At 67.3% G+C, this 449,371-nt stretch carries 421 protein-coding genes, 1 tRNA gene, 2 pseudogenes and 1 riboswitch (1 of these 425 cut by a window edge); of the genes and pseudogenes, 202 read left to right on the top strand and 222 right to left on the bottom strand.

The window, feature by feature from the left end:
* On the bottom strand, positions 1-121 hold the beginning of the coding sequence (locus AB6806_RS02120; RefSeq protein WP_112764098.1) for a Maf-like protein. Its footprint begins 488 nt before the window's first position; the window shows 121 of its 609 coding nt (coding positions 1-121); the start codon lies at positions 119-121; its stop codon lies beyond the left edge, outside the window.
* Between the two features lie 320 nt (positions 122-441).
* On the opposite strand from AB6806_RS02120, the gene AB6806_RS02115 reads away from it, so the two are divergent.
* Positions 442-825 (top strand): hypothetical protein, encoded by a 384-nt coding sequence (locus AB6806_RS02115; RefSeq protein WP_133561682.1) that lies wholly within the window; start codon positions 442-444, stop codon positions 823-825.
* 27 nt (positions 826-852) lie between these two features.
* Here AB6806_RS02115 and AB6806_RS02110 read toward each other — a convergent pair whose 3' ends face one another.
* From AB6806_RS02110 to AB6806_RS02095, 4 genes are all read right to left on the bottom strand, one after another.
* Positions 853-1,689, bottom strand: a complete 837-nt coding sequence (locus AB6806_RS02110) for a CDP-alcohol phosphatidyltransferase family protein (protein WP_038361838.1) — start codon at positions 1,687-1,689, stop codon at positions 853-855.
* Between the two features lie 186 nt (positions 1,690-1,875).
* Complete coding sequence (locus AB6806_RS02105; protein ID WP_133561684.1) at positions 1,876-2,577, bottom strand: phosphatidylserine decarboxylase; 702 nt, start codon at positions 2,575-2,577, stop codon at positions 1,876-1,878.
* A 186-nt stretch (positions 2,578-2,763) separates the two neighbouring features.
* Positions 2,764-3,255, bottom strand: a complete 492-nt coding sequence (locus AB6806_RS02100; RefSeq protein WP_038361833.1) for a hypothetical protein — start codon at positions 3,253-3,255, stop codon at positions 2,764-2,766.
* A gap of 132 nt (positions 3,256-3,387) precedes the next feature.
* Positions 3,388-5,301: an ABCB family ABC transporter ATP-binding protein/permease gene (locus AB6806_RS02095; RefSeq protein WP_142020432.1), complete on the bottom strand. Its 1,914-nt coding sequence runs from the start codon at positions 5,299-5,301 to the stop codon at positions 3,388-3,390.
* Between the two features lie 218 nt (positions 5,302-5,519).
* Here AB6806_RS02095 and AB6806_RS02090 point away from each other — a divergent pair, with 218 nt between their 5' ends.
* Positions 5,520-5,858, top strand: a complete 339-nt coding sequence (locus AB6806_RS02090; RefSeq protein ID WP_142020431.1) for a hypothetical protein — start codon at positions 5,520-5,522, stop codon at positions 5,856-5,858.
* Positions 5,859-5,984: 126 nt separating this feature from the next.
* Here AB6806_RS02090 and cimA read toward each other — a convergent pair whose 3' ends face one another.
* Positions 5,985-7,595: a citramalate synthase gene (gene cimA, locus AB6806_RS02085; protein WP_142020430.1), complete on the bottom strand. Its 1,611-nt coding sequence runs from the start codon at positions 7,593-7,595 to the stop codon at positions 5,985-5,987.
* Between the two features lie 103 nt (positions 7,596-7,698).
* Positions 7,699-9,228 (bottom strand): cysteine--tRNA ligase, encoded by a 1,530-nt coding sequence (gene cysS, locus AB6806_RS02080; RefSeq protein WP_142020429.1) that lies wholly within the window; start codon positions 9,226-9,228, stop codon positions 7,699-7,701.
* Positions 9,229-9,540: 312 nt separating this feature from the next.
* On the opposite strand from cysS, the gene AB6806_RS02075 reads away from it, so the two are divergent.
* Positions 9,541-9,870, top strand: a complete 330-nt coding sequence (locus AB6806_RS02075; protein ID WP_142020428.1) for a hypothetical protein — start codon at positions 9,541-9,543, stop codon at positions 9,868-9,870.
* Positions 9,871-9,879: 9 nt separating this feature from the next.
* Here AB6806_RS02075 and AB6806_RS02070 read toward each other — a convergent pair whose 3' ends face one another.
* A complete protein-coding gene (locus AB6806_RS02070; protein ID WP_248312398.1) occupies positions 9,880-10,395 on the bottom strand; it encodes a CreA family protein in 516 nt (171 codons plus the stop codon).
* Positions 10,396-10,503: 108 nt separating this feature from the next.
* On the opposite strand from AB6806_RS02070, the gene AB6806_RS02065 reads away from it, so the two are divergent.
* On the top strand, positions 10,504-11,049 hold the full coding sequence (locus AB6806_RS02065; RefSeq protein ID WP_185747796.1) for a GNAT family N-acetyltransferase: 546 nt from the start codon (positions 10,504-10,506) through the stop codon (positions 11,047-11,049).
* On the opposite strand, the gene AB6806_RS02060 is transcribed toward AB6806_RS02065, so the two are convergent.
* The 4 genes from AB6806_RS02060 to AB6806_RS02045 all read right to left on the bottom strand — a co-directional run bounded on the left by AB6806_RS02060 (position 11,031) and on the right by AB6806_RS02045 (position 13,620).
* Positions 11,031-11,411 carry a lysozyme inhibitor LprI family protein gene (locus tag AB6806_RS02060; RefSeq protein WP_142020426.1) on the bottom strand — a complete coding sequence of 127 codons (381 nt, stop codon included), beginning with the start codon at positions 11,409-11,411 and terminating at the stop codon, positions 11,031-11,033. The genes AB6806_RS02065 and AB6806_RS02060 overlap by 19 nt on opposite strands.
* A 2-nt stretch (positions 11,412-11,413) precedes the next feature.
* Positions 11,414-11,947, bottom strand: a complete 534-nt coding sequence (locus AB6806_RS02055; protein ID WP_142020425.1) for a hypothetical protein — start codon at positions 11,945-11,947, stop codon at positions 11,414-11,416.
* Positions 11,948-12,035: 88 nt separating this feature from the next.
* Positions 12,036-12,617 carry a DinB family protein gene (locus AB6806_RS02050; protein ID WP_142020424.1) on the bottom strand — a complete coding sequence of 194 codons (582 nt, stop codon included), beginning with the start codon at positions 12,615-12,617 and terminating at the stop codon, positions 12,036-12,038.
* Positions 12,610-13,620, bottom strand: a complete 1,011-nt coding sequence (locus tag AB6806_RS02045; RefSeq protein WP_370954019.1) for a fumarylacetoacetate hydrolase family protein — start codon at positions 13,618-13,620, stop codon at positions 12,610-12,612. Before AB6806_RS02045 ends, AB6806_RS02050 begins: the two co-directional genes overlap by 8 nt.
* A 74-nt stretch (positions 13,621-13,694) precedes the next feature.
* On the opposite strand from AB6806_RS02045, the gene AB6806_RS02040 reads away from it, so the two are divergent.
* Positions 13,695-14,780 (top strand): TRAP transporter substrate-binding protein, encoded by a 1,086-nt coding sequence (locus AB6806_RS02040; protein WP_142020422.1) that lies wholly within the window; start codon positions 13,695-13,697, stop codon positions 14,778-14,780.
* Between the two features lie 40 nt (positions 14,781-14,820).
* Here AB6806_RS02040 and AB6806_RS02035 read toward each other — a convergent pair whose 3' ends face one another.
* A complete protein-coding gene (locus AB6806_RS02035; RefSeq protein WP_370954018.1) occupies positions 14,821-15,660 on the bottom strand; it encodes a CHAD domain-containing protein in 840 nt (279 codons plus the stop codon).
* A 287-nt stretch (positions 15,661-15,947) separates the two neighbouring features.
* Here AB6806_RS02035 and AB6806_RS02030 point away from each other — a divergent pair, with 287 nt between their 5' ends.
* Positions 15,948-16,445: a MarR family winged helix-turn-helix transcriptional regulator gene (locus AB6806_RS02030; RefSeq protein ID WP_038361803.1), complete on the top strand. Its 498-nt coding sequence runs from the start codon at positions 15,948-15,950 to the stop codon at positions 16,443-16,445.
* 166 nt (positions 16,446-16,611) lie between these two features.
* Here AB6806_RS02030 and AB6806_RS02025 read toward each other — a convergent pair whose 3' ends face one another.
* The gene (locus AB6806_RS02025; protein ID WP_370954017.1) at positions 16,612-17,562 is read right to left on the bottom strand and encodes a phosphoribosylaminoimidazolesuccinocarboxamide synthase; all 951 of its coding nucleotides are present in this window, start codon (positions 17,560-17,562) and stop codon (positions 16,612-16,614) included.
* Between the two features lie 269 nt (positions 17,563-17,831).
* Between AB6806_RS02025 and AB6806_RS02020 the strand changes: the two genes are divergently transcribed.
* The gene (locus AB6806_RS02020) at positions 17,832-19,004 is read left to right on the top strand and encodes a DUF2865 domain-containing protein (RefSeq protein WP_370954016.1); all 1,173 of its coding nucleotides are present in this window, start codon (positions 17,832-17,834) and stop codon (positions 19,002-19,004) included.
* Between the two features lie 193 nt (positions 19,005-19,197).
* Positions 19,198-20,526: an MFS transporter gene (locus tag AB6806_RS02015; RefSeq protein ID WP_038361799.1), complete on the top strand. Its 1,329-nt coding sequence runs from the start codon at positions 19,198-19,200 to the stop codon at positions 20,524-20,526.
* Between the two features lie 114 nt (positions 20,527-20,640).
* Here AB6806_RS02015 and gltX read toward each other — a convergent pair whose 3' ends face one another.
* Positions 20,641-21,981 (bottom strand): glutamate--tRNA ligase, encoded by a 1,341-nt coding sequence (gene gltX / locus AB6806_RS02010; RefSeq protein ID WP_370954015.1) that lies wholly within the window; start codon positions 21,979-21,981, stop codon positions 20,641-20,643.
* Positions 21,982-22,141: 160 nt separating this feature from the next.
* On the opposite strand from gltX, the gene AB6806_RS02005 reads away from it, so the two are divergent.
* On the top strand, positions 22,142-22,969 hold the full coding sequence (locus AB6806_RS02005) for an outer membrane protein (RefSeq protein WP_112764081.1): 828 nt from the start codon (positions 22,142-22,144) through the stop codon (positions 22,967-22,969).
* Between the two features lie 77 nt (positions 22,970-23,046).
* On the opposite strand, the gene AB6806_RS02000 is transcribed toward AB6806_RS02005, so the two are convergent.
* From AB6806_RS02000 to AB6806_RS01990, 3 genes are all read right to left on the bottom strand, one after another.
* Positions 23,047-24,432 carry a class II 3-deoxy-7-phosphoheptulonate synthase gene (locus tag AB6806_RS02000; protein WP_370954014.1) on the bottom strand — a complete coding sequence of 462 codons (1,386 nt, stop codon included), beginning with the start codon at positions 24,430-24,432 and terminating at the stop codon, positions 23,047-23,049.
* A 383-nt stretch (positions 24,433-24,815) separates the two neighbouring features.
* A complete protein-coding gene (gor, locus tag AB6806_RS01995) occupies positions 24,816-26,186 on the bottom strand; it encodes a glutathione-disulfide reductase (protein WP_370954013.1) in 1,371 nt (456 codons plus the stop codon).
* Complete coding sequence (locus AB6806_RS01990) at positions 26,179-27,450, bottom strand: O-antigen ligase family protein (RefSeq protein ID WP_142020414.1); 1,272 nt, start codon at positions 27,448-27,450, stop codon at positions 26,179-26,181. The genes gor and AB6806_RS01990 overlap by 8 nt, the downstream gene beginning before the upstream one ends.
* 244 nt (positions 27,451-27,694) lie before the next feature.
* Here AB6806_RS01990 and AB6806_RS01985 point away from each other — a divergent pair, with 244 nt between their 5' ends.
* The 3 genes from AB6806_RS01985 (at position 27,695) to AB6806_RS01975 (ending at position 30,815) form a co-directional block, all read left to right on the top strand.
* Positions 27,695-28,660 carry a Bug family tripartite tricarboxylate transporter substrate binding protein gene (locus tag AB6806_RS01985; RefSeq protein ID WP_133561716.1) on the top strand — a complete coding sequence of 322 codons (966 nt, stop codon included), beginning with the start codon at positions 27,695-27,697 and terminating at the stop codon, positions 28,658-28,660.
* Between the two features lie 160 nt (positions 28,661-28,820).
* A complete protein-coding gene (locus AB6806_RS01980) occupies positions 28,821-29,300 on the top strand; it encodes a tripartite tricarboxylate transporter TctB family protein (protein WP_038362557.1) in 480 nt (159 codons plus the stop codon).
* Between the two features lie 15 nt (positions 29,301-29,315).
* The gene (locus AB6806_RS01975; protein WP_038361784.1) at positions 29,316-30,815 is read left to right on the top strand and encodes a tripartite tricarboxylate transporter permease; all 1,500 of its coding nucleotides are present in this window, start codon (positions 29,316-29,318) and stop codon (positions 30,813-30,815) included.
* On the opposite strand, the gene AB6806_RS01970 is transcribed toward AB6806_RS01975, so the two are convergent.
* From AB6806_RS01970 to AB6806_RS01955, 4 genes are all read right to left on the bottom strand, one after another.
* Positions 30,796-31,839 (bottom strand): SDR family oxidoreductase, encoded by a 1,044-nt coding sequence (locus AB6806_RS01970; protein ID WP_370954012.1) that lies wholly within the window; start codon positions 31,837-31,839, stop codon positions 30,796-30,798. The two genes, AB6806_RS01975 and AB6806_RS01970, sit on opposite strands and share 20 nt — an antisense overlap.
* Positions 31,840-31,999: 160 nt before the next feature.
* Positions 32,000-32,497, bottom strand: coding sequence for a DUF2059 domain-containing protein (locus tag AB6806_RS01965; protein ID WP_038361780.1), 498 nt, complete (start codon positions 32,495-32,497; stop codon positions 32,000-32,002).
* Between the two features lie 112 nt (positions 32,498-32,609).
* The gene (gene rpiA, locus AB6806_RS01960; protein ID WP_038361777.1) at positions 32,610-33,311 is read right to left on the bottom strand and encodes a ribose-5-phosphate isomerase RpiA; all 702 of its coding nucleotides are present in this window, start codon (positions 33,309-33,311) and stop codon (positions 32,610-32,612) included.
* A gap of 141 nt (positions 33,312-33,452) precedes the next feature.
* Positions 33,453-33,833 carry a hypothetical protein gene (locus AB6806_RS01955; RefSeq protein WP_113253320.1) on the bottom strand — a complete coding sequence of 127 codons (381 nt, stop codon included), beginning with the start codon at positions 33,831-33,833 and terminating at the stop codon, positions 33,453-33,455.
* Positions 33,834-34,019: 186 nt separating this feature from the next.
* On the opposite strand from AB6806_RS01955, the gene gph reads away from it, so the two are divergent.
* The 3 genes from gph (at position 34,020) to petA (ending at position 35,708) form a co-directional block, all read left to right on the top strand.
* Complete coding sequence (gene gph / locus AB6806_RS01950; RefSeq protein ID WP_370954011.1) at positions 34,020-34,709, top strand: phosphoglycolate phosphatase; 690 nt, start codon at positions 34,020-34,022, stop codon at positions 34,707-34,709.
* Between the two features lie 53 nt (positions 34,710-34,762).
* Positions 34,763-34,837 (top strand) — tRNA-Val (locus AB6806_RS01945).
* A gap of 223 nt (positions 34,838-35,060) precedes the next feature.
* Positions 35,061-35,708, top strand: a complete 648-nt coding sequence (gene petA / locus AB6806_RS01940) for a ubiquinol-cytochrome c reductase iron-sulfur subunit (protein ID WP_112764073.1) — start codon at positions 35,061-35,063, stop codon at positions 35,706-35,708.
* Positions 35,709-35,744: 36 nt separating this feature from the next.
* Here petA and AB6806_RS01935 read toward each other — a convergent pair whose 3' ends face one another.
* The gene (locus AB6806_RS01935) at positions 35,745-36,821 is read right to left on the bottom strand and encodes a hypothetical protein (protein WP_142020408.1); all 1,077 of its coding nucleotides are present in this window, start codon (positions 36,819-36,821) and stop codon (positions 35,745-35,747) included.
* Positions 36,822-36,941: 120 nt separating this feature from the next.
* On the opposite strand from AB6806_RS01935, the gene AB6806_RS01930 reads away from it, so the two are divergent.
* Positions 36,942-37,874: a lytic transglycosylase domain-containing protein gene (locus AB6806_RS01930; protein ID WP_370954010.1), complete on the top strand. Its 933-nt coding sequence runs from the start codon at positions 36,942-36,944 to the stop codon at positions 37,872-37,874.
* 187 nt (positions 37,875-38,061) lie between these two features.
* Positions 38,062-38,640 (top strand): L,D-transpeptidase, encoded by a 579-nt coding sequence (locus AB6806_RS01925; protein ID WP_038361766.1) that lies wholly within the window; start codon positions 38,062-38,064, stop codon positions 38,638-38,640.
* Between the two features lie 188 nt (positions 38,641-38,828).
* Here AB6806_RS01925 and AB6806_RS01920 read toward each other — a convergent pair whose 3' ends face one another.
* On the bottom strand, positions 38,829-39,206 hold the full coding sequence (locus AB6806_RS01920) for a winged helix-turn-helix transcriptional regulator (RefSeq protein WP_142020407.1): 378 nt from the start codon (positions 39,204-39,206) through the stop codon (positions 38,829-38,831).
* A gap of 139 nt (positions 39,207-39,345) precedes the next feature.
* On the opposite strand from AB6806_RS01920, the gene AB6806_RS01915 reads away from it, so the two are divergent.
* Together AB6806_RS01915 and AB6806_RS01910 are read left to right on the top strand one after the other, a co-directional pair.
* Positions 39,346-39,744 carry a DoxX family protein gene (locus AB6806_RS01915; protein WP_142020406.1) on the top strand — a complete coding sequence of 133 codons (399 nt, stop codon included), beginning with the start codon at positions 39,346-39,348 and terminating at the stop codon, positions 39,742-39,744.
* 5 nt (positions 39,745-39,749) lie between these two features.
* Positions 39,750-40,139 (top strand): MAPEG family protein, encoded by a 390-nt coding sequence (locus AB6806_RS01910; protein ID WP_142020564.1) that lies wholly within the window; start codon positions 39,750-39,752, stop codon positions 40,137-40,139.
* Between the two features lie 219 nt (positions 40,140-40,358).
* On the opposite strand, the gene AB6806_RS01905 is transcribed toward AB6806_RS01910, so the two are convergent.
* The 3 genes from AB6806_RS01905 to AB6806_RS01895 form a co-directional block, all read right to left on the bottom strand.
* The gene (locus AB6806_RS01905) at positions 40,359-41,159 is read right to left on the bottom strand and encodes an endonuclease/exonuclease/phosphatase family protein (protein ID WP_142020405.1); all 801 of its coding nucleotides are present in this window, start codon (positions 41,157-41,159) and stop codon (positions 40,359-40,361) included.
* A gap of 207 nt (positions 41,160-41,366) precedes the next feature.
* Positions 41,367-41,897, bottom strand: a complete 531-nt coding sequence (locus AB6806_RS01900) for a 2'-5' RNA ligase family protein (protein WP_142020404.1) — start codon at positions 41,895-41,897, stop codon at positions 41,367-41,369.
* 86 nt (positions 41,898-41,983) lie between these two features.
* Complete coding sequence (locus AB6806_RS01895) at positions 41,984-42,349, bottom strand: gamma-butyrobetaine hydroxylase family protein (RefSeq protein WP_112764212.1); 366 nt, start codon at positions 42,347-42,349, stop codon at positions 41,984-41,986.
* Between the two features lie 137 nt (positions 42,350-42,486).
* Here AB6806_RS01895 and moaA point away from each other — a divergent pair, with 137 nt between their 5' ends.
* The 4 genes from moaA to AB6806_RS01875 all read left to right on the top strand — a co-directional run bounded on the left by moaA (position 42,487) and on the right by AB6806_RS01875 (position 46,424).
* Complete coding sequence (moaA, locus tag AB6806_RS01890) at positions 42,487-43,515, top strand: GTP 3',8-cyclase MoaA (protein WP_370954009.1); 1,029 nt, start codon at positions 42,487-42,489, stop codon at positions 43,513-43,515.
* A 93-nt stretch (positions 43,516-43,608) separates the two neighbouring features.
* Positions 43,609-44,187, top strand: coding sequence for a hypothetical protein (locus AB6806_RS01885; RefSeq protein ID WP_370954008.1), 579 nt, complete (start codon positions 43,609-43,611; stop codon positions 44,185-44,187).
* On the top strand, positions 44,177-45,649 hold the full coding sequence (locus tag AB6806_RS01880; protein ID WP_133561730.1) for a hypothetical protein: 1,473 nt from the start codon (positions 44,177-44,179) through the stop codon (positions 45,647-45,649). Before AB6806_RS01885 ends, AB6806_RS01880 begins: the two co-directional genes overlap by 11 nt.
* A 10-nt stretch (positions 45,650-45,659) precedes the next feature.
* Entirely contained in the window at positions 45,660-46,424 is a 765-nt protein-coding gene (locus tag AB6806_RS01875) for a hypothetical protein (protein ID WP_142020401.1), read from the top strand.
* Here the strand turns inward: AB6806_RS01875 and AB6806_RS01870 are convergent, their stop codons facing one another.
* Positions 46,425-48,182 carry a methyl-accepting chemotaxis protein gene (locus tag AB6806_RS01870; protein WP_370954007.1) on the bottom strand — a complete coding sequence of 586 codons (1,758 nt, stop codon included), beginning with the start codon at positions 48,180-48,182 and terminating at the stop codon, positions 46,425-46,427. It abuts the gene before it with no gap.
* 161 nt (positions 48,183-48,343) lie between these two features.
* On the opposite strand from AB6806_RS01870, the gene solA reads away from it, so the two are divergent.
* Together solA and AB6806_RS01860 are read left to right on the top strand one after the other, a co-directional pair.
* Positions 48,344-49,483, top strand: coding sequence for an N-methyl-L-tryptophan oxidase (gene solA, locus AB6806_RS01865; protein ID WP_370954006.1), 1,140 nt, complete (start codon positions 48,344-48,346; stop codon positions 49,481-49,483).
* A gap of 23 nt (positions 49,484-49,506) precedes the next feature.
* On the top strand, positions 49,507-50,439 hold the full coding sequence (locus tag AB6806_RS01860; RefSeq protein ID WP_051987756.1) for a DMT family transporter: 933 nt from the start codon (positions 49,507-49,509) through the stop codon (positions 50,437-50,439).
* Positions 50,440-50,586: 147 nt separating this feature from the next.
* Here AB6806_RS01860 and AB6806_RS01855 read toward each other — a convergent pair whose 3' ends face one another.
* Complete coding sequence (locus AB6806_RS01855; RefSeq protein WP_038361750.1) at positions 50,587-51,453, bottom strand: NAD(P)-dependent oxidoreductase; 867 nt, start codon at positions 51,451-51,453, stop codon at positions 50,587-50,589.
* A gap of 138 nt (positions 51,454-51,591) precedes the next feature.
* Here AB6806_RS01855 and map point away from each other — a divergent pair, with 138 nt between their 5' ends.
* A complete protein-coding gene (gene map, locus AB6806_RS01850) occupies positions 51,592-52,344 on the top strand; it encodes a type I methionyl aminopeptidase (protein WP_142020398.1) in 753 nt (250 codons plus the stop codon).
* A gap of 16 nt (positions 52,345-52,360) precedes the next feature.
* On the opposite strand, the gene AB6806_RS01845 is transcribed toward map, so the two are convergent.
* The 4 genes from AB6806_RS01845 to AB6806_RS01830 form a co-directional block, all read right to left on the bottom strand.
* Positions 52,361-53,077: an ABC transporter permease gene (locus AB6806_RS01845; RefSeq protein WP_038361746.1), complete on the bottom strand. Its 717-nt coding sequence runs from the start codon at positions 53,075-53,077 to the stop codon at positions 52,361-52,363.
* A complete protein-coding gene (locus AB6806_RS01840) occupies positions 53,074-53,802 on the bottom strand; it encodes an ABC transporter permease (RefSeq protein ID WP_113253316.1) in 729 nt (242 codons plus the stop codon). Before AB6806_RS01840 ends, AB6806_RS01845 begins: the two co-directional genes overlap by 4 nt.
* 74 nt (positions 53,803-53,876) lie before the next feature.
* On the bottom strand, positions 53,877-54,650 hold the full coding sequence (locus AB6806_RS01835; protein WP_038361741.1) for a transporter substrate-binding domain-containing protein: 774 nt from the start codon (positions 54,648-54,650) through the stop codon (positions 53,877-53,879).
* Between the two features lie 203 nt (positions 54,651-54,853).
* A complete protein-coding gene (locus AB6806_RS01830; protein ID WP_370954005.1) occupies positions 54,854-56,068 on the bottom strand; it encodes an MFS transporter in 1,215 nt (404 codons plus the stop codon).
* 200 nt (positions 56,069-56,268) lie between these two features.
* Here AB6806_RS01830 and AB6806_RS01825 point away from each other — a divergent pair, with 200 nt between their 5' ends.
* Positions 56,269-56,949 carry a spermidine synthase gene (locus AB6806_RS01825; protein ID WP_370954004.1) on the top strand — a complete coding sequence of 227 codons (681 nt, stop codon included), beginning with the start codon at positions 56,269-56,271 and terminating at the stop codon, positions 56,947-56,949.
* A gap of 17 nt (positions 56,950-56,966) precedes the next feature.
* Here AB6806_RS01825 and AB6806_RS01820 read toward each other — a convergent pair whose 3' ends face one another.
* From AB6806_RS01820 to AB6806_RS01810, 3 genes are read right to left on the bottom strand one after another with little or no spacing between them, the layout of a single operon-like run.
* Positions 56,967-57,746, bottom strand: a complete 780-nt coding sequence (locus AB6806_RS01820; protein ID WP_370954003.1) for a hypothetical protein — start codon at positions 57,744-57,746, stop codon at positions 56,967-56,969.
* Positions 57,743-58,798 carry an agmatinase gene (gene speB, locus AB6806_RS01815; protein ID WP_370954002.1) on the bottom strand — a complete coding sequence of 352 codons (1,056 nt, stop codon included), beginning with the start codon at positions 58,796-58,798 and terminating at the stop codon, positions 57,743-57,745. Before speB ends, AB6806_RS01820 begins: the two co-directional genes overlap by 4 nt.
* Positions 58,799-58,835: 37 nt before the next feature.
* Entirely contained in the window at positions 58,836-59,348 is a 513-nt protein-coding gene (locus AB6806_RS01810; RefSeq protein WP_370954001.1) for a GNAT family N-acetyltransferase, read from the bottom strand.
* 223 nt (positions 59,349-59,571) lie between these two features.
* On the opposite strand from AB6806_RS01810, the gene AB6806_RS01805 reads away from it, so the two are divergent.
* The gene (locus tag AB6806_RS01805; RefSeq protein WP_038361730.1) at positions 59,572-60,657 is read left to right on the top strand and encodes a TRAP transporter substrate-binding protein; all 1,086 of its coding nucleotides are present in this window, start codon (positions 59,572-59,574) and stop codon (positions 60,655-60,657) included.
* Positions 60,658-60,822: 165 nt separating this feature from the next.
* Entirely contained in the window at positions 60,823-61,206 is a 384-nt protein-coding gene (locus tag AB6806_RS01800; protein ID WP_185747793.1) for a porin, read from the top strand.
* A gap of 16 nt (positions 61,207-61,222) precedes the next feature.
* Here AB6806_RS01800 and AB6806_RS01795 read toward each other — a convergent pair whose 3' ends face one another.
* The 5 genes from AB6806_RS01795 to AB6806_RS01775 all read right to left on the bottom strand — a co-directional run bounded on the left by AB6806_RS01795 (position 61,223) and on the right by AB6806_RS01775 (position 64,289).
* Entirely contained in the window at positions 61,223-61,849 is a 627-nt protein-coding gene (locus AB6806_RS01795) for a uracil-DNA glycosylase family protein (protein WP_112765328.1), read from the bottom strand.
* A complete protein-coding gene (locus AB6806_RS01790) occupies positions 61,846-62,412 on the bottom strand; it encodes a hypothetical protein (protein WP_370954000.1) in 567 nt (188 codons plus the stop codon). The genes AB6806_RS01795 and AB6806_RS01790 overlap by 4 nt, the downstream gene beginning before the upstream one ends.
* Positions 62,409-62,876 (bottom strand): hypothetical protein, encoded by a 468-nt coding sequence (locus AB6806_RS01785; protein ID WP_142020391.1) that lies wholly within the window; start codon positions 62,874-62,876, stop codon positions 62,409-62,411. The genes AB6806_RS01790 and AB6806_RS01785 overlap by 4 nt, the downstream gene beginning before the upstream one ends.
* A complete protein-coding gene (locus AB6806_RS01780; protein ID WP_038361721.1) occupies positions 62,876-63,487 on the bottom strand; it encodes a glutathione S-transferase family protein in 612 nt (203 codons plus the stop codon). The genes AB6806_RS01785 and AB6806_RS01780 overlap by 1 nt, the downstream gene beginning before the upstream one ends.
* 250 nt (positions 63,488-63,737) lie before the next feature.
* Entirely contained in the window at positions 63,738-64,289 is a 552-nt protein-coding gene (locus AB6806_RS01775; RefSeq protein ID WP_370953999.1) for a thermonuclease family protein, read from the bottom strand.
* 85 nt (positions 64,290-64,374) lie between these two features.
* Between AB6806_RS01775 and AB6806_RS01770 the strand changes: the two genes are divergently transcribed.
* The gene (locus AB6806_RS01770) at positions 64,375-65,898 is read left to right on the top strand and encodes a sensor histidine kinase (protein ID WP_142020390.1); all 1,524 of its coding nucleotides are present in this window, start codon (positions 64,375-64,377) and stop codon (positions 65,896-65,898) included.
* Positions 65,899-66,003: 105 nt separating this feature from the next.
* Positions 66,004-67,122 carry a D-alanine--D-alanine ligase family protein gene (locus AB6806_RS01765; RefSeq protein ID WP_370953998.1) on the top strand — a complete coding sequence of 373 codons (1,119 nt, stop codon included), beginning with the start codon at positions 66,004-66,006 and terminating at the stop codon, positions 67,120-67,122.
* A gap of 21 nt (positions 67,123-67,143) precedes the next feature.
* Here the strand turns inward: AB6806_RS01765 and AB6806_RS01760 are convergent, their stop codons facing one another.
* Complete coding sequence (locus tag AB6806_RS01760; RefSeq protein ID WP_142020388.1) at positions 67,144-67,749, bottom strand: NAD(P)H-dependent oxidoreductase; 606 nt, start codon at positions 67,747-67,749, stop codon at positions 67,144-67,146.
* Between the two features lie 123 nt (positions 67,750-67,872).
* Here AB6806_RS01760 and AB6806_RS01755 point away from each other — a divergent pair, with 123 nt between their 5' ends.
* Positions 67,873-68,472 (top strand): TetR/AcrR family transcriptional regulator, encoded by a 600-nt coding sequence (locus AB6806_RS01755; RefSeq protein ID WP_370953997.1) that lies wholly within the window; start codon positions 67,873-67,875, stop codon positions 68,470-68,472.
* A 55-nt stretch (positions 68,473-68,527) separates the two neighbouring features.
* Here the strand turns inward: AB6806_RS01755 and cobT are convergent, their stop codons facing one another.
* Positions 68,528-69,547, bottom strand: coding sequence for a nicotinate-nucleotide--dimethylbenzimidazole phosphoribosyltransferase (gene cobT, locus AB6806_RS01750; protein WP_038361709.1), 1,020 nt, complete (start codon positions 69,545-69,547; stop codon positions 68,528-68,530).
* Positions 69,548-69,661: 114 nt separating this feature from the next.
* Between cobT and AB6806_RS01745 the strand changes: the two genes are divergently transcribed.
* Both AB6806_RS01745 and AB6806_RS01740 read left to right on the top strand, forming a co-directional pair.
* Positions 69,662-70,516 carry an adenosylcobinamide-GDP ribazoletransferase gene (locus AB6806_RS01745; protein WP_370953996.1) on the top strand — a complete coding sequence of 285 codons (855 nt, stop codon included), beginning with the start codon at positions 69,662-69,664 and terminating at the stop codon, positions 70,514-70,516.
* The gene (locus AB6806_RS01740) at positions 70,513-70,719 is read left to right on the top strand and encodes a DUF1289 domain-containing protein (protein WP_142020386.1); all 207 of its coding nucleotides are present in this window, start codon (positions 70,513-70,515) and stop codon (positions 70,717-70,719) included. The genes AB6806_RS01745 and AB6806_RS01740 overlap by 4 nt, the downstream gene beginning before the upstream one ends.
* Before the next feature lie 80 nt (positions 70,720-70,799).
* Here the strand turns inward: AB6806_RS01740 and AB6806_RS01735 are convergent, their stop codons facing one another.
* The 5 genes from AB6806_RS01735 to AB6806_RS01715 all read right to left on the bottom strand — a co-directional run bounded on the left by AB6806_RS01735 (position 70,800) and on the right by AB6806_RS01715 (position 74,022).
* Positions 70,800-71,273: a GNAT family N-acetyltransferase gene (locus AB6806_RS01735; protein WP_142020385.1), complete on the bottom strand. Its 474-nt coding sequence runs from the start codon at positions 71,271-71,273 to the stop codon at positions 70,800-70,802.
* 19 nt (positions 71,274-71,292) lie between these two features.
* Positions 71,293-72,126, bottom strand: coding sequence for a sulfite exporter TauE/SafE family protein (locus AB6806_RS01730; protein ID WP_113253186.1), 834 nt, complete (start codon positions 72,124-72,126; stop codon positions 71,293-71,295).
* Between the two features lie 118 nt (positions 72,127-72,244).
* Positions 72,245-72,880, bottom strand: coding sequence for a DUF1428 domain-containing protein (locus AB6806_RS01725; protein ID WP_370954300.1), 636 nt, complete (start codon positions 72,878-72,880; stop codon positions 72,245-72,247).
* A 343-nt stretch (positions 72,881-73,223) separates the two neighbouring features.
* Positions 73,224-73,628, bottom strand: coding sequence for an SRPBCC family protein (locus AB6806_RS01720; protein WP_370953995.1), 405 nt, complete (start codon positions 73,626-73,628; stop codon positions 73,224-73,226).
* A gap of 49 nt (positions 73,629-73,677) precedes the next feature.
* Positions 73,678-74,022: an ArsR/SmtB family transcription factor gene (locus AB6806_RS01715; protein ID WP_370953994.1), complete on the bottom strand. Its 345-nt coding sequence runs from the start codon at positions 74,020-74,022 to the stop codon at positions 73,678-73,680.
* An 896-nt stretch (positions 74,023-74,918) separates the two neighbouring features.
* Between AB6806_RS01715 and AB6806_RS01710 the strand changes: the two genes are divergently transcribed.
* The 14 genes from AB6806_RS01710 to AB6806_RS01645 all read left to right on the top strand — a co-directional run bounded on the left by AB6806_RS01710 (position 74,919) and on the right by AB6806_RS01645 (position 90,116).
* Positions 74,919-76,010 (top strand): LacI family DNA-binding transcriptional regulator, encoded by a 1,092-nt coding sequence (locus tag AB6806_RS01710; protein WP_370953993.1) that lies wholly within the window; start codon positions 74,919-74,921, stop codon positions 76,008-76,010.
* 66 nt (positions 76,011-76,076) lie between these two features.
* Complete coding sequence (locus AB6806_RS01705) at positions 76,077-76,952, top strand: carbohydrate ABC transporter permease (RefSeq protein WP_370953992.1); 876 nt, start codon at positions 76,077-76,079, stop codon at positions 76,950-76,952.
* Positions 76,942-77,775, top strand: a complete 834-nt coding sequence (locus AB6806_RS01700; RefSeq protein ID WP_370953991.1) for a carbohydrate ABC transporter permease — start codon at positions 76,942-76,944, stop codon at positions 77,773-77,775. Before AB6806_RS01705 ends, AB6806_RS01700 begins: the two co-directional genes overlap by 11 nt.
* A 28-nt stretch (positions 77,776-77,803) precedes the next feature.
* On the top strand, positions 77,804-79,099 hold the full coding sequence (locus AB6806_RS01695) for an ABC transporter substrate-binding protein (protein ID WP_370953990.1): 1,296 nt from the start codon (positions 77,804-77,806) through the stop codon (positions 79,097-79,099).
* Positions 79,100-79,173: 74 nt separating this feature from the next.
* Positions 79,174-80,613, top strand: coding sequence for an FAD-dependent oxidoreductase (locus AB6806_RS01690; RefSeq protein WP_113253179.1), 1,440 nt, complete (start codon positions 79,174-79,176; stop codon positions 80,611-80,613).
* 1 nt (position 80,614) lies between these two features.
* On the top strand, positions 80,615-82,267 hold the full coding sequence (locus AB6806_RS01685) for an FGGY-family carbohydrate kinase (protein ID WP_370953989.1): 1,653 nt from the start codon (positions 80,615-80,617) through the stop codon (positions 82,265-82,267).
* Positions 82,264-82,992: an SDR family oxidoreductase gene (locus AB6806_RS01680; protein ID WP_370953988.1), complete on the top strand. Its 729-nt coding sequence runs from the start codon at positions 82,264-82,266 to the stop codon at positions 82,990-82,992. The genes AB6806_RS01685 and AB6806_RS01680 overlap by 4 nt, the downstream gene beginning before the upstream one ends.
* A gap of 155 nt (positions 82,993-83,147) precedes the next feature.
* Complete coding sequence (locus tag AB6806_RS01675) at positions 83,148-83,969, top strand: metallophosphoesterase family protein (RefSeq protein ID WP_370953987.1); 822 nt, start codon at positions 83,148-83,150, stop codon at positions 83,967-83,969.
* A gap of 80 nt (positions 83,970-84,049) precedes the next feature.
* A complete protein-coding gene (locus AB6806_RS01670) occupies positions 84,050-85,237 on the top strand; it encodes an ABC transporter ATP-binding protein (protein ID WP_370953986.1) in 1,188 nt (395 codons plus the stop codon).
* A gap of 2 nt (positions 85,238-85,239) precedes the next feature.
* The gene (locus tag AB6806_RS01665; RefSeq protein ID WP_142020373.1) at positions 85,240-86,163 is read left to right on the top strand and encodes a carbohydrate ABC transporter permease; all 924 of its coding nucleotides are present in this window, start codon (positions 85,240-85,242) and stop codon (positions 86,161-86,163) included.
* Positions 86,163-87,038: a carbohydrate ABC transporter permease gene (locus AB6806_RS01660; RefSeq protein WP_142020372.1), complete on the top strand. Its 876-nt coding sequence runs from the start codon at positions 86,163-86,165 to the stop codon at positions 87,036-87,038. Before AB6806_RS01665 ends, AB6806_RS01660 begins: the two co-directional genes overlap by 1 nt.
* A gap of 87 nt (positions 87,039-87,125) precedes the next feature.
* Complete coding sequence (locus AB6806_RS01655) at positions 87,126-88,397, top strand: ABC transporter substrate-binding protein (RefSeq protein WP_370953985.1); 1,272 nt, start codon at positions 87,126-87,128, stop codon at positions 88,395-88,397.
* 88 nt (positions 88,398-88,485) lie between these two features.
* Positions 88,486-89,328 (top strand): phosphodiesterase, encoded by an 843-nt coding sequence (locus AB6806_RS01650; RefSeq protein WP_142020370.1) that lies wholly within the window; start codon positions 88,486-88,488, stop codon positions 89,326-89,328.
* A complete protein-coding gene (locus AB6806_RS01645; RefSeq protein ID WP_113253171.1) occupies positions 89,325-90,116 on the top strand; it encodes an inositol monophosphatase family protein in 792 nt (263 codons plus the stop codon). The genes AB6806_RS01650 and AB6806_RS01645 overlap by 4 nt, the downstream gene beginning before the upstream one ends.
* Positions 90,117-90,126: 10 nt before the next feature.
* On the opposite strand, the gene AB6806_RS01640 is transcribed toward AB6806_RS01645, so the two are convergent.
* On the bottom strand, positions 90,127-91,077 hold the full coding sequence (locus tag AB6806_RS01640) for a sugar-binding transcriptional regulator (protein WP_142020369.1): 951 nt from the start codon (positions 91,075-91,077) through the stop codon (positions 90,127-90,129).
* 195 nt (positions 91,078-91,272) lie between these two features.
* Between AB6806_RS01640 and AB6806_RS01635 the strand changes: the two genes are divergently transcribed.
* The 8 genes from AB6806_RS01635 to AB6806_RS01600 all read left to right on the top strand — a co-directional run bounded on the left by AB6806_RS01635 (position 91,273) and on the right by AB6806_RS01600 (position 99,821).
* A complete protein-coding gene (locus AB6806_RS01635) occupies positions 91,273-92,313 on the top strand; it encodes a zinc-dependent alcohol dehydrogenase (RefSeq protein ID WP_112765147.1) in 1,041 nt (346 codons plus the stop codon).
* Between the two features lie 258 nt (positions 92,314-92,571).
* Positions 92,572-93,249, top strand: coding sequence for an HAD family hydrolase (locus AB6806_RS01630; protein WP_142020368.1), 678 nt, complete (start codon positions 92,572-92,574; stop codon positions 93,247-93,249).
* Positions 93,250-93,256: 7 nt separating this feature from the next.
* Positions 93,257-94,204: a sugar-binding transcriptional regulator gene (locus tag AB6806_RS01625; RefSeq protein ID WP_133561802.1), complete on the top strand. Its 948-nt coding sequence runs from the start codon at positions 93,257-93,259 to the stop codon at positions 94,202-94,204.
* Positions 94,205-94,360: 156 nt separating this feature from the next.
* Positions 94,361-95,674, top strand: coding sequence for an extracellular solute-binding protein (locus AB6806_RS01620; RefSeq protein ID WP_113253167.1), 1,314 nt, complete (start codon positions 94,361-94,363; stop codon positions 95,672-95,674).
* Positions 95,658-96,665, top strand: coding sequence for an ABC transporter permease subunit (locus tag AB6806_RS01615; RefSeq protein WP_142020367.1), 1,008 nt, complete (start codon positions 95,658-95,660; stop codon positions 96,663-96,665). Before AB6806_RS01620 ends, AB6806_RS01615 begins: the two co-directional genes overlap by 17 nt.
* 7 nt (positions 96,666-96,672) lie before the next feature.
* Positions 96,673-97,563, top strand: a complete 891-nt coding sequence (locus AB6806_RS01610) for an ABC transporter permease subunit (protein ID WP_113253165.1) — start codon at positions 96,673-96,675, stop codon at positions 97,561-97,563.
* Positions 97,564-97,593: 30 nt separating this feature from the next.
* Positions 97,594-98,334 carry a glycerophosphodiester phosphodiesterase family protein gene (locus tag AB6806_RS01605; protein ID WP_142020366.1) on the top strand — a complete coding sequence of 247 codons (741 nt, stop codon included), beginning with the start codon at positions 97,594-97,596 and terminating at the stop codon, positions 98,332-98,334.
* A gap of 2 nt (positions 98,335-98,336) precedes the next feature.
* On the top strand, positions 98,337-99,821 hold the full coding sequence (locus AB6806_RS01600) for a mannitol dehydrogenase family protein (RefSeq protein WP_370953984.1): 1,485 nt from the start codon (positions 98,337-98,339) through the stop codon (positions 99,819-99,821).
* Between the two features lie 107 nt (positions 99,822-99,928).
* Here AB6806_RS01600 and AB6806_RS01595 read toward each other — a convergent pair.
* From AB6806_RS01595 to AB6806_RS01570, 6 genes and pseudogenes are all read right to left on the bottom strand, one after another.
* Positions 99,929-100,251: pseudogene (locus AB6806_RS01595) on the bottom strand (integrase core domain-containing protein); the annotation flags it as partial.
* Between the two features lie 237 nt (positions 100,252-100,488).
* Positions 100,489-101,421 (bottom strand): N-carbamoyl-D-amino-acid hydrolase, encoded by a 933-nt coding sequence (locus tag AB6806_RS01590; protein WP_142020364.1) that lies wholly within the window; start codon positions 101,419-101,421, stop codon positions 100,489-100,491.
* 25 nt (positions 101,422-101,446) lie between these two features.
* Positions 101,447-102,112 carry an amino acid ABC transporter permease gene (locus AB6806_RS01585; RefSeq protein ID WP_113253162.1) on the bottom strand — a complete coding sequence of 222 codons (666 nt, stop codon included), beginning with the start codon at positions 102,110-102,112 and terminating at the stop codon, positions 101,447-101,449.
* The gene (locus tag AB6806_RS01580) at positions 102,112-102,786 is read right to left on the bottom strand and encodes an amino acid ABC transporter permease (RefSeq protein WP_142020363.1); all 675 of its coding nucleotides are present in this window, start codon (positions 102,784-102,786) and stop codon (positions 102,112-102,114) included. Before AB6806_RS01580 ends, AB6806_RS01585 begins: the two co-directional genes overlap by 1 nt.
* A 4-nt stretch (positions 102,787-102,790) precedes the next feature.
* A complete protein-coding gene (locus tag AB6806_RS01575) occupies positions 102,791-103,534 on the bottom strand; it encodes an amino acid ABC transporter ATP-binding protein (protein ID WP_142020362.1) in 744 nt (247 codons plus the stop codon).
* 38 nt (positions 103,535-103,572) lie between these two features.
* Positions 103,573-104,403 (bottom strand): transporter substrate-binding domain-containing protein, encoded by an 831-nt coding sequence (locus tag AB6806_RS01570; RefSeq protein WP_133561820.1) that lies wholly within the window; start codon positions 104,401-104,403, stop codon positions 103,573-103,575.
* Between the two features lie 137 nt (positions 104,404-104,540).
* Here AB6806_RS01570 and AB6806_RS01565 point away from each other — a divergent pair, with 137 nt between their 5' ends.
* Positions 104,541-105,449, top strand: coding sequence for a LysR family transcriptional regulator (locus AB6806_RS01565; protein ID WP_248312404.1), 909 nt, complete (start codon positions 104,541-104,543; stop codon positions 105,447-105,449).
* A gap of 190 nt (positions 105,450-105,639) precedes the next feature.
* Here AB6806_RS01565 and AB6806_RS01560 read toward each other — a convergent pair whose 3' ends face one another.
* From AB6806_RS01560 to AB6806_RS01495, 14 genes are all read right to left on the bottom strand, one after another.
* Positions 105,640-112,125: an autotransporter domain-containing protein gene (locus AB6806_RS01560; RefSeq protein ID WP_370953983.1), complete on the bottom strand. Its 6,486-nt coding sequence runs from the start codon at positions 112,123-112,125 to the stop codon at positions 105,640-105,642.
* Positions 112,126-112,128: 3 nt separating this feature from the next.
* Positions 112,129-113,262 (bottom strand): D-alanyl-D-alanine-carboxypeptidase/endopeptidase AmpH, encoded by a 1,134-nt coding sequence (gene ampH / locus AB6806_RS01555; RefSeq protein WP_370954299.1) that lies wholly within the window; start codon positions 113,260-113,262, stop codon positions 112,129-112,131.
* A 249-nt stretch (positions 113,263-113,511) separates the two neighbouring features.
* Complete coding sequence (locus tag AB6806_RS01550) at positions 113,512-114,375, bottom strand: LytTR family transcriptional regulator DNA-binding domain-containing protein (RefSeq protein ID WP_142020360.1); 864 nt, start codon at positions 114,373-114,375, stop codon at positions 113,512-113,514.
* A 750-nt stretch (positions 114,376-115,125) separates the two neighbouring features.
* A complete protein-coding gene (locus tag AB6806_RS01545; protein ID WP_185747791.1) occupies positions 115,126-116,295 on the bottom strand; it encodes an MFS transporter in 1,170 nt (389 codons plus the stop codon).
* 71 nt (positions 116,296-116,366) lie between these two features.
* Positions 116,367-117,353 carry an ABC transporter ATP-binding protein gene (locus AB6806_RS01540; protein WP_112763512.1) on the bottom strand — a complete coding sequence of 329 codons (987 nt, stop codon included), beginning with the start codon at positions 117,351-117,353 and terminating at the stop codon, positions 116,367-116,369.
* Positions 117,346-118,350 carry an ABC transporter ATP-binding protein gene (locus tag AB6806_RS01535; RefSeq protein WP_210245554.1) on the bottom strand — a complete coding sequence of 335 codons (1,005 nt, stop codon included), beginning with the start codon at positions 118,348-118,350 and terminating at the stop codon, positions 117,346-117,348. Before AB6806_RS01535 ends, AB6806_RS01540 begins: the two co-directional genes overlap by 8 nt.
* A 2-nt stretch (positions 118,351-118,352) precedes the next feature.
* Positions 118,353-119,192 carry an ABC transporter permease gene (locus tag AB6806_RS01530; protein WP_113252216.1) on the bottom strand — a complete coding sequence of 280 codons (840 nt, stop codon included), beginning with the start codon at positions 119,190-119,192 and terminating at the stop codon, positions 118,353-118,355.
* Positions 119,192-120,196 (bottom strand): ABC transporter permease, encoded by a 1,005-nt coding sequence (locus AB6806_RS01525; protein WP_370953980.1) that lies wholly within the window; start codon positions 120,194-120,196, stop codon positions 119,192-119,194. The genes AB6806_RS01530 and AB6806_RS01525 overlap by 1 nt, the downstream gene beginning before the upstream one ends.
* Before the next feature lie 34 nt (positions 120,197-120,230).
* A complete protein-coding gene (locus AB6806_RS01520; RefSeq protein WP_133561828.1) occupies positions 120,231-121,799 on the bottom strand; it encodes an ABC transporter substrate-binding protein in 1,569 nt (522 codons plus the stop codon).
* Between the two features lie 25 nt (positions 121,800-121,824).
* A complete protein-coding gene (locus tag AB6806_RS01515) occupies positions 121,825-122,568 on the bottom strand; it encodes an SDR family NAD(P)-dependent oxidoreductase (RefSeq protein ID WP_112763510.1) in 744 nt (247 codons plus the stop codon).
* Positions 122,565-124,553, bottom strand: a complete 1,989-nt coding sequence (locus AB6806_RS01510) for a hydantoinase B/oxoprolinase family protein (protein ID WP_370953977.1) — start codon at positions 124,551-124,553, stop codon at positions 122,565-122,567. The genes AB6806_RS01515 and AB6806_RS01510 overlap by 4 nt, the downstream gene beginning before the upstream one ends.
* On the bottom strand, positions 124,553-126,598 hold the full coding sequence (locus tag AB6806_RS01505; protein WP_370953975.1) for a hydantoinase/oxoprolinase family protein: 2,046 nt from the start codon (positions 126,596-126,598) through the stop codon (positions 124,553-124,555). The genes AB6806_RS01510 and AB6806_RS01505 overlap by 1 nt, the downstream gene beginning before the upstream one ends.
* Before the next feature lie 3 nt (positions 126,599-126,601).
* Entirely contained in the window at positions 126,602-127,546 is a 945-nt protein-coding gene (locus tag AB6806_RS01500) for a polysaccharide deacetylase family protein (RefSeq protein ID WP_370953973.1), read from the bottom strand.
* A 9-nt stretch (positions 127,547-127,555) separates the two neighbouring features.
* Positions 127,556-128,317 (bottom strand): SDR family NAD(P)-dependent oxidoreductase, encoded by a 762-nt coding sequence (locus AB6806_RS01495; RefSeq protein WP_142020356.1) that lies wholly within the window; start codon positions 128,315-128,317, stop codon positions 127,556-127,558.
* Between the two features lie 89 nt (positions 128,318-128,406).
* Here AB6806_RS01495 and AB6806_RS01490 point away from each other — a divergent pair, with 89 nt between their 5' ends.
* The 3 genes and pseudogenes from AB6806_RS01490 to AB6806_RS01480 all read left to right on the top strand — a co-directional run.
* Positions 128,407-129,201 carry an IclR family transcriptional regulator gene (locus tag AB6806_RS01490; RefSeq protein WP_370953971.1) on the top strand — a complete coding sequence of 265 codons (795 nt, stop codon included), beginning with the start codon at positions 128,407-128,409 and terminating at the stop codon, positions 129,199-129,201.
* Between the two features lie 164 nt (positions 129,202-129,365).
* Entirely contained in the window at positions 129,366-129,662 is a 297-nt protein-coding gene (locus AB6806_RS01485; protein WP_038361656.1) for a YciI family protein, read from the top strand.
* A 64-nt stretch (positions 129,663-129,726) separates the two neighbouring features.
* Positions 129,727-129,822 (top strand): annotated as a pseudogene (locus tag AB6806_RS01480) (SDR family NAD(P)-dependent oxidoreductase); the annotation flags it as partial.
* Between the two features lie 148 nt (positions 129,823-129,970).
* Here AB6806_RS01480 and AB6806_RS01475 read toward each other — a convergent pair.
* The 4 genes from AB6806_RS01475 to AB6806_RS01460 form a co-directional block, all read right to left on the bottom strand.
* Positions 129,971-131,560, bottom strand: coding sequence for a copper resistance CopC/CopD family protein (locus AB6806_RS01475; RefSeq protein WP_370953969.1), 1,590 nt, complete (start codon positions 131,558-131,560; stop codon positions 129,971-129,973).
* A gap of 47 nt (positions 131,561-131,607) precedes the next feature.
* Positions 131,608-132,120, bottom strand: coding sequence for a YcnI family copper-binding membrane protein (locus tag AB6806_RS01470; protein ID WP_142020354.1), 513 nt, complete (start codon positions 132,118-132,120; stop codon positions 131,608-131,610).
* A gap of 327 nt (positions 132,121-132,447) precedes the next feature.
* Entirely contained in the window at positions 132,448-132,840 is a 393-nt protein-coding gene (locus AB6806_RS01465) for a hypothetical protein (RefSeq protein ID WP_142020353.1), read from the bottom strand.
* A 69-nt stretch (positions 132,841-132,909) separates the two neighbouring features.
* On the bottom strand, positions 132,910-133,836 hold the full coding sequence (locus tag AB6806_RS01460; protein ID WP_370953967.1) for a GNAT family N-acetyltransferase: 927 nt from the start codon (positions 133,834-133,836) through the stop codon (positions 132,910-132,912).
* A gap of 160 nt (positions 133,837-133,996) precedes the next feature.
* Here AB6806_RS01460 and argE point away from each other — a divergent pair, with 160 nt between their 5' ends.
* The 7 genes from argE (at position 133,997) to AB6806_RS01425 (ending at position 141,792) form a co-directional block, all read left to right on the top strand.
* On the top strand, positions 133,997-135,130 hold the full coding sequence (gene argE / locus AB6806_RS01455) for an acetylornithine deacetylase (RefSeq protein ID WP_142020351.1): 1,134 nt from the start codon (positions 133,997-133,999) through the stop codon (positions 135,128-135,130).
* A 23-nt stretch (positions 135,131-135,153) separates the two neighbouring features.
* The gene (locus AB6806_RS01450; protein WP_113252204.1) at positions 135,154-136,077 is read left to right on the top strand and encodes a 2-hydroxyacid dehydrogenase; all 924 of its coding nucleotides are present in this window, start codon (positions 135,154-135,156) and stop codon (positions 136,075-136,077) included.
* A gap of 37 nt (positions 136,078-136,114) precedes the next feature.
* Complete coding sequence (locus tag AB6806_RS01445; protein ID WP_113252203.1) at positions 136,115-136,471, top strand: cupin domain-containing protein; 357 nt, start codon at positions 136,115-136,117, stop codon at positions 136,469-136,471.
* A gap of 222 nt (positions 136,472-136,693) precedes the next feature.
* On the top strand, positions 136,694-138,157 hold the full coding sequence (locus AB6806_RS01440; RefSeq protein ID WP_370953964.1) for an aldehyde dehydrogenase family protein: 1,464 nt from the start codon (positions 136,694-136,696) through the stop codon (positions 138,155-138,157).
* A 12-nt stretch (positions 138,158-138,169) separates the two neighbouring features.
* A complete protein-coding gene (locus AB6806_RS01435) occupies positions 138,170-139,213 on the top strand; it encodes a tartrate dehydrogenase (RefSeq protein ID WP_370953962.1) in 1,044 nt (347 codons plus the stop codon).
* A gap of 20 nt (positions 139,214-139,233) precedes the next feature.
* A complete protein-coding gene (locus AB6806_RS01430) occupies positions 139,234-140,688 on the top strand; it encodes an NAD-dependent succinate-semialdehyde dehydrogenase (protein WP_191123303.1) in 1,455 nt (484 codons plus the stop codon).
* A gap of 84 nt (positions 140,689-140,772) precedes the next feature.
* Positions 140,773-141,792, top strand: coding sequence for an amino acid ABC transporter substrate-binding protein (locus tag AB6806_RS01425; protein WP_113252199.1), 1,020 nt, complete (start codon positions 140,773-140,775; stop codon positions 141,790-141,792).
* A gap of 291 nt (positions 141,793-142,083) precedes the next feature.
* Here AB6806_RS01425 and AB6806_RS01420 read toward each other — a convergent pair whose 3' ends face one another.
* The 3 genes from AB6806_RS01420 to AB6806_RS01410 are packed head-to-tail and all read right to left on the bottom strand — an operon-like array spanning position 142,084 to position 144,409.
* Positions 142,084-143,361 carry an NAD(P)/FAD-dependent oxidoreductase gene (locus AB6806_RS01420; protein WP_370953960.1) on the bottom strand — a complete coding sequence of 426 codons (1,278 nt, stop codon included), beginning with the start codon at positions 143,359-143,361 and terminating at the stop codon, positions 142,084-142,086.
* A 13-nt stretch (positions 143,362-143,374) separates the two neighbouring features.
* Positions 143,375-144,043, bottom strand: coding sequence for a haloacid dehalogenase type II (locus tag AB6806_RS01415; RefSeq protein WP_370953959.1), 669 nt, complete (start codon positions 144,041-144,043; stop codon positions 143,375-143,377).
* Positions 144,044-144,079: 36 nt separating this feature from the next.
* Positions 144,080-144,409, bottom strand: a complete 330-nt coding sequence (locus AB6806_RS01410; protein ID WP_370953958.1) for a hypothetical protein — start codon at positions 144,407-144,409, stop codon at positions 144,080-144,082.
* Between AB6806_RS01410 and AB6806_RS01405 the strand changes: the two genes are divergently transcribed.
* The 7 genes from AB6806_RS01405 (at position 144,365) to AB6806_RS01375 (ending at position 152,849) form a co-directional block, all read left to right on the top strand.
* Positions 144,365-145,216, top strand: coding sequence for a GNAT family N-acetyltransferase (locus AB6806_RS01405; protein WP_370953957.1), 852 nt, complete (start codon positions 144,365-144,367; stop codon positions 145,214-145,216). The genes AB6806_RS01410 and AB6806_RS01405 overlap by 45 nt on opposite strands.
* A 14-nt stretch (positions 145,217-145,230) precedes the next feature.
* The gene (locus AB6806_RS01400; protein WP_038361626.1) at positions 145,231-146,607 is read left to right on the top strand and encodes an aspartate aminotransferase family protein; all 1,377 of its coding nucleotides are present in this window, start codon (positions 145,231-145,233) and stop codon (positions 146,605-146,607) included.
* A gap of 278 nt (positions 146,608-146,885) precedes the next feature.
* The gene (locus AB6806_RS01395) at positions 146,886-147,602 is read left to right on the top strand and encodes an HAD-IA family hydrolase (protein WP_370953955.1); all 717 of its coding nucleotides are present in this window, start codon (positions 146,886-146,888) and stop codon (positions 147,600-147,602) included.
* A gap of 65 nt (positions 147,603-147,667) precedes the next feature.
* Positions 147,668-149,281, top strand: a complete 1,614-nt coding sequence (locus AB6806_RS01390; RefSeq protein WP_370953953.1) for an ABC transporter substrate-binding protein — start codon at positions 147,668-147,670, stop codon at positions 149,279-149,281.
* Positions 149,282-149,371: 90 nt separating this feature from the next.
* Complete coding sequence (locus tag AB6806_RS01385) at positions 149,372-150,322, top strand: ABC transporter permease (RefSeq protein WP_113252194.1); 951 nt, start codon at positions 149,372-149,374, stop codon at positions 150,320-150,322.
* Positions 150,323-150,324: 2 nt separating this feature from the next.
* A complete protein-coding gene (locus tag AB6806_RS01380; protein ID WP_142020344.1) occupies positions 150,325-151,182 on the top strand; it encodes an ABC transporter permease in 858 nt (285 codons plus the stop codon).
* A complete protein-coding gene (locus tag AB6806_RS01375; RefSeq protein WP_142020343.1) occupies positions 151,182-152,849 on the top strand; it encodes an ABC transporter ATP-binding protein in 1,668 nt (555 codons plus the stop codon). The genes AB6806_RS01380 and AB6806_RS01375 overlap by 1 nt, the downstream gene beginning before the upstream one ends.
* A 7-nt stretch (positions 152,850-152,856) precedes the next feature.
* Here the strand turns inward: AB6806_RS01375 and AB6806_RS01370 are convergent, their stop codons facing one another.
* Positions 152,857-153,345, bottom strand: coding sequence for an Lrp/AsnC family transcriptional regulator (locus tag AB6806_RS01370; protein WP_038361612.1), 489 nt, complete (start codon positions 153,343-153,345; stop codon positions 152,857-152,859).
* Between the two features lie 255 nt (positions 153,346-153,600).
* On the opposite strand from AB6806_RS01370, the gene AB6806_RS01365 reads away from it, so the two are divergent.
* From AB6806_RS01365 to AB6806_RS01340, 6 genes are all read left to right on the top strand, one after another.
* Entirely contained in the window at positions 153,601-154,926 is a 1,326-nt protein-coding gene (locus AB6806_RS01365; protein ID WP_142020557.1) for an NAD(P)/FAD-dependent oxidoreductase, read from the top strand.
* A 144-nt stretch (positions 154,927-155,070) separates the two neighbouring features.
* Positions 155,071-155,817, top strand: coding sequence for an ABC transporter substrate-binding protein (locus AB6806_RS01360; RefSeq protein ID WP_142020342.1), 747 nt, complete (start codon positions 155,071-155,073; stop codon positions 155,815-155,817).
* A gap of 19 nt (positions 155,818-155,836) precedes the next feature.
* Entirely contained in the window at positions 155,837-156,493 is a 657-nt protein-coding gene (locus AB6806_RS01355; RefSeq protein ID WP_038361606.1) for an amino acid ABC transporter permease, read from the top strand.
* Positions 156,490-157,224 carry an amino acid ABC transporter ATP-binding protein gene (locus tag AB6806_RS01350; RefSeq protein WP_210323456.1) on the top strand — a complete coding sequence of 245 codons (735 nt, stop codon included), beginning with the start codon at positions 156,490-156,492 and terminating at the stop codon, positions 157,222-157,224. The genes AB6806_RS01355 and AB6806_RS01350 overlap by 4 nt, the downstream gene beginning before the upstream one ends.
* A 10-nt stretch (positions 157,225-157,234) precedes the next feature.
* Entirely contained in the window at positions 157,235-158,545 is a 1,311-nt protein-coding gene (locus AB6806_RS01345) for an NAD(P)/FAD-dependent oxidoreductase (protein ID WP_142020341.1), read from the top strand.
* Between the two features lie 67 nt (positions 158,546-158,612).
* Entirely contained in the window at positions 158,613-159,518 is a 906-nt protein-coding gene (locus AB6806_RS01340) for a LysR family transcriptional regulator (protein ID WP_038361601.1), read from the top strand.
* Positions 159,519-159,533: 15 nt separating this feature from the next.
* On the opposite strand, the gene AB6806_RS01335 is transcribed toward AB6806_RS01340, so the two are convergent.
* Genes AB6806_RS01335 through AB6806_RS01320 form a run of 4 tightly spaced genes read right to left on the bottom strand, consistent with a single transcriptional unit; the run spans position 159,534 to position 165,293 of the window.
* Complete coding sequence (locus tag AB6806_RS01335; protein ID WP_142020340.1) at positions 159,534-160,904, bottom strand: FAD/NAD(P)-dependent oxidoreductase; 1,371 nt, start codon at positions 160,902-160,904, stop codon at positions 159,534-159,536.
* Positions 160,901-161,152, bottom strand: a complete 252-nt coding sequence (locus AB6806_RS01330; RefSeq protein WP_112763546.1) for a (2Fe-2S)-binding protein — start codon at positions 161,150-161,152, stop codon at positions 160,901-160,903. Before AB6806_RS01330 ends, AB6806_RS01335 begins: the two co-directional genes overlap by 4 nt.
* 59 nt (positions 161,153-161,211) lie before the next feature.
* Positions 161,212-163,200, bottom strand: coding sequence for a hydantoinase B/oxoprolinase family protein (locus AB6806_RS01325; RefSeq protein ID WP_142020339.1), 1,989 nt, complete (start codon positions 163,198-163,200; stop codon positions 161,212-161,214).
* Between the two features lie 5 nt (positions 163,201-163,205).
* The gene (locus AB6806_RS01320; protein WP_370953951.1) at positions 163,206-165,293 is read right to left on the bottom strand and encodes a hydantoinase/oxoprolinase family protein; all 2,088 of its coding nucleotides are present in this window, start codon (positions 165,291-165,293) and stop codon (positions 163,206-163,208) included.
* 228 nt (positions 165,294-165,521) lie between these two features.
* Here AB6806_RS01320 and AB6806_RS01315 point away from each other — a divergent pair, with 228 nt between their 5' ends.
* From AB6806_RS01315 to AB6806_RS01265, 11 genes are all read left to right on the top strand, one after another.
* Positions 165,522-166,658, top strand: coding sequence for an NAD(P)/FAD-dependent oxidoreductase (locus AB6806_RS01315; protein WP_142020338.1), 1,137 nt, complete (start codon positions 165,522-165,524; stop codon positions 166,656-166,658).
* A gap of 271 nt (positions 166,659-166,929) precedes the next feature.
* Positions 166,930-167,670, top strand: a complete 741-nt coding sequence (locus tag AB6806_RS01310; protein ID WP_370953950.1) for a FadR/GntR family transcriptional regulator — start codon at positions 166,930-166,932, stop codon at positions 167,668-167,670.
* Between the two features lie 48 nt (positions 167,671-167,718).
* Positions 167,719-168,612, top strand: coding sequence for an NAD(P)-dependent oxidoreductase (locus tag AB6806_RS01305; RefSeq protein WP_142020336.1), 894 nt, complete (start codon positions 167,719-167,721; stop codon positions 168,610-168,612).
* Positions 168,613-168,620: 8 nt separating this feature from the next.
* Positions 168,621-169,304 carry an amino acid ABC transporter permease gene (locus tag AB6806_RS01300; RefSeq protein WP_133561881.1) on the top strand — a complete coding sequence of 228 codons (684 nt, stop codon included), beginning with the start codon at positions 168,621-168,623 and terminating at the stop codon, positions 169,302-169,304.
* Between the two features lie 14 nt (positions 169,305-169,318).
* Positions 169,319-169,987 (top strand): amino acid ABC transporter permease, encoded by a 669-nt coding sequence (locus tag AB6806_RS01295; protein ID WP_370953949.1) that lies wholly within the window; start codon positions 169,319-169,321, stop codon positions 169,985-169,987.
* A gap of 15 nt (positions 169,988-170,002) precedes the next feature.
* Positions 170,003-170,767, top strand: coding sequence for an amino acid ABC transporter ATP-binding protein (locus AB6806_RS01290; RefSeq protein ID WP_133561885.1), 765 nt, complete (start codon positions 170,003-170,005; stop codon positions 170,765-170,767).
* A gap of 28 nt (positions 170,768-170,795) precedes the next feature.
* Positions 170,796-171,584 carry a transporter substrate-binding domain-containing protein gene (locus AB6806_RS01285; protein WP_038361579.1) on the top strand — a complete coding sequence of 263 codons (789 nt, stop codon included), beginning with the start codon at positions 170,796-170,798 and terminating at the stop codon, positions 171,582-171,584.
* A 64-nt stretch (positions 171,585-171,648) separates the two neighbouring features.
* Positions 171,649-172,095, top strand: a complete 447-nt coding sequence (gene rpiB / locus AB6806_RS01280; RefSeq protein WP_038361576.1) for a ribose 5-phosphate isomerase B — start codon at positions 171,649-171,651, stop codon at positions 172,093-172,095.
* Between the two features lie 254 nt (positions 172,096-172,349).
* Positions 172,350-175,067 (top strand): caspase family protein, encoded by a 2,718-nt coding sequence (locus AB6806_RS01275; RefSeq protein WP_370953948.1) that lies wholly within the window; start codon positions 172,350-172,352, stop codon positions 175,065-175,067.
* Between the two features lie 479 nt (positions 175,068-175,546).
* Positions 175,547-175,804, top strand: coding sequence for an acyl carrier protein (locus AB6806_RS01270; protein WP_112763476.1), 258 nt, complete (start codon positions 175,547-175,549; stop codon positions 175,802-175,804).
* A complete protein-coding gene (locus tag AB6806_RS01265; protein WP_370953946.1) occupies positions 175,801-177,015 on the top strand; it encodes a beta-ketoacyl-[acyl-carrier-protein] synthase family protein in 1,215 nt (404 codons plus the stop codon). Before AB6806_RS01270 ends, AB6806_RS01265 begins: the two co-directional genes overlap by 4 nt.
* Positions 177,016-177,034: 19 nt before the next feature.
* On the opposite strand, the gene AB6806_RS01260 is transcribed toward AB6806_RS01265, so the two are convergent.
* A complete protein-coding gene (locus AB6806_RS01260) occupies positions 177,035-177,652 on the bottom strand; it encodes a ParB-like protein (protein WP_112763474.1) in 618 nt (205 codons plus the stop codon).
* 138 nt (positions 177,653-177,790) lie between these two features.
* Here AB6806_RS01260 and AB6806_RS01255 point away from each other — a divergent pair, with 138 nt between their 5' ends.
* The 9 genes from AB6806_RS01255 (at position 177,791) to AB6806_RS01215 (ending at position 190,104) form a co-directional block, all read left to right on the top strand.
* Entirely contained in the window at positions 177,791-178,375 is a 585-nt protein-coding gene (locus AB6806_RS01255; RefSeq protein ID WP_038361565.1) for an ANTAR domain-containing response regulator, read from the top strand.
* Positions 178,372-179,445 carry a CmpA/NrtA family ABC transporter substrate-binding protein gene (locus tag AB6806_RS01250; RefSeq protein ID WP_370953943.1) on the top strand — a complete coding sequence of 358 codons (1,074 nt, stop codon included), beginning with the start codon at positions 178,372-178,374 and terminating at the stop codon, positions 179,443-179,445. The genes AB6806_RS01255 and AB6806_RS01250 overlap by 4 nt, the downstream gene beginning before the upstream one ends.
* Before the next feature lie 287 nt (positions 179,446-179,732).
* Complete coding sequence (locus AB6806_RS01245; protein ID WP_370953942.1) at positions 179,733-181,061, top strand: CmpA/NrtA family ABC transporter substrate-binding protein; 1,329 nt, start codon at positions 179,733-179,735, stop codon at positions 181,059-181,061.
* Positions 181,062-181,064: 3 nt separating this feature from the next.
* The gene (locus AB6806_RS01240; protein WP_142020328.1) at positions 181,065-182,279 is read left to right on the top strand and encodes an NAD(P)/FAD-dependent oxidoreductase; all 1,215 of its coding nucleotides are present in this window, start codon (positions 181,065-181,067) and stop codon (positions 182,277-182,279) included.
* The gene (locus tag AB6806_RS01235) at positions 182,279-184,966 is read left to right on the top strand and encodes a nitrate reductase (protein ID WP_142020327.1); all 2,688 of its coding nucleotides are present in this window, start codon (positions 182,279-182,281) and stop codon (positions 184,964-184,966) included. Before AB6806_RS01240 ends, AB6806_RS01235 begins: the two co-directional genes overlap by 1 nt.
* Before the next feature lie 41 nt (positions 184,967-185,007).
* The gene (gene ntrB, locus AB6806_RS01230) at positions 185,008-185,916 is read left to right on the top strand and encodes a nitrate ABC transporter permease (protein ID WP_142020326.1); all 909 of its coding nucleotides are present in this window, start codon (positions 185,008-185,010) and stop codon (positions 185,914-185,916) included.
* Positions 185,917-185,927: 11 nt separating this feature from the next.
* Complete coding sequence (locus AB6806_RS01225) at positions 185,928-186,719, top strand: ABC transporter ATP-binding protein (protein WP_038361557.1); 792 nt, start codon at positions 185,928-185,930, stop codon at positions 186,717-186,719.
* Between the two features lie 11 nt (positions 186,720-186,730).
* Positions 186,731-188,521, top strand: coding sequence for a NirA family protein (locus tag AB6806_RS01220; RefSeq protein ID WP_370953941.1), 1,791 nt, complete (start codon positions 186,731-186,733; stop codon positions 188,519-188,521).
* Complete coding sequence (locus AB6806_RS01215; protein ID WP_370953940.1) at positions 188,518-190,104, top strand: sulfite reductase subunit alpha; 1,587 nt, start codon at positions 188,518-188,520, stop codon at positions 190,102-190,104. Before AB6806_RS01220 ends, AB6806_RS01215 begins: the two co-directional genes overlap by 4 nt.
* 138 nt (positions 190,105-190,242) lie before the next feature.
* On the opposite strand, the gene AB6806_RS01210 is transcribed toward AB6806_RS01215, so the two are convergent.
* From AB6806_RS01210 to AB6806_RS01190, 5 genes are read right to left on the bottom strand one after another with little or no spacing between them, the layout of a single operon-like run.
* The gene (locus AB6806_RS01210) at positions 190,243-190,578 is read right to left on the bottom strand and encodes a hypothetical protein (protein WP_370953939.1); all 336 of its coding nucleotides are present in this window, start codon (positions 190,576-190,578) and stop codon (positions 190,243-190,245) included.
* Positions 190,578-191,474 carry a DUF6772 family protein gene (locus AB6806_RS01205; protein WP_370953938.1) on the bottom strand — a complete coding sequence of 299 codons (897 nt, stop codon included), beginning with the start codon at positions 191,472-191,474 and terminating at the stop codon, positions 190,578-190,580. The genes AB6806_RS01210 and AB6806_RS01205 overlap by 1 nt, the downstream gene beginning before the upstream one ends.
* Before the next feature lie 5 nt (positions 191,475-191,479).
* Complete coding sequence (locus AB6806_RS01200; protein ID WP_260368235.1) at positions 191,480-192,307, bottom strand: carbohydrate ABC transporter permease; 828 nt, start codon at positions 192,305-192,307, stop codon at positions 191,480-191,482.
* Positions 192,300-193,172, bottom strand: coding sequence for a carbohydrate ABC transporter permease (locus tag AB6806_RS01195; RefSeq protein WP_370953937.1), 873 nt, complete (start codon positions 193,170-193,172; stop codon positions 192,300-192,302). The genes AB6806_RS01200 and AB6806_RS01195 overlap by 8 nt, the downstream gene beginning before the upstream one ends.
* The gene (locus tag AB6806_RS01190) at positions 193,172-194,296 is read right to left on the bottom strand and encodes a mandelate racemase/muconate lactonizing enzyme family protein (protein ID WP_370953936.1); all 1,125 of its coding nucleotides are present in this window, start codon (positions 194,294-194,296) and stop codon (positions 193,172-193,174) included. Before AB6806_RS01190 ends, AB6806_RS01195 begins: the two co-directional genes overlap by 1 nt.
* A gap of 98 nt (positions 194,297-194,394) precedes the next feature.
* Between AB6806_RS01190 and AB6806_RS01185 the strand changes: the two genes are divergently transcribed.
* The 15 genes from AB6806_RS01185 (at position 194,395) to AB6806_RS01115 (ending at position 209,266) form a co-directional block, all read left to right on the top strand.
* Positions 194,395-195,186, top strand: coding sequence for a FadR/GntR family transcriptional regulator (locus AB6806_RS01185; protein WP_370953935.1), 792 nt, complete (start codon positions 194,395-194,397; stop codon positions 195,184-195,186).
* On the top strand, positions 195,158-196,453 hold the full coding sequence (locus tag AB6806_RS01180; RefSeq protein WP_113252167.1) for an ABC transporter substrate-binding protein: 1,296 nt from the start codon (positions 195,158-195,160) through the stop codon (positions 196,451-196,453). The genes AB6806_RS01185 and AB6806_RS01180 overlap by 29 nt, the downstream gene beginning before the upstream one ends.
* A 57-nt stretch (positions 196,454-196,510) precedes the next feature.
* Entirely contained in the window at positions 196,511-197,800 is a 1,290-nt protein-coding gene (locus tag AB6806_RS01175) for an ABC transporter substrate-binding protein (protein WP_191123192.1), read from the top strand.
* On the top strand, positions 197,800-198,549 hold the full coding sequence (locus tag AB6806_RS01170; protein WP_191123193.1) for an SDR family NAD(P)-dependent oxidoreductase: 750 nt from the start codon (positions 197,800-197,802) through the stop codon (positions 198,547-198,549). Before AB6806_RS01175 ends, AB6806_RS01170 begins: the two co-directional genes overlap by 1 nt.
* A 320-nt stretch (positions 198,550-198,869) precedes the next feature.
* A complete protein-coding gene (locus AB6806_RS01165; RefSeq protein WP_197062721.1) occupies positions 198,870-199,562 on the top strand; it encodes an MtnX-like HAD-IB family phosphatase in 693 nt (230 codons plus the stop codon).
* On the top strand, positions 199,555-200,997 hold the full coding sequence (locus AB6806_RS01160; RefSeq protein ID WP_370953934.1) for an aspartate aminotransferase family protein: 1,443 nt from the start codon (positions 199,555-199,557) through the stop codon (positions 200,995-200,997). Before AB6806_RS01165 ends, AB6806_RS01160 begins: the two co-directional genes overlap by 8 nt.
* A gap of 29 nt (positions 200,998-201,026) precedes the next feature.
* Positions 201,027-201,938, top strand: a complete 912-nt coding sequence (locus AB6806_RS01155; protein WP_370953933.1) for an arginase family protein — start codon at positions 201,027-201,029, stop codon at positions 201,936-201,938.
* Positions 201,935-202,297 (top strand): EamA family transporter, encoded by a 363-nt coding sequence (locus tag AB6806_RS01150; RefSeq protein ID WP_038361524.1) that lies wholly within the window; start codon positions 201,935-201,937, stop codon positions 202,295-202,297. The genes AB6806_RS01155 and AB6806_RS01150 overlap by 4 nt, the downstream gene beginning before the upstream one ends.
* A gap of 10 nt (positions 202,298-202,307) precedes the next feature.
* Positions 202,308-203,162 (top strand): alpha/beta hydrolase, encoded by an 855-nt coding sequence (locus AB6806_RS01145; protein WP_197062719.1) that lies wholly within the window; start codon positions 202,308-202,310, stop codon positions 203,160-203,162.
* A complete protein-coding gene (locus AB6806_RS01140) occupies positions 203,159-204,319 on the top strand; it encodes a GNAT family N-acetyltransferase (protein ID WP_370953932.1) in 1,161 nt (386 codons plus the stop codon). The genes AB6806_RS01145 and AB6806_RS01140 overlap by 4 nt, the downstream gene beginning before the upstream one ends.
* The gene (locus AB6806_RS01135) at positions 204,316-204,723 is read left to right on the top strand and encodes an EamA family transporter (RefSeq protein WP_051987741.1); all 408 of its coding nucleotides are present in this window, start codon (positions 204,316-204,318) and stop codon (positions 204,721-204,723) included. The genes AB6806_RS01140 and AB6806_RS01135 overlap by 4 nt, the downstream gene beginning before the upstream one ends.
* Positions 204,704-205,132, top strand: coding sequence for a DUF2147 domain-containing protein (locus tag AB6806_RS01130; protein ID WP_112763456.1), 429 nt, complete (start codon positions 204,704-204,706; stop codon positions 205,130-205,132). Before AB6806_RS01135 ends, AB6806_RS01130 begins: the two co-directional genes overlap by 20 nt.
* A 158-nt stretch (positions 205,133-205,290) precedes the next feature.
* Complete coding sequence (locus AB6806_RS01125; protein ID WP_370953931.1) at positions 205,291-207,021, top strand: sensor histidine kinase; 1,731 nt, start codon at positions 205,291-205,293, stop codon at positions 207,019-207,021.
* Positions 207,018-208,397, top strand: coding sequence for a sigma-54-dependent transcriptional regulator (locus AB6806_RS01120; protein WP_038361518.1), 1,380 nt, complete (start codon positions 207,018-207,020; stop codon positions 208,395-208,397). Before AB6806_RS01125 ends, AB6806_RS01120 begins: the two co-directional genes overlap by 4 nt.
* Positions 208,394-209,266 carry a MipA/OmpV family protein gene (locus AB6806_RS01115; RefSeq protein ID WP_142020314.1) on the top strand — a complete coding sequence of 291 codons (873 nt, stop codon included), beginning with the start codon at positions 208,394-208,396 and terminating at the stop codon, positions 209,264-209,266. Before AB6806_RS01120 ends, AB6806_RS01115 begins: the two co-directional genes overlap by 4 nt.
* 48 nt (positions 209,267-209,314) lie before the next feature.
* On the opposite strand, the gene dusA is transcribed toward AB6806_RS01115, so the two are convergent.
* Positions 209,315-210,310 carry a tRNA dihydrouridine(20/20a) synthase DusA gene (dusA, locus tag AB6806_RS01110; protein WP_142020313.1) on the bottom strand — a complete coding sequence of 332 codons (996 nt, stop codon included), beginning with the start codon at positions 210,308-210,310 and terminating at the stop codon, positions 209,315-209,317.
* A 141-nt stretch (positions 210,311-210,451) separates the two neighbouring features.
* Between dusA and AB6806_RS01105 the strand changes: the two genes are divergently transcribed.
* Positions 210,452-210,892 carry a PPC domain-containing DNA-binding protein gene (locus AB6806_RS01105; protein ID WP_038361516.1) on the top strand — a complete coding sequence of 147 codons (441 nt, stop codon included), beginning with the start codon at positions 210,452-210,454 and terminating at the stop codon, positions 210,890-210,892.
* Positions 210,893-210,902: 10 nt separating this feature from the next.
* Here the strand turns inward: AB6806_RS01105 and AB6806_RS01100 are convergent, their stop codons facing one another.
* The 4 genes from AB6806_RS01100 to AB6806_RS01085 all read right to left on the bottom strand — a co-directional run bounded on the left by AB6806_RS01100 (position 210,903) and on the right by AB6806_RS01085 (position 215,004).
* Positions 210,903-211,733 carry an ABC transporter permease gene (locus AB6806_RS01100; protein ID WP_038361514.1) on the bottom strand — a complete coding sequence of 277 codons (831 nt, stop codon included), beginning with the start codon at positions 211,731-211,733 and terminating at the stop codon, positions 210,903-210,905.
* Positions 211,734-211,737: 4 nt separating this feature from the next.
* A complete protein-coding gene (locus tag AB6806_RS01095) occupies positions 211,738-212,628 on the bottom strand; it encodes an ABC transporter permease (RefSeq protein ID WP_038361512.1) in 891 nt (296 codons plus the stop codon).
* On the bottom strand, positions 212,625-213,692 hold the full coding sequence (locus AB6806_RS01090; protein WP_185747807.1) for an ABC transporter ATP-binding protein: 1,068 nt from the start codon (positions 213,690-213,692) through the stop codon (positions 212,625-212,627). The genes AB6806_RS01095 and AB6806_RS01090 overlap by 4 nt, the downstream gene beginning before the upstream one ends.
* Positions 213,693-213,813: 121 nt before the next feature.
* Positions 213,814-215,004, bottom strand: coding sequence for an extracellular solute-binding protein (locus AB6806_RS01085; RefSeq protein ID WP_142020311.1), 1,191 nt, complete (start codon positions 215,002-215,004; stop codon positions 213,814-213,816).
* A gap of 162 nt (positions 215,005-215,166) precedes the next feature.
* Between AB6806_RS01085 and AB6806_RS01080 the strand changes: the two genes are divergently transcribed.
* The gene (locus tag AB6806_RS01080) at positions 215,167-215,862 is read left to right on the top strand and encodes a GntR family transcriptional regulator (RefSeq protein WP_038361506.1); all 696 of its coding nucleotides are present in this window, start codon (positions 215,167-215,169) and stop codon (positions 215,860-215,862) included.
* Between the two features lie 52 nt (positions 215,863-215,914).
* Positions 215,915-217,111 carry a mannonate dehydratase gene (gene uxuA / locus AB6806_RS01075; protein ID WP_142020310.1) on the top strand — a complete coding sequence of 399 codons (1,197 nt, stop codon included), beginning with the start codon at positions 215,915-215,917 and terminating at the stop codon, positions 217,109-217,111.
* A gap of 82 nt (positions 217,112-217,193) precedes the next feature.
* Here the strand turns inward: uxuA and AB6806_RS01070 are convergent, their stop codons facing one another.
* The 14 genes from AB6806_RS01070 to AB6806_RS01005 all read right to left on the bottom strand — a co-directional run bounded on the left by AB6806_RS01070 (position 217,194) and on the right by AB6806_RS01005 (position 227,933).
* A complete protein-coding gene (locus tag AB6806_RS01070) occupies positions 217,194-217,778 on the bottom strand; it encodes a HupE/UreJ family protein (RefSeq protein ID WP_370953929.1) in 585 nt (194 codons plus the stop codon).
* Positions 217,779-217,788: 10 nt separating this feature from the next.
* Positions 217,789-218,421, bottom strand: coding sequence for an urease accessory protein UreG (gene ureG, locus AB6806_RS01065; RefSeq protein WP_038361500.1), 633 nt, complete (start codon positions 218,419-218,421; stop codon positions 217,789-217,791).
* On the bottom strand, positions 218,418-219,092 hold the full coding sequence (locus tag AB6806_RS01060) for an urease accessory protein UreF (protein WP_142020309.1): 675 nt from the start codon (positions 219,090-219,092) through the stop codon (positions 218,418-218,420). Before AB6806_RS01060 ends, ureG begins: the two co-directional genes overlap by 4 nt.
* Before the next feature lie 11 nt (positions 219,093-219,103).
* Positions 219,104-219,847 (bottom strand): urease accessory protein UreE, encoded by a 744-nt coding sequence (locus AB6806_RS01055; protein WP_142020308.1) that lies wholly within the window; start codon positions 219,845-219,847, stop codon positions 219,104-219,106.
* Positions 219,848-219,948: 101 nt separating this feature from the next.
* Positions 219,949-220,989: an ABC transporter substrate-binding protein gene (locus AB6806_RS01050; RefSeq protein WP_142020307.1), complete on the bottom strand. Its 1,041-nt coding sequence runs from the start codon at positions 220,987-220,989 to the stop codon at positions 219,949-219,951.
* 206 nt (positions 220,990-221,195) lie between these two features.
* On the bottom strand, positions 221,196-222,932 hold the full coding sequence (ureC, locus tag AB6806_RS01045) for an urease subunit alpha (RefSeq protein WP_142020306.1): 1,737 nt from the start codon (positions 222,930-222,932) through the stop codon (positions 221,196-221,198).
* A gap of 96 nt (positions 222,933-223,028) precedes the next feature.
* The gene (locus tag AB6806_RS01040; protein ID WP_370953927.1) at positions 223,029-223,952 is read right to left on the bottom strand and encodes a DUF1003 domain-containing protein; all 924 of its coding nucleotides are present in this window, start codon (positions 223,950-223,952) and stop codon (positions 223,029-223,031) included.
* Positions 223,949-224,569 carry an urease subunit gamma gene (locus tag AB6806_RS01035; RefSeq protein ID WP_142020305.1) on the bottom strand — a complete coding sequence of 207 codons (621 nt, stop codon included), beginning with the start codon at positions 224,567-224,569 and terminating at the stop codon, positions 223,949-223,951. The genes AB6806_RS01040 and AB6806_RS01035 overlap by 4 nt, the downstream gene beginning before the upstream one ends.
* The gene (locus AB6806_RS01030; RefSeq protein ID WP_142020304.1) at positions 224,566-224,892 is read right to left on the bottom strand and encodes a hypothetical protein; all 327 of its coding nucleotides are present in this window, start codon (positions 224,890-224,892) and stop codon (positions 224,566-224,568) included. The genes AB6806_RS01035 and AB6806_RS01030 overlap by 4 nt, the downstream gene beginning before the upstream one ends.
* Positions 224,893-224,902: 10 nt before the next feature.
* A complete protein-coding gene (locus tag AB6806_RS01025) occupies positions 224,903-225,751 on the bottom strand; it encodes an urease accessory protein UreD (protein WP_370953926.1) in 849 nt (282 codons plus the stop codon).
* 111 nt (positions 225,752-225,862) lie between these two features.
* Complete coding sequence (locus AB6806_RS01020) at positions 225,863-226,771, bottom strand: PfkB family carbohydrate kinase (RefSeq protein WP_142020302.1); 909 nt, start codon at positions 226,769-226,771, stop codon at positions 225,863-225,865.
* A complete protein-coding gene (locus tag AB6806_RS01015) occupies positions 226,761-227,171 on the bottom strand; it encodes a type II toxin-antitoxin system VapC family toxin (RefSeq protein ID WP_142020301.1) in 411 nt (136 codons plus the stop codon). Before AB6806_RS01015 ends, AB6806_RS01020 begins: the two co-directional genes overlap by 11 nt.
* Positions 227,171-227,416 carry a type II toxin-antitoxin system VapB family antitoxin gene (locus AB6806_RS01010; protein WP_038362486.1) on the bottom strand — a complete coding sequence of 82 codons (246 nt, stop codon included), beginning with the start codon at positions 227,414-227,416 and terminating at the stop codon, positions 227,171-227,173. The genes AB6806_RS01015 and AB6806_RS01010 overlap by 1 nt, the downstream gene beginning before the upstream one ends.
* Before the next feature lie 67 nt (positions 227,417-227,483).
* Entirely contained in the window at positions 227,484-227,933 is a 450-nt protein-coding gene (locus AB6806_RS01005; protein ID WP_142020300.1) for a VOC family protein, read from the bottom strand.
* 92 nt (positions 227,934-228,025) lie between these two features.
* On the opposite strand from AB6806_RS01005, the gene AB6806_RS01000 reads away from it, so the two are divergent.
* The 3 genes from AB6806_RS01000 to AB6806_RS00990 all read left to right on the top strand — a co-directional run bounded on the left by AB6806_RS01000 (position 228,026) and on the right by AB6806_RS00990 (position 234,929).
* Positions 228,026-229,471: a cation diffusion facilitator family transporter gene (locus AB6806_RS01000; RefSeq protein ID WP_038361470.1), complete on the top strand. Its 1,446-nt coding sequence runs from the start codon at positions 228,026-228,028 to the stop codon at positions 229,469-229,471.
* A 182-nt stretch (positions 229,472-229,653) separates the two neighbouring features.
* Positions 229,654-232,299, top strand: coding sequence for an aminopeptidase N (gene pepN / locus AB6806_RS00995; RefSeq protein WP_142020299.1), 2,646 nt, complete (start codon positions 229,654-229,656; stop codon positions 232,297-232,299).
* 419 nt (positions 232,300-232,718) lie between these two features.
* Positions 232,719-234,929, top strand: coding sequence for a PAS domain-containing sensor histidine kinase (locus tag AB6806_RS00990; RefSeq protein WP_248311135.1), 2,211 nt, complete (start codon positions 232,719-232,721; stop codon positions 234,927-234,929).
* Positions 234,930-234,978: 49 nt separating this feature from the next.
* On the opposite strand, the gene AB6806_RS00985 is transcribed toward AB6806_RS00990, so the two are convergent.
* From AB6806_RS00985 to AB6806_RS00880, 22 genes are all read right to left on the bottom strand, one after another.
* Complete coding sequence (locus AB6806_RS00985) at positions 234,979-237,930, bottom strand: bifunctional [glutamine synthetase] adenylyltransferase/[glutamine synthetase]-adenylyl-L-tyrosine phosphorylase (protein WP_142020298.1); 2,952 nt, start codon at positions 237,928-237,930, stop codon at positions 234,979-234,981.
* Positions 237,931-238,134: 204 nt separating this feature from the next.
* A complete protein-coding gene (locus tag AB6806_RS00980) occupies positions 238,135-239,658 on the bottom strand; it encodes a sensor histidine kinase (protein ID WP_370953924.1) in 1,524 nt (507 codons plus the stop codon).
* Positions 239,642-240,325 carry a response regulator transcription factor gene (locus AB6806_RS00975; protein WP_038361458.1) on the bottom strand — a complete coding sequence of 228 codons (684 nt, stop codon included), beginning with the start codon at positions 240,323-240,325 and terminating at the stop codon, positions 239,642-239,644. Before AB6806_RS00975 ends, AB6806_RS00980 begins: the two co-directional genes overlap by 17 nt.
* A gap of 266 nt (positions 240,326-240,591) precedes the next feature.
* Positions 240,592-241,770, bottom strand: a complete 1,179-nt coding sequence (locus AB6806_RS00970; protein WP_112763437.1) for a trypsin-like peptidase domain-containing protein — start codon at positions 241,768-241,770, stop codon at positions 240,592-240,594.
* A 121-nt stretch (positions 241,771-241,891) separates the two neighbouring features.
* A complete protein-coding gene (locus AB6806_RS00965) occupies positions 241,892-242,356 on the bottom strand; it encodes a cytochrome c-type biogenesis protein (RefSeq protein ID WP_142020297.1) in 465 nt (154 codons plus the stop codon).
* A gap of 5 nt (positions 242,357-242,361) precedes the next feature.
* On the bottom strand, positions 242,362-244,338 hold the full coding sequence (locus tag AB6806_RS00960) for a heme lyase CcmF/NrfE family subunit (RefSeq protein ID WP_370953922.1): 1,977 nt from the start codon (positions 244,336-244,338) through the stop codon (positions 242,362-242,364).
* 7 nt (positions 244,339-244,345) lie between these two features.
* Positions 244,346-244,807 carry a cytochrome c maturation protein CcmE gene (gene ccmE, locus AB6806_RS00955; RefSeq protein WP_133562605.1) on the bottom strand — a complete coding sequence of 154 codons (462 nt, stop codon included), beginning with the start codon at positions 244,805-244,807 and terminating at the stop codon, positions 244,346-244,348.
* Between the two features lie 41 nt (positions 244,808-244,848).
* Complete coding sequence (ccmI, locus tag AB6806_RS00950; protein ID WP_142020296.1) at positions 244,849-245,952, bottom strand: c-type cytochrome biogenesis protein CcmI; 1,104 nt, start codon at positions 245,950-245,952, stop codon at positions 244,849-244,851.
* A 65-nt stretch (positions 245,953-246,017) separates the two neighbouring features.
* Positions 246,018-247,400: an ATP-binding protein gene (locus AB6806_RS00945; RefSeq protein WP_038361447.1), complete on the bottom strand. Its 1,383-nt coding sequence runs from the start codon at positions 247,398-247,400 to the stop codon at positions 246,018-246,020.
* A gap of 9 nt (positions 247,401-247,409) precedes the next feature.
* Positions 247,410-248,078, bottom strand: a complete 669-nt coding sequence (locus AB6806_RS00940; protein WP_038361444.1) for a response regulator transcription factor — start codon at positions 248,076-248,078, stop codon at positions 247,410-247,412.
* 39 nt (positions 248,079-248,117) lie between these two features.
* On the bottom strand, positions 248,118-248,441 hold the full coding sequence (locus tag AB6806_RS00935) for a PepSY domain-containing protein (protein ID WP_051987736.1): 324 nt from the start codon (positions 248,439-248,441) through the stop codon (positions 248,118-248,120).
* 63 nt (positions 248,442-248,504) lie between these two features.
* Positions 248,505-252,422 (bottom strand): baseplate multidomain protein megatron, encoded by a 3,918-nt coding sequence (locus tag AB6806_RS00930; RefSeq protein ID WP_370953920.1) that lies wholly within the window; start codon positions 252,420-252,422, stop codon positions 248,505-248,507.
* Positions 252,422-252,853 (bottom strand): NlpC/P60 family protein, encoded by a 432-nt coding sequence (locus AB6806_RS00925; protein WP_112763432.1) that lies wholly within the window; start codon positions 252,851-252,853, stop codon positions 252,422-252,424. Before AB6806_RS00925 ends, AB6806_RS00930 begins: the two co-directional genes overlap by 1 nt.
* Complete coding sequence (locus tag AB6806_RS00920; protein ID WP_142020294.1) at positions 252,850-253,731, bottom strand: DUF2163 domain-containing protein; 882 nt, start codon at positions 253,729-253,731, stop codon at positions 252,850-252,852. Before AB6806_RS00920 ends, AB6806_RS00925 begins: the two co-directional genes overlap by 4 nt.
* A 7-nt stretch (positions 253,732-253,738) precedes the next feature.
* A complete protein-coding gene (locus AB6806_RS00915) occupies positions 253,739-254,380 on the bottom strand; it encodes a phage distal tail protein, Rcc01695 family (RefSeq protein WP_142020293.1) in 642 nt (213 codons plus the stop codon).
* Positions 254,381-254,391: 11 nt separating this feature from the next.
* Entirely contained in the window at positions 254,392-254,985 is a 594-nt protein-coding gene (locus AB6806_RS00910) for a phage tail tape measure protein (protein ID WP_142020292.1), read from the bottom strand.
* A gap of 36 nt (positions 254,986-255,021) precedes the next feature.
* Positions 255,022-255,222, bottom strand: coding sequence for a phage tail assembly chaperone (locus AB6806_RS00905; RefSeq protein WP_370954298.1), 201 nt, complete (start codon positions 255,220-255,222; stop codon positions 255,022-255,024).
* The gene (locus AB6806_RS00900; RefSeq protein ID WP_133561958.1) at positions 255,219-255,563 is read right to left on the bottom strand and encodes a gene transfer agent family protein; all 345 of its coding nucleotides are present in this window, start codon (positions 255,561-255,563) and stop codon (positions 255,219-255,221) included. The genes AB6806_RS00905 and AB6806_RS00900 overlap by 4 nt, the downstream gene beginning before the upstream one ends.
* Positions 255,564-255,573: 10 nt before the next feature.
* Positions 255,574-255,984, bottom strand: a complete 411-nt coding sequence (locus AB6806_RS00895; RefSeq protein WP_191123245.1) for a phage major tail protein, TP901-1 family — start codon at positions 255,982-255,984, stop codon at positions 255,574-255,576.
* Positions 255,985-256,021: 37 nt separating this feature from the next.
* Positions 256,022-256,432, bottom strand: coding sequence for a DUF3168 domain-containing protein (locus tag AB6806_RS00890; protein WP_370953919.1), 411 nt, complete (start codon positions 256,430-256,432; stop codon positions 256,022-256,024).
* The gene (locus tag AB6806_RS00885; RefSeq protein ID WP_142020289.1) at positions 256,429-256,767 is read right to left on the bottom strand and encodes a phage head closure protein; all 339 of its coding nucleotides are present in this window, start codon (positions 256,765-256,767) and stop codon (positions 256,429-256,431) included. The genes AB6806_RS00890 and AB6806_RS00885 overlap by 4 nt, the downstream gene beginning before the upstream one ends.
* A gap of 2 nt (positions 256,768-256,769) precedes the next feature.
* Positions 256,770-257,339: a head-tail connector protein gene (locus AB6806_RS00880; protein ID WP_142020288.1), complete on the bottom strand. Its 570-nt coding sequence runs from the start codon at positions 257,337-257,339 to the stop codon at positions 256,770-256,772.
* A 70-nt stretch (positions 257,340-257,409) separates the two neighbouring features.
* Here AB6806_RS00880 and AB6806_RS00875 point away from each other — a divergent pair, with 70 nt between their 5' ends.
* Positions 257,410-258,177, top strand: coding sequence for a S1 family peptidase (locus AB6806_RS00875; RefSeq protein WP_370953918.1), 768 nt, complete (start codon positions 257,410-257,412; stop codon positions 258,175-258,177).
* 64 nt (positions 258,178-258,241) lie between these two features.
* Positions 258,242-259,093, top strand: a complete 852-nt coding sequence (locus AB6806_RS00870) for a S1 family peptidase (protein WP_370953917.1) — start codon at positions 258,242-258,244, stop codon at positions 259,091-259,093.
* Between the two features lie 54 nt (positions 259,094-259,147).
* On the opposite strand, the gene AB6806_RS00865 is transcribed toward AB6806_RS00870, so the two are convergent.
* The 8 genes from AB6806_RS00865 to AB6806_RS00830 form a co-directional block, all read right to left on the bottom strand.
* A complete protein-coding gene (locus tag AB6806_RS00865; RefSeq protein WP_370953916.1) occupies positions 259,148-260,404 on the bottom strand; it encodes a phage major capsid protein in 1,257 nt (418 codons plus the stop codon).
* A 35-nt stretch (positions 260,405-260,439) separates the two neighbouring features.
* Positions 260,440-260,946 (bottom strand): HK97 family phage prohead protease, encoded by a 507-nt coding sequence (locus AB6806_RS00860; protein WP_113252130.1) that lies wholly within the window; start codon positions 260,944-260,946, stop codon positions 260,440-260,442.
* Positions 260,947-261,133: 187 nt separating this feature from the next.
* Positions 261,134-261,334 carry a hypothetical protein gene (locus tag AB6806_RS00855; RefSeq protein ID WP_185747786.1) on the bottom strand — a complete coding sequence of 67 codons (201 nt, stop codon included), beginning with the start codon at positions 261,332-261,334 and terminating at the stop codon, positions 261,134-261,136.
* The gene (locus tag AB6806_RS00850) at positions 261,331-262,512 is read right to left on the bottom strand and encodes a phage portal protein (protein ID WP_370953915.1); all 1,182 of its coding nucleotides are present in this window, start codon (positions 262,510-262,512) and stop codon (positions 261,331-261,333) included. Before AB6806_RS00850 ends, AB6806_RS00855 begins: the two co-directional genes overlap by 4 nt.
* Positions 262,513-262,647: 135 nt before the next feature.
* On the bottom strand, positions 262,648-263,910 hold the full coding sequence (locus tag AB6806_RS00845) for a DNA-packaging protein (RefSeq protein ID WP_370953914.1): 1,263 nt from the start codon (positions 263,908-263,910) through the stop codon (positions 262,648-262,650).
* Positions 263,888-264,289, bottom strand: a complete 402-nt coding sequence (locus AB6806_RS00840; protein ID WP_142020283.1) for a hypothetical protein — start codon at positions 264,287-264,289, stop codon at positions 263,888-263,890. Before AB6806_RS00840 ends, AB6806_RS00845 begins: the two co-directional genes overlap by 23 nt.
* 160 nt (positions 264,290-264,449) lie before the next feature.
* Complete coding sequence (locus tag AB6806_RS00835) at positions 264,450-265,031, bottom strand: LOG family protein (RefSeq protein WP_142020282.1); 582 nt, start codon at positions 265,029-265,031, stop codon at positions 264,450-264,452.
* Positions 265,028-266,410, bottom strand: coding sequence for a M20/M25/M40 family metallo-hydrolase (locus AB6806_RS00830; protein ID WP_142020281.1), 1,383 nt, complete (start codon positions 266,408-266,410; stop codon positions 265,028-265,030). Before AB6806_RS00830 ends, AB6806_RS00835 begins: the two co-directional genes overlap by 4 nt.
* A 185-nt stretch (positions 266,411-266,595) precedes the next feature.
* On the opposite strand from AB6806_RS00830, the gene AB6806_RS00825 reads away from it, so the two are divergent.
* Positions 266,596-267,939, top strand: coding sequence for an Nramp family divalent metal transporter (locus AB6806_RS00825; RefSeq protein WP_142020280.1), 1,344 nt, complete (start codon positions 266,596-266,598; stop codon positions 267,937-267,939).
* 130 nt (positions 267,940-268,069) lie between these two features.
* On the opposite strand, the gene AB6806_RS00820 is transcribed toward AB6806_RS00825, so the two are convergent.
* Complete coding sequence (locus AB6806_RS00820; RefSeq protein WP_142020279.1) at positions 268,070-269,614, bottom strand: helicase HerA-like domain-containing protein; 1,545 nt, start codon at positions 269,612-269,614, stop codon at positions 268,070-268,072.
* 147 nt (positions 269,615-269,761) lie between these two features.
* Between AB6806_RS00820 and AB6806_RS00815 the strand changes: the two genes are divergently transcribed.
* The 4 genes from AB6806_RS00815 to scpA all read left to right on the top strand — a co-directional run bounded on the left by AB6806_RS00815 (position 269,762) and on the right by scpA (position 275,296).
* Positions 269,762-270,148, top strand: coding sequence for a hypothetical protein (locus AB6806_RS00815; protein WP_038361387.1), 387 nt, complete (start codon positions 269,762-269,764; stop codon positions 270,146-270,148).
* A 174-nt stretch (positions 270,149-270,322) separates the two neighbouring features.
* Positions 270,323-272,296, top strand: coding sequence for a methylmalonyl-CoA mutase subunit beta (locus AB6806_RS00810; RefSeq protein ID WP_370953912.1), 1,974 nt, complete (start codon positions 270,323-270,325; stop codon positions 272,294-272,296).
* A 13-nt stretch (positions 272,297-272,309) separates the two neighbouring features.
* Positions 272,310-273,134 (top strand): bifunctional hydroxymethylpyrimidine kinase/phosphomethylpyrimidine kinase, encoded by an 825-nt coding sequence (thiD, locus tag AB6806_RS00805; RefSeq protein ID WP_142020277.1) that lies wholly within the window; start codon positions 272,310-272,312, stop codon positions 273,132-273,134.
* A complete protein-coding gene (gene scpA, locus AB6806_RS00800) occupies positions 273,131-275,296 on the top strand; it encodes a methylmalonyl-CoA mutase (protein ID WP_370953911.1) in 2,166 nt (721 codons plus the stop codon). The genes thiD and scpA overlap by 4 nt, the downstream gene beginning before the upstream one ends.
* Positions 275,297-275,368: 72 nt before the next feature.
* Here scpA and AB6806_RS00795 read toward each other — a convergent pair whose 3' ends face one another.
* From AB6806_RS00795 to AB6806_RS00775, 5 genes are all read right to left on the bottom strand, one after another.
* Entirely contained in the window at positions 275,369-275,641 is a 273-nt protein-coding gene (locus tag AB6806_RS00795) for a hypothetical protein (RefSeq protein ID WP_112763413.1), read from the bottom strand.
* A gap of 241 nt (positions 275,642-275,882) precedes the next feature.
* Positions 275,883-276,671 (bottom strand): ABC transporter permease, encoded by a 789-nt coding sequence (locus AB6806_RS00790; RefSeq protein WP_133561983.1) that lies wholly within the window; start codon positions 276,669-276,671, stop codon positions 275,883-275,885.
* Positions 276,668-277,570: an ABC transporter permease subunit gene (locus AB6806_RS00785; protein ID WP_370953910.1), complete on the bottom strand. Its 903-nt coding sequence runs from the start codon at positions 277,568-277,570 to the stop codon at positions 276,668-276,670. Before AB6806_RS00785 ends, AB6806_RS00790 begins: the two co-directional genes overlap by 4 nt.
* Positions 277,567-278,751: an ABC transporter ATP-binding protein gene (locus AB6806_RS00780; RefSeq protein ID WP_370953908.1), complete on the bottom strand. Its 1,185-nt coding sequence runs from the start codon at positions 278,749-278,751 to the stop codon at positions 277,567-277,569. The genes AB6806_RS00785 and AB6806_RS00780 overlap by 4 nt, the downstream gene beginning before the upstream one ends.
* Complete coding sequence (locus AB6806_RS00775) at positions 278,748-279,860, bottom strand: polyamine ABC transporter substrate-binding protein (protein WP_370953907.1); 1,113 nt, start codon at positions 279,858-279,860, stop codon at positions 278,748-278,750. The genes AB6806_RS00780 and AB6806_RS00775 overlap by 4 nt, the downstream gene beginning before the upstream one ends.
* 195 nt (positions 279,861-280,055) lie before the next feature.
* On the opposite strand from AB6806_RS00775, the gene AB6806_RS00770 reads away from it, so the two are divergent.
* The gene (locus tag AB6806_RS00770; RefSeq protein ID WP_370953906.1) at positions 280,056-280,793 is read left to right on the top strand and encodes a DUF3750 domain-containing protein; all 738 of its coding nucleotides are present in this window, start codon (positions 280,056-280,058) and stop codon (positions 280,791-280,793) included.
* Positions 280,794-280,802: 9 nt separating this feature from the next.
* Here AB6806_RS00770 and AB6806_RS00765 read toward each other — a convergent pair whose 3' ends face one another.
* On the bottom strand, positions 280,803-282,086 hold the full coding sequence (locus tag AB6806_RS00765) for a cystathionine gamma-synthase family protein (RefSeq protein ID WP_112763409.1): 1,284 nt from the start codon (positions 282,084-282,086) through the stop codon (positions 280,803-280,805).
* A gap of 126 nt (positions 282,087-282,212) precedes the next feature.
* Here AB6806_RS00765 and AB6806_RS00760 point away from each other — a divergent pair, with 126 nt between their 5' ends.
* The gene (locus AB6806_RS00760) at positions 282,213-282,683 is read left to right on the top strand and encodes an Lrp/AsnC family transcriptional regulator (protein ID WP_038361367.1); all 471 of its coding nucleotides are present in this window, start codon (positions 282,213-282,215) and stop codon (positions 282,681-282,683) included.
* A 7-nt stretch (positions 282,684-282,690) separates the two neighbouring features.
* On the opposite strand, the gene AB6806_RS00755 is transcribed toward AB6806_RS00760, so the two are convergent.
* From AB6806_RS00755 to AB6806_RS00745, 3 genes are all read right to left on the bottom strand, one after another.
* A complete protein-coding gene (locus AB6806_RS00755) occupies positions 282,691-283,581 on the bottom strand; it encodes an alpha/beta hydrolase family protein (RefSeq protein ID WP_370953905.1) in 891 nt (296 codons plus the stop codon).
* Positions 283,582-284,589, bottom strand: a complete 1,008-nt coding sequence (locus tag AB6806_RS00750; RefSeq protein ID WP_038361362.1) for an alpha/beta hydrolase — start codon at positions 284,587-284,589, stop codon at positions 283,582-283,584.
* Between the two features lie 209 nt (positions 284,590-284,798).
* Complete coding sequence (locus tag AB6806_RS00745) at positions 284,799-285,947, bottom strand: alpha/beta hydrolase (RefSeq protein ID WP_166652946.1); 1,149 nt, start codon at positions 285,945-285,947, stop codon at positions 284,799-284,801.
* 130 nt (positions 285,948-286,077) lie between these two features.
* Between AB6806_RS00745 and meaB the strand changes: the two genes are divergently transcribed.
* The 3 genes from meaB to AB6806_RS00730 all read left to right on the top strand — a co-directional run bounded on the left by meaB (position 286,078) and on the right by AB6806_RS00730 (position 289,141).
* Positions 286,078-287,064 (top strand): methylmalonyl Co-A mutase-associated GTPase MeaB, encoded by a 987-nt coding sequence (gene meaB / locus AB6806_RS00740; RefSeq protein ID WP_112763404.1) that lies wholly within the window; start codon positions 286,078-286,080, stop codon positions 287,062-287,064.
* A 7-nt stretch (positions 287,065-287,071) separates the two neighbouring features.
* A complete protein-coding gene (locus AB6806_RS00735) occupies positions 287,072-287,704 on the top strand; it encodes a pyroglutamyl-peptidase I family protein (protein WP_038361357.1) in 633 nt (210 codons plus the stop codon).
* 66 nt (positions 287,705-287,770) lie between these two features.
* Positions 287,771-289,141, top strand: coding sequence for a TIGR03808 family TAT-translocated repetitive protein (locus AB6806_RS00730; protein ID WP_142020270.1), 1,371 nt, complete (start codon positions 287,771-287,773; stop codon positions 289,139-289,141).
* A 92-nt stretch (positions 289,142-289,233) separates the two neighbouring features.
* On the opposite strand, the gene AB6806_RS00725 is transcribed toward AB6806_RS00730, so the two are convergent.
* Complete coding sequence (locus AB6806_RS00725) at positions 289,234-290,232, bottom strand: asparaginase (protein ID WP_142020269.1); 999 nt, start codon at positions 290,230-290,232, stop codon at positions 289,234-289,236.
* 117 nt (positions 290,233-290,349) lie between these two features.
* Between AB6806_RS00725 and AB6806_RS00720 the strand changes: the two genes are divergently transcribed.
* The 6 genes from AB6806_RS00720 (at position 290,350) to AB6806_RS00695 (ending at position 297,892) form a co-directional block, all read left to right on the top strand.
* Positions 290,350-291,177 (top strand): alpha/beta hydrolase, encoded by an 828-nt coding sequence (locus AB6806_RS00720; protein WP_133562004.1) that lies wholly within the window; start codon positions 290,350-290,352, stop codon positions 291,175-291,177.
* Between the two features lie 52 nt (positions 291,178-291,229).
* Positions 291,230-291,466 carry an Lrp/AsnC ligand binding domain-containing protein gene (locus AB6806_RS00715; RefSeq protein WP_038361355.1) on the top strand — a complete coding sequence of 79 codons (237 nt, stop codon included), beginning with the start codon at positions 291,230-291,232 and terminating at the stop codon, positions 291,464-291,466.
* 290 nt (positions 291,467-291,756) lie between these two features.
* Positions 291,757-294,060, top strand: a complete 2,304-nt coding sequence (locus tag AB6806_RS00710) for an NADP-dependent malic enzyme (RefSeq protein WP_038361350.1) — start codon at positions 291,757-291,759, stop codon at positions 294,058-294,060.
* 30 nt (positions 294,061-294,090) lie between these two features.
* Positions 294,091-295,215: an alpha/beta hydrolase family protein gene (locus tag AB6806_RS00705; RefSeq protein WP_038361347.1), complete on the top strand. Its 1,125-nt coding sequence runs from the start codon at positions 294,091-294,093 to the stop codon at positions 295,213-295,215.
* Positions 295,216-295,319: 104 nt separating this feature from the next.
* A complete protein-coding gene (locus AB6806_RS00700; protein WP_370953904.1) occupies positions 295,320-296,921 on the top strand; it encodes a peptide ABC transporter substrate-binding protein in 1,602 nt (533 codons plus the stop codon).
* Between the two features lie 113 nt (positions 296,922-297,034).
* A complete protein-coding gene (locus tag AB6806_RS00695; protein ID WP_038361342.1) occupies positions 297,035-297,892 on the top strand; it encodes a D-amino-acid transaminase in 858 nt (285 codons plus the stop codon).
* Between the two features lie 149 nt (positions 297,893-298,041).
* Here the strand turns inward: AB6806_RS00695 and guaD are convergent, their stop codons facing one another.
* Positions 298,042-299,367, bottom strand: a complete 1,326-nt coding sequence (guaD, locus tag AB6806_RS00690) for a guanine deaminase (protein WP_370953903.1) — start codon at positions 299,365-299,367, stop codon at positions 298,042-298,044.
* Between the two features lie 117 nt (positions 299,368-299,484).
* On the opposite strand from guaD, the gene xdhA reads away from it, so the two are divergent.
* The 10 genes from xdhA to AB6806_RS00640 all read left to right on the top strand — a co-directional run bounded on the left by xdhA (position 299,485) and on the right by AB6806_RS00640 (position 311,283).
* Positions 299,485-300,975: a xanthine dehydrogenase small subunit gene (gene xdhA / locus AB6806_RS00685; protein ID WP_113252110.1), complete on the top strand. Its 1,491-nt coding sequence runs from the start codon at positions 299,485-299,487 to the stop codon at positions 300,973-300,975.
* Entirely contained in the window at positions 300,968-303,310 is a 2,343-nt protein-coding gene (gene xdhB, locus AB6806_RS00680) for a xanthine dehydrogenase molybdopterin binding subunit (protein ID WP_370953902.1), read from the top strand. The genes xdhA and xdhB overlap by 8 nt, the downstream gene beginning before the upstream one ends.
* The gene (gene xdhC / locus AB6806_RS00675; protein ID WP_142020264.1) at positions 303,307-304,149 is read left to right on the top strand and encodes a xanthine dehydrogenase accessory protein XdhC; all 843 of its coding nucleotides are present in this window, start codon (positions 303,307-303,309) and stop codon (positions 304,147-304,149) included. Before xdhB ends, xdhC begins: the two co-directional genes overlap by 4 nt.
* Entirely contained in the window at positions 304,133-305,689 is a 1,557-nt protein-coding gene (locus tag AB6806_RS00670) for an ABC transporter ATP-binding protein (RefSeq protein WP_142020263.1), read from the top strand. Before xdhC ends, AB6806_RS00670 begins: the two co-directional genes overlap by 17 nt.
* A complete protein-coding gene (locus tag AB6806_RS00665; protein ID WP_112763392.1) occupies positions 305,682-306,746 on the top strand; it encodes an ABC transporter permease in 1,065 nt (354 codons plus the stop codon). Before AB6806_RS00670 ends, AB6806_RS00665 begins: the two co-directional genes overlap by 8 nt.
* Complete coding sequence (locus AB6806_RS00660; protein WP_142020262.1) at positions 306,743-307,666, top strand: ABC transporter permease; 924 nt, start codon at positions 306,743-306,745, stop codon at positions 307,664-307,666. The genes AB6806_RS00665 and AB6806_RS00660 overlap by 4 nt, the downstream gene beginning before the upstream one ends.
* A 33-nt stretch (positions 307,667-307,699) precedes the next feature.
* Positions 307,700-308,779 carry a BMP family ABC transporter substrate-binding protein gene (locus tag AB6806_RS00655; protein WP_142020261.1) on the top strand — a complete coding sequence of 360 codons (1,080 nt, stop codon included), beginning with the start codon at positions 307,700-307,702 and terminating at the stop codon, positions 308,777-308,779.
* Between the two features lie 259 nt (positions 308,780-309,038).
* The gene (locus AB6806_RS00650; protein ID WP_162737742.1) at positions 309,039-309,368 is read left to right on the top strand and encodes an HU family DNA-binding protein; all 330 of its coding nucleotides are present in this window, start codon (positions 309,039-309,041) and stop codon (positions 309,366-309,368) included.
* An 81-nt stretch (positions 309,369-309,449) separates the two neighbouring features.
* The gene (locus tag AB6806_RS00645) at positions 309,450-310,625 is read left to right on the top strand and encodes a vWA domain-containing protein (protein ID WP_112763388.1); all 1,176 of its coding nucleotides are present in this window, start codon (positions 309,450-309,452) and stop codon (positions 310,623-310,625) included.
* Between the two features lie 55 nt (positions 310,626-310,680).
* Positions 310,681-311,283, top strand: a complete 603-nt coding sequence (locus AB6806_RS00640; protein ID WP_142020260.1) for a hypothetical protein — start codon at positions 310,681-310,683, stop codon at positions 311,281-311,283.
* A 36-nt stretch (positions 311,284-311,319) separates the two neighbouring features.
* Here the strand turns inward: AB6806_RS00640 and AB6806_RS00635 are convergent, their stop codons facing one another.
* The 3 genes from AB6806_RS00635 to AB6806_RS00625 all read right to left on the bottom strand — a co-directional run bounded on the left by AB6806_RS00635 (position 311,320) and on the right by AB6806_RS00625 (position 312,696).
* A complete protein-coding gene (locus AB6806_RS00635) occupies positions 311,320-311,748 on the bottom strand; it encodes a universal stress protein (protein WP_038361322.1) in 429 nt (142 codons plus the stop codon).
* 122 nt (positions 311,749-311,870) lie between these two features.
* Positions 311,871-312,191 (bottom strand): 2Fe-2S iron-sulfur cluster-binding protein, encoded by a 321-nt coding sequence (locus tag AB6806_RS00630; protein WP_038361320.1) that lies wholly within the window; start codon positions 312,189-312,191, stop codon positions 311,871-311,873.
* Between the two features lie 106 nt (positions 312,192-312,297).
* Positions 312,298-312,696 (bottom strand): Hpt domain-containing protein, encoded by a 399-nt coding sequence (locus tag AB6806_RS00625; protein ID WP_370953901.1) that lies wholly within the window; start codon positions 312,694-312,696, stop codon positions 312,298-312,300.
* 199 nt (positions 312,697-312,895) lie between these two features.
* Here AB6806_RS00625 and AB6806_RS00620 point away from each other — a divergent pair, with 199 nt between their 5' ends.
* On the top strand, positions 312,896-318,922 hold the full coding sequence (locus tag AB6806_RS00620; protein WP_370953900.1) for an apolipoprotein A-IV repeat region-like domain-containing protein: 6,027 nt from the start codon (positions 312,896-312,898) through the stop codon (positions 318,920-318,922).
* Between the two features lie 76 nt (positions 318,923-318,998).
* On the opposite strand, the gene AB6806_RS00615 is transcribed toward AB6806_RS00620, so the two are convergent.
* The 5 genes from AB6806_RS00615 to AB6806_RS00595 all read right to left on the bottom strand — a co-directional run bounded on the left by AB6806_RS00615 (position 318,999) and on the right by AB6806_RS00595 (position 323,667).
* Positions 318,999-319,712, bottom strand: coding sequence for a DNA helicase (locus AB6806_RS00615; RefSeq protein WP_370953899.1), 714 nt, complete (start codon positions 319,710-319,712; stop codon positions 318,999-319,001).
* Positions 319,713-319,915: 203 nt separating this feature from the next.
* Entirely contained in the window at positions 319,916-320,515 is a 600-nt protein-coding gene (locus tag AB6806_RS00610; protein ID WP_370953898.1) for an ABC-type transport auxiliary lipoprotein family protein, read from the bottom strand.
* Between the two features lie 3 nt (positions 320,516-320,518).
* On the bottom strand, positions 320,519-321,661 hold the full coding sequence (locus AB6806_RS00605) for an MlaD family protein (RefSeq protein ID WP_038361315.1): 1,143 nt from the start codon (positions 321,659-321,661) through the stop codon (positions 320,519-320,521).
* Between the two features lie 3 nt (positions 321,662-321,664).
* Complete coding sequence (locus AB6806_RS00600; RefSeq protein ID WP_081925291.1) at positions 321,665-322,519, bottom strand: ABC transporter ATP-binding protein; 855 nt, start codon at positions 322,517-322,519, stop codon at positions 321,665-321,667.
* A 2-nt stretch (positions 322,520-322,521) separates the two neighbouring features.
* A complete protein-coding gene (locus AB6806_RS00595) occupies positions 322,522-323,667 on the bottom strand; it encodes an ABC transporter permease (protein WP_038361314.1) in 1,146 nt (381 codons plus the stop codon).
* A gap of 284 nt (positions 323,668-323,951) precedes the next feature.
* Between AB6806_RS00595 and AB6806_RS00590 the strand changes: the two genes are divergently transcribed.
* A complete protein-coding gene (locus AB6806_RS00590; RefSeq protein ID WP_191123277.1) occupies positions 323,952-324,815 on the top strand; it encodes a hypothetical protein in 864 nt (287 codons plus the stop codon).
* A gap of 10 nt (positions 324,816-324,825) precedes the next feature.
* On the opposite strand, the gene AB6806_RS00585 is transcribed toward AB6806_RS00590, so the two are convergent.
* The 3 genes from AB6806_RS00585 to AB6806_RS00575 are packed head-to-tail and all read right to left on the bottom strand — an operon-like array spanning position 324,826 to position 327,523.
* On the bottom strand, positions 324,826-325,698 hold the full coding sequence (locus AB6806_RS00585) for an ABC transporter permease (RefSeq protein ID WP_191123278.1): 873 nt from the start codon (positions 325,696-325,698) through the stop codon (positions 324,826-324,828).
* Positions 325,695-326,456, bottom strand: a complete 762-nt coding sequence (locus tag AB6806_RS00580) for an ABC transporter ATP-binding protein (RefSeq protein WP_370953897.1) — start codon at positions 326,454-326,456, stop codon at positions 325,695-325,697. The genes AB6806_RS00585 and AB6806_RS00580 overlap by 4 nt, the downstream gene beginning before the upstream one ends.
* Before the next feature lie 35 nt (positions 326,457-326,491).
* On the bottom strand, positions 326,492-327,523 hold the full coding sequence (locus tag AB6806_RS00575) for an ABC transporter substrate-binding protein (protein ID WP_142020252.1): 1,032 nt from the start codon (positions 327,521-327,523) through the stop codon (positions 326,492-326,494).
* 140 nt (positions 327,524-327,663) lie between these two features.
* Between AB6806_RS00575 and AB6806_RS00570 the strand changes: the two genes are divergently transcribed.
* Positions 327,664-328,464 (top strand): creatininase family protein, encoded by an 801-nt coding sequence (locus AB6806_RS00570; protein ID WP_142020251.1) that lies wholly within the window; start codon positions 327,664-327,666, stop codon positions 328,462-328,464.
* 65 nt (positions 328,465-328,529) lie between these two features.
* Here AB6806_RS00570 and soxR read toward each other — a convergent pair whose 3' ends face one another.
* Entirely contained in the window at positions 328,530-328,985 is a 456-nt protein-coding gene (soxR, locus tag AB6806_RS00565) for a redox-sensitive transcriptional activator SoxR (protein ID WP_038361308.1), read from the bottom strand.
* Positions 328,986-329,073: 88 nt separating this feature from the next.
* Here soxR and AB6806_RS00560 point away from each other — a divergent pair, with 88 nt between their 5' ends.
* Together AB6806_RS00560 and AB6806_RS00555 are read left to right on the top strand one after the other, a co-directional pair.
* On the top strand, positions 329,074-329,667 hold the full coding sequence (locus AB6806_RS00560; RefSeq protein ID WP_113252096.1) for an NADPH-dependent FMN reductase: 594 nt from the start codon (positions 329,074-329,076) through the stop codon (positions 329,665-329,667).
* A 99-nt stretch (positions 329,668-329,766) separates the two neighbouring features.
* Positions 329,767-330,531 carry an MBL fold metallo-hydrolase gene (locus AB6806_RS00555; RefSeq protein WP_038361306.1) on the top strand — a complete coding sequence of 255 codons (765 nt, stop codon included), beginning with the start codon at positions 329,767-329,769 and terminating at the stop codon, positions 330,529-330,531.
* A gap of 78 nt (positions 330,532-330,609) precedes the next feature.
* On the opposite strand, the gene AB6806_RS00550 is transcribed toward AB6806_RS00555, so the two are convergent.
* From AB6806_RS00550 to otnK, 3 genes are all read right to left on the bottom strand, one after another.
* On the bottom strand, positions 330,610-332,157 hold the full coding sequence (locus tag AB6806_RS00550; RefSeq protein WP_142020250.1) for a malonate--CoA ligase: 1,548 nt from the start codon (positions 332,155-332,157) through the stop codon (positions 330,610-330,612).
* A 39-nt stretch (positions 332,158-332,196) separates the two neighbouring features.
* Positions 332,197-333,531, bottom strand: a complete 1,335-nt coding sequence (locus AB6806_RS00545) for a malonyl-CoA decarboxylase (protein WP_142020249.1) — start codon at positions 333,529-333,531, stop codon at positions 332,197-332,199.
* Between the two features lie 72 nt (positions 333,532-333,603).
* A complete protein-coding gene (gene otnK / locus AB6806_RS00540; protein WP_142020248.1) occupies positions 333,604-334,869 on the bottom strand; it encodes a 3-oxo-tetronate kinase in 1,266 nt (421 codons plus the stop codon).
* 280 nt (positions 334,870-335,149) lie between these two features.
* On the opposite strand from otnK, the gene AB6806_RS00535 reads away from it, so the two are divergent.
* The 6 genes from AB6806_RS00535 to AB6806_RS00510 all read left to right on the top strand — a co-directional run bounded on the left by AB6806_RS00535 (position 335,150) and on the right by AB6806_RS00510 (position 342,048).
* Positions 335,150-336,667, top strand: coding sequence for an ABC transporter substrate-binding protein (locus tag AB6806_RS00535; RefSeq protein WP_112763374.1), 1,518 nt, complete (start codon positions 335,150-335,152; stop codon positions 336,665-336,667).
* Positions 336,668-336,812: 145 nt separating this feature from the next.
* Positions 336,813-337,757, top strand: coding sequence for an ABC transporter permease (locus AB6806_RS00530; protein ID WP_038361297.1), 945 nt, complete (start codon positions 336,813-336,815; stop codon positions 337,755-337,757).
* An 8-nt stretch (positions 337,758-337,765) separates the two neighbouring features.
* Positions 337,766-338,641, top strand: coding sequence for an ABC transporter permease (locus AB6806_RS00525; protein WP_142020247.1), 876 nt, complete (start codon positions 337,766-337,768; stop codon positions 338,639-338,641).
* 69 nt (positions 338,642-338,710) lie between these two features.
* A complete protein-coding gene (locus tag AB6806_RS00520; protein ID WP_142020246.1) occupies positions 338,711-340,510 on the top strand; it encodes a gamma-glutamyltransferase family protein in 1,800 nt (599 codons plus the stop codon).
* 160 nt (positions 340,511-340,670) lie between these two features.
* Positions 340,671-341,399, top strand: a complete 729-nt coding sequence (locus tag AB6806_RS00515; RefSeq protein WP_142020245.1) for a DUF1028 domain-containing protein — start codon at positions 340,671-340,673, stop codon at positions 341,397-341,399.
* A gap of 82 nt (positions 341,400-341,481) precedes the next feature.
* Positions 341,482-342,048: a DUF2345 domain-containing protein gene (locus tag AB6806_RS00510; protein ID WP_038361293.1), complete on the top strand. Its 567-nt coding sequence runs from the start codon at positions 341,482-341,484 to the stop codon at positions 342,046-342,048.
* A 63-nt stretch (positions 342,049-342,111) separates the two neighbouring features.
* On the opposite strand, the gene AB6806_RS00505 is transcribed toward AB6806_RS00510, so the two are convergent.
* From AB6806_RS00505 to AB6806_RS00455, 11 genes are all read right to left on the bottom strand, one after another.
* Positions 342,112-343,233 carry an alanine racemase gene (locus tag AB6806_RS00505; RefSeq protein WP_142020244.1) on the bottom strand — a complete coding sequence of 374 codons (1,122 nt, stop codon included), beginning with the start codon at positions 343,231-343,233 and terminating at the stop codon, positions 342,112-342,114.
* Positions 343,230-343,688, bottom strand: coding sequence for a RidA family protein (locus tag AB6806_RS00500; RefSeq protein ID WP_038361290.1), 459 nt, complete (start codon positions 343,686-343,688; stop codon positions 343,230-343,232). The genes AB6806_RS00505 and AB6806_RS00500 overlap by 4 nt, the downstream gene beginning before the upstream one ends.
* A 37-nt stretch (positions 343,689-343,725) precedes the next feature.
* Positions 343,726-344,235, bottom strand: a complete 510-nt coding sequence (locus AB6806_RS00495) for a GNAT family N-acetyltransferase (protein WP_370953896.1) — start codon at positions 344,233-344,235, stop codon at positions 343,726-343,728.
* Positions 344,236-344,240: 5 nt separating this feature from the next.
* Positions 344,241-345,404 carry an amidohydrolase/deacetylase family metallohydrolase gene (locus AB6806_RS00490; RefSeq protein WP_142020243.1) on the bottom strand — a complete coding sequence of 388 codons (1,164 nt, stop codon included), beginning with the start codon at positions 345,402-345,404 and terminating at the stop codon, positions 344,241-344,243.
* A 46-nt stretch (positions 345,405-345,450) separates the two neighbouring features.
* Positions 345,451-346,023: a hypothetical protein gene (locus AB6806_RS00485; RefSeq protein WP_370953895.1), complete on the bottom strand. Its 573-nt coding sequence runs from the start codon at positions 346,021-346,023 to the stop codon at positions 345,451-345,453.
* A 5-nt stretch (positions 346,024-346,028) separates the two neighbouring features.
* Positions 346,029-346,970, bottom strand: a complete 942-nt coding sequence (locus tag AB6806_RS00480; protein WP_370953894.1) for an N-carbamoyl-D-amino-acid hydrolase — start codon at positions 346,968-346,970, stop codon at positions 346,029-346,031.
* A gap of 105 nt (positions 346,971-347,075) precedes the next feature.
* Positions 347,076-347,987 (bottom strand): ABC transporter permease, encoded by a 912-nt coding sequence (locus AB6806_RS00475; RefSeq protein ID WP_038361276.1) that lies wholly within the window; start codon positions 347,985-347,987, stop codon positions 347,076-347,078.
* Positions 347,984-348,925: an ABC transporter permease gene (locus tag AB6806_RS00470; protein ID WP_038361273.1), complete on the bottom strand. Its 942-nt coding sequence runs from the start codon at positions 348,923-348,925 to the stop codon at positions 347,984-347,986. The genes AB6806_RS00475 and AB6806_RS00470 overlap by 4 nt, the downstream gene beginning before the upstream one ends.
* Before the next feature lie 108 nt (positions 348,926-349,033).
* Complete coding sequence (locus AB6806_RS00465) at positions 349,034-350,632, bottom strand: ABC transporter substrate-binding protein (protein WP_112763366.1); 1,599 nt, start codon at positions 350,630-350,632, stop codon at positions 349,034-349,036.
* Between the two features lie 216 nt (positions 350,633-350,848).
* Complete coding sequence (locus tag AB6806_RS00460; RefSeq protein WP_142020240.1) at positions 350,849-352,261, bottom strand: amidase; 1,413 nt, start codon at positions 352,259-352,261, stop codon at positions 350,849-350,851.
* Positions 352,262-352,272: 11 nt separating this feature from the next.
* Entirely contained in the window at positions 352,273-353,502 is a 1,230-nt protein-coding gene (locus AB6806_RS00455; RefSeq protein ID WP_142020239.1) for a M20 family metallo-hydrolase, read from the bottom strand.
* A 135-nt stretch (positions 353,503-353,637) separates the two neighbouring features.
* On the opposite strand from AB6806_RS00455, the gene AB6806_RS00450 reads away from it, so the two are divergent.
* The 4 genes from AB6806_RS00450 (at position 353,638) to mbfA (ending at position 358,263) form a co-directional block, all read left to right on the top strand.
* Positions 353,638-355,047 (top strand): MATE family efflux transporter, encoded by a 1,410-nt coding sequence (locus tag AB6806_RS00450; protein WP_142020238.1) that lies wholly within the window; start codon positions 353,638-353,640, stop codon positions 355,045-355,047.
* Positions 355,048-355,578: 531 nt separating this feature from the next.
* Complete coding sequence (locus AB6806_RS00445) at positions 355,579-356,280, top strand: L,D-transpeptidase (protein WP_113252221.1); 702 nt, start codon at positions 355,579-355,581, stop codon at positions 356,278-356,280.
* A 102-nt stretch (positions 356,281-356,382) separates the two neighbouring features.
* A complete protein-coding gene (locus AB6806_RS00440; protein ID WP_142020237.1) occupies positions 356,383-357,189 on the top strand; it encodes a DUF2076 domain-containing protein in 807 nt (268 codons plus the stop codon).
* A 117-nt stretch (positions 357,190-357,306) separates the two neighbouring features.
* The gene (mbfA, locus tag AB6806_RS00435; RefSeq protein WP_142020236.1) at positions 357,307-358,263 is read left to right on the top strand and encodes an iron exporter MbfA; all 957 of its coding nucleotides are present in this window, start codon (positions 357,307-357,309) and stop codon (positions 358,261-358,263) included.
* Positions 358,264-358,275: 12 nt separating this feature from the next.
* Here mbfA and AB6806_RS00430 read toward each other — a convergent pair whose 3' ends face one another.
* Together AB6806_RS00430 and AB6806_RS00425 are read right to left on the bottom strand one after the other, a co-directional pair.
* Positions 358,276-359,085 (bottom strand): L,D-transpeptidase, encoded by an 810-nt coding sequence (locus AB6806_RS00430; protein WP_142020235.1) that lies wholly within the window; start codon positions 359,083-359,085, stop codon positions 358,276-358,278.
* A gap of 172 nt (positions 359,086-359,257) precedes the next feature.
* Complete coding sequence (locus tag AB6806_RS00425; RefSeq protein WP_142020234.1) at positions 359,258-360,700, bottom strand: lipopolysaccharide biosynthesis protein; 1,443 nt, start codon at positions 360,698-360,700, stop codon at positions 359,258-359,260.
* A gap of 171 nt (positions 360,701-360,871) precedes the next feature.
* On the opposite strand from AB6806_RS00425, the gene AB6806_RS00420 reads away from it, so the two are divergent.
* From AB6806_RS00420 to AB6806_RS00410, 3 genes are all read left to right on the top strand, one after another.
* Positions 360,872-361,636 carry a sulfite exporter TauE/SafE family protein gene (locus AB6806_RS00420; RefSeq protein ID WP_185747784.1) on the top strand — a complete coding sequence of 255 codons (765 nt, stop codon included), beginning with the start codon at positions 360,872-360,874 and terminating at the stop codon, positions 361,634-361,636.
* A gap of 63 nt (positions 361,637-361,699) precedes the next feature.
* Positions 361,700-362,197 carry a GNAT family N-acetyltransferase gene (locus tag AB6806_RS00415; protein ID WP_142020232.1) on the top strand — a complete coding sequence of 166 codons (498 nt, stop codon included), beginning with the start codon at positions 361,700-361,702 and terminating at the stop codon, positions 362,195-362,197.
* Positions 362,194-363,036, top strand: a complete 843-nt coding sequence (locus tag AB6806_RS00410) for a DMT family transporter (protein ID WP_112763357.1) — start codon at positions 362,194-362,196, stop codon at positions 363,034-363,036. The genes AB6806_RS00415 and AB6806_RS00410 overlap by 4 nt, the downstream gene beginning before the upstream one ends.
* On the opposite strand, the gene AB6806_RS00405 is transcribed toward AB6806_RS00410, so the two are convergent.
* Both AB6806_RS00405 and AB6806_RS00400 read right to left on the bottom strand, forming a co-directional pair.
* Positions 363,023-363,505 carry a PaaI family thioesterase gene (locus AB6806_RS00405; RefSeq protein WP_038361243.1) on the bottom strand — a complete coding sequence of 161 codons (483 nt, stop codon included), beginning with the start codon at positions 363,503-363,505 and terminating at the stop codon, positions 363,023-363,025. The genes AB6806_RS00410 and AB6806_RS00405 overlap by 14 nt on opposite strands.
* Before the next feature lie 145 nt (positions 363,506-363,650).
* Positions 363,651-364,118: a MarR family winged helix-turn-helix transcriptional regulator gene (locus tag AB6806_RS00400; protein WP_162720090.1), complete on the bottom strand. Its 468-nt coding sequence runs from the start codon at positions 364,116-364,118 to the stop codon at positions 363,651-363,653.
* Between the two features lie 219 nt (positions 364,119-364,337).
* On the opposite strand from AB6806_RS00400, the gene groES reads away from it, so the two are divergent.
* The 4 genes from groES (at position 364,338) to AB6806_RS00380 (ending at position 370,093) form a co-directional block, all read left to right on the top strand.
* On the top strand, positions 364,338-364,625 hold the full coding sequence (groES, locus tag AB6806_RS00395) for a co-chaperone GroES (protein ID WP_038361241.1): 288 nt from the start codon (positions 364,338-364,340) through the stop codon (positions 364,623-364,625).
* Positions 364,626-364,673: 48 nt separating this feature from the next.
* Positions 364,674-366,311, top strand: a complete 1,638-nt coding sequence (gene groL / locus AB6806_RS00390; protein ID WP_038361239.1) for a chaperonin GroEL — start codon at positions 364,674-364,676, stop codon at positions 366,309-366,311.
* Between the two features lie 310 nt (positions 366,312-366,621).
* Positions 366,622-367,731 carry a branched-chain amino acid ABC transporter substrate-binding protein gene (locus tag AB6806_RS00385; RefSeq protein ID WP_112763356.1) on the top strand — a complete coding sequence of 370 codons (1,110 nt, stop codon included), beginning with the start codon at positions 366,622-366,624 and terminating at the stop codon, positions 367,729-367,731.
* Positions 367,732-367,999: 268 nt separating this feature from the next.
* Positions 368,000-370,093, top strand: a complete 2,094-nt coding sequence (locus AB6806_RS00380) for an ABC transporter ATP-binding protein/permease (RefSeq protein WP_038361236.1) — start codon at positions 368,000-368,002, stop codon at positions 370,091-370,093.
* Positions 370,094-370,249: 156 nt separating this feature from the next.
* Here the strand turns inward: AB6806_RS00380 and AB6806_RS00375 are convergent, their stop codons facing one another.
* The 8 genes from AB6806_RS00375 to AB6806_RS00340 all read right to left on the bottom strand — a co-directional run bounded on the left by AB6806_RS00375 (position 370,250) and on the right by AB6806_RS00340 (position 379,821).
* Positions 370,250-370,735 (bottom strand): META domain-containing protein, encoded by a 486-nt coding sequence (locus AB6806_RS00375; protein ID WP_038361233.1) that lies wholly within the window; start codon positions 370,733-370,735, stop codon positions 370,250-370,252.
* Positions 370,736-370,886: 151 nt separating this feature from the next.
* Positions 370,887-371,876 carry an ATP phosphoribosyltransferase gene (hisG, locus tag AB6806_RS00370; RefSeq protein WP_370953893.1) on the bottom strand — a complete coding sequence of 330 codons (990 nt, stop codon included), beginning with the start codon at positions 371,874-371,876 and terminating at the stop codon, positions 370,887-370,889.
* Positions 371,873-372,985: an ATP phosphoribosyltransferase regulatory subunit gene (locus AB6806_RS00365; protein ID WP_370953892.1), complete on the bottom strand. Its 1,113-nt coding sequence runs from the start codon at positions 372,983-372,985 to the stop codon at positions 371,873-371,875. Before AB6806_RS00365 ends, hisG begins: the two co-directional genes overlap by 4 nt.
* Positions 372,986-373,120: 135 nt before the next feature.
* Entirely contained in the window at positions 373,121-374,695 is a 1,575-nt protein-coding gene (gene hisS, locus AB6806_RS00360) for a histidine--tRNA ligase (protein WP_370953891.1), read from the bottom strand.
* 221 nt (positions 374,696-374,916) lie between these two features.
* Complete coding sequence (glcF, locus tag AB6806_RS00355; RefSeq protein ID WP_370953890.1) at positions 374,917-376,290, bottom strand: glycolate oxidase subunit GlcF; 1,374 nt, start codon at positions 376,288-376,290, stop codon at positions 374,917-374,919.
* Between the two features lie 275 nt (positions 376,291-376,565).
* Positions 376,566-377,201: a DUF2585 domain-containing protein gene (locus tag AB6806_RS00350; RefSeq protein ID WP_370954297.1), complete on the bottom strand. Its 636-nt coding sequence runs from the start codon at positions 377,199-377,201 to the stop codon at positions 376,566-376,568.
* Entirely contained in the window at positions 377,201-378,388 is a 1,188-nt protein-coding gene (locus AB6806_RS00345) for an FAD-binding protein (protein ID WP_370953889.1), read from the bottom strand. Before AB6806_RS00345 ends, AB6806_RS00350 begins: the two co-directional genes overlap by 1 nt.
* Complete coding sequence (locus AB6806_RS00340; protein WP_370953888.1) at positions 378,385-379,821, bottom strand: FAD-binding oxidoreductase; 1,437 nt, start codon at positions 379,819-379,821, stop codon at positions 378,385-378,387. Before AB6806_RS00340 ends, AB6806_RS00345 begins: the two co-directional genes overlap by 4 nt.
* Positions 379,822-379,948: 127 nt before the next feature.
* Here AB6806_RS00340 and AB6806_RS00335 point away from each other — a divergent pair, with 127 nt between their 5' ends.
* Both AB6806_RS00335 and AB6806_RS00330 read left to right on the top strand, forming a co-directional pair.
* Positions 379,949-380,854 carry a LysR family transcriptional regulator gene (locus AB6806_RS00335; protein ID WP_038361212.1) on the top strand — a complete coding sequence of 302 codons (906 nt, stop codon included), beginning with the start codon at positions 379,949-379,951 and terminating at the stop codon, positions 380,852-380,854.
* 62 nt (positions 380,855-380,916) lie between these two features.
* A complete protein-coding gene (locus tag AB6806_RS00330; protein WP_142020225.1) occupies positions 380,917-381,849 on the top strand; it encodes an SMP-30/gluconolactonase/LRE family protein in 933 nt (310 codons plus the stop codon).
* A gap of 28 nt (positions 381,850-381,877) precedes the next feature.
* Here AB6806_RS00330 and AB6806_RS00325 read toward each other — a convergent pair whose 3' ends face one another.
* The 4 genes from AB6806_RS00325 to mscL all read right to left on the bottom strand — a co-directional run bounded on the left by AB6806_RS00325 (position 381,878) and on the right by mscL (position 386,291).
* Positions 381,878-383,233 (bottom strand): protoporphyrinogen/coproporphyrinogen oxidase, encoded by a 1,356-nt coding sequence (locus AB6806_RS00325; RefSeq protein ID WP_112763346.1) that lies wholly within the window; start codon positions 383,231-383,233, stop codon positions 381,878-381,880.
* Positions 383,234-383,378: 145 nt separating this feature from the next.
* A complete protein-coding gene (locus AB6806_RS00320) occupies positions 383,379-384,443 on the bottom strand; it encodes an AbrB family transcriptional regulator (RefSeq protein WP_051987719.1) in 1,065 nt (354 codons plus the stop codon).
* 113 nt (positions 384,444-384,556) lie between these two features.
* Complete coding sequence (locus tag AB6806_RS00315) at positions 384,557-385,750, bottom strand: pyridoxal phosphate-dependent aminotransferase (protein ID WP_112763344.1); 1,194 nt, start codon at positions 385,748-385,750, stop codon at positions 384,557-384,559.
* Between the two features lie 121 nt (positions 385,751-385,871).
* The gene (gene mscL / locus AB6806_RS00310) at positions 385,872-386,291 is read right to left on the bottom strand and encodes a large conductance mechanosensitive channel protein MscL (RefSeq protein ID WP_038361203.1); all 420 of its coding nucleotides are present in this window, start codon (positions 386,289-386,291) and stop codon (positions 385,872-385,874) included.
* A gap of 260 nt (positions 386,292-386,551) precedes the next feature.
* Between mscL and AB6806_RS00305 the strand changes: the two genes are divergently transcribed.
* The gene (locus AB6806_RS00305; RefSeq protein WP_370953887.1) at positions 386,552-390,127 is read left to right on the top strand and encodes a hybrid sensor histidine kinase/response regulator; all 3,576 of its coding nucleotides are present in this window, start codon (positions 386,552-386,554) and stop codon (positions 390,125-390,127) included.
* A gap of 11 nt (positions 390,128-390,138) precedes the next feature.
* Here the strand turns inward: AB6806_RS00305 and AB6806_RS00300 are convergent, their stop codons facing one another.
* Entirely contained in the window at positions 390,139-390,699 is a 561-nt protein-coding gene (locus AB6806_RS00300) for a thioesterase family protein (RefSeq protein WP_142020223.1), read from the bottom strand.
* 118 nt (positions 390,700-390,817) lie between these two features.
* On the opposite strand from AB6806_RS00300, the gene AB6806_RS00295 reads away from it, so the two are divergent.
* From AB6806_RS00295 to AB6806_RS00275, 5 genes are all read left to right on the top strand, one after another.
* Positions 390,818-391,330: a tyrosine phosphatase family protein gene (locus AB6806_RS00295; protein ID WP_370953886.1), complete on the top strand. Its 513-nt coding sequence runs from the start codon at positions 390,818-390,820 to the stop codon at positions 391,328-391,330.
* A gap of 145 nt (positions 391,331-391,475) precedes the next feature.
* Positions 391,476-391,940, top strand: a complete 465-nt coding sequence (locus tag AB6806_RS00290; protein ID WP_185747783.1) for an Lrp/AsnC family transcriptional regulator — start codon at positions 391,476-391,478, stop codon at positions 391,938-391,940.
* 83 nt (positions 391,941-392,023) lie between these two features.
* A complete protein-coding gene (locus AB6806_RS00285) occupies positions 392,024-392,293 on the top strand; it encodes an exodeoxyribonuclease VII small subunit (RefSeq protein ID WP_038361192.1) in 270 nt (89 codons plus the stop codon).
* Positions 392,294-392,315: 22 nt separating this feature from the next.
* Entirely contained in the window at positions 392,316-393,581 is a 1,266-nt protein-coding gene (locus tag AB6806_RS00280) for a YcxB family protein (protein WP_370953885.1), read from the top strand.
* Complete coding sequence (locus AB6806_RS00275) at positions 393,578-394,171, top strand: hypothetical protein (protein ID WP_370953884.1); 594 nt, start codon at positions 393,578-393,580, stop codon at positions 394,169-394,171. Before AB6806_RS00280 ends, AB6806_RS00275 begins: the two co-directional genes overlap by 4 nt.
* Before the next feature lie 24 nt (positions 394,172-394,195).
* Here the strand turns inward: AB6806_RS00275 and AB6806_RS00270 are convergent, their stop codons facing one another.
* Positions 394,196-395,104 (bottom strand): LysR family transcriptional regulator, encoded by a 909-nt coding sequence (locus AB6806_RS00270; RefSeq protein WP_370953883.1) that lies wholly within the window; start codon positions 395,102-395,104, stop codon positions 394,196-394,198.
* Between the two features lie 85 nt (positions 395,105-395,189).
* Between AB6806_RS00270 and AB6806_RS00265 the strand changes: the two genes are divergently transcribed.
* Both AB6806_RS00265 and AB6806_RS00260 read left to right on the top strand, forming a co-directional pair.
* A complete protein-coding gene (locus AB6806_RS00265) occupies positions 395,190-395,750 on the top strand; it encodes an NAD(P)H-dependent oxidoreductase (protein ID WP_113253387.1) in 561 nt (186 codons plus the stop codon).
* Between the two features lie 56 nt (positions 395,751-395,806).
* Positions 395,807-396,727 carry a pirin family protein gene (locus AB6806_RS00260; RefSeq protein WP_038361183.1) on the top strand — a complete coding sequence of 307 codons (921 nt, stop codon included), beginning with the start codon at positions 395,807-395,809 and terminating at the stop codon, positions 396,725-396,727.
* A 27-nt stretch (positions 396,728-396,754) separates the two neighbouring features.
* Here the strand turns inward: AB6806_RS00260 and AB6806_RS00255 are convergent, their stop codons facing one another.
* The gene (locus tag AB6806_RS00255) at positions 396,755-397,984 is read right to left on the bottom strand and encodes an MFS transporter (protein WP_370953882.1); all 1,230 of its coding nucleotides are present in this window, start codon (positions 397,982-397,984) and stop codon (positions 396,755-396,757) included.
* Between the two features lie 178 nt (positions 397,985-398,162).
* Between AB6806_RS00255 and dxs the strand changes: the two genes are divergently transcribed.
* Together dxs and AB6806_RS00245 are read left to right on the top strand one after the other, a co-directional pair.
* Positions 398,163-400,073: a 1-deoxy-D-xylulose-5-phosphate synthase gene (gene dxs, locus AB6806_RS00250; RefSeq protein WP_370953881.1), complete on the top strand. Its 1,911-nt coding sequence runs from the start codon at positions 398,163-398,165 to the stop codon at positions 400,071-400,073.
* A gap of 10 nt (positions 400,074-400,083) precedes the next feature.
* A complete protein-coding gene (locus tag AB6806_RS00245) occupies positions 400,084-400,848 on the top strand; it encodes a TlyA family RNA methyltransferase (protein ID WP_142020216.1) in 765 nt (254 codons plus the stop codon).
* A gap of 20 nt (positions 400,849-400,868) precedes the next feature.
* Here AB6806_RS00245 and AB6806_RS00240 read toward each other — a convergent pair whose 3' ends face one another.
* Complete coding sequence (locus tag AB6806_RS00240) at positions 400,869-401,369, bottom strand: hypothetical protein (RefSeq protein WP_142020215.1); 501 nt, start codon at positions 401,367-401,369, stop codon at positions 400,869-400,871.
* A gap of 87 nt (positions 401,370-401,456) precedes the next feature.
* Here AB6806_RS00240 and AB6806_RS00235 point away from each other — a divergent pair, with 87 nt between their 5' ends.
* Positions 401,457-402,224 (top strand): SOS response-associated peptidase, encoded by a 768-nt coding sequence (locus AB6806_RS00235; protein WP_142020214.1) that lies wholly within the window; start codon positions 401,457-401,459, stop codon positions 402,222-402,224.
* Between the two features lie 51 nt (positions 402,225-402,275).
* On the top strand, positions 402,276-403,871 hold the full coding sequence (locus AB6806_RS00230) for a gamma-glutamyltransferase family protein (RefSeq protein ID WP_142020213.1): 1,596 nt from the start codon (positions 402,276-402,278) through the stop codon (positions 403,869-403,871).
* A gap of 1 nt (position 403,872) precedes the next feature.
* Here the strand turns inward: AB6806_RS00230 and AB6806_RS00225 are convergent, their stop codons facing one another.
* The 5 genes from AB6806_RS00225 to AB6806_RS00205 all read right to left on the bottom strand — a co-directional run bounded on the left by AB6806_RS00225 (position 403,873) and on the right by AB6806_RS00205 (position 409,556).
* Positions 403,873-404,649, bottom strand: coding sequence for an ABC transporter permease (locus AB6806_RS00225; protein WP_038362391.1), 777 nt, complete (start codon positions 404,647-404,649; stop codon positions 403,873-403,875).
* 25 nt (positions 404,650-404,674) lie between these two features.
* A complete protein-coding gene (locus AB6806_RS00220) occupies positions 404,675-405,475 on the bottom strand; it encodes an ABC transporter ATP-binding protein (protein ID WP_133562120.1) in 801 nt (266 codons plus the stop codon).
* A 212-nt stretch (positions 405,476-405,687) separates the two neighbouring features.
* Positions 405,688-406,707 carry an ABC transporter substrate-binding protein gene (locus AB6806_RS00215; protein ID WP_112763522.1) on the bottom strand — a complete coding sequence of 340 codons (1,020 nt, stop codon included), beginning with the start codon at positions 406,705-406,707 and terminating at the stop codon, positions 405,688-405,690.
* 188 nt (positions 406,708-406,895) lie between these two features.
* The gene (locus AB6806_RS00210; RefSeq protein ID WP_142020212.1) at positions 406,896-408,308 is read right to left on the bottom strand and encodes an FAD-binding oxidoreductase; all 1,413 of its coding nucleotides are present in this window, start codon (positions 408,306-408,308) and stop codon (positions 406,896-406,898) included.
* Between the two features lie 9 nt (positions 408,309-408,317).
* Entirely contained in the window at positions 408,318-409,556 is a 1,239-nt protein-coding gene (locus AB6806_RS00205; protein WP_142020211.1) for a class I SAM-dependent RNA methyltransferase, read from the bottom strand.
* Between the two features lie 140 nt (positions 409,557-409,696).
* Between AB6806_RS00205 and AB6806_RS00200 the strand changes: the two genes are divergently transcribed.
* Positions 409,697-410,743, top strand: a complete 1,047-nt coding sequence (locus AB6806_RS00200) for a cysteine synthase A (protein WP_142020210.1) — start codon at positions 409,697-409,699, stop codon at positions 410,741-410,743.
* A 28-nt stretch (positions 410,744-410,771) separates the two neighbouring features.
* Here the strand turns inward: AB6806_RS00200 and AB6806_RS00195 are convergent, their stop codons facing one another.
* On the bottom strand, positions 410,772-412,139 hold the full coding sequence (locus tag AB6806_RS00195; protein ID WP_370953880.1) for a dicarboxylate/amino acid:cation symporter: 1,368 nt from the start codon (positions 412,137-412,139) through the stop codon (positions 410,772-410,774).
* Between the two features lie 25 nt (positions 412,140-412,164).
* Between AB6806_RS00195 and AB6806_RS00190 the strand changes: the two genes are divergently transcribed.
* Together AB6806_RS00190 and corA are read left to right on the top strand one after the other, a co-directional pair.
* On the top strand, positions 412,165-412,386 hold the full coding sequence (locus AB6806_RS00190) for a hypothetical protein (RefSeq protein ID WP_142020208.1): 222 nt from the start codon (positions 412,165-412,167) through the stop codon (positions 412,384-412,386).
* A gap of 39 nt (positions 412,387-412,425) precedes the next feature.
* Positions 412,426-413,484 (top strand): magnesium/cobalt transporter CorA, encoded by a 1,059-nt coding sequence (gene corA, locus AB6806_RS00185; protein WP_142020207.1) that lies wholly within the window; start codon positions 412,426-412,428, stop codon positions 413,482-413,484.
* Positions 413,485-413,496: 12 nt separating this feature from the next.
* On the opposite strand, the gene AB6806_RS00180 is transcribed toward corA, so the two are convergent.
* The 3 genes from AB6806_RS00180 to AB6806_RS00170 form a co-directional block, all read right to left on the bottom strand.
* Entirely contained in the window at positions 413,497-414,486 is a 990-nt protein-coding gene (locus AB6806_RS00180; protein ID WP_038361150.1) for a magnesium transporter CorA family protein, read from the bottom strand.
* Positions 414,487-414,730: 244 nt separating this feature from the next.
* Positions 414,731-415,591, bottom strand: a complete 861-nt coding sequence (locus tag AB6806_RS00175; protein WP_142020206.1) for an SDR family oxidoreductase — start codon at positions 415,589-415,591, stop codon at positions 414,731-414,733.
* Positions 415,575-416,486, bottom strand: coding sequence for an SDR family NAD(P)-dependent oxidoreductase (locus AB6806_RS00170; protein ID WP_370953879.1), 912 nt, complete (start codon positions 416,484-416,486; stop codon positions 415,575-415,577). Before AB6806_RS00170 ends, AB6806_RS00175 begins: the two co-directional genes overlap by 17 nt.
* Before the next feature lie 50 nt (positions 416,487-416,536).
* Here AB6806_RS00170 and AB6806_RS00165 point away from each other — a divergent pair, with 50 nt between their 5' ends.
* On the top strand, positions 416,537-417,331 hold the full coding sequence (locus tag AB6806_RS00165; RefSeq protein WP_142020205.1) for a class I SAM-dependent methyltransferase: 795 nt from the start codon (positions 416,537-416,539) through the stop codon (positions 417,329-417,331).
* A gap of 17 nt (positions 417,332-417,348) precedes the next feature.
* Here AB6806_RS00165 and AB6806_RS00160 read toward each other — a convergent pair whose 3' ends face one another.
* Entirely contained in the window at positions 417,349-419,124 is a 1,776-nt protein-coding gene (locus AB6806_RS00160) for an acyl-CoA dehydrogenase (protein ID WP_142020204.1), read from the bottom strand.
* Between the two features lie 175 nt (positions 419,125-419,299).
* Between AB6806_RS00160 and AB6806_RS00155 the strand changes: the two genes are divergently transcribed.
* From AB6806_RS00155 to AB6806_RS00145, 3 genes are all read left to right on the top strand, one after another.
* Positions 419,300-420,280 carry an L-threonylcarbamoyladenylate synthase gene (locus AB6806_RS00155; protein WP_370953878.1) on the top strand — a complete coding sequence of 327 codons (981 nt, stop codon included), beginning with the start codon at positions 419,300-419,302 and terminating at the stop codon, positions 420,278-420,280.
* 239 nt (positions 420,281-420,519) lie between these two features.
* A complete protein-coding gene (locus tag AB6806_RS00150; protein WP_370953877.1) occupies positions 420,520-421,425 on the top strand; it encodes a LysR family transcriptional regulator in 906 nt (301 codons plus the stop codon).
* A gap of 39 nt (positions 421,426-421,464) precedes the next feature.
* A riboswitch (ZMP/ZTP riboswitch) is annotated at positions 421,465-421,545 on the top strand.
* Between the two features lie 19 nt (positions 421,546-421,564).
* On the top strand, positions 421,565-422,239 hold the full coding sequence (locus tag AB6806_RS00145) for a DJ-1/PfpI family protein (RefSeq protein ID WP_370953876.1): 675 nt from the start codon (positions 421,565-421,567) through the stop codon (positions 422,237-422,239).
* A 3-nt stretch (positions 422,240-422,242) separates the two neighbouring features.
* On the opposite strand, the gene acuI is transcribed toward AB6806_RS00145, so the two are convergent.
* On the bottom strand, positions 422,243-423,229 hold the full coding sequence (gene acuI, locus AB6806_RS00140) for an acrylyl-CoA reductase (NADPH) (protein ID WP_370953875.1): 987 nt from the start codon (positions 423,227-423,229) through the stop codon (positions 422,243-422,245).
* 97 nt (positions 423,230-423,326) lie between these two features.
* Positions 423,327-424,571 (bottom strand): MFS transporter, encoded by a 1,245-nt coding sequence (locus AB6806_RS00135; RefSeq protein WP_370953874.1) that lies wholly within the window; start codon positions 424,569-424,571, stop codon positions 423,327-423,329.
* 424 nt (positions 424,572-424,995) lie between these two features.
* On the opposite strand from AB6806_RS00135, the gene AB6806_RS00130 reads away from it, so the two are divergent.
* Positions 424,996-426,231 (top strand): cell wall hydrolase, encoded by a 1,236-nt coding sequence (locus AB6806_RS00130; RefSeq protein ID WP_370953873.1) that lies wholly within the window; start codon positions 424,996-424,998, stop codon positions 426,229-426,231.
* 178 nt (positions 426,232-426,409) lie between these two features.
* Complete coding sequence (locus AB6806_RS00125; protein ID WP_113253371.1) at positions 426,410-427,003, top strand: hypothetical protein; 594 nt, start codon at positions 426,410-426,412, stop codon at positions 427,001-427,003.
* Positions 427,004-427,296: 293 nt separating this feature from the next.
* Here AB6806_RS00125 and AB6806_RS00120 read toward each other — a convergent pair whose 3' ends face one another.
* From AB6806_RS00120 to AB6806_RS00105, 4 genes are all read right to left on the bottom strand, one after another.
* Complete coding sequence (locus AB6806_RS00120) at positions 427,297-427,563, bottom strand: hypothetical protein (RefSeq protein ID WP_113253370.1); 267 nt, start codon at positions 427,561-427,563, stop codon at positions 427,297-427,299.
* A gap of 8 nt (positions 427,564-427,571) precedes the next feature.
* Entirely contained in the window at positions 427,572-427,841 is a 270-nt protein-coding gene (gene infA / locus AB6806_RS00115; RefSeq protein ID WP_038361133.1) for a translation initiation factor IF-1, read from the bottom strand.
* Positions 427,842-427,932: 91 nt separating this feature from the next.
* The gene (locus AB6806_RS00110; RefSeq protein WP_038361130.1) at positions 427,933-429,417 is read right to left on the bottom strand and encodes a DEAD/DEAH box helicase; all 1,485 of its coding nucleotides are present in this window, start codon (positions 429,415-429,417) and stop codon (positions 427,933-427,935) included.
* 175 nt (positions 429,418-429,592) lie between these two features.
* Entirely contained in the window at positions 429,593-429,802 is a 210-nt protein-coding gene (locus AB6806_RS00105) for a cold-shock protein (RefSeq protein ID WP_038361128.1), read from the bottom strand.
* A 273-nt stretch (positions 429,803-430,075) separates the two neighbouring features.
* Here AB6806_RS00105 and AB6806_RS00100 point away from each other — a divergent pair, with 273 nt between their 5' ends.
* The gene (locus tag AB6806_RS00100) at positions 430,076-430,570 is read left to right on the top strand and encodes a GFA family protein (protein WP_142020200.1); all 495 of its coding nucleotides are present in this window, start codon (positions 430,076-430,078) and stop codon (positions 430,568-430,570) included.
* Positions 430,571-430,587: 17 nt separating this feature from the next.
* Here AB6806_RS00100 and AB6806_RS00095 read toward each other — a convergent pair whose 3' ends face one another.
* The 4 genes from AB6806_RS00095 to AB6806_RS00080 form a co-directional block, all read right to left on the bottom strand.
* A complete protein-coding gene (locus AB6806_RS00095) occupies positions 430,588-431,289 on the bottom strand; it encodes an HAD family hydrolase (protein WP_113253368.1) in 702 nt (233 codons plus the stop codon).
* Between the two features lie 44 nt (positions 431,290-431,333).
* Positions 431,334-432,530: an MFS transporter gene (locus AB6806_RS00090; protein ID WP_142020198.1), complete on the bottom strand. Its 1,197-nt coding sequence runs from the start codon at positions 432,528-432,530 to the stop codon at positions 431,334-431,336.
* 129 nt (positions 432,531-432,659) lie between these two features.
* A complete protein-coding gene (gene ppdK, locus AB6806_RS00085; RefSeq protein WP_142020197.1) occupies positions 432,660-435,344 on the bottom strand; it encodes a pyruvate, phosphate dikinase in 2,685 nt (894 codons plus the stop codon).
* A 182-nt stretch (positions 435,345-435,526) separates the two neighbouring features.
* Entirely contained in the window at positions 435,527-436,024 is a 498-nt protein-coding gene (locus AB6806_RS00080; RefSeq protein ID WP_142020196.1) for a YcgN family cysteine cluster protein, read from the bottom strand.
* 243 nt (positions 436,025-436,267) lie between these two features.
* Between AB6806_RS00080 and AB6806_RS00075 the strand changes: the two genes are divergently transcribed.
* Positions 436,268-438,487, top strand: coding sequence for a transglycosylase domain-containing protein (locus AB6806_RS00075; RefSeq protein WP_142020195.1), 2,220 nt, complete (start codon positions 436,268-436,270; stop codon positions 438,485-438,487).
* Between the two features lie 42 nt (positions 438,488-438,529).
* On the opposite strand, the gene arr is transcribed toward AB6806_RS00075, so the two are convergent.
* On the bottom strand, positions 438,530-438,958 hold the full coding sequence (gene arr, locus AB6806_RS00070; RefSeq protein ID WP_210245552.1) for an NAD(+)--rifampin ADP-ribosyltransferase: 429 nt from the start codon (positions 438,956-438,958) through the stop codon (positions 438,530-438,532).
* A gap of 333 nt (positions 438,959-439,291) precedes the next feature.
* Here arr and argC point away from each other — a divergent pair, with 333 nt between their 5' ends.
* From argC to AB6806_RS00055, 3 genes are all read left to right on the top strand, one after another.
* Positions 439,292-440,266, top strand: coding sequence for an N-acetyl-gamma-glutamyl-phosphate reductase (argC, locus tag AB6806_RS00065; protein WP_142020194.1), 975 nt, complete (start codon positions 439,292-439,294; stop codon positions 440,264-440,266).
* Positions 440,267-440,425: 159 nt separating this feature from the next.
* Positions 440,426-441,001, top strand: coding sequence for a DUF1214 domain-containing protein (locus AB6806_RS00060; protein ID WP_370953872.1), 576 nt, complete (start codon positions 440,426-440,428; stop codon positions 440,999-441,001).
* Positions 440,998-441,663: a DUF1254 domain-containing protein gene (locus AB6806_RS00055; protein WP_142020192.1), complete on the top strand. Its 666-nt coding sequence runs from the start codon at positions 440,998-441,000 to the stop codon at positions 441,661-441,663. Before AB6806_RS00060 ends, AB6806_RS00055 begins: the two co-directional genes overlap by 4 nt.
* 18 nt (positions 441,664-441,681) lie before the next feature.
* Here the strand turns inward: AB6806_RS00055 and AB6806_RS00050 are convergent, their stop codons facing one another.
* The gene (locus tag AB6806_RS00050) at positions 441,682-442,476 is read right to left on the bottom strand and encodes a hypothetical protein (RefSeq protein WP_142020191.1); all 795 of its coding nucleotides are present in this window, start codon (positions 442,474-442,476) and stop codon (positions 441,682-441,684) included.
* Positions 442,473-442,679 carry a hypothetical protein gene (locus tag AB6806_RS00045; protein WP_038361109.1) on the bottom strand — a complete coding sequence of 69 codons (207 nt, stop codon included), beginning with the start codon at positions 442,677-442,679 and terminating at the stop codon, positions 442,473-442,475. The genes AB6806_RS00050 and AB6806_RS00045 overlap by 4 nt, the downstream gene beginning before the upstream one ends.
* Positions 442,680-442,841: 162 nt before the next feature.
* Here AB6806_RS00045 and AB6806_RS00040 point away from each other — a divergent pair, with 162 nt between their 5' ends.
* Complete coding sequence (locus AB6806_RS00040; RefSeq protein WP_142020190.1) at positions 442,842-443,981, top strand: DUF2336 domain-containing protein; 1,140 nt, start codon at positions 442,842-442,844, stop codon at positions 443,979-443,981.
* A 98-nt stretch (positions 443,982-444,079) separates the two neighbouring features.
* Here AB6806_RS00040 and AB6806_RS00035 read toward each other — a convergent pair whose 3' ends face one another.
* Genes AB6806_RS00035 through AB6806_RS00025 form a run of 3 tightly spaced genes read right to left on the bottom strand, consistent with a single transcriptional unit; the run spans position 444,080 to position 446,867 of the window.
* Complete coding sequence (locus AB6806_RS00035) at positions 444,080-444,415, bottom strand: DUF1491 family protein (protein ID WP_142020189.1); 336 nt, start codon at positions 444,413-444,415, stop codon at positions 444,080-444,082.
* A gap of 19 nt (positions 444,416-444,434) precedes the next feature.
* Positions 444,435-445,049: a hypothetical protein gene (locus AB6806_RS00030; protein WP_038361103.1), complete on the bottom strand. Its 615-nt coding sequence runs from the start codon at positions 445,047-445,049 to the stop codon at positions 444,435-444,437.
* 15 nt (positions 445,050-445,064) lie between these two features.
* Positions 445,065-446,867, bottom strand: a complete 1,803-nt coding sequence (locus AB6806_RS00025; protein ID WP_185747780.1) for a sensor histidine kinase — start codon at positions 446,865-446,867, stop codon at positions 445,065-445,067.
* 327 nt (positions 446,868-447,194) lie between these two features.
* Here AB6806_RS00025 and AB6806_RS00020 point away from each other — a divergent pair, with 327 nt between their 5' ends.
* Both AB6806_RS00020 and AB6806_RS00015 read left to right on the top strand, forming a co-directional pair.
* Positions 447,195-447,461: a hypothetical protein gene (locus AB6806_RS00020; RefSeq protein WP_112763304.1), complete on the top strand. Its 267-nt coding sequence runs from the start codon at positions 447,195-447,197 to the stop codon at positions 447,459-447,461.
* Between the two features lie 77 nt (positions 447,462-447,538).
* Positions 447,539-447,964, top strand: a complete 426-nt coding sequence (locus tag AB6806_RS00015; RefSeq protein WP_142020187.1) for a SufE family protein — start codon at positions 447,539-447,541, stop codon at positions 447,962-447,964.
* Positions 447,965-447,970: 6 nt separating this feature from the next.
* Here the strand turns inward: AB6806_RS00015 and AB6806_RS00010 are convergent, their stop codons facing one another.
* Together AB6806_RS00010 and AB6806_RS00005 are read right to left on the bottom strand one after the other, a co-directional pair.
* Entirely contained in the window at positions 447,971-448,768 is a 798-nt protein-coding gene (locus tag AB6806_RS00010) for a DUF6456 domain-containing protein (protein ID WP_142020186.1), read from the bottom strand.
* The gene (locus AB6806_RS00005) at positions 448,768-449,133 is read right to left on the bottom strand and encodes a helix-turn-helix domain-containing protein (protein ID WP_081925283.1); all 366 of its coding nucleotides are present in this window, start codon (positions 449,131-449,133) and stop codon (positions 448,768-448,770) included. Before AB6806_RS00005 ends, AB6806_RS00010 begins: the two co-directional genes overlap by 1 nt.
* Between the last annotated feature and the right edge of the window lie 238 nt (positions 449,134-449,371).

Here is a 449,371-nt window from a genome sequence, read left to right as displayed (position 1 = left end):
GCGGACGCTCGGACTTGTGGGGCGTCTCGTCGAGATCGGCCGGCAGCAGCGCGTCGGGCTTAAGGCCGGCCTGTTCGAGCAAAGCGAGCCGCCGGGGCGAGGCCGAGGCCAGCACCAGCATCGGCCGCCAGCCAGGTTGTTTGGGCGGGGAAAAGAAACTCAAGGGCGGCTCGGCCACATTCCGGTTTGCAGGACGGTCGGATGACGATGACGATCGGATGTCTCAGGCTTTAGAGTATTTCGGCGCGCTAATAAATCCGAAACCCTTGCGGCGATGCGCCGGCGGGTGGGTCGTCGTTCGCGCGCCATCCGCGATCTGCACAGATAACGGGCTGGACGGCTGGTATACCAGCCATTGCCAAGCGCCTCCGGCCGCGCCACACTACGCGCCCTTCATCGATGCTCCACCGCCTCTCGGCCCTATTCTCCGGAGTTCGCCTCATGCCAACATCGCGCAAGCCATTGCGCCCCGCCGCCCCGGCTGGGGTGGAGGCGCAGGCGCTCGCCACGCGCGTCCTGGCGATGCAGGCCGAGGCCGGGCTCACCATCGCCATGCGGATGCCGATCCTGATGAAGGGCGCTCTCGGCGATTCGTCGGGCCAGCGCGAGGCGACGAAGGCCGTGGTCGAGAAAGTGTCGGCGGTGGTGGAAAGCAGCTTCGCCGCGAGCTGCGCCGCCACGATGTTCTGGTGGGGCCTGGCGCTGAACCCGCTGGCGCAGATCGATCTGAGCGAGGCCGCTGCCAAGGTGGCGAACAGCACGCTCGAGCCTTTCGCCCGCCGCACCCGCGCCAACGCGGCCCGGCTGACCGGCCGGCGTCGTTAGAGCTATCAGCCTAGCAGATACTATCCATCAGGCGGCGCTTTCCGGCGTCTCCTCCGGCAGGGTCGCTGATGCGGCATGCTCGCGCTCGAGCTTGCGGTACCGGGCGACGCTGAGCGGGATCAGCGCGAGATAGGCCACCACCACCAGCGTCAGCACCTCGAAGGTGTAGGCGAAGAGCAGCCCCGCGACCACCACGACCGCGACGAAGATCGGCAGCACCATGTCGCGCGGAATGCGCGCGCCCAGCGTCTTGCCCGCATAGCAGGGGATGCGCGAGATCGTCAGGAAGGCGATGAAGAGGATGTAGAGCCCGACGAAGGGCGCGCCGTATTCCTGCACCGGCACGCCGATCGCCTGCAGATAGACCGGCAGCATGGCGGTGATGGCGCCGGCCGGGGCCGGCATGCCGACGAAGAAGTTCTTCTGCCAGTCGGGCCGGTTGGGATCGTCGATCATCACGTTGAAGCGCGCGAGCCTGAGCGCCATGGCGCAGGCCAGCGTCAGCACGATGATCCAGCCGAAGGATTTCAGGTCGTGCAGGACGAAGATCCACAGCACATAGCCGGTGGCGACGCCGAAATTCACGAAATCCGAGAGCGAATCGAGCTCGGCGCCGAAGCGGGAGGTGCCCTTGAGCATGCGCGCGAGACGGCCGTCGATGCCGTCGAGCGCCGCCGCGATCAGGATGCAGATCGTCGCGGTCTCGAGCTTGCCCTCGACCACGAGGCGCATCGCCGTCAGGCCGAGGCAGAGCGCCAGCAGCGTGACGAGGTTCGGCGCGATCAGCCGGAACGGGATCGATTTGAAACGCGCGCGCTTCGGCTCGAGGCGCTCGGGCTCGAAGGGAGGAAAGAGGTCGCTCATGCGAGCCGAAATACGCGGTTTTGCAGGCGGAAGCTAGGCGGGGAGATAACGGCATCAACGGCGTCATGCTCGGGCCTGACCCGAGCATCTCGAACCGACGGAGCTCTGGAGTCTCCTGATCCCTTACCGCCTGGAGATTCCCGGGTCCCCCTGCGGGCGCCCGAGAATGACGCGATTCACTGCCGGTCAGATTCCGCGGAACGTCCGCAGGATGGCCTCGTTGCCGGAAAGATCGGCCAGCACGGTCTCGCCGGCGATCGCCGTCTGCCCCTCGCCGACCAGCGGCACGACATGGGCAGGCAGATAGACGTCGACGCGCGAGCCGAAGCGGATGAGGCCGAAGCGCTCGCCGGTCGCCAGCACGTCGCCTTCCTTGACGAAGGGCACGATCCGCCGCGCGATCAATCCGGCGATCTGGACGACGGCGATGGTGCCGGCCTGCGTCTCGATCGCCAGCGCGTTGCGCTCGTTGTCATCGCTCGCCTTGTCGAGCTCGGCATTCAGGAAGAGGCCGGGCGTATAGGCCATCTTCAGGAGGCGGCCGGGCACGGGGCTGCGATTCACATGGCAGTCGAAGACGTTCATGAAGATCGAGACGCGGGTCATCGGCTCGGCCGGCAGGTCGAGTTCCGGCGGCGGCAGGGCCGTGGCGATCTGGCTGACGCGGCCGTCGGCCGGCGAAATCACCAGCCCTTCCCGCTGCGGCGTGATGCGGACGGGATCGCGGAAGAAATAGCAGATCCAGACGGTGATGATCGCGCCGATCCAGCCGAAGGGCGACCAGAGATTGGCGAGGATGATGGTCGCCACCAGCCCGATCGCGATGAAGACATAGCCCTCCTTGTGGATGGGCACGATCACCTTGCGGACGGAATCGACGAGGGACATGGAGAGTTCCGCTGTTCTTGGCGGCGCGAGGCACGCGGGAATGGGCTTGCCGCAGCGCTGGAAAGCCAGCGCGGGCGCTGCGCTGATTTAGGGCCTTCCCGCCGCGAGGGAAAGAGCGGAAGGCCGCGGCGCTCCGGCGCGGGCCCCTTCATCCCCGGAAAGACGAAATGCCGGGCGGCCCGGCATTCAATGCGCGGGGTGCCAGACCTGGTTGAAGCGCCGCGCCGCCTGCCAGGTCAGCCAGGCGAAGACGACGAGCAGGATGCCCTGCGCGATGGCGAAGGGCGGCTCGGAGCCGGTCGGAGCGAGCGCATGCAGCGCCGGCAGCTTGAGGAAGAGCTGAGCGACCAGGACGAACATCAGAAGATAGAAGGCGAGCACGGCCGTGATCGCATAGATCCGCCGCCACGCTCCTTCGAGCATCTTCGCGTAAAGCGCGACGCCCGCCACGACGATCAGCACCAGCGAGATCGCGCCGACGATATGCGACGGGAGGATGCCGCTGACCGGAAAGGCGAAGCCCGTCGCGCTCGTGGCAAAGGCGGTCGAGAGGAAGATTCCGGTCCAGCCGGGTTTGGTGTGGCCCTTCAACAACCCCGCCGTCACCGGGAAGCCGGCGACGATGGCGATCAGGCTCAACCAGGTATGAAAGCCAACCAGTGTCGTCGGATCGAACATGACAGCCCCCAAGCCGCTCGATGCTGCTTCCCGAGGCGCATCATGACCGAAACCGGCCCGCGACGCCACTCCGCGCCAATGTCATCGGGCCGATCGAAAGGCGAGCCTGCCGCGCCGGGCAGGCCCGAGCCGTCACTGCACCAGCGTGACCCTGACGCTCTCGCCTTCTTCCTGCGTCGCGCGTTGGAGGGTCGCCTTGGCCTCGTCGACCTCGCGCTGGCGGTTCCACATCGCAGCATAGACGCCGTCCGCCGCGAGCAGGTCGCGGTGATGGCCGCGCTCGACGATGACGCCCTTGTCGAGCACGATGATCTCGTCCGCATTGACCACCGTGGAGAGCCGGTGCGCGATGACCAGCGTGGTGCGCCCCTCGCTCACCCGGTCGAGCGCGTCCTGGATCTCCTTCTCGGTGAAGGAATCGAGCGCCGAGGTCGCCTCGTCGAGGACGAGCACCGGCGGCCCTTTCAGGATGGTGCGGGCGATGGCGACGCGCTGCTTCTCGCCGCCGGAGAGCTTGAGGCCGCGCTCGCCGACGGAGGTGGCGTACCCCTCCGGCAAGGTGCGGATGAAGCGATCGATCTGGGCGAGGCGGGCAGCGTCCTCGACCTCCTCCATCGTCGCCTCGGGGCGGCCGTAGCGGATGTTGTATTCGATGGTGTCGTTGAACAGCACCGTATCCTGCGGGACCATGCCGATGGCGGCACGCAGGCTCACCTGCTGGATATCGGCGATGGGCTGGCCGTCGATGAGGATACGACCCTTCTGCGGCTCGTAAAAACGGAAGAGCAGCCGCGAGATCGTCGACTTGCCGGCGCCGGACGGGCCGACGATGGCGACGGTGCGGCCGGGCGGAACCTTGAAGGAAATGCCGCGCAGGATCGGCCGTTCCGGCACATAGGCGAAATGCACGTTGTCGAAGACGACCTCGCCGGCCGGCACCTGCAACGGCAGCGCGCCCGGCTTGTCCTGGATTTCCGGATCGCGGCCGATGAGGGAGAACATCTCGGCGATGTCGAGCGTCGCCTGCTTGATCTCGCGATAGACGGTGCCCATGAAGTTCAGCGGCAGATAGAGCTGGATCAGCATGGAGTTGATCAGCACGAGATCGCCGACCGTGTTGGTGCCAGCCTGGAAGCCGCGCACTGCCATCAGCATCGACAGCGTCAGCCCGACGGCGAAGATCGTGGCCTGGCCGAAATTCAGCAAGGCGAGCGAGGTGTAGGACTTGATCGAGTTGCGCTCATAGCGCGCCATCGCCACGTCGTAGCGTGCGGTCTCACGCGCCTCGGCGCCGAAATACTTCACCGTCTCGTAGTTCAAGAGCGAGTCGATCGCCTTGGAATTGGCGTCGGTATCGGATTCGTTCATCGCCGAGCGGATGGCGATACGCCACTCGGTCGCCTTGATCGTGTAGGTCATGTAGGCGACGACCATCGTGACCAGCACCGCGACATAGCGCCAGTCGAACAGCGCGAGCAGCACGGCGATGATCAGCGCGACCTCGACGATGACCGGCACGAGCTGGTTGAGGCCGAGCCGGACCATCTCCTCGATGCCGTTGCGGCCCCGTTCCAGCACGCGCGTCAGCCCGCCCGTCTTGCGCTCGAGATGGAAGCGCAGCGAGAGATAATGCAGGTGCCCGAAGGTCTGGAGCGCCAGCGTGCGCACCGCATGCATGAAGACCGGGGCGAAGATCGCGTCGCGCATCTGCACGAAGGCCGAGGAGCCGACCCGCGCCAGACCGTAGAGCACCGTCAGCGCCAGCGGCGCGCCGACGAGCCAGGGCAGCCAGTTCTCGACGCTGGAATGGGTCTGGGCCAGCGCGTCGGTGATCCATTTGAAGCTGAAGGGCACGCCCATCAGGATCAGGCGCCCGATCAGCATCAGCCCGAAGGCCGCGACGACGCGCCCTCGCAGATCGGCCCTTTCCGCCGGCCAGAGATAGGGCCAGAGCGCACGGAAGGTGGCGATGAAGCCGGAGCCCGGCTTGATGACGACGGAACGAGCGAGGCTCGGCACCGGGGACGGCGCTGCGGGCACGGACATTTTCGAGCGATTCCAGTTTATGCGGCCCATATAGGCGCAATTCCGCGTCCATGCATGCAGCTTGTTGCAAGGGGGGCATTGCGCCTGGAGGCTGTTGCGAAACAGCAGAAGCGAGGCGCCCGCGTAAACTGGCGCCCCGGAGTTGCCTTGTTCTCGTCGAACGGAGAATGTCTCCTCGCGAAAGAGCGCTCAACGCTCTCAAATGGGGAGACATGACCATGGTATTCCGCAATCTTGCAGTGATCGGGCTGGGTTTAGGGGCTGCTCTCGGCCTCGCCCTGCCGGCCGCGGCGCAGGCCACGCGGCCTCATCCGCAGATCACCATCACCAATCAGCGCACAGTGTCCTTGAGCAATTTCGCGATCGCGACGGCGGGCGACCAGCCCCGGCTCGTGGCGAAGCTCGCCAAGCCGCTGGCGCCCGGCAAGAGCGTCGCGCTCAAGCTCAACAAGCCGCAGGGCTGCAGCTATACGGTGCAGGCGCAGTTCGACGACGAAGCCACGAGCGACGCCGACATGGATCTGTGCAAGGACCGCGTGATCCGTCTGACGGAGTGACCTCCCGGGGACCGTCATTCTCGGGCGAAGCGAAGTGCAGACCCGAGAATCTCCGGACGATGAGGTTCTAGAGCCTCCTCTCGCAAGAGATGCTCGGGTCAAGCCCGAGCATGACGGCGCAGGGCGTCACGCCGTCGCGCCGGCCCTGACCAGCTTGTAGGTGATCGAATCCACCAGCGCCTGGAACGAGGCGTCGATGATGTTCGCGCTGACGCCGACCGTGGTCCAGCGCTCGCCGGTTTCGTCGCCGGATTCGATCAGCACACGGGTGACGGCGTCCGTGCCGCCCTGGAAGACGCGGACCTTGTAATCCACCAGCCTGAGGCCGCCGATCAGCGACTGGTAGTGGCCGAGATCCTTGCGCAGCGCGAGATCGAGCGCGTTGACCGGTCCGAGCACGCTTTCGGCGACCGAGATCAGCACGTCGTCGCCGACCTTCACCTTGACGATCGCCTCGGAGAAGGTGACGAGCTCGCCCAGCGCGTTGTAGCGGCGCTCGACATTGGCCGTGAAGCGCTCGATCTCGAAATAGGCCGGGAGCTCGCCCAGAATGCGCTTGGCGAGCAGGAAGAAGGAGGCGTCGGCGCCCTCGAAGGCATAGCCCTGCGCCTCCTTGTCCTTGACCTCCTGCAGTACGCGGTTGAGCCGGGGATCGTCGCGGCCGAGCGTCAGGCCGATCCGTTCCAGCTCCGCCACGAGGTTCGATTTGCCACCCTGGTCGGAAATCAGCACCTTGCGGGTGTTGCCGACCGCCTCGGGCAGAACATGCTCATAGGTGCGCGGATCCTTCAGCACGGCGGAGGCGTGGATGCCGGCCTTGGTGGCGAAGGCCGAGGCGCCGACGAAGGGCGCGTGGCGGTTCGGCGCGCGGTTCAGCATCTCATCGAGGGCGCGGGAGACATGCGCGAGATCGGCGAGCTGGCTCTCGTCGACGCCGAGCGCGAAGCGCTCGCGATAGCGCTCCTTCAGCTTCAGCGCGCCGATCAGCGTGACGAGATTGGCATTGCCGCAGCGCTCGCCCAGCCCATTCAGCGTGCCCTGGATCTGGCGCACTCCGGCCTCGACCGCCGCCAGCGAATTGGCGACGGCACAGCCGCAATCGTCATGAGCATGGATGCCGAGATGGTCGCCCGGCACGACCTTGGCGACCTCGCGCACGATAGCCCCGATCTCGTCGGGCAGCGTGCCGCCATTGGTGTCGCAGAGCACGACCCAGCGGGCACCGGCCTCATAGGCCGCGCGCGCGCAGGCGAGCGCGTAATCGGGGTTGGCCTTGTAGCCGTCGAAGAAATGCTCGCAATCGAGCATCACCTCGCGGCCAGCGGCCCTCGCCGCCTCGACGCTCTCGCGGATACCGGCGAGGTTGTCCTCCAGCGAAATCTCGAGCGCGACATGGACATGGTAGTCCCAGGCCTTGGCGACGAAGACGATGGCGTCGGCCTTCGCCGCCAGCAGCGCGGCGATGCCGGGATCGTTGGCGGCCGAGCGCCCTGCCCGCTTGGTCATACCGAAGGCGGCGAATTTCGCCTGCTTCGTCGCCTTCTCCTCGAAGAAGGCGGTGTCGAGCGGGTTGGCGCCGGGATAGCCGCCCTCGACGTAATCGACGCCGAGCCGGTCGAGCAGGGCCGCGACGGCGCGCTTGTCGTCGAGCGAGAAGTCGACGCCGGTGGTCTGCGCGCCGTCGCGCAGCGTCGTGTCGAAGAGATGGATGCGGCAGCGTTCGGTGATCTGGCTCATCGCTCGCGCCTCAGCTTGAAGCGAACGACGCGCGGCACGACCATGGCCAGCATGACGAGCTTCATGGCGAGCGACAGCGAGCCGGCAGGACGGATCTTCGGGCTCATCGCTTCACCTCCCAGGTGGTCGTCGGCTCGCCGGTGGCGGGGTCCTTGCCGTCCTTGAGCGCGATGCCCATGGCGGCGAGCTCGTCGCGGATGCGATCGGATTCGGCGAAGTTTTTCGTGCGGCGGGCGTCGAGGCGAAGCTCGACGAGAGTTTCGACTTTTTCCACCGGCACCGCGTTGAGAACAGGCCTCTGAGAACGCCACTGCGGTAGCGAGTATTCAAACAGTCCTAGCAGCTTACCGTTGGCCAAGAACTGGCTTCCAGCGCGACCGTCACCGTCTCCCGCCTTCTTATAGAGCGACCTCATTTCCGTAAGAGCTTCGGACGTGTTCAGATCGTCCGAAAGCGCTTCGAGCATTGGTTTGCTCGTCAATGCGGGGCTGTAGTGAAATTGAGTGGCTAGCGCGTACCAGCGATCAAGTTCCTTCTCCGCCTCCTCCAGCGCCTTCACCGTCCAGTCGATCGGCTGGCGGTAATGCGTCTTCAGCATCGCGAGGCGCAGCACCTCGCCCGGCCATTTGCGGCCGCCGAAGGTTTCCGTCGCCAGCAGTTCGTTGATCGTGACGAAATTGCCGAGGGATTTCGACATCTTCTCGCCCTCGACCTGCAGGAAGCCGTTATGCATCCAGATATTGGCCATGCGCGGCGCACCCTCCCCGCCCCCGAAGGCGCAGCAGGACTGGGCGATCTCGTTCTCGTGGTGCGGGAAGACGAGGTCGATGCCGCCGCCATGGATGTCGAAGACGTTCTTCGCCGGATCGTCGCATGACAAGCCGCCACCGAAGGGCGCGAGCAGCTTCGCCATCGACATGGCCGAGCATTCGATGTGCCAGCCCGGGCGGCCGGGGCGGGTGATCCCCTCCGGCGCGCTGTTCGGCCAGAGCCAGCCGGGGTCGATACCCTCGCGGCTCGGCTTCCAGAGCACGAAATCCATCGGATCGCGCTTATAGGGCGCGACATCCACGCGCGCGCCGGCGACCATCTCGTCGAGCGAGCGGCGGGCGAGCGAGCCGTATTTCGGCGCCTTCGCCAGATGCGTCACCGCGGGGACGTGGAACAGCACATGCTCCTCGGCGACATAGGCGACGTCGCGCGCGATCAGCCGATGGATGATCGCCTGCATTTCCTCGATATGCTCGGTGGCGCGCGGCTCGCTCGTCGGGCGCAGATTGCCGAGCGCGTCGACATCATGATGGAACTGCGCCGTGGTGGTCGCGGTGACCTTCGCGATCGCCTCGTTCAGCGGCAAGCCGGGGAAGTCGCGCGCCGCACGGGCGTTGATCTTGTCGTCGACGTCGGTGAGGTTGCGGGCATAGGTGACGTGCTCGGGCCCATAGACGTGCCGCAGCAGCCGGTAGAGCACGTCGAAGACGATGACCGGGCGGGCATTGCCGATATGGGCGTAGTCGTAGACCGTCGGGCCGCAGACATACATGCGCACGTTCTGCGGATCGACCGGAGCGAAATCCTCCTTCGTCCGCGTCAGCGTGTTGTAGAACCTCAGGGTCGGCGACATCGGGGGCAAATCCTGGAACGAACGAAACGACAGAAGACAAGAAACAGCCTGGCCGCTGGCCGGGGCGCTTTTGTCTGTTCGTTTTCAGGACGAGGACGTGAGCAGCCGGCCAGCGAAAGCTAGCGGCAAATAATGCAAGGGCTGTTGATGGCGGCTCGCGTCATGGGAAAAGTGATTGCCTGTCCGCGCGCTTTCCGTCAAGAGGGCGCCCGACTTGCTGCGCCGCAACATCGCCGCCGCCATTCACGCAAATTTAACCGGCCGGAACCATCCTCCCGATTCTCGGGGTCTCCCGCCCGTCGCCCTCAGGAATCTCACCCCATGCGCCGCGCCGTGGCTTTCGTCGGACTGCTCGGGATCGCCGTCGCCGGCATCTCGCTCTCGATCATGCCGATGAGCCGCCCCGCCGCCGCCCCCAGCGAACAGCGCACCTTCCTGATTCCCGCCAGCGACGGCTACGGCGTTGCCGACTGCATCTCGACCCGGTCGGAATGCGGCAAGATCGTCGCCAATGCCTGGTGCGAATCGCAGGGCTTCGGCAAGGCCGTGGCCTTCGGCATCGCCGACCGTGCCGATTTCACCGGCACGGTGACCAAGCCGACCCCGGCGGCAGCCGCCGAGCAGCCGCTCAGCATCACCTGCGGCGAATAATCCCCTCGCCTACCGGATCCAGTCGCTGCATTTCGGCGCCTCGCCGGTATTGCCCCAGGGCATGATCGGCACGGTCGAGGTCGAATTCTGCGGCGAGCCGTCGATGAGCTTGTCCGAATAGACCAGATAGACCAGCACGTTGCGCTTGGCGTCGCAGCCGCGCACGATCTGCATCTTCTTCCAGATCAGCGAGCGGCGCTCGCGGAAGACGACATCGCCCTGCTCGGCCTTCTCCTTGAACTTGATCGGCCCGATCTGCCGGCAGGCCAGCGAAACCTCCGAGACCTCCTCGGCCACACCGAACATGCCCTTGACGCCGCCCTTCTCCGGCACGGTGTAGTGGCAGGCCACGCCCTCGACGAGCGGATCGTCGACGCCGTAGACGGCGAGCTTGTCGTCCGGCGTCAGCGCCTTCCAGACCGTCGATTTCTTGAAGATCAGGTCTTCCTGCGCCATGGCCGGCGCCACGAACGCCCCGGACAGAGCAACGGCCAACGCAGCCAGGATCCAACGACGAAGCAACATTCCCATTCTCCCGGCGCGTTTCGGTTCGGCGCCCGGCAGGATATGGGAAGCCCCACGCCGGCGCACCAGAGTTCTGCAGCCGCCCCCACATCAAAGCAGAGGCGACCAATGCTACCCGAGCTGGAAAGCGAGAGATTGTTGCTGCGGCCGCGCCGGCTCGACGATCTCGATGCCATTGCCCGGATGAACGCCGATCCGCAGGTGATGCGCCATATCGCCTCGATCGACGACCCGGCGATGGGCCGGGACGCCGTCGCCGCGCGCAGCTTCACCCATGTCGCACGCGGGCTCGGCTATTGGTCGGTCTTCGCCAAGATCGATCCGGCAGATTTCACCGGCTATGTCGGGCTAATTCCCGATGGCAATGACATGGACGTCGCCCAGTTGAGCTATCGGTTCGACACGCGGCATTGGGGCAAGGGCTATGCCCGGGAAGCGGCCGCCTGCCTGCTGCGCCATGGTTTCGAGGCCCTCGCCCTGCCGGAGATCCTCATTACCACCCATCCGGAGAATGCGGCGTCGCTGCGGCTTGCAGCCCGGCTGGGTTTCGAGCCGGCACCAACTCGGGCCGCGTTCCTGATCGGCACGCCACCTGTGGTCGCGACCCGGCTGCGCCTCGGGCGCCCCGAGCGGCGTCAGGGCCCGGCCTCATAGCGTTTCAGCGCCTCGGTACGCCGGGCGATGACCTCCGCGCGGCAGGCCGGAAAATGCAGGACCTGCCCTTCCCGCCCGAAATCGCCATTGCCGTAGAACCTGCAGGATTTCTCCTTGAAGGCGTTCCAGGCGCGCTGCTCCGCGAGCAGGTCCTTCTTCGTGTTCGGTTCGCTCGCCTCGTAGAGCCGTTTCCAGGTCGCGTTGAGCTTGGCGTCCTCGCGCGCGACCCATTCGCCGCCGCAGGCGCCCCAAGCCGGATTGGTGCCATCCGAATCGTCGATGCAGCGCTTGTAGACCTCGTCGGCCGCTGCCGGGGATGCGAGAGCGACGAGGACCGGCAGGAAGTGCCACCAGCGCCGCATGGTCACGCCGCCAGCGGCTTGAAGACGAGATAGGCGGCAACCAGCGCGCCGACGATGCCGAGCGAGAAGAAGACCAGCTTCAGCCGCGTCATCCTGCTGGCGAAAGCGACATCGCCGGCCTCGACGCGGGGATATCTGTCGAGAAGACGGGCCACCGCCAGATTCTCGGCCACGTCACAGAGCCCGCCGAGGAGCCAGCCGCCGCCGCAGAGCGCCGCGACCCACCAGGGCTGCCCGCGCATCGCGAGTCCCGCGATCAGGATGGCTCCGACGATGGCGTAGACGAAGGCGAAGGCAACATCGGCCGGAAGCACCCGGTTGCGGTAGCGCGCCCGCGTCGTCTCGCCATAGAGCCCGAAGAGCTTCTCGACATCGGCGACATTGTAGCCGTTCCAGTCGCTCTCCAGCATGCGCGGCACGCCCTGACGGTTCGACCAGAAGCCGACGAGCCAGAACAGCACCACGACGAGAAGCGGCCCCCAGACGAAGAAGGCCAGCGGGATCGCTGTGGAATAGAGCGGCACGGGGTCGATCATGGCGTCTCGGCTCTCGCGGCGGGCGGTGTTTCGCGGCGCAGGTTATCCGGCGTCTCGCCCGCCAACAAGCTGGAGCTGCGCGCGGGCGTCAGAGCAGCTCTTCGGGTGGGGCGAGATCGAGGCGGCGCAATTCGACGCGGGTCTGCTGCGAATCGTAGCGCAGGAAATATTCGTCGAGCTGCGGCGGCGCGACGGCGGTGCCGGCCAGCATGGCATGGGCCTGGCCGCGATGATGGATCTGGTGCTGGAAGAGATGCGCCAGCAGATCGTCGACGCGCTCCTCGACCTGTCCGTGCTCGCCGCGGTCCGTCGTGACGGTGGTTGCGAGCATGTCGTCGCTCAAGCCGTCGCAGAAGGCGATCAGCCGCCGGTCTGCAGCGGCCTGGGCGGGGAGGAGCTGCGCCATGTCGAAGGGCCGGAAGCGCTCGAACACCAGCCGGCCGAGGCCGCCGCGTTCGAGCGCGTCGATATAATAGAGATCGACCATCAGATTGTGGTTCAGCGTCTCGTGCAGCGAGGGAAAGAAGCTCGTCCGCTCCACCTTGAAATCCGCATCGCTAAGTTGCGCGCAGGCCGTGAGCAGCCGCCAGTTCGCCCAGGCGTTGTTATGGGCCATCTTGCGGCAATGGGCGGCAAGCGCCCCGCGCCGGCCGAAACCCGCCTCAGTCATGCGGCAGGACCTCCTGCTCGATGGCGCCGAAGATCGAATGGCCGTCGGCGTCCTTCATCTCGATGCGGACCGTATCGCCGAAACGCAGGAATGACGTCTTCGGCTCGCCATGGCGGAGCGTCTCGACCATGCGCTGCTCGGCGATGCAGGCATAGCCCACCCCGTCCTCTGCCACCGGCTTGCCCGGCCCGCCATCGGCATCGCGGTTCGAGACGGTGCCGGAGCCGATGATCGTGCCGGCCGAAAGCCGGCGCGTCGCCGCCGCATGGACGATCAGCGTGCCAAAATCGAAGGTCATGTCGGTGCCGGCATCCGGCCTTCCGAAGGGCGCGCCGTTGAGCTGGGCCAGGACCGGACGATGCAGCTTGCCGTCGCGCCAGGCCGAGCCGAGCGCGCCGGGCGTGACGGCGACCGGTGAGAAGGAGGTGGACGGCTTTGACTGAATGAATCCAAAGCCTTTCGCCAATTCGCTCGGAATCCGATTCCGCAGGCTCACGTCGTTTGCGAGCATGACGAGGCGGATGGCGGCGAGCGCCTGCTCGCGCGTCGCGCCCATCGGCACATCGCCCGTGATCACCGCGATCTCGGCCTCGAAATCGATACCGTCCTCCTCGCTGCGGGCGTGGATCGGCGCGCGCGGGGCGAGCGGCGCATCGCTCCCGCCCTGATACATCAGCGGGTCGGTCCAGAAATTGTCCGGCATGGCCGCGCCCCGCGCCTTCCGGGCGAGTTCGACGTGATTCACATAGGCCGAACCGTCGAGCCACTGGAAGGCGCGCGGCAACGGCGCGGCGCAATCATGCTCGTGGAAACGGAAGGACGGCACCGAGCCGTGCTCCAGCCCCTCGGCGAGGTCGGCGAGCCGGGGCGCGAGGCGCTCCCAATCGTCCAGCGCCGCCTGCAGGGTGGCGACGACCGGAAAGGCGTCGGTCGCACGCGTCAGGTCTGCGGAAACCACGACGAGGCGGCCTTCGCGGCCATGCGAGAGGGAGGCAAGCTTCATCTCTTTTCATTCCTTCCCGGACGCGCCAATAAAGACGCAACAAGCCTTGTGAACAGGCTCTGGGAGGAGACCATATGGAACGTCGCTCGTTTTTGAAAACGGGAGCGCTCGCCGCGGCCGCAACAGCCGTCGCCGCGCCCGCGATCGCGCAGTCCCAACCCCAGGTGAAATGGCGGCTGACCTCGAGCTTTCCGAAGTCGCTCGACACCATCTTCGGCACGGCGCAGCAGTTCTCGAAATATGTCTCCGACGCCACCGACGGCCAATTCGAGATCCAGGTCTTCGCGCCGGGCGAGATCGTGCCCGGATTGCAGGCGCTCGACGCCGTCTCCTCCGGCACGGTCGAATGCGCGCATTCGCCGACCTACTACTACATCGGCAAGGACCCGACGCTGGGGCTCGGCACCGGCATCCCCTTCGGCCTCAACGCCCGCCAGCAGCATAGCTGGTGGTATTTCGGCGGCGGCGAGCAGATCGTGAACGGCGTGCTCGACCGCTTCAACGCCTATTCCATCCCCTGCGGCAACTCCGGCACCCAGATGGGCGGCTTCTTCCGCAACGAGCTCAAGGGCGTCGACGATCTCAAGGGACTGAAGTTCCGCATCGGCGGCATGGGCGGCGCCGTGCTGTCCAAGCTCGGCGTGGTGCCGACGCAGATCGCGCCGGGAGACGTCTATCCGGCGCTGGAGCGCGGCTCGATCGACGCGGCCGAGTTCGTCGGCCCCTATGACGACGAGAAGCTCGGCTTCATCCGCGTCGCCAAATATTACTACTACCCCGGCTGGTGGGAGGGCGGCGCCATGCTGCACCTCATCATCGGCAAGGAGGCCTGGGCCAAGCTGCCGAAGCCCTATCAGGCCATCGTCCAGCACGCCTGCGAGGCGGCGAACAACTGGATGCTGGCGAAATACGACTATGTGAATCCGGGCGGGCTGCGCCGGCTCGTCGCGCAGGGCGCGCAATTACGGGCCTTCCCCCTGCCGGTCATGGAGGCAGCCCTGAAGGCGGCCGAGGAATACTACGCCGAGACCGGGGCCAAGAGCCCGGACTTCAAGAAGGGCTACGATTCGATGGTCGCCTTCCGCGGCGAGAACCTGCTCTGGTGGCAGATCGCGGAGCTCTCCTACGACTCGTTCATGAACCGGCTGAAGGCGCGCTGAGGCGCGCCGGCGCCATCCCCACCCGTCGCCCCGGAACGGATCAGCCGAAGCTGGTCCGCCTCGGCGGCCGGCGCTCCATCGCCTCGCGCAGATCGGCGCCGGCACGCCTGGGGCGGCGAGCGAGAAGGCGCTTAGCCAGTTTCGCCGCCTTGCGGCGCTGTTTGGCGATCTTGCGCGGGATCTCCTGCGCAAGCGCATCGACGCCATCCAGCGCTGGCCTTTCGGCGAGATGCGCACGGACCATGCCGAGGTCGATCGCATTGCCGAGCCGCGAGCGCAGGCGCTCCGCCGCCTTGGCCTGCTGCCCGAGCCCTGCCGGGTCGGCCGGCGCGAAGAAGCTGAGCTGATAGCTCAGATCGACGATCATGCTTCGCCACTCGTGCAGATGCTCCGCGTCCATCCGGCGCGGATCGCGGCGCCCATGGCGCCGTGCCAGCCGATAGCTGCGCCGGAAGGCCCGGACCAGAAAGTCGCCCGTCTCGTCCGACACGGACCAGCGCGCCATCTCGGCCGACAGGCGCCGGAGCTCGTCGCGGACGGCGTCTCCCTGCTCGGCCAGCAGCGCCACGGCTGCATCCTGCGCGTCGTCCTCGGAGGCATGGTCGGGACAGAGCGCACTGAGCACCTTGGCGACGACCGCCGTGTCGCGGGCGATGCCGAAGCCGCGGCGCAAGCCTCCGATAGCCCCGCGAACCGCTTTCCCCTCCTCGGTCAGCTCGGCGGGAGCAAGCTTCAGCAAAGCGCGCCACGCCTTCATCAGGCGGCGGAATTCATGAATCGTCCGTCCCGGATCGCCCTCCCGGCAATCGAGCACGGCCAGGGCACGGGCCGGAAACTCACGGCAGGAGCGCAGCCAGTGCCGGGCCCATCGCCGCGTCATCGATACCCTCGCATCCGGACCGATTCTCGAGATGCTCGCCATGCTGACCTGTTTCGCGCGTTTCCCCGACGGCAACGTATCCGAGCGGCAGACCGCCATTCTACCACGCCTCCGGCTCGGATCGCGCGCGTTCGAGGCAGGAGCCGCGTTGCTCCTTCACCGGCGCGACCGACGCGGCCACCGCCACGCGACAGCATCGTCTTTCGACTGTATGGTTGTGGCCCTCTCCTGCTGATGGCAGCCGCACCGGCTCGCCGGCCTCTCCGGAACCAGCTACACAGCCGCCCATGTCAGAGAAAACCTCGCCCTCGCTCCAGGACCAGATGCTCCGGCTGGAGCGCTTCCTGCCCTATCGCCTGAATGTCGTCGGCACGCTGGGCGGCCGCGCGCTCGGCCGGATCTATGGCGAGCATTTCGGCATCGGCATCCCGGAATGGCGCGTGGTGGCGCAGCTCGGCGAGTTCGGCAAGCTGACCTCGCGCGACATCGGCGAGCTCGCCCAGATGCACAAGACCAAGGTCTCGCGCGCCGTCACCGAGCTGGAGAAGCGCGGCCTCGTCTCGCGCGCCGAGAACCGGCAGGACCGGCGCGAATCCTTCGTGACCCTGACGCCGGCCGGCAAGCGAATCTACGACCAGATCGTGCCGCTGGCGCTCGGCTTCGAGGCGCGCTGGATCGAAGGCATCGCGCCGGAGGAAATCAAGGTGTTCGAGCGCGTGCTCTCGACCCTGACCGAGCGCGGCCGCCTGCTCGCCGGGAATTATCGCGAGGAAGACGGGTCGTAGGGGCATCCCGGACCCGTCACACATCGCGCCGTCATCCCGGACAAGCGGCGAAGCCGCGCAGATCCGGGATCCATGCCGGAACGCCTCCGGCAAGGGCTCAGGCATGGATCCCGGGTCTCCCTTCGGTCGCCCGGGATGACCAGCATAAAATCCAGGCCGAAAACCCTCAGAAATACCGCGCGAGATTGCGCTTGATCCGCTCCTGCGGGTTCTCGCCCGCCGGCGGATAGGCGAAAGCCTGGCCGGTGATCGTCTCATAGGCGCGCACATAGACCGCCGAGGTCTGGTCGATCAGCTCCTGCGGGATCGGCGGCAGCTCCTCCTTGTAGGGGTCGCAGCGCGCCACCACCCAGTTGCGCACGAAATCCTTGTCGAAGGATTCAGGCTTCCCGCCGCTGGCGAAGCGCTCGGGATAGCTTTCCGCAAACCAGTAGCGGCTCGAATCGGGCGTATGGATCTCGTCGGCGAGCAGGATGTTGCCGTCGGCGTCGGTGCCGAACTCGTATTTCGTGTCGGCCAGGATGAGGCCGCGCTCGCTCGCGAGCTTCTGGCCGCGAGCGAAGAGCGCCAGAGCGTAGCCCGAGACGGTCTCCCATTGCTTCTGCGTCAGGAGGCCGCTCCCGACGATCTGGCCGGCCGAAAGCGGCTCGTCATGGCCGCCGTCGAAGGCCTTGCTGGTCGGGGTGATGATCGGCTCCGGCAGCGCCTCGTTGTCGCGCAAGCCGTCCGGCAGCGTCATGCCGTACATCTCGCGCCGGCCCTGCTTGTACATGGTCAGGATCGAGGTGCCGGTCGTGCCGGCGAGATAGCCGCGCACCACCATCTCGACCGGCAGGATGTCGAGGCGCCGGCCGACGACGACATTCGGGTCGGGATATTCGAGCACATGGTTCGGGCAGATATCGGCGGTCTTCTCGAACCAGTAGCGCGCCGTCTGCGTCAGCACCTGCCCCTTCAGCGGGATCGAGGCGATGGCGCGGTCGAAGGCGGAGAGCCGGTCGGTCGAGATCAGGATACGGCGTCCATCCGGGAGATCGTAATTCTCGCGGACCTTGCCGCGATAATAGTTCGGCAGCTCCGGGATGACGGCTTCGTGAAGCGGCAGGAATTCGGACATGAGCGGCGCTGGCCTCGCGACGAAAGGAGCTGCCGACGCCGCAATCGCGGTGCCAGCCCCGCGCTTCTAGTCGAAGCGCGCGTTTTCCACCACCTGTCCGGCGCCCTTCGCCGCGGATTGCTGCGCGCGCCCGGATGTGGCATGCGAAAGCCGCGTCACCTCGGCCGACTCGGCGTCGGGAGACGCGGGGGCTCCATAGTTCCGTCGCGTTTGGCGGGTGTTGTTGGCAGGAGTTTGTGGCCCGACGGCCTGCTCCGACAGTGGATGACGTGACCCGACCTGCGATGATGCTGCGACTTTCCAGACGCTTCGGCATGGCCCTGCTGGCGCTGGCGGCTTTGAGCGGGACGGCAGCCGCCCAGTCACCGTCCTGCGACGCATGGCGCGCCGAGCTTCAGAGCCTTCAGGGCCGCAGCGGCGGCGATCCACGCGCTGCGCAGGCCGCCCAGCGCGTCGGCGCGCAGCTCGGCCAGCTGAGCGGCCAGTACCGCGCCATGGGCTGCGACCGCGGTGGCGGTTTCCTCTTTTTCGGCGGACAGGCGCCGCCGCAATGCGGCGGCATCCGCGCGCAGATGGGCCAGTTGCAAGCGCAGTATGAGGCGCTCCAGCAACGGGCACAGGGCGGCGCGCTCGAGCAGCGGCGCGCCCAGCTCGCGGCCGCGATCAGCAACAATTGCGGCGCGCGCCCGCGCGGCTTCTTCGACACGATCTTCGGGCGCGACCCGGGTCCCGGCCCCGGCGGCGTCGACTCGACCATCCCCGAGCTCGACCCCGAGCAGCCGGTGATCGAGCCGGAAAAGCCGCGCCTCGGCGGCGCCCAGACCGTCTGCGTGCGCAGCTGCGACGGCTATTTCTTCCCGCTCGCCAACAATAACGGCAATGCCGACGAGATGTGCCAGGCGCTCTGCCCCGGCAGCGAGACGACGGCCTTCGGCATGAGCGCGGGCGGCGACATCCAGAACGCGGCCTCGCGCTCGACCGGCCAGCCCTATTCGTCCCTGCCGAACGCCGGCAAATACACCCGCTCCTTCGATGCGACCTGCACCTGCCGCGGCCAGGGCCAGAGCTGGTCGGAGGCGCTGAAGAACGCCGAATACCTGCTCGACAAGCGCAAGGGCGACGTCATCGTCACCGAGCAGCGCGCGGCCGAGCTCTCGCGGCCGAAACCCGATCCCAAGCGGCGCGGCGCGCCCGAAGCGGTGAAGCCGACTCCGGCCGCTCTCCCGGACGCGCCGGACGAGAAGCCGATGCCGTCGGAGAACTCCCCGACCTCCGGCACCGAATCGGCCGGCGTCGGCCCCGACATCGTCGACGAGAAGACGCTCGACAAGGGCGACGGGCTGAAGAGCGAGTCGCGCAGCGTCACCGGCGAGCGCCGCACGGTGCGCATCGTGGCGCCGAACCTCGCGCCCAATCTGAGCCCGCAACTGGTCAAGCCCTGATCCACATAAGTTCCATGCGCGGACGACAAATCGCGCAGCCGGGTATCGTCATGCTCGGCGCTGGACGCATGGGCGAGACCGTCGCATAAAGAGCGAACCTTGCCGCCCCTTCGGGAGGCCGCCAGACCGCATTCCGGCCCGTATCCCCGCGGGTCCTGCCTTCTGACGCTCCCACCAGCTTCAGAGGGCCTTCATGTCGGACGTCAGCACGACACAGCCGCACCACCCGCACCCGATCGAGCTCAGCGACGCCCGGCGCAGGATCAAGGCGATCTTCATCGGCTCCGTCGGCAATCTCGTCGAGTGGTATGATTTCTACGCCTATACCGCCTTCGCGCTGTATTTCGCGCCGCATTTCTTCCCCTCGACCGACCCGGTTGTGCAACAGCTCAACGCCGCGACGCTGTTCGCCGCAGGCTTCATCGTGCGCCCCGTCGGCGGCTGGCTGTTCGGCCACCTCGCGGACCGCTATGGCCGGCGCCTGTCGCTGATGCTCTCGGTGGTGATGATGTGCTTCGGCTCGCTGATCATCGCCTTCACCCCGACCTATCAGACGATCGGCTTCGCGGCCCCGGCCCTGCTCGCTCTCGCCCGCATCATCGAAGGCCTCAGCCTCGGCGGCGAATACGGGGCGAGCGCGACCTATCTCACCGAAATCGCCGACCCCGAACATCGCGGCTTCTATTCGAGCTTCCAGTATGTGACGCTGATCGGCGGCCAGCTCACCGCCATCTTGGTGCTGCTGCTGCTCCAGAATGTCTTCCTGACGCATGAGCAGCTCGTCGCCTGGGGCTGGCGCATCCCCTTCATCATCGGGGCCGTCCTCGCCGTCACCGCCATGTTCATGCGGCGGCATATGCAGGAGACCGAGGCCTTCGAAGCCGCCAAGGGCACGATGAAGCGCGAAAGCTCGCTGCGTGGCCTGTTGAAATATCCGCGCGAGGTCGCGATCGTGGTCGGCCTCACCGCCGGCGGCACCGCCGCCTTCTACACCTTCACCACCTATATGCAGACCTTCGTGAAGCAGACGGTCGGCCTCTCCGACATCGTCACCACCTATGTCATCGCCGGCTCTCTGATCTTCGCGGCGATCCTGCAGCCCATCTATGGTGCGATCTCCGACCGGATCGGCCGCAAGCCCGTGCTGATGTTCTTCGGCATCGCCGGCACGCTGCTCACCGTGCCCATCCTGACCACGCTTTCCGGCACGAAATCGCCCTGGATCGCGTTCCTGCTGATCTGCGGCGCTTGGATCTTCACCGCCGGCTACACCTCGATCAACGCGGTGGTGAAGGCCGAGCTGTTCCCGACCTCGGTGCGTGCGACCGGCGTCGCCGTGCCCTATGCGCTGACCGTCTCGATCTTCGGCGGCACGGCGCCGGCCATCGCCCTGTTCTTCAAGCAGCAGGGCCACGAGCAGTGGTTCTACTACTATCTCGCCGGCATCATCTTCCTCTCGTTCCTGGTCTACGCGCTGATGCGCGACACCAAGCACGCCTCGGCGATGCACCGGCACGAGTGAGGGGGCGGCTCTCTGCCGTCATGGTCGGGCCTGACCCGATCATCTCGGAAACCAGCCCCTATACCGAACGAGATTCTCGGGTCCGCTGACGCGGCCCGAGAATGACGGCGGGTATCAGGCGCTCTCGCCGGCCAGCCGCTTCAGGGCCTTCTCCCGCCCGATCAGCGGCAGCAGGGCCGCCAGTTCCGGCCCATGGTCGAGGCCGGTCAGCGCCTGGCGCAGCGGCATGAACAGCCCCTTGCCCTTGGCGCCGGTGGCGGCGGACACGGCCTGGGTCCAGCTCTTCCAGCTCGTGCCGTCGAAAGGCTCCGGCGGCAGCAGCTCAGCCGCCTTCGCCACGAAAGCCGGATCGGCGATGACGGGCGTGGCCGGTCCCTTGACGACCTGCCACCAGAGCTTCGCCTCGTCGAGTTTCGTCAGGTTGCCGCGCACGGCCAGCCAGAACGGCTCCCCGCCAGCGACGCCGATGGCCGCGAGCCGATCGGCGACCGTCGCGAAGGGCATCTGGTGCAACGTGCGGGCGCTCAGCGCTTCGAGCTCATGCTCGTCGAACTTGGCCGGAGCGCGCGAGACATGGGCCAACTCGACGAGACCGGCGAGCTCGTCGAGGCTCGCAACGGGACGCACCGCGTCGGAGGTCCCGACCAGCACGGCCAGCACCGCGACGGCCAGCGCCTCGACGCCAGAGTCGCGCAAGCCCCGCAGCGAGAGATGGCCGAGGCGCTTCGAAAGCCCCTCTCCGCTCGCCGTGGTCAGCAAGTTGTGGTGGCCGAAGACCGGCAAGCTCGCGCCCAGTGCCTCGAAGATCTGCGCCTGAACCGCCGTGTTGGTGACGTGGTCCTCGCCGCGGATGACATGGCTCACGCCGGTCTCGATATCGTCGACGACGGAGGGCAGCGTGTAGAGATAGCTGCCGTCCTCGCGCACCAGAACCGGATCGGAGAGCGAGGCGCAGTCGACATGGGAGGGGCCGCGCACGAGATCGTCCCAGGCCACCTCGCGCGCCTCCAGCAGGAAGCGCCAATGCGGCTTGCGCCCTTCCGCCTCGAAGGCTGCCTTCTGCTCGGCGGTGAGCTTCAGCGCGGCACGGTCGTAGATCGGCGGCAGGCCGCGGGCGAGCTGGCGCTTGCGGCGGCGGTCGAGCTCGTCGGGCGTCTCGTAGCAGGCATAGAGCCGCCCCGCGGCGCGCAGGCGGTCCGCCGCCGCGTCATAGATCGCCAGGCGCTGCGACTGCCAGATGACCTGATCGGGCACGATGCCGAGCCAGCCGAGATCCTCGGCGATGGCCTCGGCATATTCCGGTTTCGAGCGCGCGATGTCGGTGTCGTCGTAGCGCAGCAGGAAACGGCCGTGATGGCGGCGGGCGAACAGCCAGTTGAACAGCGCCGGCCGGGCGTTTCCGATATGCAGATAGCCGGTGGGCGACGGCGCGAAGCGGACCAGAGACGTTGTCATGACGCGGCTTATGGCGCTTTTGGCCCCGGGCGACAATCGCTCGTCTGATAAGGCGCCTGCAACCTTAGGCTGTTAACCCGTTATTAGGGTTACCAAGGCATGAATCGCTCCCAGGCAGGGCAGAACGGAGCCAGACCGTACCGCTGCCGGGGAGATCAGGATGCGCCTCCGTTCCGTCACGCGCGTGGTCGGTTCCTTTGCACTTGCCGCGGGACTCGGCGCGCCGGCCTTCGCGGCCGATTATCCGGTGCTGCGCGGCTCGCAGATCGAGGACATGCCGCAGGCGCCGTCGCTCTCGGGCGGCTCCTATAATTGGTCAGGTTTCTATTTCGGTGGCTTCGGCGGCTTGTCTCAAACGCGTTTCCGCACCGACAAGGGCGTTCTGGACATCGCCAGAGGCGCATTCAACGGTGCTTCGGTCCTGAACGAACTCGACCCGGGCCAGCTCGTCCTGTCATCGGCCCGCACCGATCGTGGTTCGACCTTCGGCGCCTTCGTCGGTTATAATTTCGCATTCGGCGATGCGATCATCGGCTTCGAGGCGGAATATTCCCGCGTCGATCAGTCGACATCCGCCTCCACCCTGGAGGCGCGGCTCCTGAGTTCCGGTGCCATGGCCATCGCATCCGTCCAGGATGCCCGATTGAACGACTACTTCAATGCCCGCATTCGCCTGGGCTACGCCTATGGCATGTGGATGCCGTATTTCACCGCCGGCGCCGCGGTCGGCCGCTTCGATACCAACGTGGCCGTCGCCGCCGATTGGGCGAATAGCAGCGGAGCCAGCTACTATGGCTGGCCACGCGTGCTCGGCGGAGCGAAGAAGGATGTCTGGGGCTACGGCTACTCGGTCGGCGGCGGTCTCGAAGCCGCCTTGACTGAGAATCTCCTTGTCCGCGGCGAGTATCTGTTCAGCAGCTTCAATGACGTCGAAGGCGTGACGGTCAACGTCAACACCGCGCGCGTCGGTGCCGCCATCAAGTTCTGACGGCATCCTCCTGCCGCAACGAAAAAGGCCGGGACATCAGTCCCGGCCTTTTCCATTTCGTCTGACGGAGAAGCGGCTTACTCCGCCGCCTCGACCTCGGGACGCGCCCGCCCGGCCCGCTCGCGCTTGACCAGCTCGGCGACGAGGAAGGCCAATTCCAGCGCCTGCTCGGCATTGAGGCGGGGATCGCAGACCGTGTGGTAGCGGTCGTTGAGGTCGGCGTCGGTCATGCCGCGTGCACCGCCGGTGCATTCGGTGACGTTCTTGCCGGTCATCTCCAGATGCAGGCCGCCAGCATGGCTGCCCTCGGCCTGATGGACGGCGAAGAAGTTCTTCACCTCGGTCATGATCAGGTCGAAGGGCCGCGTCTTGTAGCCGCTCGCCGCCTTGACCGTGTTGCCGTGCATCGGGTCGCAGGACCAGACGACGTTGCGCCCTTCCCGCTTGGTGGCACGCACCAGCGCGGGCAGGTTGTCGAAGACCTTGTCGGCGCCGAAGCGGCCGATCAGCGTCAGCCGGCCCGGCTGGTTCTGCGGATCGAGCACTTCGATCAGCTTGAGCAGACCGTCGACCGTGGTCGAGGGGCCGCATTTCAGGCCGATCGGGTTCTTGATGCCGCGGAAGAACTCGACATGGGCGTGGTCGAGCTGGCGCGTGCGGTCGCCGATCCAGACCATGTGGCCGGAGGTGTCGTACCACTCGCCGGTCGTCGAGTCGGTACGGGTCATCGCCTGCTCGTAGCCGAGCAGCAGCGCCTCGTGGCTGGTGTAGAAGTCGGTCGTGCGCATCTCCGGATGGGTCTCCGGGTCGATGCCGATGGCGCGCATGAAGTCGAGCGCCTCGGTGATGCGCTCGGCCACCTCCTGGTAGCGATGCGAGGACGGACTGTCCTTGACGAAGCCGAGCATCCAGCGATGCGCGTTGTCGAGATTGGCGTAGCCGCCCGTCGCGAAGGCGCGGATCAGGTTCAGCGTCGCGGCCGACTGCCTGTAGGCCTCGAGCTGGCGACGCGGATCGGGGATGCGCGCTTCCGCCGTGAAGGCGATATCGTTGACGATGTCGCCCTTGTAGCTGGGAAGCTCGACATCGCCGATCTTCTCGTTCGGCGCCGAGCGCGGCTTGGCGAACTGCCCGGCAATGCGCCCGACCTTCACCACCGGCGAGCCGCCGGCGAAGGTCAGCACCACCGCCATCTGCAGAAACAGCCGGAAGAAGTCGCGGATGTTGTCGGCCGAGTGCTCGGCGAAGCTCTCGGCGCAGTCGCCGCCCTGAAGGAGGAAGGCCTCACCGGCCGCGACCTTGCCCAACGCCCGTTTGAGCTTGCGCGCCTCGCCTGCAAAAACGAGCGGCGGAAAGCCGGCGAGCTGCTGCTCGACCGCCTTCAAGGCTGCCTGGTCCGGATAATCCGGAATCTGCTGGGCGGGCCTGGCCCTCCAGCTCTCTGGCGTCCACCGCTCGGACATGGGACTACGTGCTCCTGACTTTGGGATCGCGCATCGTTAACCTCTTGGTAGCGCGAGGGGCGGCTATACACCCAAGCTCGCGGAATGGCCATCGTCTGGCGGCGGCCCCCGCAGCGGGCTGCCCGGCCCATCGTCACACACGATCGAAAAGCCGATTCCCCGCAACGGGATAGCAGCGCCGGTTGCCATGCTGATTCAGGCGCTTCACAGGCTGATTCAACCGTAGCCGCGGAAACTCTACTGGCAGTGCTGTCCCGGAAACGCGCGTCATCCCGGACGGAGCGAAGCGGAGATCCGGGATCCATCGTCGAGCGCTGCGCCTTTCGATGGATCCCGGGACAGGCCCGGGATGACGACGTGGTTCCGCGAGACGATTGATAGCCCTACCCCGCCCGCGGCGTGCGCATCGTCACCAGTTCCTCGGCGGCGCTGGGATGCAGCGCGACGGTGCGGTCGAAATCCGCTTTGGTCGCGCCCATCGTCACCGCGATAGCGGTTGCCTGGATAATCTCGCCGGCGTCATGGCCGAGGATGTGGACGCCCAGCATCTTGTCGGTCTTCGCGTCGACGACGAGCTTCATGTAGATGCGCTCGTGACGGCCGGAGATCGTCGCCTTCATCGGGCGGAAATTGGACTCGAAGACGCGCAATTCATGGCCGGCGGCGAGAGCCTGATCCTCGCTGAGACCGACCGTGCCAACCTCCGGCGTGGTGAAGACGGCCGAGGCGATGATCCCGTGATCGACCGTCCAGGGCTTGTTGCCGAAAACCGTGTCGGCGAAGGCATGGCCCTCGCGGATCGCGACCGGGGTCAGGTTCACCCTATTGGTGACGTCGCCGACCGCGTGGATCGACGGCACGCTGCTGGTCGAGGCGGCGTCGACGACGACCTCGCCGAGCGGCCCGAGCTCGGCCCCGACCTTCTCCAGCCCGAGCCCCTTCGTGTTGGGACGGCGCCCGGTCGCGACCAGGACGACATCGGCCTCGATCGGCGCGCCCGTCGCGCAATGGGCGCGGCGGCTGCCGTCCGGCAGTTCCTCGATGCGCTCGACGGTACAACCGAGGCGGAAGGTGATGCCGGCCTCCTTCAGCGCGTCGCGCAGGCGGGTGCGGATGTCCTCGTCGAAGCCGCGCAGGATGTTGTCGCCCCGGTGCAGGAGCGTCACCGCGACGCCGAGCCGGGCGAAGAGGCTGGCGAATTCGAGCGCGATATAGCCGCCACCGACGACGAGCATCCGCTTCGGCAGCACCGGCAGGTGGAAGACCTCGTTCGAGGAAATGCCAAGCTCGCCGCCGGGGATCGGCGGATCGAAGGAGGGCCAGCCACCGGTCGCGACGAGGATGTGGCGGGCGCGGACGAGCTGCCCGCTCTTCTGCAGGCGGACCTCATGCGGTCCCTCGATGACGGCCCGCTCCTCACGGATTTCGGCCTTCGCGCCCTCGAGCCCCTTGCGATAGAGCCCGGACAGGCGCGTGACCTCGTTGGCCACGGCATCGCGCAGCGTCGGCCAGTCGAAGGACGGCTTTGCGGGAAGCGTCCAGCCGAAGCCGGCCGCGTCCTCGAAATCCTCCGTGAAGCGGCTGGCATAGACGAAGAGCTTCTTCGGCACGCAGCCGCGGATGACGCAGGTGCCGCCGATCCGGTCTTCCTCCGCGATCATCACGCGGGCGCCATGGCCCGCCGCGATGCGCGCCGCACGCGTGCCGCCGGAGCCGGCCCCGATGACGAAGAGATCGACGTCGTACTCAGCCATGGTCTTCTCCTTGTCGCGCGGCCGCGCCCGGACCGAACCAGAGGATCCCGGCTCCCAGAACGGCAATCCACCAGCCTTGCCAGGCACCGTGCCCGACGACCGAAATCGCAAAGGCAGCGGCGAAGAGCGCGAGGCGCGGCGCCATCTCCCGCGCCGGCAGCCGGCGCAATCGCGCCAGCAGAAGCAGGCCCGCCGCAAGCAGAATGCCCGCCCCGATCGCTCCGGTCTCGACCCATGCCTGCAACGGCATGTCGTGAGGGTGCCCCACGCCCAGGAGCACCCTATGCTCCGGCGCCACCTCGGCCGCCACCGGGTGCCGGTCCATGCTGGCCGAGGTGCCGAAGCCGGCGCCGGCGATCGGCCGTACCCGCACCACCTCGCCGAAACTCTGCCAGATATCGATACGAGCCTGCCCGGTCATGACAGCGAAACGGTTCAGGATCACCGAGGGTAGCCAGTTATGGGCGGCAAGGCCGAGAACCGGCGCCATCGCCATGGTCAGGACGAGCCCGATCGCGGCGGCCGTCAGCATCAGGCGCGGCCAGTAGGCCGACGCGACCCAGCAGACGAGGCAGACCGCGACGCCGAGCCGCGCCGAAGCGCTCTCCGAGCGCAGCGCCAATGCGGCCACGGTCAGTCCGAGCAGGACTGCCAGGATCCGGTCGGAGCGGCGCGCGGCCGGCATATGCCAGAGACCATGGATCGTGGGCACGGCCAGCACCAGCGCCGTGATGGCGGGGCGATTGAAGACGAAGCTCATCAGCTTTCCGATGCCGAGCTCGGCCCGCTGCGACAGCCCGGAGGTGAGCTCGACCATGGCCAGCAGGCTGGCGAGGATGATCGCGACCGCAAGCGCGCGCAGCCATGCGGGCTGCGGCCTGAACCGGCCCGAAGCCGCAATCGCGAGCGCGAAGACCGCCGGCAGCACAAGCTCCGCCCAGGCCCGCAAGGAGGCCGCCGGCCTGTGGCTCCACAGGATCGAGAGAAGGGCCCAGGCGAGGAAGGCGGCCAGCGCCAGCCCCAGCGGGGTCGCGAGCAGGCTCCGCAAGCGCGCGACGACTTCGCCCGCCCGGCCCGCCGCGACAGCTGCGGCGATGAAGGTCATGGCGCCGAGGCCGAGCATCAGCGGCGCGGAGCGATTGGCGAGCCACATCGCCAGCGGCATCAGCACCATCAGCACCGAGCCGGCCGCCACGAGACGGGTGGAAAGAAGCGAGGAAGTCGAGACGGCTTCCTGGCCGACTGGAAGGCGGGGCTGGCTCATGGGCTGCGATTACGCGATCGGGCCGATCTTCGCCAGAGGCGTGGTTGCAAGCCCCGCCTTTGCCTTCCGCTGACACGACGCCTGCAACGAAAGACGTAGAACTTCGGAAAACCTGCCGGTTCGACCCGAAATCATGTCATCCGATTATGTAATCAGGCGCAATTGACGCCTGGAGCGGCATGGTGCCACAGGGCAAAGGCAACCCTAAAAAACTCGCGGCGAAGCCGCACAGCGGAGGAAATCCATGCTGACATCGGTCCTCAAGCGCGGCACCCTCGCGGCCGTGGCCCTCGCGGCGCTCTCGACGGCAGCCTTCGCCCAAGTGAGCGAGCTCAAGATCATGGCTCCGGCAGCTCCCGGCGGCGGCTGGGACGGCACCGCGCGCTCGATGCAGCAGGCGCTGACCGCGGCCGGCATCGTCAAGAGCGTGCAGGTCAACAACGTCACCGGCGCCGGCGGCACCATCGGCCTCTCCCAGCTCATCGGCGCGAAGGGCGACGGCCATCAGCTGATGGTCAACGGCTTCGTCATGGTCGGCGCGATCCTCCTCAACAAGTCGCCGGTCAACCTGACGCAGGTGACGCCGATCGCCCGCCTCACCGCCGAGGCCGAGGTCATCGTCGTGCCGACGGAGTCGCCACTCAAGAGCGCCAAGGACCTGGCCGAGCGCCTGAAGGCCGACCCGGCCAAGGTGACCTGGGCCGGCGGCTCGGCCGGCGGCACCGACCACATCCTCGCCGCGCTGTTCGCGCAGGCGGTCGGAGCGGACGCCAAGAAGATCAACTACATCCCGTTCTCGGGCGGCGGCGAGGCACTGGCTGCCATGCTCGGCGGGCGCGTCACCGCCGGCGTCTCCGGCTATGGCGAGTTCGAGGGCCAGATCAAAGCCGGCAAGCTGCGCGTGCTCGCGGTCTCCTCGGGCAAGCGCCTCGAAAACGCGCCGGACGCCCCGACCCTCAAGGAACAGGGCATCGAGCTCGAGCTGCTGAACTGGCGCTCCGTCGTCGCTCCTCCCGGCCTCTCGGCCGAGCAGACCAAGGCCCTGACCGACACGGTCGAGAAGATGGTCAAGTCGAAGGAGTGGCAGGAGATCCTCAAGGCCCGCGGCTGGGACGATTCCTTCCTGGCCGGCGCCGCCTTCGACAGCTTCCTGAAGGGCGAGATCGAGCGCGTCTCCAAGGTGATGACCGAAGTCGGGCTGGTGAAGTAAGCCGACCGGCACCGTCGATATCTCGGGGGGCCGGGCAACCGGCCCCTTTCTCAACGCCAGAAGCGCCTCCAACTCTTCTCCCGTCGCCTTGTCGCCGCGCGAACCGGAGCCGCTTCGCCCCACAATGCGCGAAGGCGCCAGCCTCCATCAGGGGAACGCCATGACGAACGAGACCCGCACGCAAGGCGCCGACAAGCCGGCCCTGATCGTGGGCGTGCTGCTGCTGATCGTCGCCGCCCTGATCGGCTATGACGCCTCGCAGCAGACCATCACGTCGAACTACGGCGTCGGCCCCACCGCCATGCCCTATGTCGTGGCTGCCGGATTGACCATTCTCGGGCTGGCGCATTTCGTCGTCGCCTTCCGCGAAGGACTGCCGAAGCCCGATGCTGCCGACGGTACGGCCCTGCTCTGGATCGCGGGCGGACTCATCTTCCTGATCGCCTGCATCGGGCTCGGCGGCGGCTTCGTCATCGCCATCGCGGTCGTCTTCGCCTGCACGGCGCGCGGCATGGGGCGGCGAGCGCTTGCCGTCGATGCCGCGATCGGCTTCGTGCTCGGCCTCGCGATCTTCCTCGTCTTCGCCAAGGTCCTGACGCTGATTTTGCCGGCGGGACCGCTCGAACAACTCTTCCTCTGAGGCGGGCCGGACACGATGGAAACGCTGCTTTCGCTTCTCCACGGCTTCACGGTCGCGCTCGAACCCTCGAAGCTGCTGTTCTGCCTGATCGGCGTCTTTCTCGGCACCGCGGTCGGCGTGCTGCCCGGCATCGGCCCGGCGTTGACGGTCGCGCTCCTGCTGCCGGTCACCTTCAAACTTGACCCCGCCGGCTCGCTCATCATGTTCGCCGGCATCTATTACGGCGGCATGTATGGCGGCTCGACCACCGCGATCCTGCTCAATGCGCCGGGCGAGAGCGCCTCGCTGGCAACCGCGCTCGAAGGCTCGAAGATGGCCAAGGCGGGGCGCGGCGGCCCGGCGCTGGCGACGTCCGCCATCGGCTCCTTCGTCGCCGGCCTGATCGCGACGATCGGCCTCGCCTTCCTGGCGCCGTGGCTGGTCGAGGTCGCGGTGAAATTCGGCCCCTGGGATTATTTCGCGCTGATGATCGTCGCCTTCGTCACGGTCTCGGCGACCTTCGGCGACTCGCCGCTGCGCGGGCTGACCAGCCTGTTCATCGGCATCGCGCTCGGCCTCATCGGCATCGACAAGCTGACCGGGCAGGCCCGCCTGACCTTCGGCGTACCGGAGCTGCTCAACGGCGTCGAGGTGACCACGCTGGCCGTTGGCCTGTTTGCGGTGGGCGAGGCTTTCTACGTCGCCTCCAAGCGCTCCCACGCTCCGGAGGAGATCATCCCGATCAAGGGCTCGCTCTGGATGACCAAGGAGGACTGGAAGCGCTCCTGGGCGCCGTGGCTGCGCGGCACCGCCTTCGGCTTCCCGATAGGCGCCCTGCCCGCCGGCGGCGCGGAGGTCCCGACCTTCCTCAGCTATTCGACCGAGAAGCGGCTCTGCAAATATCCCGACGAGTTCGGCAAGGGCGCGATCGAGGGCGTCGCGGGGCCGGAAGCCGCCAACAACGCCTCCGCCGCCGGCACGCTGGTGCCGCTGCTGACGCTCGGCCTGCCGACCTCGGCGACCGCCGCGATCATGCTCGCCGGCTTCCAGCAATACGGGCTCAACCCCGGCCCGCTGCTCTTCGCCGAGAAGCCGGACCTGGTCTGGGGCCTGATCGCCTCGCTGTTCATCGCCAACGTCATGCTGGTGATCCTGAACCTGCCCCTGATCGGGCTCTGGGTCAGGCTGCTGGCGATCCCGCAGCCCTGGCTCTATGCCGGCATCGTCGTCTTCGCGACGATGGGCACGCTCGCGGTCAACGGCTCGCCGGTCGAGCTCGCCATGCTCTTCATCTTCGGCTTCATCGGCTATCTGATGCGCCGCTACGACTATCCGGTCGCGCCGATGGTGGTCGGGCTCATCCTCGGGCCGATGGCGGAGCAGCAATTGCGGCGCGCCCTGCAGATCAGCCTCGGCGACCCGATGATCCTGCTGGAGAACCCGATCTCGGCGACGCTGCTCGGCATCGCCGCGCTCGCCCTGATCGCACCCTTCGCGATGAAGGGGCTGAACCGGTTCAAGGCCTCGGAGGACTGACCAGGCCGAGCCTGAACAGGCTCTCCCCGGTCGCGACCAGCGCTTCCGCCGCCGGTCGCGGCTGCCAGCCGAGCATGGCGATCGCCTTGGCACTCGTCGCGGTCTTGCTCCGTCCGAGCTCGGGCGTCGCAGCCTGACGGGCCGTCGCGCTGAAGCGGGCGACGAGGCGCACCAGCCAGTTCGGCAACACGACGGTCGAGACGCGGTCTGCGCTCTGGCCGAGCCCCGCCTTCAGCGCCTCGGCGATGGCCCGCATCGTCATGAAGTCGCCGGCCGTGGCCAGGAAGCGCTCGCCGGCGGCGGCAGGGTCGGTCATCGCGCGCAGATGCAGCTCGGCGACATCGCGCACATCGACCACGCCGAACATGAGCTGCGGCACCGCGCGGAGCTTGCCCTCGAGCATGGTCCGGATCAGCACGATCGAGGCCGAGAGATCCGGCCCGAGCAGCGGGCCGAAGATACCGACCGGGTTGACGACGGCGAGTTCCAGCCCCTGCCCTTCGCCGTCGACGAAATCCCAGGCCGCCTTCTCGGCCAGCGTCTTCGATTTCGGATAGGCGGCGAGCCCCGGTGCGGCGGGATCGGTCCAGTCGCGCTCGTCATAAGGGCGGTCGAGCGGGCGCCCATAGCCGATGGCGGCGAAGGACGAGGTCAGGACCACGCGCCGGATGCCGGCGCGATGCGCGGCGCGCAGCACGCGCAAGCTGCCTTCGCGGGCCGGCCGGATCAGCTCGTCCTCGTCGCGCGGCGCCGCCGTCAGAAGCGGCGAAGCGACATGCAGCACATGGGAGCAGCCCGCGACGGCCGCGTCCCAGCCCGCATCGGCCGTCAGATCGGCAATCGCGACCTGAAGCCGCCCGTCGAGCTCGGCCCCCGCAGCGGCCAGGGTGGCCCGCAGGCCGGCCTCGCGCGCCGGCGAGCGCAAGGTCGTGCGGACATCGTAGCCGGCCTTCAGCAAAGCGAGGATGCAGTGGCCGGCGAGAAAGCCGGAGCCGCCTGTCACGAGAACGGTCTGGCGGGTCATGCCGAGGCTTTCCATCGCAGGGAGGAAGGGCGGTCAAACACGCTGCGCTTCGCAGTCATGCAGGGACATAAACCCTCCGCCATCGAAGAAAAAAGGCCGGCGGATAATCCACCGGCCTTTCCGAATTCCTTGCAGCGCGGAGCCGCACCGCACGGCTGCGTCAGAGCGTATGACCGCGCTTGCGCATCTCCTGCGAGAAGCGGTCGAACAGGTAGTTGCTGGTCTGGACGCTCCAGGGCTCGAGCTCCTTGAAAAGCGCCTGCATCGCCTCGGAGCGCAGGCTGGTGTAGCGCTTGCCGACATCCGAGTTGAAGAAGGCCGAAACCGCCTTGAGATCGGCCTCGGTCATCTTGCTGGCGAAGATCGCGGCGGCGGTCTTCGTCATCTCCTCGGCGCGCCTGTCGGCCTCCGGCTTCAGCTCGGCGACGACGGCTTCCATGTCCTTCTTCGCTTCCGGCCTCGTCGCGATGAGCTGCTTCGCGCTCTCCTCGAACTCGCGGTAGATATTGTCGATATTCTGCGTGACGCCGGTCAGAGTCATGACCTCGCGGGCCGCCTGCAGATGGCTCGGCGCCAATGCCGGCGCCTGGGCGAAGGCGGGAGCGGCGCAGATGAGCGCCAGGCCCAGAAGCGCGCTGGCGAGAGAGTGGCGGATCATACGTTCAAAACCCCTTCGTCGTTGAGGAGCCGACCGGAGCCCGGCTGCGCCTCCGGACCCGCGGCCCGATCTCGTTCGCGCGTTCCTTAGCGTGGATCGCGCCGGAATGGAATCACTCGATCCGGCCGAGCAGCTTCAGCCCCTCAGCACCAGCCAGGATGGCCCCCGTCGCGAGGCCGATAAACAGGCCGTGCTCGACCACGCCCGGAACCGTGTTGAGAGCCTGAGCCAATAATTCCGGCTGATCGATGGCGCCGAGATGAGCGTCGAGGATGAAATGGCCGCCGTCGGTCAGGAGCGTGCTTCCATCCGGGCGCAGGCGCAGCTTCAGTTCTCCGGCCGCGCCGGACGCCGTGATCGCGATCGCAACCGCCCGCCGCGTCGCCTCCAGCCCGAAGGGCACGACCTCGATCGGCAGGGGAAAGCGGCCGAGCCGCGGCACGAGCTTGCCGTCATCGGCGATCACGATCATCCGCGCCGAAGCCGCCGCGACGATCTTCTCGCGCAGCAACGCCGCGCCGCCGCCCTTTATCAGGCGCAGTTGCGGATCGACCTCGTCGGCACCGTCGACCGTCAGGTCGAGTTCGGGCGTCTCGTCGAGGGTCGACATCGGGATGTTCAGGGAGAGGGCCTGGGCCTGCGTCGCCTCCGAGGTCGCGACGCAGATGATTTCGAGCCCCTCGGCCACACGCCGGCCGAGCAGGTCGACGAAATGCTTGGCGGTCGAGCCCGTCCCGAGCCCCAGCCGCATGCCGGGCCGCACCAGGTCGAGCGCGCGGGCGGCGGCCTGCTTCTTCAGTTCGTCGGCGTTCATCGTCCTGCCCGGGCGTCGGTTTGAGCGAGTGGTTGATTTGAGAAGGTCAGACCCATCCGCAACGGATGACGGCGCCCTCCTGCCGCGCTGGAGCGCGAGAGTCCAGCCCTTTAAGTCCCAGCCCTGCGGCCCGCCACTGCGCTATTTCGCCTGGGGCGTGCACACCGTCTTGTCGTCGAAGACGTAGCAGATGCTCATCTCGCCGGTGCGCAGGTTGACGCGGAAGATGCCGCCCTCCTTCTCGTGCCGGGAGGGCATCAGCCCGTATTCGCCCGGCGTCTGCGGCCCCGCCCCTTCGCCGGCCGGGAAGCAGATGGTGATGCCGACGCCGCCTTCCTTGAGCTGGAACTGGCAGGCGCCGACCTCCCCGGTCGCCCTCTCGATCCGGTAGACGCGGTTGAGATCGTTCTGCGGCGCCGGCGCGAACTCGAAATTGCCGGCGAAAGCGGGGCCGGCGACGACAAGCGACAGGAAGGACCAGCGCAGGGCGCGCACGCAGCGCAGCGGCAGCTTCTCGACCATCTTCGACATCACAAGGTTCCCTGCCGCGCCGACCTGCGGCGAATCGAGCGCAGGATAGCATCTTGCCGGGCGGATTTGAGGTGGCGTCTGGCCGGGTTGCGCCCGACGCGCTTGCCAAGCCGGAGCGAAAAACCTTTAAGCGATCGCCATGCGGCCGGATCAGTCGGCCTGAGGGAAAACGCGACCATGAGCCTCGCCCCCATCGTCGTCTTCGATCTCGACGGCACCCTGGCCGAGACGGCGCCCGACATCATGCGCACGCTCAACGTCATCCTCACGCAGGAGGGCCTGCCGGCCCTGCCCTACGAGCGGGCCCGCGAACTGGTCGGCGCCGGCGCCCGCGCGCTGATCGAGCGCGGCTTCAAGGTCTCGGGTCGCCCGCTCGACACGGAGACGCTGGAGCGCCTCTTCCAGGACTTCCTGACGATCTACGCGCAGGACGTCGCCTCCAGCAGCCATCTCTTCGACGGCGTGCTCGGCGCGATGGACGCCTTGACCGGCGAGGGCTATGCGCTCGCCGTCTGCACCAACAAGCCGATCCTGCACACGCGGCTGATCCTCGACCATTTCGGCATCACCGACCGCTTCGCCTCGGTGGCGGGGCGCGACACCTTCCCCTTCTTCAAGCCCGATCCGCGCCATCTCACCCTGACGATCGAGGCGGCGAAGGGCGATCCGAAGCGCGCCGTGATGATCGGCGATTCGCGCACCGACATCGCAACCGCCCGCGCTGCCGGCATCCCGTCGATCTGCGTGCCCTTCGGCTATACCGACGTGCCGATCGAGACGCTGGAGCCGGATTTCATCATCCAGCATTTCGACGAGCTTCCCGCCGCCGTCGCGCGCGCCCTCGATCCGGTGGCGATCGCGTCCTGAGCGCAGAACCGTCCTTGACGGCACCGGGCGCGCCGACTAGGAGAGGCCCGTCCGGGCGATTAGCTCAGCGGTAGAGCACTCCCTTCACACGGGAGGGGTCACAGGTTCGATCCCTGTATCGCCCACCATTTCTTCCCGGATGTCCCCGCCTCGATTGCGTACTGCCCTGCAGGACGCCGCGCGGGCGCGCGTCATCGCGCTTGGGGAGAGGCTGGATGTCTCCGGAGCCGGCAGTCTGGATCGCCCCCGGCTCCCTTGTTTTCCGCCTGTGCCGCACCACCTCGAATCAAGGATCGCGCCGCCGGGTTTTCAGCAATCTCGCGACGCCGCTCCGTTCGATCGGAGGCGCCGATGCCCGAGCAAGCCGAAGTCGGATTCCATGGGGAGCAGTCCACCCGGCGGGAGTTTCTGTTCCTGGCCACAGCCGCCTTCGGCGTCGTCGGCGCGACCGCGGCATCCTGGCCCATCATCACCTCGCTGGAACCCTCCGCCGATGTGAGGGCAGCGGGCGTGCCGGTTTCCATCGACCTTTCGCAGATCCAGCCGGGTCAGCAGATCTCGTTCTTCTGGCAAGGAAAGCCGATTTTCGTCCTGCGTCGGACCGAGCAGGCTCTCGCCGAGCTGAAGAATCCGGGCCTGCTCGCCCGGCTCGGCGACCCCGACTCCGCGGTCAACCAGCAGCCGGGCTATGCCAGGAACTGGTGCCGGTCGAGCAAGCCCGAATTCATGGTTCTGATCGCCATCTGCACGCATCTGGGCTGCATACCGCTCCCCAAGCCCGATCTGGGCGATCCCACCATGGAAGCTTCCTGGCCGGGAGGTTATTTCTGCCCTTGCCACGGCTCGAAATACGATCTGGCAGGCCGGGTGTTTCGGGGCGTTCCCGCACCGTACAACCTTCCGGTTCCACCCCATCACTACGCCACCGACACGACGCTCGTGGTCGGCGAGAATCCGGCCGGCGACGACTTCTCGCTGTCGTCGATCGAGCAGCTTTAGGGGCGCGTCTCAGCCACCCGCGTTTTCCCCGAACCGCTATCGCGAGACCCGGGCGGCACCGTCGGGCAGAGGCTGGCCGCCTTTCGCGAGACCTGCGAGCTCCTCCTCGACGCGCTGCGCGATCGGCAGACGGAAATGGAGCGCGTCCCAGTAATTCATATCCTGCGTCGTTACGGGGGAGATGTGGGCATAGTCCACCACGGTCGCGCCGTGACGCCGGGCCAGCCCCGCAATGGCGGTCTTGCAGGCGGCGTAACGCTGCCCCTCCGCGCTGTTCTCGCGCGGGAACGCCGCGACATGCGACGGCGGCAGGACCAGCATCAGGCGGGTCGATTTCGGGTAGGCCGAGATCGTCTCTTCCAGCCAGTCGAGAGCCGGGAAGCGCCAGCCGATGCTCTCCGAGATCGGAACCGGCATCCGCGGCAAGGGCGCCAGGTCGAGGGGCCGGCCGCCGTTGTTCTGATAGATATGGCTGCGGGCGCGGGCGAGATCGTAGCTTTCTTCCGGCGGGGTGAAGACCCCGTAGCCGTCGCCGCGCAGGCGCTCTGTCGCCAGGCCGAAGCGATAGGCGAGCAGCCGGCCGGCAATCTCGAGATTGGTCAGGTTCATCAGCTTGAGCCAGTCGAACCAGCGCACCTCGCGCGAGAACCAGGCTGGCACCGGCCTCGGCGTGCGCCATTTCGACGGATCGGTCGCGTCGGCCTCGCACCAGTTCGCGTCGAGCCCCCAGATCAGCCAGCGCGGCGCGGCGGTGTGCTGGCGGAAGAGGCGTGCGGCCTGCATCTGCTCCCAGGGCGTGGCGGCGTTCATGGCGAGATTGACGAAACGGGCGCCGAGATCGCGCGACAGCGCCTGCGGGTCGATCAGCCGCATGGTCGAGGTGCCGACGACCGCCGCGTCGAAGGCCCCCGAGCGCACGAGCTGCGGGTACATGTAGCGCTGGTTGATATCCATGATCGGCCGGGCCGCCTGCCCGGCATGAACGCGCATGCCGAACGGGTCGAGCACCACGACGAAGGCGAGCAGCAACCCGGCGAAGGCGAGCGCCGCCAGCAGGAACCACCGCGACCAGACAATCCAGGCCTTCGCCATCTCGGGCTGTTGCTCCGTCATCCGACCGCCATTCCGGCCGCCGCGTTGCGCGCCTCTTCGCACAGGCAGGCCCTCCCGGACAATCCGCAAGCGATGTCGCGGGCTGGCTGCGACGCGCCGGACATGCGAGAGAAGCCGGCGATGCCTCGGGATCCTCGCCGCCGCCTGCTCCGCCCGACCGGTTGCATCGCCGCCCTGCTCGTCGCGGCGATGGCAGCACTCGCGCCCGCACCCGCCTTGCCCGAAGAGGTCGCCCTGCCCTCCTCCGGCATCGAGGATGCGCTGTGCCGGCTGATCGACGACGCGGCGCGGACCCACTCCGTACCTGCCGCCTTCCTGACGCGGCTGATCTTCCAGGAATCGAGCTTCCGGCCCGGCGTCACCAGCCCGGCCGGCGCGCAGGGCGTGGCGCAGTTCATGCCCGGCACGGCGCGCGAGCGCGGTCTCATCGACCCCTTCGACCCCGAGCAGGCCGTGCCGAAGGCGGCGCATTTCCTGGCGGAGCTGCGCGACCGCTTCGGCAATTGGGGGCTCGCCGCCGCGGCCTATAATGGCGGGCCAAACCGGGTCGCGGGCTGGCTCGCGGCGCGCAAGGCCAAGCAGAGCCGCTTCCTGCCCTTCGAGACGGAGAACTACGTCGTCGCCGTCACCGGCGCCTCCGTCGAGGACTGGGCTGAGGATGCGGAGAACACCGCCAATGGCGACGGGCGCTCGCCGCCGCCGCTCCCAGCCACTCGCGACACGCAGACGGCCTGCGCTCCGACGCTGGTCGCGATCCGCCGCGCACGTCCGGCCGTGCCGATGATCGCGGAAGCGCCCTTCGCGCCCTGGGGCGTACAGCTCGCCGGCAATTTCTCGAAATCGCGGGCGCTGGCTTCCTTCCAGCGGGCCGGAGCGCGCCACCGCAGCATCATCGGCGATCTGCAGCCGATGGTGATCGGCACGCGCCTGCGCAGCCGCGGGACGCGCGCCTTCTATCGGGTGCGGCTGCCGGCGCCGACGCGGGCCGCGGCGACCGCACTGTGCCGGCGCATCCAGGCCGATCGGGGCGCCTGCGTCGTGTTGAGGAGCTGATTCGCGACCTTCACCGGTGCGCGATGTTGCAGACGCGCAACGCGGCAAAGCAAAGCTCACCCGCTCTCATCGATGTGATGGCGGCGCAATTGCACGGCCCAAATGAGTCTGACAGGACATTGAGGAGACGTTGACTTTTCCGTGTCAACTTCGTGCCCAGCGCCACCGACCGCCCGAGGTTCATCCGATGCTCCGCTCCACCCGTCTGGCCGTGCTTGCCGGCCTTGGCCTGCTCGCTCTGGGCACCGCTGCCCGAGCCGAAATCGACCCGCTGACGCGTCAGCCGCTGGTCACCTATGTCGATCCGGCGAAGGCCCAGGCCACCGCCATTCCGCGTGAAATCGTCAGCTACCCGACCAAGCAGCGGCCGGGCACGATCGTGGTCGATACCAACGAGCGCCGCCTCTATTACGTGCTGCCCGACGGCAAGGCCGTGCGCTACGGCGTCGGCGTCGGCCGCCCGGGCTTCGACTGGTCGGGCGCGCACGCCATCACGCGCAAGGCCGAATGGCCTGGCTGGACGCCGCCGGCCTCCATGCTGAAGCGCCGCCCCGACCTGCCGCGCCACATGGCCGGCGGCCCGGACAACCCGCTCGGCGCCCGCGCCCTCTATCTCGGCTCGACGCTCTACCGCATCCACGGATCGAACGAGCCGGAGACGATCGGCCAGGCCGTCTCCTCGGGCTGCATCCGCATGCTGAACGAGGACGTCATCGACCTCTACGAGCGTGCCAAGGTCGGCACCCGCGTCGTCGTGGCGCGCTGAGCCGCCGATCCGCGATCACGTGAAAAGGCCGGCGGCGACGCCGGCCTTTTTTATTTGCGCAGGCGCCGCCCTCATCCCGGCCAATGGCACACCTCCGGATGGCTGCCCCTCGGGGGATGAGGTGGCCCGAGAATAGGCGCGGTGTGTGAGGGCGAGGATAAGTTTGCGGCAAGGCCCGCTTTCGGCTCTTAGCGGTCTTTGCGCTTCCGGCCCGGCCCGGTTTTTCCGGGAACAGTTTTACCGTATTCCTCCCACCAGGCCGCCAGCGCGGCCATCGTCGGGCCGAGCGCCAGCGCCTTTTCCGTAATCGCGTACTCCACCCGTGGCGGCACCTCGGCGAAGACCGTGCGCGTGACGAGTCCGTCCGCCTCCAGCTCGCGCAACTGGGCCGTCAGCATGTGCTGCGTGATCCCCGCGATGGCCTTCCGCAACTCGCCGAAGCGATGCATCCGCTGATGAAGGAGCCACATGATCTCCAGCTTCCACTTCCCGGACAGCATCGCGAAGGCGCGCCGCATCTCGTCCTGCATCGTGGAGACGTCTCGGCCCATGGTTATCTTTTCCATACTAGGCGTTCGTAATTCATCCTACTTGCTGAATTTCATATAGCCATCCATTTTCGACCCATCGACAAGCGGCCGCCGCTTCCGACCGCTCCTCCTCACTCCATCAGAACGCGCCGCCGCGTGCGGCGATCGAGAACGCATGTCCGCACAATTCATCTACTGGGTCAGCACCGCGCTCCTCGCGGCGCTCTACCTCTCTTCCGCCACCCTCTACCTGATCAAGGGCGCCTGGGTCCGGGAGACCATCCTGGGTCTCGGATACCCCGCCTATCTCGTTCGGTTCATGATCGTCGTGAAGGTGCTCGCGCCGATCGCGATCCTTTCCCGGTTCAACGTCCCGCTCAGCGATCTCGCCTATGCCGGCATCCTGTTCCACCTGATCCTGTCCGGCCTCGCCCATATCGGCGTCGGAAAGCCGAAGGGCGCCGTGCCTGCGGTGGTGGGCCTCGCGCTGCTAGCAGGATCCTTCCTCACCCAGAACGCCGCCCGGGAGGCGCCCTCTCCCTACGGTGGCCCCATCATCGGCAGCCGGCAGTGACCACGATGCCGTTCCTCTCGGTCACGACGGTCTTCGCGGCGCTGTTCCTGCTCGCGCTGGTCGGTCTCTCGGTGCCGGTCTCCGTCCGGCGAGCCCGCATCGGGGTGCTCGTCGGCGAAGGCGACGACGTCCTGCTACGCCGCCTCATCCGCGCGCACGGCAACTTCGTCGAATATGCCCCCCTCGGCCTGATCGGGCTTGGGCTCGTCGAGGCGGCCGCTGCACCCCTATGGCTCGTTATCTCGATCGGCAGCGCGCTTCTCGTCGGGAGGATCGCGCATGCGATCGGGATGTGGCGCGACACCGCCGAGCTTCGAGGAATCGGCATCGCGCTGACGCATCTAAGCGTCTTGGTTCTGGCCGGGACGTTGACCGCAAAGATTGTGTCGGGATAGCTCTCGGTTGGCAAAAGCGCTGAGATACTTGCGTCCGCTTCCGACCCTAAGCAGACATCTCGGAAAGGCATCTTGCCGTCAGTCACGTGCCTCGTGCGGACATTGAGCCCACCCAGACCGGACGCTCTGCGCTCATGGGACAAATGATCGATCCTCGATCCTAAGCGACCTCTCCGAGCGCTTGGTGGGGTGCGGGCGCCACGGCTTCGGCCAAGCCTGTCACACTGTCAGAACCAGGGGACAATGGTCCGAGACTTCGGGCTCGGCGACCACGGTGAAGTCCGTCACCTCCACGTGACCGTTGACAAGCATATAATCAGCGAATTTTCCGGCTTTCGAATAGTGAGACGTGCGGGTGCTGCCGAACCCCCGTGCGGTGACGAGATCAGCCAAACCGATGCGGCCGAGGATCTCGAAGGTTTGGCTCCCAGGATCGACGTTGAAGTCTCCACAGACGACGACAGGATCGCCGGGTTCCGCGATCTGCTGAACGAGTTCCGCCAGCCGGTTGGCTTGCGCGATCCTTTCGGGAGTATCGCCCTTTCCTCCGAGGTCGCGTAAGCCATGCATGTGGACAACGCAGATGAACCGCGCCTTCTCGAAATCGAAAACCCGGACGACATGGGCGCTTCGGGACCTCGGGTGCTCGCCATAGCCATAAGGGGAGAAGGCTTTGTGGACGAAGCCTTGCACCTGTCCTGTGATCGGCAGCGTGCGGCGCACGAATGTTGCTAGGCCCCACTGTGACGGGATGGATGTCTCCCCATCCCAGAGCACCCCTTGCGCTGCCGGGCAGAAGATGGGCGTGTGGTCCGGGAGAGCCCGCGCAACATCGCGAAACATGTTCGCTCGTTGCGGGAGAATGTGGCTTCCGTCTCGATAGGTCAGCCACTCTTTCGTGGTCTCGGGGCTGTGCACCACCTCCTGCAGGCAGAGGATGTCGGGAGATGACGCCTCCAGATAAGCTATGAGCGGCACATGGAGCTTCCCGCCCCAGCCGTTTAGACACATGATCTTCATCTATCAGCCTTGAGCCTCGACTGTTCCATGCCGGAGGGATTGTAGCGGTGGCAATGGTTCGGGATCGATAGCCTCGCGGCAAGTTGGATCACCTCGCGGCAAAAGCCGACCTTGTCGCCTTGCCCGTAAGCGGACGCTGGCGGCGCTGGGGCGAGGCGTCCGCTCCCGACCCAACTCGGACGTTCCTGCGGGTTCTGTTCGGCTAGCTCAGAGCAGCTTCCGCAACTCGAAAGGAGCGATAGGTGGGAAGTAGATGCAGTCGAGAGCGTCGAAAATCACATCAAACACGCTGCTAGCTTCGCGGGCGAAGGCTAGCGCCGCGTCACGCCGATCATCCCTCACCCGCGTGCCTAGCGTGCAATGAGGTTTCCATGTCCCAGGCCGGTAATGCGGACGACATGAGGCGGGGTGGATGGCTGCGTGGATTGCCTCGTGGATGTCCCGCAAGACTGCACTGAAACGGGGCGACGCCCATAGAACCATCGGCGGCCCATCAAAGCTGCAAATGGCATCAAAGGTCAGCGTGACCGGGCGCAGGTTTTTGCTGGCTTGATCGAGCGCGTCTCGAACCTCGACCTCTCGCACCGTTTCATCATCGTAGATGGCCAGAGTGACGTGGGGCGGGTAGCCAAGGAGGGCCATTGAGGGATGGTCCTCGAACCGCTGAACATCATTCCACAGCGCGCGAACGCTGTCCGCGCTCGGATGATCGCTCCTAAGTGAAATAGCGAACCCCATTCTTCGGCTCCCGCGCCTAATTTCTCACCGATCAAAGATCCGCTCCCGACCCAGAACTGTCTCTCCTCACACCGCCTTCGCCGCCCCTAGCGCCGCCTCTCCCGCGACAGCCCCTTCTCGGCCAGAGCGGCCTCATACGCCTTCATCTTCTCCCCGGCCTGCTCGCCGAGCTCGCGCAGATAGTCCCAGGCATAGATGCCGGTGTCGTGCATGTCGTCGAAGCCGAGCCTGACCGCATAGTGCCCGACAGGCTCGACACGCAGGATCTCGACCTCGGCCTTGCCGGGAACGATGGTCTTCTGGCTGGGATGATGGCCCTGGACCTCGGCGGAGGGGCTCTCGACGCGCAGCAGCTCGGCCGGCAGCGCGAAGCTCGCGCCGTCGTCGAAGGTGACGTGGAGGGTCCGGCGGTCCTTGGCGAGGCGGATCTCGGTCGGCCAGGATGACATGATCGTGCAGTTCCTCATCGCCATGCGCGGCAGCCATGCGCTTGACCTTCAGCGCATCGATGCCAATGTCTCGCTATAGCAATGTGAAGAAGCGTCCGCATCCGGCACGGAGCGGCGCCGCATCCGGAGTTGAGGCAGACGTGCTGCTCGACGACATCAAACCGCTGACGCGGTCGCCCCTGGTCGATCCGTTCGGCCGCACGATTTCCTATCTGCGCATCTCGGTGACGGATCGCTGCGATTTTCGCTGCGTCTATTGCATGGCCGAGAACATGCAGTTCCTGCCCCGCAAGGAATTGCTGACGCTCGAGGAGCTCGACCGGATCGCCACCGCCTTCGTCGCCCGCGGCACGCGCAAGCTCAGGCTCACCGGCGGCGAGCCGCTGGTGCGCCGCGACATCATGAGCCTGTTCCGCTCGCTCTCGCGCCATCTCACCTCGGGCGCGCTCGACGAATTGACGCTGACCACCAATGGCTCGCTGCTGCACAAATATGCCGATGAGCTCGCCGGCTACGGGGTGCGGCGCATCAACGTCTCGCTCGACACGCTCGACGCCGACAAGTTCCGCGAGATCACCCGGCGCGGCGATCTCAGCGTGGTGCTCGCCGGCATCGAGGCGGCGCGCAAGGCCGGCATGCGGGTCAAGATCAATGCGGTCGCGCTCAAGGGCGTCAATGACGACGAGATCGAGCAGCTGATGCTCTGGTCGCACGGCCTCGGCATGGACCTCACCCTGATCGAGGTGATGCCGATGGGCGAGATCGAGGCCGGGCGCATCGATCAATACCTGCCGCTCTCGGTGGTGCGCGGGCGCCTGATGGACAAGTACTCCCTCGTCGACGATCCCTACCGCACCGGCGGGCCGGCGCGCTATGTCCGCGTCAAGGAGACCGGCGGGCTGGTCGGCTTCATCACGCCACTGACCCATAATTTCTGCGAGAGCTGCAACCGGGTGCGCCTGACCTGCACCGGCACGCTCTATATGTGCCTGGGCCAGGAGGACGCCGCCGATCTGCGCGCCGCCGTGCGCGCGTCGAAGGACGATGCCCTGCTCTTCCGCACCATGGACGAAGCGATCGCGCGCAAGCCCAAGGGCCATGATTTCGTCATCGACCGCCGCCATGCGCGCCCCGCGGTCGGCCGCCATATGAGCGTGACCGGCGGCTGAGCAGGGCACGCCCCTGCCCTTCCCTTGACCGGCCGGGCGAATGCGGTAACCGTCGTGGCCATGGCGGGTCGGTTGCGTTCGATACTCAGAACAATGATGGGTCGGCTGCGGGCGGCCGGAAGCGCGCTTTACGAAGCCGCATGCCAGACGCATGCCGCCCGGCTGGCGATCATGGCGGCGCGGCTGCGGCGCGAGACGCCACTCGTCGCCATCCTCATCGCCGCGATCCTGCTCTTCTGCCTCCATCTCGGCTGGGCAACCGGCCGCAGCGTCCATGCGGTGCTCTCGCCCGCATCCCCGACCGGAATCGGCGCCACGCTCGCCGGCCTCGTTGTCGGGCTCGCCGTGATCGAGCTTGCCGCCGCCTTCGCGATCACGCTGATGACCGCCGGGCTGCAGCTCGCCTACGACACCGGCCGGCATTGCATGCTCGCGCTCCTCGTCGTCGCCAGCGCCTTTGCCCTGCTCGGGCTGGGCTGGCGGCTCTGGGAAACGAGCCCCGCCGCCATCGCCGGCGCGGTCCTGCCGGCGCTGGGGGCAGCCGGGCTCGTCGTGCTGACGCTCTGGTTCGAGCGCGCCTATCTGCGGCCGGCCTATCCCGGCTTCCGTGATTTCTGGGTGGATGTCGTCGATGCCCGCCATTTCCTGATGCGGTCCGCCCATGGCGAATGAGAACGGCAGCGGCGAGCCCCGTCGACGCGAGGCCATCGCGCCGATCACGGCACATCACCTCGCGGAATCGGTGAAGGCCGGCCATCACGGCGCCAGCGACGCGGTCGAGAACCAGCCGCCGGCCCATGCGACCATGCTGTCGCAGACCGAGCAGACGCTGGTCGCGCGGGCCCGCGAGCATTTCAACGCGATCCGGCAGGAGGCGGCAGCGAGCCTCAACGCGCTCCAGGCCGAGATCGCGAACCGGCGCGAATTGTTCACCCAGCAGCGCTTCGAGGGCCGCGTGCGCAGCATCGAGGCTGCGATGCGCGCGATGCTGAACAAGCATGGCAGCGAGCTGGAGCAGCGCGTCTACGACGCGCTCAGGGCCAAGCGCGAATACGCCTTCTTCAACTACGAGAACAAGCGCCGCGCCGACCCCAAGCTCGACAAGTGGCAGTTCATCCTGTTCTTCCTGGTCGTGCCGCTGGTGATCGAGAGCCTGCTCAACGGCAATTTCTTCGCCGAGGCCAGCGATTTCGGCCTCGTCGGTGGCGCGGCGACGGCCGTGATCATCTCGGCGCTCAACATCGCGCTCGGCTTCTTCATGGGGGTGGGACCGGCGCGCTACTGCCAGCATGTGAAGAGCTCGCATCTGTTCTGGGCGCTGCCGGCCTATGCCGGGATGATCGCGCTGATCGTGCTGTTCAACCTCGCGGTCGGGCATTACCGCGAGATGCTGATCGCCAATCCCGATGCGCGCTCCTTCCAGGTGATGCCGCGCATGCTGGAGAACCCGTTCGCGATCTACGACCTCAAATCGGTCGCGCTCGTCATCATCGGCTGCATCGTCGCCTTCGTCTCGGCGACCAAGGGCTATTCCGCCTTCGGCAGCTATCCGGGCCATGCCGCCGCCTATAAGCGCTGGCGCCAGCGCTGGAGCGCGGTCGAGGAAGAAAGGCGCCGGCTCGATGTCGAGTTGCTGCCGGAAATGGAGGCGCTCAGGACGCAGGTCGATGGCTTCCGCGAGGAATGCCGCGACGAGCTCGGCAAGCTGCAATCCTTCAAGGCCAAGGCGGAGAAGGCGCGCGACCTCCACATCTCCCGCCTCGGGCAGCTTCGCGCCGCCAAGGACGCGGCGATGATGCAATATCGCGAGGCCAATCTGCGCGTTCGGACCGACCTGCCGCCGGCCTATTTCTCGCAATCGCTCAACTTGGCCGAGATCGACCAGCCCGGCGAATTGCCGGAATACACCGCCGCGCGCCGACAGATCGAGGATTTCGAGCGGCAGCTCGGCTCGATGCCGGCCCTGATCGAGGCGACATTGAAGGACCGGCTCGTGCTCCTGCGCGGCATCGACCTCGCCGGCGAGGTCGAGCAGGTCAAGCTGCGCGCGGCACAGGCTGGGCGCGAAGCCTTCGAGCGCGACGAGGCGGCGCAGAAGCAGGCGGCCGAGGAATTCGCCGCCATGCAGCGCTAGAGGCCGACGCATGAAGACCGAGAACTGGGCGATCGTCGCCTCCCTCCTCGCCGGCGTCGCCCTCGTCGGCTTCTTCGCCGCCCCCTCCCTGCTGCGCGGGCCGCCGCGCGACCAGGAGACACTCTGCCCCAAGACCGGCCCGGTGGGGCAGACGCTGATCCTCGTCGACAAGACCGACCCGTGGAGCGAGGTCCAGGCCGGACGCCTCAAGACGCTGGTCAAGCAGATCGGCGATGAATTGCCGGCCGACCGGATGCTCTCGATCTATGTCTTCAACGACGTCTTCGAGCCCGGCTTCCCGGCGCTGATCTCGCTCTGCAATCCCGGCAAGACCGCGAGCGAGCTGATCGGCAACCCGCGCCGCGAATACGTCAAATGGGTCGAGAAGTTCGGCCGTCCGCTCGACGACGCGCTGAAGGTCCTGACCACACCGGCAAAGGGCAACCAGTCTCCGATCGTCGAGGCGATCGGCGATGTCGTGGCGCGGCGGGAGAACCGGGTCGAGACCGGCGACCGCAAGCTCGTGCTGGTCTCCGACATGCTGCAGAACTCGGGCCAATACACCGTCTTCGGCAATGGCGCAGGCGCGCGCGATCCCGAAAAGCTGCGGCAGCTCCTGGCGAAGGTCTGGCAGAGCTCGGGCGCCGCGAGCTGGGCGCTCAGCGTGCATCAGGTGCAGGGCCTCTACGAGCCCCAGCGCCTCGAACAGGCGGCCACGCTCTGGCAGCAGGCCTTCCGGAAGATGAACGTCGCCGTGAGCTGGGACCGGCTGTAGTCAGAGCCGGTAGGCCGTCCTGACCCCGCCCCAGTGGCGGCCGCGCACCCTGATGGGCGCGCCGATCTCGCTGAACGCTTCCAGCCCGCGGCCGAGATCCTGCAGCGAGCGCTGCACGAGGAAGGGGCGAACCGAACGGCCGAAACTGATGCCGACGCGGTCGTCATAGATGCGCCGGTTGCGGGCATAGGTCGCGTTCCAGCCCGGCTCGCCCCGGCGCGGCGGCAAGGAATGGGCGGCATTGTGGACCGGCACATAGCCGTTGCGGTCGCCGGCGACGGCGAAGGACAGGCGCGCATCGTCGGCGAGGATTTGCGCGAGAACCGGCGGCAGCACGGTTTCCAGCGCGGTCAGGCTCGGGCTCAGATACTGGCGCGGCTCGCTGTCCGCCACGGCGGTATAGCTGGCCTGGAACAGGTCGTCCTCGGTCAACAGGCCGCGATCCAGCGCGGTTTCCATCGCCGCGCCAACCTGCCGGGCAAAGTCCTGGGCGCGCTCGATCAGAGGCCGGTAGGAGCGCTCGATCTCCTCGATGGTCTGCGCCAGCGCGTCGTTGCCGGCGGCGGCCTCGGGCGCGAAGGCGATGTGGAGCCCGTTGTCGCTCACCCCCGTCATGCGGCACGGCAGCGGCGGCAGCCCCTCGATCGTGACGCTGCCGGATGCGCCCGACCAGTGACGCGCCTCCGGCGCATCGGCCAGCAGGGCCCCGCCCCGGCCGAGATCGATGACCTCCCCGGCGATGTCGACGTCGCCGACCGAGAGCCAGGCGCGGCGCGCCGCCGGAAACCGGTCATGGCGGCGCCGATCGGCGAAGGCGGCGTGCCGCAGGGTCGGCTTGAACCGGCGCACCATGTTGCCGACGAGGCGGCCGCCGCGCTCGGTGGCGTGACGCACCCGCTCGCTATCCGCCACTGTCGCATGGGCGATGCGGTCGATCTCGTCGGCCTGCCTAGCCACGCCATCGACGAACAAGGCCGTCTCGCGCGCATTGCGGGAGAGCTCGGCGGTCGTCGTCGCCTGCTGCTGCGAGGCGTTGCCGATCAGACCTACGATCGGGTTGACCTCACGGACGATCTGGAGCGCGTCGTTGACGATCTCGGTCGAGCCCTGCGCGGCCTGCGTCAGGCGGTCGACCCGCGTGCGGATATGCTCGACCGCCTGGCTGACCTCGACCGAGAGCGACTTCACCTCATGGGCGACGACGCCGAAGCCGCGCCCGGCCTCCCCGGCACGCGCCGCCTCGATGGCCGCGTTCAATGCCAGCAGATTGGTCTGGCGCGCGATATCCGCGATCGAATCGACGATGCCGCGAATCTCCCCGGTCGCGACCGCCAGCCCGTCGAGCATGCTCGTGGCCTCGCTGGCCCGCGACATGGCGGCGTCGAGCTTGCTGCGCACATTGGCGAGCGAGAGATCGACCTCCTCCGCCGCATCCGAAACCTGCTGGCTCGCGGCCGCGAGCGCCGAGGCGTTCTCATTGGCCGAAACCACCGCCAGGCGCATGCCGCCGGCGCTTGCAAGGATCGCCCGGGAATCGCGTTCGAAATCGGCCGAGAGCTGCCCGGCCTCGCCGAGTTCGCGGGTCAGCTTGCCCATCGCGGACAGGATCTCGCTCTCGATATCGTCGACGGCCGCCGAAACGGTTTCGCCATCCGGCACGAAGACTGGCTTTTCGACTTCAGCGGCAGGCGCGACGGGAAGCGCGTCGTATCCGGCGATTTTACCAGCGCCGAACCAGCGCCGAATCCTGCCCGTCATGAGCCCCCCGATCTCACCCTGCGTCATGGGCAAGCTTATTGCGGGCGTCCGTTAACAAAGGCTTCTCGAAATAGCGGAGCGGCTCTGCCGGCCGCGCCATGGACCGGGTCGGCAAGCCCCTGTATGGCTTGGCTTTCCACCTCCCGGTCGAGCCAGAGCCCATGAGCCAGCAAAGCTATGACGTCATTGTCGCCGGCGTCGGCGCCATGGGGTCAGCCGCCTGCTGGCATCTCGCCCGCCGCGGCCTCAAGGTGCTCGGGCTCGAACGCTTCGACCTCGGCCATGCCATGGGCTCCTCGCACGGGCTGAGCCGGATCATCCGCCTCGCCTATTTCGAGGGCTCGCACTATGTGCCGATCGTGCGCCGGGCGCATGAGCTCTGGCGCGAGACGGGGGAGCTGGCGGGGCTGAAGCTGCTGCACGTCACCGGCTCGCTCGATCTGGCGCCGGAAGGCAGCGGGCCGGTCGAATCCTCGCTGCAATCCTGCCTCGACCACGGCCTCAGCCATGAGGTGATCGACGCCGCCGAGGCGATGCGCCGCTTCCCCGGCTTCCAGCTGCCGGCCGGCCATCTCGGCCTGTGGCAGCCGGATGGCGGCTTCGTCGCCTCCGAAAAGGCGATCTACGCCCATGTCGGGCTGGCGCAGGCGCGTGGCGCCGAGATCCGCACCAACGAGCCGCTCATCGACTGGACGCCGACGGCGCAGGGCGGCGTGGTGGTGCGCACGGAGCGCGGCACCTACAGCGCCGGGCGGCTCGTCATCACCTCGGGCGGCTGGATCGCGGATGCGGTGCCGGCGCTGACCCGGAACGTCGCCACGGTGAAGCAGGCGATCGGCTGGTTCAGCACGCACCGGCCGGAGCTGTTCCGGGAAGGCGCCTTCCCGGTCTTCATCCTGCATGTCGAGGAGGGCAGCTTCTACGGCTTCCCGCTCTACGAGCATCCCGGCTTCAAGCTCGGCGGGCCGCATTTCGGCCGCGAGCCGATGGACCCGCGCGATCAGGACCGGACACCGAGCGAGACGCAGGTCAGGCTCATCCGCGAATGCCTCGCACGCTATATCCCCGACGCTGCCGGCGAGCCGCTGACCCTGAAGGGCTGCGTCTACACCGTCTCGCCGGACGAGGACTTCATCATCGACACGGTGCCGGGCGTGCCGCAGGCCGTCTTCGCCTCAGCCTGCTCCGGCCACGGCTTCAAATTCGCCAGCGCCATCGGCGAGATCCTCGCCGATCTGTCGACGAGCGGCCATTCGCCCTTCGACCTCGCCCCCTTCTCGCTTTCCCGCTTCGACGCGTAAGCACATCCCGACAGGACAACGCCTTGGCCAGCGCAGCCGACAACCGCCGGGGCATCGCCTTCATGCTCGCGGCGGTGACGCTCTTCGTCTGTAACGACACGTTCATGAAGCTCGCGCGCGAGGTCTATCCGCCGGGACAGGCGCTGGCCTTGCGAGCCGCTTTCGCGCTGCTGATCGGCATCGCGCTGGTCTTCGCCGCCGGCGAAGGCGACCGCCTGACGATGGCGCTCAAGCCGCATGTGGTGCTGCGCGGCCTGCTGGAGGCCGGTGGCGCCCTGACCTTCAGCTGGTCGCTCGGGCTCCTGCCCCTCGCGACCATCACGACGATCAACATGGCGACTCCGCTGATCATCGTGGCACTGGCCGTGGCACTGCGGATCGAGGCCGTCGGCTGGCGACGCACGCTGGCGCTGCTCGTCGGCTTCGTCGGCGTTCTCATCGTCGTGCGGCCGGGGACCGATACCTTCAGCGCCGCGACCATCGTCGCCCTGATCAGCGTCCTGCTGACGGCTTGCCGTGACCTCACCACCCGCACGATCGGCGCGGAAGTGCCCTCGACCGTCGTGTCGCTGACCACGACGATCCTCGTCGGCCTTGTCGCCGCGGGCTACGGGCTGACGGAGATCTGGCAACCGCTCTGGCGCATCGAGCTCGTCTATCTGCTGCTGGCCGCGCTGCTGGTGACGCTGGGCACCTTCTGCATCATCTCGGCCTTCCGCCGCGCCGATGTCGGCGTGATCTCGCAGTATCGCTATGCGGCGGTCGTGCTGGCGGTCCTCAGCGGATATCTCGTCTGGGGCGATGTGCCGGACCTGATTGCCGTCCTCGGCATGGTCCTGATCGTGGCCAGCGGCCTCTACACCATGCATCGGCAGCGGGTGAAGCCGGATTCCAATCTCAAGATCGATCGCAAACAGGCGGTCGCGACCTCGGCGGATATGAAGACGGGTCCTTAGAGCAGGATGCGAAAAGTGGGAACCGGCTTTTCGCATGAATCCTTCTCTAACTCTTTGATAAGAGACGGATTCAGATTTCAGATGGAATCACCCTGTGTTTCCGTCTGAAATCATCCGGCTCTGAGGGCAGCCGCCACGGCTTTCCACTCAGCCCTCCAGCCGCGCGATCAGGCTGGAGGTGTCCCAGCGCCGGCCGCCGAGCTTCTGCACCTCGGCATAGAACTGGTCGACCAGCGCCGTGACCGGAAGCTGCGCGCCGTTGCGGCGGGCCTCGTCGAGCACGATGCCGAGATCCTTGCGCATCCAGTCGACGGCGAAGCCGAAGTCGAACTTGTTCTGGTTCATGGTCTTGCCGCGGTTCTCCATCTGCCAGGAGCCGGCGGCGCCCTTGGAGATCACCTCCAGCATCGTCTCGACATCCAGGCCCGCGCGCTTGGCGAAGTGGACGCCTTCCGACAGCGCCTGGACGAGGCCGGCGATGCAGATCTGGTTGACCATCTTGGTGAGCTGACCGGAACCGGCGGGGCCCATCAGCCGGCACATGCGGGCGAAGCTCGCGATGACCGGCTCGGCGCGGGCGTAAGCCTCGGGCTCGCCGCCGCACATCACCGTCAGCACGCCGTTCTCGGCACCGGCCTGGCCGCCGGAGACCGGGGCGTCGATGAAGGCGAAGCCGCCCTGCTTCGCGGCCTCGTCGAGCTCGCGCGCGACATTGGCCGAGGCGGTGGTGTGATCGACGAAGACTGCTCCCTTCTCCATGCCGGAGAAGGCGCCGTTCTCAGCCGTCGTCACCGAGCGCAAATCATCGTCATTGCCGACGCAGCAGAAGACGAACTCCTGGCCCTTCGCCGCATCGGCGGGGGTCGCGGCCGAAACACCGCCATGCTGGGCGACCCACGCTTGCGCCTTCGTCGGGTTGCGGTTGTAGACGGTGACCTCATGGCCCTTGGCCTTGAGATGGCCCGCCATGGGGTATCCCATCACGCCGAGACCGATGAACGCGACTTTGGCCATGAGCTGCTCCCGTTGTCCTTTTCCGAAGATCGTCACGCTTTAGCGCGCGGTTGCCGAGGCGGGAAGGCGGATGCGCGCCAGCCGCCCATGCGGCTTTTCCCGTTGCGGCCGGGCGGGTGGCAGCTTAGCTCAGGTTCCATGACCATTTCGAACGACGACGAACTGCAGGCGCTCAAGGAGATCGGCGCGATCGTGGCGCGTGCTCTCGCCGCCATGGGCAAGGCGCTCGAGCCCGGCATGACCACCGCGGAACTCGACGCGATCGGCCGCGATGTCCTCGAACGGCAAGGCGCCCGGCCCGCTCCGGAATTCGCCTATGGCTTCCCCGGCGCCACCTGCATCAGCGTCAACGAGGAGATCGCCCACGGCATTCCCGGCGAGCGGTGCATCCTGGCCGGCGATCTCGTCAATATCGACGTCTCGGCGGAAAAGGACGGCTTCTTCGCCGATACCGGCGCGTCCTTCGCCGTGCCGCCGGTCAGGCCCAAGCTGGAGCGCCTGTGCCGCGACGGCCGGCGCGCGCTCTGGGCGGGCATCGGGCAGGTCGGCGCGGGCAAGCCGCTCGCCGGCATCGGCCAGGCGGTGGGGCGCTTCGCCGAGAAGAACGGCTATACGCTGGTGCGCAACCTGGCGAGCCATGGCTGCGGCCGCTCCCTCCATGAGGAGCCGACGGAGATCGCGACCTGGCCCGACCGGCGCGAGCGCCGGACCATGACGAACGGGCTCGTCTTCACCGTCGAGCCATTCCTGTCGCTGGGCGCCGATTGGGCGGAACAGGGCGACGGCGATCGCTGGACGCTCTACAGCGAGCCCTGCGCGCCCACCGTCCAGTACGAGCACACCGTCGTCGCGACCCCGCGCGGCGCCGTCGTCCTGACGCTGCCGGGCTGAGGACGGCTAAAAGTTCTCAGCGCAGCGCCAGATGCCGGCTGAGCCTGAGCTCGATCCGATCCCAGACGCGCCGGATGATCTCGACCAGCGTCAGATAGATCAGCGCCGCATAGAGATAGATCGAGAGGTCGAAGGAGCGCGCGAAGGCCAGCCGCGTCGCGCCCATCAGGTCGAACAGCGTGACCAGCGAGGCGACGGCGCTGGACTTGATCATCACGATCAATTCGTTGCCGAGCGGGCGCAGAGCCAGGATCATCGCCTGCGGCAGGATGACGAGGCGCAAGGTCGCCCAGCGATGCAGGCCGAGCGAGGCGGCCCCCTCGAACTGACCGCGCGGAATGGACTGGATGGCGCCGCGCAGGATCTCCGCCTGATAGGCGGCCGTGTTCACCGTGAAGGTCAGGGCCGCGCAATAGAACGGATCGCGGAAGAACCACCACAGCCCGGTGTCCTGCCAGAAGAGGCGGAACTGGCCGAGGCCGTAATAGACCAGGAAGAGCTGGCAGAGCAGCGGCGTGCCGCGGAAAAAGGTGGTGTAGCCGTTGACTGCCGCCTGCGCCCAGCGCGGCCCATAGAGCCGGGCGATGGCGAGGCCGAGCGCCATCACGAAACCGATCAGCACGGAGATCACCACCAGCTCGACCGTGATCCAGAGCCCGGACGCCATGCGACAGCCGTAGTTCTGCAAAACCTCGCTGCCGACGAGCCAGCCGGGATATTCGCACCAGTTCATCGCGTCGCGCCCCCGAAGGCGGCGAAGCCGCGATTGGCGCGCCGCTCCATCCGGTCGACCACCCTGGCCGAGATCAGCGAGAAGAAGAGATAGATCAGGATCGCCGCGCCGAAGAACAGGAACGGCTCCTTGGTCACGACATTGGCGCGGGTGGTGATGAACATGATGTCCGGCAGGGTGATGACCGAGACGAGCGAGGTTTCCTTGAGCAGCACCATCCAGTTGTTGCCGAGCCCCGGCAGCGCGACTCGGATGAGCTGCGGCAGCACCACGAGGCGGAAGGCCTGCGCCTTGCTGAGGCCGAGCGCCGCGGCGGCTTCGCGCTGGCCCCTCTGGATCGAGTTCAAGGCGCCGACCCAGACCTCGCTGGAGAAGGCCGAGAGCACGACGCCCAGCGCGACCATGCCGGCGACGAAGGGCGGCATGCTGAACGAACCCGGCAGGCCCAGATACTGCCAGAGGTGCTGGAGCAGGAGCTGCACGCCGAAATAGATGATGTAGAGCGTCAACAGCTCGGGCACGCCCCGGAAGATCGTCGTGTAGAGCGTGGCCATGCCACGCAGCACGGCGTTGTCGGAGCGCTTGCCGAGAGCGACGAGGAGGCCCAGGGCAAGGCCGAAAGGCAGCGTCGCGAGCGCGATCGAGATGGTGATGCCGGCGCCCTGCAGAAGCGCCAGCCCCCAGCCGCCATCGCCGAAGCCGAGCAGGGCGAGTTTATCGAGCATGTGGATGCCGGGGCTGGAGAACAGCAAGCCCGCCGGCCCGACCGGGCCGGCGGAAACGATTCACGAGGATCGGCTCACTCGTATTTGAACCACTTATCCTCGAGCTTCTTGTGCGAGCCGTCGGCCATGGTCTCGGCAATCGCCTTGCTGATCATCTCCTTCAGGGCCACGTCGGATTTGCGCACCGCACCCGCGACACCGGGGCCATGGATGGCGTCGTCGCGCTTCACCTCGGCGATCTTGCGGCAGCAATCCTTGCCCTTACCCTTGAGGAAATCGGCGAGCGCCAGCGCATCGGCGACGATGTAGTCGAGGCGGCCGTTGAGCAGGTCGAGATTGGCCTCTTCCTGCGTCGGATAGAGGCGAATGTCGGAATCCTTGTAGAATTTCTCGAGGAAGTTGGCGTGGATGGTCGAGCCCTGCGCGCCGACCGACTTGCCCTTGAGGGCGGCCGGCGAGACATCGTCCGACTTGATGGTCTTCGGGCCGATCATCCAGATCGGCGTCTTGCTGTAGACCGCCGTGAAATCGACCTGCTTCTTGCGCTCGTCGGTCGCGTTCATGCCGGCGAAGATGACGTCGTACTTATTGGCCTGCAGTGCCGGGATGATGCCGTCCCAGTCCTGCACCACCCAGGTGCATTTCACCTTCATCTTCTCGCAGAGCAGATTGCCGTAGTCGATCTCGAAGCCCTCGAGCTCCTTCTTCGCATTCAGGTTGTTGTAGGGCGGGTAGGCGCCCTCCGTACCGATGCGGATCTCCTTCCACTCCTTGGCCTGCGCCAGGACGCCGGTGGCGCCCACGACGGTGAGCGCTGCCGCGGCGATGAAACGAACGAAACTCTTCATGGTGCCTCCCGCAGGTTGAACGGCCGGGTGTTCCCTCTTCCCGGCCGCACCTTGTGCCTACAGATTGGGCGAAGTCTCACCGCAGCCGCAAGTGGGCAGACGCAGCTTTTCCAGGCGGCCCCGCCGAAATTTATCGCAGGGCAAACCGCTGATCCGATTGGGCAAAAGGCGCGAGACAGGCACTCCTGCTGCGAAAGTCGATCTCAGCGCCGGCGCGACAGGCGGTCGTCGAGCAGCGAAACGCCCCAGATCGCGATGCCCCCGAGCGCGAGCACGGCGCCGACCCAGCCGGTCGAGGTCCAGCCATAACCCGCGGCGATCGCCATGCCGCCGAGCCAGGGCCCGAGCGCATTGGCCGTGTTGAAGGCGCTGTGGTTGAGGGCAGCGGCCAGCGTCTGCGCGTCCTCGGCCACGTCCATCAATCGCGTCTGCAGCATCGCCCCGAGGCCGCCGCCGCTGCCGATCATGAAGACGACCAGCGAGACGGCCCAGATGTTGCCGGCGGCGAAGGGGAAGGCGGCGAGCCAGACCGCGCTCCAGAGCAGGAGCCCGCCGATCGAGGGCATCAATGCACGGTCGGCGGCCCAGCCGGCGAAGAGCGTGCCGACGGTGAGGCCGACGCCGAAGACCGACAGCACGACGGGAACGACGACGGGCGAGACCTGCGTCACCGCCATCAGGGTCGAGGCGACATAGGTGTAGACCGCGAAGAGGCCGCCGAAGCCGATGGCGCCGATGCCGAGCGTCAGCCAGACCTGCCGGCGCTTCAGCGCGCCGAGCTCTCGCAAGGGGCTCGCGCCCGGCTGCACGCTGTCGCGCGGCGCATAGAGGGCGACCAGGAGCACGGTCAGCAGCGCCAGCACCGCGACGATGCCGAAGCCGGTCCGCCAGCCCAGCGCCTGCCCCATCCAGCTCGCGACCGGCACGCCAAGAATCGTCGCGATGGTGAGCCCCAGCATGACCCGCGCCACGGATTGCGCCCGGCGATTGGGCGCCGAGAGCGAGGCCGCGACCAGCGCCGCCACGCCGAAATAGGCGCCATGCGGCAAGCCGCTGAGGAACCGGAAGAACAGCATCCAATGGTAGCTCGGCGCGAGCGCGCTCAGGAGATTGCCGAGCGCGAACAGGCCCATCAGCGCGATCAGCAGGGTGCGCCGCGGGATCCGTGCCGCCAGAACCGCGATCAGGGGCGCGCCGACGACCACGCCCAGCGCATAGATGCTGATGACATGCCCCGCGGTCGGCTCGTCGATGCCGAGCCCGGCCGCGAAATAGGGCAGCAGGCTCATCGAGGCGAATTCGGTCGTGCCGATGGCGAAACCGCCCATGGCGAGCGCGAACAGCACCAGCCCGGCCGGAGTGGCGGCCGTGACAGGCGCAGAAACATTCAGGCTGCGATCATTCGCGGCGAGAGACATAGCGAAGGCTTTCGGCAAAGGGAGCGCAGGCGCATGCTGCGCTGCAGCATCAGATAGCCATGTCTTGTGCGCTACAGCAACTGTCGAGATGGTCGAGAGCCATGACGGAGGCGCATATCGCCCAATGACGGCCCTGACGCCTCGCCAGCCGCGCCGTCCGGGCTATAAGGCTCCATCGTCATCCCGACCGCGAGAGCCTCATGCTGCCCTGGACCGTGCTCGACACCGCCGCTCTTCCCGACGGCAGCGGCACCTTGCGGCTGAAGCAGCGCGGCAGCGAGTTCTCGATCATGCTCGGCAGCAACGAGCTGATGAACAGCCGCCTCAGCGGCTCGGAGGAGGCGCTGGCGCGGCTCGTCTGCGAGCGTCTCGCGCCGCGGCCCCGCCCGTCCCTGCTCATCGGCGGACTCGGCATGGGCTTCACCTTGCGGGCGGCGCTCGCCGCATTGCCGGGCGAGGCGTCGGTCGAGGTCGCCGAGCTGATCCCGGCCGTCGCGACCTGGGCGAAGGGGCCGATGGCGCCGGTCTTCGCGGGCTGCCTCGACGATCCGCGCGTCACGCTGACGGTCGAAGACGTCATGGCGGTGATCGCGGCGGGAACAGCGCGCTATGACGGCATCCTGCTCGATGTCGACAACGGGCCGGAGGGGCTGACCGTCGCCGCCAATGACCGCCTCTACGGCGCGGCCGGGCTCGGCATCGCCAAGGCGTCCTTACGGCCGGGCGGCGTGCTCGCGGTCTGGTCCTCGGGACCGGACCGCGGCTTCACCCGCCGGCTGCGCGCGGCCGGCTTCGCGACGGAGGAGGTCACGGTGCGGGCGAGCCGCACCGGGCGCGGCGCGCGCCATGTGATCTGGCTCGCGACGCGTGGGCCGGCGTAGACGGCTTCACGAAGCGCTCACTCCAGGCGGCAGAGCCCGTTGCAGGGCGCGCTGGTCGCGGTCGCGATGAAGGCGCTGACGGCCTTCTCGGCAGCAGGCTTCAGGGAAGGCCGGGCGGCCTGCAGCGCGGTGACCAAAGCCGTGCGGTCCGGCGGGGCGATGCCGGCCACGATGCCCGCCGCATTATCGGCCAGGCTGCGCGCGATCAGGGTCTGGTTGGCCTCGCGCAGCGCCGGATTGCGCAGCGCCAGAGCGACGCCGGTGATGATCTCCTGCAGGCCGAGCCGCATCTGGCGCAGCCCCTGGAAGCGGGCATCGGTCTTCTCGTCCTGCGACAGATTGGCACCGAAATTGTTGATCGCCTCCAGGGAGGCCGAGACCGCCTTCAGCAGGAAGGCATGCGAATGGGCGAGCTCGTCCTGATACTCGACCACGTTGCGGGCGGTATCCGGCGGCGTCTTGCCGGGAGCGGGCGAATACAGCGTGTAGGCCTGCAGGATCCGCGTCTGCTGCTGCACGATGTTGAGCAGAGCGGGGATGTCGGCCCCCGTATAGGGAGCCTTGCCGAGAATCGCGCCCTCGTTCCAGACATCCTCCAGGACCTTGCGGGCGACCGGATCGGAGAGCCGCGGCAGGCTCGTCTTGCCCGGCTCGACCCGCATCATGCTTTCGACGGCGGCCACGGACGCTTCGATATAGGCCGCACCATTGGCGGGCACTTCCGCGCGGGCGGCGAAGCCGATCAGGCAAAGCCCGGCCACAGCGGAAAGCTGCGCCATCGAAGGTCGTTTCATCATGATGGTCTTCCTTTTCCAGTAGCGCGCGCTTCCGCGATCAGGCAGAGCTCGGTGAAGAGCACCTGCGCCGCGCACTGCGCCGTGTTGCTCGTGGCATCGTATTGCGGCGCGACCTCGACGACATCGGCCGCAACGATGTTTCGTCCCTTCAGCCCGCGCAGGATCGCCAGCGCCTCGCGCGGCGTCAGGCCGCCGACCTCCGGCGTGCCGGTGCCGGGCGCGAAGGCGGGGTCGAGCGAATCGACATCGAAGGAAACATAGGTCGGCCCGTCGCCGATGACGGCGAGCGCCCGGGCGATCACGGCCTCGATGCCGAGATCGTCGACCTCGTTGGCGTGGATCACGGTCATGCCCGACTCGTAGGAGAACTCCCAGAGATATTCGGCGCCGCCGCGGATGCCGATCTGGATCACGCGCTCGGGATCGAGCACGCCGTCGAGCACCGCCTGCCGGAAGGGGCCGCCATGATGGAATTTCGAGCCCTCATAGGGGCCCGACGTATCACAATGGGCGTCGATATGGACCATGCCGACCGGGCGCTTTGCCCCCACGGCCTTCAGGATCGGATAGGTGATCGAATGGTCGCCGCCGACGGCAAGCGTGGAGACGCCGGCTTCGACGATGCTGCGGAAGGTCGCCTCGATGTCCTCGTGGCAGCTTTCCAGCGAATAGCGCGAGCGGAAGGGCACATCGCCGATATCCGCCACCTTGACCATGCCCAGCGGCGCCGTGCCCAGCACATGGTCCATCGGCCCGATGCGCTCGACGGCCCTGACCGCACGGGGCCCGAGCCGCGTGCCGGCCCGGTTGGTCACGCCCAGATCCATCGGCAGGCCGATGATCGCGACATCGAGGCCGCCGAGATCCGGCTTGCCCAGCGCATCCGGCCGGTACGGGGCGCCAATGAAGGTCGCAACGTCGGCGAAAGGCCATTTGCGCCGGTCGCCCTGGAACTGGTCGGCAGCGACCTTGGCGAAGCGCGGATCATGGATATCGCCGCCACCAGCCCCGGCATAGCGGGCCCTGAGCCGCCCGAGCTTGTCCTGATCCATGAGACCCTCTCCCTTGCCGCCTGTCCGGTCCCGCCGCTCACTCGGCCGGGCGCTCGAGCATCGTGACCGTCGCGTCGTGATAGCAGGCCGAGCCGAAGGGCGTGTAGCCCAGTTTGGCGGCAACCCGCATCGATCCGAGATTTTCCGGCGCGATGATGCAGACGGTGCGCGACGCGCCGACGACGCGCCCGAACCAGTCATGGGACGCCAAGGCGGCCTCGGTCGCATAGCCCCTGCCCTGCGCCTCGCGCGTGAAGACCCAACCCGCCTCGGGAAACGGATCGAACCGCTCGCCGAGGCCGCGATGGGCCTGCATCAGCCCGGCCTCACCGACGAGACGGCCGCTCGCCTTCTCGACCACGGCGAAGAAGCCGTAGCCGAGCAAGGCCCAGTTGCCGGCGCTGCGCGTCAATCGCTGCCAGGCCTCCTCGCGCGACAGCGCCTTGCCGCCGATGAAGCGCACGACCTCGGGGTCCGAGCGCATGGCGTGAATGGGATCGAGATCCTCGCGGGAGGGCCGGCGCAGCAGCAATCGTTCCGTCTCGATCATCGCGCCCTTAAAGCAGCCGCGGCGCCCATGGCCAAGCCTTGAAAAACAGGGCCTCCCATGCCCTGTGCAGGCCGGACTTTAGCCGAAAGTCTCAGTCCCAACGGTTGAATCCCCTCGCGATTCATGCAGCGATTGCGTTAGAACCCCGGCGCATGTTCGGCATGTGTCGCCGTCGCGTCCACATAAGCTCGAAAAACCGAGTGCCTTCCGAGGAGATGTCCCCATGAAGCGTCGTCAGTTCATCCAGACCGCGGCGGCGGGTGCCGCGGCCACCGCCGTCGCCATGCCGGCGGTGGCGCAATCCAATCCGGAGGTGAAGTGGCGTCTGGCCTCATCCTTCCCGAAGTCGCTCGACACGATCTATGGCGGCGCCGAGGTCATGGCCAAGATGGTCTCCGACCTGACGGACGGAAAGTTCCAGATCCAGGTCTTCGCCGCGGGCGAGATCGTCCCGGCCCTGCAGGCGCTCGACGCGGTCAGCAACAACACCGTCGAGATGTGCCACACCGTCTCGTATTACTATGTCGGCAAGGACCCGACCTTCGCGATCGCCGCCTCGGTGCCGTTCGGCCTCAACGCCCGCCAGCAGAACGCCTGGCTGTTCCAGCATGGCGGCAACGAGCTGTTCAACGAGTTCTACAAGAAGTTCAACGCCTACGGCCTGCCCTGCGGCAACACCGGCGCGCAGATGGGCGGCTGGTTCCGCAAGGAGATCAAGACGACGGCCGACCTGCAGGGCCTGAAGATGCGCATCGGCGGCATCGCCGGCTCCGTGCTGCAGAAGCTCGGCGTCGTGCCGCAGCAGCTCGGCGGCGGCGACATCTACCCGGCGCTGGAAAAGGGCACCATCGACGGCGCCGAGTGGGTCGGCCCCTATGACGACGAGAAGCTCGGCTTCGCCAAGGTCGCACCCTACTACTACTATCCGGGCTTCTGGGAGGGCGGGCCGACCGTCCACGCCTTCGTCAACTTGGAGAAATGGAATTCGCTGCCGAAGACCTATCAGGCCGCGCTGACCGCCGCCTGCACCTATGCCAACACGCAGATGGCCGCGAAATACGACGTGGTGAACCCGCCGGCGCTGAAGCGCCTCGTGGCCGCCGGCACGCAGCTTCGCCCCTTCCCGCAGGACGTGATGGAAGCGAGCCTCAAGGCCTCGAACGAGCTCTACTCCGAAATCTCGGCCAAGAATCCGGACTTCAAGAAAGCGATCGAGGCGATGGCCGCCTTCCGCTCCGACCAGTATCTGTGGTGGCAGATCGCCGAACTCACCTTCGACGTCTTCCAGGTGCGCACCCGCGCCCGCTGAGCCTTCCGCTCGGGAGCCCTGCTCGCGACGTCAAAGCCCGGCTTCGGCCGGGCTTTTTCGTTTTTGTTCCACTTCTTCCCACAGGGCGGGCGTGCCGTTACGATGACCTGCCACAACTGCGCCTTGCGGCACCGTCATGATCGGTCGTCGCTTCGGGAATCAGCCATGCTCCGCTTCGCCACCTTCCTGCTTCTGGCTTCGCTGCCCGGCGCCGCCATGGCTCAGTCGATCGGCGAAGCCCTGCCCGGCCGGGCGCAGCCGCGCGAAGCCTTCAGCAAGGCCGCTCCCGCCCCTGCCAAGGGCGCCCGCCCCTGCCCCGAATATGGCGCGGGCTTCGTGCGGCTCGAAGGCTCGACCTTCTGCGTGCGTGTCGGCGGCGCGGTCAGGGCCGAATTCGGCAAGAGCTCGCGCAGCGGCTATGGCAGCCGCACCGACGGCATGGCCTATGTCGAAAGCCGCGGGCAGACCGCGCTCGGGCCGGTTCGCTCGGTGGTGAGCGTGCGCGGCAGCGTCGATCGCGGCCTCGATTCCGGTCCGTTCCGCTACTGAGCTTCGCCAATCCGGCTCAGGTGACCAGCCGGGCGACCTCCCGCTGCAGCACCGGCACCAGTTCGGCCTCGAACCAGGGGTTCAGCCGCAGCCAGGCATTGTTGCGCCAGGACGGATGCGGCAGCGGCACGACACGCGGATGCACGGGCCGCGCCAGCAACTCGCGCCAATCGGCCACCGTCGCGGTGAGGCCACGCCCCTTCCCTTCGGCCAGATGCCAGTCCTGAGCATAGCGCCCGATGGCGAGGACGAGCTCGATGCGGGGCATCGCCGCGAAGACGCGCTCGCGCCAGGCCGGCGCGCATTCGCGCCGCGGCGGCAGGTCGCCGCCCTTGGCGTCCTGCCCCGGGAAGCAATGGCCCATCGGCACGACCGCGACCCTGGCGGAATCGTAGAAGACCGTCTCGTCGATGCCGAGCCAGCGCCGTAGCCGCACGCCGGACGCATCGGTGAAGGGCCGCCCGCTGGCATGGACGCGCGTGCCCGGCGCCTGCCCGGCGATGCACAGCCGCGCCGTCGCCGAGGCCTGAATGACCGGGCGCGGTTGATGCGGCAGCGGCGGCAGATAACGCGGCGCATCGCGGCAGATCCGGCAGGCCCGCAACTCGTGCAGGACCTCGTCCAGCGTCTCCTGCGCGCTCATCGGCCGGGGTCGCTCCGCGTTTCTCCGATCGGCGAATTGGCTCCGGCTCCTTGCTTCATCGGATCGTCTTCATGCGAACCCGCTTCGTTCGATAATATGCTGGCGAGCTTCCCACGGCCGGGCGCCCGCGAAATCAGCCCGTCGCAGACCCAGTTCTCCGATTTTTTGACGAAGCCATGCGGATCGCCGGGTTCGATCCGCGCCAGACCGTTGATGCGTCCGCTCGGGCGGTTGCGGATGACGTAAAGCGCGCCGCTGGTCTCGATGGTGAAGCAATAGGTGCGGCGCTTGTCGACCGGGCCGTAATAATAGCAGACCGCATCCTCCGTCGTGGTCCAGCAGGCATCCGTGTTCGGCACATGGCGATTATGGCCCAGCGCGCGGCCGTCCGCATGGTGATACTCGCTGAAGGGCAGGTTGCTGCCGGAATAAAGCCCCGTCACGGTATTGCCCTCGAAAGCCTGCCGGATCTGCGGGCCGGTGAGGCGTTCGGCCGCGCCGGCCGCGGCCGTGGCGGTGAGGGCCAGGACGAGGATCGCGCTCCGGACGGCCGATGCTGTCATCGCTGCGCCAGCCTCCGGCTCATCGGCGGGGCCGGTGCCCGCGAGATCAGACCGTCGCAATACCAGGGCTTGCCATTATCGGTGTGGCCGCGCGGATTTCCGAGTTCGACCTTGGCGAGCGCATTGACCATGCCGTTGCCGCTGTTGCGCAGCACGTAGAGATCGCCGCTCATCTCGACGGTGAAGCAATGCACCGTGCGGTTTTCCGGCGGGCCGTAATAGTAGCAGACCTGATCGCGCTTGGTGATCCAGCAGGCGTCGGTGTTGGGCTGCCAGCCATTATGGCCGAGCGCGCGCCCGTCGGGCGCATGAAACTCGGTGAAGAAGCCGCCATTGGTGTAGCGGCCGGTGACGGTATTGCCCTCGAAGGCGCGCTGGATCTGCTCGCCCTTGAGGCGCTCGGCCGCATGGGCGGGCGTCAGCAGTCCCGACAGGACGGCCAGAACGAAGGCCAGATACCGCATCACGCCTTCCAGCTCGGGCGAGCCGAGATGTCGCCATGCCAGCGGCGGATATGGACGAAATCCTCCGGCAGTCGAATCCGGGAGGGCTTCATGAAGTCGATGGCGATGCCGGCGGTGATGTCGGCGACCGTCAGCTCGTCGCCGCAGACGAAGGGGTTGGCAGCGAGCTGCAGCTCGAGCACCAGGAGATGGTCGTCGATCTGCTCGCGGTTGATCTCGGCCCATTCCGGAACCTGCGCCTCGAGCTCGGCCATGGAGGGATGGCTGTGGCGGAAGACGGCGGAGACGCTGCTGAACAGGCCGAGCTCGATCCTGCGGTTCCACATCTCGATCAGCGCCTGCTGCTTGGCCTCCCGGCCGAACAGCGGCGGATGCGGGTGAAGGCCCTCGATATAGCGGCAGATCGCGATGGTCTCGGCCAGCGCCGTGCCATCGTCGAGCTGGAGGACGGGCAGGCGCTGCGCCGGGTTGATCCGCCTGAACGCTTCGGTCCTGTGCTCCTTCTTGGCGATGTCGACCGGGATGAGTTCCGGCAGCGGCACGCCCTTCTCCGCGAAGAAGATGCGGACCCGTCGCGGGTTCGGGGCGCGGCCGCCATCATAGAGCTTCATCAGATCGTCTCCGTCTCCGGCCGCACCGGATCACGGCCCGTGCCGGACGGTCAACCGTATCATAGCGCTTCTTGACGCGAGGATGGCGCCTGCTTCCTCGGAAGCCGGGATATTCGAGCCCTCGTCCTGAGGAGCAGCCGAAGGCTGCGTCTCGAAGGATGCTCCAGGAGGCGCCGGAACCATCTGGAGCATCCTTCGAGGCGCCGCTACGCGGCTCCTCAGGATGAGGGCTCTTATGTCAAAATGACCCTCAGCGGGGATGGCTGCGCCGCCAGGCTTCCGGCCGCTCGAAGCGCAGGGCCCAGAGCCCGCGCCCGGCCGCGCGGGCCTGTGCTTCCTCGGCCTGATAGGCGCCGTAGGAAACCGCCTGCCCCTCGCGTACCAGGGTGGCGTTGATGTCCTCGTCGCCCTGCCGGCAGCGAGCCAGGCCGCGGCCGTAACGGTCGCTCTTGCCGATCTCGCAGGTCGTCAGTCCCCGCGCCAGCAGGGCCTGCAAGGCTCGCCGCGCCTCCCGCCCGCAGGCGACGCCGCGCCCGCCGGCATCGGTGCAGCTCTGGCGGTACTCCGGTGCGTCCAGCCCCTCGAGCCGCAATTCCTCGCCGAGCAGGCGGATCGAATCGCCATCGATCGCCTGCGCCGGGCCGGTAAGCACCCGCGCCGGGCCGAGACGGTACTGCAGGATCGCCCCGGCCAGCGCGAGAAAGCCCAGAATCCCGAGCGCGACGACGAGATCGGTCAGGCGCCCGACGCGGCGCCAGCCGAAAGGACCAGAACGAGATCGACCGAATCCGAAACGCGCCATCAGGAAGAGCTTAACGATTTGGTGTCCATGATGGCGAGCCCGCTGCGCAACCCGCGCCGCGGAACGAGGATGCGTACCCTTTGCCATGGCGGAAGTGACGGCCGAACAGGTGCAGCGCGGGCGCGGGCCGGACCCTGCCGCCGTCGCGCGCCGCAAGCTGCTCACGAGGGAGGTCAAGACCGTCCGCGAGCGGCTGACCTCCTCGTCCGGCCTCGAGCGCGCCTTCGACAACGAGCTCCTGCGCAGCTTCGCGCAATACCGGGTTTCCGGCTCCGTCGGCACGATGGTGCTCACGCTCGGCATCGCGGCCGCGGCCTGCCTGTGGCTGCCCGTCTACCTCGCCGCGTCCTGGAGCGCTTTCGTGCTGGCCAGCGCGCTCGTCATCGTCGGGCTGTCGCGCCGCTATCTCACCAAACGCCCGGAGGACATCCGCCCGGCGCGCTGGCGCCGCTGGTTCGCGCTGGCGGAAGGCTTCCACGGCCTGTGTTGGGCGGCGCTTCTCGTGCTCTTCGCGCAGATCGACGCTCCCGGCGCGAAAATCTTCGTGACCACCGCCTTGCTGATCGTCAGCGCGCTGACGGTGATGCTCTCGGCCTCGATCCCGCTCGCGGTCTATGCGGGCTTAAGCCCGATCATCCTCGGCATCATGCTGTTCTTTTGGGACAAGCGCGACATCGACAGCATCACCATGGCGCTGATGGCGGCCTCGGCGCAGCTCTTCTTCATCTTCCTCGCCAACCGCCTCTATGCCAGCTCGGTCGAGACCATCGGCTTCCGGGCCGAGAAGGATGCGCTGTTCGCGGAGCTGGAGACCGCCAACGCCAATTCGGACGAGGCGCGGCGCAAGGCCGAGGAAGCGAACCTCGCCAAATCCCGCTTTCTCGCCACGATGAGCCATGAGCTGCGCACCCCGCTCAACGCCATCCTCGGCTTTTCCGAGGTGATGAAGAACGAGATCTTCGGCGCCCATGCCAATGCCGCCTACAGGGAGTATTCGGGCGACATCCACGGCTCGGGCCAGCATCTGCTCAACCTGATCAACGAGATCCTCGACCTTTCCCGCATCGAGGCCGGCAAATACGAGCTGAACGAGGAGGCGATCTCCCTTATCGGCATCGTCGAGGATTGCCGCCACATGCTGGCGCTGCGCGCCAAGGCCAAGGGCCAGATGATCCGCGAATTCGCCGAACCCGACCTGCCGCGCGTCTGGGCCGATGAGCGGGCCATCCGGCAGGTGGTGCTCAACATCCTGTCGAACGCGATCAAGTTCACCCCGCAGGGCGGCGAGATCACCATGAAGATCGGCTGGACGGCCACCGGCGGACAATATGTCACGATCACCGACACCGGGCCGGGCATCCCCGAGAACGAGATCCCGATCGTTATGCAGAGCTTCGGGCGGGGCTCGCTCGCCATCAAGACCGCCGAGCAGGGCTCAGGCCTGGGCCTGCCGATCGTCAAGGGGCTGGTCGATCTGCATGGCGGCGGCTTCCTCCTCAGGTCGAAGCCTCGCGGCGGCACCGAGGTCACCATCACCCTGCCGGCCGAGCGGGTGATGGACGCCCTGCCCGCCCTGCCCGAACCGAAGCCGAAACCGCGTGCGGCCTGAGCTCCGCCACCGGCCAAAGCTTCATCACAAAGCCATGATCGCCCGACAAGACCGCCATCCCTCCCGGCGCCTCCCATCTCCGCCTCAGCACTGGATCACTGGACCATGAACGGCAAAATCCGCGTCGCGGTGCTCTATGGCGGCAAGTCGGGAGAGCATGAGGTCTCGCTCAAATCCGGGGCCTCCGTGGTGCGCCATCTCGACCGGGAGCGCTTCGAGCTGATTCCGGTCAGCATCGACAAGCAGGGCCGCTGGCAGCGGCAGGATCCCAAGCGCCTGGCCGAGTGGAATGCGGAGAGCCTGCCGATTCACGCCGATGCGCCGGAAATCCGCCTCGCCGCCGATGGAGCCGGCGGGCTGCAGGTCGCGGCGCTCGACGGCACCGCGGCGGATGGCGGCATCGACGTGGTGTTTCCAGTGATCCACGGCCCGCTCTGCGAGGACGGGGCCGTGCAAGGCCTGCTGGAGCTGTCCGGCACCGCCTATGTCGGCTCGGGCGTGCTCGCCTCCGCCATCGGCATGCACAAGGACATCGCCAAGCGGCTCGCCGCGCTCGCGGGGCTGCCGGTCGCGCCTTATGTGACGGTGGCCAGGCGCGAGTTCCAGCGCGATCCGGCGGCGGTCGGCACGGCGGCGCAGGCGAAGCTGACGCTGCCGGTCTTCATCAAGCCCTGCAATATGGGCTCCAGCGTCGGCGTCCATAAGGTGAAGCGCTGGGAGGATCTCGACGCCGCCCTCGTCGACGCCTTCCGCTACGATACGCGCGTCCTGATCGAGCAGGGCATCGACGCCCGCGAGGTCGAGGTCGCGGTGCTCGACGGCGACCCGCCCTTCGTCAGCGTGGCGAGCGAACTCAACGCCCACCCCAAGCACGAGTTCTATTCCTACGAGGCCAAGTATATCGACCAGGACGGCGCGACCGTCGACCTGCCGGCGAAGCTCGAGCCCGCACAGATGGAGCGCGTCCGGGAACTGGCTAAGACGGCCTTCCTGGCGCTCGAATGCAGCGGGCTGGCGCGCGTCGACTTCTTCCTCGACCGGAAGAGCGGCGAATTCTACTTCAACGAGATCAACACCCTGCCCGGCTTCACCGCGATCAGCATGTATCCGAAGATGATGGAAGCCTCCGGCATGGCCTATCGCGACCTGATCACCCGGCTGATCGAGCTTGCGCTGGAGCGCCATGCCGAGCGCGCGGCGCTGAAGACGGATTACGATGCCTGATCCGGCGCCGGTCGGGCCTTGTCACGCAGCCTTTACGGCTGCCGGCTGATCGAAGATGGCGCGGCCAATGCGCCCGGCCTCATCGATGACATTGGAAGCATCGTCGGGCGCGTTCGGCAGCAGCAGCTCCGAACGGCGCACCGGCGCGCCGCAATAGCCGAAGATGCCGTGGTCGATCTGCGTTCTCATCGCGCCAAAATAGCCATGGCGGGCATAGGTCCGCAGGTCGGCGCCGCCAATGGCGACAAGATGGATCGACAGGTGGCCCAGCTTCTTCACCACGCGGCCGCCGGGCACCTCCTCGTAAGCCCAGCCATTGCTGAAGACGCGGTCGATCCAGCCTTTCAGCAAGCCGGGAAAAGACCACCAATAGACGGGATAGACCAGGACGAGCGCATCGGCCCGGTCCAGGCGCGCCTGCTCGGCCAGAACGGCGGCATCTGCAGGCGCCTGCCTGAGATGGGCTGTGATGTCGCTCTCTTTGAAGCGGGGGTCGAAACCCTCAGCCGAAAGATCGGCGATCTCGCTGGAATGGCCGGTCTCGCCAATCCCATTGGCAATCCGCCTGGCCACGGCATGCGCCAGCGATTGGGGCAAGGGATGAGAGACAACGATGAGGCTGTGCATGACCGATCTCCGAAAGCGATTGCGCATCCGCCATCGCGCTTATATACTTTTAGTAAGTTACCAATGGTATATTAAATGTCAACCTCCCTCCCACCTGCCCGCTCCGATGCGGGCCCCACCGCGATGCGGCAGCGGCTGACGCGCGACGAGCGCTACCGCCAATTGGTCGACGTCGCCTGGCGCCTCGTGCGCCGAGACGGGACCGACGCGTTGAGCCTGGGCCGCCTGAGCGAAGAGGCCGGCGTGACCAAGCCTGTCGTCTACGATCATTTCGGCACGCGGGCGGGCCTCTTGGCGGCGCTTTACCGCGAATACGATCAACGCCAGACGGCGCTGATGGACGAGGCGCTCGCAAATAGCCCTCAGCTGCTCGACGCGCGCGCCGGCGTGATCGCCGCGTGCTACGTCGATTGCGTCCTCACTCAAGGGCGGGAGATTCCGGGCGTCACGGCTGCGCTTGCCGGTTCGCCGGAGCTCGACCAGCTCAAGCGCGGCTATAGCGCGATCTTCATCGGAAAGTGCCGAGCGGCGCTCCAGCCCTTCGCCGACATTCCGATCCCGGCCGCTGCGTTTTGGGGGGTGCTCGGAGCAGCCGAGGCACTCTCGGGCGCTGCCGCGGCCAACGAGATTTCGCGAGAGGAAGCGCAGGCGGAACTGCTCGACGTCATTCTGACGACCGTCAGACGACATAGGACAGCGGGGGCCATCGCCACACGAGGGTGACCGGCAAGGCAGCGAGCCCTGACGGTGCGCTTCCCCCCGCTTAACTCAGCCGGCGTCAGTCCTTGCGCGCCACCTGCGCCTGTTCGAAGGTCGCCATGCCCGAATGGATCGCGGCGGCGGCCTTGACGAGGCCCGCTGCCAGCGCGGCGCCCGAGCCCTCGCCGAGGCGCATGTCGAGCGCCAGCAGCGGCACCTTGCCGAGCCGGGCCAGCACCTCGGCATGGGCGCCCTCGGTCGAGAGATGCCCGGCCAGGCAATGGTCGATGGCCGAGGGCTCGATGGCGTGCAGGATCGCGGCCGCGGCGGTGACGACATAGCCATCGAGGATCACCGGGATGCGCTGCGAGCGCGCGGCGATGATGGCGCCACAGATCGCCGCGATCTCGCGCCCGCCGAGGCGGCGCAACACCTCGAGCGGGTCCTTGAGATGGGCGCGGTGTAGGGCCAGGCCCTTCTCCACCGCCGCGACCTTGCGCTTGAAACCCTCATCGTCGATGCCGGTGCCGCGCCCGCACCAGCGGGCCACGTCGCCACCATAGAGCGCGGCATAGATCGCCGCGGCCGAGGTGGTGTTGCCGATGCCCATCTCGCCAAGGCAGAGCAGATCGGCGCCACCGGCCAGCGCCTCCATGCCAAAAGCCATGGTCGCGACACAGGCGCGCTCGTCGAGCGCGTCGGTCTGGGTGAAGTCGCCGGTCGGCAGGTCGAGCGCGAGGTCGAAGACCTTGAAGCCGAGATCATAGGCTGCGCAGATCTGGTTGATCGCCGCGCCGCCGGCAGCGAAATTCTCCAGCATCTGGCGCGTCACCGCCTGCGGATAGGCCGAGACGCCCTGCGCCACCACGCCATGGTTGCCGGCGAAGACGCAGACCAGCGGGCGCCGCACCTCGGGCGGGGCCTTGCCCTGCCAGGCGGCGAGCCATTCGGCGATCTCCTCCATGCGGCCGAGGCTGCCGGCCGGCTTGGTGAGGTTGGCGTCGCGGGCGCGCACCGCATTCGCCGCCGCCATGTCGGGGCCGGGCATCGCGGCGATGAGCTCGCGGATATCGTCGAAGGGCAAACCGGAAGCGGACATGAGATCAGATCCATCACGCAAACGCCGCAGCAGCGCATCGGCGTGGCGGCAAGGTTGATGCTGCTGCTATAGGCTCGGCAGGTGGAAGACAATCGACGGGAGCGCGAAGCCGGCATGGCGGAAGCGGAAACCAGCGTGGAACCGATGCAGGACAGCCCGCCGATCTGGCCGGGCTGGCTTGCCGCGACCGCGATCTGCATCCGCTTCTATTCGCGCCTGCCCGTGCCCCGGCTGCCGGGCGAAGGCGATCTGCACGGCATTCCCGATTTCAGGCTGGTGCCACGCGCCCTGCCCTTCGCGGCGCTGGCGATCGCGCTGCCGGCGGCGCTCGTCACCCTGATCGGGGGGCTTGCGGGCCTCAGCGGGATGGTCGTCGCGGCGCTCGCCCTGACTGCGCTGGCGCTGAGCACCGGCGCCTTCCATGAGGACGGGCTCGCCGACAGCGCCGACGGGCTGTTCGGCGGGCATACGGTCGAGCGCCGGCTGGAGATCATGAAAGACAGCCGCATCGGCTCCTATGGCGCGATGGCGCTGGGGCTGTCGCTGCTGCTGCGCGCGAGCCTGATCGCGGGGATACTCGACCATGCCGGCGCCTGGGGCGCTGCGGCGGCGGTGCTCGTCGCAGCGCCGTGGTCACGCGCGGAAGGCCTGCTCCTGCTTGCGACCCAGCCTCCGGCGCGCAGCGGCGGCGCCTCGGCGGCGGTCGGCCAGCCCAGCCTCGCCACGGCGCGGATCGCGCTGGGCTTGAGCCTTATCGGGGCGACCGGAATCGCGCTTGCCGCACATCTCCCGCTGGCCGGATTGCTGGCCGGCTTCGCGCTGGCGCATGGGGCGGCAGCGGTGTTGGCCCGGCTGGCGCGCCGGCTGATCGGGGGGCAGACCGGCGATATCGTCGGCGCCGTCCAGCAGCTTGCCGAGATCGCGATCTATCTCGGGCTCGCGCTCGCGCTGGGATGGGCGGGGCGATGAGCACCGTCTCGACGCCCTGCATCAAGGTTTGCGTCATCGACCCGGCGAGCGGGCTCTGCGAGGGCTGCGGACGCACGCTCGACGAAATCGCGCAGTGGTCGGGCCTCAGCGAGGCCGAGCGACTGGCAATCATGGCGGAATTGCCGGAGCGGTCGAGTTTGCGGGAGAAGCCGCCGGGGCCGCCGCGTCATGCTCGGGCTTGACCCGAGCATCTCGGAAACCGGCACACTCTCGTCACGGTCTTCTCGGGTCTACGCTTCGCTGCGCCCGAGAATGACGGCTTCTACCTCTTCGCCACCGCCGCCAGCGCCTCACCGGTCAGGCGATAAAAGACCTTCTTCGTCTGCGCGACTGCGCCAAGGCTCTCATAGAAGCGCAGCAGGGCCGGATCGTCGGCGTCGGCGGTCCAGTCGAGGCGCCTGTGGCCGCGTTCCAGCGCCAATGCCGCGAGGGCCTGCATCAGCGCGCGGCCGAGCCCTTTGCCGCGGGCGGCATCGGCAACGTAGATCTCCTTCAGGAAGAAGCCCGATTTCAGCCCCGGCCCCGGATAGAGGTTGCAGGCCGAGGCGAAGCCCCGGACCGCCTCCCCCTTCACCGCGACGAGGATGTCCACGCCGGCCGGGAGAGCGGCAAGGTCGGCGCGAATCTCCGCCACCGGCGGGCACGGCACCCGGTAGTGCCCCTGCATCTCGACCATCAGCGCAGCCAGTGCCGGATGGTCGGCGGGTTGCAGCAGGCGGATCATCGGCTCGCTCATCCCCTCGCCTCGCGCCGCTTCAGTGGAGCAGGGACCAGATGAAGCGCCCGGCGACGACGAGCAGGAAGAGGCCGAAGGCCACCTCCAGCCGCCGCTTCGAGAGCCGGTGCGCCAGCCGGGCCCCGATCGGCGCCGTCCAGATCGAGGTCGGGATGAACAGGATCATGCCGAGCAGCGAGACGTAGCCGAGAGAGAACGGCGGCAGGATGTCCATCTTCGGCCAGCCGGCATAGATGAAGCCGAGCGCGCCGGGGATCGAGATCAGCACGCCGAGCCCCGATGAGGTCGCCACCGCCTGGTGGATCGGGCGGCCGTAGAAGGTCATGAACAGGCTGGAAAGCTGGCCGCCGCCGATGCCCATCAGCGAGGAGAGCACGCCGATGACGCCGCCATAGGCGACCATCAGCGGCTTGCCCGGCATCTCCTCGCCGAATTTCCAGCGATCCGCCGCGAAGAGCAGGCGGATGGCGGAGATCGTCGCGACGACGACGAAGACGATCTTGAAGAGATCGGCCGGCGCGTAGCGCGCGATATAGCTGCCGACGAGGACGCCAAGCACCACCGGCACGGCCCAGACCTTGAGGATCGAGAGATCGACCAGCCCCTTGGCGCGGTGAGCGTTGAAGGAGCGGATCGAGGTCGGGATGATGACGGCGAGCGAGGTGCCGACGCTGAGCGGCATCCGGACCTCCTCCGGCACGCCGATGACGCGGAAGACCTCGTAGAGCACCGGCACGATGACCGCGCCGCCGCCGACGCCGAAGACGCCGGCGAGCAACCCCGTCACGGCCCCCGCCAGCACGAGCGAGACGGCGAGGAAGACGAGATCGCCGATGGGAATGCCTGCGAGCATGGAGAAGGTTCCGGTGGGCCAGCCCTTCCCCTCTCGGCGATTTCGTCAGCCGGGGCAAGGGCTTCCGGACAGCCCTGTCATGTGCTGCCCGGTGTCCCTGGCCCAGGCGGCGCCCGGCTCAGGCGTCCAGCAAGGTGGTGAAACCACCATAGACCATGCGCTGGCCGTCGAATGGCATGGGCATGCCGTTCATCCGCGCATCCTGCCTGATCTTGCCCCAGGCCTCGTCGCGGGCGGCTTTGGTCGGCCATTCGACCCAGCCGAACACGACGGCCTCGCCGTCCTTCGCCTTCACTGCGCCCTTGAAATCCGTGACCTTGCCATCCGGCACATCGTCACCCCAGGCATCGACGACGCGGCGCGCGCCGTGATCCGTGAACAGCGCGGAGAGCCCCGCCGCATAGTCGCGGAAATCCGCCTTGCGTTCCTGCGGCACGGCGATCAGCACGCCATCGACATAACCCGCCGCGCCGCCTTCGCCGTCATCGACGAGCGCGTCGAAGCCGCCCATGATCATGCGCTTGCCGTCGAAAGGCATCGACTGCCCCATCGACGCCATGCGCGGATCGCTCATCATCTTCGCATTGGCCGCGTCGCGCGTCTTCCGGTCGGGATACTCGAACCAGGAGAAGACCACGACCTCGTCGGGCGTCGCCTTCACGGCGCCCTTGAAGTCGGTGACCTTGCCGTCCGGCACCTCGTCGCCCCAGGCCTCGACCATGCGGGTGACACCGAACTCCTTGAAGAGCGGCAGCGCCTACTTCGCATGCTTGCGGTAGACATCCTTGTTGGCGGCGGGAACCGCGACCACGAAACCTTCGACATAAGCCATCGTGTAGTCTCCTCTTGAATCGCGCCGGCCCATCCGGCGCCACATAGGTTGATATCAACTCAACTTCAGTATCGGTGGCACATTTGCGCCCGCCTCAACCGCAGCGGGAACCGACCGCTCGAGACGGGTGCAGCGCGGCGCGCGACGGCTCGCGCGACACGATCCTGTGTTCCATCGTCTCCTCTCCTCCGCTGGCGCCGGTTCGGCATCGGCGGCGGCGCTCCTCGCTGGCGCCGGATACGGATGAGCGAGGCTCGCCTTGACCTCAGGCGAAGAAGGCCTCCAGCTTGACCATCGAGCCCGTCCAGCCATGGGTGTGGCCGCGGACAGCGGCATCATCGAACAGCTTCTCGTGCAGCAGTGTCAGGAGCGTGCCGTCGCCATCGGGCTTCAATGTAACCGTCACGCGCGAAACGCGTTCCGGCGTCGTCACCCAGGACCAGCTGAAGACGAGGCGCTCGTTCTCGACCACCTCGAGATAGCGGCCGGAGACCTCATGGCGCGCGCCATTATCCTCCAGCATGACGACCCGGTAGGCGCCGTCGACATGGGGATCGATCTCGGCCTCCTGCGCCACCACGTTTTCCGGCCCGAACCAGCGAACCAGCAATTCGGGATCGGTCCAGGCCTGGTAGACCTCCGCCGGGTTCGCATTCAGCCGGCGTTTCATGGTGAGGCTCGGTGTCACCGGCTGATGCATGCCTTCTCCCAGCCTCTCGTCAATCTCGCCCCTGGCGCCGCGCATCCAGCAGCGCGGCCAGAGCATCGAGCCGTTCAGTCCAGAACCTCTGATAGCGGGCGAGCCAGCTCATCGCTTCCTCCATCGGCCCGGCGTTGAGATGGCAGGACACGGTGCGCCCCGCCTTGGTCCGCCTCAGCAACCCGGCGTCGGACAGGACGTCGAGATGCTTCATCACCGCCGGCAGCGAGACCGGAAAGGGCTTCGCCAGCTCACTGACCGACAGCCCATCCTCCTGCTCCAGCCGCGCCAGCAAGGCCCGGCGCGTCGGATCCGCCAGGGCAGAGAAGGTGCGGTCGAGCTGCGCATCCTGAAACTTAACCATTGAGTTAAGTGTAAGTCCGTGACGAGGCCGCCGTCAAGATCCAGGCCGTTCGCATACGGCGCAGTGTGTGGGGAAGTGAAGTTTGCCGCAGTTTACGAAAGCGACCGCAATCTCACTGGTCACTGGTACGCACCGGCATTTGTTCAACATAAAACTCCAGCGGGCCGACGAATGATGCGGAATGAGGCCGGCGGCTTATCTCAGGCGCAGAAAGTTTGGCACCTTGAAGCGCCAATGCGGCACCTAGAAGCAGATAGATTGGCACTGGGTCGCGAATGATCGAGTGCTTAATCGACCAGAACGGCCAGCGGATTCCTGCCGGCCGTTCTGATTCTGCACATCGAGACGAAGCGTCAGGGTCGTTTTGAATGCGATCCCATATCGCCCCCAACGTGGCAGGTTGTGTCTCGGCATGTCGGCGGATGGTTCCGAACATACGCCCGCGATTGGCCCCTTCCCGACCTTCGGAAGGTCTGCTTCCGAGCGATCCAATTCAAACGTCGAACTTCGGCGTCTGCTGCCTACAGCAACATTCACCAACTGCCATATGCCAACATCTCCTGACACTGAGCTTTGCCAGTCGGCCTGGCGGCATGTGAGCCGGGCTGGCCAAGGGCAGGCGCGACGGCGAAGGACAGGGACTAATCCGCCCGCCTCGCTGCTGCCCGGCTTGCCTGACGCCCCTGGCACCGCGACGGCATCGTTCGACCGCGGGGGGGTAGCCGGCCGATGATGATCGGGCTTGGCGCTTCCGACTCTGTCGGTTCCGAACGGCTTCGGCGAGCCCCCCGCGTCGGTCGGGAGGAATTGGTTATGTCCTCGAGGACGCAGCGAACACTTGTGCAGCAAAGCGCGTCCTGTTAAACGTTTTTCTGTAAAACGTTTAACAGGACGCTATGAACGATCGACGGATCACGATCAGGGATGTCGCGGCACGCGCTGGTGTTTCGATTGCGACGGTCTCGAATGTGTTCAGCGGCAACAAGCCGGTGAACGCCGATCTGCGCGAGCGCGTACTCAAGGCCGCGGACGAACTTGCCTATCAGGTCGATCGTGCCGCCTCGCAGCTCCGCTCCGGCCAGGCCAAGGTCGTCGGCGTGCTCGTGCCCGATCTCGACGACGTCTTCTTCACCTCGCTGGTGTCGCAGATCGAGGTGATGGCGCAGGCGGATGGCTACGACATCCTCGTCGCCAGTTCGCGCGATGATACCGGTCTTGAACAATCGCGCCTGCGCACCTTGCTGGCATGGCGCCCCTCCGGCCTGATCGTGGTGCCCTGCTCGGATGCGATGCCGCGTGGCCTCGCGGGAGAGATCGGGCGGCTTCCGATGGTCTTCGCCGACCGTGTTCCGCCCGAGGGCTCGGCCGTCGACACAGTGGCGATCGACAACCGCGAAGCCGGCGAGATTGCCGCCCGTCATCTGCTCGGCCTCGGCCACCGCGACATCGTCATTGCGGCCTCAAGCCTTGCCATCTCCCCGATCCGCGAGCGCGTTCGCGGGGCTTGCGAGCTGATCCGCAGGGCGGCGGGCGTCGAGGCGACGGTGGTCGAGCTTGGCTCTGTCGCCGAGCGGGGGGCGGAGCTGTTCCGGCACTGGCTGGAGCGGCACGCGCGGCCGAGCGCCGTCATCGCACTGACCAATGTCACGACGCTGAGCGCCCTGTCGGCGCTCGCGCGGCTCAGGATCGACGTTCCCGACCCCGTCTCGGTGATCGGCTTCGACGACTACCCCTGGATGAGCGCCCGCAAGACCGGGCTGACCGCGATCCGCCAGCCGGTCGCGGAGATCGCTGCAGCAGCCTGGCAGCGCCTGCGCGCGCGCATGGCCGGCGGCGACGCGCCGCCACGGACAATCGTGCTGCAGACCAGCCTGCAAGTCCGCGATTCCGTGCGCGATCTATCGCCCGGCGCCGCCGGCGAAAGGGACGCTCTCGACGCCGCGCCACGAACGGAGGAAGCGGCCGCAGCGCCCAAAGCCATTCACTGACGGACGCATAGCGTCCGCAATCACCGGGCCGACAGAGCCCGGAACGAAAGAAGTCCGGAGGAACGCGTGCAATTACAAAGAACGGCACGGATACTGCCGCTGCTTGCGCCGGTGCATCTGCTCATCCTGAGCGTGATCGTGCTGCCGTCGCTCTATGTCGTCTGGCTGAGCCTGAACACGTCGAGCTTCGGCCAGGCACCGAGCTTCGTCGGCCTGCAGAACTACTGGCGTGTCCTGACCGATCCCGCCTTCCACAGCGCGCTGTGGAACACCGTCGTCCTCGTCGTCGTCGCCGTGCATCTGGAGCTCGCTGTCGGGCTCGGCATGGCCCTGCTCTTCGCCAGCGGCCTGCCCTTCCGGCGCTTCCTGCTTGTCGCGGTGCTCGCGCCCTATGCGGTCAGCGAGGTCACAGCCGTCGTGATGTGGCGCTTCCTGTTCGATCCCGATGCCGGGCCGATCACGCTCGCCCTGCACGCGCTTGGCCTGCCCTCGCTCGACTGGTCGTTCGAGCCCTCGCACGCGATGATCCTGATCGGCCTTCTGACGATCTGGCTGCACCTGCCCTTCACCTTCGTCATCGTCTATGCGGCGCGGCTCGCCATCCCGGCCGAGCTCTACGAAGCCGCCCGGATCGACGGCGCGACGCGCTGGCAGGCCTTCCGCCGCGTGACTCTGCCCCTGCTCGGCCCGGCCATGCTGATCGCGCTGCTCTTCCGCTACATCTTCGCCTTCCGCCTGTTCTCGGAGGCGTGGTTGCTGACCAAGGGCGGGCCGGCCCGCTCGACCGAGGTCGTGGCGATCTACCTCTATCAGGAGGCCTTCAGCTTCAACGCGTTCGGCCCGGCCGCAGCAACCGCCTGGATTATGGTGCTGGCCTCGCTGCTGCTCGCCGGCGCCTATGTCTTCCTGCTCAGGCGCGGAGGTGTCGCCCATGCGCACTGAGCGGCTCCTGATCGGGCTGGGCAAGGCGCTCGCGGTCGTCGCGATCCTGTTCTGGTCGCTCTTCCCGATCCTGTTCATCGCCCTGTCGTCACTGAAGCCGGGGCAGGACATCTTCGCCGTGCCACCGAAATGGCTGTTCACCCCAACCTTCAAGCACTATGTCGAGCTCTGGCGCTCTTGGGGCGTGTTCTTCGAGGGGCTGCTCAACAGCCTGCTGATCACGGTCGGCGCGACGCTGCTCGCCATCATCGCCAGCGCCTGCGCCGGCTATGTCTATTCGCGCAATTCCGGCCGCTGGCTCGGCGCGAGCCTGCTCGGGCTCATCATCGTACGCCTGATCCCGCCGATCGTGGTGACGTTGCCGCTCTTCCCGATCGTGAACTGGCTGGGGCTCAGCGACACGCATCTCGTGCTGATCCTGCTCTACGCGACCTTCTTCGTCTCGCTGGGAACGGTGCTGATGCGCACCTTCATGGACCAGATCCCGCGCGAGCTCGACGAGGCCGCCTCCATCGATGGGGCGAGCCGCCTGACCATCCTGCGCAAGGTCATCATGCCGCTGGCGATGCCCGGCGTGCTCGCCGTCGCGGTCTTCGTGATCGTCTTCTCGTGGAACGAGTTCCTCTTCGCCTTCATCTTCACGGCGACGAAGGCGAAGACGGCCCCACTCGTGATCTCCGAGATGATCGGCTCCATCGACGGGGTCGACTGGGGGACCCTCTTCGCCGCCGCGACGGTGCAGCTCGTGCCCGTCCTCGTCTTCGTCGTCTTCATGAATCGCTACCTCGTGGCCGGCCTCACCGCCGGTTCGACGAAGGGATAGCCAACCACACAAAAAGAGGGAGGAGGCCATGTCGAAAAACCGGGAAACACAGATCACACGGCGCGCATTCATCGCCGGTACCGCAGCCGCGGCGACCGCGCTCGCCACCCGGCCCGTATTCGCGGCCGGCAAGACGCTGAACGTGCTCAGCCACAAGGTCCATCAGACCGTGCTCGGCAGCGGCGATGGCGACCTGATGGCGGGCTGGCGCAAGGCCAACGACGCCGAGGTCTCGTTCACCACGTTCGACTCGAATCCGCTTCAGGACCGGCTCTTCCGCGAGGCGAGCCTGAAGGAGACGGAATACGGCGTGGGTTATCTCATCGACAACCGGCCGACCTCGCAGATCGCCGCGCTGTTCGAGCCGCTCGACACCTATCAGAAACAGGACGCGATCGAGGATTTCGGCGATATCGCACCCGGCCTCGTGCAAGGCATGACGGTCGACGGCAAGCTGATCGGCGTTCCCGTCCGCCATGCGACGCAAGGCCTGTTCTACAACGAAGCGCTGCTGGAGGAGGCCGGCATCACCGCCCCGCCCACGACGCTGGAAGAGCTGATCGAGCAGGCGAAGAAGACGACCTTCACCTCCAAGGCCGGCACGCCTGTCACCGGCACGGTGCTGGCGAGCGACCTCGCCGTCTTCCCGGTGATGTTCGCCCGTGCCTATGGCGGCGACTTCATCAGCGCCGATCTCAAACTGGTACCGAACCGCGAGGCGCTGGAGCAGGGATTGGCGGCGCTGCGGGGCATGTTCGAGACCGGCAGCCTGCCGCGCAGCTACGCCACGACCAAGAACGACGATCAGGTCACCTGGCTCCAGCAGGGCCGCGCCGCCTTCACCGTGCTGCCCTTCGCGCGGGGCGCGCAGCTCAACAATGCCGAGCAGAGCAAATTCCCGGGCAAGATCAAGGCGGTCCCCTTCCCCGGCTCAAAGGCGATCCAGGGCAAGATGCCGATGGCCTCGGTCGTCGAGGCCTGGGCGATGTCGATCCCGAAGAACGCGAAGGACAAGGCGCTGGCCTGGAGCTTCATCAAAGAGGTCTCCAGCAAGCGCGTGACGCTCGGCATGGCGTTGAACGGCAACGGCCCGGTGCGGGTCTCGACCTATGCCGACGAGAAGCTGAAGGCCGGCAATGCGCTCGCCGCCGTGGAAGCCAAGGTGCTGGCGACGGCGCGCGGCGCCTTCCCGCCTTTCCCGGAGGCTGCCCGCGCCCAGGCGACTTTCCTCGAGGAGGTCCAGCTCGCCGTCCTCGGCCGCAAACCGGTCAAGGACGCCGTCTCCGCCATCATCGAACGCGTCAAGCCGATGATGCCCGCCTGATCACTCTTCGACCTGCGGGGCGCACTGTTCCGCAGGCTTTCGCACACTTCGTGACACCTTGAAGGAAACTCGCCATGTCGACCGCCGCGACCCGCTTCATCGAGGAGCCGGCCCGCTCCATCCCCGTCTCCGCCGAATATGACGTGCTCGTCGTCGGCGGCGGCCCATCAGGCCTCACCGCCGCACTCGCTGCCGCCGAGGACGGCCTGCGGGTCGGGCTGATCGAGAGCCGCAGCTTCGTCGGCGGGAACATGACAATCGGCCTGCCGGTGCTCGGTTTCCTCGGCCAGAAGGGCAACCAGATCATCGACGGCCTGCCGCAGAAATTTATCGAGCGCCTGCGCCGGGAACGCCAGGGCGCGAGCGAGCATCGCCCCTGCCCGCTCCACATGGGCATCACGCTGGTCGAGCCCGAGGCGGTGAAAACGGTGGCGCTGGAGATGCTGACGGAAGCCGGCGTCGACGTGCTGTTCTACACCTTCTTCGCCGGAGCGCTGGTCGAGAACGACACGATCCGCGGCGTCATCACCGAGAGCAAGAGCGGTCGCACCGCCATTCTGGCGAAGGTCGTGATCGATTGCAGCGGCGATGCCGACGTCGCCTATAGCGCCGGCGTGCCGACCGAGAAGGGCAATGCCGAGGGCGGCATGCAGCCGCCGACATTGATGTTCTGCCTCGCCGGGGTCGATACCGATGCCTTGAGACTTTCCATCGCCAATGCCCCGCCGGCCGCGCGAACCTATCTCACCGATTTCATCCCGGCCGAGTATTTCGGCCAGAACCACCAGTTCATCGTCGTCGGCATGCGCGAGCTCATGGCCAAGGCCAAGGCCGAGCGCGGCCTCCAGATCCCGAATGAGCGCACGATCATCATCACCGGCCTGAAGAAGGGCGAGGTCTGGATCAACATGACCCGCGTCAAGGGCACGGACGGCACCGATGCCCGCAGCCTGACCAAGGGCGAGATCGAGGGCCGCGCCCAGATCGACGACATCGTCACCTATCTCGTCAATTACGTGCCGGGCTTCGAGAAGGCCTATTTCACCAAGACCGCGCCCTTCCTCGGCATTCGCGAGACGCGCCGCATCCGCGGGCAATATGTGATGACCCAGGAGGACGTGCTCGCCTGCACGCATTTCGACGATGCCATCGCGGTGGCGAGCTACCCGATCGATATTCACCGCCCGTCAGACGATGGCTGCACGCTGATCTGGTGCGGCGACTGCTACGACATCCCGTATCGCTCGCTGGTGCCGCAGAAGATCGGCAACCTGCTCGTCGCCGGGCGCAGCATCTCCGCGACCCATGAGGCGATGGGCGCGATCCGCGTCATGGCGACCTGCATGGCGATGGGCGAGGCTGCCGGCCGAGCTGCCAAGATTTCGGTGCGCGGCAACCGCCCGCCGGCCGATATCGATGTGGGCGAACTGCGCCGCCAACAGCTCGATCACGGCGTCTATCTGCGCAATCCGGACGGCACCCGCGCCGGGCCGCCGAACCGCGCTGCGGCCTGATATGGCCGGGCATTTCATCGGCATCGATGTCGGCACCGGCAGCGTCCGGGCCGGCATCTTCGCTCCGAGCGGGCGCATGCTCGCGACCGCCAGGCGCGACATCGCGCTTTATCGCGACGGCCCCGACATCGCCGAGCAGTCGAGCGCGGATATCTGGCAGGCCGTCTGCGCCAGCGTGCGCGAGGCGTTGGCCGAGGCCAAGCTCGAGCTCGATGCCATCGCCGGTATCGGCTTCGATGCGACCTGCTCGCTGGTCGTGCTCGGGCCGGGCGGAAAACCGCTGCCGGTCGGCGCCCATGGCGATGCCGGCCGCGACATCATCGTCTGGATGGACCATCGCGCCATCGAGCAGGCCGAACGCATCAACGCGACGCGCCATCCGGTCCTCGCCTATGTCGGCGGCACGATCTCGCCGGAGATGGAAACGCCGAAACTGCTTTGGCTCAAGGAGAACCTGCCTGAGACCTATGATGCCGCCTGGCAGTTCTTCGACCTGCCGGATTTCCTGACCTGGCGCGCAACCGGCTCGCTCGCGCGCTCGACCTGCACGGTCACCTGCAAATGGACCTATCTCGCACATGAGGGGCGCTGGGACCCGAGCTATTTCCGCGGGGTCGGGCTCGACGACCTCGCCGATGACGGCTTCGCCCGGATCGGCACCGAAATCGTTCCGGGCGGCACGGCACTCGGCACCGGGCTCACCGAACAGGCCGCTGCCGAGCTCGGACTGAAGCCCGGCACCGCCGTCGCCGCCGGACTGATCGATGCCCATGCCGGCGGTGTCGGCTCGGTCGGCGTACGCTCGCCGCACGGTTCGGCGCTGACCCGCATGGCCTATGTCTTCGGCACCTCGGCCTGCACCATGGCGAGCAGTGCCGAGCCGGTCTTTATCCCCGGCATCTGGGGCCCGTATTTCTCGGTGATGGCGCCAGGGCTCTGGCTCAGCGAGGGCGGGCAGTCGGGAGCCGGCGCGGCCATCGAGCAGCTCATCGGCTTCCACCCGGCAACGCCCGAGGCGCAACGTCTCGCCGAAGGCGAAGGGCTCTCCCTGCCCGACTGGCTCGCCGCTCAGGCGGTCCGGCATGCGGCCACGCCATCGAAAGCAGCCCTTCTCGCCGGCGAGATCATCGTCGTGCCCGACTTTCTCGGCAACCGCTCCCCCCATGCCGACCCGCAGGCGCGCGCCGTGATCGCCGGGCTCGGCATGGAACGCGACCTCGACGACCTCGTCGCGCTCTATGTCGCCGGCCTGACAGGGATCGGCTACGGCCTGCGCCAGATCATCGAAGCCAGCCGGGTCAAGGGCGCCACGATCGAGGCGATCGTGCTCAGCGGCGGCGCGGGACGCCATCCCCTGATCCGGCAGTTGCTGGCCGATTGTTCCGAGTTGCCACTGCTGGCGCCTGACGATGTCGACCCGGTCCTGCTCGGCTCCGCCATGCTCGCGGCCACAGCGGCGAAGACCTTCCCCAACCTTGGCGAGGCCATGACCCGGATGGCGCCGGGCGCCGCCGTCTTCGTCCCTGCCGGTGGCGAAATCGCTGATCTGCACGCTCGTCGCCTCGCCGCCTTCGAAACGCTGCAGGCGGCCGCCCGCACAGCCCGCGAGCTCATGCGGCCCGCGCGCCATCAAGCCCTGGAGACCTCGTCGTGACCCAAGACCTGACCGGAAAGACCGCCGCGATCACCGGCGCAGCCTCTGGGATCGGCCTCGCCTGCGCGAAAAGGCTTCTCGCGGCCGGCGCGCGCGTCGTGCTCGTCGATCGCGACGACGAAGCCCTCGCACGGGCCTGCGCCTCGCTCGGTCCCGACGCGATCCCGCTGGTCGTCGACCTGACCGCCCCCGCCTCCGTTGCCGGCATGCTGCCGGCGATCCTCGACAAGGCCGGCCCGCTCGACATCTTCCATGCCAATGCCGGTTCCTATGTCGGCGGCCCGGTGAGCGAGGGCGATCCCGACGCCTGGGACCGGATGCTCAATCTCAACGTCAACGCGGTCTTCCGCAGCATCCATGCCGTGCTGCCGCATATGATCGCGCGCAAGACCGGCGACATTATCGTCACCAGTTCGGTGGCCGGCGTCGTTCCGGTGATATGGGAGCCGGTCTACACCGCCTCGAAACATGCGGTTCAGGCCTTCGTCCACACGCTTCGCCGCCAGGTCATCCCGCACGGCCTGCGGGTCGGCGCCGTGTTGCCCGGGCCTGTCGTAACGGCGCTGATCGCGGACTGGCCGCAGGAGAAACTCGATGCCGAGCGCGTCCGTGGCGGCCTGATCGAGGCCGAAGAGGTGGCGGAAGCCGTGCATTTCATGCTGACCCGGCCCCGCAACGTCACGATCCGCGACCTCGTGATCCTGCCGCAAAGCACCGATCTCTAGCCGGAAACGGTCTTCGGTCGCAGCATGCGAACAAGCACTTAAAATACAATTGTGTCATCAAACATTCATTTGTATTGTCCAAGGCAAAGCCGCTGCCCGGCGCTCGCGCCGGGATGAGACGGTCGCCCGATGAAGTGGCGAATTCCGGAGGGGACATGCAGCGTATCGTGCAGATTTCCGACACGCATCTGAGCCCGACCAAGCGGCATTTTGCCGATAATTGGGCTCCGCTGACCGAGTGGCTCGCCGCACAGGCGCCCGACCTCGTCATCCATACCGGCGACGTCACGGTCGATGGTGCGGATATCGACGAGGACATGCGCCATTGCCGCGCCCTGCTCGATACGCTGGGCGTGCCCGTGTTGAGCATCCCCGGCAATCACGATGTCGGCGAGGCCTATCACCCGCATCAGCCGGTGAACGAGGCCCGCCTCGCGCGCTGGCGCCAGCATCTCGGCGACGATTTCTGGGTCCATGACCTCGAAAATTGGCGATTGATCGGCCTCAATTCGATGCTGTTTGGCAGCGACGAGGCCGAGGAACGGCGCCAGCTCGACTGGCTCGACCGTCAGATCGCAGAGGCGCGGGGCCGCCGGCTCGGCTGGTTCCTGCACCGCCCGCTCTTTATCGAGACGCCCGATGAGGGCGACATGGGTTACTGGAGCGTGCCGCCGCGGCCGCGCGCGCATCTGCTCAACCTCATCAGCCGTCACGAGGTCGCCTTCGTCGCCAGCGGCCACCTGCACCGCGCGCATGACTTCACGATCGCCGGCACGCGCTACATCTGGGGGCCGTCATCCGGCTTCGTCGTCGGCCCCGAATTGCAGCCGGGCATGGCCGGTACGACGACGCTCGGTGCCGTCTCCTATGCGTTCGACGGACGGGATTTCTCCGCCGAGATCCACGAAATATCCGCGCTGAAGACGCTCTGGATCGACGACGTGATCCACGAGGTCTACCCGCCGCGCGCCGCCTGAAACGCCTCCCCGGTCGCCAGCAGGCGCCGGGCCGAAACACGCCCAACGATGAGCCCGCAGGGCCGCAGAAAGGCGAAGCCATGGCTAAGGTCACACTCTCCTCGATCGCCAAATCCTTCGGACCGACGAAGGTTCTGGGTGGCGTCGATCTCGATATCGCCGATGGCGAGTTCCTGACTCTGGTCGGCCCGTCCGGCTGCGGGAAATCGACCCTGATCCGGATCATCGCTGGGCTTGAGCATCAGGATGGCGGGAGCGTCGCGATCGGCGGCAATGGCGTCGACCATCTGCGCCCGCATGAGCGCCGCGTCGCCATGGTCTTCCAGTCCTATGCGCTCTATCCGCATATGAGCGTCGGCGCCAACATCGCCCTGCCCCTGACGATGGCGCGGCTCAAGCTGTGGCAGCGGCTGCCGCTGCTGCGGCAGCTCTCCGCCCAGCGCCGCAGCGTGATGCGCGGCATCGAGGCCGATGTCGCGGCGGTCGCGGCGCAGCTTCAGCTCGATCATTTGCTGGCGCGCAAGCCGGCCCAGCTCTCGGGCGGGCAGCGCCAGCGCGTCGCGCTCGGCCGCGCCATGGTGCGCAACCCCGACGTCTTCCTGATGGATGAGCCGCTGTCGAATCTCGACGCCAAGCTCCGCGTCCATATGCGGACGGAGCTGGCCGAGCTGCACAAGCGTCTCGGCGCGACCTTCATCTACGTCACGCACGATCAGGTCGAGGCGATGACGATGTCCGACCGCGTCGCCATGATGGATTCAGGCTCCGTGCTGCAACTCGGCACGCCCTCCCAGCTCTACGAGAAACCGGCCTCTCTGAAAGTCGCGCAATTCATCGGCAGCCCGGCGATCAACCTGCTGCCGGCGGCAGTCGCACAAGGCGGGCGCCTCGAACTCTTCGGCCGGCCCCTGGCGCTCGCCGTTCCACTCGCATCGGGGCAGACGGTGACGCTCGGCATCCGCTCCGAGGCGCTCTCGCTCGTCCAGGGCGAACCCGTTGGCAATGGCCGCGCCTGGTTCTCGGCCCGCCTGCGGCGCAAGGAGAATCTCGGCTCCGAATACATCCTGCATTTCGATCTCGCCGGGCGCGACGCCGCCGGCGTGACGATGCGCGCGACGCCGGCCGCAGCCGCCGGCGTGAACGAGGCCGCCGAGGTCACGCTCGGCTTCGACGAGGCTGCCGCCCATGTCTTCGCCGCCGATGGCGAGCGCATCGAGCCGCGCGGACAAGGCGCCGCAAGCGGCTCCGTCGTGCCGCTGAGGGCCTGAGCATGACGCTCGCCCTCCCCTCGACCGCCGGCTTCGCTCCCGCCACCCGCCGCAGGCTCTGGATCGAGCGTGTCACCGGGCTCGGCTTCGCCCTGCCAGCCTTCGTCCTGCTCCTGCTGACGATCCTGCTGCCGCTCGCCGTCCTGCTCTGGCTCAGCCTCACGAATTACGAGTTCGGCGGCGTCGACATGGACTGGGTCGGCCTCGCCAATTTCCAGAAAGCGCTGGCCGATCCGATCATCCGGCGCTCGCTCGTCAACACGCTGCTCTATGTCGCCATCGTCGTGCCCGGCGGCGTGTTCGGCGCCTTGCTGATCGCCGTGCTCGTGCACCGGCGCAAGCGCACGCGCTCCTTCTACGAGGTGGTCTATTTCCTGCCGGTGACCTCGACCCTGATCGCCATGGCGACGGTCTGGCAGTTCCTGCTCCATCCCTCGCTGGGGCCGGTCAACGGCCTGCTGAAATGGCTGGGTATCGGCCCGATCGCCTTCCTCAGCGAGCCCTCGACCGCGCTGGCGACGCTTGCCGTGATCGGCATCTGGCAGCTCATCGGCTTCAACATGATCCTGTTCCTGGCCGGGCAGACCGCGATCCCGCGCGATCTCTACGAGGCAGCCGATATCGATGGCTGCTCCAGCGGGATCGACCGCTTCCTGACCATCACCTGGCCGCTGCTCGGACCGACGACGATGTTCGTCCTGGTCACCACCATGATCACCGCCTTCAAGATCTTCGACACGGTGGCGGTGATGACGCGCGGCGGCCCGGTCGGGTCGACCGAGGTGCTGCTCTACAACATCTATCTCGAGGGCTTTCAGTATTTCCACACCGGCTACGCCGCGGCGCTGACCTTCATCTTCCTTGCCTTCATCCTCGTCTTCTCAGCCGTGCAGACCTTCGCCCTCGACAAGAAGGTGCACTACTGATGACCGATCTCTCGCTCCCTGCCGCTCCGGTCACGCCCGCCCATTCGGTGCTGCGCCGGGCCCTCGTGCTAGCTCTGGTCCATGGCGTGCTGATCGCCGGGGCGATCTTCATGCTGGCGCCCTTCATCTGGATGCTGGTGACCTCGATCAAGCCGCCGGCCGAGATCTTCAACGCCGAGATCTCGCTCTGGCCGAAGCAGTTCTACGGCCTGCAGAACTATGGTTTCGCCATGGAGAAGGCGCCGCTGCTGCGCTTCGCGCTGAACGGCGTCATTCTCTGCGGCGGCATCCTGATCATCCAGCTCCTCGTCGCGATACCCTGTGCCTATGCGCTGGCGAAGCTCGATTTTCCCGGCCGCAATGCGCTCTTCGTGCTGGTCCTGCTCGGCCTGTGCATCCCCGTGCAGGTGCCGGCGATGCCACTCTACATCGCGCTCGCCCAGATGGGGCTGCTCAACACCTATTTCTCGATGATGGTGCCGTTCTTCCTCTCGGTCTTCGCCATCTTCCTGTTCCGCCAGTTCTTCCGCAGCTTTCCCGACGACATCATCAACGCCGCCCGGCTCGACGGGATGAGCGAATTCGAGATCGTCTGGCGCATCGTCACGCCGAGCGCCTGGCCGGCCATCGCCGCCTTCTCGGTGTTCTCCGCCGTAGCGCACTGGAACGATCTCTACTGGCCATTGATCGTCATCTCCGACGCCAAGCTCGCGCCACCGCCGCTCGGGATGATGTTCTTCGCCGATGCCGAGACCGGATCGAATTACGGCGCACTGACGGCCGCCGCGACGATCCTGACCGCGCCGCTCGTCATCGCCTTCCTCGTCGCGAGGCGCCGGTTCATCGACGGCATCACCATGACCGGGGTGAAGTAGCCGGCCGCACGGCCGCGCCCCCCCAAAGTTCAGGCCTGAAGCAACTGCAACCCGACAGCTCCGCTGTCCATGCCAAGGAGATCACGCATGAAACCTCTCGGCAAAGGCCTTGCCGCGGCGGCATTGACCCTTCTCGCCTCGACAGCCGCGAAGGCAGAGCCAGTCACGCTCGACGTGCTCTACGCCTTCCCGGCTTTCGCCAAGTTCCACGAGCCGATCGCCGCGGAATTCATGAAGAAGCACCCGGACATCAAGATCAATTTCCGGGCGCCGGCTGCGAGCTACGACGAGGGCCACCAGGCGATGCTGCGCCAGTCCGTCACCAACCAATTGCCGGACGTCTACTATTCCGGCTTCCACCTGCTGACCGAGCTCACCGAAACCCTCGACAAGCGCAAACAGATCGTGGATCTCGGCCCGCTGCTGAAGGCCGAGCCGGAAGCCTGGCGCAAGGCCAATTATTCCGACGCGCTGCTCTCGCTCGGCCAGGTCAACGGCAAGCAGGTCGGCCTCGCCTTCAACGCCTCGACGCCGCTGATGTACTTCAACGCCGATCTGGTGAAGAAGGCCGGCGGCGACCCCGACAAGATGCCCGACAACTGGGCCGACACCGTCGCGCTCGCCAGGAAAATCCGCAGCGGCGACACCGCCGGCATGGCCTACAACATCCACGACTGGCCGGATGACTGGCTCTGGCGCGGCGTGATCCTGCAGGCCGGCCATTCCATGCTCTCGGCCGACGGCAAGAAAGTCGCCTTTGGCGGCGAGACCGGCGAGAAGACGCTGGCGCTGCTGCGCAGCTTCGTCACGGATGGCGGCATGCCGCTGATCGACTGGGACCAATCGCGTCAGCAGTTCATCGCCGGCAAGATCGGCATCTTCTTCGACACGCCTGCGCGCCTGCGCCAGGTCACCGACCTGATCGGTGACCGCTTCACGCTGAAGACCGCGCTCTTCCCGGTGGACGACAAGGCCAAGGGCAAGCTGCCGACCGGCGGCAATGCCGCCCTGATCACGGCCAAGGACGCCGCCAAGCAGAAGGCCGCCTGGGAGTTCATCAAGTTCGTCACCGGACCGGAAGCCCAGAAGATCGTCGTCGAGACCGCCGGCTACATGCCGACCAATCTGCGCGCCGGCGAAGATGGCTTCCTCGGCCCGTTCTACAAGGAGAACGCCAATTTCCGCACGATCAACGGCCAGGTCTCCCGCGCCGCGCCGTGGGAAGGCTATCCGGGCGGCAATTCGGTGCGCATCTGGCGCCAGCAGCGCGAGGTCGTCGCCGGCGTGATGCGCGGCGAGATTCAGCCCAAGGCCGGCATCGAGCGCATCGTCTCCGAGACCGAAGCCCTGATGAAGTAAGCGGCCGCGCTTCGGCGCCTGCCCATCGCCGCCCGGTCTTCACTCGACCGGGCGGTTCCCCTTTTCCAGACCGCCGGACGTCTCCCCGATGATCATCGCCCAGCTCAGCGACTTCCATGCCCGCCCGCACGGCAACCCCGCCTACGGCATCGTCGAGACCAATCCGGCGATCGAGCGGGCGGTCGACGAGATTCTGAAGCTGGAGCCGCGGCCCGATTGCGTGCTGGTCACCGGAGACCTCTCCGATTGCGGCCTGCCGGAGGAATACGGCATCGTCCGCGCGGCGCTGCGGCGCCTGCCGATGCCGATCTATGTCATCCCAGGCAACCATGACCGCCGCGACACCTTCGCCGCGGAATTGCGTCCCGATCACCCCTACCTGCCGCAGGCGGCCTTCCTGCATTATGTCATCGACGATTTTCCCGTCCGGCTGATCGGTCTCGACACCGTCGTCGCTGGCGAGGATGGCGGCGAGATCTGCGCCGTGCGCGAGGCCTGGCTCGCCGAGCAACTGGCGCAAGGACAGGGCAAGCCGACGGTGATCTTCATGCACCATCCGCCCTTCCCCGTCGGTGTCGACGGCATGGACATCATGCCCTGCAAGATCTCGTCGGGCTTCGCCGAATTGATCGCTGACCATCCCGAGATCGAACGCGTGCTCTGCGGCCATTATCACCGGCCGATCCAGCTGCGCTTCGCCGGCACCATCGGCTATGTCGTGCCCGGCACCGCCCATCAGGTTGCGCTCGACCTGAGACCGGGCACGGAGAACAGGTTTGTGATGGAGCCGCCTGCACTCGCCCTCCATGTCTGGAAGCCCGGCCTCGGGATGGTCAGCCATCTCCAGCCGATCGGCGACTATGGACCGCGCCGGGATTTCGTGCTCGATCCCGCCTATCCCGGAAAGCCGCAAACGGTGCCTGCCCAATGACCGAACCTCGCCTTCTCGCCCTGCTCGACCAGGCCGACGCCCTCGCCCGCCGGGCCGGCGAGGTTCTCGTGCAGATGCAGGGCGCCGAGCTCGGCGTCACCCGCAAGGAGCTGAACGACGTGGTCACGGCGGCCGATCTGGCCTCCGAACGCCTGGTCATCGACGGCCTGCGCGCCCTGACGCCCGAAGCGGCGATCCTCTCGGAAGAGGCCGGCTTCAGCGGCTCGGAAGCAGCGCCGCGCTGGATCATCGACCCGCTCGACGGCACGGTGAACTACGCCTCCGGCCTGCCCTGGTTCTCCGTCACCCTGGCCTATCAGGAAGGGGGCCGCACCGTGCTCGGCCTGACCCATGCACCGCTCGCCGGGCTCTCCGCGCGCTTCGCCGAAAGCGGCATCGCGACGGTCGACGGCAGGCCGGCGAGTGTCTCCGCCACGAAACGCCTCAGCGACGCCGTCGTCTCGATCTGCCTGACTTCCCATTACAGCACCGAGGACGCGAACCGGACGAGCGATGTGATCCGGCGCCTCGCCGGCCTGTGCCGGGGCGTGCGTGTCATCGTCTCCGGCGGACTGGAGATGTCGCTGGTCGCGGCCGGGCGGCTCGATGCCTTCATCGGGCTCAAGGCCGATATCGTCTCGCATGCCGCAGCGATGCCATTGGTGCGGGCGGCCGGAGGGAAGGTGACGACCGTCGACGGCGTAGACTCGCTTGACGAGGACCTGGAGAAGGTCGTCACCAACGGCCTGATCCACGAGGAACTGCTGCAGGCGATCCGCAGCCCCTGAGGCGTGGCCGTCAGGCCGGCGCCGCGCTCTGCAACACGGCGGCCGCCGCCTCCTCGTCCGTGATCAGCACCGAGGCCAGCTTCCCGCGCAGCGTGGCGGCGATGACCTCAGCTTTGTTGATCCCGCCGGAGGCGAGGATCACGGTCGGTATCCGGCGCAGGGCGTCGAGCGGGAGCGCGATGGCGCGGCGATTGATCGGATGCGCAATGTCCTGCCCGCTGCGATCGATGAACTGACCGAGCATGTCGCCGACTGCGCCCGCTTCCGCGAGTTCCGCAACGCGGACATCGCCCGGCAGCCCGTAGCGCACCAACAGCGAGCGCTCGCTCAGATCGCCCGCGCTGAGGATCGCGACATCGGTCGCTCTGATCCGGGCGAAGGCCGCCTCGAACACGTCCTGCGCCAGGATGGTGTCGCGCGATTGCGGGGCGCCGGCATAGATCGGCGCCGCCAGATAATGGCATTCGGCCTGCCAGAGCCGGGCGAAACGGCTGGCGATCTCGAAGGTGTTGATCTCGATGCCGTAGGTCAGCCCGCCCATCATCGAGGTCACCGCGAGTTCGCGATACTGCCCGGCGCGGATATGGCGGATGGTCTCCCTCAGCGTGCCGCCCCAGCCGACGCCGACAATACCGCTCGGCTTCTCCTCGACGATTCGCGAAACGAACTCGCCGGCAGCCTTCCCAATCTGCGCTGCGATCTGATCGGGATCGGCGGGGCTCGGCACCACGATCGCGTCCTTCAGGCCGAATTCCGCTATCAGCGCGCGCTCCAGCCGGACGCAGCTCTCCAGCCGGGAATTGATGGTAATGCTGACCAGCCCATTGCTGCGCGCCTCGACCAGGAGCCGATTGACGCGCAGGCGGGTCATCTTCAGCCGGTCCGCGATCTCCGCCTGGGTCAGTCCTTCCATGTAATAGAGCCAGGCGGCTCGAACTTGCGTCTGCGGTTCCTCCGGCATGGCGGTATCCTGATGCGATGGGAGCTGCCTGCGGCATGCGCGGCGGCGGTCGGCAGAGTCTTCCAGGCTGGCTTACATCGCTTTCGCACTCTGCCACAACGCAGGGAGCCCCGACGGTTTCATGCTTGACTCAAACCAATGTAAATCACAAAATACATTTGCATAAGATCCCTCGCAAAACGAGTGGCGACCGTCATGTCCCGTGCAGTCTTCCTCCACGCCGCAGGCGATGCGCGCCTCGCGCCGTTCAATCTCCGCGAGGGAGCGGCGGGCGAAACCCTGCTCGATGTCGCCGCCGTCGGGCTCTGCGGCAGCGATCTGCACTACTACAAGGATGGCGGCATCGGCTCGGCCGTGATCGCGACGCCCTTCGTCCCCGGCCATGAATTCAGCGGCTGGCTGACGGAGGATTTGCCGGATCTCGGCCTTGCGCGCGGAGCGCTGGTCGCCGTCGATCCCAACCAGGCCTGCGGGCAGTGCGAGCATTGCCGGAGCGGGCATCCCAATCTCTGCCCCGAGGTCGTCTTCATCGGGGCTCCCCCGCATGACGGGGCGATGACAGAGCGAATCTGGGTGCCGAAATCGCAGATCGTGCCGGTGCCCGAGACCTTCTCGCCGAGCGATGCGGTGATGCTTGAGCCGCTCGGCGTCGCGATCCATGCGGTCGATCTCGCCAAGCCGCGCCTGCTCGAACGCGTGGCGCTGATCGGCTGCGGCCCGATCGGCCTCCTGATCCTGCAAGTGCTCCGCACGGCCGGCGTCGGCGAGATTCTCGCCTGCGATCCGCAGCCACATCGCCGCGAGTTGGCGCTGAAGCTCGGCGCCAGCAAGGCCGGTGCTGATGTCACCGACATCGCCGAATGGACGAAGGGCGAGGGCCTGCCACTGGTGATCGAGGCGACGAACGCTCCCGAGGGTTTCCGCGACGCCATCCGCGCCGCCCGCATCGGCGGCCGTGTCGTGCTGGTCGGCATCCCCGACGGCGACAGCTACGTGATCCCGGCCGCGGAAGCCCGCAGGCGCGGGCTCAACATCAAGTTCTCGCGCCGGATGGGCCATGTCTATCCGCGCGCGATCGAATTGGTGGCGCTCGGCAAGGTCGATGTCGAGGCCGTGGTCAGCCATCGCTTCCCCCTCGCCGAGGGGCCGGCCGCCTTCCGCCGCCATGCCGCCAACGAAGCCGGCATGGTCAAAAGCATGATCTATCCCGGCCGTCTGCCCGATGAACACCGCTGAGCCGGCGCCACAGGCCGTGATGTGCACTTCACTAGCATCGATCTCGGGACGATCCGAGGCGGCATTGCTCAATGAGCTCGGCCCGCAGGTGGAGCGCCCGTCGCCGCTGCCCTTCCCCGCCCCATCTGTCGGGCGAGCAGGCCTCGCAACGGCACGCCGCTGAGGTCGGCCGCACGTTGAACTGATCGGGGCCGGGTTTGACAGGAGATCGGGCGAATGCTCTTCATGTGAGCATTCGTTCAAATTGACTGTTGCCCGATGCCCCAGACAATCTCGCCTTTCGACCTCGTCATCCTCGATTGCGACGGCGTGCTCGTCGATAGCGAGGTCATCAGTTGCCGGACCCTGGTCGATATTCTCTCGCCGTTCGATCCGAGCTATGATCTGGAGACGGTCATGCGCCGCTATCTCGGACGGCCGTCTTACGCAGTCATCCAGGATTACGAGAGAATGACCAGCCGCCCGGCCTCGGCCGACTTCATGCGGAACTGGCGGGCGCAGCTCTTCGCCGCCTTCAGCAGCGAACTCCAGCCTGTCGAGGGCGTCCGCAGCGCCGTCGAAGCCTTCGGTAGCGATTACTGTGTCGCCTCGTCCAGCGACGCGGAGCGTATCGAGATCTGCCTTCGAAAAACGGATATCTGGGATCTCTTCGAGGGGCGGATCTTCAGCACGACGCGCGTGCGGCACGGCAAGCCGGCCCCTGATCTGTTTCTGCTGGCGGCCAGCGAGCGCGGCGTGGCGCCCGAGCGCTGCCTGGTGATCGAGGACAGCGTCAGCGGCGTGATGGCCGCGAAAGCCGCGGGGATGACGGCGTATGGCCTCGCCGCCGGCAGCCATTTCGCGATACTGGACCAGCGACAGGCGCTTCTGGCGGCGGGAGCCGACCGCCTCTTCGAATCCTGGCAAGAGCTCGCACTTGCGCCGGTGGCACACTGAGGATTCGATGGCCGACAACGACAGCAACCGCCTCGAGGACGCCGCCCGCGCCGGTTGGCTCTACTACATCGCCGGCCGCACGCAGGACGACATCGCGCAGATCCTGAACATCTCGCGCCCGGCGGCGCAACGCCTCGTCTCGCTGTGCCGCAGCGAGGGGCTGATCAGCTTCCGGATGAACCATCCGATCAGCGCCTGCATGGACCTCGCCGCAAGGCTGCGCGACCGCTTCGAGCTCTTGCATTGCGACGTCGCCCCTTCCGATGGCTCGCCGGAAACGGGCGCGGCCGGCGTCGCCGCGCTCGGCGGCGTCCTCATCGAGCGCTGGCTGCGCTCGCGCAAATCGCTGGTCATGGCACTCGGCACCGGCCGCTCGATGCGAGCCAGCATCGAGCGCGTTCCCTCGATGTCCTGCCCCTTGCACCGGCTGGTTTCGCTGGTCGGCACCATCTCGCCGGACGGGTCGGCAAGCCCCTTCGACACGCTGGTCAAGCTCGCGGAAATCACCAAGGCGCAGCATTTCCCGATGCCGCTGCCACTTTATGTCTCGAGTCCCGAGGAGCGCGCCCAGCTCATCGAAATCGAGTCGATCCGGCGCATCCGCGCCATCGCCGGCGAGGCCGATCTCTGGGTCATGGGCATCAGCCAGATCGGCGAGGACGCCGTGCTCTACCGCGACGGATTCATGACCCGCGGCGAATTGCTCGAGATGGTCCGCCACGGCGCCGTCGGCGAGGTGACCGGCTGGGTCTTCGACGCCGAAGGCCGCTTTCTCGATCGCGGCACCAATCTGCGCGTGACCAGCGTGCCGCCGGAGCCGGGCAGCGCCCGCCTGCGCATCTGCATCGGCCAGGGCCCGGCCAAGGTCGCGCCGCTGCGCGCGGCGCTGAGCGGGACAATCGTCAACGGCCTCGTCACCGACGAAGACACCGCCCGCGCCCTTCTCGCAGACTGACTCCCCCTCATCGGACGGCCCCTTGCCCGCTCGCGGGCAAGGCCTCGCGCACGGCTGTCATCCGCCCGTCACCAACGGTTGACATAACGAGCCAGTGTGCGAGCATATGCTTCAATAAAGAGCATATGCTCACAAAAACGACGAGGGAGGCTTTAGATGCGATCTTTCTATGGTGCGTTGGCGGGTGCAGGCGCCCTGCTGTTGGCTGGGCTCGGCTCCGCGCAGGCAGCAACGGAAATCGAGTTCTGGCACGCAATGAGCGGCGCGCTCGGCGAGCGCGTCGACGAGCTGGTCAAGAAGTTCAACGACTCGCAGAAGGACTACGTCGTCAAGGCGATCGGCAAGGGCACCTATGACGAGGTCCTGAACGGCACGATCGCGGCCTATCGTGCCAAGCGCCAGCCCGAGATCGTGCAGTCGAACGAGCGTTCCTTCCTGACGATGGTCAATTCCGGCGCCATCCTCCCGACCAGCGAATTGATGGCGCAGCAGGGCCATCCCATCGATACCGCGAAATTCATCGCGCCGGTGGTCAGCTACTACGCGATCGACGGCAAGCTGCAGGCGATGCCGTTCAACTCCTCGACGCCGATCCTGTTCTACAACCGTGACCACTTCAAAGCCGCCGGCTTCGACAAGCCCGGCGCGACCTGGCAGGAGCTGGAGCCGCAGCTCGACGCGATCAAGGCCAAGGGTGTCTCGAAATGCGCGATGGTGCTTCCCGGCGACTATGAGTGGAGCTTCCTCGAGAACTACAGCGCCGTGAACGACATCCCTTATGCGACCAAGCGCAACGGCATGGACGGCCTCGACACCAGCTTCGTCTTCAACAAGGGCAAGCTCGTCGGCCAGGTCGAGCGGATGAAGCGCCTCGTCTCGTCCGGTGTGATGCAGCTTGCCGGCCAGGGCATCATCCCGATCCAGCTCTTCACCTCCGGCGAATGCTCGACCATCATCGCCTCGACCGCCTCGCATGCCGCCGTCGTCGCAGCCGCGAAGTTCGACTGGAGCGCGGCCGAATTGCCTTATGAACAGGGCGTCACCCCGAAGAACAGCGTCATCGGCGGCGCCGCGCTCTGGACCCTGAAGGGCCATACGCCGGAGAAGTATAAGGCGATCGCCGCCTTCTACGATTTCCTCGCCAGGACCGACACGCAGGTCTGGTGGCATCAGGCGACGGGCTATGTCCCGGTCACGACCGCCGCCTATGACGCTGCCAAGGCTGAGGGCTACTACCAGAAGAACCCGACGCGCGAGATCGCCGTGCTCCAGTTGATGCGTGGCACGCCGAGCGACAATTCCTTGGGCTTCCGCATCGGCAACAGCAACCAGATCAACGTCGCGATTATGGAAGAGGTCTCGGCCGCCTTCCTCGGCCGGAAGCCGGTGCAGCAGGCGCTCGACGATGCGGTGTCTCGCGGCAACGAGTCGCTGCGCCGCTACGAGCAGCTCAATGCTGGCAAGAAATAAGGCGGCCGGCCTTCCGGTGGCGGCTGGCGGGGGCAGTTTGCACCTCCGCTCGCCGCTGCGGCGCCTTCTCGTGAAGGGCGCCAGCGATGGGCAGACTGAAAGCGGGCTGAAGCGCGCGCATTTCCGCGAATGGCGCCTGCCCTTCTGGCTGCTGGCGCCGCAGCTCTTCATCCTGTTGCTGTTCTTCTTCATCCCCTCGATCAGGGCGCTGATCCAGGCCTTCCAGTTGACCGACCCTTTCGGCGCCACGACGCAATGGGTCGGCTTCCAGAATTTCGAGCGGCTGTTCCGCAGCGGCGTCTACTGGTCCTCGGCGCAGGTGACGCTGATCTTCACCCTCGCGCAGAACGTGCTGACCCTGTCGGTCGCGCTGCTGCTCGCCTTCGCCTCGAACCATATCCTGCGCGGGCGCGGCGCCTACCGCACCGTGCTGCTGCTGCCCTATGCCATCGCGCCGGCGATCGCCGGCATCATGCTCGCCTTCCTGTTCAATCCCCGTGTCGGCCCCGTCGCCCATATGCTGCAGGGGCTGGGTCTCGACTGGGACCCGAACCGCAACTCCTGGCATGCGCTGGCGCTGGTCGTGATGGCGGCTTCGTGGAAGCACATCTGCTACAACTACATCTTCCTCGTCGCAGCGCTGATGTCGGTGCCCCAGTCGATCCTCGAATCCGCCTATCTCGATGGTGCGGGGCCGATCCAGCGCTTTCTGCGCATCTCGCTGCCGATGATCGCGCCGACGCTGTTCTTCCTGATCGTCATCAACTTCGTCTACGGGCTGTTCGAGACCTTCGCCATCGTCGACGCGACCACGCGCGGCGGCCCGGCCGGCGCCACCTCGATCCTCGTCTACAAGGTTTACCAGGACGGGTTCGTCACGCTCGATCTCGGCTCGTCGGCAGCGCAATCCGTGGTGCTGATGGCGCTCGCGCTGTTCCTGACCTTCGCGCAGTTCCGCTTCGTGGAGCGCCGCGTGAACTACAGCGTCTAGGCCGGCGATGAACGAGCGCACCCCCGTCATCGATGCTCTCTGCCACCTGATCCTGCTGGTGGGCGCCGCGCTCGTCTGCCTGCCGATCTATTTCGTCTTCGTCACCGGCTCGCTCTCGCAGCAGGAGATCATGCGCGTGCCGATGTCCTGGCTGCCCGGCAGCCAGTTTCTGGCGAACATGCAGACGGTGCTGAGCAATGCCAATTTCGGCCGATTGCTGCTCAACTCCTTCATCATCGCCATCGGTATCACCGTGGGGAAGCTCGCGGTCTCGGTCATCGCGGCCTTCGCCGTCACCTATTTCCGCTTCCCCTTCCGGATGACGGCCTTCTGGCTGATCTTCATGTCGCTGATGCTGCCGATCGAGGTGCGCATCGTGCCGACCTATGAATCCGCGGCGAATGTCGCGCTGCCGCTCAATATCCTCGGCTCCTGGCTCGGCATCAAGGCGCTGGTCGATCTCGACTGGAACCTGGTCAACACCTATTCCGGCCTGATCCTGCCGCTGATTGCGTCTGCGACCGCGACCTTCCTGTTCCGCCAGTTCTTCCTCACCATCCCCGACGAGCTCTGCGAAGCCGCCCGCATCGACGGCGCCACGCCCTGGCAGTTCTTCCGACTGATCCTGCTGCCACTGTCGCGCTCGAACATCGTGGCGCTGGCGATCATCCTCTTCCTGATGGGCTGGAACCAGTATCTCTGGCCGCTGCTGCTCACCACCGAGCCGGCCATGGCCAATGCCGTGATCGGCCTGAAGAAGCTGATGCCGCAAGGCGACTCGCTGCCGACCTGGCATCTCCTGATGAATGCGGCCTTCCTGACGATGCTGCCGCCGACCCTCGTCATCCTCATCCTCCAACGCTGGTTCGTGAAGGGGCTGGTGGATAGCGGCAAATAAACCGCCCACGGGCAAGCAAGGCTTTTCGACATGCGGATCATCGGTCATCGCGGCGCGCGCAACATCTGGGCGGAGAACAGCCTGAGCGGCTTCCGCAATGTCTGCGCTCTCGGCGTCGACGCCGTCGAGCTCGACGTGCATCTCTCGGGCGACGGCGAGATCATGGTGATCCACGATCCGCTGCTCGACCGCACCACCGACCATAAGGGCCCGGTCGCGCATCTCTCGCGCGCCGCGCTCGCCAAGGTGACGCTGGACGATACGCTGGGCGAGACGATCCCGACCCTGCCGGAGGTGCTCGATGTCTTCGGCCCGACCGGGATCGAGCTCGAGATCGAGATGAAGATGGATGCCTATGGCAATCCCTCTCCCGGCCTGCTCGACAAGGTCATCGCGCTGGTTGAAAGCCGAAAGATGTCATCGCGCGTGGTGCTGACCTGCTTCGTTCCGGAGGTGATCGAGGAGATCCGAACCAAGGCGCCGCATATGCGCCGGCTCGCCTCGGTCGACCGCCGCTCCTGCGAGGCCTTCGGCGGCGTAGACCGCACCTTGCAGCGCTTCGTCGACCTCGGCTGCATCATTGCCGTCGAACAATCCCTGCTGCGGCTCTGTGTCGATCGCGCCGTCGGCATCGTCGGACGCGACAAGCTCGGCGCCTGGGTGCCCAACACGGTGCGCGAGCTCGATTTCTGGCTCGGCCAGCCGATCTCGCAGATCACCAGCGACCGCCCCGATCTCGCCCTGCAATTGCGCGCTGCAAGGAAGGGTTGAGCATGGCGGTGCGCCTGTCCCGCGCGACGCTCGGGCAGCTCCGCCCGGCGGTCGGTATCCCCGGCTACCGACCGGAAGAGCTGAGCCCGGGCATCGTCCATATCGGCGTCGGCAATTTCCACCGCGCGCATCAGGCAGCCTATCTCGACGAATTGTTCGAGCGTGGGCGCGACCGTGACTGGGCGGTGGTGGGCACCGGCGTGCGGGAGAGCGATGCCGCGATGGGCCGCGATCTTGCCGCGCAGGATTTCCTGACCACGGTGGTGACGCAAGAGGCCGAGCGCTCGCAGGCGCGCGTTACCGGCGCGATGATCGATTTCGTGCGGCCCGGCGACAGCGCCGCGATCATTGAGCGCCTCGTCGATCCCCGCACGCGGATCGTCTCGCTGACCGTCACCGAGGGCGGATATTACATCGATCCGGCGACGCAAGCCTTCGATCCCGGCCATCCCGATATCGTGGCCGATGCCGCCGATCGCCTCGCTTCTCCGAAGACCGCTTTCGGCCTGATCGCCGCCGGGCTGCTGAAACGCCGCGCGGCCGGCTTGCAGCCCTTCACCGTGATGTCCTGCGACAACCTGCCGGGCAACGGCCATGTAACGGCCGACGCCGTTACCGGTCTTGTCGATCTCATCGATCGCGTCGACACACTCTGGATTCGGGAAAACGTCGCCTTTCCCGACAGCATGGTCGACCGCATCACGCCCGCCACCTCGGAGCGCGAACGCCAGTCATTGCGCGACGATTTCGGCATCGCGGACAGCCGCCCGGTCTTCTGCGAGGGTTTCCGGCAATGGGTGCTGGAAGATCACTTCCCGGCCGGACGCCCGCGTCTTGAGGACGTCGGTGTCCAGTTCGTCGCCGATGTCGCGCCCTTCGAGCTGATGAAGATCCGCATCCTCAATGGCGGCCACGCGGCGATCGCCTATCCCGCGGGCCTGCTCGACATCCATTTCGTCCACGAGGCGATGCAGGACGCCCAGATCGCCCGCTTTCTCTCGGCCTTGCTCGACGACGAGGTCATTCCGGTCGTGCCGCCAGTCCCTGATACCGATCTGGCCGACTACAAACGGACCATCGAGCAGCGCTTCGCCAATCCCAAGATCGGCGACACGATCCGCCGGCTCTGCCTGGACGGCTCCAACCGCCAGCCGAAATTCATCCTGCCGACGCTGCGCGATGCCTTGCGCGCGGGCACACCCATCGACGGGCTTGCGCTCGTCAGCGCTCTCTGGTGCCGCTACTGCTATGGCGAAACCGAAAGCGGGCAAGCCATTGGGCCGAATGACCCGGAGTGGTCGCGGCTCAACCGGCAGGCGCAACAAGCCAGATCCGCACCGGAAACCTGGCTGCAGATGCGGGACATCTATGGAAATCTGCCGGACGACCGGCGCTTCCGGAAGGCGTTCTGCCGGGCGCTGCAGAGAATCTGGCAGGCGGGAACACGTGCGAGCATCGATGACTATCTTGCATCGCGCAGCCCCTGATGGCCGAAGTTCAGGCGCACGCTCCAACCTCCGGTCCGAAGTCTGCATTCCGATCGAATCCGGAAGGATAAGTGGTCTGCCCCGATTGAGTGGTCCGGCTTCAACCAATGCATGGTCGGCTTCACGGCCACGCTTGACGGCGGCACGATAGGAGCCGGCGCCGGTGGCTTGTCGCCGAGCGAGGAGTACGGGCGCCTGGTGTTGTAGTACTGGCGCCAGCTCTCGATGGCAGCCTTCACTTCGGCGAGGCTGTGGAAGATTTCGCCGTTCAGAAGCTCGTCATGCAGCTTCGCGTTGAAGCTCTCGCAATAGCCGTTCTCCCACGGCGAGCCCGTCTCGATGAAGGCCGTCTTCGCTCCGACGGCTGCGATCCAGTCCCGCACGCTTGGGCGACGAACTTCGGGCCGTTGTCTGAACGCCCATGTCCCGGCGCAGCGGCAGGGGCACGGCCTCGACATGGTCCTGCGTTTCGACGCCGAAGGGACCTTCAGCCAGCGTCTCGCAGACGATTTCGGGACCGCCCGTGCGCGCGAAAGCCGCCAGCGCCTGGCGCAGCCCTTCGGTGACGGCCTCGTTCGAGTTCGGATTGGTGACGAGGATGCGACTCATGGTCTTTCTCCCCGAAAGGCTGCACCCTCGGCGGCCGGGCGTCCGGTCGATGCAGCGCTCACGCCTCCGGCGGCGGCACTGCACCGGTCTGGCTGGTGATGATGCCGTAATGCTCGATGCGGCGATGGCGGGCGAAATCGAAGATGGTAGATTTGCCGAAGGCCGTCTCATCGAGATCGCAGGCGTGCACCAGCAATTCGTCTCCCTCGGTCTTGGCCTCGGCGACGATCTCGCCATTGGGGTCGACGATCAGCGAGCCGCCGATCATGTGATGTCCGTCCTCGTCGCCGGCCTTGGCCACCGCTACGACCCAGGTGGCGTTCTGATAGGCGCCGGCCTGAACGCTGAGGCGGTTGTGGAAGAGGCGCTTTTCAGGGCCTTCTGCCCCGCGCTGCGAGTTCACCGAGGGGGTATTGTAACCGATCAGCACCATCTCGACGCCCTGCAGGCCCATGACGCGGTAGGTTTCCGGCCAGCGTCGGTCGTTGCAGATCGCCATGCCGAGCACGCCGCCGAGCGTGCGCCAGACCGGGAAGCCCAGGTCGCCCGGCTCGAAATAGCGCTTCTCGAGATGCTGATGCGTGCGCTCAGGGTCGTATTCGGCGTGGCCGGGCAGATGGATCTTGCGGTATTTGCCGACGATGGCGCCGCTCTTGTCGGTGAGAATGCTGGTGTTGAAATGATGCCCGTCCGGCGTCTTCTCGGCATAGCCAAAGGAAATCGCGATGCCGTGTTCGCGCGCCCGGTCGAACAGGGCTTGCGTCGCTGGGCCGGGCATCGCGTCCTCGAACCAGATGTCGGCCTCGGCGCGGTCCTCATGATACCAGCGCGGGAAGAAGGTCGTCAGCGCCAACTCGGGATAGACGACCAGATCGGCACCCTTCTCCCTGGCTTCGTCGAGAAGCGCGACCATGCGGGCGATGACCGCCTCGCGGCTGTCAGCCTTCTGGATCGGGCCCATCTGGGCGGCGGCGACGGTGAGCATGCGCATGGCGCGTCCTTTCAGTGATGGCCGCTCAGCGGGCGGCGGCGTGTTCGAGGCGGCTGACGAGCCTCACCGCCGGCCAGAGCAGCGCGAAATAGATCAGCGCGGCCAGCACGATCGGCGAGGCGTTGAAGGTGAGAGAACGGGCCATGTCGGCCGAGTAGAGCATCTCCTGCAGCGAGACGACGCTGGCGAGCGAGGTGAGCTTCACCACCTCGACCGTGTTCGAGACGAGGTCCGGCAGCACGTTGCGCAGGCCCTGCGGCAGGATGACCCAAGTGAAAGCCTGGTCCGCCCTCAGGCCGGTCGAGCGTGCCGCCTCCCACTGCCCGGCGGGGACGCTCTCAATGCCCGCGCGGATGATTTCGCCGTAATAGGCGGCGTTGTTGAGGAAGAAGGCAATCACGACCGCCGTGAGCGGCGAGATGCGCAGGCCGAGAAAAGGCAGCCCCGAATAGACGAGGATCAGCACCACGAGCGGGGGCAAGGCACGCATCAGGTCGACGAGCAGCGTCACCGAAACCCGCAGGGCGCGAACCGTGGATCGGCTGGCCAACGCCACCAGCACGCCGCCGATGAGGCCCATCGGGATGACGATCAGGCAGATGAGCAGCGTGGTCTTCAAGCCCTGCACCACCAGCGGCAGGGCCTTGCCCATGATCTCGAGATTGAAGAACTGCTGGAGGAGCACGTCCATTACTGGCGCCTCCAGGCAAAGCGGCTCTCGATCAGCCGACCGAGGCCGATGATCGGGATGAAGAGCAGGAGATAGGCGAAGGCACCCACCAACAGCGGCGTCGCATTGCCCGAGAAGGAGACCGCCGTCGTCGCCTGGTTGATGATCTCCGGCACGCCGATCACCGTTCCCAGTGCGGTGTTCTTGGTGATGGCGATGGTGCGGTTGGTCAACGGCGCCACGGCGAGGCGCAGCGCCTGCGGCAGGACGACGTAGAGAAGTGTCTGGGTCTCGGTCAGCCCGGTCGAGCGGGCAGCCTCGTGCTGGCCGCGTTTCACTGCGATCAGCCCGGCCCAGACGATCTCCTCGGCAAAGGCGGCCAGCACCAGCGAGAGCACGAGCCAGAGCACTGCGAAGCTCGGCAATTCGATGCCGATATTGGGCAGGCCGAAGAAGATCAGCAGCACGAGCACGAGCGGGGGCACCGCGCGGAAGAGATCCACGAAGAGCATCAGCGGCCAGGCGAACCAGCGGCCGGCCCGCCAGCGCAGCACCGCGAGCGCCAGGCCGAGCAGCAGGCCGGTCACGACCACGAGCGCCGCGATCTCGATCGTCACCACCAGCCCACTCAGGATCGCCGGCCAGGTGGTGGCGATGAGCTTGGCGTTGAGGAAGCTGTCGAGGAAGCGATCCATGGCGCTACCGGGCAACCTCGGAGACGAAGGCGCGGGTGCGCTCCTGCCGTGGCGAACCGAAGATCTGCTCCGGCGGGCCCTGCTCGACGATGACGCCACCATCCATGAAGACGACGCGGTCGGCCGCCTCGCGAGCGAAACGCATCTCGTGGCTGACGACCAGCATCGTCATCCCGGCGGCGCGCATATCGCGCATCGCCTGCAGCACCGAGCCGACGAGTTCGGGGTCGAGCGCCGAGGTCGGCTCGTCGAACAGCATCAGCCCAGGCTCCAGCGCCGAGGCGCGGGCAATGGCGACACGCTGCTGCTGGCCGCCGGAGAGTTCGCCGGGGTAGGAAGCGGCCTTATGCGCCAGGCCGACGCCCTCCAGCGCGGCCATGCCGATGCGCTCCGCCTCGGCGCGGGGCTTCTTCAGAACCTTGCGCAGCGCCAGCGTGACGTTCCCCAGCGCGGTCATGTGCGGGTAGAGGTTGAAGGACTGGAAGACCATGCCCATGCGCCGGCGCAGCGCGTTGATGTCGATCCTGTCTGCCAGCACCTCCTGCCCGCCGAACCAGATCGAGCCGCCGCTGGCCTCTTCCAGCCGGTTGCAGCAACGCAACAGCGTGCTCTTGCCGGAGCCGGAAGGGCCGATGAGGAAGACGAGTTCGCCGGGCGAGACGGCAAGGTCGATGCCCTTCAGCACCTCGATCGTGCCGAAGCTCTTGTGCAGGCCGCGGATGTCGAGCAGCGGATGCGGCGGGCGCATGGTGCCGGTTCCGCCGGCCGACAGTTCGCTCGCCTCGCTCACTTGCAGGCGGGGGTATGCGCCGTGGCATCGTAGCCCGGCATGTCGGGCACGCCATAACCCGGGAACGGGGTGATGGCGGCGGAGCCGGCGGCCGGTTTGGTGCCGAACCATTTTTCATGAAGAGCGGCCATGGTGCCGTTCGCCTTCAGGCACTCGATCGCCTGATCGAGCTCGTTGCGCAGCGGCGCGGAATCCTTGCGCAGCGCGACGGCCCAGACCAGCCCGGTCGAATAGGTGTAGGAGAGCTGGATCTGCGGATTGCTCTTGGCGGCCCATTGGATGACGGTGTTGCCGGCCACATTGGCATAGGCACGGCCCGAAATCACCGCCTGGACGGCATCGGTCTGCGTGCCGAACGACTCGACCTTCCAGCCGATCTTCTCCTCCAGGCCGCGCGCCCAGCTGTCATAGGCCGAACCCTTGTTGACCGAGATCACCTTGCCCCTCAGCTCTTCGAGCGCGGTGATCGGCGGCGCGCCCTTCTTCGTGATGAACTGGAAGTCGGTATTGAGATAACCTTCGGTGAAAAGCAGGCTTTCGGCGCGCTCCTTGCTGACCGTCACCGGCGCGACGATGAAGTCGTAGGTGCCAGCCTGCAGGGCCGGGATCAGCCCGGAAAACTGGGCGGCATCGACCGTCACCGTCTTGCCGAGCTGCTTGCCGATAGCCTCGGCCAGATCGACGTTGAAGCCCTCGATGCCGCCGGAGAGCTTGGGCATGGCGTGGGGCGCGAACGTGCCATCGACGGCGGTCTTCAATGTCGTCTGCGCCATCGCGGCGGGGGCGAGCAGCAAGGTCAGGCCGATGGTGGCAATTCTGGCGAACATGGCGCGCTCCTGGGAACGGGAAACCGCAGGATAGTCAGCGCCGGAAAGCCGCCACAATATCAGATCTAGAAAAATCACTAGGCCCTCTATCAATCCAATTTATACTGCCTGCGATCTGCCCAGCGGAGCCGGCCGACATGCTGAATTTGCGGCAACTCGAGATCTTTCGGGAAGTCATTCGCTGCCAAACGACAGTGGCGGCGGCGCAGGGGCTGGCCTTGTCGCAGCCGGCGGTGAGCACCGCGGTCAAGCAGATGGAACGGCAGCTCGGCTTCCAGCTGTTCCAGCGGCAGGGCAACCGGCTGATCCCGACGCCGGAAGCTCTCGAGATGTATCGCGACAGCGATCCCATCTTCTCGATGGTCCAGTCCTTCTCGCGCAAGGTCGCAGCGCTGCGCGACACGCGCAGCGGCTCGCTGCGGCTTCTCGCGACGCCCCCGATCGCCAATGCGCTGGTGCCACGCGCTTTGGCGCGCTTCGCCAGCCGCCGGCCGGAGCTGCATGTCGATTTCGACGTGCGCCGTACCGATGGCGTCATCGAAGGGCTGGAGAGCGGCGCAGCCGATCTCGGGGTCTCGCTGGAGCCCTATGCGAGGCCGGGTTTGGAGGCGGAGCTGATCGGTGCCGGCCAGATGGTCTGCGCCATGACGCCCGACCATCCGCTAACCGCCAAGAGCGAGATTTCTCCTGCCATGCTCTCCGGCCACCGGATGATCGGCTTCGAGCCGGGCGCGCGGCTCGGGCTGCTGCTGCAGCGGGATTTCTTCGCCGGTGCGCGCCCGCCCTGCCCGATCGAGGTGCGCTACAGCAATACGGCCTGCCTGCTGGCCGAGGCCGGGCTCGGCGTGGCGCTGGTCGATTCCTTCACCGCGATCAGCGGCAGCCGCTACCGGCTGGAAGTGCGGCCCCTCAGACCGCGTGTCTCGGTCGAGGCCTATGCGCTCTATCAGAAGGCCCGCGCGCCCAAACGGCTCGTCCGAGCCTTCATCGACGAGCTGAAGAAGGCGGTTCGCCCCGCCTTTTTGGAGACCAGCGAAGATCGCTGAAGTCGCAGAAGCGCGCGTTGCTCGGCTGGCCCGTGAGAAGCGTCGGCTCCGGACGGCCCACGGTCGCGGCCGCCAGCCAGAGGCGATCCGCTTCTGACGCAGCACCGACCGAGCGCGAATGCCAGGAGCGGAAGCTCATCTGATGCCGCGAACCAGACATTGCGGCGGATGGCAGTACATGCTGGTGGCATCAGAACTTGACTGCGAGCCGGGCATTAAAGGCATGATCGGTCGCGCGCGACGCGAGTTGCCCGTCATAGGACAGCCCGATTTCGGCTTCCGGTGACAGATTCAGCGCGAGGCCGGTGCTGACGACCAACGCGTCGCGGGCGATCGGAGCGCCTGCGATCGAGAACGGCGCGCCGCCGGAGAAGGCCTGGAGCGACAATGGGGTGACGTCACCCGTTGCGTGCCGCCAGCCGAGCGTGCCGCTGATCCGCGCGACGCTGTTGCCGAGATCGAAGCTCATCTGAGCGCGCAGGCCGAGCGTGGCGAAGGCGACGGCCGTGGTCTGCACCCTGGCGGTAAGCGCTGCGACGCCGCCTGTCTCGGTGAAGCCGGCGCTACGGAGATTGACATAGGCGAGATTGACGAAAGGCTCGATGGTGGCCCGCCCGAGGTCGAAGCGATAGGCGATCTCACCGAAAGCCTGCAGGCTGCGGGCGCCGTAATCGGAGCGCAGCTCCTCGCCGAAGCCGGAGAATACGGCGCTGCGCCGGGTGTCCAGCTCATGCCAGGCATAGGTGACCCCGCCACTCAGCCGGAAGCGGTCGAGTTCAGCTCCGCCATAGAGGCCGATATGGTAATTGTCCGCCTCGCCGCGGGAGCGACGCCGAGCGATCTCGAAGGTCGAGCGCGAGTAGCCCGCCACGACGCCCAGCCGCGCCTCCGACGCCACCGGAACATCGAAACCGGCAAGCAGGCCACCGCTTGAGCGTGTGAGGGAGGCGGCGTTGCCGTCGCCGCGTGTCTGGCCCCAGGAGCCGAAGCCACGCGCCCACAAGGCAAAGCCCTCGCTTACCCCCGCCGCGACCGCCCCGTGGCTGGAAGCATAGGCCAGTGTCGCGATCCGCGGCGCGCCAATCCCGTCGAAGGCGGCACGAATCCGGTCCGACACCGCGTTGCGAACCTCCTGGCTGCCCTCGATCAGCACCGTCTTGGCCGACGCATGGATCTCGCCCGACAAGCTGTCATAGGAGCGCCGGGCCTCGCCCTCGTCGCGCAGTTGCGTGAAGCTCAGCCATAACGGGTTGGCATCACCCAGACTTTCCAATCCGAGAGCCGTCTGGGCCTGGTTGCGCGTTTGCGCGATCGCGGCGAACGGCAAGTCGTTACGCAGCAGGGTCAGCCTGACATTGTTGGTGTCGTATTCCAGCCTCGGATCGAGGAAGAGGAAGTTGGAACTGACATCGTCGAAGCGACCCTCGACGCCCTGACCGGCCGTCAGGATGGTGTAACGCTGGTTCGCCCAATAAGTGCCGTCCTCGCCGATATGGACCACCGAGCCGCCCGAGAGCCGCGCCTTGCCGCTGGCACGGATCAGGTCGCTCGACGAGCCACCCGGGCTGACCTCGACCGCATAGGTCGCGCCATGCTCGAAGCGGATGTCGCCGGAGACGGTGAGCGTGCCGATCGAATTGCCCGGGGCGATGGTCGCACCGGCATGGATCGTGGTCGGCCCGACGGTGCCGTTGCCTTGCAACCGACCGCCGGACAGGACATCGAGCCCGCCGCCGAGCGCGCCGTTGACGATGAGCGTGCCTGCGGACACCGTGGTCGAGCCGGAGAAGCCGGAGCTGTCGCCGGTCAAGGCAAGGGCTCCGCCGCCGGCCTTGGTGAAGCTGCCGGTGCCGGACAACACCCTCGCCAGGCTGGCATCGTTTCGCTGGTTGAAGACGACCGCGCCGTTATTGGCGATATCGCCGGAGATCGATGCGGCGTCGCCGATCAAGGTGCCGGCGGTAACAAGCGTGTTGCGATAAGAGTTCGTCCCGCTCAGCGTCAGGGTGCCCGCGCCGGCCTTGATCAGATCGCCATAACCGTAGACGCCGCCTGTCAGCGTCGCATCGTGGCCGTTGGTGTCGACCGTGCCATTGCCGATCAGCAGCATGGTGCGATCGGTATTGAACGAGGCACCGAACCGCAGCGCTCCACCCAGGAAAGTAACGGCCGTTCCGCCGGCGCCCAGATTGGCGTCGCGCGAGACCTGCAGGGTTCCGGCCTCGATCAATGTGCCGCCGGAATAGGAGTTCGTGCCGGTCAGGCTCGTCGTCCCGGAGCCGGACTGAAGGACGATGCCGGCGCCGGAGATGGCGCCACCGAAACTGTACAGGTTCGAGCGGTTGAAGCGCAAGACAGCGTCGTTTGAGACGTCGCCGGCGAGCTCGCCCGTCGTGCCGCCATCGCCGATCTGGAGCGTGCCGGCCGTGATCGTCGTGCCTCCGGCATGGTCAGCGCTGCCGGTCAAGGCCAGCGTTCCCCAACCCTCCTTGACCAGGTTGCCGCCACCACTGGTCGAGCCGTCGAGGACGAAACGCGTGCCGGCAGCGGTCTCGATCGTGCCGGTGCCGGCAAGCGTGACCGAGCGGCCGCTGGTGATGTCGGCCAGCGTCATCAGGCGGCCGCCGCCGTCGAAGGCGATGGCGGAAGCAGCACTGCCGAGATTGGCGTCGGCGACGATGGCGAGCGTGCCGTCGCGGATCACCGTGCCGCCGGAATAGCTGTTCGTGCCGGTCAGCAGCAATGCGCCGGGACCATCCTTCAGCAGGCGCCCCGCGCCGGTGATGGTTCCGGCATGGAGGCTGTCCTGCGCCTGATTGACGGTGAGGTCGGCGCCGCCCAGCGCGATCTCGCCGCCGGTGCTCGCCAGGAAGGCCATCGAGAGATCATGGCCGGCGAGGTCGAGCTTGCCGCCGGTCAGCATCCAATCGGTCATGGTCGGCAGGGCGCCAGCGCTGCCAGCCCTGATCGTGCCGGCAGTGAGCAGGGTGCCGCCCGCCCAGCTGTTGGTGCCGGTAAGGAGAAGCGTGCCGTCGCCCCATTTGATCAGGCCGCCGGCGCCGCCGACCGGGCCGGACAAAGTCAATGTGGTGCCGGCATCCGTCTCGATCGCGCCGGTGCCGCGCAGCGCGACGTTCCGGGTAGAGACGATGTCCGTCGTCGTGCGCAACGCGCCGCTGTCGAATGTCAGCCCGCCGCTGGCCGAGCCGAGATTGACGTCGGCCGAAACCTGCAACTTGCCACCCGATATGATCGTGCCGCCGCTGTAGCTGTTCGCGCCGTTTAGGATGAGCGTGCCGTCGCCGGTCTTCTCGAAACCGGCCGAGCCGGTGAGCGTTGCGTCGATCCGGGCCGTCTCGCCGTCGAGCACCCTGATTTCCGGCGTGGTGATGGTGATGCCGCCGCCGCTATAGCCATGCAGGTCGAGGCTGTCGCCGGTCAGCGTGTAGCTGCCGCCGGCAAATTGCAGCCCGACGGCGCCCAGCGCACCGTTGACGCTGTCGAGCGTGACGGTGCCCCCCGGACCCCGGAACACGCCATAGCCGCTGCCCCATTGCGTCGGCGTTACGCCGCCGAGGTCGAGCCAATTCTGATTGGTGGCAGTCCAGCTACCACTGGCGCCACCGGCCGATGTCGTGCCCCAGAGCTGCAGGATGTTGACGCCATTGGCGCCGACGAGCACGTCGACCTTGCCGCTTTGCGAGGTGTCGACGCTGTAATTGTAAGCGAACGGCCCGGTGTTGGGCACCGTCCCGACGGGGAGGCCACTACCGGACAGAGTTCCCGTATAGGTGAAGGCGCGGTGGTAGCCGAGCGCAGGCTGGGAGCTGCTGGCGAGATTCAACGTCCCGCCATTGAGGGCGAGGTTGCCGTTGACGCGCGTCGTCGCCGAGCCGGCGGCCGACGATCCGTAGCCATGCAGCCGGTAGTCGTAAGCGCTGCCGGAATTCAGCGTCAGCGTGCCATCGACGATGAGGCCGGCGGCATCCGAAGGCCGGAGGGTGCCCCCGCCATTGACGGTCACGTTGCCGTTGACCGTGAGCGCGTTCCAGCCGGAAGGCGCGAGCGTGCCGCCGTTGTTGACGGTCGTCGCGCCGATGCTACCACCGCCTTCGACCCGGCCTCCGCCATCAATGCTGACGGTGCCGCCGAGCCGTGCGCTGTCTGCCATCCGAAGCGTGCTGCCGGCGATTGTTGTCGGCCCTGAGAATCCCCCGCTATTGGCCGTGAGGATCGTCGTGCCGGCGCGGAAGTCGATCGCACCTGCGCCCGATACCGCTTTGGTGAATGTGTAGCCGCTGGAGGTGTGGTTGAAGACCAGACTGCCGGTGCCAGCACCGAATTGGATGTCGCTGTCGAGTGTCCCCGGTGCGGTCGCGGGTTGCCCGGCAGCCGCGCCGATATTGATGGTACCGACGCTGCCCAGGGTCTTGGCGACCTCGATGGTCCGGCCCCCGCCAGCGCCGGCTCGGCCGCCGTCGGCGACCGTAAGATCGGCGCGGCCGAAGTTCGCGACCGTGAACGTATCTGCCGTCAGGCTCGATGCGGCACCGGACACCAGAGCCGATGCCGTGCCGCCATCGCCGAGCACGAGACTGCCGGCTCCCAGATGCGAGCCGTTGCCGGTGATGCTGAACGTGCCATTCCCGCCGATTGCCGTTCCGGCCCTGATCGAGCCGGCGAGAACGGTGCCTCCGTCGGAGACTGTCAGGCCGCCCTGACCTTGATTGCCAACGACGAGCTGGCCGTCGGCGGTCCATTTCGCTCCAGCCCCCGTGACCGCGACGGCAGCGGTCGAACCCGCGCCGTTTGCGATCTGAGCATTCGTCGCGGTGAGCTGCGCTACTGCCGAGAAGGCGAGCGTTCCGGCATAGATCGCCATGTCGCCGCGAAAAGCCGTCGCAGCACCCGACAGGGTCCAGGTGCTCGCGCCGCCCTTGTTGAAATCCGAGAAGCCCAGATATTGCGAACCCAGTCCGCTGAGATCGAAGCTCGCATTCGCCGCGCCGCCGAGAATGAGCGTCGCATTGCTGCCGCCGACCACCTTGCCGACCAGATTATATCCCGCCTGCAGCTCGACCGAATTGCCGCTGCCGGTGAGGGCAATCGCCGCGCCTTGCGAGCCGGGAACAAAGCCCTGGCTGTCGCCGCCGCGCACCTCTCCGGCGATGATCAGGGATGTCCCGCCGCGCAGGACCTCGATGCCCGCGCCGCCATCTCCTCCGCGTCCGGCGGACGATTGGTCGCCGAGCCCGCCACGGCCCCCGGACAGTTGCGCGCCGTTTTGGATGGTGATGCTGGCCTGGCCGTCGACGAAAACTCCTGCGCCTCCGCCGCCTCCGAACCATGCACCGTCGACATCGCCACCGCCGCCGCCAGTCACGGTCCCGCCCACGGTGATGGTCGCAGGCCCGGCTACACGAATGCCGTCGCCTCCCCAGCCGGGCACAGCAAGATAGCCGGCCCTGCCACCCTTGCCGCCCAATGCATGGCTATCCGACGACAGCGAGATGATCGTGCTGCCGCCGCTTGTCGCGACGACCTCGATGCCGGCCCCGCCACGGCCGCCGTTTCCGTTTGTTCCGAAATTGCCGCGAGCGCCATCCGTCATGCCGCTATAGCCGTAGCTCGAGCCGCCATTGCCGCCGCCTCCGAGGCCGCCGCCGTCGCCGCCGTTGCCGCCCTGAGCGGTCGTCGCAAACAGGCTGATCTGTCGGCCGTAGAGCGAGAGCAGACCAGCACCGCCAGCACCGCCGTCTCCGCCCGAACCGCCGGGGCCGCCATCGCCCGGATACATGCGGATCGGCACACAGCCGCGGCCTCCCGGAAGGCAGGTTTGCGACACATAGGCCCCCGAGCCCGATCCTCCGTCGCCGCCGTCTCCGCCTCGGCCCCCATTGCCGCCCTGCAGAGTCGCATTCGTGGTCGTCACGACAAGGTTGGACGGCGCGACCCAATGAAACCCGACCGACGAAGGGCTGAAGACGAGCTCCTGCCCCGGCAAAGACAACCCCGCGGCACCGCCGCCGCCACCACCGCCGCCGCCTCCACCTGCGCCCCCATGTCCGATGAAGGGGTCTCTGTAGGAGTTGCCGCCGTTCGCCCCGGTTCCGCCATTGCCGCCATTGCCGCCGACCAGGTTGATCGTCTGGCTTGCCGTCAGCAATGCCCCGTAGAAATCGAGACCGAGGGCTCCCCCGCCACCGCCGCCGCCACTACCGCCATCATGTCCCGGGGCGCCGGCAGCGCCATGCGAGGGCGAGCCTCCTGCCGAACCGGACTGCCCGACATGGCCGAGATATCCGGGTGGAATGGACGGGAGTACGGATGAATTGCCGCTGATGTCTCCGCCGGCGCCACCACCATGGCCGGCCACGCCGCTGCCGCCCTTGCCGCCTGTGGATCCGCCGCTCGGCCGGGCATTGGCACCGCCCCCTCCGCCGCCACCACCGCCGGAATATTCGCCACCGAGGCTACCTGCCTGTCCCGTGGTGGGGCGACTGATGCCGTGGGCACCGCCGGCTCCTCCCTTTCCGCTGACTTGCCCCCAGGCGGGCAGCGCCAGCACGAGTGGCGCGCAGGATGAAGCTGTTCCTGCCAAAGCGAGCCAGACGCGCAGCATCGCGGTCGAGCAGGCGAAGCGGCTCGATCCGCGGACGGGACGGGACGCGGCCATCGTCTACGGGCTCGCCGGGGCCAGCTCCGCCGCCAGATCGCGGACGGCGGTCCTCAGCCCCTCGAACATGGCGAAGTCGACCTTGCTTGCGACGACGAAGATGCCGAGCCTGCGATTGGGCGAGAGCACGACATAGCTCATGAAGCCGCCGATCCCGCCGCTCTTGCCGAGGAGGAGAGGCACCCTGTCCTTCGGCCGGCTGACGATCCAGCCAAGCCCCATCCCTTCGGAGTCCGTCGCCTCGACGCCGACCAGGCGGGAAAGCCCATCATGCGGTCGCCAGAGCGCATGTGCGAGCGTCCGTGCCGGCCGCCCGGCCGCATCGTCGGCAAGGTGCCAGCGCATCCACCTCACCATGTCGTCGGCCGTGGTGTAGATGCCGGCGCTGGCCTGCATCACCTCGCTCGCCTCCCAGTTCGGGTCGGGCTTTCCGAACGGGTCGAGCCCGGTCATCAGCCGAGGCTTCTGTGCCTCCGAGAGGCGCAAGGTCGTATCTGCCATCCCGAGCGGCTTGGTGATGCGCTCGCCGACCAGTTCCGCGAACGGCTTTCCGCCGGCCTTGCCAAGCGCCTCGCCGAGCAGGCCGAAGCCGAAATTCGAGTAGATTGCGGTCGTGCCCGGGCGATAGGCGGGCCGATGGCTCGACATCCAATCCCAGTAATAGGAGGCCTTGTAGGCCGCGAACGGGTTTTTCTCGTCAGGCGGCGTCGCCGGATCGGGCATCTCGCGCGGCAGGCCGGCCGAATGCGTTGCAAGGTCGAGCAGCGTGACCGGCCTGTCTTCGAAAGCCAGCGGCGTCTTCCCCGGCGGAGCATAGCCGGCAAGCGGCGCATCGAGCGCAACCTGTCCGGTGGCCGCCATGGCGGCGAGCACATCGGTCGCGAAAACCTTCGAGACCGAGCCGACGCGGACGATCGAACGGCCATCCGGCTCCTTGCCGCTGCCCGGGGCGATCTCGCCATATCCCGCAATGAAGCTATCCTCGCCGCGGACGACGGCGAGGATCAGGCCAGGGGCGCGCGCGTTGAGGAACATTCCGACGCCGGCCATCGACGCCGCATCGCGCAGCGCGAGATCTTCGGCTTCCGCCCGCTGCGCGCCCGCGGTCGATGCGATCGCAAACAGGGAGCAAAGCAAGAGCCGTGCGATTTTGCGCGCCGGCAAGGATCTCGGTTTCAGTTCGTCGAGGCGCGGGGGGCGGCGAAAAGGCATAGGCGGGGCGGGTCCATCGAACGATGTCCGCATTGAGATCGCCCGCCCGCCGGGCGGCAAGCACTGTTCGACGAACAGACATGCGGGTTCGACGAACGGCGCTCCGAGCCGAACTCATCGTGAGGAATCGGTTAAACGGCCGAAGATCGAGACCCCGCGAATCGACCGCGGTTCTCAAACGCCGAGGCGCTTTCGCAGCTCCTGCCGATATTGTCGTGAGACCGGCCAGCCCTCGGCCACGCGGTTGAGGCCAACGGTCCAGCGATCGCCGGCGCGTCGGTCGAGGCCGTTGACATGCTGCAGGTTGACGATCGCCGTGCGGTGAATGCGCAGGAACGAGGCAGACGGCAGCATTCCGGTCCAGAGCGCGAGAGGGCGTAGATCCAGCACGGCCGAACCATCGTGCAGCCAGACCTTCACATAATCACGCGCAGACCGGACGCCGAGGATGGTTTGCGGCTCGACCCCGATGACCTGCCCGGGTCGGCGCAGATAGATCAGCGGGACGAACGGTCTCGAGGCGCCGGCAACGGCCCGTCCGTCCTGGAAGGAACCATAGCGCGCCAGCGCGATCAGCTCGGCGCATTGGAAGAGCGCCTTGATATCGGCGGGCGGCCAGCGTCGGATCGCCGTGGTCGCATCGAATCCAATGCAGGCGCGCAGTCGTCCCTCGTAAAAAACCGGTACGCTGAGGACGCTCTTGTCGTTTTGCCTGAGCATCTCGACCTGGAGCGCGCGGGCCGGGCGTGGCAGGTCGGCGACGCGGTTGATCATCACCGCCTGGCCCTTCACCAGAAACTGGTGGAGCCAGGCGATCATCGTCACGGGCGTGTTCTGCAGATCCTCGACGAACGAGCGGATGCCTTGCCTGCTCCACTCATGCGTGTTCCGGAAACGGAGCAATTCGGCGTCATACTCGAACATCCAGGCCCGATCCGCGGCGGCGAGTTCGCCGATTTCGGCGAGCGCAGCGGTGATCGCAATGTCGATCGGCTCGCGAAACAGCCACCGGGCCACGTGGTAGGGCCAACTCGGCATCGTCCCTTCGCCACACGCCTCTGATGGATTGACTTCATAGACGGCATGGGCCGCGGGAGCCGGATACTCCATGCTGTAAAGGACCTCCTGCCGTCGACCACCAAGTCTACTCGCGGCCTACCCTACAGAAAATCAACTCTCTCCGGACTGCCGAACTGGCATAGTCTTATCCCCAGAAGAGGAAACTCAGCGATCCTTGAAGACGCGGGGCCGGAAATGAATATTTCCGCAGGGGGGAGCGGGGTTTCCTTCCCGACCGTCTCGCGGCAATCCAAACGGCCCAAAAGCAGACACTCCGAGCGTTCGCAACGGGCCAATTTCGGAAGCCGCTTCTCCCAGAAGCGAACAGAGGCTCAGCCAACGCAGTCGCCTGCCGACGGCACGCGCCCCAGTTGCGGAAGCAGCTTGCCTCAACTGCGGCACTTTCAACATAAACACGACCACAGTCGTACCAAACTATTTCAATGGGTTATGAAGCGCTTGGAAGGTCGGTGCGGCTAACTTCGCCTTTCCCCACAGTGTGCGACACGGAAATTCTGGCGGCTGGAGAGGGGAGTGTGCGGCACAGCCCTTTTGTGGCCTTAAACGCCGACCCAGTCGAACCGGCCGCCCTCATCGATCGCTTCGGTCCATACTTGGCCGTGTCCTGAGCTTGGACTCGGCCACAGCATCCGCCGTTCGAACCGTGGTGAAACCCAGGCGCCGCTCCTCGCCACACCGGTTATGTCGAAAATCGGCTCTTCAAGCCATTCAGCTTCGCTGAGACCTATCTTCCGTCATGGTCGCGGGGACGATGAGCGCGCACCCGACGCCTGAAAGCGCGCAGGCAAGGAAGCCGAGATCGAATCGGCCGGTCAGCGACAAGGCCATCGCGAACGCGGATGGCGCGACCACATAGCCGAGGAAGATGACCAGAGTAGCGGCGGCTGACGCTTCCCGAACGAGGCTTGGCGGGCAAGCCCGCGCAATTTCAGATAGCTGAACGCCATTCCAGCTCGACACCGTCACGCCGGCGATTGCCGCGAGGACGCAGTAGGTCTGGAAAGACCACTGTGGCGTCGCAAGCGCCAATGTCAGCGAGGTTGCGCCTGACGCCAACCCGATCACGCGCAACAGCAGTCGCGGGGTTCCAAGCCTGTCCGCGAGCCACCCAAGCAGAACGCGTCCAGCAACACTGGTCGCCTGCATCAAGGCGTAGAGCGCTCCGGCTGTCTCGAGGCTGTAGCCAAGTTGCGAAACCGCATACGTCATCAGATAAGCGAACCAGATCCCCTGCCCTACCGCCAGGCAGGCACCGGCTGCAGCCAATCGGAACAAACTCGAAGACGTCGTCAGGGTCCTGATCGGCGTGACCAGGTTGGCGATCGAGAGAATAACGCCGAGTCCGAACTTCAGGCCATGCTCTCGATCGCGATCAAGCCCGTCCCGCATCGGCTGGACGCTTGCGATGATGGCGAGCACGAACACTGCCGAAGCCAGGAGCGCGATGCGCCAGCCGTAGGCTGCGGCGAGCGGCGGCAACGCAAGCCCTGCCACCACTCCTCCGAGCGGCACCCCAGCCTGCTTGATCGAGAAGATCAGGCTGCGGCGGCCATGAGGCGCAGTGCGATGCAGAACGTCATTGCCTGCGGGCGAGGATGGTCCGTAGCCCACGCCGATCAGAAGCGCGGCTACACAGGCTGTCGTCGTCCAGCTCGGCAGAAAAAGCGCCAGCCCCAGGATTCCGATCAGAAGCCCGGCTTGGAGGGCTCGCACCGAACCGAGAGCTCGCATGTAAGGCGAGCCCAACGCCAGGAAAAGGATCGAGCCGAACGTGTTGAGACTAGCGAGGTAACCCACGACCGAATCCGACCACCCCCGCTCAGTGGCCAATATTGGAGCGATCGTCGGAGGAATCCGACTGAGAAAGGCCGTTGCCATCTGGACTGCGACCATGGTCGCGAGGGCAAGCTGCCATGAAGGAGCGGCTTCTGCCCTTGGGAGACCTGGTTTCACGCGCTCAACTCACGCCACCGCAGGCAAGCGACGCCATGGCCGTCCTGATCGTCAAGATGCGGGTCGATCTCCGCGCAGTCTGAGATCGCGTGCTGACAACGCGTCCTGAACCGACATCCGCTCGGAACATTGGATGGATCGGGTGGCTCGCCTTGCAGGGAGAAATTCTCGGTCACGCGAGGCCCGCCGATGCGTGGCGCAGCCGAGAGGAGAGCTTGTGTATAGGGATGGCGGGGAGCGGCAAAGACGTCAGCGGTCTTCCCGATCTCCACGATCCTGCCAAGGTACATGACGATGACGCGGTCGCAGATCGACTGCACGACAGCGAGATCGTGGCTGATGAAGAGATAGGTCAGATCGAATTCCGATTTGAGGTCTCGGAACAGCCGCAGCACGGTCGCCTGCACCGAAACGTCCAGTCCCGAGGTGGGTTCGTCGAAGATGACCAGTTCCGGCCCGAGAACGAGAATTCGAGCCAGACCGACCCGTCGCTGTTGGCCGCCGCTGATTTCATGCGGATAGAGATCGAGATGCTCGACGGGCAGTCCGACCGCCTTGACGATCTCCCTGACCTTCTCCTCCCGCTTTTCTCTCGACCAATCGGTGTGAATGATCAGTGGCTCGTGGAGCGAGCGGCGCAGCGTCCAGCGTGGGTCGAGGGAAGCGCCCGGATCCTGATAGACATATTGAAGGCGCGCACGGATTTTGGGAGCACGCTTCTGGCCCGGCGAGGCAATCCTTTCGCCCAGCATCCGGACTTCCCCCTCGCTCGGCTCGTGGATGCCCATGAGCGTCTTGCCAAGCGTGGACTTGCCGCAGCCGGATTCACCGACAATCCCCAGAATTTCGCCGGGCTCGACCGCGAAGGAGACATCGTCCAGCGCGCGCAGGCTGCCAACCTTCCGGTTCAGGAACCCTCGGACCGGGAAGTGCCGGGCCAGATTGTCGACTTCGAGAATGGGAGGATTACTGGTCTCAGACATGCGCAGCCTCCGCCTCGGCCGACCAGGGATGATGACACGCAACGGCGTGGCCATTGGGCTCTGCAATCAGCGCCGGCCTTGTTTCGTGGCAAACGTCCGTCGCGCGGGGGCAGCGGGGATTGAAGCGGCAACCGTTGGGGGCCTTGAGCGGGCTGGGAACCCCACCGGGAATTCCGACAGGGTCGCGCCCAGGCGCGGGCAGGCTATCGAGCAGCATCCGCGTATAAGGGTGGCGAGGGTGGCCGAAGAATTGCTCGCGCGGCGCAATTTCCGCGGTCTGCCCGGCATACATGACCACCACGCGGTCGCAGATTTCCCAGGCCGCGCCAAGATCATGGGTCGTGAACAAGACGGACACCCCGCGTTCGACCGCCAGCCGCCGCAGCAACCCCAGGATCTGCGCCTGGACCGTCACGTCCAGAGCGGTCGTAGGCTCGTCGGCGATGATCATTCGAGGTTGAGGAAGAAGCGCCATGGCGATCATCACCCGCTGGCGCTGGCCGCCCGATAGCTGGTGGGGATACTTATCCAGAATGGCCTTCGGCTGCGGCAACTGAACCGCATCGAGCATGGCAATGGCGCTTGCCTCGTCTGCCTTGCGCGAACGGCCAAAACTCCCTTTTCCGTCCCTGGGAGCTTTGAAGCGCATCAGGTCGTGGATCTGGGTGCCGATCCGAAACAGAGGGTTGAAGCTCGCAAAGGGGTCTTGCGGGACGAAGGTAACAACCCGGCCGCGTAGATGCTCGGCCGCCTTGCCGCCCGAGAGCATATCGACACCGTCCAGCCGGATGTACCCGCTGTTGATCTCTGTTTGGCCTTCGGGAAGCGTCCCCAGGATCGCACGGGCCAGCGTTGACTTGCCACAGCCGGACTCGCCGACCAGTCCGACGATTTCACCAGGCTTCACGCTGAGATCGATCCGATCGAGGACCTTGGCGAGCCCTTTTTCCGTTCGGAAGCCCAGAGACAGGGCCTGAATATCGAGGAGATTGCTCATGATCAGACGCTGCGCCGCGTACGCGGATCGAGGATGTCGCGCAGGCCGTCGCCAAAGAGATTGAAGCCCAGCACCGTCAGGAAGATAGCGATGCCCGGAGCGAGTGCGTACCACCACGCTTCGGGAAGGAATTCGCGGCTTTCCGCAATCATCCGCCCCCATTCAGGAGTTGGAGGCGGAGCGCCAAGCCCCAGGAAGCCCAGCGTTGCCGCGGTCAGAATCGTCGCGCCCATGCCAATCGACGTCCGAACGATGATGGGCGAAGCGATGTTCGGCAGGATGTGCAAGACGATGACGCGCCAAGGCGATGCACCGAGCGCGACGGCGGACTCCACGAAGACCTCGTTGCGCATGGATCGCGTCTCGGCATAGACCAGCCGCGCCCAGAAGGGCCAATAGGTCAAAGATAGCGCCAGAATGACGTTCTCGATCGATGGTCCGAGCGTCTGCGCGATCGCGATGGCCAGAACGATCTGAGGCACCGCCAGGAAGATCTCGGCAATCCGCATCAGCGCGTCGCTGACCCAATTCTGGTAGTAGCCGGCGATAAGACCGATCGGTACGCCGATGACGAGCGCCGAGCCGACGGCAATCCCCGCCAGCATCAGCGTGATCCGCGCGCCGAACAGTATCCGGCTGAAGATATCGCTGCCCATCCGGTCGGTGCCGAAAAGCGCGGTAGCCGAAGGCGGTTGAAGCCGGTTCGCGATGTGGAAATCGAAGACATCGTTCGGAAATGGAGCCAGCAGCGGCGCAAACATTGCAGCCAGCACAAGCAGGCCCAGCAAGCTCAACCCAATGAATGCCGCTTTATCTTTGGCGAAGCGTTTCAGGAGATCCATCAGGCCGCACCTCGCGGGTCGATCGCAGCCTGCAGCATGTCCACCAGCAGATTGATCAGGACGAAGAGTGCGCCCGTGCAGAGCGTAAAGCCCATCACGGCGTTGTAGTCGGACTGCAGGATCGAGCGCACGGCGTAGGCACCCAGGCCGGGCCAATCAAAGACCGTCTCGACGACGACCGCGCCGGCCAAGAGGATGCCAAAAATCAGTCCGAGCTGCGTGACGGTTGCGGTCAACGCCATGCGAAGCACGTATTTCCAGACGATCAGGCGGCGTGGCAGTCCCATCGCCGTCTGGTAGGCGACGGACGGCGAGTTGATCACGCCGATAACGCCGTTTCGGGTAAAGCGGACGACCGTGGCCGCCGCCGGCAAAGACAGGGTCAGTGTCGGCAAGACAATGTGCCTGAATGCGGAGCCGATCATCTCGCGATCGCCTTCGATCATTGCGTCCACCAGCATGAGCCCCGTCACCGGCTCAGGCGGAAATCCCTCGATGCGTCCCGAAAGCGGCAGCCATCCGAGTTTCATCGAGAAGAGGAACTGGAACTGCATCGCCAACCAGAAGGATGCCACCGCCAGGCCGGAAACCGTCACGACCCGAAGCACGTGGTCGATCCATGAATTCCGGTGCAGGCCGCAAAGCACGCCCAAGGGGATGCCGATGAGGCCTGCGATCAGAACGGCAAAGATCGTCAGTTCCAGCGTCGCGGGAAGACGCGATGCCAGATCGTCGACGATGGGCTGCTGGGTAAAGAGACTGGTTCCGAGATTGCCCTGCGCGATGTCGCGCAGGTAGTTCGCGAACTGAACCGGCAATGGCTTGTCAAACCCGAAGCGCTCCCGCACCTGCTGGACCTGCGCAGCGGAAGCGTTCTCCCCCGCGGCCAAGACCGCTGGGTCGACGGGGATCACCCGCGACAGCACGAATACGATCGCGAGCAGCCCCACGAGGGTTGGCACGAACCAGAGCAATCGGTTCGCCACCATTGACAGCCAGTTCATGGCAACGCCTCCGGTTGGAAGAAGTCAGGACCGCTCAGCGCTTGAGAGATGCCCAGCGAATGTCCTGGCCGTTGCTGACCGGGGAGAAGCGGATGCCCTCGACCTTGCTCGAATAGGGTCCGTACCAACGCGTGTTGTAAACGAAGATGCCGGCGGCATCGTCGTTCACCATCTGGGTCATTTCTTCGTAGAGCTTGCGCCGTTCGTCCTGGTCACTGGAGACAAGCGCACGGTCGAGCCGCTTATCGAATTCGGGATTGCTGTAGTACGAGAAGGTGCGCGTGCCGTGATAGCGCGTGCCATACAGCTCCCCGACCCAGTTATTGGGGTCGACATAGTAAGTGCTCTTCCATAGCGGCACGATATCGGCCTGGGTGTCGGCCTTGCGCATCCGGCTGGACACGACGGACCAGGGCGAAACCTCGACCACGACCTCGATGCCAATCTGGCGCAGGGTGCTCTGGAACAGCGTCGCCGCCTGCTCGGATTCGCTGAAGCCGGCAAGGGCGTTGATCGTGATCGGGCGCAGCGGCTCCGTCACCTTCTTCAGCTCCTCGCGGGCCTTTTCGAGATTGTAGCTGTAACCCTTGAGGCCGGCCGGCGTGCCCCAGATGTTGTTGGGATTGGGCCCCGGATTACGCGAGACCGAATCCTTCATGATGCTCTTGATGAAGCCATCGTAGTCGAATGCGTAGGCCAGCGCGCGGCGGAAGTTCGGATTGTTCATCGGCGGCTTGGTGCAGTTCAACGCCAGGATGAACACCCGCATCGATTCCTGCTCGATGATCTGAACGTTGCTCGACTGCCGGAGTCGCTGGATCTGATCGTAGGGAAGGTAGCCATCGGCGCCCTGGAAATCGCCGCGGATCAAGCCGAGCACGCGGGTGTTCGTCTCAAGGACGGTGCGGAATTCAAGGTCGTCGAAGGGCTGGCCGGTCCATCCCGCAAAATGTTCGGCGAAGCGGCGTGCGGTGAAGCCCACGGCCGGGTCATGCCGACGAAGAGCGTAGGATCCGGAGCCCGCCTCGTTGCGCGTGAGCCAGGCCTCGCCCCAGTCCCCGTCCTTCTCATTGGCCTTCACCAGCGCGCTGTTGACCACGAGGATGTCGGGCACGGTGGTCAGGAAAATCGCGGATGGGCCGTTCAGGTTGAAGACGACCGTGTGAGGATCGGGCGCTTGTGTCGATCCCGGCTTGATGCTGTCGAGGTACAGGCTGGCGGGGCCCTTCTTGAGGGCGAGGATGCGCTCGATCGAATAGACGACGTCGGCAGACGTCAGCGGTTTGCCATCGTGAAACTTGGCGTTCTGCCGCAGCTTGAACGTGTAGACCTTGCCGTCATCCGAGACGGTATGGCTCTCCGCCAACCATGGGATCATCTTGGGAGGATTGTCGACCCAGCGGTAGAGCCCGTCGTAGAGATTGAAGCGCGAAGCGGCCCGGGCGGTATCGAAAATGGTATGCGGATCGAGGTTATCGTACGGGCTGTTGTTCGCGTAGACGAACTTGCCCCCGGCCTGTGCCAGAGCTCCCTCGATCGAGAGCGATGCGAGGGCGACCGATCCTGCAACCGCTTTAAGCGCGTCTCTCCGTGTCGTCGTCATGCCGTCCCTCCATTGATGTCGTGTTTCAAGGGCTGCCGGTCACCGAGACGACCTGGCCTGTGATGAAATCCGCATAGTCGGAGGCGAGGAACATGACCGTGTAGGCGATGTCCTGCGGCGTCCCCGGCCGACGCCGCGCCGTGTTGGCAATCATGTTTTCCTGCCGCTCGGCCGAATATGACTGCCACTGCCGCTCATAGTCCGGGCTCGTGCGCTGGAACCCTGGGGCAACCGCGTTGACCGTGACCCCGAACGGCCCGAGCTCCTGCCCGAGCTGGCGCGCCAGCCCGATCTCGCCGGCCTTGGCGGAGGCATAAGCCTGAATCCCTGTCAGCGAGGTGCGCAGCCCGGCACCGCTAGCGATCAGAACGATCCGCCCCTTGCCGCGCGCCTTCATGCCGGTGCAAACCGCCTGGGAGGACAGGAAGGCGCCCGTCAAATTGACGTCGAGCACAGCGCGCCAATCGGCCTCCTCGACATCCTCAAGCGCCTTCGCGCTCTGCCCGAGCACTCCGCCGGCGACGTAGACAAGGACGTCGGGTGCGCGCCCGCTGATCCCTTCGGCCTCAGCGACCCATCGGTTGACCGCCGCCTTGTCGAGCAGATCGAGCTGCGTCGCATGCGCCGGCAGGCCGGCCATCTCCTCCTTGAGCCGATCTGCCGCGAAAACATTCGCGCCCCTCGCCGCAAATTCCTCGACGATGCCACGGCCGATGCCGCGGGCCGCTCCGGCCACCAGCACGGTCTGGTCGATGAACTCGATATTCATGCCGCGTCCTCCAGCTGACGAGGCACGATCTGCGGATACTGTTCCAGAACACGGGCATAGGCCCGCTCCAACGCCGCAAGCGGATCCTCCTTGGCGGCGGCATCGGCATTCACCGCCGCGAAGAGCTCATGCTTGACGAAGAAGCGCCACTCCACAGGAAGGGCAAACAAGTGCTGCGAAAGGCGGTCCCAAACGGCGTCCGACCAAATGCGCTCGAAGCTCAGCCTCTCGGGATCGAAGGTCATGCCTTCTATGCTTTCCCGCGGCGCCGATCGCAGAGCCTTGGTGGCAGCCTCATCGATGACACCATCCTTGATCACGACGCCATAGGCTCTGGCGCCGCTTTCGGTGACCTTGCCCCCGAGAACGTCCTGCAAGACCTCATGCTCGGGACGCTCGAAAGGGTCACCCCAGCCACCTGCGCCTGCCGCCGAAATCGTCAGAACGTCTCCGGGGCCGCAGCGAACCACGTCGGTGTTCCCCAGGTCTTCCGGGTTCGTGTTGCCATTGACGCGAAGGAAGCCGCAGGTCGAGCCTGGCAGTCCGCCCTCGAGGCCCCAGCAGGAAAAGCGAACACGGTCCCGGTTTCGGGCGGTCACGACCGAGTTCGGCGTGAACATCTGGAACGTCATCTGAGCCGCGAGGCCGCCACGGTAGCGACCCGGACCGCCGGAATCGGGCACAAGCTCATAGCTCCTGACGCGTATCGGCACCTCCGCCTCGGTGATCTCGACGGGCGTGTTCTTCAGGAAGGAATTCGAACCATCCTGCCCATCCTCGAACGAACTTCCGCCTCCCCCACCTGTGATCGGGTTGATCGAGGCCATGGCCAGCCGACCCGTACGACTGTCGGTAGTGCGCACGTTCAGAATACCGCCGCCGCCCGCCGGGCCGGCGGGCAGGCGATCGGGCATCGCGCGCGAGAAAGCTCCGATGACCATGCCTTGAATGCGTGCGCAGGTCAGGCTGCGCATGCCTGTGGCCGCCGGGTAGACCGGATTGACGACCGAGCCCACCGGCAGGATGCACTGAACCGGGCGCAGAAGCCCCATGTTGAGCGCAACCGTTCGATCGAGCGAATAGACGACGTAGTTGTAGCCCACGAGCGGCAGGATATGGCGCGGCAGACCGCCCGTCGGCATGTTCAGCGCCGATTGGAGCTGCGGGTCGCTGCCCGTGAAGTCGAAGATCGCTTCGTCACCCCGAACCTTGACCGACAGCTTCAACCGGCATGGAACGCCGCCGGGGCTATCCTCGTCGATGTAATCGCTGAACTCGTAATCGCCGTCCTGCATCGAGGCGAATAGCTGGCGGGCCTGCCTCTCGGCCAGATCGAGCACGCCATAGGTCGCAGCACAGACGGTATCGACGCCGAAGCGGGCGATCGCATCGCGGACCTTGCGTTCACCGGTCTTCAGCGAGGCGATCTGGGCCTTCAGGTCGCCCCAGTTCTGATCGGGCATGCGGACGTTGCGCAACATGATGCGCAGCACGCTCTCGTTCATCACCCCGGCTTCGACGAGCTTCATGGGCGGAATTCGAATCCCCTCTTGCTGCACCTCCGTCAGCGCGCGGGACAGAGAAGCCGGCACCGCACCGCCCATATCGGTGTTGTGGATATGGCCCACGGCGAAGCAGACGAGCCGATCCTCATGGAACACCGGCATCCAGAGATGGACGTCGGGAGCATGGGTGCAGACGTAGCCGGAATACGGGTCGTTGGTGATGCAGATGTCACCAGGCTTGTAGTCCGCGATGGCATCGATCGCGCCCTTGTAGTCCAGGCCGATGAACCAGGTCGCGCCGAGGTCTTTCGGGCTGGCGAAGGTTTGCCCGCAAGGCGTCGTCAATCCGCTGGTAAAATCTTCCGTCTCCTTGACGAAGGCGGAATGCGCCGTCCGCAGAAGGGTGAATGCCATGCTCTCGGCCGCAGCCTCGAAATGGCTCTTCAGGATCTGCAGCGTGACAGGATCCAGCACCGCCATCAGATCGCACTCCGCTTCAGGATCAGATTGCCGAAGCCATCGACATGGCCCTCGAAACCGGGCGGGGCCCAGGTCGTCGTGTCGTCTTGCAAAATCACGGCCGGTCCAGCGAAGGACGAGCCCGGCGACATGTCGTTTCGCTCGAAGACACCGGCCTCGATCGTCGATCCTTGGTGAACGACCGGAACCCGCTTCCTGGGCTGCACCTGCTGCAGCTTCAGCTCCTGCTGCGCGAATTCGGGCTTAGGCGTGACCCCTGCGATGACCACACGGAGCGCGACGATCTGCACATCTGCCGCGTCGTCGGAGTGATCGTAGATTTCGGCGTGACGCTTATGAAAGGCCGCGGCAATAGCGGCATGATCGCCCTCGACGATCCAAGACTGCTCTAGGGGCGTCTCGATCTCGTAGGACTGGCCGCGGTAGCGCATGTCGGCCGTGACGGACAGCGTAGCCTCGCCGGCATAGCCCTGCCCTTCGAAGAGCCAAGCGCGAGCTTCTTTTGCGAGCTCGTCCATCGCCTGGCGCAAGCCGTCCAACGATCGTGGTCCGACATCGAGAAAGACCACGCGCACGAAGTCCGAGCGCAGATCGGCAAGGAGGCCTCCAAGGGCCGCCAGCACACCTGGAGTTTGAGGGATGATGACCGACTGCATACCCATGGCATCAGCCAGGAGGCAGCCGAGCATGGGACCAGCGCCACCGAACGCCAGAAGCGCATAGCCGCTCGGCTCCTCGCCGACCTGCGAGAACAGCCGGCTGGTTTCGCGGTACATGTTGGCGACCGCGAGCTGGATGATGGCCTCGGCCGCGCGTTCCGAAGAGCGGTCGAGGCCTCTGGCGATCGGCTCAAGCGCCGCAAGCGCTCGGGATCGGTCGACGTTGACGGCGCCATATCCAAGCTCCCCGGCGCCAAGGACGCCGATGGTCGCGAAGGCATCGGTGATCGTCGCCCGCTCGCCACCGCGCCCATAGCAGGCCGGCCCAGGAGTGGATCCCGCGCTTTCGGGCCCGACGCGTAAAACGCCCAAAGCATCGACGGAGGCGATCGAGCCTCCCCCGGCTCCAATCGAGGACACCGATACCGTCGGAAGATAGATCGGATACTCCCCAACGAGTTCGCCTGAGCGGAAGTCCGGCATCCCGTCCTTGAGGAGCGCGACGTCGGCGCTTGTGCCGCCGATGTCGAGGCTCATGACTCGGGAGAAGCCGGCCAGCTTGGCGGTGAAACCTGCACCGATCACACCGGCAGCCGTGCCGGACAGCAGCATCTCGATGCTGCGCAGCTTGCCAGCCGCGGCGGTCATGACGCCACCGTTCGACTTGGTGATCATCGGAGCGGGCACGACCCCCCGCTCGATCAGAGCATCCTCGAGGCGGCCGATGTAATGGGACACCCGAGGCTGCACCGAACCATGGATGCAGGCCGTGATGGTGCGCTCGTATTCCCGGACAATTGGCCAGATGTCGGCGGAGCAGAAAACCGGCAAGCCAGGTCGCAGGCGTTCGATCTCGGCTTTGACCAGCCGTTCATGCGCCGGGTTCTTGTAGCTGTGCAGCAAGGCGATCACGATCGCCTCGGCCCCGCTTGCTTCCAGTCGGCCCAACACGGTTGCGATCGCAGCCGGATCCGGAACGACCTCTGCAACGCCATCCGCATTGATGCGCTCCGGCAGTGGAACCACGCGATCTCTCGGCACCAAGGGAGCCGGTCGGCGCGAGAACAGGTCATAAGGATCCGGGATCTTCAGGCGTGCGAGTTCCAGGACGTCGCGGAAGCCTTCGGTAACGATGAGTCCAAGCTTCGCGCCCTTGCCCTGAATGATACTGTTCACGCCGACTGTGGAGCCATGGGTGAAGTAGCTGACCTGCGAAGGCGCGATGCCGAAGCGCTTCTCGATCTCATCCAGCCCCTGAAGGACCTCAGCCCCTGGAGCGTCCGGGCGCGACAGAACCTTGAGCGTCCGCAGATTCAGGGTCTCCTCGTCGAGCACGCTGAAATCGGTGAAGGTGCCGCCGATGTCGACGCCAATGCGATAGCCCATTGGTCAGCTCCGGCTGTTGGTGGCTGGCGGGATCGGAGCGCCAAGACCGGCTTGATCAGCGCAATAGCGGCAAATCTCCTCATGCGTCGCGAACCAGACGGAGCCCTTTGCTTTCGCCGCCCTGATCACTTCGTCGAGAATGAAAATCCGCGAGCGGTGCCCGATGATGTGCGGGTGCATCGTCAGCTGGAACAGCCCGCCTTCTTCCGCAGCGACGTCGAGCTCCCGCAGGAAGAGGTCGAGCACCATGGGCGGCCCGCTGTGAGGGCGCAGCCCCTTGAAGCGATCCATGCCGAAATAGACGGCGTCGTCCCGGATCCACTCCACCGGCAACTCCACGATCCCGGACGGCTGCCCCTCGTCGAGAAGCTCGTAGGGCTCGTCATCCGCCATCAATGAGGAATCGTAGAGCAGCCCCATTTCGCGCACGATCTTCAGCGTCCACGGGCTGAAATCCCATGACGCGGTCCGCATGCCCTTCGGCTCCCGGCCAGTGAGCTTGGTCAAGGTGTCGCGGGCGCGCAGCGCCAGATCGCGCTCCGTATCGTAGTCGAGCACCGAGTTGAGCTCGTGGATCCAGCTATGGATCGCCACCTCATGTCCGGCATCCGCCACTGAACGGGCTTCCGGGTCATGCAAGAGCGCAGCGACGGCCGGCATGAAGAAGCTGGCCGGGACCGCGTGACGGGCAAGAGTAGCAAGGATACGCGGAATGCCGGAGCGATTGCCGTATTGCCCCTGACTCAGCTTCGAGTAAGAGCGCCCGCCCTCCCGGAGCTCGTTCGTCTCGTGATCGGAATCGAAGGACAGGGCGACCGCGAACTTGGCGCCATTCTTCCAAACGCCAGGCTTGAGCGACCGCCCTGCCCGGACATGGTTCACCACCTGCCGCCAGGTCTCCTCACTCCATGTCCAGGGCTTGGTGTCGGGGGGCAGCGTGACGTTCATCGGGTGCACTCAGCGATTGAACTGGAACCCATCCACCACGATGTCTTGGCCCGTGATGAAGCAGGGGTTCGAGGTTGCTAGGAAGGTGACGAGCTCTGCCACGTCATCGGGCTTGCCCATTCGCTTCAGCGCGATACCGGCATCGGCAATCGCGGGGCCGCGGGCCCGGGTCAGTGTGTTGCCGACTTCGGTCTCGATGATGCCGGGGCAGACGGCATTGATAAGGATCTCCGGGCCGAGCTCTTTGGCGAGAGCGCGGGTCATCCCGATGATCCCGGCCTTGGCAGCAGCATAAGCAAACCGGCTGACGGCGGCCGTCACACCACCAGAATGCGCATTCAGTGACGACATCGAGACGATGCGCCCAGCCCCCTGACGCTGCATGATCGGCGCGACAGCCTGGATATAGTTGAAGCAGCTCTTCAGATTGAGAGCGATCGTGTGGTCGAACTCGGCTTCAGTGATCTCGAAGATGCCCTTCGGCATCCCCTTGCCGGCATTGTTCACGAGGACGTCCACGCGGCCCCACTGCGCGACGGCCTCCGAAACTATACGGTTCGCCTCTTCCTTGAAAATGACGTCCGACTGAAAAGTCAACGCACGACGACCGAGGGATATTATCTCGTCAGCGGTGCGCTTTAGCTCATCTGGCAACAGATCAACAAGCACAACATCCAGTCCAGACCGCGCGAGAGACAGCGCGCAAGCGCGCCCGATACCTCGCGCTCCGCCCGTGACAATCGCCACAGGCGCGGCGTTGCTCGAATTCATGGCTTACCCTCTTTCAAGAGTGTTGATTTCCTCTTGATTAAGGGAGAGCCTATCGCCGGCAAATTGGTTCGCCAAGAGAGATTCGGTTCATGTCCATGAACACCGAGGTCAAGTCTGCGGCGCGCGTATTGGACCTGCTGGAATATCTTGCAGGCTGCTCCGAACCCGTGAAGCTCAAGGAGATCGTCGCGGCTCTGGGATTCCCGAAGAGCAGCGCTCATGCCCTGGCGCAGACCCTGGTCTCACGCGGCTACGCCATTCAGGACGCGACCGAGCGATACGTGCTTGTCCATGCCAGCCGCCATCAATCGGCCTCGCGCGCGCTCGAAGCCCGCCTTCTTTCGGCGGCGCACCCGATCATGGAACAGCTTCGTGACGAGACGGGCGAGACCGTGATGCTGGCGGTTTTAACCGCGAGAGGCGATTGCCGGCGCATAGCCAAATGCGTCAGCCGCCAGGCTGTACGCTACGACATCGAGCTCGACGGCCTCTCCGACTCGTACTGCTCGGCCACTGGCCGGGTCCTGCTGGCTCACTGGGATCCGGCTCTCACCGACGGATATTTTGCGCGGGCGAACCTCATCCCAAGGACACCCAAGACGGTTACCGACCCAGACGCGATCCGGGGAATGTTCGAGACGATCCGTGCGGAAGGCATCGCGGTTAGCGACGAAGAGCACGTCACCGGTTCGACGGGACTTGCCGCACCCATTTGGGGAAGAGAGGGCAAGGTGATAGCGGCGCTCAACCTTGGCGTTGTGACGCTGCGTTATCACTCCCGCGCGAGCGAGCTTGCGGATCTACTCAAGGATGGCGCCAATCGCATAAGCGCACGCCTTGGCCATAAAGGTTATCCGGATCAACCGGTGCTGCCACCGTTATGAAATGTCGAACGTATCGGAGCATGCGGGATTGCGCAGCTGGCGCCCGCTAAGCAGGATCCTGAGCACGCCCATCGCCGCTGTCATCCCCGCCACAAAAACGATCCGGCAGAAACGCCCCGAGTGCTTGAGCGGCTCGCCCTTTCCGATCACCAAGGAGTGCCCCTATGAAAGCCTATCTGACCAAGTGGATTCCGCCTCGTGCAGATTTCCTCCAGACCATAACCGATGACGAGAAGGCGCTGTTTAAGCAGCATGGCGACTGGCAAACCAAGCTGCGCGAAACCCGTCAGATCGTGGCGCACGGCCCCGTCGTCGATCCCGCCGGCCCTTATGGCGTCGCGTTGTGGGAGATCGAGGATGACGCCGACATCGCCGCGCTGACCGCTGAGGATCCGATCGTAAAGGCCGGGGTCGGCCATTACGAGCATTATTCGATGATGCAGATGCGTTCGCGCGGCTGACGCTCCGGCGAACGACTGCAACGTAAAAGCTACGTCACCATGGCTGTCGCCCTGATAACCCGGCATCGGCACTGTGCACGCACGCCGTCTAGCCGCCCGTGGCCACGATCTCGTCCTTGTTGCCCGAGCGACGGATCGGCTGAACGCATTGGCCAGCGAGAAATGCCGACAGACTATAGCCGCAAATGCCGACATACCCCCTGGAATGTCGAAAACTAAAATCAACGATATCAAAATCTTACAAAGGCGCGCACCGACAAACTTCGCATTTCCCACAGCAGCGCTGCACAGGCGCAGGGACGGCAAGTTCACGGCCGCAGGACGATGGCGTCCCCGATCCGGCGCATCTCGAAATCGGAGATCAGGATCTCCAGTTCGACGTGCCAGCGGCCCGGCACCGGCAGGCTGAAGGCCTCGGTCCGCCAGATGCCGTCCGGGCCGAGACGGGCGGGTCGTTCGATCGGCTCGATGCCAGCCGCCGGATTGCTGAAGCTGAGGGTGAGTTCCCTGGCCGGGAGGGGCCCGAACTCACCGTCCATCAGCACGACCGTGACGGTGACCGGGCCCGCCCGGCCGGGCGTGACCCTGACGTCCGCCATCGCCGGCAAGGTGTGGATATGGACCGAGGCCGGCTGCGCCTGCACCATCGCCATGGCGCGCGGCGGCGGCGTGAAGCGCCAAAGCGCCACGATACCGAGGACAGCGACCAGCACCGCGAGCTCGACGGCGATGACACGCCCCATGGCGCGCGCCGCCGGGATGTCGCCGGCCTCCACGCGCCGCGTCAGCGACCAGCGATTGAAACCCGCCAAGGCGAAGGCGACCGCGGCCAGGGCGAGCTTGGCGAGAAGGACGCGCCCATAGGCCGTCGCGAGAAGCGCCGCCGGCCTCTCGACCTGCACGCAGGCGAGAACCAGCCCGCTGAGCAGCAAGGCCGCGACGATCCAGGCGATGCGGCCGGAAAACCGGCCCAGCGCGCTCCTGCCGTTCTCACCGCGCAGAGCCAAGGCGAGCGGCAGCAGCGCTCCGACCCAAAGCGCGATCGCGCTCGCGTGCAGGAAGACGGCGGGGCGCATGAGCCATTGCGGCTGGGCCGCGCTGGCATGGCCGCTGCTTGCGAGAGCAAGCCCGACCAGCATGACAGATAGAAGGCCGGTGACGGCGGCGCGGACGCCGGGCCGCGACAAGCCGATGAGGGCGCACGCCAAGGCCATGGCCGCGATGAGGATCGTCCAGACATAGCTGGTGGCCGCGGCGGCCCGCCAGACCGCCGGCTGGAAGAAAGCCGCGCTCGACGCACCGAGCGCGTCGAGCCCCTGCGCGCCGAGCGCAACGGGCAGGCAGAACAGGCCGAGCCCCATCGTGGCGGTCGCGAAGCGGCCGGCCCCGCCGGCAAGCGGCCCGATCCAGGCCCGGCTCGCAGCCGCACCACACCCCAGGAACAGGCCGAGATAAAGCCCGAAGCGGCTGAGCCAGACCAGCGTGCGAACGCCGGAATCGGCCTGCTCGCCGAGATCCGGCGCGGCGCCGCTCGGGGCGCCGATCGAGAACACCACCGATCCTCCGACCGGATGCCCGTCCTCCGACACCACGCGCCAGCTCAGCACATGGGTGCCGCCCGGAAGCGCGGCAGGCGCCTCGATCACGACCGTCCTGCCCTTCAGCACGAAGCGCCCGAGGTTGCGGGCGGTGCCGTCCGGGCCGATCAGCCGCAGCGCCAGCGGTGAGACGGGCTCGCTGAAGACGAGCTCGATCTGCTTCGGAGCCGCCGCCAGCACGCTGCCGTCGGGCGGCGTCGCGTTGTTCAAGGCCGCATGCGCCAGCGCCCGGCCCGGCGCTCCGGCGCAGGCCAGCAGGAGGAGGATCGGCAGCAGGGATCGCAGGAGCCGGGTCATCATGGGCTTATCCTTGCGGCGGAGCGCCGGGCGCTCCGCCGCCGCTATCATTATTTGCCGGGGGTGAGCTTCACGCCGGGAGCCGGGAATTTGTAGTCGTCCGCCGACTTGCCGGCTTCGGGGATCTCGATCCAGCGCTCGACGGCCCCGCCCTCGCATTCCTGGACGACCGGCACGTAGAGCGTGGCATCGGCCTTCAGATCCTTGGCGAGATAGCCGCGCAGGACGAATTCGTCATAGAATTCGTCAGGTAGCTTGCCGCCGCTCCAGACCACTTCCTTGACGCCCTCCGAGGTCGGCGTGCCGTAGTAGTCATAGGGCTTCGCATAGCTGCCCTTGACCGTTTCCAGCGTCCAGCCGGCTTTCGGCATCGGCTTCACCGCGATGACGCCTTCCGGGATCTGGACGCGAACCTTCGTGGTCGCCGCACCCTTGCAGCCATGCGGAACACGCAGCACCGCCTTGTAGGTCGAGCCGACCGGGGCGGACTGGTTTTCCAGCGTGATATGAGCCAGCGCCGGCCCGGCGGCGAGCAGGCCCGCGACGGCGAGAAGATATTTCATGACATGTCTCCTTGATGGTTGAGGCCGCCCTGGCGGCCGGGTTGCGGCAGGCCCGCGGCCTGCCGGATTGGAAAAATCGGAAGCGACGGAGATTCGGGGGCAGCATCGCGCCAACCCTTCGACCGGGCCGCAGCCCGCCCCACGACATGTCGCGCCAAAGCGTGCGCGCCGGTCGCGAAGCAGCCCGCGAGGCGAAGCAGAGGGTGGGATGGGATGACGCCCGAATCCGCGCCGTCACGGCGTCGGGTCGGGCGGAAAGCGCGTCACGACGTCCGGCGGCAGGCTGACATCAGTCGTCGCGGACGCGGGAGAGCGCCGGACGGCGGCTCAGGCGCGGACGGGAGGAGCGCGCGGATTGCCGGGCGAATGATCGGCGAGGAAACCGACGGGCCGGTCGAGCCTGCGGATGAAGGCGACCTGATCGGCCGGCCGCTGCGTGAGGAGCGCGAATGCGGGCTGGACCGGATCGGCCCCGGCGAGCATCGGGCAGCCGGCCGTGCAACAGCTCATGCCGGCATGGGCTTGCGACTTGTCGTGATCGCCACCGGCCGGAGCGTCCCCGCTCGGCAAGCAATGGGTCAGGACAAGGGTACGATCGAGCGAGAGCGCATTGGCATAGGCGCCGGCCGCAAAACCGGCGAACAGTGCCTGGAGCACGAGCAGATAGGCCGCGAACAGCGCGACCCAGCTTCTGACCCGTGATCCATTGCGTCGGTTCAAGGTATCGACCTCCGCCCCCTCGATAGCACCGTCGCGCATGGCGTCAAACGGCCTTGCGGTCGCACCGCATCAGCCGAGCGCTTGGCTCGCGAGCGCCATGCGGCGCGGCCCGTGCGGATCGACCGGGGCATAGGGCGCCCGGCCCAACCCCATCGAGGTGACGCTGTCATAGATCTGCATGCCGCTGGCGACGATAAAATCGACGAAGGCCGTGTGGCTGGCAGGCGTGTCGACCCTCAGGAAGCTGCCGGCATGGAGTTCGACGAAGGGCTGGCAGACGGCGATCGCGTCCTCCTGGGCCGAGGCGATCACCGGGCCGATGACGCGCTCGCGCCCGAAGCGGCGACAGAGCGCGAAGGCGACGACCTCGTCGTTGCGGACGAGCACCTGCCCCTTCGAGACCGGCAGGATGCGCCGGAACACGGCGGACCGGTCGCACCCCGTCGCCGCCCGGTCGAGGCTCAGCAGGCGTTCACGGTCTTCGGCCCGCATGGCGCGAACCGTTCCTTCCACCCGGACCGAAGGCGGGCTGCCGACGACTTGCCCCTGGCATTGCAGGATCTTCTGCTCATGGCCGTAGCCCATGGAACGGTAGAGCCGCCGGGCCGCATGCGTGGCGGTGAGGCCGAAGGCCGAACCCGGGTTCAGCTCATGCGCCCGTTCCATCAGCCAGCGGCCGGCGCCGTGCTCCTGCAGGCGCGGCGAGGTGATCAGCATGCCGACCATGGTGAAGCCGGCGCCGTAGCGCTGCCACATCACCGTCCCGACCACGCGCCCGATCTCATCGACCGCCGCGATGCCCTGCCCGAGATCGAGCAGCACGCGCCAGTCGCTATCGCGATGCGGCCAGCCGACGGCGACCGAAAGCGCGTGAAGCTGCGCGACGTCGATCTCCCCGATGTCCCGCAGGGTGATCTTGAAGGCATCGAGATGCAGTTGGGCGATCGTCTCCAAAATCGCAGCCTCCGGCACTTGCACGACCGGGCCCTCGGGCACGACGGTCGAGCACCGATCGTTTCTAACGCAATCGCGCCACAGGAAGCACCGTTCTTTGCCCGCGATTCGGCATAGATGACCGCCCCGCAGCGCAGAACAGACGCGACCGCCGCGCCGACCGCCCTACCCTGCCGGAACCATAACCACTCCGGAGCAGCGCGTGACGCCGGAAGACATCCTGACGGAGCTGATCCGCTTTCCCTCGATCGTCGGGCGCCCCAACGCGGCCATCGCCGGCTGGATCGCGGACTATCTCGCCCGTTTCGGCGTCACGGCGCAGATCCTGCCGGGCCCGGAGGGCGACCGGGCCAATCTCTTCGCCACGATCGGCCCGCGCGACGTGCCGGGACTTATTCTTTCCGGCCATATGGACGTCGTGCCGGCGGAGGAACCGCAATGGAGTTCCGACCCGTTCCTGCTGCGGGCCGAGGGCGACAAGCTGTTCGGCCGCGGCACCAGCGACATGAAGGGCTTCCTCGCCGCCGCGCTCGCGATCGTGCCTGCGCTCGCCAGCATGAAGCTGGCACGGCCGGTCCATATCGCCTTTTCCTATGACGAGGAGGCGGGCTGCCGCGGCGTGCCGCATCTCATCGCGCGGCTGCCCTCGCTCTGCGCGCTGCCGGAGGCCGCGGTCATCGGCGAGCCAAGCGGGATGAAGGCGATCCTCGCCCATAAAGGCAAGGCAGCGGCACGCGTCGAGATTCACGGCCGCTCCGGCCATTCCTCACGCCCCGATCTCGGCCTCAACGCCATCCATGCGATGGGCGCCGTGATCGCGGCGGCCGAAAAGACCGCCTCCGATCTGCAGGCGGGGCCTCTCGATGCGGTGTTCGAGCCGCCCTACTCCACCCTGCAAATCGGCACGGTTCGCGGCGGCGAAGCGCTCAACATCATCCCGGATCGCTGCCGGATCGAGATCGAGGCGCGCGCCATCGCTGGCGTCTCGCCGGCGGCATTGCTCGAATCGGTGCGGGCGGCTCTCGCCGGCCTCGAGGCGCGTGGATTCGCCACCGACTGGCAAGAGATCGCCAGCTATCCGGCGCTGTCGCTCGCGGCGCAGGCGCCGATCGCCAGGATGCTGGCGGAGGTGACCGGCACCGAGCCTCTCCCGGCCGTCAGCTACGGCACGGAAGCCGGGCTCTATCAGGCGGCAGGCATCGACGCGATCATCTGCGGCCCCGGCGACATCGCCCGCGCCCACAGGCCCGACGAATACATCACGCGCGGCGAGCTCGCCGATTGCGCGCGGCTGCTCGAACGGCTTTGCACCGCATTCACACGGCCCGGCCGCTGACATCTCTTTCCCCGGAGACTGCCTTGACCTTCCTGTTCAACTCAACCGAGGAGCGTGCGCAGGTGTTCGCCGCGCGCTTCGCCGAGGCGCTGCCGGAGATCCGCTTCATCCGCAGCAACGAAGCCTATGATCCGGCCGAAATCCGCTATCTCATCACCTGGACCGCGCCCGACGATCTCGCCCGCTTCACCAATCTGGAGGTTCTCTTCTCCATTGGGGCCGGCATCGACCAGATGAAGACGGAAGGGCTGGCGCCCCATGTCCTGGTGGTGCGAATGGTCGAGGAAGGCATCACCAAGATGATGCAGGAATACGTCACGCTCGGTGTGCTCGCCCTGCATCGGCAATGGCCGCTCTATCTCGCCCAGCAAAAGCAGGCGCTCTGGCAGCCGCATGAACTCACCCCGGCAACCGCGCGCCGCGTCGGTGTGCTCGGCCTCGGCATGATGGGCACGGCCGTGATCGAACGCCTCAAGCCCTTCGGCTTCCCGATCTCGGGCTGGAGCCGCTCGCCGCGATCGATCGACGGCCTGCGGTGCTTCCATGGCGAGGACGGTCTCTCCGCCATGCTGGCCGAGACCGACATTCTGATCTGCCTGCTGCCGCTGACGCCGCAGACAACCGGCATCCTCGATGCCAAGCTGTTCGCGAAGCTCCCGGCCGGCGCCGGGCTCGTCCATGTCGGACGCGGCCAGCATCTCGACCATGAGGCCCTGCTTGACGCGCTCGACAGCGGCCGGCTCTCGGGCGCCGTGCTCGACGTCACCGAGCCCGAACCGCTGCCGGCCGGACATCGGTTCTGGAACCACCCCAAGGTGCTTCTGACGCCGCATATCGCCAGCAAGGTCGAGCCCGAGCCCGCGGCCAAGGCGGTGATCGAGAACATTCGCCGCCACCGCTCCGGCCTGCCGCCGCTCGGCCTCGTCGACCGCAGCCGCGGCTACTGACCCGTTTCCCTTTCCTCACCCAGCAAAAGGCAGACCCATGTCGCTCCTCGTCAAGCTCGACCTTGCCCCCACCAGCGAGCCCACCAAGCGCTCCAAATGTCCGCCGGATCGCCTGCTCGCGGGCGACCCCGACTACACGACCTGGGCGCAGGACGCGTCGCGGGACGGCACGGTGAACACCGGTGTCTGGGAGGCCACGCCCGGCACGAACCGCTCGATCAAGGGCGAGACCTTCGAATATTGCTACATCCTCGAAGGCGTGGTGGAGCTAACCGAGGAAGGCAAGGAGCCGCGCCTCTTCAAGGCCGGCGACAGCTTCGTGATGAAACCGGGCTATGTCGGCGTCTGGAAGACGATCGAGACCGTCCGGAAGATCTACGTCGTCGTCGGCTGACGCCGGATCGCCGCACGTCCCGAGCGGCACGAAGCGGCGATCCATCTCATGGGCCCGTCTCTTCGGGCCGTCTGTTGGGCCCGCTGCTCCAGCCGCCGAAGAATCGGCCGTCCCGGTCCGCGCAAACGGGATTTCCCGTCGCGCCAGGGCGGCGTCCCGGCGTCACCTGCGGGCGCAGAGGCGCTAGGCTTCGCCGCTGCCCCATTTTCGGAGACCGCCCTCGTGTCGCTGAGCTTCGACCCCGCCACCATCGACCTGCCGCGCGCCCATTTCATCGGCGGCGAGCGTATGCCCGCGACGGGCGGGATCGCGCTGCACCGCCCCTCGGACGGCGTGGCTTTCGCCGATTGCCCCGTTGCGGAGGCCGATCTGGTCGACCGCGCGGTCGAGGCCGCCAAGCGCGCGCTGAAGACCAGCGGCTGGGGCACGGTGCGCCCGCGCGAGCGCGTCAACGCGCTTCACCGCTGGGCCGATCTGATCGAGGCCGAAGCGGTGACGCTCGCCCGGATGGAGGCCGTGGCCTCGACCCGCCCGATCGCCGAGCTCTTGAAATTCGACATCCCGATCACCGTCGAGCAGATCCGCTTCTTCGCCGAATTCGCCGACAAGGAAGGCGGCGACCTCGTGCCGACCGCCGCCGACAGCGTCGGCCTGATCGCGACCGAGCCCTATGGCGTGGTCGGCGCGATCACCCCCTGGAACTTCCCGATCTCGATGGCCGCCTGGAAGCTCGGCCCTGCGCTCGCCGCCGGCAATGCCGTGGTGCTGAAGCCCTCCGAGATGACGCCCTTCGCGACGCTCTACCTGGCGGAGCTGTCGGTCCGTGCCGGACTGCCGGCCGGGCTGATCAACATCGTGCTCGGCGACGGGCGCACGACCGGCGCCGCCATCACCGGCCATCCCGGCATCGCCAAGGTCAGCTTCACCGGCTCGACCGGCGCGGGTGCCGCGATCATGGAGAACATCGCCCGCACCGGCATCAAGCCGATGACGCTGGAGCTCGGTGGCAAGAGCCCGCAGGTGGTCTTCGCCGATACCGATATCGCGCTCGCCGCCGGCGCCGTGGCGCGCGGCATTCTCGCCAATGGTGGGCAGGCCTGCGTCGCGGGCTCGCGCCTCGTCGTCGAGGAGAGCGTGGCCGAGGAGGTCGTCGGGCTGATCCTCAAGCAGATGGGCGAGATCAAGCCCGGCCCGACCTGGGACGAGGCCAGCGCCTATTCGCCGATCATCTCCGAGCGCCAGATCGGCCGCATGGCCGGCATCGTCGATGCCGCCGTCGCGCGCGGCGCCCGGTGCAGGACCGGCGGCTCGCGCCTCGACCGCGAGGGCTATTTCTACGCGCCGACCCTGCTCGAAGGGCTCGAGGCGAATTCGCCGGCCATCACCGAAGAGATCTTCGGCCCGGTGCTGACGGTGCAGACCTTCCGCGACGAGGACGAGGCGATGGCGCTCGCCGACCATCCGACCTACGGACTCTGCGCCGGGCTCTACACCCGCGACCTGTCGCGCGGCCTGCGGCTGAGCAGCCGGCTGCAGGCCGGCACCGTCTGGGTCAACCGCTATGGCCGCTCGCGCGACCACATCCTGCCGACCGGCGGCTACAAGCAGTCCGGCCTCGGCAAGGATCTCGGCCGGGAAGCCTATTGCGCGAACCGGAAATCCAAGAGCGTCCTGATTGCCGTCTGAGGAGACCATCCCGTGAAATCATACAAGATCGCCCTGATCCCGGGCGACGGCATCGGCACCGCCGTGACCGAGGCGACCTGGCAGGTGCTCGGCAAGGCGGCACGCGACGCCGGCTTTTCGCTGGACGGCACGAGCTTCCCCTGGTCCTGCGACTTCTACGAGAAGACCGGCGTGATGATGCCGGCCGACGGCATCGAGACGCTGCGCGGCTACGATGCGATCCTGCTCGGCGCTGTCGGCTGGCCGAAACGCGTGCCGGATTCGGTGTCGCTGCACGGGCTGCTGCTGCCGATCCGCAAGGCCTTCGTGCAATACGCCAATATCAGGCCGCACCGGCTGCTGCCGGGCGTCGAGGGGCCGTTGCGGGCGAGCGCCTTCGACATTCTCTGCATCCGCGAGAACACCGAGGGCGAGTATTCCGGCGCGGGCGGGCGGGTCCATAACGGCACGGCCGACGAGGTCGCGGTCGAGACCGCGATCTTCACCCGCAAGGGCGTCGAGCGCATCCTGCGCTTCGGCTTCGAGCAGGCGCGCAAGCGCCGCGGCAAGCTCGCCTCGGTGACCAAGTCGAACGCGCAGAAATACTCGATGGTGTTCTGGGACGAGATCACCGCCCTGGTCGCGGCCGAATACCCCGATGTCGAGGTCGCGAACTACCATATCGACGCCATGGCGGCGCGGATGGTGATGGCGCCCGAGAGCCTCGACGTGGTCGTCGCCTCCAATCTCTTCGGCGACATCCTGACCGATCTCGGAGCCGCCATTCAGGGCGGGCTCGGCTATGCGGCCTCGGCCAACATCAATCCGGAGCGCAATGCGCCCTCGATGTTCGAGCCGGTGCACGGCTCCGCGCCGGACATCGCCCATCTCGGCATCGCCAACCCGATCGCGGCGATCTGGTCGGGCGCGATGATGCTGGAGCATCTCGGCGAGCCGGCTGCGGCCGCAGCCGTGATCAGCGCCATCGAAGCCGCCACCGCTCGCGGCATCGGCACGAAGCCGGGCGAGCACAAGACGAACGAGATCACCAGCGCCGTCCTCGCGGCGCTGGGCTGACAGGAGAGCACGACATGACCATCGAAGGCCTTCGCGATCCCGGCCTCGTGCGGGAAGCCTGCCTTGTCGGCGGCCAGTGGAACGGCGCGGCTTCGGGCCGCACGCTCGACGTCGTCGACCCCGCTACGCAAGCCGTGCTCGGCACGGTTCCGGATGCCGGCCAACCTGAGACTCGCGCCGCCATCGATGCCGCCGCGGCGGCCTTCGAAAGCTGGCGGGCCAAAACCCCGGCCGAGCGCGCCGCGCTGTTGGAAGCCTGGCATGCGCTGATGCTCGAGCATATCGAGGATCTGGCGCTGATCCTCACCTCCGAGCAGGGCAAGCCGCTGGCCGAATCGCGCGGCGAGATCCGCTACGGCGCCTCCTTCGTGAAATGGTTCGCGGAAGAAGCCCGCCGGATCTACGGCTCGACGATTCCCGCACCGACCGCCGACCGCCGCATCCTGGTGCTGAAGCAGCCGGTCGGCGTCTGCGGCATCGTCACGCCCTGGAACTTCCCGAACGCGATGATCACCCGCAAGGTCGCGCCGGCTCTCGCCGCCGGCTGCACCGTGGTGATCAAGCCCTCGGAGCTGACGCCCTATTCGGCGCTGGCGCTCGGCGTGCTGGCCGAGCGGGCCGGCATTCCGGCCGGCGTGATCAACATCGTCACCGGCATGCCGACCGAGATCGGCGCCGAGCTGACAGGCAATCTTGCGGTCCGCAAGATCTCCTTCACCGGCTCGACGCGCGTCGGCGCGCTGCTGATGAAGCAGGCCTCCGACAGCATCAAGCGGCTCAGCCTCGAACTGGGCGGGAACGCCCCCTTCATCGTCTTCGACGACGCCGATCTCGACATCGCCATCGACGGCGTTCTGGCCTCCAAGTTCCGCAATGGCGGCCAGACCTGCGTCTGCGCCAACCGCATCCTGGTTCAGGACGGCATCTACGACCGCTTCGCCGAGAAGCTGTCGGCCCGCGTCAATGCGATGAAGGTCGGCCCCGGCACCCAGGCGGGCATCGATATCGGCCCGATGATCAACGCCGCCGCGCTGGAGAAGATCGAGCGCCATGTCGAGGACGCGCTGTCGAAGGGCGCCAGGCGCCTCGCCAGCGCCGCCGACATGCCCAATGGCAAGCAATACGCCACGCCGACCGTGCTGGGCGAAGCGACGACCGAGATGCTGCTGGCGAGCGAGGAGACCTTCGGGCCGGTCGCGCCGCTCTTCCGCTTCCGCAGCGAGGAGGAGGCGCTCGCTATCGCCAACGGCACGCCGTTCGGGCTCGCCGCCTATTTCTTCACGCAGGACATCCGGCGCTCATGGCGCGTCGGCGAGGCGCTGGAGTTCGGCATGGTCGGCCTCAACACCGGCGCGATTTCGATGGAGGTCGCCCCCTTCGGCGGCGTCAAGCAGTCGGGCCTCGGCCGCGAGGGCTCGCAGCTCGGCATTGAAGAATATCTCGAGGTCAAGGCCTTCCATATCGGCGGGCTTTGACGGGCAGCAAGGCAAGCCACAGCAATTCCACGCCCAATTCAACCAGGTCAGCTTCGCAACGTTGACAAAACAAGGGGAACTACCGTGAAAACCATAACTTCCGCACTATTGGCGCTCACCTTGTCGGTGGCCATCGCGCCGGCCGAGGCCCAGACCACGACGCTCGCCACGGTGAAGAGCCGCGGCGACCTGATCTGCGGCGTCAGCCCCGGTCTCGCCGGCTTCGGAATTCCCGATGCGAAGGGCGAATGGGCCGGCCTCGACGTCGATCTGTGTCGCGCGATCTCGGCCGCGATCTTCAACGATCCGAAGAAGGTCAAGTTCACGCCGCTCTCCTCGAAGGACCGCTTCACCGCCCTCCAGAGCGGCGAGGTCGACGTGCTCTCGCGCACCTCGACCTGGACGATGTCGCGCGACACCACGCTCGGCCTGACCTTCGCCGGCGTGAACTATTACGATGGGCAGGCCTTCCTGGTGCAGAAGAAGCTCGGCATCGACACCGCCCGCAAGCTCGACGGCGCCTCGATCTGCCTGCAGCAGGGCACGACGACCGAACTCAACGTCGCCGACTATTTCCGCAAGAACAAGATCAAGTACGAGCCCGTCACCTTCGACAAGGGCGACGAGGCGATCAAGGCCTTCGAATCCGGCCGCTGCGATGCGTTGACCGACGATTCCTCCGCCCTTTACGCGCTGAAGCTGAAGCTGGTGAATCCGGCGGAAGCCGTCGTGCTGCCCGAGCTGATCTCGAAGGAGCCGCTCGGCCCGGTCGTGCGCAGCAGCGACCTGCAATGGTTCAACCTGGTGAAGTGGACGCTCGATGCCATGCTGAACGCCGAGGAGCTCGGCGTCACCAAGGCCAATGTCGACGAGATGCTGAAGTCGGACAATCCCGAGATCCGCCGCCTGCTCGGCGCCGAGGGCAAGTTCGGCGAAGGCATCGGCCTGACCAACGACTGGGCCTACCGCATCGTCAAGCTCGTCGGGAACTACGGCGAATCCTTCGAGCGCAGCGTCGGCCAGGGCTCGGAGCTCAAGATCGCGCGCGGCAAGAACGCGCTCTGGACCGAAGGCGGCCTGCAATACGCCCCTCCGGTCCGGTGAAGAACGAGGGCGGCGGTCGAACCCGACCGCCGCCCGCAAAGGTCGGATGAGCTTTGCAGTGACGGCAAAAACGGCACGCCGCGGACCTGTCCGGGGCGTGCCGATCCTCATCCCGAAATGACGGCGGCGATCCGTCTCATGCCGAAGCTCACGGAAACGCAGGCCGTCCCGAACGCGGCACGGCGGAGACCCGGGACCAGCCGCATTTCGATGTAAAGTCGATGTGCTCGACCGGTGGGCCGATGCCCTGCGATCCATCTCCGGCCGGTGTCTGCCCGTGCGGCTCTGCGCTCACTGAATGCGGTCGAGCATCTTGTAGTAGAGGCCGACCAGCGGCAGGAACCAGGGCTTGCCGAAATGGCCCGGCACCGCCGGCCAGGACAGCCCCTTCAGCGGGTTGCGATCCGGCCGGCCGAGGATCGCGTCGGCCATGATCATGCCGAGATGGGTCGACATCTGCGCCCCGTGGCCGGAATAGCCCATTGCATACCAGACGCCATCCTCATAGCCGGCGCGCGGATAGCGATCCTTGGTCATGTCGACGAGGCCGCCCCAGCAATAGTCGATCTCGACATCGGCGAGTTGCGGGAAGATCCGGGCAAGGCTCTCCCTGAGGATGGCGCCGCTCTTGGCGTCGGAGGTCTGGTCCGACGTGGCGGAGAAGCGCGCCCGCCCGCCGAAGATCAGCCGATTGTCCGGCGCCAGGCGGAAGTAGTTGCCGATGTTGAGCGAGGTCACCGCGGTGCGATTGCCCGGCATGGTCATGGCGACCTCGGCCGCGCTCAAGGGCCGCGTCGCGATCAGGAACGAGCCGACGGCGACGATGCGCCGGCGGAACCAGGAGAAGGGACCGGCCGTATAGGCCCCGGTCGCCACCAGCACCTCCTTTGCCGAGACGCTGCCGCGCGGCGTCTCCAGTACATGCCGGCCGCCCTCCTGCCGTCGCTCCGTCACGGGCGCATGTTCATGGATGACGGCGCCGTGCCGTACCGCCGCCGTGGCGAGGCCGGCGACGAAGCGGCCCATATGCATCATCGCGCTCTTCTTGGAGAGCATCGCGCCATGGAAGGCGTCGGAACCGATCTCGCCCTTGAGGTCGGCCCGGCTCAACATCGCGGTATCGGGATCGGCCTCGCGATGCAGCACCTCGAAATTCCGCGCGATCCCGGCGACATGCTCGGGCTTGGAGGCGAGCTTGAGCTTGCCGGCGCGCCGGAAGGCGCAGTCGATGCCCTCCTCCGCAACGATGCGCTCGATCGTGTCGACGGAATCGTCGAAGGCGCGATAGAGGGCGACCGCGCGCTCGGTGCCCAGCGCCGATTTAGCGGCGATGAAGCTATGGGCGAGACCGTTGTTGAGATGACCGCCATTGCGGCCCGAGGCGCCATAGCCGACGCTGTGCGCCTCCAGCACCACGACCTTCGCGCCGGCCATCGCGAGCTGGCGCGCAGCGGCGAGCCCGGTGAAGCCGCCGCCGATCACGGCGACGTCATAGCTGCCTTCGACCGGCCCCTCGGCGGCGCCGGTGAAGGGCGCTGCCGTGTCGTGCCAATAGGATTTGAACTGCATCGGTTCCGCGCCTTCAGAGGCCGAAGACGCCCGGCAGCCCGCCGATGTCCTTGATCTCGACATAGCCGTAATAGGGGTTCGCCGGCTCGTGGCCGCGATTGACCCAGACCTTGTTCTTGATGCCGAGGTCATGCGCGGTCATCAGGTCGTAGCGGAACGAGGAGGAGACGTGGCAGACGTCCTCCGGGCCGCAACCCAGCATGTCGAACATGTATTCGAAGCCCTTCATGCGCGGCTTGTAGGATCGGGCCTGCTCGGCCGTGTAGACGGCATGGAAGGGGGCGCCGAGCCGGGCGACATTATGCGGAATCTGGTCATTCTGCGCGTTGGACAGGATGACGAGCGGGATTTCCTTCGCCACCTTGGCGAGGCCTGCCGGCACGTCCGGATGCGGGCCCCAGGTCGGCACCTGCTCGTAGATCCAGCGTGCATCCTCGGGGCGGAAGGCGACCGCATTGCGTCGGCAGGTCCGCTCCAGCGCGTTGTAGACGACCTCTTCATAGGGCTTCCAGTCGCCCAGGACCTCGTCGAGCCGGTAAGCCGAGAAATCCGTGATGAAGGTCCGCATCGCCGGCTCGTCCAGCTTTTCGCCGTAGAGCGCGCGCGCGGCCTTATCCATCGCGAAATAGATCAGCGTGCCGTGGCAGTCGAAGGTGACGAATTTGGGCTTGAAGGCGGTCATCTGCGGAAATCCCCTGTGGCGAAACGGTTGCGTCCGTCAGCGAGGATCATAGCCGGGGCCGGAACGGCGCGAGCACCGCATTGCCTGCGGCAGGAAGCACAAACTGCCGTCCGTCCATGAGACCATGGCAGAGAGTTCCGCCTGCATCATCTTGCCGGCCGACGTCGCTTCCCGATTGCCGGCGCTTCGCCACCCGTCGTGGCATTCCATGCGGTCGGCGCGCATTCCCACGGCCGAAGATATCGTGCCGGGCCGTTCCTCGGGAGCAACTGCGCCGGCGCACCGCCTATCCATGATGCAGAGGATACGAAGCGAAGCATCATGGACCAGAAAACGATTGATCTCGTCGCCTTCGACGAACGCCATCTCGACGGCGCCGTTCTGCTCTCGCGCGAGGCGGGCTGGCCCCATCGGCGCGAGGATTGGGCGATGCTCCTGGCCCTCAGCCACGGTTTCGTCGCGCTCCAGGGTGATGCCGTGGTCGGCACCGCGATGCTGACGCCGTTCGGGGACGATGACGCGACCGTCAACACGGTGATCGTGGCAGCCGACATGCGCGGGCGGGGCCTCGGCCGGAAGCTCATGGATGCCGTCCTGCAAGCCTGCGGCGCGCGGGAATGCCGCCTCACCGCGACCGCGGACGGCCTGCCTCTCTATGAGAAGCTGGGGTTCAACGCGGCCCACGAGATCCGGCAGCACCAGGGCATCCCCACGCCGCTGCCGGCCGATGCGGCGAACGATGCCATCGAGCTGGATTGGGCCGGTTCGGAGGATTTCCCCGCTATCGCTGCGCTCGATCTCGAGGCGCTGGGAATGGAGCGCCGCCCTCTGCTCAGGCTCCTGACCGAGGCCGGGCGAATGGTGGTCCTGCGCGAAGCCGGCCGGATCGTCGGCTATGCCGCGCTGCGCCCGTTCGGCCGCGGCGAGGTGATCGGCCCGGTCGTCGCGAAGACCCTGGAACAGGCGCAGAGCCTCATGAGCTTCCTGATCGCCAGCCGACCGGGCGCCTTCCTGCGCGTCGATACGGCCGAATGGCGGGAGCTTTCGCCATGGCTTTCCGCGCGGGGCCTCGTGGGCGTCGGCGGCGGCATCGTCATGGACCGCAACGCGACCGGCCGGCAGCCGTCCGGACCCGCCAAACCCTTCGCCCTGGCCAGCCAGGCGCTCGGATAAACTGGAGAACCGCCATGTTGAGCAATTCGCTGATCGAGCTCGATCGTGACCACTGGATCCACCCTGTCGCGTCCTATCGCGGCCATGAGAAGGCGGGCGTGCGGGTCCTGCGCTCCGCGAAGGGCGCGACGATCACCGACGCCGAAGGCCGTCAGCTCATCGACGGCTTCGCCGGGCTGTGGTGCGTCAATGCCGGCTACGGGCAGGAGAGCATCGTCGAAGCCGCGGCGAACCAGATGCGCGAGCTCGCCTATGCCACGGGATATTTCGGCCTGGGCTCCGAACCGGCGATCAGGCTCGCGGCCGAGCTCGCCGAGCGTGCGCCGGGCGACCTCAAGCGCGTCTACTTCACGCTCGGCGGCTCGGACGCGGTCGACAGCACGGTGCGCTTCATCCGCTACTACCAGCAGGCGCGCGGCAAGCCGCAGAAGGACCAGTTCATCTCGATCGAGCAGGGCTATCACGGCTCCTCGACCGTCGGCGCCGGCCTCACCGCCCTGCCCGCCTTCCATGCCGGCTTCGGGGTGCCCTATGACTGGCAGCACAAAATTCCGTCGCACTATACCTATCGCAATCCCGTCGGCTCCGATCCGGCCGCCGTCATCGCCGCCTCGCTCGCGGCGCTGAAGGCCAAGGTCGACGAAGTCGGGGGAGCCGAACGCGTCGCCGCCTTCTATTGCGAGCCGATCCAGGGCTCGGGCGGCGTCCTCGTGCCGCCGCCGGGTTGGGTCAAGGCGATGCGCGACCTCTGCGCCGAGCTCGACATCCTGTTCGTCGCCGACGAGGTCATCACCGGCTTCGGCCGCACCGGCCCGCTCTTCGCCTGCGAGGACGAGGGCATCGTCCCGGACCTGATGACGACCGCCAAGGGGCTCACCTCCGGCTATGTGCCGATGGGCGCGGTGCTGATGTCGCAGAAGGTCTATGACGTGATCGCCGACGGCTCCGGCGCCGCGGCGGTCGGCCATGGCTATACCTATTCGGCCCATCCGGTCAGTGCGGCGGTGGGGCTCGAAGTGCTGCGGCTCTATGAAAACGGCCTGCTCGAGAACGGCCGCAAGGCCGGTGCGCGGCTGATGGCGGGGCTGGAGAGCCTGAGCGACCATCCGCTCGTCGGCGAGGTCCGCGGCCGTGGCATGCTGGCGGCCGTCGAGCTGGTGACCGACAAGGCGAAGAAGACGCCGCTGCCGGCCGCCTCGGCGCCGGCCCAGCGCGTCTTCGACCGCGCCTGGAACAACGGCCTCGTCATCCGGGCCTTCGGCAACGGCGTGCTGGGCTATGCGCCGCCGCTGTGCTGCACCGAGGCCGAGATCGACGCCATCGTGGAGCGGACCCGCAAGACCCTCGACGAGACGCTGGCCGACCCGGATGTGCGCGCCGCGATGGCGTGAACGCCGGCCTCCAGGGCATCGGGGAGGATGGGATCCATCCTCTCTTTTGCCCCAAGGGAAGCCGATATTCCGCAGCAGCGGCGAATTCGGAATTTTGTGCCGTCCGGTTTTCGACATTCGGTGAATCCGGCGAGCCGTCTGTGGGAGACTGGGTCGAGGCCGACGCAGATGCGGCCGGGGAACAGGGCACGACCGCCGCGGAAGCCCGCAAGGCGGACTGAAACGATGCGGCGGCGCCGAAGCATCGGCGCCTGCGCGGCAAGCGACGCGGAGAGACGATGACGAAGAGCTTTGGCGATTTCCGCTACATGACGTTCGATGTCGTGGGCACGTTGATCGATTTCGAGGGCGGCCTCGTCGACACGCTGGCGGCCATCGCCCGCGAGGCCGGCGTCGCCTTCGACGGGGAACAGGCGCTGAACCTCTACCGCTCCGCCCGCTACATGCCGGATGTGCAGCGTTTTCCGGACGATCTCGTCCGCGTCTACGGCGTGATCGCGCCGAAGCTCGGCCTGCCCGCCGATGAGAGCCATGGCCGGCGCCTGCGCGATGCCGTGAAGGACTGGCGGCCCTTCCCCGACAGCGCCGCCGCGCTCGCCCGGCTGGCGAAACGCTACAAGCTCATCGCCATGACGAACGCCCAGCGCTGGGCCTTCGAGCATTTCGCCCGCGCGCTCGGCAATCCGTTCCACGCCGGCTTCACCGTCGACGACACCGGCACGGAAAAGCCGGATCCCGCCTTCTTCGAGCAGGTTTTCGCCTTCGTCGAGACGGATGAAGGCTCGCGCGACCAGATCCTGCACGTCGCGCAGAGCCAGTACCACGACATCGGCATCTCGCGCCGGCTCGGCCTGACCAATTGCTGGATCCAGCGCCGCCACGCCCAGCCCGGCTATGGCGGCACGATCGAGCCCGAGAACTTCACCGAGCCCGACTTCCATTTCACCTCGATGGCCGGGCTCGCCGACGCCGTCGAGTCCAGCCTGGCCGCCTGAAGACGCCGGGATCGAAGAAAAGCCGGCACCAAAACGCCGGCACCAACCGAAACAGGGGAATGACGATGACCGACAAGATCACGCCCAACTGGACGAGCGCCGACGACGTCTTCGTCGAGAACGCGATCCGCCGCGGCGCAAGCCGCCGCGATCTCCTGCAGATGCTGATGGCCGGCGGCCTTGCCGCTTCCGCCGGCAGCCTCGTACTGGGGCGCGCCACCTCCGCGCTCGCGGCGACGCCCGTCAAGGGCGGCAACCTGAAGGCCGCCGGCTGGTCCTCCTCGACCGCCGATACGCTCGACCCGGCCAAGGCCTCGCTCTCGACGGACTATGTCCGCTGCTGCGCCTTCTACAACCGCCTGACCTTCCTGGACGGCGACGGCAAGCTGCAGATGGAGCTCGCCGAGAAATTCGAGACCAAGGATGCCAAGGTCTGGACCGTCACGCTCAAGAAGGGCGTCACCTTCCATGACGGCAAGCCGCTGACCTCCGCCGACGTCATCTATTCGCTGAAGCGCCATCTCGACCCGGCCGTCGGCTCGAAATCGGCCGCGCTGGCCAAGCAGATGACCGGCTTCACGGCCGTCGACCCGCTCACCGTCGAGATCACGCTCGCGGCGCCCAATGGCGACCTGCCGACCATCCTGTCGACGCACCATTTCATGATCATCGCCGACGGCACGACGAACTTCGCCAAGGCGAACGGCACCGGCGCCTTCGTCTGCGAGAACTTCGAGCCCGGCGTGCGCTCGATCGCGGTCAGGAACAAGAACTACTTCAAGTCCGGCGGCGCGAACCTCGACTCCTTCGAGTTCTTCGCGATCACCGACGACACCGCGCGCGTCAATGCGCTGCTCTCGGGCGACATCCACCTCGCCGCGGCGATCAATCCGCGCTCGATGCGCCTGGTCGAGAGCCAGCCGAATGTCGTGCTGTCGAAGACCACGACCGGCAACTACACGAACCTCAACATGCGGCTGGACATGGCGCCTGGCGACAAGGCGGGTTTCGTCGAAGGCATGAAGTATCTGCTCAATCGCGAGCAGATCCAGAAGTCGGCGCTTCGCGGCCTCGCCGAGATCGCCAATGACCAGCCTGTTCCGCCGATGAACGTCTATCACAACAAGGACTTGAAGCCGAAGGCGTTCGATCCCGAGCGGGCCAAGTCCCTCTTCCAGAAGGCCGGCGTCCTCGGCCAGTCGATCCCGATCGTCGCCTCGGATGCCGCCGGCTCCTCGGTCGACATGGCCGTGCTCGTCCAGCAGGCCGGCAACGCGATCGGCATGAAGTTCGACATCCAGCGCGTTCCCTCGGACGGCTACTGGTCGAATTACTGGCTGAAGGCCCCGGTCCATTTCGGCAACATCAATCCGCGGCCGACGCCGGACATCCTGTTCTCGCTGCTCTACGCCTCCACGGCGCCGTGGAACGAGAGCCAGTACAAGTCCGAGAAGTTCGACAGGATGCTGCTCGAGGCACGCGGTTCGCTGGACGAGGCCAAGCGCAAGCAGATCTATGGCGAGATGCAGGTGATGGTCGCCGACGAGGCCGGCACCGCGATCCCGGTCTACATCTCGAATGTCGATGCCATCTCGAACAAGCTCAAGGGCCTGCTCGCGAACCCGCTCGGCGGCATGATGGGCTACGCCTTCGCCGAGTACGTCTGGCTCGAAGGCTAAAGCCCCGCTTCTCCCCGCGGGCCGGGCGCGTGCGTCCGGCCCGCATTTCGTGTCACACTCCGCTCGGAGGTGTCAGCTGCGGGAGCATCGATGAACCTTCACCTGTTGTCCCTGCTGGGCGGACGGCTGCTCGTCGCGCTGCTGACGCTGCTGATCGTCTCCTTCGTGGTGTTCTGCGCCACGCAGATCCTGCCCGGCGACGTGGCCGAGGTGCTACTCGGCCAGGCCGCGACGCCCGAGGCCGTGGCGGGCTTGCGCGCGGCGATGCACTTGAACGATCCAGCGATCCTGCGCTTCTTCCGCTGGCTCGGCGGCATGCTGACGGGCGATCTCGGCATCTCCTACGCCAATAACCGGCCGATCGCGGAGCTCGTTGCCGGGCGCCTGGGCAACTCGCTGCAGCTCGCGGCGGCGACCGCGCTGTTTTCGGTGCCGATCGCGCTCGCGCTCGGCATCACCTCCGCCATGCTGCGCGGCTCGGTTTACGACCGCTCGGTCACGATGGCGACGATCATGGTGATCTCGGTGCCGGAATTCATGATCGCCACCGCCGGCGTGCTGATCTTCGCGGTCTGGCTGAAATGGCTGCCGGCCTTGTCCTTCGCGCGGGATGTCCACTCCTTCGGCGAGATGCTGCGCATCTATGCGATGCCCGTCTTCACGCTGAGCTTCGTGATCTCGGCCCAGATGATCCGCATGTCGCGCGCCGCCGTCGTCGAGGCGCTCAACACGCCCTATGTCGAGATGGCGCAGCTCAAGGGCGCCTCTCGCCCGCGGGTCGTGCTGCGTCATGCGCTGCCCAACGCGCTCGGCCCCATCGTCAACGCCGTCGCGCTGTCGCTCTCCTATCTGCTCGGCGGCGTCATCATCGTCGAGACGATCTTCAACTATCCCGGCATCGCCAAGCTGATGGTCGACGCGGTGGCGACGCGGGACCTGCCGCTCATCCAGAGCTGCGCGATGATCTTCTGCGTCGTCTACCTGCTCCTGATCACGACGGCGGACGTCATCGCCATCCTGTCGAACCCGAAATTGCGCTGACCATGGCCATCGACGCAGCCAACACGACAACCGCCAGCCAGCGCCGCGCCGGGTATCGGTTCAACCTCACCGGCTGGATCAGCCTGATCGTCATCCTCGCCTGGGCGCTGATCGCGATCCTGGCGCCCTATGTCACGCCCCACGGCATCAGCGACATCGTCGACACCGACTATTTCGGCCCGATGAGCCTGCAGTTTCCGCTCGGCACCGACTATCTCGGGCGCGACATGCTCTCGCGCATCCTGTTCGGCGCGCGCTACACGGTCGGCATATCGCTGGCGGCCACGCTGATCGCCTGCAGCATCGGCGTCACGCTCGGCATGGCGGCGGCCGTGACCGGCGGCTGGTTCGATACGGTGCTGAGCCGCTTCATCGATGCGTTGAGCTCGATCCCCAGCAAGCTGTTCGCTCTCGTTGCCGTTGCCGGCGTCGGCTCCTCGATCCCCGTGCTGATGCTGATCCTCGGCATCATCTACACGCCCGGCTCTTATCGCTTCGCCAGGGCGCTGGCGGTCAACGTCAACACCGCGGACTTCGTCACGGTGGCGCGCCTTCGCGGCGAGAAGCTGAGCTACCTGATCCGCGCGGAAATCCTGCCGAACATCATCGGCCCGGTGCTGGCCGATGTCGGCCTGCGTTTCGTCTTCATCGTGCTGCTCCTGTCGGGCCTGTCCTTCCTCGGGCTCGGCGTGCAGCCGCCGGAGGCCGATTGGGGTTCGCTGGTGCGCGAGAATATCGGCGGGCTGCCCTTCGGCGCGCCGGCCGTGATGGCGCCCTCCTTCGCCATCGCCAGCCTGACGATCGCGGTGAACATGCTGATCGACAACCTGCCGCGCAAGATCCGCGACCGGAGCGCCTGATGAGCCATCTCGTCGAAATCCGCGGGCTCAAGGTCGAGGCCACCACCGATGCCGGCCGGCGCGTCGAGATCATCAAGGGCGTCGATTTCGACATCGCCGCAGGCGAGATCGTCGCCCTGATCGGCGAGAGCGGCTCGGGCAAGACCACGATCGCGCTGACCCTGCTCGGCTATGCCCGGACCGGCTGCCGCATCACCGGCGGCAGCGTCTCCATCGCCGGCCGTGACATGGCGCTCCTCTCCGAGGCCGAGCGGGCGAAGGTCCGCGGAGTCGATGTCGCCTATGTGCCGCAGAGCGCGGCCGCCGCCTTCAACCCGGCGCAGCGCATCATGGATCAGGTGATCGAGATCACCCGCATCCACCGGCTGATGCCGCGCCCCGCTGCCGAAGCCAAGGCGGTGGATCTGTTCCGCGCGCTCTCCCTGCCCTCGCCCGAGACGATCGGCTCGCGCTATCCACACCAGGTCTCGGGCGGCCAGTTGCAGCGCCTCTCGGCCGCGATGGCGCTGATCGGCGATCCGAAGGTCGTGATCTTCGACGAGCCGACGACCGCGCTCGACGTCACCACCCAGATCGAGGTGCTGCGCGCCTTCAAATCCGTGATGCGCCAGAGCCGGATGGCCGGCGTCTACGTCTCGCACGACCTCGCCGTCGTCGCCCAGATCGCCGACCGCATCGTCGTGCTGAAGGGCGGCCAGATCCAGGAGATCGGCACGACCGAACAGATCCTGTCCGCGCCGAAGCATCCCTATACGCGCGAATTGCTGGCGGCCTTCTCGCCCGTCGCCCGCGTCGCAGCGCAGGCGGCCGCCACGGCAAGCCCGCCGCCGCAGCCGGTCCTCGAGCTCGACGCCATCAGTGCGGGCTACGGTCGATTGCAGCCGAACGGCAAGCCGCTGATGCTCGCGGTCGACGCCGTCAGCTTCAAGCTGGAACGGGGCCGCAATCTCGGCGTCATCGGCGAGTCCGGCTGCGGCAAGTCGACCCTCGCCCGGACCATCGCCGGCATCCTGCCGCCCTCCTCCGGCCATATCCGCTTCGACGGACGGCCGATGGCCCCGCTGGCGCGCGACCGCACGCCGGAAGAGCTGCGCAAGCTCCAGATCGTATTCCAGTCGGCCGACACCGCGCTCAACCCGGCGCAATCGATCGAGGACATCCTCGGCCGGCCGCTTGCCTTCTATCACGGCCTGCGTGGGCCGGCCCGCGACGCGCGCATCGACCGCCTGCTCGATCTCGTGCACCTGCCGCGCGCCCTGAAGCACCGGCTGCCGGGCGAGCTCTCCGGCGGGCAGAAGCAGCGCGTCAACCTGGCGCGCGCGCTCGCGGCCGACCCCGAGCTCGTGCTCTGCGACGAAATCACCTCGGCGCTCGATACGGTCGTCGCCGCGGCGATCATCGAGCTGCTGAAAGAGCTGCAGCGCGAGCTCGGCCTGTCCTATCTCTTCATCAGCCATGACCTGACGACGGTGCAGGCGATCTGCGACGAGGTCGCGGTGATGTATCGCGGCGTAAAGGTCGAGCAGTTGCCGGCCGACCAGGTCGGCAAGGCCGGCGGTCACCCCTATGCGCGGCTGCTGATGTCCTCGGTGCCCAAGCTCGACCCATCCTGGCTCGACACGCTCGAGCGCGATCCGGAGCTCGTCGCCGCCTTCTCGAAGCGCTGAGCTCGCCTCAGCTCGTCGCCGTGACCGGAAACAGGCTCGTCAGCGGCATGTGCGGCTTGACGATGGGCGACTTCAGCACGACGAAGCTGAAATACTTGTCGATGCCGATATCGAGGTCGATCAGCCGCTCCATCAGCGTCTGGTACTCGATGATGCCGCTGGTCACGAATTTCACGAGATAATCGTAGCCGCCCGAGACGAGGTGGCATTCGATGACCTGGTCGAGCTTCTCGATGGCCGCCAGGAACCGCGCGAAATCGACCTGGCGGTGGTTCTTCAGCGTCACCTCGGTGAAGACCGTCAGCGTCTGGCCGAGCTTGCCGATATTGATCCGGGCGGAATAGCCGGTGATGTAGCCTTCCTGCTGCAGCTTCTTGACGCGCATCAGACAGGGGCTCGGCGAGAGATTCACCAGCTCCGCCAGCTCGACATTGGTGATCCGGCCGTTCTTCTGCAGCTCGTAGAGGATCTTGATGTCGATCTGATCGAGCTTCATGGGGGCCTCGTCCGCTGGCGCCGTCGCAGGATGGGTCATGGGCAGCCCGGCTCCGCCCGATCATGACGGAAGCCGGCGCTCCCGGCAATCGCACGGCAGATGCTGCCGCGCGCGAAGCCCTTGTTACCTGGACTTCGCGAAAGAAGAACGCGGAATCCGCCGGTCCGGACGGAAGGAAATGCCGCGGAACGGCGATATGCGGTGCGCGCGCCCTGTCCCGACGGGCTAGGCTTCGTCTTCGTCAAGGAGACCGTGATGCCGGCGCCGCTTTTCGAGATCGAGACCAGCCCGACCCTGCCCGAGAGCGCGGATGTCGTCGTGATCGGCGGCGGCATCGTCGGAGTCTGCACCGGCTATTATCTCGCCCGCCGCGGCATCAAGGTCGCGCTCGTCGAAAAGGGGCGCGTCGGCGCCGAACAGTCGAGCCGCAACTGGGGCTGGTGCCGGCAGCAGAATCGCGATGCGCGCGAATTGCCGATGGCGACGGAGAGCCTCACGTTGTGGGACCGCTTCGCCGCCGAGATCGGCGAGGATCTCGGCTTCCGCCGCTGCGGCCTGCTCTATCTCAGCGACGACGAGGCCCAGATCGCCGGATGGGCGAAATGGCGCGACTTCGCGATCGGCCAGGGCGTCACCACCCACATGCTTTCCAGCGACGAGGCCTCCGCCCGAGGCGCCGCCACCGGCAAAAGCTGGAAGGGCGGCGTCTTCTCGCCGAGCGACGGCACCGCCGACCCCTCGCGCGCCGCGCCGGTGATCGCGCGCGGCATCGTCAAGGCAGGCGGCACGGTGCACCAGTTCTGCGCGGCGCGCGGGATCGAGACGAGCGGCGGGCGCGTCTCGGGCGTCGTCACCGAAAAGGGCACGATCCGCACGAGCACGGTCGTCCATGCCGGCGGCGCCTGGGCTTCCTCCTTCCTCAACCAGCTCGGAATCCGTTTCCCGCAATCATCGGTGCGGTCGTCGATCCTGTCGGTGATGCCAGGGGTGTCCGGCATTCCGGACGCCCTTCACACGACCGAGGTCTCGGTGACGCGCCGCGGCGATGGCGGCTACGCGCTCGCGATCAGCGGCGGCGCCCGCATCGATCCGACGCCGCAGCAACTGCGCTTCGCACGCCAGTTCGTGCCGATGTTCCTGCGGCGCTGGCGCAACCTCGCCATCGGCGGCCTGCAAGGCTGGCGCGCCGGCCACGAGACCTTGGCGCGCTGGCGGCTCGACGCGCCGACGCCGATGGAGGAGAACCGCATCCTCGACCCGACGCCCGATCGCAAGCAGATCGCCGAGACCCATGCGCGGGCGCTCAAGCTGCTGCCGGCCCTGAAGGGTGTGCCGGTGCAGGCGCGCTGGGCGGGCTATATCGACTCCACGCCGGACGGCGTGCCGGCGATTGGCGAACTCACCGGCCTGCCCGGCTTCATCCTCGCCGCCGGGTTCAGCGGCCACGGCTTCGGCATCGGACCGGGTGCCGGGCACCTGATCGCCGACATCGCCAGCGGCGCGAAGCCGATCGTCGATCCGGCATCCTATCGGCCGGACCGGCTGGATGGCTCCGCCTTCGGCAAGGTCGCCGAGTTCTGAGCCCCGGCGGGTGCTGGCTTGCGAGCACATAAGTCGATCTTATGGGGTCGGCATGAATTCGTCTTGTCGCTTCCGGCGGACGGTACGGATGCTGCATGAACCGGTTCGGGAGACCGGGTGGATTCCAAGAAGGGGAAATGGGGAATGATCGGATTGAGAACGGTTCTGGCGGCTCTCGCCATGGTGGCGGCCGGGGCCAGCGTTCAGGCGCAGACGGTCTACAAGGTCGGCTCGACGCCGACGGGCACGCCCTTCACCTTCCTCGACGCGAAGACCAACACCATCCAGGGGATGATGGTCGACGTGATCGAGGAGATCGGCAAGGACCAGGGCTTCAAGGTCGAGATCCAGCCGATGCAGTTCTCCGCGCTGATCGCGGCGCTGACCTCGGGCAAGATCGATATCATCTCGGCCGCCATGTACGGCTCGCCCGAGCGGGCGAAGGTCGTCGACTTCAGCAAGGACGTCTACGCCTATGGCGAGGGGCTCGTCGTATCGACCAAGGACGAGAAGGACTATGCCGGCTTCGATGACATGAAAGGCAAGAAGGTCGGGGCCCAGATCGGCACCCGCTACATCGATGCCCTGAAGGCCGCCGGCACGGCTGCGGAAGTCAATGCCTATGACAGCCTCCCCGACATCCTGCGCGACGTCTCGAACGGGCGCCTCGACGCCGGCATCGGCGACTACCCGATCCTGGCCTACAACCTCGCCCAGGGGCGCTTCCCGCAATTGCGGCTGGTGAAGTCGTACAAGCCGTCCGTGCCCGGGCCGATCAACATCGCCGTGAAGCAGGGCAATGCCGAATTGCTGGGCAAGATCGACGCCGGCCTCGCCGCCATCAAGAAGGATGGGCGCTTCGACACGATCCTGAAGAAGTGGGGCCTCTGAGCGTTCCACGGATCGCATCATGAGCCACTTCCTCAGCCAGGTACCGACGTTCCTGCCGATCCTGATGCAGGGCGTCTACCTGACCATCCTGGTCACGCTTGGTGCCTTCGTGCTCGCGACGGCGCTCGGCCTGCTCTGGGCCTTCATGCGGGTGAGCGGCATCGCGCCGCTCGCCTGGACGGCGCGCACGATCATCGTCGTGGTGCGCGGCATCCCCGGCCTGGTGACGCTGTTCTACATCTATTTCGTGCTGCCCGATCTCGGCCTCTCGCTGACCGCGTTGCAAGCCGCGATCATCGGCCTCGGTATCGCCTATTCGCCCTATATGGCGGAGGTGTTCCGGGCTGGGATCGAGGCGATCGACCGCGGGCAGACGGAAGCTGCGCTCTCGATCGGCATGGGCTGGGGCCTGATGATGCGGCGCGTCGTCCTGCCCCAGGCGATCCGCGTGGCGCTGCCGCCCTATGGCAGCACCATGGTGATGCTGCTCAAGGATTCCTCGCTCGCCTCGACGATCACGGTCGCGGAGCTCTCGCTGCAGGGCAAGCTGCTGGCGTCCTCCACCTTCGAGAACACGGCGATCTTCACCTTGGTGGCGCTGATCTATCTCGCCATGAGCCTGCCATTGACGGCGTTCAACGCCTGGCTCGAACGGCGTCTGGGGGCTGGCCGATGAGCATCGTCGCGCTGCACAATGTGCGCAAATCCTTCGGGCCGCTCGAGGTGATCCACGACGTCTCCTTCTCGGTCGAGAAGGGCGAAGTGGTCTGCATCATCGGGCCGTCCGGCTCCGGCAAGTCGACGCTGCTGCGCTGCATCAACGGGCTCGAGACCTATCAGGGCGGCGAGATCGTCGTGCATGGCGAGCGGGTCGATACCAAGGCGCGCAGCATCCGGCAGGTGCGGACGCGGGTCGCCATGGTGTTCCAGCGCTTCAACCTGTTCCCGCACCGGACGGCGCTGGAGAATGTCGCGGAAGGGCCGATCTTCGTGAAGAAGGAGCCGCGCGAGCAGGCGCTCGCCCAGGCCCGACAGCTCCTCGAAAGGGTCGGGCTCGGCGCCAAGATCGACGCCTACCCCGCCCAGCTCTCCGGCGGCCAGCAGCAGCGCGTCGCCATCGCCCGCGCGCTCGGCATGCGGCCGGATGCGATCCTGTTCGACGAACCGACCTCCGCGCTCGACCCCGAGCTCGTCGGCGAGGTGCTCGCGGTGATGCGCTCGCTCGCCGACGAGGGCATGACGATGATCGTCGTCACCCACGAAATGGGGTTCGCCCGTGAGGTCGCCGACCGCGTGCTCTTTCTCGATGGCGGCGTGCTGGTCGAGCAAGGGCCGCCGAGCGAAGTGCTCAGCCGGCCCCAGAACCCGCGCACGCAGGACTTCCTGCGGCGCATCCTGCAAGCATGAGGATCGCGGCATGGCACAGGTGACCGGGCCGTTCTTCGCCGAGGGCGCCGTCGACACGCCCTATTGGTGGGATGCGGCCGAGCCCAAGGCCGCCCCCTCCACCGCGCTGCCGGCCAGCAGCGAGGTCGTGATCGTCGGGGCAGGCTTCACCGGCCTCAATGCGGCGCTGACGCTGGCGAAAGCCGGCAAGCAGGTGACGGTGCTCGACGCGGAAGCGCCGGGCTGGGGTGCCTCATCCCGCAACGGCGGCATGCTGGGGCCGGGATGGGCGACCTTCGACACGGCCATGGCCTATGGGCCGGAAAAGGCACGCGCCATCGTCGAAGAGAGCTTTCTCGCGCTCCAGCACGTCAAGGACGTGGTGGAGCGCGAGGCCATCGCCTGCGACCTCGCAGTGGTGGGCTATTTCCGCGGGGCGATGACGCCGCGCCTCTACGACGCCATGGGCCGCCAACTCGACCGCATCCGCAAGGTCATGCCCTGCGACGCCTATCTGGTGCCGCGGGCCGAGCAGCATGGCGAGATCGGCACCGATCTCTACCATGGCGGCCTTGCCATTCCAGGCTATGCCGGGCTCCATCCCGCCCGCTATGTCGCAGGCCTCGCCGAGGCGGCGCACCGCGCCGGAGCCCAGCTCTTCGGCGGCGCGCGCGTCATGGCGATCGCGCCGGACGCCGGCGGCTTCACCGTCTCCATCGGCCGGCAGCGGATCGCGGCGAAGCAGCTCCTCGTCGCCACCAACGGCTATACGGGCTCGCTCCTGCCCTTCCTGCAGCGGCGGATCATCCCGATCCGCAGCGCGCTCATCGCCACGGCGCCGCTGCCGCCAGAGGTCATGGACAGGCTGATGCCGAAGCGGCGCATGCTGGCGGGCAGCCAGCGCGTCGTGACCTATTACAGGCCCTCGCCGGACGGCACGCGCGTGCTCTTCGGCGGCCGCGTGCTCAAGGTCAACGGCGAGAACGTGGCGCGGGCCAATGCGGGCCATCTGCGCAAGCAGATGCTGCAGGTCTTCCCGGAGCTGGAACGGACGCCCCTCACCCATTACTGGCATGGCCAGACCGGCTTCACCTTCGACAAGCTGCCGCATCTGGGGCAGCAGGACGGCATCTTCTACGCCTGTGGCTACAACGGCACCGGCATCGCGCGGGCAAGCTGGTTCGGCCACAGGATCGCTGAGCGCATGCTCGGCAGCGTGGAAAAGCCCAGCGCCTATGAGGACCTGCCGTTCAGGAGCCGCCCGCTCTATTACGGCAAGCCCTGGTTCCTGCCGCTCGCCGTCCAGTTCTACGAGATGCTGGATCGCTGGGAACAGCGTTAAAGCATCGGACTGGACATCGGCGCTCGCGGCGGCGATGTCTGCGCCATCGCCGATGCTGGAACCACCGATGCGGGCCCGCCAACTCGAAGTCTTCTGCACGCTGATGCGCAGCGGCACCGTCACCGGCGCGGCGGCGATGCTCAACATCTCGCAGCCGGCGCTGAGCCAGATCCTGCTCCACACCGAAGACCAGCTCGGCTTCAAGCTGTTCGACCGCGTGCGCGGCCGGCTGGTGCCGACGCAGGAGGCCGAGGAGCTCTACGCCCAGGCCGAGCACATCTTCGGGGAGCTCGATGCGCTGCGGCGGCGCACCGTCGACATGCGGCACGGGCGCACCGGGCTCGTCAGGCTGGCGGCATCCGCCCCGCCCTCGATGTCGATCGTGCCGCGCGCGCTGCTCGCCTTCCGGGAAGCGCATCCCGACATCGTCGTGCGCTCGCTCATCGCGTCGCAGGCGAGCATCATCGACATGCTGCGCAGCGGCGAGGTCTCGCTCGGCATCACCATGAACAACCTGCCGCATCAGGGAATCGTCACGGAGACGGTCGGCCATGCCGATCTGGTCTGCGTGCTGCCCGCGCAGCATCGGCTCGCGGCGCTGGACCGGATCGGCTTCGCGGATATCCAGGCAGAGACCCTGATCTCCTACCGCGCCGACACCTTGCCGGGGCGCCTGCTCGCGGTTGCGGCCGAAACGGAGGGGCTTGCCTATGCTCCCGCGATCGAGATCGACCTGTCCATCACGGCGCTGCCCTTCGTGCGCGACGGCCTCGGCCTCGCCGTCGTCGACGGGCTGCTGCCATGGGAGCAGTTCAACGGCATCGTCGCCCGGCCGTTCTCGCCGCGGATCGAGGTGCCGATCGCGATCGTGACCAGCAAGGACCGGCCGCTCTCCGCCAGCCATGAATGGATGCGCGACTGCCTCAGAGCCGCCGGCCGCGACTTCAGCCGGGCGGCGCTTGCGGGCGAGTGAGCTCGCGCAGACGCCTCAACCGTCGGCGTCCTCCAGCAACGCACCGATCCGCGCGGGCCTGACCGGAGCCTGGGCCCGCAGCCAGCCGGCTTCGCGAGCAGAGCCAAGGCCTGCGCGGGCAGCCACGATCTCGGCGGCGGCCAGCTCGCAATAGCGGCCCTGGCAGCGCCCCATGCCGACACGCCCGAGCGATTTGGCGCGGTTGACCTCGCCGCCGCCGAAATCGACGGTCTCGCGCAGCTCTCCTGCCGTCACGCCCTCGCAGCGGCAGATCACGGTCTCGTCCGGAAGCGCGCCCGCTTCTGGCCAGGGGAAGGCCTCGGCGATGCCGCCCGCAAAGCGGGTGAAACGACGCAAACGGCGCCTGTCGGCGGCGATGTCGGGCGCCGACAGGCCGAGATCCTGCAGGCAGGCAGCGGCGGCGAGGCGCCCCGCGACCTCGGCCGCATCGGCACCGAGAATGCGCAAGCCGTCCCCGGCGAGATAGACGCCCGCGCTGGCCCGCCCCATCTCGTCGGCTTTCGGCAGCCATTGGCGCCAGCTCTCATCATAGGCGAAATCGCACCCGGCGAGATCGGCGAGCCGCGTCTCGGACCGCAGATGCCAGCCGAGGCCGACCGCGTCGCAGTCCGTGTGACGCTCCTGCCCGGCCGCGTCGCGCCAACAGATGGCGACGGGTCCGCGTTCATCGGCCTCGATCCGGTCGAGCCGGACCCCGGCATGGTAGCGACCGGCGAGGCGCGCCCGCATCGCGAGCCCGCGCAGGGCGAAAACCGGCCGCGCCGCGAGACCACCGAGACCGGCAAGCTGCCGGCGCGTCGACGAGGTGTCGAGCACCGCCGCGACCTCGCCGCCGGCCTTCAGCAACTGCACCGCGAGCAAGGTGAGCAGCGGGCCCGAACCCGCCAGCACGATCCGGCGGCCGAGCGCCGCGCCTTGCGCCTTCAGCGCGATCTGCATCGCGCCGAGGCCGTAGACGCCGGGGTTCTCCCAGCCCGGCACCGGCATGATCCGGTCCATCGCGCCGGTCGCGAGGATCAGGCGATCATAGGCGACCCAATGGCTGCCGGCCGGCCCGAGCACGAGCAGGCGCCCTTCCGCGATGGCGGCGACGGAGCTGCGTGCGTGATGGACGAGCCGGCCTGCCGCGAGCGTTCCGTCGAAGGCGGCATGCAGCGCCACCGCCTTCGACGCTTCCGAACCGTAGAGGGTCTCGGGCGGGCGCGTGAAACCGGGTGGCGGCCGGCGATAGATCTGGCCGCCGGCGCGCTCGGCCTCGTCGATCACGATCGGCGTGAGCCCGGCCGCGACGAGCGTCTGCGCGGCGCGGATGCCAGCCGGACCGGCGCCGACGACGACCACGCGCGGCGTTCCGCCGCTGCTCACGGCCAGTCTCCCGGAGCGTCGGTCAGCAGCCGCATGCCCTCAGTGAGCGGCGTCGAGCAGGCGCGGATACGCGGCCCCTCCTCCTGCCAGACCCAGCAATCCTGGCAAGCGCCCATCAGGCAGAAGCCGGCGCGGGTTTCCACCCCGAATTCGGAACGGCGCAGCGCCGGCGCCACGGAAAGGATGGCGCTGAGCACCGTGTCGCCGGCAAGTGCTTGCCGTTCCGCGCCGTCGAGGACGAAGCGCATCGGCGCGCGATTCGTCTCGGCAAGCCGGACGAGGCGCCCGGCCGGATGGCCCGCCGCGCTCACTCGGCCGCCTCGGGCAAGGCAGCACCGCCCTCGGGCATTTCGGGGAAGCGCAGGCGCGCCTCCCTGAAAGCCTGCGCCACGCCCTGCGCGCCCACCTTGCCCTTCATCCGGCGGAAGATCTCCGTCTTGGCGAAGAAGCGCCAGTGGATCGGCAGGCCGGCAAGCAGCGCGGTGAGCCGGTCATAGGCTTCCGGCGTCCATTGCGCCTCGTAGCCCTCGCGCTCGGGGCCGAAATGGAAATGGCCCTCGACCGGCGGGCGTGATGCGCGGCGCGCCTGCGTCGCCGCCTCGTCGACCTCGCCTGCGCGGATGACGACGCCATAGTCGCGCTCCGCCGCCTCGGCCGAGACGTAGCCGCGCGCCACATCCATCGCGACGCGCCAGGGCTCACGGTCGAAAGGATGGCCGCGGCCGCCGCCGCCGGCGGAGCGGATTTCGAGCACATCGCCCGGCTGGAGCACAGCGGTGTCGATATTGCCGAGCCGTCGCTCCTCCGGCTGGCCGGGGTTGACGACCATGTCCGACAGGCCCGCCGCGCGACCGCCGAGCACACCCCAGGGGCGGAAGAAGCTGCGGTCCCGGTTGCGGGCGGTGATGCGGCTATCCGGCGCGAAGACGCGGAAGGCCATCTCGGTGGCGAGCCCGCCGCGCCAGCGCCCGGCGCCGCCGCTATCCCTGGCCAGCCCGTATCTGACGAACTCGACCGGGGTCTCCGTCTCGGTGATCTCGATCGGCGTGTTCCTGAGATAGGCGGCGTCGGCCCCCGAGCCGTTGGTGCCGTCGCGATGCGGCATGCCGCCGCCGCCGCCGACCACCGGGTTGACCGCGGCGATGACGGTGCGGCTGGTGCGCTCGTCGGTGGTCATCACGTTGACGATGCAGTTGTTGCCAGCAGGTGCTGCCGGCAAACGCTCCGGCACCGCTTGCGAGAACGCCCCGAAGATCACCGAGCGTAGCCGCGCGCAGGTGAGCGAGCGCATGCCGACCGCGGCGGGGAAGACCGGGTTGAGCACGGACCCTTCCGGCGCGATGCAGGTGAAGGGGCGTGTCAGGCCGGTATTGAGCAGGATCTTCGGGTTCAGCGTGTAGAGGACGTAATAGACCCCGACCAGCAGCATCGTATGCCGGGGGTTGCCCCCGGAGGGCACGTTGAGCGACGAGGCGAGCTGCGGATCGGAGCCGGTGAAATCGAGCACCGCCTCGCCGCCGCGGATCGTCAGTTTGAGCTTGAGGCGGCAGGGATTGGCCTCGACCGAATCCTCGTCGGCATAATCGGCGAACTCCCAGGTCCCGTCCGGCATGGCCCGCAGCACTTCGCGCGCCTGCGCCTCGGCATGGTCGAGCAGCGCATCGACGCCCTCGAGGAAGGCCTGTCGGCCGAACTTCTCGATCATCGCCAGCACCTTGCGCTCGCCGGTGTTGAGCGCGCCGACCAGGGCCTTGATGTCGCCGATGTTCAGGTCCGGCTTGCGGACGTTCGTCGTCATGATCCGCAGGATCTGCTCGTCGAAGACGCCTTCGTTGACGAGCTTCATCGGCGGGAAGCGGATGCCCTCCTGATGGATCTCGGTCAGGGCGCGCGACAGCGAGGCCGGCACCGCGCCGCCCATATCGGTGTTGTGGATATGGCCGCCCGTCCAGGCGACGATCTCGCCCTCGTGAAAGACCGGCTTCCAGAGATGGGTATCGGGCGCGTGGGTGGCGACGAAGCAGGAATAGGGGTCGTTGGTGAAGGCCACGTCGCCGGGCTTGTAGTTGTCGACCATCTCGATCGCGGGCGCCCAGGAGAGGCCGGGATACCAGGTCGCGCCCAGCTCCATCGGCACGGAGAAGGTGTCGCCGCGCCGGCTGATCAGCATCACCGTGAAGTCCTCCGTCTCCTTGACGAAGGCGGAATGCGCCGTGCGGTGCAGCGTATGCGCCATATTCTCCGCCGCGGCGCGGGCGTGGTTGGCGAGGACCTGCAGCTTCATCCGGTCGAACATCGGCGTCACTCCGCGAAGGTCAGGTGCAGGTTGAGATGGCGGTCGATCCGGGCGCGGGCGCCGAGGGGGATCGCGACGGTGGTGTCCTCCTGCGCCACCACGGCCGGGCCGGCGAAGCGGCTGCCGGGCTTCAGCTCGGCGCGGCTGTAGAGGCCGACCGCGCGGCGGGCACCGCCGGTATGGACCGCGATCTCGCGTTCGGGCTCTGCTTGTTCATCGACCTCATCCCATTCGGGGAAGGTCAGCGCCGGGCCGGCGCCGATGGCCGAGAGGCGCAGATTGACGATCTCGACGCGGCCCTGCGCATCGTCGAAATCGTAGATGCGCGCATGCGTCAGGTGGAATTCCCGCGCGATCGCTTCGGCGTCGCCGCTCTCCAGCCAGGCGGGCTGCAGCGGAACCTCGATCTCGTAGCTCTGGCCGACATAGCGCATATCGGCCGAGAGCCTGAGATCGGCCGGTCCGGCATGGCCCTGGGCGGCGAGCCAGGCGCGCCCGTCCTGCACCATCGCCGCGAAGGCCCGGTGAAGCTCCGGCAGCACACCCGGCGACAATTCGGCGAAGAGCGTACGCACGAAATCGCCGCGCAGATCGGCGACGAGGCCGCCCAATGCCGAGACGACGCCGGGGCGGCGCGGTGCGATCAGCCGGGTCATGCCGAGTTCGCGGGCGAGGAAGGCGCCGAGCATCGGGCCGCCCCCGCCGAAGGGCATCAGCGTGAAATCCTTGAGATCGACGCCGGCCCGCGACGAGAGCTTCTCGACCTCGACGAACATCTCGGAGACGGCGATGTCGAGGATGGCCTGCGCCGCCTCCTCCACCGAGCGGCCGAGCGCCTCGGCGAGGCGCCCGACGGCAGCGCAAGCGAGGCCGGTATCCATGCTGAGCTGGCCATAGGCCATCTCGCTATGGCCGAGCCAGCCGCAGACCACCATCGCGTCCGTCACCGTCGCCTGGTGGCCGCCGCGGCCGTAGCAGGCGGGCCCCGGCGTGGAGCCAGCCGATTCCGGGCCGACGCGCAGCACGCCCTGCCCGTCGACCGAGGCGATGGAGCCACCGCCGATGCCGATCGAGCTGACCGAGACGGAGGGGATATAGAGCGGGAACTCGCCGATCATCTCGCCGGTACCGTATTGCGCCTCGCCGTCGATGATCAGGGCGAAATCGGCGGAGGTTCCGCCGATGTCGAGGGTCAGCACACGCTTCTCGCCAGCCTGCCGCGCGAACCAGGCCGCGCCGATCACGCCCGAGGCCGTGCCCGACAGCAGCATGGAGACGCAGGCGCGCTTGCCCTCGGCGGCGTTCATCACGCCGCCATTGGACTTGGTGAGCAGGCAGCGCGCGGGCACGCCGCGCCCCTCCAGCCGCTCTTCCAGCGCCGAGAGATAGCCGGCGATGCGCGGATGGACATAGGCGTTGAGGATCGCCGTCGTCGTGCGCTCATATTCGCGGATGACCGGCCAGACCTCGGCCGAGGTGAAGACGAAGAGCTCGGGCGCGAGCCGCGCGATCTCGGCTTTCACCGCCTCCTCCTGGGTGCCGTCGCGCCAGGCATGCAGAAAGGCGACGACGATGCCGACGGCGCCGCGCGCCTTGGCCGAAGCCACCGCGGCGGCAACCGCAGCAAGATCGGGCTTGACCGTCTCGCGGCCGTCCGAGCGCATCCGGGCGGGGATGCCGAAGACGCGGTCGCGGGTAATGAGTTGCTCGGGGCGGGAGCAGAACAGGGAATAGACTTCGGGCATGCGCAGCCGGGCGAGCTCGATAACGTCCTCGAAGCCGGCATTGGTGAAGAGCGCGAGCGGCGCGCCCTTGCGCTGGATGACCGTGTTGACGCCGACCGTGGTGCCGTGGACGAAGCGCGTCACGGCGGTGGCGTCGAGCCCCTCGCGCTCGGCCAGCAGCGTGAGGCCCGTCATCAGCTCCGCGCCCGGATCGTCCGGTGTCGTCAGCACCTTGAGCGAGGCGACGCGGCCGCTGCGCGCTTCCAGAGCGCAGAAATCGATGAAGGTGCCGCCGATATCGACACCGATCTTCCAATCCGCGCCGTCGCCCATATCCGTGCCGAGCGCTGCCCCGCCTGCCATGTCCATGCCTCTCCTGTGCCGACCCGGAAGCTGGCATGGGCGACGCTGTCCCGTCCAAGAGACAAGCCGGGCAGACGCATAAGCCGGACTTATGCCCTCGACGGCTGCCGCCTTGCACCATGTCCATAGGCGGCGCTTATGGCCTTCGCGCCAACGCGTCTTTGACTGGAGTTCCGGCGGGCAGCAGCTTCGGCGGATGGACGACCTGCCGCCTCGGCGCGGCGAGAGGCGGATATGGACGTGATCGTGCTCGGCGGCGGCCTGATGGGGACCGCCTCCGCCTATTTCCTGGCCCGGCGGGGCTTGCGCGTGACGCTGCTCGAGCGCGGCCGGGTGGGAACGGGAGCGACCGTCGCCTCCTTCGGCAATATCCGCCGCACCGGCCGCCATCTCACGCAACTGCCGCTGGCGCATCGTTCCCGCGCGCTCTGGGGCGAGGCGGCGCGCCTGCTCGGGCGCGACGTCGAGTTCCGCGCCACCGGCCATCTGCGCCTGATCTTCGAGGAGGACGCGCTGGCGGATATGCGCGCCTATGCCGAAGCCGCGCGTCCCTGGGGGCTGGAACTGGAAGAGCTCGGCGCCAACGAGATCCGGGCGCGTTTTCCCGGTCTCGGGCCGGGCGCGATCGCGGCCTCGTTCTCCCCGCAGGACGGGTCCGGCAATCCGCGGCTGATCGCGCCCGCCTTCGCCGATGCGGCGCGGCGGCTCGGCGCCAGCATCGTCGAGGATTGCGCGGTCACCGACCTCGAGGCGACGGCGGCGGGCTTCCGCGTCACCACCGCCAAAGGCGTGTTCGAGGCGGATCGCCTGCTCAACACGGCCGGCGCCTGGGGCGCAGCCATCGCCGCCCGTTTCGGCGAGCCCGTGCCGCTGACGCCGCGCGGCCCGCAGATGGGTGTGACGGAACCCCTGCCCCACCGCGTCCTGCCCGTGGTCGGCATCTGGAGCCGCCAGCATGGAGCGGACGGCTATTTTCGACAGGTCGAGCGCGGCAACATCGTCTTCGGCGGCGCGGCGGAGCGCGTCGCGGTCGATCTCGAGCCCGGCCACGCCAAGGCCGACCCGGCACGCCTGCCGGCCCAGTTGCGTACGCTCGTGCGTCTGCTGCCGGCGCTGGCGAATGTCGCGGTGATCCGCACCTGGTCGGGCTGCGAGGGCTATCTCGCCGATATGCTGCCGGTGATGGGCCCCTCCGCCACCACGCCGGGCCTGTTCCACGCCTTCGGCTTCAGCGGGCACGGCTTCCAGCTCGGCCCCGGCGTCGGCGACACCATGGCCGAGCTGATCGCGACGGGCACGACCGAGATCCCCCTGCACGATTTCCGCATCGAGCGCTTCGCGGCGGCTTCCGGGACAGCAGCACAGAGCTGAACGCTGCGCTCTTCGGCACGGCGCGCCGGGCGGTCCACCGCAACGCCCCGGTGGATGCGGGCTTCCCAATCCCTGAGCGACTATTGCACCGGTGATGGCCGCCTCAGGCCGCACGGTTCAACCGGCAATCCGAACATCTCCGGGATCGACGCGGCAAACGGAGCTCGCGAACCCGAACAGCGCGCGGCTTCCCCCGCCGCCATCTCGCGGTTGATTTTCGCCTCTGGTCATCGTACTGGTCTTACCAGAAATAAGAATGGTGACGTCAGGGATGGATGCTCAAGGTACCGACAGCGCGTCGGGGTTCGAGCGCGTCTTCGCCTATCTGCGGGAGCGGCTGCTCGACGGCACGCTGAAGCAGGGCGAGCGGCTCATGGCCGAACGCGAACTGGCCGCGCAGCTCGGCGTGAGCCGGCCGATCGTGCGCGAAGCACTGCGCGCCCTGCACATGCTCGGCATCGTCGAGATCCGCGAACGTGTCGGCACCATCGTGAAGCGGCCGGACGCCTCGATGCTGAAGGACTTTTTCACGCTCGCGCTCGCCCAGCAGGCCGACCTCATCGACGACGTGATGGAGGCGCGCATCGCCATCGAGTGCCAGGCCGTGCGCCTGGCCTGCGAGCGCGCGACCATCGCCGATTTCGAGCGGCTGCAACGCGCGCTCGTCCGCATCGGCGAAACCATCGACGATGCGGATGCTGGCGGCGACGCCGATTTCGAGTTTCACCGAGCCATCGTGCTGGCGTCGCGTTCGCCGACGCTCGCAGTGCTGCATGAATCCATGTCGACGCTGCTGGCGCGCTCGCATCGCAGCCGCCGCGAGCTCGTCCAGCGGTTCGGCTCGATGAAGACCTACCTGATCGACGACCACAAGCGCGTCTTCGACACCATCGTCGGGCGCGATCCCGACCGCGCCGAGGTGACCCTGCGCCGCCATTTCGCGATCGGCGACGAATACCGCCGCCGCGCGGCGACCGGCGAGGGCGACAGGTCGGAGACGCGGAGCGCCTAGCGAAACCAAGGCGCCGATTTCATCAAAACAATGCCGAAAGAGCAGGTTATGGGACGGAACGAAACGGGCAGCGTCGGCTTCATCGGCCTCGGCACGATGGGGCGCGAGATGGCGCGCAATCTCATCAAGGCGGGGCATCGGGTCACCGTCTACGATGTCCTCGACGAGGCGGTAGCCGTGCTGGCGGCCGAGGGCGCGAAGCCGGCTGCGAGCCCGGCCGAGGCTGCGGCGGATGCCGATATCGCCATCACCATGCTGCCGGATACGCCACAGGTCGAGGATGTCATCCATGGCGAGGACGGCCTGCTGGCCGCGCCGCCGCGCGGGCGCCTGATCGTCGACATGAGCACGATCTCGCCCGTGGCCGTCCGCCGGATGCATGCCGATCTCAAGGCGGCGGGCACCGATTTCATCGACGCACCGGTCTCCGGCGGCCCGATCGGCGCGAAGAACGCGACGCTGACGATCATGGCGGGCGGCGAGGCGGCGGCCTTCGCCAGGGCCGAGCCGTTCTTCCGTGGCATGGGCACGACCATCACCCATGTCGGCGCGCCGGGCGCCGGCCAGGCGGTCAAGCTCTGCAACCAGTTGATCTGCGGCATCAATATCCAGGCGGTCTGCGAGGCGATCGCGCTCGGCCGCGCCTGCGGCGTCGATCTGGAGCAGATGCGCTCCGTGCTGCTCGGCGGCTCGGCGGCGTCCTGGATGCTCGACAAGCTCGGCCCCGCGATGATCGCGGGCGATGCCGGGGCGGGTTTCCGCATCGACCTGATGCTGAAGGATCTGCGCCTCGTGCAGGAACAGGCGCAGGCGCTCTCGGTGCCGCTGCCGGGGACCGCCCTCGTCACCAGCCAGTATATCGAAGCGCGCGCCCATGGCGAAGGCGGGAACGGCAACCAGGCGCTGTTTCGCGTCTATGACCGCATGACGAACCGGGCCTGACGGCGGCGATGGGGCTCCATCTCGACTTCTCCGTCGTGCTCGAACGCTGGCCGCTCTTCCTCGACGGCGCGGCGATGACGCTGAAGCTCGCCTTCATCGCGATCCTGACCGGCGGCGCGATCGGCACGTTCTGTGCCATCGGCCGCGGCAGCAGCAACCGCTTCATCGCCGGGCTCTGCGCCGCTTACGTCGAGACGATCCGCAACACGCCGCTGCTCGTCCAGATCTTCCTGGTCTATTTCGGGCTGGCCAGCATCGGCTTCAAATTCTCGGCCTTTTCCGTCGCGGCTGCCGCGCTCGCCATCAATGTCGGCGCCTATACCGCCGAGATCATGCGGGCGGGCTTCGAGGCGATCCCTCCCGGCCAGATCGAGGCGGCGGAGGGGCTCGCCCTCTCGCGCGTCCAGATCTACTGGCACGTCATCCTGCTGCCGGCGATCGAGAAGGTCTATCCGTCGCTGACCAGCCAGTTCGTGCTGCTGATGCTGGCGTCCTCGGTCACCTCGCAGATTTCCGCCGAGGAGCTGACGGCCGTCGCCAACTACGTCCAGTCCGACACCTACCGCGCCTTCGAGACCTATATCCTCGTCGCGCTCGCCTATATCGCGCTCTCGCTCGTGCTGCGTGCCGCCTTCTGGGCGCTGGGGCAGGTGCTCTTCCCGCGCCGCCGGCGCCTCGGCACGCCGCTTTAGGGGGAGCGATCATCATGGGCGGCTCCCTCAACGCGAACCACCTCCTCTTCCTCGGCCAGGGCGCGCTCTGGACCATCGGGCTGTCGATGATCGCGCTGATCGGCGGCGGGATCGTCGGCTTCCTGATCGCGCTTGCCCGGGTCTCGCCGAGCAAGGCGGTGCGGCTGCTCAGCGGCGCCTATGTGCAGCTCGTCCAGGGCACGCCGCTGCTGGTGATCATGTTCCTCGGCTATTTCGGCCTCTCCGCGCTCGGCTTCGCGATCACGCCGCTCTGGGCCGCCGGAGCCTCGCTGACGATCTATGTCGGCGCCTATTTCGGCGAGATCTGGCGCGGCTGCATCCAGGCTGTGCCCCGCCCGCAATGGGAGGCGGCGGAAGGGCTCGCGCTCAGCCGCACCCAGCGCATGCTCAAGGTCATCCTGCCCCAGGCGATGCGCATCGCCACGCCGCCGACCGTCGGCTTCATGGTGCAGATCATCAAGAACACGTCGCTCGCCTCGGTCGTTGGCTTCGTCGAGCTCGCCCGTTCCGGCCAGATCATCAACAACTCGCTGTTCGAGCCCTTCCTGATCTACGCGATCATCGCCCTGATCTACTTCGCGCTCTGCTTCCCGATCTCGCTCCTCAGCCGGCGTCTCGAACGCCGCATGGGCGTCGGCCGCGCGAAGCTGATGCCGGCCTGACGAGATTTGAAAGCCATGAGCCAGGAACGCCCCCAGGAACACCTCATCGTCGAACGCCCCATCGTGGTGCTCGACAAGGTCCATAAGAGCTTCGGCACGCTCAAGGTGCTGGACGGCGTCAGCTTCACCGTCGAACGCGGCGAGGTCCTGGTGCTGATCGGCCGCTCCGGCTCCGGCAAGAGCACGGCACTGCGCTGCATCGACCGCTTCGAGAAGATCGATTCAGGCGAGATCCGCGTCTGCGACCACCGCGTCGACGCCGCCGATATCGATCTCAGGGCGCTCAGGCAGGATGTCGGCATCGTCTTCCAGAGCTACAACCTGTTCCCGCATCTCACCATCGAGCAGAACATCACGCTGGCGCCGGTCTCGGTGAAGCGGATGAGGAAGGCCGAAGCACGCGAGCTTGCCAAGGCGATGCTGGCCAGGGTCGGCCTCTCCGAGAAGCTCGACGCCTATCCCGAGCAGCTCTCCGGCGGCCAGCAGCAGCGCGCGGCGATCGCCCGTTCGCTCGCGATGCAGCCCAAGGTGATGCTGTTCGACGAAGTCACCTCCGCGCTCGATCCGGAGCTGACCGGCGAGGTTCTCAAGGTCATCGAACAGCTCGCCGCGGACGGCATGACCATGGTGATGGTCACCCATGAGATGGGGTTCGCGCGAGGCATCGCCGATCAGGCGGTGTTCATGCATGCGGGCAGGGTCCACGAGGCCGGAAGTGCCTCGATCCTGTCGGCTCCGGCCACGCCGGAACTCGCCCAGTTCGTCGGAACCGGGCTCTAACGACCAAAAAGAAGGGAAGGAACCAAGGATGAAACGCTCTCTCACGCTTGCCCTGCTGGCGGCGACGGCCCTGGCCTGCGCCGGCCAGGCCGCCCGCGCCGACCTGCTCGACGACATCATGAAGGCCGGGAAGATCCGCATCGCGACCGATCTCGCGATCCCGCCATCGGGCATGATCGACGGAGCCATGAAGCCGACCGGCTCGGATGTCGAGACCGCCGAGCTTCTCGCCAAGGATTGGGGCCTTCAGCTCGAATTCGTCCAGACCACGGGCGCGACCCGCATCCCCAACGTCCAGACCAACAAGGCCGACATCATCATCTCGACGCTGTCGGTCACGCCCGAGCGCGCCAAGGTGATCGACTTCTCCAAGCCCTATGCCGCGCTGCAATCGGTGGTGGGCTGCCTGAAATCGGTCGAGGCCAAGAGCTGGGACGATCTGAAGGGCAAGACGATCGCGGTCTCGCGCGGCACCACGCAGGACACGACGCTGACCAACATGAAGGAGCGTGACCTCAAGCTCGCCCGCTACGAGGACGATGCGACGATGGTCACGGCGGCCGTCTCCGGCCAGGCCGATTGCGTCGCGAGCTCGGCGACGATCGTCTCGCAGATCGGCGTCAAGGCGCCGGCGCGGCCCTTCGAGCCCAAGGTCTCGATCACCAATTTCGACCTCGCCATCGGTGTGAAGAAGGGCGAGCCGAAGCTGATCGAGAAGCTCGACGCCTGGGTCGAGCAGAACCTCAAGAACGGCAAGCTCAACGCGATCTACAAGAAGTTCCACGGCACCGACCTGCCCGCGAACATGCGCGGCTGACCTCTACCAAGCCGGCGCTCACCGTGGGCGCCGGCCCTTCGCTCCAACCACCACAGGATATCCCATGCGCCTCGTCATCGGCTCCGACCATGCCGGCTGGTCCCTCAAGCAGCACGTCATCGACCACATCACATCGCTGGGCCATGAGGTCGTCGATGTCGGCTCCCACGACGACCAGCCGGTCGATTTCCCCGACATCGCCCGCGAGGTCGCCCGCAAGGTCACGTCCGGCGAGGCCGAGCGCGGCATCATGGTCTGCGGCACCGGCGTCGGCGCCTCGATCGCCGCCAACAAGATGAAGGGCATCCGCGCCGCCGTCTGCCACGACATCCATTCCGCCCATCAGAGCGTCGAGCATGACGACGTCAACGTGATGTGCATCGGCGCCAAGATCGTCGGCCCCTGGCTCGCCAGCGACCTGATCTCGTCCTATCTCGCCGCCGAATTCTCGACCGACGAGGATTTCCGCCGCCGGGTCGAGAAGCTCCACCAGATGGATGCCGAAGGCTGAGACCGGATCCGGGAGCGAAACGATCCCGGTTTCCGGCTCCGTGAACAGCGATCCAGCAGCGCGGGCCGCCGGCATCGGCGCCTCTTTTCTTGCGGCCGGCTTGCGGCCGGCCCGTCTGCGCCGGATCCGGCCGGATCGCTCCGGGCTGAGCCCGATCGACCCGAAAAAGCCGCCGGGCTGCCACGTTTCATTCAAATACCGTTCAGCCTGATGGGCACAGCCTCGTTTACGGCGATCTTTCGCGGGAGGCTCCCATGTCACTATGGCGCATCGTTTGCGGCCTGTTTTTCGCAGCCGCTCTGCTGGGCGGCCCGCCCGCGCACGCGCAGTCGTCGGAAAAGCGAATCGCGCTGGTCATCGGCAACGGCGCCTATCCGGACGGCGCGCTGGCGACGCCGGCCAACGATGCCGGCCTGATCGCGCAGACGCTGCAGGCCGCCGGCTTCGATGTGGTCGGCGCGCGCGACCTCGACACCGCGACCCTGCGCTCCTCCCTGCGCGAGTTCCTCGACAAGGCAGCGGCATCGGGCCCCGATACCGTCGCCTTCGTCTACTATGCCGGCCACGGGCTTCAGTTCGAGGGCGAGAACTATCTCGTTCCCGTCGATGCCCGCATCGCACGCGACGCCGACGTGCCGCTCGCCGCCATCCGCCTGACCGATCTCGTCAGGCCGCTGGCGACGCTGCCGCTGAAGGCGCGGATCGTCGTGCTCGATGCCGCGCGCGCCAATCCGTTCGTCCGCTCGGGCCAGCCGCTGGCGGGGGGCCTCGCGCTGATGCAGCCCGACCCCGGCTCGCTGATCGCCTTCAATGCCGCGCCCGGCACGATCGCGCCCGAGGGCAAGGACTACAGCGCCTACGCCACGGCGCTGTCGGAGATGATCAAGCAGGGCGGCCTGCCGCTCGACGACCTGTTCGAGCGCGTGCGCCTGCGCACCAGCGAACTGACGGGCGGCGCCGAGGTGCCCTGGCAGGCCTCGAAGGTGCAGGTGCCTTTCCTGTTCTTCGAGCGCACCAGCGCCGCTCCGCCGGACCAGAACCGCTTCGTCGAGCTTCGCGACAAGCCGATCCGGGGTTTCGACGCGCGCGACGCCTATCTCGCCGCGCTGACCCGCGACACCATGCGCGGCTATCAGGACTTCCTGGCCGCCTATCCGGGCGATCCGCTGGCGAAGCGCGTGCGCGCCATCCTGGCCGCCCGGCGCGAGGCCATCGTCTGGCGCGAAAGCGCCGTCGCCGACACCCCGGAGGCCTACTGGTCCTATCTCGGGCGCTATCCGCGCGGCCCCCATGCCGGCGACGCGCGTCGCCGGCTGGCCCATTTCGCCGTCGCCTACGAGCCTCCGGCGTCGTTTGCCGCCCTCTCCTACGACGTGCCCCCGCCCCCGCCCGACGAGATCGTCTATGTCGAGCGGCCGGTCGTCTATTTCGCCGATCCCGTCTACGAGCTGCCGCCACCGCCACCGGTGCCGGTCGTCTTCCTGCCGCCGCAGCCCGTCTTCTATGTCGATCTGGCGCCCCCGCCGCCGCCCGTCGCCGAGTTCGTGCTGCCGATCCCCATCTATCATCCGGTGCCGCTATGGGTGGAACGCCCGTCCTATGTCGTCCCGCCGCCCGTCAATGTCGTCAACGTCAACATCCATAACACCGTGGTGGTGAACCCGGCCTCGCAGAGCGTGGTGGTGACGAGCCCGCAGGGCCAGTCCCTGCCTCCCCTACCGCCTACGGTGACGGGCGGCGCCCCGGCAGCGGCGCCGCCGGCAGGGGGACCGGCGCCGGCTCCCGCCTCGGGCCTCCAGCAAATGATCCAGGCGCATCCGGTCGCTTCCGCCGCGATCGCGGCAACCGCCGCCGCGCTGCCGGCCGCCGCCCTGTTGCGCGCCCGGCAACAGCAGGCGCAGCCTCCGCACGCCGCGGCGCCGGCCGCGACGGGGCCCCAGCCCGGTGCGCCGCAGGGCTCGCCCGCCACCATCGGCCAGCCACGTCCCGGCCAGCCACCCGCTGGCGGCCCCGCGCCTTCGGCCGCGGCTCCCGCCGGTGCAAAGCCTTTGCCGGCGCCGGGTGCCTTGCCCGCCGCTCCCGGCAACACGGCCCCGGCGCAGCATCTCGCCACACCGCCGCAGACGCCTCAGACGGGTCGCCCCGGCGCGCCGCCGCTTGCCACGGCCCCGCAGACCGCGCCCTCGCAGGCTCCGGCCGGCGCGAAGCCTCTGCCGGCGCCAGGTACCTTGCCCGCCGCTCCCGGCAATACGGCCCCGGCGCAGCATCTCGCCACACCGCCGCAGACACCTCGGACGGGTCGCCCCGGCGCGCCGCCGCTTGCCACTGCTCCGGCCGGTGCAAAGCCCCTGCCCGCGCCGGCCGCCCTGCCCGCCGCTCCCGGCAACACGGCCCCGGCGCAGCATCTCGCCACACCGCCGCAGACGCCTCAGACGGGTCGCCCCAGCGCGCCGCCGCTTGCGACAGCCCCACGGACCGCGCCCCAGCCTGCCCAAATTCCGCAGCCGAATGCGGCCGACGCGGCGCAGCGTGCGGCGGTGCAGCAGGCCGAGCGCCAGCGCGCTCAGCAGGCCGCCACCCTCCAGGCGCAGCAGCAACGCGCGGCGCAGGCTGCCCAGCAAAGGGCGGTGCAAGCGCAGCAGCAACAGCGTGCCGCACAGGCGCAGCAACAGCAGCGGGCCATGCAAGCCCAGCAGCAGGCTCAGCAAAGAGCCGCCGCGCAGGCCTCGCAGCTTCAGCAGCAGCGCGCGGCGCAAGCGGCTCAGCAAAGGGCGATGCAAGCTCAGCAGCAACAGCAACAGCGTGCTGCGCAGGCCGCCCAGCAGCGGGCCGCGCAAATGCAGCAGCAAGCTGCGATGCAGGCCCAGCAACGCGCCCAGATGATGGCCCGGCCGCGGGCACCGCAGCCTGCCCATGGTCCGCAGCCCCAGCACCGGCCGCCTTGCGAGCCCGGCAAGCCGCAATGCCGGTGAGGGGTACGCCGGGTCCCGAAATCGATGCGCGGCGGCCCTCGCCGCGCAGAATCCGAGGGAACCATCAAATCTTGGTGCTCCCGACACGGAATGTCGGAAGCATCATCCGCGATACGGATCACTCCGGATAACGCATCAAAGCAGCCATTCGGGATTTCCCATCGATATCAACGGACAAGCCGGTCGAACAGGAGAGCCCCCACGCCGCTCGCGCCGGCAGGACGGTTGGCACGGAACCTGCCCTACGCGCTGCAACCCGTGACGTGCGAGGTGCGGCGCCCTTGCTTCGGCGAGCGACGCTCCTTGCCCCGTATCGGCCATGAAACCGTATCGAGTCAGACGAGCGCATTTTCAAGCGAGGCGGACACCGGTTCGCGTGAAGAAAATGCGAGAAAACAAAGAGGTAGAGCAATTCGGCGGCGCTTGAAAACGCGGAATTCCTCTAGCCCCCAGCATCATGGGCAGTCGCAGGTTCGGGAATGAACATACTCAAGGTCGTGCAAGAGATCGTGGCTGGACAGATCAGCCGCGATCCCGCGGAGATCACTGAAAAGACCAGCCTCGAAGAGGCCGGATACGATTCTCTCGACGTGCTCGAAACGATCTTCGCAATCGAAGAGCGCTTCAAGATCCGCGTCCCCTTCGATGCCAACGACCCCAGGGTCAAGGAGCTGAGGACGGTCGGAGACATCGCCCGCATCGTCGAGTCGGCCCTGGGCGAGAAAGCGCCGGCGTGACACGGAGACGCGTTGCGATCACCGGCCTCGGCGCGATTTCGCCGGCCGGGCCGACCATGCCGACGACCTGGGAACGCATCGTGGCCGGGGACAGCGCCATCGGGCCGCTGATGCTGCCGCAGATGGACGAGCTTCCCTGCCCGATCGCCGCGCAGATCCATGACTTCGACCCCGACGCCCATTTCACCGCGAAGCGGTTGGGGTCACTCGACCGGATGTCCCAGTTCGCCGTCGTGGCGGCGCGCGAAGCGGTCGCCGATGCTGGGCTGGAGCCGGACGACGCGACGCTCGCCCAGGCGGATGTCGTCGTCGGTGTCAGCGTCGGCGGCATGACCACGCTGGACGACAGCTTCCATCGCCTTTACCGCGAGCAGCGGCGCTCGGTTCACCCGCTCACGATTCCGAAGCTGATGGCCAACGCACCGGCGAGCCAGATCTCGATGGATCTCGGCCTGCACGGCAACACCTTCGCCGTGGCGAGCGCCTGCGCATCGGGAACGCACGCCATCGGCCTGGCCTACCGCGCCGTCCTCCATGGCGATTGCGACATCGCGATCACGGGCGGCTCGGAAGCCTCGATCACGCCCGGCACGATGACCGGCTGGAGCGCGCTGCGCATTCTGTCGCGCGACACCTGCCGGCCGTTCTCGCGCAACCGCAGCGGGCTGGTGCTCGGCGAAGGCAGCGCCATCCTCGTCCTCGAGGAATGGGAGCATGCCGTCGCCCGCAAGGCACGCATCTATGCCGAGCTAGTCGGCTTCGGGGCCAATGCCGATGCCGGCGACCTGACCTCCCCCGATCAGGCGGGGGCCGAAGGGGCGATGCGGCGCGCGCTGGCGAGCGCCGGACTCGATCCGGCGGCCATCGACTACATCAACGCGCACGGCACCGGCACGCTGATCAACGACGTCGTCGAAAGCCGGGCCATCCGCGCGGTCTTTCCGAACGGGAAGCCGCCCCCGGTCTCCTCGATCAAGGGCGTTCTCGGCCATTGCCTGGGCGCGGCCGGGGCGTTCGAGGCGCTGGCCACGGCGCTCGCGCTGCACCACCAGATCGTTCCCCCGACGGCGAATTGCTCGGAGCCCGACGCGGAATGCGGGCTCGACGTCGTCCCGGAGGGCGCGCGGCAGGCGGTGCTGCGCCATGCGCTGTCGAATTCCTTCGCCTTCGGCGGCCTCAACGCGGTGCTGGCGTTCGGCCGCGGCGCGTGAACGCCCAAGCGGCGGCAGGCTAATCCTTGACCGGTCCGCACCAGCCGGCGAGGTAGCTGGCTTCCTGGCCTTTGGCCAGTTTCAGCGCCTTCTTGAGCGCCTTCTCGAAATCCGCATCGACGAGCTTGCGCCCTATGCGTCTGCGCAGGAAATCCGCCCAGAGGAACTCGGAGTAAGGGGTGACGTCCTTGGCGAAGCCCCCGAGGCGGCGCAATTCGCCGGCCAGGGAGCGATAGGGATCGTCCTCGAGCTTCTCGATGCGCTTCGGCATCAATTCGATGCTACGGCGGCGGCCTTCGCTGTCATAGGGGTGAGCCCAGTTCCGGTGCTCGCAGACGACCCAGAAGGCCGCCGTCGAGAGCCATGAGACATCGGCGATGACGTTGACGAAAACCTGCTTCTGACCCTCGTCGTGCAGGGCCCGGACGAGATGATGGTGATCGATGATGTAGAGGCGCGCCTTGGGCCCCTTGATCGCCGGGATCATGTGGCTGCCAAGGAACCCCTCGGCGCGGCCTCCCTCCCGCTCCCGCCAGCTCTGGCGCTTGGCCTCGACCTCACGGAGGCCCACGGTCATCTGCGTGGGGCGAAGATCGGCGATCGGAACGGAATGGAGGACGGGTTCCCGCAGTGACATGACCTTGCTCCAAAGCCGCCGCGGCAACATTCTCGACGGATATGCCGCAATGTCGAGAGCCAAGCCGGCACGCCAGCCGCACTGGCACGATTCCTGATAGGGCGACGCCGGATCACTCGATGGGAACGACTGAAAGGCATGGTGCCCACTCTGCGCATCCTCATCGTCGACGCGAACCAGGTCAGGGCCGCCATCATCGAGGAAGGCCTGCGGGAAGCGGGCTACCAGCACCTGATCCGCATCGCTGCGACCACGGGGCTGGTCGCCGCCATCGAGGCCCATGATCCCGACGTCGTGGTGATCGACCTCGAGGATCCCAGCCGCGACGCGCTGGCCGACATGTTCCTCGTCAGCCGGCATATCCGCCGGCCGATCACCATGTTCGTCGACCAGTCGGATTCCGCCTCGATCGAGGCCGCGGTCGAGGCCGGCGTCTCCGCCTATATCGTCGACGGGCTGAAGAAGGAGCGGATGCAGCCGATCCTCCAGACCTGCATCAGCCGCTTCAATGCCTTCCGCCGGCTGCGCGAGGAGCTCGACGAGGCCCGCTCGCAGTTGGAGGACCGCAAGACGATCGACCGCGCCAAGGCCATCGTCATGCGGCTGAAGGGCCTCTCCGAGGAAGAGGCCTACGCGCTGATGCGCCGCACCGCGATGAACGAGAAACGCAAGCTCGTCGATATCGCCCGCTCCCTCATCACCGCCGCGGAGATGCTCAAATGACGACGCTGCACCTGCGTGTCGGCTTCATGCCGCTGGTCGATTGCGCGCTGGTCGTGCTGGCGAAGGACGAGGGCTTCGCCGAGGCCGAAGGGCTCAATCTCGAACTGGTGCGGGAGGTCTCCTGGTCGAATCTGCGCGACAAGTTGAATGTGCGCCTGTTCGACGCCGCCCATATGCTCGGCCCCGCGGCAATCGCCGCGACGCTGGGGATCGGCGGGGTGAAGGCCCCGATGGCCGTGCCGATGGCGCTCAATCGCGATGGCGCCGCGATCACGGTCTCGGTTCGGCGCTTCGAGGAATTGTCGCGCCTGGCCGAGGGCGATATGGCCGATACGGCCGTCTCGGCCCGCGCCCTCGCGGCCATGGTCGCGCGCCGCAAGGCCGCCGGGCTGCCGCCGTTGACGCTGGCCGCCGTCTTCGGCTTCTCGATGCATATCTACCTGCTTTGCGAATGGCTGGAGAAGGGCGGGCTCAGGCTCGGCGAGGATATCCGCTTCGAGGTCGTCCCGCCGCCCCAGACCGTCGAGGCCCTCGCCAGCGGACGGATCGACGGCTTCTGCGCCGGCGCGCCCTGGAATTCGGCGGCCGTGGCGGCCGGCGTCGGTGCGATGGTGCATGCCAGCGTCGATCTCCGGCGCGACTGCCACGACAAGGTCCTGGCCTGGCGCGCCGACGACGTGCACAGGCGCCCGGCCGCCGTTGCGAAGCTCGGCGCTGCGATCCTCAAGGCCAGCGCCTGGGCCTGCCGGCCCGAGAACTTCGCCCGCATGGCGCATCACCTCTCGGCTCCGGACCGGCTCGCGCTGCCCGCCCCGCTGATCGAGCGCATCCTGCATGGCGAGCTGATCCAGGGCGCCGACCGGCCGCCCAGGCTGATCGAGCGCTTCATCCGGTTCGACCAGGAGGCGCTGCGGCCCGAGCCTGATGATGCCGACTGGGTCCTGGCCGGGATGGAGCGCGCCGGCCAGATCGTCGCGACGCCGCAGATGCGGGAGATCGCCGCTGGCGTCTTCCTCCCGGCCTCTTTTGAAGGCATTCTTTCCGCAAGCGAAGTTTCGCCTAAAAAATAGGCCCTTGCGCTTCCATTGTGCGACGCAACAAGGCAATTGCGCCGCCGTCCGCATCTCCCCGAATTCGTAAACTGTTGCAATTCAAAGCCGGCCCCATGGCGGAACGGTTGGCACGATCCTTGATACGTCTGCCGTGACGCGGCCAACGCTGCCCGCGCCACCCCCGATCCGGAAGACACAGCAACGTCGCTGTCGAAATGCGCCTGGCAAGGCGTCTTTCGCGCGGCGTTTTTCGCGTTCGGGGCCAGTTCCAGGGCAAGCGGTTTTCAGCAACCGAGAGGCGATCGATGACGCAGAGCTCCAAGACCAGGATCGGGATGACCGCATTGGCGCCGGCAGGTGCCAGCCGCCGCCGCTTCCTGCAACTGTCCGGCACGGCCGCGCTGCTGGCGGCGGCGAAGACCGCCCTGCCGTCGGGCGCTTTCGCGCAAGGGACTGGGCCCGAAGTCAAGGGCACGCGCCTCGGCTACATCGCCCTGACCGACGCCTCGCCGCTGATCATTGCGAAGGAGAAGGGCCTCTTCGCCAAATACGGCCTGCCCGACATGGACATCGCCAAGCAGGCCTCCTGGGGTGCGACGCGCGACAACATGGCGCTCGGCTTCAAGGCGAACGGCATCGATGGGGCGCACATCCTCTCGCCCAAGCCGTATCTCTACACCACCGGCAAGGTCATGCAGAACAGCCAGCCGCTGCCGATGTACACGCTGATGCGGCTGAACGAGGACTGCCAGGGCCTGTCGGTCTCCAACGAATACAAGGAACTGCCGGTCGGAACCGATTCCTCCGCGCTGAAGGAGGCCTTCGCCAAGAAGCGCGCGGCCGGCAAGGAGGTGAAGGTCGCCATGACCTTCCCTGGCGGCACGCACGACCTGTGGATCCGCTATTGGCTCGCCGCCGGCGGCATTGACCCCGACAATGACCTCGCGACCATCGTCGTGCCGCCGGCCCAGATGGTGGCGAACATGAAGGTCGGCACCATGGACTGCTTCTGCGTCGGCGAGCCGTGGAACGAGCAGCTCGTCAACCAGGACATCGGCTTTACCGCCGCCACCACCGGCGAGATCTGGTTCAAGCATCCCGAGAAGGCGCTGGGCATGCGCGCCGACTTCGTCGACGCCAATCCCAAGGCCACGCAGGCCATCATGCTAGCCACGATGGAAGCCCAGATTTGGTGCGAGAAGATGGAGAACAAGCAGGAGATGGCCGAGATCATCGGCCGTCGCCAATGGTTCAACGTGCCGGTGCCGGACATCATCGGCCGCATCAAGGGCGACATCAATTACGGCCGCGGCAAGGTCGCCAAGGGCACAAACCTGCTGATGAAGTTCTGGGGCGAAGGCGGCTCGGTCTCCTATCCCTGGAAGAGCCTCGATACCTGGTTCGTCACCGAGAACATCCGCTGGGGCAAGTTCGAGGCGAACACTGACATCAAGACGCTGGTCAACAAGGTCAATCGCTCCGATCTCTGGCTGGAGGCCGCCAAGACGCTCGGCGTCGCAGGCGCCCCGACCTCGGATTCGCGTGGCGTCGAGACCTTCTTCGACGGCATGAAGTTCGATCCTGCGGCGCCGATGGACTACCTCAAGGCGCTGAAGATCAAGCGGATCGCCTGACGCATGGCCGAGCCGCTGATCATCGTCGGCAATGGCATGGCCGCGACGCGGCTGGTTGACGAGCTCAGCCAGCACGCGCTCGGGCGCTATTCCATCGCGGTGATCGGGGACGAGCCGCGCCTCGCCTATAACCGCGTCCTGCTCTCGCCGCTGCTGGCGGGCGAGATCGGCGAGCCAGAGATCGAGCTCAAGCCGGCCCCCTGGTGGCGGGCGCGCGGCATCTCGACCTTCTACGGCCGGCCGGCCCAGACCATCGACCGCGCCGCGCGGAGGGTGACCCTCAGTGACGGGCTGACGCTGCCCTATGGCAAGCTCGTGCTCGCGACCGGCTCGACGCCGCTCAGGCCGCCCTTCCCCGGCAGCGATCTCGCCGGCGTCGCGACCTTCCGCGACACCGCCGATGTCGGCGCGATGCGGGCCTATGCCCAGCGCGGCGCCCGGATCGTGGTCATCGGCGGCGGCTTGCTGGGACTGGAAGCCGCCTATGGCCTTTCCCGAGCGGGCGGTGCGGTGACGCTGCTGCATCTGGTCGACCGCCTGATGGAACGCCAGCTCGACCATGAAGGCGCAGGATTGCTTGCGGCAGCGATGGCCGCGCGCGGCATCGATGTGCGACTGGGAGCAGAGACGAAAGGTTTCGTGGGCCGCGACCATGTCGAGGCTGTCATGCTGACCGACGGCATCGAGATTCCCGCCGATCTCGTGGTCATCGCCATCGGCGTGCGCCCGAATACCGGCCTCGCGCGGGCTGCTGGCTTGAGCGTCGGGCGCGGCATCCTGGTCGATGACGGGCTCGCCACCGACGATCCCGCCATCTTCGCCATCGGCGAATGCGCCGAGCATCGCGGCCTCGCCTATGGGCTGGTCGAGCCGGCCTATGAACAGGCGCGCGTGCTGGCCGCCCGGCTCGCCGGGCGGGAGGGCGCCTATCAGGGCTCGCTGCTCGCGACCAATCTCAAGGTCTCTGGCGTCGGCGTCTTCTCTGCCGGCGAGTTCGAGGCCGGTGACGGCGCCGAGACCGTCGTGCTGCGCGATCCCAGCGCCGGCATCTATCGCAAATTCGTGCTGCGCGACGGGCGCCTCGCCGGCTGCGTGCTCGTCGGCGACACGCAAGGCGCGCTGTTCTATCTCGGGCTGATCCGCTCGGGCCAGGACATCAGCGCGATCCGCGCCGACCTGCCTTTCGGCGAGAGCTACTGCGTCAGGGAAGCCGCCTGATGCGCCATGACGCCCCCCTCGCCCCGGCTGCGACGCGCACGACCTGTCCCTATTGCGGGGTCGGCTGCGGCGTGCTGGCGACGCCGGACGGGATCGGCGGGGCCGCGATCGCGGGCGATGCGGATCATCCGGCCAATCGGGGGCGACTCTGCTCCAAGGGCTCGGCGCTCGGCGAGACGCTGGGACTGGGCAGCCGGGTGCTCCATCCGCTGAAGCGCAACGCCGCCGGGAGCTATGACAGGATCGGCTGGGGCGAGGCGCTCGACGCCGTCGCCAACGGGCTGCGGAGCATCGCCGCAGCGCAGGGGCCCGAGGCGATCGCCTTCTACCTCTCCGGCCAGCTCCTGACCGAGGATTATTACGTCGCCAACAAGCTGATGAAGGGCTTCATCGGCTCGCCCCATGTCGACACCAATTCGCGGCTGTGCATGTCCTCGACCGTCGCGGCGCAGCGTCGGGTCTTCGGCTCGGACACGGTGCCCGGCGCCTATGAGGATTTCGACGGGGCCGACCTGATCGTCCTCGTCGGCTCGAACACGGCCTGGTGTCACCCGGTCCTGTTCCGGCGGATGCAGGACAATCGTCAAGGGCGCGGCGCGCGCCTCGTCGTACTCGATCCGCGCGTCACCGCGACGGCGGAGGACGCCGACATGGTGCTGGCGCTGAGGCCCGGTTCCGACGCAGCACTCTTCGCGGGGCTGCTTGTCCATCTCGCCGGGCGCGGCCTCGTCGACCGCAGCTATGTCGCGCGCCATGTCGCCGGCTTTGAGGAGACACTCGCCAATGCGTGCGAGATCGCCCCCGACATCGCCGCGGTTTCCGCCACCACCGACCTGCCCACCGAGCAGATTGCGGCCTTCTACGAGCTTTGGGCCAGCACACCGCATGTCGTGACGGCCTGGAGCCAGGGCGTCAACCAATCGGCGCAAGGCACGGACAAGGTCTCCGCAATCCTGAACTGTCATCTCGCGACGGGGCGGATCGGACGGCCCGGCTGCGGTCCCTTCTCGCTCACCGGTCAGCCGAATGCGATGGGCGGACGCGAGGTCGGCGGGCTCGCCAACATGCTGGCCGCCCATATGGGTTACGCTCCCGAGGACATCGACCGCGTGCGCCGCTTCTGGCAGGCGCCGAACATCGCCCGCCGCGAGGGGCTGAAGGCCGTCCAGATGCTGGACGCGGTCGCTGAGCGCCGAATCCGGGCGATGTGGGTGATGGCGACGAACCCCGCCGCCTCTCTCCCGGAGGCCGACAAGGTTCGCGCCGCGCTCGCCGGCCTCGACCTCTTCGTCGTCTCCGAGAACGTGCTCTCGAACGATACGGTCGCGGCGAAACCGCACTACATCCTGCCGGCCGCCGCCTGGGGCGAGAAGGACGGCACCGTCACCAATTCCGAGCGGCGGATCTCGCGCCAGCGCGCCTTCCTGCCGCTGCCGGGCGAGGTGAAGCCGGATTGGTGGATCGTCTGCGAGGTGGCGAAGCGTCTCGGCTTCGGCGCCGCCTTCACTTACACCGGCGCGCACGACATCTATGCCGAGCACGCGGCGCTGTCGGCCTTCGAGAACGATGGCAGGCGCGATTTCGACATCGGCGCCCATGCCCGCCTCGACAAGGCCGCCTATGACAGGCTGCGGCCGGTGCAGTGGCCGGTACCGGAGCGGCAGCGCGAGGGCACCGCGCGGCTCTTCGCCGATGGCGGCTTTTTCGGCCCCGAGCGCCGCGCGCAGATGCGCCCGCTCGCCGCGCCGAAGCTCGCCTCGGACACCGACGGCACCTTCCCGCTGCTGCTCAACACGGGCCGCGTCCGCGACCACTGGCACACGATGACGCGGACCGGGCTCAGCCCCCGGCTCAGCGCCCATATCGCCGAGCCTTCGGTTTCCGCGAATCCGGCCGACATCGCGCGTTTCGGGCTGATCGAGGGCGGCTTCGCACGGCTCGCCAGCGCCCATGGCAGCGCTGTACTCAAGGTCTCGGCCGATGAGGGCGTGGCCCAGGGCTCGCTGTTCGCGCCGATCCACTGGTCCGGAGAAACCGCCTCCGACGCGCGCATCGGAGCGCTGGCGCAGCCGCTCTGCGACCCCTTTTCCGGCCAGCCCGAAATGAAGGCGACGCCGGTTTCGATCGCGCCGGTCGCCTATCGCTTCGAGGGCTTCGTCCTGTCGCGCGAGCCCTTCGCGCTGCCTGCAGAAAGCTGGTGGGCACGGCTCGCGGTGCAGGGCGGCGAAGGCCGGCTCTTCGCCACCGACTCGGCCATCGATGCCTTGGCGGCGCTGATGCGCGAACGCTTCGGCGGTCATGAGATGACCGAGCTGATCGACCGCGACGGCGGCAGCTATCGCTGCGCCGTGCTCCGCGAAGGCCGGCTCGCGGCCGCCCTCTTCCTCGCACCGGCGGGCCGCGCCCCGCTCTGGGATACGGTCAAGGCCGTCTTTGCCGATCCCGCCGCGACCGTGGAGAGCCGGCTCGCCCTGCTGTCCGGACGCAGCCCCGACGGGAGCGATCCCGGTCCGACCGTCTGCGCCTGCTTCGGCGTGGGCCTGAACGCCATCCGCGCCGCCTTCGAGGCCGGCGCGACGACGGCCAAGGAGATCGGCCTGCAACTCAAGGCGGGCACCAATTGCGGCTCCTGCCTTCCCGAAATCCGTCGCATCGGGGCGCGGCCACGCGCCAGCGAGGCGGCATGACGCATGCGACGCAAGAGCTCGGTCAGAGGAGAGACTGGAACATGGGTCAGCCTGTCTTGAAGGACACGATCGCGGGCGCGACAGTCGTCACCCTTCCCGGCAAGCCGCCGGAGGTCGTGTCGCTGCCGGCCGCGACGTCGAAGCCGCTGGGGGCGAAGCTCGCGGGCTGGGCGAAGGCAGCGATGGTCAATCTGCTGCCGCCGCTGATCACGGTGGCGCTGATCCTGCTGTTCTGGCAGCTCGCCGCGCATGGACCGCAATCCTCCCTGCCGACGCCCACCAAGATCTGGGAAGAGGCGAAGGACCTGATCGTCGAACCGTTCTACTGGGCGGGCTCGCAGGATATCGGGCTGGGCTGGCGCATCCTGGTCTCGCTGCAGCGCGTCGCCATCGGCTTCAGCCTGGCGGCCGTGGTCGGCGTGCTGCTCGGCGCGCTGGTCGGCCAGTCGATCTGGGCGATGCGCGGGCTCGACCCGGTCTTCCAGGTGCTGCGCACGGTGCCGCCGCTCGCCTGGCTGCCGCTCTCGCTCGCCGCCTTCCGCGACAGCCAGCCCTCGGCGATCTTCGTGATCTTCATCACCGCGATCTGGCCGATCATCATCAACACGGCCGTCGGCATCCGCAATATTCCGCAGGATTATCGCAATGTCGCGAAGGTGCTGCGGCTGAACCAGATCGAGTTCTTCTTCAAGATCATGGTGCCTTCGGCCGCGCCCTACATCTTCACCGGCCTGAGGATCGGCGTCGGTCTGTCCTGGCTCGCCATTGTCGCCGCCGAAATGCTGACCGGCGGCGTCGGCATCGGCTTCTTTATCTGGGATGCGTGGAACTCCTCCCGCCTCTCCGACATCATCGTGGCGCTGGTCTATATCGGCGTGGTCGGCTTCTTGCTGGACCGCCTCGTCGCCCTTCTCGGCCATGTCGTCACCCGCGGCACCGCGACCCATTGAGGGCTTGAACGATGAGCTATCTCAAGATCGACCACGTCGACAAAAGCTTCCAGCGCGGCGCCGCCACGACGGAGGTGCTCAAGGACATCAGCCTCGTCATCGACAAGGGCGAGTTCGTCTCGATCATCGGCCATTCCGGCTGCGGCAAGTCGACCCTGCTCAACATCGTCGCGGGGCTGACGCCGGCGACGAGCGGCGGCATCCTGCTCGAGGGCAAGGAGGTCAATGCGCCCGGCCCGGACCGGGCCGTGGTCTTTCAGAACCATTCGCTGCTGCCCTGGCTCACCGTCTACGACAATGTCGCGCTCGCCGTGAACAAGGTCTTCGGCAGCTCCAAGAGCAGGGCCGAGCGGCATGGCTGGATCATGCACAATCTCGACCTCGTCCAGATGGCCCATGCCAAGGACAAGCGGCCGGCCGAGATCTCCGGCGGCATGAAGCAGCGCGTCGGCATCGCGCGGGGGCTCGCCATGGAGCCGAAGATCCTGCTGCTCGACGAGCCCTTCGGCGCGCTCGACGCGCTGACGCGGGCGCATCTGCAGGATTCGGTGATGCAGATCCATGCCGCGCTCGGCAACACCATGATCATGATCACCCACGACGTCGACGAGGCCGTGCTGCTCTCCGACCGGATCGTGATGATGTCGAACGGCCCCTCCGCCCGCATCGGCGAAGTGCTCGACGTGCGGCTTGCCCGCCCGCGCAAGCGGCTGGAGCTGGTCTCTGACCGCACCTACATCGGCGCGCGCGAGGCGGTGCTGAAATTCCTCTACGAACGCCACCGCTTCGTCGAGGCGGCGTGACGACGCCGGCCATGAGCGACGATTTCACACCCGATCAGAAGCGCTATCTCGAAGGCTTCACCAGCGGCATGCAATCGGCCCGGGCCGCGCGCGGGCTCGCGCCGCTCGGCGGAGCAGGTGGCGGAACGCCTCCCGCCGGGCCCGACCGAGAACATCTGGAAGCGCAGGAGCGCGCGGTCGCCGCCGGCGGCAAGCTCGTTCCGCAGGAGAAGTGGAAACAGGCCGAGCACCCTTTCGACGCCTATGCCCGCTTCAAGGCACAGGCCGCCACCGGCGCATTTCCCAAGCCCGAGGATGATTTCCGCTGGCGCTATCACGGCCTGTTCTATGTGGCGCCGGCGCAGAACAGCTATATGTGTCGGCTGCGCATTCCCAACGGCATCCTGAACGCCTGGCAATTCGAGGGCGTGGCGGATCTCGCCGAGTGCTGCGGCGGCGGCTACAGCCATGTCACCACGCGGGCCAATCTCCAGATCCGCGAGATTTCGGCCGAGAATGCGCCGTCGCTGCTGGAAGGGCTCGCCGATCTCGGCCTGACCGCCAAGGGCTCGGGCGCCGACAATATCCGCAACGTCACAGGCACGGCGACGGCCGGCATCGACCCGCTCGAACTCCTCGACACGCGCCCGCATGCCCGCGCCTGGCATCACCACATCCTCAACGACCGCTCGCTCTACGGCCTGCCGCGCAAGTTCAACGTCGCCTTCGACGGCGCCGGCTCGATCGCGACGCTGGAGGACACCAACGATATCGGCTTCCAGGCCATCGACGTGCTGGAAGGCGCTTCCTGTGACGGGCAGCCGGTCGAGCCGGGCATCTGGTACCGCCTCGCGCTCGGCGGCATCACCGGCCACAAGGATCTCGCCCGCGACACCGGCGTGATCGTCGCGCCTTCCGACGCGATTGCCGTGGCGGATGCCATCGTGCGCGTCTTCATCGCCCATGGCGACCGGACGGACCGCAACAAGGCCCGGCTCAAATATGTGCTCGATGCCTGGGGCTTCGAGACCTTCCTCGCCGCCGTCGAGGAGAAGCTCGGGCGCCGGCTGCTCCGGCTCGACGGCGTCTTCGTCGCGCCGCGCCCCGTCTATGACCGTCTCGCCCATATCGGCGTGCATGCGCAGGCTCAGGCCGGCCTGAACTGGATCGGCGTCGCCCTGCCGGTGGGCAAGCTCACCGTGCCGCAGATGCGCGTCATCGCGGCGATCGCGCGCCAATGCGGCGACGGCGATATCCGCCTCACCGTCTGGCAGAACCTCCTGATCTCCGGCGTGCCCGACGCGAAGATCGAGGACGCGCTCGCGAATTTGCAAGCCGCCGGCCTCTCGGCCGAGACCTCCATCCTGCGCGCCGGGCTGATTGCCTGCACGGGCGCGACCGGCTGCAAATTCGCCGGCGCGCACACCAAGGAGGACGCGCTCGCCATCGCCGCCCATTGCGAACCGCGCATCGTGCTCGACCAGGCGGTCAACATCCACCTGACCGGCTGCCACAACTCCTGCGCCCAGCACTATATCGGCGATATCGGCCTGATCGGACAGAAGGTGCCGGTCGGGGACGAGGGCGACACCGTCCCCGGCTACAATGTCCTCGTCGGCGGCGGCTATGGCGTGGAAGGCGGCATCGGCCGCGAATTGCTGACGCATGTGAAGGCCGAGGAGGCCCCTGCCATCGTCGAAGCGATCCTGCGGAGCTGGCAGTCGCATCGGGCGGCGCCCGACGAAAGCTTCGTCGCCTTCGCGCGGCGCCACGAGATCGCGGCCCTGAGGGCACTGGTCACCGAGGCGGGAGAAGCGGCATGACCGTGCAGACGCCGACTCCGCTCGCGCAGATCGTCCCCGAGAGCGCGCCCTTTAGCGAGGAGCAGCGCTCCTGGCTCAACGGCTTCTTCGCCGGGCTGCTCTCGCTCGACAATGCCGGCGTCACCGCCCTGTCGCCGGCACAGAACGCCGCGATGATGGAGCAGGCCGAGGATGACGGAGCGCCCTGGCACGACCCGTCCATGCCGATGACGGAGCGCCTGCAGCTCGCCGAGGGCAAGCCCCTGCCCCGCCGGCTCTATGCTGCGATGGCCCAGCAGGATTGCGGGCAATGCGGCTATGTCTGCGAGACCTATTCCGCCGCCATCGCCTCCGGCGCGGAAGGAAGGCTCAATCTCTGCGCGCCGGGCGGCAAGGAAACGCTGCGGCAGGTCAAGGCGCTGATGGAGGAGCCCGGCGCCTCGGCCCCGGCCGCCCCCATCGAGGCCGCACCGGCAGCGGAATTGGGACCGAAAGGTCGCTGCCGCGAGAATCCGGCGCTCGCGACCTTTCTCTCGCGCCGCAAGCTCAATGGCGCGGGCTCCGAGAAGGAAACCTGGCATGTCGAGTTCGACCTCTCCGAAAGCGGGCTCGACTATGTCGTCGGCGACGCTTTCGGCATCGTCGCGCGGAACGATCCCCGCCTCGTCGATGCGGTGATCGCGCTTCTGGGCGCGCGGCCGGACGCAGAGATCGGCGGCAAGCCCCTGCGCGACAGGCTCATGGAAGATTGCGCGCTCGGACCGGCGCCTGATGCGCTGTTCCAGCTCATCTCCTATGTCACCGGCGGGGAAGCCCGCGCCAAGGCGAGGCGCCTTGCCGCCGGGGAGGATCCCGACGGCGATATCGACCGGCTCGACGTGCTCGGCACGCTGCACAAATTCTCGCAGGCGCGGCTTTCAGCGGAGGCCTTCGTCGAGGCGCTTGATCCGCTGCAGCCGCGGCTCTATTCGATCTCCTCCTCGCACAACGCCACGCCGGGCCGCATCACGCTGACCGTCGATACCGTGCGCTACAAGATCGGCACGCGCCCGCGCTGGGGCGTGGCCTCGACCTTCCTCGCCGAACGCGTGGAGCCCGGCGACAAGGTGCCGGTCTATGTCCAGCGCGCCCATGGCTTCGGGCTGCCCGCCGATCCGGCGACGCCAATCATCATGTGCGGTCCGGGCACGGGCGTCGCGCCCTTCCGCGCCTTCCTGCACGACCGGCAGGCGACCAAGGCACCCGGCCGCAACTGGCTGTTCTTCGGCCATCAGCGGCGGGCCTGCGACTTCTTCTACGAAGACGAATTGCAGGCGATGAAGGATGCCGGCTTCCTCACCAACCTGACGCTCGCCTGGTCGCGCGATGCGGGCGAGAAGGTCTATGTCCAGGACCGCATGCGCGAGCGCGGCGGCGAACTCTGGGCCTGGCTCGAACAGGGCGCGCATTTCTACGTCTGCGGCGACGCCAAGCGCATGGCCAAGGATGTCGAGCGCGCTCTGGTCGATGTCGTCGCGGAGCATGGCGGGCGCTCCAGCGAGGAGGCGATCGCCTATATCGCATCCTTGCGGAAGGCCGGGCGCTATCAGGCCGACGTCTATTAGGGCATGCCGATTTTGCGCCGAACCACGCCGTCATCCCGGGCCTGACCCGGGATCCATGCCTGACCCTTTTCGATCAAGGCTCCGGCATGGATCCCGTGCTTCCGCGACAACGCAGCAAGCTCCACGGATGTCCCGCTATCAGGCCTTCAGATGGAAGGTCACCAGCACGGTGATCTCGGCACCCTTCGGCAAGGTTGCGGCGATGCGCAAGAAGTTGCCGAAATGGGCGAGCCGCTGGAAGGTCACGGCGTCCTTCGCCGCCGGCAGGTCGAACTCCGAGCCCTCGGGACACCAGTGCATGCCGTCCGCCGAGATTTCGACCCTGGCCTTGGGCAATGGGCCGACCGGGGCCTTGAGCGCCCGGACGAAGACGATGGCCTCCTTCGCCCAGCCGGCCTCGTAGGGCTCGGTCGCACTCGCCCCCGTCCAGCTTTCGTTGCGGGCGACGACGGCGGTCAGGTTCTCGGGCAACATCAGAAATCCCCCGACAGGCAGACGGAATCGAGATAGGCGAAGGCGCGCTTGTGGGTGTCGGTCTCGGCGAAGAAGGCCAGATTCAGCATGCACCACAGGTTCTTCATCGCGGGGATGCGGATGCAGTCGAACCCGTCCATCGCGAAGACGCGGTCGTTGACCTGAAAGCGCGTCGCCTGCATCGCCGCGAGGTCGAAATCGAAGCGCAGATAGTGCCAATTCACCTTGGTCGGGATCTCGTTGTAGCAGAGCCGCTGCTCGCCGCCGGGTAGATCCTCCCAATCGTCGGGAGCGAGATGGTAATGCGTGATCGTCTTGCCGGCGGTGCCGATCGGCTTGATCGGCGTGGTCTTTCGTTTGAACTGCCATTTCTGGATGTGCTGGCCGTCCTGCGCGTTCAGGAAGCGCAGATGCGGCATGACCCGATCGCCCGGCCCTGACGTATCGCCGATCTGGAGATCGTAGAGGAAGCCGAAGGAGCGGATATCGGTCTCCGACAGGGCGAGCTCCGTCGCCTCCGGCTTGAAGGTGAAATAGGCCTCGAGCCGGATCGGCCCGGCCTTGCGGAAGGTCAGCCGCTTGATCGCGACATTCTGCGCGCCCTTTTTCGGGCGGGTGGCGATCTTCAAGGCATAGGAGCCGTCGACGCCGCCATGCGAGCCGAAATCCCAGTTCGGCAGGGTCGAGAGCATGGCGTGGCTGTGCTGGGCATAGCCCGGCAGCATCGCGTCGAGCGTATCCTCGTAATTGCCGACGAGCTGGGTCCAGCCGCACATCCCGCGGTCGAAATCGTCGAGGCAGATGATCCTCGGCAGCGGATCGAAGCGGCTTAAGCTTGGGTCGCTCTCGCGCAGGGCGCGTCTGAAGTCGTCGAGCCGGGAATCTGACGGGGTCATGGCGATCAGCCTTTCACCGCGCCGGCGGTGAGGCCGGCGACGAGGTGTTTCTGCATGAGGATGACGAAGGCGAGCACCGGCACGAGCTGCACGGTGGACGCAGCGAAGAGCACGCCCCATTCGACGCCCTCGACGGCGCCGATCATCTCGGAGATCACCAGCGGCGCGGTCTTGGCCTTGGTGGTGGTGAAGATGAAGGCGAAGAGGAACTCGTTCCAGGCATAGACGATGACGAAGACCGAGACCGCCAGCATGCCCTGCGCCGCCATCGGCAGGATCACGCGCATGATGATCTGGAACTGCGAGGCGCCGTCCATCATCGCGGCCTCGTCCAGCTCGCGCGGGATCTGGTCGATGAAGGTGCGCATCACCACCGTGCCCAGCGAGACGAAGAAGGTGGCGTAGAGCACGATCAGCACGACATGCGTGTCGTTGAGGCCGAGCCAGTTCACCACCGGGAAGAGCGGCAGCGTGATCACGATCGGCGGGATCAGGCGGATGAAGATCAGAAAGAAGGCCGAGGCCTGCAATCCGCGCGAGGCGAAGCGCGAATAGGCGAAGCCGGCGAGCAGCGAGACGCCGACCGCGAGCACGGTCGCGCCGACCGTGACGAGGAAGCTGTTCCAAAGACCGAAGAAGAAATCGCCCCAGCGGCTCCACAGCGCCTGGTAGTTCGCCAGCGTCGGCGCGAAGGAAAAGGCGCCCGTTGGCGAGAAGATGTCGCGGTCGGCCTTGAAGGACGACATCGCGATCAGGCCGATCGGGACGAGCGACCAGGCGACGACCGCCAGCACGCCCAAAAATTTCAGGAAATGGCGAAGCAGCTTAGGCACGCGCGAACATCTCCCGGTAGAGCCGGCGCAGATAGAACAGCGCGAGCAGGAGCGAGGCGAGCACGAGCAACCAGCCGGTGGCCGCGGCCGGGCCGAAGGCGTTGTAGCGGAAGGCCTCGAGATAGAGATAGACCGCCATCACCTCGGTCGAGCGTGCGGGTCCGCCGCCGGTCATCAGCCAGACCTCGGAAAACAGGCGGAAGGCGAAGATGTAGCGGAACAGCGCCGCGATCAGCAGCGCCGGCATCAAGAGCGGCAGCGTCACGCGGCGAAAGCTGGTCCAGGCCGAGGCGCCGTCGATGGACGCCGCCTCGTAGAGGTCGCTGGGGATCGAAAGCCGTGCGGCATAGAGGATGATGAAGCTGAACGGCAGATGCAGCCAGATCGAAAGCAGGCTGACTATGGCGAGGCCGTGGCTCGGGTTCACCGCCCATTCGATCGGCGGCAGCCCGATCGTGGCGAGCAACCGGCTCATCATCCCGACATCGGGCTCGAACAGGTAGCGCCACATCACCACCGCCGAGACCTCGCTGACGGCATAGGGCGCGAGCACGATGGCGAGCAGGAGCGCGCGAAACGGCACGCCCGAGGCGAAGAACAGCGCCATGCCGAGCCCGATCAGCAACTCCACATGCACGACGATCGCGACGACGATGACGGTGTTGAGCAGCGCCTTCCAGAAATACGGATCGGCCAGCACCTTGGCGTAGTTGGCGAGGCCGACGAATGTCGCCTGCTGGCCGAAGGAGGACTGGTTGAGGCTCAGCCAGAAGACGTAGATCGCCGGCAGGAAGATGATGCCGCCGATCATGAGCTGGACCGGCGTGACCAGCGCGATGGCGGAAAGGGGCGTGCGGCTGGTCATCAAGCGATCCTGAAGCGCTTCAGCGCCTCGCGGTCGATCTCGATGCCGAGGCCCGGCCCCTGCGGGATGGCGAGCTTGCCGTCGACCAGTTGCGAGCCCTCGCCGACGAGCGGGCGCGTGAAGGCATCGCGCAGTGGGTTCTCGTAGACCATGCATTCGAAGGTGCGGAAGGTTTCCGCGGCCGCCGCCAATTGCAGGCTCGCGGCAACGCAGATCGCGCCCGACCAGCCGACATGCGGCGCATAGGCCGTATTGAAGGTCGCCGCGAGCTCGGCGATACGCCAGGTCTCGGTGATGCCGCCCGAACGCGTCACGTCCGGCTGGATCAGCCCGAGCGAGCGGTCCTGCAACGAGATCAGCGCCTCAGACGCGACATAGTCACTCTCGCCGGCCGCCAGGCGGATCGGCAGGTGCTGGGCCAGACGACGATAGCCCTCGCGGTCATGCGGAGCGATCGGCTCCTCGAAGAAGCCGTAGCCGAGATCGGCCAGCGCCCGCCCGACGATCATCGCATCATCGACATCATAGGCCCAGTTGGCGTCGACATAGAGGGCGATGTCGTCGCCGGCGAGCCTACGGATCAGTTTCGCGCGGGCGATGGCGTCCCTGAGCGGATGGCCGAGCTTGACCTTGATCTCGCGGAAGCCGGCTTTCAGAACGGCCGCCACCTCGGCCTCGACCGTCGCATCGTCCAGCCAGTTGATCGAGGAAGCATAGGCCGCGACCTCCTTGCGCCCCATGCCGCCGAGCAGCTTGTGGATCGGCTCGCCCGCCTGCTTTCCGGCGATGTCCCAGAGCGCGATATCGATCGCGGCGATCGCTTCGACGATCTGGCCGCCGGGCCGCCCCGAGAGCGCCGCGCGCATCGACTTCCACAATGCGCGCCGGTCGGCGGCGTCGCGTCCGATCAGGCGCGGCACCAGCGCCTCCTCGATGAAGCGCGCATAGCCGGCCGCGCCACGCCGGCAGAGCCCCTCCCCGAAGCCGACCGTGCCGTCCTCGGTTTCGACCTCGACGACGACGATCTCGATCGCCGGGTAGTCACCCTGCGATGTCCGCTGGACCTTGGGCAGGGTCGCCCGCAGCGGATGCACGGCGATCTTCGATATCCGGCTGGCCGGCATGGGCTCGCGTCCTCCCTGAAGGACATCATCTTATCTGATAGGTTGAACAGTTGCCAAGGAACGCGGCATCTGTCAATGATCGCCGCCGGAGGAATTTGATGAGCGACACCGCCCGTTCCGTGCTGGATGAGGACGACCTTTTCGCCGGAGGCGATGTCGTGCCGATGCGTCTTGGCGATGCCGTGATCCAGCGCATCACCCAGGCGATTCATGACGGGCGGCTCAAGCCGGGCGATTTCCTGCCTTCGGAGGCACGCATTGCCGCCTCCTTCGGCGTCAGCAAGCCGATCGCGCGCGAGGCCATCCGCCAGCTCGCGGCGATGGGCGTCGTCCATATCCAGCAGGGCAAGCCGACGCGGGTGCAGGCGCTCGATGCCGCCCCGCTCGACCGCTTCTACCGCTTCGCCGTGCGCGGCCGCGCCAATGGCCTGACCGAGGCGGTAGAACTGCGCCGCATCCTGGAGCCGCCGATCGCCGCGCACAGTGCCGAGCGCCGCACGGCCGAGGATATCGAGAAGCTCGACCTCATTCTCGCCCGGATGGAAGATGCGCTTGGCAACGTGCCGCGCTGGATCGAGGCCGATCTCGATTTCCATGAGGCCGTCGCCGCCTCCTCGGGCAACCGCCTGCTGGATTTCCAGATCCGGGGCCTGCGGCCGGTGATCCGTGAGGTGATGGAGATATTCAATTCGCGCGAGGCGCGTGGCCCCGCCGACTGGCAGCGCACCTTCGAGCGGCATGTCCGCGTCGTCGACGCGATCCGGGCCGGCGATCCGGTTGCGGCCTTTGCCGCCATGAACAAGCATTTCGAAGCGGCCGAAGCCGCCATCGCGGAACTCGCGAACCACAGGGAGGATCACCATGAGCCAGAGGGCGACTCTCGACCGTAGGCAGTTCGGGGCCGGCATCCTGGGTTTGAGCTTCGCCGGGCTCGGCGGCGCGGCTCGGGCGCAGAGCAATCCGTTCAACGTCTTCACCCATCGCGTCATGCAGACGGTCGCGACCGGCGCGCAGGGCGGCGACATTACCAAGGACTGGGCGCAGAAGAACGGCGTCACCGTCCAGTGGACGACCTTCGACACCGGCCCACTGCAGGAGCGGCTGTTTCGCGAGGCGAGCCTAGGCGAGAGCTCGGTCGATGTCGGCTTCGTGGTCAATACCCAGGTCGTGCCGCGCGCCGCGACTTTGTTCGAGCCGCTCGACGACTACCTCAGGAAGGACCCGGTCGAGGACCCCGCCGACATCTTTCCCGGCCTGATGCAAGGCATGAAGGTCAGCGGCAAGCAGCTCGCCATCCCCTTCCGCCACGCCTCCTCCGGCCTGCACTACAATGAGGAGATCCTGGCCGAGAAAGGCTTCTCCAAGCCCCCGGCGACGATCGAGGAGATGATCGAGATCGCCAAGGCCTGCAGCTATCGCCGCAGCGACGGCACCCAAGTCGTGGGCTTGTGCACGCCGGGCGTGACCTATCCCAACGTGATCGACCTCGCCCGCGCCTGGGATGGCGACTTCATCACGCCCGATTTCAAATGCGTCGCCGACCAGCCGCCGATGCTGAATGCGATCCGCACCTTGCGCGAGCTTTTCCAGATCAACGCCTTCCCGCGCAGCTTCGCGACGCTCTCGCCCGAGGATGTCAATGTCTGGATGCAGCAGGGCCGCGCCGCGATGAGCCTGCAGAGCATGGGCCGCAACCGCATCTACAACGACCCGCAGAAATCCAAATTCCCCGGCAAGATCAAGACGATCGCCGTACCGGCCTCGAAGACGCTCGCCGGCAAATACGATGCCGCCCCGGCCAAGGTCGAGTTCTGGGGGATGGTCATTCCGAAGAACGCCAAGCGCAAGGACCTCGCCTGGAGCTTCATCAAGGCGATGACCTCGAAGGAGGCGACATTGAAGGCCGCGCTCAACGGCAACGGCCCGGTGCGCGCCTCGACCTATGCCGACCAGAGCTTCGCCGGGACCGTGCCCTATGCCGCCGAGGAATTGAAGGTCTTGAAGGTCGCACGCGTGCCCCTGCCGGCCTTCGACGAGGCGGCCCGCGCCGGCGACTTCTTCAAGGAGGAGGCGGAAGCCGCCGTGCTCGGCATGAAGACGCCCGAGGAGGCGATGGCCTCGCTGGTCAAGCGCGTGCAGCCGCTGCTGCCGGCCTGATCGATCGACAAAAGCGGCGCGACGACAGCGTCGAAACAACATCCCGGAGGACCATCGATGACGCTCCGCATTTCACGCCGCCGGTTCGGCGCCCTCGCCGGTGCGACCGCTACGGCGGCGCTTCTTCCCAAAGGCGCCCTCGCCCAGACCAGGACGCTGACCGCGCTCGGCCACCGCGTCCACCAGACGGCGGCGACCACCGGCCCCGGCGGCGATGCCACCGAGGGCTTTCGCAAGGCGAATGGCGCCGAGGTCAATTGGGTGACCTTTGGCGATGTCAATGCCGTGCATGAGCGGCTGCTGCGCGAGGCTTCGCTGTCGGAGACCTCGATCGATGTCGCCTATCTCGTCAATGGCCGCGCGGTTCCGCGCAATCTCCAGCTCTTCGAGCCGCTTGACGCGCTGATGAAGCAGGCGCCGATCGAAGCCTTCGACGATGTCGCGCCCGGCCTGATCGCGCCGCTCAAGGTCGGCGATGCCTTGCACGGCATCCCGGTGCGTCATGCAACCAATGCCCTGATCTACAACGAGGCGCTGCTGGAAGAGCGTGGCGTCACCAAATTGCCGACGAGCTTCGAGGAGCTGACGGAGCTCGCCCGCAAGCTCACCTTCAAGCGCGAGGACGGCACGCAGGTCTACGGCCTCGCCTTCACGGCCGTCTTCGCCTCGAACTTCCTGACGCTCGCCCGCTGCCTCGGCGGCGACTACATGACGACCGACGGCAAGATCGTCGCGGCCGAGCCGCCGATGGTGAAGACGCTCACGCTCCTCGCCGATTTCTACAAGGCCGGCGTGCTGCCGCGGAACTTCGCGACAGTGAACAACGAGGAGATCACCACCTGGATGCAGCAGGGCCGGGCCGCGATGACGATCAACCCCTTCGCCCGGCTCGTCACCTATAACGACCCGTCCAAGGGCAAATATGGCGGGCGCTTCAAGTCGTTGCTGCCGCCGATGGCGGCCGATCTCGCCGGCAAGGTCGCCTTCGCGCCGACGGTCGAGTTCTGGTCGCTGATGATCCCGAAGAACGCCAAGCAGAAGCCATTGAGCTGGGAGTTCATCCGTGCGCTCTCCTCCAAGGCCGGTACGACGGCGATGGCGCTCAACGGCAACGGCCCCGTCCGCATCTCGGCCTATGCCGACGAGAAACTGAAGGCGGCGATGCCCTATGCCGCCGACGAGGCCGCCGCGCTCAAGGCTTCGCGCATCCATCTGCCGGCCTTCGACGAGCAGGCGCGCGCGCACGACATCTTCGTCGAGGAGACGCAGGCTGCCGTGCTCGGCCGCAAGCCCGCACAGCAGGCGATGGACGACGCGACCGCGCGCGTGAAGCCGCTGCTCGGCTGATGGCGGGGCCGCTTTCGGGGCGCGTCGCGCTGGTCACCGGCGCGGCGCGGGGGATCGGGCTGGCCATCGCGACCGCTCTCGCGGGCGCGGGCGCCTTCCTCGTCATCCATGACCGCGACGAGGAGGCCGAGGCGGTCGCGCGCCGGCTCGGTGGCGAGGACGGTCGGGCAACGCCACTGATCGCGGATCTGGCACGGCCCGGCGCCGTCGACGGCATGGCCGCCGCGCTCGCGCGGCTAGCGCTGGCACCCGACATCCTCGTCCTCTGCGCCTCGGCCGAGATTCGCCAGACGCTCGACACCTTGAGCGACGAGGCGCTCGCCGTGCAGAGCGAGGTCAATCTGCATGCGACGGCGCGGCTCCTGAAAGCCTTCCTGCCCGGTATGCAGGCCCGCGGCTTCGGCCGCGTCATCGCGATCGGCTCCGTGCAGGAGGCGCGTGCCAATGCCGACTGCCTCTACTACGCCGCCACCAAGGCCGCGCAGACCAGCATGATCCTCACCCTGGCCCGCACCACGCAGGCACAGGACATCACCTTCAACCTCATCCAGCCCGGCGCCGTACGCACCGACCGCAACCGCGCGATCCTCGCGCAGCCGGGCCGGGAAGAGCTGGCTCTCGCGCGTATCCCGCTGGGCCGGATCGGCAGCCCCGAGGACTGCGCGGGCATCGCGCTGCTGCTCTGCTCACCGGAGGGCGCCTATATCAACGGCGCCGAGATCCCGGTGGATGGCGGCATGCGACTCTGACGGTTGACGTCGCGCCTGCCGCAGGCGGAGAATTCGCGGGTGGCCGGCGATCGCCTTGCCTGAGTGCGAAGGATCGGGGAACCCGCCGCGAGAAAAGCCCTGCTTCCCTAAGCATTGCCGTTCGGAACCGCCTGCCCGGCAGCAGGGAGCAGGCCTCGCCATGGCTACGGGATTTGCTGCAACGGCCCTACAAAATTTGATGGCGCTTCCAAACTTTGCAGGTACCCCACGCTGTCCCAAACTTAAAAACTTATATATGACAATGATGTAAGGTTTGGCACACCGCTTGCGCTATGCGCACGGTTCCGGAGCGCATACGCATGCAGTGGCAGGCCATCATTGATTTCGACGGCACGATCTCGCGCCGTGATACGACCGACAGTGTCCTTCAGCGCTTCGCCGCGCCGGGCTGGGAAGAGATCGAGGCAGAGTGGACCGCGGGCCATATCGGCTCGCGGGAGTGCATGGCACGGCAGGTCGCCCTGCTGCGCGTCTCGCCCGACGTGTTCGACACCTTCGTCGAAAGCCTCGAGATCGACTGGGCCTTCGCCGCTTTCGTCCATCTCTGCCAGCATCACGGCATCCCCGTCACCGTCGTTTCCGACGGGCTGGACCGGACGATCCGCCGGATCATGCGCAAGGCCGGTCTCGGCGACCTGACGATCATCGCCAACCATCTGGAATCGATCGGCGGCGATCGCTGGCGGCTGGATTCGCCGCATGCCGACCCGTCCGGCGGCTGCGCGAGCGGCACCTGCAAATGCCGGGTCGCGAGCAATCTCAGCCGGCCACTGACCCTGCTCGTCGGGGATGGGCGCTCGGATTTCTGCGTGGCGGCCCAGGCCGACATGGTCTTCGCCAAGAACAGCCTGGTTTCGCATTGCCGCGAGAACGGCATCGCCCACAGGCCCTTTACCGTCTTCTCCGAGGCCATCAGCCTGCTGGAGGGCGTCCTCGCCGGCACCGTCGTGCCCGAGGAACATACAGAACTCAAGGACAAGATCGATGGATGACGGATTCCCCCGGCTCGCCACCGCCGATGCGGTGCAAGCGGCATCGCGCGCCAGCCTCGCGGCGGAAGAAGCGCGCCTGCTCGCGCTCGAGGCGGAGTATTGCTCGCATGGCGACACCGTCCACTACACGCAGTTCCCCAAGATCTTCTCGGGCTGCGAGGGTTCCTTCATGCTCGATGCGGCGGGCAACCGCTTCCTCGACCTGCAGATGTGGTATTCGGCGGTCAATTTCGGCTACGCCAATCCGCGCCTCAACAACGCGCTGAAGCGCCAGATCGACACGCTGCCGCAGGTCGCGAGCCAGTATCTCCACCGCGAGAAGATCGAGCTCGCAGCGATGATCGCCAAGGACGCGGAAGCCAAGTTCGGCGCCAAGGGCCGGGTTCACTTCAATGTCGGCGGCGCGCAGGCGGTCGAGGATTCGCTCAAGCTCGTGCGCAACGCCTCCAACGGCAAGAGCCTGATGTTCGCCTTCGAGGGCGGCTATCACGGCCGCACGCTCGGCGCCTCCGCCATCACCTCGTCCTACCGCTATCGCCGCCGCTTCGGCCATTTCGGCGAGCGCGCCCACTTCATCCCCTTCCCCTATCATTTCCGGGGCCCGAAGGGCATGAGCAAGGAGGAGTATGGCGAGCACTGCGTGCAGCAGTTCGCGCGACTCTTCGAGAGCGAGTACAATGGCGTATGGGACCCCAAGGTCGGCCAGGCCGAATACGCCGCCTTCTATGTCGAGCCGCTGCAGGGCACGGGCGGTTACGTCATCCCGCCGCCGAACTTCTTCACCGGTCTGAAGAAGGTGCTCGACGACCACGGCATCCTGATGGTCGTCGACGAGATCCAGATGGGCTTCTACCGGACCGGCAAGCTCTGGTCGATCGAGCATTTCGGCGTCACGCCGGACGTGATCGTCTTCGGCAAGGCCGTGACCAACGGGCTGAACCCGCTTTCGGGCGTCTGGGCCAAGGAAGCGCTGATCAACCCGACCATCTTCCCGCCCGGCTCGACCCACTCCACCTTCAACGCCAACCCGCTCGGCACCGCCGTCGCGCTCGAGGCGATGAAGATGATGGAGGAGGAAGACTACGAGACCATGGTCATGGCCAAGGGCGCGTATTTCCTCGACAGCCTCAAGGACCTTCAGAAGCGCCACAAGATCGTCGGCGAGGTCGACGGCCTCGGCATGGCGCTGCGCATCGAGATCTGCGAGCCGCACGACAGCTACACGCCCTCCAAGCGCCTGGTCGATCTGATGTGCGACGAGGGCATGAAGGCCGATCTCGAGATCGCGGGGAAGCGCTACGGCCTCGTGCTCGATATCGGCGGCTACTACAAGAACGTGATCACCCTCGCGCCCGCACTAACCATGAGCTACGCCGAGATCGATCTGGCGATTGCGCTGCTCGATCAGCTCTTCACCCGCGTCGCAACGGCCTGAACGCCGCAGAGGCCACATTGCGATTGCGCGTGATCGATCTCGACGCAGGCGTGGCGGCTCAGGAGCCGCTGCGCCGGCGCATCGATGCGGGGGCCGCAACCCGCATCGATGCTGCCGACCTTGCCTGCCGCCTGCGGATCGTGGCGAGCCGGGAAGCGCTGCAAAGCCTCGCTTCCCGGCTCGCCCCCGATGCCGGCAGCGGGCGGGAGATCACGGTGACCTTTTATGGGTCCGGGGACTTTCACCACTTGACCGCCAGCCTCGTCTCTGGCGTCGAGGAGGACGTGACCATCGTCCATTTCGATAACCATCCCGACTGGGTGCGTTTCCCCGCCACGGTCAATTGCGGCGCCTGGGTCAACCGGGCGCTGGAGCTGCCGCATGTGCGCAAGGTCGTGACGATCGGCCCCTGCAGCGACGACCTCGTCCGGCCCGAGCTGCAATTCGCCAATCTCGCTGCCGTCCGCGATGGGCGGATCGCGCTCTATCCCTGGCGCCACCAGCCCTCGCGCGTCTGGGGACGTTACGGGCGGACGGCGTGCTACCGGCAGGAAGGCGGCCATCTCCACTGGCGCAATCTCGCCGAGGAGAATTGGTCGGACTTCCTCGACGAGCTCGTCGAGGCGATCCCGACCCGCGCCATCTGGCTGACCATCGACAAGGATGTGCTCGGCCCCGAAGACGCCTTCACCAACTGGGACCAGGGTGAGATGCCGCTGACGCATCTGCTGCGCGCGGTCCAGCGCCTGGCCTCCGCGCGCGCGATCCGCGGCATCGATGTCTGCGGCGACTGGTCCAAGCCGCGCTTCACCGATCCGTTCCGCGCGGCGCTCGCCTATTTCGATCACCCCAAAGGCCTGAAGCCGGAGCCCGGAACGCTCGACCGCAATGCGCGCGTCAATGCGGCCCTGATCGACTGCTTCGAGACGGTGCTGTCATGACGCCCTGGATCATCTTCTGGTTCGTGCTCTCGGTGGCCTGCGACGTCGCGGGCCAGCTCTGCTTCAAGATCGGTGCCGACAGGCTGCCGCAAGGCGCCGATTTCCGGACCACCGCCGTGGCGGCGCTTCGCTGCGGCTGGGTCACCGCCGGCCTTGCCACCTATGTCGCCGAGTTCTTCATCTGGCTGCGCATCCTGGCGGAGGTGCCGCTTTCGATCGCCTTCCCGATCGCCAGCGCCAACTTCCTCGCCATCGCGCTCGCCAGCGCCGTGCTTCTCGGCGAGCGTGTCGGCCGCCGGCAATGGCTCGGCGCCTTCCTCATCACCTGCGGCGTCATCGTCGTCGCCCAAACCGCCTGAGACCGCGCCCGTGACCATTCAGGACCATAGCCTGCGCTACGCCGGCAACCGAACCGGGTTCCTGCTCATCCACGGGCTCGGCGGAACCCCCGTCGAGCTCAGGCTGGTGGCGCGGGCGATCCACCGCTCGGGCTACACCGTGAATTGCCCGCAGCTCGCCGGCCATTGCGGCACGGAGGCCGACCTGCTCGCCACGAGCTGGCGCGACTGGGTGGCGAGCGTGCTCGCCGAACTCGACCGCATGAAAGAATCCTGCGACCGCATCATCGTCGGCGGGCTCTCGATGGGCGCGGTGATGGCGATGCATATCGCGGCCGAGCGCCCCGCGGACGTCGCCGGCCTCGCGCTCTACGCGCCGACACTCTGGTATGACGGCTGGTCGATCCCGCGCTATGCCTTCCTGCTCAAATGGCTGATCAACACGCCAATGGGTCGGCGCTACAGCTTCGCTGAACGCGAGCCCTACGGCATCAAGGATCCGCGAACCCGCCAGGTGATCATGGGCGCGATGAGCAGCGGCGACAGCACGCAGGCGGGGCTGCTGACGACCCCTTCCCGCGCCTTGCAGCAGATGTGGCAGCTCATCGCGCTGACGCGCCGCCAGATGCCCTCGATCCGCTGTCCCGCCCTGCTCGTCCATCCCCGCGAGGACGACATCGCGAGCCTCTCCAACGCCTTCCATATCCAGCGCCGCCTCGGCGGCCTCGTCGATGCGGTCGTCCTCGACGACAGCTACCATCTCGTCACGATCGACCAGCAGCGCGACATCGTCGTGGAGCGCTCGGTCGCACTCGCGGCCCGGCTCGAAGCCGCCCATGAGGCCGAAAACAAGACGGTGCTCCTGCGCGCCGTCGCGGCCCCATGACCGGCCTGACCGGCCAGATCGCAGGCAGCATCACGGAGGTCGAGAGCGCGGCCTGGGACGCCTGCCTGCCGCATGAGGCCGAGTGCCATGCCTATTATGCCGCCTGCGAGACGGCCGCGGCGGTCTCGGCCGTCGGCATCCGCAGCCTTGCCGTCACCGTCTCGGATGCGCAGGGTGTCGTCGCGGTCGCGCCGTTCTTCCGCCTCGACTACCGGCTGGACACGCCGCTCCAGGGGCCGCTGCGTGCGCTCGGCGAGGCCGTTTTCCGCCGCCTGCCCGGGCTGATGACGCTGCGGGTGCTCTGCGTCGGCTCGCCCTATGCCGAACGCTGCCATGTCGGCTTCGCCCCTCGCCTCGACGATGCAGCCCGCCAGCAGGCCTGCCGCGTCATGGTCGAGACGCTCGCCGCCAGCGCCGCGACCGAGCGCGCGCATATCGTGGCCTGGAAGGATCTCGCCCCCGCTGAGGACGCCCTGCTCGGCCCGCTTCTCGGCGTGCAGGGCTTCGCGGAGCTCGGCAGCCTGCCGATCGCGGTGCTCGACCTGCCCTTCGCCGACGAGGCCGGCTACCTCGCCTCGCTCTCGGGGTCGACGCGCAAGGACATCCGCCGCAAGCTCGCCAAGGCGGATCAGGTCCGCATCGAGTTCCGCGGCGACATCGCCGGCCTCGAAGCCGAGATCGACGCGCTCTACGAGTCGACCCGGCAACAGAGCGGCCTCGACTATGGCGGCCTCGAAGTGCTGCCGCCCGGCTATTTCAGCGGCCTGTCGCAGGCGCTCGGCGCGCGGGTCGTCTTCGCGCTCTACTGGATCGGCGCGGAACTCGCCGCCTTCAACTTACTGCTGGTCGAGGCCGACCGCGTGATCGACAAGTTCCTGGGCATGCGCTACCCGCTCGGCCGCGAGCACAATCTCTACGCCGTGAGCTGGATGGCGAATGTGCGCTTCTGCCTGGAGCGGCGCATCAAGCTGCTGCAGAGCGGGCAGACGGCCTATGCCGCGAAGCTGCGCTTCGGCAGCCGGCTGGTGCCTTCCACCATCCGCTTCCGGCATCGCGCCGCGCCGCTGCAATGGGCCATGCGCAAGCTCAGCCCGCATCTTTCCTTCGCGCGCTTCGACCCCGATCTCGCGGCCATGGCCAGAAGGAGCGCCGCATGAGCGCCGTCGCCCCGACCCTACAGCCGTCCCGCTGGCGCCAGATCGCGATCTGGACGGCCTTCATCGTGCTCGATACCGGCACGCAGCTCGCCTTCAAATGGGGCGCGGACGGACTCGGCGACATGGATTTCGGCCTCGCCATGATCGCGAAGGCGATCTCCCTGCCGGGTGTCTGGCTCGCCTGCATAGGCTATATCGGCACCTTCGTCGTCTGGATGGCGATCCTGCGCGACATGCCGCTGAGCCGGGCCTTCCCGATGACCGGCCTCGCTTATGTCACGGTTCCGCTGTTCGCTTGGCTCGCGTTCGGCGAGCGCATCGACCTCACCCGCAGCATCGGCATCGCGCTGATCCTGGCCGGCGTGGTCGCCCTCGGAGAGAAGAATGACGATGCCGATTCCTAAGCTGTCACATGCTCTGCTGATTGCCGCGGCACTGATGTCGCTGCCAGCCCGGGCCGACAGCACCGGCGAGGTCATCGGACGTTGGCGCGACTCGGATGGCGTGTCGGAGATCGCGATCAGCCGCTGCGGCCCGGCCCTATGCGGCAAGATCGTCTGGCTGAAGCAGCCTCACGTCGACCGCTTTAATCCCGATCCGAAGCTGCGCGAGCGCCCACTGCTCGGGCTGCAGGTCCTCAGCGACTTCAAGCCGGACGCGTCCGGCGTCCTGACCGGGACCGGCTACAATCCGGAAGACGGCAAGAGCTATCGCACGACCCTTTCGCCGAAAGGGCCGGATACCTTGGAGATCCGCGGCTGCGTGCTCGGCGGCCTCGTCTGCGACGACGATCTCTGGACGCGGCAGCGATGAAGCGGCGGTTCCGCCACACGCAGCGGGACCGTCTGCCGTCGGGGTCGCCGGGCGTCCGACAGGGCGCTGAAACGGCGACCTGTCTGTTTGTTTTCGCGTTCGATTTTTCCGGGAAGCGGATTCAATCCTTCGGTCCGGCGCGGTAGGGAGGCGAAGCCGTGCGCTTCCGCATGACGACCTTGCGACTGCGGCTCGTGATCGGGTTCATGCTGGTCAGCGTGCCGGCGATGCTGGCGTCCGCCTATGTCGCCGCCTGGCTCCTTTCCAGCGCCTTCGAGGACAATGTCGAGCAGTGGCTGGGGGAGACGTCGCGCTTCTTCAGGCTCGAGGTCGAGGAAGCCTCGCAGGAGGCGCAGCGCGTCGCGGCGGTGATCGGCCAGCGCATCGAGAGCAATGCCGACATCGATGTCCGCTCGTCATCGACCTTCGACGCGGAATCGGCCCTGCTGAACTCGGTCGGCTACGATGTGATCGCCGTCTATGACGATCAGCGGACGATTCGCTACACCTCGCAGCCCTTTCAGCCCATCACGCTCCTTCCGACGGACGAGAAGCAGGGCATTTTCAAGATGACGGCGAATGGCCAGCGCCGGATCATGGCAGGCGCGGTCCAGACGATCTCCGTGAAAGGGCAGACGCTGCACGTGCTGGTCGGCTCCTGGCTCGACGAAGCCTATCTCGGCAGCATCAAGGTGGTGACGTCCCTGAACGTCCGGCTCTTCGCCGATTTCGGGCCCCGGCTCGAACCCGTGCTGGAAACCCATCCCGACAGCGTCAGCCCGGTCCCCCAGGAGATCAGGCGCCAGCTCGCAACCGGGCAGGAGGCGGTGTTCGATCCCTCGGCCGATGGGGGCACCTACCGGGCCGTCTATATCGGCTTCCAGGGGATCGACGGCGAATTGGCGGCGGTGGCGTTCGTCGGCCTGCGCAGCGAGGCGGGGCTGTTCGAGCAGCTCGGACGCGAAAGCCTCTTTCTCGGCATCTTCCTGTTCGGGAGCCTCCTTTCCGTCGCCGTCGGCATCGTGATGTCGGACATCCTGGTGCGTCCGCTGCGCGCGCTCACCCGCGGCGTGCGGGCCATCGCCGCGGGCGATTATCGCCAGCGCGTATCGGAGACAGGAGGGCGCGAACTCGTCCAGCTCGCGGCCGGCTTCAACAGCATGGCCGAACAGCTCGGCGCGCTGCGCGACCTCGAAACTGAGCTCCGGCGCCGGGACCGGCTGTCGGTGCTGGGTCAGGCGGCCATGGTCATCGCGCATGAGGTCCGCAACCCGCTCGGCATCATCAAGACCTCGACCGAGGTCGTCCGCAACCGCGCGAAGCTCGCCGGCTCCGAGGACAAGATGCTCGGCTACGTCATCGACGAGGTCCGCCGGATCGAAACGCTGGTGCGCGACTTTCTCGAATTCGCGCATCCCAAGCCGCCGATGACGAGCGAATTGCGGATGCGGTCGATCATCGATCGCGTCGCCGCGATTGCCGGGCCGGAGCTGGCGCGGCACAAGATTTCCGTCGCGGTCACCGACGAGAGCGGCGATGCCACGGTCCGCGGCGACCCCGACCAGTTGCATCAGGCCTGTCTCAACCTCGTGCTCAACGCCATCGACGCCATGCCGAACGGAGGCACGATCCATGCGGACGTCACCGCTGAGGGCGACACCGTCTCGCTGACGATCCGCGACGAGGGCGCGGGCGTGCCGGCGGAGATGCGCGACGAGATCTTCAACCCATTCTTCACGACAAAGACGAAAGGTACCGGGCTTGGCCTTGCCAAGGTCCAGACAGTCGCCGAAGCCCATGGCGGCCAGGCCACCTGCGCGAGCGAGCCAGGCCGGGGCGCCGCCTTCAGCATCACCTTGCCGCGCTGGCGATCAAAGGAAGCGCCATGAGCCACGCTGTTCTGATTGTCGACGACGAGGCGCGGCTCGCCGACGTGCTCGCGGCAGCCCTCGAAGACCTCGGCTATCGCACGACCGCGGTGGACAACGCCCGCGCCGCGCTGCAGGAGCTGGAACAGGCCCGCTTCGATCTGGTCCTGACCGATCTGCGGCTCCCCGTGATGGACGGGCGCGAGCTGCTGCAGGAGGTTCGCAAGCACTGGCCCGAGATCCCCGTCGTGATCATCACCGCCTTCGCGACCGTGCGCGACGCCGTCGATCTCGTGAAGGAAGGCGCCTTCGACTACATCGCCAAGCCCTTCGAGATGGACGAGGTCGCCGCCACCGTCCGGCGGGCGCTGCGGCTGTCCGACGTCGTGCGCGACAACGATCGTTTGCGCAGCGAGCTGGAGGGACGCTACAGCTTCGAGACGCTGATCGGCTCGAGCGCACCCTTCCGGCGGGTGATCGAGCAGGTCACCGAGGTCTGCGAGACGCGGGCGACCGTGATGCTGAGTGGCGAGAGCGGCACCGGCAAGGAGGTCGTCGCCCGCGCGATCCATTTCAACAGTCCCCGGCGCAACAAGCCCTTCGTCGCCGTGAACTGCGCGGCGATCCCCGAGACGCTGCTGGAAAGCGAGCTTTTCGGCCATGTGAAAGGCGCCTTCACGGGCGCGCTGTCCAACCGCATCGGCCGCTTCGCCGCGGCAGATGGCGGCACCCTCTTCCTCGACGAGATCGGCGACATGCCGGTGGCCGTGCAGGCGAAGCTGCTGCGCGCCGTCCAGGAGCGCAGCTTCGAGCCCATTGGCGCCAACCGGAGCCAGACGGTCGATGTCCGCCTCATCGCCGCCACGCACAAGGACATGCGCCTGGCCGTCGCGGAAGGCCGCTTCCGCGAAGATCTGTTCTACCGGCTCAACGTTTTTCCCATCGCCCTGCCCGCCCTGCGCGATCGCCGGGAGGATATTCCGACGCTCGCCACGCATTTTCTCGGCCAGTTGAGCGAAGCCATGGGAAAGCGAGTCATCGGCTTCACGCCCGCCGCGATTTCGGCTATGTCCGACCATGAGTGGCCCGGCAACATTCGGGAACTGCATAACTGCGTGGAGCGTGCCATCATCGTCGCGAAGTCACCCACGATCGATGTTCACGACCTGCCGCGCGACCTCTTTGAATCGTCGCCACGCCGTGGCGATTCTGGCAGCATCCCCGGCGATCTTGATGCCGAGCTCGAACGCATCGAGCGTGACTTCATCCTCGCTGCTCTGCGCCGCACCGGCGGCGTGCAGGTCCAGGCCGCGCGGCTGCTCGGCGTTGCGGAACGCAGCCTGTGGCACCGCATCAAGAAACTCGGAATCAAACTCAGCCGGAGCGCCAGCGAATGACGCGGACAACCTGCGTATCCAAGGGCCGCGGCAAGCGAGTGCCTCTTGTCCAAAGCCGCGGAGCATGGCTCTCGCTGCTCGCGCTGTCCTGCGGCCTTTCCGCCGCCCGGGCCGCCGACACGACGCCGGCCCTGACCGACCCGACCCCCGCCAAGGGCTGGATCATCACGATCGGCGGCTCGCTGCAATACGAGCCCGATTTCGAGGGCTCGAAATGGCGCCGCTTCTCGCCCATGCCGTCGCTGAGCTGGCGCCGTGTCGGGGAGGCCGAAGGCTTCAGCGCGCCCGATGACGGACTCGACTTCGCCCTGTACGACACCGACCGGCTCAAGGTCGGCGTGGTCGGCGACTACAAGTCAGGCCGCTATTCCGGCGCGGACCGGAAACTTTTCGGCCTGCGCGACGTGCCCTGGACGATCGAGGCCGGCGTCTTTGCCGAATTCTGGCCCGTCCTGGATCGCTTCCGCTTGCGCGCCGAGGTGAAGCAGGGCTTTCACGGCCATCACGGCGTCGTCGCGGATCTCTCCGCCGACTGGGTCGAGCGCTTCGGCAGCTTCACCTTCTCGGCGGGCCCGCGTTTCAGCATGGGCAGTAAGAGCTACATGACGCGCAATTTCGGGATCACGCCCGGAGAAGCGGCGCTGAGCGGCATCTACAGGCCCTATCGCCCGGACTCCGGCGCGAAATCGGCGGGCTTGGCCACGGCCGTCACCTATGACTGGTCCGAAAACTGGGCGACGACGGTCTACGCGCGCTACGACCGGCTCCTGGACGAGGCGGCGGGCTCCCCTCTCGTGCGGGTCAATGGCAGCCGGGACCAGTTCACCTTCGGCACGACGCTGAGCTATTCGTTCCAGGTCGGCGGTTAACCGGATCCTGATCGAGCGGGCCTGCCGCCCAAGCGGGCGCCATATCGATCAGGCCGCAGCAGCCGTCTCGTGGCGCGAGACATGCGCGGTGGCGGCACGCAGATCGGCGAGCCCGGCGCCGGCTGCGACGCAATGCTCGGCGAGATGGCGGCGGAAGAGGCGTGCGCCCGGACGGCCGGGGAACAGCCCGACGAGATGGCGCGTAAAGGCATGCAGCCGCCCGCCTCGCTCCAGATGCGCGGCGAGATGGGGCTCCAGCGCTTCCAGCATCGCGAAGGCGTCGGCGACCGGCGATGCCTGCCCGAACAGCAGCGGATCGACCTGGAGCAGGATTTCCGGGTTCTGATAGGCCTCGCGGCCGACCATGACGCCGTCGAGCCTCTCCAGATGCGGCAACCACTCGGCCGGCGCCTTGATGCCGCCATTGATCGCCACCGGCAGATCGGGATTGGCGGCCTTGAGGCGGTAGGCGCGCTCATAATCGAGCGGCGGAATCTCGCGGTTCTCCTTGGGCGAGAGGCCCTGCAGCCAGGCTTTTCGGGCATGGACGATCAGCGCATCGACGCCCGCCGCGCGGACCGCTGCGGTCAGGGCATCGAGCGCGATTTCCGGATCCTGATCGTCGACGCCGATGCGGCATTTCACCGTGACGGGGATCGCGACCGCTGCCTTCATCGCCGCGACGCAATCGCCGACCAGCGCCGGCTCGCGCATCAGGCAGGCGCCGAAAGCGCCGCCCTGGACGCGATCGGACGGGCAGCCGCAATTCAGGTTGATCTCGCCATAGCCGAATTCGGCGCCGATCCGCGCCGCCTCGGCCAGAAGCTTCGGGTCGTTGCCGCCGAGCTGGAGCGCGACTGGGTGTTCCATCGCGTCGAAGCCGATCAGGCGCTCGCGGTTGCCGTGGATCACCGCCTGCGCCGTCACCATCTCGGTGTAGAGCAGCGCATGGCGCGACATCAGGCGATGGATCGTCCGGCAGTGGCGATCTGTCCAATCCATCATCGGTGCGATGGAGAAGCGAAAGGGCGAGAACTGCGTCATGTTTCCGTGAGATGGGTGGCGCGCGCGTCATCGCAAGCGGTCGGCGCTCATACCTCATTTGCCGCGACGGCGCGAGATGCCGGCCAGGCCGCTGCGGATCAAAAACCCGGCCGCCGCGTTGGCCCGTCAGGAGGTTCGCTCATGAATTTCAGGCAAGTCGGCGAGCAAGGCGGCACGCGCCGCTTCGTGGTGATCCTGGACGCAGGCGAGGAGGCATTCGAGACGCTGACCCGCTTCGCCGACCAGCAGGGCCTGAGCGGAGCATCGGTCAGCGCCATCGGCGCCTTCCAGAAGGCGGTCGTCGGCTGGTTCGACCTGCCGGCCAAGACCTACCGCGAGATTCCGGTCGATGAGCAGAGCGAGGTGCTGAGCCTTCTCGGCGACATCGCCCGCGACGAGAACGACGAACCGAGCCTCCATCTGCACGCCGTGCTGGGCCTGCGCGACGGCTCGACCCGGGGTGGTCACTTCCTGCGCGGGACCGTGAGGCCGACGCTGGAAGTGACGATCACCGAGGCACCTGCGGAGCTGTGCCGCCGCAAGCGCCCGGAACTCGGCATCGCGCTGATCGATCTCGGCTAGCGCGCCGCCCTCACCTCTTGGCGCGGGCGACGATCTGGGTCGGGTTGACGAAGCGCAGCGCGATGATGAGCCAGATCAGCGTCGTGACCATGTAGATCACCGCCATGGCGTCGATCGACTGCACCGCGCGAACGCCGGAGGCGAAGACCGCGTAGTAGAGCGCGACGACGAGCGTCTGGCTGGTTGGGCCGGCCGTGAGGAAGGTCAGCTCGAACATGGCGAGCGTGCGCACCAGCACCAGCAGCAGCGCCGCCAGGATGCCGGGCGTCAGCAGCGGCAGCAGCACATGCACGAAGAGCTTGAAGGTGTTGGCGCCGAAGACGCGCGCCGCCTGCTCGATCTTGGTGTCGATCTGCTCGATGAAGGGGATCATCACCAGGATGACGAAAGGCACGGTCGGCACAAGGTTAGCCAGCACCACGCCCGACATCTGGCCGGCGAAACCGGTCTGGTAGAGCACCGTCGCCAGCGGGATGCCGAAGGTGATCGGCGGCACCAGGAGCGGCAGCAGGAAGAGCAGCATGACGAGCTTCTTGCCCGGGAAGTCCCGCCGCGCCAGCGCATAGGCCGCCGGCACGCCGATCAGCCCCGAGATCACCACCACCAGGAAGACGATCTGGAAGGTGACGAACAGCACGTCATGGAGCTGGAATTCCGACCAGGCGGCCGCATACCAGCGCGTCGTCCAGTCGGCCGGCAGCCAGGTTCCCAGCCAGCGCGTGGCGAAGGAGGAGGTCACCACCGTCGCGATCATGCCGAACAGATTGATGATGAAGAAGCCGATCAGCGCCCAGTTCGCGGCCGCCCAGAGCTTCGTCGAGATACGGGTGTCCTTGATCATCGGCTCAGCCCTTTCCGCCGCCGGCCGGGCCGCGATAGAGCAGGCCGCGCGCCGCCAGCACCGCGACGACGATGGCGAGCTGAACCGCCGCCATGATCATCGCCACTGCCGAGGCCATGGAGTAATCGTATTCCTCGAAGGCCGCCTGATAGGCCGCGATCGAGATGACGCGGGTCGGGCCGGCCGGGGCGCCGAGCAGCACCGCCGAGGGGAAGACCGAGAAGGCCTGCACGAAGCTCAGGCAGAAGGTGATCGCCAGACCGGGCAGCAGCAGCGGGAAGAGGATGTGCTTGAAGCGCTCCCAGGGCCCTGCCCCCAGCGTCGCGCCGGCATTCTCCAGCGCCGGGTCGATGCCCGACAGGTAGGACAGCGTCAGCAGGAAGGTGAAGGGGAAGCCGGTGATGACCAGCGAGAGCATCACGCCCCAGTAGTTGTGCAGCAGCTTCACCGGCGTCGAGATGAGGCCGAGCGTCATCAAGGTCCGGTTGAACCAGCCTTGCGGGCCGAGATAGTTCAAAAGGCCCTCGGCGACGAGCACCGTCCCCAGCGTGATCGGGATCACCAGGATGGTGGTGAGCAGGCGCTGGTTCTGCATCAGCCGGACGCGGAAGGCGATCGGGATGGCGAGCCCCAGCGTCGCGACCGTCACCGGCAAAGCGAGCCAGAGCGTCGTCGCGATCGTGCCGTAGAGGAAGGAATCGGAGAAGAAGCGCTGGTAGTTCGACAGCGCTCCGCCCGCCTTCGGCTCGAAGGAGAGGATGAGCCCGTAAAGGAACGGGTAGATGAACAGCGCCAGCAGGAACAGGATCGCCGGCACGACGAGCAGCGTCAGCCCGTCGAGCCCGCGCGCCGCCAGCCGCTGCTTCAGCGGGATGGAGGTGGCTTCCGCGCTCACGCCGCCTCTCCATAGACGAGGACGCGGTCGGCGTCGGCGGCGAGCGTGACCGCCTCGCCGGGCGACAGCTTGTCATGGGCGAGGAAGGACAGGTCCGTTCCATCCGCCATGCGGGCGAAGCCGACGAATTCGCGGCCGCGGAACTCGGTCGAGACCACCTGCGCCTTGAGGCCGGGCTGACCGGCCGCGACAGGATGGAGATCCTCAGGGCGGATGGCGAGCCAGGCAGCGGCCCCGGCAGAAACCACGTTGCGGGTGCGGCCGGAGAGTTGCGCCTCGCTAACCGCGACCGTGGCGTGGCCCTCGGTCACCGTGGCGACCGTGCCCTTGACCTTGTTGCGGAAGCCCATGAACTCGGCGACGTCGAGATGGTCAGGGCGCGAGAACAGGTCCTCGGGCGTGCCGACCTGGCGGACCACGCCGTCGCGCAGCACGACGATGCGGTCGGCGAGCGAGAGCGCCTCCTCCTGGTCGTGGGTGACGTAGATCGTGGTCGCGCCGAGGGTGTTGTGGATGCGGCGGATCTCGGCGCGCATCTCGAGGCGCAGCTTGGCGTCGAGATTGGAGAGCGGCTCGTCCATCAGCACGAGCGGCGGCTCGACGACGATGGCGCGGGCGATAGCGACGCGCTGCTGCTGGCCGCCGGAGAGCTGGCCGGGCAGCTTCGCAGTCTGGCCCTGCAGGCGCACCAGCGCGACCGCCTCGGCGACGCGCTTGTCGATCTCGGCCTTGGCCACGCCGCGCATCTTGAGGCCGAAGCCGATGTTCTTCGCCACCGTCATATGCGGGAACAGCGCATAGTTCTGGAAGACCATGCCGAAGCCGCGCTCTTCCGGCCGCAACGGGTCGATGCGCTTGTCGTCGAGCCAGATGCCGCCACCGGTCGCCGGCAGCAGCCCGGCGATCAGGTTCAGCGTGGTCGACTTGCCGCAGCCCGAAGGCCCGAGCAGGGCGATGAACTCGCCCTTGCCGATGGTCAGCGAGACGTCCTTGAGCGCGTTATGCGTGCCGAAGTCACGGCTCAGGCGATCGAGCTTGAGCTCGCGGAAGGAGGCTGCGTTGATCGTCATGGCTTCCGGGTCTTGATAACGGTGTCGTTGCGGGGCCGCCCTCGCCGCGAGAGCAGGCCCCCATGTGGAAGCGGCAGGCCCGGCCCTCGGCCGCGCCTGCCGGCCAGTCCGTGGCCTACTTCTTCTTGGCGCCGCCGACCTGCTCGTCCCAGATCCGGAAGGCGATGACCATCTTGTCGGGATTGAGCGGGGTTTCCATCGGGTTGTCGGCGATCAGCTTGTCGTATTCGGGCCGGCCGTATTCCTTGATCGCCTTCTGGCTCGTTTCCGGCGCCATCGAGAGCGGCACGTCCTTCACCGCCGGACCCGGATAGAAATAGCCTTCGTCATAGGTATAGGCCTGCTGCTCCGGCGTGAGCATGTGGCGGACCAGATCGAGCAACACGGCGAGCTTCTCGTCGGAGACGCCCTTCGGGATCATCATGTACTGGGCGTCGGTCACCCAGTGGAAACCCTTCAGCGTCTGGACCTTGGCTTCCTTGGGCACGATGCCGAGGACGCGCGGGTTGATGTCCCAGCCCGTGGTGCTGACGATGATGTCGCGCGTGCCGTCGCCGAGCTCCTTCATCGTCTGGCCGGTGCCGCCGGGGTAGTACTCGATGTTCTCGCCCAGCTCCTTGAGATAGGCCCAGGTCTTGTCCCAGCCCTTCTCGGGATCCTTCGGATCCTTGTCGCCGAGGATGTAGGGCAGGCCCATGAGCCAGGTGCGGCCGGGGCCGGAATTGGCCGGGCGTCCGTAGAAGAAGCGGTTCTTGTTCTGCTTGGTCCAGGCCAGCAATTCCTCGGCCGTGGTCGGCGGGGTCTTGACCCGGTCGGGCATGTATTCGAGCAGCGGCCCGGACGGGTAGTAGACCATCGCCATGCCCTGCCCCTGGCCGAGATTGTGCATCGCGAGAGCCGGCGCGAGGTAGATGTCCTCGGGCTTCGGCAGCTCAGCCGCGAAGCGTGGCAGCAATTCGACCCACAGCTTCTGCTCGATGCCGGCCGACAGCACGTCCAGGCCACCGATGACCATGTCGATGTCAACGCGGCCGGCGCTCTGCTGAGCCTTGATCTTCGACGGCAACTCGGGAGCCGGAGCCTTGGTGAAGACCATGCGCGAAGCGAGCTTGGGCTTCATCTTGGGGAAGTTTTCCATCGGCGTCTGGACCAGCGCCAGAGCGCCGCCGACATCGATGACACTGATCGTGACCGGCGATGCCGGCAGCTTGAGCTGCTGCGCAAAGGCGCCGGGCGCCTGGGCGGCAAGGCCGAGACCGGCGACACCGCCGATGAAATGACGCCTGTTGATGCTGTCGTAAGCCATGGTTTCTCCTCCAGATGCGGATTTCCGCTTCTTTTGACGGATGCTTGTTCTGATGTTCCGGCCGCCGCCCACCGGAACCCGTTGTTCAATCCGCCGACTGTGCGATTGACGCAGCGCCGGATTACTCGGTATCCTAGTATACTAGTCGATAAGAGCTTGGCAATGGCCCACCCAGCAACGCGGCACAGCACAGATCAGATCTACAGCGTGCTGCGCACCGACGTCATCAGCGGCGTGCTGAAGCCGCGCGAGGCGATGTCCGAGGCGCGCATGGCGCTGCGCTTCGGGGTCAGCCGCACGCCAGTGCGCGAGGCGTTCAAGCGCCTGGTCGACGAGGGCTTCCTGGTGGCGGTGCCGCAGGTCGGCACCTTCGTCGCGCCGATCGACCTCGCAGCCGTCCATGACAGCCAGTTCGTGCGCGAGACGCTGGAATGCCGCACCGTCGTGCTCGCCGCCGAGCGCATCGGCGATGCCGACCGCCGCCGGCTCGAAGAACAGATCGAGGAGCAGGCGGAAGCCGTGCGGCGGCAGGATCGGCCGGAGATTTTCCGCCTCGACGAGGTGTTCCACGCCGAAATATCGCGCATCGCCGGCCACAGCGCGGTCTGGAGCATGATCGAGGGCGTGAAGGCGCAGATGGACCGGGTGCGCTGCCTCTCGCTGGAAACGCCCTCCTGGTCGAGCGTGATCCTGCAGGAGCACCGGATCATCGCCGCGCATATCATCAAGCACGACGCCGCAGGCGCCGAGGCGGCGATGCGGGCGCATCTGCGCACCGTCTTCGCCACGATCGACGCGATCGCGAAGGACCATGCCGACGCCTTCGACGATTCCAGGCTTGTCCACGAGGCGAGCTGAGACGCGGCGCCCACCACCCGACGACACCATACCTCCCAAAGGATATTAGACCATGGAACAATGCTGGCGCTGGTTCGGCCCGGACGACGTCGTGACTCTGGCGCAGGCCAGGCAGGCCGGGGCGACAGGCATCGTCAACTCGCTGCACCAGATCCCCTATGGCGTGGTCTGGAGCGTCGAGGAGATCGAGAAGCGCCAGGCGATCGTTCGCGGCGACAGGAGCCTCGGCCTCGAATGGAAGGTGGTCGAGAGCCTACCGATCCATGAAAGCGTCAAGATCGGCGAGGGCGACCTCGAAACCGTCTTCGAGAACTACCGCCAGTCGATGCGCAACCTCGCCGCCTGCGGGCTTCAGGTGATCTGCTACAACTTCATGCCGGTGCTGGACTGGACGCGCACGCAGCTCGCCGAGCCGCTGCCCGGCGGCGGCACGGCGCTGCGCTTCAATCTGCACGAATATGTCGCGCTCGATCACTTCATGCTGAAGCGCAAGGGCGCCGACGAGGGCCATTCCGCCGAGGTGATGGACAAGGCCAGGGCCTGGTTCGAGCGCTCGACGGAAGCGGATCGCGACCGGCTGCTCTCCAGCGTGATGGCGGGACTGCCCGGCGCCTTCGACCGCTACGACCTACCCGGCCTCGCCCGCATCCTCGAGCGCTATGCCGGCATGACGCATGACAAGCTCAGGGCCAATCTCAAGCGCTTCCTGGAGGCGATCATCCCGACCGCCGAGGAGGTCGGCATCCGCATGTGCATCCATCCGGACGACCCGCCGCGCCCGCTCTTCGGCCTGCCGCGCATCTGCTCGGACGAGGACGACATCGCCTGGATCCTCGGTACGGTCGATTCCCCGGCGAACGGGCTGACGCTCTGCTCCGGCTCGCTCGGCGCCAATCCGAAGAACGACGTGCCGGCGATCGCGCGCCGCTTCGCCGACAAGGTCTGGTTCGCGCATCTGCGCAACGTCGCGAAGGATCCGGACGGGTCCTTCATGGAGGCCGAGCATCTCGGCGGCGACACCGACATGGTCGCGCTGGTCGATGCGCTGATGGCCGAGGAGAAGCGCCGCAAGGCCGCCGGCCTGCCGCATTGGCGCATCCCGATGCGCCCCGACCACGGCCACGAGCTGCTCGACGATGTCGGCAAGGGCAGCTTCCCCGGCTATCCGGCCGTGGGGCGGCTGCGTGGATTGGCGGAACTGCGCGGCGTGATGACCGCGCTGGCGCAGGTCAAGGGCTACGACGCCTGAGCCGGGACCGGCCGCCGCAGCCAGAGACAACAAAAAGGGCGGGCCTCGTGCCCGCCCTTTCCTTTTTTGGGATGACCTTGTTTCAGCCGGCGAGGAAGGCGATTCCGGCGACGGCCATCGCCCCACCGGCAAAGCGGGCCAGGCGCGGCGCATAGCGCGCGATCTGTGCGGCGAGAACCAGCCCGACGCCATGCAGCGCCGCGGTCGCCACAACGAAGCCGGCGGCATAGCTCAGCCCGCTCGCATCCTCCGGCAGTTCCGCGCCATGGGCATGGCCATGGAAGATCGCGAATGCAGCGCAGATCGCGACACCGGCCGCCAGCGGCGGCGTCAGGTTGAAGGCGATGGCGAGGCCGAGCGCCACGACCGAGACGCCGATCCCGATCTCGACGCCGGGCAAGGCTGCGCCCGTCATGCCCCAGATGCCGGCGAGAACCATGGTGACGACGAAAGCGGCGGGATAGGCGAAACGCGCCTTGCCGCCGACCAGCCCGGCCCAGAGGCCGACCGCGACCATGGCGGTGAGATGGTCCAGCCCGAACAGCGGATGGGTCAGCCCCGCCGTGAAGCCATGCACGGAGCCGACGCCGGTATGGGCCATGGCGCTACCAGCAAAGAGCGTCGCCGCCGCAGCAAGCACCAGCCGCTCGATCATCTTCGTGTTCATCCGCCTCTCCTCACGCCGCCGAAGCCGGCTTCAGGCCGCCGGCCATCTCGATGAAATCGATCACCGCGTCGACGCCCTCGCCGGCACGGGTATTGGTGAAGACGAAGGGGCGTTTGCCCCGCATCGTCCGGGAATCGCGCTCCATGACGCCGAGATCGGCGCCGACATGCGGCGCGAGATCGGTCTTGTTGATGACGAGCAGGTCGGAGCGGGTGATGCCGGGCCCACCCTTGCGCGGGATCTTCTCGCCGGCGGCGACGTCGATGACGTAGATCGTCAGATCCGCCAGTTCGGGCGAGAAGGTCGCGGCGAGGTTATCGCCACCGGATTCGATCAGGATCAGATCGAGCGCCGGGAACTTGCCGCGCATCTCGGCGACCGCCGCGAGGTTGATCGAGCAATCCTCGCGGATCGCGGTATGCGGGCAGCCGCCGGTCTCGACGCCCATGATCCGCTCCTCGGGCAGCGCGCCGGCGACCGTCAGCAGCCGCGCATCCTCCTTGGTATAGATGTCATTGGTGATGGCGCAGAGGTCGTAGGCGCCGCGCATGCGCTTGCACAGCACCTCCATCAGCGCCGTCTTGCCGGAGCCGACCGGGCCGCCGATGCCGACGCGCAAAGGGCCATGGGGGGAGCGGGTCATGAGCGGAAAAGCCTCGAATACTGGGTTTCGTGACGCAAGCTGGCGATGTCGGAGCGCAGCGCGCAGCCGCCGAGATCGTCGAGCGTCGCGCGCTCGGCCCCGGCCGCCGCCTCATGCAAGGCCGGGACCAAGGCGGCAGTGACCCTCTGCCCATCGGTCTGACCGACGATGCCCAGCCGCACCGACGCCGAGACGAGATTGGCGACGAAGGCGAGGCTGTAGGCCTCGAGGCAAGGAGCCAGAGGCAGGGCGTGACCGGCGCTGGCGACCGCCACGGCGACCGGATAGGCGACATCGCCATCCCAGGTCTCGCCGAGCCGGCCGATGGCTTCGCAAGGCCAGGACGCCTTCACCGCCGCGACGAAGGCATTGCCCTGCGTCACCGTTTCCAGCCTTCGCTCGGCGGAGTTGGCGAGCGCGAGCGCGAGCTCCGCGACCTCGCGCAACGCTCCCGTGTCCTTCTCCTGCGCGGCGTGAAAAGCGGCCGCGAAGAGAATCAGGTCGTTATGCAGCGAGCCGTGACGGACCAGCGCGTCGAGCCAGTCGCGCAGGGTTTCCGCGTCGTGCAGGTCGCCGGCCTCGAAGGCCCATTCCAGCCCGTGCGAATAGGCGAAGGCGCCGACCGGGAAGGACGGCGACAGCCAGACCATCAGGGGCAGATGGGCCGACATGCCCTGCCGGCTCAGCGGTCGTGCGAATGGCCCTTATGGCCATGCTCGGCGCCGTGGCGGTGGCCGTGGTCGTGATGCTCATGATCGTGATGGTCGTGGCCGCAGCCGCAGGCATCGCCATGGGCGTGATGGTGCTCATGGCCGTGGGCATGCTTGTGATCATGCGCGTGTTCTTTGCCATGCGCATGTTCCTGGCCATGCGCGTGCTCATGGCCATGCTTGTGGTCGTGGCCATGGCCATGATGATGGTGATCGTGACCGTGGTGATCATGCCCGCAGCCGCAGGCGTCATCATGGGCGTGATCGTGGCCGTGAGCATGGTCGTGGTCGTAGGCGCCGCGCTCGGGCTGGAAGGGGCGTTCCACCGTCGTCATCGCACAGCCCTGCCCGCGCACCATCTCGGCCAGGACGTGGTCGTTCTCGATGTAGATCGCGTCGGCGGTGATCTCGGCCGGGGTATGGCGGTTGCCGATATGCCAGGCGACGCGCATCAGCCGCAGCGGGTTCTCGGCGCGGATCTCCAGCAGGCTCTGCGGTGCGGCCTTGATCTGGACAAGGCTCCCGTCCTCCAGCTTCACGGCGTCGCCATCAGCCAGCACCGTGGCCTTGTCGAGATCGAGCAGGACATCGAGCCCGCCATCGGCCTTGAGGGCAAGGCGGCGGCGATTGCGGTCGTCATGGTCGAGGGTGAGCGTGTCGACGACGCGCTCGGCCCGGACGGCGGCCTTGCGAACGACGGAGGTGGCGCGAAGCATGTCTGATGATCCCTATGGGAAGCCGAAGCTCCCGAAGCCCTTGCCAAATTAGTAGCACGAACGCGTGTTCGTGCTACCAGGCTTTCAGGATCATCGCGGCGTTATCGCGGCAAGGTCTTGATCTCGGCGTCGAACTTCTTGAGCAGGCGCGAGCGCTCGGCCGGTGAGCCCCAGCGCGGCGTGTCGTAGTCGATCAGCTTGATCTCCGAGAACTTCGGTGCATCCGGCGAGAGCAGCGCATTCCTGTTCGAGGGGATCGAGTTGATCTTCAGCCTCGCATTGATGTTCTGGGCATCGGGCGACAGCGTGAAATCGACGAATTTGCGTGCGGCCTCCGGGTTCTTGCCGCCCTTGACGACCGAGACCGAGCCGGTCTCGTAGCCGGTGCCCTCGCAGGGTGCCACGGTCTCGATCGGCGCGCCCTGCAGCTTCTGCGTCAGCATGTCGTGGATGAAGGCGATGCCGACCGCCGTCTCGCCGAGCGCGGTCGCCTTCACCGGCGCGATGCCGGATTTGGTGTACTGGCTGATGTTCTTGTGCAGGCTCTTGAGGAACTCGAAGCCCTTCTCCTCGCCGAGGCGCTGCACCGTCGTCGCCAGGAAGACATAGGCCGTGCCCGAAGAGCTGGGATCGGCGATCTGCACCTCGTCGCGGAACGCCGCATCGAGCAGATCCGCCCAGCATTTGGGCGCAGCGATGCCGCGCTTCTTGAGAATATCGCTGTTGTAGCCGATGCCGAGCGCGCCGAGATAAATCGCATTGGTGCGGAATTTCGACTGCTCGGCATGGCGCTGCGCCCAATCATGCAGTTCCGGCAGCTTGGGCGATTTGTATTCGTCGAGCAGTCCCTCCTCGGCCGCTTGCAGATGCGGCTCGCCCGGCCCACCCCACCAGACATCGCCGCGAGGGTTGTTGGCTTCGGCCTTGACCTGGGCATAAACCTCGCCGGTGCTCTTTCTGATCATCGCGACCTTGATGCCGGTCGCCTTCTCGAACATTGCCGCGCCCTCGCGGCATTGTTCCTCCAGGATCGAGCAATAGACCGTGACCTGTCCCTGCGCAAAGGCAGGCCGTTGAGGCGAGACCACGACGGCAGCAGCGAGCGCCAGCGCGCTCAAGGTCGTGAAGTGGAAACGCGTCATCCTGTCCTCCCGAGGCAAATTCTTTTGCCGACGAAAAGACTGGCATGGTCGAACCAAGTCAAGAGCAGGCACTGGCGGCAACCATGCCGCGCGTCATGCTCGGGCTTGCCCCGCGCATCTTTCGCCAAAGGAGGCTCCCGCGGCCTGACGGTCCGGAGATTCTCGGATCTGCGCTTCGCTTCGCCCGAGAATGACGGCCTTATTTATCAGAACAGGAAGTAGCGCTGCGCCAGCGGCAGTTCCTTCGCGGGCTCGCAGACCAGCAATTCGCCATCCGCGACCACCGCATAGGTTTCCGGATCGATCTGGATGTCCGGCGTGGCGTCGTTGTGGATCATGCTCTTCTTGGAGATGCCGCCACGGGTGTTCTCGACCGCGACCATCTCCTTGTCCGTGCCGAGCCTGTTCCGCAGCCCGTTGGCGATGGCCGCCTGCGAGACGAAGAGCAGCGAGGTCGAGGTCACGGCCTTGCCGAAGGCGCCGAACATCGGCTGGTAATGCACCGGTTGGGGCGTTGGGATCGAGGCGTTGGGGTCCCCCATCGGAGCGGCCGCGATCATGCCGCCCTTGATGATGAGATCGGGCTTGGTGGCGAAGAAGGCCGGCGACCAGATGACGAGGTCGGCGAGCTTGCCCACCTCGATCGACCCGATATGTCTGGATATGCCATGGGCGATGGCGGGGTTGATCGTGTATTTCGCGACATAGCGCTTGGCGCGGAAATTGTCGGCGCCGGTCCCGGCGTCCTCCGCCAGCGCCCCGCGCTGGACCTTCATCTTGTGCGCGGTCTGCCAGGTGCGGGTGATGACCTCGCCGACGCGGCCCATGGCCTGCGAATCCGAAGACATCATCGAGAGCGCGCCGAGATCGTGCAGGATGTCCTCGGCCGCGATGGTCTCCTTGCGAATGCGGCTCTCGGCGAAGGCGAGATCCTCGGGGATCGAGGGCGACAGGTGATGGCAGACCATCAGCATGTCGAGATGCTCGTCGAGCGTATTGACCGTGAAGGGCCGCGTCGGATTGGTCGAGGAAGGCAGGACGTTGGGCAGCCCCGCCACCTTCATGATGTCGGGTGCATGGCCGCCGCCCGCCCCTTCCGTGTGGAAGGCGTGGATGGTGCGACCCTTGAAGGCCTTGATGGTGTCCTCGACGAAGCCGGATTCGTTCAGCGTGTCGGTGTGGATCATCACCTGCACGTCATAGTCGTCGGCGACGGAAAGGCAGTTGTCGATCGCGGCGGGCGTCGTGCCCCAGTCCTCGTGCAGCTTCATGGCGCAGGCGCCGGCCTCGATCATCTCGACCAGCGCGCCGGGCAGCGCCGCGTTGCCCTTGCCGGCGAAGGCGAGGTTCATCGGGAAGGCGTCGGCGGCCTTGATCATCTGGCCGAGATGCCAGGGGCCGGGGGTGCAGGTCGTCGCCAGCGTGCCATGGGCCGGGCCAGTGCCGCCGCCCAGCATGGTGGTGAGCCCGCTCATCAGCGCGTGCTCGATCTGCTGCGGGCAGATGTAGTGGATATGGCTGTCGAAGCCGCCGGCCGTGACGATCTTGCCCTCGCCCGCGATGACCTCGGTGCCGGGGCCGACGATGATCGTCTCGCTCGGATCGAAATTGCCGAAGCCGGCCTGGATATCGGGGTTTCCGGCCTTGCCGATCGCGACGATGCGCCCGCCGACAATGCCGATATCGGCCTTCACGATGCCCCAATGGTCGAGGATCAGCGCGTTGGTGATGACGGTGTCGACCGCGCCATCGGCGTTCCTGACCTGCGACTGGCCCATGCCGTCGCGGATGACCTTGCCGCCGCCGAACTTCACCTCCTCGCCATAGGTGGTGAAATCCTTCTCGACCTCGATCCACAGATCGGTGTCGCCGAGGCGCACCTTGTCGCCGGTGGTGGGGCCGAACATCGCGGCATAGGCGTTGCGCGGGAATGTGAAGGGCATGGGCTTAGCCTCGGGATCGGACAGAACCGTCGATGACGGGCGATGCAAGATTCGCCGCAACGGCCGGCATCGAAGACCGGCCGCCGGGCCTGAGACTCAGTTCTTGTGGGAAAAATCGGCCTCGGGGGGCGGCTCGGTCGCTTCCGCCTCGAGGGTCGGCTCGGCCGGCTTCGCCTTGGTCTTGGCCTTCGGCTTCTTGCGCGCCTTCTTGACCACGACCTTCGACCGCGCGGGCCGGGCCTGCTGGTCCTGCAGCATCTCGAGCTGGACCTGCTGGATCTCGGCGAGGCGCTGCCACTGCCGCGTGATCAGATGGTCCATTTTCTCGTGCAAATGGCGGATTTCGAGCTCGGCCTTGAGGTTGACCTGATAGTCGTTGGCCGAACGCAGGCGGTCCTTCGCCTCCTGCCGCTTCTGGCTCATCATGATGATCGGCGCCTGGATCGCGGCAATGCAGGACAGCACGAGGTTCAGGAGGATGAAGGGATAGCTGTCGAAGGCCCTGTTTTCGCCGAGCAGGACGTTCAGGGCCATCCAGCCGAACAGCACCACGCCGAAGCTGATGAGGAAGGCCCAGGAGCCGCCGAAGCTCGCCAAAGCGTCCGAGAACTTCTCGCCCAGCGTGCGATGCTCCTCGAAATCGTCCTCGACGTTCTCGGCGATGGTTTCCTGCCGGGCGATGCTTTCGGCAACCTCTCGGTCGAGGTCTGAATATTCGCCGTGCTCCTCGCGCAGGATCTCCTCGACATAGCGCGTGCGGTAGCGCGCCAGCTCCTTCAGGCTGATCAGCGCATGGTCTGACAGATCGGGGAAATCGGCGCGGATATGCTCGACCAGCGCCGGGCGCAGCGTGCCGATCTCGACCAGATTCTTGCGGGCCGTCTCCTGCCCGCTGATCGCGCAGATTCCGCGCTTCTTGCCGATCTGGGCCGCCGTCGGCGCCATATCCGCGAATGGCGGCGACACCGGCGGAATATCGAGCCCCGACATATCGTGCTTGTGGTCCGGCTGATCGCTCACAGTTTTCCCATCACATCCTGGCGGAAACCATAGACCTCGCGCTTGCCGGCAAGCGCCACCAGCCTGACCTCGCGGGTCTGGCCAGGTTCGAAGCGCACCGCCGTGCCGGCGGGAATGTCGAGCCGGAAGCCCCGCGCCCTGTCGCGCTCGAAAGCGAGCGCCGGATTGGCCTCGAAGAAATGGTAGTGCGAGCCGATCTGGATCGGCCGGTCGCCCGTGTTCGCGACCGTCAGCGTCAGGCTCTCGCGGCCCTCGTTCATGACGAGGTCGCCAGGCAGCGTCACGACCTCGCCGGGCTTCAGCCGGCCGGCCGAACCGCGGACCGGCTCATGCACCGTGACGAGCTTGGTGCCGTCGGGAAAGGTCGCCTCGATCTGCACGTCGTGGATCAATTCGGCGATGCCGTCCATGACCTGATCGGCCGTGATCACATGCGCGCCGGCCTCCATCAGCTCGGCGACGGATCTGCCGTCGCGCGCACCCTCGACGACGAAGTCGGTGATGAGTGCGACGGCTTCGGGATAGTTCAACTTGACGCCGCGCTCGAGTCGTCGCCGTGCGACCATGGCCGCCATGGCAACGAGCAACTTGTCCTTTTCGCGCGGCGTCAGATTCATGATTTTACCTTCTCGTCTCCAGCGGCTTCATCGTCCTCCGAATCGTCCTCGGAGTCTTCCTCTTCGTCCTCATCGGCTTCGTCCTCGTCATCTTCGTGGTCGAGGTCGAGATATTCGTAACCGAAGACGATCTCGCCGGTCTGGGGGTCGAAGACGCTGACGGAGGAATCCTCGAAAGCCTCGATCAGCATCTCGGCATCGTGCGGCCCGTCGACGTCGAAGCGGCGCAGCGCATCCTCGCCCTCGGCCCTGATGACGAGCTCGATCGACCAGCTCCGGCCGGCGGTGTCGTAGATGCACTTCAAACCCTGGATCGGCAGCATGCGGCTCTCCTTAGGTTGACCAGGTGCGCGGCAGCGCACGACCGGTCAGATGCCCGAGCAGCGTGACGAGCACACGACGCAAGGGCGCGGCCTCGGGAGAGACGAGGCGGATGACGAGAAGCTCGGAGACGATGCCGGCCCCGCCCTCGACATCGGCAGCCTCCGACAGGCAGGCGCGCGCCGCCTCCAGAAGCGCCGCGAGACCGGGGCCAGCGACGAGCAGCGTGGCGGCGGCGCGGGCGCCGGCGCCGATGGCCGGGCGCGCCAGCAACTGCGCCATCGGGCCCTCCAGCCGCATATCCTCGGCCAAGACGAGGCGCCCGCCGCGCCGCACCCGCCAGCGATCCCGCAAGGCGCCGCGCTCGACCGTCTCGCCCATGGCGCTGCGGCCGAAGAAGACGGATTCGCAAGCGACCAGCCGGGCGTCGGCGGCGAGTTCGATCGACAGGCTGCGGCTGAGGCGGGCGCCGGAGAACAGGATGCTCTCCTGCGGGATCCAGGCGAGGCTCGCGCCCTCCCCGACCGACAGCATTGTCTCGATGCGGGTTTCCGCGCCCTGGCTACGATAGATTTTCTCGGCGGCTTGCGTGGCGATGACGGCGTCGCCGCCGGCCTCGAGCACGGCCTCGACCCGCATGCGGTCGCCGCCGGCCATGCCGCCGCCGGTATTGATCAGCACCGCCTCGCAAGCGTCGTCGAAGGTGTCGGGAAAACGGGCCCGATAGCCGCCGGATTCAGCCAAAGCGAGCCTTTGCGTACGGGTTCCGGTTCGGCCGAAGCGCAGCCGCACCCCGCCATCCGCACGGACATAGGCCGGCAGTGTCAGATCGACAGCGGCAGGAACGGACGGTGCGAACATCGGGACTCCAGCAACGCAGCCGCCTATCTTCCGCCTGCCTTATTGTTGGGCAAGTCCTCCACCAATCCCGTTCGCCTCAATTTCAGGCAGGGATTGAGCACGGATTGGGCATCAACTTTCCCCGGCCAGGAAGCGCTCCACCTCGTCCCGGCTCGGCGCGCCATCGCGGCCACCGAAGCGGGTGCATTTGATGGCAGCCGCGGCCGATGCGAAACGGATCGCGGCCACCTCGTCGCGGCCTTCCGCCAGCGCCAGCGCGAAGGCGCCATGCCAGACATCGCCAGCCCCCAGCGTATCGACGGTCTCGACCGCGAAGGCCGGGCTGTGGCGGATTTCGCCGTCCCAGTGGAGCACGCCCTCCTTGCCGAGCGTTACCGCGAGCCAGCTCGGCGCGCCCTGCGCCATCCTGGCGAGGCCGAGACGAGGGTCCTCCTCACCCGATATCTCGCGCAAGGCCTGCTGGCTGAAGGCGACATGGCTCGCCGTCGCGACGAGATCGGGGTGGGGCGGCCTGCGGTCGCCGTCGAGGACGCCCGGCACGCCGGCCTGGCGCGCCAGCTTCAGGGCCGCGAGAGCCCCCTCTCCCCAGCGCGTATCGGCAAGCACCGCGCCAGCGCCCTCCGGAAGGCTGCGCGGCAGCCAGCCGGCATCCTCCGGCATCGCCGGATCGGAATGGGAGATCACCATGCGCTCGCCCTGCGCATCGATCAGGATGGCCGAAACCGGCGAGGTCAGGCCGGCGACACGGCGCGCGAAAGCGGTGTCGACGCCCTCGGCGTTCAGGTCGGCGACGATGCGGTCGCCGGTGAAATCATCGGCGAGGCGCGTCGCCAGCCAGCAGGCCCCGCCGAGGCGCGCGATGGCGACCGAGGCATTGCCGGCGCAGCCGCCACCGACCACGGCGAGACCGCGCGAGCGGTATTTCTCGCCCCGCGTCGGCATGGTCTCGACGCTGTAGACATAGTCGAGCGTCGCGATGCCCAGGCAGAAGACGCCGGCGCGCGCGGGTTCAGGAGCCAAAGCGCTGACCTTCGATATCGGTGTGGATGAAGTCGTCGCCCTTGTAGGCAAGCTTGAGGCTCGCCGCGCGAGCCGAAGCGTAGGCGAAGCAGTCACCCATGTTCAGACGCGCGGGATGGCCCGTCGAATGATGATAAAGGCCAGCACAATGATGTGCGATCCGGCCGACCTCCGCATCGATCGCGGCAACACGGACGTTCGCATCCTCCATGAAGGCCTGAACCACCCGATACCCGTCATCGATGCTGAAGCGCTTCACCGCCGCAAGACGGGTCGACGCCTCGAACATCGCAAGCGGCGAGGTGACCAGTTCGTTCTCGTCGAACAGAGCCTCCCTGATCGCAACGGCCTCCGCCTCCTCGAGCAGATTGGCCACGATGACCGATGCATCCAGAAACATCAGGCGTCGCCATATTCGCGGTCGAAGAATTCCTTATGCGTCAAGCCGTCATCGACCGTTGGATAGGCGGCCAGCTTCTCCTGCGCCTTGCGGGTCGCCTCTTCGATTTGTCGGCGCCTCTCGTCGCGACGCTTCAATTCGCGCTCGACGGCCATGCCGATCGCGGCCTGCAAGCTGATGCCGTCACGCTCGGCGAGCTCGCGGACCATGCGGTCGATCTTCGGGTCCCGGACAAGAATGCCCATCGGAGCCTCCATGATATCATCGGATGATATCATGGAGGCTATCACCCATCAAACGTCGGCTGACTCCTCACCAGCTCCCGGTGTTCGGCATGCTCGCCCAGGGCTCCGACGGCGGCTTGGGGTCGCCCTTCTGGAGCAATTCGATCGAAATGTTGTCGGGCGAGCGGATGAAGGCCATGTTGCCGTCGCGCGGCGGGCGGTTGATCGTGACCCCGGCCTTCATCAGCTTGTCACAGGTCGCGTAGATGTCGTCGACCTCATAGGCGAGATGGCCGAAATTGCGACCGCCCGTATAGGTTTCCGGATCCCAGTTATAGGTCAGTTCCAGCGTCGGGCGGCCACGCGAGGCGCCGGCCTTCGCCTCGGCCAGATCGTCGGAAGCGGCGAGGAAGACCAGGGTGAAGCGCCCCTTCTCGTTTTCGATCCGGCGGGTTTCGACCATGCCGAACTTGTTGACGTAGAAATCCAGCGCCTGATCGAGATCGGTCACGCGGACCATGGTGTGGAGATATCGCATCGTTCATCCTCGTTGAGCAGGAAGAGGGTTGATCCGTTCCCTCATTCGGGCAAGAGCTTCCGGGTTCCAAGGGGCGCCAAGCAGGACGAGCCATGACCACAACGCAAGACGGACCGGTGACGGCACCGCCTGAGCGCGCAACGCCTGCCCAGATCGCCCAGATCAAGCAGCGTGCGGCAATCCTCTCGGTGATGGCAACCATTCTGCTCACCGCGGCGAAGATCGTCGGCGCCATTCTCTCCGGCTCGCTCGCCTTGCTCACCGACGCGTTGCAAGGGCTGATCGATGTCGGCTCGACGCTGTTCACCTGGTTCGCCGTGCGCGCCTCCGACAAGCCGGCCGACGATGAGCATCATTACGGCCATGGCAAGGTCGAGGCGCTCGCCGCGCTGGTCGAGACCGCGATCCTGTTCACGCTCGCCGGCGCGATCCTCTGGGAGGCCGGCAACCGGCTGTGGAACAACCTGATCGAGCATGTCTCGGTGACGCCGCTCGTCATCGGCGTGCTGGTGCTGTCGATGACGGTCGATGCGATCCGCTGGCGTTCGCTGACCAAGGTCGCCAGGGAAACCGGCAGCGAGGCGCTCGCCGGCGAGGCCACGCATTTCTCGGCCGATTTCGTCGGCTCGGCGCTGGTGCTGGTCGGACTCATCGGCGTCTGGTACGGCTTCGAGCGGGCCGACACCGTCGCCGCCTTCGCCATCGCGGCCTATACGGCCTACTCGGCCTTTCGCCTCGCCCGGCGCGTTCTGGACACGCTGATGGACACGGCGCCGGAAGGCGTGAGCGAGAAATTGCGCGAGGCCGCGCGCGGCGTGCCGGGCGTGGTGGGGATCAACTGGCTCAGGGTCCGCCCGGCCGGCGGGCGCATCCATGGCGAGATCGGCATCGGCGTTTCGCGCACGCTGCCGCTCGAGCGCGTCACCGCGATCAAGGCCCAGCTTTCCAACGCCCTGGTGCAGGTCGAACCGGGCTCCGAGATCACCATCACCGCCGATCCGGTGCAGGTCGACGACGAGACGGCGCTGGAGCGGGTGCTCCTGATCGCGCTCAAGCTCAAGATCCCGGTCCATCACGTCACCGTTCACAGCATCGGCGACAAGCTCTCGGTCAGCCTCGATATGGAGGTGGACCAGAGCCTGCCGCTCAGCGACGCGCATGAGATCGCAACGCGGCTGGAAAGCGCCATCCGGGCCGAATTCGGCGGCGAGACCGAGGTCGAAACCCATATCGAGCCGATGGAGACCGGCCAGCCCGCCGGCCACAACGCCGCCTGGGAGACGGTCGAGGATATCGGCAAGGCGCTGGCGAGTGAGGCAACGAAGCTCGCCGGGCCGATCCACGACATCCACAGCGTGCGCGTGCGGCAGACAGCGAAGGGGCTGGTGGTGAACTATCATTGCCGCGTCGACCCGGCGCTCGACGTCGCCGCTGTGCATGACGCCGTCGACGCGATCGAGCGTGCCGTGCGGATCGCGCGGCCGCAGGTCTGCCGGCTGGTCAGCCATGCCGAGCCGGCGGTTTCGCCGGTGGCGTGAAGCGCTCCCGCCGTCATTCTCGGGCGGAGCGCGGCGCAGATCCGAGAATCTCCGGTCGAAAAGGGCACGGGAGGCCATTTCGTCACGAGATGCTCGGGTCAAGCCCGAGCATGACGGCCGTGTTTCCATCCCAAGCCGGCATGCTCTAGAAACACTCCCTGACCTCCGCCATCAGGGTTTCCATGCGTACCGAAGATGCTCCGCTGATCCGCCTCGAGGATTACCGCCCGTCCGACTGGCTGATCGACACGGTCGATCTCGACATCGGCCTGCACCCGACGAAAACGCGGATCCGCTCGCTTTTGGCCTTGCGCCCGAATCCGACCGGGCAAACCGACGCACCGCTGGTACTGGACGGCGACGAACTCGTCCTGAAAACGATCAGCCTCGACGGCACGCCGCTGGACGCTTCTGCCTATACGGCCACGCCGCAGACGCTGACGCTCCACGCGCCGCCGCGGGGCGGCTTCACCCTGACCGTCGAGACCGAGACCGACCCTTCCGCGAATACCAAGCTGATGGGGCTCTACCGTTCCTCCAAGGTTTACTGCACACAGTGCGAGGCGGATGGCTTCCGCCGCATCACCTATTTCCTCGACCGGCCGGACGTGATGAGCGTCTATACGGTCCGGCTGGAGGCGGCGAAGGCAGAGGCGCCCGTGCTGCTCTCCAACGGCAACCTCGTCGCCACCGGCGAGGTGCCGGGCAGCGACCGGCATTTCGCGATGTGGCACGACCCGCATCCCAAGCCGGCCTATCTCTTCGCGCTGGTCGGCGGGGCGCTCGACCATGTCCGGCAGGATTACGTCACCGCCGACGGCCACAAGGTCGAGCTCGCCGTCTATGTCGAGCCCGGCAAGGCCGATCGCGCCGGCTGGGCTCTGGATTCGCTCGTGCGCTGCATGCGCTGGGACGAGCAGGTCTTCGGCCGCAACTACGATCTCGACGTGTTCAACGTCGTCGCCGTGTCGGATTTCAACATGGGGGCGATGGAGAACAAGGGCCTCAACATCTTCAACGACAAATACGTCCTGGCCGATCCGCAGACCGCGACCGACGGCGACTACGCCTCGATCGAGGCGATCATCGCGCATGAGTATTTCCACAACTGGACCGGCAACCGCGTCACCTGCCGCGACTGGTTCCAGCTCTGCCTGAAGGAAGGACTCACCGTCTTCCGCGACCAGGAATTCTCTTCCGACGAGCGCTCGCGTCCGGTGAAGCGCATCGCCGATGTCCGCACGCTGCGCTCGACCCAGTTCTCGGAGGATGCCGGCCCCCTCGCCCATCCGGTGCGGCCGCGCGCCTACAAGGAAATCAACAACTTCTACACGCCGACGGTCTACGAGAAGGGCGCGGAGGTCATCCGCATGCTCAAGGTGCTGATCGGCGACGACGCCTTCAAGCGCGGCATGGACCTCTATTTCGAGCGCTGCGACGGCACCGCGGCGACGATCGAGGAATTCCTGGCCTGCTTCGCCGAGACCTCCGGCCAGAACCTCGACCATTTCGCCAGGTGGTACGAGCAGGCGGGCACGCCGACTATCGTCGCCTCCGGCCGTTACGACGCCGCGGCGCAGCGCTATACGCTCGACCTGGCACAGAGCACGCCGCCGACGCCGGGCCAGAGCGAGAAGCAGCCGATGGTGCTGCCGATCAAGCTCGGGCTGGTCGGCAGCCAGGGCGACCTGCCGCTCAAGACGCAGTCCAATGCCTATACCGGGGACGGACTTGTCATCCTCGACGGCCCCTCGCTCTCGATCAGCTTCGACGGCATCGCCGAGCCGCCGATCCCCTCGCTGCTGCGCGGCTTCTCCGCGCCGGCGCGGCTGGAGCTCGACCTCTCGGACGCCGATCTCATCAGGCAATTCTCGGCCGACAGCGATTCCTTCAACCGCTGGCAGGCCTTGCAGAGCATCGCGACGCGCGCTCTCGTCACCGCCGGCAGGCCGGGCACCGACTCTGGCACGCTCCCCGCAACCGCCGCCGAACTCGGCCGGGCGCTCGACGGCTTCCTGCAGGCGGATGCGCTGGCGGACCCTGCCTTCGCGGCGCAGGTGCTGCGCCTGCCGGCGCCGGCCGACATCGCCCGCGAGATCGGCAGGGATGTCGATCCGGATGCGATCTTCGCCGCCCACCGCGCCCTGTCGACCGCCATCGGGACAACGCTGCTGCCGCGGCTGCCCGGCTTGCGGCAAGCCCTGGCGACGAAAGGCCCCTACAAGGCGGATGCCGCCTCGGCAGGCCGGCGCGCGCTGCGCAACGAACTGCTCGGGCTTACCGCGCTGGCGGCGCCGGAGGACGGCGCGGCGCTGTGCGAGCAGCAATTCGAGACGGGCGACAACCTGACCGACCGGCTGGCGGCGATGGCCGCGATGACGCTGATCCCCGGCGAGCGGCGCGAGCAGCTCGTCACACGCTTCGCGCAAGCCTATGCGGGCGAGCCGCTGGTCCTCGACAAGTGGCTGATGGCGCAGGCCCTGATCGCCGAGCCGGAGACGCTGGAGCGGGTGAAGCGCCTGATGCAGCACCCGGCCTTCTCGCTCGGCAACCCGAACCGCGTGCGCGCGCTGATCGGCGGCTTCGCTGCCAACCTGACCCAGTTCAACCGGGCCGATGGCGAGGGCTACGGCTTCGTCGCCGACATCGTCGTGGCGCTGGACCGGACGAACCCGCAGGTCGCCTCGCGCCTGCTCGGCTCGTTCAAGAGCTGGCGCATGCTGGAACCTGGCCGCCGGCGCCTGGCGCAGGAGGCACTCGGCATGGTGGCGCGCACGCCGAACCTGTCGCGCGACGTCTCCGACATCGCCGAAAGGGCGTTGGCGTAAAAGGGCTCCGTCATGCTCGGGCTTGACCCGAGCATCCCTTAAACCGGAGTGCTCTGGAACGCGCGTTGTCTGGTCCCGTACTTCTCGGGTGTGTGCTTCGCTCCACCCGAGAATGACGCCTTGGCGAGTCGTTAACGACGCCTCGCCCAAAAGGTTAACGTTCGATTACCCGCACAAGATTCATTCGCATATTCGCCACAACCAGAAGGCGAATTCTGCTGCCTTGACTCAACTCAGAGCTAGACAAATCGAGTCGCGCAGATTCAACTGACGGTGATTCGCGGGGATGCGGCACGTCTCCCGATCTTACTGTCGGTAAAGTATCCGAAGGGGGACCGGGCATGTCGCGTGCCAACGCGGAGTGCGCATCTGCGCGCGCCGATACGATTCTGGGTGTAGCACGGTCGCTGACCCATCCGTTGTATCAGCGTTTCGAGAGCTTCGAGCCCACCTTCCGCACGGCGATCCCCGTGCTCGTCGGCCTCTTCATCGTCATCCTCAGCGCCGGCGCCGCCATCCAGACGGCGGCCCTGCGCGACGACGCGCTGATCAACGCCACGGGCGAGATGGAGGTGATCTCGGCACTGATCGCCCGCGAGCTCGACAACGGCACGCAATCCGGCAAGGAGCCGACCGCCGTTCTCGCGACGATCGCCTCGAAGCACCTCGCCCCCCATGGCCGCATCGTCCATGTCAGCGGCGCCGACGGCCGCGTCCTCGCCAGCGAACCCGCGATCGGCCAGACGCCGCGCACACTGGTCGACTTCCTCGGCCAGGCCCAGCCGCTCACCGTGTTCGGCGACCGCGCCGGCGTGATGCGCATCACCCCGCCCGGCGGCCCCGAGGTCCTCGCCATCGTCCGCAACCTCGCAGGCCCGCTCGGGCAGGTGGCGGTGCTCCAACCCGTCTCGCGCGCCCTCTCGATCTGGCAGGACCGGCGCAACAGCCTCACCATCCTCTTCGGCTCCGCCGGCCTCGTCCTGGCGATGACGACGCTCGCCTTCATGCTGCAGTCGAAGCGCGCCAGCGCCGCCGATCAGGATTGCGACTGCGTGCGCGAGCGCATCGACACCGCGCTCAATCGCGGCCATTGCGGCCTGTGGGACTGGGACCTCGCGCGCGGCCGCATCTACTGGTCGGATTCGATGTACGCCCTGCTCGGCTACGACCGCCGCGGCGAATACATGTCCTTCGGCGAGGTGATGAGCTTCATCCATCACGAGGATGTCGATCTCTACGCCCTGGCCGATGCGATCAGCCGCGGCGAGACCAGCCATATCGACCAGGATTTCCGGGTCCGCAACGTCCATGGCGAGTGGATCTGGCTGAAGGCCCGCGCCGAGCTCGTCGTCGATCGCCGCACCCACTCGCATCATCTCGTTGGCATCGTCGTCGACATCTCCGAGCAGCGCCGCATGGCCGAGCGCACCGCCACCGCCGATGCCCGCCTGCGCGACGCGGTCGAGGCGATCTCGGAAGCCTTCGTGCTTTGGGATTCGGAAAACCGGATCGTGCTCTGCAACGCGAAATACCAGCAGCTCCACCAGCTCTCGCCCGAGGCGCTGCAACCCGGCACCAGCCATGACGAGATCATGGCGATGAGCGCCCAGCCCCATATCGACCGCGAGCCGATGCGCGCGCAGCGCGGCGCGGCCTCCTACGAAGCCCGCCTTTCCGATGGGCGCTGGCTGCAGATCAACGGGCGGCGCACCAAGGATGGCGGCTCGGTCTCGGTCGGCACCGACATCACCAAGCTCAAGCAGCAGGAAGAGCGGCTGACGCAGTCCGAGCACCAGCTCCTGATGCATGTCACCGACCTCAAGGCCTCGCGCCAGAAGCTGGAAGCGCAGGCCCAGCAGCTCGCCGACCTCGCCGAGCGCTATCTGGAGCAGAAGGCCGCGGCCGAGAGCGCCAACCGCGCCAAGTCCGAATTCCTCGCCAATATGAGCCATGAGCTGCGCACGCCGCTCAACGCCATCATCGGCTTCTCCGAGATCATGGAGAACGAGATGTTCGGCCCGCTCTGCGACAAATATACCGACTATGTCCGCGACATCCGCTCCAGCGGCGGTTATCTGCTCGGGATCATCGACGATGTCCTCGACATGTCGCGCATCGAATCCGGCAAGATGCGGCTGGAGCGCAGCGAGATTTCGCTCGGCCCGGTGCTCGACGAGGCCATCCGCAAGGTCCAGCCGGAACTGGAGCGCAAGCAGCTCTCCTTCACCCTCGAAGGACCGACCGCCACCCATATCGACGCCGATCCGCACGCGCTCTACCAGATCCTCGGCAATTTGCTCGACAACGCCGTCAAGTTCACGCCGGAAGGCGGGCGCATCGCGGTGCGCACCCGCCATGTGCCGGGCGCCCTCAACATCTTCATCGAGGATACCGGCATCGGCATCCCCAAAGAGAAGATCGACCGGGTCGGCCGCCCCTTCGAGCAGGTCGAGGGCGATCTGGTGCGCAGCTACAAGGGCTCGGGCCTTGGACTTGCCATCGCCCGCTCGCTCACGGAACTGCATGGCGGCTCGCTCAGGCTGCGCTCCGCCATCGGCGCGGGCACCATCGTGATGGTCCACCTGCCGCTCGACGGCGGGGTCGGGCGGGTCACGGCGCAGGCGGCGTAGGTCACCTCATTCCTGGGTATGCCGCAGGCGCGAGCCCGAGAATGACGCCTTAGGCCCGCGCCTGCCCCAGCACACGGGTGAAGATGGCCCGGACGCCGCCCCTCACCTCATCCAGCTCCGCCTTGAGCACCTTGGCATCCGGCCGCCCGACGGCCGTCGCGATCCGCCGCAGCACGCGGGCCGGCACGGCCTTGGGGTCGAAGGCTTCCTCGACCGTGAAGCGCTGCCAGAGCTGAACGTCGCCGATCAGGCGATGCGCCTCCAGCAGGGCCGAGGCATCGGCCTCCGAAAGCAATCCCGCAGCACGCGCGGCTGCGAAGACGGACGCCGTATCGTTGACGATCAGCGATGGATGCTCGCTGGCATAGGCGAGCAGCAGGAACTGGGCGAGGAAGTCGAGATCGGTGATGCCGCCGGCGGCGAGCTTCAGATCCCAGGGGTCCTTCTCGCCCTTTTCCCTGGCGATCAGCGCCCGCATCTCGGCGACGGCGGCCGCGACCTTGGCAGGCTCGCGCTTGCGGGAGAGGATCGCGCGGATCGAGGCTTCGGCGCGCCTTGCCAATCCGGCATCGCCGGCGACGACGCGGGCGCGCGTCAGCGCCATCTCCTCCCAGATCTCGGCCTCGCCCCTATGATAGCTCTCGAAACCGGCGAACTGGGTCGCAGCCGGGCTCTTGTTGCCGGTCGGGCGCAGGCGCATGTCGACCTGATAGAGCGTGCCGCGCCGCGTCGGCACGGTCAGCGCCGCGACGAGGCGCTGGGTGAAACGGACATGCCAGGTCACCGGATCGAGGCTCCTGGCGCCGTCGCTTGGCCCGGCATCGTCCGGCCGGTCGTATAGCAGGATCAGATCGAGATCGGATGAGGGCGTCAGTTCGCCCGCGCCGAGCCGTCCAAGCCCGAGCACGACAGTCTCGGCTCCTTCGATCACCCCGTGATCCGCCGCAAAGGCCGTGCGCGTATCGGCAAAGGCGACGCGCAGGCAGGCTTCCGCCACGGCGCAATAGGCCTGCCCCGCCCCTTGCGCCGGGTAGACGCCGGAAAGAAGCCGCGCGCCGACCAGGAAATTCTCCTGCCGCGCCGCGTCGCGCAAACGGTCGAGCCCGTCCTCGACGCTGGGCGGCGGCGAGCCGACATAGTTGCGGATGCGCCCTTCCAGCGCCGCGACATCGACCACCGCCTGACCGAAGGCCGGATCGATGACGCCGTCCAGAACATGCGGGTGCAAAGCCGCGACCTTGGCGAGACGTGGTGCGCTGCCGAGGATTTCCGCGAAAAGCGTCAGCAGGGAATCATGCGAGCGCAATAGCGTCAGCAGCTCGATGGCCGCCGGCATCCGGACGAAGGCGTTGTCGAGATGGGCGAGCGCACCATCGGGATCGGCAGTGCGGCCGAGCGCGACCAGCAGGGCCGGCGTGAGCTCCGTCAGCACCTCGCGGGCGCGGGCGCTGGTGACGGCCGGGCGACGGCCGAAATGCCAGCCGCGCACCGTCTCGGCCGCGGTCAGGGCATCGCGGAAGCCGAGCTTGCCCAGCGTGGTCATGGTCTCCGGATCGGGCTCCGAGCCGGTGAAGCTCAGCGTGCCGGCTTCGGCGGCAAGACTCGGCCCCTCCTCGAACAACAGGGCGTAGTGCCCCTCGATGCGCTTCGCATGAGCGGTCAGCGCCTTGCCGAAGGCCGCGGCATTGGCATAGCCGCAGAAGCGGGCGAAGGCGTCGAGCTCGCCGGCGGCCTTGGGCAAGGTCTGGGTCTGCTCGTCGTCACGCATCTGCAGACGGTGCTCGACGGTGCGCAGCCAGCGATAGGATTCCGAGAGCTCATCGCGCGCCTGCGGCGTGATCCAGCCTTCGTTCGTCAATTCCCCGAGCATGTCGAGCGTGCGCGGGCCGCGCAGAGCCGGGCGTCGGCCGCCGAAGACGAGCTGCTGGGTCTGGACGAAGAACTCGATCTCGCGGATGCCGCCGCGGCCGAGCTTCACATTGTGACCGGCGACGGCGATGGTCTCGTGGCCCTTCACCGTCTGGATCTGGCGCTTCATCGCATGGATGTCGGCGATGGTCGCGAAGTCGAAATATTTGCGCCAGATGAAGGGGGCGAGATCGCCAAGGAAGCGCTGGCCGAGCGCGATGTCGCCGGCGATGGGCCGCGCCTTGATCATGGCGGCGCGTTCCCAGTTCTGGCCGACCGTCTCGTAATAGGAATAGGCCGAGGGCAGCGAGACGGCGACATGGGTCGAGGCAGGGTCCGGCCTCAGGCGCAGATCGACGCGGAAGACATAACCGTCCGGCGTGCGCTCCTGGATGATGCGGGCGATCTGCTGAGTGATCTTGACGAAGAAACTCGACGGCTCGCCCACGCCGGCCGCCTCCGCCGCCTCGGGATCGAAGAACACGACGATGTCGATGTCGGAGGAGTAGTTCAGCTCGCCGGCGCCGTGCTTGCCGAGCGCCAGGACGACGAGGCCGGAACCGAGACCGGGATTGGCGGGATCGGCGAGGTTGATCCGGCCGAGATCGGCGGCCTGACGCAGGACGTGGTCGGTGGCGAGTTTCGTGGCCATGTCGGCGGTGGCGGTCAGCGCCGCCGTCACCGTCTCAACGTCCCAGACGCCGCCGATATCGGCGAGCGCGATCAGCAGCGCCATGGCGCGGCGGAAGCGGCGTAACTCTCGCATCAGATCGGCCGTCTCGCAGCCGCCCGCACCGAATGCGGCCATGCCGGCGAGAAGCATGTCGCGACGCGCCTCCGGCGCTTCCGTCAAACTGGCGAGCAGGCCGGCGGGATCGAAGCGCATCACCTGGGTGAGGAAGGGGGAATGGGCGAGGATACCCGCCACCAGCGCCACCGAGCGCGGATGAGCGGCGAAATGCGCCTGCAGGGCTTCCGCCGCCGCTTCGTCATGGAGGCGCTCGATCAGCTCGCGCGCGAGCAGCGTCTCGGCCTTGGCCTTCGCCGGCAGGACCGGCGCCGCCTCCAGCCTGTCACAGAGCTGCCCCGTCATATCCACGCACTCCCCCGCAACCGCCGAGCGCTCATCCGGACGCATGGCGATCGATGTCCTCGATTTCACATGAACCGCGCCGTCATCCCGGGCTTGACCCGGAATCCATCATAGAGCGTCGACGCCTTATGATGGATTCCGGATCGGTGCCGCTAGCGCGGCTTGGCCGGGATGACGGCGCGGTTCATGTGAAATCAGCAGCCCCTAAAGCGACGGCACGCCAGCAGGGTTTGGCTCGGCTGTCGAGACGGCGGGGTCGGATGGCGGCGGCGTTTCCACAGGCTTGCTCTCGCCTGCCGACGGCTTGGGCGCGATGGCGGGCAGCGCGATGACGGTGCGCAAGCCCGGCGCATTGTCCTCCAGCCTGAGCTGGCCGCCATGGAGGCGCACGACGCCGGCCACCATCGACAGCCCCAGCCCGAAGCCGGGCTGGCTGCGGCTGGCGTCGAGCCTGACGAAACGGTCGAGCACGCGGCCACGATCTTCCTCCGGAATGCCCGGTCCGTGATCGGACACCGAAAGCTCGATATCCGCGTCCATGCGGCGGGCGGCGACTGTGACAACCGCTTCCCCACCCGATTCCGGCCTGCCATATTTCAGGGCATTGTCGACGAGATTGGCGAGGGCCTGGCCGATCAGCTCGCGATTGCCGAAGACATGGAGGCCGGGCGCGACATCGCCGACAAGCGTCAGCCCCGCCTCCTCCGCCAGCGGCTCGTAGAGCTCGGCGACCCCCGAGACGATCTCGGAAAGGTCGAGATCGTCCATGTTGTCGCTGATCCGGCCGGCTTCCAGCCGCGCAATCATCAGGAGCGCGTTGAAGACGCGGATGAGATTGTCGGCCTCCTCGATCGCCCCGTCGAGCGCGGCGCGCAACGCATCGGTCGACTTGGCGCTGCGCAGCGCCTCCTCGGCCTTGTTGCGAAGCCGGGTCAGCGGCGTCTTGAGGTCGTGAGCGATGTTGTCGGTGACCTGCTGCATGCCGGCCATCAGCTCGCCGATGCGGTCGAGCATGGCGTTGAGGTTGAGCGCCAGCCGATCCAGCTCGTCGCCGGTGCCGGCGATGGCGAGCCGGCCCTTGAGGTCGCCCTCCATGATGCCATGCGCCGTCTCGCTCATGTCGTCGATGCGCCGGAGCACGCGGCGCGCCACGAACCAGCTCGCGAAGCAGCCGAGGATGAAGATCAACGCCAGCGACCAGCCGATCGCCCGGCGGATCACCGTGCCAAGCCGCTCGCGCTCCTCGACATCGCGGCCGACGAGCAGGCGGAAGCCTCCCGGCAGCACGAAGACGCGGACGATGGCATGGCTCGGCGTGTCGATCGCATCGCTCGTGCGGGCGTAGTCGATCTCGCTCTCGCCGGTCTTGTCGAGCGTGCCGGGCGGAATCGCCTCGACATTGCCGGCAACGCGCTCGCCGACGGGCGTCGTGACCAGATAGAGCGAGGCGCCCGGAGCGCGCGAACGCCGCTCGACGATGTTCACGAGCCGGCGGATGCCGCCCTGGCGCGCCTGCTCGGCCAGGCCCTGGATTTCGGCGTCGATGGTCGAGCGGATCTGGTCGTTCAGCAGGCGCTGCGCGTTCCAGGCGACATAGCCGAGCACGAAGGCGGCGAAGAGCGCGAAGATGAGGAGGTAGACCGCCGTCAGCTTGAACGCCGTCGTGCGGAACAACGTCGGCAGGAAGTGCGGGCGCTTGCGCGGGGTGGGCTCAATGCGCGCTGTCACGAACCATGTATCCCGCGCCACGGACGGTATGGATCATCGCATGCTCGAAGCCCTTGTCGACCTTGGAGCGCAAGCGGCTCACATGCACGTCGATGACATTGGTCTGGGGATCGAAATGATAGTCCCAGACATTCTCCAGCAGCATGGTGCGGGTGACGACCTGTCCGGCATGCTTCATCAGATATTCGAGCAGGCGGAACTCGCGCGGCTGCAGCACGATCTCGTGCCCCTCGCGCGTGACGCGGTGGGCGAGCCGGTCGAGCACGAGCTCGCCGGCGCGATAGGTCGTGGGCTCGGAGGCAGGGGCGCCGCGGCGGCGCGCCAGCACCTCGACGCGAGCGAGCAATTCGGAGAAGGCGTAGGGCTTCGGCAGATAGTCGTCGCCGCCGGCGCGCAGGCCCTTCACCCGGTCATCGACCTGCGCCAGCGCCGAGAGGATGAGCGCCGGGGTCTCGTCCTTCTGCTCGCGCAGCGAGCGGATGAGGGAGAGGCCGTCGAGCCGGGGCAGCATGCGGTCGATGACCAGCACGTCATAACCGCCGCCCTCGGCCATGGCGTAGCCCTCGAGGCCATCGGCGGCATGGTCCGCGATATGGCCGACCTCGCGGAACGCCTTGGTCAGATAGGCCGCAGCCTCGGCATCGTCTTCTACGATCAGGAGTCGCATGGGGGACATTGTAGCCCAATCTCCGAGCAGGCTGCACGTCATTGCGAAGGCAACGAGGCAATCCGGGGAACGCGGCGCCATGCCGTTGCGGGGGCCTCGGCGGCCGCACCGCCCCGCCAGGACGGAGACGCACCCGACCCAGACCCGAACACGACGGGTCCGACAACGAGAAACGGCAGGCCGGAGGATACGCATCCGGCCTGCCGCTGCGACAGCTGGTCCCTCGGCTGGGGCGACAGGAAACCGAAGGGACCCGCCTGCCTCGTTCAGGCCGCGGGCTGGCGGCCGACCTCGAAGGTCACGTCACGTGACTTGCCTTCGCGGAACAGGGTGATCGTGGCCTTGGTGCCCGGCGCGAAATTCGCGATCTTGCGCGACAGGTCGCGGGCGTCCTTGACCGCCTCGCCGTTGAGGGCCGTGATCGTGTCACCGCGGCGGATGCCCGCCTTGGCGGCCGGGCCATTGCCCTGCGCCTCGGCGACGAGCGCGCCCTGGGCGTCCTTCAAGCCGATCGCATCGGCCATCTCGCTGGTGACAGGCTGGATCTGCACGCCGATGAAGCCGCGCGCCACCTTGCCGTCCTTCTTGAGCTGGTCGACGACCTGCTTGACGGTCGAGGCGGGAATCGCGAAGGCGATGCCGACATTGCCGCCCGAGGGCGAGTAGATCGCGGTGTTGACGCCGACGACCTCACCGTTGCCGTTGAAGGTCGGGCCGCCCGAATTGCCGCGGTTGATCGGCGCATCGATCTGCAGGAAGTCGTCATAGGGACCCGAGCCGATATCGCGACCCTGGGCCGAGACGATACCGGCCGTGACCGTGCCGCCGAGACCGAACGGATTGCCGATCGCCAGCACCCAGTCGCCGATACGCGGCTTGCTGTCGGAGAGCTTCACATAGGGGAAGTCACCGCTGTCCTTGACCTTGAGCAGGGCGAGATCGGAGCGCGGATCGGTGCCGACGACCTTGGCTTCCAGCGTCTTGCCGGCATCGGTGACGAGCTGAACGTCGACCGCATGCTCGACGACGTGGTTGTTGGTCACGACATAGCCGTCCTGGCTGACGAAGAAGCCGGAACCCTGCGCCATGCCGATCTGCGGCTTGGGCTTGCTCTGGCGACCGCCCTCCTGATCGCCGAATTCGCGGAAGAAGCGGCGCAGCTGCGGCGGCAGATCATCGAGGCTCTGCTGATCGGAGGCAGCGGCGACCTCGGTCTTGACGCGCACCGAGACGACGGCCGGCTTCACCTTGTCGACGAGGTCGGCGAAGGAAGGAAGCTGGGTCTGGGTGCCGGAGAGCTCGATTGGCTGCGCGAAAGCGAGGTCGTTCTGCAGGAAGGCGCGGTCGGCGATGCCGGCAGCGAGGCCGATGCCGAGAATGGCAGTCCCGGCCAGAAGGGCGCCGCGGCGCAGGAAGGTCTTCTTCGGGGTGATTTGTGTCGTCATGGCTTGAACCTCGTGGAGCGACAGGGTTTTCCCTGCTCGTGGCGAGGACCATGAGGCCCGGCGCCTTACGTGGCTTTGGCCTGAAGATGACGATTTCGTAAGGTTGGCGGCCGGCTTCGGCTCAATCCCGCTCGCCCTGCAGGAGCCGGTCGAGGCGCTGCCGTTCCTCTTCCGTCAGGCGGGGAGCGGCCTCGGAGGGCGGGGCCACGCGACGGAGCCGCCAGACGAAGGCCGCCCCGCCCAGGAGGATCAGGAAGGGCGCCGTCCAGAGCAGGAGCGTGTGCAGGTTGAATGGCGGGCGCAGCAGGACGAACTCGCCATAGCGCGCCACGACGAAGTCGATCACGGCCTTGTCGCTGTCGCCGGCGGTGAGCCGCTCGCGGACGAGGAGCCGCAGATCGCGCGCCAGCGGGGCATTGGAATCGTCGATCGACTGGTTCTGGCAGACCAGGCAACGCAAACCGCCCGAAATCTCTCGCGCGCGCTGCTCGAGGGCGGGATTCTTCAGGACTTCGTCGGGCTGGACGGCGTGGGCTGCCGGCTGGACGAGGCAGAGAAAAGCCAGGGCAAGCAGCAGGCTGCGCATCGGCTTCACTCCGCCGGCTGCGCGGCCGCGACAGGGGCAGCGCGACGCGGGGCCGCCAGGCGGAAGCGGCGGTCGGTGAGGGACAGGCCTCCACCCAGCGCCATGACGATGGCGCCGATCCAGATCAGCAGGATCAGGGGCTTGTCGTAGAGCCTGACGGCGAGGCCGTCATCCTGTGCCTCGCCGAGGCTGACATAGGCCTGGCTCAGCCAGTCCGTGCGGATGCCGGCCTCCGTCGTCGGCATCGCGCGGGCCGTGTAGACCCGCTTCGAGGCCTCCAGCGGCGCCAGTTCGCGATCTCCCGAGAAAAGCTGGAAACGCGCCACCTCGGCCCGGAAATTCGGCCCGGTCCGGGGCACCACGGATTCGAGCATGACCGTGTAGCGCCCTGCGGTCAGGCGCTCGCCGGGTTTCAGCACCGCGATGGCCTCGCTGCTCCAGGCCGCGGCCGCGATGCCGATGATGCTGAGCCCGACGCCGGCATGCGCCAGCGCCGTGCCCCAGGCCGAGCGCGGCAGGCCCTTCGCCCGCGACAGCATCGCCGGCCAGCCGCTCGCCCGGGCGACGACGCGCTCGCCGAGGTCGAAGCCGGCGCCGAGCACCAGAAAAACACCGAGACCGACGCCCAGCGGCGCCAGCACGGGGCCACCGCGCGTGAAGGCGATCAGCGACAGCGCCGCGACGACCGCGAGGCCGCAAGCGACCGCGTTGCGCTGCGCCGCGCCGAGCAGGTCGCCGCGCTTCCAGGCGAGCGACTGACCGATCGGCAGAAGCAGAAGCAGCGGCACCATGACCGGCACGAAGGTGGCGTTGAAGAACGGCGCCCCGACCGAGATCTTGTCGCCGGTCGCCATCTCCAGCGCCAGCGGATAGAGCGTCCCGACGAAGACGGTGGCGCAGGCCGTCGCGAGGAAGATGTTGTTCACGACGAGCGCGCTCTCGCGTGACACAGGCGCAAACAGGCCGCCTTGCCGCAGGAGCGGCGCACGCCAGGCGAAGAGCGCGAGCGAACCGCCGACAAAAAAGACCAGGATCAGCAGGATGAACAGGCCGCGCGCCGGGTCCGTGGCGAAGGAGTGGACCGAGGTCAGCACGCCCGAGCGGACGATGAAGGTGCCGAGCAGGGAAAGCGAGAAGGTCAGGATCGCGAGCAGGATCGTCCAGACCTTCAGCGCATCGCGCTTCTCCATCACCACGGTCGAGTGGATCAGGGCGGTGCCGGCGAGCCAGGGCATGAAGGAGGCGTTCTCGACCGGGTCCCAGAACCACCAGCCGCCCCAGCCGAGCTCGTAATAGGCCCAATAGGAACCCATCGCGATGCCGAGTGTCAGGAAGACCCAGGCCAGCAATGTCCAGGGCCTGACGGCGCGCGCCCACATCGCGTCGATCCGCCCGTCGATCAAGGCAGCGACGGCGAAGGCATAGGTCATCGAGAAGCCGACATAGCCGACATAGAGCAGCGGCGGATGGATCGCGAGGCCGAGGTCCTGCAGGATGGGGTTGAGGTCCTGCCCTTCCGCCGGCGCCGGCACGAGCCGCCGGAACGGGTTCGAGGTGAACAGCATGAAGGCAAGGAAGGCCGCTGCGACCAGCCCCTGCGCCGCCAGGGCTCCGGCGCGCAGGCGCGGCGGCAATGACCGGTGCGAGACGGCCACCAGCGCACCGAACAACGTCAGGATCAGCACCCAGAGGAGCAGCGAGCCCTCGTGATTGCCCCAGACGGAGGTGAGTTTGTAGATCAGCGGCTGGGCGGAGTGGGAATTCTCGAAGACGTTGGCGACCGAGAAATCGGAGCGGACATAGGAGGCGACCAGCGTCGCGAAGGACAAGGCAACCAGTCCGAAGCTGACGAGAGCGGCGCTCGCGCCGACCGCGGCCAGCGCGCGGTCCTGCCGCGACAGCCCCCAGAACGGCACCAGGGCCTGGATGACCGAGACCCCGAATGCGAGAGCCAGCGCGTAATGTCCGATCTCGACGATCATGCCGGTCTCACGGCTTCACCGGCGCGGCCGCGCCGGCCTCGCCCTGCCAATGCCCCTGCTTCTTGAGGGTGTCGGCGACTTCGCGCGGCATATAGGTCTCGTCATGCTTGGCGAGCACCGAATCCGCCTTGAAGCGACCGGCGCCCTCGAAGACGCCTTCCGTCACGACGCCCTGCCCTTCCCGGAACAGGTCCGGCAGAAGCCCATCATAGCTGACCTTCACGGTGCTCTTGCCGTCGGTCACCGCGAAGGCGACACGCTGGCCCGGCCCGCGCTGGACGGAACCGTTCTCGACCAGCCCGCCGAGCCGCATGCGCGTGCCGGGCATGACGCCCTTTTCGGCGATCTCGGTCGGCCCGTAGAAGAAGACGATGGTGTCGCGCATGGCGAAGAGCACCAGCCCGGCGGCGAGCGCGAGCACGGCCCCGGCCGCCGCGATGATCGTCAGGCGGCGCTGCTTGCGGGTCATGCGCCGCTTCGGCGGGCGCAGCGGCGTGGTCTGGGCGGCCGTCATGGCTTGACCTCCTTCAGGTCCAGCTCATCGGCCAGAGCGTCGAGCGCCGCAAGGGCGGCGGCGTCCTGTCCCAACCTTTCGCGCGCAGTCCGGGCGGCTTGCGACGCCTCGGCCTTCTCGCCAAGCGCCGCTCGCGCCCGGATCAGGCGCGACCAATCGGCCAGCGTCCCGCCACCGGCGCTCAGCCGTTGCGCGAGGCCGTCCACCATGCCCTTGATCGCCTGCGCGCGCTCGGCATCGGGCAAAGCCGCGATCGCGTCGCCCTTCGCCTGTGCCTCCAGCCGGGCCAGCCGGTCGCGCACCGGCGCCGTCCAATTGGCATCGGGCGGCGCGCCGGCCAGAAGCTCGTTGAGAGAGGCGATCGCGCCCGGCGCATCACCGTCCTGTTCCTTGGCCAGAGCGAGATAATACAGCGCCCGTACATTCTTCGGATCGCGTTTCACGGCCTCGGCAAAGGCTTCGCGGGCAGAGGCCGTGACGACCCCTTCTGCAGCGAGCGTGCGGGCTTCACCGAGACCGGAGAATAGATCGGGATCCGGCTTGCCGTTGCGCATGGCCGCAGCAAAAGCATTGGCGGCGTCGTCATAACGCCCCTGCCTGAGATAGATCGGCGCGATCAGCGACCAGCCCTTCGTGTCGGTCGGATTGGCGGCGAGATGCGCTTCCATGCGTGCGAAGACGACGGCGAAGTCCTGCTGCGGGCCAGCCTGCTCGAGGCGCGCCGCGAGCGGCTGGTCGGGATTATCGGGCGAGCCGTAGATGCCGTAGATCAGCAGCGCGAGCAGGGGCACGACCGAGAGCATCAACGCGGAACTCGCGCGGCGGCGGCGCAGCGATGGCTCCGTCTCGCCGGCCGGGGCGACTTCGTCTCCGGCCACGCGCAGCAGGCGCCGCGCCGCCTCGGCCCGCGCCGCTTCCGCCTCGCCCGCAGCGATGAGGCCGCGGGCCATGTCGCGGTCGATCTCGCCAAGCTGCGACCGATAGAGGCTTCTGGCGTCGGCCGTGTCGGCGAAGCCCGGAACCTGCCCGCGACTCAGCGGCCAGAGCAGGGCGAAAATCGCCGCTCCCGTCATCACCGCAAAGACCGCCCAGATCATCATCGGGTGTTCTTAACCAATTGGCCCGTCCGGTTCATGGTGACAAAGGGTCACGCGACCCCCTCGCGCTACACGGCGGGGAGAGCCAGGCGTGCCCGCAAGCCGCCGAGCGGTGAGCGATACAACGTCAGATCGCCGCCATAAAGCTTGGCGAGATCGACCACGATCGACAGGCCGAGACCAGAGCCGGGCGTCGTTTCGTCGAGCCTGCGGCCGCGCTTGATCACCTCGGCCATCGCCTCCTCCGGCAGTCCGGAGCCGTCGTCGTCGATGAGCAGCGCCATGGACTTGCCGGGACTGCCCGTGCCGGCCTCCAGCGAGACCTCGACCTTGGCATCGGCCCATTTGAAGGCGTTGTCGAGCAGGTTGCCGAGCATCTCCTCGAAATCCTGCTTCTCGCCGCGAAAGCGCAACCGGGCGGGCACGGAGTGGCTGCCCTGGATGGCGCGCTCCTGGGAGATCTTCATGAAGGTCCGCAGCAGCGCTTCGAGCGAAGGCGCCACCTCGGTCACGCCGCCGAGCGCCCCCGAAAGCGCCGCCGCCCGCGCGCGATCGAGATAGTACTGGACCTGGTCGCGCATCACGGCGGCTTGCGTCCTCACGGTCTGCGCCAGATGCGCCTCGCCCACCCCAGCCTCGGCATCGTTCATCATCACGCTGAGCGGGGTCTTGAGGGCATGGGCGAGATTGCCGACCTGCGTGCGGGCCCGCTCCAGAATCTCCTGGTTGGTGTCGATGAGCTGGTTGAGCTCGCCGGCGAGCGGCGCAAGGTCCGGGGGATAGTCACCGACGATGCGCGGGTTCTCGCCCGTCCTGACGGCACCGACGGCAGCGCGCAGCCGAACGAGCGGGCGCAGGCCGAAGCGGACCTGCACCAGCGTCGAAGCGACCAGGATCAGGCCCAGCAGCACGAAGGTCATCGTCAACGCCAGGCGGAAATCCTGGATGTCGCCCTCGATCTCGTCCGCCGGAGCGGCGACGGCGACGGTGAAGCGGCCGTCCTCGCCGACATCGATCTCGCGTTCGAGAACCCGCAGCATGCGGTCGTCGGGGCCGGAGACATAGCTTTCGCGCAGGCCACGGCTATTGGGTGCAAGTCCTTGATCGAGCAGCTTGGGCAGTTGCCCTCCGACCAGCGAGCGGGAGGAGCGGACGTTCGGCCGGTCGCCGTCGAGCCGCGTGATCTGCCAGTACCAGCCGGTCAACGGGAGATCGAAGCGCGGCTCGCCGAGGTCGCCGATCGTCTGGCGCTCGGTCTCCGGTGGCGCGGCGAGATCGGCAACGAGCTGCTTGATGTAGACCGAAAGCCGCTCGTCGAAGCCGCGCTCGGCCGAACGGCGATAAAAGGCGGTGAGGCTGAGGCCGGCGACGACCAGGATCAGGATGCAGCAGAATGCCGCCGAGAGAAACAGCCGCGCTCCCAGCGAATAGCGATGGGATTTGAACGGCATGTGCCGGGATCAGACCTTTTCCGGAGCGGCGGCGATATAGCCGAGCCCGCGGACGGTCTCGATGATCTCGACGCCGAGCTTCTTGCGCAATCGGCCGACGAAAACCTCGATGGTGTTGGAGTCGCGGTCGAAATCCTGATCGTAGAGATGCTCGACCAGCTCGGTGCGCGAAACCACCCTGCCCTGATGGTGCATCAGATAGGAGAGCAGCCGGTATTCGTGGGAGGTCAGCTTCACCGGGTTGCCGTCGACGACGACGCGGCTCGCCCGCGTATCGAGCCTAACCGGCCCGCAGACGAGCTCGGAGGTGGCATGGCCGGCGGCCCTGCGCAGCAAAGCGCGCACCCGCGCCAGCAGCTCCTCGACATGGAAGGGTTTGACGACATAGTCGTCGGCGCCGGCGTCGAATCCGCCGACCTTGTCGCTCCAGCGGTCGCGTGCCGTCAGGATCAGCACCGGCATGGTCTTGCCCGCCCGGCGCCAGCCCTGCAGCACCGCGACGCCATCGACCTTGGGCAGGCCAAGGTCGAGGATGACGGCGTCATAAGGCTCGGTCTCGCCGAGATAGAGCCCCTCCTCGCCGTCGAAAGCCTTGTCGACGGCATAGCCCGCATTCTCAAGCGCCGTCACGATCTGGCGGTTGAGGTCCTTGTCGTCCTCGACGACGAGCAGTCTCACGGTCTGTTCGCTCCCGTTTGCGGGTTTATCCGGCCGGTGTCAGCGGATGGTGGCCACCTTGCCGGATTGTCCCTCCAGCGTCACGCGGGCGACCTTGCCATCACGCTTCAACGTCGTCACGACATACACGAATTCCTCGCCTTGCCGACAGAGACGAATGCGAACCACCTCGCCCGGCGCCGCATGGCGCGCGTGGCGGGAGGCCTCGGCGGGCTGGATCACCCTGCCATCGGCGACGGCGTCGCGCATCTCGTCGGAGGAAAGACAGGAAATCGGCGCTTGGTCGTCGATGCGAACGATAGGGGCCGGCGAGGAAGCCAGAAGCGCAAAGGCAAGGAGGGGTTCGACCGGCATCATCGTCATGACTTAGCCTCGCGCGCCTGAATGCGCCATGAATGCCCGGTCCATTCCACAACCCAGGCGAGGTCAGACCACCGCGACATGTCCACGCCATTCCTGCCCGGGGCCGACCGCCCCGCCAAGCTGGCGCACCGAAAGCGAGATCTCGCTCCGCGGTCCGCCGAAATCGAGATTCTCCTGCTCCGTGGGATAATGCCAGCCCGCTTCGTTCACGGTTGCGCTACGAACCGCGATGTCCCCATCGAGAATAGCGACGAGGTAGCGCTCGTTTTCCTCACCGAGCGGCACCTCCGCCAGATCCCAGGAATCACCCTCGACGCGTGTGCGCCGCAGCCAACTCAACGCGATGCCACCTTCGGTGCGCCTCGCCCGCACGCGCACCGGCGATAGCGGCAGCAACGCCGGCCCTTCGACGTCGGCGGAAAACTCCACCATCGTCGGATCGCCGACATCCTGCCGCGCCGGGCCGACCCTGTAGCGCAGCGTCCGATGGAGATCGGCGAGATCGCTGGTCAGCGCGACGGCCGAGCCGTCGAGCACCACGACCCGCGCGCCCGCCGCCAGGTGACGTTGCGCGGCCGCTTCCGAACCGCCGAGCCCGCGCAGGAAGCCCGACAGGCGGAAGCGCTGCTGCCCGATCAGCTCGACCTGCGAGACGGTGACGAGCTCGATGCCACCCGCCTCGTCGATCAGGGCGAGCGCGTTGGCCCCGGCGAGAGCGCTCTCGGCCGGGACGGAAGACAGCACGCCACCCCGAAGCTTCACCTCCAGCACCGCGTGCCGATCGCTGCGCCAGAGCGGTCCGGCCGGAAGGTCGGTCAGCGTCTCACCCACGATCGAGGGGGCCTCGACGAAGCCGGCGAGATCGAAGAGGCCGGTATCCCCGGCCCGCCAGATCGCCAGCGCTCCGGGCCAGGGCGCCGCGAAAGCGGCCAGGGAGAGCAGCGCCGGCGGCTGTCCTGTCACGATCGGCAGTGCAAGCGGCACGGCGAGAGGCCGTCCCGGCAGAGGCGGCGGCAGCCGCGGCGGCCGGTCGCCTCCCTTGATACCGGCGGTCCGATAAATCGCCGGCTCGACCAACCGCGCCGCGATGCGTCGGGTGGGCCCGTCGGCAATGCGGGTAATCCGGAAAAGACGGTCGCTCCCCTCCACCGGCAAGGCGACGACATCACCCGGCTCGAGGTCGAGACAGCGGGGCGAGACCTCGCATTCGAGCGTCTCGCGCGCTGCCCAGGCCTCCTGCAGGCGTTGGTCGGCGAGGCGCTGGCCTTCCGCCATGCGCGTGACGATCGCCGTCTCGACCGCGACCTCGCGCCGGGCGGCGCCGGCGAGGCGGCGCGAGCGCGCGGCGGCGCTGCGATAGCCGTTCTCGCCATCGCTGAAGCCAAGCCGCAATTCGAGCGGCAACTCCGTCTCCTGCATGCGTCTGAGGGCGAAAGGCTCACCGTCACGGTCGAGAATCAGATCGTCCGAGCCGAGCCGGCGCGACACGGCGCCACCCCTGCCCTCGAAGCGCAAAGTGCCTGAGCTCATCACCGCATCGAAGCCGAAGGTCTGGGCGAGCGGCTCCAGCGCTTGCCGGGCCGAGAGCGGCCGGTCGAGCAGATAGCCGTCGAGAAAGCCGTCCACGACGATCCGGTCGGTGGGCGGCAAGCCGAAATCGGCCAGCAGCTTCGCCACGAGCCGATCGACCGGCGTGCCTTCGAGGCGGCCGTTGAGCCAGTGGCCGGTCTCGAAATTGCTGCCATCGGCCCAGATGCCGCCGAGATCGGGAAAAGCAGGAAACGGCCGCGCATCCCAGTTCCAGACGAAGATATGCGCCGGGTCGACCATGCGGATGCCGCTGACCGGGTGGACCGGATTGCGCGCGGCCTCGAAGCCGGTACGGGCCGGATCGAAGCCGGAAATGATCGCCTCCAGGGCGCGGGCCTGCACGAGATCGTCGCGCGCTCCGCTCGAGAACGGCGGCACGCCACCCTCGTCCGACTTCACATCCGGGAAGACATTCGGTGCGTTCGCGCCCTTGTCCACCGCGGGCACGCCGATCTCGGTCAGCCCGATCGGCTTGGCGCCGGGCACGAAAGCGCTTGCGCCGGTCTCCACGCCGCCGGCGCGACGGATATGGGGATGGCTCCACCAGCTGACGAGGTCCTTCGGGCGGAACAGCCAGGGCTTGCCATAGGCGCCGTCGGTGATCGGCAAACGCTCCTGCGCGGCCCGTCCGGCCTCGTCGGCGTAATACCAGTCATAGGCTTCGCCTGACATCAGACGCCCGCGCAGATAGGCGAGATCGGCCGGGCCGCGTGCGATGGCGGCATCGGCATGCGCGGCGGAATCGCGCCAATCGGAGAGCGGCGGATAATAGTCGATGCCGATAGCGCCGATGGCGGGCGAGGCCCAGAGCGGATCGAGCGGGAAGTCGATATCCTGCCCGCCATTGCGGACATCGGCGCCGTATTCGGTCCAGTCGGCGGCATAGGTCAGCGTCGTCGCCGGCAGGATCGTCCGCACATCCTCGGCAATCGCGACGAGATGCCCGGTCATCGGATAGCCGCTCGCATCGCGCAGGCGCGTCAACCCGATCAATTCCGAACCGATGACGAAGCCTTCGACGCCACCTGCCGCCTGCGCCAGCATGGCGCAGTGCATGACCAAGCGGCGATAGGACCATTCGTCCGGCTTGGCGCAGGAAACGGCGCTGCCGGCCGCGCTCATGTCGGCGGGGGCGACGGTGCCGATGAAGGCCGCGACCTGCGCCGCCGTGACGAAGGTTCCATCCGGAGTGCCGGGTCGGCCCGGGGCGGGATCGCAGGTGAGGCGACCGCGCCAGGGATAGCGCGGCTGGCTGGCCGCTCCCGAATGCGGATCCAGCAGGCCGTTGCCGGCAGGGATATCCATCATCAGGAAGGGATAGAGCACCACCTCCAGCCCGTGGTCGAAGCGCAGGCGGCGGATCAACGCGATCACGCTCTCGTCCGAGGGGGTTCCTCCGAAGGCCGGGCGGCCTTCGATCTGGCTGACCGGACGGGCCGAAGCGCGGCTCAGCCCCGCAACGGACCACTCCGCGCCGACAGTCGGCTTATGCGCGACCTCGACACGAGGCGCGACGCTGCAAGAGCCGGCGCGCAGATCGTCGCCGAACCAGGAGACGACGAGCGAAACACGCCTGAGATTGGGGCAAAGCGCGACGAGATGGCCGATCGCGGTATCGACATCCGCGCCGCCATAGAGCTGGTGGCGTGTCAGGCTTTCGGTGACGCCGGCCTCGGGCTCGTGGCTGACCGGCCGGATGTCGTAGACGAATTCGCCGGCGCCGGGAGTCAGCGCGACGGCGCGGATCATGGCGCCCAGGCCATCCACCGCGCGCACGACCTCGAAATCGAATTGCGGGATGCGGTTGCCGTAATCCGCCAGCGGAAAGCGCTCGAAGACGACATAGGCGAGCCCGCGATAGGCCGGCGCCTCGCCGACCTCCTTGGCGACTATAAACGGGTCGGGCTCCTGCGCTTCATCGCCGTGATGGACCCGCATCACCACCGTATTCACGTCGAGCTCGCGGCCATCGGCCCAGATGCGGCGGATGAAGGCGATCGGTCCCTCGCAGAGGCCGATCGCGAGGTTCGCATAGTAGCTGTAGGTTGTCTCGTAGGTCTTCTGCGCGCGTCCGCCCTTGCCGCCGCTCTTGGTCCGGGCGATCGAAAGCTTGATCTCCTCCTCGAAGCGCGTCGCCCAGATGAGCTGCCCTCCCAGCCGCGCCCGGCCATAGAGACGCGGAATCGCGGCGCCTTCCGTTGCCGCGAGGCCGTTGACCTCCTTCAGCCGCGGCCCTTCGACGATCTTGTTCCCGCCCGAGCCGCCGAGCCAGGCCTGGTCGACGGTCGCGCCTGCGAGACCGCCGAGCGCCTGGCCGATGGCGCCGCCCACCGGCCCACCCAGCGCGGTGCCAAGCGCCGCGCCCGCCACCTGCAAAAGAAGCGTCGCCATCAGTCGCTGACTCCGGGAAAGGAAAAGGCATGGCTGAGATGGCGCCGCCACCAGCCAGTGAAGGCCACCTCGGCGACAGCCGCGCCGTCATGGGCGTGGATGATGCGATCGGGAGCGCTCAGGATGGCGCAATGCTTGGCCGGCAGATGCTCGCGCCAGCGGAAGAGCAGCACGTCACCCGGCCGCACCGCCTCCGGCACGACCGGCGCGAGGTGGCGCAACGCCGCCAGCGCCAGCGTCTCCCGGCCCAGGCTCTCGGCCCAGCTCGGCGAATAGGGCGGCGGCGCTTCCGGCTCGGGTCCGCACAGCTCGCGCCAGACGCCGCGCACCAGCCCCAGGCAGTCGCAGCCGACGCCGCGCAGCGAAGCTTGGTGATGATAGGGCGTTCCCAGCCACTCCCGTGCGGCGGCGACGATCTCGTCCCGTTTCATCGAAACAGGCTCCCGCCATCGAGGGCGCCGTCGCCCGGCCGGACACCGCCGATGATGAAGTCGGAGGTCGGCATATGCGGGAAGCCGCGGAAATTGACGCCGTTGCCGAACTTCGCCCGGCAGGTCGCAAAGCTCTTGTCGCAACCCGGCGTCACGCTGAACGCGTCTCCGGGAGCAATCGCCGCGGGGGCCGCTTGCCAGAGCTGGAACACCGCCAGGCTTCCTTCCCGGCCATGGCGCTTCACCTCGGTGGCGAAGCCGGCATTGGCTCCGGCGGTGAAGACGAGCTTGCCGCCGGTGAAATGGCCGTCGGCATAAGCCCCCATCCCCACCGCGGAGAGCGCGAGGCGGCCGTCGCTCTCCGCCACGACCGCCTCGACCACCGCTATTGCGAGGCCACAGCGGGCATCGCCGAGATCGGCCGAGCAGGAGCGCATATAGAGCCGGCCGCGCTCCTCGTCGAAGGCCTTGGCAAAGCTGCGGACCTCGGCCGTGAAACCGCTCTCGCCCCGCCTGACCTCGCCGACGAAGCCTTCTTCGAGCAGCACGCGCTGGCCGGTTTCCGACCAGTCCACCAGCCAGATCCGCAGACGCGCATCGTCGTAGAGGCCGCGCGCCAGATCGGCTTCGTTCAGCCCGGTCGCGGCGAGCGCACCGGCGACATCGCCACCGCCGATGGCGAAGCCGAGCTCGGCCGTGGCCTCGGCCGCCTCGAGCCCGGTCACGGCGGCGAAGGCGATGCCCTCGAAGGCGAGCGGCCGGTCATGGTCGGTGAAGCCGAGAACGAAGCCGTCGCGCCGTGTCAGGCTCCAGCAGCGGCACAGCGTCGTCGCGCCGCCTTCGAGATGGGCGGCAAGGTCGGGCGGGATGTCGCGCATGGCAGCCTCAGGGCAGGATTTCGACGACCGGAATGCGCGGGATCTCGCCAGCCTCGAAAGCCGAGAGATCGACCTCGATCGCATCGGTGTCGAAGCGGACGGGAATGTCGAAGGCGAAGCCGGCCGTGACGACGGCATTGGCGGGCGGGATATGACCGGCGGCGAAGGTGACGAGCCCGGTCGCTGTGTCGCAGGAAAAGGCCTCCTCCGACATCTGCGCGACACCGTCGACGGCGACGAGCACGCTGCCCGCCTGCGGCTTGGCGATGGTCCGGCTATAGGCGGACGCTCCCGTGCCGTAGCTCTTGCGGAGCTGGAACGCCGCCGTCAGCCCGTCGCCGATCCCGATGATCTGATCGATCGCGGCCGGCGCCTGCGAAGGCGCGCAGCTCTTCCAGTCGAGCTGGTCACGCCAGCGGAAGCCGAAGAGCCTGCCGCGACGCTCCTCGAAGAAGCTGACGACCTGCGCCAGCGCGTCGAAGGAACGCACGCCGAGGCCCGCATCGTAACGGCGGCGCGAATGGGCCCAGCGGCTGTTACGGACCTCGCGGCCGGAGGCGAGCGTCACGATCTGGGTCTGGCGCTCCGGCCCACCCCGCGCCCCACGCGCAACGTCGAGCGGAAAGCGGACGTCATGGAAATCGGTCATGACCTGCCTCGTCAGAGTGCGCGGCCGCCGCGCGCCACGGCCCGCGCAATCGCGGCCGAAACCTGCGCCTCCGAACGGCGGAAGCTCTCGGCATCGAGTGTCGAGACCTGCACCGTGACGTTGAGCGGGCGTGCCCCGCCGCCGGCTCTGACGCCGAGGCGCCCATCCGGCCCGCGCGAGAGCGGCATGATCGCCTCGGCGCCGCGCTCGCCCATCAGGCCGAGGCCGCGCCCGGTCGGGAAATAGGAAGGCGAGGCGACGATGCCGCCCTCCGCGAAAGGGGCGACCGGTACCGAAGCCCCACCGCCGAGCGAACCGAAACCGCCGGTGAACAGGCCGGTCAGACTTTTGATACCCGTTCCGAGCAGATTGGAGATGCCGGTCTGCAGCGGCTTCAGCGCATTCTTGAGCAGGCCGTCGGTCAGCGAGCGCCCGACACCGCGCAACACGTCCTCGAAGCGCTTGCCTTCGACGACACCGCGCGAAAAGGCATTTACGATCGATTTACCAAAGCTTTGCGAAGAGCGGTTGAGGGATTGAGTCAGGGAATCCATCGTCCGCAGATCGGAAAGACGGACGGAGTCGAAATCGGTCTCATCGGCCATGACGATCCTCTTCAGAAATTGATTCAAGACGTTGCGTCAGATGTCGGGAAAAGCGGCCATCAATGCCTCGAAAGCCGTGCGTTCGGTCGCGGCGCCCGACGCTCCCCAACCCCAAGCCTTCATCGCTGCAGCCAGCTCGCGCGGGGTCGCCGCCCAGAAGCGATCCGGCGGCCAGGCGAGCCGGCCGAGTCCGAAGGCCATCACCTCCTCCCAGGGAAAGGCCGCCGGTGCGCTCAGGCTTCCGGCGGCTGCGGAGGGCGGACGGGCTCGCCCTCGCCGAAGGTCGCCTCCAGCAGGGCGATGGCGGCCTTGATCGCCCCAGCGAGCCCACCGTCGAAGGACAGCCCCGCGACCTCCTCGTCGCGGATCACCTTGCCCGCGCCGCGCAGGCCGGCGGCGATGATGCGGATGATGTCGCGCGCCGAGAGATGGCCTGAGACGAAGCGCTGTCCGAGCGCTGGCAGGCTGTCGACCGCGAAGGCGTGCTCGAGCTCGGCCAGCGCGCCCAGGGTGAGGCGCATCGGCAGGGCCTCGCCCGAAATCATGAGCGCGGTTTCGCCGCGATGACGATTGACCATGCCGGTCTCCTCAGAGCGCTGTGAAGGCGAGTGCGCCGGCCGATTCCAGCGAAAGGTCGAAGGTGACCTCCGCCGCATGGTCGCCGCGATATTCGAGGCTGGTGAGCTGGAACGGCCCGGCGACCGTGCCGAAATCCGGCACGACCACCTGCCAGTCGCGGATCGCGCCATCGAAGAAGGTCTGGCGGACGAGCGCGTCCGAGGCCGCATCCTTGAAGATGCCGGAGCCGCTGATGCTCGCGCGGCGGACCCCGGCGCCTTCCAGCAACTCACGCCAGCGCCCGGCCGATTCCGCATGGGTCACGTCCACCGTCTCGGCATTGAACGCGATCTGGCGGGCACGCAGCCCTGCGACGGTGGTGAAACCGCCCTCCCCATCCGCCGCCTTGAGCAGCAGATCCTTGCCCTTCTGTGCCGGCATGCGGCGCCTCCTTCGATTGTCGCGATGTTTCGGGTGTTCAGAGCGGCTCGGTCGCCGCGCGGAAGCGGATCGTCACGTTGGGAAGCCCGCCGCGCGGTTCGCGCGCCAGCCGGCTCGAGAGCCAGCGCAGATTGACGAGGCTGTGCCCGTCGAGGGTGAGATCGGCATCGTCCAGCGCCGTCACGATCAGCCTCGCGGCCTCCAATGCCTGGCGGGCGGAGCTGCTCTGGGCGGCCCATATGATCAGCGTCAGCTCCTGCTCGCAGCCACGCTCGCCTCCGGCCGACCAATCGTGCGCCTCGACATCGCCATGGACGACGTAAAGGCCTCGCGCGGCGCGGGGCGCCTCGTCGAAGATGCGATCGGGGCCGATCAGGGCGTTCAGGGGCGCGTCCGCGGCAAGCCGCGCCTGGATCGCGGCGCGCAGAGCCAGGATGGCGTCGCTCACGGCTTGACCTCCTCGACCAGGCAAACCAGCCGGCGGCGCGAACCGTCGGGATCGGCCACCGCGCGGATGTCGAAGATGCGCTCGCCGTCGCGCAGGCGCCGCCCGGCATCGATGTCGCTGCGCCAGCGCAGGGTGACGCGGTATCGCGCGAGCTGCTCGGGCCGCCCTTCGCGCCATTGCTCGACGCCCGAGAGCCATTCGAGCTGCGCCCAGAGCGCGCCGGCCGCGGCGAAGCTCTGCGTCGCGCCGCCGAGGCCGTCCGGCGTCGCGACCGGCGCTTCCAGCACGAGCCGGCGCCGCATCCGGCCAATGGCAGGGATCAGAATCTCCGCCATGGTCAGAGCCTCGCGCGGCGATAGGGCGCGACCAGCGCCATGATCTCGGGCGGCAGCCCCTGTGCATCGCGGCTCGCGACATCGCCGCGCTGCTCGAACCAACGCGCAGCGAGGCGGAGCACCGCCTGGCGCAACGGGGCCGGGACCGCGTCCGCCGATGTCCCGTAGCCGGCGGTGATATCGATCTCGATCGCGCCATGCGCCCGTCCGATTTCCGGCACCTCGCCGACGATGCGGATCAAGGGCGGATCCGCCAGCGTATCGAGCGCCAGAGCCGTCCCGGCCACCGCCTGGGCGACGCCCAGCAGATCGTAGACACGCGCGGCCTCGATCGCGCCCACGGGCGACAGCGGCAGGCGGATTTCGCCGCCGACAGGCCAGCGATCCAGCACGATCCGCCAGCGCTGGTCGATCAGGCAGCGGCCCGATACCGCCTCGACCATCAGCCGCGCGGCCGTGATCAGCGTCGCCAGCAGATCGTCCTCCTCGGTCTGGTCGAGACGCAGGAACAGCCGGGCCTCGGCGAGCGAAACCGGCTCCGCAACGGGCGGCTCCAGGGCAAGCGGCGTCATGATCGCTCCGTTCAAGGGTTCAATTGCGGGAAGCGACGCGCTATCAGCGCAGCTCTGGAAGGAGCGCCCGATGCGGATCGCGAACTGGTTTCTCGGCCTCGGCCTAGCCTGCGGAGTCGGGCTCGCTCCGGCGCAGGCCGTCGTCGGTGGGCGCGAGGGCGGCCCGGCCGAAACCGCGACCTTGATGGTGCTGAATGCGCGCGGCGGCGTCTGCACAGGCATCGTGCTATCGGCCCGCGCGATCCTCACCGCCGCCCATTGCGCGGCCGGCGGCACGGAATTGCGCATTCACTGGCGCGCGGGCAGCGAGCCGGTTCTGATCGCGCCGGCCGCGGTGGGCCTGCATCCCGAATTCAACGCGAAGGCGGTCAGCAACCGCCGCCGCTCGATCGACCTCGCCCTCATCCGAATGGCCGAGCCGCTGCCGGCGCGCTTCGTCGCTGCGACGCTCGACGACGGCGCCCAGCCGCGCGCCGGCGCCCCGGTCACCTTGACCGGCTATGGCGTCTCGCAAGAGGGCGAAGCGCGTACGACCGGCACCTATCGCTCCGCCGCCCTCTCCGTCATCGAGCCCTACGGGCCCGGGCATGTCCTGCTCTGGGCCGCGGATCCCGCCGGAGCAGGAAAGCGGCCGGGTGCCGGCGCCTGCCAGGGCGATTCGGGCGGCCCGATCTTCAGCGGGGCCGGCGTCGTCGCCGTGAGCAGCTGGTCGACCGGGCCGGCCAAGCGCAATTGCGGCCTGCTCAGCCAGGGCATTCTCATCGGTCCGCAACGTGGCTGGATCGACGCGACGCTGGCGCAATGGGGTGAAACTGCGCGCTGGACCAACGGTCGCTGACGGAAACGCTGGACTGGGGCGCGACAGCCTCTAAATTGTTCCACCGACCTCGTTGATGTGTTCCATGCTCGCGCGCGCCCTCGCCATCCTGTCCTTGTCCTGCGCCCTCTCGACCCTGGCGCAACCTGCTTCCGCCGTCGTCGGAGGCGTCAATTCGCGCGATGCGAACGGCACGCGCGCCTCGACCGTCAGGGTCGAGACCAGCCGGGGCGAGCTCTGCTCCGGGGCTGTCATCGCACCTGAAATCATCCTCACGGCCGCGCATTGCCTGATGGATGGCGGCTCGATCAGCGTCGTCAGCCTCGATCCGCGCTTCCGGGCGCGGCACCAGCCCGTCATCGCCGTGCTGCCGCATCCGAGCTTCGTGCCCGGCACGACGCCGCGCACGCAGCCGGGCACCGACCTCGCCCTGCTGCGTCTGGCGCAGCCCCTGCCGCTCGACATTCAGCCGCTCGCTGTCGGCAGCTATCTCTCGCAGGGCGAGACCGTCACCATGGCGGGCTACGGCCTTTCCGCCGAGGACAACAAGCGCACGGCGCGACGCCTGCGGGAGACGCAGCTCGTCAACGCCGGCAACTACACCACACAGAACACCGTCAAGGTCGCCGTCGATGTCGAGGCGCGGGGCGAAACGCCCGGCGCCGGCGCCTGCCGCGGCGATTCGGGTGGGCCGGTCCTGCGCGGCTCCTCCCGCTCGCGCGATCTCGTCGGCATCGTCAGTTGGTCGAGCGGACCGCTGAAGACGCGCGCACGCCGTATCTGCGGCGGCTTCACCGCGATCACCCCGGTGAGCGACCATCGGGACTGGATCGCCACGGGCAGCGCGCGGTTGCTGGCGCTGGGAGCGGACGGCCGCTCGGAGGAGGCCGTCCAGCCGCAGGTCAGTTCCGGCTGGAGCTGGTGGCTTTCGCGCTGACGGGGAATAAGGACGCCCCGCACCCTGGCGGGGATGCGGGGCGCGCCTCGATCGTCAGACGGCGAATTTGAGGCCCTTGATCGCCGCGAAGTCCTGCACGCCGCCGCCCACGCGCTTGGTGGTATAGAACAGCACGTAAGGCTTGGCGGAGTAGGGGTCGCGCAAGATGCGCACGCCGGCCCGGTCGACGACGAGATAGCCGCGCCGGAAATCGCCGAAGGCGACCGAGACGGCGTTGTTGGCGATGTTCGGCATGTCCTCCGCTTCGACCAGCGGGAAGCCGAGCAGGGTCGCCGGCGCCCCGGCGGAAGCCGGCGGCTGCCAGAGATAATTGCCGTTGGCATCCTTGAACTTGCGGACCGTTCCTTGCGTCTTGCGGTTCATCACGAAGGAGGCGTTCTGGCGATAGCCGGCCTTCAGCGCGTAGACGAGGTCGACTAGAACGTCGGAGGGGTTGGAGGCGGCGAAGGCGCCGGCGACGCCGGTGTTGAGCACGCCGATATTGCCCCAGCTCCAGCTCGCTTCCGCCACCGTCGGATAGGCCAGGAAGCCCTTGGGCTTGTCGGTGCCGTCGCCGTTGACGAAGGCTGCGCCCTCCTGTTCGGCGAAGGCGCTCTCGACCTCCTCGGCGATCCACTGGTCGATGTTCACGATGGCGTCGTCGAGCAGCGTCTGCGTTGCGGCCGGCATGGCGTAAAGCTCCATCGCCGGGAAGGAGAGCTCGGCCAGCGTGGGCGAGCCCGTCTGGGGACGCGCCGCCGCCTCCGCGACCCAGCCGGAAGCCGGGCCGGTCGTGGAGAAGGCCTTCTTGTAGGTGCCCGACGAGATGGTGCGGACGGTCGCGAGCGAACGGATCGGCGAGACATGGGCCAGGCGGCGCAGGATCTCGCCCTCGACGGTCGACGGCGCCAGATAGCCGCCATCCGGGCCGGAGCCGGCGGAGAGCGCCTTGGCTTCCAGGCGTTTCAGCCCCCCGGCCTCGCCGGTGCGGACATAGGCCGCAAAGGCGGCCTTGTGTTCGGCGACGAGCGGGTCGCGGCCATGAGCGCCCTGGCCGTCATGGCCCAGTGCCGGACGGCCGCGCTCCAACGTCAGCCGGTCGATGCGGCGCATGGTGTCGTCGAGCGCGGCGTCGATGCGGACGAGCTTCTCCTCGGTCAGCGGATCGGCGCCGTTGCGGGCCTCGATCTCCGCAAGGCGCTCGTCATTCGCAGCGCGATAGCTTTCCAGCGTGTAGCGCAGATCCTCGAAGGCAAGCGCGAGGTCGGCGCCGGCGGCCTTGGTCTCGGGGGCGGTGTCGAAACGGGTCATGGCTTCTCCTTGCAGGGTCTTTCTTGGGGTGATGGTCAGGCGAAAGCAGGCTTGCGGAAGGCCGTCTTGACGGCGCTGATCCGGGCCTGCGGCAACATCGGGAAGGTGACGATCGAGACCTCCCAGAGATCGACGCGCTCCAGGCGGCGCAGACCCGATCTGGGTTCGTTGCGCGCCTTTTCGGGGCGAAAGCCGATCGAGAGCCCGTCGATGGCGCCCTCCCGCATCAAAGCGTAGATCTCGCGGGCGCGGGCGACGGCCAGCGAGAGCTTGCCGCGCACGAAGAGGCCGCGACTGTCCTCGGCGAGGCTGAGCCAGCGGCCGAGGGGCTCGGCCGGGTCGTGCTGCCAGAGCAGCTTGACGCCGGAAGGGCCGCGCCGGGCGATGCTGTCGCGGAAGGCGCCGGGCTCGACCACGTCCTTGCCGAGATCGGGGATGCGGAAGAGGCTGGCATAGCCCTCGAAACTGCCGTCGACGGCAATGCGCGAAGGTTGCAGGGGCAGGAGTTTGGATTCGAGCGGAAGACGATGGAGATCGCTCATCGACCGCCCTCCCCGCCGCTTCCGCGCGATCCCTTGCCAGCCTGGAGCTGCCCACCCTCCAGCTTGGCCAAGTTGCGGACAAAGCGGCTGAAGGTCTCCGTGGTCACGCCGCCCGGCCTCGCCTTGGCCGGCTGCGCCTGGCCGGTGCCTCGCCGGATCGATGGCGGTTTCGCATCGCTGCTGCCTTTCATGACTGATCCCCCTCGTGGCGTGCGTTGAAGCGGTTGAGCTCGCGGACGAAATCGTCGAAGCGCCGGTTCGCCGCCGTCAGCTCGCGCAGGACGAGCCAGGCGAGGCCGGATGCGCTCGCGGCCCAGAGCAGCAGGCCGAGATGGCCGACATCGGCCCGGCCGATGAAGGCCGTGACGATCTGGTCGAGCATGGTCATGATGGCTCCTTCCCGGAAGCACGCCGGCCGTAGCCGACCGCCTCGCGTTTCTCGTCGTCGTCGAGGAAATCCGCCGCACCGAGGCGCCGCCAGAGCGATTCCCGCTCGTCGGCCAGCGCCTCGACCGCGTCGAGATCGGGCTCCAGCGAGAGCTCGTCACCGAAGGCGGGCCCGAGCCACTGCGCCAGCGATTGCGCCGATCGTCTCACCAGCGGAATCACGGTCTGGCGCCAGAGCGCGCGGTTGGCCTCGGCGAAATTGGCGTGGGTGTTGTCGCCGGCCAAACCGAGCAGCAGCGGCGGCACGCCGAAGGCAAGCGCGATCTCGCGCGCCGCCACGCCCTTGGCCGCGACGAAGTCGAGTTCCGCCGGCGTCAGCGAGAGCGGCTTCCAGTCGAGCCCGCCCTCGAGCAGCAGTGGCCGGCCGGCGTTGCGCGCGCCCTGGAACGAATCCTCCAGCTCCTGCTTCAGCCGGTCGAATTGCGCCTCGGTCAGCGTCGCGCCGCCCGGTCCGTCATAGACCAGCGCGCCGGACGGGCGCGCGGCATTGTCGAGCAGAGCCTTGTGCCAGTTGCTGGCGGCATTGTGGATGTCGAGCGCTGATGCCGCCGGTTCGACCGGCGAGAGGCCGTAATGATCGTCGATCGGGTGGAACAGCGTCAGGTGCAGGATCGGCGGCACCTCGGCCTCGTCCTGCCGGAAGCGCACGGTGTCGACGCTGACGGTATAGTCGTAAGCCTCCGGCCAACCATCGCGGCCCGGCACGACACGCATCCGGTCAGGCCGCAGCGCATAGAGCTCGCGCGGCTCGCGGCCAGCGTTCACCGCCTCGACATAGGCATTGCCGGCGACGAGCAGATGGCCGAACAGCATCTCGCGGAAGGCGATGCCGCCCTGGCGCGGGTTGGGTCGCTCGATCAGCGCCAATGCCGGGTGTTCGGGCACCTCGCGGTCGCCGACCTTGGCGACGAGCGGCGTCTGCGCCGCCGCCTCCGCGATCAGGCGCACGCAACGATGCACCACCGGATTGCGCTCATAGCCCTCGCGGGACAGGGCGACATAATCGCGCGGCGTCCAGACCGCTCGCCCAGCCTCGTGCAGGGCAATGAGCGGCCCGACGCGCGAGCGCTTCTGGTCCGGCGCGGCTCGGCCGCGCAGGCTGCGAAGGAAATCGAACATGGAGATCTCGCTGTTGGAGCGTGAAACGACGTGCCGCCATGGTCGGGCTCGACCCGACCATCCCGGAAACCGGGTCTCTCCCCTCATGAAATTCTCAGGTCGGCGCTCTGCGCCGCCCGAGAATGACGGTGAAGGCTACATCCCCCTCACCCGCGGCCGGCCCTTGGGCGCGAGCATCAGATGGGTCAGCGCCCAGACGAGTGCGTCGAGCCGATCGGGCGAGCGGCCGCCTTCGAGGCCGCCTGGGCCAAAGGAGCACATCTCGTCCTCCAGCTCCGGGAGGGGGCCGGCATGGCGCACGCGGCCCTGCGCATAGAGCGCGGCAACCGGCTCGGCGCGGAGATATTTGCCGCGCGTCGCCCGCACCGGGACGACCGGAACGCCGGCATCGATCTCGCGGATGACGCTCTCGACCATCTCGCCGCCCTGGTTGACCTCGACGACCAGGACATCTGCCTCGTAACGCCGATAGAGCGCCACCGCCTTCTCGGCCCATTCCTGCGGGCGGGCGCCGGCCATCGTCGCATCCTCCACCACATGACCGAGGCCGTCGCTATCGATGCCGGCCACGACCAGCCCGCAGCGGTCGGCCCGCTGCGAGGACGAGGCAGGCGGATCGACGGCGACGGCAATCCGCGCGAGCGGCGGGTGCCGGCGCTCGCGGGCCGCCTCGATCATGGCCCGTGTCCAGAGCGCGTCCGGGCTCTCCTCCACGATCTCGCCGTCGAGTTCCTGGCGGCCGAGCCGCGTCCCGCCATAGGTTTGCGTGACCGTGCGGACGAATTCCGCGGCGAGGTTGTAATGGTTGTCCTGTGTCCTCGCCCGGCTCACCGCGACATGGGGCTCGACCAGCAGGCGCTTGACCAGCGACACGGGGCGGGGCGTCGTCGTGATGACCTGACGGGGATGGTCGCCGAGGCGAAGGCCGAATTGCAGCATGTCCCAGCACTCCTGAAGGTTCGGCCATTTCGCCAGCTCGTCGGACCATGCGGCGCCGAATTGCGGACCGCGCAGGCCCTCCGGATCTTCGGCGGAGAAAACCTGCGCGATCGCGCCATTCGGCCATTGCAGGCGGCGCAGCGAGGGCTGCCAGTTCGGCCGCTCCCCACGCGCATGGACCGCCAGCAGCCCGGAAACGCCCTCGATCATTACGTCGCGGACCTGTCCTTGCGTCTCGCCGACGAGGGCAATCCGCTCCGTCGGCAAGTCCGCGAAAGGCGGATGGCCCAGCGCCATACCCCTGACCCATTCGGCGCCGGTGCGGGTCTTGCCGGCGCCGCGTCCGCCGAGGACGAGCCAGATCGGCTTCAGCGGTTCGGGTGGCAACTGATCGGGGCGCGCCCAGATATTCCAGGTATTCCGAATGAGTTCGACCTCATCCGGCGTCGCTGTCGGCATCAGCTTCTTCAGAATTCTCACGCGCGTCCTGAGCGACAAGGGCTTCAAGACGTCGAGCAAGATCCTGACGGAGCTGTGCGACATGTCGCAGATCATCGGCAGCGGAAGGCTCATCCGTGCGCTTGTCCTTCCTTGTGGCCTGAGGCTCCTCGATCGCGACCAGTTCGCGGACGGTGCGGGCAAGCACGGCCAACGCCTTAGCGTCGGCCTCGCTTGCGGTCGTGCCCCTCGGCAGGTCGGCGAGATGTTCCTCATGCGTATCGATCTGGCGCTTGGCGGCACGCCAGAGCTGACCCACCACCGCCTTGCGCGAGACCGTCTTCCGTTTCGGCTTCAGCTCAGCGGCTGGCTGCGACGTTGTCTCGTCCTCTTCGGCCATGACGTCCCTCTCGGATGACGGCCACGAAAAAGCCGCCGGCTGGAGAGCGCGGCGGCTTCGTTCGGGCATATTTCGTGAGCGTTCCTGATCTCTACCGGATCAGCGTCACAATGTCAAGATAATATTCCTACAACCTGAGAGGGCAATCCCGGGGATTAAGTCAGACCTCTTCCTTCTCGACCCATTTATAGGTCGCCGCCGGAACATAGGCCTCCATACGGTCGAGCAGCGTCGCCGGCTCCGTATCGGTCATCGCCATGGCGCGGTGGCTCTGCTTGAGGAAGCCGGCCTCCACGGTCTGGTCGAGGAATATGGCCAGCGGATCGTAGAACCCAGCAACGTTGAGCAGGCCGAGCGGCTTGGAATGGATGCCGAGCTGGCCCCAGGTCCAGATCTCGAATAGCTCCTCGAAGGTGCCGATGCCGCCAGGCATGGCGATGAAGCCATCCGACAGCTCCGCCATGCGGGCCTTGCGCGTGTGCATGGTGTCGACGACCTCGAGCCGGGTCAGGCCGACATGGCCGACCTCGCGATCGCGCAGCGCCTTGGGAATGACGCCGTGGACTTCGCCGCCGGCCTCCATCGCGGCATTGGCGACGATGCCCATCAGCCCGACGGCGCCTCCGCCATAGACCAGTGTCAGGCCCCGCCTTGCGATCTCGGCGCCCATGGCGCGGGCGCCGGCCGCATAGACGGGGTCATTGCCGGGATTGGAACCGCAGAAGACACAGACTGATTTCATGAACCGAGAGCTTGCAAGATGCGGGCCCAGGAACGCTGGCCCTTGTGGAAGGAGGACAGGTCGTATTTCTCGTTCGGCGAATGCACGCGGTCGTCGTCGAGGCCGAAGCCGACGAAGAGCGTGTCGATACCGAGCGTGCGCTTGAAATCGCCGCCGACGGGGATCGAGCCGCCGCTGCCGATGGAAACCACGCGCCCGCCCCATTCGTCGGCCAGCGCCTTGCGCGCCTTCTGGAGCACCGGTGAATCCGGCGGCACGGCGAGAGCCGGCGAGCCGGAATGGCTGATGAATTCGGCCGTCACGTCATCCGGCAGCCGGTCGCGGACGAACTGGTGGAAGGAGGCGGCGATCTTCACGGGGTCCTGATCGCCGACAAGGCGGAAGGAGACCTTGGCCGAAGCTTGGCCCGGAATGACCGTCTTGCTGCCCTCTCCGGTATAGCCGCCCCAGATGCCGTTGACGTCGCAGGTCGGGCGGGACTGGATCTGCTCGATCAGCATCCGGCCCTTCTCGCCGATGGAATGCTTCAGGCCGATCTGCCCGAGGAATTCCTTCTCGGTGAGGTTGAGATCGGCCCATTCGGCCTTCTGGGCATTGGTCGGCTCGTGCACGCCGTCATAGAAGCCGGGGACGGTGATGCGGCCGGTTTCATCATGAAGCTCGCCGAGTATCCTGGCGAGGATATGGATGGGATTGGCGGCGGCGCCACCGAACAGGCCCGAATGCAGATCGCGATCGGCTGCCGTCAGCGTCACCTCCTGATAGACCATGCCGCGCAGGGTCGAGGTGATCAGCGGCGTCTCGCGATCCCACATGCCGGTGTCGCAGATGAGCGCGTAATCCGCCTTGAGCTCGGCGGCATTGGCCTTGATGTAGGGCGGCAGGTTGACGGAGCCCGATTCCTCCTCGCCCTCGACGAGGATGGTCAGGCCGATGGGCAGATCGCCAGTCTCGGCCAGCGTCGCGCGCACGGCCTCGATGAAGGTCATCACCTGGCCCTTGTCGTCGCAGGCGCCGCGCGCCGAGATGACCTTGCGGCCCGGCTCGATCTCGCGGATGACCGGCTTGAACGGCTCGGTATCCCAGAGATTCAGCGGATCGACCGGCTGCACGTCGTAATGGCCGTAGAACAGCGCATGCGGCGCGCCGGGCTTGGGCCGATGCGCCAATACGACGGGGTGACCGCCGGTCTCGCGCAGCTCCGCCTTGAAGCCGAGCGCTTCCAGATCGGCGCGGAGCCACTCGGCAGCGGCGCGGGTCTGCGCGTTGAAAGCCGGATCGGTGCCGATCGACGGAATCTCGAGCCAGGAAGAGAGACGCTCGAGCGAGGCGTCGAGCCCGGCATCGAGACGGGCGAGAATAGCGGGAAGCTGGGACATGGCGGCCATCGGATGCGATTCAGGTGACGGCATCATGGCAAGCCCCGGCCCGGGCGTCAGCCCCTCATCGCGCATTGCCGCCCGGCTTCACACACGCTCAAATTGATAACGCTTCGCAACTGCATTGACAGGCACCGGAGCGCTCTATAAGGCTTATTGCAAATAAGTTGCAGCAAGGTCAGACCATGTCCCAGGGCACTCCGGAATCCTCGTCGATCTGGCTTCGATCGCGCGGCGAGCCCTCGCTCGCCGATGTGTTCCGCTCGGTTTCTGTGGCTCCGACATCCTCGTCCTGGCGGAAATTCCTGACCTTTCTCGGACCGGGCTATCTGGTCGCCGTCGGCTATATGGACCCCGGCAACTGGGCGACCTCGCTCGCGGGCGGGGCGCAGTTCGGCTACACCCTCCTCGTCGTCGCGCTCATCTCCAACATCATGGCGGTGATCCTGCAGTCGCTCTGCGCGCGGCTCGCGGTCGCGACGGGGCGCGACCTCGCCCAGGCCTGCCGCGATGCCTATCCGCCCTATATGGCCTGGCCGCTCTGGCTCCTCGCCGAGCTCGCGATCTGCGCCACCGACCTCGCCGAGGTGATCGGCACGGCCATCGGCCTCAACCTGCTCTTCGGCATCCCGCTCGAGATCGGCGTGATGATCACCGCCCTCGACGTCTTCATCATCCTGTGGCTGCAGACCAAGGGCTTTCGCTGGATCGAGGCCTTCATCATCACGCTGCTCGGCGTGATCGCGGTCTGCTTCGCCATCCAGATCGCGCTCGCCGATCCGAACTGGGGCGAAGTCATTCGCGGCTTCGCGCCGACGACCGAGATCGTCACCAATCCGAACATGCTCTACATCGCGCTCGGCATCATCGGCGCGACGGTGATGCCGCATAATCTCTACCTGCACTCCGGCATCGTCCAGACTCGCGCCTATGGTCACACGCTGCCGGAGAAACGCGAGGCGCTGAAATACGCAACGATCGACTCGACCGTCGCGCTGACCTTCGCCCTGGTGATCAACGCCGCGATCCTGATCCTGGCCGCCGCAACCTTCTACAAGGGCGGGCATACCGACGTTGCCGAGCTCGGCCGGGCACAGGAGCTGCTGCAGCCGCTGCTCGGCTCCTCGATCGCGCCCTCGCTCTTCGCCATCGCCCTGCTCTGCTGCGGCCTGAACTCGACGGTGACGGCGACCATGGCCGGGCAGATCGTGATGGAAGGCTTCCTGCGCATCCGGCTGGCGGCCTGGCTGAGGCGGCTCGTGACCCGGCTCGTCGCCATCGTGCCCGCGATTGTCGTCACGCTGATCTATGGTGAGGGCCAGACGGCGAAACTGCTCATCCTCAGCCAGGTGGTCCTCAGCCTGCAGCTCCCCTTCGCGGTGGTGCCGCTCGTGATGTTCACGGCCTCGAAGACCAAGATGGGCGAGCTGGTGGCGCCGCGCTGGCTGACCGTGATCGCCGCATTGACCGCGGCGATCATCATCGTGCTGAACCTCAAACTGATCGTTGATTTCGCGACGGGGTCTTGAGGCCCCGGTCTCGTCATGCTCGGGCTTGCCCCGGGCATCTCCTGCCGAAAGAGGCTCCCGCACCCCTTCCGGCCTGAGATTCTCGGGTCTGCGCTTCGCGCCGCCCGAGAATGACGCCTGGCGCCCGCGCTCAGCGCTTCCCGGTCATCGAGCCCAAAATACCACGCAGGATCGCGGTGCCGACCTGGCGGCCGATCGAGGTCGCGGCCGAGCGCGCCGCCGAGGTGATGATCTTCTCGGTCATGCTCTGCGGCAGCGGGCCGCCGCGCGAGCCGGGGCCGGTCTTGGGCCGCTGCTGCGGAGCCCCGCCGCCGAGCCAGCCGCCGATCGTGTCGAGAATGCCGCCGCCCCCGCCGCCATCCGTCGACGCCTCGATCGGCGAGCCGTCCGGATTAAGGTTCTTGCGCTGCATCAGCACTTCATAGGCCGACTCGCGGTCGACCATGGTGTCGTACTTGCCCTTCACGGGAGAGCTGTTGATCGCCTGCTGACGCTGCTGCGGGGTGCAGGGACCGACCTGCGCCATCGGCGGCGCGATCAGCGCGCGTTCGACCATCTCGGGCGAGCCCTTGCCCTCCAGCATCGAAATCAGCGCCTCGCCGACCGCGAGCTGGGTGATGGCCTGTTCGGTATCGATCTTGGGGTTCTGGCGGAAGGTCTCGGCGGCGGCGCGCACCGCCTTCTGGTCGCGCGGGGTGAAGGCGCGCAGCGCATGCTGGACGCGGTTGCCGAGCTGGGCGAGCACGGTATCGGGGACATCGAGCGGGTTCTGCGTGACGAAATAGACGCCGACGCCCTTCGAGCGGATCAGGCGCACCACCTGCTCGACCGCCGTGAGCAGGGCTTTCGGAGCCCCGTTGAAGAGCAGATGCGCCTCGTCGAAGAAGAAGACAAGCTTCGGCTTGTCGAGGTCACCGACCTCGGGAAGCTGCTCGAACAGCTCGGAGAGCAGCCAGAGCAGGAAGGTCGCGTAGAGTCGCGGATTGTTCATCAGCTTGTCGGCGGCGAGAATGTTGATGACCCCGCGGCCGTCGCGATCCGTCTTCATCAGGTCGTTGATGTCGAGCGCCGGCTCGCCGAAGAACAGATCGCCCTTCTGGTTCTCCAGCACCAGAAGTCCGCGCTGGATCGTGCCGACGGTCGCCGGGCTGACATTGCCGTATTTCGTCGTCAGGTCCGAAGCGTTCTCGGCGATGAAGGTCAGGATCGCGCGCAGATCCTTGAGATCCAGCAGCAGGAGCTTCTGCTCGTCGGCGATGCGGAAGGCGATGTTGAGCACGCCCTCGGCCGTGTCGTTGAGGTCGAGCAGCCGCGCCAGCAGCAGCGGCCCCATCTCGGAGATGGTGGCACGGACCGGGTGCCCCTGCTCGCCAAAGACGTCCCAGAAGACGGTGGTGAACTGGTCGGGCTCGTATTTGACGCCGATTTCCTTGGCCCGGCTGACGAAGGCCGGCTTGGAATCGCCCGGCGCCACGATGCCGGAGAGATCGCCCTTGATGTCGGCGGCGAAGACCGGCACGCCGCTGCGCGCGAAGCCTTCCGCCATCACCTGCAAGGTCACGGTCTTGCCGGTGCCGGTCGCGCCCGTCACGAGGCCGTGGCGGTTGGCGAGCTTCAGCAGGAGGTTCTCCGGCTTGCCGCTCTTGCCGATCAGAATCGCACCGTCATCCGCCATCGTCACCGTCCATCGCTCTCAAAACTGTCAGGTTAAACCTGTAACCAAAGGACGCAGAGGGCGGAAGCCCGATGGCCGTTGGAATTGGATCGTAAATATGTAAACTATTTTTCGGGAGGCCGTATCGGCCGGGTAAGGACACACGACATGGATGAACTGATTTCAAGGATCGTTGCGGCGTCCGGCCTCAACGAAGATCTGGCCCGCAAGGCCCTCGGCATCATCCTCGCCTTCCTGCAGAAGGAAGGCCCGACGAGCGAGATCAGCCAGTTGATGGCGGCGCTGCCGGGCTCTCAGGAGCTCGCGGATGCCGAAGGCGGCGCCAAGGGCGGCGTGCTCGGCGCGATCGGCGGCCTGATGGGCGGAGGCGGCGGCGTCATGGCGCTCGGCGGCCAGTTGATGGGGGCCGGCCTCTCGATGCCGCAGATCCAATCCGTCTCGAAGGAAATGTTCGCCTATGGCCGCGAGAAGGCGGGCGAGGACACGATGGGCGCCATCGTCGGCGCGATCCCAGGGCTCGGCCAGTTCGTCTGAGCGGCGCGCATCGCAGTCTCCAAGCACCGCCTTCGGGCGGTGTTTTCTTTTCAGCTCACGACGGCCGTGCGTTTGCGCACCGGCCGTGCGACGAAGTAGGGATGGCCGTGCGGCCGCGCCCGTGGCAATCAGTCCCCGCGACGGCACATCGTGCGGAAGGGAGCATCGGCGCGCATGAACTCGGCGACCTCATCCGACCTGCCCTATCTCGACGCCTTTCCGGCCGCTTCGCGTGAGGCGTGGCGAACTGCCGTCGACAAGGTGCTGAAGGGCGCCGATTTCGAGAAGAAACTGGTCGGGCGCAGCGCCGACGGCATCCGCATCGAACCGCTCTACGAAGCGGCATCGGGCGAGCGGGCCTTCCGTGCTGAGGCCGGTCGCTGGCATGTCGTGGCGCGGGTCGATCATCCGCAAGCGGAGGAGGCGCGCAGGCTGGCGCTGGCCGAGCTCGAAGGCGGAGCCGACATGCTCACCATCGCTTTCGCCGGTGCACGCGCCGCTCGCGGCTATGGCCTTGTTGCCGACGATGTCGCGACACTCGACAGCGCGCTGGACGGCGTGATGCTCGACCTGATCCGCCTCAGGCTGGATCCGGCACCGCAGGGACGCGTCAACGCGCTCATGCTCGCCGCCCTGATCGAGAAACGCGGCCACGCCCCAGGCGAGCTGTCGGTGGAGTTCGGTTTCGACCCGATCGGCGTCCTCGCCAGCCATGGCTCGCTCGCGGCGCCCTGGCCGGAGGTCGGCCGCCGGCTGGCGGTGGTGATCGCGGCGCTGAAACAGCGTGGCTTCAAGGGCCCCTTCGTCACGGTCGATACCCGCCCCTATCACGAGGCCGGCGCCACCGAAGCCCAGGAGCTCGGCGCCGCGCTGGCGACGGCGCTCGCCTATCTGCGCGCGCTGGAGGCGCAGGGCCTGTCGCTGCAGGAAGCGCGCGACGCCATCGCCTTCACGCTCGTCGCCGATACCGACGAGTTCATGACCGTGGCGAAGTTCCGCGCCGCCCGCCTGCTCTGGAACCGGGTGCAGCAAGCCTGTGGGCTGGAGCCGAAGCCGGCGACGATCCATGCCGAAACCGCCTGGCGCTCGCTGACCCGGCGCGACCCTTGGGTCAATCTGCTGCGCGGCACCGTCGCGGCCTTCTCCGCCGGTGTCGGCGGCGCCGATTCGCTCACCGTCCAGTCCTTCACCGCGGCGCTCGGCCTGCCCGACCTGTTTGCCCGGCGCGTCGCCCGCAACACGCAGCTCATCCTGCTGGAGGAATCCAATCTCTGGCGCGTCGCCGACCCCGCCGCCGGCGCGGGAGGCTTCGAGGCCTTGACGCAGGCGCTGTGCGAGCAGGGTTGGAGCCGTTTCCAGGACATCGAGCGCGAGCGCAGCGACGACCTGCAAGGCGTGCTCGCGGCGCTTGCCAACGGCCATGTCCAGCAGGGCATCGCGCGCGAACGCGCCGCCTCGGCCAAGGCCATCGCGACGCGACGCGTGCCGATCACCGGCACGAGCGAGTTCCCGAACATCCGCGAGAATGCCGTCTCGGTGCTGGAGATCGCCCCGGTGGAGAAGGCCGCCTCCCCCCAGCCGGGCAGCACGGCGGAACGCAATCCCGGTGAAATCGTCAAAGCCTTCATCGCAGGCGCCAGGCGCCCGGAAGCGCTGATCCCACCCAGTCAGAGGCTCCGTGTCGAGGCCTTGCCCGCGCATCGGCTGGCCGAGCCCTTCGAGGCGCTGCGCGACAAGGCCGATGCCCTGCCGCAGCGCCCGGTCGTTTTCCTGGCCACGCTCGGCTCGATCGCCGATTTTACCGCCCGCGCCGGCTTCGCCCGCAATCTGTTCGAGGCCGGCGGCTTCTCGGCCCCGGGCAGCGACGGCTTCGCCCAGAACGGCGCGACCGACCTCGACGCGCTCGTCGGCGCGTTCCGCTCCTCGGGTGCCAAGCTTGCCTGCCTATGCGGCTCCGACACCGCCTATGCCGAGGAAGGCGCAGCTGCAGCCGAGGCGCTGGCGAAGGCGGGCGCGACGGTCTGGCTCGCCGGGCGCCCCAGCGAAAGCGAAGCGGCGTTGAACAAGGCCGGCGTCTCCTCGTTCATCTTCATGGGCTGCGACGTGGTCGAGACGCTGGATCGCGCGCTTGCCATCGCGGCCGCCTGAACGGAGATCTGCCTTGACCGCCATCGCCCTCACCATCGCCGGCTCTGATTCGAGCGGCGGCGCCGGAATCCAGGCGGACCTCAAGACCTTCGCGGCGCATCAGGTCTACGGAGCCAGCGTCATCGTCGCGCTGACGGCGCAGAACACCAAGGGCGTCAGCGCGATCCATGCCGTGCCGCGCGACTTCGTCGCCAAGCAGATGGATGCCGTGTTCGAGGATCTCGATGTCGGCGCCGTCAAGATCGGCATGCTGGCGACCGCCGAGCTGATCGAGACGGTGGCTGCCGGCCTGAAAAAGCACGGTGCGAAAAACATCGTGCTCGACCCGGTGATGGTCGCCGCCTCCGGCGCGCGCCTGCTCGAGGAAGCCGCGGTCGAGGCGGTCCGCAAGCACCTCTTTCCGCTCGCGACCCTGATCACGCCGAACCTGCCGGAGGCCGCGGCCCTGCTCGGTTCCAGCATCGCCGAGACGGACGAGGCCGTCGACGAACAGGCGGAGAAGCTCGCCGCCCTGGGCGCGGCCAATGTCCTGGTCAAGGGCGGCCACGGGCATGGCGACGTCAGCAGCGATCTGCTCCTGCTCGCCGGCGGCACGCGCCAGCGCTTCAACGCGCCGCGGATCGACACCCGCAACACCCATGGCACGGGTTGCACGCTGTCCTCGGCGATCGCCGCCAACCTCGCCAGGGGCCTGCCGCTGCCGGAGGCGGTCGGTCATGCGAAGACCTACATCTCGGCCGCCATCGCCGCCGCCGATCAGGTCGCGGTTGGCCATGGCCACGGACCGGTGCATCATTTCCACCGTTGGTGGGACAAGACGGACGGGAGCAAGCCATGACCGCGATCCCGGATTTCACGAAGATCGCCTTCGCAGGCGGCAAGGCGTCCGCACCGCCTTCATTGCCCGCAGGCGAGCCCTGGCTGACGCCGGAAGACATCCCGGTGAAGCCGGTCTACGGACCCAGGGATCGCGACGGCCTGCCCTTCGTCGAGACGATGCCGGGCATCGCGCCCTATCTGCGCGGCCCCTACCCGACCATGTATGTCAACCAACCCTGGACAATCCGGCAATATGCCGGCTTCTCCACGGCCGAGGATTCCAATGCCTTCTACCGCCGCAACCTCGCGGCCGGGCAGAAGGGCCTCTCCGTCGCCTTCGACCTTGCGACCCATCGCGGCTATGACAGCGATCACCCGCGCGTCGCCGGCGATGTCGGCATGGCCGGCGTCGCGATCGATTCGATCTACGACATGCGCACGCTGTTCTCCGGCATCCCACTCGACCAGATGAGCGTGTCGATGACGATGAACGGCGCCGTGCTCCCGGTGCTGGCGCTCTATATCGTCGCGGCCGAGGAGCAGGGCGTGCCGCAGGCCAAGCTCTCGGGGACCATCCAGAACGACATCCTCAAGGAGTTCATGGTCCGCAACACCTATATCTACCCGCCCTCGCCTTCGATGCGGATCATCGGCGACATCTTCGCCTTCACCTCGGCGAACATGCCGAAATTCAACTCGATCTCGATCTCCGGCTACCACATGCAGGAGGCCGGAGCGACGCAGGACCTCGAGCTCGGCTACACGCTGGCCGATGGCGTCGAGTATATCCGCGCCGGTCAGCAGGCGGGGCTCGGCGTCGATGTCTTCGCGCCGCGGCTGTCGTTCTTCTGGGCGATCGGCATGAACTTCTTCATGGAAGTCGCCAAGATGCGCGCGGCCCGCTTGATCTGGGCGAAGCTCGTCAAGGATTTCGGGGCCCAGAACGAGAAATCCCTGCCGTTGCGCACCCATAGCCAGACCTCCGGCTGGTCGCTGACGGCGCAGGACGTGTTCAACAATGTGCCGCGCACGATGATCGAGGCGATGGCGGCGACGCAGGGCCACACCCAGTCGCTCCACACCAACGCACTCGACGAGGCCTTGGCGCTGCCGACCGACTTCTCGGCTCGCATCGCCCGCAACACCCAGATCCTGCTGCAGCAGGAAAGCGGCACGACCCGGATCATCGATCCCTGGGGCGGCTCCTATTATGTCGAGCGGCTCACCGCGGAGCTTGCCGAAAAAGCCTGGGGCCATATCAGGGAAGTCGAGGCGCTCGGCGGCATGGCCAAGGCGATCGAGGCCGGCATCCCGAAGTTGCGCATCGAAGAAGCCGCCGCCAAGACGCAGGCCCGCATCGATGGCGGCCAGCAGGCGATCATCGGCGTCAACCGCTTCAAGCCTGACAACGAGGCTTCGATCGATGTGCTCAAGGTCGACAACGCCTCGGTGCGCGCCCAGCAGCTCGACAAGCTGAAACGTCTCAAGGCCGAGCGCAACGAAACCGAGGTGCAGGCCGCACTGACGGCGCTGACCAACGGCGCGGCCGGCAATGGCAATCTGCTCGATCTCGCCGTCAAGGCCGCTCGCGCCAAAGCGACGGTCGGCGAGATCTCGATGGCGATGGAGAAGGTCTTCGGGCGCCACCGGGCCGAGATCAAGGCGATCTCGGGCGTCTACAAGCGGGAGGTCGGCACGATGAACCCAGCCGTCACGCGCGTCCAATTGATGTGCCAGGATTTCGAGGAGGCGGATGGGCGCCGCCCGCGCATCCTCGTCGCCAAGATGGGGCAGGACGGGCATGATCGCGGCCAGAAGGTGATCGCCTCGGCCTTCGCCGATCTCGGCTTCGACGTCGATATCGGTCCGCTCTTCGCGACGCCCGACGAGGCAGCGCGGCAGGCCGTCGAGAACGACGTCCACATCGTCGGCGTCTCCTCGCTGGCGGCGGGACACCTCACGCTGGTGCCGGAACTCAAGGCCGCGCTCACCGAGGCGGGGCGGCCCGACATCATGATCGTCGTCGGCGGCGTCATCCCGCCGCAGGATTTCGACGCGCTGATCGAAGCCGGCGCGTCGGCGATCTTCCCGCCCGGCACGGTCATCGCAGATGCGGCGGAAAAACTGCTGCAGGAGCTGAACCAGCGCCTCGGCTATGCGCAGCGGACGGCGGCCGAGTAAAGTCTCGAAAAGAAAGGCGGACGCTGCCCGAAGGCCGCGCCCGCCCCATGCTTACGACCAGCGGGGCGACACTTACCGCCAGCCGTAACCATAGCCCTCGCGCGGCGGCATCGGCCGCCCGCCATAACCGTCGAAATAGCGATGCCAGCGGCGCTGACCCCAGAAGCCGTACATGGCGGGCGGCGCCGGGCGCCAACCATAGCCATAGGCGGGGCGCTCATAGGCGGGCTCGTAGCGGCCGCCGAAGGCCTGGGCATTGCCCGTTCCGGCAAAGGTCGAGACTGTCAGTGCGATGCCGCCCAGTGCGAAGGCGGCGAAACCGATCCGGGCGCGATTGCCAAACATGGTCCTTGTCCTGTCTCAAGGCCGGGAAGATCCCTGCCTTGGAACGGACCATCGCAGATCGTGCCTGAACGGGTTTTGAGGGCGCCGTTCAGCCCGCGTTTATCCAAGCACCCAACGCCGTCATCCCGAGCTTGACCCGGGATCCATCGTAGAGCGCCGGAGCCATATGATGGATTCCGGATCTGTGCTGCTTCGCAGCTTGTCCGGAATGACGGCGCGTTCGGATGGATCGAAGCGCAGCCTAGCCGCCGGACAACTGCTCGCGCTTGAGCAGGAGCGAAGCGGCGATCACGACGACCGCCACGGCGGCGATCATGATGGTGCAGGCGGCGTTGATCTCGGGCGAGACGCCGAGCTTGACCGCCGAATAGAGCCGCATCGGCAAGGTGGTCGCGCCGGGGCCGGTGGTGAAGCTCGCGACGACGAGATCGTCGAGCGAGAGCGTGAAAGCGAGCATCCAGGCCGCCGCCACCGCCGGCCAGATCAGCGGCAGCGTCACCGTCCAGAAGGTGACGAAGGGCGTGGCGCCGAGATCCTGCGCCGCCTCTTCCAGCGAGCGATCGAAGCCCGCCAGCCGCGATTGCACGACGATGCAGGCGAAGCCGAGGCTGAAGGTCGCGTGCGCGACGGTCACGGTCCAGAAGCCGCGCTCGACATCAACGGCGACGAAGAGCAGCAGCAGCGAAAGCCCCGTCACCACCTCCGGCATGACGAGAGGCGCCAGCACCATCCCGGAAAACAGCGTGCGGCCGAAGAAGCGGCCATGCCGGGCGAGCGCCAGCGCAGCGAGCGTACCGAGCGCGGTTGCCAATGTCGCCGAGACGACCCCGAGCCGGATCGAGAGCCAGGCGGCATCGAGCAGCGGCTCGTTCGCCATGAGCGCGCCGTACCAGTGCGTCGAGAAACCACCCCAGACCGTGACGAGGCGCGAGGCGTTGAAGGAATAGGCGATCAGCGTGACGATCGGCAGATAGAGGAAGGCGAAGCCGAGGATCAGCGCCAGGATGAGGCCGGGGCCGAGGCGCTTCATGCCGCCAGCTCCCGCTTCAACCGGGCGCGCTGGAGCAGGACCAACGGCAGGACCAGCACGATCAGCAGCACGACGGCGACCGCCGACGCCAGTGGCCAGTCGCGGTTCGAGAAGAACTCGTTCCACAAGACCTTGCCGATCATCACCGTATCGGGGCCGCCGAGCAGATCGGGGATAACGAACTCGCCGACGGCAGGGATGAAGACCAGTGCCGATCCAGCGAGGATACCGGACAGCGAGAGCGGCAGCGTCACGGTGAAGAAGGCGGTGATCGGCGTGGCGCCAAGATCGGACGCAGCTTCGAGCAGGCTGCGGTCGAGCTTTTCCAGCGTGGCGAAAAGCGGCAGCACCATGAAGGGCAGATAGGAATAGACCATGCCGAGCAGCACGGCCGTCTCGGTATTGAGCAGCCGTAGCGGCTCGCCCTCGAAGCCGAGGAAGGCGAGCGCGGCGTCGAGCAACCCGTCCGGCCTCAGGATGCCGATCCAGGCGTAGACGCGGATCAGGAAGGAGGTCCAGAACGGCAGGATGACGAAGACAAGCAGAAGGCCGCGCCAGCGCGCCGGCGCGGTCGCCATGGCGTAGGCGAGCGGATAGCCGATGGCGAGGGCGAAGATCGTGGTCAGCGCCGCGATGCGCAGGGAATAGAGGTAGCTCTGCCAGTAGAGCGGATCATCGCCGAGCAGGCTGAAATTCGTCAGGTCGAGCTGGGACAGGAAGTCGCCAAGCTGGGCGAACCCCTCCCAATGCGGCGCATAGGGCGGGAGCGCGGTCTCAGCCTGCGAGAAGGCCATACGCAGCACGATGGCGAAGGGAGCCAAGAAGAACAGCGCCAGCCAGAGATAGGGCACGGCCACCACAAGACGGCGCAGCCGCTGCAGCGAAGCGACCGCGCTCATGGCGGCAGCACCACGCCGGCCTCGACATCCCAGGACAGCCAGACCTTGTCGTCCCAGGCGAAAGGCCGGGCCACCCGCCGTGTCCGGTTGGCCAGCGCGACCTTGACCAGCTGACCGCCCTCCCCGCCGATCATCACCTGGACCATGGTGAAATCGCCGAGATAGCCGATGTCCCAGATCTCGCCCGCGACCTTGTTGACGACTTGGCCCGGCTCGTCATGGGCGATCTCGATCTTCTCGGGCCGGATGCCGATCAGCAGGGCGTCGCCTGCCTTCAGCGCCGGCGCCTCCTCGTCGAGCTCGACGGTGCCGACTCGCGGCACCTCGGCCTTCACCAACTCGCCATCGATCGCTTCGACCCGCCCCTCGAAGATGTTGATGTCGCCGACGAACTCCGCGACATGGCGGTTGGCCGGCGCCTCGTAGATCACGTCGGGAGGCCCGATCTGGACGAGCTTGCCATGGTCCATCACCGCCATGCGGTCGGCCATGGTCATCGCCTCATCCTGGTCGTGGGTGACGACCATGAAGGTGAGGCCGAGCTCGCTCTGAAGATCCATCAGCTCGAACTGGGTCTGCTCGCGCAATTTGCGGTCGAGCGCCGCCATCGGCTCGTCGAGCAGGAGCAACTTCGGCCGCTTGGCGAGCGAGCGGGCGAGCGCGACGCGCTGGCGCTGGCCGCCGGAGAGCTGATGCGGCTTGCGCTGCCCAAGGCCGGAGAGCTTGACCAGCGCCAGCATCTCCTCGACGCGACGCGCGATCTCGGCGCGCGGCAGGCCCTCGCGCTTCAACCCATAGGCGATGTTGCCGGCCACGCTCAGATGCGGGAACAGCGCGTAGGACTGGAACATCATGTTGACCGGCCGCAGATGCGGCGGCACGGCGGTGATGTCCTGCCCGTCGAGCAGGATCGCTCCCTCGTCCGGCGTCTCAAAACCGGCGAGCATGCGCATCAGCGTGGTCTTGCCGCAGCCCGAGGGGCCAAGCAGCGCGAAGAATTCGCGCGGGTAGAGCGCGAGCGTGAGATCGCCCACGGCCGTGACGTCACCGAAGCGCTTGGTCACGCCGCGGAACTCGACCAGCGGCTTCGCCGCCGGGTCGTTCCAGGGTTGGAAGGCCCGGCGCACGCTGCCGGGCGAGGTCTTCTTGACGGTGACCGCGCTCCGTCCGAACGCGCTCACTTGCCGGTCTTCACGCGCGTCCAGAGCCGGTTCACCAGCCGCTGCGACTTCTGGTCATAAGGCGTGATCGTGTAGAGCCGCCCCATCACCTCGTCCGGCGGGTAGACGCCGGGGTTGTCGCGCAAGGCCGCCGACAGGAACGGCTTCGAGGCGATATTGCCGTTGGCGTACTGGATAAAGTCCGAGTTCTTCGCCGCCATCTCCGGCTTGTTGACGAAGTCGATGAACTTCAGCGCCGCGTCGACGTTGCCGGCGTCCTTCGGGATCACGAAGGAATCGAACCACATCAGCGCGCCCTCCTTCGGGATGGAATAGCCGATCTGGACGCCGTTCTTGGCCTCCTCGGCCCGCTTCTTGGCCTGGAGGATGTCGCCGGAATAGCCGACCGCGAGGCAGATATCGCCGTTGGCCAGCGCGTTGATGTATTCGGAGGAGTGGAATTTCTGGATATAGGGCCGGATCTTGCGCAGCAATTCGCCGGCCTTGTTGAGATCGGCCTCGTTCTTCGAATCCGGGTTCAGCCCGAGATAACGCAACGCCGCTGGGAACAGCTCCTCGGTCGCATCCAGGACATGGACGCCGCAATTAGAGAGCTTCTTCAACTGCTCGGGTTCGAAGACGATCTTCCAGCTATCGATCACCGCGTCGGGGCCGAGCCGTTCCTTGATCTTGGCGGTGTTGTAGCCGATCCCCGTGGTGCCCCACATGTAGTTCACGGCGTATGTGTTGCCGGGGTCGTATTTGGCGAGCCGCGCCTGGATCTCAGGCCAGAGATTCTTGAGGTTCGGGACCTTGGCCTTGTCGATCGGCTGGTAGATGCCGAGCGGGATATGGCGCGGCAGGAAGGAAGCCGTGACGACGATCAGGTCGTAGCCGGTCTTGCCGGCAAGAAGCTTGGTCTCGACCGTCTCCATCTGGTCGAAGGTGTCGTAGACGACGGTGATCCCGGTTTCCTTCTTGAAGGCGTCGAGCACCTCGGGATCGACATAGTCGGACCAGTTGAAGATCCGGAGCTGCTTGTCCTGCGCGGCCACCGGCGTGGCCAGAAGTCCCAGTCCGATCGCGCAGGCCGCAATGGCCTTGCTCAGTCGCTTCGTCGTCTCACCCAATCTGCCCCTCCATCAAGCTCAGGCGCGCGCACGCTACCAGCTTTCCCCCCGGCATCAACCGCCACCAAACGCGGCCGGCGGTTCGCGCACAGCAGAGCGTTTCCGAAAGCCCCTCCAGCATGTTCCGGCCGGCTGACGCAAGCGTGATCCGCCGTCTTCTTGCCGGTTCGCGTCGTCCTGCACATACCGTGCCGGATGCGCCTCTTCCGCCGCTTCCTGCTGTTCTTCGTTCTTGCCTTTCTGCTGCCGCTCGCGACCCATGCCGGCTGGTGGATCTGGCAGACGCATGCGCCCGACTGGCGCCGCGCCGACTGGTCAAGCGCGAAGCTCCTGCCGGCCGCGTCGGTCGACCCCGAAGCGACCGTGCACATCTTCGCCGCCCGCGTCGGTCGTTGGCGCGGCATCTTCGCGCATCATTCCTGGATCGTGGTAAAGGAGGCCAACGCCTCCGCCTATACGCGCTTCGACGTCGTCGGCTGGGGCGCGCCGGTGCGCGTCAACCACCGCGAGGCGGATGGGCGCTGGTTCGGGAACGAGCCCGAACCAGTCGCGGAGATCCGAGGAGTGGTCGCCGCGCGGCTGATCCCGCGCATCCGGGCCGCCGTGGCGAGCTATGCCTATGCCGAACCGGGCAGCTATCTCGCATGGCCGGGCCCGAACTCGAACAGCTTCGTCCAGCATGTGCTGACGGAGGTGCCGGAGCTGCGCGAAGCCCTGCCGCCGACGGCCATCGGGAAGGACTGGCGTGAGACCGGCCTCTTCGCCGGGCTCACGCCGAGCCGCACCGGCCTGCAAGCCTCACTCTACGGGCTGGCCGGAATCACGGTCGGCTGGGTCGAAGGCGTCGAGGTCAACATCCTCGGCCTCGTCGCGGGATTCGACCTGCGCAGCCCGGCGCTGAAGCTGCCGGGCTGGGGACGGGTCGGGATGTGAGAGAACGCCTCAAACCGCCTCGAAGGCCTGCGCGAGATCCGAGATCAGATCCTCGATGTTCTCGATGCCGACCGAAATGCGGATCAGCGCGTCGGTGAGGCCGATCTCCTCGCGCAGCTCCCGCGCCACGCCGGAATGGGTCATCGCGGCGGGATGCGAGACCAGCGTCTCGGTACCGCCGAGGCTGACCGCGAGCTTCATGATCTGCAGATTGTCGAGCAGAGCGAAAGCCTCCTTTTCGCCGCCCTTGACGTCGAAGGCGAAGGTCGAGCCGGCCGCCGTGCACTGCCGGTCGAAGACGGCCTTGCGCGGATCGCCATCCTTGAGGTTGCCGAGATAGTGGACCCTGGCGACCTTCGGATGGCTCTCCAGATACTCCGCCACCAGCTTGGCGTTCTCGTTGGCGCGGCTCATGCGAATGTCGAGCGTCTCCAGCGAGCGCATCAGCATCCAGCAGGAATTCGGATCGGCTTGCGTACCCAGCGAGCCGCGCCAGGCCTTCACCTGCCGCACCAGCGCCTCGGAGCCGCTGATCGAGCCGCCGACAAGGTCGGAATGGCCGCCGACATATTTGGTCAGCGAGAGCAGCGAGAGGTCGGCGCCCTGCTTCAGCGGCTTCTGGTATTTCGGGCCGAGCATGGTGTTGTCGACGACGACCGGCGGGCGGTGGCCCTGCGACCTCTCCAGTTCGTCCGCGATCATCTTGCAGGCGGCGAGATCGACAAGGCCATTGGTCGGGTTGGCCGGGGTCTCGACCAGGATCATCGCGACGCGGCCCTTGGCGGCCGCAGCCCGCGCGACATCACGCATCTGCTCGATGTCGAGCCCGTCGGTGAAGCCGAAGGGGGTCACGCCGAAGGCGCCCATCTGGTTCTTCAGCAGCGTCTCGGTGCCGCCATAGAGCGGGCGGGAATGCAGGATCGTGTCGCCCGGGCGCAGGAAGGCGAAGCAGGTGGTCGCGATCGCGGCCATGCCCGAGGCGAAGACGGCGCATTTCTCGGCCTCGTCCCAGATCGCCAGGCGATCCTCGAGGATTTCCATATTGGGATGGTTGAAGCGCGAATAGACCAGGCCGGGCTTCTCGCCAGGCTTCGGCTGGCGCCGGCCCGAGGTGAAGTCGAAGAAGTCCTTGCCCTGCTGGGCGTTCTCGAAAACGAAGGTCGAGGTCAGGAAGACCGGCGGCTTGAGCGAGCCCTCCGACATGGCCGGCGAATAGCCGAAGCCCATCATCAGCGTCTCGGGATGGAGCTTGCGGTTGGCGATCCGGTCCTTGTGGTAGTTGTCTGCGCTCATGGCTTTCTCCCTCGGCTCCGGCCTGGCCGCTTTGCGACCAGAATAATCCCGCATCGACGCGATTGCTTGGCTGGTCACACTCGCGCTAACGCTCTTCCTGCATGTTTCTGCTCAACACGAGCCAGGATGGAGCATATGATGCTCGATACGATCGACCGCCGCATTCTCGCCCTGCTCCGGGAGGACGGGCGGATCACCAATCAGGAGCTCTCGCAGAAGGTCGGGCTGTCGCCGACCCCCTGCCTGCGCCGCCTCAAGCGGCTGGAGGAGACAGGCGTCATCCAGGGCTATGCCGCGATCGTCGATCCGAAGGCCTATGGGCTGCCCTTCAGCGTCTTCGTCTCGGTCAGGCTGATCCAGCAGAATCAGGAGCATATCGCCGAGTTCGAGAAAGCGATCGAAAGCTGGAGCGAAGTGGCGGAGTGCTATCTCATGACCGGCTCGCAGGATTATCTGCTGCGCGTCGTCACCGACGGCATCGAGGGCTATGAGCGCTTCCTGAAGCAGAAGGTGACGCGGCTGAAATGCATCCAGTCGGTCGAATCCAACTTCGCGCTGGCGACGATCAAGAAGCGCTCCGGCCTGCCGCCGATCTGAATGGTCCTCAGGGGCCGAGCAGCTCCGGCGCTGCCGCCCGGGCCATGCGGTCCTGCTGATGGGCCACGCCCGGCACGGTGATCTCGCGCCATTGCGGCGTGACGCCGAGGCGAGCGGCGACAGCACGGATATCGGCCATGAAATGCTGACCGCGTGCGAACCGGGTTGCTCCCTGCTCCTCGGCGCCGGCCGATCTGTTGAGCTCCCGGTGTTCCGGATTCGTGTCGCGTTCGCCCAGCATGACCGTGACCTGCTTGCCGAGCGCGGCTCGCAAGGTGTCGGTCGCAGGCGTTCCGCCCAGCGAATAGGGATAGGCGAAGCCCCCGGCCGCAGCAGCATCGAGAGGACGGGTGTAATAGCCGGCATTCGCCACGACGGCCCGCGAGAAGCGGGCCTCGGGCATGAGCAGCGCCATCCGGTGCACGAACTGGCCGCCGGCCGAATGCCCGAAGAGCCTGTAGCTCGTGCCTGACGCGCGACCGGCAGCGCGCGCCGCATCGAACAGTCTTTCGACGACGCCGAAGGTCCATTTCGACCGGTCCGGCTGTCCGCGCGCGGCGCCCTGTTGGAAAAGCCGGCCGGGAAAACGGGTCTTGTCGAAGCGCGGCGCGGCGATGAGGACGCCATAGCGGTCGGCGGCCTCGATCCAATAATTGCGTGAATTCGCCGCGTTTCGGCCGGCGCCGTGGATCACGATCACCAGCGGGCAGGATTTGGCCGCGCATGCCGCCGGCGTATAGGTCTCGACGTCGATGGCCTTCCAGACGGGATCGTCGAGCGTCCATTCTCCGCGTCCCACATCGGCGAAGAGCCCCGGCGTCGCCGCCATCGCCGCCGCTGGTCCGAGCCAAACGGCGAACGCGAGCAGAACCGCGCCGAGGCGTTTGGAAACCCGCATTCAGCTCTCGCCGCGATCCATGGCGCGGCGGACGACCTGCGTGACCTCGCTATCCGAGAGGAAGAGGTCGTGCCGGAGCAGGCTCCAGCCGCGCCCCGCCGTGTCGGCGACGCGGACGCCCAGCGCATCGAGGCGCTCCCGGTCGGCCGCGCCCGCGCGTGCCACGCCGCCAGCGATGCGGGCGGAAACCGCGAGCGCCCGGTCGCCAGGATCGATGATGACGGTCATGCGCTTCGCCAGTGGCGCGATCCGCTTCACCGTCTGCTCGAAGGCGTCGATATCGACATCGGGCGAGGCGAGCACCACCGAGCCGATCCGCGCGTAGACATCCGGCGAATCGCGCAGCTCGCGCAGGCCTTCCAGCGTCAGAAACGTGCCCATGGAATGAGCCACGATGTGGATGCGCCCGATCGTGGGGTTCGCGACCAGCGCCTGCAAGGTCTCTACGAAGCCGTCGCGCGACCAGAGCGCGCTTTCGCGATCATAGGCATAGTCGAGCAGCTTGCCGCCCGAAGGCCAGGTGAAGAGCGCCGTGCGCCCCTGGAACTTGAGCGAATGCGAAAGCTGCCCGGCGCTGCGGGCGGCGGACTCAAAGGTCTCGTTGTAACCGTGGACATAGAGCAGCACATCGCCGCCATTTGCCGCGTTCGAGAACACGCGCGCGGCATCGGTCGTGGTTTCGCGCTCGATCCCGAGGACCGCCCAGTCGCCGCTCACCGCCGACGAGACACGCCCAGCGATGCCGCGCCCCGGCGGCGAGAGCCTCGCCACCGCAAAGGTCAGCGGCCCGCGATCCGACCCGAAATAGGGCGCCACGTTGCCGACAGACCGACGCGTCGTCATCACCAGCAGGGCCGGATCCTTGCCGAGCGCCGACAAATCCGCCCGCTCCGGCACGGAGAAGGGCGAGACGGTCGCCTCACTTTGCGCGCAGGCCGTGAGCCCGAGCGGAAGGAGCGAGGCGAAGGCCAGAGAGAAGCGTGAAAAGTCGCGCCTTGTGACAGGCATGGGAGCGGATATCCGGGACAATCGAGAGGGGCCGATCTGGATGATCCGGTCTTAAGGACAGGCTAACGCGGCCAGAATGGGGCGAAACGCCGGGTAAACCCGAAATGCCGGCAGCCCGTGCCTCCACGGTCACATCCGCCCGTCATCGCCTCGTTGCCGGCGCTCCTCGCAAGGACGGCTCGTGGCCCTCGGGCCCAGCCGACGAGGCGTCAGCGGCCGCCGGAGATGATCGTGACGGGCGCCGTCACCACCAGCCCGACGGTCGAGCCGACCGTGCCGACCACCCCGCCGGCGATGTCGCCCAGACGGTCGCCCAGTTGCGGGCCGGCGAAGCCGATGCCCTTGTCCTGTCGCAACCTTTCGCCGATGAGCTGCACGACCTTCGGCGAGGAAGCGAACTTGGCGTGGTTCAGGCTGTCGCCCGAAGACACCTCCGAGAGGTCGATGATATGCACGCCGAGCTTCTCCAGCTCGGCGATCGTCGGCGCATCCTTGGTGGAGACAGCGCCCAGCCGGGTCTTGTCGCCGGCGAAGCGGCGGGAGAAATCGAGCGCCCGGTCATCGGCGGAGACGAAGACCGTCACCGGCCGCCGGATCACATGCATCAGGGTCTTGAACACGTCGAGATCGACATCGGGCGCGGCGAGCATCACGTCGCGCAGCTTGCCGCCGAAGGCGCCGTCGCCGCGTATTGCCGCCTGGCGCAAGGTTTCGAGCGTCAGGATCGTGCCCATCGAATGGGCGAGGATGTCCATCCGCCCCGGGCCGATATCCCGGGTGATGCCGCGTAGGTTCGCTTCGAGGAAGTCGCGCGAGTAATAGGCGCTTTCGCGGTCGTAGGGGTAGGCGAGGAGCTGGCCGCGCGAGGGCCAGGAGAACAGCACCGGCACGCCCTTGAAGCCGGAATCGTAGACGATCTGGGCGAAGCGATAGACGGCGTCGGCGAAATTGGTGTTGTAACCGTGGACGAAGACCAGCACATCGCGCTGGCCGGCCGGGCGGCGCATGATCTCCCGGCGGACATCGGCGACGACCGGCGCGAGATCAAGGCGCTCGATATTGGTCGCAGTGAAATGCTTGGCCGGATCGCCCGGGCCGGAATCGGGGAGTTCGAGCTCGCCCGGCTTGTGGCTGCGCGGCACGGTGATCTCGAGCTTCGCGAAGGCCAGCTTCGGGGCGCGTTCGCCGTCGAAATAAACCGGCGCCGCCGAGGCTTCACGGGTGGTGGCGACGTAGATCTCGACCTTTCCGGCGATGTCCTGCCGGGGCGCCTGGCTCAGTTCCAGCACGCGCGGCGTGCCGCAGGCAGCCAGCATCAACGGCGCGAGCAACGCCAGAATCAAGACAGGAAGCCGCATCGCCACGCCGATCATCGCCTTGTCGTGTCACCGAACCGGCGAATGTTCAAGATGCGCATGTGACAGGGTCACGACGCGCGATGCGGCAAGGCGCCTTGCCGCCGGCTCCGCCGGCTTGCTAACTGGCGCGATGGTCGACCTCGCCTCCCGCATCGAAACGCTGGCCGACGCCATTCTGGCCGGCGAGCGCGCCGCACTGGCGCGCGCGATCACGCTCACCGAATCGCGGCGGGCCGACCATCGCGAGCAGGCCCGGGCGCTGATCCAGCGGCTGCTGCCCCAAACGGGCCGGGCCATCCGGGTCGGGATCACCGGTGTGCCCGGCGTCGGCAAGTCCACCGCCATCGACGCGCTCGGCAGCCAACTGACGGAGAAGGGCCACAAGGTCGCGGTGCTCGCGGTCGACCCCTCCTCGACCCGCACCGGCGGCTCGATCCTCGGCGACAAGACGCGGATGGCGCGGCTTTCCGTCGACCCGAACGCCTATATCCGCCCCTCCCCCTCCTCCGGCACGCTCGGCGGCGTCGCGGCCAAGACGCGCGAGACGATGCTGCTCTGCGAGGCGGCGGGCTTCGACGTCATCCTGGTCGAGACGGTCGGCGTCGGCCAGTCGGAGACGGCTGTCGCCGACCTCACCGATTTCTTCCTCGTGCTGATGCTGCCCAATGCCGGCGACGAATTGCAGGGCATCAAGAAAGGCATCGTCGAGCTCGCCGACATGATCGCGGTCAACAAGGCCGATGGCGCCGGCGCGACCGCGGCGCGGGCGGCTGCGGCGCAGTACAAGGCGGCGCTGCATATTCTCGCGCCGGCCTCGCCGCTCTGGTCGACTCCGGTCGTCACCATCTCCGGCCTGACCGGGGAAGGGCTCGATGCGCTCTGGAGCAAGATCGAGGACCATCATCACCGCTTCGAGGCAAAGGGGCTGATCACCGAGAGGCGCCGGCGGCAGGACGTGAAATGGATGTGGGCGATGGTGCAGGACCGGCTGCAAGCCAGGCTCCGGCACGATCCGGCGCTGAAGGCGCGCACGCCGGCACTCGAAGCGGCGGTCGCGGCGGGCGAGCTGGCGCCGACGCTCGCGGCCGACGAGATCGCCCAGGCCTTGGGATTGTGAGGGCGACATGCAGCGCATCGACCTGCTGGTCACCGGGTTCGGCCCGTTTCCGGGCGTCCGGGTCAATCCGACGACGCGACTTGCAGGCGCCATCGCCGCGCGGCTGCGGCATTCGGGCCTGCGCGTGCGCAGCCTCGTGCTCGAGACCAGCTATGCCGCCGGCCTGCCGGCACTTGCGCAGGAGATCGAGACGACCAGGCCAAGAGCGCTGCTGATGCTCGGCCTCGCCGCCCGCGCCCGCCATGTCCGGATCGAGCTTTTCGCACGCGGCCGCTCCAGCTCGCTCCATCCCGACGTCACCGGGCGCGCCGCCACCGGTGCCGCGACGGGCGGCCGCCCTGCCTTGCCCACGCGAACCACCGGGCGTCCCCAGGGCGCGCTCGCCCATCTGCGCCGGCATGCGATCGCCAGCCGGCCCTCGCCCTCGGCCGGGCGCTATCTCTGCGATGCCAGCTATGCCACGGCGTTGCGCCACGCCGCGATGGCGGGACGGCCTGTCTTGTTCGTGCATATACCCTGGCTACGCCCGGCGGCCGGCACCCGCCCGACCAAGCGCGTCGCGGGCTTTCGACCGCGGACGGAGCGATTGACCGCTGCGCTGGCGGCGATCGGACGGAATCTCGCGATCACAGGTCGCTGACGGTCCCGAAACGGCACAGCGGCGCTGGCACGGAGCTTGATCGAGGGAAGCGGCACAGGAGATGTCATGACCCTTTCCCGGCGCTGCCTCTTGGCTGGCGGCCTTCTCAGTCCCATCGCGGCGCATCTGCCCGCGCAGGCGCAGCAGCGCGGTGCCGCGCCGACGCCGCTCGGCCAGCTCGGCCTCGATGCCACGCAATTCGGCCTGCGACCGGGCGCCACCGACGACCAGTCGCAACGCCTTCGGGCGGCGCTTGCCGAGGCGGCCCGCCGTTCCGCCCCGCTGCTGCTGCCGCCCGGCCGCTACCGCGTCAGCCGGGTCGCCCTGCCCGAGGGCACGCGCTTGATCGGCGTGCCGGAGGCGACAAAGCTGGTGACGGCCGATGGCGGGCCTGTCCTGACGGCAAGCAACATCTCCCGCGCAAGCCTTTCCGGCCTCGTGCTCGACGGGCTCGACATCCCCTCGCCGCAACGCTCCGCCCTGCTCGCGGCGGATGCCGTCGGCGAGATCGCGATCGCCGAGCTCGCCTTCGCCAATGCCGGCTCCGTCGGCTTGACGCTGAACCGCTGCGGCGGGCGCATCACGGCGAGCAGCTTCCGCAAGATGCGCGACGCCGCGCTGTTCTCGCTGGATTCGCGCGGGCTGACGATCGAGGGCAATGCCGTCGCCGATTGCGGCAATAACGGCATCCAGATCTGGCGCAGCGAGGCCGGGGACGACCGCTCGATCCTGCGCGGCAACCGCGTCGAGCGCATCCGGGCCGATGCCGGCGGCGACGGGCAGAACGGCAACGGCATCAGCCTCTATCGCGCGGGCGGCATCATCATCGAAGGCAACCAGCTCCGCGACTGCGCCATGACCTTCATCCGCAACAATTCCGGTTCGGGCGTGCAGATCCTCGGCAATCAGGGGCGGCGCTGCGGGGAGGCCGGGCTCTATTCCGAATTCGCCTTCGAGGGCGCGATCATGGCGAATAACCTGATCGAGGATTGCGCGCAGGGCGCCAACATCACCAATCTCGACCATGGCGGGCGGCTCGCCGTCTTCGCCAACAACATCGTCCGCAACGCCCGGAAGGCGGTCGCGCCGAACGGCAAGGGGCCCGTCGGCGGCATCGGCGTCCATGTCGAGGCGGAAGCCGCCGTCACCGGCAACGTCATCGAGAACGCCAGCGAGACCGGCATCTCGCTGGGCTGGTCCTGGGGCATGCGCAATCTCGCCGCCACCGGCAACATCATCCGCAAGACCGGTATCGGCATCTCGATCTCGCTGGTGCCGAAGGAGCGCAATGCGCTGATCGCCAACAACCTCATCGCCGAGGCGCGGAACGGCGCCGTGATCGGCAGCGAATACGGCAAGCCGGTCACCGGCGACCTGACGAAAGCTCCCGATGCGCGGGCGGCCGGCATCAGGGTCGAGAACAACGCGGTCAGTTAGGATCGCCGCCTTTTCGAAGGAACCCGGTTATCCCGGGTCTTCGCTTCGCTCCGCCCGGGACGACCCGCGCTTCCGTGGAAAAACGACAGGTCTTAGCCAGCCGGCGCCCTCACTCGGCCGACCTCGGTGCCGTTCCAGTTCTTCAGTACGGCCTCTCGCAGCGGCGCGAAGGCCACTTGCGTCGATTCATCCATCGGCAGGAAGCGACCGATCAGCGCCGCCAGCGCGACCTCGGCGGCACGCCCGGCGCCATCGTCGCATTTGAGCGCGATGCCATAGCCCAGCTCCGGCAGGGCCGCGCAGTAGACGCCCTCGGCCCCTGTCTTGGTGAAGGCACGCGCGCCGAGCAGGCTCATCAGCCTTGTGTCGAAACGGTCCGTTCCCGCCACCATGAAGGGATGCGCCGCCGCAGCGGCGCGGATGCGCGCGGCTGCCCTGGCGCGCTCCGGGCCGAAGCCGTGACCGGTGCCGAGCCGGGCGAAGCCGAGCGCCAGCGCCTTGAGCGGCACGGCATAGGAGGGGATCGAGCAACCGTCGATGCCCATGCGGTCGCTGGAATGCTCGGCGCCGGTCACCTCTTCAAGGGCGCCGTGCACGGCCTGCTGGACCGCATGACCCTGCTTCACATAGCCGGCGGGATCCTCGTCCAGCGCGCAGGAGAGGCAGACGAAGCCGGCATGCTTGCCGGAGCAGTTGTTGTTGAGCGCGCTGGGCTCGGCGCCCGATTTGGCCAGGGCGCGCGCCGCAGCCTCGCCCATCGGCCAATGCGCGCCGCATTCGAGGCAGCCGGCATCGCGGCCGGCCTTCTTCAGCATGGCCAGCGAGGTCTCGGCGTGGAGCGGCTCGCCGGAATGCGAGGAGACGGCAAGCGCGATCTCCGCCTCGGTCAGCCCGTAGCGGTCTGCGGCGCCGCTCTCGATCAATGGCAGGCCCTGAATCGCCTTGACGGCCGAGCGCGGGAAGACGGGGCGCTCGACATCCCCCGTGGAGAACACCACGCCGCCCTCGGCATCGATGACGATCGCCGCACCGCGATGGCGCGATTCGACGGTGTTGCCGCGCGTGACTTCGGCGAGAACAGGGTTTTCCATGGCGACCTCCAGTGCCCAATCGATGGGCGCATCGCTTTTGCCGCCGGCCGCCCGGGCTGTCAAAAGCAGTGGCGAAAAAGCTCCGCTGCTGCCACGGTGCGAACCATGGACCAGACCATGACGACCCCCGACTACGAAGCCGAATACAACAACCGCGCCCGGGTGCCCGAGCATCCCGGCATCATCGCCGGCTGGCAGGAAGACGCCGCCGCCTACCGCACCACCGCGCTCTGCGAGCTCGGCATCTCCTACGGCGCCGGCGAGCGCCAGCTCTACGACATCTTCAAGCCCGAGACGGTGCGCGGCAACGCGCTCGTCATGTTCATCCATGGCGGCTACTGGCAGGCGCTCGACCGCAGCTTCTTCTCGCATATGGCGCGCGGGCTTAACCGGCTGGGCCTGCCCGTCGCCGTCGTCGGCTACGACCTCTGCCCACAGGTCCATCTCGGCCATATCGTCTGGGAATTGCAGCAGGCGGCCGCCGCGCTGTGGCGACGCTTCGGCCTGCCGGTGGTCGCGACCGGGCATTCGGCGGGCGGCCATCTCTCGGCCTGCACGCTGGCGACCAACTGGCACAATGTCGGTTCCGACCTGCCCGACCGGCTGGTGCCGGCCGCCTATGGCATCTCGGGACTCTACAACCTGAAACCCCTGACCGAGACCAGCATCAACACCGCGCTCGGCCTCGACATGGAGGCGGCGGAGCGGGAGAGCCCGCTGTTCTGGCCGGCACCGTCGCGGCTGACGATGGACGCCGTCGTCGGCGGCGCTGAAAGCGACGAGTACCACAAGCAGAGCCGCCGCCTCGTCGATGTCTGGGGGCTGGAAGGCGTGCAGACGCGCTATGAGGAGATCGAAGGCGCGAACCATTTCACCGTCATCGACGGCCTCACCGACCCCGACAATCCGATGACGCGGCGGATCGCGGCGCTCGCCGGCGCTTGATCTCGGGGCACTGGGAGTTCTATCCAGTCCGCAGAGAGTTTCGGAGCGCGCGATGCAGACCTTCTTCGTCGAGATCAAATGCAAGCTCGGCAAGACCTATGAGGTCGCCAGCGAACTGGCCGATCGCGAGATCGCCTCCGAGATCTACTCGACCGCCGGCAATTACGACATCCTGGCCAAGTTCCACGTCGCAGCCGATGTCGATATCGGCCATTTCGTCGCGCAGAAGGTGCAGTCGATCCCCGAGATCGCCGACACCCATACGATCATCACCTTCAAGGCGTTCTGACCGGCCGGCGCCGACCCTGGATTTGTCTCTACGGCTTCGCGTTCCGACTCAGCAGGAAATTTGCTGAATCGATTCCACGTCTTGTGCGTGATCCCTCGCACACCGTCTCAACGGCTTGCCAAACTGATTCAAGCGACCCTTTCCACCGAAGGGCCGATGCGACCGGCACGGCCCTGTCTCCCGAAGCACCGTTTCCCTCACGGAGAAGCTGCCAGCGGCATCCCGGCGGCTTGACGGCATGGGGGCTTTCGCGCGACCAGCATCCTTCGGACTGCAGGGACCATCGCGCCATGAAAAGCACGCTCTCCACAGATCTGCGCTCGGGCGCGCTCGTCTATCACCGCCAGCCGCGGCCCGGTAAGCTCGAGATCCAGGCGACCAAGCCGCTGGGCAACCAGCGCGACCTCGCACTCGCCTATTCCCCCGGCGTCGCTGCCGCCTGCGAGGCGATCGTCGACGATCCGTCGGAAGCGGCCGAGCTCACCTCGCGCCAGAACCTCGTCGCCGTCATCACCAACGGCACCGCCGTGCTCGGCCTCGGCGATATCGGGCCGCTGGCGTCGAAGCCGGTGATGGAGGGCAAGGCGGTCCTGTTCAAGAAATTCGCCGGCATCGACTGTTTCGACATCGAGGTCGAGCAGAAGAATATCGAGAAATTCGTCGAGGTGGTCGCCGCGCTGGAACCGACCTTCGGCGGCATCAATCTCGAGGACATCAAGGGTCCGGAGTGCTTCGAGATCGAGGAGCAACTCAAGGCCCGGATGAAGATCCCCGTCTTCCATGACGACCAGCACGGCACGGCGATCATCGTCGGCGCGGCGGTGCTGAACGGGCTCGACCTCGCCGCCAAGAAGATCGCCGACGTCAAGATCGTCGTCTCGGGCGCCGGCGCGGCGGCGCTGGCCTGCACCAACCTGCTGGTGGAGCTCGGCGCGCAGCGCAAGAACATCTGGATCACGGACCTCGAAGGCGTGGTCTATGAGGGCCGCAACACGCTGATGGACCGCTGGAAGGAGGTCTATGCGCAGAAGACCGACGCCCGCACGCTGAACGACGTCATCGGCGATGCCGACATCTTTCTCGGCCTCTCCGCCGCGGGCGTGCTGAAGCCGGAGATGGCCAAGCGCATGGCGCCGAAGCCGCTGATCCTGGCGCTCGCCAACCCCAATCCCGAGATCACGCCGGAGGACGCGCTGGCCGTGCGCCCCGATGCGATGATCTGCACCGGCCGCTCGGACTATCCGAACCAGGTCAACAACGTCCTGTGCTTCCCTTATATCTTCCGCGGCGCGCTCGACGTGCAGGCGACGACGATCAACGAAGCGATGAAGCTCGCGGCCGTGCGTGCCATCGCCGCGCTCGCCCGCGAGGCGTCCTCGGATGTGGCTGCACGCGCCTATGGCGGGGAGACCTCGACCTTCGGCGCGACATCGCTGATCCCGAATCCCTTCGATCCGCGCCTGATCATGCGCATCGCCCCGGCCGTGGCCGAAGCCGCCATGGCGACGGGCGTCGCGCGCAAGCCGCTGGTCGACATCGAGGCCTATCGCGAGCAGCTCTCGCGCTTCGTCTTCCGCTCGGGCTTCCTGATGAAGCCGTTGTTCCAGCAGGCCAAGGCCGACCCCAAGCGCGTGATCTATGCCGAGGGCGAGGATGAGCGCGTGCTGCGCGCCGCCCAGGTCGCACTGGAGGAAGGGCTCGCCATCCCGATCCTGATCGGCCGCCCCAGCGTGATCGAGACGCGCATCCAGCGCTTCGGCCTGTCGCTGAAGCCCGGCGTCGATTTCGAGATCGTGAACCCGGAGGACGATCCGCGCTATCGCGACTACGTCCAGACCTATCTCGACATCGCCGGCCGGCGCGGCATCACGCCCGATGCGGCGCGCGCGCTGGTGCGCACCAACAACACCGTGATCGCGGCGCTGGCCGTGGCGCGCGGCGAGGCGGATGCGATGATCAGCGGCCTCGAAGGCCGGTTCATGTCGCGACTGCGGCACATCAAGGACATCATCGGGCTGGCGCCGGGTGTCTGCGACCTCGCGGCGATGACACTGATCATCACCAACAAGGGCGCCTTCTTCCTCGGCGACACCCATGTGAAGCACGATCCGACGGCGGAGGAGATCGCCGACATGACCGTGCTGGCGGCGAGCCATGTCCAGCGCTTCGGCCTGGAGCCGAAGATCGCGCTGCTGTCGCATTCCGATTTCGGCGCCGCCGACACACCGAGCTCGCTCAAGATGCGCAAGGCGCTGAAGCTGATCCGCGAGCGCGCGCCCAACCTCGAATGCGACGGCGAGATGGAGGCCGATACCGCGCTGGTGCCGATGATCCGCGAGCGCGTCCTGCCTTCCTCGACGCTGAAGGACGTGGCCAACGTCCTGATCTTCCCCAATCTCGACGCGGCGAACATCTCCTATCAGTTCGCCAAGGTGATGGCGGACGCACTGCCGGTCGGGCCGATCCTGATGGGCACGGCGAAGCCCGCGCATATCCTCACCGGCTCGGTCACCGCGCGCGGCGTCGTCAACATGACGGCCGTGGCGGTGGTCGAGGCGCAGGAGCGCGCGGCCGCGATAGCCGCCACCCCGTAGCGGACACCGGATCGGCTGGAGCTGTCGGGCATGGTAGCCACTATCGGGGCCGCCCTCCGGTCAGGAGCGCTTGCGCTCGCGGGCGCCTTCTGGCTGGCGGCGACGATGTCGACAGGCGCGCAGGAGCCGTTTCGCGAGGATAACGGCTTTCTCCGGGCCCGCATCGACGGCCGCGAGATCCGTCTGGAGTCGCTGATCATCCGCCCTGAGGGGATCGACGGCCGGCTGCCGCTCGCACTGATCACGCACGGCAAATCGGCGACGGGCTCCCGGATGGGCGACCTGCACGCCGTCCAATATAGGTCGATCGCGCGGGATCTCGCCCGCCGTGGCTGGATAGCCGCTATCGTCATCCGCCGCGGCTTCGGCCAATCGGACGGCCCCTTTTCCGGCGAAGGGGCGGGCTGCGGATTACCCGATATGACGCGGCGTTTCGACAGCGAGGCGAAGGAGCTCGAGGCGGCGCTCGAGACGCTGCGAGAACGCCCCGATGTCGATCCCGATCGGATCATCGCACTCGGCGAATCCGCCGGCGGCGCGGCGATCATGGCGCTGGCCCAACGCAAGCCCCCAGGCCTGAAGGCGGTGATCAACGTCGCCGGTGGCCTGAACTTCGACGAATGCGTCGAGAAAGGCCGCGACGCGCTCGTCGAGACCGTCCGGCACTGGTCCTGGCAGGAGACCGTGCCGCAGCTCTGGGTCTATGCCGCCAACGACGAACTCTTCCCGCCACCCCTCGTCGACCGCATGCGCGCCGCTGCGCTCGACCGTGGCGGGAACGTGCGCCTGATCACGCTGCCGGAGATCAAGCCACGCGGCCATGCGCTTCTCCAGAACAACCAGGCCCGTTTCGTCTGGCTTCGGGAGATGGACGCCTCGCTTCGCGCATGGAAGCTGCCGACGCTGCCTACGGGGCGCCCGCAAGCGGAATTCGAGCGCCTCGGCCTCGAAAAGGGCGCCCCCACATTCGAGGATTACTTCAGCGCGCCCGGCGACAAGGCGATGGCTTTCAGCAAGGCCAGCAAGACATTCAACTACCGGTACGGCGAGAAAGATCTGGAGCAGGCGCGCCAGACCGCACTGACCGCATGCCGCAAGAAGGCCGAGGATTGCGCCATTGTCTTCGAGAACAATCGCGCCACCGGAGCGCGCTGACGAGGCGGGGGTCTCCTTCCCGCTTGGCAGGCGGGACGCGTCGCGTTCTAATCTCCTGAGTCGGGCAGCGCTCGCGCCGGTGCCCGGCGCCAGGGGAGGCTGATTTGCTCGACGTCACCCGCCGCCACGCTCCCTTCGCCTTCGCCGCCCTGCTCGCGACTTTACGTGCCGCGGCAGCGCAAGGGTCGGTGATCTTCCACCGCGGCAATGACGGCGACCCGGAAACGCTCGATCCGCACCGGACCTCGACCGTGGCGGAAGCGCATCTGCTGCGCGACCTGCGCGAAGGCCTCGTCATCCACAATATGAGGGGCGAGGTCGTGCCCGGCGTCGCCGAGAGCTGGACGGCCAGCCCCGATGGCAAGCTCTGGCGCTTCAGCCTGCGGGCCAACGCGAAATGGTCGAACGGCGAGCCGCTCAGAGCGAGCGACTTCGTCTATTCGTTCAAGCGGATCCTCGATCCCGAAACCGGCGCCAAATACGCCAACCTGCTCTATCCGATCCGCAAGGCCGAGGCGATCCACAAGGCAGCTATAGGCTCATCGCTCGACGAACTCGGCGTACGGGCGCCGGACGAGCGGACGCTGGAGATCGAGCTGGAGCGACCGACGCCCTATCTGCTCGAGCTCCTGACCCATCAGAGCGCCCTGCCGGTCCATCCGGCGACGGCCGCGAAGGCCGGGCTCGCTCCGGCCGATCCGCGAAGCTGGGTCACGAACGGCGCCTATAGGCTCAAGGAATTCATCCCGAACTCGCATATCCGGCTCGACCGCAATCCGCATTTCCACGACGCGGCGGATGTGAAGATCGATACGGTGATCTTCTATCCGGCGCCGGACCTCGCGGCGGCGGCGCGGCGCTTCCAGGCCGGCGAGCTGCAATTGACGACCGACATCCCGGCCGAGCAATTCAAGGAACTGCGCCGCAAGCTCGGCGAGCAGGTGCGGATCGGCCCCTATCTCGCGACCTATTTCCTGATCATCAACACGGCCAAGCAGCCCTTCGACGACCCTCGCGTCAGGCGGGCGCTTTCCCTCCAGATCGACCGGGATTTCATCGCCGACCGGATCTGGGGCGGCACGATGCTGCCGGCCTATGGCGTGATCCCGCCCCATATCGGCAATTACGGCGAGCGGGCGGAGATGGATTTCCGCTACGCATCGGTGCTCGAACGCGAGGATGAGGCGAAGCAGCTCCTCGCCGCGGCCGGGTTCGGCAACGGCGTGCCGCTCCATATCGAATTGCGCTTCAACACCACCGACAACAACCGGCACACCGCCGAGGCGATCGCCGCTCAATGGCACGCCATCGGCATCGAGACGCACTTCGTCGAGACGGATTTCCGCACGCATTTCGCCTATCTGCGCGACGGCGGCGATTTCGACGTCGCCCGCTATGGCTGGATCGGCGACTATTCCGACCCGCAGAACTTCCTGTTCCTGTTCCAGAGCGACAATGCCGGCTTCAACATCGGCAAATACGCCAATCCCCGCTTCGACGCGCTGATGAAGCTCGCCGCCGACGAACTCGACATCGCCAGGCGCGCCGCGATCCTGCGCGAGGCCGACAGCATCGTCACCACCGAGCAGCCCTGGATTCCGGTGCTGCACTATTCGACGAAGAATCTCGTCTCGCCGAAGCTCGTCGGCTTCGAGCAGAACCTGCGCGGCGCGATCCCGACGCGGTTCCTGAACCTGAAAGCCTGAACCTGCGATCTGCAAGCGGCGCCGGGCGGCAATCCGCCCTTATCGCTCGCGCCCGGCCCGCGGTTTCGCTAGGAAGGAACGGCTTTCCGTCCCCCTAGCAGAGTCCGCATTCCATGAGCCGCATCGTCTATGTCAACGGCGCCTATCTTCCCGAGGAAGAGGCAAAGATCTCCATCTTCGATCGCGGCTTCATCTTCGGCGACGGCATCTACGAGGTCTCGGCCGTGATCGGCGGCAAGCTGGTCGATTGCGAGGCGCATCTCACCCGTCTCGAACGCTCTTGCGGCGAGATCCAGCTAGCCTTGCCCTGGTCGAAGGCCGAGCTGGTCGCGATCCATGAGGAACTGATCAAGCGCAACGGCCTCGACGAAGGCAGCATCTACCTGCAGGTCTCGCGCGGCGCGGCCGATCGCGACTTCCCGTTCCCGAAGGACACCCAGCCGACGCTGGTGATGTTCACCCAGGCCCGCAATTTCGTGAACGCGCCGGCGGTGAAGACCGGCATCAAGGTCGTCTCGACGCCCGACCTGCGCTGGGTCCGCCGCGACATCAAGAGCGTTAACCTGCTCGCGCCGGTGCTGGCCAAGCAGATCGCCGCCGAGGCCGGCGCGCAGGAAGCCTGGATGATCGAGGACGGCGTGGTGACGGAAGGCGCCTCCTCCACCGCCTGGATCGTCAAGGGCAAGACCCTGATCTCGCGCCCGCTCTCGCACAAGGTCCTGCCCGGCATCACCCGCAAGGCGGTGCTGGCCTTCATCGCCGAATCCGGCTTCACCTTCGAGGAGCGCGAATTCACGCTGGCCGAGGCGCTCGACGCCGAGGAGGCCTTCATCACCTCGGCGACCAGCATGGTGATGCCGGTGAGCTCGATCGACGGCCACACCATCCACAATGGTGCGCCGGGCCCGACCACGCTGCGCCTGCGTGAGATCTATATCGACTTCGCCCGCAAGGGCGGCGTGCTGGGCTGAGCCCCCCGCCGGGATCAAAAACCGCCGTCATTCCGGACAAGCCGCGATAGCGGCGCCGATCCGGAATCCATCATAGGACGCTGCGCTCTACGATGGATTCCGGGTCAAGCCCGGAATGACGGCGCGCTTCCGTGGCAAACAAGAGTCCGTCAGGCGCCGCCCGAGAATGACGCGCCCGCGACCAACTCCCCCATCACATAGGTCGCGGCGATATTGCGCTCGTCGCCCAGCGTGACGAGCACGAACAACTCCTCCGCCAGATCGCGCACCGTTTCCATGCGATGCGCCATCGCCCGCGTCGCGCCCGTATCGAGCACGACGACATCCGCCTCCCGGCCGGGCTCGAACGAGCCGATGAGATGGTCGAGGCCGAGCGCAGCCGCATTGCCGCGCGTGATGGCGTGCAGCGCCGCGAAAGCGGAGAGCGACTGCCCCTGCAACTGCAGCACCTTGTAGGCCTCGGCCATCGTCCGGAGCATCGAATAAGAGGTGCCGCCGCCGATATCGGTCGCGACCGCCACCTTCACGCCGCGCTGCCGGGCATGCGCCCAGTCGAACAGTCCTGAGCCGAGGAAGAGGTTCGAGGTCGGGCAGAAGACCGCGACGGCACCCGTCTCGGCAAAGGCGCTCCATTCATTGTGGGTCATGTGGATGCAATGGCCCATCAGGCTCTTGGGACCGAGCAGGCCGTGGCGCCGGTAGATATCGGCGTAGTCGGCTGCTTCCGGGTAAAGCTCGCGGGCGAAGGCGATCTCGGCCCGGTTCTCGTCGATATGGGTCTGGACGTGGCAATCGGGATGCTCGGCCGCCAGCCGCCCTGCCGCCGCCAATTGCTCCGGCGTCGAGGTGATCGCGAAGCGCGGCGTGATCGCATAGAGCTGCCGCCCCTTGCCATGCCAGCGCGCGATCAGCGCCTTCGAGTCGCGATAGCCGCTCTCGGCCGTGTCGGTCAGCGCTTCCGGCGCGTTGCGGTCCATCATCACCTTGCCGGCGATCATGCGGGTGTTGCGACGCTGCGACTCGGTGAAGAATGCCTCGGCCGATTGCGGATGGACCGAGCAATAGACCGCCGCCGTGGTGGTGCCATTGGCCAGAAGCTCGTCGAGGAAGAAGCGCGAGAGCTTCTCGGCATGGCCCTGCTGGCTGAGCTTCTGCTCCTCGACGAAGGTGTATTTGTTCAGCCAATCCATCAGCTGCGCGCCGTAGGAGGCGACGACTTGCGTCTGCGGCATGTGGATGTGCGCGTCGATGAAGCCCGGCATGATCAGATGCGGGCGATGGTCGACGATCTCCGCATCGGCCGGCAGCGCCTGCAACAGCGCGCTTGCCTCACCGGCCGCCTTGACCAGCCCGTTCTCGATGACGAGCAAACCGTCCTCGACGAAGTGATGCGCCGCCTCGCCCGCAACCTCCGGATCGCCGACAAACCAGAGCAGACGACCGCGCAAGGCACGGATGACGGGAGATGCGGTCACAATCGGCGGCTCCGGCTTAAATTCACATCACATCTGCACCAAATCAAAGCTTCCGGCCAAGCACGGATCGTGCCTAATCTGGAGGCATGAACTGGCTTTGCGAGTGGAGCGGGCAGGATGCGTGAACGCCTGCGCTTCCTCCTCGGTGACGAGCTTGTCGAGATCGATCGCTGCGATCCGACACTGACGGTGCTCGACTGGCTGCGCCTCGAGAAGCGCATGACCGGCAGCAAGGAAGGCTGCGCCGAGGGCGACTGCGGCGCCTGCACCGTCGTCGTCGGCCGGCTCGACCGCGGGCGGCTGCGCTACGAGGCGGTGAATGCCTGCATCCGTTTCCTGCCGACGCTGGATGGCTGCCAGCTCCTCACCGTCGAGCATCTGAAGGACGCAGATGGCAGCCTGCATCCGGTCCAGCAGGCGATGGTCGAATGCCACGGCTCGCAATGCGGCTTCTGCACGCCGGGTTTCGTGATGTCGCTCTTCGCGCTCAGGCTGAACGAGGCGGAGCCCGATGTCGCGCGCATCGAGGATGCGCTCGCCGGCAATCTCTGCCGCTGCACCGGCTATGAGCCGATCATCGCGGCCGGGCGGCGCATGGACGAGATCGCGCCGCGGGAGACCGACCGCTTCCTGCGCGAGCGTGAGGCCATCGCAGCGCGACTTGCAGCGCTGAACGATGCCACGACGCTGGCTCTTGAAGGCGAAGGCGGGCGCTTTTACGCCCCCGCAACCGTTGAGGCGCTCGCGGAACTCGTCGCGGCGCATCCGCAGGCGACGCTCGTCGCCGGTGCCACCGATGTCGGCTTGTGGGTCACGAAGGCGATGAAGCGTCTCGATCCGGTGATCTATCTCGGGCGGATCGAGGCATTGCGCGCCATCACCGATGAGGGCGATCATCTGCGCTTCGGTGCGATGGCTGGTCATATCGACGTCCGGACCGCGCTGGCTACCCTCTCGCCCCAACTCGACGAACTGATGCGCCGCTTCGGCGGTGAGCAGGTGCGCAATGCCGGCACGATCGGCGGTAACATCGCCAACGGTTCGCCGATCGGCGACCTGCCGCCGGCCCTGATCGCGCTCGATTCGACGCTGGTGCTGGCGCAGCGCGGCAGAGCCGGGGTCGAACGCCGTACCATCCCGCTCGAAAGCTTCTTCCTCGACTATCGCAAGCAGGATCGCCGCCCTGCCGAATTCGTCGAGGCCGTGCTGGTGCCGAAGCTGGCGCCAGACATGCTGTTCCATGCCTCGAAGGTGTCCAAACGCTTCGATGAGGACATCTCGGCCGTCTGCGGCGCCTTCCGGCTGACCCGGCATGCCGATGGCCGGATCAGCGAGGCGCGGCTGGCCTATGGCGGCATGGCCGGCATCCCGAAGCGAGCGGCTGCGGCAGAGGCGGCGCTCATCGGCCGCCCGTGGGACGAAGACGCCGTCGAGGCGGCCATCGCCGCCTTGCCCCGGGACTTCACGCCGCTCAGCGACATGCGTGCCTCGGCGGACTATCGGCTCAAGATCGCCGGCAACCTGCTGCGGCGCTTCCTGATCGAGACGACACAGCCGCAAACCGAGACACGCGTCGCCGGCCTGCTCGCGGAGGCCGCCCATGGCTGACGCGCGCCGCAAGCTCGACATCGTCGCCGAGACCGGGCCGGTCGGCAGTGCCCGCATCCACGACTCCGCACCCAAGCATGTCGCCGGCGAGGCCTTCTACATCGACGACATCGCCGCGCCGGAAGGCCTGCTTCACGCCTATCTCGGCCTGAGCGGGATCGCCCATGGGCAGCTCACCTCGCTCGATCTCGATGCGGTGCGTGCCGCGCCCGGCGTCGTTTCGGTGCTGACGGCGGCCGATATTCCCGGCGCCAACGACATCTCCTCGACGCATCGCCATGACGAGCCGGTCTTCGCGACCGATCGGATCCGGTTCCACGGCCAGCCGCTCTTCGCAGTGGTCGCCGAAACGCGCGAACAGGCCCGCCATGCCGCCGTGCTGGCGAAGGCAGAGTACGCCGAAGAGACCCCTCTCCTCGACATCGCCGCCGCGCGTGCGGCCGGCGGCAGGCTCGTCACCGACCCGCTCAAGCTCGAACGCGGCGATGTCGCGACGGCCATGGCCGCGAGCCCGCGCCGGCTGAAAGGCGCGATGACGATCGGCGGTCAGGAGCATTTCTACCTCGAAAGCCAGATCGCGCTCGCCATCCCCGGCGAGGACGAGGACATGACGTTGCTGGTCTCGACCCAGCATCCGAGCGAGGTCCAGCATATGGTCGCCGCCGTGCTCGGCATCGGCTCGCATGCGGTGACGGTCGAGGTGCGGCGCATGGGCGGCGGTTTCGGCGGCAAGGAAACGCAGGCCAATCTCTTCGCCTGCGTCGCGGCGCTCTGCGCCCGCAAGCTGAAGCGTCCGGTGAAGCTCAGGCCCGATCGCGACGACGACATGGCGATCACCGGCAAGCGCCACGACTTCGTCTGCGACTACGAGATCGGCTTCGACGACGAGGGCCGCATCCATGCGCTCGACGCCGTCTATGCGGCGCGCTGCGGCTGGAACGCCGATCTGTCGGGGCCGGTGACCGACCGCGCCCTGTTCCACATGGACAATTGCTATTTCTACCCGGCGGTGCGCGCCCGCTCCGAGCCGCTGTTCACCAACACCTGCTCGAACACCGCCTTCCGGGGCTTCGGCGGTCCGCAAGGCATGGTCGGCGCCGAGCGCTTCATCGAGGAGGTCGCCTATGCCACCGAGCTCGACCCGTTGGAGGTGCGCCGGCGCAATCTCTATGGCGTGACCGAGCGCAATATCACGCCCTATCACCAGACGGTCGAGGACAATATCGCAGCCGAGGTGATCGCAGAACTGGAGCGGCGCTCAGACTATCAGGCACGCAAGGCTGCGCTCCGCGAAGCCAATGCGAAAAGCCCGATCGTCAAGCGTGGTATCGCGCTGACACCGGTGAAGTTCGGCATCTCCTTCACCGCGACCTGGTTCAACCAGGCCGGCGCGCTGGTGCATGTCTATACCGACGGCACGGTCGCGCTGAACCACGGCGGCACCGAGATGGGGCAAGGGCTCTACATCAAGGTGGCGCAGGTGGTGGCGCAGGCCTTCGGCATCGGGCTCGACCAGGTCAAGATCACCGCCACCACCACCGGCAAGGTGCCGAATACCTCGGCCACCGCCGCCTCCTCCGGCTCCGATCTCAACGGCATGGCCGCGCTCGATGCCTGCGAGACGATCAAGAAGCGATTGAGGGAGTTTGCCGCGAAACACTGGCAGGTCGAGGCGGAGGACATCGCCTTCCTACCGGGTCGCGTGAAGATCGGCGCCCGCGAGATCGCCTTCAAGGACCTGATCGCGGCCGCCTATATGGCGCGCGTCCAACTCTCCGCGACAGGCTTTTACGCGACGCCCAAAATCCACTGGGACCGCAAGGCCGGACGCGGCCACCCGTTCTACTATTTCGCCTATGGCGCGGCGGCGGCCGAGGTCGCGATAGACACGCTGACCGGCGAGTACAGGGTCGAGCGGGTCGATATCCTGCATGATTGCGGGCAATCGCTGAACCCCGCGATCGACAAGGGCCAGATCGAGGGCGGCTTCGTGCAGGGCATGGGCTGGCTGACGACCGAAGAGCTGGTCTGGGACAAGAAGGGCCGGCTCTGGACCCACGCGCCCTCGACCTACAAGATTCCCGTCGCCTCGGACCGGCCGCGCGTCTTCAACGTGCACCTGCTGGACAACGCGCCGAACCGCGAGCCGACGATCCATCGTTCCAAGGCCGTCGGCGAGCCGCCCTTGATGCTGGCGATCTCGGTGCTGCACGCGCTGTCGGATGCGGTGGCGAGCGTCGGCGATTACCGGGTGTGCCCGCGCCTCGATACGCCGGCGACACCGGAGCGGGTGCTGGATGCGGTCGAACGGGTCAGGGCGGAGGCGGCGTCATGACCCTCGCCGCTTTCCTCACCACCCATCAGTGCGACGGTATCATCCTGGTCCGGATCGAGACGGCGGAAGGTTCGACGCCGCGCGAGGCCGGCGCCTGCATGGCTGTCAGCCCCGGCGCCATCGCGGGAACGATCGGCGGCGGGCAGCTCGAATTCCATTGCATCGACCTCGCCCGCCATATGTTGAGCGAGGCTTCGCCGGACCAGATCCTCGACATCCCGCTCGGCCCGCAGATGGGCCAGTGCTGCGGCGGGCGGGTGCGCGTGTCGCTGCACCGGCTCGCCGCCGCCGACATCGCGCTGATCGTCGCCCGCGAGAAGGCCGAGGTCGCAGCGAGACCGCCTGTCCTGATCTTCGGTGCGGGCCATACCGGCCGTGCGCTTGCCCGTGCGCTTGCCGCCCTACCCTTTACGGTGACGCTGATCGACGATCGCGACGACGTCATGAGCGGGCTGCCGGCGGCCGTCACCTGCATCCGCATGGCCGATCCGGTCGATGCGGTCGCGGACGCTCCGGCAAACGCCGCCTTCGTTGTGCTTTCGCACAGTCATGCGCTCGACTACCGCTTGACGGAGGCGGCGCTGGCGCGGGGCGATGCGGCCTATGTCGGCATGATCGGCTCCGCGACCAAGCGCGCCCGTTTCGAGGCGAGCTTCCTGCGCGCCGGCGGGCGGCGGGAGACACTTTCGCGCCTGACCTGCCCGATCGGCGGTTCGGATGTGGACGACAAGCGCCCGGAGGTGATCGCGGCCTTGACGGCAGCCGAGCTGGTGCGTTGCTTGCTTGGCCGCCGGGAGCCGGCGAAAGGGAGACGGTCGCGACATGAATCAGCCGCGTGAGCAGGATGTGCCGCCGCGGCTGGCGCTCGCCCATGTCTCGAAGAGCTTTCCCGGCGTCAAAGCCAACGAGGACATCAGCCTGAGCGTCGCGCCGGGCGAAATCCACGCCCTGCTCGGCGAGAACGGCGCCGGCAAGTCGACGCTGGTCAAGATCATCTACGGCGTCCAGCAGGCCGACGAAGGCACCATTTCCTGGAACGGCTCGCCCGTCGCGATCCCCTCGCCCAAGGCCGCCCGCAAGCTCGGCATCGGCATGGTCTTCCAGCATTTCTCGCTGTTCGATGCGATGACGGTGATCGAGAACATCGCGCTCGGGCTCGACGAAGCCGTCGATCGCGAGGAACTCAAGAGCCAAGTCGCCGCGATCCTGCAATCCTATTCGCTGCCCCTCGATCCGGAGCGCGAGGTCCATACGCTCTCGGTCGGCGAGCGCCAGCGCATCGAGATCGTGCGCTGCCTGCTGCAGAAGCCGAAGCTCCTGATCATGGACGAGCCGACCTCGGTGCTGACGCCGCAGGAGGTCGAGCGCCTGTTCGCGACACTCAGGCAGATCGCGGCGGAAGGCTGCTCGATCCTCTACATCTCGCACAAGCTGCACGAGATCAAAGCGCTCTGCGACAGCGCCACCATCCTGCGCGGCGGGCGCGTGGTCGCGACCTGCGATCCGAAGGTCGAGACGACCAGGCGCATGGCGGAACTGATGATCGGCGCGGAGCTGCGCAAGATCGAGCACGGCCAGACGAAGGAAGCCGGCGCGGTCAGGCTCGCCGTCAGCGGGCTCTCGCTGCCGGGCGAGCCGCCTTTCGGCACCGATCTCAAGGGTGTCTCCTTCGAGGCGCGGGCGGGCGAAATCCTCGGCATCGCCGGCGTCGCCGGCAACGGCCAGGCGGAACTTCTGACGGCGCTCTCGGGCGAGCGGCTGGCTGCGGCGCCTGAGGCGATCCGGCTCGACGGCAGGGCCGTCGGGCTCGAAGGTGCCGGCGCGCGCCGGGCGCTCGGCCTCTCCTGCGTGCCGGAAGAGCGTAACGGCCATGCCGCCGTGCCGGATTTCTCGCTCGCCGACAACGGCGTCCTGACCGCGCGCCACCGGCTGCCGCTGGCACCGCACGGTTTCATCAGCCGCGGTGCCGTCGGCCGCTTCGCCGACAGCGTCATCAAGCTCTTCGATGTCCGGACCACCGGCAATGGCGCGCTCGCTCGCTCGCTCTCGGGCGGAAACCTCCAGAAATTCATCATGGGTCGCGAGATCGGCCAGCAGCCCGCCGTGCTCGTCGTGTCGCAGCCGACCTGGGGCGTCGATGCCGGTGCTGCCGCCGCGATCCGGCAGGAGCTGGTCGACCTCGCCGCAAAGGGCTCGGCCGTCGTGGTGATCTCGCAGGATCTTGACGAGTTGCTGGAGCTCGCCGACCGGCTCTGCGTCATCAACGAAGGCCGGCTCTCGGCGCCGCGCCCGGTTGCCAGCCTCGGCATCGACGAGATCGGCATGATGATGGGCGGAATTCACGGCGCTGGCGAGCAGGTGGGAGCGGCGCATGCTTGAATGGCGCCGCCGCCGCGAGCCGAGCCTGCCGATGCTGGTCTTGAGCCCCCTGATCGCAATCGGGCTGACGATGCTCACCGGCATGATCGTCTTCACCGCCATCGGCTATGACGGCTTCCATGCGGTCGAGAGCATCTTCCTGACGCCATTCCTGGAGCCGCAGCGCTGGGCCGATATCGGCGTCAAGGGCGCGCCGCTCGTCATGATCGCGCTCGGGCTCGCCATCGGCTTCCGGGCCAATGTCTGGAATATCGGCGCCGAAGGACAATACGTCATGGGGGCCATCGCCGGCACCGGGGTCGCGCTGCTGACCTATGACATGACCGGATGGTGGATCCTGCCCGCCATGGTGCTCGCCGGCATCCTCGGCGGCATGGCCTGGGCCGCGATCCCTGCCCTTCTGCGCGTCAAGCTGCAGGTCAGCGAGATCCTGACCAGCCTGATGCTGACCTATGTCGCGGTGCAGTTCCTCTATTTCCTGGTGCGCGGGCCGTGGAAGGACCCTGGCGGCTTCAATTTCCCGCAGACGCGCATGTTCACCGCCGACCAGACCCTGCCGACGGTGATCGAGGGCTCGCTGGTCCATCTCGGCATTCCCGTCGCATTGCTGCTGGCCGTCGTCGCCTGGCTCCTGATGGAGAAGACCACGGCGGGCTATGCGGTGAAGGTGGTGGGCCTCGCGCCTGCGGCTGCCCGCCATGGCGGCTTCAGCGCGGCGCGCACGACCTGGGCGACGATGCTGCTCAGCGGCGGACTCGCGGGACTGGCCGGGCTGTTCGAGGCGGCCGGACCGTTCGGCCAGCTCACGCCGCAATTCCCGGTGGGATACGGCTTCACCGCGATCATCGTCGCCTTCCTCGGGCGATTGCACCCGCTCGGCATCGTCTTCGGCGGCATCGTGCTGGCGGGAACCTATGTCGGCGGCGAGATCGCGCAATCGACGGTCAGGCTGCCGCAGGCGGCGACCGGGCTGTTCCAGGCCATGTTGCTGTTCATGCTGCTGGCGACCGATGTGCTGGTGCGCTGGCAGATCGGCTGGAAGCGGAGGGCGGCATGACCACGGCCATGTTCGTCTCGATCATCATGACGCTGATCGCGGCCTCGACGCCCTTGCTGCTGGCCTCGTTGGGCGAACTCGTCGCGGAGAAATCCGGCGTGCTCAATCTCGGCGTTGAGGGCATGATGCTGTGCGGCGCGGTCGCCGGCTTCGCCGTGGCGTTCTCGAGCGGCAGCATGGCGCTGGGGCTGCTCGCTGCGATCCTTGCCGGTGTCGCCGCAGCGATGGTCTTCGCGGTGCTGGCGCTGTCGCTCACCGCCAATCAGGTCGCGACCGGGCTTGCGCTGACGATCTTCGGCATCGGCGCCTCCTCGCTGATCGGCGCCGGCTTCGTCGGGCGCACCGTGCAGCGGCTTGGGCCCATCTTCCCGGCGGCGCTGTCCGAACATCCCGTCCTGCGCATCGTCTTCGGGCAGGACGTCGTCGTCTATCTCTCGCTCGCGCTGGTGGCTGGCGTGAGCTACTTCCTGCGCCGGACGCGGGCGGGGCTGATCCTGCGCGCGGTCGGCGAGAACGACGCTTCCGCACATGCCATCGGCTACCCGGTCGTCGCCATCCGCTATGCGGCGGTCGCCTTCGGAGGCGCCTTGGCGGGGCTGGGCGGGGCCTATTTCTCGCTGGCGCTGACGCCGATGTGGGCCGAACGATTGACCGCGGGGCGTGGCTGGATCGCGCTGGCGCTCGTCGTCTTCTCGGCCTGGAAGCCGGGCCGGCTGCTGCTCGGCGCCTATCTCTTCGGCGCGGTGATGACGCTGGAGCTGCAGGCCAAGGCCGCCGGCGTGAGCTGGCTCGCGCCGGAGGTGCTGGCGATGGCCCCCTACCTTGCGACCATTGCAGTTCTGACCATGATGTCGCTAGGACGAAAGACCGGCCGGCTCGACGCACCGGCCTGCCTCGGCAAACCTTTCACGGCGTCCTGACGCCGCAACCGACAACGGGGAGTTCATAGGACCATGACCAGCATCATCACCCGCCGCCGGCTGACCTTCGGCGCCGCCGCGGCCTCGACGCTACCGCTGTTGGGCCGTGGCGCCTCGGCGCAGGCCCCGCTCGGCGTGGGCTTCGTCTATGTCGGCCCCATCGGCGACCATGGCTACACCTGGACGCATGATCAGGGCCGCCTCGCGATCGAGAAGGAATATGGCTCGAAGATCAAGACGAGCTTCCTCGAGAACGTCGCCGAAGGCCCTGATGCCGCCCGCGCCATCCGCCAGCTCGCCCAGGCCGGCAACCAGCTGATCTTCTCGACCTCCTTCGGCTTCATGAACCCGACGATCCAGGTCGCCAAGCAGTTCCCGAAGATCCATTTCGAGCACGCCACCGGCTATATGCGCGCCGAAAACGTCGCGACCTATGATGCACGCTTCTATGAGGGCCGCGCCGTGATCGGCACCATCGCCGGCCACATGTCGAAGACCGGGCAGGCCGGCTATGTCGCCTCCTTCCCGATCCCCGAGGTGGTGATGGGCATCAACGCCTTCCATCTGGCGGCGCGCAAGGTGAACCCAAACTTCAAGACCAAGGTCGTCTGGTGCTCGACCTGGTACGACCCGGCCAAGGAAGCCGACGCCGCCAAGGCGCTGATCGACCAGGGTGCCGACATGATCACCCAGCACACCGACTCTGCCGCCCCGCTTCAGGCGGCCGAGCAGCGCGGCGTCTACGCCTTCGGCCAGGCCTCCGACATGAAGGCCTTCGCGCCCAAGGCGCATCTTTCGGCCATCGTCGACGATTGGTCGGGCTACTACATCAAGCGCGTCAAGGAGGTGATGGACGGCACCTGGAAGAGCGGCGCGGTCTGGGGCGGCATCAAGGACGGCTTCGTCAAGCTCGCGCCCTATAACGACGCGATCACGCCGGCTGCCCGCGCTGCCGCCGACGCGGTCCAGGCGGGCATCGTCTCCGGCAAGCTCCACCCCTTCACCGGCGAGCTCAAGGACCAGAAGGGCGAAATCCGCGTCAAGGCCGGCGAGACGGCCTCCGACGAGATCCTCTCCAAGATGGACTGGTACGTCGACGGCGTGCAGGCCTAGAGCCGCATCGATGGCGGCGGGCGCAGCGTTGCGCGCCGCCATCTGCAACCGAATCGGGGGCACGATTCTGCGGGCTCGCTCCCCCTCTTCTCGGTTCCCGCACCCGCGAAAAGCCCAAAAATCCAGCTTCTTTCGGCGGAACGAAGCCGTTTCCTGTGCGTATCTACGGCCGCGGGCATCGTCTTTCCGCGATAACCGTGGCAACTGCGTGAGTTGCGCGCCGCGAATATCTCCGCGGTCGCTCGTGTCGGAAACGGGCATGAACGACCCAGATCCAGCACGCGACGCCTATAACACCCTTCTCAAGGAGGATTTCATGACCAAGAACGAACTGATCGCCGCGATCGCCGAAGAGACCGGGAAGACGAAGGCCGATGTCTCCGCCATTCTGGCCTCCCTCGGCGCGACCGTCGCCAAGACCCTGAAGGGCGGCGACGACGTCACGCTCGGCGGCATCGGCAAGCTCTCCGCGGCCAAGCGCGAAGCCCGCGAGGCCCGCAACCCCTCGACCGGCGCCACCATCAAGGTTCCGGCCAAGACCGTCGTGAAGTTCAAGGTCACCAAGGACCTCGCCGACGCGGTGGCGTAAAGCCGTCTGTCGGGATCGAGCGGTGTCCGTGCAAGCGCGGACACCGCTTGACCTCGTGCTCCATGCCCGCACAGTAGCGGCATGTTCCTTCGCCTCTTCACCGATCTGCGCGCCGCCAAGGTCCCAGTGACCTTGCGCGAATATCTGACGCTGCTCGAAGGGGTGGAGGCCGATCTCGCCGAGCACAGCGTCGACGAGTTCTATTATCTCGCCCGCGCCACGCTGGTGAAGGACGAGCGCCATCTCGACAGGTTCGATCAGGTCTTCGCCCAGGTCTTCCAGGGCATGGAGACGCTCCAGCAGGCGATCGAGCAGGCCGGCATCCCGGAGGAATGGCTCCGCAAGCTCGCCGAGAAATTCCTCACCGACGAAGAGAAGGCCCAGATCGAGGCTCTCGGCTGGGACAAGCTCTGGGAGACGCTGAAGCAGCGCCTCGAAGAGCAGAAGGGCCGCCATCAGGGCGGCAACAAATGGATCGGCACCGGCGGCACCTCGCCTTACGGCGCCTATGGCTACAACCCCGAAGGGGTGCGTATCGGCCAGGACAAGAACCGCAATTTCCGGGCGGTGAAGGTTTGGGACAAGCGCGATTTCAAGGATTTCGACGACACGCGCGAGCTCGGCGTACGCAACCTGCGCATCGCGCTGAGGCGCCTGCGCCGCTTTGCCCGCACGGGTGCAGCCGAAGAGCTCGACCTCGACAACACGATCACGGAGACGGCCAGGCACGGCTATCTCGACGTCAAGCTGCGCCCTGAGCGCCACAACACCGTGAAGGTGCTGCTCTTCCTGGATGTCGGCGGCTCGATGGACTGGCATGTCGAGCTGGCCGAGGAGCTGTTCTCGGCGGCCCGGGCCGAGTTCAAGCATTTCGAGCATTTCTACTTCCACAACTGCCCCTATGAGCGGGTCTGGAAGGAGAACCGCCGCCGCCACGAGCAGCAGATCCCGACCTGGGAGGTGCTGCGGACCTATCCCGGCGACTACCGTCTCGTCTTCGTCGGCGACGCCTCGATGAGCCCTTACGAGATCGCGATGCCCGGTGGTTCCGTCGAGCACTGGAACGAGGAGGCGGGGCAGGTCTGGATGGAGCGATTGACGACGAAGTTCCCGAAATCGGTCTGGCTCAACCCGGTCCAGCAGCATCTGTGGAACTACACCCAGTCGATCCGGCAGATTGGCGGGCTGATGGGCGGGCGCATGTTCCCGCTGACGCTCGATGGCCTCGACGGCGCGATGAAGGTGCTGGCGCGCTGAGCCGAGACGATTGGCCGGCTTCCCTTGACGGGCATAGTTGCTCTATCTGCCGCCCATGACCGAGCACCCTGACGACGACACCGCCCCGAGCTGGCGCCAGCGCCCGAAGCCGGTCGGCTTCGAGATCGCCTACAAGCTCGACGGCGACTTTCTGGAGATCGACAGGACCAGGGCGGTCGACCGGCTGCGGCTGAGCGCCGTCGAGCAGGTGCGCTACGTGTTCGCCCCTGGCAACATCTCCTCCAAAGGCTACAAGACCCAGCTGCGGCTCAGCGACGGCAGGACCGTCACCTTCGGCAACCTCTCCTGGCGTTCGCTGACCGATCTCGATCGCGACGACGCCCGTTATCACCGTTTCGTCTCGGCGCTGGCGGCCGCGATCACGCGCGCCAATCCAAAAGCCCGCTTCGTCGGTGGCCGGCCGGGACCGATCTGGCTCGGGGTCGCTGCCGTCGGCGCGCTCTCGCTGGCGATGATCGCGTATTTCGCGCTGCATGCCTTCCAGCAAGGCCAGACCAGCGCGGGGCTGCTCGCGCTGCTGCTGCTGGCGGCGTCCTACTGGCAGGTCTGGCCGCTGATCTCGCTCAACCGGCCGCGCGAACTCGCGACCGGCGAGGTGCCGGACGATCTCGTGCCGGGGCGCGAGCCGAAGTCCTGAGGTCCGGCCGCCGCAACGCTGCGGCCGGAATGCGGCTCAGGCCTGGCGCACCACCAGCACCGAGCACTTGGCGCGGCGCACGATCGCCGAGGCATTCGAGCCGATGACATAGGCCAGCATGCCCGGTTCATGCGAGCCGATGACGATGAGGTCGATGCCGCCGGCATCGGCCTCGGCCAGCACCTCGCCATGCACGGAGCCGATCAGCACCTTGGCCGAAACCTGCTCCGCCGGAAGATCGACCTTCGCGGCGATCTCGGCGAGCTTGGCCTCGGCATCCTGCTGCTGCTCGGTGTCGAAATCGCTCGGCACGAACTCCATGTAGGTGACCGGAATCAGCGAGCGGACATAGACCAGCCGCACCGAACCGCCGGAGGCCTTGGCGAAGGAGACCGCTGCGTCGATCGCCGGCCTGGCGAGTTCCGCCTCGGCCAGATCGACGGGGACCATGATCGACTTGTACATCGCGAACTCCTCAAGGCTGGTTGCGATACCATTGTGGAGTTTGCCAGCGCCGGCGCATTGATCCAACGCAAATCGCGCATGGGGCGCGGCACGAGGCGCGGGCGACCGCCGCGCCGGTTTCGCTAGCCCTGCCGCTCGGGCGTGCGGACCACGAGGCCGTCGAGTTCGGGGCGGATGCGGATCTGGCAGGAGAGGCGCGAGTTCGGCCGGACGTCGAAAGCGAAGTCCAGCATGTCCTCCTCCATCGGCTCGGGCTGGCCGACCTTCGGCATCCAGGCCTCGTCGACATAGACATGGCAGGTCGCGCAGGCGCAGGCGCCGCCGCATTCTGCCTCGATGCCGGGGACCTCGTTGCGGATCGCCGTTTCCATCACGGTCGCGCCGACCTCGCCCTCGACGGTGCGGCTCTCCCCATGGGCATCGATATAGGTGATGTTCGGCATGTCCTGTCTCCGGCGCGCCCGCGCTCGGCCTCGCGCGGGCATGACGCTTGCTCGCTTAGAGGATTTCCAGCTCGCGCGAAACGGCGGCGATGCGCCGGCGGCCTGCTCAGGCCGCGCAGTCGCAGCGGCAGATCACGGCGCGCGCCTCGGCGGCGGCCAGCGTCAGCGCATCCATCGCGGCTTCCGTGGGGTGCTTGTCGCCCTGACCGAGATCCTGCTCGATCCGATCGGCCGCCTCGGCGACCTGCCAGGCGCCCACCGCGAGGGCAGCGCCCTTCAGGCTGTGGGCCGCGTCCAGGCGCGCCTTTGGATCGGCGCTGCCGTGGATGGTGCGCAGATGCGTGGCGCATTGCTGGGCAAAGAGCGTGAGCAGCTCGCGCTCGAGTTCACGGTCGCCGCCGGTCTGGCGGGACAGATGCTCGGTATCGATTGCCTTCTGGGACATGGTAAAACTCGTGAACGCAGTGACATCGACCGGCCGCACGGGCAAATCGACCCCTTTCAAGAAGCGCCTTGATGGTGAACGAGGCGTTAACGACGTTTGTGAATCAGGCACTCAAATGGGTTTCCAAGGCTCCGGGCCTCCACTACCCTTCCAATTGGTAAATGATGGGCGCAGTGTCTCCATTCATCCGGCCAGAGGCGGTCCGGATGGCGGAGCATGAGTTCGCGACCATCTTCAGTAGCGTGGCGAGGCGGCAACGATGAATCGACCCAAGAAGCTCCAGGATCCCACTGAAGCTGCGATGTCGGCGATCGAGGAGGCCCTGCGCCTCGAACAGCCGCAGGGTGAGACGGAAACTCCGGTCGAGGCCGAGCCGCGCCTGCCCATCACCAGCGAAAGCGATCTGAAGCTGGACATGCCGCGCGTCGAGCCGGCCGCCATCCCGGTCACCGCGCCTCCGGCGGCAACGGCGCAACCCCAGCAGGCGGCCCCGCCGCCGCGTGCCGCCATCGCCCCGGATACGAGCCGCGTCGCCAATGACGACCGGCGCGATTCCAGCTCGCTCGTCCAGGCCTTCTCCGTCCGCCCCTCGCGCAGGCCCTACTGGTTCGCCGGCCTGGCCTCGCTCGCCTGGCTGGGCGGCGCCGCCTTCGTCCTGCTCGGCCGCTACGGCTCCTTCAGCAATGGCCTGCCGGAGCCCGTCGCCGCCTTCGGCATCGGCGAATGGACCCTGCTCGCGCTCTCGATCGGCGCGCCGGTGGTGTTCTTCTTCGTCCTCGCGGCGCTCTACCGCCGCACGCAGGAGATGCGCCTGATTTCGCGCGCGATGACGGAAGTCGCGCTGCGCCTGGCCGAGCCGGAGGTGGCCGGCGCCGATTCCGTCCTGTCGCTGAGCCAGACCATCCGGCGCGAGGTCGCCGCCATGGGCGACGGCATCGAGCGTGCGGTCGCACGCGCCGGCGAGCTCGAAACCATCGTCCGCGGCGAGATCTCGACGCTGGAACGCGCCTATGCCGACAACGAGATCCGCCTGCGCTCGCTCATCGACGAGCTGGTGACGCAGCGCGAGGCCGTGGTCGGCAATGCCGAGCGCGTCAAGCTCGCCATCAGCGGCGCGCATGAGGGCATCGCCAGGGATCTCGACGGCGCCAGCCGCACCATCGCCGAGGCGATCGCGCAGGCCGGCGACCGCGTCACCGGCTCGCTCGGCACGAAGGGCGACCAGATCACCCAGGCGCTCGGCCGGGCCGGCGAACGGATGATCGAGGAGATCAGCGGCCGCAGCCACGATCTCGTCGAGCGCTTGCAGGTCACCTCGGGCGAAGTCTCCGAGCGCCTCGCCGGCGCCAGCGACAACCTCTCGACCATGCTCGACGGCCGTGCCAAGGAAATCGCGGGCTCGCTGGAAAAGACCGGCGTCGCCCTCACCCAGGGCCTCACGAACGAGGCGCAGAACGTCACCCGCGCGATCAGCGAGACCGGCATGCAGGTCGCGGAAACGCTGACCGCCCGCGTCGAGACCGTCAACGAAACGCTGAAGACCACCGGCGAGACCCTCGCCAAGGACATCTCCGCCCGCGGCGTCGAGGCGGCCGAGCGCTTCGAGGTCAGCAGCCGCAGCATGGTCTCGCTGATCGAGAGCCAGAGCGAGGCCCTGCAGCAGCGGCTGGCGGAATCCGGCGAGGCGCTGCGCAGCGTGCTCTCCACTGAGGGCGAGAGCGTCACGGTGCGCCTCACCGAGGTCGGGCGCGGCGTCAACAGCCTGCTCAGCCGGCAGAACGAAGCCATCACCTCGCGCCTCAACGAGGTCGGCGAGAGCGTCCACAGCCTCATCGGCACGCATGGCGATGCGCTGGTCAGCCGTCTCAACGAAACCGTCCGGTCGGTCGACGACGTGCTGCGCGAGCGTGGCGAAGCGATCATCCTGCGCGTCAGCGACGCCAGCGAGACGCTGGGCTTCGCCGTCGACAAGCATGGCGACACGCTGACCCACCGCATCACCGAGGTCGCCGACCGGGTGAACGGCCTCTTCAACGAGCAAGGCGGGAAACTGGTCACGCGCCTCAACGAGACCGGCGAAGCCGTCCATAGCCTGCTCGACGAGCAGGCCAGTGCACTGGTCGGGCGCGTCTCCGGCGCGGGGCGCGATCTCGCCCAGCTCGTCGGCGAGCAGAGCGACAGCGTCGTCGCCCGTGTCTCGGGTGCCGGCGCCGATGTGGCGCGGTTGCTCGAGGAGCGCAGCGAGTCGCTGGTTTCCAGCGTGTCCGGCGCGGTCAATGCCGTCGAAACCCGCCTGCGCGACGAGAGCGAGATCCTGGTCAGCCGCCTGGCCCAGGCGGGCCACGATGTCAGCCGCATCGTCGGCCAGGAAAGCGAGCGCATGATCTCCGGCCTGTCGGAGACCGGCGAGCGTGTCAGCGCCCTGCTCGAGGAGCAGACGGGTGCGATGACCGTGAAGGTTTCGCAGGCCGGGCTCGAGATCAAGGATTTGCTCGGCAACGAGAGCCAGCTCGTCGCCAGCCGCATCGCGGATGTCGGCCGCTCGGTCCACGGCATCCTCTCCGAGCGCAGCGGCGCCCTCATCAGCCGCCTCGCCGAAACCGGCGAAAGCATCGACCAGAAGCTGGACGAGCGCGGGCTGGCGCTGGCCGGCCGCATCACCGACGCGGTCGAAGGCGCGCGCGTGGCGCTGGAGCAGCAGCAGACCGGCTTCCTCGCCAGCGTCAGCGAAACCAGTGAGAAGGTCGGCCAGCTGCTCGGCGAGCACCGCGAGGCGACGGTTCGCGGTCTCGTCGACACCGGCCGCGAGGTCCACACGCTGCTCGGCGAGCAGAGCGAGGAACTGGCGCGCCGCATGACGGAAGCGACCCGCACCCTCACCGAGACGATCAATGTCGATGGCCGCCATGTCGCCGACCGTGTCGTCGAGGCGACGCAGGGCCTGCGCGACACCTTCACCGTCCACGCCGAGGATGCGCGCACCATGCTCGCCGGCACCGGCCGCGAGATCGTGCTCGCCCTCACCCAGCAGGGCGGGCGCGTCAACGAGGCGCTCTCCGCCAACGCCCAGTCGATGCTGCGCTCGGTCGAGGACCGCGCGCAGGCGCTGACCGAGGCGCTGGCGACCCGCCACGACGCGCTGACCAAGCTCTTCGACGAGCGCGGCAACGAGCTCGTCCTGGCGCTGACCGACCAGAACGGACGCGTCGGCGAGGCCCTCGCGGCCAGCGCCGACTCGATGCTGCGCTCCGTCGAAGGCCGCGCCCAGGCGCTGGCCGACGCGCTGGCCAGCCGCCATGACGCGCTCAACCGCCTCTTCGACGAGCGCGGGCACGAGATGGAGACGGCGATCGGCATGCGCCTCGCCTCGCTCTCGCATCTCTTCGACAGCCAGGGCCGCGAGGTCGAGGAGAACCTCGCCGCGCGCCTCAACGCCTTCGAGGATCTCATCGTCCATCAGGGCGGCTCGCTCACGGCCAAGATCTCGGGCGATGCGCGCGAGCTCACCGAGGCGCTCAACACCGGCATCGCGCAGGTCGAGAAGCTGATCTCGCAGGACGGCGTCTCGCTGGCCGACAAGGTCGGCACCCGCGCCCTGGAGGCGGCCAGCCTCCTCGCCGAGCGCACCCGCGAGGCGGCGGATTCCATGGAGGGCCAGATCAAGCTGTTCGAGGAGCGTTCCGGCGCCAAGAGCGCCGAGATCGCCGGCGCGCTCGACAGCCTGATCGCCCGCATCGACGGCAGCCTCGGCTCGCGCGCCACCGCCCTCAACGAGGCGCTGGTCGAGCGCACGGTCGACATCGCCCGCGTGCTGGCGGAAGGCGGACGCGAGGTCACCCGCGCCCTGGCCGCCAAGGCGGACGAGATCGGCGAGGTCGTCACCTCCAAGAGCGAGTCGCTCACCCGCACCCTCAGCGACAAGGCCGACACGATCAACGCCACGCTCGGCGGCCGCGCGCTGCAGATCGCCGATACGCTCGACCAGAGCGTGGCGCGCTTCGAGGAGCGCGTGGTGGGCCGGCTCGACACCGTGTCGCAGACGCTCGACACGCGCGGCGAGGAGATCGCGTCGACCCTGCAGGGCCGTTCGGAGTTCATCGCCGCCTTGCTCAGCGAGCGTGCGCAGGAACTGCGCGCCCTCTTCGAGCATAACGGCAACGGCGTGGTTTCCACGCTGACGGAGCAGAGCGAGGCGATCGCCGCCGCGCTCAACGAACGTGCCGAGCAGCTCCGGACGCTGTTCGACGATCGCGGGCTCGGCATCGTCGCCGCGCTCGGACGCCGGGGCGACGCCATCTCCAACGCGCTCGACCAGCGCAGCGAGCAGCTGCGTGTCCTCTTCGAGGGCAAGGGCGGCGATGTCGTCGAGGCGCTCGGCCGCCAGGGCGAGGCCATCTCCGGCGCGCTCGACGAGCGGACCGCGGCGCTGCGCGCCCTCTTCGATGCCAAGGGCAGCGGCATGGTCGAAGCGCTCGACGAGCGTGGCCAGGCTCTGGCCGCCGCCTTCACCGCCGCCGGCGAGACGGTGGTGCGGGCGCTGGAGCACCGCGGCAATGCCTTCGTCGCAGGTCTGCGCGACCGTGGCGCGGCGATCTCCAATGCGATCGAGACATCGTCCAATGCGCTGCGCGAGACGCTCGAATCCGGCTCGCGCCAGTCGATCGACGCGCTGGTCGGCACCAATGAGCAGTTGCGCGACGAGCTGGGCGGCATGCTGGGTCGCCTCGGCGAGGCCAACAAGCTGATGCAGCAGATCGTCAACGGCGCGAACAAGAACCTGGCCGCCGTCGAGAACAGCCTGTCGACCCGCGTCGGCGAGTTGCAGACCGTGATCAGCACGGTGATGGAAGAGGCCAACCGCGCCTCGCAGCAGGTCACCGCGCAGATCGCCGACCTCAAGGACTACTCCGAAGGCACGCTGCGCGAGACGACCGCCCTCGTCGCCAAGCTCGACGACAAGGGCGCCTCGCTCGGCGAGGTCACCCAGGCCAGCAGCGCGGCGCTCAACGCCGTGGTCGGCCGGCTCGAGCAGGTCGAGGCCCGCGTCGGCAAGGCGCTCGCCGAGCGGCGCGATTCGCTGGAGGAGCTGCACGCTCTGATCAGCGGCCGCACCGAGGATGTCGAGGCGATCACCCGCTCCTTCGCCTCGCTGATCGACGAGTCGCTCGGCACCGCCGAGGCGCGCGCGCGCCAGATCGGCGCCGTGCTCTCCGACTCGGCCGAGGCGACGACCAGCGCCATCGCTCAGCAGTTCGAGACGATCCGTTCCGCGACCGGCAAGGAACGCGAGCGGACGGCCGAGGCGCTGCGCGCGGCCTATGCCCAGGTCACGACCGAGATCGACGGCGAGCTCTCGAAGGTAACCGACCGCTTCCAGAAGGCGGCGCAGGACATGCGCGGCGTCACGGTCGACATCCAGCGCGAGCTGGAAACCACCCGCGCCGAGCTGAAGCGCGGCGTCCTCGAGCTGCCGCAGGAGACGCAGGAATCGGCCTCGGCGATGCGCCGGGTCGTTGCCGAGCAGATCAAGGCGCTGAACGATCTCACCGAGATCGTGACCCGCTCCGGCCGGCGCGGCGACGTCTCGCTGCCGATCGAGCAGGCCCCGCCGCGCCGAGCCGCCGCCCCTGTGGTTTCCGCTCCGGCCGCGGCCCAGCCGGCCCCGGTCTATACGGCTCCGGCGCAGCCCAAGCCTCCAGCGGCTGAAGGCCCTGCGCTGCGCCCGTCGCTCGACGCCGCGCCGGAACCGACGCCCAGCGCGCCGCCTGCCCGGGCCGAGAGCCGCGTCGAGGCCAAGCCTGCGCCGCGCCCCGCGCCGGTTCAGGAGGCGCCGCGCCGCGCGCCCGAACCGCAGCAGCCGGCCAAGGCCGGCTGGCTCTCGGACCTGCTGGTCCGCGCCTCCCGCGACGACAAGGCGCCAGAGGTGAGCAAGCCGACGACGCATTCGATCGAGAAGCTCGATTCGCTCTCCGTCGACATCGCGCGGATGATCGACCATGACGCGGCCGTCGAGCTGTGGGACCGCTACAAGCGCGGCGAGCGCAACGTCTTCACCCGCCGGCTCTACACCCTGCAGGGCCAGCAGACCTTCGACGAGATCCGCCGCAAGTATCGGCGCGACATGGAGTTCCGCGAGACGGTCGATCGCTACATCGACGAGTTCGAGCGGCTGCTCGGCGAAGCGTCCAAGGACGACCGGGACTCGATGGTGGCGAAGACCTACCTCACCTCGGAGACGGGCAAGGTCTACACCATGCTGGCCCATGCCAGCGGGCGCTTCGAATAAGCGCCTGCCCTCCCCGCCAAATCAAAAAAGGCCGCCCGAAAGGGCGGCCTTCTCTTTTTTGGACGCTCGCTGGAATTCAGGCTGCGGCTTGGAAACGGACCTCGCCACCGTTCAGGAAGCACATCTTGTCGAAGAGCCCGAGATCAAGTGGATTGGGCAACCGAATATCCGTCATCTCGGGAAACGGCTTCGCGGCAGGGTCATAGGCGCGGTCGATCTGCGAGATGAGAACGAAGATCACCCCGCGTTCGCGGGCAAAGCGCTTCAGCTCCCTCACCTGCCGCGACAGCTCCGGGGTGTCGCGGCGCTGATCGAGCAATTGCAGATAATCGATCACGGCGAGCATGCCGACGGGCGCCGCCGCCAGAGCCCCGATGACGTAGTCGGCACTGATCGCGTCGGAACAGTCGAGATCGAAAAAGCCGTCGAGCTCGTGGCCCGCAAAGCCAAGCGCTTGCAGGCGTTCGAGCACATCCCCGGGAGTATATTCCAGGGAGAAGAAGGCGCTGCGGCGTCCGGCCCGAGCCGCCTCGGCGGCCAGCGCGAGGCTCAGCAGCGTCTTTCCCTGGCCGGGGCGCCCCGCAACCAGCGCCAGATCGCCGGGCTCCAGTTGCCGGCAGAGTGCCGTGGCGGCGCTCGTGGCTGGTTGCTTGGCGGCGAGCAGTCCCCAGCTGCGATAGCCTTCCGCCGCGGCAATGCGGTCGAGCGCGGCATGGAGCGGGATTTGCTCCTGGCGATGCAGGAGCCTGGCCTTGCGTTTCAGTTGATGGATCGGCACCGAGAGCTTCATGCGGAAACCTCCTATTGCGGGCAGGTAGCGCAATCCCTCCTCATGCGTGATGCCCGAACAGTCGGTCGAAGCGGCAAGGAACCCCGCATGCAGATGCTTCCCCGCTGGAGGGGGGCGGCTCGGGCCAAGCCGGAATCGGAAGCTAGCCGGATTCGCCTCTCGCGGAAATCGCCCGCGTTGGCCTCCTCAGCCGAAAGGCTGTCTCAGCGCGCCCAGCGGACGATGTCGACCAGCACCTGCGACAGGGCGCGGTCGAGGGCTTGCGCCGCGCCCGGCCCATCCACCGCCGCGGCCGGAACACGCGCCGAGAACAGCTTCGCGCGCTGGATTCGGCCGCTCGTGTCGCCGACGATCTTGGCGGTGATCTCGACGACGGCCGAACCCGACGCCGCGTCGATGTCGAAGCTGCGGATATCGGTCACGAGCTGGACGGTCGGCGTAATGCCCTGCCCCGGAGCGGAGACCGAGCCGATGCGGCTGGCGTTCTCGAAAGTCTGGATCAGCCGGGTCTGCACGAGCGCCGGCACCTGATCGGCCCATTGCGCCCCGCCGAGGAAGGAGAGCGCGCCGCCCGAATCCTTGACGATGACCCGGTCCGAATCCAGCGCCTGCACGGCGGTCGGCCGCGCGACCACCATCGTGGCATGCGAGCCGCCGACGCGCCCGAAGCCGCTCGGGGCCGTCAGGTCGAAGGTCGTTGGGGTCTGGCCGCCGCCGCACCCTGCCAGGGCGAGCCCGGCGGAGAGCGCCAGCACGCTCAGGCAGCGTCGGGCCATGGCGGTCTGGGGAACCTCGATCGTCATCGGCTAGCGCGATCCGTTGTATTGCGGGAGCGGCGGCTTGCCGCCGAAGATGAGTTGCTGCGGGTTACGTTCGAAATTCCGGAGCGTGCGATTGAGTTCCGTCAGCACGCGTTTGGCCTCCGAGACAGTGGAATCGACATTGCGCAACCCCGAACCGGTGAAGCGATTGATTCCGACCGTGATCTCCGCCGTGCGCGCGTCGAGATTGTCGGCCAGCACGCGGATCGACTTCGCGGCGTCGGCGACCTCGTTCAGCGCGCTGCGGCCATCGGGGCCCGAAGCCGTGTTCAGGAAGGCCTGTGCCCCCTTCAGCACGCCCTCGACCTGATCGGCCGCGCGATTGAGCTTCGCGGTGATCGAGGCGACATCTTTCACCGCCTTGCCGACATCCTCGCTGGAGCCGCCGAGCGCGCCGGTGAACTTGTCGACATTGTCGACGATGCTCGCGACCTTCTTCCGGTCCACGGATTGAACGACGCCGGTCAACTCCTCGCTGAGCGATTGCAGCTTCTGCGACAGCGGCTGGATGGTGTCGGCGATGTTGCCGAAGCCGGCCATCAGCTTGTCGAGCCCGTCGGAGTTCTTGCCGAGCGCCTCCGAGAATTTCTCGACATTGCGGACCGTGTTGTTGATCGGCTCGCGGTTCTGCTTGATCAGGCCGTCCAGCGAGGTCAGGACACCGTCCGCGCGCTGGGCGACGTTGCGAACGGTCTCGATGATGTCCTGCAGTTCCGAACGTTCGGCGATGATCGTCGCCATCGGCTCGCCGGGCTTGGCCTTCAGGACCGGCGCGTCGGGCGCGCCGCCGATGAGCTGGAGCGCGACGACACCCGCAAGCCCCTGAGCTTCGATGCGCGCGCGCGTGTCTTCCCGGATGGGCGTGGTCGCGGCAACCTGGATGACGGCGTAGATCCGGCGCGGATCATCGGGCTGAAGCTCGATGCTCGTCACCTCGCCGACGCGCAAACCGTTGAACAGCACGCTCGAGCCGCGCCCGAGGCCCGTGACCGATCCGGTGAAGATCACGCGGATGTTGTCCTTGCGCCCGGCGCCGCCGCTGTTGAACCAGTAGACGAAGCCGAAGGCCGCAGCGAGCACCGCGAGGGTAAAAAGGCCGACGAGAGCGTAGTTCGCGCGCGATTCCATGGACTAGCCGTTCCGCTCTCGTTTCCCGGACGGTTGCCGGGCCGTGGCGCGCTCACCGCCGAAATAGGCCTTCAGCCAGGGATGGTCGGATTCCAGCATCGTCTCCAGCGTTCCGACCGCAATCACCTTCTTGTCCGCCAGCGCGGCGATTCGGTCGCAGGCATCATATAGACTGTCGAGATCGTGGGTCACCATGAAGACGGTGAGGCCGAGCGTCTGCTTCAGCGTCATGATGAGATCGTCGAACTCGGCCGCGCCGATCGGGTCGAGGCCGGAGGTCGGCTCGTCGAGGAAGACGATCTCGGGATCGAGCGCGAGTGCGCGAGCGAGCGCGGCGCGCTTGATCATGCCGCCCGAGAGCTCGGATGGCACCTTGTCCGCCGCATCGGGCGGGAGGCCGACGAGATCGAGCTTCACCATGGCCAGCTCGTCGAGCAGGTCCGGCGAGAGCTTGAGATATTCCCGCATCGGGACCTGGATGTTCTGCTTGACGGTCAGGGCCGAGAACAGGGCACCCTGCTGGAACATCACGCCGAAGCGACGCTCCAGCACGCGGCGCTGCGACGCGTTGAGCTTGTCGACGTTCTCGCCGAAGACCTCGATGGTGCCGCGTTGCTTGCGCACCAGGCCGAGGATCGTCCGGGTCAGCACCGATTTACCCTGGCCGGAACCGCCGACGAAACCGAGGATCTCGCCGCGCATCACGTCCAGGTTGAGGCCATCCATGATGACCTTGTCACCGAAGGCGACCTTGAGGTCGCGCACCCGGATGACGGCGTCCGGCTCGCCCCGCCGGCCGGGTTCGCCCTCATGTCCGCGCCGGGCGGCCACCACGCGGGAGATCTCGTGCTCGCCCATCGTCAGAACTCGATCGAGGCGAAGAACATGGCGAAAAGCCCGTCGACGACGATGACCATGAAGATCGCCTTGACCACCGAGGCCGTGACCTGTCGCCCCAGCGATTCCGCCGAGCCCTTGACCGCCAGCCCTTCGATCGAGGCGATGAGCCCGATGACGAAGGCCATGAAAGGCGCCTTGATCAGGCCCACGGCGAAATGCTTCCAGGTGATGACCGATTGGAGCCGGGCCAGGAAGGTGTCGACGCCGATGCCGCCATAGAGCCAGGCGACGAGACCCGCGCCGGTCAGGCCCGCCATCGATGAGATGAAGGTCAGGATCGGCAGTGAGATCACCAGCGCCAGGATGCGCGGCACCACCAGCACCTCGATCGGATCAAGCCCCATCACACGCAGCGCGTCGATCTCCTCGCGCATCTTCATCGAGCCGATCTCGGCAGTGAAGGCCGAGCCCGAGCGGCCGGCGATCATGATCGAGGTCAGGAGAACCGAAAGCTCGCGCAGGATGAGGATGCCGGTCAGGTTCACGACGAAGGCCGTCGCACCGAACTGCTGGAGCTGAAAGATACCCTGCTGCGCGACGATGCAGCCGACCAGGAAGGAGATCAGCATGATGATCGGCGCGCCGTTGAAGGCGATCAGCTCGACCTGATTGACCAGCGAGGGGCCGCGGAACTTGCGCGGCCCGAGCAGCACGGCGACCGAGCCGACCACCACCTCGCCAAGGAACATGGCGCCGCCGACCATGTCGCGGCCGAAACGGATGATGGCCTCGCCGACATTGGCGAGCACGCTGACCACGCTGAAATGGTCCGGATGCAGCGGCACGTCCTCGTCATGCACCTTGACCTCGGCGAGCAGGATGCCGTGCTCGGGCCTGCGGCTGACGATCTCGACGGACGCGCCCTGCCGCTCCTGCCGCGATTTCAGGCGGTTCAGGACATAGGCGCCGAGCGTGTCGAGCCGGGTCACGTCCGACAGGTCGAGACGCGCATGCGCCGCTTGCGGCATGCGTCCGGCGATCTCGCCGATCAGCTTCTCCAGCCGCGGCGCCCGGTCCGCGCTCCAGGACCCGGCCAGCGCGACTGCGAGCGTTCCGGCATCATCGCGGAAAATCGCCTGAGGCTCGGCGGTGTCAACGCTCGGCATATGCCCGTGATGTCCCTCACCCGGCCGAGCGGCACTCCTGCCGTTTCGGCGTCGCTCAGCGTCGGAATCCACCCCTTTGCCTTGTATTGCCGCGCCGGGGACGCTTGGCAAGCCGGACAGCCCCCGTGCGGCATTACGCCGGAGGAGCGTTGCCGAAGCGCCATAGCATGGAACCCCGCCTGCCCGCCGAAGCAGCAATTCCTTAAGAAATCGTCGCGCAATCTTGCCCCGTTCACGTTGCGGCCGTCACTGATTCGGCCGTCCCTTGCGAAGGCAGACCGGTCATGAGCGATGCCCGCTCCCTGACACCGCTGAGCCAAACCGACTTCGACGCCATCGAGGCGGCGGTGATGGAGACGTCGCGCGGCCGCTGGTTCATGGCCGAATACGCCAAGCGCAACCGACAGGCGGACACCGCTCAGCTCCTGACCGCGATCGGCCGGATCGAGCGCGTCGTCGGCCTCGGCGTGCAGGAGACGAGCCGGGATGCCAGCCTGATCGAAGCCGCCGCCCTGATCAGCGACCTGCGCATCGATCTCGAACGGATCAGCGGCAGGTCCCAGGAACGCGCCTCCGGCCTCGCCATGCAGATCGAAACAGCCGCCGGCCGCATTCTGGGTGCGACGGAGAACATCCAGGAGGTCGCCTGGACGCTGCGCGAGGCCGGCGCCGAGGATCATCTCTGCGACAGGCTCGACCAACATGCCGCGGATATCTCGCAGGCCGTCAGTCTCGTCGATGGCGTCGTCCAGCGCATCGACAAGATCGCGGACACCATCGCCATGCTCGATTCGAGCCTGCGCGCCTTCGGCGAGATCACGCGCGATCCGAGCCCGCACTACCTGACGGCGACGGAACTGGCTGGCCTGCCTCCCCGGCCGGCACGGGCGAGCGAAGACAGCGTCGCGGACGGCCGTTTCGGCACCGCAAGCAGCGACCAAACGCAGCCGCATAGTCTCGACGACGTGGCAAGCACCGAAAAGCGGATCGGAACGATCGATCTGCTGGACGACGACCTCGTCTTCACCCAGGCCGAAACGGCCCCTCAGGCGCCCGCGCGCATGCAGGCCGCCGCCGCTCCGTCCGAAGCGGCGCTGCGCGAGATCGATGCGCTGCCGGCCGAGCGCAAGCTCGCCTATTTCGTCTGAGCCGGAACGCTCAATTCTCCCGCCGCAACGCGGTTTCGTGCCAGCGGCGCAGCAGGAGATGCGAGATCAGGCTCGTCGCCAGGAAGATCGCGACTCCCGACAGCGAGATCATCGCCAGCGCCGCGAAGACCCGCGGGATCTTGAGCTGGTAGCCGGCCTCGAGGATGCGATAGGCCAGCCCCGAGGCATTGCCGCCGGTGCCGGCGACGAATTCGGCGACGACCGCGCCGATCAAAGCGAGGCCGCCCGACACTTTCAGCCCCGCCAGGAAATAAGGCAGCGCCGCCGGCAGCTTGAGATAGCGCAAGGTCTGCCAGCGGCTGGCGCCATAGAGCTCGAACAGATTGACGAGGTTGTGGTCGGCCGCGCTCAAGCCCAGGATCGTGTTCGACAGGATCGGGAAGAAGGCGACGATCCAGGCGCAGATCAGCAGCGACAGGTCGATGTCATCAGCCCAGATGATGATCAGCGGCGCGATGGCGACGATCGGCGTCACCTGCAGGACGATCGCATAGGGCAGGAGCGCCATTTCCAGCCATTTCGACTGGCTGAACAGCACCGCCAGCGCCACGCCGATGAGGATGGCTGCCGCGAGCGCCAGGAAGGTGATGCGCAACGTCACCCAGAGCGAGGCGGAGAGCGTCGCCCAATCCTCGACTAGGGTCCGGCCGATAAGCAGCGGTCCGGGCAGGACATAGGGCGGGATGTCGTTCCAGCGGACGGCCAGCTCCCAGAGCGTCAGCACCAGAACGCCGATGACCAGCGGCGCGAGGATGCGGGGCCAGATGCTGACCGGCAAACCGAGGAAGCGGGGCTCGGCCGGAACCGGCAGAGCCTCGGCAGCGGCAGCCTCGCGCGCCAGGGTATCCTCAGGCGCGCTCATGGGCCGATCGCTTCCTTGAGTTTGCCGGAAGCGATGCGGCAGAGATGGGCATATTCGCCGGAGGTGCGGAAGAGGTCGTCGCGCGGATAGGCGGCTGCGACCGGCAGATCGGCGATGATGCGCCCGGGCCGGGCCGCCATCACCACGATGCGCTGCGAGAGATAGACCGACTCGAAGACCGAATGGGTGACGAAGACGGCCGTGAAGCGCTCTTGCGCCCAGAGCGCGAGCAAATCGTCGTTGAGGCGATGGCGGGTGATCTCGTCGAGCGCGGCGAAGGGCTCGTCCATCAGCAGGATGCGTGGCCGCATCACCAGGGCGCGGGCGATCGAGACGCGCATCTTCATGCCGCCGGAGAGTTCGCGCGGATAGGATGTCTCGAAGCCCTTCAGCCCGACGAGAGCGAGCATCGCGGCGGCACGCTGCTCCGCTTCCGCCCGCGCCAACCTCTGCAAGGTCAGCGGCAGCATGACGTTGGCGAGCGCATTCGCCCAGGGCATCAGCGTCGGATCCTGGAAGACGAAGCCGAGATCGCGCCCCGACCCGGTCGCCTTTTCGTCGCGGCCCGGCCAGGCGATCGTCCCTGCGCTCGGCGCGCCCAGGCCCGCGATCATGCGCAGCAGGGTCGACTTCCCGCAGCCGGAGGGGCCGAGCAGGCTGACGAACTCCCCGGCGGCGAGATCGAGATCGACGTCGCGCACGGCGAGCGTCCCGTTGCCGAAGCGCTTCGAGACGCCGCGCAATGCGACGAGGGGCATGGTGGCCTCGTCCAAGACCGATCGACCCGCGACGCTCAGGGCTTGCCCACGCCCTTGTTGATGAAGTCGAGCGTATAGGCCTTCTTCACATCGACGCCGGCCGGGAAGACGCCGACATCGGCCATGGTCTTGTAGAAGCTGGTCCAGCGCGCATCGGTCATGGCGCCGACGCCGAGTGTCAGCGCATCGCCCGACAGGACGATGCCGTTCTCGTTCATGACCTTGACGGCGTAGTCGATCTTCTCCTGATCCATGTCGGGATTGTCCTTCAGGATCAGCGCGTTGGCGGCGGCATTCTCGGGGCCGGCCTTCATGTATTGCGCCCAGCCCTCCAGCGTCGCGGTGACGAAGCGCTGGACCAGATCCTTCTTCGTCTCGATCAGCTTGCGCGAGACGTTGATCGTCGTGTTGTAGGCATCGAAGCCATTGTCGGCGAGCAGATGCACCACCGGCTTCACCCCGGCCTTCTGGATGGCGAAGGGCTCGGAGGACAAGAAGCCCTGCTGCGAAATCCGCTTGTCGGCCAGGAAGGGCGCCATGCTGAAGGTGTAGGGGCGGATCTGGTCGTCGGTGTAGCCGAATTTCGCGCGCAGGAAGGGCCAGAAGGCGGTGCGCGCCTCGGTGCCGATCAGGATCGGCTTGCCCTTCAGGGCCGCAAGCGAGTCGTTGCCCTGGTTCGGGTGCGAGATCAGGACCTGCGGGTCCTTCTGGAAGATCGAGGCGATGGCGAGGAAGGGGATGTTCTCCTGCGCGAAGCGCACCGCCTCGAAGCTGGTCGACATCGTCATGTCGACGCGGCCGCCGAGCAGAAGCTGCGACGGGTTCTGCTGCGGGCCGCCCTGCCGGATCTCGGCGTCAATGCCGTATTTCCTGTAGATGCCGTTGGCGAGCGCGAGATAGAAGCCGCCATGCTCGGCCTGGGCGCGCCAGTTGGTCTGGAAGCTCACCTTGTCGAGCGTCTGCGCGTTGACTCGCGCGCCCGGCACCGGCACCAGCACGGAAGCGGCGGAGCCGCCGATGAGGCCGAGCGCGGCGCGCCGGTCCAGGCGATATCTCATCATCGTCATGTTCGGAACTCCCCCACGGCGGACCCGGCAATCTCTGGCCTTGTGCCCTTATGCCATGCGATAGCATGGCAGGAAATCGCAACACCGCCTCGCGGCAGGCGGCTTCGCAACATCCGCAACCCGCGATCGGCAGGCCGAGCATGACCGCACGCTTCTGGGGCGATCTCAAGAGCTCCGATTTCGCCGCACTGCCGCGCGAGAGCACCGTCGCCGTGCTGCCGCTGGCGGCGATCGAGCAGCACGGCCCGCATCTGCCGGTCTCGACCGACACCACCATCATGAACGGCATGCTGGCCGAGGCGGTGCCGCTGGTCGGCGCGGACGTCGAGGTGCTGGTGCTCCCGACGCAGGCCATCGGCAAATCGAACGAACACCTGCATTCGCCGGGCACGCTGACCATCGGCTGGGAGAGCGCTGTCCGCTCCTGGATCGAGATCGGCGAGAGCGTGAAGCGGGCGGGCTTTCGCAAGCTCGTGCTGCTCACCTCCCATGGCGGCAATGTCGACCCGATGAAGATCGCCGCGCGTGAATTGCGCGTCGCGCACGGCATGCTCGCGGTAACGAGCGCCTGGATGTCCTTCGGCCTGCCGGACGGGCTTTTTGCCGATCTCGATATCCGCCACGGCATCCATGGCGGCGATGTCGAGACGGCTCTGATGCTGCATTTCCGGCCGGACCTCGTCGATATGGGCAAGGCCGAACGTTTCGAGCCGCTGATGCTGCCAATGGCGGATGAAGGCTATCGCTGGCTGAGGCCGACCGGCCCGCATGCCTTCGCCTGGATGGCTCAGGACGTGCACCCCGCAGGCGTGGCGGGCGATGCCAGCCTCGCCACGGCCGAGAAAGGCAAGGCGACCGCCGCGCTGCAGGCCAAGGGCTTTGCCGAGCTGATGGCCGACGTGGCGCGCTTCCCGCTGGAGAGGCTGCACAAGGCGGACTAAATCTTTGGGTTGTTCATCGGCTTCTCCCGAAAACCGCGCTCCGCTTTTCGGGCCGAAGCTCTGGCTCAGTCCGGATCGAGCAGGCGCGCGCCCGTCCCCTCCTCCGCCAGCCTGTCCCAGGGATTGCGCAGCGGGCAGTCCTTCACCGAAAGGCAGCCGCAGCCGATGCAGCCGTTGAGATGATCGCGCAATCGCGTCAGCCGCTCGATGCGCCGATCAAGCTCCGCCTTCCAGGCCGTGGACAGGCGCTTCCAGTCGGCCACGGTCGGCGTGCGCCCCTGCGGCAGGGCCTTGAAGGCCTCGCGGATCGTCTTCAGCGGCATGCCGGCCCGCTGCGCCACCTTGATGATCGCGACACGGCGCAGCACCTCGCGCGGATAGCGGCGCTGGTTGCCGGCCGTGCGGTGGCTGCTGATCAGCCCTTCCGCCTCGTAGAAATGCAGTGCCGAGACGGCGAGCCCGCTGCGGCGCGCGACCTCGCCGACGCTCAATTCCATGGGCAGGCGCTGCGGCACATCCATCGCGCGCCCCTCCGTTTTCGGCGCTTGACCTTAACCTTAGTTGAGGTTCTATAAGCCTCGCTCCCGTGACGCAAACCGGAGCGCATCCATGCTCAAGAAGCTCGACACAAGGATCAGGCTGGCGCTGATCTACGGCAGCGGCCGCGAGGGCCGCTTCTGCGACAAGGTCGCCGGCTGGGCGATTTCCCAGATCGAGGGCGACGGCCCGTTCGAGCTCGCGATCATCGACCCCGGCACGCTCGAACTGCCGCCGCGCCATGTCGGCAGCGGCCATCCGGCTCTGGAAGAGGTTCGGCAGACCATCGCCTGGGCCGACGGCTTCATCGTGGTGACGCCCGAATACAACCGCGCCTATCCGGCGATCCTGAAATTCCTGATCGACTCGATCGGGCCGGAATGGCGCGGCAAGCCGGTCGGCTTCGTCTCCTATGGCGGCATCTCGGGGGGCTTGCGCGCCGTGGAGCAGTTGCGGCTCGTCTTCGGCGAATTGCACGCCGCACCGATCCGCGACGGCGTCTCCTTCGCCGATGTCTGGGGCCGCTTCGACACAGAGGGCCGGCTCATGGAAGCCGACCGTGCCGAACGGGCGATGGCGACGATGCTGGCGCAGCTCCATTGGTGGGCGAGCGCGCTGCGGACCGCGCGCGAAACCGTGCCCTACGGCCAGTTCGCACCGGCCTGATACCTCACGCGAAGTTGGGGCGAGCTTCACAAATCCGAACTGGTCTCGCTGCGGCCTGGGCGAAACAATGCCCGCCCCGAGACCAGGAGCCGGACGGATATGAAGCTCAAACTTCTCCGCAACGCGACGCTGAAGCTCAACTATGGCGGCAGGACCTTCCTGATCGACCCGGATTTCGGGGTGCCGCTCAGTCGCCCTTCCTTCACCGGCCGCTCGCAGAACCCGATGACGCCGCTGCCCGAGCCGATCGAGGACATCCTCGCCGGGGTGGACACGGTGATCGTGTCCCACCTCCACGCCGACCATTTCGATGCGGTCGCGAAGGAGCGCGTGCCGAAGAACCTGCCGATCATTTGCCGGCCGGGTGACGAAGCGGCGATCGCGCAGGCGGGTTTCTCCTCGATCACGGCGATCGACTGCTTCATCAGGCTGGGGCCGATCATCCTGAAACGGCATCCGGCCCAGCACGGCACCGGCGCCGTGGTCGATAAGATGGGGCCGGTGATGGGGCTGAGCTTCGAGGCGCCGGGCGAGCCGACGCTCTACTGGTGCGGCGACAGCGTGCTCTATCCGCCGCTGCGCGATGCCGCGGCGGCGACGGGACCTGACGTCATCGTCACGCATTCCTGCGGGGCGATGTGGGACAACACGCTGATCGTGATGGACGACGAGCAGACGCTCGATCTTGCCGAGGCCTTCCCGCGGGCGACAATGATCGCGACGCATATGGAAGCGCTGGACCACGCCACCGTCAGTCGCACAGCGTTGCGCAAGGCGGCGAAGGAACGCGGCGTCGACACGCGGCGCCTGCGAATCCCCGCTGACGGCGAGACGATCGAACTCGGCGTGCCGGCGCTGGTTTGAGCCACTCGAATACGCGTGTCATCCCGGCTCTTCGCTTCGCTCCGGCCGGGATGACACGCGATTTAAAACGGAAGGGGTCTATTCCCCCGCCTTCAACTGCTTGGCGTAGATGTCCTTGTACTGCTCGCGCAGCAGGTTCTTCTGGACCTTGCCCATGGTGTTGCGCGGCAATTCGCCGACGACGAAGACCTGCTTGGGCTGCTTGAACTTGGCGAGACGCTGCTCCAGCGCCCCGGCGATGCCCTTCGCGGTGATCTCGGCGCCCGGCTTGCAGACCACGACCGCCGTGACCCCCTCGCCGAAATCGGGATGCGGCACGCCGATGACCGCGCTCTCGATCACGCCCGGCATCTCGTCGATCTCGGTCTCGACTTCCTTCGGATAGACATTGTAGCCGCCGGTGATGATCAGGTCCTTGCCGCGCCCGACGATGTGGACGTAGCCGGCGGGATCGATCTTGCCGAGATCGCCGGTGATGAAGAAGCCGTCCGCGCGAAACTCGGCGGCGGTCTTCTCGGGGTTGCGCCAATAGCCCTTGAAGACGTTGGGGCCCTTGACCTCGATCATGCCGATCTCGTCGCGGGCGAGTTCCTTGCCCGTCTCGGGGTCGGTCACGCGCGCCGAAACGCCCGGCAGCGGGAAGCCGACCGTGCCGGCGACGCGATCCCCCTCATAGGGGTTCGAGGTGTTCATGTTGGTCTCGGTCATGCCGTAGCGCTCGAGGATGGCGTGGCCCGTGCGCTCGCGCCATTCGCGATGCGTCTCGGCCAGCAGCGGCGCCGAGCCGGAGACGAAGAGGCGCATATGCTTCGTCGCCTCCCGGGTCAGCCGCGCATCCTGCAGCAGCCGGACATAGAAGGTCGGCACGCCCATCATGCTGGTCGCCTGGGGCAGGTGCTTGAAGACCTGATCGGGATCGAATTTCGGCAGCAGGATCATCGCGGAGCCGGAGAGCAGCACCACATTGGTCGCGACGAAGAGGCCGTGGGTGTGGAAGATCGGCAGCGCGTGCAGCAGCACGTCGTCCTTGGTGAAGCGCCAATAGTCGACCAGGGTCAGCGCATTGGACGACAGATTGTCGTGGCTGAGCATCGCGCCCTTCGAGCGCCCGGTCGTCCCGGAGGTGTAAAGGATGGCGGCGAGATCGTCCGGCCCGCGCGCGACATCGGCGAAGCTGGTCGAGGCCGCCAGCGCCTTGTCGGACAGCGTGCCCGCCGAGACATCCGGCGCGCGCCAGACGCCGAGCGTCTCCAGCTTCGCGCCGGCCTCCTCGGCGAAGGGCCTGAGCGCCTCGGCCTTCGCCGGATCGCAGACGAAGACGGCGGGCTCGGCATCGCCGAGGAAATACTCGATCTCGGCCGGGGTATAGGCGGTGTTGAGCGGCAGGAAGATCGCGCCGGCCCGGACCGTGCCGAGATAGAGCATCAGCGCCTCGATGCTCTTCTCGACCTGCACCGCGACGCGGTCGCCCGGCTTCACGCCGAGGCCAACCAGCGCGTTGGCGAAGCGGGCGGAGACGTCGAGCACGTCCTGATAGCTGTAGCTTCGGCCGTCATCGAGGAGCGCAAAACGCGCGCCCGGCCCCGGCATGCGGGCACGGATGAGGTCGAACAGGTGGTTGCCCATGATTTCGGGTCCTTTCAGGCGTTTCCGTCGTCGGGTCTGTCAGGGATTGGCCGGGCGCAGCAGCTTGCGCACCGAGGAGGAGGCCACGACCGTGTCGCGCGTGGCGAAGGCCTCGTGGTTGGTCTCGATATCGTCGAGGTCGTAGCGGTAATTCACCATCACGCCATGCGACTCGCGCAGGCCCCGCGCCGAGAGATTGCCGCCGACATTGACGCGCTCCAGCCGCGCGCCATTGCCGAGATGGAAGCGCGCGACCGGGTCGATGACGCGCCCCGAGCTCCCCCGTGCGCGCAGCAGATATTGCGCCGCCATCTGGCCGAGCAGCTTGTCGCGACGCGCCTTGGTCGCGTCGTCGAGCGAGATGGTCTCGCCGGCCGGACGGCCCAGCTCCGCGCGCTCCTCATTGGTGAGATGGAACGCGCCGGGATCGGCGGCGATGCCGGAAAGCCAGCGGGCGAAGCCCGGCACCGGCGAGAGCGTGACGAAGGTGTCAAGCCCCGGCAATTCGCGCTTGAGGTCCTCGGCCACCTGCTTGATCAGGAAATTGCCGAAGGAAATGCCGCGCAGGCCCTCCTGGCAGTTCGAGATCGAATAGAACACCGCCGTCGTCGCCTCCTGCGCCGGCAGCACCTGGCGCTCCGGCTGAAGCACCTCGCCGATGGTGCGCGGAATCTCGGTCGTCAGCGCGACCTCGACGAAGATCAGCGGCTCGTCGACGAGTTGCGGATGGAAGAAGGCGAAGCAGCGCCGGTCCGCCGGTTCGAGGCGCCGACGCAGATCGTCCCAGCCCTGGATCTCGTGCACCGCCTCGTAGCGGATGATCTTCTCGAGCACATTGGCCGGCGTACGCCAGTCGATGCGGCGCAGCACGAGGAAGCCGCGATTGAACCAGGAGCCGAAAAGGTGCCGGAAATCGGCGTCGACGGCCTTGAGCGCAGGCTCCGCCTCCATCGCCTCGAACAGCGCCTCGCGCATCTGGACGAGGACATGGGTGCCGTCCGGCGCGAGATTGAGGCGGCGCAGCAATTCCTGCCGGCGCGGCTCGGACGCCAGATGCAGGGCCGAGACGGCCGCTGCGTCCGGCTTTTTGCGATAGGTTTCGATGGCCTTGTCGAGCCGCTCCGCATCCGGGCCGAAGCGCTCCGCGAGCAGGTTGAAGAAGGCGAGACGACCGGGCTTGTCGAGGCGTTGCCAGGCGTCGAGCACGGCCTGCGCGAACGCCATGCCGGAGGCCTCGCCCTTGCCGGAGAGAAGATCCTCGCAGAGCCGGTCGATCGGCCGGGCGCCTTTGCCGAGAAAGCGCTCGAAGCCGATCAGCGCACGGCCGCGATCGGCGACGTTGGTCAGGAGTTCGCCGAGAAACGCCATATCCATGCGGGCTCCCAATACTGCCAAGACCGGTTGCTCCGCGATCCTATACGAGTTTCCGCCGGCGCAAACCGCGTCTCAGCGCAGCAGGCTCCAGGCCTTCAGGAAGAAGTCCGGGGCGCCGAAATTCCCCGATTTGAGCGCGACGACCATCGCCGGCCCGTCGACGACGCGGGTCCAGGGCACGCCGGGGTCGATCTCGGGGCCGATCTCCAGCGTGCGAATCCCCAGGCCCAGCACGGTGGCGCCGGAGGTTTCGCCGCCGGCGACGAGCAGGCGCGTGACGCCACCCTTCGACAATAGCCGCGCGATTTCGGCGAAGGCATCCTCGACGACACCCCCCGCCTTCTCACGGCCGAGCTTGTCCTGAACCGCCGCGACTTCGGCCGGGTCGTCGCTGGAATAGAGCAGGAAGGGCTTGTCCGCCGGCTGCGCCAGCGCCCAGGCCGCGAGCCCGGCCGCATCCTGCCGCCCTTCGACCAGTGCGAACGGATCGACCTTGAGCGCCGGATAGCCCGCCGCCAGCGCCGCCTTGATCTGCCCGCGCGTCGCAGTGGAGCAGCTTCCCGAGATGATGCCGCTGCGCCCGGCCGGGGCTTGCAAATCCTGCGGGCCGGGATGTTCCGGCAGGAGGCCGGCCCGGCGGAAATTCTGCGGCAGGCCCATGGCGATGCCGGAGCCGCCGGTCAGCAAGACATGCTCGGAGACGGCATGGCCGAGCGTCATCAGATCCTCATTGGTGAGGGCGTCGGTCACCACATAGCGAACGCCATCGACCTCCAGCTTCGCGAGACGCGCCTTCACCGCGGCAGGGCCGGCGAACACCGTGGCGTAGTCGACCAGGCCGACATCCGTTTTCGCCTGCGCCGCCATCAATCGCATCAGGTTGGAATCGCGCATCGGCGTCAGCGGGTGGTCCTTCATCGAGCTTTCGTGAAGCGGCACGGCCCCGACGAAGAGATAGCCTTGATAGATCGAGCGGCCATTGGCCGGAAAGGCCGGGCAGACGATGGCGAGCTTCGCGCCGAGCCGCTCCATCAGCGCGTTCGCAACCGGGCCGATATTGCCCTCCGCCGTGGAATCGAAGGTCGAGCAGTATTTGAACAGGATCTGCCGCGCCCCTGCCGCCAGCAGCGCCTCGCAGGCGGCCAGCGAGTCGGCGACCGCCTCCGCCACCGGATTTGTCCGCGATTTCAGCGCGACCACCACCGCATCGGCATCGGGCAAGGCGACGCCGGCCGCCGGCACGCCAATGACCTGCACGGTCCGCATACCCGCCCGGTTCAGCATCAGCGCCACATCGGTCGCGCCCGTCATGTCGTCGGCGATCACACCCAGAAGCACGGTTTCCTCCCTCTCGATTTTCTACGTCCTTCTAGCCGGCGCCCACGGCCAGCGCGACCGTCATCGCCGCATCGCCTGCCCGAGTGTTCGGCATGCCGCGGGAGCCGCCCAAAAACCGTGCAACGCCGCCCGGAAATTGGTGCGCCGCAGCGTCGACGGCACCGCGGTTCTGAGTCAACTTGGTCCCGCAAGGAACAAGTTCGCCGATATGGAGCCGGATCGGAGTGCTCGCCCGCTTTCCGAGACGCCTTGAAAAACGACGTTCGAAGAGGGGAAAACCATGAAGCTTCTCAAAGTTCTGGCCGCAGCTTCCACCCTCGCGCTCGCCGCGTGGCCCGGCCTGTCGCCGGCGCTGGCACAGACACCATCGACGCTGCGGATCGGGCTTCAGGAAGACCCGGACATGCTCGACCCGCACAAGGCCCGCACCTTCGTCGGCCGGATCGTCTTCATGGGGCTGTGCGACCGGCTGCTCGACATCACGCCCGAGCTGAAACTCGTGCCGCGGCTCGCCACCTCCTGGGAATTCTCGGCCGACGGGCTGACGCTGACGATGAAGCTGCGGACCGAGGCCAAATTCCATGACGGCGAAGCCTTCAACGCCGAGGCCGCCAAGGCCAATCTCGAACGGGCGATGACCCTGCCCGAATCGCTGCGCAAATCGGAGCTCGCCTCGGTCGACAAGGTCGAGGCGCCTGATCCGGCGACGCTTGTCCTGAAGCTCAAGCGGCCCGACGCCACCCTGCTTGCCCAGCTCACCGACCGTGCCGGCATGATGCTGGCGCCGAAAAGCCTCTCCGGCGACGTCACCGCCAGGCCGATCTGCTCCGGGCCCTACAAATTCGTCGAGCGCGTGCAGAACGACCGGATCGTGCTGGAGAAGTTCAAGGAGCATTGGGAAGCGGACAAATACAATTTCGACCGGATCATCTACCGCTCGATTCCCGACACCACCGTCCGGCTCGCCAATCTGCGCTCGGGCGAGCTCGACATGCTGGAGCGACTGGCGCCGACCGACGTGAAATCGGCCAAGGCCGATGCCTCGCTCAAGGTGACCAGCATCGCCAATCTCGGCTATCAGGGCATCACCATCAACACCAATAACGGCGATGCCGCGAAGCAGCCGATGGGCCAGGACAAGCGGGTGCGCCAGGCGTTCTCGCTCGCCATCGACCGCAAGGTGCTGAGCCAGGTGGTGTTCGAGGGGCTCTACGAGCCGATGAACCAGCCCTTCAACCCCGGCAATTTCTACGTTAGCGGCGACTTCCCCGTGCCGGAGCGCGATGTCGCCAAGGCCAAGGCGCTGCTGAAGGAAGCCGGGCAGCCGAAGGTCACCGCCGAGCTCTTCGTCACCAACAACCCCGTCGATACCCAAATCGGCCAGGTGATTCAGGCGATGGCGCAGGAAGCCGGCATCGATGTCCAGCTCCGCGCGACCGAGTTCGCCAGCCAGCTCCGCGACCAGCAGCAGGGCAAGTTCCAGATGAGCCGCATCGGCTGGTCGGGCCGCATCGACCCCGATGGCAACATCCACCCCTTCGTCACCACGGGCGGCGGGCAGAACGACGGCAAATACTCCAACCCCGAGGTCGATCGCCTGCTCAACCAGGCGCGGACCGTCTACGATCCGGCCGAACGCAAGAAGCTCTATGATGCCGCCCAGAAGATCCTGAACGACGAATTGCCGATCATCTATCTCTACAATCAGACGGTCTTCTTCGCGCTGCGCAAGAACATCGACGGCTTCGTCATCAACCCGGACGGGCTGATCCGGCTGGCAGGGTTGAAGCGCTCGTGAGCCCTTCCCTCGCGCCGACCACGGCGCCATCGTCCCGGGCGGCCGAGGGTCGACCCGGGATCCATCGTAGAGCGCAGTTCCCTATGATGGACCCCGGAATTCCGCTTCGCTGCATCCGGAATGACAAAGCGGTTTCGAGTGCGCCATGCTGACGCTCATCCTGCGACGCATCCTGATCGCGATCCCGACGCTGTTCCTGGTGTCGGTCTTCGTCTTCGCCCTGCAGCGCGCGCTGCCGGGCGACCCCTTCCTCGTCCTCGCCGGCGAGGAGCGCGACCCCGAGGCCATCGCCAGGCTGCGCGAGATCTACCGGATGAACGACCCGGTCTTCGTGCAGTTCTTCGCCTGGCTCGGGCAGGTGGTCCAGGGCGATTTCGGCCGTTCGCTGCGCACCGGGGAGCCCGTGCTCGGCCTCATCCTGCAGAAGCTGCCGGTGACGATCCAGCTCGCCACCGCCGCGATCCTGGTGGCAATCGCGATCGGCATCCCCATCGGCATCCTGGCGGCGCGGCGCAAGGGCACCATCGTCGACTATTCGGCTAGCGCCGTCGCGCTGTCGGGGCTGTCGATCCCGAATTTCTGGCTCGGCATCATGCTGATCCTGCTGGTCTCGGTCTATCTGAAGTGGCTGCCGGCCTCAGGCTACGAATCGATCTTCGTCCACCCCTGGGAGGCGATCCAGCGCCTGATCATGCCGGCCTTCGTGCTCGGCAACGGGCTCGCCGCCTTCCTGATGCGCCATACCCGTTCGGCCATGCTGGAGGTGCTGCGCTCCGACTATGTCCGCACGGCCCGCGCCAAGGGGCTGGACGAGGACACGGTCGTGCATCGCCATGCGCTGCGCAACGCGCTGGTACCGATCATCACACTGACGACGCTGCTCTTCGGCGAGTTGCTGGCCGGCGCGGTGCTGACCGAGCAGGTCTTCACCATTCCCGGCTTCGGCAAGCTCATCGTCGATGCCGTGTTCAACCGCGACTATGGCGTGGTGCAGGGCGTGGTGCTGTGCACCGCCATCGGATTCATCCTGATGAACCTGCTGGCGGACATCCTCTACATCCTCGTCAATCCGCGGCTGAGGGCGGCCTGATGGCATCGATGGATTCCATCTCCTCGGGCGCAGGCACGGCGAGCGGGCTGAAGGCGCGGCCGGGCGTGCTGGCCCGGCTCCTCCACAATCCCTCGGCGCTGATCGGCGGCGGGCTCGTGCTCCTCTTCTTGCTGCTGGCGGTGCTGGCGCCGGTGCTGCCGCTGGCGGACCCGTTCAAGTCGAACTTCCTCGCCATCCGCAAGCCGCCTTCGGAGCTCTACTGGTTCGGCACCGACGAGCTCGGGCGCGATCAGGTGGCGCGGCTGTTCTTCGGGGCGCGCGCCTCGCTGCTCGCCGGCATCGTCTCGGTTCTGATCGCGGTCGCCATCGGCCTGCCCTTCGGGCTCATCGCCGGCTGGTATGGCGGCTGGATCGACATCGTGATCTCGCGCGTCACCGAAGCCCTGCTCGCCTGCCCCTTTCTGATCCTGGCCATCGCGTTTGCGGCGGTGCTCGGCCCCTCGCTGACCAATGCGATGATCGCGATCGGCCTGTCGGCCGTGCCGATCTTCATCCGGCTGGTGCGCGGGCAGGTGATGAGCGTGAAGGCCGAGGATTTCGTCGAGGGCGCACGGGCCGTCGGCGCGCGCGACCTGCGGCTGATGTTCCGCCATGTGCTGCCGAACACGCTTTCGCCGATCATCGTGCAATCGACGCTGTTCATGGCGCAGGCGATCATCCTCGAAGCCGCCCTCTCCTTCCTGGGGCTCGGCCAGCAGCCGCCATCACCCTCCTGGGGGCAGATGCTCAACGTCGCCAAGAACTTCATGGAGCAGGCGCCCTGGATGTCGGTGGCGCCGGGCATCTGCATCTTCCTGGCGGTGCTCGGCTTCAACCTGCTCGGTGACGGCTTGCGCGACGCGCTCGATCCCAGAGAGAATTAGATGACGCCAGCCACGCCCGGCCCTCGCCGCTGACACCGCACCGACCACTTTCCACGACTGGATACACCCATGTTCACCACCCGCCCCGAAATCCTCGGCACCTTCGGTGTCGTCACCTCGACGCATTGGCTCGCGACCGCGTCGGGCATGGCGATGCTGGAGAAGGGCGGCAACGCCTTCGACGCCTGCGCCGCCGCCGCCTTCGTGCTGCAAGTGGTGGAGCCGCATCTCGTCGGCCCGGCCGGCGACATGCCGGCCGTGTTCTATTCGGCCGAGACGAAGAAGGTCGAGACGCTCTGCGCGCAGGGACCCGCCCCGCAGGCGGCAACCATCGCGGCCTACAAGGCACTCGGCCTCGATATGATCCCCGGCTCCGGCCTGCTCGCGACCGTCGTGCCGGGCGCCTTCGGCGGCTGGATGACGCTGCTGCGCGACCATGGCCGGCTCAAGCTGCGCGAGGTGCTGGAACCGGCCATCGGCTATTTCGAGAACGGCCACCCGATGCTGCCGCGCGTCTCGGATTCGATCCGGGAGCTTACCGATCTCTTCACCGGCGAGTGGCCGACGTCCGGCGCGGTCTATCTCCCCGGCGGCAACGTGCCGGAGGCGCGCAAGCTCTTCGCCAACAAGGCCGCCGCCGCGACCTACAGGCGCATCCTCGACGAGGCGGAGGCCGCAGGCTCCGACCGGCAGGAGCAGATCCAGGCCGCCTATGATTCCTGGTACAAGGGCTTCGTCGCCGAGGCGATGGACCGTTTCTGCCGCACGCAGGAGGTGATGGATTCCTCCGGCCGGCGCAACAAGGGCCTGCTCACCGCCGACGACATGGCGAGCTGGCAGCCGACTTACGAGACGCCGGCCTCCGTGACCTATCACGACTGGGAGGTCTTCAAGATCGGCCCCTGGGGCCAGGGTCCGGCCTTCCTGCAGACGCTCAAGATCCTGGAGGGCGTCGACCTTGCGGGAATGGGTCCGGCGAGCCCCGACTTCGTGCATCATGTCGTCGAGGCGATGAAGCTCGCTTTCGCCGATCGCGAGGCCTATTACGGCGACCCGGATTTCGTGACGGTGCCGCTCGCGACGCTGCTCTCGGAGGATTACGCCGCCGGCCGGCGCGGCCTCATCGGCAAGCAGGCCTCGCTGGAGCTGCGCCCCGGCATCGTGCCCGGCTACGAGGCGCAGGTCGCGCATGCGCTGAAGGCGCTCGGCGCCATCGCCCAGCCGACCCAGGGCGGCGCCAGCGTCGGCGAGCCGACCATGGCCTCGATGGTCGCGGCCGGGCGCAAGGGCGACACCGTCCATATCGACGTCATCGACAAATGGGGCAACATGATCGCGGCGACGCCGTCCGGCGGCTGGCTGCAATCCTCGCCGGTCATCCCGGAGCTCGGCTTCCCGCTCAATTCGCGGGCGCAGATGTTCTGGCTGGAAGAGGGCCTGCCGGCCTCGCTCGCGCCGGGCAAGCGGCCGCGCACGACACTGACGCCGACCATTGCCTTCGAGAATGGCCGGCCGCGCCTCGCCTTCGGCACGCCGGGCGGCGACCAGCAGGAGCAATGGCAGCTCGGCCTCTTCCTGCGCCGGGTCCATCACGGGCTCAACCTGCAGGAAGCCATCGACCTGCCGCTGTTCCACACCCAGCATTTCCCCTCCTCCTTCTATCCCCGGACCTCGCGGCCGGGACATCTGATGATCGAGGAGAGCATCGGCGCGGCGGCCTTGGCGGAGCTGGAGCGGCGCGGCCACAGGCTCGAGCGCGCCCCGGCCTGGACGGTCGGGCGCCTGACGGCGGCGGAGACGGGCGATGACGGCCTCTTGCGCGCCGCCGCGACGCCGCGTCTGATGCAGGCCTATGCCGCGGGGCGGTAAGCTCTGCCGGTTTTGCCGTCATTCCGGGCGAAGCGAAGCGCAGACCCGGAAGCCATCGTAGAGCGCCTCGCCCTTCGATGGATCCCGGATCGGTGCGGCTTCGCCGCTTGTCCGGGATGACGGGGAAGACTGAGATCGACCGGATAACGAGGAACCGCATATGACCTGGTCCATCGTCGCCCGCGACGCCGCCACGGGCGCCTATGGCGTCGCCGTCTCGACCTGCGCCTTCGCCGTCGGCGCGCGCGTGCCCTATGGCGGCGGCCGGATCGGCGCCATCGCGACGCAGGCCTTCGTCAATCCGCTCTATGGCGTCGACGGGTTGAAGCTGCTGCAGGAAGGTCGCTCGGCTCTCGAGATCGTCGCGACGCTGACGGCGGCCGATGAGGGCCGTGCCCATCGCCAGCTCCATGTCATCGACCGCGACGGCAAGATCGCCGCTCACACAGGCGCGGCCTGCATCGACTGGTGCGGTGCGGTGGACGGGCCGCAGGTCTCGGTCGCCGGCAACATGCTGGCGGGGCCGGAGGTCGTGCAGCAGACGCTGAAGGCCTATATCGCGGCATCCGGCCTCGATTTCGACGAACGGCTCCTGGTCGCGCTCGAAGCCGGCGAGAAGGCCGGCGGCGACAAGCGCGGCCGGCAATCAGCCGCCATCCGCATCTGGAACGGCGAGCCGGTGCCGAGCTTCGACATCCGCGTCGACGATCATCCCGATCCGCTGGCGGAGCTGCGTCGGCTCTGGCGGGTGGCGCATCAGCGCTCCGTGCCGTTCCAGCAGGCCTCGCCCTCGCGCAGCCGCCCTGCCGGCGTCACCGACAGGGCCGAACTCGACCGGCTCTGCGCGGAATACGCGGCGAACTGGAACGCGCGGCATCCGGAGAGCTGAGCCGCGGAGCGCATTCTCGCCAAGCCTGTCGCGTGATAAGGTGACGTTTCGTCACCCTGTCATCCAATAAGCGGGGAATGCGATGGCCGATCGGGACAACGAAGCCCTCCAGAAGCGCATCGCCACGCTGGAGACGCAGGTCGCAGCCTTGCTGCAGGCGATTTCGGCAGACCGGGGCGGCAATGTCGTCATCAACGCGCCGGGCTCTCTGACCGTCAATTGCGGGCTCGGGATCTCGCTCACGGCCGGCAGCGCGATGACGCTGACCGCAGGCGCCAACCTTGCCGTGATCGCAGGCGCCAATGCCAGCCTCGTTGTCGGCAACCGTCTGCGCATCAGCAGCGGCCATGAAGCCTCGTTCGAAACACGGAGCTTCAACGTCACCGCGGCCGTGGGCTGCAAGATCGATAGCGGACAGAGCCTTGCCGTCACCTCCGGCAAGGAGATGACGGTCGCGGTCAGCAAGACGCTTCTGGTCGAAAGCGCCAACGCGATGGTGCTGAAAAGCGGCGATGCCAGGCTGGATCTGAAGAAGGACGGCAGCGTCGAGCTTCACGGACGGGACGTCACGCTCAAGGCCTCCGGACACCTCGAAGCCAAGGCGTCCGGCCATGTCACGATCAAAGGATCGAAGATCCTGCAGAATTGAGCCTGAGCATGTTCAAGCGAAGCGGCCGCCGCTTCACTTGAAGAAAATGCGGATGCGCTTCAGTCAGGTCAGCTTCCCGCGCGCCGCGACCGGCAGTTCCCCGATCAGCTTGTCGCCGCGCACCGTGATGAGGCGGTCGACCATGTTGACGACGACGCAGACATGGTTCGGCACGACACGCACGACCTCGCCGACGACGGGACGCTCGTTCGTGCCGGAGAGATCGAGGAAACCGTGCTCCTCGGCGAATTGCGCAATCTTCGCGCGAGGATATTCGAGGATCAGCCCGTGGCCGTCGAGGCCGCCCTTGTCGCTGGTCAGCGTCTTCGAGCCGGAATCGAGGATGCCGCGCTCGGGCGCCGCCCGGCTCACCACCGTGGCGTAGACGGTCAGCGCGCAATCATCGAGGGTCGCGACCCCGGCCGCCATCTGCATGCGGTCGTTGAAGATCGAGGTGCCCGAGCGATGCTCGGTCGCGCCCTTGAGCTTGCCCATGTTGGGGATGTTGGGCGAGCCGCCGGTCGAGACGATATCGGCCTTGAGGCCGGCATCGCGCAGGCCGGCATTGGCGGTGTCGAGGAAAACCTGCGTGCGCTCCCAGCCATCCTCCGGCGGGTACATCAGGAAGCCGGCGAAGCGCAGGCCGGGCGACGCCGCGACCATCTTCGCCAACTCGACCGCCTCGTTCGGGGTCTCGACGCCGGCGCGCTTGCGGCCGGTGTCGCATTCGATGACGACTTCCAGATCACGACCCGCGATCTCGCCCGCGCGCGGCAGGCCAGAGATGGTGACGGGGTTGTCGGCGGCGACGATCATCCGGACGCGGCGCTGCAGGGCGCCGAGGCGGCCCAGCTTCTCCTCGCCGAGGATGTTGTAGCTGATCAGGATGTCGTCGATGCCGCCATCGGCCATCACCTCGGCCTCGCCGAGCTTCTGGCAGGTGATACCGCGCGCGCCGGCCTCGACCTGGAGCCGGGCCAGCTCGGGCGATTTATGCGTTTTGATATGCGGGCGGTTGGCGACGCCGGCCGCATCACAGGCGGCCTGGAGACGGGCGATGTTGGCATCGACCTTGTCGAGGTCGATCACGACGGCAGGGGTGCCGTAAATGCGGGCGATCTCGGCCGCAAGAGGGGTCGCGGCCGGCTGCTCGACGGCCCTGGAGGTGGTCGCGGTCACGCTCATGGATGCACCTTGACGATAACCTCGATCTCGACGGTCATCCGGTTCGGCAGCGAGCCCATGCCGACGGCCGAGCGGGCGTGGCGGCCCCGGTCGCCGAGTACGGCGACGAACAGGTCGGAGCAGCCATTGATGACCTTGGGATGATCCGAGAAATCCGGCGCTGCATTGACCATGCCGAGCAGCTTGACGATCTCGACCTTGTCGAGGGAGCCCGCCGCCTTCTTCATCGCCGCGAGCAGGCCGAGGCCGGTCTGCTTGGCATGCTCATAGGCCTGCTCGATCGTGACGTCGGCGCCGACCTTGCCGGTCGGATAGGTGCCGTCGGCGCGCTTGGGACCCTGACCGGAGAGATAGATCATGTCGCCGACCTGCTTGAAGCTGACATAGGTCGCGACCGGCGTCGGCACCTCCGGCAGGGTCAGCCCCAGTTCCTTCAGCCTGTCATCGGCGCTCATGGCATCTTTCTCCTCAGTCCTTCCGACGCCTGTCGCGTCAGTCCTTCAGGTCGCGGCGCATATAGCAGGCCGCTTCATCGTAAGTCGCCAGCTTCCCGGCCAGCGCGGGCTCTTCGACAACGGCAAATCCCTGACGCCGCCAGAAGCTTGTAGAGCCGTTCACCGCCACCAGCGAGAGGCTTCGGTAGCCGGCCTGCCCGAGCCGGCGGGCGAGCTCCGCGACGATCCGGCCGCCAGCCCCCGCTCCGCGTCCTTCGGGCAGCACAGCGAGATCGTGCAGATACCAGTTCGCCTGACCGTCCGGAACGGCGCCAAGCCGGGAGTTGAGCGCAGGGATCTCGCCGGCCGGCCAGGGATGGCTGACCAGATAGCCGAGCAGCGCCCCGCCCTCGCCCTCCAGGACATGGCAGCCTTCGCCGGCAAGCCGCAACCGCTCGGCGAAGACGGCTTCGTCCTCGGGATAAGCCGCGTGGACGACCGCCGCGATCCGCATCACGGCCGGCAGATCGGCAGGCGCCATGCGGCGCCAGCCCGTTTCGCGTGACATGAAAGTTACGCCGCGACCTTCGGGAACTTGCTGGTCCGCTTCGGGTGCCACCACTTGCCCTTGAGCACGACGCCCTCGGAGACGAACTTCCTGTCGCCGATCAGATGCTCGCCGACCACGTCGACATAGTCGAACTTGCCTTCCTTGATCGTCAGGATGGTCGCGTCGCCGAGCGAGCCGACCTTGAGCGAGCCGTATTCCGGGCGCTTCAGCGCCATGGCGGCGTTCACCGTCGAGGCCGCGACGACATTGTTCAGGCTCATGCCCATGCAGAGGAATTTCGACATGGTAGTGACCTGGTCGAAGGCCGGGCCGTCGATGCAGAGCTTGTGAACGTCCGACGAGATCACGTCCGGCTCGAAGCCGTTGGCGAGCATGGCGCGCGTCGTCTTGAAGGAGAACGAGCCCTTGCCGTGGCCGATATCGAAGATCACGCCGCGCTTGCGGGCGGCCACCACCTCCGGCTTCACCGTGCCCTGCGCCGTGCAGGGGGCGTTCGGGAAGGGCCTGAAAGCGTGGGTGAGCACGTCGCCCGGCCTGAGCATGGCAAGGACTTCCTCATAGGATGGCGGCGGATGGTCGATATGGCACATCAGCGGCATGCCGACCTCTTCGGCCACCTGCAGCGCGATGTTGAGCGGCTTGGTGCCCTGGTCGCCCGAGGCATGCAGGCCGACGCGGACCTTGATGCCGACGATGTAGTCGCGGTTCTTGTCGGCGACCTCGGCGCAGTCGATCGGGTTCATCATGCGCATGTCGCCGCTCTCGCCGACCATGACGCGATGATCGAAGCCGTAGATGCCGGCATGCGAGACGTGGAGATAGGCGAGGATGCGCGCCTGGCTCGGCTCGATGACATGCTTGCGGAAGCCCGCCCAGTTGCCGGGGCCGGCCGAGCCAGTGTCGACCGAGGTGGTGACGCCCGACAGGCGGCAGAACTCGTCGGCGTCGATGCCGAGCGAGGTGCCGCCCCAATAGACATGGGTGTGCAGGTCGATCAGGCCGGGCGTGACGATGTAGCCGGAGACGTCGCGGATCTCCTTCGCCCCCTTCAGATCCTTGCCGAAGCCGGAGACCTTGCCGTCCGTGAAGGCGACGTCGAGGATGCCGTCATGCTTCTGCGAGGGGTCGATGACCCGGCCGCCTTTGAGGATAATGTCGTGGGTCATCGAAACTACTCCGCAGGCCATTGAGCAAAGGCGATGGCGACGCCGTTCAGAAGGTGGAGGCCGGCCCCTGCCGGACGATAGAGAAGGCGCGCCCGAAATACAGATGCAATTCGGGAATGAAGAGTTGCGAAATCGTCGGGTCCTGGATCGGCGTGTATTTCGCACCGCCATCGCGGACGTCGGCACCGCCGAGATAGGCGGTCAGGCCGCGGCCGCGAAAGGCGTCGATCCGGTCGGTGAGCCTTGCGACGACGATGACGCCGCAATCGCCCCATTCATAGGGAATCGCGAAATAGAGCTTGGCGGCGTAGCTCAGCGTGGCCTCGCCCAGGCCCTGGGCATAGCGCGCCATGGTCGCCGAGCGGCCCGCCACGCTCCTGACCTTGCTGAAGACCTCGAGATCCGCCCACCAGCCGCCGGCAGCGGCGCGCAGCGGATCGCTGGCGAAGCGGGCCGCATCGCAGAAGCGGTAATAATTCTGGCCGACGCTCAGATGGACGCGCTGGACATGCGACATGCCGCCGTTCTGGCCCTGCGCGGAGAAGCCGCGCGCCGCCTGCTCATAGGCGGAAAGCTTGGGTGGGGAAAAACAATCCCGGTTCAACGGGTCGGGCGACACGGGCTCTATCCTCTCAGCAAAGGCCCGGCCCCCTTGCGCTCGACGATCATGCCGTAAGCCTGCGGCTCGCGATGCTTCGCGAAGTTGAAGGTCGAGGCCTTGTAGCTCTTGCCGAGATCCATGTCGCAACGGGCGATGACGAGTTCGTCGCCTTCCGTCACGGCCTGCGCCACGACCTCGCCGGTCGGGGCGATGATGCAGGAGCCGCCGATCTGGTCGACACCGGCCTCCGGCCCCGCCTTGGCGACGCCGACGACCCAGCTGGCGTTCTGATAGGCGCCGGCCTGCATCACGAGCTGGTTGTGGAAGTTTCCAAGGCGGTCATGGTCGGGTGCGGGCGGGTTGTGCTTGGGCGTGTTGTAGCCGAGCACGATCAGCTCCACGTCCTGCAAACCCATGACGCGGTAGCTCTCGGGCCAGCGCCGGTCATTGCAGATCATCATGCCGATATGGGCGTCCATCGTCCGCCAGACCGGCCAGCCGAGATTGCCGGTCTCGAAATAGCGCTTCTCGAGATTCTGATACGGCGCGTCGGGCCGATGCTCCGGGTGGCCGGGCAGATGGATCTTGCGGTACTTGCCGACGATGGTGCCAGTCTTGTCGACGAGGATCGCGGTGTTGAAGCGGCGCTTGCGCCCTTCCTCATGGGCGAGCTCGCAATAGCCGAGACGGAAGCCGATGCCGAGGCGCTTGCTTTCCTCGAACAATGGCGCCGTTTCGTTCGAGGGCATCGCCGTCTCGAAATAGCTGTCGATCTCGTCCTCGTCCTCCATCCACCAATGCGGGAAGAAGGCGGTGAGCGCGGCCTCCGGATAGACGACAAGATCGACGCCGTGCTCCTTCGCCTGCCGCATCAGCGCGATCATCCGGGCGACGGCCGAAGCCCGGCTTTCGTCGCGCTGGATCGGGCCGAGCTGGGCTGCGGCGACGGTCAGGATTCGGCTCACGGCGGAAGGCTCCGGATAATGGGGTGACAGGCTCGAAAACCACTGCCGGCGCGTCAAGCGCCGGCAGTGGTTGGCGGGGGTTGCTTCAGCGGCAGGGCTACCGCTTCAGAGCCGCTTGGCGATGCGCGGATCGAGCGAGTCGCGCAGGCCGTCGCCGAGCATGTTCACCGCGAGCACGGTGATCGAGAGGAAGACGGCCGGGAACAGGATGATGTGCGGCCTGACCTGCCAGAGCGCCCTGCCCTCGGCCATGATGTTTCCCCAGGACGGGGTCGAGGGCGGCACGCCCGCGCCGATGAAGGAGAGGATGGCCTCGACGATCATGGCGCTGGCGCAGATATAGGTCGCCTGCACGCTCATCGGTGCGAAGGTATTGGGCAGGATGTGCTTGATGATGATGCGCGGCGCGCGCGCGCCGTTGGCCACCGCCGCCTCGACATAGGGCTGCTCGCGCAAGGACAGCACCACGCCGCGGACCAGCCGGGCGACGCGCGGAATCTCGGCGACGGTGATGGCTAGGATGACGTTGCCGATCGAGCCGCGCGTCAGCGCCATCAGCGCGATGGCGAGCAGGATCGGCGGGATCGACATCCAGCCGTCGATGATGCGCATGACGATGCCGTCGGCCCAACGCATGAAGCCCGCAAAGAGGCCAATGGCGAGCCCGGCGACCGAGGCCAGGATCGCCACGCTGAAGCCGACGAGCAGCGAGACGCGCGCGCCGTAGATGACGCGCGAATAGATGTCGCGGCCGAGCATGTCGGTGCCGAACCAGTAGAGCTCCGAGGGCACGCGCGTGCGCCGGCTGGGCGAGATCGCCGTCGGGTCGACGGTGCCGAGCAGCGGCGCGAACAGGCCGATGAGCGCCATGAGGACGAGGAGCCCGCCGCCGATCGCGACCGAGGGGTGGCGGCGCAGATAGCGCCCGAAGCGGACGAGCTTGCCGGGCCCGGCGGGCTTCGCCGGGGCTGCGGGGGCGGCGATACCGTTCGCCGGAATGGGATGCTGCAAGGTCAATAGCGGATCCTCGGGTCGACGAGGGTGTAGGTCAGGTCGATCAGCAGGTTCACGAGCACGTAGACCAGGCTGAACATCAACACGACGCCCTGGATGACGGGGTAGTCGCGCCGCAGGATGGCATCGACGGTGAGCCGGCCGAGACCGGGAATGGCGAAGACGCTCTCGGTGACGACGGCGCCGCCGATCAGCAGCGCGATGCCGATGCCGATGACGGTGACGATCGGCACCGCCGCGTTCTTGAGCGAGTGCAGGAAGAGCACGTCCTTCTGCGCCACGCCCTTGGCGTTGGCGGTGCGGACATAGTCCTGCTGCAGCACCTCCAGCATGGTGGCGCGGGTGATGCGCGCGATCAGCGCGATATAGACCAGCCCGAGCGTCACCGCCGGCAGGATCAGGTTCTTGAGCCAGGGCCAGACGCCCTGCGAGAGCGGCGTGTAGCCCTGCACCGGCAGCCAGTCGAGCTTCAGCGCGAAGATCCAGGCGAGCAGATAGCCGACGACGAAGACGGGCACCGAGAAACTCAGGACGGCGAAGGCCATCGCGCCCTTGTCGATCCAGGTGCCGGCCTTCCAGGCGGCGATCACGCCCATCGGAACCGCGATCACCACTGCGAAGATCAGCGTCAGCACCATCAGCGAGAGCGTCGGCTCGACGCGCTGGGCGATGAGCTGCGTCACCGGCAGGTTGGTGAAGATCGAGGTGCCGAGATCGCCTTGCACGACCCGCCACGACCATTCGCCGAAACGGACCAGATAGGGCCGGTCGAGCCCCAGGCTGGCGCGGATGCGCTCGACATCGGCCGGCGAGGCCTGGTCACCAGCGATGATCGCCGCCGGATCGCCCGGCGCGATGTACAGCAACGAAAACACGAACAGCGCAACGAACGCCATCACCGGGATGGTCGCGACGATGCGTCTGACGACGAATGCAAGCATGGGGCTGTCCGAACCTCGTTCAAGTCTGACCAGGGGCCACGGCCGGAACGGATGTCCCGGACGCAGCAGGGTGAAGCGTCGAGGCGGCCACTGCCGCCCCCGCCATCGTCAGGCCTTCGACACACCCCAGAAGAAGGGCAGCGGGCCTGAAACCACGCCCGAGACGTTCTTCCGCCAGGCCTGATAGCCGAGGTAGAAGCCCGTGGGCGCATAGACGACATTCTCGACCGCCGCCTTGTTGAGGCGGCCGAGCGCCGCCTTCTCCTCGGCGAGGTCCTTGGCGTTGAACCAGTTCGTCACCTCGGTCTCGACCGCCGGCACGTCGGGCCAGCCGAACCAGGCCTTTTCGCCATTGGCGCGGATCGCGGTGTAGGCGGCCGGATTGATGCAGTCGGCGCCAGCATGCCAGGTGTGGAACATGCTCCAGCCGCCCTGCCCCGGCGGCGTCTTCTGGGCGCGGCGGGCGCCGACGGTGCCCCAGTCGGTCGCGACGAAATCGACGTTCATGCCGATGCTCTTCAGCAATTCGGCGGTGACGTCGCCCATCGACTTGGTCGCCGCCATGTCCTGCGCCACGACGCAGACCACCGGCTCGCCCTTGTAGCCGGACTCGGCCAGGAGCTTCTTGGCGGCGGCGACGTTCTTCGCCTTCATCATCTCGCCGCCCTCCTCGGTATAGAGCGGCGTGCCGGGCGTGAAGAAGCCGCCCAGCTCCTTCCAGAGCTTGTCGTCCTCGCCGACGAGGGCGCGCATGTAGTCTTCCTGGTTCAGCGCCGTCATCACCGCCTGGCGCACCTTGACGTTGTTGAAGGGCGGGAAGAGGTGGTTCATGCGGAAGGAGCCGATATTGCCGAGCGGATCGCCGATATCGACATTGATGTTGGCATTGCCCTTGAGCACGGGCACGAGATCGGAGAGCGGCGTCTCCCACCAGTCGACCTCACCGTTCTGCAGGGCTGCGGCCGCCGTCGCGGGATCGGGCATGATGACCCATTCGACGCGGTCGACGAGGATGTTCTTGCCGCCGGCCAGCCAGTCCGCCTTCTCGGAGCGCGGGACATAATCAGTGAACTTCTCGAAGACGGCCTTGGCGCCGGGAACCCATTCGTTCCGGGCGAACTTCATCGGGCCGGAGCCAACGAATTCGGTGATCTGCGTGAAGGGGTCGGTCTTGGCGATGCGCTCCGGCATGATGAAGGAGCAGGGCGCGTTGTTCTTGGCGAGCGCCAGCAGCATCTTCGGGAAGGGCTGCTTCAGCACCCATTTCCAGCTCCGGTCGTCGACTGGCGCAAGCTCGACCTGGATGGCACGGAGCATCAGCCCCATCGGATCGCGGGCGGACCAGCGCACCAGGCTCTGGACCACGTCCCTGGCCAGGACCGGCGTGCCGTCATGGAATTTCAGGCCCGGCCGCAGCTTGAAGGTCCAGGTCAATCCATCGGCCGAGACTTCCTCGGACTCGACCATCTGGCGCTGCGGCTGGAACTTGGAATCAATGCCGTAGAGCGTGTCCCAGACCAGCGCCGCGGCATTGCGGACGACATATTGCGTCCCCCAGATGGGGTCGAAATTGGCGAGGTTCGCCTGCGGTACGAAGCGCAGGGTCTTGGCCGCCGCGCCTTGCGCCAGGGCCGGCATCGCCAGCCCCCCTGCCGCGGCAGCAACGCCGGCACCGGTCGCGGATTTCAGAAACGTCCTGCGATCCATCATTCTCTCCCCTGTGTGGCAACCTCTGAGCGGGCGGCCTTGGCGCGAGTTTGGGCAGAAAAACTCTCCCTGACAACACGCCGAAGACGCTCCTTCAGGCAGCGCGGTCGCCTGCAGGGTTCGTGCCAGAGCGGCGCAAAACGACGAAAGGGCCGGAATATCCGGCCCTTGGCGTTGGATCGCGCGGCAAAGGAGCGACCGCAGAAAAAAAGCCGGTTAAATCGGTTTGATCGGCTGATCGACGCGGGCGAAGGGTTTTGCCTGTTCGAAGGCGGCAGCCGCCCGCAACACCAGCGCATCGCGCCCGAAAGCGCCGACGATCTGCAGCCCCGCCGGCAGCCCGGCCGCGGTCAGGCCGCAAGGCACGGAGATCGCCGGCTGCTGGGTGAGGTTGAAGGGGTAGGTGAAGGGCGTCCAGCGGGTCCAGTCATCGCCATAGGCGCCATGCTCGGGCGTGTTGCGGCCCACCGAGAAGGCCGGCAGCGGCAGGGCCGGCGTGAGCAGCAGGTCGAAGCGGGCGTGGAAGCGGGCCATGCAGAGCGCCAGTGCGTTGCGCTGGTTGAGCAGCGCATCGACATAGGCCGAGGCCGGAATGCGCTCGCCTTGCCCGGCGACGGCGACGAGGCCCGGATCCATCCGCGCCCGACCGGCAGCATCGGTGTCGCGCAGTGCCAGCGCCGCGCCCGATGCCCATAAGGTGATCAGGGTTTCGATCGGATCGGCGAAGCCGGGATCGGCCTCCTCGACCGTCGCGCCGAGCTCGGCGAAAAGCTGTGCCGCTGCGCTCGTCAGCGCCGCGATCTCGGGATCCACCGGCACGTCGAGGCCGAGCCGCGGCGACCAGGCGACGCGCAGGCCCCTCAGCCCGCCCTTGAGGCCGTCGACATAGTCCGGCGGCCTTCCCGTCATCGCCGTCATGTCGCGCTCGTCGGGCTGGCCGATCACCTGCATCGCCAGCGCCGTATCGGTCACCGTGCGGGTGAGCGGGCCGAGATGGGCGAGGAAGCCCATGGTCGAGATCGGCCAGGCCGGCACGCGGCCATAGCTCGGCTTGAGCCCCACGACGCCGGTGAAGGCGGCAGGGATACGGACCGAGCCGGCCCCGTCGGTGCCGATATGGATGCAGCCGAGATTGAGCGCCGCAGCCGATGCCGCTCCCGCAGAAGAGCCGCCCGGCCCCGTGCCGATGTTCCAGGGATTGCGGGTGATGCCGGTGAGCGGCGAATCGCCGACACCCTTCCAGCCATATTCCGGCATGGTCGTCTTGCCGAGAAAGACGGCGCCGGCTTCACGCAGGCGGGCCGTGGCCGGCGCATCGTCCGGGAAGGGCGCGTCGGAGGCCACGGCGGAGCCGCGCCGCATCGGCCAGCCGGCGACGGCGATGTTGTCTTTGATCGTGACCGGCACGCCGTCGAGCGGGCCGGTCGCCTCGCCCTTGAGCCAGCGCGCCTGAGACGCCTCAGCCATGGCGAGCGTCGCCGCCTCGTCGCGATGGACGAAGGCGTTGATCTGCGGCTCGAAGCGCTCGATGCGGGCGAGCGCGTCCTTCGCGACCTCGACCGGCGATACATCCTTGCTGGCGTAGAGGGGGCCGAGCTCGGCGGCCGAGAGCGAAGCGATCGTCGTCATGCGAGAGATCCTCAGGCGTTCGCCACGCGCCAGGCGGTGGCGAGCAACACATTGGCGCCGGCGACCATGTCTTCGTCGGTGCTGAACTCGGCCGGGTTGTGCGAGAGCCCGCCGATCGAGGGGATGAAGACCATGGCGGTCGGGCAAAGCCGCGCCATCATCTGGGCGTCGTGGCCGGCGCCGGAGATCATGCGCCGGATCGGCAAGCCGAATTCGCCCGCGCTGCGTTCGACCTCGGCGATCAGCTCTTCGGCGAAGGGCGTCGCCGGGAAGCGGGCGAGGTCGCGGAAGGCGATGGCGATGCCGTCGCGCTCCGAAAGCTCGGCGCAGAAGCGGCGCACCGCCTCCTCGGCCTGGGCGAGCGGCGCATCCTGCGGATTGCGCAGGTCGAGCGTCATCACCACCGTCTCGGGCACGACGTTGACGTTGCCGGGCTGCACGCGGATGACGCCGGAATTGGCGAGCTGGTGCGGGATGGTCTTGGTCAGCTCGTTGGCAAAGATATTGATGCGCGCAGCCGCCAGCCCCGGATCCTTGCGATAGGCCATCGGCGTCGTGCCGGCATGGCTCGGGCGGCCCTTCAGCGTCAATTCCAGCCAGGTGATCGCCTGGATGCCGGTGACGGCGCCAAGGCCGCCGCCCTCGTTCTCGAGAACCGGCCCCTGCTCGATATGCATCTCCAGATAGGCATGCGCGGGCAGGAAGCCGGGCCGCTCCGCGCCTTCATAGCCGATGCGCTTCAGCTCGGAACCGAGGCCGACGCCTTCGGAATCGACTTCGCGGTGGGCGGCCTCGACGCTCATCCCGCCGGCCCAGACATAGGAGCCGAGCATGTCGGGATGGAATCGGGCTCCCTCCTCGTTGGTGAAGGCGATGACGGCCATGTCGCGCTTCGGCGTGAGGCCGGCATCGCGCAGGGCCGCCAACACCTCGACGCCGGCCACGACGCCGAGCGCGCCGTCGAAGCGCCCGCCGGTGCCGACCGTGTCGATATGCGAGCCCATGATGACTGCGGGACCATCCTCCAGCCCCTTCAGGATGCCGACGATGTTGCCGATCGCGTCGATGCGCACGTCGAGGCCGAGCGTCTCGAGCTGGCGGACGAGCCAGTCGCGGCCCTGCCTGTCCTCATCGGTCAGGGCGAGACGGCGGCAGCCGCCCTCCGGCGTCGCGCCGATGCGCGCCAGATCCGCCAGCCGCGAGGTCAGCCGCGCGCCGTCGATCCGCAGATTGGTGCTCATGAACGACAACCCTCCTTGCCTAGCGCGAGGCAAGATGCAGGCCGCGTCCCGGCTTGTCGACCCGCCCGGCGCGCAGCCGCCCCCCTGCGCGGGTGGCTGTCTGCGATCGGCAATCGCGGGTAGAAGCGGAGCGCCATGTCAACCGTCGCCGCAGCCCCCGCCCGTTCCCATCCCTGGCTCACCGAGGCCCGGGCCATGCTCGCCCTGAGCTGGCCGATGGTGCTGACCAATGTCGCGCAGACAGCGATGACGGCCACCGATGTCGTGATGATGGGCCATCTCGGCCCGCAGGCGCTGGCGGCCGGCGCGCTCGGCAGCAATCTCTACACCGCCTTCCTGATCTTCGGCATCGGCGTGATGAGCGCAGTCTCGCCGATGATCGCGATCGAGCTCGGCCGCAACCGCCACGCCGTGCGCGACCTGCGCCGGACGGTGCGACAAGGCTTCTGGGCGGCGGCGACGATGGCCGGCCCGATGTGGCTGGTCCTCTGGCAGGCCGAAGCCATCCTGAACGCGATGGGGCAGGATCCGGCGCTGTCGAAGGCGGCCGCATCCTATGTCCATACGCTGCAATGGGGGCTGCTGCCCTTCTTCTTCTATCTATGCCTGCGCGGCTTCGTCGCGGCGCTGCAGCGGCCGCGCTGGGCCTTCATCGTCGTGCTCTTCGCCGTCGCCTTCAACGCCTTCGCCAACTGGTGCCTGATGTTCGGGCATCTCGGCTTCCCGGCGCTGGGCCTGCCGGGCTCCGGCCTCGCGACCGCGCTGTCCTCGGCGCTGATGTTCGCCGGTCTCGCGCTCGTCGTCTCGCTCGACCGGCGCTTCCGCCGCTACCACCTGCTCGGGCGCTTCTGGGTGCCGGACTGGCCGCGCTACCGGACCTATTGGCGCATCGGCTTCCCGATCGGGCTGACGGTCGCCTTCGAGGTCGTGATCTTCAACGGCGCCGCCTTCATGATGGGCCTGTTCGGGGAGAGCCCGCTCGCGGCGCATGCCATCGCGATCCAGATCGCCTCGCTGACCTTCATGGTGCCGCTCGGCATCGGGCAGGCCGGCACGGTCAGGGTCGGGCGCGCCTTCGGGGCCGGCGACAGCGAGGGTGTCCGGCGCGCGGGCGCCACGGCGCTGTTCCTCGCCCTGAGTTTCATGGCCTCGACCGCGCTCTTGATGGCGCTCGCTCCGCAATGGCTCGTCGCACCCTTCCTCGACGTCTCGAAACCCGGAGCCGCGGAGGTCGCCGGGCTTGCCATGACGTTCCTGTTCTACGCCGCCGTCTTCCAGCTCGCCGACGGGGCGCAGGTCGTCGGCGCCTCGATCCTGCGCGGCCTCGGCGATACGCGGCTGCCGATGATCTTCGCCGGCCTGGGCTATTGGGGCATCGGCCTGCCGCTTTCGGCAGCACTTGGCTTCCTCACGCCGCTGGCCGGACGCGGCATCTGGATCGGGCTCGTGATCGGCCTCGCGGTGGTGTCGGTGATGATGCTCGGCCGCTGGTGGTCGCGCGAACGCCTCGGTCTCGTCGAGCCCACGCGGGCGGCGGCCTTCTGAGTTCGTCACCCCGTCGCTTCGGCTGCCGGGCGGCTTTCGGCGCGATCACAATCCGTTGTTCGCCCGAAGCTGCCAGGCGTCTCGCGCAGCGGAAACGGTCGATGAGCATGTCTCTGATGCATGCCTCCCGGCCATTGGCGGGATAGTCACGCCGCAAAAGCAATCCGCGGCTGGTGCGATAGTCTTTTATTAACCCTGTGACGCTCTCCTAGGGCCGCAGAAGAATCGCTTTTCCAGCGCCGGAAGCGGGAATTCTCGCCAAGCGGGAGATTCACCGGGCGTCGTTGTGGCAGCGCGGGAACATTGTTGCCCATACGCAACAGGCGCGGCTTGCCACAATTTCGCCACACGGTATTCACCCCGCAGCCATCTCCGGTTCCTTGAACCGGAACAAGCGACGGCGCAGGGAATTGTGTGGTCGCCTTCCGCCAGCTACCGCCCGCCCGTCCAGATCGAGTTTTCAGCCCAATGTCTTCCGCCCGCCACGACGCCTCTCCCCTCGCCCGGCCGACCCGCCGCGTCTTCGCCGCGATGACACCGCTGTTCCTGGCAGCCTGCGTCAGCCAGCGGCAGCAGCCCTATGAGGTGCCCACCCCGCGGGCGCGCATGGTCAGCCCGGAATATCTGGAGATGTATGGCGAGCGGCCCGACGAGAAGTTCCCGCTGCCGGCGACCGACGTCTCCGAGGTCAATCCGCGCTTCCTGCGCCAGATCGTCTCCTACCAGACCGCCGAGCATCCCGGCACGATCGTCGTGGATACCGACGCTCACTTCCTCTATCTCGTCCAGCCCGGCGGCAAGGCGATCCGCTACGGCATCGGCGTCGGCAAGCAGGGCATGTCCTGGCGCGGCCGCGCCACGGTGCAGCGCAAGGCCGAGTGGCCGCGCTGGACCCCGACGCCTGATATGATCCGCCGCGACCCGAAGAAGAACGGCCCCTGGGCCGGCGGCATGCAGGGCGGCCTCGACAATCCGCTCGGCGCGCGCGCGCTCTATCTCTACCAGGGCGGCCGCGACACCCTGTACCGCATCCACGGCACCTCGGAGCCGTGGTCGATCGGCAAGTCGATGTCCTCCGGCTGCATCCGCCTGTTCAACCAGGACATCATCGACCTCCACAGCCGCGTCCCTGCCGGCACGAACGTCCTCGTCCTCAACCGCGGCACGCTGGTCGCGCCAGACGGCGACGAGGCGCCGCCGCCGGACGATTACAGCCCCGACGGCGACTTCTGATCGCAGCGCGGCATGCTGCCGCGCTCCGCCTTGATACCGTCACAGGGCAGGCCCACCTCTTGAGGGCGGCGCATCGGCGCCGTCCAACCAGAGGAGATGACGATGACGCCGCAAGAACGCGACGTGATCGCCGGGATTTTCGATCGGCTCAAGCAGGCCGCCACCCAGCCCCGCGACCCGGAAGCCGAAGCCTTCATCGCCGAGCGACTGCGCGAGCAGCCCTACGCGCCCTACGCGATGGCCCAGGCCGTCTATGTGCAGGAGCAGGCGCTGACCAACCTGCACCAGCAGGTCGAGAGCCTGCAGGCACAGGTCCGTGAGCTGCAGAGCCGCCCCAGCGAGGCGCCTCAAGCCTCGGGCGGCTTCCTGTCAGGCATTTTCGGCGGCGCTCCCGCGCAGCCGCGTACCGGATCGGTTCCGCCGGTTCCGCCCCGCCCGGAGGGGCAGCCCTCTTCCGCCTGGACGAATGCGCCGGCCGCCCAGGCGATGCAGCCTCCCCCGCCCCAGCCGCAGCCCGGCCCCTGGAGCAACCAGCCCCAGCAGCCGGCCGCACGTGGCGGCGGCTTCATGGCCAGCGCGCTGACGACCGCGGCGGGCGTGGCCGGCGGCCTCGTGCTCGGCAATGTCCTGACCAACGCTTTCAGCGGTCACGGCGCCGCGGCAAGCGGTCTCGCCAGCTCGGTGAGCAACTTCGGCTCGGGCTCGAGCGGCACGAACGCCCAGCAATCCGCCTACGAGCAGGGGGCAGCCGACCAGTCCGCCTATGATCGCGGCGCGGACGACCAGGCGCGCACCGACAGCACTGCCGACAGACAGGATGTCAGCCAGGCAAATTACGACCAGGCGGATGACGACGACGATCCGGGTTACGACGACGGCGGCAACTCGGACGACGACAGCTGGGTCTGACAGCTCCCTGAACGACCTTAAAGCCCGCCTCCAGGAGGCGGGCTTTTTGCTGCCGAAGGGCTTCACAAGCCGATGCGCCGAGGATAGGTTAGAATAATTCTAATCTATGGATCCGCCATGAAGCGCCTCGACGATCTCGACGAAGCCGAACTCCTTGCCCTCGCCGTCGCCAGCGAGGAGGAGGACGCACGAATCTATCTGACCTTCGCGCAGAGGCTGCGGGCGAACTATCCCCATTCCGCCGCGATGTTCGAGGAGATGGCAGCCGAGGAGAGCGGGCATCGCCACCAGCTCCTGGCGCAGTATGAGAGCCGGTTCGGCACCGAATTGCCGCTGATCACGCGGCAGGACGTGAAGGGCTTTCTCAAGCGCAATCCCATCTGGCTGCATGAGGATCTGCAGCTCGAGGCGGCGCGTCGCCACGCCGCCGTGATGGAGGTCGAGGCCAGCCGCTTCTATGCGCGCGCCGCCGAGCGGGCGCATGACACCGGCACGCGGAAGCTGCTGGCCGATCTGGCGGAGGCCGAGCGCGGCCATGAGAAGATGGCGGAACGGCTCGACGACGAGCTCAAGAGCTCGGGCGCGGCCGATGAGGAGGAGGAGACGCGCAAGCGCCTCTTCGTCCTGCAGATCGTCCAGCCGGCGCTGGCCGGGCTGATCGACGGCTCGATCTCGACGCTGGCGCCGATCTTCGCCGCCGCCTTCGCGACGCATGATTCCTGGAACGCCTTCGTCGTCGGCCTCGCCGCCTCCATCGGCGCCGGCATCAGCATGGGGCTGACGGAAGCGCTCTCGGACGACGGCGTGGTGACGGGGCGCGGCCACCCCTGGGTGCGTGGTGCCGCCTGCGGCATCGCCACCGCCATCGGCGGGCTCGGGCATACCCTGCCCTATCTCATCCCGGATTTCTGGCTGGCGACGGCCATCGCCGGCGTCATCGTCGCCTGCGAGCTCGTCATCATCGCCTGGGTGCGCTTCCGCTACATGGAAACGCCCTTCGCCTCGGCGATCGTCCAGATCATCCTCGGCGGCCTCGCCGTGCTGGCCGTCGGCATCCTGATCGGCAGTTCCTGAGGGCCGTCGCCCTCAGATCACGACGACCTTCGCGCCGACGCCGACCTTGCCGTAGAGGTCGATGACGTCGTCATTGGTCATTCGGATGCAGCCCGAGGAGACCTCGCGGCCGATGGTGTTCGGCTCGTTGGTGCCGTGGATGCGATAGAGCGTCGAGCCAAGATAGAGGGCGCGAGCGCCGAGCGGGTTCTCGGGGCCGCCCGCCATGAAACGCGGCAGGTCGGGCCGGCGCTTGATCATCTCGGCCGGCGGCGTCCAGCTCGGCCATTCGGCCTTTCGCGTCACGGTCTTGGTGCCAGCCCAGGAGAAGCCGGGACGCCCGACGCCGATGCCGTAGCGCAGCGCCCGGCCGCCGGGTTGAACCAGGAAAAGGAAGCGGTTCGGCGTGTCGACGATGACGGTGCCGGGCCGATGCGGCCCGTCATAGGCGACCTCCTGCTTCCGGAAACGCGGCTCGACCACATAGGGGATGCCGGCCTGCGGCTCGACCGGCTGGCCCAAGGCCGCGACCTGCCGCCCGGGCTGCGGGCGGCGCGTTTCCGCGAAGGGATCGGCGCCGTAGCCGGCGGGCGCCTGCATCGCCTGGCCATAGGCATAGCCGCCCGGCCGGTTATAGACCGCGCCGCCACGGCTCGCGGGCGTCGGATCGCGGCCGGTCATCAGCATCTCGATGAAGCCGCCGCCATAGTTCGAGCGGCCGCGCTGCGCCTGCAGCATCGGATCGTCAGGGCCGCGATAGCCATATCCTTGCGCGGCGGCGGGATCGGCCACGGCCAGACTGCCGGCGACAGCCAGACAGGAGAGGATGAACGCTCGACGCATGACGCAACTCTCTCAACGGAAAGACTTGCCCGAAAGCCTGCGGAACGGTCTCGAAGGAATGGTGAATCGTTGACTCTTTCGGCCTGCAACAGGGCCGAAAGGCGCGAATTCGCGGAATTAACCTTAGTGCCTTGCCAAGAGACAGGGTGAAGGAAAGCTTTCCGCGTGCAGGTCAGGCAGAACCGCGCGGAGGCCGCGTCTTGCGGGCAAGCCAGCGCAACCTGAGCCCGGTGCGCCAACGGGCGACGTCGCAGGCGAGGATGATGGCAGCGTAGACGAGCCCGCCCAGCCCGATCTGGAGGATGAGTTCGAGCACCGGCGGCAATTGGTTCCGCAGCGGCCAGATCGCCAGCGCCATGACGGCCCCCGCGAGCAGGACGCAGGCGATATCGCGCGGCGGCGGCGCTTTCGGCAGGGAGCGCAAGGCGACGAGAGCCGTCACCAGCAGCACGACCAGGAATCCCGCGCTCTGCGCGACGGCAAAGCGCGAGGGCGACGCGGTGCCGACCAGACCCGAGACGAGAGCGAGATTCACTGCAAGGCCCGCGAGCGCGACGATCGCCGCGATCAGGGTTCGCTTCTGGAGCAGGAAAACCGGATAGATCGCCGCCTGGAACAGGGCGATGGCGGCGAAGCCCGGCAGCAGCAACGCCATGTAGCCCGCGAAATGGCCGCGGAACGTCGCCGGGACGAAAAGCGCCTCGAAGGCCGGCAGCACGAGCCAGAAGCCGAGCGCGGCGGGCAGGACCACGGCCAGGACGAGCACCATGTTGCCGGCGATCCGCTTCTGGGCGGCGTTGCGCCCGCGCGTCTCGTCGAGGCGGATCACCTCGCGTAGCAGCACGATCTCGAGCATCGACGCCAGCATCGGGAAAAGCCTGAGGCCGATATCGGAGGCGAGTGAGAAATAGCCGGACTCCGCGAGACCATGCGCCTCGGCGAGCAGGCTGCGATTGGCGAGCGGGATCAGCGAATAGACCGCGTTTCCTGCGACGAGCGGAAGGCCGTAGCGCAGGAAAGCGCGCGCCAGATCCTTGCGCGCCCCGGAAATGGAGAGCGGCCCGTCGGAGAGCCGGCCGCGCACGCTCAGCACCGAGGCGATCGTGCCCGCAAGCCCCGCTAGCAGCACCACGACCGGATCGCGCGTCAGCCAGGCGCCGCCGACCATCAGGACGAGCACGATGGCGGCGCGCACGGCGATCAGGCGGCCATAGGCGGCATCGAGGAAACGCGCCCGCGCGATGGCGCCGTGATAGTCGAACCAGCCGGCGCCGATGCCGGCCAGGACGGCAGCGGCAAGCAGGGCTGCCGGCACGCCGCCATCGAAGCCCGCCAGCAGCACGATTCCGAGCAACGCGCACAGCGCCAGCGCGGCAGCCGCAAAAAGCAGGTCCAGCGTCGCCCGGATGCCGGGATCGCTCGCGCGCGTCTGCGCCGTATAGAAACGGACGGCCGACAACTTCAGCCAGTCGAGCGCCGCCGTGTTGACGAGGACGACCAGCGCCGCGCCGATCGCATAGAGGCCAAAAGCCTCGGGGCCGAGGAACAGCGCGATCAGCAGGCCGAGAGCGAAATTCAGCACCGCGTTGACGAGGAAGGGCAGCAGGACGGTCATCGCGTCTCGGTCATCCCCTTGTTTTCCCTCGCGACGCCCATGCGGCCAACGCCCTTGCGACTCGCCGACAACTCGGGAAGCTCGGCGAGACATGGCGTAGCGGGGCGCGGATGGTTTTCCAAGCGGAAGGAGCCGGGTTGTGGCCGCGTCCCGGGCGAGATCGGGGGCCTGATGCCTGAGCCGCTGTCCTTCTATCTCGTCGGCTGGGTGACGACGCTGATCATCGCCATCGGCAAGAGCGCCTTCGGCGGCGGCCTTGCCATCCTCGGCATTCCGCTGCTGGCGATGGTCACCACACCGCAGAACGCCGCGATCATGGTCTCGATGCTGGTCTCGCTGATGGACCTGATGGCGCTGCAGCGCTTCGGGCGCGACACCTGGTCGAAGCCCGACCTGGTCTGGCTGCTGCCGGGCCTCGTCCTCGGCATCGGGCTTGGCTATCTCGTCTTCGTCCGCATCGACCCGCGCATCGTCAACCTGATGATCGGCGTCGTGACGTTGCTGTTCACTGCGCATTGGTTCCTGAAGGGGCGCCTCGCCCCGCCCGGCAACCGCCCGGTTTCACCGGGGCTGGCACTCGCCGCCGGCACGGCCTCCGGCTTCACCACCTTCGTCGCCCATGCCGGCGGGCCACCCGTCGCGATGTATCTGCTCGCCCGCGGCCTGCCGAAAACCCTGTTCGTCGGCACGACGGTGGCGATCTTCACGCTCGGCAACTGGCTGAAGCTGCCGCCCTATTTCAGCCTCGGCCTGAAACATACCGAGGCGCTCTGGGGCGCGCTGGCGCTGGCTCCCGCCGTGCCGATCGGGATCTGGCTCGGGCGCGTGCTGCACGATCGGCTCGAGCAGAAGGCCCTGTTCTTCTGGTGCTACGCCCTGCTCGCAGTCGCCGCGCTGAAGCTCACCGCCGATGCTGCGCTCGCCCTGATGCGATAGCGGCATGGCGGAATGCGGCGGCCCCTCTAGGCGCGATACCGGTTTATCCCTAGAGCCGTCGTCATGACCGCGCTCCCGCCGATCCGCCTTGCCCGCGACACCGATTCCGAGCCTCTCGCCGCGCTGATCGCGGCGAGCTTCGCCGAATATCCGAATTGCCATTTCGTCTGGGAGGAATTCCCGGAGCTGCGGCAGCCGGCGACGGCCTTCGCCAACAAGGGCGGCAAGCTCTGGATCGTCGACGCGCCGGATGGCGGCATCGCCGGCTCGCTCGGCGCCACGCCGCTGCCCGAGCAGAACGCCGTCGAGCTCACCAAGGTCTATGCCGACCCGGCCTTTCGCGGCACGGGGCTGGCGCAGGCGCTTTTCGCGGAGGCGCTGGCTTTCGCCGAGGCAGGCAACTTTGCCGAGATGATGCTGTGGTCTGACACGCGCTTCGCGCGCGGCCATCGGTTCTACGAGAAGCTCGGCTTCCGGCGCTGGCCGGGCGAGCGCTATCTCGCAGACGTCTCCGCCACCTGGGAATATCATTTCCGCAAGCCGCTCAGCTGCGTGTCATGAACTGGTCGACGGCGCTGCGCGCCGCCCTGGGCATCGCCCTGCTCACCGCCATGGACGCGGTGCTGAAGGGGCAGATGCACAAGCATCCCTTCGTGCTGGCGCTGTTCATGCGCTTCGCCATGGGCGGGCTCTGCGCGCTCGTCGTCCTGGCGATCGCCCGGCCGGCGCGGCCGACGCGCGACAGCCTGATCGGCAATCTCGCCCGCATCCCGCTGGTGGTGCTCACCGCCGGCAGCTTCTTCTATTCGGTCTCGGTGCTGCCGCTGGCCGAGGCGCTGACGCTCTCCTTCCTCGCCCCGGTCTTCGTCGCGCTGCTGGGCGGGCTTCTGCTCAAGGAGAAGATCGACAAGCGCGTGCTGCAGGCGCTCGCCTTCGGCCTCGCGGGCATGCTGGTGATGGTCTGGCCGCGGCTGCAGGGCCATGTCAGTGGCGCGGGGCTCGGCGTCGCCGCCGCCCTGTTCTCGGCCGTGAGCTATGCCTTCAACCTCATCCTGCTCAGGCGCATCGCGATGCGCGAGCACCCGACGGTGATCGTCGCCTTCCAGAATGTCGGCCCTGCTCTCTGCCTCGCCATCCCGGCGGCAACCGTCTTCGTGCCGATGGCGGCGATCGACCTCGCGATCTATCTCGGCGCCGGCATCCTCGGCGTCGCCGGTCATCTGACGCTGACCTCGGCCTATGCCCGGGCGGCGGCCTCGAAGCTCGCGGCGATCGAATACACCGCGCTGATCTGGGCGAGCCTGCTCGGCTTCCACCTCTTCGGCGAGGTGCCGCTCTACACGACCTATGCCGGGGCGGTGCTGATCGTAGCGGGAGCGGTGGCAGTCAGCCGGCGCTAGGCCTCGCCGGGAATACGACGCAGGTCTCGGTGCCATGCGCGAGCAGCTTGCCGCGCTCGTCGACGAGCTTGCCCTCGGTCGTGATGACCGTGCCGCCGCGATGGATCAGCTTGCCCTCGCAGCGGACCGTGCCGCTCTCCGGCATGACCGGGCGGACATAGTTCAGCTTCATCTCCAGCGTGGTGTAGCCCTCGCCCGGCTTCAGCGTCGCATGCGCGGCGCAGGCCATGGCGGAATCGAGGATCGTCGCCGTCCAGCCGCCATGGATCGTGCCGAGCGGGTTGAAGAAGCGCGGCGACGGCCGGCCGACGAAGACGACCCGGCCCTCATCCGCCTCGACCAGGTCGAAATCCATGGTCTGCGCGAAGGGCGGGGCCGGCTGCGAGCCATCGATGATACCGCGCAGGAAGCTCAGGCCGTCGCCGGCGGTCAGCACTTCGCGGGACACCACTCCGAAGGTTCGATCCATGGCCGCTTCTCCAATCGTGTATCTGCACGATAGAGAGAGCCTAGCTGTACCGTCAACCGGGCCGCCGGAGATCCTGCCGCGACAAGCGGGAGACGTGTTCTAAAACCCTCATCCTGAGGAGTGCCGTATTTTTCAGGCGAGGTTCTCAGCGTGTCTCGCGTGCCGCGCGGCGCAGCGCCTTCAGCCCGTCGCGGGTCTCGCGCCAGCGCTCTTCGCCGAAGCCGCCCTCGATCTTGTCCTGCGCCGCCCGCCAGAACGGGATCGCCGCCGCGATCGCAGCCCGGCCCTTCTCCGTCACCGCATAGACGGAGGCGCGGCCGCGGCACTCGACCGGCTCGACCATGCCCTCGGCCGCCAGCAGCTGGAGATTGCGGGTCAGCGACGTCCGCTCCAGTGCGAAGCGCTCGGCCAATTCGGTGACCGACTTCCATTGCCCGGTGCTCAGCGCCGAGAGCAGCACGAACTGGGTGATCTTCAGCCCGCTCGGCCGCATCGCCTCGTCATAGGCGCGGGTGACGGCGCGCGCCGTCATGCGGATGTGCAGCGCCACGCAGGAGCGGGCGATCTCATCGAGACGGGGGTCGGGCGCGGGAGGGGTCGCGGATGTCGTCATGTCGCCATCTTAACGTGTTCTGCCCTTTACCGCAGCCGGAAGGCTAAGGGCTGCGTCCGGAGCGTTCACTTTATCGCTCGCGGCTTTCTTGACTCTCCGGACACCCGCGCCTATCTCCGCGCTATCTGTTAGCACTCCCAACAGGTGACTGCTAACAGCCTCCCCCGGGAGCCCATCAGCGGCGCCCGAAACGAATAAGACCGAGAGGAAGACAGAACCATGAAGTTCCGTCCTTTGCATGACCGCGTCGTGGTCCGTCGCCTGGATGGCGAAGAGAAGACCAAGGGTGGCATCATCATCCCCGAGACCGCCAAGGAAAAGCCCCAGGAGGGCGAGGTCATCGCCGTCGGTTCCGGCGCGCGCGATGAGGCCGGCAAGCTCGTTCCGCTCGACGTCAAGAAGGGCGACCGCGTCCTGTTCGGCAAGTGGTCGGGCACTGAGGTCAAGATCGACGGTCAGGACCTCCTGATCATGAAGGAATCCGACATCATGGGCGTCGTCGGCTGATAGCCGCCTGACCGCTCTCTTCCGTTTCAAGTTCAAGGAGTAGCTCTCATGGCTGCCAAAGACGTCAAATTCGGCACTGAAGCCCGCGACAAGATGCTGCGCGGCGTGGATATCCTCGCCAACGCCGTGAAGGTCACGCTCGGTCCCAAGGGCCGCAACGTCGTGATCGAGAAGTCGTTCGGCGCCCCGCGCATCACCAAGGACGGCGTCACCGTCGCCAAGGAGATCGAGCTGTCCGACAAGTTCGAGAACATGGGCGCCCAGATGGTCCGCGAAGTCGCTTCGCGCCAGAACGACCATGCCGGCGACGGCACCACCACCGCCACGGTTCTCGCCCAGGCGATCGTCCGTGAAGGCGCCAAGTCGGTTGCAGCCGGCATGAACCCGATGGACCTGAAGCGCGGCATCGACCTGGCCGTCGAGGCCATCGTCGCCGACCTCAAGAAGAACTCCAAGAAGGTCACGTCCAACGCGGAAGTCGCTCAGGTCGGCACCATCTCGGCGAACGGCGACGAGTCGGTCGGCAAGATGATCTCGACCGCGATGCAGAAGGTCGGCAACGAGGGTGTCATCACCGTCGAGGAAGCCAAGACCGCCGAGACCGAGCTCGACGTCGTCGAGGGCATGCAGTTCGACCGCGGCTATCTCTCGCCGTACTTCATCACCAACTCCGAGAAGATGATCGCGGAGCTGGACGACCCCTACGTCCTGATCTTCGAGAAGAAGCTGTCCTCGCTCCAGGCGATGCTGCCGATCCTCGAGGCCGTCGTGCAGACCGGCAAGCCGCTGCTCATCATCGCCGAGGACGTCGAGGGCGAGGCCCTGGCCACGCTCGTCGTCAACAAGCTCCGTGGCGGCCTGAAGGTCGCGGCCGTCAAGGCTCCGGGCTTCGGTGATCGCCGCAAGGCCATGCTCGAGGACATCTCGATCCTGACCGCCGGCCAGATGATCTCGGAAGACCTCGGCATCAAGCTCGAGACCGTGACCCTCCAGATGCTCGGCCGCGCCAAGAAGGTGCGCATCGAGAAGGAGAACACCACGATCATCGACGGCGCTGGCAAGAAGAAGGACATCGAGGCTCGCGTCGGCCAGATCAAGGCCCAGATCGAGGAGACCACCTCGGACTACGACCGTGAGAAGCTCCAGGAGCGTCTGGCCAAGCTCGCCGGCGGCGTCGCGGTCATCCGCGTCGGCGGCGCGACCGAGGTCGAGGTCAAGGAGAAGAAGGACCGCGTCGACGATGCCCTGAACGCCACCCGCGCCGCGGTGGAAGAAGGCATTCTGCCGGGCGGCGGCGTCGCCCTGCTGCGTTCGCTCCAGGCCGTCAAGTCGATCAAGACCGTCAACGACGACCAGAAGACCGGCGTCGAGATCGTCCGCAAGGCGATCATGGCCCCGGCCCGCCAGATCGTCGACAACGCCGGCGATGACGGCGCCGTCGTGATCGGCAAGCTGCTCGAGTCGAAGGACTACACCTACGGCTACAACGCCCAGACCGGCGAATACGGCGATCTGGTCAAGGCCGGCATCATCGACCCGACCAAGGTCGTGCGCACGGCGATCCAGGACGCGGCTTCGATCGCGGGCCTGCTGATCACCACCGAGGCCATGGTCGCCGACCTGCCGAAGAAGGAAGCTCCGATGCCCCCGATGGGCGGCGGCGGCATGGGCGGCATGGACTTCTGAGGAAGTCCAGACGCCCAAAGCGTCAAAGTGCCGAAGCCGGGCAAGCCCGGCTTCGGTGGCGGCATGGACTTCTGAGGAAGTCCAGCTTCTCGCAAGCTATCGAGAAGGCCCGGCGCAAGCCGGGCCTTTTTCGTTTGCGTGATTTTCCAAAGCAGCAAGCGAGGGAGCCGACGCTCCCCTGCGGCCATGCGTCTCAAGCGGCCCGCTCGGGAGCCGATGAGATGTCATCATCCCCTCTCCTCGCCTATAAAAGCGGCAAGCGCCTCCGCAACGGATGCGCGAACATGCAAAAACCGATCGGGAGAGGCCCATGAAGACCTCCAAATTCCTCACAGGCGTCGCTTTCACCGCCACGCTGCTGGCGTCGCAGATCGCCCGCGCCGACATCACCATCGGCCTGATCGCGCCGCTGACCGGCCCCGTCGCCGCCTATGGCGAGCAGGTCAAGAACGGCGCCCAGGCCGCCGTCGACGCCATCAACAAGAATGGCGGCGTGCTCGGCGAAAAGCTCGTGCTCAAGCTCGCCGACGATGCGGGCGACCCGAAGCAGGGCGTCTCGGCCGCCAATCTTCTCGTCGGCGACAAGGTGAAGTTCGTCGTCGGCCCGGTGACCTCGGGCGTCGCGATGGCGACTTCGGACGCGCTCGCCGAAAGCGGCGTGCTGATGGTGACGCCGACCGCGACCTCGCCGGCGCTGACCAGCCGCGGCCTCACCAACGTCTTCCGCACCTGCGGCCGCGACGACCAGCAGGCCGAAGTCGCCGCCGCCTATGTGCTGAAGACCCTGAAGGACAAGAAGATCGCCATCGTCCACGACAAGGGCACCTACGGGAAGGGCCTCGCCGACAACTTCCAGAAGGGCATCAATGCCGGCGGGCTCAAGGAAGTGGCCTATCTCTCGCTGACGCCGGGCGAGAAGGACCTCTCGGCCGTGATCACGCGCCTGAAGTCGGCCGGTGCCGAGGTGATCTATTTCGGCGGCTATCACCCCGAGGGCGGTCTGCTCTCGCGCCAGCTCGCCGATGCCAACGTCAAGGCGACGATCATCGGCGGCGAGGGTCTCTCCAACACCGAGTTCGCGGCAATCGGCGGCGACCACGCCACCGGCACGCTGTTCACCAACGCCACCGACGCACTGAAGAACCCGGATTCGGCGCAGGCGGTTGCCGCGCTGAAGGAGAAGGGCATCCCGCCGGAAGCCTTCACGCTCAACGCCTATGCCGCGGTCGAGGTGCTGAAGGCCGGCATCGAGAAGGCGGGCAAGGCGACCGATGCCTCGGGCACGGCCAAGGCGCTGCAATCGGGCATGCCGATCAAGACCGCCATCGGCACGCTGACCTATGGCAAGACGGGCGATCTGAGCTCGCCGAGCTTCTCGATGTACAAGTGGGACGCCGGCAAGATCGTCGCGGCGGAGTGAGACAGAGGGCGAAGCGGGTCATGCCCGCTTCGCCTTTTTTCGGGGCGCGGGTTATCCTAGGCAACCTCAGTTTGACCCGGGATGACCTCTCGATTGGAGCGCTCCGGGTGGCCGCAAGCAGCCACCTCGCTGGGTAATATCACGCTGTTGTTCGCCTCTCCGGCGGATGACAATTTGCTCATCTGCGCGCGTTGCCATTGAAAGGCCATCGGCGCTGCGACATGGTCCGAATCGTGGCCTCCACCGTTTCCCGCCAGGATTACAGCCCATGCGCCTGTTGAGCATTCTCGTCGCCGTGATGGCGGCCGCCGCGCTGGCGGTCGGCGCTTCGGCCCAATCGGCCGCCATCATCGGCATGGGCGTCATCGGCCTGTTGCTGGCGGCGGTGACCTTCCGCTCGCCGGCGCTGACGTTCTTCCTGCGCATCTTCTCCGGCGTCTTCGCCATCGAATATGTGCTGTTCGGCGCGGCCGCGCTGCTCGCCCAGACCGGGCTGTGGCCGGCGCCCTTGGGCATTCCCGCGATTCCGACCAGCCTGCCGACCACGGTCGGCGTCTTCGGCGTCCTGATCTACGCGATCTCCTTCGTACCGGTGATCGCACGCATCTCGCGGCTCGCCTCGCCCTTCTTCGAAACCGACGAGGTGACCACCGCCAATCTCTGGCCGATCGGCCCCTACCAGATCCGGCTCGGACGGCTCGCCGTCGCGCTCCTCGTCTTCCTGGTCGTCATAAACCAGCTCCAGGTCGGCATCTCGCTCAGGATCTCGTTCTTCAGCCGCGACATGTTCGACTCGCTGCAGAACAAGGACGCGCCGAGCTTCTGGTATCAGATCTTCTGGGTGTTCGTGCCTTGGGCAACGATCTGGGTCGTCTCGAATCTGATCGAGCTGTTCGCCAACTACACGATCCTGATCCGCTGGCGGCAGTTCATGGCGCGCGAATACACCGAGCGCTGGCTCAGCCACGCCACGCATTACCGGATCGCCCTGGTCGGCAGCGTCGACAACCCCGACCAGCGCATCGCCGAAGACACGCGAGCCTTCGTCAACCAGACCTATAATTTCGCACTGCCTCTGCTCTCGCAGATCTCCACGCTGGTCTCGTTCTCGATCATCCTCTGGAACATCCCCGTCGCCTTCACCCTGCCCGGCACCTCCTTCGCGGTCCCCGGCTACATCTTCTGGGTGGCGTTCTTCTATGCGGCGGCGGCGACCTGGCTGACCCACCTCATCGGCCGCCCCCTGATCCGGCTCGAGTTCGAGCAGGAGAAGCGGGAGGCGAATTTCCGCTTCTCCCTGGCGCGCCTGCGCGAATATTCCGAGCAGATCGCGCTGATGGTCGGCGAGCCGACGGAGCGCAGCCACCTCGCCCAGCGCTTCCGTGATATCGTCGAGAACTTCTACCGGCTGGTCTGGCGCCGGCTGAAGCTCACCGCCTTCACCTTTTCCTACAACCAGGCCAGCGTGGTCGTCCCGACCATCATCCTGGCACCGTATTTCTTCGCCGGCACGATCACGCTCGGCATATTGCAGCAGGTCTCGGGCGCCTTCGACCGGGTGCAGACGGCGCTGTCCTTCATCATCAACAGCTACTCCTCGATCGCCTCCTACCTCGCTTCGATCAACCGCCTGACCTCCTTCGAGACAGCGATCGCCGATGCGCAGCACGGCGCGATCAGCGAGGAGGCGCTGAGCCGCGAGACGTCGCGCGACGGCGGCCTGCATGTCGGCAAGGCGGTGCTGTCGCTGCCGAACGGCCAGCCGATCGTCCGGTTCGAGCGGCTCGATTTCGGCCAGGCGCGCTCGACCCTGCTGATCGGCCCTTCGGGCTCGGGCAAGTCGACCCTGTTCCGTGCCATCGCCGGCATCTGGCCCTTCGGCGACGGCAAGGTCGGAATCCCGGCGGATGCGCAGATCATGCTGCTGCCGCAGCGCCCCTATCTGCCGCAGGGCTCGCTACGTGCGGCGCTCGCCTACCCGGCCGAGGAAGGCGCCTATGACGACGCCGCGATCCGCGCCGCCATGGCGAAGGTCAAGCTCGGCCATCTCGCCGACAGGCTCGACGAGGTCGATCTCTGGGGCCAGCGTCTCTCGGGCGGCGAGCAGCAGCGGCTGGCGGTCGCCCGCGCCCTGCTGAGCAAGCCGGACTGGCTCTTCCTCGACGAGGCGACCGCCTCGCTCGACGAGAAGCTCGAAGGCGAGATCTACGCGACCATCGACACGGAATTGCCGGAGACGCGCATCGTCTCGATCGGCCACCGGGCAACGCTGCGCGAGATGCACGATGCCATCGTGACGATGGAGCCCAATGCCGACGGCACCTTCACACCGACGCCGACAGAAAAGGCGCCGGTCGCCTGATCGTCAGCCCGAGAAGCGGCATGCGGTTTTGGGAGAGGCCGACGCAAGAACAAAGCCCAGCAACAGCGGACTGAACATCATATTCAGTCCGCTGTTGCTGGGCGATTGGCGTCGGGAGAATGGTCCGGTTGAGCCCGAGCCTGTCGGCTCAAGAACTCAGAGCGTGCGGCTGAGCACCAATTCGCCGGCGCTGCCCTTGAGCACCAGGCGGCCATTGACCAGGTCCCATTTCTGGGTGGCGCGCAAAGTCGTCAGGAAGGAGCGCTCGAAATCGAGCAGCCCCTTGTCGCAGGAGCGCTTGGTCAGCGCGATCGGCCCGACCGCGAGAGCCTGCTGGCGCAGCGGATAGGCGGAGGCCGAGAAGGTGTTGCAGCCGCCGAAGCCCGTGCCGCGCAAATTTGCGTCGATCATCAGGGTGGCGCGGCGATCATAGACCGGCTTGCCGTTGAGTTCGATGACGCTCCAGCTCGCGCCGATCGGGAAGGTCTTCTCCTGCTGCGGCAGCGGAATCGCCGTGCCGCCACCGCCGAGCTCCTCGCGGGACGGCATCTGCTGGCGGCGCTGCGCGGCGGCCTCTCCCGGCATCAGCATCGGTGCAACCAGCGCAGCAAGGACGGCCGCAAGGCCAAGGCGTCGAGTCATCTTCGTCTTACCTGCATTCACGCGCGCGGCCGCCTCGATCCAGGATCAAATGGGCCGCGGACCCCTTCATGGTTAAACGCGTAGATGCCAATTGGTTCAGGATCAAGGCTGCTGCGCCGGAAAGCGCACAGCCGGATGGCCGGTTATGCGTTCAGATCCGGGCGTCGAGCCGCTCCAGCAGCCGGTTCGCGCGACGGAAGACATAGGTCGGCGCGGTGACGGTGATGTCGTCCGCGCCCTTGCGGTCGAGCTCCTCGACCAGCGCGAAGACCGCCTTGTCCGGGCAATGCAGGGTCAATGGCGCCCCCGTGGCCGGCGCGCCGAAGGGCAGCCGCGCGCCGAAGCGTTCCGTCAGCGCAGCCAGCGCCGACGCATCGAGGTCTAACCTGGCGCGGATTTCGCGGACCGTGCGCGCCTCCTCCTCCGCCGCGATGCGGGAGAGAATCGTCCTGGCGGCAGCCCTGGCGCGATCGCCCCAGGGCGCGCGCGTCGAGGCGACGAGATTGGCTTCGGATGCGAGCATCACGCCATCGTCCAGCACCTTGAGCGCATTCGCCGCGAGTGTCGCGCCGGTCGTGGTGATGTCGACGACGATCTCGGCGGTGCCGGCGGCAGGGGCGCCTTCCGTCGCGCCCAGGCTCTCGACGATGCGGTAATCCGCGAGCCCATGCTCAGCGAAGAAGCGGCGGGTCAGGTTCACATATTTGGTGGCGACGCGCAGCTTGCGGCCGTGGCGGGCGCGCATGGTCGAGGCGACGTCCTCGAGATCGGCCATGCTGCGCACGTCGATCCAGGCCTGCGGCACGGCGACGACGACATTGGCCTGGCCGAAGCCGAGCGGCGTCAGCATCTCCACCGCCGCATCGGCATCGGAGAGCTGCTCGCGAACCAGATCCTCGCCGGTGATGCCGAGATGGGCCGCGCCCGAGGCGAGCTGGGCGACGATTTCCGAGGCGGAGAGGAAGGCGACCTCCGTCCCCTCGACGCCTGCGATGCTGCCGCGATAGCCGCGCTCGCCGCTGGCCTTGACGAATTTCAGCCCGGCGCGGCCGAAGAAGGCGGTGGCGTTCTCCTGCAGCCGGCCCTTGGAGGGGACGGCGAGGACGAGAGGAGCATCATTGGCTTGCGGCGCTTGAGTCATGGGGTCTCTCCCGCCAGACGGTCGAGCCAGAGGGAGGCGCCGACCGCGGGGATCGCGCGCTTCGCGCCGAGGCGCCCGAGCAGGTTGTCGTAGCGCCCGCCGCCGGCCACAGGCTTGCCGTCGCCACGCGCGGGATCGTGCAGCTCGAAGATGAAGCCGGTGTAATAGTCGAGATTGCGCGCAAAGCCCGCCGAGAACCCGATGGCGCCGACATCGACCCCGCGCGCGGCCAGGAAGCCGGTGCGCTCGTCGAAGGCGTCCAGTTCGCGACTGAGATCGAGCGAGGCCTGATCGGCCAAGGCCCTGAGCGCGGCGGAGGCCGTATCGGGATCGCCCGAGACGCCCAGCACCTGCGCCAGCAACGCCTTGACGTCGCCATTGATCGGATTCTCGCGCTCGGCGGCGCGGGCGAGGAAGCGCTCGGCGATATCGGCGGCGCTGCGCCCGCCGACCGTCGAGATGCCGGCGATGGAGAGCACATCCTCGACGAAGGCACGGGCGGCCTTGGGATCCTGCCCTTCCAGCGCCTTGAGCAGGCCGGCATGGGCGGCCTCGCCCTCGGCGAGCGGGGGATCGAGCGCCTCGACGGCCTGCGTCCCCCTGCCCTGCACGATGGCGCGCACTAGGCGCCGGCGTGCGCCTTGGGGCACGGCCAGCCGGTCGAGCAGCGCGCCGAGCAGCGCGACGTCACCCATCAGGATGCGCGGCGCCTGCAGGCCCAGCGCAGCGGTCGCCTCGATGGTGAGCCCCATGATCTCGGCATCGGCGGCGGTGAAATCGGCACGGCCGAAGGATTCGATTCCCGCCTGCTGGAACTCGCCGGGCTCGCCGGCGCGCATGCGGAAGACCGGGCCGGCATAGCCATAGGCTGCAGGCTCCGTCGAGCCCGAGGCGATGTGATCGAGCGCGACGGGGATGGTGTATTCGGGCCTCAGGCACCAGTCGCGCCCGTCGGCATCCTGCGTCATGAAGATGCGGCGGCGGATATCCTCGCCCGACAGGTCGAGGAAGACGTCGGCGGGCTGGAGGATCGCGGGTTCGGCATGCCCATAGCCCTCGCCCGCGAAGAGCGCGATCACGGTCTCGATGCTGGCGCGGCTTGCGGGCACGGGTCGTCCTGTCCTGTTGCGAGCGTCGTCCTAGCAGCGGCGCGGAGGATTTTCGAGGGATTTGAGGGAAATGGGTGAATGGGAATCGAAGGACTGAACGGAACCCTCTCCCGCAGGGAGAGGGTTCTCAGTGCCTCACGAATGTCGCGCCAGCACCCGCTTCACGCCCTCGACCAGTTCCGCTACGGGTACGGCGAACTGAGCCTCGGCCTGCTTGGCCTTGTGCTCGGCGGAATCCTTGACGTCGCGGCTGGCGGCGGCGAGTTCGGCGCCGAGGATCAAATCCTTGATGACGACGGTGCCGGCCTCGCGCTCGGACGAGCCCTGAATGACCGCGCAGATCGCGCCGCGCCGGTCGGCATATTTCATCTGGGCGTTGAAGCCGGAAGAGCCGAGATAGAGGTCCGCGCGCAGCAGCGGCTTGCCCTCGGCATCCTTGGCCTGGCGCAAGCCTGCGACCATCGCCTGATAGCCCGGCATGAACTCCGGCGACTTGTTGTCCATCGCCGTGACGACGACGAGAGGCAGTCCGTTCCTGCTATCGACGATGGGCGACTTCACCGCCTTCAGCGCCGAATAGAGCCTGGAAACGCCGATCGAGAAGCCGACTGCCGGCACGGGCTCGGGCCGGAAGCGGCCGACCAGCCCGTCATAGCGCCCGCCGCCCGCGACCGAGCCGAAGCGCACGATTTGGCCGTCGTCGTTGGTGACCGGGAAGGTCAGCTCCACCTCGTAGACCGAGCCGGTGTAGTATTCGAGGCCGCGGACGACGGAGGGGTCGATAATGATCCGCCCGAGATAGCCGGCCACCGTGATCAACTCCCGGATCTGCTCCAGTTCCCCGATGCCGGCGCGGCCATTCTCGGCATCTTCGACAAGGCCGCGCAGATCGGTGAGAGCCTCGGCCGAGAGCTTGGCGGAACCTTCGCTGTCCTCGGCATTGGCTTTGCCCAGCTCCGCGAGCTTCTGGCCGAGTTCCAGATAGCGAATGATGCGATCCGTCTGCGCGGGGGACAGACCCGCTCCCTTGGTGAAGTCGCCGCTCTCATCCTTGCGGCCGTCGCCGAGGAGCTTGCGGACCTCTTCAAGCGGGAACTTGTCGGCCTTGTCGATCGCGCGCAGCACAGTGAGGCGCGCGGCGGGGTCGATGCCAGCCGCATCCATCACGCCGTCGAGCACCTTGCGGTTGTTGACCTTGACGACATAGTCGCCGCGCTTGATGCCGAGCGCCTCCATCGTATCGGCGGCGAGCATGCAGATCTCGGCATCGCCCGCGACGGTGCCCGAGCCGACGATATCCGCGTCGAACTGCATGAACTGACGGAAGCGGCCGGGGCCCGGCTTCTCGTTGCGGAAGACATAGCCGACTTGGTAGCCGCGATAGGGCTTTAGCAGCGCGTCGAAATTCTCCGCGACATAGCGAGCGAGCGGCGCCGTCAGATCGTAGCGCAGCGAGAGCCACTGCTCATCATCGTCCTGGAAGGAGAAGACACCCTCGTTCGGCCGGTCCTGATCCGGCAGGAATTTTCCAAGCGCGTCGGTGTACTCGACGAAGGGCGTCTCGACCGGATCGAAGCCATAAAGGGCAAACTGCTCGCGGATGACGGCGAGCATGCGCTCGGTGGCGGCGACATCGGCCGGGCCACGATCGACGAAGCCGCGCGGCTGGCGGGCTTTCAGCTTGGCAGGGGTGGGCTTGTCGGCGGACATGGGCGTGCGGAACTCGGGTACGGGCCACCTACCCACATGTGGATAGATTGCCCAGAATGGGTACGCTGGCGGGTTAGACCGTACAGGCGCGACGAGCAAGCGTGTCCTTCTCCCCTCGGGTGAGAAGGTAGCAGCGCGCAGCGCTGACGGATGAGGGAATGCAGGCGTCGAGCCGCCCTCATCCGCCTGCCGGCACCTTTTCCCCCGAGGGGAGAAGGAAGCTACTCCGCCGCCGCCAGCGCATGCACCCGCAAAGGCCGATCCTCGATCCCTGCCCGCGCCAGCTTTTCCGGCAGTGGGCCCCCGGTCGCCCAGTCGAGCAGCTCGGCGGTATGCACCACCGGCGTGGTCGCGCCCTTGTCCGCAAAACCCTTCGCGAGCTGGGTCATGCAGCCGATATTGCCGGTCGCGACCAGCATCGGCTTCGTCCGCTCGATATTGCCGATCTTGCGCTCGCGCAGCTTCCCCGCGATCTCGGGCTGGAGGATGTTGTAGACGCCGGCCGAGCCGCAGCAGATATGGCCCTCCGGCACCTCCTTGACCTTGAAGCCGGCGCCCGACAACAGGCGCTTCGGCCCGTCCTTGAGCTGCTGGCCATGCTGCATCGAGCAGGCCGAATGATAGGCGATCGGCATCGCGACATCACGCACGGCCGAAAGCTCCAGCGTCTCCAGGAACTCGGTGACGTCCTTGGCCAAGCCTGAGACCTTCGCCGCCTTCTCGGCGTAAGCCGGCTCGTTGCGGAACATGAAGCCGTAATCCTTGATCGTCGTGCCGCAGCCTGAGGCTGTGATCAGGATGGCGTCGAGCCCCTCGCCCTCGATCTCCGCCGTCCAGGCGTCGACGTTCTTCCGGGCGAAGGCGAGCGCGTCGTGCTCCTGCCCCATATGGTGGACGAGAGCGCCGCAGCAGCCCTCGCCCTTCGGCAGCACGACCTCGACGCCGTGGCGGTTGAGCAGGCGGATCGTCGCCTCATTGATGGCGGGGTCGAGCACCGGCTGGGCGCAGCCGGAGAGCAAGGCGACGCGCTTCGCTCGCTCGGCCGGCGGCGGGAAGCTTTGCGGGCCTTCCATCGCCGAGCGCGTCGGCAGGCGCGCGGGCGCCAGCGCCAGCATCGCCTTCAGCCGGTTGCCGACGACCGGAAGAACGCCGAGCACCGGAGCGAGCGGCTTGGCCGCCAGGGCCATCAGCATCGCGGCGCGGAAGCGGCCGGGATAGGGCAGGATCGCCGCCAGCACCTTGCGCAGCAAACGGTCATGCCAGGAGCGCGTATAGGTCTCCTCGATATGCGCGCGGGCATGGTCGACGAGGTGCATGTAGTGGACGCCGGACGGGCAGGTCGTCATGCAGGAGAGGCAGGAGAGGCAACGGTCGATGTGCTGCACCACCTCGGCGGTGGCCGGCTTGCCGTTCTCCAGCATGTCCTTGATCAGGTAGATGCGCCCGCGCGGGGAATCGAGCTCGTCGCCGAGCAGCAGATAGGTCGGGCAGGTCGCGGTGCAGAAGCCGCAATGCACGCAAGTCCGCAGAATCTTCTCCGAGGCCGGCATGCGCGGATCGGAGGCGAGGCGCTCAGGGGTGAAGTTGGTCTGCATCAACTCACCTTAGTGCCATCAACATAGAGATTTTTTCGCACCAAGCTCGGGGAGGTCTCGCTTTCCACCCTGATGTAATGCCCAGAAAGGACAAGCCGAACAGCTTCGTCCTCACTCTTTACGTAGACTTGATTGTCCTGGGTATGCCGCTTCTTGCCAAGGGCTGGATCTCCAAGGGCAAACATTCCATCCGCGTTTCTAACGGCCAACCGCTTGTAGGTCGTGCCGGGGTCAAGCTTGTAGATTCTCATAGATCTGCCCTCTTGCGCGCTTGTTCAGGCCCCACCCTGCCAGGCTTTGATCCAGTCCATCGGCCAGAGCAGCATGATGACGTTGAGGGTGAGATTGTCGCGGATCAGCCAGCCGACGATCAGTTCCATGGCGAGAGCGCTCGAAACCGTCAGCCAGACCGGCGCGAGCCGCGCGACGAGAAAGCCCAGCACCATCGAGAGGATGTCGCTGACCGAGTTCAGGACGCTGTCGCCGTAATAGTCGAGCGAGATCGTCGCCGAGCGGTAGTGCTCGATCACGGCCGGCGAGTTCTCGGTGATCTCCCAGGCGCCTTCGATGATGATGGCGAGCAGCAGCGCCAGCCCGAAGGAGATCGGCAGGCCGGTCAGGCGGCGCACCAGCCAGAACAGGCCATAGAACAGGAAGCCGTGGATGATGTGCGAGAAGGTGTACCAGTCGGCGATGTGCTGGGAGTTCTCGGAGGAGAAAACCTGCCCCTGCCAGAACTTCACATAGCCGCATTTGCAGATCGGTTCGCGGCCCATGGCCATGAGGATCACGGCGGCCGCCGCCACCAGCAGCAGCGCCAACCCGGCGATCGCAAGAGGGCCGAGACGCCCCGGCGCCCAGCTCGGGCGCGGCGCGGCAAATTCGCTGGAAACCGGTTCGGCGAGCGCCATCATATCCCCGCATACATCCGGCCGGGCTCGAAGATGCCGGCGGGATCGAAGCTTTTCTTGATGCCGGCCGTCACCCGCATCAGCGGCTCGGCCAGCGGCTGGAACACGTCGACGGCGGCGCGGATCGCATCCGGCGCCCGGACCAGCGTGGCATGGCCGCCGAGGGGCTTCAGCGCGGCACGGATCGCGGCGGCGCCGGCATCGCCATAGGCGGGAACCGCGAGCCAGACCAGTCCGCCGCCCCAGTCGTAGAAGCAGCGTGCAGCCGGGATCATCCGCGCGATCGCAGCGGCGGCCTTCGGGCCGTTGGTCGGAGCGAGCGAGAGCCGCCAGACCGCGTCATCGCTCCCGGCGAAGAAGGCCGCATCGCGGATGTCGACCCAGAGCTCGGTCGGGGCTGTTCCTTCCAGCCGATCGGGCGTGCCATAGTCGCCGAGCAGCAGCGCGAGTTCAGCGGCACGGTAATCGATCGAGTCCGAAAAATTCTCCAGACGCAGCAGGGTCAGCGCCTCCTCGCCAGCGATCCGGGCCGGGAGATGCGCCGCCGCCATCGGCTCGAAGGGCGAGCCCAGCGCTTTCGCCAACAGTGCAACTCCCACTTCGTCGGAGAGGCCGCGCCATTGCAGCGTCGCGATGCGCTCCGGCCGCGGCAGCACGCGGAAGGTGACTTCGGTCAGGAAGCCGAGCGTGCCGTGGCTGCCACTGAGGAGCTTCACGAGGTCGAGGCCAGTGACGTTCTTCATCACCCGGCCGCCCGATTTGACGAGCTCGCCGCGGCCATTGACCAGCCGGACGCCGATCAGGGAATCACGCGCGGCGCCGGCGTTGATCCGGCGCGGGCCCGAGACATTGCAGGCGGCGACCGCGCCGATCGTCGGCTCGCCCTCGCTGCCATAGAGGGCGCGATGGTCCATTGGCTCGAAGGGCAGCATCTGGCCGCGCTCGGTCAGGGTTTCCTGCACGATCTGCAGCGGCGTGCCGGCGCGGGCGGCGATGACCATCTCGGCCGGTTCGTAGAGCGTGATCCCGGTGAGGCCCGCGCTGGAAAGCGTGCTCGCAGCCTGGGCGGGCCGGCCGAGCCCGGCACGCGTGCCGCCGCCGCGCAGGATCAGCGGCACGTTGTTGTCGACCACGGATTTCACGACGGCGCAGGCCTGCGCCTCGGTGGTGGGGGTGTGGATGGTCACGCCGCGACCCTGCCTTCCAGCGGGAACACCTTGGCCGGGTTGAGCAGCCACCCTGCATCGAACACCGCCCGCACCCGCATCTGCTGGGCGAGGTCGGCTTCGGTGAACTGGAAGGTCATCAGATCGCGCTTCTCGATACCGACGCCATGCTCGCCGGTGAGGCAGCCGCCGACCTCGACGCAGAGCTTGAGGATGTCCATGCCGGCATCCTCCGCCTTCTGCGCCTCGACCGGATCGTTGCAGTTGTAGAGGATCAGCGGGTGGAGATTGCCGTCGCCGGCGTGGAAGACATTGGCGACGCGCAGGCCGTAAGCTTTCACGATCTCGTCCATGCGCTTGAGCACATAAGGGAGCTGGCCGGTCGGGATCGTGCCGTCCATGCAGATATAGTCGGCGATGCGGCCGGTCGCGCCGAAGGCCGATTTGCGGCCCTTCCAGATCGCCGCCGACTCCATGGCCGACTGGCTCTCCTTCACCGTCTTGACGCCGTGCTCACGGGCGATGGCGACGATTCGGGCGAGTTGAGCGTCCATCTCGGTGTCGGAGCCCTCGACCTCGATGATCAGCAGCGCCTCGACATCCATCGGATAGCCGGCCTTGGCGAAGGCCTCGCAGATCTCGATCGCCGGCTTGTCCATGAACTCCATCGCGACCGGGATGATGCCGGCGCCGATGATGGCGGCCACCGCCGCGCCGGCCTGCTCGCTGGTCGGGAAGCCGAAGAGCACGGGACGCGCTCCTTCCGCCGCGCGCAGAATGCGCACCGTCGCCTCGGTGACGATGCCGAGCTGGCCTTCCGAGCCGTTGATCAGGCCGAGCAGATCGTAGCCGGGCGAATCGAGATGGCCGCCGCCGATTTCAACGATGCTGCCGTCGAGCATCACCATGGTGACGCCGAGGACGTTGTTGGTGGTGACGCCGTATTTCAGGCAATGCGCCCCGCCCGAGTTCATGCCGATATTGCCGCCGATCGAGCAGGCGAGCTGCGAGGATGGATCGGGCGCGTAGAAGAAGCCCTCCGCCGAGACTGCACCGGTCACCGCGAGATTGGTGACGCCGGCTTCGACCCTGGCGATCCGGTTGGCATAGTCGATCTCGAGGATGCGGTTCATCTTCGAGACGCCGATCACCACGGCGTCCTCCTGCGGGATCGCCCCGCCGGCGAGCGAGGTGCCGGAGCCGCGCGGGACCACCGGCACGCCCTGTTCCAGGCAATAGCGCAGGACCGCCGCGACCTCCTGCGTCGTCGAGGGCAGGACGACCGCCAGCGGCATGCGGCGATAGGCGGTGAGCGCATCGGTCTCATAGGGGCGCCGCTCGTCGTCGCTGGTGATCAGGGCCTGCGGCGGAACCAGCCGGGACAGGCCGGCGATGATCGATTCGCGGCGGGCGAGAATGCCGGCATCCGGCTCCGGAAAGGCAATCGCGCTCATCTGTCCCTCCCCTCGCCCCGCGAAACACACGGCTCTGATTGCGCCGGAGACTAGACCAATTCAAGACCACTTGCAGCGCGTGTGGAAAGCCAGCCATTATTTCCAAAATGGAAAAGGTGGGCTTGCCATGGATCGGTTCGGCGATCTCGACGTCTTCGCCCATGTCGTCACGGCGAGGAGCATGTCGGCCGCGGGACGGCAGCTCAATCTGTCACCCGCGGTCATTTCGAAGCGCATCCGGCGCCTCGAGGAGCGGCTGGGGGTGCGGCTGCTGCAGCGCACGACGCGGCAGCTCGCTTTGACCGAGGCCGGGCAAGGCTTCTACGAGCGCGTCGTCTCGATTCTCTCCTCGATCGAGGAGGCGGAGGCCTGGGTCGCGAGCGGCGCGGGACAGGTGCGCGGCACCTTACGCGTCTCGGCGCCCACCTCTTTCGGCCGGATGCATATCGCCCCCCATCTCAAGGCCTTCCTCGACGCCAACCCGCTGGTGACCGTCGAGCTCGTGCTGAGCGACGCCTTCGTCGATGTGGTGGGAGAAGGCTTCGACCTCGCGGTCAGGATCGCCGATCTGCAGGATTCCAGCCTCGTGGCGAAGCGGCTCGCCCCGAACCACCGCGTGCTCTGCGCCACGCCGGGCTATCTCGCAGCGCACGGGACGCCGACCGACATCGCCGCGCTCTCGCGGCATACGCTGATCGCGCACAATGCCGACCATTGGCGGCTGGATGGGCCGGAAGGTCCTGTCTCGGTGAGGGTCGGCGGTCCGCTCAGGACCAATTCGAGCGAGGTGGTGCGGGAGGCGCTGCTGGCCGGCGTCGGCATCGCCCTGCGCTCGACCTGGGATGTCGGGCCGGAGCTGAAATCCGGCGCCCTGCAACGGGTCCTGCCGGCCTATGCGGTGGGCTCGCGCGTCGCGGTCCATGCCGTCTATCCGAGCCGCCGCCACATGGAGCAGAAGGTGCGCGCCTTCGTCGACTATCTCGCCGAACTCTACGGCGCCACGCCCTATTGGGATGCGGGGCTTGCGCTATAGGGCATTGCCGGCGGCCAGGCCGCGGGAGGATGCTCCGGGAAAGGGCTTATGGGAGGATAGTCATGTTCGGCGTGCTCGAAGGCACAGGCGTTTCGGTTCTCGATCCGCGCTTCCACCGCATCGTTCCCGGCTCGGCCCGGGTCGAGCGGCTCTGGACGGGTGCGCGCTGGTCGGAGGGGCCGGCCTGGTTTCCCGCCCATAACACGCTGGTCTGGTCCGACATTCCCAACAACCGGATGCTGCGCTTCGACGCCCTCTCCGGCCAGACGGCCGTCTTCCGCGAGCCCGCCCGAAATTCCAACGGCAACACGGTCGACGCGCAGGGCCGGCTCGTCACCTGCGAGCATGGCGGGCGGCAGGTGACGCGCACCGAGCATGACGGCAGGGTCACCGTGCTGGCGAGCCATTATGGCGGCAAGCGATTGAACTCGCCCAACGACGTCGTCGTGAAATCGGACGGCTCGATCTGGTTCACCGACCCCGATTACGGCATCCTCACCGACTATGAGGGTGACAAGTCGCCGAGCGAGATCGGCGCCTGCCATGTCTACCGGATCGACGGGCAAACCGGCGAAATCGCCATCGCCGCCGATGATTTCGTCAAGCCGAACGGCCTCGCCTTCTCGCCCGACGAGAGCATCCTCTACATCGCCGATACCGGCGCCAGCCACGACCCCGAGAACGGCCCGCGCCATATCCGCGCCTTCGCGGTCGGCGCCGACGGCAAGACGCTCGGCGCCTCGAAGGTCTTCGCCACCTGCACGAATGGGCTGTTCGACGGCTTCCGTCTCGATGTCGAGGGCCGGATCTGGACCAGCGCCGCCGACGGCGTCCACATCTACCACCCGGACGGCACGCTGATCGGCAAGGTCGCGATTCCCGAAATAGTCGCGAATGTCTGCTGGGGCGGCCCCAAGCTCAACCGCCTCTTCATCTGCGGCACGACTTCGCTCTATTCGGTGATGACTCACACCAACGGCGCGCGGCGGCCCTGATCCCAAGTGGGGTCAGCGCGGCAGGGCGCTACACGTCCTGCCCGACATAATCGGCCACATGCTGCATGCGCTTCAGCGTGCGCCAGTAGATGTCCTCCATCAGCAGATGGGCGAACTCGCCGTTGCGGCCGATGCTGTAGAGCCCGGCGACGCCGGTGCCGCGCGCGAAGGCCTGCCGCCGCTGCTCGTAGCGCGAGAGATAGACCGGGTAGGCGAAGGGCGTCTTCAGCATCCCGCCGGCGCCGATATAGCGCGCCCGCAGATGCGGATAGATCCGGCAGAGCCCTTCGAGGCAGAGCGTCGCGAGTTCCTCGTCCGACATCGACCAATGGGCGTCGCCAACCTCGCAGCCGATGTCGAAGGTCAGTTGGGTGCGCCCCTCCGGCGCGAGCCAGGGCATCGCGGCCGGGGCCTCCGTCACCCGGAAGAAGGGCTGCGAACGGTCCGGCACCCACAACATCGTGTCGGGCAGCAGGTTGCGGCCCTCGAAGCGCAGATTGACGAAGATCATCGGCCGGTAGCGGAACTGGCCGAGCTCGTCGAGCTGGTCCGTGCCCTCGACGAGGCGCGGCAGGACATGAACGGGCGCCGTGCTGATCGCCGCCGAAACGCCGATCTCGCGGCCATTGACCTGGATCGCGGCGACGCGGCCGCGCTCGACGAAGACGCGCTCGACGCGCGCTTCCAGTTCGATGCGGTGGCCGACCTGCTTCATCGTCGGCTCCAGCAGCCGCGAGACGCCACCTTCCGGATAGACATGATAGACGCGCGGGCTCTCCGGCATCTCGTGCGAATAGCCGTTGCAGACCGCACGACCCGTGACGCGGGAGGCGGCCTTGAGATAGAGCGTCTTCATCACCCCGGCCGAGAGCTTCTGTCCGACGGCCGGAGAAAGCTCGCTCGCCGGAGCGCCGGACCAGGCCTCCGCCAGCGGAATCGCGACATCCTGCGCCAGCGCCTCGCCATAGGCGTTTCGGAACCAGTCGGCGGCGTTCTCGACCTTACCGGGGCTTAACCGGGCCGCGAAGGCGCTGACCGCGTAGCGCGGCGACGCCGCCAGCCCGAAGGGGTAGCTGTAGCTGCGCCCGCCGAGCGAGACCGCTTCGCCGTAGTGACCGACGGTTCGCGAGATCTCGCTCGCGCCGAGCGCGTCCGCCAGCCGGTTGCTGACGAAATGCGCGCCGAAATCATAGGTGTAGCCCTCGGCATCCTTGAAGGAGGAAGCCATGCCGCCGACCGCGCGGCCGGTCTCGAAGACCGCAGCCTGCAAGCCGCGCCGCTCGATATCGAAAGCCGCCGTCAGCCCGGCGATGCCGGCGCCGATGATCGCGACAGGCTTGGCGAGACGGCGCCAGACGGCCGGCGCCTTGACTGCGATGTCCATGGAGAAAGCCCCCGCGTTCCGAAGCCCGCCGGCAGGTTCCGGCATGAACTGACGTAACAGGAGCGGATGAATCCCGATTTGAGCCGACTTCACAATCAAGGGCTCAGATCGTCATGAACTGTTAACGCTAACGGAGCGGCGGCACTTAGGAGCCGGGCTTCTCGCCCTTGATCCGCATCAGCACGAGCGGCATGGCGAGGCCGATCACCACGAACCGCACCAGATGGTGGGCGCCGACATAAAGCGTGTCGAGCCCCATGGCGAAGGCGAGCATCGCCATGGCCTCGAGCCCGCCCGGTGCGAAAGCCGCCATGCCGCTGGCATAAGGCACTCCCGCCAGCCAGGCCGCCGGCCAGGCGAAGAGGAAGGCGACGCCCATCGAGACGGCGAAGCCGCCGATCGCCAGCGGGAACAGGCCGCGCAGCTCCTTGCGCGGGATATGGGCGATGCGCCCGCCCATGGTCGAGCCGAGCAGGATCTGCACCGCGATCTGGATCGGCTGCGGCAAGCTGCCTTCGACGAGCCCGCTGCCATGGAGGATCGCGCTGGCGAAGGTCGCTCCGAACATCAAGGGCGCGGCAAGCCCGATGCGCTCGAAGCTGAGACCCAGCAGCAACCCGGCCATGACCAGACCCAGCATGGTCGAGGGACCGACGGCCGTCAGGACCGGCGCCGGCGCGCCCGCCGAGGTGCCGGTCGCCTGCATCAGGCTCGGCAGGAACGCGACCAGGACCAGCAGCCGGAAGAGCTGGACGACCGAGATGCGGCCGATATTGGCGCCCTTCGCCTGGGCGATCGCCAGAACGGTCGAGAGCGCGCCCGGCGCGGCGGCGAGAAGCGCGTCGATCCAGGGCCAGCGCGCGACATGGCGCAGATAAGCCCCGGTCGCGAGCATGATCGCCGCGACGCCGACGAGCAGAACCGCGAGCGAAGCCGGATAGCGCGCGAGCGCGGCCAGCGCCTCGGGCGTCGCGGCCGAGCCGAGAATCGTGCCCGAGAACAGCATCGTCGAATCGAACCAGGGGCGCCTGAGCGCCGGCAGCGGGCGAATCAGCGACACAATGGTGCTGAGCAGCATCGACCCCGACAGCCAGGCGGCGGGCATGCCGAGCGTCGCGAACAGGGCGCCCCCGAGCGCCGCGATCGCGATGACGACCGCCTCGCGTCCGAGGAGCGCAAATCGCGAGGAAGGGTAGCCGAACAGTCTCATTCTGCCCCGAAGCGTGCCGCATCGGCGACGCCGGGCGTTCATGACCATCGCCGGCGCAACGGTCAACCGCGCCGGCCGCCGGCCCGCGCAGGGCCGCCTTGCGTGGCAGGCGGTCAGGCCGCCATCAGCGCCTTCTGCAACCGCGCTACCGCCTCCGTGAGATCGGCGGCGTTGCGGGCGAAGCAGAGCCGCAGGCCCTTCTCGCCGCCGGGGCCGAAGGCTGTGCCCGGCGCCAGCCCGACATTGGCGGTATCGACGAGATCCAGCGCCAGTTTGCGGGAATCCTCGCGGCCATCGACAGTGAAGAACTGGTAGAAGGCCCCGACCGGCGCCGCCAGCGAGACGCGGTTGGTCGCCTTGAGCCCCTCATGGACGATCCGGCGTCCTTCGGCTGCGCGCGCGATCTGGCCGGCGATGAAATCCTCGCCCTCGTCCAGCGCCGCGACGGCACCGCGCTGCACGAAGACCGGCGAGCCGGAGGTCGAATACTGGATCAGGTTCTCGATCACCTGGCCGAAGGCCTCCGGCGCCTCGATCCAGCCGATGCGCCAGCCGGTCATCGCCCAGTTCTTCGAGAAGGTCTGGACAAAGATGACGCGGTCCTCCGGCGCCATGATGTCGTGGAAGGACGGCGCCCGCGCCGAGCCGTCATAGACGAAGCGGCCATAGATCTCGTCGGCGACGATCCAGATGCCGTGCTTGCGCGACAGGGCAAGCAGCGCCTCCTGTTCCGCCTTCGTCGCCGTCCAGCCGGTGGGGTTGGAGGGCGAGTTGATCAGCATGCCGCGCGTCTTCGGCGTGATCGCGGCCTCGAGCTTGCCGAGATCGAGCGTAAACCGGCCCTGGTCGTACTCCATCGGCACGCAGACGGGCCTGGCGCCGCCGACGCTCGTCGCGGCCACGAAATTGGGCCAGGCCGGGGTCGGGATGATGAGCTCGTCGCCCGGCCCCGCGATCATGCGCACCACGATCTGGAGCGACTGCATGCCAGAGCCGGTGACGAAGAAGCGCTCGGGCGAAAAGGTCTGCCCGTAGAGGCGCTCGTGATAGCGGGCCAGCGCCTCGCGCAGCTCCGGGATGCCGCGCTGCCAGGTGTAGAAGGTCTCGCCGGCGGCGAGCGAGCGCGCCGCCGCGTCCCGGATGAAGGCCGGCGTCGGCAGGTCGCCCTCGCCGACCCAGAGCGGAATCAACCCCTCCCGCAGGCGACCGTAATTCATCACCTCGACGATGCCGCTTTCGGGCGCCTCGCGCGCCTCCGGCCGCAGATCGGCGATCAGCGTGCTGCCCGTCGGGAGAGCGGAATTCATCGGCTTCGACCTCGCGATTTGTCCTGCCCTTCTTTAGCCGATGACGGCGCAGCGGGGCATGAAATCGCGAGATCGGGTCGATCGGTCGCGGTGATGAATCGCGACCAGCGGCGTCAGCCGATCAAACCGTCTTCTGCTTGAGCAGATCGCGGATCTCGGTGAGCAGGACGACGTCGTCGGCCTTCGGAGGCGGCGCGGCCGGCTCTTCCTTCTGCTTGCGCTGGAGCGTGTTGATGCCCTTGACGACCAGGAACAGCACGAAGGCGATGATGATGAAGTTGACCGCGACCGTGATGAAGTTGCCGTAGGCGAGGACCGCGCCCTGCTTCTTGGCTTCGGCCAGCGTCGTGGCGGTGATGCCGCTGTTGAGGCCGATGAAGTAGTTCGAGAAATCGACACCGCCCAATGCGCCGATAAAGGGCATGATGATGTCGTTGACCAGGGAGTCCACGATCTTGCCGAAAGCGGCGCCGATGACGACACCGATCGCGAGATCGATCACATTGCCTCGCAGCGCGAATTTCTTGAATTCATCGAGCATGCTGCACCCCTTCTTTAGTCGCCCGGATTTTTCCATCGGCCGGCGCAGGCTAGACCATGCAGCCCAGGCAGGAAAAGCCCGCAGGCGGTATATTCGGCGCGTTCGACCCGGTTTGCGCGAAATATTCGGGGGACGACTTGGACAAATGACCTGTGGCAAGCCGGAAGACACTTCGCTAGACTGGTGGGAAACCTGAAACGGAAGGTCATGCCGGCAGCTTTTCGGCCCCGATTGCAGGCGCTCTCGCAGGACATGGCATCGTGATTCCAGCCTGGTCCGTCGTACTGGTCGCGCTCGCCTATCTGTGCGGGCTCTTCGCCGTCGCCCACACCGCCGACATATCCGGCCGGCGGCTGATGACCGGGCGGGCGCGCTCGACGATCTATGCGCTGGCGCTCGGCGTCTACTGCACCTCCTGGACGTTCTACGGCTCGGTCGGCTTCGCCAACCGCGCAGGCTTCGATTTTCTCGGCATCTATGTCGGGCCCATCCTGGTCATCGGCTTCGGCCATCGCTTCGTCGCGCGCATCGTCGGCATCGCCAAATCGCAGAACATCACCTCGGTCGCGGATTTCGTCGGCGCGCGCTATGGCAAGAGCGAGCGCGTGGCGGCGCTGGTCTGCCTCGTCACCGTGATCGGCGCCCTGCCCTATATCGCGCTGCAGCTCAAGGCGGTCTCGAATTCGCTCTCCGTGTTCCTCGCCGCGACCGGCGGACACGCCCCGGCCTATGACGTGCCGATTCTGAGCGACATCGCCTTCCTCGTCGCGGTGGTGCTGGCCGGCTTCGCCTGCGCCTTCGGCACGCGCCATATCGATGCGACGGAGCATCAGGACGGCCTCGTCCTCGCCATCGCGGTCGAATCGGTGGTCAAGCTCATCGCCTTCCTCGTGCTCGGCATCTTCATCGTCTACGGGCTGTTCGACGGCATGGGCGACCTGCTCGCTCAGGCGGCAAAGCCAGCACCCGACATGCCGCCGATCTGGGACCGGACCTCGAGCTGGCCGGGCTTCCTGACGCTGACGCTGCTGTCGAGCTGCGCCGCGCTGCTGCTGGCGCGCCAGTTCCACATGACCATCGTCGAGAATCGCGATGCCCGGGACGTGCGCCGCGCGGCCTGGATGTTCCCGCTCTATCTCGTGCTGATCAATCTCTTCGTCCTGCCCCTGGCGGCCGCCGGCGAGATCCTGCTGCCCGGCAGCGGCATCGATCGCGACATGACGGTGCTGCTGCTGCCGCTCCAGCGCGAGGCCGGGCTGATCGCGCTTCTCGTCTTCATCGGCGGGCTCTCGGCGGCGACGGCGATGGTGATCGTCGCCTCGGTCGCGATCGCGATCATGATCGCCAACCACCTCGTCATGCCGCTGCTGCTGCGCGGCCGCCGGGCCCTCAGCGAGCCCAGGAAGGCGAAGGCTTCGCTCGGCCCGCAAGCGCCGGGCAACGGCAATCCCGGCGGCGATCTCGGCTCACAGATCCTGATCATCCGCCGGGTGAGCATCTTCCTCGTCATCCTGCTCGGCTATGCTTATTACCGCGCCGCCGGCGAGGCAGCGCTGGTCTCGATCGGCCTGCTCTCCTTCGCGGCAACGGCGCAGATCGCGCCCGCCTTCTTCGGCGGGCTGATCTGGCGGCGCGGCACGTCGCTGGGCGCGGCGGCGGGGCTCATCGTCGGCACGACCGTCTGGGCCTATACGCTGCTGATGCCGAGCCTCGCCATTCCCGGGAGCTGGTGGAGCGAGATCGTCGCGCATGGCCTTCTCGGGCTCGACCTGCTGCGGCCGGAAGCGCTGCTGGGTTTCGACGGCATGCCGGCCCTGCCGCACGGCGTCGCCTGGAGCCTCGGGCTCAACATCCTCTCCTATGTCGGCTTCTCGCTGCTCAGGCCCGCCAATCCGATGGAGCGTCTGCAGGCCAACGCCTTCGTCGAATCGGACCGGGCAACGATGGCGCAGACCTTCTCGCTCTGGCGCACCAGCGTCACCGAGGGCGAGTTGCAGGCGACCATCGCCCGCTATCTCGGCCGGGAGCGCACGGAAGGCGCCTTCGAGAGCTTCAACCACAGCCGCGGCGAAACGCCCGAGCCCGCCCGCGACGCCGATATCCACCTGCTGCGCTTCGGCGAGCACCTGCTCTCCTCGGCGATCGGCGCGGCCTCCTCGCGGCTGGTGCTGTCGCTGCTGCTGAAGAAGCGCAACCTCTCGACCGAGGCCGCCTTCAAGCTGCTCGACGATGCCTCGGCGGCCTTGCAGTACAACCGCGACATCCTCCAGCACGGGCTCGACCATGCCGGCCAGGGCATCACGGTGCTCGACCGAGATCTTCGGCTGCTCGCCTGGAACCAGGCTTTCCTCCAGCTCTACGACCTGCCGCCCTCGCTGGTGCGCTTCGGCACGGGGCTCGACGAGATCGTGCGCTTCAACGCGGCACGCGGCGCCTATGGCGACGGCGCGCAGGACGATCTGATGGCGGCGCGGCTGGAAAGCTTTGTCAACGACCGCGAGCCGGTCCGCCTCAAGCTCTTCCCCTCGAAGAAGGTGATCGAGGTCCGCACCAACCCGCTGCCGGATGGCGGCTTCGTCACCACCTACACCGACATCACCGAGACCGTCGCCGGCGAGGAGAAGCTCGAACGCGCCAATGAAAGCCTGGAGAGGCGCGTCGCCGAGCGCACCGAGGAACTGCTCCACGTCAATACGGAGCTCCAGCGCGCCAAGGCCGAGGCCGAGGCCGCGAACCTCTCCAAGACGCGCTTTCTCGCAGCCGCGAGCCATGACATCCTGCAGCCGCTCAACGCCGCGCGGCTCTACGCGACCTCGCTGGTCGAGCGGGATCGCACCGCCGGCCAGCCCGACCTCGCCGAGAACATCGACGCCTCGCTCGACGCGGTGGAAGAGATCCTCACCGCACTGCTCGAAATCTCGCGGCTCGACGGCGGCGCCCTCAAGCCCGAGCTCACCGCCTTCCGCCTCGACGAGCTGATGCGCCAGCTCCAGCGCGAATTCGAGCCCAGCGCGCAGGAGAAGGGGCTGAAGCTCGTCTTCGTGCCGACTGGGCTCGCCGTGCGCTCGGACCGGCGCCTGCTCCGGCGCCTCCTGCAGAACCTGATCTCCAACGCGATCAAATACACGCCGAACGGCAAGGTGCTGATCGGCTGCCGGCGCCGAGGCAACCAGGTCGCGGTCGAGGTGATCGATACCGGGCTCGGCATTCCCCAAAGCAAGCAGAAGACCGTCTTCCGCGAGTTCCAGCGGCTCGACCAGGGCGCGCGAGTAGCGCGCGGCCTCGGGCTCGGCCTGTCGATCGTCCAGCGCATCGCCCGCGCGCTCGACCATGGGCTGACGCTCGATTCGGTGCCCGGCCGCGGCACGCGCTTCTCGCTCATGGTGCCGCGCACCGCGCCGCTGCCGGCGATGACGACCGGCGCGGCTCCGCGCCAGTCCCCGGCCGGCCAGCTCGCCGGAATGCGGCTCCTGGTGATCGACAATGAGCCGGCGATCCTCGACGGCATGAAGCGCCTGCTCGAAGGCTGGGGCTGCCGGGTGACGATCGCCGCGGGTCTCGAAGAGGCGCTGCCGCATGTCGGGGGCAAGAACGAACCGGACGTGCTGATCGCCGATTATCACCTCGACCATGGCAATGGGCTGACCGCGATCAGCTCGCTGCGGGCCCATGCCCGTACGCCGATGCCGGCGATCCTGCTCACCGCCGACCGCACGCCGCATGTGCGCGAGGCGGCGAACGCGCTCGACGCCCATCTGCTCAACAAGCCGCTGAAGCCGGCGGCGCTGCGCGCCTTGCTGGCGCAGTGGCGCGCGACGCGGCTGGCCGCGGAGTAGGTTTCCAGCCCTCAGCGCTCGCTTGCGCCGGCGCCGCGCAGCACCTCTTCCGATGCCAGGAAGGCCGCGACCTCGGGGCTCGGCGCCGGACTTTGCGCGGTGATGCCGATCTCCGCGAGAAGCCGCTCGACGGGCACATAGGCCCTCACCCGCCGGTCGTAGATCGCCGCCCGCACCAGCGCGACGGCAGCGACGATCTCACCCCCGTCGCGGCCCTGCATCAGCATGCGGTGCTGCATCACCAGCCAGTTCTCGCTCCAGCACAGGATGCGCGTCTCGAGATTGAAGGAACGAAAGAGCCGCATCTCGCGCCTGAAGCGAATCGTCCCGGCATTGACCACCGGCACCCAGCGGTGCCGCAGGATCGCGCGCCACAGGCCGCTGCGCAGCACGAGGTCGGTGCGCCCGAGATCCATCAGCGTCCAGTAGCGGCCGTTGTTCATGTGCAGGCTGGTGTCGAGATCGTGGAACCAGACGCGGAATGACAGCAGCGAAGCCCCGCCCGGCATCTCCAGGCGCGGGCGCATCCGAAAGGTGGCGAGGAGCCAGATCAGGCGGAACCAGAGATTCATGTCGGCCTTCCGATTGTGGACCGGTCGCTGCGAGCCCCATGTCATACGGGCGGCATCGCTGTCGATCATGCTATCGTCTGGTTCGAACCCGCCAGAGAGCGGCAGCGGAGTCGCCGGTTTGCCCACCCTTCACGTCTCGCCCCTGTCGAAGCTCGACGCCACCGTCGCGGCCTGCGGCGCCAGCCATCTCGTCACGCTGATCAATACCGATACCAAGGTCGCACGGCCCGCCGGCATCCCGGAGAGCCGCCATCTCTTCCTCGGCATGTCAGACATCAACCAGCCGATGGAGGGGCATGTGCTGGCGGGGCAGGAGCATATCGCGCGGCTCATCGCCTTCGTCAGGGACTGGGACCGCGCCGCGCCGCTGGTGATCCATTGCTGGGCCGGGATCAGCCGCTCGACCGCAGCCGCCTACATCACCGGCTGCGCGCTCGCGCCTGAGCGGGACGAGGCGGAGGCGGCGGAGGCCTTGCGCGCCGCCTCGCCCTCGGCAACGCCCAATGCCCGCCTCGTCACGCTCGCCGACACGGCCCTCGGGCGGGACGGCCGGATGATCCGCGCCATCGAGCGGATCGGCCGCGGAGCCGACGCCTTCGAGGGGCAGCCCTTCGTCTTCCCGCTGGCTTGAGCCTGGGTGCCGCAACGGCAGCTTCATGCGGCCTTCCGAAGGATCGTCGCGGATCGTACCGGGCTCCTCGACGAGCGAGGCAGAAGATTGCTTGCATCCGGCAAAATTTGCGACGATTGATCGCGCGGGAGGCAATTCCGGCACCATGACGATCGAACTCGACTCGCGCGACCGCACGATCCTGCGAATCCTGCAGCAGGACGGACGCATCACCAATTCGGACCTGGCCGAGAAGGTGCACCTGTCGCCCTCCGCCTGCCTCAGGCGCGTGCGGCAGCTCGAGGAAAGCGGGTTGATCCGTGGCTATGCGATGATGCTCGACGACAAGATCGCCGGCTTTCCGGGCACGGCCTTCGTCTTCGTCACGCTCGACCAGCAGGGCCGGGCCTCGCTGGAGAGCTTCGAGCAGGCCGTGCAGAACCTGCCCGAGATCCTCGAATGCCACCTGCTCGCCGGGGCGCATGATTATCTGATGCGCGTGATCTATCGCGACAGCGCCGATTTCGAGCGCATCCACACCGACATCATCACGCAATTGCCTGGCGTGACGCGCGTGCAGTCGACGCTGACGCTGCGGACGATCAAGAAGACCTCTGCCCTGCCGGTCTGAGCCCGGCGGATCTAATTCCGGCTCGCGGGTTGCGACGGGGCGCCGTCCGACCGATAAGCTTGCCTCAAACAGGAATCAGGCCCGTGAGCGAAGACAAGACCCAAGGCACTCCCCATGCCGACGTCGCCGCCCTGCCCTTCGAGGCGGCGCTGAAGGAACTCGAAGGCATCGTCGCGCGGCTCGAGCGCGGCGACGTGCCGCTCGAGGAATCGATCGCGATCTACACGCGCGGCGAGGCACTGAAGGCGCGCTGCGACGCGCTGCTGAAGCAGGCCGAAGCCCGCATCGAGCGCATCACCCTCGGTGCGGACGGCAAGCCCACGGGCACGACACCGCTCGACGTCGAGAACTGAGAGGGCGGAGGCGACCGGCAGGATGCGCACGACGCCGACGATCCGCCGCGCTGACGCAACCGATCCTCCCGAGGCTTTCACGATCGAGGCTCCGGTCCGCCTCGAAGACCGGGTCGCGGCCGCGCTCTTCGCTTATGCCGATCTGTTCGCGGCGGCACGACGGCGCCAACTCCATCTGCTGATCTGGGTGGTTATCGCGCTTCTGGCGATGGCCTACTACGCCTCCTGGCAGGAAAGCGGCCATTTGGGCGCCCGCGCTTTCCTGTCGCGTTTCGGTGCGGACCTGCTCGGTCTCGGCGGCCTGCCGATCCTCGTCGTCGCGGGGCCCATGCTGGCCTACTACCTCGTCCAGCCGGCGCTCATTCGCAGCCGGCTGAAGCGCTGGTATCGCGACGAACGGCTCGACCGCCCCATTGCCACCGCCTATCGCTTCGAGCCCGGCGGCATCGCCGTGACCCTGCCCGGCCGCGGGAGCGCGCTCGCCTGCCGCCGCATCGGCGGCATCTCCGAAAGCCCCACCCATCTCTTCATCCGGTTGAAGGACATCGAGGATGTCTTCGCCCTGCCCCGCAGCGCGCTATCCGGGGAGCAGGTCGCGCAGATCGGAGCATGGGCCGCCTCCTGTCATGTCGATGGCGCGGGAGCGGCCCGCGCCTTTCCAGAGCTGGAAACGCCACCGGGGCGCGAACCATTGCTGACCGCGCGCTTCGAGCTGACCGAGGATGATCGCGCGGTCGCGCTCGGCTGGCAGATGGAGCGCCCGGGGACGCGGCGGCGGCGCAGGCGCGGCTTTATCCTCGCCTTCCTCGTCGCGGCACTGATCCCCCCGCTGCTCTTCGGCGTCCTCTGGCTTCTCGATCCCGAGAGGGTGCCCTTCCGCTATGCCTTTCCCTTGTTCGTCGAGATGTTCGCGAGCACCTTCTGGAAATGGGTGCTCGGTCTCTGGGCGATCATGACGGCCGTCATCCTGCTCCATCCCTGGATGAGACGCCGGCATGCGCGCCAGCTCGCCCGGCAGATGCAGAAGCGCGTGCAAGCCTATGAGCACGAGGTGCGGCTCTACGACGACGGCCTCGAAACCTGGCAGGACGGCTTTTGCAACCGCTTCGACTGGAAGGGGTTCGAGCGGATCGAACGCCAGGGCGACCATCTCATCCTGCTGCGGCGGGAAGGCGAGCCGCTGATCCTGCCTTTGCGCGCGCTCGACGGCGACAAGCTGGCCATCTTCCAGCGCATCGTCGATCATCGCATCGATGGGGGGAGCCATCGGCCGGAGGCAGGCACGTGACGAAGCCGCTCGCGAATTCCATTGCAACAGCGCTGGCGGCGCTGGCCTTGTCCGTCGCGGCCGCCACCTCTCACGCCGAGACCATCGTGATGCCGCACGGGCTTTCGGTCGAGCTCCCCGAGGGCTGGCACGTTGACGGGTCGCCGGAGGGCGAGGTCTCGCAAACCGGACTTCGCCGCGTGCAGCTCGTCTGCGACAGCGAGGCCTGCAGAAAGACGCAGGAAACCTGCACCATCCTGATGCGCTCGAAGGAGATCGAGGGCGCCGACGATGCGGCCAGGCTGCGCGCGCTCTATGCCTCGCCTCTCGACCGCTACACCCGCCTGCGCGCCGTGCTGCGCTCGACCAGCAAGGACGCCGAGATTCGCAAGCCGCTGGAGATCGTGCGGATGGGCGAGCGCGAATGGTACCGCATCGAGACCGATGCGCGGCACAACTACAAATCCGGCCTTTTCGCCGAGACGGTCGTCAACGGCCTCTATGTCGGCGGGATCTGCAAGACCTGCGAAACCGGCGAGGAACGCCATCGGGACGGCCTGAAGATCCTGATGAGCCTGAAATCGAGCGCCGCAGCCGCCTCCCTGCGCTAGGCCTGCAGCTCGCCGACGGCAATCTCAGCCTCCGACCGGCAGCGCGAGGATCAGATCCTCGATCAGCCTTGCGACGTGCTGGACGGCTGGATCGCCGGCGCGGCGCTTGTGCCAGGCGCTGTGCAGCGGGAAGCCTTCCACGGCAAGCGGCGGCGGGAAGGTGACGAACGCGTCGTCGCCATCCTGCAGGCAGCGGCTCGGCAACAGCCCGATCATGTCGGAGCCGGCGACCAAGGGCAGCACCATCGTGAAGTTCGGCACGACCATGCCGACATGGCGCTCGCGCCCGATCCGCGCCAGGGCTTCGTCGAGAGGCCCCTTCGTGTCGCCGCGCCCCGAAACCAGAACATGCGGATGGGCGAGCCAGCCCTCGAGATCAAAGCCGGCCGCCGCCGGATGACCGCGGCGCATCACGACGAGATAGCTCTCCCGAAGCAATTCGCGGCGGGTGAAATCGGCCTCGACGACCGGGAAGACCGAGATCGCCAGATCGATGGTTCCGCGCCCAAGGCCTTCAAGCGCGGCGGCTGCGCCATGCCAGGGCATGAGGACGACCGTGATGCCCGGCGCCGTCCGCGCCAGGCGGCGATGCAATTCGGGGGCGATGGCCACGGCCGGATAATCGGCCGTCACGACCCGCACGGTCTGCCGGATCGCCATGAGATCGGCCTCGCTCCGGTCGAGCAGGGATTTCGTGCTCGCGAGAATGTCCTTCACCGGCCCGGCCAGCGCATGGGCCTTGGGCGTCAGGACCATTCCCCCGGGACCGCGCTCCAGCAGCCGGTCGCCAAAGAGCTGGCGGCAACGTTCCAGCGCGCTCGACATCGCCGGCTGCGACAGGCCGATGCGATCCGCCGCACGCGAGACATGCGCCTCGTCGAGCAGGGCGTCGAGCACCACCAACAGGTTCAGATCGATCGACCTTAAATTCATGAAATGGATAATATGATATATCGATCATCCATTGGAGTAATTTTATTGGCACGGCCATCCTCTGCTCAATCCGAAGGAGGATGCCATGACCAAGACCCTGATCCTGCTGTTCCACCCGCATTTCTCGGTTTCGCGTGCCAACAGGGCGCTCGCCGAGGCAGCGCAGCATCTGCCTGATACCGAGATCGCCGATCTCCATGCGCTCTATCCGGACGGGCAGATCGATGCCGATGCCGAGGCCGCCCGGCTCGTCGCGGCGGATCGCATCGTGCTGCAGTTTCCGGTCCAGTGGTATTCGACACCGCCGCTGCTCAAGGCCTGGCAGGATGTCGTACTCACGCGGATGTTCTACCTCGACTATGAGACGGAGGGCGCCAAACTCGCCGGCAGGCCGCTGCTGGTCGCGGCGACGGCGGGCAATGTCGAGACGGCCTATGCACCGCAAGGCGTCAATCTCTTCCCGCTGACGGAACTCCTGCTCCCACTGCAGGCGACAGCGCATCGCTGCGGTCTCGCCTGGGCCGAGCCCTTCCTCGTCTACGACGCCCGTCGCGCCGACGATGAAGCCCTGAAGGCTGCCGGCGACTACTACGCCTCGCGGCTGCGGCGCCTGGCCGCGCCGGCACCGGCAGCGGCGGCCGCCTGAACAGCCTTGCCCGCCAGCACGATCGGGGTAGGCTCTCGCCGACACAGGAGGCCGCCATGTCGCAACTGCCAGCCGAAGACCCGATCCTGGGCGATGCCCGCTCCTGCGAGGCGATCGAGAAGGTGATCGTGCCCCGCTCCCATGACCTCGGGGGCTTCCAGGTGCGCCGGGCGCTGCCCGCGATCGGCCAGCGCATGGTCGGCCCCTTCATCTTCTTCGACCAGATGGGACCGGCCGAGTTCCATCTCGGCGAAGGGCTCGATGTGCGCCCGCATCCGCATATCGGGCTCTCGACCGTGACCTATCTCTTCGACGGCGAGATCATGCATCGCGACTCGCTCGGCACCGCACTCGCCATCAAGCCGGGCGCGGTCAATCTGATGACGGCCGGGCGCGGTATCGTCCATTCCGAACGCACCGGAATGGAGGCACGCGCCAGCGGCCCCAAGCTCTACGGCATCCAAGCCTGGCTCGCTTTGCCGAAATCGCATGAGGAGGTCGCGCCGGAATTCGTGCATCACGGCGCGCCCATGCTGCCGCGCATCGTCGAAGGCGGCAAGCGGATCAGCCTGATCATGGGTTCCGCCTATGGCCAGAGCTCGCCGGTGAAATTCCCCTGGGAGGCGCTCTATGCCGAGGCGGTGCTCTCGCCCGGCGCGATCCTGCCGCTCGACCCGGACTATGACGAGCGCGCGATCTACATCGTCTCGGGCAAGGTCGACATCGCCGGGGACGAGTTCGGCGCCGGTCAGCTCCTGGTCTTCAAGCCCGGCGACCGCATCTCGATCCTCGCCGTCGATCAAAGCCGCGTGATGATCGTCGGCGGCGAGCCGATGGATGGCCCGCGCCATATCTGGTGGAATTTCGTCTCCTCCTCGCAGGAGCGCATCGAGCAGGCCAAGCAGGAATGGAAGACCGGCCGCTTCGACACCGTGCCCGGCGACGACAAGGAGTTCATTCCGCTGCCGGAGGGGTGACACCTTCCCTGCCGGCAGCCACGCCCGTCAGGCGATCTCGGACAGGTCCCGCAATCTCGGCACCTGCGAAAAGGCGATGACGAGCAGCTGAACCAGAAAGCCCGCAGTTGCGAGACCCAGGCAGGCGGCGATGCCGAAATGCGCCGCCACGGAGGCTCCGATCGCGGCGCCCAGCGGGCGGGCGCCGAAGGTCGCCGTCATGATCAAGGCCGAGACGCGGCCGAGCATCGCGTTGGGCGTGACGGCCTGCCTCAAGGTCATCGTGGAGATCGTCCAGATGATCGGTCCGACGCCGAACAGGAAGAAGCTCGCGCCGACCAGCTGGACGGACGGAAACCAGAGCGTCGCGAGCATCACGCCGGCCGCGCAAAGCCCGGCGAAGGGCCCGAGCAAGATCAACGTCCCGAAAGAGACACGCCGGGCTATGGCGGGCGCGAGAGCGGCGCCGACGATCATTCCGGCGCCGTAGATGCCGAGCGTGACGCCGACCTGGGTCGCGCTCAGGCCGAGGTTCTGGACCGCATAGGCGACATAGACCGCCTGGAAGACGAACCAGGAGATGTTGAAGAAGACCGCCGTCAGCAGGATCGGCCTGAGCAGGTCGTGGCCAACCGCGAAACGGGCGCCCTCCCCCAGATCATGCAGCAGATGGCGCCGTTGACCGGAGGGCGGTTCATCCTTGGGCAGGCCGGCGAGCAGGAGCACGGCCAGGATGGAAAGTCCGGCGGCCAGGCCATAGGCCGTCGAGACGCCGATCCAGCCGACGAGCGCCCCGCCCACCGCCGGCCCCCCGGCATAGGCGACGCTGCGCGCCAGCTCCAGCCAGCGATTGGCGTCAGCCAGCTGAGCGCGTGGTACGACCGAGGGAACGAAGGCCGGGGCCGCCACGCTGTAGCAGACCGTGCCGATGGCCCCGAGTGCACCGAGCATGGCAAGCCAGGTCAGGTTGAGGCTGCCTGCGGCCAGCAGCAGCGGGATCGCCAGCAACGACAGCGCGCGCAGCGCTTCCGTGCCGACCATGAGCCGGCGCCGCGAGGCACGGTCGACCATCAGGCCCGCCGGAATGGACAGCAGGAGAAACGGCAAGGTCTGCGCCGTCTGCAGCCAGCCGGTCTCGGCCGGCCCGGCCGAGAGCAGGAGAACCGCGGCCAAGGGCGCGGCGGCCAGCGCAGTCTGCTCCGAGAACTGGGCGGAGAGATTGGACCAGCCGATGCGGCGGAATGCCATCGGCAGCGGTGCGGTATCGGTCGGTTCCATCGCCTGGTGTCCTCGAAAGCGGTCTTGAGGGCACTGAACGGCGTTGCTGGCGCGGGAGCCACCCGTTTCGTGGGATGAGCCGGCGCTTGCCATGCGCAGACCGATCCCCACCTCTGGTTTGCCAGCGCGCCGCGCAACCTCTATTTCAGGTGATCTCACCGAAGGATCACATTGCCTCGTGCCCCGTCCTGTCACGCCGCTCCTCGACACGATCCAAGCCCCGGCCGATTTGCGCAGGCTCGACGACACGCAACTGCGCCAGCTCGCCGACGAGCTCCGGCTGGAAACGATCGACGCCGTCTCCGTCACCGGCGGCCATCTCGGCGCCGGGCTCGGCGTGGTCGAGCTGACGGTGGCTCTGCACCATGTCTTCGACACGCCGCGCGACAGGCTGATCTGGGATGTCGGCCACCAGGCCTATCCGCACAAGATCCTGACCGGACGGCGCGACCGCATCCGCACCTTGCGGCAGGGCGGCGGGCTCTCCGGCTTCACCAAGCGCGCCGAGAGCGAGTACGACCCCTTCGGCGCCGCGCATTCCTCGACCTCGATCTCGGCTGGCCTCGGCATGGCCGTCGGGCGCGATCTCGCCGGCCGCAAGAACAACGTCATCGCCGTGATCGGCGACGGCGCGATGTCGGCCGGCATGGCCTATGAAGCCATGAACAATGCCGGCGCGCTCGATTCGCGGCTCATCGTCATCCTCAACGACAACGACATGTCGATCGCCCCGCCGGTCGGCGCGATGTCGGCCTATCTGGCGCGGCTGGTTTCAGGCCGTACCTATCGCTCGCTGCGCGAGGTCGCCAAGCAGCTCGCGGAGCGGCTGCCGCGCTTCTTCCACGACAAGGCGAGGCGCACCGAGGAATATGCCCGCGGCTTCTGGACTGGCGGGACGATGTTCGAGGAGCTCGGCTTCTACTATGTCGGTCCGATCGACGGGCATAATCTCGACCATCTGCTGCCGGTGCTGCGCAATGTCCGCGACGCCGGCAACGGGCCGATCCTCGTCCATGTCGTGACCCAGAAGGGCAAGGGCTACGCCCCGGCCGAGGCAACGCCCGACAAGTACCACGCCGTCGTCAAGTTCGACCCCGTCACCGGTCTGCAGGCCAAGGCGCCGGCCAATGCGCCGAGCTACACGAACGTCTTCGCCCAAGCCCTGATCAAGCAGGCGCGGGAGGACGAGAAGGTCGTCGCCGTCACGGCCGCCATGCCGTCAGGCACCGGGCTCGACGCCTTCGGCAAGGAATTTCCGGGCCGCACCTTCGATGTCGGCATCGCCGAGCAGCATGCGGTGACCTTCGCGGCCGGCCTGGCAACCGAGGGCTACAAGCCGTTCGTCGCGATCTACTCGACCTTCATGCAGCGCGCCTATGACCAGATCGTGCATGACGTGGCGATCCAGAAGCTGCCGGTGCGCTTCGCGCTCGACCGGGCCGGGCTCGTCGGCGCCGATGGCGCGACCCATGCCGGCTCCTTCGACATCACCTATCTCGCCTGCCTGCCGGACATGGTGGTGATGGCGGCCGCCGACGAGGCGGAGCTCACCCATATGGTCGCGACCGCCGCCGCCTATGACGAGGGGCCGATCGCCTTCCGCTATCCGCGCGGCGAAGGCATCGGCGTCGAGATCCCGGATGTCGGCTTGCCCCTCGAAATCGGCAAGGGCCGCATCGTCCGCGAGGGCACGCGGATCGCGCTGCTTTCGCTCGGCACGCGCCTCGGCGAATGTCTCAAGGCCGCCGAACTGCTGGCGCAGCGCGGCCTGTCGACCACGGTCGCCGATGCCCGCTTCGCGAAGCCGCTCGACGAGGCGCTGATCCTCAAGCTCGCCCGCGAGCACGAGGTGCTCGTCACGGTCGAGGAAGGCTCGGTCGGCGGCTTCGGCAGCCATGTTCTGCATCTGCTGGCGCAGAACGGCGCGCTCGATGCCGGCCTGAAGATCCGGAGCCTGACTCTGCCGGACGTGTTCCAGGACCATGACAAGCCGGACGCCATGTATGCCGCCGCCGGGCTCGATGCCGCCGGTATCGTCAAGGCCGTCGAGGCTGCTCTGGGCACGCCGAGCGCGGTGAAGCTGGCCTGACGTCCCTGCCATGAAGAGCCGGGCCGACCAGTTGCTCGTCGAGCGCGGCTTCTTCGAGAGCCGGGCCCGTGCGCAGGCCGCGATCGCGGCCGGGCTGGTCACCGCCAATGGCACCCCCGTGCGCAAGGCCTCCGAGATGGTGGCCGCTGATGCGGTGCTGACCGCGCAGGCGCCGCATCCTTACGTCTCGCGCGGCGGGCTGAAACTGGCGGGCGCGCTCGATGCCTTCGGCTTCGATCCACAGGGTCTGGTCTGCCTCGATGTCGGCTCGTCCACCGGCGGCTTCACCGACCTGCTGCTGAAACGCGGTGCACGCCATGTCGTCGCCGTCGATGTCGGGCGTGACCAGCTCCATGCTTCGCTGCGGTCAGACCCGCGCGTCACCAGCTTCGAGGGACAGGATATCCGCACGCTGGCTGTCGAAGCGCTGCCCGAGCGGCCGAGCCTCGCGGCGATCGATGTCAGCTTCATCTCGCTCAAGCTCGTGCTGCCGGCGGTCGCGGCGCTGCTTGCGCCTTCGGCTGGAATCGCGGCGCTGATCAAGCCGCAATTCGAGGCGGGGCGGGCGGCGCTGAAGAAGGGCATCGTCCGGGACGAGGCGATTCAGCTTCAGGTCTGCGACGAGATCGTCGGATTGCTGGGCGAGCTGGGCTTCACCGTTTCTGGGCCGATCCTCTCTCCGATCGAGGGTGGCGACGGCAATCGCGAATTCCTCGTCGGCGCGCAGCGCTGGCATCGGACCGAAAAGTGGAATCCACTTTTCGGAGAGATCTGATGCTGAGACAAAGCGCCTGATCAGCGCGCCAGCAGCGCGTCGATCTCGCCTTGCAGGCTGGCATCGTCGAAGGTCGCGATGTCGATCGTGCCGTTGGCGTTGATGAACTGGGTCGAGCGCGTGATGAGCCTGCGCAAGGCCTCGCTCGCCACCTCGATGATCGTCGGCAATTCGGCAGGGCGCGGCTTCTCGACGAGGAGCGCGGTCACCGTCGCAACGAGGCGAGCCATGGAACGGCAGACCTCCTCGAAGCTCTTGCGCCGCGCCGGGTCAAGCCGGTCATAGGCGACCAGCGCCTCGCCAGCGCAGCGCAGAGCCGATATCTCGAAATGCCCGCGATAGCAGAGGTTTCGCCAGGATTGCAGGTCTTCGATGACGCTGTCGTCGCTCTCCGCCATCTCGATCAGCATCAACGCTTCGCTGTAGCGGTTGAGGAAATCGGTCGAGAGACGGGGGGCGCGGAGCCCGTCCGTCCGATCAGCCGCCTCGCCGGCCTGCAATTGCGTCGCGGAGACGGTCATCCTGAGCCCCAACTCGCCGCGACTATGGTGGGCCAAACCCCAACAAAGTGTTGCTTTGCTCTGCCGCTATCGCGCTAAACAGGCGCCATGTGCGGACGCTATGCGATCACCCTGCCCCCCGAGGCGATGCGCGCGAGCTTCGGCTATCGCGAGCAGCCGAATTTTCCGCCGCGCTACAACATCGCGCCCACGCAGCCCGTGCCGATCGTCAGGCTGCATGACGGGGCGCGGCAGTTCCTGCTGATGCGCTGGGGCTTCATTCCCGGCTGGGTCAAGGACCCCAAGGATTTCCCCCTCGTCATCAATATCCGCATGGAGAGCGCGGCCGAGAAGCCCTCCTTCCGCCACGCACTGACGCGGCGGCGCTGCCTGCTGCCGGCGGACGGCTTCTACGAATGGCGCCGCTCCGGGACGGGGCGGCAGGCGCGCGCCGACGCCTTCCTGTTCCGCCGGCCGGATCGCGGCTTCTTCGCCTTCGCGGCGCTCTGGGAAACCTGGCATTCGCCTGATGGTTCGGAGATCGACACCGTCGCGATGATGACCGGCCCGGCCAACGGCACCATGGCCGCGATCCACCACCGTTGCCCGGTCATCCTCGACCCGGCCGATTACGATGCCTGGCTCGATCCGGGCGCCGCGCCGCAGCAGATCGATCGCCTGCTCAAGCCGCCACCGGACGCTCTGCTGGAGCCGGTCGCGATCGGACCCGCCGTCAACAAGGTGGCGCATGACGGGCCGGAAGTGCAGGCGCCAATGGCGGAGACGGTGCCGGAGCCTCCCGCGGCCGAGCCGGCGAGCCATGCGCGCAAAGCGACCCGGCGTCCCGTCGATGATGGGCAAGGCAGCCTGTTCTAGCGGCGGAATCATGCTCTGATCGTGCAAAAGCACGATGAGGAGAACGCGCAGATGCACGGCCGCCGCCCCACCATGACCTCCCGCCACGGCATGGTCGCCGCCGCACATCCGCTCGCAGCCCAGGCCGGGGCCCGGCTGCTGGCCCAGGGCGGCAACGCCTTCGACGCCGCCGCAGCCACAGCCGCGGCGCTCAATGTCGTCGAACCCTTCATGTCCTGCCTCGCCGGCATGGGCTTCGCAACGTTATGGGTCGCAGCCGAGCAGCGGGTGCGGGTGCTCGATTTCGTGCCGCCGATCCCGGCGAGCTTCCCGGTCGAGCGCTTCAGCAAGCGCTCCGATCTCGAACGCGGCGCCCTCTCGGTCGCCGCGCCCGGCAACCTCGCCGGCTGGTGCGAGCTGGTGAAAACCTATGGCCGCAAATCGCTGCCGGAGATCTTCGCGCCGGCGATCGCGCTCGCCCGGGACGGTTTCGCTCTCGCCGAATTCGGCGCGGCGGAGTTCGAGGAGAACGACCCGCTTCTGAAGACATACCCGGCGCTTTATCCGGCCTGGTCGAAGAACTACCAGCCCGATGGCGCCCTGCATCTCGGCTCGCTGCTGGTCCAATCCGATCTCGCCCGGACGCTGAGCGAGATCGCGGAAAAGGGACCGGATCACTTCTATCGCGGCGCGCTCGGCGAGACGATCGTGGCCCATCTCCAGGCGCTCGGCGGCTCGATGACGATGGCCGACCTCGCGGCAGTGAAGACGGTGTGGCGCGAGCCGCTGGCCGCGAGCTTCAAAGGGCTTTCGGTGCATGTGCCGCCGCCGCCCTGCGAAGGCTTCCAGTTCCTGCTGACGCTGCGCCTGCTCGAAGGTCTCGATCTCGCCTCGCTTCCCAGGGACGGCGCGGACCATCTCGACCTCGTCTATCGCGCGATCCGCCTCGCGGCGGGCGAGCGCATCGCCCACAACAATCCAAGCCCGGAGACGCTCGCCGAGATTCTGTCCGAGGCTTCCGTCGCGCGTTTGCGCCAGCGCCTCACCGACGGCAAGCCGGTGACGGGACCGACCGAGCAATGGACGCCACAGGAGAAGGAGGATCCGGCGCATACCACCTCCTTCTCGATCGCGGATAGCGAGGGCAACCTGATCTGCATCACGCAGAGCCTCGGCAGCCCCTTCGGCAGCGGCGTCGTAGTGCCCGGCACGGGGCTTTGCCTCAACAACTTCCTGTACTGGGCGGATGTGCAGACCGGCAGCCCGAACCGGGCCAAGCCCGGCGATGCGCTGGCCATGTGCATGTCGCCCTCGATCTCGACGCGCGACAGCAAGCCGGTGCTCGCGCTCGGCACGCCCGGCAGCTACGGCATCATGCAGACGCAGGCGCAGGCCATGGTGCAGCATCTCGTCTTCGGGCTGCCGCTGCAGGAGGCGATCGAGGCGCCGCGCGCCCGGCTCTGGGATGGGCGCCTCGTCGAGATCGAGGACCGGATCGCGCCGGAGACCATCGCCGAACTCGTCCGGCGCGGCCATGATGCGAAGGCGTTCGATGTCGGCTGGACGATGCGCTGCGGCGGCATGCAGGCGGTCGCAGTCGATCCGGCGACCGGCGTGTTCACCGGCGCCGCCGATCCACGCCGCGACGGCTACGTCGCGACGCCCTGAATCAGCTCACGATCTCGGCGCGAAACGCCCAGCGGGTCATCCGCCGCTCGACCAGGGCACAGAGCGCGTAGAGCGCCATGCCCATGATGGCGATGGAGAACAGGCCGGCGAAGGTGGTCGGCGCGTCATTGCGCGCGCCGGCGGACAACATCAGGAAGCCGATGCCGCGATTGCCGCCCACCGTCTCCGACAGCACCGAGCCGACGAAGGCGAGCGTCACCGCCACCTTGAGGCTGGCGAAGAGATAGGGCATCGCGCGGGGCACGCCGACCTTGGTCAGGATCTCCCATTGGCTCGCGCCGAGCGAGCGCATCACGTCGCGCATCTCGGGCTCGATGGTGGCAAGCCCCGTGGCGACGTTCACGACGATGGGGAAGAAGGAGATGACGAAGGCGGTGATCACCGCCGGCAAGGCGCCGACGCCGACCCAGATCATCAGGATCGGCACGATCGCGACCTTCGGGATCGCGTTGAAGGCGATCAGTAGCGGGTAGAGCCCGGCATAGATGAAGGGCGATGCGCCAATGGCGAGGCCGAGCAGCAGGCCGAAGCCGATCGCCAGCGCGAAGCCGATGATCGTGGTCCAGAGCGTCTCCAGGCAGAAGCGCAGCAGGATGTCCCAGCGCTGGACCATCGTCTCGAAGATGCGGCTCGGACGCGGGGCCAGGATTTCCGGTACGTCGAAGACGATGCAGGCCAGTTCCCAGAGCAGCAGCAGCCCCGCCATGGCGAGCCAGGGCATGGCGACAAGCAAAAGACGCTTCTGTCTCTCCGTCATGATCTTTGTCCAACCGGAGGCCGCATCACGCATGCTCCATGTGGATGCGCTCGCGCAGTTCGTGGACGATGTCGACGAATTCGATCTCGAAGGTCGTCTCCAGCGTGCGCGGACGCGGCAATTCGATCTTGCGGATCTTGACGATTTTACCGGGGCGCCGGCTCATCACATAGACGGTGTCGGCGAGATAGACCGCCTCGCGCAGATCGTGCGTGACGAGCACCGCGGTGAAGCGGCGCTCCATCCAGAGCTTCTGCATCACGCTCCAGAGCTCTTCGCGGGTGAAGGCGTCGAGCGCGCCGAAAGGCTCGTCGAGCATCAGGATATCCGGCTCGTGGACGAGCGCGCGGCAGAGACTCGAGCGCTGCTGCATGCCGCCGGACAACTGCCAGGGATATTTCTGGCCGAAGCCACCCAGGCCTACCGACGCCAGCAGCGCCTCGACGCGCGCGACGTATTCGGCCTTGTTGGCGCGGAAGCGGCGCTTGTGCGGCTCAACCACCTCCAGCGGCAGCAGGATGTTGTCGAGCGTGGTGCGCCAAGGCATCAGCGTCGGCGCCTGGAAGGCCATGCCGACGCCGCGGATCGGCCCCTTCACCACCTGCCCGTGCACGCGAACCTCGCCGCCGCTCGGCGGCAGCAGGCCGGTGACGAGCTTCATCAGGGTCGACTTGCCGCAGCCGGAAGGGCCGACCACGGCAATGAACTCGCCCTTGGCGATGGACAACGTCGCATCCTCCAGCGCCAGCATGCGCGCGGGGCCGCTGCCATAGGCAAGGCTGACCTGTCGCAGTTCGACGAGGGGCGGTTCCGAACTGTCAAGCATAGGCAGCGTCATCACCGGCAGGCGTGGGGAACCCCTCTCCCGGATGGGAGAGGGGCAGGGGTGAGGGACTGCGGGTCATCGTCGATACGACAAGGAGCGGCTGCGCCTTCTGCGGGAAAGGCAGGCCCTCATCCCTGCCCTTCTCCCACACGGGAGAAGGGTTCCCCGCATTCGTCATTCCGCTCATCGCTCTCTTCGGCACCCTTCATGAATCAAGGCGCAACCATCCGCTCGGCCTTCGGCGGCAGGAACTTGCCCGTGAAGACCTTGTCCGGCTCGGGCGCCGCGGGCAGGCCGAAGGCCTCGGCCACGTCCTTGACCGAGCGGGCGAAGCGCGCCGGGTCGACATCGCCCATGCCGTTCTCCTTCACGTAAGGGGTCAACACGTTCATCTTGAGCGACATGTCGAGGCGCTCGGCCTCAAGCTTCTCGTCGATCAGCGGGTCGCGCTTCTTGGCGGCGGCGATGCCGAGCGCCGGATTGGCGGCAACTTCCTTCCAGGCCTTGGCGGTGGCGCGCAGGAAGCCGGTCACGACCTCCGGCTTCGCGGCCAGCGCCGGCGAGACGATGATGCCGTTGCCGTACACGTCCATCTTGTAGTCGGAGTAGTTGAACGAGACGACATCCTCGGCCTTCACGCCGCGCGCCTTGAGGTCGAGAATCGACGAGAAATAATGACCGGAGATGAAGTCGACCGTGCCCTGCACCAGCGACTGCTCGCGCAGCTGCGGCGTCAGATTGACGTGCTGGACGCTTGCCGCGTCGATGCCGACCTTCTTGGCGAAGGCCGGAAACAAACGGAAGGAGGCGTCGAAGACCGGGGCGCCGAGCTTCTTGCCGGCGAGATCGGCGGGCTTCGTGATCCCGCTCTTCTTCAGCGCGTGCACGCCGAAAGGCGGAAAGTCATAGGCCATGAAGACGCAGAGGATTTCCTTGCCGGCGTTCTTGGCGTTGTATTCGATCAGCGAGTTCACATCGGCGAAGCCGATATCGTAGGCGCCGGTCGCGACGCGCTGGACGGCGCCGGCCGAGCCCTGGCCCGGATCCATGGTCACGTCGAGCCCCTCGGCCTTGTAGTAGCCCTTGTCGAGCGCGACGAGGAAGGGCGAGGTCGGCCCCTGAAAGACCCAGTCGAGCGTGAACTTGACCGGCGTCTGGGCGGTGGCGGGCGCTGCCGAGGCGAGCGCCAGGGCACAGCCGGCAGCGGCTGCGGCCAGCGCGCGGCGGGTCATCCCCCTGCCCTTCGCCGCCGCATTCTTCGAAACCCCACGCACCACGCCGATCATCTGAGCCGACCCCCGATTTTTGATTGTGCTTCAAAGGCTAAAGAGGGGCCCGAAAGCGGTCAATCAGGTGGAAAGGCCGTCCTGCCAGTTTTTTAGGCAGCCGTGCAGGCAGGTGCGTCACTCTCGACCGCAGCTTACTTCGCGGCCAGCATCGCGCCCGGATTGAGCACGCCCCTGGGATCGAGCGTCTGCTTGATCGCGCGCATCAGGTCGAGCTCGACCGGGTCCTTCACTCCCGGCAGCAGGTCGCGCTTCAGCCGGCCGATGCCGTGCTCGGCCGAGATCGAACCGTGCAGCTCCGTGACGATGGCGTGGACCGCCTCGTTCATCTCGCTCCAGCCGGCGAGATAGGCCGCCTTGTCGGCGCCGACCGGCTGGCTGACGTTGAAATGGATGTTGCCGTCGCCGAGATGGCCGAAGGGCACCGGCCGGCAGCCCGGGACCATCGCCTCGACCACCGCGATGGCGCGCTTCAGGAACTCCGGCTGGGCATGGACCGGCACGGAAACGTCGTGCTTGATCGAGCCGCCCTCATAGGTCTGCACCTCCGACATCATCTCGCGCAGCTTCCAGAAATCGGCGCGCTGGGTCAGCGAACCCGCGAGCGCGGCATCGGTGACGATGCCCTTCTCCAGAGCATCGCCGAGGAAGGCCTCGACATGCTCGTCGAGCCCGGCGGCTGACTGGGCCGAGACCTCCATCAGCACATACCAGGGCGACGGCTCCGAGAGCGGATCGCGCGTGCCCGATGCGTGGCGCAGGACGAAATCGAGGCCGATGCGCGGCATCAATTCGAAGGTGGTGAGCGTGCCGCCGGCGCCGGCCTTGGCGGCGTTGAGCAGTTCCAGCGCCGCTTCCGGGTCCGGCACGGCGAGGAAGGCGGTGGCCCGCGCCGCCGGCAGCGGGAAGAGCTTGAGCACGGCCGCCGTGATGATGCCGAGCGTGCCCTCGGCGCCGATGAAGAGGTCCTTCAAATCGTAGCCGGTGTTGTCCTTGCGGAGCTGGCGCAGACCGTTCCAGATGCGACCGTCCGGCAGCACGACTTCCAGGCCCAGGCAGAGCTCGCGGGCATTGCCATAGGCCAGCACGGCGGTGCCGCCGGCATTGGTCGAGAGGTTGCCGCCGATGGTGCAGGAGCCTTCCGAGGCCAGCGAGAGCGGGAAGAGCCGTCCGGCCGCTTCCGCCGCATCCTGCGCCCGCTTCAGCGTGACGCCGGCTTCGACGATCATGGTGTCGCCATCGGTATCGACCGCGCGGACCTTGTCGAGACGCTGCAGCGAGAGGATGATCTCCCTGCCCTCGGCGATCGGGATCTGGCCGCCGACGAGACCCGTATTGCCACCCTGCGGCACCAGCGTCGTGCCGGTCTCGGCTGCGAGCTTCACCAGCTCGGCAACTTCGGTCGTCGAGCCGGGGCGGACGATGCCTTGCGCCTTGCCGCGGAAGAGATCGCGCCATTCCTTGAGATAGGGCACCATGGCGTCGGCATCGGTGACGATGTTCTTCGCGCCGACGATGCCGGCCATGCGATCGAGAATTGCGCTCATCCTGAAGTCCTAGCCCTTCCTGCCGCGCCGGAACACGCCGACGAGCTCGACATGGGCGGAATAGCGGAACTGATCGACCGGCGTCACGCCTTCCAGCGCATATCCGCCCGCAACCAGCGTCGCAGCGTCTCGCGCGAAACTGCCGGCATCGCAGGAGACGTAGATCACGTCCCTGACCTTCGAGGCCGCCAGCCGCTTCGCCTGGGCCTCGGCGCCGGCACGCGGCGGGTCGAGCACGACGACGTCGAAACCGTTGAGCTCATGCTCCAGCAGCGGGCGGCGGAAGAGGTCGCGCGTCTCGGTCGCGATGGCTTTGAGCCCCGGCGTCGCGCCAAAACCTTTCGCCAGCGCCAGCATCGCGGCCTTGTCGCTCTCGACGGCGAGAACCTGCATGCGCTCGGCGATGCGGAAGCTGAAGGGGCCGCAGCCGGCGAAGAGATCGGCGGCGCGCTTGCCCTTGGGCAGAGCCGCCGTGACGAGATTCGCCAGCGTCTCCTCCCCCAGCACCGTCGCCTGCAGGAAGCCGCCGGGCGGCGGGGCGACGAGCGCCTTGCCCATATGCTGCAAGGGCGGACGGCGCTCGACGACGATCTCGCCATGGTTGGAGAGCCGGGCGAGGTCGAGCCGCTCGGCCAGTTGGGTCAAGGCGAGCCTGAGCTTGTCGCCGAGCGGTCCGTGGCCGCGCATATCGACGTCGAGCCCCGCTTCGGAGGCGGTGATCTGGATGTCGAGCGGCTTGTTCGCCCCGCCCATCCGGTTCGCCAACATCTGCGCGGCGGCTGGTGCCCGGTCGAGGCCCGGCGCCAGCACCGGGCAGGCCTCGACGGGAACCAGATCGTGGCTGCGCGCCGCCATGAAGCCGACGACCATCGCCTCGCCCTCGCGGCGGGCGTGGAAGGTGACGCGGCGCCGCCCGGCACCATGGGCGTCGACGAGATCGGCCACGGGCGCCTCGATGCCGGCGCGGCTCAGCGTGGTCACGACCTGCTGGCGCTTCCATTCGCGATAGAGACCGGGTGCCATGTGCTGCGCAGCACAGCCGCCGCAACGGGTAAAGAGCGGGCAGATCGCCGCGATGCGGGATTCGGAGGGCGCGATGATCTCGACGAGCTGGCCGCGATCGCCATCGACCACGGCGCGCACGGTCTCGCCCGGCAGCGCATAGGGAACGAAGATGCTGCCGGCGGGCGCCTGCACGATGCCATCGCCCTTCTGGCCGAGGCGATCGATGGTCAGGACTTCGTTCATCGCAAGGCGAGGCGAAGCATCCGGAGGCGGATTCGATCGGGCGGCGGGCATCGTGACAATCTCCGGCGCAGAGCCGGCCTGCTGATGACGGGAACGAGGCTTTCGCCTATCAGGTCAGGGACGAATTGGGAAATCCTGCCATGACTATCCGCGACGGCGTCATCGAAGCCATCGGCAATACCCCGCTCATCAAGCTCGAGCGCGCCTCGGCGGAAACCGGCTGCGCCATCCTCGGCAAGGCCGAGTTCATGAATCCCGGCCAATCGGTGAAGGACCGCGCCGCGCTCGCGATCATCCGCGACGCCGAGGCGAAGGGGCAGCTGAAGCCGGGCGGCGTCATCGTCGAGGGCACGGCGGGCAATACCGGCATCGGCATCGCGCTGGTCGGCAACGCGCTGGGCTATCGCTCGGTCATCGTCATCCCGGAGACGCAGAGCCAGGAAAAGAAGGACATGCTGCGGCTCGCCGGCGCGACGCTGGTCGAGGTGCCGGCCGCGCCCTACGCCAACCCGAACAATTACGTGAAGGTCTCCGGCCGCCTCGCCGAGGAACTGGCGAAGACCGAGCCCAACGGCGCGATCTGGGCCAACCAGTTCGACAATGTCGCGAACCGGCAGGGCCATCTCGACACCACCGGCCCGGAGATCTGGGAGCAGACGGCAGGCAAGGTCGACGGCTTCATCTGCGCGGTCGGCTCGGGCGGCACGCTCGCCGGCGTCGGCATGGCGCTGAAGGCTCGCAATCCGAAGGTGACGATCGGACTGGCCGATCCGATGGGCGCGGCGCTCTATTCCTATTACACCAGCGGCGTCCTCAAGTCGGAGGGCTCCTCGATCACCGAAGGCATCGGCCAGGGCCGGATCACCGCCAATCTGGTCGATGCACCCGTCGATGCCGCCTTCCAGATCCCCGATGCGGAAGCGGTGCAGATCGTCTTCGACCTGCTGGAGCATGAGGGGCTGTGCCTGGGCGGTTCATCGGGCATCAACGTCGCCGGTGCGATCCGGCTGGCGCAGCAGATGGGGCCGGGCCACACCATCGTGACGGTGCTCTGCGACTACGGCACGCGCTACCAGTCGAAGCTGTTCAACCCGGAGTTCCTGCGTTCGAAGAACCTGCCGGTGCCCGGCTGGCTGGAGCGCGACGGCTCGGCGCTGAAGCAGGTCGTCGCGAAGGTGATGGCCTGAGGCGGCAGCCGCCTCAGGCCCTTCAGCTTCACGCCGCCCGCGGCGTCGCGTCGATCGCGTCGATATCGCCGGCGCGGTCGTATTGCGCCTGGTCGAGCATGCCTTGGCGCTTGGCCACGAGGGTCGGCACCAGCGCCTGGCCGGCGACGTTCACCGCCGTGCGGCCCATGTCGAGGATCGGGTCGATGGCGAGCAGCAGGCCGACACCGGCCAGCGGCAGGCCGAGCGTCGAAAGCGTCAGCGTCAGCATCACCGTCGCGCCGGTGAGGCCGGCGGTCGCGGCCGAGCCGATCACCGAGACGAAGGCGATCAGGACGTATTCCTGGATGCCGAGCGGCACGCCGTAGAACTGCGCGACGAAGATCGCGGAAATCGCAGGGTAGATCGCGGCGCAGCCGTCCATCTTGGTGGTCGCGCCGAGCGGCACGGCAAAGGCGGCGTATTCGCGAGGGACGCCCAGGCTCTTCTCGGTCACGGCCTCGGTCACCGGCAAGGTGCCGATCGAGGAACGCGAGACGAAGCCGAGCTGGATCGCCGGCCAGGCACCCGCGAAAAAGCGCACAGGCGAAAGCCCGTGCAGGACGAGCAAGGTCGGGTAGACGACGAGCAGGACGATGGCGAGGCCGAGGTAGATCGCGAAGGCGTACCAGGAGAGCTGCTCCAGCGTCTGCCAGCCATATTGAGCCACGGCATTGCCGAGCAGGCCGACGGTGCCGATCGGCGTCAGCCGGATCACCCACCACAGGATCTTGCGGACGATCGCCAGGAACGACTCGTTCAGCGCGAGGAAGCTGTTGGCGCGCTCGCCGACCTTCAGCGCAGCGACGCCGACGACGATCGAGATCACCAGCAGTTGCAGCACGTTGAAGCCGAGGCGGGTGGTCGCCCCGCCACCGTCGACCCGCGTCGTCGCCTGCAAGCCGAGCATGTTGGCAGGCACGAGCCCCTTCAGGAAGTCGAGCCAGGAGCCGACCGTGCCCGGCGCCTTGGCGCTGGCGGCGACCACGCCGGCATTGATGCCGGGCTGGATCAGAACGCCGAGCGCGATGCCGATCAACACCGCGATGAAAGCGGTGACGGCGAACCAGAGCAGAGTCTGCCAGACCAGCGCGGCTGCGTTGGAGAGCTGGCGCAGATTGCTGATCGAGGCGACGATCGCCGTGAAGATCAGCGGCGGCACCAGCGCCTGCAGCAATTGCACGAAGATCGAGCCCGTGGTCGCGAGCGTGGTCGTGAGCCAGTTGGGCTGTCCGGCCGCATCCGGGCCGATGTTGCGCGCGACCCAGCCGAGCGCGAGCCCGACCACCATCGCGGTCAAAACCTGGAAGCCGAAGTTGGAATAGAACGGCTTAGCGCCGGCAGCGGACGAACCGCTCCGGGATGTCGATGTTGTCATGGCAAGAGCTCGTCAATCGCCGCAAATGGCTGAAGATACGCGCCATATATACGATCTGGCGCGATTTTCGCAAAAGCGGAGGCTTCCGTCTTTGGCCGGACCAGCAGCAAAAATACTCTCCGGATTGCCGCAAAAAGAGAAAATGGATCCATTCGCGGCAAGAGCGTCGGCGACGAGCCCCTCCGCCGCGAAGGCCGAAAATTCTTTTGCCGCAAAAATGATTTCCCCGAAGGTCGAAGCGTTCTAGCCTGCCCTAAGGTGATCCCGCGAAAGACGAGGTGATCGCATGACGGCTTCACATGTCAGGTTCGCCGCCAGGACCGCGCCCGAACCCTCACCCTCCGTTGCCCCGGCCGAGCCGGGCCATCCCCATGCGGCCGGCGTCGTCGCCTCCAGTGTCTATGCCCATGGCGTGCGCGTCGCCGATGTCCCCGTCGAGGAGGCCGGCGAGTGGTCGCGCAAGGACGACCACGTCGTCTGGATCGGATTGCTGGAGCCCGACGCCGCCCTGCTCCACTGCGTCCAGCGGCAATTCAATCTGCATCCGCTCGCCGTCGAGGACGCGACCAACGCCCATCAGCGCCCGAAGCTCGAGCAATATGGCGACGCCCTCTTCGTGGTGGCGCGCACCGCGCAGCTGATCGAGGGGCGCATCGCCTTCGGGGAGACGCATATCTTCCTCGGTCGCGGCTACATCGTCAGCGTCCGGCACGGCGCCTCGACCTCGTACACCTCGGTCCGGCAGCACTGGGAAACCTGCCCGACCTCGCTGGCAAAGGGCGAGGACTTCATCCTCTACGCCATCCTCGATTTCATCGTCGACAACTACATGCCGGTGCTCGAGGCCATCCATGACGAGGTCGAGGAGATCGAGGACAAGGTCCTGGCCAAGCCGATGGCGCGCTCGGACATCGAGCGGCTCTACATGCTCAGGCGCGACCTGCTGCGCCTGCGCAATGCGGTGGCGCCGCTGGTCGATGTCTGCCAGCGCCTGATGAACGGCACCGTGCCGCAGGTCCGGCCGACGCTCGCCCCGATGTTCCGCGACGTGACCGACCATGTCCGCACCGTGCAGGAGAAGATCGACAGCCTGCGCGAGGTTTTGGCCTTCGCCTTCGAGGCGAGCCTGCTGGTCGGCCAGAGCCAGGAGAACGCGATCACCAAGCGGCTCGCCTCCTGGGCGGCGATCCTGGCCGTGCCGACCGCGGTCGCCGGCATCTACGGCATGAACTTCAAGAACATGCCGGAGCTGGAATTGCCCTATGGCTATTACGGCGTGCTGGTGGTGATCCTTGCCTCCTGCGCCGTGCTGTACTGGCGCTTCAAGCGCAATGGCTGGCTGTAGCCGGGCAGTCGCTCAGAGCCACTTCTTCCAGCGGAAGAACAGATAGGGCAGCACCGCGAAGAGCACCATCGAGACCAGCGCCAGCGGATAGCCCCACTGCCAGTCGAGTTCCGGCATGGCCTTGAAGTTCATGCCGTAGATCGAAGCGATCAGCGTCGGCGGCATCAGCGCCACCGAGACGACCGAGAACAGCTTGATGATCTTGTTCTGCTCGATCGAGACGAGGCCGAGCGTCGCGTCGAGCATGAACTGGAGCTTGTTCGACAGGAAGGTCGCATGTTCCTCGATGGCCTGCACGTCGCGCACCGCCGAGCGCCATTCGGCGGAGAAGCCGGTCTGGGCCTTCTTCGGGCGCTTGTAGTTGGCCGAGAGGAAGAGCAGGACGCGCTCGACCGACATCATGCTCTCGCGGACATTCGAGATGATGTGCTCGTGCTGGCCGATCCGCTGGATCACCACCTGATAGACGCCCCCCTGCTCGACGTCCTGCGCCCGCCCGGCGAAAATCCGGCGCGAGGCCATGTCGATCTTGTCGCCGACGCCGCGCAGCACCTCGGCCGCGCGGTCGACGATCGCCTCGATCAGTCCGTCGAGCACCGCCTCCGGCTGCTCGCCGCAGCCACCGGGCTTGGTCGCGCGGTTGAGGAAGATGTTGAAGGCGCCGGGCTCGTCATAGCGCACCGTCACCAGCGCCTTCTCGGTGAGGATGAAGGTGACGTCGGCCAGCTTGGGGACGATGGTTTCCGACTGGCAGATCACGCGCGCCGTCATGTAATGCGCGCCGTTCTCGGTATAGATGATCTCGGAGGGCTCGAGATCGTGCATCTCCTCCCGTGTCGGGATCGAGATGCCGAGATGCTCCTCGACGCGCTTGTCCTCCTCGGGCGTCGGGTTGAGCAGGTCGATCCAGACCGTATCGGCTGAGAAGATTTCTGCCGGCCCGAGCGTCGCCGAGCGCAGCTTGTCGCGCGAGTCGGGGCAGATGCCGTGGATCATCAGCATGGGCGCGAATCTCGATGCACGGTCAGAGGGGAAACCGGCAGGAACTCCGATCCGAGGCGGATGTCAAACCGATGACGGTCGGCGGAGCCTTCGGGCCCGCGCCCGAAAACCGGAAACTTAAAAGAGCGTCATTCTCGGGCGAAGCGAAGCGCCGACCCGAGAATCTCTTTTCAGGAAAGGCTCAGGAGCCTCCTTGTCATGAGATGCTCGGGTCAAGCCCGAGCAGGACGGCATGTGACGTTCCTCAGACGCCGCCCTTCACGCCCTGCGGTGGCTTGCTATCGGCCGGGACGAAGAAGTCCGGCATCAGCGGCACTGACGGGTCGACGCGGTAGGGCGTGAAGTCGGTCACCCCCTCGCCGGCCATGAAGCTGTCGTCGATCAGGAAGTTGCCGGAAAACTCGCGCGAGGGCTTCGAGAAGATCATATGCGCGGCGTCGGCCAGGATCTCCGGCGTGCGGCTGGCCTGCACCATCTTGTCGCCGCCGAGCAGATTCTGGACGGCGGCGGTGGCGATCGTCGTGCGCGGCCAGAGCGCGTTGACGGCGATGCCCTGGCGGGCCAGCTCGCCGGCCAGACCCAGCACACACAGGCTCATGCCGTATTTCGCGATCGAATAGGCCAGATGCGGCGCGAACCACTGCGTCTTCATGTCGAGCGGCGGCGAGAGCATCAGGATATGCGGGTTCTCCGCCTTCTCCAGATGGGGAATGGCGTATTTCGAGACCATGAAGGTACCGCGCGTGTTGATCTGATGCATCAGATCGAAGCGCTTCATGTCGGTCATCTGCGTGTTGGTGAGCTGGATCGCGCTGGCATTGTTCACGACGATGTCGATGCCGCCGAAGGTCTCGGCCGTCTTGGCGACCGCCTCGGCGACGCTTTGCTCGTCGCGGACGTCGACCATCAGCGGCAGGCATTTGCCGCCGGCCGCTTCGATCTCGGCGGCCGAGGTGTAGATCGTGCCCGGCAGCTTGGGATGCGGCTCGGCCGTCTTGGCGGCAATGGTGACATTGGCGCCGTCCCGCGCTGCCCTAAGCGCGATGGCGAGCCCGATGCCGCGCGAGCCGCCGGTGATGAAGAGCGTCTTACCCTTGAGCGACATCGCCGCCTCCCTCCTGGTTCGTGATGATGAAGCGGCCGGGCTGCGAGCCGTCCCGGTCCGTAAAGCCATAGGCGCGCGCCAGATCGGCAACGTGCAGCACCTGCCCGGCATGAAGCGCGGCATCGGGGTCGGCGGCCAGCGCCGCGACGGCGCGGCCGGCATAGAGCGGCGTCTCGGTGGTTTGCGCCGCCAGCCCCGCATCGCGAACGCGCTCGGTCAGGACATGGCCGGGCGAGAGGCCGAGCGCGGTGACGCCGAAGGGCTTCAGTTCCTGCGCCATCGCGAAGGTCAGGCGATTCATCGCGGCCTTGGCCAGATCGTAGAAGACATCGCCGAGATAGCCGGCGCCCGTGTCGAAGCTCACCGTGACGATGAGGCCCGAGCGCATCTGCACCATCGCCGGAGCGACCGCCCGCGCCAGCAGGAGCTGGGCATAGACGCCGCTCTCGAAGCTCTCGCCAAGCCTCGCGACCGGCCGGCGCCAGAACGGCGTGCCGTAGCCGGAGCCATCGGGATAGCGCTCGCCGTCATAGCCCTCGTTCCCGCCCCAGACCGCATCGACGACGCAGTCGAGCCGGCCGAAGCGGCGCAGGGCCCAGGACACGAGGCCGTCGACCTCGCGCTCATTGGTGTGGTCGCAGCGATAGGGATGGCCCTTGCCGCCGGCGGCCTCGACCTCGCGGGCCGCGTCCTCGAAGGTCTCGGGGCGCTGGTCGGTATGCGGCCCGGCCTCGCTGGAGCGACCGGTGACGATCACAGTCGCGCCGGCCTCGCCGAGCGCCCTGGCGACGCCACGCCCGAGCCCGCGTGAGGCACCGGCGACGAGGCAGATGCGGCCGGACAGGAATGACTGCGTGACGCTCATGGCTGCCCCGGCCGAATCGGCGCTGGCCATAGCGGGTTCGTCGCTCTATAGCCCCGCTCCCCTCGCAACGGAGCAGAACCATGGACAGCGCGGATGTCGCGGCCTGCTGGGAGGCCAATGCCGAAACCTGGACCCGGCACGCGCGCGCCGGCTACGACCTCTATCGCGACGCATTGAACACGCCGGCCTTCCTGGCGAACCTGCCCGATATTGCCGGCCTGGACGGCCTCGACATCGGCTGCGGCGAAGGCTCGAACACACGCAAGCTGGCCGAGGCCGGCGCGCGCATGACTGCGGTCGACATCGCGCCGACCTTCATTCGCCACGCGCAAGCGGCCGAGATGCAGGCGCCGCTCGGCATCGCCTATCGGGAGGGCGACGGCACCGCCCTGCCCTTCGCCGATGCGAGCTTCGACTTCGCCACGGCGTTCATGTCGATGATGGACATGCCGCGGCAGGACAAGGCGCTGGCGGAAGCCGCGCGCGTGCTGAGACCCGGAGGGTTCCTGCAGTTCTCGATCCTGCATCCGTGCTTTGCCCCGCCCTATCGCAAGGTGCTGCGGGACGAGGCCGGGACCATCCGTGGAATCGAGGTCGGTCGTTATTTCGACGGCGTCGACGGCGAGATCGAAACCTGGCGCTTCGGCGCCGCGCCGGCCGAGGTCAAGGCCAGCGTCGAACCGTTCCGCGTGCCGCGCTTCCACCGCACGCTGAGCGAATGGGTCGCGATGATCGTCTCGGCCGGGCTGACGATCGAGCATATGGCCGAGCCGCGCGTCGATGCCGAGACGGCGCAGGCCCAGCCCTACCTCGCCGATACGCATATCGCACCGCTGTTCCTGCATATCCGCGTCCGCAAGAGCGCGGTTGCCTGAGCAGGGCGCGGCCGCCGTCACGCCGCGAAGACCGCGGCCGCGTCGGCGATGGCGCCGGCGCCCTCCGTCACGGTGAGTTCCAGCGCCGGGGCCTCCGTCGCGATGTATTCGGCATAGAACCGGGCGGTGGCGAGGTCGCCGGTGCCTTCGGCTTCCGAGCGGGTGGCGAGTGCCTTCTTGGCCAGCCCCGTGCCGCCCTGCGCCAGCGCGAAGAGCTTGAGATAGGGCGTGGCGCCCGCAAGTGCGTCGGCCTGGTTCGTGCCGAGCGTCGCCAGCATCCACTGCGTCGCACGTTCGAGCGCATCGACGGCGGCGCCGAGGCGGGCAGCGGCATGGCCGAAGCCCGGATTGTTGGCGCGCTCGACCTCTCCGACGATGCCGCGCATCTCGGCGATCAGCGCCTTGACCGCCTCGCCGCCGGACAGCGGCAATTTACGGGTGACGAGGTCGATGGCCTGGATGCCGTTGGTGCCCTCATAGATCGCGGCGATGCGCGCATCGCGCAGATGTTGGGCCGCGCCGGTCTCCTCGACGAAGCCCATGCCGCCATGGACCTGCACGCCGGTCGAGGCGACGTCGATGCCGATATCGGTGGCATAGGCCTTGGCGATGGGGGTGAGGATGGCGGCGCGCTCGGCCGCGGCCTTGCGCTTGCCCTCGTCGGTCTCGCGATGCGAACGGTCGAGCGCTTCCGCAACCTGATAGGAGATGGCGCGCGCTCCTTGCGTCTTGGCGCGCATGTCCATCAGCATGCGCCGGACGTCCGGGTGGACGATGATCGGGCTCATCGGGGCGCCCTTCGGCGCATCGAGCGCCGCGCCCTGCTTGCGCTCATGGGCGAAGGCGAGCGCCTGCTGATAGGCGCGCTCGGCGATGGCGACGCCCTGCAAGGCGACGTTGAGGCGGGCGTTGTTCATCATCGTGAACATGCAGGCGAGGCCGCGATTCTCCTCACCGATCAGCCAGCCGATCGCGCCGCCCTTGTCGCCGAAGGCCATGGAGCAGGTGGGTGAGGCATGGATGCCGAGCTTGTGCTCGATGCCGGAGCAGCGCAGGTCGTTATGCGCGCCGAGAGAGCCATCGGCATTGACCAGATATTTCGGCACGAGGAAGAGCGATATGCCACGCGTGCCGGGAGGGGCATCGGGCAGGCGCGCCAGCACGAGATGGACGATGTTCTCCGTCAGGTCGTGCTCGCCATAGGTGATGAAGATCTTCTGGCCGGTGATGCGATAGGTGCCGTCCGGCTGGCGCTCGGCCTTGCTGCGCAGCGCATTGAGGTCGGAGCCCGCCTGCGGCTCGGTCAAGTTCATCGTGCCCATCCACTCGCCCGCGACGAGCTTGGCGAGATAGGTCTCCTTGAGATGGTCGGAGCCATGGGCGTAGAGCGCCTCGATCGCGCCGACGGTCAGCAGCGGGCCGAGCGCGAAGGCGAAGGCGGCCGAGTTCCACATCTCAATGCAGGCCGATTGCAGCAGCGTCGGCAGGCCCTGCCCGCCATAGGCTTCCGGCGCCGGCAGCGAATTCCAGCCGGCCTCGGCCCAGGCCTTGTAGGCCTCCTTCCAGCCCGGCGGCGTGGTGACGGCGCCGTCCTTCAGCTTCGAGCCATTGAGATCGCCGACCCGGTTCAGCGGCGCGATGACGTCGGTTGCGAATTTGGCGGCCTCGTCGAGCACGGCTTCCGCGACGCCGCCTTCGAGCTCCGGCGCCAGCCCGTCCGCAATCAGCCGGTCGAGGCCGGCAACATGGCGCATGGTCGCCAGCATGTCCGAAACCGGGGCGCGATAAGTCATGATCGTCTCCCTTCGGCCGCGTTTCCGCCCGCTGGGGCAGCCGGGCCTGAATTTGCCGTTGCCGCGATGGTAGCGAGGAACTATCGCCTATGCCACGCGCAGACGAGCGCGACCTTCGTTCCGTGCCGCGCCCGGTAATTAGTTTATATATAAACCATCTTCGGTCAATCGCCTCGTGGATCAATCTCCTTCCCTCTCCCGTACGACGAAGCGTCTCGCGGCCGATGCCGCCGGCATCGCCGAGGCGGCTGCGATCCTGCGCGCAGGCGGCCTCGTCGCGCTGCCGACGGAGACGGTCTACGGGCTGGCGGCCGACGCGACCGCAGGCACGGCCGTCGCGGGTATCTACGCGGCCAAGGAGCGGCCGAGCTTCAACCCGCTGATCTCGCATCTGCCCGATCTTGCCGGCGCGCGGCGGCAGGGCCTGTTCGACGCGAATGCGCTGGCGCTGGCGCAAGCCTTCTGGCCGGGGCCGCTGACGCTGGTGGTGCCGGCGTCGCCGGGCTGCACGGTCAGCGATCTGGCGCGGGCCGGGCTTGCCACCGTGGCGCTGCGCGTGCCGGCCCACCCCGTCGCACATGCCGTGCTCGAAGCCGCAGGGCGGCCGATCGCGGCGCCTTCGGCCAACCGTTCCGGCCGGATCAGCGCGACCAGCGCCGCCCATGTACTGGCCGATCTCGACGGGCGGATCGACGCCGTGCTCGATGCCGGCCCGACCGAGGTCGGAGTCGAATCGACCATCGTCGCCTGCCTTGACGGGGCGCCGCGCCTGCTCAGGCCTGGTGGAATTCCCCGCGCCGCGCTTGAAGGCGTGATCGGCCGCCCGCTGGTACAGGCGGGCGAGGCCGGGCAGGCGCCGATCGCGCCGGGCATGCTCACCTCACATTACGCGCCGGCCGCACGGGTCCGGCTCGATGCCGATGCGCCGCGAGAGGGCGAGGCCTGGCTCGGCTTCGGCCCGGAGACGCACAGCCATCCGCATGCGGTCAATCTGAGCCCGACCGGCGATCTGCGCGAGGCGGCGAGCCACCTGTTCGGTTATCTGCGCCGGCTCGACGAGACCGGCCGGAAGACGATCGCCGTCGCCCGCATCCCCGAGCAAGGCCTGGGCGAGGCGATCAACGACAGGCTGCGGCGAGCGGCCGCGCCGCGCTGAGAACGCATCTGCAATTCAGAGCCCTCATCCTGACGAGCCGCGTCAGCGGCGTCTCGAAGGATGTTCCAGCGGATTCTGCCCCGGTGAAGCATCCTTCGAGACGCCGTTCCTACGGAACGGCTCCTCAGGATGAGGGCTCGACCGTTTCGCACGTCGCCATTCGTTCGGATTTGGACGGCATCACCTTGCATCCATGCAAGATTTCGGCTTGCGTGCCGGCGGGGAGGAAAAGATCACCGATGTCTTCCAAGCTCGCCTGGGACGATTTCCGCCTGGTCAAGGCCATCACCGACCATGGCGGGCTGACGGGTGCGGCGGGAGCGCTCGCGGTCAACCATTCCACCGTGTTCCGCCGCCTCGGCCAGATCGAGGAGATGGTCGGCATGCCGCTCTTCGAGCGGCGCAAGACCGGCTATGTCGCCACCGTCGCCGGCGCGGAGATGGCGGCGCTGGCCGGGCGGATGGAAGAGGACGTGACGGCCTTTTCCCGGCGGCTCGCCGGCCGCGACGTGGCGCCCTCCGGCGAGATCAGGATCACCACCACCGATACGCTGCATCTCAACCTGCTGCTGCCGATCTTCGCCGGTTTCCGGCGGGCGCATCCGGCGATCCGGCTCGATGTCGTCATCGGCAACCAGGCTCTCAACCTGTCCAAGCGCGACGCCGACGTCGCTATCCGCGCCAGCGACACGCCGGGCGAGACGCTGGTCGGCCGGCGCATCGCCACCCTCGCCTGGGCGATCTATGGCCGCAGCGAGGACGGCATCACGGCGCAGGAGAAGGCCGACCCGGCCCGGCTCTACCAGCGCGACTGGGTGGCGCTCGGTGACCAGCTCTCGCATGTGAAGGCGGCGCGCTTCGTGCGCGAGCATGTCGCGCCGGAGCGGATCGCGCTGAAGAGCTCGGCCGTGCTCGGCATCACCGAGGCCGTCGAGCAGGGGCTCGGCATCGGCCCCCTGCCCTGCTTCATCGCGGACCGGCGGCCGGGGCTCACGCGCCTGCTGCCGCCCAATCCCGATTTCGCGACGGGCCTGTGGGTGCTGACCCATCCCGACATCCGCCACGTCCCGCGCGTGCGCGCCTTCATGGATTACTGCAGCAATGAGCTCATGCGGCATCGGATGCTGATCGAGGGGGCGGAGTAAAGACTGCGTTGCCCGCTCGGGTGTGGCGCTCTACATTCGCAGCGTTCGCGCGACTGGCGCTACGAGATGGATCACCATCGGGAAACGCGAACGCATGAGCCGCGCGCCTGGGCCTCACCTTCCCGACGGAGCCGAGCCCATGCAGATTGTGATGCTTCTCTACCCGCGCCTGACGCAGCTCGACCTGACCGGACCTTTCGAAGTCCTGTCCCGCTTCCGCGAGTGCAAGATCGACCTGGTCTGGAAGACGACGGAGCCAGTCCGGGACGCCAGCGGGCTGACGATCCTGCCAAGCTGCGATTTCCGGAACTGTCCGCAGGCCGATATCCTCTTCGTTCCCGGAGGGCCAGGCCAAAGCGCGCTGATGGAGGACGAGGAGGTGCTCTCCTTTCTGCAGGAGCAGGCCGGCAGCGCGCGCTACATCACCTCCGTCTGTACCGGCTCGCTGGTGCTCGGCGCGGCGGGGCTTCTCAAGGGGTATCGCGCGACGAGCCATTGGCTTTCCCTGTCGCAGTTGAGCCTGCTCGGAGCCGAGCCCGTCGCCGAACGGGTCGTCCACGACCGCAACCGCATCACCGGCGCGGGCGTCACCTCGGGAATCGACTTCGCATTGTCCCTCGCCGCTCACCTCTTCGGCGAGGAGCGCGCGCGGAAAGTGCAGTTGCAGATGGAGTACGACCCGCAGCCTCCCTTCAGCGGCGGCTCGCCCGCCTCGGCGCCAGCCGATCTGATCGCGGCCGTCCGTGCCGACACGGCCGCGTTCCAGGAAGCGCGCGAAGCCCTGGCACGCCGCGCCGGAGCGAAGCTCGGCTGAACCTCAGCCGATCTCCACGACGACGCGCCCCTTGACCTTGCCCTCGACGATCGCCTTGCCGGTCTCGATGACGGCGTCGAGCGGGATCGTCGTCGTCATGACGGCGAGTTTTTCGCGGTCGAGATCGGTCGCGAGGCGCTGCCAGGCCTCGAGGCGACGCGGCTTCGGGCACATCACCGAATCGACGCCCAACAGCGCGACGCCGCGCAGGATGAAAGGCGCGACCGTCATCGGCAGATCCATGCCCTGCGCAAGGCCGCAGGCGGCAACCGCGCCGCCATATTTCGTCATGGCGAGCAGGTTCGCCAGCGTATGCGAGCCGACCGCATCGACGCCCGCCGCCCAGCGTTCCTTGCCGAGCGGGCGACCGGGCTGGGAGAGCTCGTTGCGGTCGATGATCTCGGCGGCACCGAGGCCCTTGAGATAATCGGCCTCCTCGGCGCGGCCGGTCGAGGCGATGACGTGCCAGCCGGCCTTGGCGAGCAGCGCGATCGCGACCGAACCGACGCCGCCCGCGGCGCCGGTGACGACGACGGGACCGTCCGCGGGTTTGAGCCCATGCTTCTCCAGCGCCAGCACGCAAAGCATCGCGGTGTAGCCGGCGGTGCCGATGGCCATGGCCTCGGCCGGGGTCAGCCCCGCCGGCAGCGGCACCAGCCAGTCGCCCTTCACACGGCTCTTCTGTGCGTAGGCGCCGAGATGGGTCTCGCCGGTGCCCCAGCCGTTCAGGACGACGAGATCGCCGGGCTTGAAGCCGGGATGATCGGAGGCCTCGACGCGGCCGGCGAAATCGATCCCCGGGATCATCGGCCAGCGGCGCACCACCGGTGCCTTGCCGGTGATGGCGAGGCCGTCCTTGTAGTTCACGGTCGAATGCGTGACGCGGACGGTGACGTCGCCCTCCATCAGATCGCTTTCGGCTAAATCCGTGAAGGCGAGGTTGGGCGCGGTTTCCCCCTTGGTCGCCACCAGGGCCTTGAACGTCGTCATCCCCATCTCCCGAACGCTGACATGCGAAAGCCGACAAGGTTGCAGCGGCGGTCCGCCATCGCAACCCCGTCGGCCGTGCGCGGGATCGTCTTCCGGATCAGGCGGGCTGCGCCTGCGGTCGCTCGACCGGTTGTTCGACGATCGGCAGGTTGATCAGCGCCGAGGCGACGCCGAGCGCGACCGAGAGCCACCAGACGAACTGGTAGTTGCCCATCGTTTCATAAAGCACGCCGCCGAGCCAGACCCCGAGAAACCCGCCGACCTGATGCGAGAAGAAGGCGAAGCCGTAGAGCATCGCCATGTATTTCGTGCCGAACATCAGCATGACCAGCGAGGAGGTCGGCGGCACGGTCGAGAGCCAGAACAGGCCGATGACGACGCCGAAGGTCAGCGCCGTCAGCGGGCTCGGCGGGATCAGGATGAAGGCGGCGATCGCCACCGCCCGGCCCAGATAGATCCAGGCGAGGAGATGGCGCTTCGGCATCCGTGTCGAGAGCCAGCCGGAGGAGAGCGAGCCAACGGCATTGGCGAGGCCGATGACGGCGAGCGTCCAGCCGCCGACCCAGGCCGGCAGGCCGGTATCCCGGAGATAGGCGGGCATGTGGACGGTGATGAAGGCGAGCTGGAAGCCGCAGGTGAAGAAGCCGAGCACGAGCAGGACGTAGCTGCGGTGTCTGAACGCCTCGGTCAGCGCCTGGACCACCGTCTGATTCGGCAGGTTGGCGGTGGTGCTGCCGGAGCCGCCGAGCTTGCGCGTCGCCAGGATGATCGAGATCGGCAGCACCGGCAGCAGGGTCACGGCGAAGACCATCAGCGCCTGCTGCCAGCCCAGCGTGTCGATGAGAATGTTGCCGATCGGAGGGAACAGGAACTGGCCGAAGGAGCCGGCGGCCGTGCCGGCGCCAAAGGCCATCGGCCGCCACTGCTCCGGCAGGAGCTTGCCGAAGGCGGCGAGGACGAGGTTGAAGGAGCAGGCCGAAAGGCCGAAGCCGATCAGCACGCCGGCGCCGAGATGGAGCTGCAGCGGCGTCGTCGCATGGGCCATGACGACGAGGCCGGCGGCATAGAGCACCGCGCCGACGCAGAGCACGCGCACCGTGCCGTAGCGGTCGGCGATGGCGCCCGCGAAGGGAGCGCCGAGACCCCAGAGCAGGTTCTGGATCGCCAGGGCCAGGCCGAAGATGTCGCGGCCCCAATGGAACTGCAGCGTCATCGGGATCTGGAACAGGCCGGCACTGGCGCGCGGCCCGAAAGTGATCAGCGCGATCAGGCAGCCGGCCGCGACGATGACCTCCGGAGCGTAGCTGCGTGCCGGTTTGGAGCTTGCCGGAGTGGAGCTCATGAATGTCCCCGAAGCCTCGAATGTGTGACTACACGATAGCGGCTCGCCCCGGGGGCAACCAGCGCGTTTTCGTGAAACGAGGCATCACGGACCGATATGGCCGGCGGCCGCGCCGGAGCAGCTTTCGATCACAAAGGACCGCCGGAGTCGTCATCACGAATGGCTTTGCGGAGCCTGTACCGGGGGGCGCCGAAGGCAAGCCCCGGGTGCTCGCACGGCAATAACGCTCCAGCCCGGCCAAAAACACCCTCCGGCGTTAACTGCCGCTCAACCTTACCGAGGCGATAACGGATTCCAACGAAGACGCGGCTCCGGCCGGCGGTCTTTCGTTCCGTATCGTCGGGACGGGTGCGTCGTTTTGAGTCATTTGCGTCTTCACAGGCGGAAGCGAGGCGGGCGGGCGCCAGGGCTCAGATGGGCCGCGGTGACGGCTGCGCCCTGGGCCCTGTCGGTCGGATTGCTGGTCTCCTTCACCGCCTCGGCCGGACAGAATTTCGGGCCGACCGGCCTGCCCTCCAGCGCGATCCCACGCATCGATCCCGGCCCCGCCTCCGCATTGGCGGAAGGCCCCTCGATGCTGGTAGCGGAGAGCGCCTTCCGGCTGCCGGGACTTGCCCTGTCCTCGGCCATCGTGCAGGCCAGCCTCTCCTTCGAGGATCCGGAGCGGCGCATCGTCGTCGATCCGCGCCAGCCGCGCGAGGACATGAAGCGCATGGCAGCGAGCTTTCCGGAGGTCGACCGCACGGCCAAGGGCGACATGCTACCGAGCCTGCGGCCCGGCCTATCCCAGCACCCCTCCGTCGAGCTCGAGCGCGTCGTCTTCGGCGACACCCAGCCCAGGCTGATCTCGGGCGGCTTCTCGCTCGATGCGATGCGCGCAGCAGGAGAGGTCGAGGGTCCACCGAGCGGTTTCGAGCCCTACGCGATCGACGAGGGCCTGACCGACCCGGCCCTGTCCGATTCCTCGCCGGTCTCGCTGAAGCCCAAGATCACTTCGGCGCGCCAGGCCGAGCTCTATCTCGAAAGCATCGACGGCTCCTCGCCTGCGGTGCCCTCGCCCAGCCAGCGCAGCTCGTCGACGCCCCGCTCGGCGATCGCCATGGCGGAGCTGACGCCCCCCGCCCTGCCCGCGCATGGCGCGCAGCAGCCGGAGGCGCGGATTGCGCTCGCCTCCGCGCCGGCGACCCGAGACCTGCGCCTCGCGATGCCGGGCGAGCGGCAGAGCTATGCCGGGCTGATCGTGCCGGAGAACATGGCGCGCGAGCAGCGCTGCCTGGCCGAGGCGGTCTATTTCGAGGCCCGTTCGGAATCGCCGGAGGGTCAGGCCGCCGTCGCGCAGGTCGTGCTCAACCGGGTGAAGAGCGGGCTCTATCCGAACAGCGTCTGCGGCACCGTCTACCAGAACAGCAACCGCTACCTCTCCTGCCAGTTCACCTTCACCTGCGAAGGCAAGTCGCTGCGCATCACCGAGCCGGGGCCGTGGCGCGATGCGGTGCGGATCGCACGCGAGGTCTATGAGGGCACGACCTATCTCGCCGAGGTCGGCGCCTCAACGCATTACCATGCGCGCTATGTCAGCCCCTACTGGGCGAAGCGGCTGAAGAAGATGGACACCATCGGCCAGCACGTCTTCTACCAGCTCCGGCCCGGCCAGACCTGAGCGCTGGAAAGCAAGCGATTCCACCGACCTGAACAGCAGCGGGAGGAAGGTCGCCAGCGCGCGCGACGTGGTTAATTTTACCTTGTTTTAGCGTTTACCTTGCGTTCATCACGCCAAATTGGCTTCCTGATCCCAACGAACGGCGCTCAGACGCCGGAACCGACAGGTCAGGTCCATCATGGCGCGCTCGCTCTCATCCCGGTTGCTCCTCGCCACCTCGGCAGTCACGACCGTTCTTCTCCTCGGTGCAGGCGCGGCGCAGGCCGGCGGGTGCCACGGCTCCGCCTGCTACAACCTCGTCAGCACGCCGCCGGTCTACGGCACCGTCGACGAAACCTATCAGGTCCAGCCGCCACAGGTGCAGCGCCACGTCGTCCCGGCCGAATACGAGACCGTCACCGACACGGTGATGATCGCGCCGGCCCGCCAGATTCCGCGTCACCGCGCCGCGGTCTACGACACCGTCACCGAGAAGGTGCTGATCTCGCCCGCCACGCGCCGCTGGGAAGTGACCCGCGACGCCTGGGGCAGGACCGTCGGCTGCTGGGTCGATGTGCCCGCGCAATACGGCTACCAGAGCCGCCGCGTCGAGGTTTCTCCGGCGACCGTCGAATACGAGACGGTTCCCGCCGTCTACACGCAGCGTCAGCGCAGGGTGATGGTGCGTCCCACTCAGGTCGTGCGGGAGGAGATCCCCGCCGTCTACGAGACGCGGCAGCGCCAGGTCCTGGTCAGCCCCGGCTCGCAGTACTGGTCCCGCGCCCGTTACTGAGCGCGGTATCGCAGCATCTGCTTGTCCGAAAACCGGATTCCAGTTTTCGGGCCGATGCATCAGAGAGTTTCACGCAGACCCTTTATCCACGGAAACGACCACTTCAACCCCGGCCTCGGCCGGGGTTTTTTCTTGGGTGGATTACGCCCCCGATCCAACGTCATTCCGGACAAGCCGCGCCAGCGGCGCCGATCCGGAATCCATCACAAAGCACAATGCCCGATGATGGATTCCGGGTCTGCGCTTCGCTTGCCCGGAATGACAATGATGGGATGGTGCGGAGCCGCAGCCGCTCAGACGTAGCGGTCGCCGAGCAGGAAGACGCAGACGCCGACGACGAAGGCGAGGAAGCGGGCGGGCATGCCGACCAGCGTGCCAGGCGAGCGGCCCGCAGCATAGCCGAACACCAGTTCGACGAAGCCGAGGCCGAGCAGCACGATGGCGAAGGGTGGGAGGGCCCCGTCCCGCGCGACGAGGCCGGCCTTCACGGCATAGGCGACAATGGCGCCGAGAAGGGCGCCCAGCGCGACGAAGAGAAGCTCGTTTCGCGAAAGGCGCATCGCTTCGCTCAGCGGCGGCGGAAATTCTGGCGCGGCGGGCCGCCCGGCCCGGGACCAGCCGTCTTCTGGCGGAAGTTGATGCGGCCACGATCGAGATCGTAGGGCGACATCTCGACGATGACGCGGTCGCCCGCGATGGTGCGGATGCGGTTCTTCTTCATCTTGCCGGCCGCATAGGCCAGGATCACATGGTCGTTGTCGAGCTTGACCCGGTAGTTGCCGTCGGGAAGCACCTCGACCACGGTGCCATCGAATTCAAGCAGTTCTTCTTTCGCCATCTGTCGTCCTTCGTGAGCCCTGTGGCGCAAAGGCGGGCCATCGTCCCGTTAGGATAACGAATGAGCCCGCCCTGTTCTGGCCGATCGCGCGTCAGCGCGCGCGCCGCCGGGCGCCGTCGGTGCGTGGTTGCTGTGTTCTTTGCTGCAAGAACGCGACGCCGCCAAGCCCTTCTTTCGCGGAAGTCGCTTCTTTTCGTTGCTGCATCTGCTCAGGACGCTGCTGCCGCTCGCCCGTGCGCGGACGATGCTCCTGCCGCTGCTCCGGACGATCCTGGCGCTCCTGCCGCGGCGCGCCGCCGGCATGGTTGCGATGACCGCCCTGGTCGGAGCGCTTGCCGTCCGCCCGCTTGGCCTGTCCCTGCGGCCTGCCCTGGCCTTGCGGGCGGGCCTGCTGCTGGCTGCGGCCGCCGCGATTCTGCGCCGGCTTCTTAGGCGTGCGACCGTCCCAATACGGCACCTCGCCGATCGGCGTCGGCTTGACGCCGGTCAGCTTCTCGATGGCCGCGAAATCGCCGCGCTCTTCCGGTGTACAGAAGGCAATCGCAACGCCGGAAGCGCCAGCGCGTGCCGTGCGGCCGATACGGTGGACATAGCTCTCAGGCACGTTCGGCAGGTCGTAGTTCACGACATGGCTGACGCCGTCGACATCGATGCCGCGTGCGGCGATGTCGGTGGCGACGAGGATGCGCAAGCTACCGTTGCGGAAGGCGCCGAGGGCGCGCTCGCGCTGGCCCTGGCTCTTGTTGCCGTGGATCGCCGCCGCCTCGATACCCGACTGCTCGAGCTGGCGCACAACCTTGTCGGCGCCATGCTTGGTGCGGGTGAAGACGATGGCGCGCTCCATCTCCGGCACGGACAGCGTCTTCGCCAGCAGCGCAGGCTTGTCGCCGGGCTCGGTGAAGATGACGCGCTGGTCGATCTTCTCGGCGGTCGTCGCGACCGGCGTCACCGCGACCTCGACCGGGTCGGTGAGGTAGGCGGAGGCGATGTCGCGGATCGGCTTCGGCATGGTCGCCGAGAAGAGCAGCGTCTGGCGCTCCTTCGGGATCAGCGTCGCGATGCGGCGCAGGGCATGGATGAAGCCGAGGTCGAGCATCTGGTCGGCCTCGTCGAGGACGAGGAACTCGATCTCGCGCAGCGAGACGGCGCGCTGGTCGACGAGGTCGAGCAGACGGCCGGGCGTGGCGACGAGGATGTCGATCTTGTCACCGAGCGCGCGGATCTGCTTGCCGACCGGAACGCCGCCGAAGATCACGGTCGAACGCAGCGTGGTGAACTGCGCATAGGTGCGGATCGAGGCTTCGATCTGGGCGGCAAGCTCACGCGTCGGCGAGAGGATCAGCACGCGCACCGCACGCTGCGGCATCTGGCGCGGCTTGCCGAGCAGCCGGTGCAGCATCGGAAGCGAGAAGGCAGCGGTCTTTCCGGTGCCGGTCTGGGCGGCGCCGAGCAGGTCGCGGCCCTTCAAAATGTGGGGGATCGCCTGCGCCTGGATCGGCGTGGGCGTTTCATAGCTCTCGGCCGCGAGCGCCTTGAGAAGCGGCTCGGCGAGGCCGAGATCAGCGAATTTAGTCAAGAAAAAGCTTTCTGGACGCCGTGATGACGGGGGGCGCATGTGGTTTCGGCTGCGCCGTCGGCCCGTATCCGGCCTGGATATCAGAGAATCGGTCCCACCGGCGAACCGCTAGCCACAGCGCCGGCAGGTTTATTGTGGACCGGGCGGGCGAACGCCCACCCGGTCGATTCGGTTATTACTCGGCGACGAGGTTGCCGGCCGAGGTCTTGCCCGTCTTGCGATCGGCGACCATCTCGAAGGAGACGACCTGGCCTTCGCGCAGCTCGCGCAGGCCGGCACGCTCGACGGCGGAGATGTGGACGAAAACGTCCTGGCCGCCGTTCTCAGGGGTGATGAAGCCGTAGCCCTTGGTGGCGTTGAACCACTTCACGGTGCCCTTGTTCATAGTGTTAGTCCTTACGTTCAGATCCGCGTCTATCGGTATGACACGACGGACGCGCGGACGCCTCGCCATGGCCTTGTAGCGATGTGTGGTGGATCTGATTCGTAACCGCCACCGGACAAGCCGCCAAGCGGAGGAGTGGCCAGAACCCGGCCGCATCTCGTCTTACATCGGTGGCGATAGCACGAAATGCAAGGCAGGTCCAGCAAGGCGCCCGCGGGCATCGCGGAACACGCGGCGAAAGCCGGTGTTGGACAGGCAAAGGGAGGCTAGGTCATGCCGATCACGCTGAAGGGCTCATGCCGCTGCGGGGCGGTTCACTACTCGGTCGAGAGCCATGCGCCCGTCCCGTATCAACTCTGCTACTGCTCGATTTGCCGCAAGACGGCAGGCGGAGGCGGCTTCGCCATCAACCTGTCGGCCGAGGCCGCGACGCTGAAGGTCGAGGGCCAAGACAGCGTCGGCAGCTTCAGCGCCGAAATTCGCGACGACGACGGCACCTGCGAACGATCGCAAGCGCGGCGCCACTTCTGCAAGTCCTGCGGGACGGCGCTGTGGCTGTTCGATCCACGCTGGCCGGATCTGCTGCATCCCTTCGCCTCGGCGATCGACAGCCATCTGCCACGCGCTCCCGAGAAGACCCATATCATGCTGCGCTTCAAGGCCGGCTGGGTCGACCCGGATATCGCGGAGAACGACCTGAGCTTCGAAGGCTATCCGGAGGAATCGATCGAGGAGTGGCACCGCAGGCATGGCCTTTGGGTCGAGTGAAGGCCGATGGCGAACGGCTACCGCGCGAGCTGCGTGACGAGGCCCCGCAAAGGGCCGAGATGCGGTATCGCGCGATAACGCCCGTGCCCGACGGGCTCCTCGGCATGCTCCAGCACCCAGGTCAGCTCATGCGGAACATGCACCGCCCATGAGCCGGCCTCCAGCGCCGGCAGGATGTCCGACTTCAGCGAGTTGCCGACCATCATCGCCCGCCCTGCCCCGTCGCCATGGCGCGCGAAGATGCGTTCATAGGTGGCGGCTTTCTTGTCACTGACGATCTCGACCGCGTGAAAGAAATCGCCGAGGCCGGACTGGGCGAGCTTGCGCTCCTGGTCGAAGAGATCGCCCTTGGTGATCAGCACCAGCCGGTAGTCGCCCGACAGCGCTTCGAGCGTTTCCCGGACATGCGGCAGCGTCTCGACCGGATGCGCCGCCATCTCGCGCCCGGCGGCGAGGATCTCGCCGATCACGGCGGCCGGAACCTGACCCCTGGTGATCTCGATCGCCGTCTCGACCATCGAGAGCACGAAGCCCTTGATGCCGAAGCCGTAGAAGCCAAGGTTGCGCTTCTCGGCCTCGAGCAGACGGCCGGAAATCTCGGCCGCCTCGCCATGCTCGCCGAGCAGAGCGACGAAGCGCTCCTCCGTCATGCGGAAGAACTGCTCGTTCTGCCAGAGCGTGTCGTCGGCATCGAAGCCGATGGTGGTCAGATCGCCCATGGGATGCTCCTTCGCGAGGCATCATGCCCCACCTGCGGGGCGCATCAATCCCGCGCCCGGAACTCCGTCGCGAAATAGGCCAGCGCCAGCAGCGGCATCGCCGCGCCGAGCGCGCCCGCGAGCGGCCAGCCACCATGCGCGAAGGCCCAGCCCCCGAGCGCCGAGCCGAGCGCGCCGCCCATGAAGAAGCTCGCGATGAAAAGACCGTTCAGGCGGCTGCGCTGTTCCTGCCCGAGCGCGAAGATGGCGCGCTGCCCGAGCACCAGGCCCGTCGTCACGCCATAATCGAGCAGGATCGCGGCGATGGTCAGCAAGGCCAGGGCCACCGTCGAGCCCGGCTCGGCGAGGAAGGTCAAGGCGAAGGACCCTGCCGCGAGGATCAGGGCGAAGGCCGTCGCCGGGCGCGTCCAACCCGCATCGGCGAGGCGCCCGGCGATCGGCGAGGCGATCGTGCCCGCGACGCCCGCCAATGCGAACAGCGCGACGCCGCGCTGGGTCAGGCCGAACTGCGGACCGGTGAGATAAAGCGGCGTCACCGTCCAGAACAGGCTGAAGGCGGCAAACATGCAGGCCTGATAGCCGGCGCGGCGGCGCAGCACCGGCGTGCTCATCACCAGCGCGCCCATGGACGCGATCAGCTCGCCATAGCCCAGCCGCGTATGGGGTCGGCGCTGCGGCAGGCGAAACCACAGGAAGGCCGCCAGAGCCAACATCGCCACGGCCGAGAGGACGAAGACTGCATGCCAGGAAGCGGCGTCCGCGACGAGGCTCGCAACCGGCCGCGCCAGCATGATGCCGAACAGCAGGCCGCTCACGACATTGCCGACGACCCGGCCGCGAATCTGCTCGGGCGCCATATGGGCCGCAAGCGGTACGAGGACCTGCGCGGCGACGCAGGTCATGCCGATCAAGAGCGAAGCGGCGAGGAAGACGGCCGCGCTGGCGGCCAGGGCGGCCATGCCGAGCGAAACGGCCGCCAGGGCGACGAGGGTGACGATCAGCAACCGGTTCTCGACGAGGTCCCCGAGCGGGACCAGGAAGACCAGCCCCAACCCATACCCGATCTGCGTCAGGGTGACGATCAGGCCAGTCAGCTCCGCCGACATGCCGAGCGTTGCGCCGATGGGTCCAGCCAGGGGCTGCGCATAATAGAGATTGGCGACGATCAGGCCGCAGGCCGCGGCCAGGACAATGGTCAGCCCCGCCCCGATGGTCGGAGCGTCGGAAGTCGTCTCGTTCATGGTGATGGACCGACAGGCCCGGACAACCGGGCGGAGGACCGTACTATGGCACTCCGCCCATCATGCTGCGACGCAGCAAATTGCATGGCGCCCGTGCAGGGGCGCCATGCCCGGCAGTTGCGATCCGGCTCAGCCGTCTTTCGGCTTGATCGCGCCCAGCGCCGCCTGCGCCGCCGCAAGCCGCGCGATCGGCACGCGGAAGGGCGAGCAAGAGACGTAGTCGAGGCCGACGCTCTCGCAGAAGCCGATCGAGGCCGGGTCGCCGCCATGCTCGCCGCAGATGCCGAGCTTGATGTCGCTGCGGGTCTTGCGGCCGCGCTCGGCGGCGAGCTTGACCAGTTCGCCGACGCCATCCTGGTCGATGGTGACGAAGGGATCGGCCTCGAGCAGGCCCTTGGCGGTGTAGGAGCCGAGGAAGGAGGAGGCGTCGTCGCGGCTGATGCCGAGCGTCGTCTGCGTCAGGTCGTTGGTGCCGAAGGAGAAGAACTCGGCGCTTTCGGCGATCTCGGCGGCGCGCAGCGCGGCGCGCGGCAATTCGATCATCGTACCGACCTGATAGTCGATCTTCGTGCCGCTCTCTTCGATCACGGCCTTGGCCATCGCATCGATGCGACCCTTGACCAGATCGAGCTCCGGCTTGCCCATGACGAGCGGCACCATCACTTCCGGGATCACCGGCTTGCCGGTCTCCTTGGCCGCGATGACAGCGGCCTCGAAGATGGCGCGGGCCTGCATCTCGGCGATCTCGGGGAAGGCGACGGCCAGCCGGCAGCCGCGGAAGCCGAGCATCGGGTTGAACTCGTGCAGCTCGGCGGCGCGCTGGCGCAATGCGTCCGGGGTGACGCCGAGTGCCGCCGCAACTTCACCGATCTCCTTGTCGCCCTGCGGCAGGAACTCGTGCAGCGGCGGGTCGAGCAGGCGGATCGTCACCGGTAGGCCGCTCATGATGGTGAAGAGCTGGACGAAGTCCTGGCGCTGCACCGGCAGGAGCTTGGCGAGCGCGGCGCGGCGGCCCTTGTCGTCCTGGGCGAGGATCATCTCGCGGACGGCCTGGATGCGGTCCCCTTCGAAGAACATGTGCTCGGTGCGACAGAGCCCTATGCCCTCGGCGCCGAACTCGCGGGCGGTCCTGGCGTCGTCTGGGGTCTCGGCATTGGCGCGGACCTTGAGACGGCGGACCTTGTCGGCCCAGCCCATCAGCGTCGCGAACTCGCCGGACAGCTCCGGCTTCTGCATCTTGATCTCGCCGAGCAGGACCTGGCCGTTGCCGCCGTCGATGGTAACGAAATCGCCGGCCTTCAGCGTGGTCGGACCGACGGTGAGCGTGCCCTTGGCATAGTCGATGCGGATCTGGCCGGCGCCGGAGACGCAGGGCTTGCCCATGCCGCGCGCCACGACCGCCGCATGCGAGGTCATGCCGCCGCGCGAGGTCAGGATGCCTTCGGCGGCATGCATGCCATGAATGTCCTCCGGCGAGGTCTCGACGCGCACGAGAATGACCTTGCGGCCGGCCTTCTTGGCGGCCTCGGCATCGTCGGAATTGAAGACGATCTCGCCGGCGGCAGCGCCGGGCGAGGCCGGCAGGCCGGTGGTCAGCACGCGGCGCTCGGCCTTGGGATCGATCGTCGGGTGCAGGAGCTGGTCGAGCGCGCCGGGCTCGACGCGGCCGACGGCCTCCTCCTGTGTGATCAGGCCTTCGGTCGCAAGCTCGACCGCAATGCGGAGCGCCGCCTTGGCGGTGCGCTTGCCGGACCGGGTCTGCAGCATCCAGAGCTTGCCCTCCTGGATGGTGAACTCCATGTCCTGCATGTCGCGGTAATGCTTCTCGAGGATGCCGTAGATGCGGCAGAGCTCGGCATAGGCCTCGGGCATCTCCCGTTCCATCGAGGGCTTGTCGGAGCCCGCCTCGATGCGCGCCTTCTCGGTGATGTCCTGCGGCGTGCGGATGCCGGCAACGACGTCCTCGCCCTGGGCGTTGATCAGGAACTCGCCATAGAGCGCGTTCTCGCCGGTCGAGGGATTGCGGGTGAAGGCGACGCCGGTCGCGGAGGTGTCGCCCATATTGCCGAACACCATCGACTGGACATTGACCGCCGTGCCCCAGCTCGCGGGAATGCTGTTCAACTCGCGATACTTGATGGCGCGGGCGTTCATCCAGGAGGAGAACACGGCGCCGACCGCGCCCCAGAGCTGCTTCTCGGGGTCCTGCGGGAAGTCCGAGCCGAGCTCCTTCTTGACGAGCTCCTTGTACTTGCCGACCAGCACCTTCCAGTCGGCCGCCGAGAGGTCGGTATCGAGATGGAGGCCCTTGCGCTCCTTGTAGTCTTCCAGCGCCTCCTCGAAGAGGCCGTGGTCGATGTCGAGCACGACGTTGGAATACATCGTGATGAAGCGGCGATAGCTGTCCCAGGCGAAGCGCTCGTCGCCCGAGGCCTTGGCGACGGCCTCAACCGTCTCGTCGTTGAGGCCGAGATTGAGGACGGTGTCCATCATGCCCGGCATCGAGGCCCGCGCACCGGAGCGGACGGAGACGAGGAGCGGATTGGCGGGGTCGCCGAAAGTCTTGCCGGTGAGCTTGGCCATGCCGGCCAGCGCGGCCTTGACCTGCCCGTCGAGCTCGGCCGGGAAGCTCTTGCCGTTGTCGTAATAGGCCGTGCAGACCTCGGTGGTAATGGTGAAGCCGGGCGGAACGGGCAGACCCAGATTGCTCATCTCGGCGAGGTTCGCGCCCTTGCCGCCGAGCAGGTTCTTCATTCCCGCCTCACCCTCGGCCTTGCCGTCGCCGAAGGTATAGACCCACTTCCCACCTGCCATCACTTCAACCTCTTCGTTTGCAGCCGGACGCAGCAACGCCACGGCGATGCGAAAGTTTCGTGCGCGTGCCATCGATGCCCCATAGGCAGGGACGGCGGGATGGGGCGGTCATGCCCAAAAGCGGCTGAACAATCAATGAGCAGGTGCAACAAAACGCCCGCAGGCGCGGAAGCACCGACGCTTCATTTCGCGCGTCCGCCGCGGGCGGCCCGGGGCCAGCGCAGCGGCCAGGCGACGATGCGCTCGGTCACCTCGTCCTCCGTCACCTCGTCCTCATTGGCGAAGACCCGGCCACGCACCGAGATCCCGGCCGCCACGACCGTCTCGGGGTCGCCCGAGACGAGCGGATGCCACCAGGGCAGATCCCTGCCCTCCGCAATGAGGCGATAGGCGCAGGTCGGCGGCAGCCAGGGCAGCGTGCGCACATCCTCCGGCGTCAGGGTGACACAATCGGGGACTTCGCGAGAGCGGTTCGGATAGTCGCGGCAGCGGCAGGTGCCCGCGTCGAACAGGCGGCAGCCGATATCAGTGGCGAAGAGGCGGCCACTATCCTCGTCCTCGAGCTTGACGAGGCAGCAGCGCCCGCAGCCGTCGCAGAGCGACTCCCACTGCTCGCGGTTCATCTCCTCGAGCGGCGTGGTCAGCCAGAACGGCTCGTTTGTCGCGGGCTTCGGCTCCATGGCAGGCTTATGCGCCGATGCGCCGGAAGATGGAAGGGCGGCGCATCGGCGCGCGTCCTTGTCCCAATCCGGGACAGGCCGGCTGGCCTGCTTCCTGCTGTTAAAAAAAGAATTCCGCGCATGCTGCCCTTACCGCCGCGCGGGGCGTGATTATGTGTCTATGACCGGGCACCCTCCTGTTGCCAAGGCGGCGACCGCGGGGCAGGACTGTGTCGGGGGCCATTCGGGAAGCCTGGAACGGCCATGGAGTTCAGGAAGGCAGGCTGGAGGACGCGGCTGAAGCGCTATGCGCTCGCCGTCGATTCATGGCTCGATGCCGGCCTGTGGGGCGCGGGCCGCCGCGTCGGCGAGATCTACGAGCGCATCCGCAGCCAGGCCGACCGCCTGACCGTGACCGGCCCCAGGCGCCTTGCGGCCGAATTCGCCAGCGAGGGGCTGAACATCGGCATCGTCGGCGCGCTCTTCGTCCTGATACTGGCTTTGCCCGCCTTCCGCATCGGCAATGAGGAGGCTTTGAAGAGCCAGGTGCTCGCCGTCACCTTCCTCGACCGCTATGGCAATGCGATCGGCCATCGCGGCGCCCGGCACGACGACTCGCTCAAGCTGGAGGAGATGCCGGACCATCTGCTGAAGGCCGTGATCGCGACCGAGGACCGGCGCTTCTACGACCATTTCGGCATCGACATCATCGGCACCTTCCGGGCGCTGACCGTGAATGCGCGCGCCTCCGGCGTGGTGCAGGGCGGCTCGTCGCTGACGCAGCAGCTCGCCAAGAACCTGTTCCTCTCCAACGAGCGCTCGCTCGACCGCAAGATCAAGGAGGCCTTCCTGGCGCTCTGGCTCGAGGCCCGGCTGAGCAAGAGCGAGATCCTCAAGCTCTATCTCGACCGCGCCTATATGGGCGGCGGCACCTTTGGCGTGGCGGCGGCGGCGGAATACTATTTCGGCAAATCGGTGAAGGACGTCTCGCTGGCGGAAGCCGCCATGCTGGCCGGCCTGTTCAAGGCGCCGACGAAATACGCGCCGCATGTCAACCTGCCCGCCGCCCGCGCACGGGCCAATGACGTGCTCAACGCCATGGTCGATGCCGGCTTCATGACCGCCGGCCAGGTTGACAGCGCCAAGCGCAATCCGGCGACGCCGGTCGACCGCAAGCGCGAATCCAGCCCCGACTACTATCTCGACTGGGCCTTCGACCAGGTGAAGGAGCTGGCCGAGGAGGGCAAGCTCGGCTCCGACCGGGTGCTTACCGTCAAGACGCCGCATGATTCCGCGATCCAGCAACGGGCCGACGAGGCGGTCGAGGCGATCCTGCGCCAGCACGGCCCGACCTATCGCGTGAAGCAGGCCGCGACCGTCGTCATGGACCCGGACGGAGCGGTGCGCGCCATCGTCGGCGGGCGTGACTACGGCGCAAGCCAGTTCAACCGCGCCACGGCGAGCCAGCGCCAGCCCGGCTCCTCCTTCAAGCCCTATGTCTATGCGACGGCGCTCTCGGCCGGGCTCTATCGGCCGAACACCATCGTCACCGACCGGCCTGTCTGCATCGGCAACTGGTGCCCGAAGAATTACGGCGGCTCGTTCTCGGGGTCGATGCCGCTCTATGTGGCGCTGGCGAAGTCGATCAACTCGATCCCGGTGCAGATGTCGATCGCGATCGGCCGTGCCACCGGCGAGACGCATGAGGCGCGCGCCGCCGCCATCGGCCGCAAGAAGATCGTGGCGATGGGCCATGCGATGGGGCTGACGACGCCGCTCACCGACACGGTCTCGCTGCCGATCGGCGCGGCGGAGGTGACGGTGATCGACCAGGCCGCCGGCTACGCCGTCTTCGCCAATGGCGGCAAGCGGGCCAAGCCCTATGCGGCGCTCGACATCCATAACTCGCAGGGCGAGCTGATCTACAATCACGGCCGCGACGAGCCCGAGCCGCAGCAGGTCCTGACGACCCAGGTCGTGCAGGACATGAACTTCATGCTCTCCAAGGTGCCGACCGAGGGCACCGGCCGTCGCGCCGCGCTCGACGGCGTGGTGACGGCCGGCAAGAGCGGCACGACCAACGGCTACAAGGACGCCTGGTATGTCGGCTATTCCGGCAACCTCGTCGAGGCCGTCTGGTTCGGCAACGACGATTCCTCCGAGACCGCGAACCTGACCGGCGGCGCGCTGCCGGCCATGACCTTCAAGGAGATCATGCAGTTCGCCCATCAGGGGCTGGAGCTGAAGCCGATTCCGGGCGTCCCCGTCGACCCCAAGGCCGTTACGGTGGCGAAGGCGAACGGCACGACGCCGGACCCGCTCGGCGCGGGCATGCCGGGCGCCGGCCATATGCCGCGGCAATCCTTCGAGGTCCTGTCCGCCGTCGGGGCGCTGTTCAAGACGGTCGAGCCTTCGCGCAGCGCCAGCCGCCCGGTCCAGGTCGGCATCCGCGAGGTCTCGGGGCTGGAGACGCGGCTGCGCTGACAGTTGGGCGCTGCCTCGGCACGAGATGCGCGTCGCCACGCATCAGTTGATGATTTCGCCTCGTTCGTTCGAGCGCAGTGCCGTCAGTCGTTCTCTCCACATCTGGAGCGCTTCGGGCGTCAATCTGGTCCAATGCGTGATTTCGCCGGTGACCTTGAGCGGTGCGCTGCTGCGATACGACCGAGTGGGGTTGCCGGGGAATTTCTTGTCGGTCACATTCGGGTCGTTCTCGAATGTCCCGGTCGGCTCTACGACATAAACACGCGGGACTGCATCGCCTTCGGCAAGTTCCGCCGCGATTTCGGCGGCATGCCCGGCGCCGTCCACAAGGGCCGTGAAGTAGATGTGGTTCATCACCACCTCAGGACAATAGTTCGACCGGTATCCTGCGATGAGGAAATCACCCACGCGCAGATCCGCGATCGTGCCGTGAAAAAACGGCCCCTCGTCCAGCGCCTCGGTCATCGTCATCGTCCTTATCCTGCGAGCCTGTTTTAGTCCGTGAGCCGAGGGTGCCAACCTCCGCTAACCCACCGTCGAAAGCGGATATTCCGCTTGACGATGAATAGGGCTCGCGACAGTGTCCCAGGGCATGTTCAGGAACCAGAACCTTTGTGATCGACGCCGACGCCGCTTCCCCCAAGCGGCGGCTCTTCGGGCTGCGCGTCGATCAGCGTTCTTCCGCGTGGTGACGGCCTCATCGTAGGTCCCACCCGCCGAAGCGGCCTCGGCCCGCCTTCCTGAACCCCCGCAGCCCTCGGCTCCGGGGGTTTTCTTTTGCCCGAACTCCAGAAGGACACCACCATGAGCATTCGCGTCGGCATTGTCGGGATCAGCGGTTTCGGCGGCGGCGAGGCGCTGCGCCTGATCGCCAGCCACCCGTCTTTCGAGCTGGTCTACGCCGCAGGCGAAAGCAGTGCCGGCAGCCGTTTGGTGGACCGCTTCCCCGGTGTGCCATCCAAGCTGGCCGAGCTGGTGATCGAGAAGTGGGACCCGGCGACGCTGCCGAAGCTCGATCTGCTGTTCGCGTCATTGCCCACGGGCACCTCGGCCGAGGCCCTGGCGCGCGTCTCCCAGGACGTGAAGATCGTCGATATCGGCGGCGACCACCGCTACCTCGAGGGTTGGGCGTATGGCCTGGCAGACGTCTGGCCGGCTGAGATCAAGGGGCAGACCCGCATTGCCAACCCCGGCTGCTTCCCGGCTGCGACGCTGGCCGCGCTGGCGCCGCTGCTGGCCGACAAGCTGATCGAGCCGGGTAACATCGTGGTCGACGTCAAGACGGGCATTTCCGGGGCGGGCCGCGGTGGCGACAGCAAGTTCGGCTACGCCGAGAGCAATGAGAACCTGATCCCCTATGGGCTGCTCAAGCATGTCCATATGCCTGAGATCGCCAGGACGATCGAGCGGTTGAGCGGCGGCAGCGCGGCCGGGCTGGTGTTCACGCCGCATCTGGTGCCGATGACCCGCGGCCTCCTCGCCACCATCTACTGCCGCGGCCGCGCCACCACGGAGCAGTGCCTGGACGCGGCCCGGCGCTTCTACGCCGGGCGGGCTTTCGTCCGCGTGACCGAGAAGCCGCCGCAGACCAAATGGGCTACGGGCTCGAACCTCGCATTCGTCAGCTATGCGGCCGATCCAGAGCGCAACCTGGTGATCGCGATGGGCGCGGTCGACAATCTCGGCAAGGGAGCGGCCGGCCAGGCGGTGCAGAATGCGAACCTGATCTGCGGCCTGCCGGAAACCGCGGGGTTGGACGGCGTGCCCGTTTGGCCATGATGAGCGCGGGTCTCCACGCAGTGTTTCAATCCGCTTTGTGGGTTCGCCAGGGGCGCGCAACCCGATATTCAAACCGAGACACCGCCGGCGGTTGACGGCCCGGAGCGTCGGGGTTCAACTCCGGCGGGCTGCGATGCGGCACAGGCGCGGAAGGCAAGCGTGCGAATCCTCGATCTCGCCACTATTCTCGGGCTGGGCGCCGGTCTCGGGCTGGTCTCGGCCCATTGGGCGGTCGCCGGCCGGCCGGTGGTGGGCAAGGTCGAGGTCGGCTCCTGGATGGCCTGGCCCGGCAGCGGCAGCCGCGACGTCGATCCCTATATGCGGGCCTATCTGGCGCGCGGCGTCCATCTGCCCATCGGCGCCGGCGAGGGGCTCGAGCTGATCGCCGAGCGCAGCGATGACGGCGCGCCGCTCGAAGGGCGCTGCCGTTATCGCATCAGCGGCACCATCCCGACATCGCGGGGCTGGACGCTGGGCGTCACGGATGGTGCCGGCCGCCCCTTCCACCTGCCGCTCGGACGGGTGAGCTTCACGGATTCGGAAATCGTGCGCGGAGAGGATGGCGGGCTGTCGATCACGGCCGCGGCGGCGGCCCAGGCCGGCAACTGGCTGCCGCTGCCGGCGGGCGGACGCTTCCAGCTCCGATTGCGGCTCTACGATACGCCGGTGTCGAGCCAGACCGGGGAGACGCGGGCGGCGAACCTGCCCCGGATCACGCGCATCGACTGCCGATGAGCGCGCTCGACCCCACAGCCGCGCCGCTTCCGGACGAGGCCCGGCCCGGGAAGGCTCCCCGGCCCGCCCCGGCGCCCCGGAGCTGGCCCGACCGGCTGCGCTCCGCAGCCATGCGCCTGGCCCTGACGACGCTCGCGGGGCTCATACTCGCAGCCATCGTGCACATCGTCACGATTCTCCTGATCCCGGTCCTGTCGCAGCGCGATGCGGCGCATGCCTATCGCAATCTCGGCAGCGAGGGCCATGCCGAGATCGTCCCGCCGGCCGGCAATGCCTCAGGACTGCCGCCCTTGCAGGAGGCCGACCCGAATGCGGTGACCGCCGTCTGCGGCTACGATCTCTCGGCCGGGCCGATGCGGGTCGTCGCCCATATCGGGACGCTGCCGCTCGGACTCACCCTGCACCGCCAGGGCGGCGGCGTGATCTACGCCATCACCGACCGGGCCGCGATCCGAGGCGTGCTGGAATTCCTGGTGATGACGGAGGCGCAATATGACGAGCGCGTCGCCAATGACGAGGAGGGCGAGACGAGCCGCGAACTGCGCGTGGTCTCCGACACCGCACAGGGGCTCATCGTCGCGCGCGTGCTCGCCAAGCGCCCCTCCGACCGGGCGGATGCCGAAGCGCTCGCCACCGGCATCCAGTGCGGCATGGCGAACTGACGGTGCGCCGCCCGCCACTCAGCCCTTGTAGACCACGGGGCGTTTCGTGCCTTCGCCGAAGGCGTCGTTGAGCGGCATCCTGCAGAGCGGGCCGGCCTCGGCCTCCAGCGCCATGATGGCGCGTTCGGCGCGGATGGCCTCGCGGGAGGGCATCTCGACCACGAGATTGGCCAGCGCGTAACGATAGCTCCTCAGGCGGAAATCGAGGCGCTCGCAGACCCAGAAGACCAGCCCCTCGTTCTCGACGACGCGCGCCAGGGCCGGGTCCTGCTTCTCGGGTGCGACATCGGGGGAGGATTCGACCGTGCGCATCCGCACCCGGTCCATACTCACCACCCGCATCGCATTGGCGCGGAACGGGCCGATCAGCAGGCGATCGGCATTCACATCCTCGCTCATGCGGTTGTAGCGCGAACTCTGCGAGGCGAAGGAGGTCGATGTCAGCCCGCGAAAATAGTCGGAGACGTCGTTCGACTGCGCCGCAACCGGCAGGATGCGGGTATGGGCGAGGTTCGACACCTCCCCCTGGAAGATGCTGTGCGGGCTGGCGGGCATGACGAAGCGCCAGGCGCGGTCGCGCATCTGCTCCTCGTCATCGGTCAGGCGGAAAGGCGAGGCCGCCTCGCCCCGGACCGCCGCCGCAAGGAACCCCGCCTCGGGCGCCAGGAGCTGCGACCAGACGGTCGGGCGCGGCCGGCCGAGATCGCCGGTCGTCGCGGTGCAGGCCGAGGCCAGCAGCGCGAGCAGCGCGGCGAAAGCCGTCTTGCCGCCGCGCGGCCGGCGGCGTGTCGTCGCGTCTGCTGAATCCGTCACGCCGGCTGCCTGGCCTTCCTGCGGCCGACGGCCTTGCCCGTCGCCGGGCGGCTGCCGCGCGGCAAGGCGTTGCGTGGGCCGGGCTCGGCAGGGCGCTCGAAGCGCACGCCGGTGAAGAACAGGATTTCGGCGCTCGTCTGCGGGAAGGCGCAGCTCCGCGCCTGCCAGCGCCGCCAGAGCGCGAAGGGGATGACGTCGGCCATGTGCGCCTCCTTGTCCAGCGCCTGCTTACGATCGCGAAAGCCACGGACGACGCAGAGGCCGCTCCCGTGTCACAGCTCTCAAGACCATCAGGCCCGGACATGGTTAACGTGGCCTTAAGCCATCGGGGATAATCTGCGATCCGACATCGGATTTGCTGCCTCATGACCACCTCCCCCGCCAAGGAACTCGCCGATCTCGCTCGCCTCGCGCGCGAAGGCGGGCTCGATCTCAGCCAGGTCTCGCTGCGTGTCAGAGCCGACCTGCTGCTCTCGGTGCCGCGCCCTCCGCAGGACGACCTCGCGGCCTTTTCCGAGATGGCGACGGCCCTGATTCCCGGCATCGACGAGGCGACGGCGCTGATCCTCGCGCGCAAGCTCTCCGGCTGGCGACACACACCCGCGTCGGTCCTGCTGGCCTTGCGCGAGCGCGGCGGCACGATCCTCGCCGAGATGCTGCGGCACGGCCTGCCGCTCGCTCCCGCCGAGATCGAAGAGCTGGCGGAGACGGGCGATGACGAGATGCTGTCGGCCCTGAGCGCGCGCCGCGACCTCACCGCCGCCGCGACGCTGATGCTGGTCGAGCGGGACTCCGACGCGCTTGACCTCGCTCTGATCGCCAATACCGAAGCCCCCCTGCCCCGCGCCGCCGCCGACATCCTGATCGCGCGCGCCCGCAGCCGCCCGGCCTATCGATCGGGATTGCTCGGCCGGCCGGACCTCTCGAATATCGAGCTCGCCCCGCTTTTCCTGCGCGCCGGCGCGGAGCGGCGGCTCAGCATCCTCGATTCCCTGGCCGCGCATGAGGCGCTGCATCCCGGCGAGCGGCTCCCGCCGCTTCCGGCCGCGGTCCTCGCCGACTGGCTCGCGCTTGCCAGCGAGGACCGGACGCGAGCCTTCAGCGCCATCGCCCGGCATTTCGGCGGCGGCCCGGCGCTCGCCGAGGCGATGGATCGCGACGCGACACGCGAACTCGCGGCGCTGGCCCTGATCGCCAGCGGCACCACCGTCGAGGAGGCGACGCGCTTCCTGATCCGGCTCGGAGACGAGGCCGCGCATTCGGTCGAGCGCATCTTCGCGCTCGTCGCCCTGATGCGTTCGATCAGGCCGGTCATCGCCCGGCGCCTCGTCCAGCAGATCGCCGGGCTCGCGCCGGCGGCTCCGCAGCGCCGGGGCCAGCATCAGCCGGCGATGGACCCGAGCGGCACCCCCTCGCGCGCCGGAACGGGCACCGCCCGGCCGGAAGGCCAGCCCGCCATGTCCGAGGTGCTGGGGCGGATCGGCCCGCAGCGGGAGCGCGGCTAGAGCATTTCCGCAGCTCCCCGAATCGCGGGAATGCTCCATCTCTTTGTTTTATCGCATTTTCTTCACGCGAACCGGTGTCCACTTCGCTCGAAAATGCGCTAGTCGCTCACCAGCTCCAGGCGCGGATCGCCCGCCCGGTTCTCGATCTCGACGAGCCAGAGGTCACCGTCGAAGCGCAATTCGCGCGTGACACGATCTTCGACCGTCAGCGGATCGGCGTCGAGCAGGAGCTGGAAGCGACGGACACCGTCGTCGCTGGCGAACGTCTGCGGCGCCGGGCCATAGAGCACGGCGGTGCCGTCGAGGCGGTCGAGCTTGACGAAGATCGCGCCGGCCTCGGCCGCGCCGCGACGCCGCAGCACGGCGATGAGCCCGTCATGCGCCGCCTGCCGCAGCCAGGCAGAAACCCAGAACTCGCTGGTCAGGCGCGCCATGGGCTGGCGAAGCCGGGCGTCAATTGGAAGCCGTTCGGCGCGGCGCGGCCGCCGAACGCGTGGCGGCGCCGCGGATCTCCGCCGGCGGGCGCATATCCGCGCCGTTGATCAGATCGGCGATGGGATCGCGCGGAGCGGGAGCCGCAGCAGCGCGCGGCGCGGGAGCTGCCGCCGGGGCGGGAGCCGGAGCCGGCGTGCGCGCGACATTGGTGACGGCCGCAGGCGGCCGGGGCGCGGCCTCACGCACGGCCGGCTGTGCCTGGGACAGGTCGCTGGGGCGCGACGGCGGCAGGGCCGGGCCCAGCAGCGAAGGAATGTCGGTCGGAGGCGCCGCAGCGGGAGCCGGCGCGGGTTCGGCACGCCGGGCGGCGGGACGCGCCTCCTCGACCGGGCGCGGCGCCGACAGGATCGGATGGGGATGGCGCGCCGTCTGGAACATCAGCGCATTGGCGACGATGGCGAGCGAGACGATGCCGAAAACGAGGAGGATCAGGGCGCGGCCCGGCCGCCGGCTCGCCGTCCGGATGAGGCGGGCGAACCACGGGGATGATTTCCGGCGCGCCGGCTGCGCGCGCCGGACCGGAGCGGACAAGGAGGCGCCGGGGCGGGCGCGGGCGGCCATGGTTGCGGACATCGGTTCGGCTCGTTTTCAGGCAGTCAGGCGAAGCGGTTCTTTGGTGTCGATGCCACGGCGCGGCGCCCTGGCGAAGGTCACGATCTTGGCCGGCGGCTCGACCGTCTCGGCGCCGCCGACCGGCAGGCGCACCGAAACGCGCGTGCCCACGCCGGGAGCGCTCTCGATGCTCAGCCGCCCGCCATGCAGGCCGACGAGTCCGCGCACCACGGAAAGCCCGAGGCCGGTGCCTTCATGCGAGCGGTCATAGGAGCCCTTGGCCTGGAAGAAGGGATCACCCAATCGCGGCAGATCGGCGGCACAGATGCCGATGCCCGTGTCGGAGACGGAGAGGTCGATCACATCCCCGTCGCGAATAACGGCCAGGGTGACGCGGCCGCCCGCAGGGGTGAACTTGACCGCGTTGGAGAGGAGGTTGAGGACGACCTGCTTGAGCGCGCGCCTGTCACCCTCGACCTGCGGCAGCGCAGGGCCCAGAACATGCTCGAGCGCGATACCGCCGGTTTCGGCGCGCAGCGCCATCAGCGCACAGCAATCCTGCGCCAGCACCCCGAGGTCGAGCGGCTCACGCTCGATCGACATGGCGCCGCTCTCGATTTTCGAGATGTCGAGCAGTGTGTTGACGACATCGAGCAGATGGTTGCCCGAGGCATGGACGATCCGCGCATATTCGGCGCGCTTGCCAGCATCGAGGCGCCCCGTCTCGTCCATGCTGAGCATCTCGGAGAAACCGATGATGGCGTTGAGCGGCGTGCGCAATTCATGGCTGACCGTCGCCAGGAAGCGGCCCTTGATGTCGTTGGCCTTGAGGGCCTCGGCATGGCCGCGCTCACGCTCCTCGTCCAGCACCCGGCGCGCGGTGACGTCGCGCATCACGCAGACGACGGTCGCGCCCTTGCCGGCTTGAGACCCCGCGACCCGATAAGCCTGCATTTCGAGCCAGCGCGAGACCGGCACCCGCCCCGCCCCGCCATCCTCCCGCGGCACGAACAGGGTGCGGAAGCAGGCGCTGACGCCGGCATCGCCATGGGCGGCATCGCTCAGCGCCTTGAGGAACAGCGGACGGTCGGCGATGTGGACACGCTCGAACAGGCCACGGCCCATCAATTCGCGCGGCTCGGCTCCCGCGAGCTGGCGCGCCGCGGCATTGGCGAAGACGACGGCACCGTCCACGTCATGCCAGGTCACGAGATCGCCGACATGGTCGAGCAGCGCCCGGGCGCGCTCGTCGGACGCCTTGTATTCGCGCAATTCCGTATCGCGCCGACGCAGCATGATCGCGGTGACGACGAGCGCCTGCACCAGTGCCCCGATGACGAGAAGCGGCATCGCCTGCTGCGTCCAGGCCGCAGGAGCGGCGAAGGCGCCGAGCTGGTCGGCGACGACCATGGCCAGCAGCGCGGTCACCGCCACCATCCCGGCGCGAAACACGTATTTCCGGCCGCCAAGGCTGGCGGCCTCCACCGGCAGGATGGCGAGCCCGGCGAGGAGCGGCGAGCGCGCGCCGCCGGTCGCGGCCGCGAGCGTCACGATGAACAGGGACAGCGCCGCCGCCGAGACGGCATGGGCGATGTCGAGCCGCCCGCTGCGGGAGAGGATGAAGACGGCCAGGAGCGGCAGCGCCGCCGCCACGACGATCGCGGCCTCGAAGGTGCCAAGCGTTCCGCGCCAGGCGAGATAGGCAGGCGCAAGACCAAGGGCACCGGCGCCGACGAGCAGCCGCGACAGGATGAAGCGCTCGTGGCGCCCCCTCTCGCAGGTGTCCGACCGCGCCGATGCATGCACCAGTGCTGCCGCCTGTGTCCTGAGTGCTGCCATCACCATCCGAAACGCAACGCCTAACTCGTGCGGACCGACATGCCCGCTTGCCGCTATCTCGCCATGGCGGGTTTAAGCGGGGCTTAAGGCGATCGTCCGACAAGACGCCCCACAGGCGGCCAATTTCAAATTTATATAAATTCGTCAGATAGTTACGCTTGTTTCGGCGGCTTTCTCATGCGGCATGAAGGTTCAAAGCAGGGTGAACGGAACCTGAAGATCGCCATCCGCATTCGACTCGCATTTGAGCGTTTGGAATGACGCGATTTTTCCGGATCCCCGTCTAGGGTCAGCGTCGCGGTCGCAAGAACCGCAACGGAGATCGAGATGGCTTACTTCCTGCGCAAGGTCGCGATCATCGGCCTGATCGCGATCAACTCCCCGGTCCATGGCGGCAAGCCGGCCGAGGTGGAGCTGCCCCAGGCCGTGCGGCAGGTCGTGAGCGCGGTCCAGGCCGAGCCGCGCGTGGCGGCCGGCAGCCTCACCGCGGCCCGCGAGGCGGCCCAGATCCTCGCGGGTCTCGATCCGGAGACGCGTGGGCGTATCATCAGCGCCGCCGCATCGGCTGCAACCGGTCGCTCCGCCCCGCGTTGAATGCTTGACGAAAGCCCGCAAGGCGCGGGAAGAGAGCGCGCCGGCTCCGGATGGATCGGAGGTCGGCAAGGCAGGACATGACCACCACTCTCGACGAGATCGTCGCCAATTTCGAGCTGCTCGACGAATGGGACGACCGCTACCGCTACCTGATCGAGCTCGGCAAGAGCCTCGAGCCGCTGCCCGAGGACGCGCATAACGACGCCAACAAGGTGCGCGGCTGCGCCAGCCAGGTCTGGCTCGACCTGCGTCGCGAAGGCGGGCCCGGCCCGCAGACGCGCCTGTTCTTCCGCGGCGACAGCGACGCCCATATCGTGCGCGGTCTCGTCGCGCTGGCGCTCGCCATCTTCTCGGGCCGGAAGGCGGAGGAGATCCTCGCGACCGACGCCTTCGCGACCTACGAGAAGCTCGGCCTCGCCGCGCATCTCACGCCGCAGCGCTCCAACGGCGTGCGCGCCATGATCGAGCGCATCAAGAGCGACGCCCGCGCCACGGCGATGTGAAACGCCTCAGCGCCCGGCCGCGGGCGGGATGCCCGGCCGCGCGTCCGGCGCCTGCCAGGCGGAGAGACCGGACGGCTTGCCGCCGCGATCCATGCCGTAATGCGAGGCCAGCGTCGCAAGCGCGACGCGCAGCACGACCTTGGCCGAGCGTGCCGGCCAGTGCCGTTCGCGCTCGACCAGATCGAGCCCCTTCAGGAAGCCGCAGACGTCGATGGCGAGGCCGGACAGCGCCGGCCCCAGCCGCTCGCAGGCATGCCGGACGCGCTGGCGGGCCGCGATGGCCACATCGGACGCGCCGGCGGGATCGCGCGGGCCGGGGCTACGTTCATCCGGGGTCAGCGCCGCATCCCAGTTCATGGTCGTGCGCGGCAGCATCTGCGCGCGCGTGAAATCGGCCCGGAAGCGCTCGCCGGCGGCGAATTCCTCGTCGCTGATCTGCGGCTTGCCGTCCTTGCCGGGGCGTCGCCTGAGCCAGAGCAAGGGGCTTTCGCGCTCGTCGATCCGGACCTCCGGCGCCTGCGCTGCGTCGGATGGCGGGGCGGCCGGAACGCCTTGCCCGGAAGGCGCCCCCTTCAGCGTAAGGCGGGCACCCCTGCCCTCGCCCGCCCAGGCGATGAGCCCCTCGGCCACGAGCGCCGCCGCCGCTTCCGCCGCGACATAGCCTGCGCCAAGGCTCGCGCCGTTCCGCTCGCGATAGAGCGCGATCCGGCCGCAGCCGAGCGGAGAGACGATGCCATAGGCATTCGGCTCGCGCAGATGGCGCAGGAGCCGCTCGCGATCACGCCGGTCGATCTCGTTCGTCATCACAGAATCTCCCTCGGATGGGCCGACAGGCTGGCACTGGCGGCAAGGAGGGCCGCTTCGAGTGCGTTCAGGCCGAATTCCGTCCCCGGATCGTCGCGGCTGTCCTCCACCAAGGCGCAGGCATGGCGCACGGTGGTGCGGTCCCGCCCGAAGCAGGCGCCGACGCGGGTGAGGCTCAGCCCGAAGGCGACATGGGCCAGATACATCGCCCGCTGGCGCGCCCGGGCAACCGGCCGCCGGCCGCGATTGAAGGCCCTGAGCTTCCCGGGAGCGATCTTCGCCGCAGCCGCGACGGTGGCCTCGGCCAGTCTGGCGCCGGCAGCCTCCTGCAAGATCATGTCAGGGCCGGCCTTGATATTGTTCATGCTATGTTCCCATTCTGCGATTGCGCGAGTGATGGCGCGAGATCTGGGGAATAGGATTATATTCTTATATCCGCCTTGGCAAGCCTGCGCGCTCGGTTATCCCCGCGAACGGCGGCAAGAAGCGACCAGCAAGAAACGACCGGCACGAAACGATCGGCATGAAAAAAAGATCGGGTTGTTGGGGCTCCGGCCTCCTCCTGGTCGCTGGGTGACGGGAGGGTGGCTTTCCGGGCAGGCT

Source organism: Allobosea sp. RCC_152_1, from assembly GCF_041360765.1.
Lineage (GTDB): Bacteria > Pseudomonadota > Alphaproteobacteria > Rhizobiales > Beijerinckiaceae > Allobosea > Allobosea spartocytisi.
The sequence above is the reverse complement of the archived record's forward strand: the minus strand, read 5'-3'. Positions and strand labels throughout refer to the sequence as shown.

What these genes read in the sequence shown, in the direction of transcription:
- AB6806_RS00035 (WP_142020189.1), bottom strand. Translation starts at nt 444,415, where the DNA reads ATGGCGCGCCTGACCAGCGAGTTCTGGGTTTCTGCCTGGCTGCGGCAG.
- AB6806_RS02030 (WP_038361803.1), top strand. Translation starts at nt 15,948, where the DNA reads ATGTCAGAGAAAACCTCGCCCTCGCTCCAGGACCAGATGCTCCGGCTG.
- AB6806_RS01760 (WP_142020388.1), bottom strand. Translation starts at nt 67,749, where the DNA reads ATGCACAGCCTCATCGTTGTCTCTCATCCCTTGCCCCAATCGCTGGCG.
- AB6806_RS00545 (WP_142020249.1), bottom strand. Translation starts at nt 333,531, where the DNA reads ATGGATATGGCGTTTCTCGGCGAACTCCTGACCAACGTCGCCGATCGC.
- AB6806_RS01660 (WP_142020372.1), top strand. Translation starts at nt 86,163, where the DNA reads ATGACCGATCTCTCGCTCCCTGCCGCTCCGGTCACGCCCGCCCATTCG.
- AB6806_RS02065 (WP_185747796.1), top strand. Translation starts at nt 10,504, where the DNA reads ATGCTACCCGAGCTGGAAAGCGAGAGATTGTTGCTGCGGCCGCGCCGG.
- AB6806_RS02100 (WP_038361833.1), bottom strand. Translation starts at nt 3,255, where the DNA reads ATGTTCGATCCGACGACACTGGTTGGCTTTCATACCTGGTTGAGCCTG.
- AB6806_RS01410 (WP_370953958.1), bottom strand. Translation starts at nt 144,409, where the DNA reads ATGGCGTTCGTCGAAGGCGACGAGATCAATCGTTTTCTGGTCCATGAT.
- AB6806_RS01505 (WP_370953975.1), bottom strand. Translation starts at nt 126,598, where the DNA reads ATGGGCTATCGCATTGGCGTCGACATCGGCGGCACCTTCACCGATTTC.
- AB6806_RS01085 (WP_142020311.1), bottom strand. Translation starts at nt 215,004, where the DNA reads ATGGCTTACGACAGCATCAACAGGCGTCATTTCATCGGCGGTGTCGCC.
- AB6806_RS00260 (WP_038361183.1), top strand. Translation starts at nt 395,807, where the DNA reads ATGTCGCAACTGCCAGCCGAAGACCCGATCCTGGGCGATGCCCGCTCC.
- AB6806_RS01610 (WP_113253165.1), top strand. Translation starts at nt 96,673, where the DNA reads ATGAACGAGCGCACCCCCGTCATCGATGCTCTCTGCCACCTGATCCTG.
- AB6806_RS01540 (WP_112763512.1), bottom strand. Translation starts at nt 117,353, where the DNA reads ATGTCTGAGACCAGTAATCCTCCCATTCTCGAAGTCGACAATCTGGCC.
- AB6806_RS01990 (WP_142020414.1), bottom strand. Translation starts at nt 27,450, where the DNA reads ATGAGCCAGCCCCGCCTTCCAGTCGGCCAGGAAGCCGTCTCGACTTCC.
- AB6806_RS00910 (WP_142020292.1), bottom strand. Translation starts at nt 254,985, where the DNA reads ATGGCCGATGAGACCGATTTCGACTCCGTCCGTCTTTCCGATCTGCGG.
- AB6806_RS00025 (WP_185747780.1), bottom strand. Translation starts at nt 446,867, where the DNA reads ATGGCAGCACTCAGGACACAGGCGGCAGCACTGGTGCATGCATCGGCG.
- AB6806_RS01285 (WP_038361579.1), top strand. Translation starts at nt 170,796, where the DNA reads ATGAAACGCTCTCTCACGCTTGCCCTGCTGGCGGCGACGGCCCTGGCC.
- AB6806_RS00965 (WP_142020297.1), bottom strand. Translation starts at nt 242,356, where the DNA reads ATGCGCAGCCTGCTGCTTGCCCTGGCTTTTCTCTGCCTCGTCCAGCCG.
- AB6806_RS01685 (WP_370953989.1), top strand. Translation starts at nt 80,615, where the DNA reads ATGGCCGGGCATTTCATCGGCATCGATGTCGGCACCGGCAGCGTCCGG.
- AB6806_RS01235 (WP_142020327.1), top strand. Translation starts at nt 182,279, where the DNA reads ATGCGCCATGACGCCCCCCTCGCCCCGGCTGCGACGCGCACGACCTGT.
- hisS (WP_370953891.1), bottom strand. Translation starts at nt 374,695, where the DNA reads ATGTCCGCCGACAAGCCCACCCCTGCCAAGCTGAAAGCCCGCCAGCCG.
- AB6806_RS01330 (WP_112763546.1), bottom strand. Translation starts at nt 161,152, where the DNA reads ATGCGCTTCGTCCTCGACGGCGCGGAACGGCAAGCACTTGCCGGCGAC.
- AB6806_RS02015 (WP_038361799.1), top strand. Translation starts at nt 19,198, where the DNA reads ATGTCGGACGTCAGCACGACACAGCCGCACCACCCGCACCCGATCGAG.
- AB6806_RS00560 (WP_113252096.1), top strand. Translation starts at nt 329,074, where the DNA reads ATGCTCAAGAAGCTCGACACAAGGATCAGGCTGGCGCTGATCTACGGC.
- cobT (WP_038361709.1), bottom strand. Translation starts at nt 69,547, where the DNA reads ATGTCCGCTTCCGGTTTGCCCTTCGACGATATCCGCGAGCTCATCGCC.
- AB6806_RS00785 (WP_370953910.1), bottom strand. Translation starts at nt 277,570, where the DNA reads ATGAGCGCGGTCGCTTCGCTGCAGCGGCTGCGCCGTCTTGTGGTGGCC.
- AB6806_RS01900 (WP_142020404.1), bottom strand. Translation starts at nt 41,897, where the DNA reads ATGGGGTTCGCTATTTCACTTAGGAGCGATCATCCGAGCGCGGACAGC.
- AB6806_RS00255 (WP_370953882.1), bottom strand. Translation starts at nt 397,984, where the DNA reads ATGGAACCGACCGATACCGCACCGCTGCCGATGGCATTCCGCCGCATC.
- AB6806_RS02040 (WP_142020422.1), top strand. Translation starts at nt 13,695, where the DNA reads ATGGAACGTCGCTCGTTTTTGAAAACGGGAGCGCTCGCCGCGGCCGCA.
- AB6806_RS01495 (WP_142020356.1), bottom strand. Translation starts at nt 128,317, where the DNA reads ATGAATTCGAGCAACGCCGCGCCTGTGGCGATTGTCACGGGCGGAGCG.
- AB6806_RS00985 (WP_142020298.1), bottom strand. Translation starts at nt 237,930, where the DNA reads ATGACGGGGCAGCTCTGTGACAGGCTGGAGGCGGCGCCGGTCCTGCCG.
- AB6806_RS00470 (WP_038361273.1), bottom strand. Translation starts at nt 348,925, where the DNA reads ATGCTTGCATTCGTCGTCAGACGCATCGTCGCGACCATCCCGGTGATG.
- AB6806_RS01740 (WP_142020386.1), top strand. Translation starts at nt 70,513, where the DNA reads ATGAGCACCGTCTCGACGCCCTGCATCAAGGTTTGCGTCATCGACCCG.
- AB6806_RS01755 (WP_370953997.1), top strand. Translation starts at nt 67,873, where the DNA reads ATGCGGCAGCGGCTGACGCGCGACGAGCGCTACCGCCAATTGGTCGAC.
- AB6806_RS01710 (WP_370953993.1), top strand. Translation starts at nt 74,919, where the DNA reads ATGAACGATCGACGGATCACGATCAGGGATGTCGCGGCACGCGCTGGT.
- AB6806_RS01790 (WP_370954000.1), bottom strand. Translation starts at nt 62,412, where the DNA reads ATGACAGCATCGGCCGTCCGGAGCGCGATCCTCGTCCTGGCCCTCACC.
- AB6806_RS02095 (WP_142020432.1), bottom strand. Translation starts at nt 5,301, where the DNA reads ATGTCCGTGCCCGCAGCGCCGTCCCCGGTGCCGAGCCTCGCTCGTTCC.
- AB6806_RS01880 (WP_133561730.1), top strand. Translation starts at nt 44,177, where the DNA reads ATGGCGAATGAGAACGGCAGCGGCGAGCCCCGTCGACGCGAGGCCATC.
- AB6806_RS01190 (WP_370953936.1), bottom strand. Translation starts at nt 194,296, where the DNA reads ATGCCGGCCAGCCGGATATCGAAGATCGCCGTGCATCCGCTGCGGGCG.
- AB6806_RS00400 (WP_162720090.1), bottom strand. Translation starts at nt 364,118, where the DNA reads ATGACGACATCCGCGACCCCTCCCGCGCCCGACCCCCGTCTCGATGAG.
- AB6806_RS00630 (WP_038361320.1), bottom strand. Translation starts at nt 312,191, where the DNA reads ATGCCGAACATCACCTATATCGATGCCCATGGGGAGAGCCGCACCGTC.
- AB6806_RS01765 (WP_370953998.1), top strand. Translation starts at nt 66,004, where the DNA reads ATGAACGGCAAAATCCGCGTCGCGGTGCTCTATGGCGGCAAGTCGGGA.
- AB6806_RS01690 (WP_113253179.1), top strand. Translation starts at nt 79,174, where the DNA reads ATGTCGACCGCCGCGACCCGCTTCATCGAGGAGCCGGCCCGCTCCATC.
- AB6806_RS00915 (WP_142020293.1), bottom strand. Translation starts at nt 254,380, where the DNA reads ATGACCGATTTCCATGACGTCCGCTTTCCGCTCGACGTTGCGCGTGGG.
- AB6806_RS01175 (WP_191123192.1), top strand. Translation starts at nt 196,511, where the DNA reads ATGACGCTCCGCATTTCACGCCGCCGGTTCGGCGCCCTCGCCGGTGCG.
- AB6806_RS01745 (WP_370953996.1), top strand. Translation starts at nt 69,662, where the DNA reads ATGGCGGAAGCGGAAACCAGCGTGGAACCGATGCAGGACAGCCCGCCG.
- AB6806_RS01565 (WP_248312404.1), top strand. Translation starts at nt 104,541, where the DNA reads ATGCTGAATTTGCGGCAACTCGAGATCTTTCGGGAAGTCATTCGCTGC.
- AB6806_RS00855 (WP_185747786.1), bottom strand. Translation starts at nt 261,334, where the DNA reads ATGACCATGCTCGACCAGATCGTCACGGCCTTCATCGGCCGGGCCGAT.
- AB6806_RS02055 (WP_142020425.1), bottom strand. Translation starts at nt 11,947, where the DNA reads ATGATCGACCCCGTGCCGCTCTATTCCACAGCGATCCCGCTGGCCTTC.
- AB6806_RS02115 (WP_133561682.1), top strand. Translation starts at nt 442, where the DNA reads ATGCCAACATCGCGCAAGCCATTGCGCCCCGCCGCCCCGGCTGGGGTG.
- AB6806_RS00760 (WP_038361367.1), top strand. Translation starts at nt 282,213, where the DNA reads ATGGAGCATATGATGCTCGATACGATCGACCGCCGCATTCTCGCCCTG.
- meaB (WP_112763404.1), top strand. Translation starts at nt 286,078, where the DNA reads ATGGTCGACCTCGCCTCCCGCATCGAAACGCTGGCCGACGCCATTCTG.
- AB6806_RS01840 (WP_113253316.1), bottom strand. Translation starts at nt 53,802, where the DNA reads ATGCTCGATAAACTCGCCCTGCTCGGCTTCGGCGATGGCGGCTGGGGG.
- mscL (WP_038361203.1), bottom strand. Translation starts at nt 386,291, where the DNA reads ATGCTCGATGAATTCAAGAAATTCGCGCTGCGAGGCAATGTGATCGAT.
- AB6806_RS00375 (WP_038361233.1), bottom strand. Translation starts at nt 370,735, where the DNA reads ATGACTCGACGCCTTGGCCTTGCGGCCGTCCTTGCTGCGCTGGTTGCA.
- AB6806_RS01180 (WP_113252167.1), top strand. Translation starts at nt 195,158, where the DNA reads ATGAGCCAGAGGGCGACTCTCGACCGTAGGCAGTTCGGGGCCGGCATC.
- AB6806_RS00875 (WP_370953918.1), top strand. Translation starts at nt 257,410, where the DNA reads ATGCGGATCGCGAACTGGTTTCTCGGCCTCGGCCTAGCCTGCGGAGTC.
- AB6806_RS00380 (WP_038361236.1), top strand. Translation starts at nt 368,000, where the DNA reads ATGCGCCTGTTGAGCATTCTCGTCGCCGTGATGGCGGCCGCCGCGCTG.
- AB6806_RS00385 (WP_112763356.1), top strand. Translation starts at nt 366,622, where the DNA reads ATGAAGACCTCCAAATTCCTCACAGGCGTCGCTTTCACCGCCACGCTG.
- AB6806_RS01585 (WP_113253162.1), bottom strand. Translation starts at nt 102,112, where the DNA reads ATGGACGTGCTCCTCCAGCAGTTCTTCAATCTCGAGATCATGGGCAAG.
- AB6806_RS00555 (WP_038361306.1), top strand. Translation starts at nt 329,767, where the DNA reads ATGAAGCTCAAACTTCTCCGCAACGCGACGCTGAAGCTCAACTATGGC.
- AB6806_RS01290 (WP_133561885.1), top strand. Translation starts at nt 170,003, where the DNA reads ATGAGCCAGGAACGCCCCCAGGAACACCTCATCGTCGAACGCCCCATC.
- AB6806_RS00300 (WP_142020223.1), bottom strand. Translation starts at nt 390,699, where the DNA reads ATGAATCTCTGGTTCCGCCTGATCTGGCTCCTCGCCACCTTTCGGATG.
- AB6806_RS01445 (WP_113252203.1), top strand. Translation starts at nt 136,115, where the DNA reads ATGTCGCTCCTCGTCAAGCTCGACCTTGCCCCCACCAGCGAGCCCACC.
- AB6806_RS02050 (WP_142020424.1), bottom strand. Translation starts at nt 12,617, where the DNA reads ATGACTGAGGCGGGTTTCGGCCGGCGCGGGGCGCTTGCCGCCCATTGC.
- AB6806_RS01355 (WP_038361606.1), top strand. Translation starts at nt 155,837, where the DNA reads ATGAGCCACTTCCTCAGCCAGGTACCGACGTTCCTGCCGATCCTGATG.
- AB6806_RS01820 (WP_370954003.1), bottom strand. Translation starts at nt 57,746, where the DNA reads ATGATGAAACGACCTTCGATGGCGCAGCTTTCCGCTGTGGCCGGGCTT.
- AB6806_RS01025 (WP_370953926.1), bottom strand. Translation starts at nt 225,751, where the DNA reads ATGTTCGCACCGTCCGTTCCTGCCGCTGTCGATCTGACACTGCCGGCC.
- AB6806_RS01360 (WP_142020342.1), top strand. Translation starts at nt 155,071, where the DNA reads ATGATCGGATTGAGAACGGTTCTGGCGGCTCTCGCCATGGTGGCGGCC.
- AB6806_RS01605 (WP_142020366.1), top strand. Translation starts at nt 97,594, where the DNA reads ATGCGGATCATCGGTCATCGCGGCGCGCGCAACATCTGGGCGGAGAAC.
- AB6806_RS00930 (WP_370953920.1), bottom strand. Translation starts at nt 252,422, where the DNA reads ATGGCGACGCTTCTTTTGCAGGTGGCGGGCGCGGCGCTTGGCACCGCG.
- AB6806_RS00515 (WP_142020245.1), top strand. Translation starts at nt 340,671, where the DNA reads ATGACCTGGTCCATCGTCGCCCGCGACGCCGCCACGGGCGCCTATGGC.
- AB6806_RS01165 (WP_197062721.1), top strand. Translation starts at nt 198,870, where the DNA reads ATGCAGTGGCAGGCCATCATTGATTTCGACGGCACGATCTCGCGCCGT.
- AB6806_RS00895 (WP_191123245.1), bottom strand. Translation starts at nt 255,984, where the DNA reads ATGCCGGCACAGAAGGGCAAGGATCTGCTGCTCAAGGCGGCGGATGGG.
- AB6806_RS00410 (WP_112763357.1), top strand. Translation starts at nt 362,194, where the DNA reads ATGAACTGGTCGACGGCGCTGCGCGCCGCCCTGGGCATCGCCCTGCTC.
- AB6806_RS00725 (WP_142020269.1), bottom strand. Translation starts at nt 290,232, where the DNA reads ATGGAAAACCCTGTTCTCGCCGAAGTCACGCGCGGCAACACCGTCGAA.
- AB6806_RS00010 (WP_142020186.1), bottom strand. Translation starts at nt 448,768, where the DNA reads ATGACGAACGAGATCGACCGGCGTGATCGCGAGCGGCTCCTGCGCCAT.
- xdhB (WP_370953902.1), top strand. Translation starts at nt 300,968, where the DNA reads ATGGCTGACGCGCGCCGCAAGCTCGACATCGTCGCCGAGACCGGGCCG.
- AB6806_RS01270 (WP_112763476.1), top strand. Translation starts at nt 175,547, where the DNA reads ATGAACATACTCAAGGTCGTGCAAGAGATCGTGGCTGGACAGATCAGC.
- AB6806_RS00620 (WP_370953900.1), top strand. Translation starts at nt 312,896, where the DNA reads ATGAATCGACCCAAGAAGCTCCAGGATCCCACTGAAGCTGCGATGTCG.
- AB6806_RS00325 (WP_112763346.1), bottom strand. Translation starts at nt 383,233, where the DNA reads ATGGACATCGCAGTCAAGGCGCCGGCCGTCTGGCGCCGTCTCGCCAAG.
- AB6806_RS01520 (WP_133561828.1), bottom strand. Translation starts at nt 121,799, where the DNA reads ATGACGACGACACGGAGAGACGCGCTTAAAGCGGTTGCAGGATCGGTC.
- AB6806_RS01275 (WP_370953948.1), top strand. Translation starts at nt 172,350, where the DNA reads ATGTCACTATGGCGCATCGTTTGCGGCCTGTTTTTCGCAGCCGCTCTG.
- AB6806_RS02060 (WP_142020426.1), bottom strand. Translation starts at nt 11,411, where the DNA reads ATGCGGCGCTGGTGGCACTTCCTGCCGGTCCTCGTCGCTCTCGCATCC.
- AB6806_RS00270 (WP_370953883.1), bottom strand. Translation starts at nt 395,104, where the DNA reads ATGAATTTAAGGTCGATCGATCTGAACCTGTTGGTGGTGCTCGACGCC.
- AB6806_RS00405 (WP_038361243.1), bottom strand. Translation starts at nt 363,505, where the DNA reads ATGGATCGAACCTTCGGAGTGGTGTCCCGCGAAGTGCTGACCGCCGGC.
- AB6806_RS00645 (WP_112763388.1), top strand. Translation starts at nt 309,450, where the DNA reads ATGTTCCTTCGCCTCTTCACCGATCTGCGCGCCGCCAAGGTCCCAGTG.
- AB6806_RS01215 (WP_370953940.1), top strand. Translation starts at nt 188,518, where the DNA reads ATGACCGTGCAGACGCCGACTCCGCTCGCGCAGATCGTCCCCGAGAGC.
- AB6806_RS01240 (WP_142020328.1), top strand. Translation starts at nt 181,065, where the DNA reads ATGGCCGAGCCGCTGATCATCGTCGGCAATGGCATGGCCGCGACGCGG.
- AB6806_RS00165 (WP_142020205.1), top strand. Translation starts at nt 416,537, where the DNA reads ATGGACAGCGCGGATGTCGCGGCCTGCTGGGAGGCCAATGCCGAAACC.
- AB6806_RS02070 (WP_248312398.1), bottom strand. Translation starts at nt 10,395, where the DNA reads ATGTTGCTTCGTCGTTGGATCCTGGCTGCGTTGGCCGTTGCTCTGTCC.
- AB6806_RS01115 (WP_142020314.1), top strand. Translation starts at nt 208,394, where the DNA reads ATGACGCGGACAACCTGCGTATCCAAGGGCCGCGGCAAGCGAGTGCCT.
- AB6806_RS02045 (WP_370954019.1), bottom strand. Translation starts at nt 13,620, where the DNA reads ATGAAGCTTGCCTCCCTCTCGCATGGCCGCGAAGGCCGCCTCGTCGTG.
- AB6806_RS00100 (WP_142020200.1), top strand. Translation starts at nt 430,076, where the DNA reads ATGCCGATCACGCTGAAGGGCTCATGCCGCTGCGGGGCGGTTCACTAC.
- AB6806_RS01195 (WP_370953937.1), bottom strand. Translation starts at nt 193,172, where the DNA reads ATGACCAGCCGCACGCCCCTTTCCGCCATCGCGCTGGTCACGCCGGTC.
- AB6806_RS00195 (WP_370953880.1), bottom strand. Translation starts at nt 412,139, where the DNA reads ATGACAACATCGACATCCCGGAGCGGTTCGTCCGCTGCCGGCGCTAAG.
- AB6806_RS01825 (WP_370954004.1), top strand. Translation starts at nt 56,269, where the DNA reads ATGCTGCCCTGGACCGTGCTCGACACCGCCGCTCTTCCCGACGGCAGC.
- AB6806_RS00210 (WP_142020212.1), bottom strand. Translation starts at nt 408,308, where the DNA reads ATGAGCGCAATTCTCGATCGCATGGCCGGCATCGTCGGCGCGAAGAAC.
- AB6806_RS01980 (WP_038362557.1), top strand. Translation starts at nt 28,821, where the DNA reads ATGACGAACGAGACCCGCACGCAAGGCGCCGACAAGCCGGCCCTGATC.
- AB6806_RS00720 (WP_133562004.1), top strand. Translation starts at nt 290,350, where the DNA reads ATGACGACCCCCGACTACGAAGCCGAATACAACAACCGCGCCCGGGTG.
- AB6806_RS01530 (WP_113252216.1), bottom strand. Translation starts at nt 119,192, where the DNA reads ATGGATCTCCTGAAACGCTTCGCCAAAGATAAAGCGGCATTCATTGGG.
- AB6806_RS00650 (WP_162737742.1), top strand. Translation starts at nt 309,039, where the DNA reads ATGAACGACCCAGATCCAGCACGCGACGCCTATAACACCCTTCTCAAG.
- AB6806_RS00215 (WP_112763522.1), bottom strand. Translation starts at nt 406,707, where the DNA reads ATGACCCGCCGCGCGCTGGCCGCAGCCGCTGCCGGCTGTGCCCTGGCG.
- AB6806_RS01205 (WP_370953938.1), bottom strand. Translation starts at nt 191,474, where the DNA reads ATGACCCCGTCAGATTCCCGGCTCGACGACTTCAGACGCGCCCTGCGC.
- AB6806_RS01785 (WP_142020391.1), bottom strand. Translation starts at nt 62,876, where the DNA reads ATGCGGTATCTGGCCTTCGTTCTGGCCGTCCTGTCGGGACTGCTGACG.
- AB6806_RS00810 (WP_370953912.1), top strand. Translation starts at nt 270,323, where the DNA reads ATGAACTCGGCGACCTCATCCGACCTGCCCTATCTCGACGCCTTTCCG.
- AB6806_RS01625 (WP_133561802.1), top strand. Translation starts at nt 93,257, where the DNA reads ATGGCCGACAACGACAGCAACCGCCTCGAGGACGCCGCCCGCGCCGGT.
- AB6806_RS01570 (WP_133561820.1), bottom strand. Translation starts at nt 104,403, where the DNA reads ATGTTCGCCAGAATTGCCACCATCGGCCTGACCTTGCTGCTCGCCCCC.
- AB6806_RS02000 (WP_370954014.1), bottom strand. Translation starts at nt 24,432, where the DNA reads ATGTCCGAGCGGTGGACGCCAGAGAGCTGGAGGGCCAGGCCCGCCCAG.
- ureG (WP_038361500.1), bottom strand. Translation starts at nt 218,421, where the DNA reads ATGACCCGCTCCCCCCATGGCCCTTTGCGCGTCGGCATCGGCGGCCCG.
- AB6806_RS00900 (WP_133561958.1), bottom strand. Translation starts at nt 255,563, where the DNA reads ATGGTCAATCGTCATCGCGGCGAAACCGCGCTCATGATTTCGGGCGAG.
- AB6806_RS01930 (WP_370954010.1), top strand. Translation starts at nt 36,942, where the DNA reads ATGCCTCGGGATCCTCGCCGCCGCCTGCTCCGCCCGACCGGTTGCATC.
- AB6806_RS00975 (WP_038361458.1), bottom strand. Translation starts at nt 240,325, where the DNA reads ATGCGACTCCTGATCGTAGAAGACGATGCCGAGGCTGCGGCCTATCTG.
- AB6806_RS01915 (WP_142020406.1), top strand. Translation starts at nt 39,346, where the DNA reads ATGTCCGCACAATTCATCTACTGGGTCAGCACCGCGCTCCTCGCGGCG.
- AB6806_RS00970 (WP_112763437.1), bottom strand. Translation starts at nt 241,770, where the DNA reads ATGACGACACAAATCACCCCGAAGAAGACCTTCCTGCGCCGCGGCGCC.
- AB6806_RS01975 (WP_038361784.1), top strand. Translation starts at nt 29,316, where the DNA reads ATGGAAACGCTGCTTTCGCTTCTCCACGGCTTCACGGTCGCGCTCGAA.
- AB6806_RS00795 (WP_112763413.1), bottom strand. Translation starts at nt 275,641, where the DNA reads ATGTTTGGCAATCGCGCCCGGATCGGTTTCGCCGCCTTCGCACTGGGC.
- ppdK (WP_142020197.1), bottom strand. Translation starts at nt 435,344, where the DNA reads ATGGCAGGTGGGAAGTGGGTCTATACCTTCGGCGACGGCAAGGCCGAG.
- solA (WP_370954006.1), top strand. Translation starts at nt 48,344, where the DNA reads ATGAGCCAGCAAAGCTATGACGTCATTGTCGCCGGCGTCGGCGCCATG.
- AB6806_RS01645 (WP_113253171.1), top strand. Translation starts at nt 89,325, where the DNA reads ATGACCGAACCTCGCCTTCTCGCCCTGCTCGACCAGGCCGACGCCCTC.
- AB6806_RS00005 (WP_081925283.1), bottom strand. Translation starts at nt 449,133, where the DNA reads ATGAACAATATCAAGGCCGGCCCTGACATGATCTTGCAGGAGGCTGCC.
- AB6806_RS01315 (WP_142020338.1), top strand. Translation starts at nt 165,522, where the DNA reads ATGGACGTGATCGTGCTCGGCGGCGGCCTGATGGGGACCGCCTCCGCC.
- AB6806_RS01245 (WP_370953942.1), top strand. Translation starts at nt 179,733, where the DNA reads ATGACGCAGAGCTCCAAGACCAGGATCGGGATGACCGCATTGGCGCCG.
- AB6806_RS00550 (WP_142020250.1), bottom strand. Translation starts at nt 332,157, where the DNA reads ATGGGCAACCACCTGTTCGACCTCATCCGTGCCCGCATGCCGGGGCCG.
- AB6806_RS00770 (WP_370953906.1), top strand. Translation starts at nt 280,056, where the DNA reads ATGCGCCTCTTCCGCCGCTTCCTGCTGTTCTTCGTTCTTGCCTTTCTG.
- AB6806_RS01135 (WP_051987741.1), top strand. Translation starts at nt 204,316, where the DNA reads ATGAGCGCCGTCGCCCCGACCCTACAGCCGTCCCGCTGGCGCCAGATC.
- AB6806_RS01870 (WP_370954007.1), bottom strand. Translation starts at nt 48,182, where the DNA reads ATGACGGGCAGGATTCGGCGCTGGTTCGGCGCTGGTAAAATCGCCGGA.
- AB6806_RS01220 (WP_370953941.1), top strand. Translation starts at nt 186,731, where the DNA reads ATGAGCGACGATTTCACACCCGATCAGAAGCGCTATCTCGAAGGCTTC.
- AB6806_RS00885 (WP_142020289.1), bottom strand. Translation starts at nt 256,767, where the DNA reads ATGGCGGAGATTCTGATCCCTGCCATTGGCCGGATGCGGCGCCGGCTC.
- AB6806_RS00670 (WP_142020263.1), top strand. Translation starts at nt 304,133, where the DNA reads ATGAATCAGCCGCGTGAGCAGGATGTGCCGCCGCGGCTGGCGCTCGCC.
- AB6806_RS00755 (WP_370953905.1), bottom strand. Translation starts at nt 283,581, where the DNA reads ATGCGGGTTTCCAAACGCCTCGGCGCGGTTCTGCTCGCGTTCGCCGTT.
- AB6806_RS00420 (WP_185747784.1), top strand. Translation starts at nt 360,872, where the DNA reads ATGCCTGAGCCGCTGTCCTTCTATCTCGTCGGCTGGGTGACGACGCTG.
- AB6806_RS01580 (WP_142020363.1), bottom strand. Translation starts at nt 102,786, where the DNA reads ATGGATCGCTTCCTCGACAGCTTCCTCAACGCCAAGCTCATCGCCACC.
- AB6806_RS01395 (WP_370953955.1), top strand. Translation starts at nt 146,886, where the DNA reads ATGACGAAGAGCTTTGGCGATTTCCGCTACATGACGTTCGATGTCGTG.
- AB6806_RS01615 (WP_142020367.1), top strand. Translation starts at nt 95,658, where the DNA reads ATGCTGGCAAGAAATAAGGCGGCCGGCCTTCCGGTGGCGGCTGGCGGG.
- AB6806_RS01590 (WP_142020364.1), bottom strand. Translation starts at nt 101,421, where the DNA reads ATGCGCATGCTCACCGTCGCCGCCGCCCAGATGGGCCCGATCCAGAAG.
- AB6806_RS00075 (WP_142020195.1), top strand. Translation starts at nt 436,268, where the DNA reads ATGGAGTTCAGGAAGGCAGGCTGGAGGACGCGGCTGAAGCGCTATGCG.
- AB6806_RS00745 (WP_166652946.1), bottom strand. Translation starts at nt 285,947, where the DNA reads ATGCGGCTTCCTGTCTTGATTCTGGCGTTGCTCGCGCCGTTGATGCTG.
- AB6806_RS01030 (WP_142020304.1), bottom strand. Translation starts at nt 224,892, where the DNA reads ATGCTGCCGATCCAGGGTTTGAAGTGCATCTACGACACCGCCGGCCGG.
- AB6806_RS01925 (WP_038361766.1), top strand. Translation starts at nt 38,062, where the DNA reads ATGCTCCGCTCCACCCGTCTGGCCGTGCTTGCCGGCCTTGGCCTGCTC.
- ccmE (WP_133562605.1), bottom strand. Translation starts at nt 244,807, where the DNA reads ATGACCCGCAAGCAGCGCCGCCTGACGATCATCGCGGCGGCCGGGGCC.
- AB6806_RS00530 (WP_038361297.1), top strand. Translation starts at nt 336,813, where the DNA reads ATGCTGACGCTCATCCTGCGACGCATCCTGATCGCGATCCCGACGCTG.
- AB6806_RS01640 (WP_142020369.1), bottom strand. Translation starts at nt 91,077, where the DNA reads ATGCCGGAGGAACCGCAGACGCAAGTTCGAGCCGCCTGGCTCTATTAC.
- AB6806_RS00265 (WP_113253387.1), top strand. Translation starts at nt 395,190, where the DNA reads ATGACCAAGACCCTGATCCTGCTGTTCCACCCGCATTTCTCGGTTTCG.
- AB6806_RS00945 (WP_038361447.1), bottom strand. Translation starts at nt 247,400, where the DNA reads ATGCCGTTCAAATCCCATCGCTATTCGCTGGGAGCGCGGCTGTTTCTC.
- glcF (WP_370953890.1), bottom strand. Translation starts at nt 376,290, where the DNA reads ATGCAGACCAACTTCACCCCTGAGCGCCTCGCCTCCGATCCGCGCATG.
- corA (WP_142020207.1), top strand. Translation starts at nt 412,426, where the DNA reads ATGACGGCTTCACATGTCAGGTTCGCCGCCAGGACCGCGCCCGAACCC.
- AB6806_RS01675 (WP_370953987.1), top strand. Translation starts at nt 83,148, where the DNA reads ATGCAGCGTATCGTGCAGATTTCCGACACGCATCTGAGCCCGACCAAG.
- AB6806_RS00730 (WP_142020270.1), top strand. Translation starts at nt 287,771, where the DNA reads ATGACCCTTTCCCGGCGCTGCCTCTTGGCTGGCGGCCTTCTCAGTCCC.
- AB6806_RS00615 (WP_370953899.1), bottom strand. Translation starts at nt 319,712, where the DNA reads ATGAAGCTCTCGGTGCCGATCCATCAACTGAAACGCAAGGCCAGGCTC.
- ureC (WP_142020306.1), bottom strand. Translation starts at nt 222,932, where the DNA reads ATGCCCTTCACATTCCCGCGCAACGCCTATGCCGCGATGTTCGGCCCC.
- AB6806_RS00105 (WP_038361128.1), bottom strand. Translation starts at nt 429,802, where the DNA reads ATGAACAAGGGCACCGTGAAGTGGTTCAACGCCACCAAGGGCTACGGC.
- argC (WP_142020194.1), top strand. Translation starts at nt 439,292, where the DNA reads ATGAGCATTCGCGTCGGCATTGTCGGGATCAGCGGTTTCGGCGGCGGC.
- AB6806_RS01835 (WP_038361741.1), bottom strand. Translation starts at nt 54,650, where the DNA reads ATGAAGAGTTTCGTTCGTTTCATCGCCGCGGCAGCGCTCACCGTCGTG.
- AB6806_RS00280 (WP_370953885.1), top strand. Translation starts at nt 392,316, where the DNA reads ATGCGCACGACGCCGACGATCCGCCGCGCTGACGCAACCGATCCTCCC.
- AB6806_RS00695 (WP_038361342.1), top strand. Translation starts at nt 297,035, where the DNA reads ATGAGCCGCATCGTCTATGTCAACGGCGCCTATCTTCCCGAGGAAGAG.
- AB6806_RS01875 (WP_142020401.1), top strand. Translation starts at nt 45,660, where the DNA reads ATGAAGACCGAGAACTGGGCGATCGTCGCCTCCCTCCTCGCCGGCGTC.
- AB6806_RS01405 (WP_370953957.1), top strand. Translation starts at nt 144,365, where the DNA reads ATGGACCAGAAAACGATTGATCTCGTCGCCTTCGACGAACGCCATCTC.
- AB6806_RS00765 (WP_112763409.1), bottom strand. Translation starts at nt 282,086, where the DNA reads ATGAGCGCAGACAACTACCACAAGGACCGGATCGCCAACCGCAAGCTC.
- AB6806_RS00520 (WP_142020246.1), top strand. Translation starts at nt 338,711, where the DNA reads ATGTTCACCACCCGCCCCGAAATCCTCGGCACCTTCGGTGTCGTCACC.
- AB6806_RS00430 (WP_142020235.1), bottom strand. Translation starts at nt 359,085, where the DNA reads ATGCGTCGAGCGTTCATCCTCTCCTGTCTGGCTGTCGCCGGCAGTCTG.
- AB6806_RS01600 (WP_370953984.1), top strand. Translation starts at nt 98,337, where the DNA reads ATGGCGGTGCGCCTGTCCCGCGCGACGCTCGGGCAGCTCCGCCCGGCG.
- AB6806_RS00505 (WP_142020244.1), bottom strand. Translation starts at nt 343,233, where the DNA reads ATGAGCGTGACCGCGACCACCTCCAGGGCCGTCGAGCAGCCGGCCGCG.
- AB6806_RS01735 (WP_142020385.1), bottom strand. Translation starts at nt 71,273, where the DNA reads ATGAGCGAGCCGATGATCCGCCTGCTGCAACCCGCCGACCATCCGGCA.
- AB6806_RS01015 (WP_142020301.1), bottom strand. Translation starts at nt 227,171, where the DNA reads ATGTTTCTGGATGCATCGGTCATCGTGGCCAATCTGCTCGAGGAGGCG.
- AB6806_RS00840 (WP_142020283.1), bottom strand. Translation starts at nt 264,289, where the DNA reads ATGGCCGAAGAGGACGAGACAACGTCGCAGCCAGCCGCTGAGCTGAAG.
- AB6806_RS00880 (WP_142020288.1), bottom strand. Translation starts at nt 257,339, where the DNA reads ATGACGCCGCTTGCCCTGGAGCCGCCCGTTGCGGAGCCGGTTTCGCTC.
- AB6806_RS01560 (WP_370953983.1), bottom strand. Translation starts at nt 112,125, where the DNA reads ATGGCCGCGTCCCGTCCCGTCCGCGGATCGAGCCGCTTCGCCTGCTCG.
- cimA (WP_142020430.1), bottom strand. Translation starts at nt 7,595, where the DNA reads ATGAGCCAGATCACCGAACGCTGCCGCATCCATCTCTTCGACACGACG.
- AB6806_RS00635 (WP_038361322.1), bottom strand. Translation starts at nt 311,748, where the DNA reads ATGTACAAGTCGATCATGGTCCCCGTCGATCTGGCCGAGGCGGAACTC.
- uxuA (WP_142020310.1), top strand. Translation starts at nt 215,915, where the DNA reads ATGGAACAATGCTGGCGCTGGTTCGGCCCGGACGACGTCGTGACTCTG.
- AB6806_RS00665 (WP_112763392.1), top strand. Translation starts at nt 305,682, where the DNA reads ATGCTTGAATGGCGCCGCCGCCGCGAGCCGAGCCTGCCGATGCTGGTC.
- AB6806_RS01160 (WP_370953934.1), top strand. Translation starts at nt 199,555, where the DNA reads ATGGATGACGGATTCCCCCGGCTCGCCACCGCCGATGCGGTGCAAGCG.
- AB6806_RS01830 (WP_370954005.1), bottom strand. Translation starts at nt 56,068, where the DNA reads ATGTCTCTCGCCGCGAATGATCGCAGCCTGAATGTTTCTGCGCCTGTC.
- AB6806_RS00290 (WP_185747783.1), top strand. Translation starts at nt 391,476, where the DNA reads ATGACGATCGAACTCGACTCGCGCGACCGCACGATCCTGCGAATCCTG.
- AB6806_RS01390 (WP_370953953.1), top strand. Translation starts at nt 147,668, where the DNA reads ATGACCGACAAGATCACGCCCAACTGGACGAGCGCCGACGACGTCTTC.
- AB6806_RS01635 (WP_112765147.1), top strand. Translation starts at nt 91,273, where the DNA reads ATGTCCCGTGCAGTCTTCCTCCACGCCGCAGGCGATGCGCGCCTCGCG.
- AB6806_RS01150 (WP_038361524.1), top strand. Translation starts at nt 201,935, where the DNA reads ATGACGCCCTGGATCATCTTCTGGTTCGTGCTCTCGGTGGCCTGCGAC.
- AB6806_RS00585 (WP_191123278.1), bottom strand. Translation starts at nt 325,698, where the DNA reads ATGAGCGCGCCTGAGGATACCCTGGCGCGCGAGGCTGCCGCTGCCGAG.
- AB6806_RS01650 (WP_142020370.1), top strand. Translation starts at nt 88,486, where the DNA reads ATGATCATCGCCCAGCTCAGCGACTTCCATGCCCGCCCGCACGGCAAC.
- AB6806_RS00205 (WP_142020211.1), bottom strand. Translation starts at nt 409,556, where the DNA reads ATGAACGAAGTCCTGACCATCGATCGCCTCGGCCAGAAGGGCGATGGC.
- AB6806_RS01955 (WP_113253320.1), bottom strand. Translation starts at nt 33,833, where the DNA reads ATGGTCGAGAAGCTGCCGCTGCGCTGCGTGCGCGCCCTGCGCTGGTCC.
- AB6806_RS00120 (WP_113253370.1), bottom strand. Translation starts at nt 427,563, where the DNA reads ATGCGCCTTTCGCGAAACGAGCTTCTCTTCGTCGCGCTGGGCGCCCTT.
- AB6806_RS02110 (WP_038361838.1), bottom strand. Translation starts at nt 1,689, where the DNA reads ATGAGCGACCTCTTTCCTCCCTTCGAGCCCGAGCGCCTCGAGCCGAAG.
- AB6806_RS00460 (WP_142020240.1), bottom strand. Translation starts at nt 352,261, where the DNA reads ATGACGACGATCGCTTCGCTCTCGGCCGCCGAGCTCGGCCCCCTCTAC.
- AB6806_RS00315 (WP_112763344.1), bottom strand. Translation starts at nt 385,750, where the DNA reads ATGAATTCCGCTCTCCCGACGGGCAGCACGCTGATCGCCGATCTGCGG.
- AB6806_RS00445 (WP_113252221.1), top strand. Translation starts at nt 355,579, where the DNA reads ATGACACCGCTGTTCCTGGCAGCCTGCGTCAGCCAGCGGCAGCAGCCC.
- AB6806_RS01805 (WP_038361730.1), top strand. Translation starts at nt 59,572, where the DNA reads ATGAAGCGTCGTCAGTTCATCCAGACCGCGGCGGCGGGTGCCGCGGCC.
- AB6806_RS00570 (WP_142020251.1), top strand. Translation starts at nt 327,664, where the DNA reads ATGACCGCACGCTTCTGGGGCGATCTCAAGAGCTCCGATTTCGCCGCA.
- AB6806_RS01700 (WP_370953991.1), top strand. Translation starts at nt 76,942, where the DNA reads ATGCGCACTGAGCGGCTCCTGATCGGGCTGGGCAAGGCGCTCGCGGTC.
- AB6806_RS01325 (WP_142020339.1), bottom strand. Translation starts at nt 163,200, where the DNA reads ATGTTCGACCGGATGAAGCTGCAGGTCCTCGCCAACCACGCCCGCGCC.
- AB6806_RS00225 (WP_038362391.1), bottom strand. Translation starts at nt 404,649, where the DNA reads ATGACGGAGAGACAGAAGCGTCTTTTGCTTGTCGCCATGCCCTGGCTC.
- AB6806_RS00935 (WP_051987736.1), bottom strand. Translation starts at nt 248,441, where the DNA reads ATGACGATGATGCCGGTCGAACCCCTCCTTGCCTTTGCGCTTCTGGCT.
- AB6806_RS00610 (WP_370953898.1), bottom strand. Translation starts at nt 320,515, where the DNA reads ATGACGATCGAGGTTCCCCAGACCGCCATGGCCCGACGCTGCCTGAGC.
- AB6806_RS01185 (WP_370953935.1), top strand. Translation starts at nt 194,395, where the DNA reads ATGAGCGACACCGCCCGTTCCGTGCTGGATGAGGACGACCTTTTCGCC.
- AB6806_RS00490 (WP_142020243.1), bottom strand. Translation starts at nt 345,404, where the DNA reads ATGACCCACGACATTATCCTCAAAGGCGGCCGGGTCATCGACCCCTCG.
- dusA (WP_142020313.1), bottom strand. Translation starts at nt 210,310, where the DNA reads ATGACGCAGTTCTCGCCCTTTCGCTTCTCCATCGCACCGATGATGGAT.
- AB6806_RS01630 (WP_142020368.1), top strand. Translation starts at nt 92,572, where the DNA reads ATGCCCCAGACAATCTCGCCTTTCGACCTCGTCATCCTCGATTGCGAC.
- AB6806_RS01655 (WP_370953985.1), top strand. Translation starts at nt 87,126, where the DNA reads ATGAAACCTCTCGGCAAAGGCCTTGCCGCGGCGGCATTGACCCTTCTC.
- AB6806_RS01535 (WP_210245554.1), bottom strand. Translation starts at nt 118,350, where the DNA reads ATGAGCAATCTCCTCGATATTCAGGCCCTGTCTCTGGGCTTCCGAACG.
- AB6806_RS00580 (WP_370953897.1), bottom strand. Translation starts at nt 326,456, where the DNA reads ATGCCCCTCGTCGCATTGCGCGGCGTCTCGAAGCGCTTCGGCAACGGG.
- AB6806_RS01775 (WP_370953999.1), bottom strand. Translation starts at nt 64,289, where the DNA reads ATGGCGCGTTTCGGATTCGGTCGATCTCGTTCTGGTCCTTTCGGCTGG.
- AB6806_RS01345 (WP_142020341.1), top strand. Translation starts at nt 157,235, where the DNA reads ATGGCACAGGTGACCGGGCCGTTCTTCGCCGAGGGCGCCGTCGACACG.
- AB6806_RS01305 (WP_142020336.1), top strand. Translation starts at nt 167,719, where the DNA reads ATGGGACGGAACGAAACGGGCAGCGTCGGCTTCATCGGCCTCGGCACG.
- AB6806_RS01365 (WP_142020557.1), top strand. Translation starts at nt 153,601, where the DNA reads ATGCCGGCGCCGCTTTTCGAGATCGAGACCAGCCCGACCCTGCCCGAG.
- AB6806_RS01210 (WP_370953939.1), bottom strand. Translation starts at nt 190,578, where the DNA reads ATGTTGCCCGAGAACCTGACCGCCGTCGTCGCCCGCAACGAAAGCTGG.
- AB6806_RS02075 (WP_142020428.1), top strand. Translation starts at nt 9,541, where the DNA reads ATGCGCCGCGCCGTGGCTTTCGTCGGACTGCTCGGGATCGCCGTCGCC.
- AB6806_RS01350 (WP_210323456.1), top strand. Translation starts at nt 156,490, where the DNA reads ATGAGCATCGTCGCGCTGCACAATGTGCGCAAATCCTTCGGGCCGCTC.
- AB6806_RS01375 (WP_142020343.1), top strand. Translation starts at nt 151,182, where the DNA reads ATGAGCCATCTCGTCGAAATCCGCGGGCTCAAGGTCGAGGCCACCACC.
- AB6806_RS00170 (WP_370953879.1), bottom strand. Translation starts at nt 416,486, where the DNA reads ATGGCCAGCGCCGATTCGGCCGGGGCAGCCATGAGCGTCACGCAGTCA.
- map (WP_142020398.1), top strand. Translation starts at nt 51,592, where the DNA reads ATGACCATTTCGAACGACGACGAACTGCAGGCGCTCAAGGAGATCGGC.
- AB6806_RS00335 (WP_038361212.1), top strand. Translation starts at nt 379,949, where the DNA reads ATGGATCGGTTCGGCGATCTCGACGTCTTCGCCCATGTCGTCACGGCG.
- AB6806_RS01060 (WP_142020309.1), bottom strand. Translation starts at nt 219,092, where the DNA reads ATGTCGGCCCATCTGCCCCTGATGGTCTGGCTGTCGCCGTCCTTCCCG.
- AB6806_RS00640 (WP_142020260.1), top strand. Translation starts at nt 310,681, where the DNA reads ATGACCGAGCACCCTGACGACGACACCGCCCCGAGCTGGCGCCAGCGC.
- acuI (WP_370953875.1), bottom strand. Translation starts at nt 423,229, where the DNA reads ATGACGACGTTCAAGGCCCTGGTGGCGACCAAGGGGGAAACCGCGCCC.
- AB6806_RS00600 (WP_081925291.1), bottom strand. Translation starts at nt 322,519, where the DNA reads ATGGGCGAGCACGAGATCTCCCGCGTGGTGGCCGCCCGGCGCGGACAT.
- AB6806_RS00465 (WP_112763366.1), bottom strand. Translation starts at nt 350,632, where the DNA reads ATGGATCGCAGGACGTTTCTGAAATCCGCGACCGGTGCCGGCGTTGCT.
- AB6806_RS00135 (WP_370953874.1), bottom strand. Translation starts at nt 424,571, where the DNA reads ATGAGCTCCACTCCGGCAAGCTCCAAACCGGCACGCAGCTACGCTCCG.
- AB6806_RS00835 (WP_142020282.1), bottom strand. Translation starts at nt 265,031, where the DNA reads ATGAAATCAGTCTGTGTCTTCTGCGGTTCCAATCCCGGCAATGACCCC.
- AB6806_RS00330 (WP_142020225.1), top strand. Translation starts at nt 380,917, where the DNA reads ATGTTCGGCGTGCTCGAAGGCACAGGCGTTTCGGTTCTCGATCCGCGC.
- AB6806_RS01415 (WP_370953959.1), bottom strand. Translation starts at nt 144,043, where the DNA reads ATGACCGCCTTCAAGCCCAAATTCGTCACCTTCGACTGCCACGGCACG.
- AB6806_RS01400 (WP_038361626.1), top strand. Translation starts at nt 145,231, where the DNA reads ATGTTGAGCAATTCGCTGATCGAGCTCGATCGTGACCACTGGATCCAC.
- AB6806_RS01475 (WP_370953969.1), bottom strand. Translation starts at nt 131,560, where the DNA reads ATGATGACCCGGCTCCTGCGATCCCTGCTGCCGATCCTCCTCCTGCTG.
- AB6806_RS00825 (WP_142020280.1), top strand. Translation starts at nt 266,596, where the DNA reads ATGTCCCAGGGCACTCCGGAATCCTCGTCGATCTGGCTTCGATCGCGC.
- AB6806_RS00230 (WP_142020213.1), top strand. Translation starts at nt 402,276, where the DNA reads ATGCACGGCCGCCGCCCCACCATGACCTCCCGCCACGGCATGGTCGCC.
- AB6806_RS01795 (WP_112765328.1), bottom strand. Translation starts at nt 61,849, where the DNA reads ATGAGCGCGCAGGAGACGCTGGACGAGGTCCTGCACGAGTTGCGGGCC.
- AB6806_RS01515 (WP_112763510.1), bottom strand. Translation starts at nt 122,568, where the DNA reads ATGAATATCGAGTTCATCGACCAGACCGTGCTGGTGGCCGGAGCGGCC.
- AB6806_RS01130 (WP_112763456.1), top strand. Translation starts at nt 204,704, where the DNA reads ATGACGATGCCGATTCCTAAGCTGTCACATGCTCTGCTGATTGCCGCG.
- AB6806_RS00125 (WP_113253371.1), top strand. Translation starts at nt 426,410, where the DNA reads ATGGCGCGCTCGCTCTCATCCCGGTTGCTCCTCGCCACCTCGGCAGTC.
- AB6806_RS00190 (WP_142020208.1), top strand. Translation starts at nt 412,165, where the DNA reads ATGGCTGAAGATACGCGCCATATATACGATCTGGCGCGATTTTCGCAA.
- AB6806_RS01935 (WP_142020408.1), bottom strand. Translation starts at nt 36,821, where the DNA reads ATGACGGAGCAACAGCCCGAGATGGCGAAGGCCTGGATTGTCTGGTCG.
- AB6806_RS02005 (WP_112764081.1), top strand. Translation starts at nt 22,142, where the DNA reads ATGCGCCTCCGTTCCGTCACGCGCGTGGTCGGTTCCTTTGCACTTGCC.
- AB6806_RS01340 (WP_038361601.1), top strand. Translation starts at nt 158,613, where the DNA reads ATGCGGGCCCGCCAACTCGAAGTCTTCTGCACGCTGATGCGCAGCGGC.
- AB6806_RS01770 (WP_142020390.1), top strand. Translation starts at nt 64,375, where the DNA reads ATGGCGGAAGTGACGGCCGAACAGGTGCAGCGCGGGCGCGGGCCGGAC.
- hisG (WP_370953893.1), bottom strand. Translation starts at nt 371,876, where the DNA reads ATGACTCAAGCGCCGCAAGCCAATGATGCTCCTCTCGTCCTCGCCGTC.
- AB6806_RS01965 (WP_038361780.1), bottom strand. Translation starts at nt 32,497, where the DNA reads ATGATCCGCCACTCTCTCGCCAGCGCGCTTCTGGGCCTGGCGCTCATC.
- AB6806_RS01500 (WP_370953973.1), bottom strand. Translation starts at nt 127,546, where the DNA reads ATGAACGTCACGCTGCCCCCCGACACCAAGCCCTGGACATGGAGTGAG.
- AB6806_RS01575 (WP_142020362.1), bottom strand. Translation starts at nt 103,534, where the DNA reads ATGCGCCCGCCGCATCCGCTGCTCGACATCCGCGGCCTGCACAAGAGC.
- AB6806_RS01970 (WP_370954012.1), bottom strand. Translation starts at nt 31,839, where the DNA reads ATGACCCGCCAGACCGTTCTCGTGACAGGCGGCTCCGGCTTTCTCGCC.
- AB6806_RS01295 (WP_370953949.1), top strand. Translation starts at nt 169,319, where the DNA reads ATGGGCGGCTCCCTCAACGCGAACCACCTCCTCTTCCTCGGCCAGGGC.
- AB6806_RS01810 (WP_370954001.1), bottom strand. Translation starts at nt 59,348, where the DNA reads ATGATCGAGACGGAACGATTGCTGCTGCGCCGGCCCTCCCGCGAGGAT.
- AB6806_RS01140 (WP_370953932.1), top strand. Translation starts at nt 203,159, where the DNA reads ATGACCGGCCTGACCGGCCAGATCGCAGGCAGCATCACGGAGGTCGAG.
- AB6806_RS00715 (WP_038361355.1), top strand. Translation starts at nt 291,230, where the DNA reads ATGCAGACCTTCTTCGTCGAGATCAAATGCAAGCTCGGCAAGACCTAT.
- AB6806_RS00090 (WP_142020198.1), bottom strand. Translation starts at nt 432,530, where the DNA reads ATGAACGAGACGACTTCCGACGCTCCGACCATCGGGGCGGGGCTGACC.
- AB6806_RS01855 (WP_038361750.1), bottom strand. Translation starts at nt 51,453, where the DNA reads ATGGCCAAAGTCGCGTTCATCGGTCTCGGCGTGATGGGATACCCCATG.
- AB6806_RS00055 (WP_142020192.1), top strand. Translation starts at nt 440,998, where the DNA reads ATGAGCGCGCTCGACCCCACAGCCGCGCCGCTTCCGGACGAGGCCCGG.
- AB6806_RS00830 (WP_142020281.1), bottom strand. Translation starts at nt 266,410, where the DNA reads ATGTCCCAGCTTCCCGCTATTCTCGCCCGTCTCGATGCCGGGCTCGAC.
- AB6806_RS01845 (WP_038361746.1), bottom strand. Translation starts at nt 53,077, where the DNA reads ATGAACTGGTGCGAATATCCCGGCTGGCTCGTCGGCAGCGAGGTTTTG.
- ccmI (WP_142020296.1), bottom strand. Translation starts at nt 245,952, where the DNA reads ATGATGATCTGGGCGGTCTTTGCGGTGATGACGGGAGCGGCGATTTTC.
- AB6806_RS02035 (WP_370954018.1), bottom strand. Translation starts at nt 15,660, where the DNA reads ATGACGCGGCGATGGGCCCGGCACTGGCTGCGCTCCTGCCGTGAGTTT.
- AB6806_RS01525 (WP_370953980.1), bottom strand. Translation starts at nt 120,196, where the DNA reads ATGAACTGGCTGTCAATGGTGGCGAACCGATTGCTCTGGTTCGTGCCA.
- AB6806_RS00240 (WP_142020215.1), bottom strand. Translation starts at nt 401,369, where the DNA reads ATGACCGTCTCCGCGACGCAATTGCAGGCCGGCGAGGCGGCTGATCGG.
- pepN (WP_142020299.1), top strand. Translation starts at nt 229,654, where the DNA reads ATGCGTACCGAAGATGCTCCGCTGATCCGCCTCGAGGATTACCGCCCG.
- xdhC (WP_142020264.1), top strand. Translation starts at nt 303,307, where the DNA reads ATGACCCTCGCCGCTTTCCTCACCACCCATCAGTGCGACGGTATCATC.
- AB6806_RS02025 (WP_370954017.1), bottom strand. Translation starts at nt 17,562, where the DNA reads ATGTCCGAATTCCTGCCGCTTCACGAAGCCGTCATCCCGGAGCTGCCG.
- AB6806_RS00220 (WP_133562120.1), bottom strand. Translation starts at nt 405,475, where the DNA reads ATGCTTGACAGTTCGGAACCGCCCCTCGTCGAACTGCGACAGGTCAGC.
- AB6806_RS01780 (WP_038361721.1), bottom strand. Translation starts at nt 63,487, where the DNA reads ATGAAGCTCTATGATGGCGGCCGCGCCCCGAACCCGCGACGGGTCCGC.
- AB6806_RS01545 (WP_185747791.1), bottom strand. Translation starts at nt 116,295, where the DNA reads ATGGCAACGGCCTTTCTCAGTCGGATTCCTCCGACGATCGCTCCAATA.
- AB6806_RS00960 (WP_370953922.1), bottom strand. Translation starts at nt 244,338, where the DNA reads ATGATCGTCGAGATCGGACATTACGCGCTGGCTCTCGCATTCGGGGTC.
- mbfA (WP_142020236.1), top strand. Translation starts at nt 357,307, where the DNA reads ATGAAGCGCCTCGACGATCTCGACGAAGCCGAACTCCTTGCCCTCGCC.
- AB6806_RS00710 (WP_038361350.1), top strand. Translation starts at nt 291,757, where the DNA reads ATGAAAAGCACGCTCTCCACAGATCTGCGCTCGGGCGCGCTCGTCTAT.
- arr (WP_210245552.1), bottom strand. Translation starts at nt 438,958, where the DNA reads ATGACGATGACCGAGGCGCTGGACGAGGGGCCGTTTTTTCACGGCACG.
- ntrB (WP_142020326.1), top strand. Translation starts at nt 185,008, where the DNA reads ATGGGTCAGCCTGTCTTGAAGGACACGATCGCGGGCGCGACAGTCGTC.
- AB6806_RS00440 (WP_142020237.1), top strand. Translation starts at nt 356,383, where the DNA reads ATGACGCCGCAAGAACGCGACGTGATCGCCGGGATTTTCGATCGGCTC.
- AB6806_RS00320 (WP_051987719.1), bottom strand. Translation starts at nt 384,443, where the DNA reads ATGAGACTGTTCGGCTACCCTTCCTCGCGATTTGCGCTCCTCGGACGC.
- AB6806_RS00350 (WP_370954297.1), bottom strand. Translation starts at nt 377,201, where the DNA reads ATGGCGCTCGCCGAACCGGTTTCCAGCGAATTTGCCGCGCCGCGCCCG.
- AB6806_RS00175 (WP_142020206.1), bottom strand. Translation starts at nt 415,591, where the DNA reads ATGTCGCTCAAGGGTAAGACGCTCTTCATCACCGGCGGCTCGCGCGGC.
- AB6806_RS01070 (WP_370953929.1), bottom strand. Translation starts at nt 217,778, where the DNA reads ATGAACACGAAGATGATCGAGCGGCTGGTGCTTGCTGCGGCGGCGACG.
- AB6806_RS00045 (WP_038361109.1), bottom strand. Translation starts at nt 442,679, where the DNA reads ATGGCCGACGTCATCCCCTTCGCGCTCTGGCGGCGCTGGCAGGCGCGG.
- AB6806_RS00245 (WP_142020216.1), top strand. Translation starts at nt 400,084, where the DNA reads ATGAAGAGCCGGGCCGACCAGTTGCTCGTCGAGCGCGGCTTCTTCGAG.
- AB6806_RS01225 (WP_038361557.1), top strand. Translation starts at nt 185,928, where the DNA reads ATGAGCTATCTCAAGATCGACCACGTCGACAAAAGCTTCCAGCGCGGC.
- AB6806_RS00860 (WP_113252130.1), bottom strand. Translation starts at nt 260,946, where the DNA reads ATGAGCGATCTCCATCGTCTTCCGCTCGAATCCAAACTCCTGCCCCTG.
- AB6806_RS01000 (WP_038361470.1), top strand. Translation starts at nt 228,026, where the DNA reads ATGACCACAACGCAAGACGGACCGGTGACGGCACCGCCTGAGCGCGCA.
- AB6806_RS01715 (WP_370953994.1), bottom strand. Translation starts at nt 74,022, where the DNA reads ATGGTTAAGTTTCAGGATGCGCAGCTCGACCGCACCTTCTCTGCCCTG.
- AB6806_RS00495 (WP_370953896.1), bottom strand. Translation starts at nt 344,235, where the DNA reads ATGTCACGCGAAACGGGCTGGCGCCGCATGGCGCCTGCCGATCTGCCG.
- AB6806_RS00750 (WP_038361362.1), bottom strand. Translation starts at nt 284,589, where the DNA reads ATGCCTGTCACAAGGCGCGACTTTTCACGCTTCTCTCTGGCCTTCGCC.
- AB6806_RS00180 (WP_038361150.1), bottom strand. Translation starts at nt 414,486, where the DNA reads ATGCTGATGATCCACGGCATCTGCCCCGACTCGCGCGACAAGCTGCGC.
- AB6806_RS01385 (WP_113252194.1), top strand. Translation starts at nt 149,372, where the DNA reads ATGAACCTTCACCTGTTGTCCCTGCTGGGCGGACGGCTGCTCGTCGCG.
- AB6806_RS00145 (WP_370953876.1), top strand. Translation starts at nt 421,565, where the DNA reads ATGCAGATTGTGATGCTTCTCTACCCGCGCCTGACGCAGCTCGACCTG.
- AB6806_RS00095 (WP_113253368.1), bottom strand. Translation starts at nt 431,289, where the DNA reads ATGGGCGATCTGACCACCATCGGCTTCGATGCCGACGACACGCTCTGG.
- AB6806_RS01300 (WP_133561881.1), top strand. Translation starts at nt 168,621, where the DNA reads ATGGGGCTCCATCTCGACTTCTCCGTCGTGCTCGAACGCTGGCCGCTC.
- AB6806_RS01010 (WP_038362486.1), bottom strand. Translation starts at nt 227,416, where the DNA reads ATGGGCATTCTTGTCCGGGACCCGAAGATCGACCGCATGGTCCGCGAG.
- AB6806_RS00080 (WP_142020196.1), bottom strand. Translation starts at nt 436,024, where the DNA reads ATGGAGCCGAAGCCCGCGACAAACGAGCCGTTCTGGCTGACCACGCCG.
- AB6806_RS01050 (WP_142020307.1), bottom strand. Translation starts at nt 220,989, where the DNA reads ATGACGCGTTTCCACTTCACGACCTTGAGCGCGCTGGCGCTCGCTGCT.
- AB6806_RS00030 (WP_038361103.1), bottom strand. Translation starts at nt 445,049, where the DNA reads ATGTCCGCAACCATGGCCGCCCGCGCCCGCCCCGGCGCCTCCTTGTCC.
- AB6806_RS01370 (WP_038361612.1), bottom strand. Translation starts at nt 153,345, where the DNA reads ATGAAGCTCGATCAGATCGACATCAAGATCCTCTACGAGCTGCAGAAG.
- AB6806_RS00920 (WP_142020294.1), bottom strand. Translation starts at nt 253,731, where the DNA reads ATGCGCGACATCCCGCCCGACCTTGCCGCCCATCTCGAAGGCGGCGCG.
- AB6806_RS00705 (WP_038361347.1), top strand. Translation starts at nt 294,091, where the DNA reads ATGGTAGCCACTATCGGGGCCGCCCTCCGGTCAGGAGCGCTTGCGCTC.
- rpiA (WP_038361777.1), bottom strand. Translation starts at nt 33,311, where the DNA reads ATGAACGCCGACGAACTGAAGAAGCAGGCCGCCGCCCGCGCGCTCGAC.
- AB6806_RS00525 (WP_142020247.1), top strand. Translation starts at nt 337,766, where the DNA reads ATGGATTCCATCTCCTCGGGCGCAGGCACGGCGAGCGGGCTGAAGGCG.
- AB6806_RS00815 (WP_038361387.1), top strand. Translation starts at nt 269,762, where the DNA reads ATGGATGAACTGATTTCAAGGATCGTTGCGGCGTCCGGCCTCAACGAA.
- AB6806_RS01985 (WP_133561716.1), top strand. Translation starts at nt 27,695, where the DNA reads ATGCTGACATCGGTCCTCAAGCGCGGCACCCTCGCGGCCGTGGCCCTC.
- AB6806_RS01310 (WP_370953950.1), top strand. Translation starts at nt 166,930, where the DNA reads ATGGATGCTCAAGGTACCGACAGCGCGTCGGGGTTCGAGCGCGTCTTC.
- AB6806_RS00020 (WP_112763304.1), top strand. Translation starts at nt 447,195, where the DNA reads ATGGCTTACTTCCTGCGCAAGGTCGCGATCATCGGCCTGATCGCGATC.
- soxR (WP_038361308.1), bottom strand. Translation starts at nt 328,985, where the DNA reads ATGGATGTGCCGCAGCGCCTGCCCATGGAATTGAGCGTCGGCGAGGTC.
- AB6806_RS00455 (WP_142020239.1), bottom strand. Translation starts at nt 353,502, where the DNA reads ATGAGCACCAATCTGCGGATCGACGGCGCGCGGCTGACCTCGCGGCTG.
- groL (WP_038361239.1), top strand. Translation starts at nt 364,674, where the DNA reads ATGGCTGCCAAAGACGTCAAATTCGGCACTGAAGCCCGCGACAAGATG.
- AB6806_RS01905 (WP_142020405.1), bottom strand. Translation starts at nt 41,159, where the DNA reads ATGAAGATCATGTGTCTAAACGGCTGGGGCGGGAAGCTCCATGTGCCG.
- AB6806_RS00845 (WP_370953914.1), bottom strand. Translation starts at nt 263,910, where the DNA reads ATGCCGACAGCGACGCCGGATGAGGTCGAACTCATTCGGAATACCTGG.
- AB6806_RS00160 (WP_142020204.1), bottom strand. Translation starts at nt 419,124, where the DNA reads ATGACTTATCGCGCCCCGGTTTCGGACATGCTGGCGACCATGCGCCAT.
- AB6806_RS00595 (WP_038361314.1), bottom strand. Translation starts at nt 323,667, where the DNA reads ATGCCGAGCGTTGACACCGCCGAGCCTCAGGCGATTTTCCGCGATGAT.
- AB6806_RS01800 (WP_185747793.1), top strand. Translation starts at nt 60,823, where the DNA reads ATGCTCCGCTTCGCCACCTTCCTGCTTCTGGCTTCGCTGCCCGGCGCC.
- AB6806_RS01080 (WP_038361506.1), top strand. Translation starts at nt 215,167, where the DNA reads ATGGCCCACCCAGCAACGCGGCACAGCACAGATCAGATCTACAGCGTG.
- AB6806_RS01120 (WP_038361518.1), top strand. Translation starts at nt 207,018, where the DNA reads ATGAGCCACGCTGTTCTGATTGTCGACGACGAGGCGCGGCTCGCCGAC.
- gph (WP_370954011.1), top strand. Translation starts at nt 34,020, where the DNA reads ATGAGCCTCGCCCCCATCGTCGTCTTCGATCTCGACGGCACCCTGGCC.
- AB6806_RS02090 (WP_142020431.1), top strand. Translation starts at nt 5,520, where the DNA reads ATGGTATTCCGCAATCTTGCAGTGATCGGGCTGGGTTTAGGGGCTGCT.
- rpiB (WP_038361576.1), top strand. Translation starts at nt 171,649, where the DNA reads ATGCGCCTCGTCATCGGCTCCGACCATGCCGGCTGGTCCCTCAAGCAG.
- AB6806_RS01170 (WP_191123193.1), top strand. Translation starts at nt 197,800, where the DNA reads ATGGCGGGGCCGCTTTCGGGGCGCGTCGCGCTGGTCACCGGCGCGGCG.
- AB6806_RS01490 (WP_370953971.1), top strand. Translation starts at nt 128,407, where the DNA reads ATGTCCATGAACACCGAGGTCAAGTCTGCGGCGCGCGTATTGGACCTG.
- AB6806_RS01920 (WP_142020407.1), bottom strand. Translation starts at nt 39,206, where the DNA reads ATGGAAAAGATAACCATGGGCCGAGACGTCTCCACGATGCAGGACGAG.
- AB6806_RS01260 (WP_112763474.1), bottom strand. Translation starts at nt 177,652, where the DNA reads ATGTCACTGCGGGAACCCGTCCTCCATTCCGTTCCGATCGCCGATCTT.
- AB6806_RS01670 (WP_370953986.1), top strand. Translation starts at nt 84,050, where the DNA reads ATGGCTAAGGTCACACTCTCCTCGATCGCCAAATCCTTCGGACCGACG.
- AB6806_RS01100 (WP_038361514.1), bottom strand. Translation starts at nt 211,733, where the DNA reads ATGATCAAGGACACCCGTATCTCGACGAAGCTCTGGGCGGCCGCGAAC.
- AB6806_RS01910 (WP_142020564.1), top strand. Translation starts at nt 39,750, where the DNA reads ATGCCGTTCCTCTCGGTCACGACGGTCTTCGCGGCGCTGTTCCTGCTC.
- AB6806_RS01885 (WP_370954008.1), top strand. Translation starts at nt 43,609, where the DNA reads ATGATGGGTCGGCTGCGGGCGGCCGGAAGCGCGCTTTACGAAGCCGCA.
- gor (WP_370954013.1), bottom strand. Translation starts at nt 26,186, where the DNA reads ATGGCTGAGTACGACGTCGATCTCTTCGTCATCGGGGCCGGCTCCGGC.
- AB6806_RS01320 (WP_370953951.1), bottom strand. Translation starts at nt 165,293, where the DNA reads ATGGACATGGCAGGCGGGGCAGCGCTCGGCACGGATATGGGCGACGGC.
- AB6806_RS00415 (WP_142020232.1), top strand. Translation starts at nt 361,700, where the DNA reads ATGACCGCGCTCCCGCCGATCCGCCTTGCCCGCGACACCGATTCCGAG.
- AB6806_RS01695 (WP_370953990.1), top strand. Translation starts at nt 77,804, where the DNA reads ATGTCGAAAAACCGGGAAACACAGATCACACGGCGCGCATTCATCGCC.
- AB6806_RS01470 (WP_142020354.1), bottom strand. Translation starts at nt 132,120, where the DNA reads ATGAAATATCTTCTCGCCGTCGCGGGCCTGCTCGCCGCCGGGCCGGCG.
- AB6806_RS00015 (WP_142020187.1), top strand. Translation starts at nt 447,539, where the DNA reads ATGACCACCACTCTCGACGAGATCGTCGCCAATTTCGAGCTGCTCGAC.
- AB6806_RS01005 (WP_142020300.1), bottom strand. Translation starts at nt 227,933, where the DNA reads ATGCGATATCTCCACACCATGGTCCGCGTGACCGATCTCGATCAGGCG.
- petA (WP_112764073.1), top strand. Translation starts at nt 35,061, where the DNA reads ATGCCCGAGCAAGCCGAAGTCGGATTCCATGGGGAGCAGTCCACCCGG.
- AB6806_RS00500 (WP_038361290.1), bottom strand. Translation starts at nt 343,688, where the DNA reads ATGAGCGCCGATGACAGGCTGAAGGAACTGGGGCTGACCCTGCCGGAG.
- AB6806_RS01510 (WP_370953977.1), bottom strand. Translation starts at nt 124,553, where the DNA reads ATGGCGGTGCTGGATCCTGTCACGCTGCAGATCCTGAAGAGCCATTTC.
- AB6806_RS00925 (WP_112763432.1), bottom strand. Translation starts at nt 252,853, where the DNA reads ATGAAACGGGACGAGATCGTCGCCGCCGCACGGGAGTGGCTGGGAACG.
- AB6806_RS00575 (WP_142020252.1), bottom strand. Translation starts at nt 327,523, where the DNA reads ATGACGATGATGAGATATCGCCTGGACCGGCGCGCCGCGCTCGGCCTC.
- AB6806_RS00870 (WP_370953917.1), top strand. Translation starts at nt 258,242, where the DNA reads ATGCTCGCGCGCGCCCTCGCCATCCTGTCCTTGTCCTGCGCCCTCTCG.
- AB6806_RS00150 (WP_370953877.1), top strand. Translation starts at nt 420,520, where the DNA reads ATGTCTTCCAAGCTCGCCTGGGACGATTTCCGCCTGGTCAAGGCCATC.
- AB6806_RS01620 (WP_113253167.1), top strand. Translation starts at nt 94,361, where the DNA reads ATGCGATCTTTCTATGGTGCGTTGGCGGGTGCAGGCGCCCTGCTGTTG.
- AB6806_RS00850 (WP_370953915.1), bottom strand. Translation starts at nt 262,512, where the DNA reads ATGTTCGATTTCCTTCGCAGCCTGCGCGGCCGAGCCGCGCCGGACCAG.
- AB6806_RS00510 (WP_038361293.1), top strand. Translation starts at nt 341,482, where the DNA reads ATGGCCGATCGGGACAACGAAGCCCTCCAGAAGCGCATCGCCACGCTG.
- AB6806_RS01250 (WP_370953943.1), top strand. Translation starts at nt 178,372, where the DNA reads ATGACGACGCTGCACCTGCGTGTCGGCTTCATGCCGCTGGTCGATTGC.
- AB6806_RS01255 (WP_038361565.1), top strand. Translation starts at nt 177,791, where the DNA reads ATGGTGCCCACTCTGCGCATCCTCATCGTCGACGCGAACCAGGTCAGG.
- AB6806_RS00200 (WP_142020210.1), top strand. Translation starts at nt 409,697, where the DNA reads ATGACTATCCGCGACGGCGTCATCGAAGCCATCGGCAATACCCCGCTC.
- scpA (WP_370953911.1), top strand. Translation starts at nt 273,131, where the DNA reads ATGACCGCGATCCCGGATTTCACGAAGATCGCCTTCGCAGGCGGCAAG.
- AB6806_RS00425 (WP_142020234.1), bottom strand. Translation starts at nt 360,700, where the DNA reads ATGACCGTCCTGCTGCCCTTCCTCGTCAACGCGGTGCTGAATTTCGCT.
- AB6806_RS01420 (WP_370953960.1), bottom strand. Translation starts at nt 143,361, where the DNA reads ATGCAGTTCAAATCCTATTGGCACGACACGGCAGCGCCCTTCACCGGC.
- AB6806_RS01665 (WP_142020373.1), top strand. Translation starts at nt 85,240, where the DNA reads ATGACGCTCGCCCTCCCCTCGACCGCCGGCTTCGCTCCCGCCACCCGC.
- AB6806_RS01055 (WP_142020308.1), bottom strand. Translation starts at nt 219,847, where the DNA reads ATGCTTCGCGCCACCTCCGTCGTTCGCAAGGCCGCCGTCCGGGCCGAG.
- AB6806_RS01380 (WP_142020344.1), top strand. Translation starts at nt 150,325, where the DNA reads ATGGCCATCGACGCAGCCAACACGACAACCGCCAGCCAGCGCCGCGCC.
- AB6806_RS00450 (WP_142020238.1), top strand. Translation starts at nt 353,638, where the DNA reads ATGTCAACCGTCGCCGCAGCCCCCGCCCGTTCCCATCCCTGGCTCACC.
- xdhA (WP_113252110.1), top strand. Translation starts at nt 299,485, where the DNA reads ATGCGTGAACGCCTGCGCTTCCTCCTCGGTGACGAGCTTGTCGAGATC.
- AB6806_RS00340 (WP_370953888.1), bottom strand. Translation starts at nt 379,821, where the DNA reads ATGAGCGCGATTGCCTTTCCGGAGCCGGATGCCGGCATTCTCGCCCGC.
- AB6806_RS00605 (WP_038361315.1), bottom strand. Translation starts at nt 321,661, where the DNA reads ATGGAATCGCGCGCGAACTACGCTCTCGTCGGCCTTTTTACCCTCGCG.
- AB6806_RS00660 (WP_142020262.1), top strand. Translation starts at nt 306,743, where the DNA reads ATGACCACGGCCATGTTCGTCTCGATCATCATGACGCTGATCGCGGCC.
- AB6806_RS01105 (WP_038361516.1), top strand. Translation starts at nt 210,452, where the DNA reads ATGAATTTCAGGCAAGTCGGCGAGCAAGGCGGCACGCGCCGCTTCGTG.
- AB6806_RS00235 (WP_142020214.1), top strand. Translation starts at nt 401,457, where the DNA reads ATGTGCGGACGCTATGCGATCACCCTGCCCCCCGAGGCGATGCGCGCG.
- AB6806_RS00535 (WP_112763374.1), top strand. Translation starts at nt 335,150, where the DNA reads ATGAAGCTTCTCAAAGTTCTGGCCGCAGCTTCCACCCTCGCGCTCGCC.
- AB6806_RS01550 (WP_142020360.1), bottom strand. Translation starts at nt 114,375, where the DNA reads ATGCCGAGTTGGCCCTACCACGTGGCCCGGTGGCTGTTTCGCGAGCCG.
- AB6806_RS01720 (WP_370953995.1), bottom strand. Translation starts at nt 73,628, where the DNA reads ATGAAACGCCGGCTGAATGCGAACCCGGCGGAGGTCTACCAGGCCTGG.
- AB6806_RS00655 (WP_142020261.1), top strand. Translation starts at nt 307,700, where the DNA reads ATGACCAGCATCATCACCCGCCGCCGGCTGACCTTCGGCGCCGCCGCG.
- speB (WP_370954002.1), bottom strand. Translation starts at nt 58,798, where the DNA reads ATGGATCAGGACAAGCTCGGGCGGCTCAGGGCCCGCTATGCCGGGGCT.
- groES (WP_038361241.1), top strand. Translation starts at nt 364,338, where the DNA reads ATGAAGTTCCGTCCTTTGCATGACCGCGTCGTGGTCCGTCGCCTGGAT.
- AB6806_RS01485 (WP_038361656.1), top strand. Translation starts at nt 129,366, where the DNA reads ATGAAAGCCTATCTGACCAAGTGGATTCCGCCTCGTGCAGATTTCCTC.
- AB6806_RS00790 (WP_133561983.1), bottom strand. Translation starts at nt 276,671, where the DNA reads ATGAAGCGCCTCGGCCCCGGCCTCATCCTGGCGCTGATCCTCGGCTTC.
- AB6806_RS00590 (WP_191123277.1), top strand. Translation starts at nt 323,952, where the DNA reads ATGAGCGATGCCCGCTCCCTGACACCGCTGAGCCAAACCGACTTCGAC.
- AB6806_RS00865 (WP_370953916.1), bottom strand. Translation starts at nt 260,404, where the DNA reads ATGACCCGTTTCGACACCGCCCCCGAGACCAAGGCCGCCGGCGCCGAC.
- AB6806_RS01035 (WP_142020305.1), bottom strand. Translation starts at nt 224,569, where the DNA reads ATGAATCTGACGCCGCGCGAAAAGGACAAGTTGCTCGTTGCCATGGCG.
- AB6806_RS01730 (WP_113253186.1), bottom strand. Translation starts at nt 72,126, where the DNA reads ATGCTCGCAGGCATTCCCATCGGCGATCTCGTCTTCCTCGCCGTCTCG.
- gltX (WP_370954015.1), bottom strand. Translation starts at nt 21,981, where the DNA reads ATGACAACGTCTCTGGTCCGCTTCGCGCCGTCGCCCACCGGCTATCTG.
- AB6806_RS00735 (WP_038361357.1), top strand. Translation starts at nt 287,072, where the DNA reads ATGCAGCGCATCGACCTGCTGGTCACCGGGTTCGGCCCGTTTCCGGGC.
- AB6806_RS00040 (WP_142020190.1), top strand. Translation starts at nt 442,842, where the DNA reads ATGACCACCTCCCCCGCCAAGGAACTCGCCGATCTCGCTCGCCTCGCG.
- infA (WP_038361133.1), bottom strand. Translation starts at nt 427,841, where the DNA reads ATGGCGAAAGAAGAACTGCTTGAATTCGATGGCACCGTGGTCGAGGTG.
- AB6806_RS00820 (WP_142020279.1), bottom strand. Translation starts at nt 269,614, where the DNA reads ATGGCGGATGACGGTGCGATTCTGATCGGCAAGAGCGGCAAGCCGGAG.
- AB6806_RS02105 (WP_133561684.1), bottom strand. Translation starts at nt 2,577, where the DNA reads ATGTCCCTCGTCGATTCCGTCCGCAAGGTGATCGTGCCCATCCACAAG.